The organism is Enterobacter sp. V87_3 (assembly GCF_029967835.1).
Classification (GTDB): Bacteria; Pseudomonadota; Gammaproteobacteria; order Enterobacterales; family Enterobacteriaceae; genus Enterobacter; species Enterobacter cancerogenus.
On the sequence record NZ_JASCAM010000023.1, the window covers coordinates 1 to 337516 of the forward strand.

General features: G+C 54.4%; 315 protein-coding genes, 15 pseudogenes and 1 other annotated feature. Of the genes and pseudogenes, 157 read left to right on the forward strand and 173 right to left on the reverse strand.

Annotated elements, in window-relative coordinates; genetic code table 11:
* Positions 1 to 66: 66 nt before the first annotated feature.
* Positions 67 to 1260 (reverse strand): efflux MFS transporter YdeE, encoded by a 1194-nt coding sequence (gene ydeE, locus QLG21_RS11000; protein ID WP_282484389.1) that lies wholly within the window; start codon positions 1258 to 1260, stop codon positions 67 to 69.
* Between the two features lie 190 nt (positions 1261 to 1450).
* Here ydeE and eamA point away from each other — a divergent pair, with 190 nt between their 5' ends.
* On the forward strand, positions 1451 to 2350 hold the full coding sequence (eamA, locus tag QLG21_RS11005) for an O-acetylserine/cysteine exporter (RefSeq protein WP_282484390.1): 900 nt from the start codon (positions 1451 to 1453) through the stop codon (positions 2348 to 2350).
* Positions 2351 to 2387: 37 nt separating this feature from the next.
* On the opposite strand, the gene marB is transcribed toward eamA, so the two are convergent.
* The 3 genes from marB to marR are packed head-to-tail and all read right to left on the reverse strand — an operon-like array spanning position 2388 to position 3471.
* On the reverse strand, positions 2388 to 2603 hold the full coding sequence (marB, locus tag QLG21_RS11010; protein WP_058608790.1) for a multiple antibiotic resistance protein MarB: 216 nt from the start codon (positions 2601 to 2603) through the stop codon (positions 2388 to 2390).
* Between the two features lie 32 nt (positions 2604 to 2635).
* Positions 2636 to 3016, reverse strand: a complete 381-nt coding sequence (gene marA / locus QLG21_RS11015) for an MDR efflux pump AcrAB transcriptional activator MarA (RefSeq protein WP_001303241.1) — start codon at positions 3014 to 3016, stop codon at positions 2636 to 2638.
* 20 nt (positions 3017 to 3036) lie between these two features.
* A complete protein-coding gene (gene marR, locus QLG21_RS11020; RefSeq protein WP_042319808.1) occupies positions 3037 to 3471 on the reverse strand; it encodes a multiple antibiotic resistance transcriptional regulator MarR in 435 nt (144 codons plus the stop codon).
* A 255-nt stretch (positions 3472 to 3726) separates the two neighbouring features.
* Here marR and QLG21_RS11025 point away from each other — a divergent pair, with 255 nt between their 5' ends.
* Positions 3727 to 4392: a MarC family NAAT transporter gene (locus QLG21_RS11025; RefSeq protein ID WP_006175246.1), complete on the forward strand. Its 666-nt coding sequence runs from the start codon at positions 3727 to 3729 to the stop codon at positions 4390 to 4392.
* Between the two features lie 70 nt (positions 4393 to 4462).
* On the opposite strand, the gene QLG21_RS11030 is transcribed toward QLG21_RS11025, so the two are convergent.
* The gene (locus QLG21_RS11030) at positions 4463 to 5659 is read right to left on the reverse strand and encodes a sugar transporter (protein WP_282484391.1); all 1197 of its coding nucleotides are present in this window, start codon (positions 5657 to 5659) and stop codon (positions 4463 to 4465) included.
* A gap of 175 nt (positions 5660 to 5834) precedes the next feature.
* On the opposite strand from QLG21_RS11030, the gene QLG21_RS11035 reads away from it, so the two are divergent.
* Positions 5835 to 6632, forward strand: coding sequence for a PhzF family phenazine biosynthesis protein (locus tag QLG21_RS11035; protein WP_282484392.1), 798 nt, complete (start codon positions 5835 to 5837; stop codon positions 6630 to 6632).
* 2 nt (positions 6633 to 6634) lie between these two features.
* Here QLG21_RS11035 and QLG21_RS11040 read toward each other — a convergent pair whose 3' ends face one another.
* Positions 6635 to 7513, reverse strand: a complete 879-nt coding sequence (locus QLG21_RS11040) for a LysR family transcriptional regulator (RefSeq protein ID WP_006175252.1) — start codon at positions 7511 to 7513, stop codon at positions 6635 to 6637.
* 101 nt (positions 7514 to 7614) lie between these two features.
* Between QLG21_RS11040 and sad the strand changes: the two genes are divergently transcribed.
* The 10 genes from sad to QLG21_RS11090 all read left to right on the forward strand — a co-directional run bounded on the left by sad (position 7615) and on the right by QLG21_RS11090 (position 19098).
* Positions 7615 to 9003: a succinate-semialdehyde dehydrogenase gene (gene sad / locus QLG21_RS11045; RefSeq protein ID WP_282484393.1), complete on the forward strand. Its 1389-nt coding sequence runs from the start codon at positions 7615 to 7617 to the stop codon at positions 9001 to 9003.
* 110 nt (positions 9004 to 9113) lie between these two features.
* A complete protein-coding gene (locus tag QLG21_RS11050) occupies positions 9114 to 10703 on the forward strand; it encodes a methyl-accepting chemotaxis protein (RefSeq protein ID WP_282484394.1) in 1590 nt (529 codons plus the stop codon).
* 62 nt (positions 10704 to 10765) lie between these two features.
* Positions 10766 to 11692, forward strand: coding sequence for a glutaminase B (gene glsB / locus QLG21_RS11055; RefSeq protein WP_282484395.1), 927 nt, complete (start codon positions 10766 to 10768; stop codon positions 11690 to 11692).
* Entirely contained in the window at positions 11692 to 12048 is a 357-nt protein-coding gene (locus tag QLG21_RS11060; protein WP_282484396.1) for a DUF4186 domain-containing protein, read from the forward strand. Before glsB ends, QLG21_RS11060 begins: the two co-directional genes overlap by 1 nt.
* Before the next feature lie 114 nt (positions 12049 to 12162).
* Positions 12163 to 13611, forward strand: a complete 1449-nt coding sequence (locus QLG21_RS11065) for a sensor domain-containing diguanylate cyclase (protein ID WP_282484397.1) — start codon at positions 12163 to 12165, stop codon at positions 13609 to 13611.
* A gap of 180 nt (positions 13612 to 13791) precedes the next feature.
* Entirely contained in the window at positions 13792 to 14784 is a 993-nt protein-coding gene (locus QLG21_RS11070; protein ID WP_282484539.1) for a sensor domain-containing diguanylate cyclase, read from the forward strand.
* 53 nt (positions 14785 to 14837) lie between these two features.
* Positions 14838 to 15803, forward strand: a complete 966-nt coding sequence (locus QLG21_RS11075) for a sensor domain-containing diguanylate cyclase (protein WP_282484398.1) — start codon at positions 14838 to 14840, stop codon at positions 15801 to 15803.
* A gap of 84 nt (positions 15804 to 15887) precedes the next feature.
* Complete coding sequence (locus QLG21_RS11080; protein ID WP_006175264.1) at positions 15888 to 16415, forward strand: GNAT family N-acetyltransferase; 528 nt, start codon at positions 15888 to 15890, stop codon at positions 16413 to 16415.
* Between the two features lie 118 nt (positions 16416 to 16533).
* Positions 16534 to 17985, forward strand: coding sequence for a tagaturonate reductase (locus QLG21_RS11085; RefSeq protein WP_282484399.1), 1452 nt, complete (start codon positions 16534 to 16536; stop codon positions 17983 to 17985).
* A gap of 198 nt (positions 17986 to 18183) precedes the next feature.
* Entirely contained in the window at positions 18184 to 19098 is a 915-nt protein-coding gene (locus tag QLG21_RS11090; RefSeq protein ID WP_006175268.1) for a bestrophin family protein, read from the forward strand.
* Here QLG21_RS11090 and QLG21_RS11095 read toward each other — a convergent pair.
* The gene (locus QLG21_RS11095; RefSeq protein WP_088209095.1) at positions 19086 to 19634 is read right to left on the reverse strand and encodes a GNAT family N-acetyltransferase; all 549 of its coding nucleotides are present in this window, start codon (positions 19632 to 19634) and stop codon (positions 19086 to 19088) included. The genes QLG21_RS11090 and QLG21_RS11095 overlap by 13 nt on opposite strands.
* Before the next feature lie 114 nt (positions 19635 to 19748).
* On the opposite strand from QLG21_RS11095, the gene QLG21_RS11100 reads away from it, so the two are divergent.
* From QLG21_RS11100 to QLG21_RS11120, 5 genes are all read left to right on the forward strand, one after another.
* On the forward strand, positions 19749 to 20189 hold the full coding sequence (locus QLG21_RS11100; RefSeq protein WP_102890865.1) for a GNAT family N-acetyltransferase: 441 nt from the start codon (positions 19749 to 19751) through the stop codon (positions 20187 to 20189).
* A 144-nt stretch (positions 20190 to 20333) separates the two neighbouring features.
* Entirely contained in the window at positions 20334 to 21329 is a 996-nt protein-coding gene (locus QLG21_RS11105) for an alpha/beta hydrolase (protein WP_282484400.1), read from the forward strand.
* 44 nt (positions 21330 to 21373) lie between these two features.
* Positions 21374 to 22114 (forward strand): response regulator, encoded by a 741-nt coding sequence (locus QLG21_RS11110; RefSeq protein WP_006175274.1) that lies wholly within the window; start codon positions 21374 to 21376, stop codon positions 22112 to 22114.
* Positions 22111 to 23409, forward strand: a complete 1299-nt coding sequence (locus QLG21_RS11115) for an ATP-binding protein (protein ID WP_006175279.1) — start codon at positions 22111 to 22113, stop codon at positions 23407 to 23409. The genes QLG21_RS11110 and QLG21_RS11115 overlap by 4 nt, the downstream gene beginning before the upstream one ends.
* A 137-nt stretch (positions 23410 to 23546) precedes the next feature.
* Positions 23547 to 24737 (forward strand): cytochrome c biogenesis protein/redoxin, encoded by a 1191-nt coding sequence (locus QLG21_RS11120; protein WP_282484401.1) that lies wholly within the window; start codon positions 23547 to 23549, stop codon positions 24735 to 24737.
* Positions 24738 to 24745: 8 nt separating this feature from the next.
* Here QLG21_RS11120 and tam read toward each other — a convergent pair whose 3' ends face one another.
* Positions 24746 to 25504: a trans-aconitate 2-methyltransferase gene (gene tam / locus QLG21_RS11125; RefSeq protein ID WP_282484402.1), complete on the reverse strand. Its 759-nt coding sequence runs from the start codon at positions 25502 to 25504 to the stop codon at positions 24746 to 24748.
* 85 nt (positions 25505 to 25589) lie between these two features.
* Positions 25590 to 26174: a hydrolase YffH gene (locus tag QLG21_RS11130; RefSeq protein WP_006175284.1), complete on the reverse strand. Its 585-nt coding sequence runs from the start codon at positions 26172 to 26174 to the stop codon at positions 25590 to 25592.
* 86 nt (positions 26175 to 26260) lie between these two features.
* On the opposite strand from QLG21_RS11130, the gene QLG21_RS11135 reads away from it, so the two are divergent.
* From QLG21_RS11135 to QLG21_RS11145, 3 genes are all read left to right on the forward strand, one after another.
* Entirely contained in the window at positions 26261 to 27019 is a 759-nt protein-coding gene (locus QLG21_RS11135; RefSeq protein ID WP_137848893.1) for a DeoR/GlpR family DNA-binding transcription regulator, read from the forward strand.
* A 117-nt stretch (positions 27020 to 27136) separates the two neighbouring features.
* Positions 27137 to 27394: a type II toxin-antitoxin system antitoxin HipB gene (gene hipB / locus QLG21_RS11140; RefSeq protein WP_101737717.1), complete on the forward strand. Its 258-nt coding sequence runs from the start codon at positions 27137 to 27139 to the stop codon at positions 27392 to 27394.
* Positions 27394 to 28713, forward strand: a complete 1320-nt coding sequence (locus tag QLG21_RS11145) for a type II toxin-antitoxin system HipA family toxin (protein WP_137848620.1) — start codon at positions 27394 to 27396, stop codon at positions 28711 to 28713. The genes hipB and QLG21_RS11145 overlap by 1 nt, the downstream gene beginning before the upstream one ends.
* A gap of 272 nt (positions 28714 to 28985) precedes the next feature.
* On the opposite strand, the pseudogene QLG21_RS11150 reads toward QLG21_RS11145, so the two are convergent.
* From QLG21_RS11150 to QLG21_RS11180, 7 genes and pseudogenes are all read right to left on the reverse strand, one after another.
* Positions 28986 to 30238 (reverse strand): annotated as a pseudogene (locus QLG21_RS11150) (VWA domain-containing protein).
* A gap of 210 nt (positions 30239 to 30448) precedes the next feature.
* Positions 30449 to 31024: a TerD family protein gene (locus tag QLG21_RS11155; protein ID WP_282484403.1), complete on the reverse strand. Its 576-nt coding sequence runs from the start codon at positions 31022 to 31024 to the stop codon at positions 30449 to 30451.
* A 68-nt stretch (positions 31025 to 31092) separates the two neighbouring features.
* Positions 31093 to 31671 carry a tellurium resistance membrane protein TerD gene (gene terD / locus QLG21_RS11160; protein WP_282484404.1) on the reverse strand — a complete coding sequence of 193 codons (579 nt, stop codon included), beginning with the start codon at positions 31669 to 31671 and terminating at the stop codon, positions 31093 to 31095.
* A 48-nt stretch (positions 31672 to 31719) separates the two neighbouring features.
* Positions 31720 to 32760 (reverse strand): tellurium resistance membrane protein TerC, encoded by a 1041-nt coding sequence (gene terC / locus QLG21_RS11165; protein WP_282484405.1) that lies wholly within the window; start codon positions 32758 to 32760, stop codon positions 31720 to 31722.
* 22 nt (positions 32761 to 32782) lie between these two features.
* Complete coding sequence (locus tag QLG21_RS11170; RefSeq protein WP_282484406.1) at positions 32783 to 33238, reverse strand: tellurite resistance TerB family protein; 456 nt, start codon at positions 33236 to 33238, stop codon at positions 32783 to 32785.
* Positions 33239 to 33260: 22 nt separating this feature from the next.
* The gene (locus QLG21_RS11175) at positions 33261 to 34418 is read right to left on the reverse strand and encodes a TerD family protein (protein ID WP_282484407.1); all 1158 of its coding nucleotides are present in this window, start codon (positions 34416 to 34418) and stop codon (positions 33261 to 33263) included.
* Positions 34418 to 34999 carry a TerD family protein gene (locus QLG21_RS11180; RefSeq protein ID WP_282484408.1) on the reverse strand — a complete coding sequence of 194 codons (582 nt, stop codon included), beginning with the start codon at positions 34997 to 34999 and terminating at the stop codon, positions 34418 to 34420. Before QLG21_RS11180 ends, QLG21_RS11175 begins: the two co-directional genes overlap by 1 nt.
* A 316-nt stretch (positions 35000 to 35315) precedes the next feature.
* Between QLG21_RS11180 and QLG21_RS11185 the strand changes: the two genes are divergently transcribed.
* From QLG21_RS11185 to QLG21_RS11210, 6 genes are read left to right on the forward strand one after another with little or no spacing between them, the layout of a single operon-like run.
* Complete coding sequence (locus tag QLG21_RS11185; protein WP_282484409.1) at positions 35316 to 36374, forward strand: ATP-grasp domain-containing protein; 1059 nt, start codon at positions 35316 to 35318, stop codon at positions 36372 to 36374.
* A 9-nt stretch (positions 36375 to 36383) separates the two neighbouring features.
* A complete protein-coding gene (locus QLG21_RS11190) occupies positions 36384 to 37526 on the forward strand; it encodes a phosphoribosyltransferase domain-containing protein (RefSeq protein ID WP_282484410.1) in 1143 nt (380 codons plus the stop codon).
* A complete protein-coding gene (locus QLG21_RS11195; protein WP_282484411.1) occupies positions 37519 to 38292 on the forward strand; it encodes a hypothetical protein in 774 nt (257 codons plus the stop codon). Before QLG21_RS11190 ends, QLG21_RS11195 begins: the two co-directional genes overlap by 8 nt.
* 1 nt (position 38293) lies before the next feature.
* Positions 38294 to 39373 carry a cysteine protease StiP family protein gene (locus tag QLG21_RS11200; protein WP_282484412.1) on the forward strand — a complete coding sequence of 360 codons (1080 nt, stop codon included), beginning with the start codon at positions 38294 to 38296 and terminating at the stop codon, positions 39371 to 39373.
* Positions 39373 to 40329: an HpcH/HpaI aldolase/citrate lyase family protein gene (locus QLG21_RS11205; protein ID WP_282484413.1), complete on the forward strand. Its 957-nt coding sequence runs from the start codon at positions 39373 to 39375 to the stop codon at positions 40327 to 40329. Before QLG21_RS11200 ends, QLG21_RS11205 begins: the two co-directional genes overlap by 1 nt.
* Before the next feature lie 16 nt (positions 40330 to 40345).
* Positions 40346 to 40813 carry a tellurium resistance protein TerW gene (locus tag QLG21_RS11210; protein ID WP_282484414.1) on the forward strand — a complete coding sequence of 156 codons (468 nt, stop codon included), beginning with the start codon at positions 40346 to 40348 and terminating at the stop codon, positions 40811 to 40813.
* A 40-nt stretch (positions 40814 to 40853) separates the two neighbouring features.
* Here QLG21_RS11210 and QLG21_RS11215 read toward each other — a convergent pair whose 3' ends face one another.
* Positions 40854 to 41759: a LysR family transcriptional regulator gene (locus tag QLG21_RS11215; RefSeq protein ID WP_282484415.1), complete on the reverse strand. Its 906-nt coding sequence runs from the start codon at positions 41757 to 41759 to the stop codon at positions 40854 to 40856.
* Between the two features lie 125 nt (positions 41760 to 41884).
* Between QLG21_RS11215 and QLG21_RS11220 the strand changes: the two genes are divergently transcribed.
* Positions 41885 to 43315: an MFS transporter gene (locus QLG21_RS11220; RefSeq protein WP_282484416.1), complete on the forward strand. Its 1431-nt coding sequence runs from the start codon at positions 41885 to 41887 to the stop codon at positions 43313 to 43315.
* Between the two features lie 18 nt (positions 43316 to 43333).
* Here the strand turns inward: QLG21_RS11220 and QLG21_RS11225 are convergent, their stop codons facing one another.
* From QLG21_RS11225 to QLG21_RS11235, 3 genes are read right to left on the reverse strand one after another with little or no spacing between them, the layout of a single operon-like run.
* Entirely contained in the window at positions 43334 to 44329 is a 996-nt protein-coding gene (locus QLG21_RS11225) for a DUF2891 domain-containing protein (protein WP_282484417.1), read from the reverse strand.
* Between the two features lie 9 nt (positions 44330 to 44338).
* Positions 44339 to 45325, reverse strand: coding sequence for a DUF979 domain-containing protein (locus QLG21_RS11230; protein WP_006175307.1), 987 nt, complete (start codon positions 45323 to 45325; stop codon positions 44339 to 44341).
* Positions 45322 to 46044 carry a DUF969 domain-containing protein gene (locus tag QLG21_RS11235; RefSeq protein WP_006175309.1) on the reverse strand — a complete coding sequence of 241 codons (723 nt, stop codon included), beginning with the start codon at positions 46042 to 46044 and terminating at the stop codon, positions 45322 to 45324. The genes QLG21_RS11230 and QLG21_RS11235 overlap by 4 nt, the downstream gene beginning before the upstream one ends.
* 244 nt (positions 46045 to 46288) lie before the next feature.
* On the opposite strand from QLG21_RS11235, the gene QLG21_RS11240 reads away from it, so the two are divergent.
* Positions 46289 to 46837, forward strand: coding sequence for a winged helix DNA-binding protein (locus QLG21_RS11240; protein WP_006175310.1), 549 nt, complete (start codon positions 46289 to 46291; stop codon positions 46835 to 46837).
* A 1-nt stretch (position 46838) separates the two neighbouring features.
* On the opposite strand, the gene glgX is transcribed toward QLG21_RS11240, so the two are convergent.
* From glgX to treZ, 3 genes are read right to left on the reverse strand one after another with little or no spacing between them, the layout of a single operon-like run.
* Entirely contained in the window at positions 46839 to 48914 is a 2076-nt protein-coding gene (gene glgX / locus QLG21_RS11245) for a glycogen debranching protein GlgX (RefSeq protein WP_282484418.1), read from the reverse strand.
* A 16-nt stretch (positions 48915 to 48930) separates the two neighbouring features.
* Positions 48931 to 51399 (reverse strand): malto-oligosyltrehalose synthase, encoded by a 2469-nt coding sequence (treY, locus tag QLG21_RS11250; RefSeq protein ID WP_282484419.1) that lies wholly within the window; start codon positions 51397 to 51399, stop codon positions 48931 to 48933.
* Positions 51396 to 53183: a malto-oligosyltrehalose trehalohydrolase gene (treZ, locus tag QLG21_RS11255; RefSeq protein WP_282484420.1), complete on the reverse strand. Its 1788-nt coding sequence runs from the start codon at positions 53181 to 53183 to the stop codon at positions 51396 to 51398. Before treZ ends, treY begins: the two co-directional genes overlap by 4 nt.
* Before the next feature lie 211 nt (positions 53184 to 53394).
* Here treZ and QLG21_RS11260 point away from each other — a divergent pair, with 211 nt between their 5' ends.
* Positions 53395 to 54279 carry an SDR family oxidoreductase gene (locus tag QLG21_RS11260; RefSeq protein ID WP_042319827.1) on the forward strand — a complete coding sequence of 295 codons (885 nt, stop codon included), beginning with the start codon at positions 53395 to 53397 and terminating at the stop codon, positions 54277 to 54279.
* Here the strand turns inward: QLG21_RS11260 and QLG21_RS11265 are convergent, their stop codons facing one another.
* Positions 54280 to 55164 carry a LysR substrate-binding domain-containing protein gene (locus QLG21_RS11265; protein WP_282484421.1) on the reverse strand — a complete coding sequence of 295 codons (885 nt, stop codon included), beginning with the start codon at positions 55162 to 55164 and terminating at the stop codon, positions 54280 to 54282.
* Positions 55165 to 55281: 117 nt separating this feature from the next.
* Here QLG21_RS11265 and QLG21_RS11270 point away from each other — a divergent pair, with 117 nt between their 5' ends.
* The 3 genes from QLG21_RS11270 (at position 55282) to QLG21_RS11280 (ending at position 58475) form a co-directional block, all read left to right on the forward strand.
* The gene (locus tag QLG21_RS11270) at positions 55282 to 56763 is read left to right on the forward strand and encodes a UbiD family decarboxylase (RefSeq protein ID WP_282484422.1); all 1482 of its coding nucleotides are present in this window, start codon (positions 55282 to 55284) and stop codon (positions 56761 to 56763) included.
* A gap of 124 nt (positions 56764 to 56887) precedes the next feature.
* Positions 56888 to 57175, forward strand: a complete 288-nt coding sequence (locus QLG21_RS11275; protein ID WP_006175326.1) for a VF530 family protein — start codon at positions 56888 to 56890, stop codon at positions 57173 to 57175.
* Positions 57176 to 57182: 7 nt separating this feature from the next.
* Positions 57183 to 58475 (forward strand): glycoside hydrolase family 10 protein, encoded by a 1293-nt coding sequence (locus QLG21_RS11280; protein ID WP_282484423.1) that lies wholly within the window; start codon positions 57183 to 57185, stop codon positions 58473 to 58475.
* A gap of 56 nt (positions 58476 to 58531) precedes the next feature.
* Here QLG21_RS11280 and dsbG read toward each other — a convergent pair whose 3' ends face one another.
* The 8 genes from dsbG to QLG21_RS11320 all read right to left on the reverse strand — a co-directional run bounded on the left by dsbG (position 58532) and on the right by QLG21_RS11320 (position 66759).
* The gene (dsbG, locus tag QLG21_RS11285; RefSeq protein WP_058608769.1) at positions 58532 to 59290 is read right to left on the reverse strand and encodes a thiol:disulfide interchange protein DsbG; all 759 of its coding nucleotides are present in this window, start codon (positions 59288 to 59290) and stop codon (positions 58532 to 58534) included.
* A complete protein-coding gene (locus QLG21_RS11290; protein ID WP_282484540.1) occupies positions 59287 to 59907 on the reverse strand; it encodes a DsbA family protein in 621 nt (206 codons plus the stop codon). The genes dsbG and QLG21_RS11290 overlap by 4 nt, the downstream gene beginning before the upstream one ends.
* Positions 59908 to 59911: 4 nt before the next feature.
* Entirely contained in the window at positions 59912 to 61936 is a 2025-nt protein-coding gene (locus QLG21_RS11295; protein ID WP_282484424.1) for a protein-disulfide reductase DsbD domain-containing protein, read from the reverse strand.
* A gap of 46 nt (positions 61937 to 61982) precedes the next feature.
* Positions 61983 to 62360 carry a hypothetical protein gene (locus tag QLG21_RS11300; RefSeq protein WP_282484425.1) on the reverse strand — a complete coding sequence of 126 codons (378 nt, stop codon included), beginning with the start codon at positions 62358 to 62360 and terminating at the stop codon, positions 61983 to 61985.
* A gap of 100 nt (positions 62361 to 62460) precedes the next feature.
* Positions 62461 to 63672 (reverse strand): diguanylate phosphodiesterase, encoded by a 1212-nt coding sequence (locus tag QLG21_RS11305; RefSeq protein WP_282484426.1) that lies wholly within the window; start codon positions 63670 to 63672, stop codon positions 62461 to 62463.
* Between the two features lie 93 nt (positions 63673 to 63765).
* Positions 63766 to 65247, reverse strand: coding sequence for an alpha/beta hydrolase (locus QLG21_RS11310; protein WP_282484427.1), 1482 nt, complete (start codon positions 65245 to 65247; stop codon positions 63766 to 63768).
* 126 nt (positions 65248 to 65373) lie between these two features.
* Positions 65374 to 65802 (reverse strand): OsmC family protein, encoded by a 429-nt coding sequence (locus QLG21_RS11315; protein ID WP_006175342.1) that lies wholly within the window; start codon positions 65800 to 65802, stop codon positions 65374 to 65376.
* A gap of 42 nt (positions 65803 to 65844) precedes the next feature.
* The gene (locus QLG21_RS11320; RefSeq protein WP_282484428.1) at positions 65845 to 66759 is read right to left on the reverse strand and encodes a LysR family transcriptional regulator; all 915 of its coding nucleotides are present in this window, start codon (positions 66757 to 66759) and stop codon (positions 65845 to 65847) included.
* A gap of 111 nt (positions 66760 to 66870) precedes the next feature.
* Here QLG21_RS11320 and QLG21_RS11325 point away from each other — a divergent pair, with 111 nt between their 5' ends.
* The 6 genes from QLG21_RS11325 (at position 66871) to QLG21_RS11350 (ending at position 72875) form a co-directional block, all read left to right on the forward strand.
* Positions 66871 to 67722, forward strand: coding sequence for a Vmh family MBL fold metallo-hydrolase (locus QLG21_RS11325; RefSeq protein WP_282484541.1), 852 nt, complete (start codon positions 66871 to 66873; stop codon positions 67720 to 67722).
* A 50-nt stretch (positions 67723 to 67772) separates the two neighbouring features.
* Positions 67773 to 68294 carry a VOC family protein gene (locus tag QLG21_RS11330; RefSeq protein ID WP_101737698.1) on the forward strand — a complete coding sequence of 174 codons (522 nt, stop codon included), beginning with the start codon at positions 67773 to 67775 and terminating at the stop codon, positions 68292 to 68294.
* A 141-nt stretch (positions 68295 to 68435) separates the two neighbouring features.
* Positions 68436 to 68651 carry a biofilm-dependent modulation protein gene (gene bdm, locus QLG21_RS11335; RefSeq protein WP_042319838.1) on the forward strand — a complete coding sequence of 72 codons (216 nt, stop codon included), beginning with the start codon at positions 68436 to 68438 and terminating at the stop codon, positions 68649 to 68651.
* 95 nt (positions 68652 to 68746) lie between these two features.
* Positions 68747 to 68884, forward strand: a complete 138-nt coding sequence (gene sra / locus QLG21_RS11340; RefSeq protein WP_006175351.1) for a stationary-phase-induced ribosome-associated protein — start codon at positions 68747 to 68749, stop codon at positions 68882 to 68884.
* A 173-nt stretch (positions 68885 to 69057) separates the two neighbouring features.
* Complete coding sequence (locus QLG21_RS11345; RefSeq protein WP_088209124.1) at positions 69058 to 70755, forward strand: NAD-dependent malic enzyme; 1698 nt, start codon at positions 69058 to 69060, stop codon at positions 70753 to 70755.
* Positions 70756 to 71165: 410 nt separating this feature from the next.
* Complete coding sequence (locus QLG21_RS11350; RefSeq protein WP_282484429.1) at positions 71166 to 72875, forward strand: ABC-F family ATP-binding cassette domain-containing protein; 1710 nt, start codon at positions 71166 to 71168, stop codon at positions 72873 to 72875.
* Between the two features lie 37 nt (positions 72876 to 72912).
* Here QLG21_RS11350 and QLG21_RS11355 read toward each other — a convergent pair whose 3' ends face one another.
* On the reverse strand, positions 72913 to 73512 hold the full coding sequence (locus QLG21_RS11355) for an inorganic diphosphatase (RefSeq protein WP_282484430.1): 600 nt from the start codon (positions 73510 to 73512) through the stop codon (positions 72913 to 72915).
* Positions 73513 to 73756: 244 nt separating this feature from the next.
* Here QLG21_RS11355 and adhP point away from each other — a divergent pair, with 244 nt between their 5' ends.
* Complete coding sequence (gene adhP / locus QLG21_RS11360) at positions 73757 to 74767, forward strand: alcohol dehydrogenase AdhP (RefSeq protein ID WP_282484431.1); 1011 nt, start codon at positions 73757 to 73759, stop codon at positions 74765 to 74767.
* 39 nt (positions 74768 to 74806) lie between these two features.
* On the opposite strand, the gene QLG21_RS11365 is transcribed toward adhP, so the two are convergent.
* Positions 74807 to 75313: an Rrf2 family transcriptional regulator gene (locus tag QLG21_RS11365; protein WP_058608824.1), complete on the reverse strand. Its 507-nt coding sequence runs from the start codon at positions 75311 to 75313 to the stop codon at positions 74807 to 74809.
* Positions 75314 to 75513: 200 nt separating this feature from the next.
* Between QLG21_RS11365 and QLG21_RS11370 the strand changes: the two genes are divergently transcribed.
* Entirely contained in the window at positions 75514 to 76716 is a 1203-nt protein-coding gene (locus tag QLG21_RS11370; protein WP_282484432.1) for an NAD(P)/FAD-dependent oxidoreductase, read from the forward strand.
* An 11-nt stretch (positions 76717 to 76727) separates the two neighbouring features.
* Here QLG21_RS11370 and araJ read toward each other — a convergent pair whose 3' ends face one another.
* Positions 76728 to 77903, reverse strand: coding sequence for an MFS transporter AraJ (araJ, locus tag QLG21_RS11375; RefSeq protein WP_058608758.1), 1176 nt, complete (start codon positions 77901 to 77903; stop codon positions 76728 to 76730).
* A 143-nt stretch (positions 77904 to 78046) separates the two neighbouring features.
* Between araJ and ppk2 the strand changes: the two genes are divergently transcribed.
* From ppk2 to QLG21_RS11390, 3 genes and pseudogenes are all read left to right on the forward strand, one after another.
* Positions 78047 to 78865, forward strand: coding sequence for a polyphosphate kinase 2 (gene ppk2, locus QLG21_RS11380; protein ID WP_282484433.1), 819 nt, complete (start codon positions 78047 to 78049; stop codon positions 78863 to 78865).
* Between the two features lie 162 nt (positions 78866 to 79027).
* Positions 79028 to 79114: pseudogene (locus QLG21_RS11385) on the forward strand (recombinase family protein); the annotation flags it as partial.
* Positions 79115 to 79158: 44 nt separating this feature from the next.
* The gene (locus tag QLG21_RS11390) at positions 79159 to 79503 is read left to right on the forward strand and encodes a hypothetical protein (protein WP_127463522.1); all 345 of its coding nucleotides are present in this window, start codon (positions 79159 to 79161) and stop codon (positions 79501 to 79503) included.
* A 38-nt stretch (positions 79504 to 79541) separates the two neighbouring features.
* Here the strand turns inward: QLG21_RS11390 and fdnI are convergent, their stop codons facing one another.
* The 3 genes from fdnI to fdnG are packed head-to-tail and all read right to left on the reverse strand — an operon-like array spanning position 79542 to position 84134.
* The gene (gene fdnI, locus QLG21_RS11395) at positions 79542 to 80198 is read right to left on the reverse strand and encodes a formate dehydrogenase-N subunit gamma (protein WP_282484434.1); all 657 of its coding nucleotides are present in this window, start codon (positions 80196 to 80198) and stop codon (positions 79542 to 79544) included.
* Entirely contained in the window at positions 80191 to 81075 is an 885-nt protein-coding gene (fdxH, locus tag QLG21_RS11400; protein WP_006175370.1) for a formate dehydrogenase subunit beta, read from the reverse strand. Before fdxH ends, fdnI begins: the two co-directional genes overlap by 8 nt.
* An 11-nt stretch (positions 81076 to 81086) precedes the next feature.
* Positions 81087 to 84134, reverse strand: coding sequence for a formate dehydrogenase-N subunit alpha (gene fdnG / locus QLG21_RS11405; protein WP_282484435.1), 3048 nt, complete (start codon positions 84132 to 84134; stop codon positions 81087 to 81089).
* A 220-nt stretch (positions 84135 to 84354) separates the two neighbouring features.
* Here fdnG and yddG point away from each other — a divergent pair, with 220 nt between their 5' ends.
* Complete coding sequence (gene yddG / locus QLG21_RS11410; RefSeq protein WP_282484436.1) at positions 84355 to 85242, forward strand: aromatic amino acid DMT transporter YddG; 888 nt, start codon at positions 84355 to 84357, stop codon at positions 85240 to 85242.
* A gap of 58 nt (positions 85243 to 85300) precedes the next feature.
* Here yddG and QLG21_RS11415 read toward each other — a convergent pair whose 3' ends face one another.
* Positions 85301 to 86245 carry a LysR substrate-binding domain-containing protein gene (locus QLG21_RS11415; protein WP_282484437.1) on the reverse strand — a complete coding sequence of 315 codons (945 nt, stop codon included), beginning with the start codon at positions 86243 to 86245 and terminating at the stop codon, positions 85301 to 85303.
* Between the two features lie 171 nt (positions 86246 to 86416).
* Here QLG21_RS11415 and QLG21_RS11420 point away from each other — a divergent pair, with 171 nt between their 5' ends.
* The 7 genes from QLG21_RS11420 to QLG21_RS11450 are packed head-to-tail and all read left to right on the forward strand — an operon-like array spanning position 86417 to position 92867.
* Complete coding sequence (locus QLG21_RS11420) at positions 86417 to 87367, forward strand: branched-chain amino acid ABC transporter permease (protein ID WP_042319846.1); 951 nt, start codon at positions 86417 to 86419, stop codon at positions 87365 to 87367.
* 8 nt (positions 87368 to 87375) lie between these two features.
* Positions 87376 to 88482, forward strand: a complete 1107-nt coding sequence (locus tag QLG21_RS11425) for an ABC transporter ATP-binding protein (protein WP_137848642.1) — start codon at positions 87376 to 87378, stop codon at positions 88480 to 88482.
* Positions 88479 to 89246, forward strand: coding sequence for an ABC transporter ATP-binding protein (locus QLG21_RS11430; protein WP_102890898.1), 768 nt, complete (start codon positions 88479 to 88481; stop codon positions 89244 to 89246). The genes QLG21_RS11425 and QLG21_RS11430 overlap by 4 nt, the downstream gene beginning before the upstream one ends.
* Complete coding sequence (locus tag QLG21_RS11435) at positions 89239 to 89958, forward strand: ABC transporter ATP-binding protein (protein ID WP_137273152.1); 720 nt, start codon at positions 89239 to 89241, stop codon at positions 89956 to 89958. Before QLG21_RS11430 ends, QLG21_RS11435 begins: the two co-directional genes overlap by 8 nt.
* A 27-nt stretch (positions 89959 to 89985) precedes the next feature.
* The gene (locus QLG21_RS11440; RefSeq protein ID WP_137848643.1) at positions 89986 to 91143 is read left to right on the forward strand and encodes a branched-chain amino acid ABC transporter substrate-binding protein; all 1158 of its coding nucleotides are present in this window, start codon (positions 89986 to 89988) and stop codon (positions 91141 to 91143) included.
* An 18-nt stretch (positions 91144 to 91161) separates the two neighbouring features.
* Positions 91162 to 91644, forward strand: coding sequence for an L-2-amino-thiazoline-4-carboxylic acid hydrolase (locus tag QLG21_RS11445; protein ID WP_282484438.1), 483 nt, complete (start codon positions 91162 to 91164; stop codon positions 91642 to 91644).
* Entirely contained in the window at positions 91641 to 92867 is a 1227-nt protein-coding gene (locus QLG21_RS11450) for a Zn-dependent hydrolase (RefSeq protein ID WP_282484439.1), read from the forward strand. The genes QLG21_RS11445 and QLG21_RS11450 overlap by 4 nt, the downstream gene beginning before the upstream one ends.
* 76 nt (positions 92868 to 92943) lie before the next feature.
* Here the strand turns inward: QLG21_RS11450 and QLG21_RS11455 are convergent, their stop codons facing one another.
* Entirely contained in the window at positions 92944 to 94431 is a 1488-nt protein-coding gene (locus QLG21_RS11455) for an MFS transporter (RefSeq protein ID WP_282484440.1), read from the reverse strand.
* 117 nt (positions 94432 to 94548) lie between these two features.
* On the opposite strand from QLG21_RS11455, the gene QLG21_RS11460 reads away from it, so the two are divergent.
* From QLG21_RS11460 to narI, 6 genes are all read left to right on the forward strand, one after another.
* On the forward strand, positions 94549 to 95124 hold the full coding sequence (locus tag QLG21_RS11460) for a TetR family transcriptional regulator (protein WP_137848645.1): 576 nt from the start codon (positions 94549 to 94551) through the stop codon (positions 95122 to 95124).
* 209 nt (positions 95125 to 95333) lie between these two features.
* The gene (locus QLG21_RS11465; protein WP_137848646.1) at positions 95334 to 96719 is read left to right on the forward strand and encodes a NarK family nitrate/nitrite MFS transporter; all 1386 of its coding nucleotides are present in this window, start codon (positions 95334 to 95336) and stop codon (positions 96717 to 96719) included.
* A gap of 68 nt (positions 96720 to 96787) precedes the next feature.
* Positions 96788 to 100528, forward strand: a complete 3741-nt coding sequence (locus QLG21_RS11470; RefSeq protein ID WP_282484441.1) for a nitrate reductase subunit alpha — start codon at positions 96788 to 96790, stop codon at positions 100526 to 100528.
* Positions 100525 to 102069, forward strand: coding sequence for a nitrate reductase subunit beta (gene narH / locus QLG21_RS11475; RefSeq protein WP_006175398.1), 1545 nt, complete (start codon positions 100525 to 100527; stop codon positions 102067 to 102069). Before QLG21_RS11470 ends, narH begins: the two co-directional genes overlap by 4 nt.
* Positions 102069 to 102764 carry a nitrate reductase molybdenum cofactor assembly chaperone gene (gene narW, locus QLG21_RS11480; RefSeq protein ID WP_006175399.1) on the forward strand — a complete coding sequence of 232 codons (696 nt, stop codon included), beginning with the start codon at positions 102069 to 102071 and terminating at the stop codon, positions 102762 to 102764. The genes narH and narW overlap by 1 nt, the downstream gene beginning before the upstream one ends.
* Positions 102761 to 103441: a respiratory nitrate reductase subunit gamma gene (gene narI / locus QLG21_RS11485; RefSeq protein WP_006175400.1), complete on the forward strand. Its 681-nt coding sequence runs from the start codon at positions 102761 to 102763 to the stop codon at positions 103439 to 103441. Before narW ends, narI begins: the two co-directional genes overlap by 4 nt.
* A gap of 87 nt (positions 103442 to 103528) precedes the next feature.
* Here narI and QLG21_RS11490 read toward each other — a convergent pair whose 3' ends face one another.
* From QLG21_RS11490 to QLG21_RS11510, 5 genes are all read right to left on the reverse strand, one after another.
* Positions 103529 to 103978: a hypothetical protein gene (locus tag QLG21_RS11490; protein ID WP_137848649.1), complete on the reverse strand. Its 450-nt coding sequence runs from the start codon at positions 103976 to 103978 to the stop codon at positions 103529 to 103531.
* A 95-nt stretch (positions 103979 to 104073) separates the two neighbouring features.
* Positions 104074 to 104919 carry an N-hydroxyarylamine O-acetyltransferase gene (gene nhoA, locus QLG21_RS11495; RefSeq protein ID WP_282484442.1) on the reverse strand — a complete coding sequence of 282 codons (846 nt, stop codon included), beginning with the start codon at positions 104917 to 104919 and terminating at the stop codon, positions 104074 to 104076.
* 72 nt (positions 104920 to 104991) lie between these two features.
* The gene (locus QLG21_RS11500; RefSeq protein ID WP_282484443.1) at positions 104992 to 106647 is read right to left on the reverse strand and encodes an iron ABC transporter permease; all 1656 of its coding nucleotides are present in this window, start codon (positions 106645 to 106647) and stop codon (positions 104992 to 104994) included.
* Between the two features lie 39 nt (positions 106648 to 106686).
* Entirely contained in the window at positions 106687 to 107655 is a 969-nt protein-coding gene (locus QLG21_RS11505; RefSeq protein WP_282484444.1) for an ABC transporter substrate-binding protein, read from the reverse strand.
* On the reverse strand, positions 107652 to 108344 hold the full coding sequence (locus QLG21_RS11510; RefSeq protein WP_282484445.1) for an ABC transporter ATP-binding protein: 693 nt from the start codon (positions 108342 to 108344) through the stop codon (positions 107652 to 107654). Before QLG21_RS11510 ends, QLG21_RS11505 begins: the two co-directional genes overlap by 4 nt.
* Positions 108345 to 108480: 136 nt before the next feature.
* On the opposite strand from QLG21_RS11510, the gene QLG21_RS11515 reads away from it, so the two are divergent.
* Together QLG21_RS11515 and QLG21_RS11520 are read left to right on the forward strand one after the other, a co-directional pair.
* Positions 108481 to 109053, forward strand: coding sequence for a flavin reductase family protein (locus QLG21_RS11515; RefSeq protein ID WP_088209147.1), 573 nt, complete (start codon positions 108481 to 108483; stop codon positions 109051 to 109053).
* A gap of 257 nt (positions 109054 to 109310) precedes the next feature.
* Positions 109311 to 109610 (forward strand): annotated as a pseudogene (locus QLG21_RS11520) (DUF3828 domain-containing protein); the annotation flags it as partial.
* A 67-nt stretch (positions 109611 to 109677) separates the two neighbouring features.
* Here QLG21_RS11520 and fusA read toward each other — a convergent pair.
* A complete protein-coding gene (gene fusA / locus QLG21_RS11525; protein WP_282484446.1) occupies positions 109678 to 111780 on the reverse strand; it encodes an elongation factor G in 2103 nt (700 codons plus the stop codon).
* Positions 111781 to 111940: 160 nt separating this feature from the next.
* Between fusA and QLG21_RS11530 the strand changes: the two genes are divergently transcribed.
* Complete coding sequence (locus tag QLG21_RS11530) at positions 111941 to 112240, forward strand: helix-turn-helix domain-containing protein (RefSeq protein WP_006175413.1); 300 nt, start codon at positions 111941 to 111943, stop codon at positions 112238 to 112240.
* A gap of 128 nt (positions 112241 to 112368) precedes the next feature.
* Here the strand turns inward: QLG21_RS11530 and QLG21_RS11535 are convergent, their stop codons facing one another.
* The 11 genes and pseudogenes from QLG21_RS11535 to QLG21_RS11585 form a co-directional block, all read right to left on the reverse strand.
* The gene (locus tag QLG21_RS11535) at positions 112369 to 112539 is read right to left on the reverse strand and encodes a YnfU family zinc-binding protein (RefSeq protein ID WP_306417979.1); all 171 of its coding nucleotides are present in this window, start codon (positions 112537 to 112539) and stop codon (positions 112369 to 112371) included.
* Between the two features lie 146 nt (positions 112540 to 112685).
* Positions 112686 to 112916, reverse strand: coding sequence for a tautomerase PptA (gene pptA / locus QLG21_RS11540; RefSeq protein WP_282484447.1), 231 nt, complete (start codon positions 112914 to 112916; stop codon positions 112686 to 112688).
* A 36-nt stretch (positions 112917 to 112952) separates the two neighbouring features.
* On the reverse strand, positions 112953 to 113570 hold the full coding sequence (locus QLG21_RS11545) for a glutathione S-transferase family protein (protein WP_282484448.1): 618 nt from the start codon (positions 113568 to 113570) through the stop codon (positions 112953 to 112955).
* A 41-nt stretch (positions 113571 to 113611) separates the two neighbouring features.
* Positions 113612 to 114499: a transporter substrate-binding domain-containing protein gene (locus tag QLG21_RS11550; RefSeq protein ID WP_101737680.1), complete on the reverse strand. Its 888-nt coding sequence runs from the start codon at positions 114497 to 114499 to the stop codon at positions 113612 to 113614.
* A 9-nt stretch (positions 114500 to 114508) separates the two neighbouring features.
* Positions 114509 to 115282, reverse strand: a complete 774-nt coding sequence (locus QLG21_RS11555; protein ID WP_282484449.1) for an amino acid ABC transporter ATP-binding protein — start codon at positions 115280 to 115282, stop codon at positions 114509 to 114511.
* Entirely contained in the window at positions 115266 to 116189 is a 924-nt protein-coding gene (locus QLG21_RS11560) for an amino acid ABC transporter permease (protein WP_137848658.1), read from the reverse strand. Before QLG21_RS11560 ends, QLG21_RS11555 begins: the two co-directional genes overlap by 17 nt.
* Before the next feature lie 9 nt (positions 116190 to 116198).
* Positions 116199 to 116708 (reverse strand): GNAT family N-acetyltransferase, encoded by a 510-nt coding sequence (locus QLG21_RS11565; RefSeq protein ID WP_282484450.1) that lies wholly within the window; start codon positions 116706 to 116708, stop codon positions 116199 to 116201.
* A 9-nt stretch (positions 116709 to 116717) separates the two neighbouring features.
* Positions 116718 to 118979: pseudogene (locus QLG21_RS11570) on the reverse strand (NtaA/DmoA family FMN-dependent monooxygenase).
* Positions 118980 to 118994: 15 nt separating this feature from the next.
* Positions 118995 to 120116 (reverse strand): M20 peptidase aminoacylase family protein, encoded by a 1122-nt coding sequence (locus QLG21_RS11575; protein ID WP_282484451.1) that lies wholly within the window; start codon positions 120114 to 120116, stop codon positions 118995 to 118997.
* A complete protein-coding gene (locus QLG21_RS11580; RefSeq protein ID WP_282484452.1) occupies positions 120113 to 121114 on the reverse strand; it encodes an LLM class flavin-dependent oxidoreductase in 1002 nt (333 codons plus the stop codon). The genes QLG21_RS11575 and QLG21_RS11580 overlap by 4 nt, the downstream gene beginning before the upstream one ends.
* A 147-nt stretch (positions 121115 to 121261) precedes the next feature.
* The gene (locus QLG21_RS11585) at positions 121262 to 121660 is read right to left on the reverse strand and encodes a cupin domain-containing protein (protein ID WP_058608733.1); all 399 of its coding nucleotides are present in this window, start codon (positions 121658 to 121660) and stop codon (positions 121262 to 121264) included.
* A gap of 112 nt (positions 121661 to 121772) precedes the next feature.
* Here QLG21_RS11585 and QLG21_RS11590 point away from each other — a divergent pair, with 112 nt between their 5' ends.
* A complete protein-coding gene (locus QLG21_RS11590) occupies positions 121773 to 122663 on the forward strand; it encodes a LysR family transcriptional regulator (RefSeq protein WP_282484453.1) in 891 nt (296 codons plus the stop codon).
* Between the two features lies 1 nt (position 122664).
* Here the strand turns inward: QLG21_RS11590 and QLG21_RS11595 are convergent, their stop codons facing one another.
* A complete protein-coding gene (locus QLG21_RS11595) occupies positions 122665 to 123648 on the reverse strand; it encodes an aldo/keto reductase (protein ID WP_282484454.1) in 984 nt (327 codons plus the stop codon).
* A 425-nt stretch (positions 123649 to 124073) separates the two neighbouring features.
* Between QLG21_RS11595 and ansP the strand changes: the two genes are divergently transcribed.
* Positions 124074 to 125570, forward strand: a complete 1497-nt coding sequence (gene ansP / locus QLG21_RS11600) for an L-asparagine permease (RefSeq protein WP_137848666.1) — start codon at positions 124074 to 124076, stop codon at positions 125568 to 125570.
* A 92-nt stretch (positions 125571 to 125662) separates the two neighbouring features.
* Here ansP and QLG21_RS11605 read toward each other — a convergent pair whose 3' ends face one another.
* The gene (locus QLG21_RS11605; RefSeq protein WP_202562208.1) at positions 125663 to 126724 is read right to left on the reverse strand and encodes a YncE family protein; all 1062 of its coding nucleotides are present in this window, start codon (positions 126722 to 126724) and stop codon (positions 125663 to 125665) included.
* 241 nt (positions 126725 to 126965) lie between these two features.
* Between QLG21_RS11605 and pqqU the strand changes: the two genes are divergently transcribed.
* On the forward strand, positions 126966 to 129080 hold the full coding sequence (pqqU, locus tag QLG21_RS11610) for a TonB-dependent receptor PqqU (protein ID WP_282484455.1): 2115 nt from the start codon (positions 126966 to 126968) through the stop codon (positions 129078 to 129080).
* Between the two features lie 154 nt (positions 129081 to 129234).
* On the opposite strand, the gene QLG21_RS11615 is transcribed toward pqqU, so the two are convergent.
* The 3 genes from QLG21_RS11615 to QLG21_RS11625 form a co-directional block, all read right to left on the reverse strand.
* Positions 129235 to 129903 (reverse strand): GntR family transcriptional regulator, encoded by a 669-nt coding sequence (locus QLG21_RS11615; protein WP_058608728.1) that lies wholly within the window; start codon positions 129901 to 129903, stop codon positions 129235 to 129237.
* Between the two features lie 247 nt (positions 129904 to 130150).
* Positions 130151 to 131191: an NADP-dependent oxidoreductase gene (locus QLG21_RS11620; protein WP_282484456.1), complete on the reverse strand. Its 1041-nt coding sequence runs from the start codon at positions 131189 to 131191 to the stop codon at positions 130151 to 130153.
* A gap of 60 nt (positions 131192 to 131251) precedes the next feature.
* Entirely contained in the window at positions 131252 to 131827 is a 576-nt protein-coding gene (locus QLG21_RS11625) for an XRE family transcriptional regulator (protein WP_006175453.1), read from the reverse strand.
* Between the two features lie 150 nt (positions 131828 to 131977).
* Between QLG21_RS11625 and QLG21_RS11630 the strand changes: the two genes are divergently transcribed.
* Positions 131978 to 132496 carry a GNAT family N-acetyltransferase gene (locus tag QLG21_RS11630; protein WP_282484457.1) on the forward strand — a complete coding sequence of 173 codons (519 nt, stop codon included), beginning with the start codon at positions 131978 to 131980 and terminating at the stop codon, positions 132494 to 132496.
* Positions 132493 to 132942: a DMT family transporter gene (locus QLG21_RS11635; RefSeq protein ID WP_282484458.1), complete on the forward strand. Its 450-nt coding sequence runs from the start codon at positions 132493 to 132495 to the stop codon at positions 132940 to 132942. Before QLG21_RS11630 ends, QLG21_RS11635 begins: the two co-directional genes overlap by 4 nt.
* Position 132943: 1 nt before the next feature.
* Here QLG21_RS11635 and QLG21_RS11640 read toward each other — a convergent pair whose 3' ends face one another.
* Together QLG21_RS11640 and QLG21_RS11645 are read right to left on the reverse strand one after the other, a co-directional pair.
* Complete coding sequence (locus tag QLG21_RS11640) at positions 132944 to 133177, reverse strand: YdcY family protein (protein WP_042319865.1); 234 nt, start codon at positions 133175 to 133177, stop codon at positions 132944 to 132946.
* Positions 133178 to 133273: 96 nt separating this feature from the next.
* A complete protein-coding gene (locus QLG21_RS11645) occupies positions 133274 to 134872 on the reverse strand; it encodes an ABC transporter substrate-binding protein (RefSeq protein ID WP_282484459.1) in 1599 nt (532 codons plus the stop codon).
* 282 nt (positions 134873 to 135154) lie between these two features.
* Between QLG21_RS11645 and QLG21_RS11650 the strand changes: the two genes are divergently transcribed.
* From QLG21_RS11650 to QLG21_RS11660, 3 genes are read left to right on the forward strand one after another with little or no spacing between them, the layout of a single operon-like run.
* Positions 135155 to 136495 (forward strand): SrfA family protein, encoded by a 1341-nt coding sequence (locus QLG21_RS11650; RefSeq protein WP_282484460.1) that lies wholly within the window; start codon positions 135155 to 135157, stop codon positions 136493 to 136495.
* 4 nt (positions 136496 to 136499) lie between these two features.
* On the forward strand, positions 136500 to 139481 hold the full coding sequence (locus QLG21_RS11655; protein ID WP_137848675.1) for a virulence factor SrfB: 2982 nt from the start codon (positions 136500 to 136502) through the stop codon (positions 139479 to 139481).
* Complete coding sequence (locus QLG21_RS11660; RefSeq protein WP_282484461.1) at positions 139478 to 141652, forward strand: virulence factor SrfC family protein; 2175 nt, start codon at positions 139478 to 139480, stop codon at positions 141650 to 141652. Before QLG21_RS11655 ends, QLG21_RS11660 begins: the two co-directional genes overlap by 4 nt.
* A gap of 32 nt (positions 141653 to 141684) precedes the next feature.
* Here the strand turns inward: QLG21_RS11660 and QLG21_RS11665 are convergent, their stop codons facing one another.
* Positions 141685 to 141858 (reverse strand): GhoT/OrtT family toxin, encoded by a 174-nt coding sequence (locus tag QLG21_RS11665; RefSeq protein ID WP_003856960.1) that lies wholly within the window; start codon positions 141856 to 141858, stop codon positions 141685 to 141687.
* A 244-nt stretch (positions 141859 to 142102) separates the two neighbouring features.
* Between QLG21_RS11665 and QLG21_RS11670 the strand changes: the two genes are divergently transcribed.
* The 4 genes from QLG21_RS11670 (at position 142103) to QLG21_RS11685 (ending at position 144192) form a co-directional block, all read left to right on the forward strand.
* A complete protein-coding gene (locus QLG21_RS11670) occupies positions 142103 to 142429 on the forward strand; it encodes a DUF1971 domain-containing protein (protein ID WP_282484462.1) in 327 nt (108 codons plus the stop codon).
* Positions 142430 to 142456: 27 nt separating this feature from the next.
* On the forward strand, positions 142457 to 142810 hold the full coding sequence (locus QLG21_RS11675) for a DUF1971 domain-containing protein (protein ID WP_006175470.1): 354 nt from the start codon (positions 142457 to 142459) through the stop codon (positions 142808 to 142810).
* Between the two features lie 3 nt (positions 142811 to 142813).
* On the forward strand, positions 142814 to 142996 hold the full coding sequence (locus tag QLG21_RS11680; RefSeq protein ID WP_003856955.1) for a DUF1869 domain-containing protein: 183 nt from the start codon (positions 142814 to 142816) through the stop codon (positions 142994 to 142996).
* 872 nt (positions 142997 to 143868) lie between these two features.
* Positions 143869 to 144192 (forward strand): colicin V family bacteriocin, encoded by a 324-nt coding sequence (locus QLG21_RS11685; RefSeq protein WP_006175475.1) that lies wholly within the window; start codon positions 143869 to 143871, stop codon positions 144190 to 144192.
* 52 nt (positions 144193 to 144244) lie between these two features.
* Here QLG21_RS11685 and QLG21_RS11690 read toward each other — a convergent pair whose 3' ends face one another.
* The 8 genes and pseudogenes from QLG21_RS11690 to fhuE form a co-directional block, all read right to left on the reverse strand.
* Positions 144245 to 146362: a peptidase domain-containing ABC transporter gene (locus QLG21_RS11690; protein ID WP_137848679.1), complete on the reverse strand. Its 2118-nt coding sequence runs from the start codon at positions 146360 to 146362 to the stop codon at positions 144245 to 144247.
* A complete protein-coding gene (locus QLG21_RS11695) occupies positions 146352 to 147629 on the reverse strand; it encodes an HlyD family secretion protein (RefSeq protein ID WP_137848896.1) in 1278 nt (425 codons plus the stop codon). Before QLG21_RS11695 ends, QLG21_RS11690 begins: the two co-directional genes overlap by 11 nt.
* A 95-nt stretch (positions 147630 to 147724) precedes the next feature.
* Positions 147725 to 148414 (reverse strand): type II CAAX endopeptidase family protein, encoded by a 690-nt coding sequence (locus QLG21_RS11700; RefSeq protein ID WP_137848680.1) that lies wholly within the window; start codon positions 148412 to 148414, stop codon positions 147725 to 147727.
* A 184-nt stretch (positions 148415 to 148598) separates the two neighbouring features.
* Positions 148599 to 148916: a colicin V family bacteriocin gene (locus QLG21_RS11705; protein ID WP_006175480.1), complete on the reverse strand. Its 318-nt coding sequence runs from the start codon at positions 148914 to 148916 to the stop codon at positions 148599 to 148601.
* A gap of 863 nt (positions 148917 to 149779) precedes the next feature.
* On the reverse strand, positions 149780 to 151930 hold the full coding sequence (fdhF, locus tag QLG21_RS11710) for a formate dehydrogenase subunit alpha (protein ID WP_282484464.1): 2151 nt from the start codon (positions 151928 to 151930) through the stop codon (positions 149780 to 149782).
* 171 nt (positions 151931 to 152101) lie between these two features.
* Positions 152102 to 152275 carry a hypothetical protein gene (locus QLG21_RS11715; RefSeq protein WP_282484465.1) on the reverse strand — a complete coding sequence of 58 codons (174 nt, stop codon included), beginning with the start codon at positions 152273 to 152275 and terminating at the stop codon, positions 152102 to 152104.
* Positions 152244 to 152421: pseudogene (locus tag QLG21_RS11720) on the reverse strand (VapC toxin family PIN domain ribonuclease); the annotation flags it as partial. The pseudogene QLG21_RS11720 and the gene QLG21_RS11715, both read right to left, overlap by 32 nt.
* Before the next feature lie 6 nt (positions 152422 to 152427).
* Positions 152428 to 154596, reverse strand: a complete 2169-nt coding sequence (gene fhuE, locus QLG21_RS11725; RefSeq protein WP_282484542.1) for a ferric-rhodotorulic acid/ferric-coprogen receptor FhuE — start codon at positions 154594 to 154596, stop codon at positions 152428 to 152430.
* Positions 154597 to 154760: 164 nt separating this feature from the next.
* Between fhuE and QLG21_RS11730 the strand changes: the two genes are divergently transcribed.
* Positions 154761 to 155819 (forward strand): hypothetical protein, encoded by a 1059-nt coding sequence (locus QLG21_RS11730; RefSeq protein WP_137848682.1) that lies wholly within the window; start codon positions 154761 to 154763, stop codon positions 155817 to 155819.
* A gap of 132 nt (positions 155820 to 155951) precedes the next feature.
* On the opposite strand, the gene patD is transcribed toward QLG21_RS11730, so the two are convergent.
* From patD to QLG21_RS11765, 7 genes are all read right to left on the reverse strand, one after another.
* A complete protein-coding gene (gene patD / locus QLG21_RS11735; RefSeq protein ID WP_282484466.1) occupies positions 155952 to 157379 on the reverse strand; it encodes an aminobutyraldehyde dehydrogenase in 1428 nt (475 codons plus the stop codon).
* A 24-nt stretch (positions 157380 to 157403) separates the two neighbouring features.
* The gene (locus QLG21_RS11740) at positions 157404 to 158210 is read right to left on the reverse strand and encodes an ABC transporter permease (protein ID WP_282484467.1); all 807 of its coding nucleotides are present in this window, start codon (positions 158208 to 158210) and stop codon (positions 157404 to 157406) included.
* Positions 158200 to 159138 (reverse strand): ABC transporter permease, encoded by a 939-nt coding sequence (locus QLG21_RS11745; protein ID WP_282484543.1) that lies wholly within the window; start codon positions 159136 to 159138, stop codon positions 158200 to 158202. Before QLG21_RS11745 ends, QLG21_RS11740 begins: the two co-directional genes overlap by 11 nt.
* Positions 159139 to 159145: 7 nt before the next feature.
* Positions 159146 to 160159: an ABC transporter ATP-binding protein gene (locus tag QLG21_RS11750; protein ID WP_282484468.1), complete on the reverse strand. Its 1014-nt coding sequence runs from the start codon at positions 160157 to 160159 to the stop codon at positions 159146 to 159148.
* A 16-nt stretch (positions 160160 to 160175) separates the two neighbouring features.
* Entirely contained in the window at positions 160176 to 161321 is a 1146-nt protein-coding gene (gene ydcS / locus QLG21_RS11755) for a putative ABC transporter substrate-binding protein YdcS (RefSeq protein ID WP_006175490.1), read from the reverse strand.
* 248 nt (positions 161322 to 161569) lie between these two features.
* Positions 161570 to 162982 carry a PLP-dependent aminotransferase family protein gene (locus tag QLG21_RS11760; protein ID WP_282484469.1) on the reverse strand — a complete coding sequence of 471 codons (1413 nt, stop codon included), beginning with the start codon at positions 162980 to 162982 and terminating at the stop codon, positions 161570 to 161572.
* 82 nt (positions 162983 to 163064) lie between these two features.
* A complete protein-coding gene (locus QLG21_RS11765) occupies positions 163065 to 163253 on the reverse strand; it encodes a hypothetical protein (RefSeq protein ID WP_006175493.1) in 189 nt (62 codons plus the stop codon).
* A gap of 398 nt (positions 163254 to 163651) precedes the next feature.
* On the opposite strand from QLG21_RS11765, the gene QLG21_RS11770 reads away from it, so the two are divergent.
* From QLG21_RS11770 to hslJ, 4 genes are all read left to right on the forward strand, one after another.
* Positions 163652 to 165052: a cytochrome ubiquinol oxidase subunit I gene (locus tag QLG21_RS11770; RefSeq protein ID WP_137848686.1), complete on the forward strand. Its 1401-nt coding sequence runs from the start codon at positions 163652 to 163654 to the stop codon at positions 165050 to 165052.
* Positions 165052 to 166062, forward strand: a complete 1011-nt coding sequence (gene cydB / locus QLG21_RS11775) for a cytochrome d ubiquinol oxidase subunit II (RefSeq protein WP_282484470.1) — start codon at positions 165052 to 165054, stop codon at positions 166060 to 166062. Before QLG21_RS11770 ends, cydB begins: the two co-directional genes overlap by 1 nt.
* Complete coding sequence (locus tag QLG21_RS11780) at positions 166062 to 166190, forward strand: DUF2474 domain-containing protein (RefSeq protein WP_006175504.1); 129 nt, start codon at positions 166062 to 166064, stop codon at positions 166188 to 166190. The genes cydB and QLG21_RS11780 overlap by 1 nt, the downstream gene beginning before the upstream one ends.
* Before the next feature lie 125 nt (positions 166191 to 166315).
* On the forward strand, positions 166316 to 166753 hold the full coding sequence (gene hslJ / locus QLG21_RS11785; RefSeq protein WP_137273189.1) for a heat shock protein HslJ: 438 nt from the start codon (positions 166316 to 166318) through the stop codon (positions 166751 to 166753).
* Here hslJ and QLG21_RS11790 read toward each other — a convergent pair whose 3' ends face one another.
* A complete protein-coding gene (locus QLG21_RS11790; protein ID WP_282484471.1) occupies positions 166754 to 167020 on the reverse strand; it encodes a DUF333 domain-containing protein in 267 nt (88 codons plus the stop codon). It abuts the gene before it with no gap.
* 272 nt (positions 167021 to 167292) lie between these two features.
* Here QLG21_RS11790 and nifJ point away from each other — a divergent pair, with 272 nt between their 5' ends.
* The 4 genes from nifJ (at position 167293) to QLG21_RS11810 (ending at position 172818) form a co-directional block, all read left to right on the forward strand.
* Complete coding sequence (nifJ, locus tag QLG21_RS11795; protein WP_282484472.1) at positions 167293 to 170817, forward strand: pyruvate:ferredoxin (flavodoxin) oxidoreductase; 3525 nt, start codon at positions 167293 to 167295, stop codon at positions 170815 to 170817.
* A 388-nt stretch (positions 170818 to 171205) separates the two neighbouring features.
* Positions 171206 to 172315 carry a porin OmpC gene (gene ompC, locus QLG21_RS11800; protein WP_006175508.1) on the forward strand — a complete coding sequence of 370 codons (1110 nt, stop codon included), beginning with the start codon at positions 171206 to 171208 and terminating at the stop codon, positions 172313 to 172315.
* 133 nt (positions 172316 to 172448) lie between these two features.
* A complete protein-coding gene (locus QLG21_RS11805) occupies positions 172449 to 172661 on the forward strand; it encodes a KTSC domain-containing protein (RefSeq protein ID WP_006175511.1) in 213 nt (70 codons plus the stop codon).
* Positions 172662 to 172692: 31 nt separating this feature from the next.
* A complete protein-coding gene (locus QLG21_RS11810) occupies positions 172693 to 172818 on the forward strand; it encodes a hypothetical protein (RefSeq protein WP_254915577.1) in 126 nt (41 codons plus the stop codon).
* On the opposite strand, the gene QLG21_RS11815 is transcribed toward QLG21_RS11810, so the two are convergent.
* From QLG21_RS11815 to QLG21_RS11845, 7 genes and pseudogenes are all read right to left on the reverse strand, one after another.
* Positions 172815 to 173231: a GFA family protein gene (locus QLG21_RS11815; RefSeq protein ID WP_042319885.1), complete on the reverse strand. Its 417-nt coding sequence runs from the start codon at positions 173229 to 173231 to the stop codon at positions 172815 to 172817. The two genes, QLG21_RS11810 and QLG21_RS11815, sit on opposite strands and share 4 nt — an antisense overlap.
* A gap of 3 nt (positions 173232 to 173234) precedes the next feature.
* Positions 173235 to 173432 (reverse strand): hypothetical protein, encoded by a 198-nt coding sequence (locus QLG21_RS11820; protein ID WP_042319888.1) that lies wholly within the window; start codon positions 173430 to 173432, stop codon positions 173235 to 173237.
* Positions 173433 to 173540: 108 nt separating this feature from the next.
* Entirely contained in the window at positions 173541 to 174806 is a 1266-nt protein-coding gene (locus QLG21_RS11825) for a Y-family DNA polymerase (RefSeq protein WP_282484473.1), read from the reverse strand.
* Positions 174807 to 174808: 2 nt separating this feature from the next.
* Positions 174809 to 175228 (reverse strand): translesion error-prone DNA polymerase V autoproteolytic subunit, encoded by a 420-nt coding sequence (locus QLG21_RS11830; RefSeq protein WP_006175525.1) that lies wholly within the window; start codon positions 175226 to 175228, stop codon positions 174809 to 174811.
* Between the two features lie 317 nt (positions 175229 to 175545).
* Positions 175546 to 175677, reverse strand: a complete 132-nt coding sequence (locus QLG21_RS11835; protein ID WP_088209180.1) for a hypothetical protein — start codon at positions 175675 to 175677, stop codon at positions 175546 to 175548.
* Between the two features lie 301 nt (positions 175678 to 175978).
* A complete protein-coding gene (locus tag QLG21_RS11840) occupies positions 175979 to 176893 on the reverse strand; it encodes a mechanosensitive ion channel domain-containing protein (RefSeq protein ID WP_280115127.1) in 915 nt (304 codons plus the stop codon).
* Positions 176833 to 177235: pseudogene (locus QLG21_RS11845) on the reverse strand (hypothetical protein). Before QLG21_RS11845 ends, QLG21_RS11840 begins: the two are co-directional and overlap by 61 nt.
* Before the next feature lie 1038 nt (positions 177236 to 178273).
* Here QLG21_RS11845 and QLG21_RS11850 point away from each other — a divergent pair.
* The 7 genes and pseudogenes from QLG21_RS11850 to QLG21_RS11880 all read left to right on the forward strand — a co-directional run.
* Positions 178274 to 178475, forward strand: a pseudogene (locus QLG21_RS11850) (tyrosine-type recombinase/integrase); the annotation flags it as partial.
* A gap of 357 nt (positions 178476 to 178832) precedes the next feature.
* Positions 178833 to 179597 (forward strand): SOS response-associated peptidase, encoded by a 765-nt coding sequence (locus QLG21_RS11855; RefSeq protein ID WP_282484474.1) that lies wholly within the window; start codon positions 178833 to 178835, stop codon positions 179595 to 179597.
* A 56-nt stretch (positions 179598 to 179653) separates the two neighbouring features.
* On the forward strand, positions 179654 to 180091 hold the full coding sequence (locus QLG21_RS11860; protein ID WP_102890937.1) for a VOC family protein: 438 nt from the start codon (positions 179654 to 179656) through the stop codon (positions 180089 to 180091).
* Between the two features lie 283 nt (positions 180092 to 180374).
* Entirely contained in the window at positions 180375 to 180821 is a 447-nt protein-coding gene (locus QLG21_RS11865; protein WP_220710185.1) for a DUF3290 domain-containing protein, read from the forward strand.
* 9 nt (positions 180822 to 180830) lie between these two features.
* Positions 180831 to 181466, forward strand: a complete 636-nt coding sequence (locus QLG21_RS11870; RefSeq protein ID WP_282484475.1) for a DUF421 domain-containing protein — start codon at positions 180831 to 180833, stop codon at positions 181464 to 181466.
* A 151-nt stretch (positions 181467 to 181617) separates the two neighbouring features.
* Positions 181618 to 182088, forward strand: coding sequence for a hypothetical protein (locus QLG21_RS11875; protein WP_282484476.1), 471 nt, complete (start codon positions 181618 to 181620; stop codon positions 182086 to 182088).
* Positions 182089 to 182213: 125 nt separating this feature from the next.
* A complete protein-coding gene (locus QLG21_RS11880) occupies positions 182214 to 182666 on the forward strand; it encodes a PACE efflux transporter (RefSeq protein WP_142476071.1) in 453 nt (150 codons plus the stop codon).
* Between the two features lie 154 nt (positions 182667 to 182820).
* Here QLG21_RS11880 and QLG21_RS11885 read toward each other — a convergent pair whose 3' ends face one another.
* The 7 genes and pseudogenes from QLG21_RS11885 to QLG21_RS11915 form a co-directional block, all read right to left on the reverse strand.
* A complete protein-coding gene (locus tag QLG21_RS11885) occupies positions 182821 to 184089 on the reverse strand; it encodes a Y-family DNA polymerase (protein ID WP_282484477.1) in 1269 nt (422 codons plus the stop codon).
* A gap of 2 nt (positions 184090 to 184091) precedes the next feature.
* Positions 184092 to 184511 (reverse strand): translesion error-prone DNA polymerase V autoproteolytic subunit, encoded by a 420-nt coding sequence (locus QLG21_RS11890; protein WP_282484478.1) that lies wholly within the window; start codon positions 184509 to 184511, stop codon positions 184092 to 184094.
* Positions 184512 to 184683: 172 nt separating this feature from the next.
* The gene (locus QLG21_RS11895) at positions 184684 to 185241 is read right to left on the reverse strand and encodes a recombinase family protein (protein ID WP_282484544.1); all 558 of its coding nucleotides are present in this window, start codon (positions 185239 to 185241) and stop codon (positions 184684 to 184686) included.
* 154 nt (positions 185242 to 185395) lie between these two features.
* Positions 185396 to 186154 (reverse strand): hypothetical protein, encoded by a 759-nt coding sequence (locus tag QLG21_RS11900; protein ID WP_282484479.1) that lies wholly within the window; start codon positions 186152 to 186154, stop codon positions 185396 to 185398.
* A 711-nt stretch (positions 186155 to 186865) separates the two neighbouring features.
* A pseudogene (locus tag QLG21_RS22135) lies at positions 186866 to 187108 on the reverse strand (hypothetical protein); the annotation flags it as partial.
* Between the two features lies 1 nt (position 187109).
* A pseudogene (locus tag QLG21_RS11910) lies at positions 187110 to 187664 on the reverse strand (terminase); the annotation flags it as partial.
* Positions 187661 to 187924: pseudogene (locus QLG21_RS11915) on the reverse strand (glutamine amidotransferase); the annotation flags it as partial. The pseudogenes QLG21_RS11910 and QLG21_RS11915, both read right to left, overlap by 4 nt.
* Before the next feature lie 119 nt (positions 187925 to 188043).
* Between QLG21_RS11915 and QLG21_RS11920 the strand changes: the two are divergent.
* Positions 188044 to 188817 (forward strand): helix-turn-helix transcriptional regulator, encoded by a 774-nt coding sequence (locus QLG21_RS11920; RefSeq protein WP_282484481.1) that lies wholly within the window; start codon positions 188044 to 188046, stop codon positions 188815 to 188817.
* 44 nt (positions 188818 to 188861) lie between these two features.
* On the opposite strand, the gene QLG21_RS11925 is transcribed toward QLG21_RS11920, so the two are convergent.
* The 4 genes from QLG21_RS11925 to QLG21_RS11940 form a co-directional block, all read right to left on the reverse strand.
* The gene (locus QLG21_RS11925; protein WP_282484482.1) at positions 188862 to 189548 is read right to left on the reverse strand and encodes a replication protein P; all 687 of its coding nucleotides are present in this window, start codon (positions 189546 to 189548) and stop codon (positions 188862 to 188864) included.
* Entirely contained in the window at positions 189545 to 190462 is a 918-nt protein-coding gene (locus QLG21_RS11930; RefSeq protein WP_282484483.1) for a replication protein, read from the reverse strand. The genes QLG21_RS11925 and QLG21_RS11930 overlap by 4 nt, the downstream gene beginning before the upstream one ends.
* 84 nt (positions 190463 to 190546) lie before the next feature.
* Entirely contained in the window at positions 190547 to 191098 is a 552-nt protein-coding gene (locus QLG21_RS11935) for a toxin YdaT family protein (RefSeq protein WP_282484484.1), read from the reverse strand.
* Between the two features lie 2 nt (positions 191099 to 191100).
* Positions 191101 to 191319, reverse strand: coding sequence for a YdaS family helix-turn-helix protein (locus QLG21_RS11940; protein WP_282484485.1), 219 nt, complete (start codon positions 191317 to 191319; stop codon positions 191101 to 191103).
* A 13-nt stretch (positions 191320 to 191332) separates the two neighbouring features.
* Between QLG21_RS11940 and QLG21_RS11945 the strand changes: the two genes are divergently transcribed.
* The 9 genes and pseudogenes from QLG21_RS11945 to ttcA all read left to right on the forward strand — a co-directional run bounded on the left by QLG21_RS11945 (position 191333) and on the right by ttcA (position 200033).
* Entirely contained in the window at positions 191333 to 191803 is a 471-nt protein-coding gene (locus tag QLG21_RS11945; protein WP_282484486.1) for a helix-turn-helix domain-containing protein, read from the forward strand.
* A gap of 761 nt (positions 191804 to 192564) precedes the next feature.
* A pseudogene (locus QLG21_RS11950) lies at positions 192565 to 192720 on the forward strand (hypothetical protein); the annotation flags it as partial.
* A complete protein-coding gene (locus QLG21_RS11955; protein WP_248052790.1) occupies positions 192713 to 192877 on the forward strand; it encodes a YdaE family protein in 165 nt (54 codons plus the stop codon). The pseudogene QLG21_RS11950 and the gene QLG21_RS11955, both read left to right, overlap by 8 nt.
* Positions 192878 to 193017: 140 nt before the next feature.
* Positions 193018 to 196155, forward strand: a complete 3138-nt coding sequence (locus QLG21_RS11960; RefSeq protein WP_282484487.1) for a RecE family exodeoxyribonuclease — start codon at positions 193018 to 193020, stop codon at positions 196153 to 196155.
* Positions 196156 to 196164: 9 nt separating this feature from the next.
* Positions 196165 to 197250, forward strand: a complete 1086-nt coding sequence (locus QLG21_RS11965; protein ID WP_282484488.1) for a RecT family recombinase — start codon at positions 196165 to 196167, stop codon at positions 197248 to 197250.
* 38 nt (positions 197251 to 197288) lie between these two features.
* Positions 197289 to 197531, forward strand: a complete 243-nt coding sequence (locus QLG21_RS11970; RefSeq protein WP_282484489.1) for a DUF4060 family protein — start codon at positions 197289 to 197291, stop codon at positions 197529 to 197531.
* A gap of 64 nt (positions 197532 to 197595) precedes the next feature.
* Positions 197596 to 197808: an excisionase family protein gene (gene xisR, locus QLG21_RS11975; RefSeq protein ID WP_072060267.1), complete on the forward strand. Its 213-nt coding sequence runs from the start codon at positions 197596 to 197598 to the stop codon at positions 197806 to 197808.
* 1 nt (position 197809) lies between these two features.
* The gene (locus tag QLG21_RS11980; protein WP_282484490.1) at positions 197810 to 199048 is read left to right on the forward strand and encodes a site-specific integrase; all 1239 of its coding nucleotides are present in this window, start codon (positions 197810 to 197812) and stop codon (positions 199046 to 199048) included.
* Between the two features lie 49 nt (positions 199049 to 199097).
* Positions 199098 to 200033 (forward strand): tRNA 2-thiocytidine(32) synthetase TtcA, encoded by a 936-nt coding sequence (gene ttcA / locus QLG21_RS11985; protein WP_220710228.1) that lies wholly within the window; start codon positions 199098 to 199100, stop codon positions 200031 to 200033.
* Between the two features lie 43 nt (positions 200034 to 200076).
* On the opposite strand, the gene dbpA is transcribed toward ttcA, so the two are convergent.
* The 4 genes from dbpA to QLG21_RS12005 form a co-directional block, all read right to left on the reverse strand.
* Positions 200077 to 201450 (reverse strand): ATP-dependent RNA helicase DbpA, encoded by a 1374-nt coding sequence (gene dbpA / locus QLG21_RS11990; RefSeq protein WP_282484491.1) that lies wholly within the window; start codon positions 201448 to 201450, stop codon positions 200077 to 200079.
* A 57-nt stretch (positions 201451 to 201507) separates the two neighbouring features.
* A complete protein-coding gene (locus tag QLG21_RS11995) occupies positions 201508 to 201654 on the reverse strand; it encodes a hypothetical protein (protein ID WP_171007371.1) in 147 nt (48 codons plus the stop codon).
* A 278-nt stretch (positions 201655 to 201932) separates the two neighbouring features.
* On the reverse strand, positions 201933 to 202916 hold the full coding sequence (gene zntB / locus QLG21_RS12000; RefSeq protein ID WP_006175542.1) for a zinc transporter ZntB: 984 nt from the start codon (positions 202914 to 202916) through the stop codon (positions 201933 to 201935).
* A 216-nt stretch (positions 202917 to 203132) separates the two neighbouring features.
* Positions 203133 to 204287: a methyl-accepting chemotaxis protein gene (locus QLG21_RS12005; protein ID WP_282484492.1), complete on the reverse strand. Its 1155-nt coding sequence runs from the start codon at positions 204285 to 204287 to the stop codon at positions 203133 to 203135.
* A 454-nt stretch (positions 204288 to 204741) separates the two neighbouring features.
* Here QLG21_RS12005 and QLG21_RS12010 point away from each other — a divergent pair, with 454 nt between their 5' ends.
* The 3 genes from QLG21_RS12010 to QLG21_RS12020 all read left to right on the forward strand — a co-directional run bounded on the left by QLG21_RS12010 (position 204742) and on the right by QLG21_RS12020 (position 208409).
* On the forward strand, positions 204742 to 206871 hold the full coding sequence (locus QLG21_RS12010; RefSeq protein WP_282484493.1) for a bifunctional diguanylate cyclase/phosphodiesterase: 2130 nt from the start codon (positions 204742 to 204744) through the stop codon (positions 206869 to 206871).
* 92 nt (positions 206872 to 206963) lie between these two features.
* A complete protein-coding gene (locus tag QLG21_RS12015; protein WP_282484494.1) occupies positions 206964 to 208196 on the forward strand; it encodes a sensor domain-containing diguanylate cyclase in 1233 nt (410 codons plus the stop codon).
* Positions 208197 to 208268: 72 nt separating this feature from the next.
* Positions 208269 to 208409, forward strand: coding sequence for an Ecr family regulatory small membrane protein (locus QLG21_RS12020; protein WP_042319897.1), 141 nt, complete (start codon positions 208269 to 208271; stop codon positions 208407 to 208409).
* 104 nt (positions 208410 to 208513) lie between these two features.
* On the opposite strand, the gene QLG21_RS12025 is transcribed toward QLG21_RS12020, so the two are convergent.
* Positions 208514 to 210130, reverse strand: coding sequence for a peptide ABC transporter substrate-binding protein (locus QLG21_RS12025; RefSeq protein WP_282484495.1), 1617 nt, complete (start codon positions 210128 to 210130; stop codon positions 208514 to 208516).
* Positions 210131 to 210313: 183 nt separating this feature from the next.
* Here QLG21_RS12025 and mpaA point away from each other — a divergent pair, with 183 nt between their 5' ends.
* Entirely contained in the window at positions 210314 to 211027 is a 714-nt protein-coding gene (gene mpaA / locus QLG21_RS12030) for a murein tripeptide amidase MpaA (RefSeq protein ID WP_282484496.1), read from the forward strand.
* On the opposite strand, the gene ycjG is transcribed toward mpaA, so the two are convergent.
* Complete coding sequence (gene ycjG / locus QLG21_RS12035; RefSeq protein WP_042319902.1) at positions 211018 to 211983, reverse strand: L-Ala-D/L-Glu epimerase; 966 nt, start codon at positions 211981 to 211983, stop codon at positions 211018 to 211020. The two genes, mpaA and ycjG, sit on opposite strands and share 10 nt — an antisense overlap.
* 106 nt (positions 211984 to 212089) lie before the next feature.
* Between ycjG and tpx the strand changes: the two genes are divergently transcribed.
* Positions 212090 to 212596: a thiol peroxidase gene (tpx, locus tag QLG21_RS12040; protein WP_006175578.1), complete on the forward strand. Its 507-nt coding sequence runs from the start codon at positions 212090 to 212092 to the stop codon at positions 212594 to 212596.
* Between the two features lie 34 nt (positions 212597 to 212630).
* Here the strand turns inward: tpx and tyrR are convergent, their stop codons facing one another.
* From tyrR to QLG21_RS12055, 3 genes are all read right to left on the reverse strand, one after another.
* Complete coding sequence (gene tyrR, locus QLG21_RS12045; protein WP_006175580.1) at positions 212631 to 214172, reverse strand: transcriptional regulator TyrR; 1542 nt, start codon at positions 214170 to 214172, stop codon at positions 212631 to 212633.
* Positions 214173 to 214284: 112 nt separating this feature from the next.
* A complete protein-coding gene (locus QLG21_RS12050; RefSeq protein WP_282484497.1) occupies positions 214285 to 215337 on the reverse strand; it encodes a YcjF family protein in 1053 nt (350 codons plus the stop codon).
* Positions 215334 to 216731 carry a YcjX family protein gene (locus QLG21_RS12055; RefSeq protein WP_282484498.1) on the reverse strand — a complete coding sequence of 466 codons (1398 nt, stop codon included), beginning with the start codon at positions 216729 to 216731 and terminating at the stop codon, positions 215334 to 215336. Before QLG21_RS12055 ends, QLG21_RS12050 begins: the two co-directional genes overlap by 4 nt.
* Positions 216732 to 216885: 154 nt before the next feature.
* Between QLG21_RS12055 and QLG21_RS12060 the strand changes: the two genes are divergently transcribed.
* A complete protein-coding gene (locus QLG21_RS12060) occupies positions 216886 to 217896 on the forward strand; it encodes a LacI family DNA-binding transcriptional regulator (RefSeq protein WP_137848696.1) in 1011 nt (336 codons plus the stop codon).
* A 33-nt stretch (positions 217897 to 217929) separates the two neighbouring features.
* On the opposite strand, the gene QLG21_RS12065 is transcribed toward QLG21_RS12060, so the two are convergent.
* The 15 genes from QLG21_RS12065 to pspA all read right to left on the reverse strand — a co-directional run bounded on the left by QLG21_RS12065 (position 217930) and on the right by pspA (position 232366).
* Positions 217930 to 218844: an OmpG family monomeric porin gene (locus QLG21_RS12065; protein ID WP_006175591.1), complete on the reverse strand. Its 915-nt coding sequence runs from the start codon at positions 218842 to 218844 to the stop codon at positions 217930 to 217932.
* A gap of 65 nt (positions 218845 to 218909) precedes the next feature.
* On the reverse strand, positions 218910 to 219992 hold the full coding sequence (locus tag QLG21_RS12070; RefSeq protein ID WP_101737623.1) for an ABC transporter ATP-binding protein: 1083 nt from the start codon (positions 219990 to 219992) through the stop codon (positions 218910 to 218912).
* A gap of 2 nt (positions 219993 to 219994) precedes the next feature.
* A complete protein-coding gene (pgmB, locus tag QLG21_RS12075) occupies positions 219995 to 220669 on the reverse strand; it encodes a beta-phosphoglucomutase (protein WP_006175594.1) in 675 nt (224 codons plus the stop codon).
* Positions 220662 to 222941, reverse strand: coding sequence for a glycoside hydrolase family 65 protein (locus tag QLG21_RS12080; protein ID WP_282484499.1), 2280 nt, complete (start codon positions 222939 to 222941; stop codon positions 220662 to 220664). The genes pgmB and QLG21_RS12080 overlap by 8 nt, the downstream gene beginning before the upstream one ends.
* Positions 222935 to 223993, reverse strand: coding sequence for a Gfo/Idh/MocA family oxidoreductase (locus QLG21_RS12085; protein ID WP_137848700.1), 1059 nt, complete (start codon positions 223991 to 223993; stop codon positions 222935 to 222937). Before QLG21_RS12085 ends, QLG21_RS12080 begins: the two co-directional genes overlap by 7 nt.
* An 11-nt stretch (positions 223994 to 224004) precedes the next feature.
* On the reverse strand, positions 224005 to 224793 hold the full coding sequence (locus QLG21_RS12090) for a sugar phosphate isomerase/epimerase family protein (protein WP_006175597.1): 789 nt from the start codon (positions 224791 to 224793) through the stop codon (positions 224005 to 224007).
* A 17-nt stretch (positions 224794 to 224810) separates the two neighbouring features.
* Complete coding sequence (locus QLG21_RS12095; RefSeq protein WP_282484500.1) at positions 224811 to 225863, reverse strand: zinc-binding alcohol dehydrogenase; 1053 nt, start codon at positions 225861 to 225863, stop codon at positions 224811 to 224813.
* A 28-nt stretch (positions 225864 to 225891) separates the two neighbouring features.
* Positions 225892 to 226734 carry a carbohydrate ABC transporter permease gene (locus QLG21_RS12100; protein ID WP_006175599.1) on the reverse strand — a complete coding sequence of 281 codons (843 nt, stop codon included), beginning with the start codon at positions 226732 to 226734 and terminating at the stop codon, positions 225892 to 225894.
* Entirely contained in the window at positions 226721 to 227602 is an 882-nt protein-coding gene (locus QLG21_RS12105; RefSeq protein WP_042319913.1) for a sugar ABC transporter permease, read from the reverse strand. The genes QLG21_RS12100 and QLG21_RS12105 overlap by 14 nt, the downstream gene beginning before the upstream one ends.
* Positions 227603 to 227624: 22 nt before the next feature.
* Positions 227625 to 228917 (reverse strand): ABC transporter substrate-binding protein, encoded by a 1293-nt coding sequence (locus QLG21_RS12110; RefSeq protein ID WP_006175601.1) that lies wholly within the window; start codon positions 228915 to 228917, stop codon positions 227625 to 227627.
* Between the two features lie 14 nt (positions 228918 to 228931).
* Positions 228932 to 230629: a sugar phosphorylase gene (locus QLG21_RS12115; RefSeq protein WP_282484501.1), complete on the reverse strand. Its 1698-nt coding sequence runs from the start codon at positions 230627 to 230629 to the stop codon at positions 228932 to 228934.
* A gap of 197 nt (positions 230630 to 230826) precedes the next feature.
* Positions 230827 to 231048: a phage shock protein PspD gene (gene pspD, locus QLG21_RS12120; protein WP_058608687.1), complete on the reverse strand. Its 222-nt coding sequence runs from the start codon at positions 231046 to 231048 to the stop codon at positions 230827 to 230829.
* A 12-nt stretch (positions 231049 to 231060) separates the two neighbouring features.
* Positions 231061 to 231420, reverse strand: a complete 360-nt coding sequence (gene pspC / locus QLG21_RS12125; protein ID WP_006175609.1) for an envelope stress response membrane protein PspC — start codon at positions 231418 to 231420, stop codon at positions 231061 to 231063.
* A complete protein-coding gene (pspB, locus tag QLG21_RS12130) occupies positions 231420 to 231644 on the reverse strand; it encodes an envelope stress response membrane protein PspB (protein ID WP_006175623.1) in 225 nt (74 codons plus the stop codon). The genes pspC and pspB overlap by 1 nt, the downstream gene beginning before the upstream one ends.
* A 53-nt stretch (positions 231645 to 231697) precedes the next feature.
* On the reverse strand, positions 231698 to 232366 hold the full coding sequence (gene pspA, locus QLG21_RS12135) for a phage shock protein PspA (protein WP_088208381.1): 669 nt from the start codon (positions 232364 to 232366) through the stop codon (positions 231698 to 231700).
* Positions 232367 to 232532: 166 nt separating this feature from the next.
* Between pspA and pspF the strand changes: the two genes are divergently transcribed.
* The 7 genes from pspF to QLG21_RS12170 all read left to right on the forward strand — a co-directional run bounded on the left by pspF (position 232533) and on the right by QLG21_RS12170 (position 239972).
* Positions 232533 to 233510: a phage shock protein operon transcriptional activator gene (pspF, locus tag QLG21_RS12140; protein ID WP_088208380.1), complete on the forward strand. Its 978-nt coding sequence runs from the start codon at positions 232533 to 232535 to the stop codon at positions 233508 to 233510.
* Positions 233511 to 233598: 88 nt separating this feature from the next.
* The gene (gene sapA / locus QLG21_RS12145; protein ID WP_282484502.1) at positions 233599 to 235239 is read left to right on the forward strand and encodes an ABC transporter substrate-binding protein SapA; all 1641 of its coding nucleotides are present in this window, start codon (positions 233599 to 233601) and stop codon (positions 235237 to 235239) included.
* The gene (sapB, locus tag QLG21_RS12150; protein WP_058608683.1) at positions 235236 to 236201 is read left to right on the forward strand and encodes a putrescine export ABC transporter permease SapB; all 966 of its coding nucleotides are present in this window, start codon (positions 235236 to 235238) and stop codon (positions 236199 to 236201) included. Before sapA ends, sapB begins: the two co-directional genes overlap by 4 nt.
* A complete protein-coding gene (gene sapC, locus QLG21_RS12155; RefSeq protein ID WP_058608682.1) occupies positions 236188 to 237078 on the forward strand; it encodes a putrescine export ABC transporter permease SapC in 891 nt (296 codons plus the stop codon). Before sapB ends, sapC begins: the two co-directional genes overlap by 14 nt.
* A complete protein-coding gene (sapD, locus tag QLG21_RS12160; RefSeq protein WP_137848706.1) occupies positions 237078 to 238070 on the forward strand; it encodes a peptide ABC transporter ATP-binding protein SapD in 993 nt (330 codons plus the stop codon). The genes sapC and sapD overlap by 1 nt, the downstream gene beginning before the upstream one ends.
* Position 238071: 1 nt before the next feature.
* Entirely contained in the window at positions 238072 to 238878 is an 807-nt protein-coding gene (gene sapF / locus QLG21_RS12165) for a peptide ABC transporter ATP-binding protein SapF (protein WP_006175637.1), read from the forward strand.
* Between the two features lie 179 nt (positions 238879 to 239057).
* The gene (locus tag QLG21_RS12170) at positions 239058 to 239972 is read left to right on the forward strand and encodes an ATP-grasp fold amidoligase family protein (protein ID WP_153688266.1); all 915 of its coding nucleotides are present in this window, start codon (positions 239058 to 239060) and stop codon (positions 239970 to 239972) included.
* 14 nt (positions 239973 to 239986) lie between these two features.
* Here the strand turns inward: QLG21_RS12170 and QLG21_RS12175 are convergent, their stop codons facing one another.
* Positions 239987 to 241051, reverse strand: coding sequence for an ATP-binding protein (locus tag QLG21_RS12175; protein ID WP_153688265.1), 1065 nt, complete (start codon positions 241049 to 241051; stop codon positions 239987 to 239989).
* Positions 241048 to 241752 (reverse strand): response regulator, encoded by a 705-nt coding sequence (locus QLG21_RS12180; RefSeq protein WP_006175643.1) that lies wholly within the window; start codon positions 241750 to 241752, stop codon positions 241048 to 241050. Before QLG21_RS12180 ends, QLG21_RS12175 begins: the two co-directional genes overlap by 4 nt.
* A gap of 265 nt (positions 241753 to 242017) precedes the next feature.
* Between QLG21_RS12180 and QLG21_RS12185 the strand changes: the two genes are divergently transcribed.
* From QLG21_RS12185 to pdeR, 6 genes and pseudogenes are all read left to right on the forward strand, one after another.
* On the forward strand, positions 242018 to 242410 hold the full coding sequence (locus QLG21_RS12185; RefSeq protein ID WP_006175645.1) for a hypothetical protein: 393 nt from the start codon (positions 242018 to 242020) through the stop codon (positions 242408 to 242410).
* Positions 242411 to 242764: 354 nt separating this feature from the next.
* Positions 242765 to 245860, forward strand: a pseudogene (locus QLG21_RS12190) (multidrug efflux RND transporter permease subunit).
* A gap of 268 nt (positions 245861 to 246128) precedes the next feature.
* Entirely contained in the window at positions 246129 to 246917 is a 789-nt protein-coding gene (fabI, locus tag QLG21_RS12195) for an enoyl-ACP reductase FabI (protein WP_042319917.1), read from the forward strand.
* 153 nt (positions 246918 to 247070) lie between these two features.
* The gene (locus tag QLG21_RS12200) at positions 247071 to 248057 is read left to right on the forward strand and encodes a CMD domain-containing protein (protein ID WP_282484503.1); all 987 of its coding nucleotides are present in this window, start codon (positions 247071 to 247073) and stop codon (positions 248055 to 248057) included.
* 88 nt (positions 248058 to 248145) lie between these two features.
* Positions 248146 to 250080: an exoribonuclease II gene (locus QLG21_RS12205; protein WP_282484504.1), complete on the forward strand. Its 1935-nt coding sequence runs from the start codon at positions 248146 to 248148 to the stop codon at positions 250078 to 250080.
* Positions 250081 to 250404: 324 nt separating this feature from the next.
* Positions 250405 to 252396 carry a cyclic di-GMP phosphodiesterase gene (gene pdeR / locus QLG21_RS12210; protein ID WP_137848716.1) on the forward strand — a complete coding sequence of 664 codons (1992 nt, stop codon included), beginning with the start codon at positions 250405 to 250407 and terminating at the stop codon, positions 252394 to 252396.
* Here pdeR and QLG21_RS12215 read toward each other — a convergent pair.
* Positions 252393 to 253262, reverse strand: coding sequence for a crotonase/enoyl-CoA hydratase family protein (locus QLG21_RS12215; RefSeq protein ID WP_282484505.1), 870 nt, complete (start codon positions 253260 to 253262; stop codon positions 252393 to 252395). The genes pdeR and QLG21_RS12215 overlap by 4 nt on opposite strands.
* Before the next feature lie 193 nt (positions 253263 to 253455).
* On the opposite strand from QLG21_RS12215, the gene QLG21_RS12220 reads away from it, so the two are divergent.
* The 3 genes from QLG21_RS12220 to osmB all read left to right on the forward strand — a co-directional run bounded on the left by QLG21_RS12220 (position 253456) and on the right by osmB (position 254914).
* Complete coding sequence (locus tag QLG21_RS12220; protein WP_042319923.1) at positions 253456 to 253638, forward strand: hypothetical protein; 183 nt, start codon at positions 253456 to 253458, stop codon at positions 253636 to 253638.
* Positions 253639 to 253680: 42 nt separating this feature from the next.
* Positions 253681 to 254433, forward strand: a complete 753-nt coding sequence (locus QLG21_RS12225; protein ID WP_006175658.1) for a DNA-binding transcriptional regulator YciT — start codon at positions 253681 to 253683, stop codon at positions 254431 to 254433.
* A 262-nt stretch (positions 254434 to 254695) separates the two neighbouring features.
* A complete protein-coding gene (gene osmB / locus QLG21_RS12230) occupies positions 254696 to 254914 on the forward strand; it encodes an osmotically-inducible lipoprotein OsmB (RefSeq protein ID WP_006175660.1) in 219 nt (72 codons plus the stop codon).
* Between the two features lie 104 nt (positions 254915 to 255018).
* Here the strand turns inward: osmB and yciH are convergent, their stop codons facing one another.
* The 5 genes from yciH to pgpB all read right to left on the reverse strand — a co-directional run bounded on the left by yciH (position 255019) and on the right by pgpB (position 258667).
* Positions 255019 to 255345, reverse strand: coding sequence for a stress response translation initiation inhibitor YciH (gene yciH, locus QLG21_RS12235; RefSeq protein ID WP_006175661.1), 327 nt, complete (start codon positions 255343 to 255345; stop codon positions 255019 to 255021).
* Positions 255345 to 256082, reverse strand: a complete 738-nt coding sequence (gene pyrF / locus QLG21_RS12240) for an orotidine-5'-phosphate decarboxylase (protein WP_088208367.1) — start codon at positions 256080 to 256082, stop codon at positions 255345 to 255347. The genes yciH and pyrF overlap by 1 nt, the downstream gene beginning before the upstream one ends.
* A 184-nt stretch (positions 256083 to 256266) precedes the next feature.
* Complete coding sequence (gene lapB / locus QLG21_RS12245; RefSeq protein WP_282484506.1) at positions 256267 to 257436, reverse strand: lipopolysaccharide assembly protein LapB; 1170 nt, start codon at positions 257434 to 257436, stop codon at positions 256267 to 256269.
* A gap of 6 nt (positions 257437 to 257442) precedes the next feature.
* Entirely contained in the window at positions 257443 to 257751 is a 309-nt protein-coding gene (locus QLG21_RS12250) for a LapA family protein (protein WP_006175670.1), read from the reverse strand.
* 148 nt (positions 257752 to 257899) lie between these two features.
* The gene (gene pgpB / locus QLG21_RS12255; RefSeq protein WP_282484507.1) at positions 257900 to 258667 is read right to left on the reverse strand and encodes a phosphatidylglycerophosphatase B; all 768 of its coding nucleotides are present in this window, start codon (positions 258665 to 258667) and stop codon (positions 257900 to 257902) included.
* Positions 258668 to 258865: 198 nt separating this feature from the next.
* Between pgpB and ribA the strand changes: the two genes are divergently transcribed.
* Positions 258866 to 259456, forward strand: a complete 591-nt coding sequence (ribA, locus tag QLG21_RS12260; RefSeq protein WP_003856813.1) for a GTP cyclohydrolase II — start codon at positions 258866 to 258868, stop codon at positions 259454 to 259456.
* Positions 259457 to 259492: 36 nt separating this feature from the next.
* On the opposite strand, the gene acnA is transcribed toward ribA, so the two are convergent.
* From acnA to topA, 5 genes are all read right to left on the reverse strand, one after another.
* Complete coding sequence (acnA, locus tag QLG21_RS12265; protein WP_282484508.1) at positions 259493 to 262168, reverse strand: aconitate hydratase AcnA; 2676 nt, start codon at positions 262166 to 262168, stop codon at positions 259493 to 259495.
* 162 nt (positions 262169 to 262330) lie between these two features.
* The gene (gene ymiC, locus QLG21_RS12270) at positions 262331 to 262429 is read right to left on the reverse strand and encodes a small membrane protein YmiC (RefSeq protein WP_042320567.1); all 99 of its coding nucleotides are present in this window, start codon (positions 262427 to 262429) and stop codon (positions 262331 to 262333) included.
* A gap of 309 nt (positions 262430 to 262738) precedes the next feature.
* A complete protein-coding gene (locus tag QLG21_RS12275) occupies positions 262739 to 262879 on the reverse strand; it encodes a YmiA family putative membrane protein (protein ID WP_216647795.1) in 141 nt (46 codons plus the stop codon).
* 338 nt (positions 262880 to 263217) lie between these two features.
* Positions 263218 to 264192: an HTH-type transcriptional regulator CysB gene (cysB, locus tag QLG21_RS12280; protein ID WP_006175683.1), complete on the reverse strand. Its 975-nt coding sequence runs from the start codon at positions 264190 to 264192 to the stop codon at positions 263218 to 263220.
* 185 nt (positions 264193 to 264377) lie between these two features.
* A complete protein-coding gene (gene topA, locus QLG21_RS12285; RefSeq protein WP_058608669.1) occupies positions 264378 to 266975 on the reverse strand; it encodes a type I DNA topoisomerase in 2598 nt (865 codons plus the stop codon).
* A 400-nt stretch (positions 266976 to 267375) separates the two neighbouring features.
* Here topA and QLG21_RS12290 point away from each other — a divergent pair, with 400 nt between their 5' ends.
* Positions 267376 to 267627 carry a YciN family protein gene (locus tag QLG21_RS12290; protein WP_006175686.1) on the forward strand — a complete coding sequence of 84 codons (252 nt, stop codon included), beginning with the start codon at positions 267376 to 267378 and terminating at the stop codon, positions 267625 to 267627.
* A gap of 34 nt (positions 267628 to 267661) precedes the next feature.
* On the opposite strand, the gene sohB is transcribed toward QLG21_RS12290, so the two are convergent.
* Positions 267662 to 268708, reverse strand: a complete 1047-nt coding sequence (gene sohB / locus QLG21_RS12295) for a protease SohB (protein WP_153688259.1) — start codon at positions 268706 to 268708, stop codon at positions 267662 to 267664.
* A gap of 253 nt (positions 268709 to 268961) precedes the next feature.
* Between sohB and QLG21_RS12300 the strand changes: the two genes are divergently transcribed.
* Complete coding sequence (locus QLG21_RS12300) at positions 268962 to 269723, forward strand: YciK family oxidoreductase (RefSeq protein WP_058608667.1); 762 nt, start codon at positions 268962 to 268964, stop codon at positions 269721 to 269723.
* Entirely contained in the window at positions 269720 to 270310 is a 591-nt protein-coding gene (gene cobO, locus QLG21_RS12305; protein WP_282484509.1) for a cob(I)yrinic acid a,c-diamide adenosyltransferase, read from the forward strand. Before QLG21_RS12300 ends, cobO begins: the two co-directional genes overlap by 4 nt.
* A gap of 36 nt (positions 270311 to 270346) precedes the next feature.
* Here cobO and rluB read toward each other — a convergent pair whose 3' ends face one another.
* From rluB to rnm, 3 genes are all read right to left on the reverse strand, one after another.
* Entirely contained in the window at positions 270347 to 271222 is an 876-nt protein-coding gene (gene rluB, locus QLG21_RS12310) for a 23S rRNA pseudouridine(2605) synthase RluB (RefSeq protein ID WP_006175690.1), read from the reverse strand.
* Between the two features lie 96 nt (positions 271223 to 271318).
* On the reverse strand, positions 271319 to 271939 hold the full coding sequence (locus QLG21_RS12315) for an L-threonylcarbamoyladenylate synthase (RefSeq protein ID WP_006175691.1): 621 nt from the start codon (positions 271937 to 271939) through the stop codon (positions 271319 to 271321).
* On the reverse strand, positions 271936 to 272817 hold the full coding sequence (gene rnm / locus QLG21_RS12320; RefSeq protein WP_137848722.1) for an RNase AM: 882 nt from the start codon (positions 272815 to 272817) through the stop codon (positions 271936 to 271938). Before rnm ends, QLG21_RS12315 begins: the two co-directional genes overlap by 4 nt.
* Positions 272818 to 272956: 139 nt before the next feature.
* Here rnm and trpL point away from each other — a divergent pair, with 139 nt between their 5' ends.
* From trpL to trpA, 6 genes are all read left to right on the forward strand, one after another.
* Positions 272957 to 273001 (forward strand): trp operon leader peptide, encoded by a 45-nt coding sequence (trpL, locus tag QLG21_RS12325; RefSeq protein WP_071524153.1) that lies wholly within the window; start codon positions 272957 to 272959, stop codon positions 272999 to 273001.
* Positions 272978 to 273072 (forward strand) — a sequence feature (Trp leader region). Its footprint overlaps the gene before it by 24 nt.
* A gap of 26 nt (positions 273073 to 273098) precedes the next feature.
* Positions 273099 to 274661, forward strand: coding sequence for an anthranilate synthase component 1 (locus tag QLG21_RS12330; RefSeq protein ID WP_282484510.1), 1563 nt, complete (start codon positions 273099 to 273101; stop codon positions 274659 to 274661).
* Positions 274661 to 276256 carry a bifunctional anthranilate synthase glutamate amidotransferase component TrpG/anthranilate phosphoribosyltransferase TrpD gene (trpD, locus tag QLG21_RS12335; RefSeq protein ID WP_282484511.1) on the forward strand — a complete coding sequence of 532 codons (1596 nt, stop codon included), beginning with the start codon at positions 274661 to 274663 and terminating at the stop codon, positions 276254 to 276256. Before QLG21_RS12330 ends, trpD begins: the two co-directional genes overlap by 1 nt.
* Before the next feature lie 3 nt (positions 276257 to 276259).
* Positions 276260 to 277618 carry a bifunctional indole-3-glycerol-phosphate synthase TrpC/phosphoribosylanthranilate isomerase TrpF gene (gene trpCF / locus QLG21_RS12340; protein ID WP_153681648.1) on the forward strand — a complete coding sequence of 453 codons (1359 nt, stop codon included), beginning with the start codon at positions 276260 to 276262 and terminating at the stop codon, positions 277616 to 277618.
* Between the two features lie 10 nt (positions 277619 to 277628).
* Positions 277629 to 278822: a tryptophan synthase subunit beta gene (trpB, locus tag QLG21_RS12345; protein ID WP_006175698.1), complete on the forward strand. Its 1194-nt coding sequence runs from the start codon at positions 277629 to 277631 to the stop codon at positions 278820 to 278822.
* Complete coding sequence (gene trpA / locus QLG21_RS12350) at positions 278822 to 279631, forward strand: tryptophan synthase subunit alpha (protein ID WP_101737601.1); 810 nt, start codon at positions 278822 to 278824, stop codon at positions 279629 to 279631. Before trpB ends, trpA begins: the two co-directional genes overlap by 1 nt.
* 74 nt (positions 279632 to 279705) lie before the next feature.
* Here the strand turns inward: trpA and QLG21_RS12355 are convergent, their stop codons facing one another.
* A complete protein-coding gene (locus QLG21_RS12355) occupies positions 279706 to 280308 on the reverse strand; it encodes a TetR/AcrR family transcriptional regulator (protein ID WP_282484512.1) in 603 nt (200 codons plus the stop codon).
* A 140-nt stretch (positions 280309 to 280448) separates the two neighbouring features.
* Between QLG21_RS12355 and QLG21_RS12360 the strand changes: the two genes are divergently transcribed.
* Both QLG21_RS12360 and QLG21_RS12365 read left to right on the forward strand, forming a co-directional pair.
* Positions 280449 to 280847 carry a RidA family protein gene (locus tag QLG21_RS12360; protein WP_282484513.1) on the forward strand — a complete coding sequence of 133 codons (399 nt, stop codon included), beginning with the start codon at positions 280449 to 280451 and terminating at the stop codon, positions 280845 to 280847.
* A gap of 109 nt (positions 280848 to 280956) precedes the next feature.
* Positions 280957 to 281235: pseudogene (locus QLG21_RS12365) on the forward strand (putative quinol monooxygenase); the annotation flags it as partial.
* 92 nt (positions 281236 to 281327) lie between these two features.
* Here QLG21_RS12365 and QLG21_RS12370 read toward each other — a convergent pair.
* The 4 genes and pseudogenes from QLG21_RS12370 to QLG21_RS12385 all read right to left on the reverse strand — a co-directional run bounded on the left by QLG21_RS12370 (position 281328) and on the right by QLG21_RS12385 (position 284087).
* Positions 281328 to 282170 (reverse strand): nitroreductase family protein, encoded by an 843-nt coding sequence (locus tag QLG21_RS12370; protein WP_282484514.1) that lies wholly within the window; start codon positions 282168 to 282170, stop codon positions 281328 to 281330.
* Positions 282171 to 282243: 73 nt separating this feature from the next.
* A complete protein-coding gene (locus QLG21_RS12375) occupies positions 282244 to 282825 on the reverse strand; it encodes a TetR/AcrR family transcriptional regulator (protein WP_115239769.1) in 582 nt (193 codons plus the stop codon).
* 75 nt (positions 282826 to 282900) lie between these two features.
* A pseudogene (locus tag QLG21_RS12380) lies at positions 282901 to 283005 on the reverse strand (integrase); the annotation flags it as partial.
* Between the two features lie 287 nt (positions 283006 to 283292).
* Positions 283293 to 284087 carry a helix-turn-helix transcriptional regulator gene (locus tag QLG21_RS12385; protein WP_348994642.1) on the reverse strand — a complete coding sequence of 265 codons (795 nt, stop codon included), beginning with the start codon at positions 284085 to 284087 and terminating at the stop codon, positions 283293 to 283295.
* A 102-nt stretch (positions 284088 to 284189) separates the two neighbouring features.
* Here QLG21_RS12385 and QLG21_RS12390 point away from each other — a divergent pair, with 102 nt between their 5' ends.
* Both QLG21_RS12390 and QLG21_RS12395 read left to right on the forward strand, forming a co-directional pair.
* The gene (locus tag QLG21_RS12390) at positions 284190 to 285317 is read left to right on the forward strand and encodes a Bcr/CflA family efflux MFS transporter (RefSeq protein WP_282484516.1); all 1128 of its coding nucleotides are present in this window, start codon (positions 284190 to 284192) and stop codon (positions 285315 to 285317) included.
* A gap of 824 nt (positions 285318 to 286141) precedes the next feature.
* A complete protein-coding gene (locus tag QLG21_RS12395; protein ID WP_282484517.1) occupies positions 286142 to 289450 on the forward strand; it encodes an autotransporter outer membrane beta-barrel domain-containing protein in 3309 nt (1102 codons plus the stop codon).
* Between the two features lie 102 nt (positions 289451 to 289552).
* Here the strand turns inward: QLG21_RS12395 and QLG21_RS12400 are convergent, their stop codons facing one another.
* Entirely contained in the window at positions 289553 to 290314 is a 762-nt protein-coding gene (locus QLG21_RS12400) for an OBAP family protein (RefSeq protein ID WP_282484518.1), read from the reverse strand.
* A gap of 937 nt (positions 290315 to 291251) precedes the next feature.
* Here QLG21_RS12400 and QLG21_RS12405 point away from each other — a divergent pair.
* The 7 genes from QLG21_RS12405 to QLG21_RS12435 all read left to right on the forward strand — a co-directional run bounded on the left by QLG21_RS12405 (position 291252) and on the right by QLG21_RS12435 (position 298840).
* Complete coding sequence (locus QLG21_RS12405) at positions 291252 to 291791, forward strand: helix-turn-helix transcriptional regulator (RefSeq protein WP_137848902.1); 540 nt, start codon at positions 291252 to 291254, stop codon at positions 291789 to 291791.
* 73 nt (positions 291792 to 291864) lie between these two features.
* Positions 291865 to 292452, forward strand: coding sequence for a common pilus major fimbrillin subunit EcpA (ecpA, locus tag QLG21_RS12410; RefSeq protein WP_282484519.1), 588 nt, complete (start codon positions 291865 to 291867; stop codon positions 292450 to 292452).
* Between the two features lie 57 nt (positions 292453 to 292509).
* Positions 292510 to 293178, forward strand: a complete 669-nt coding sequence (locus tag QLG21_RS12415; RefSeq protein WP_137273305.1) for a hypothetical protein — start codon at positions 292510 to 292512, stop codon at positions 293176 to 293178.
* 25 nt (positions 293179 to 293203) lie between these two features.
* Positions 293204 to 295729, forward strand: coding sequence for a fimbrial biogenesis outer membrane usher protein (locus tag QLG21_RS12420; RefSeq protein ID WP_282484520.1), 2526 nt, complete (start codon positions 293204 to 293206; stop codon positions 295727 to 295729).
* Positions 295719 to 297362: a hypothetical protein gene (locus QLG21_RS12425; RefSeq protein ID WP_282484521.1), complete on the forward strand. Its 1644-nt coding sequence runs from the start codon at positions 295719 to 295721 to the stop codon at positions 297360 to 297362. The genes QLG21_RS12420 and QLG21_RS12425 overlap by 11 nt, the downstream gene beginning before the upstream one ends.
* Entirely contained in the window at positions 297331 to 298041 is a 711-nt protein-coding gene (locus tag QLG21_RS12430) for a fimbria/pilus periplasmic chaperone (protein ID WP_282484522.1), read from the forward strand. The genes QLG21_RS12425 and QLG21_RS12430 overlap by 32 nt, the downstream gene beginning before the upstream one ends.
* Positions 298042 to 298369: 328 nt before the next feature.
* Positions 298370 to 298840, forward strand: a complete 471-nt coding sequence (locus tag QLG21_RS12435; RefSeq protein ID WP_282484523.1) for an NUDIX domain-containing protein — start codon at positions 298370 to 298372, stop codon at positions 298838 to 298840.
* Positions 298841 to 299093: 253 nt separating this feature from the next.
* Here the strand turns inward: QLG21_RS12435 and QLG21_RS12440 are convergent, their stop codons facing one another.
* The 4 genes from QLG21_RS12440 to QLG21_RS12455 all read right to left on the reverse strand — a co-directional run bounded on the left by QLG21_RS12440 (position 299094) and on the right by QLG21_RS12455 (position 302209).
* On the reverse strand, positions 299094 to 299735 hold the full coding sequence (locus QLG21_RS12440) for an NAD(P)-binding domain-containing protein (protein ID WP_282484524.1): 642 nt from the start codon (positions 299733 to 299735) through the stop codon (positions 299094 to 299096).
* Between the two features lie 18 nt (positions 299736 to 299753).
* Entirely contained in the window at positions 299754 to 300122 is a 369-nt protein-coding gene (locus QLG21_RS12445) for a hypothetical protein (protein ID WP_282484525.1), read from the reverse strand.
* Positions 300122 to 301468 (reverse strand): branched-chain amino acid transport system II carrier protein, encoded by a 1347-nt coding sequence (brnQ, locus tag QLG21_RS12450; protein WP_282484526.1) that lies wholly within the window; start codon positions 301466 to 301468, stop codon positions 300122 to 300124. Before brnQ ends, QLG21_RS12445 begins: the two co-directional genes overlap by 1 nt.
* Positions 301469 to 301582: 114 nt before the next feature.
* A complete protein-coding gene (locus QLG21_RS12455) occupies positions 301583 to 302209 on the reverse strand; it encodes a LysE family translocator (RefSeq protein ID WP_282484527.1) in 627 nt (208 codons plus the stop codon).
* A 182-nt stretch (positions 302210 to 302391) separates the two neighbouring features.
* Here QLG21_RS12455 and QLG21_RS12460 point away from each other — a divergent pair, with 182 nt between their 5' ends.
* Positions 302392 to 302844, forward strand: coding sequence for an Lrp/AsnC family transcriptional regulator (locus QLG21_RS12460; RefSeq protein ID WP_088208350.1), 453 nt, complete (start codon positions 302392 to 302394; stop codon positions 302842 to 302844).
* 101 nt (positions 302845 to 302945) lie between these two features.
* On the opposite strand, the gene QLG21_RS12465 is transcribed toward QLG21_RS12460, so the two are convergent.
* The 6 genes from QLG21_RS12465 to QLG21_RS12490 form a co-directional block, all read right to left on the reverse strand.
* Positions 302946 to 303548: a site-specific integrase gene (locus QLG21_RS12465; RefSeq protein WP_282484528.1), complete on the reverse strand. Its 603-nt coding sequence runs from the start codon at positions 303546 to 303548 to the stop codon at positions 302946 to 302948.
* A gap of 169 nt (positions 303549 to 303717) precedes the next feature.
* Positions 303718 to 304704: an aldo/keto reductase gene (locus QLG21_RS12470; RefSeq protein WP_045325189.1), complete on the reverse strand. Its 987-nt coding sequence runs from the start codon at positions 304702 to 304704 to the stop codon at positions 303718 to 303720.
* A 25-nt stretch (positions 304705 to 304729) separates the two neighbouring features.
* The gene (locus tag QLG21_RS12475) at positions 304730 to 305758 is read right to left on the reverse strand and encodes an alpha/beta hydrolase (RefSeq protein ID WP_282484529.1); all 1029 of its coding nucleotides are present in this window, start codon (positions 305756 to 305758) and stop codon (positions 304730 to 304732) included.
* A 16-nt stretch (positions 305759 to 305774) separates the two neighbouring features.
* Positions 305775 to 306821 (reverse strand): NAD(P)-dependent alcohol dehydrogenase, encoded by a 1047-nt coding sequence (locus QLG21_RS12480; protein ID WP_282484530.1) that lies wholly within the window; start codon positions 306819 to 306821, stop codon positions 305775 to 305777.
* 16 nt (positions 306822 to 306837) lie between these two features.
* Positions 306838 to 308052 carry an MFS transporter gene (locus QLG21_RS12485; RefSeq protein ID WP_282484531.1) on the reverse strand — a complete coding sequence of 405 codons (1215 nt, stop codon included), beginning with the start codon at positions 308050 to 308052 and terminating at the stop codon, positions 306838 to 306840.
* 132 nt (positions 308053 to 308184) lie between these two features.
* Positions 308185 to 308535: a cyclophilin-like fold protein gene (locus QLG21_RS12490; protein WP_080172362.1), complete on the reverse strand. Its 351-nt coding sequence runs from the start codon at positions 308533 to 308535 to the stop codon at positions 308185 to 308187.
* A gap of 227 nt (positions 308536 to 308762) precedes the next feature.
* On the opposite strand from QLG21_RS12490, the gene QLG21_RS12495 reads away from it, so the two are divergent.
* The 3 genes from QLG21_RS12495 (at position 308763) to yedF (ending at position 311320) form a co-directional block, all read left to right on the forward strand.
* Positions 308763 to 309662 (forward strand): LysR family transcriptional regulator, encoded by a 900-nt coding sequence (locus QLG21_RS12495; protein WP_035897671.1) that lies wholly within the window; start codon positions 308763 to 308765, stop codon positions 309660 to 309662.
* Between the two features lie 216 nt (positions 309663 to 309878).
* Positions 309879 to 311090, forward strand: coding sequence for a selenium metabolism membrane protein YedE/FdhT (yedE, locus tag QLG21_RS12500; protein WP_282484532.1), 1212 nt, complete (start codon positions 309879 to 309881; stop codon positions 311088 to 311090).
* A complete protein-coding gene (gene yedF, locus QLG21_RS12505) occupies positions 311087 to 311320 on the forward strand; it encodes a sulfurtransferase-like selenium metabolism protein YedF (protein WP_006175744.1) in 234 nt (77 codons plus the stop codon). Before yedE ends, yedF begins: the two co-directional genes overlap by 4 nt.
* Positions 311321 to 311821: 501 nt before the next feature.
* Here yedF and QLG21_RS12510 read toward each other — a convergent pair.
* Together QLG21_RS12510 and ompW are read right to left on the reverse strand one after the other, a co-directional pair.
* Positions 311822 to 311977 (reverse strand): hypothetical protein, encoded by a 156-nt coding sequence (locus QLG21_RS12510; RefSeq protein WP_171007372.1) that lies wholly within the window; start codon positions 311975 to 311977, stop codon positions 311822 to 311824.
* A 136-nt stretch (positions 311978 to 312113) separates the two neighbouring features.
* Positions 312114 to 312746, reverse strand: coding sequence for an outer membrane protein OmpW (ompW, locus tag QLG21_RS12515; protein WP_137848742.1), 633 nt, complete (start codon positions 312744 to 312746; stop codon positions 312114 to 312116).
* A gap of 252 nt (positions 312747 to 312998) precedes the next feature.
* Here ompW and QLG21_RS12520 point away from each other — a divergent pair.
* The 4 genes and pseudogenes from QLG21_RS12520 to yciA form a co-directional block, all read left to right on the forward strand.
* Positions 312999 to 313088 (forward strand): annotated as a pseudogene (locus QLG21_RS12520) (YkgJ family cysteine cluster protein); the annotation flags it as partial.
* Between the two features lie 25 nt (positions 313089 to 313113).
* Positions 313114 to 313857, forward strand: coding sequence for a YciC family protein (locus tag QLG21_RS12525; protein WP_137848743.1), 744 nt, complete (start codon positions 313114 to 313116; stop codon positions 313855 to 313857).
* Between the two features lie 57 nt (positions 313858 to 313914).
* Positions 313915 to 314454: a septation protein A gene (locus QLG21_RS12530; protein WP_006175757.1), complete on the forward strand. Its 540-nt coding sequence runs from the start codon at positions 313915 to 313917 to the stop codon at positions 314452 to 314454.
* 102 nt (positions 314455 to 314556) lie between these two features.
* Entirely contained in the window at positions 314557 to 314952 is a 396-nt protein-coding gene (yciA, locus tag QLG21_RS12535) for an acyl-CoA thioester hydrolase YciA (RefSeq protein ID WP_006175758.1), read from the forward strand.
* Positions 314953 to 314994: 42 nt separating this feature from the next.
* Here the strand turns inward: yciA and tonB are convergent, their stop codons facing one another.
* Positions 314995 to 315726, reverse strand: a complete 732-nt coding sequence (gene tonB, locus QLG21_RS12540; protein WP_042319954.1) for a TonB system transport protein TonB — start codon at positions 315724 to 315726, stop codon at positions 314995 to 314997.
* A gap of 222 nt (positions 315727 to 315948) precedes the next feature.
* Between tonB and QLG21_RS12545 the strand changes: the two genes are divergently transcribed.
* The gene (locus tag QLG21_RS12545; protein ID WP_282484533.1) at positions 315949 to 316245 is read left to right on the forward strand and encodes a YciI family protein; all 297 of its coding nucleotides are present in this window, start codon (positions 315949 to 315951) and stop codon (positions 316243 to 316245) included.
* 44 nt (positions 316246 to 316289) lie between these two features.
* Here the strand turns inward: QLG21_RS12545 and leuE are convergent, their stop codons facing one another.
* The 3 genes from leuE to QLG21_RS12560 all read right to left on the reverse strand — a co-directional run bounded on the left by leuE (position 316290) and on the right by QLG21_RS12560 (position 317835).
* Positions 316290 to 316925, reverse strand: a complete 636-nt coding sequence (leuE, locus tag QLG21_RS12550; protein ID WP_282484534.1) for a leucine efflux protein LeuE — start codon at positions 316923 to 316925, stop codon at positions 316290 to 316292.
* A gap of 66 nt (positions 316926 to 316991) precedes the next feature.
* The gene (locus QLG21_RS12555) at positions 316992 to 317402 is read right to left on the reverse strand and encodes an Exc2 family lipoprotein (RefSeq protein WP_282484535.1); all 411 of its coding nucleotides are present in this window, start codon (positions 317400 to 317402) and stop codon (positions 316992 to 316994) included.
* A 259-nt stretch (positions 317403 to 317661) separates the two neighbouring features.
* Positions 317662 to 317835, reverse strand: coding sequence for a YciY family protein (locus QLG21_RS12560; protein ID WP_137848746.1), 174 nt, complete (start codon positions 317833 to 317835; stop codon positions 317662 to 317664).
* 143 nt (positions 317836 to 317978) lie between these two features.
* On the opposite strand from QLG21_RS12560, the gene cls reads away from it, so the two are divergent.
* Together cls and QLG21_RS12570 are read left to right on the forward strand one after the other, a co-directional pair.
* Positions 317979 to 319439 carry a cardiolipin synthase gene (gene cls, locus QLG21_RS12565; RefSeq protein WP_137848747.1) on the forward strand — a complete coding sequence of 487 codons (1461 nt, stop codon included), beginning with the start codon at positions 317979 to 317981 and terminating at the stop codon, positions 319437 to 319439.
* Between the two features lie 33 nt (positions 319440 to 319472).
* Complete coding sequence (locus QLG21_RS12570) at positions 319473 to 319802, forward strand: HI1450 family dsDNA-mimic protein (RefSeq protein ID WP_003856748.1); 330 nt, start codon at positions 319473 to 319475, stop codon at positions 319800 to 319802.
* A 31-nt stretch (positions 319803 to 319833) separates the two neighbouring features.
* On the opposite strand, the gene QLG21_RS12575 is transcribed toward QLG21_RS12570, so the two are convergent.
* The 7 genes from QLG21_RS12575 to QLG21_RS12605 all read right to left on the reverse strand — a co-directional run bounded on the left by QLG21_RS12575 (position 319834) and on the right by QLG21_RS12605 (position 327717).
* Complete coding sequence (locus QLG21_RS12575) at positions 319834 to 320703, reverse strand: ion transporter (RefSeq protein WP_282484536.1); 870 nt, start codon at positions 320701 to 320703, stop codon at positions 319834 to 319836.
* A gap of 14 nt (positions 320704 to 320717) precedes the next feature.
* Entirely contained in the window at positions 320718 to 321722 is a 1005-nt protein-coding gene (gene oppF / locus QLG21_RS12580; RefSeq protein ID WP_006175824.1) for a murein tripeptide/oligopeptide ABC transporter ATP-binding protein OppF, read from the reverse strand.
* Positions 321719 to 322732 (reverse strand): ABC transporter ATP-binding protein, encoded by a 1014-nt coding sequence (locus QLG21_RS12585; RefSeq protein WP_137848750.1) that lies wholly within the window; start codon positions 322730 to 322732, stop codon positions 321719 to 321721. The genes oppF and QLG21_RS12585 overlap by 4 nt, the downstream gene beginning before the upstream one ends.
* 11 nt (positions 322733 to 322743) lie before the next feature.
* Positions 322744 to 323652: an oligopeptide ABC transporter permease OppC gene (gene oppC, locus QLG21_RS12590; RefSeq protein WP_006175828.1), complete on the reverse strand. Its 909-nt coding sequence runs from the start codon at positions 323650 to 323652 to the stop codon at positions 322744 to 322746.
* A 12-nt stretch (positions 323653 to 323664) separates the two neighbouring features.
* Positions 323665 to 324585 (reverse strand): oligopeptide ABC transporter permease OppB, encoded by a 921-nt coding sequence (gene oppB / locus QLG21_RS12595; protein ID WP_006175829.1) that lies wholly within the window; start codon positions 324583 to 324585, stop codon positions 323665 to 323667.
* Between the two features lie 81 nt (positions 324586 to 324666).
* The gene (gene oppA, locus QLG21_RS12600) at positions 324667 to 326298 is read right to left on the reverse strand and encodes an oligopeptide ABC transporter substrate-binding protein OppA (RefSeq protein ID WP_282484537.1); all 1632 of its coding nucleotides are present in this window, start codon (positions 326296 to 326298) and stop codon (positions 324667 to 324669) included.
* A gap of 771 nt (positions 326299 to 327069) precedes the next feature.
* Positions 327070 to 327717 carry a YchE family NAAT transporter gene (locus QLG21_RS12605; RefSeq protein WP_137848752.1) on the reverse strand — a complete coding sequence of 216 codons (648 nt, stop codon included), beginning with the start codon at positions 327715 to 327717 and terminating at the stop codon, positions 327070 to 327072.
* Positions 327718 to 328196: 479 nt separating this feature from the next.
* On the opposite strand from QLG21_RS12605, the gene adhE reads away from it, so the two are divergent.
* Positions 328197 to 330875 (forward strand): bifunctional acetaldehyde-CoA/alcohol dehydrogenase, encoded by a 2679-nt coding sequence (adhE, locus tag QLG21_RS12610; RefSeq protein ID WP_137848753.1) that lies wholly within the window; start codon positions 328197 to 328199, stop codon positions 330873 to 330875.
* A gap of 71 nt (positions 330876 to 330946) precedes the next feature.
* Here the strand turns inward: adhE and tdk are convergent, their stop codons facing one another.
* Complete coding sequence (gene tdk / locus QLG21_RS12615; protein WP_006175839.1) at positions 330947 to 331561, reverse strand: thymidine kinase; 615 nt, start codon at positions 331559 to 331561, stop codon at positions 330947 to 330949.
* Positions 331562 to 332110: 549 nt separating this feature from the next.
* Between tdk and hns the strand changes: the two genes are divergently transcribed.
* Complete coding sequence (hns, locus tag QLG21_RS12620; RefSeq protein ID WP_282484538.1) at positions 332111 to 332524, forward strand: histone-like nucleoid-structuring protein H-NS; 414 nt, start codon at positions 332111 to 332113, stop codon at positions 332522 to 332524.
* A gap of 207 nt (positions 332525 to 332731) precedes the next feature.
* Here the strand turns inward: hns and galU are convergent, their stop codons facing one another.
* The 3 genes from galU to rssA form a co-directional block, all read right to left on the reverse strand.
* Positions 332732 to 333637 (reverse strand): UTP--glucose-1-phosphate uridylyltransferase GalU, encoded by a 906-nt coding sequence (galU, locus tag QLG21_RS12625; protein ID WP_137848754.1) that lies wholly within the window; start codon positions 333635 to 333637, stop codon positions 332732 to 332734.
* 199 nt (positions 333638 to 333836) lie between these two features.
* Positions 333837 to 334850: a two-component system response regulator RssB gene (gene rssB, locus QLG21_RS12630; RefSeq protein WP_137848755.1), complete on the reverse strand. Its 1014-nt coding sequence runs from the start codon at positions 334848 to 334850 to the stop codon at positions 333837 to 333839.
* A 91-nt stretch (positions 334851 to 334941) separates the two neighbouring features.
* Positions 334942 to 335844 (reverse strand): patatin-like phospholipase RssA, encoded by a 903-nt coding sequence (gene rssA / locus QLG21_RS12635; protein WP_137848756.1) that lies wholly within the window; start codon positions 335842 to 335844, stop codon positions 334942 to 334944.
* 113 nt (positions 335845 to 335957) lie between these two features.
* Here rssA and QLG21_RS12640 point away from each other — a divergent pair, with 113 nt between their 5' ends.
* A complete protein-coding gene (locus QLG21_RS12640) occupies positions 335958 to 336416 on the forward strand; it encodes a YchJ family protein (RefSeq protein ID WP_137848757.1) in 459 nt (152 codons plus the stop codon).
* Between the two features lie 47 nt (positions 336417 to 336463).
* Entirely contained in the window at positions 336464 to 337306 is an 843-nt protein-coding gene (gene purU, locus QLG21_RS12645; RefSeq protein ID WP_006175852.1) for a formyltetrahydrofolate deformylase, read from the forward strand.
* Positions 337307 to 337516 lie beyond the last annotated feature (210 nt).

The window sequence follows — 337516 nt, forward strand, 5'->3', positions numbered from 1 at the left end:
AACCCGGCCTACAACGACGTGAATGTAGGCCGGGTTCGCGAAGCCGCCACCCGGCAGTTAAACTTCTCATGCCACGTTTGGCATTTCACACCACGCCTTCACGCGCATCCCGCGCAATATCATCAGCCACGCCACGACAATGGCCGCCATCATAATCGCAAACAGCGACCAGTGCGGTAAATGGGTGAGGATGATCCCGGTGATCATCGGGTTTGCCGCCGCGCCCAGCCAGCCGAGCGCCTGCGCGGAGAAATAGCTCGCTTTCATCCCTGGCGGGGCGATGTTGTCGATCAACATGTATTCACCAGGCGCATAAATAATCTCCCCCAGGGTAAAGATCGCCGCGGCGATGCCCCAGTAAATCAGATTCTCGCCGGAGAACATAAACCCACCCAGCCCCAGAATGAAGAACAGCGTCGCAACGGTCATCAATGGCCGAATGTTGCGGGCAGTGATTTTGCGCCCCAGCGCATACTGCAGCGTCACCACCACGGCGGCGTTAACCGGCAGCACCACGGCGACCACCTTTTGGGCGAAATCGCTGTCGTCATTCGCCGCCAGAACATATTGTGAAATGCAGCTGGCAAAGGAGCCACCCACGTATGAGGCGAGCAGGCCGGAGAGCGTAAACCAGAAAAGGGCGCGGTCTTTGAGCAGTACGGAAGGCTGCCAGGGCGTGGTCTCCTGCGCCGTATCCAGGGCGACGCTTTTCTGCACCCAGAAATGGATAAAGCCCAGCGGCAGTGCGGCGCAAAAAGCCGCCAGCCAGAACGGCAGTTGCAGGCTGTACATGACCAGCAGCGTGCCTATCGGTGGCCCGATCGTCCAGCCGATATTCAGAAAGCTGTAGTTCAGTGAGAAAACGCGCGCTTTTTCGCTGGAGGTCAGCACATCGGCGAACCAGGCCTTTAACACCGTGGAGAAAACCGAGTAGGCGCAGTTGATGAGGGCGAAGAACAGCACCACCAGCGTGACATTATCCACCAGCGGGATCGCCACAAAACCTGCGATAAACGCCGCGATGGAGATAAGCATGTAGCGTTTCTTGTCAAACTTATCGGCCAGAATGCCAAACCCGAGGCTGAACACCACGCCAATGGTCAGCGCCACCGTCAATGCATAGCCAATATTCTCCACGCTCATGCTGTAGACGCGCGTGAGATAGATGGTCATAAACGGCAAGGTTGCCCCACGACCGATGGTTAATAACAGTGACGATGCCAGTAACGCTGCGGTGGAGCGCCTGAGTGAGGATTTCATATGCCTGCCCGACAATTGCTTAATCTTATTGTTGTGTGCATTCAGGAGTATCACGACATGCGGGGGATTGTATAGCGCCTGATTTATCCGTAAGTGCCGCGTCTTACTGCCAGAATTAATGATCTTTTCCTCCCGCTGTTTTTTCGCTACCTTGAAGTGTTTACAAAAATTTAATAATCAGGGGCAGGGTATGACGCGTAAAGACGGACTGCTGGCGTTGCTGGTGGTTGTGGTGTGGGGCCTCAATTTTGTGGTCATCAAAATGGGCCTGCATAACATGCCCCCGCTAATGTTGGCAGGGTTGCGTTTTCTGCTGGTGGCGTTTCCGGCGCTCTTTTTTGTCGCCCGCCCGAAAATCCCCTTCAGACTGCTGCTCGGCTATGGCCTGACGATTAGCTTTGGTCAGTTTGCCTTTCTGTTTTGCGCCATCAAATTCGGTATGCCCGCCGGGCTGGCCTCGCTGGTGCTGCAGGCGCAGGCGTTCTTTACCATCATTCTCGGGGCGTTTGTCTTTGGCGAACGTTTGCAGGGGAAACAGCTGGCGGGGATTACCCTCGCGGTGTTTGGCGTGCTGGTGCTGATTGAAGCCAGCCTCAACGGCCAGCACGTTGCGCTGCTGGGCTTTATGCTGACGCTGGCGGCGGGGCTAAGCTGGGCGTGCGGAAACATCTTTAACAAGCTGATCATGCAGCATGATGCGCGTCCGCTGGTGATGTCGCTGGTGGTCTGGAGCGCCTTAATTCCCATTATACCTTTCATGGCCGCGTCGTTTGTTCTGGACGGGCCGCAGCTGATGCTTAACAGCCTGGTTGAGATTGATCTCACCACTGTTATGTCGCTTATCTATCTGGGGTTTATCGCGACCATTGTCGGGTATGGCATATGGGGATCGCTGCTGGGCCGCTACGAAACGTGGCGCGTGGCGCCGTTATCCTTGCTCGTGCCGGTGGTAGGGCTTGCCAGCGCGGCCATCCTGCTGGATGAAGAACTGAGCGCATTGCAGCTGTTTGGCGCGGTGCTGATTATGGCGGGTCTGTATATCAACGTCTTTGGTTTGCGCGTCATGCGAATGAGGCGGGCAAGGGGATAGGCAAAAAAAAACCCCGCATCTGCGGGGCAAAAACGAATCAGAGGTCGTGGTTGTAGTACGGCACGCCTAATTCGTCGGATTTGTCGCTGCCAGCGCCCATATGGTTAAAATCATAGGGAGACTGGTCATGTGCTGACGGCAAAACTATCGTGTTACAACTGTTTTGCTGCGTTGCACAGTGTGTTTGCTCCGCGAAGGCCTGGCTGGAAACAAGCGCCAGCAGGGCGAGGGCGGCGGAGGCGGTGAATTTCATGATTTCCTCGGTTACGTCTTTGCAGGCGATGATTAACTGCAATGTTTAAGTGGATAAAGATAACGGGATTCACCCGGCATACTGGTAATACGATACTTATGAGGCGGCACGTCGAAATAGTTCTTAAACGTCCGCGTCAGGGTTTGCTGTGATTCAAAGCCGTAACGCTCCGCCAGATAAAGGATCGGTTCATTGCTTTCTTTTAGCTTTTGGGCAATTTCCGTCAGCTTGCGGCTACGAATGTATTGACCTAATGAATGACCGGTCTCTTTTTTGAACATCCGTTGCAGGTGCCATTTTGAGTAACCTGAACGCTCTGACACCTTTTCAAGGGAGAGCGGCGATTCCAGGTTATCTTCGATCCAGTCCAAAATGCTATGAATGGTGATAGCGTCAGTATTGCGTCTGGACATCGTCATACCTCTTTTCTGTATTACGGCAGTATTTTCTTAAGCAAAAGCTCAAGTGTTGCCACTTCATCTGCCGTTAAGTTTTTTGTTAGTTCCTGGTGCAGTGTTAGTCCTACTAATTGATGACATTGCTCACACATCTCCGCGCCGTCGCTGGTGAGTTTCACCAGTACGCCACGTTTGTCATTCGGGTTAGGGCTACGTTCTATCCACCCCTTGCAGACCAGGCGATCCAGCATGCGGGTTAACGCACCGAGATCGACAGAGAGCACCTTCTTCAGCTCAACCGGCGTGATACACACTTCGCAGCGAATGGAACACAGCACTTTGAACTGTGTTGCGGTGATATCCAGCGGAGAGAGATAGTCATTGAGCAGGCGATCTTTCTTCTGATTCACCATGTGAATAAGACGACCCAGTGGAATTATGTCGTTAAAGAGATCACTGGTGCTTTTCACAATGGTTGCCCTGGCAAGTAGTTTAGTCACGGCAGATATTATTGCTCAGGCAAGTATAAGTCAACTGAATGAATCGGCCGATGCCACGAATTGCTAAAACGTTTCATGAACTTTTTTCGAACGCTTTTATATCAGTTACATAACGCAGGGTTATTTTTCTGTACGCAAATAATCCTTACGTTGTAACCATGGCTCCATGAGTGGGTTTCACCCTATACTTGCGGTGTTGAAAATGGATAAGGACAGCGACGCATTATGGTGGATTTGATTAAAGCAATTGGTCTTGGGCTGGTGGTTTTGCTGCCGCTGGCTAACCCACTGACCACGGTTGCGCTCTTTTTGGGGCTGGCAGGGAACATGAACAGCGCCGAGCGCAATCGTCAGTCGATGATGGCCTCGGTGTACGTGTTTGCCATCATGATGGTGGCCTATTATGCCGGGCAACTGGTGATGAACACCTTCGGGATCTCTATCCCCGGTCTGCGGATTGCGGGTGGGCTGATTGTGGCGTTTATCGGCTTCAGGATGCTGTTCCCGGCGCAGAAAGCGCACGAGTCACCGGAAGCTAAAAGTAAATCCGAAGAGATGGAAAACGAATCGTCGACCAACATCGCCTTCGTTCCCCTGGCCATGCCGAGCACGGCGGGCCCGGGGACCATTGCGATGATCATCAGCTCCGCCTCAACGGTGCGCGACGGGTCCACTTTTCCGGACTGGGTGATTACCGTTGCACCACCGCTGATCTTCGCGCTGATCGGCATTATCGTATGGGCCTCTTTGCGCAGTTCAGGGGCGATTATGCGCTGGGTTGGCAAGGGCGGGATAGAAGCCATCTCGCGGCTGATGGGCTTCCTGCTGGTGTGTATGGGCGTGCAGTTTATTATTAACGGTGTGCTGGAAATTATTAAAACCTACCATTAGCGTCATGCCCGACGGCGCTGCGCAAACGGGGTTGTAGGCCGGGTAAGCGCAGCGCCACCCGGCAAACGCTTCAGCCGTTATTCACCCGTTCCTCCAGCGCCACCGGCCATTTGCGGAAGATAAGTACCGACCACACCAGCGCTATCGCCGCCGGGATCGCGCCCAGGTAGCCGATGGCCGACATCGAAACGTGCAGGCTGATCTGATTTCCCACCAGCGCACCCGCGCCGATCCCCAGGTTGAAGATGCCTGAGAACAGCGACATCGCCACGTCGGTGGCATCCGGTGCCAGCGCGAGCACCTTAACCTGCATACCCAGCCCGATAATCATGATGGCAACGCCCCAGAACAGGCTGAGGATCGCGAGGTGGGTTTCACTTGCTGCCGCAGGCATGAGCAGCAGCAGACAGGCCAGCAACAGCCCGATCGCACTGCTCACCAGAGTCGACGCATGCTGGTTACCGAGCTTCCCGAACAGAATACTGCCGATGATGCCCGCGCCGCCCAGGATCAGCAGCAGGATGGTGGCAAAGTTCGCGCTAAAGCCCGCCACGACCTGCACAAACGGCTCAATGTAGCTGTAGGCCGTGTAATGGGCCGTCACCACAATCACGGTTAACAGATAAATACTCATCAGCGCCGGGCGGCGGATCAGCAGCGGCAGGCTTTTCAGCGAGCCGGAATGCTCGCTGGGCAGTTTTGGCAGCAGCTTGACGAGGCAGATAAGGGTGATCAGCGCGCCCATGCCGATAGCGAAAAACGTCGTGCGCCAGCCGAAATATTGCCCCACGATGCGCCCGATAGGCAGCCCGAGCACCATCGCCAGCGCGGTGCCGGTAGCAATCAGGCTCAACGCCTGAGCGCTTTTACCCGCAGGGGCGAGGCGAATGGCCAGCGAGGCGGTAATTGACCAGAACACCGCATGCGCAAACGCGATCCCGACACGGCTTATCACCAGCACCGTGAAGTTCCATGCCATAAATGACAGCGCATGGCTGGCGATGAACACCACAAACAGGCCGATTAACAGCTTGCGCCGCTCCATCTGGCTGGTCAGCAGCATAAAGGGCAATGACATCAGGGCCACCACCCACGCGTAGATAGTGAGCATAATCCCCACCTGCGCCGTTTCCATCCGGAAACTTTGGGCAATGTCAGAGAGCAGCCCCACGGGGACAAATTCAGTGGTGTTAAAGATGAATGCGGCAATAGCGAGCGTGACCACACGTAGCCACGCGACCTTGCGGGAAACAGTGTTCGTTGTCATAGAAGCGTCTGGGATTGGTTGCGAAGAAGAGAGGAGACGATCTTAAAGCGTTCAGCGGCGAAAACTCAACCATTATGTGACGTAGATCGCAATATTTACCGGCAGAGAGCGGTAGCGGAGCGCACTGTTTTCCCTGAAGATAAAGGTCAGCACAGCGATGACAGGCGGTAAGACAATGCAGGAAATTGATTTTTATCTGGTAGATGCCTTTAGCGACACGGCGTTTGGTGGCAACGCGGCAGCGGTGTGTCCACTGGAAGAGTGGCTCGCGGACGAGACGCTGCTCAAAATGGCGCAACAGCATAACCAGTCCGAAACGGCGTTTTTCGTGCGCACCGACGAGGGCTTCGAGCTGCGCTGGTTCACCACGCAGTATGAAATCAACCTTTGCGGCCATGCCACGTTGGCGGCGTCCCACGTCATTTTTGAATACCTGGACTACCCACAGACGGAAATCACCTTCTCAACCCGCTTTGTCGGCAACCTGACGGTCAAACGCAACGGCGACTGGCTGACGCTCAATTTCCCGGCGTGGTCCACTGAGGCCGTCGACCAGCCACCGGTAGCACTGTTCAGCGCGCTGGGCATCAGCGGGGCGAAAGAGGTGCGTCTGGGGCGGGATTATCTGGTGGTACTCGACAGCCAGCAGCAGGTGGAAGAGCTTACACCCGACATACCGGCGATGCTCCCGCTGGATAAGATGGTTTGCGTCACCGCGCCCGGTGAGCAGTATGATTTCGTCAGCCGCTTTTTCTGCCCGGGGGAAGGGGTGCCGGAAGATCCGGTGACGGGTTCCACCCACAGTATGTTGATTCCCTACTGGAGCGAAAAACTGGCGAAAACCCGGCTTAATGCTCGCCAGGTTTCAGCCCGTGGCGGGGATCTGCGCTGTGAACTGATCGGCGATCGCGTACTGATTAGCGGCCAGGCCACGCTGTATCTTAAAGGGAAAATATTCCTCCGCCAGTCTTGATATCAGCCTGCGGGCGCGGGCAACTCGCGCTCATTTAGCAGGGCGATAAAGGCTTCAAGCTGGCGCGTCATTGCGCCGCGCCGCCACACCAGCCACGTTGTCAGCCAGCGCCAGTTTTCCGCCAGCGGCCACGCCTCCACCTGATGATGCCCCGGCATGCTCTGTAGCATCGAGCGGGGCATCAGCGCAATGCCTGCACCCGCAATCACGCAGGCCAGCATTCCGTGATAAGACTCCATCTCATGGATGCGCCCTGGCATCGCCCGGTCTGCATGAAACCAGCTTTCCAGATGTCGGCGATACGAGCAGTTGGCGCGAAAGGCGTAGACGTCGCTGCCGTTTACCTGCGCGGCGCGGGAGACGACATCGTGTCCGGCGGGCGTCACCAGCATCATCTCTTCCCGGTACACCGGCATCCCTTCCAGTTCAGGATGGGAGAGCGGGCCGTCGACAAACGCGGCGCTCAGCGTCCCTTCCAGCACGCCGTCGATCATGGTCCCGGACGGGCCGGTCGAGAGGGCAAACTGTATGCGCGGATAGCGCTGGTTAAACTGCGCCAGGCTTTCCGGAATGCGAACGGCGGCGGTGCTTTCCAGCGCGCCGAGGGCAAACAATCCCTGCGGTTCATCCCCGGCGACAACCATGCGCGCCTCGTCAACCAGCGCGAGGATCTGCTTGCTGTAGCGCAGAAAGTTGTGCCCGGCGGGGGATAAACGCAGACGCTGGTTTTCACGGATAAACAGCTCAACGCCAAGATCGGCCTCAAGCTGACGAATGCGGGTCGTCAGGTTTGAGGGAACGCGATGCACTTTTTGCGCCGCTTGGGTGATGCTGCCGGTCTGCGCGACGGCGTTAAACATTTCAAGCTGGGTCAGATCCATAGCATTCTCGATTCGTGAATAAGGTGGTCAATATTATTCATTTTTAAGAAATAGCAGATCGGGCCACACTGAATCAACTCTTATAATACGTGGAAAACATCATGACGCATTCCCCTGCAACACACGCACTCTCTGTAAACCCGGCGACAGGCGAAACCCTGGCCGCTTATCCGTGGGCAACGTCCGACGAGGTCCAGCACGCCATTGCGCTGGCCGATAGCGGTTTTCGTCAGTGGCGCAATGAAAGCGTGGCGCACCGCGCGCAAAAACTGCGCGACCTCGGTGCGACGCTGCGTAACCGTGCGGAAGAGATGGCGCAGATGATGTCCCGTGAGATGGGCAAACCCATCCTGCAGGCACGTGCTGAGGTGGCCAAGTCTGCCGGCCTCTGTGACTGGTATGCCGAACACGGCCCGGCGATGCTGCGTACGGAAGCCACTCAGGTCGAAAATAACAACGCGGTGATTGAGTACCGTCCGCTGGGGCCGATTCTGGCGGTCATGCCCTGGAACTTCCCGCTCTGGCAGGTGCTGCGCGGCGCGGTGCCTGTCCTGCTGGCGGGCAACAGTTATCTGCTCAAGCACGCACCCAACGTGCTCGGCTCGGCGCAGCTGATTGCGCAGATCTTCGCCGAGGCCGATTTCCCTGAAGGGGTGTTTGGTTGGGTTAATGCCACCAACGAAGGCGTAAGCCAGGCGATTAACGATCGCCGCATTGCGGCCATCACCGTGACCGGCAGCGTGCGTGCCGGGGCAGCTATTGGTGCTCAGGCGGGGGCCGCGCTGAAAAAATGCGTGCTTGAACTCGGCGGTTCCGATCCTTTCATTGTATTAAACGACGCGGATCTGGATCTGGCGGTGAAGGCGGCGGTGGCCGGACGTTACCAGAACACCGGGCAGGTATGTGCGGCGGCGAAGCGTTTTATCGTCGAAGAGGGCATTGCCGATCGCTTTACCGAACGTTTCGTGCAGGCCACCGCGGCGCTGAAAATGGGCGAGCCGGATCAGGAAGAAAACTACCTTGGCCCGATGGCCCGTTACGACCTGCGTAATGAACTGCATCAGCAGGTGCAGGCGACGTTAGCCGAAGGGGCAACCCTGCTGCTGGGCGGTGAGAAGATTGCCGGGAAGGGGAACTACTATGCGCCAACCGTACTGGGTAACGTGACGCCTGAAATGACGGCTTTCCGCCAGGAGCTGTTTGGCCCGGTGGCCGCCATTACGGTGGCAAAAGATGCGGAACATGCCCTCGCACTTGCCAACGACAGCGACTTTGGTCTATCCGCCACGGTGTTTACCGCAAACGCAGAGCAGGCCGAGACATTCTCTCAAGGGCTGGAGTGCGGCGGGGTGTTCATCAATGGCTATAGCGCCAGCGATGCCCGCGTGGCGTTCGGCGGCGTGAAGAAGAGTGGATTTGGCCGCGAGCTGTCCCACTTCGGTTTGCACGAGTTCTGCAATGTACAGACGGTCTGGAAGGATCGCGTTTAACCTCCCTCAAGGCCTTCCGCGTGAAGGCCTTTGTCATGTTTCTGCAATGGTTCTGTCATTTTCCTCTCGTAGACTTCCACGCGTCTAACGCTTTGTTACAGAAGAAAATTATGAACCTAACGCAAATTTTTCGCCGTATTGCGCCGCGTCTTTTTCCGCATCAGTTTGGTCTGCTGGCCGGTATTTTTTGTATTATTGGACTCTTCTCGGCATTACAACTTTCCTCCTCGATTCTTCTTGGCGCATCGCTAAAAGACGCTCAGCGCAACGAACGGCATAACCAACTGGCCTATCAGCAGCAGGGCAAGCTGGATTTAGCCCGCGTCTCCCTGCTGGCGGCAAGCGATCTGCTTAACCGTTCCGGCGTCTATTTTATGCAGGACAAAGAGACAGGCTCTGAGGGTAGCTGGCACAGCCTGATGGACGAAGCGCAAAAGGCGCTGGCGGTGTCGCAGCAGGCCTGGCAGGCGTGGCTGGCACTGAACCCGCCGAAAGATGAGGCGCTGGTGAACAGCTATCAACTGTTTTACGGCGCTATCAAAGAGCAGGCCGACGGGCTGGTCGACACTCATTCCATCGACGCTTTTTTTGCCGTGCCTGCTCAGGCATTTCAAACTGATTTCAACGATAACTACGCCCGTTATCAGCAGGCAAGCGAGAAGCAGGCCATGCAGGGGCGGCAAACCTTAATGGCGCAGCTCTCCGACCTACAAACGGCGTTTCTGTTTGCGCCGCTGGTACTGCTGGCGATTGCCGCTGCCGTGTGGTTTGGGATGGTAAAATGGGTCATCACGCCGCTTCGCCGGCTAATTGCGCATATCGATCGTCTCGCGGCGGGCGATTTGTCCGGTATGCCGCCGGATGTGGTGCGCTTTAACCGGGAGATAGGGCAACTGAGCGACAGCATCCGCACCATGCAGCGTGGCTTGCAGGCACTGGTGACGCAGGTCAGCGATGCCACGTCGTCAATGGTCGAAAACATTGGCGCCCTGGCACAGGGCAACGAGGCGCTGTATCACCAGTCAGCGCGTCAGGCAAAAGAGCTGGAAGAGGTAACTGCTCATATCGCCACGCTTGAAACCCACGTCGAAGGCAATACAGGCTATGCGAAACTTGCCAGCTCGCGCGCGGACGAAGCACGTCAGGCGGCTGCGGGGGGCGATCGTATGATGTCGACCGTGAATGCCTCCATGCAGGCGATCGTCGACCGATCCGCCGAGATGCGGGGGATCGTCGCCATGATCGATAACGTGGCGTTTCAGACCAACATCCTCGCGCTGAATGCCGCCATCGAAGCCGCGCACGCGGGCAACCAGGGACGCGGGTTTGCGGTGGTGGCGAGAGAGGTCGGGTTACTCGCCAGAAAGAGCAGCCATTCCACGCAAACCATCCAGGAGCTGATCAATCACTCGCTGCAGGGCATCGAGGATGGTTCAAAAGCCGTTAGCCGTCTGGAAGATAACCTTCAGCAGGTCACCGGGCTGGTGGCGAAGCTGAGCAGCCTGCTGAGCGATATCTCCTCGGCCACGCTGAGCCAGGGAGAAAGTATTCACCTGATGACGCGGCAGCTGCAGGCACTGAATCGCGTTTCGCGTCAAACAGACCTGCTGGTCAGCGATGCGTCGCAGGCTTCCGCGCGGCTGCATCAGGAGTCGGGCCAGCTGCTCACGGCGGTTTCGCGTTTTCGTCTCCCGGCCTGACGCAACATCGCAGCCTCTGGTATACTCGCAGCCCGTTTTAGCCTGAGGGCAAGGAGCAAAGAGTGGCTGCGGTCATCCATAATGAGATGCTGGACGAGATTCTGGCGCAGGTTCGCCCGTTAATTGGGCAGGGTAACGTTGCCGACTATATCCCGGCGCTGGCGTCCGTGAACGGTAATAAGCTGGGGATTGCCATCTGCACCGTAGACGGGCAACGTTTTCAGGCCGGGGACGCGGAAGAGCGTTTCTCCATTCAGTCGATCTCAAAAGTGCTGAGCCTGGTGGCGGCCATGCGCCAGTATGACGAAGAGGAGATCTGGCAGCGCGTTGGCAAAGATCCTTCCGGCCAGCCGTTCAACTCGCTTTTGCAGCTTGAGATAGAGCAGGGTAAACCACGCAACCCGTTCATCAACGCCGGGGCGCTGGTTGTGTGCGATATGCTGCAAAGCCGTCTCAGCGCACCGCGTCAGCGGATGCTCGAAATTGTCCGCCAGCTTTCCGGCGTGCAGGACATAACCTACGATCCGGTGGTGGCCCGCTCTGAGTTTGAGCACTCGGCCCGTAACGCCGCCATTGCCTGGCTGATGAAATCCTTCGGCAATTTTCATAACGACGTTGCCACCGTTCTGCAAAACTATTTCCACTACTGCGCCCTGAAAATGAGCTGTGTTGAGCTGGCGCAGACCTTTTTATTCCTCGCCCATCAGGGCCACGCGCAGCACCTTGCTCAGGAGGTCGTGTCACCCATGCAGGCCCGGCAGATTAACGCCCTGATGGCGACCAGCGGTATGTATCAAAACGCCGGCGAATTTGCCTGGCGCGTGGGGTTACCCGCCAAGTCCGGCGTGGGCGGCGGGGTGGTGGCGATTGTGCCACATGAGATGGCGATTGCCGTCTGGAGCCCGGAACTGGATGAGACGGGGAATTCACTTGCAGGTGTGGCGGTACTGGAAAAGCTGACGCACCGGCTGGGACGTTCTGTTTACTGATGTCGACGTTAGATCCTCTTTTTGCCCGCCTCGCGCGGTCAACCTTCCGCTCGCGTTTTCATTTAGGCGCGAAAGAGCGGCAATACTGCTGGGATAAAGGCCCGGACACCATCGATCGGCATGCGGCTGATTTTATCGCGCAGCGCCTGGCACCTGCCCAGCCGACGAATGACGGAAAACAAACGCCGATGCGCGGGCACCCGGTGTTTATTGCTCAGCATGCGACGGCCACCTGCTGTCGTGGCTGTCTGGCAAAGTGGCACGCGATACCGCAGGGGCAGGAACTGACTGCGCAACAGCAGCAGTACGTCGTGAGCGTGATTCATCACTGGCTGGTAAAAGAGATGAACGCCTAAATTTGACGAGTTATGATCCTGTTGGTTCTGTGCTATAGATATTTATTCACTTATTTCCCTTCATGAAGATGACCGCAAATAATTGCCATACGTCATTATATGGATCCCTGTTTAATGCGTTCTGAACTCTCGTCCTTCAAGCTATTTTCACCAGACAGCCCTCTGCGTAACGCGGCAGGGATATTTGCTCTTACCACCTTGTTCTATTTTATTGGTGCTGAGCTGCGTCTGGTGGAAGCCTTATCCCTTTTCTGGCCGCTCAACGGCGTGATGGCGGGGATCTTTGCGCGTTATGCTTACCTTAACCGGCTGCATTATTACGCGGTGTCGTATGTCGCGATGTTGTTATATGACGCGGTGACGACCAACTGGGGCGTGGCGTCTCTGGTTATCAATTTGTCGAATATGGTGTTTATTATCACCGTCGCGGTGCTGGTGCTGCGGGATAAACGGCTGATGAAGAAAACGCCCGATCCGCTCAACGCGCTGCGGCTGTTCAACTATTGTCTGATCGCCGCCTTGCTGTGCGCGCTGCTGGGAGCGTTAGGCTCGGTCGGGATCGATAGTCATACCTTCTGGCCGCTGTTTGCCGACTGGTTTAGTGAGCAGTTCTCAACGGGCGTGTTAATTGTGCCCTGTATGCTGACGGTGACAATGCCGGCGCGCCTCCCACGCCTGACGCCGGAGGCACTGTTACCGGTGCTGGCGCTGATGATCTCCGTGGCGGCGTCCGTGGTGATTGGCGGAGCAGGGAGTCTGGCTTTTCCGCTGCCTGCGCTTATCTGGTGTGCGGTGCGGTACTCGCTTCCGGCCACCTGTCTGCTGACCTTTATCACCGGCGCGGTAGAAGTTGTGCTGGTGGCGAACTCCGTCATCAACATTGCCGTTGCCGCGCCGCTCTCCACGCCAATGATGTTTTCCGCCCGTCTGGGCATTGCGACGATGGCGATTTGTCCGGTGATGGTCTCCGTGAGCGTGGCGGCTATTAACTCGCTGATCCGCCAGGTGTCATTGCGGGCGGATTATGATTTCCTGACCCACGTCTATTCCCGTTCCGGATTGTATGAAGCGCTGAAACAGGAAGAGACGCACAAGCACTCCCGCTTTCTCACGGTGATGCTTCTGGATATCGATTATTTCAAAAGCATCAATGATAACTACGGTCACGAGTGCGGCGATAAAATCCTGACCGCGTTTGCGCAGAAGGTGCAGCAGGTTGTCGGTGAGGACGGGCTGGTAGCCCGGATGGGCGGAGAGGAGTTTGCGGTGGTGGCCAATACCGGTGATGCGCAACGTGGCTTTGAGCTGGCCGAGCGAATCAGGCTGACGATCGCCAATAATCCCTTTACCTGGCGTCAGCAGACGTTGTTTTTGACGGTCAGTATTGGGCTGGGAAGCGGGAAAGCCGACCCGCGGGCGTTGACCGAGGTTTTCAACACGCTGCTGACCGAAGCGGATGACTATCTCTATCGTTCGAAAAAAGCAGGGCGAAATCGTACCAGTGCGCGTATGCAGGACGATACGATTGTGGCCGACGCTGAACGGGATGCGGAAGAGGCGTAACCGTCACCACCTTAGGTAGCGCGCGGTATTAAAGCGAATGAATATCCGATAAATTGCTTGCTACGTATTTTTAAGCTCAATAAGATACCGCAAGAAACATATCGGAAAAATCTTAGCATGAATGCAACCGACCCTCTCAGCATGAAGCCTCGCTTACCGGGACGTCGGTTTGTCAAACGTATGTATCTGATGCGTATGCTCGGTACGCTTCTCTGCTTTTTCCCCATTCTATCGGTATTGCTTGAGCAGCAGCGCCCCCCGTGGCTTATTGGCCTGCTGGGGGCTAACGCCTTTATCTGGCCGACGGTGGCCAGGTATCGTGCACGACATTCAACGACCCCCCTGGCGACTGAACATCAAAACCTGGTCCTTGACGCTGGAGCAGGCGGATTCTGGATTGCCATGATGGCGGTAAATCCGCTGCCCTCTGTGGTGATTGCTACTATTCTGCTAGCCGATCGGCTCTCTGCGGGCAGCTACACACTGCTGAAAAAAGCGGCCGCACTGATGCTGGCGGTTTTTCTGGTGAGCTGGCTGAGTCAGGGAATGGCCATCAATCCGGTGGTCTCTTCGCGGACCCTTTACGCTACCTTGCCGCTGATCGCCATCTATATCATCGCCCTGAGCGTTCTGACGGACGGGATCGCCTTGCGCCTGCGGATCAAAAGTCGCGAGCTGGAACGGATCGCAATGATGGATCCGCTACTGGATATTGCTAACCGGCGACTGCTTGAAAAGCGTATTGAGCATGAGCTGAGTAAACTTCGCCAGGCATGCCGTGATTCTGCGCTGATGTTTATTGATATCGATAATTTCAAGGACGTTAACGATCGCTACGGCCACAAAGTCGGGGACGCGATGCTGGCTACTGTGTCGGAAATTCTGCATCTGGCCACGCGCCCGACGGATACCCCCGCCCGGCTGGGCGGCGATGAGTTTGTCATTCTGCTGCCGAATACCACCGTCGACGAGGCGCAGGTTGTCGCCACGCGCATTATGGACGCCACGGCCGTGATGAAAGATGTGGCTCAGGAAGCGGTCCCTTGCACGCTCAGTATCGGCATTGCCTGTGCCACCCGCGACATGAAAAGCGTGACCGACTGGCTGCAGGCGGCCGATAGCGCCCTCTATCATGCGAAACGCGAAGGTAAGAACCGGATCTTCGCGCACTGACAAAGTGCCGGTTTAAGCTACGCTGTTAATAACGCAAGGCACAAGGAGATGTCATGAAAGCCCCTGCTACCCCTACAGATGAAAATGAACGCCTGGCCGCACTGCGCGAATCGGGCCTGCTTGATATTGACCGTTCTCCGGCTTTTGACCGCCTGACGCGGCTGGCGAAACGCTTTTTCCAGGTACCGCTGGCTATGGTTAATCTGATTGATGAGCATTCGCTTATCGTCAAGTCGGCCGACGGCAAAGCGCCTGACGTGGTACCGCGCCACATCTCTTTCTGCGGTCATACTATCCTCGGTGAAAAACCGCTGGTGGTGGGGGATATGCTTCAGGATCCCCGCTTCGCGGATAATCCGCTGGTGGCAGGCGAACCCAATGTGCGCTTCTATGCCGGATTTCCGCTGCGCCTGCGTAACGGGGCAAGCGTCGGCTCGCTGTGTCTTATCGACTATGCGCCCCGGGAGTTTAACGCGGCGGATCTTGCCGTGCTGAGCGATTTAAGCGCGCTGGCGGAAGATGAGTTTGCGGCGGTCAGCGCGGCAACCACGGATGAACTGACGGGGCTGTTTAACCGCCGCGGCTTTAACCAGATTGTCGAATTTGCGCTCTCCGTCGCCAGACGGCGGGCAGAGCCACTGACCCTGGGCTGGATGGATTTAGACCACTTTAAGGATATCAACGATCGCTTTGGGCATGATGAAGGCGATAAGGCTCTTAAAGCGATGGCTCGTCTGATGCAAAGTTCCTTCCGTGAGGCTGACCTGCTGGTCCGCTTTGGCGGAGACGAATTTGCGGTGCTGTTTGCCGATACCGACGAACAGGGGGCCTGGATCGCCATGCACTATCTTGTCGAACAGGTTGAACACTACAACGCGCGTCAGCAGCACCCATGGTCGCTCCATTTTTCCTGGGGCGTGAGCGAATTCGATCATCACGGCAACGATATGCAGCAGTGGCTGAAAAATGCCGATGAGAAAATGTACGCCATGAAGCGCCAGCGTCACCAGAAGGGATAACATAACAAATACCTATGGCTGGAGGGGTTGCGTTGCCCAAAGGTGACCCGCAAAGTGAAGCGGTACTCAACACAGGGAAAATCCATGAACGCACCGCTTCAGCTCCAGATCTTGTCACGAGACATCCTTCTTACCCACCTTGATGCGCTGGCCGACATCCTTGAAAACTGCGTGAACGGCGGCGCATCGGTAAGTTTTATGCTGCCCTTTAGCCATGAGAAAGCCCGCGCGTTTTGGCTGAATATCGCTGCGAGCGTGGCACGAGGCGAGCGTACCGTGCTGGCCTGTTTTGACGAGCAGCGCCAGCTCATCGGGACGGTTCAGCTCATCACCGACCAGCCTGAAAACCAACCCCACCGTGCCGACGTAGCAAAACTGTTGGTTCACGAAAAGGCGCGACGCAAAGGCGCTGCGCTGGCGCTCATGAACGCGCTTGAACAGGTGGCGCGGGACAAAGGGATTTCGGTTCTGGTGCTGGATACGGCAACCGGGAGCGGTGCCGAACACTTTTACCTGCGGGCTGGATGGCAAAAAGTCGGTGAGATCCCACGCTATGCGCTTATGCCGGACGGTGAACTGACCGGCACCACGCTGTTCTATAAATTCCTGTAATTATTTTTTACAACCACTCGCTCCCTTGATCAAAACAGGGTTTATGGTCGTTAAGTTTTGGTAAGTTATTAGACCAATCTTATCAGGCTGTATGACTAATCATAAAAGGAACCCTGTCGTGAACACACTCAACCGTCGTGATTTCCCTGGCGAGCTTTACCCGGAGCGTATCATTCAGTTTGGCGAAGGTAATTTCCTGCGCGCGTTTATCGACTGGCAAATCGATCTGCTCAATGAACATACCGACCTTAACTCCGGAATCGTGATTGTTCGCCCGATTCAGAGCGATTTCCCGCCGTCGCTGAGCACGCAGGATGGTCTCTACACCACGATCATTCGCGGGCTGAACGAGCAGGGCGAAGCCGTGAGCGATGCACGCCTTATCCGCTCGGTTAACCGTGAAATTAGCGTCTATAGCCAGTACGACCAGTTCCTGAAGCTTGCCCATAATCCGTACATGCGCTTTGTTTTCTCGAACACCACCGAAGCGGGGATCAGCTATCACGCCGGGGATGCGTTCGACGATGCGCCTGCGGTTAGCTATCCGGCTAAACTGACGCGTCTGCTCTACGAGCGTTTCAGCCACTTTAACGGGGCGGCGGATAAAGGCTGGGTCATCATTCCGTGCGAGCTGATTGATTACAACGGCGATGCGTTACGAGAGTTAGTGCTGCGTTATGCCCAGGAGTGGGCGCTGCCTGCGGCCTTTATCCAGTGGCTAAACGAAGCCAACACCTTCTGCTCCACGCTGGTCGACCGTATCGTAACCGGCTATCCGCGTGATGAAGCTGCAGAACTGGAGGCCGGGCTGGGGTATCACGATGCGTTTCTCGATACCGCCGAACATTTCTATCTGTTTGTTATTCAAGGGCCTGAATCCCTCGCCCGGGAGCTGCGTCTGGACCAGCTCCCGCTTAACGTACGGATTGTAGACGACATTAAGCCGTATAAAGAGCGTAAAGTGGCGATCCTCAACGGGGCGCACACCGCACTGGTGCCAGTGGCATTCCTGGCAGGGCTGGATACGGTAGGCGAGGCGATGAACGACACGGACGTCTGCGCGTTTGTGGAAAAGGCCATTTACGAGGAAATTATCCCGGTGCTGGACCTGCCGCGTGATGAGCTGGAATCCTTTGCCCGCGCCGTCACCGGGCGTTTTCGCAATCCGTACATCAAGCATCAGCTGCTGTCGATTGCCCTGAACGGGATGACCAAATACCGCACGCGTATTCTGCCGCAGCTGCTGGCGGGGCAGAAGGCCACCGGCAAACTGCCGGCTCGTCTGACCTTTGCGCTGGCGGCACTGATGGCGTTTTATCGGGCGGAGCGTAACGGTGACGTTTATCCGGTGCAGGATGATGCTCACTGGCTGACGCGTTATCAGCAGCTCTGGGCACAGCACACTGATAAGCAAATCGATACCCGCGCGCTGGTGACTGCGGTTCTGAGCGTCAGCGAACACTGGGAAAGCGATCTCACCCAGGTTCCGGGACTGGTAGAGCAGGTTGCCACGGATCTGGATGCCATTCTTGAGCAGGGTATGCGCGCTGCCGTTAAGCCGCTCTGCTAATCTTCTCGTCCCGGCTTCGGCCGGGATAATTTATAATATTAGTTACAACATACTATTTAACCCTGTTTTAAAAAAGAACATCAGCACCGTGCGCTTTACGCTTATCAGGAGAGAAAATGCAATGTTCTATTAACAGACTTGCAACCGTGACGGGGATCACGTTTAATAGCGGCGCATTTTCCTTTCCTGAAGCTCACTATGATTGTTCGCCCTCAACAGCACTGGTTACAACTCATTTTCGTCTGGCACGGTTCCGTTTTACCCAAAATCTATACCCGCCTGCTGCTTAACTTCCTGCTTTCGATTACTGTGATCGCGATGCTGCCCTGGTATACCTCGCTCGGCGTCAGGTTTACCGTGGCACCGTTCAGCATTCTTGGCGTGGCTATCGCGATCTTTCTGGGTTTCAGAAATAACGCCTGTTATTCGCGCTACGTCGAAGCTCGCCAGCTTTGGGGGCAGTTGATGATAGCGGCCCGGTCGCTGTTTCGCGAGGTAAAAAATACCTTGCCTGACGATGCCCATCTCGGGGAATTCGTGCGCCTGCAAATAGCGTTTGCCCACTGCCTGAGAATGACGCTTCGCCGCCAGCCTCAAGCCGATCGGCTTTCAGCCTATTTATCCGCTGAACATCTGCATAAGGTGATGGCCTCAAACTCTCCGGCAAACCGCATTTTGCTGATCATGGGGGAATGGCTTGCTGTCAGGCGTCGGGAAGGGCAGCTCTCAGACATTTTGTTCCACAGTCTCAACAATCGACTTAACGATATGTCCGTGGTGCTTGCCGGCTGCGAGCGCATTGCCACCACGCCCGTGCCGTTTGCCTATACGCTGATTTTGCACCGCACGGTTTATCTCTTCTGCATCATGCTGCCGTTCGCCCTGGTGGTGGATTTGCACTACATGACCCCCTTCGTCTCGGCGCTGATTTCCTACACGTTTATCTCGCTGGACACCCTGGCAGAGGAGCTGGAAGATCCATTCGGTACCGAGGATAACGATCTGCCGCTGGACGCCATCTGCAACATGATGGAACGCGACCTGTTGCAGATGAACGATGAAGAGAACATTCCAGCGCGACTGATGCCGGATAAACACTATCAGCTGACGTAACGGGCATTCCATTCGTCGCGGGTGATTTCCCACAGTTCAGAGTCCAGCAGGCCGCTGACGTAGGCTTTCTTTTCAGTTCGGATAAGCCGCATGCCGCTACTGGCTGAAATACGCTGCGAGCGGCTATTGGCGGCCGCTTTCGGCGCACGGAGCACCGGTTTGTTCAGCGTATTGAACCAGTAATCCGTCGCCGCAATGCTGGCTTCCCGCATGTACCCCTGGCCCTGAAATTCCGGCGCCAGCCAAAAACCACGGTTATTGTCTTCCACATCGTATAAGCAGATGATCCCCATCAGCTCGTCCGGGGCTTCGCGTCGGCGGATGCTCCAGAACCACGCAATCCCTTTGTCCATGTCAGGCAGAGCGACGTTATTGACATAATATTCTGCACCATCATCGGGATAGGGCCACGGAACAGATGAAACCATATAACGAACGATCTCCCAGCGCGGGTATCGCTGTTGGATCTGTGGCGCATCTTCAGCAACCAGGGGCTTAAGTAGTAAACGAGGCGTCGTCAGGATAGGTATCGTCATCCGCTGTTCTCCTTTTTTTAGCGTTATGCATTTGCGCACCTTCTGGTATTTTCATCATTACCACAATCCAGACTGAGAATCTCTCGTTCCTGAACATTAATGAGTGAGGAAGACATAGCCGTAACGGTACGTGCTTTACGTGAAGATGATTACCCCCGGTGGCGCACGCTGTGGGATGGATATACCCATTTTTATGACTGTGAACTGGATGAATCCGTTACGGCCTCCACCTGGCAACGCGCGCTAAACCCGGATTCTGCTCTGTTTTGCCGCGTTGCTGAAATCGAGGGCAAGGTGGTGGGTTTCGCCCTGTGCGTGTTGCATGACGGCACATGGTCAACGGCGCCGATTTGCTATCTTGAGGATCTGTTTGTCGACGCTGAGGTCAGGGGGGCGGGGGCCGGGAAGGCGTTAATCGATGCGCTGATGGAAGAGGGCAAGCGCGAAGGGTGGTCAAAACTTTACTGGGTCACCCGACACAATAATCCGGCGCGCAAGCTGTACGACAAATTTGGCGAAGCGGACGATTACGTTCGTTATCGTATCTCGCTCTAAGCCTTTATGCCTGGGTTTGTATCACAGTGTATCTGTGCCGGAGATACATACACAGGCATGCAATAAAGAGCCTTTCACACATATCCGCTATACAAAACAGTGGTGTTATATCCCCGTCAACTGTACTCACTCGGAGATAACATCATGTTTAGCAAACTCGCTTATTCCACACTCGCGTTAACCGTTTCTCTCGGCACCGTCATGTCCTGCCAGGCTGAAGTTACCGGAGCCGATTACAAAAACGCCTTTAATCAGGTCCACCAAATCAACGCCGGCGATCTTAACGTTGGCTATGTCGATATCGGCCCGAAAGATGGGCAGCCCGTCATATTGCTGCACGGCTGGCCGTATGACATTCACAGCTACGCGGACGTTGCGCCGCTGCTGGCGGCGAAGGGGTATCGCGTAATCGTGCCTTCGCTTCGCGGCTACGGCACAACGCGGTTTATCTCGGACAAAACGCCGCGTAACGGCCAGCCGTCGGCGATGGCGAAAGACATCGTTAACCTGATGGATGCCCTGAATATCAAGCAAGCGGTCTTCGCGGGCTATGACTGGGGTGCCCGTACGGCGGATATCGTCGCCGCGCTCTGGCCGGAGCGGGTGAAATCCCTTGTATCGGTCAGCGGATATCTCATCAGTAGCCAGGCGATCGGCGAAAAACCGCTGCCACCCAAAGCGGAAGTGCAGTGGTGGTATCAATTCTATTTCGCCACCGCGCGCGGGGCAGAAGGCTACGCCAAAAATACGCATGACTTTGCCCGCCTGATCTGGTCCCAGGCATCGCCGGACTGGAAATTTACCGACGCGACCTTTAACGCCAGCGCCGCCTCGCTCGATAACCCGGACCACGTCGCCGTCACCCTCAGCAACTACCGCTGGCGTTTAGGGCTGGAAAAAGGCGAGCGCAAATATGATGCCTACGAGCAAAAACTTGCTGCGCTGCCGAACATCACCGTACCGACGATCACTATCGAGGGCGGTAACAATGGCGCGCCACACCCTGCACCTGAGGCCTATGCGGGCATATTTACAGGGAAATATGAACACCGCACCTTTGGGGCAACCGTTGGTCACAATCCACCGCAGGAAGATCCGCAGGATTTTGCTAAGGCGGTTATCGACGCTGACAAGCTCTGATATGTGCTATTTTCAATTGGTTACCCTTCTGTCAGGAGCCTGCGGTGGAGCATATTGATCATATCCTTGTCGTCGATGACGACAGGGATATTCGTGACTTAATCGTCGATTACCTTAATAAATCAGGCTATCTCGCCTCCGGCGCGGCCAACGGCAAAGAGATGCGCGTGGTGCTTGATAAACAGCATATCGACCTGGTGGTGCTGGACGTCATGATGCCTGGCGATGACGGACTAACCCTCTGTCGACAGCTACGCAGCAGCAAATTTAAAGATTTGCCGATCCTGATGCTTACCGCACGAAACGAAGAGACCGACCGGATCCTCGGCCTGGAAATGGGGGCCGACGATTACGTTGTCAAACCCTTTGTCGCTCGTGAACTGTTGGCGCGGATCAAAGCCATCCTGCGCCGTTTCCGCACCATGCCGCCCAATCTGCAGGTTACCGAGGCCGGTCGTTTAGTGGTGTTTGGCGAATGGCAGCTGGATACCGTTGCCCGCCATCTCATCGACAATGAAGGTATGGTGGTAGCGTTGAGCGGGGCGGAGTACCGGCTTCTGCGCGTGTTCCTCGACCATCCACAGCGCGTGCTGACGCGCGACCAGCTGCTGAACCTGACGCAGGGGCGAGATGCCGAGCTGTTCGAACGTTCGATCGACCTTCTGGTGAGCCGCGTTCGCCAGCGTCTCAATGAGGATGCCCGCACACCTGCCTATATCAAAACCGTGCGCAGCGAAGGCTATGTTTTCACCATGCCCGTGACCATTATCGAGGCAAATGAATGACCCTTTGGCCCCGTTCGCTACTGGCCCGGCTGCTGATTATTGTGCTTCTGGGACTGTTGCTGGCTAACTCTCTCAGCCTGACTCTGGTACTTTACGAGCGAATGCGCAGCGCACGCACGGTGATGCTCGGTAACCTGGAATATGATGTGGCGACCAGCGTGGCCATCCTTGACAGGCTGCCGGCGAACGAACGTCCGCAGTGGCTGGATCGCCTTGACCGGGGTAACTATCGTTATCTGCTCGGGCCGGGAGAGCCGGGTTCTCCTCCCCGGGATAAACGCTCGCGCGACGCCATTCGCACCTTAAAAGAGACGCTGGCAGACAGCTACCCGTTGTACTTTACCGCCGTTCCCGGGCCGATCTCGCACATTCAGGCGCATCTGACGCTGAGCGACGGCGCGCCGTTAACCATCGATCTGATCCCCCGCATGCCGCCGGTCGCCAGCTGGCTTCCCGTGGTGCTGGTTTTGCAGCTGCTGCTGGTTGCGCTTTGCTCATGGATTGCCGTGCGTCAGGTGGTGCGGCCATTTTCACAGTTCACGCGCGCGGTGGACACCCTTGATCCCGCCGCTAACATGCCCATGACGGAAAAAGGGCCGATGGAAGTCCGTCGGGCGGCACACGCGTTTAATGCGATGCAGTCGCGCATTCAGTCCTACCTGCGGGAGCGGGCGCAAATCCTGGCCTCGATTTCGCACGATCTTCAGACCCCCATAACCCGCATGAAGCTGCGCGTGGAGATGGCCGAACAGCCAGAACTTCGCGACAAGCTGCTGAATGACCTGGACAATATGTCGCGCCTCGTACGTGAAGGCATTGCGTATGCCCGGTCATCAGAAACCCTCGAAGAGACCACGCTAAAGATGGAACTTAACGCGTGGATCAACAGTATTGCCAGCGACTATCAGGACATTGGTAAAAACGTGCAGTTTCATGCAAACGAGGCGCGATTGCCCATCGTCACGCGTCCGCAGGCGCTGCGCAGGGTAATGACCAACCTGCTCGATAATGCCCTGAAGTTTGGCGGAGAGGCCATCATCAGAATTGATAATATCAGTGAAGAAGAGGTTGTTATTCATATTCTGGATAACGGCCCGGGGATCCCGGAGGCGGAGATCGAGGCGGTACTGCAGCCATTTTACCGGGTCGAGACGTCGCGTAACCGCGAGACCGGCGGAACCGGGCTAGGGCTGGCAATCGCCACCCAACTTACCGCCCAGCTCAACGGCAAACTGCATCTGGCCAACCGGGCAGAAGGCGGGCTGGACGTGAGCGTCACGCTGCCACGTCGGTAATTGTACGGCTTTGTATCGCATTGCCACCGCGATACGCTGAAAGACAAAATTCGCCGTTTTGCACATAACCTGAATACATCAGTACGTTCAAATGACCCCACTGCAGTTTCGCAGCCACTCTGATATGTGAGGTCATTATGTTTCTGATTATCGCTTTTTTGGGCGGGATGATAAGTCTGCTCAGCCCCTGTACGCTCCCGGTTATTCCGCTGCTGTTTGCGGGTTTCCAGGGACAGCGCCGTCAGTTCCTGGCGCTCCTCTCCGGTATGATCGTGATGTTTACCCTGGTGGCGATGGTCGTCACGGTTGCCAGCGACAGCATTGCGCAGGCGACGGTGATAGGGCGCGGGGTTGCTCTCGTTATTCTTGCGGTGGCGGCCCTGGCGCTTATCTTTCCGCAGTTTGCTCAACGCATTGCCGGGCCTGCCGTTGCCGCAGGAAATGTGTTAAACGCCCGCAGTGGACAGACGCGCGGGGTGCTTTCCGCTTTCCTCGGCGGGCTGGCGGTAGGGCTGCTTTGGTCACCCTGTGCCGGACCGATCCTTGGCGCGATTTTTAGCATCAACATTGCTGGCCATTCGGCTATCGCAACCGGCGCGCTGCTCGCCGCATACGGCAGCGGTTGTGCCGCGATGCTGGGCCTGCTTGCCGTGGGCGGACGCCGGCTGATGGCGCCTTTACGGGCAAAATCGGCCCTTATGGAGCGGCTGCGTCAGGGGGCGGGCGTCATGATGCTGGTCGCCGTGGTATTCAACGCCACCGGAATGACCTCGGCGTTGCAAGGGGCCAACGGGCTTGCCGATCGGCTCGAGAATACGCTCTTAACACTGGTTAAACCCGCCAGTACCGGGGTGAAACTGCAGCCTGTGGTGCAAACGACGACGACCAGCCAGTTACCGTCTCTGGACGGCGGAACCGGTTGGGTAAATGGTGACCCTGTCACTTCTGAATCACTACGAGGCAAGGTGGTCCTGATCGATTTCTGGACCTGGGACTGCATTAACTGCCAGCATACGCTGCCGCATGTGCGTGACTGGGCGAATAAATACCAGTCGCAGGGCCTGGTCGTCATCGGTGTCCATACGCCAGAATACCCGTGGGAAAAACCGCTTTCGTCCGTTAAAAACGCGGTGAATAAATGGCAATTGCCGTACCGGGTAGTGGCGGACAATAACTATAAAATCTGGACCGCGTTCGGCAATCAGTACTGGCCCGCACACTATTACTTCGATGCGAAAGGCCAGCTGCGTTATACCGCTTTTGGCGAGGGGGATTATGAAAAACAGGAGCAGGTTATTCAGCAGCTGCTGAAAGAAGCCCGCTCCTGATCGTCGCCTCAGGGTACGCGTTTGGCGACAATAAACAGTCGTGGAAAGGCCAGCAGTATCTGCCCGTTTTCCTGGAGCGGATACTGCGCTTCCAGCAGCTGATGGTAGCGTTTGAGGTAGTTTTTCTGCTCACTCTCGTTGAGATCCTGCAACCACGGGCGTAAACCCGTCGCACTGACCCAGTCAATAATCGCCTGATGTGAACCCATTTTGTGGAAATAGGTGGTCCGCCAGATATCCACCTCGCAGCCTGCCTCCGTCAGAATATCGTAATAGGCGTGAACGCCCGGCAGCGGTTCCCGACCACGGTTCGGGTAGCCCTGTTCGCTGGCCACGTCACGCATGGCGACGTGGGTTGGTTCGAGCCAGTTATCCGGCATCTGGATCGCCAGCACACCGTTTAAGCGCAGCAGGGAAACCAGATGCGGCAGCAGATCGTAATGATTGGGTATCCACTGCAGCGAGGCGTTGGCGTAAATCAGGCTAAGCGGCTCCTGCGGCCTGTACTGGCGGATATCCGCCTCTACGAAGCGGCAGCCGGGCAGTGCAGCTCGTGCTTCCTCCAGCATCGCCGGAGAATTATCCACCCCGGTAATGTCGGCATCAGGCCAGCGCTGGCGAAGCAACGCGGTACTGTTTCCGGGGCCGCAACCCAAATCGACAATCGAGGCGACATCATCAAGCTGAACGCGGGCGAGCAGTTCTGCTGCGGGTCGTGTGCGTTCTTCACCGTATTGCAGGTAAAGAGAGGGATTCCAGTCGGCCATTTTTTACATCTCCGTCATGCATGGTTCAGCAAGAATAGCACAGGCAGCCACCTGCACGGCGGCAGGCAGCTGTTAAGACACAAGCCTATAAAATGCCTTTCAGCGCAACGTGATACAGCAGCATGATGGTTTTACCGTCGACGATCAGACCCTTTTCAATGCCCTTTAACGCCTCGTCGAGCGTAAGCTCCAGCACCTCGATATCTTCGCCTTCAGCCTTGATCCCGCCACCGGCGCTGGCCCGATCCTGGGGGTGATATTCCGCGAGGAAGAAATAGAGTTTTTCCGTGACCGAGCCAGGGCTCATGTAGGCCTCGAACACTTTTTCCACGCGCGATACCCGAAAACCGGTCTCTTCCTCGGCTTCCGCCTTAATACGACTTTCAGGATCCAGGTTATCGAGAAGCCCGGCAGCGGCCTCAATGAGATCGCCCGCGTGACCATTGATAAATACCGGAAATCGGAACTGGCGCGTCAAGATGACCGTCTTTTTGTCGCGGTTGTAGAGCAAAATCGTCGCCCCGTTTCCCCGGTCGTAAACCTCACGTGTCTGACGCTGCCACTCCCCATCGTGGCGCTGGCGGTCGAACGTGTATTTTTTCAGGCTGTACCAGTTATTGGACAATATTTCGTCCGCAATAATGCGTATATCTGCACGTTGCAAGGGCATGTTTGCTTCTCCTTAGGATGAGAAGCTATAATAAGCAGCAATAACGTGCGTCATCAAGATAAAACATGCAACTTCAGGATCTGATTATGCTGACCAGCCAGCGAAAGCAATTCATTATCGACATACTCCACGCCGACGGACAGGTGCAATCGAAGGCGTTAAGCCTTCATTTTGGCGTTTCGGAGGATACCATCCGCCGCGATTTACGTGAGCTTGCGGCAGAAGGGCGTTTGCAGCGCGTTCACGGCGGGGCGCTGCCGGCATCATCCGCGACGGCACCTTTTGCCGAACGCCAGACTTTAAAGGTGGATGCCAAGAAAAACGTAGCCCGCTGCGGCGCGCAGCTGATTTCGCCAGGTCAGGTTGTGATTATCGACGGAGGAACCACGACGTCCGAGCTGATCACCTTTCTGCCGCAGGATTTGAACATTACCGTTGTGACGCACAGCCCGGGCATTGCGCTGGGCCTTATCAATCATCCATACATCGAGGTGATTTTGATTGGAGGTCGGCTCTACAAACACTCCATTGTGACGGTCGGCGCGGCGGCAGTGGAGGGCATTGAAAAGATCCAGGCCGACCTGTTCTTTATGGGCGTCACGGGCATCCATCCGGAAGCCGGGCTGACAACCGGTGATTATGAAGAAGCCTCTATCAAACGCGCTTTCTCAGGCAGAGCAGCAGAGACGGTCGTGCTCGCTTCGCCGGAAAAAATCAACGCGGCATCATCTTTTGTTATCGGCGGCCTGTCGCTCGCCAATACGGTTGTGGTTGAAGCGAATACCGATCGCGCGTGGATAAATGCCATCGAAGAAAAGGGCGTTTCAGCCGTTAAGGCCGCGTGACCGCTAAACCAGGTTTCGTTATCCCTTTGAAGGGATATCATTTGATTTATCCCCTATAGGGGATAATACTGTGCTTATCCCCCATAGGGGATAAACTCACGGTGAGAGCGAGACACGATGAAAGCACCCATGATATACAGCCCGACGCAGCTGGCGAACGCCATGAGGCTGGTTCGCCAAAAAAACAACTGGACCCAGAGTGAGCTGGCAAAAAAGATAGGCATTAAGCAGGCGACGATTTCCAATTTTGAAAATGCCCCGGACAATACCACGCTAGCGACGTTTTTTAAGATACTCCAGTCGCTTGAGATGAGCGTGTCTTTGCACGAAGCAGACCATGCGGTTGCCGATAATCCACAGGAGCTGGACTGGTAATGCCGACATTAGTGACATGGATGAATAACGAACGCGTCGGTGAACTGACGAAATTGCCAACCGGTGCACATACGTACAGGTATGACAAAAGGTGGCTATCTAGCCCGTACGCCCGGCCTTTGTCGTTATCTCTGCCGCTGCAAACCGGTAATATCACCTCTGATGCCGTTTTTAACTTCTTTGATAACCTCCTGCCGGACAGTCCTGTCGTCAGGGATCGCATCGTGAAACGCTATCAGGCGAAATCTAAACAACCTTTTGATTTACTGGCAGAAATAGGTCGCGACAGCGTGGGCGCCGTGACGTTACTGCCGCCAGAAGAAGCGAGCCTGAATCCGGTCATGGCCTGGGAAACGCTCAGCGAGCAGAAGCTGGAAGCAATACTCTCGGCCTATAAATCCGATATTCCACTGGGGATGATTGATGACGAAAATGATTTTCGCATTTCCGTCGCCGGCGCCCAGGAAAAGACGGCGTTATTAAAAAAGGGAGATGACTGGTGCATCCCGAAAGGCACGATGCCAACGACCCATATCATTAAGTTGCCGATCGGCGAAATCAGGCAGCCTAACGCTACGCTGGATTTACGCGACAGCGTCGATAACGAATATTTCTGCCTCAAGTTCGCAAACGCACTGGGTTTTAAGGTGCCGAAAGCGGAAATCATCAACGCGGGCAGGGTGCGCGCGCTTGCCGTGGAACGCTTCGACAGGCGCTGGAATGCAGACCGCACCGTGTTACTGCGGCTGCCTCAGGAAGATATGTGTCAGACATTCGGACTGCCTTCCTCGTTAAAGTACGAATCCGACGGTGGCCCCGGCATTGCGCAAATCATGTCATTTTTACTCGGCTCTAGCGCTGCACTGAAAGATCGCCACAACTTTATGAAGTTCCAGGTGTTTCAGTGGCTGTTGGGCGCAACCGACGGCCATGCTAAAAATTTCTCGGTATTTATACAGGCGGGCGGAAGTTATCGGCTGACGCCATTCTATGACATCATCTCGGCATTCCCGGTACTCGGTGGCGCCGGTATTCACATCAGCGATTTGAAACTGGCAATGGGCCTGACGGCATCCAGGGGCCGAAAAAATGCCATCGATAAAATTCATCCGCGCCATTTTATGGCAACTGCAAAAGCGGTGAAGTTCCCGGAGGATCGGATGAGAGAGATTATGCAGTCGTTCGCAGATCACGTCCCGCTGGCGCTTAACGAGGTTATGGATTCGCTGCCGGAGGGTTTTTCCGACAAGGTGGCGACGTCGATAACATCCAACGTGCGCCGGTTGCATGCGCGTTTATGTAAAGAGGTTGGAAAGTGAGCGGTCTGGGTGATGCGATGAAGGTGGGCAATGACGTTGTAGAATTACTGGTTTTGATGTGATGGTATGTTAGTGCGCATAATGTATATTATGTTAAATGATATTGGTACGTATAGACCCAGTTATCGCGGGCAACTCAAAGCACTTTCGTTGTTTCCCGTTCCTTAGACCTATACCCTACCCCGGCCAACTTTGGTCCCACAAAAAGTACCAGAGACTTCTTGTGGGCAACATGCTGCTACATTAAAGCGTCGCGTTATAAGGTTGAACACCTAAAAATTAAACTCTAAAAGCCCTGTGCGCTTCGCTTCATCGATCCAAGTTCGGAATTCTTCCAGTAAGTTGTCATACAGTTTTTCGTCGCTGATTGAACCAAAATCATCCATAGCAAAGAAATGTGTGTTATCAACACGGCGATCTTTAAAGCCATCCAACTTTTTGAGGATGCCGTAATTTGAACCACCCAGCCCGACAAACTTCCAGAAAATGGGATAGTTAGCAGAACGTCGAATAGCATCTTTGATCTCACGAGTCTTGCTGATTCCACCATCGGTAATAAATACAACATATACAGGGAGTTTTGAGCTCTTGAAATAGTCGACAATTTCTTCCATGACCGGAGGCTCATTGTTTTTTGCACCAAGTCCCGGCAAGTTCTCCCAGGTAGAACGTCTGGCAACCCCTCGAATGGTTTGAATGTAGTTGTCCAGATTGTCCAGCGTAACGTTTGGATACTTCTTGTATTTCTCTCCAAACCCCCAGACGTCCATTTCACCGTTTTCATCGAACTGGGCGGCAATCACGGCAATGCGATCCAGTACGGACTGAACGTTGCCCTTACTGAACTGCCCACTCATGGAACCAGACGCGTCAAGCACAAACGCAACAGTTGCCTGCAGTGTGTCCAGTTTATTTTAGTGAGGCTGACCGAGGCCTTTTTAGCAAGGCTTACAAGGCGCGGTGATTTGGTTTCCAGTTTCTTTTCCAGACTTATACGAGCAGGTTGTGCTGGCTGCGGAGCCGGTTGTGCGACATCAACACCATAGCTAATGGCCAAAGGCTCAAGCCCACCGTTGAATCCCTGGCCAAGCGCACGAAATTTCCAGGCACCCTTATGGCAATATACTTCACCCAGGATGATTGCTTTCTCACTACGTCCCTGAGTTTCTGCCTTATACTCAGCGATACCCGGGATCTGGATACTTAACAAATTCAGCCCGCTAATGGTGTCCTCACCATCAATAACAACAGTGATCGCGATTTTACTAATAGTAGACGGAACACGATCCAGCATGATATCAATACTGGACTGGTGGGTACCGGTAACCAGCTTTACAGCTCCCTCAGGAGAAGACAGATTATTATAAAAAATAAAGTCGGCATCACCCGTAATCTTACCCTGAGCATTAAGCAGAAACAGGCAAGTATCAGGGTCACCTTTAAAGCCGGGTTTGGAAGGATACTGGAGATTTAACCTGATATAAGTTTGCTGAAGTAAAATGTTTTGTCCGGGTTGTAAATTCACAATAACTCTCCTGATTTATGATTATAAGGGTCTGAATACCGGCACAATCAGAGACTGGTTCGAGTCATTCTTTTGTCATGCCCACAGCAGTAGTTAAATTGCACTGCAAACAGATATGCCCGTCCCTTCTTTCTCTCATTAACCCTCTGATAGCGGATCGTAACCCAAAAAAAACCCCGACAGGGTGCCGGGGTCAGAACCAACGTTATTTTAGATGTTGACGCCGTGCTGAGACGCAAGAGCGCTCAGGCCACCCGCAAAGCCCTGGCCGACGGCTTTGAACTTCCACTCTGTACCATGGCGATACAGTTCACCGAAGATCATAGCGGTTTCGGTCGAGGCATCTTCAGACAGATCGAAACGGGCAATTTCTGCGCCATTATCATTATTAAATACGCGCATGTAGCTGTTGCTCACCATGCCGAAGTTTTGTTTACGCGCTTCTGCATCATAGATGGTAACGGCAAACACCAGTTTTTTGATCTCAGCTGAGACTTTGATCAGATCGATTTTGACCTGCTCATCGTCGCCGTCTCCTTCACCGGTACGGTTGTCACCCTGGTGTTCTACCGCACCATCAGGGGAGTTTTTATTATTGAAGAAAATGAAGTGGCCGTCTGAAAGCACTTTACCGTCTTCACCCACAGCGAAAACGGAAGCGTCCAGGTCAAAAGCCTGACCATCAGTTACACGCGCATCCCAGCCCAGGCCAACCATCGCTACATTCATGGTTGGTGCTTCTTTGGTCAGAGATACATTGCCGCCTTTTACGAGAGAAACTGCCATTTTAAGCTCCTGCAAACAGTTGAATTAGGGCTGAATCGACAGCCCCAGGTATAAAAATTATTTTTCCATCAGGACGCATTAATGCCGTACTGGGCACAAACAGATGCCAGACCACCCGCATACCCCTGACCCACTGCGCGGAATTTCCATTCACCATTGTGACGATACAGCTCGCCAAACAGCATGGCGGTTTCAGTGGACGCATCTTCGGTCAGATCGTAGCGAGCGACTTCAGTTTGGTTATCGTCATTAACCAGGCGAATAAACGCGCCAGACACCTGACCAAAGCTCTGACGACGTGCCTGCGCATCATGGATCGTCACAACGAAGATGATCTTGTCAACATCACCCGGAACGGCGTTCAGTTTAATTTTCAGGGATTCATCATCGCCCTCGCCTTCACCGGTACGGTTATCGCCGGTATGCGTTACGGAACCGTCAGCTGACATCAGGTTGTTATAGAAGATGAAATCAGCGTCACCGCGCACTTTACCGTTAGCGGCCAGCAAGAATGCTGAAGCATCAAGGTCAAAGTCCTGACCGTCCGTTGAACGTGCATCCCAGCCAAGCCCCACCAGGACATTTTTCATCGACGGCGCAGCTTTACTCAGGGAGACGTTCCCGCCTTTTGAAAGAGAAACACTCATAAAACAACCTCTTAGATTACTCATTATTAAGGTTAACCCCCAAGGGGATCAGCTCACCTTTTCCTCAGATTCAGGCTTGCTCGGGAACATAACGCTTGCAATGATACCCAGCGCGAGAACACCCAGTACGACATACAGGCTGGTTGTTGCCGGGATGCTATAGCCATGCTGCCAGATGTGATCGGTCGCATTCAGACCCAGTTTCGCCGCAATGAAAAACAGCAGCACGATGACGGCCTTCTCCAGGTGAACCAGATACTGTTTCAGTGCCTCAAGGACAAAGTACAGGGTACGCAGGCCCAGGATGGCAAACATCATGGCACTGTAGACAATGAGTGGCTCACGACTGACGGCAATGATTGCCGGTACTGAATCAAACGCAAACATGACATCAGAAAGTTCAACCACGGCCACACACAGGAACAAAGGTGTAGCATACAGCGCCGCCTTTTGAAGGCGGCCGATGGTCACATCGCTGTTTTCTGGCTTCGCCAGTTCGGCATCCACTTCCTTTTGATTTAGCAGGAATGCATGACCTGTGAGCTTCGGCCAGACAGGAAAAAAGCGTTTCACCATGCGGTAAGCCAGGTGCTGGGAGTAATCCTCAATTTCATCATCGTCATCACCGCTTTTAAGCATCATGACCGCTGTCCAGGCAACGATGACAGCGAAGACGACTTCGACATACGGCCCCAAACTCAGCAGGCCTGTACCGATGGCAACAAAGATGCCCCGGAAGATAATGGCACCAATAATCCCCCAGTACAGAACACGATGGCGATAGCGATCCGGTACAGCAAACCAGGAGAAGATGGCCATCATGACAAACAGGTTGTCGACCGAAAGCACTTTCTCCAGCGCATAACCCGTGACGAACAGGCTGGCGACTTCAGCGCCGTGATGAATGTAGAGGAAACCGGCAAATGTCATCGCCACCACAACCCAGAATACAGACCAGAGCGCCGCACTCTTCAGAGAAATGGGCTTATCATCCCGGTGCATAAACAGGTCAATAAAGATGGCACCGACTGAAAGCGCAATGAAAACAGTGACTGTTTCAGTCGGGAAGCCGATGTGTGTTGAAACCATTTTTTACCCTTAGGGATGTGGATCAAAGGCCAAATTCAGCTGGGTCAAAGCCCAACGCGAGTGCCATTTCGCGGGAGGCAAGTTTCTCATCCTGATCGAAATTACCGTCACTCTTCGCAACAGCAATACCCACGCGTAACGCAAGCTGAGCGGCCTCAGGCTGATCTTTCAGCGCCAGGATGTATTTCATGGTTTCGCCCTTGCCGATTTCCATATCGAAATCAAAGCTTGATACCAGCTGATTGAAAAACGCGATCACCTCATTGGTATCGAATACGTTCAATTCTTCCGAAGCACGCATGAACCCCATCATTTTCTGCTTTTCCTCTGCGCTCACGCCGTCACTGGACACGGCAATACGGGCGCAGACAGCTACGGTGCCCTGCATAAATTTTTTGTTTTTGAAACGGCCAACCTGGCGGGTCAGTTCGTCCCGGCTTGTGTTAATGGCACCTTTTACTTTGCCGAAAAAGCTCATATCTGTTTCCTTTGTTGCTGTGTTATTTAGAACCGGCGCTCCAGCGAAATCCCCAGCCAAATGCCTGGTCCAGTTCAGACTGACTTTTGAAATACTGGTTGATACGCTCAACTTTAATCGCGCCGTTTTCGTTTACGAGTCTGGCAATGGCGCACAACGTGCGACGGTTTTCACCTTCTGTCAGGCGGGTTTCGATCGGGGGCTGATCCGGAACGTGAAGGGTGACCACACCATCTGTTTTATCCCAACTGGGCACGCCTCCATAAATAAAGGCGTAAATCAGCACTTCACGAATATGCATCCATTCACGGCCATTGATATGCAGCCATTCACCCTCTGATACATCCCCCGTGCGATCATCGCCCTTAAGCTGAACGTAAGGTTCATTGTGGTAATCACCGAAAGCTTTACCCAACGCCTGAATGACAGACTTATAACCGTCCTGTAGCTCAACAAACGCGCCCAAATCCAGATCGACACCTTTGGAACCGAACAGACCCGCCAAACCGGATTTGCTGCTATCCCGGTGCCAGTTCAGGTTAATCCGTATTTCACCGAAGTTATCCCGCTTGGCCAGGCTAATGGCAGGCTTCTCTTTAGTGAGCGATACCTTACTCAGGCTGATTTTTGTCTCAACGGGCGCAGACGTTACGACAGGAGGTGTCGGAGCTGCCGAAGCAGGCTCGTCGGCAATATTGACACCGAAATGTTCTGCCAGGGGTTTAAGCCCACCATTGAATCCTTGCGCAACGAAGCGGAATTTCCAGTCATTATGACGGCGATAAAATTCACCCAGAATCAAGGCTGCTTCCTGACGGCCGTTCAGTTCGACAAGGCCACTAATAAGGCTTGTCGCCCCCTGCTCCACGTCGACGGAAAGTGTGCAGAGACCAGCCACCGTCTGCCCACCGTCACAGGTCACGGTAAAGGCTATTTTCTGGACATCAGGTTTCAGCCGGTTGAGCGCGACAGTAAACGTTGAGTACTGGCCTTCACTGACCAGACTGACGGTACCATCGTCGTTACGCGGCTGGCCGTAAAACACCATGTCCGCATCACCCTGCACCTTACCATCTGCGTACAGGCGAAAAGCAGAAGCATCCACCTGTCCGCCCGAGGTGACCCGAACCCGTAGTTCCTGACCTGGAACGGGGGCATTCCCCCCCGGCGTCAGGTTCATTAGCGGATAACCACTGAAACGATATCGGCGTGCATATCATCAATTGTGCGGCCACGGCAGGCATGTCCAAGGGCAGTAAAGTCCCAGCTGCCATTATTACGACACAGCGAGGAAATAACGATCCCGGTATGTGCGCCCTGCTCAGACAGTTTGTAGTGAGCCAATTCCTTACCTGCTTGATCGACCACTCGGCAGAACGCATTTTCGACATCATTGAACGACTGACCACGGAAGCTATTCACGGTAAAAGCCAGATATTCAATGTTTGCAGGCAGACTGGTCAGGTTAACCTTGATAACTTCATCATCGCCACTCCCTTCCCCAGTCAGATTATCACCACTGTGAATGACAGAACCGCAGGTGGATTTCAGTTTGCGGAACCAGATGGTGTCAATTGTTTTACCTGTGCTGTCCATTAATACGCAACCAGCATCAAGATCGATTGATTCATTGCCACCTAATAAATTACCAAAAAAACCTTTCTTCTTAATTTGATCCCAACCGAGACCGAATTGAAGTTGGCTTAATGCTGACGATTCTTTGCTGAGTGATACCGTCTGGTTCTTACTTAATGAAACCATACTTTATTCCTTAAAATGGTATTGACCGAGACAATGAGAGGTATGTTCATTTACTGATTAAAAAAATCATATCATGATGAAGTACCCTGGCAAGGTATATTTTTTCTGTTTTCATTAAATTATGGTAGCGTAAATTACCTACTGATTACGCATAGCCACACCTCTACATATACAATAGGTCAATAATTAGAACTAAAACATAAAACCCCTAAATATCGGGTAATGCTTTTAATCATATTATGATTGACATGCTATTTTGCCATCCATAGACTCACCTCTCAATAATAATCTTGCGGCGTTCTGGATAATTAAAAAAGTGAACAGAAAAATATGGTTTATGGAAGGTTTATCATCACAGCGTGATATTATTCACGGGGTAAATTCATTTGCACAAAAATATAACTTCAACATTAGCGTTTTTGCCTCCCATCGTAACGCAAGAAATGAGATTCTTTCTGTTGCCGATTATTCTTTAACAGAACCTGAAGATCCTCAGGCACGGCTTCAATTTATTCTGGAAACCATCCAGAACCATGGCATTCACCATGTTCATACGGGCCGTAACAGCCAGTGGCTGGAGGAACACCGCACGGTTATAGAGTCAAAAGGGGTTACCCTGACTACCGGTGCAATGGGAGTCGAGTGGTTTACTCTCGCAGACGATAAAGTGAATTTTGCTCGGTTTATGGAGCAAAACAGGCTCCCGGTCGTGCCTTCCTGGCGCGTGAATACGCTTGCTGAATTAAAGGCGCACCTCGCCGCCCCGCCGTTCTCTGACAGTCCGGTGTGCGTCAAGCCGATTACCGGCATCTATGGCATGGGATTCTGGCGCTTTGATGATACGGCTTCGCCCATGGCCGTCATTAATCATCCAGAGCATCGCCTTGTCAGTCCGCAACAGTATATTGCAGCAGTAGCGGCCTCTGAGTCGTTTAAACCTCTTGTTTTGATGCCCTACCTGCCGGGCCCGGAGTTTTCCGTCGATATTCTTGCGGATAACGGCGAGATACTTGCCGCCGTGGGACGCCGTAAGGAAGGGGCTATGCAGTATCTGGTCAACGAAGGATGCGCCTGGGAGCTGGCGTGTGCCTGCGCCCGGGTGATGAAAGCGGACGGACTGGTTAATGTTCAGACGCGAAACGATATGCATGGCAACCCGGTGCTGCTGGAAACGAACATGCGTCCGTCAGGCGGGGTGGGTTATACCCTTCACAGCGGAGTAAACCTTCCCGGGCTGTTTGCCGCCTGTAAGCTTGGTTTGATGACGCAAGAAGCGGTGGTCCAGAGCGCTAAAAATAGCTTCTCACCTGTTGCGGTCAGATCCATCACGGATGTCATCGTATACCCGGAAACACTTTCTAACCGACTGAATTAAGGCGCATGTATGTCTGATATCCTTGAAGATATGATTTATCGCCGTAGGCTTTCATGCGGTACGATTCAGGTCGACCGGGACCGCGGTGAAATATTGCTCGAAGACCTGTTTGATATCGCTGAAAGACGCAACCCAAAACGGGCCTTCCTGTTTGTCAGCAAAGTTCTCGGCAGGCATATTCCCGTCCCTCCCTCTGTCATGCGGCAGGTCTACAGGCAGCTTGCAGACAAATTTCCTTCACAACTGACAGAACCGGTGCTGTTTATCGGTATGGCTGAAACGGCCGTTGGTCTCGGGGCGGGAGTGTTTGACGAAGTACGCCACCAGTACCGTGAATCTTTATATCTGACCTCTACCCGTCACCCGGTTGATGGCACGTTGCTTTGCGAATTCAAGGAAGAACACAGCCATGCCACCGATCATCTGATTTATCTGCCTGATGATGAAGAGAAAAGACGCCGTCTAAGCGAAGCAAGAACGCTGGTTTTAGTCGATGACGAGGCAACAACCGGTAATACCTTTATTAACCTGCTGGCTGCCCTGCGGAATACCGGCAAGCTCCAGCATATCGAACAGGTTATCGCCGTAACGCTTACCGACTGGAGTGGCAATGCGCTGTCTGAGCGTAGCCCCTTACCTGTTAGTTCAGTATCGCTCGTCAGCGGCCAGTGGGGATGGACTCCCTTACCTGATGCGCCTGTCCCGGACATGCCAAAGGTCAACGTCACGTCTCGCGGAGAATGGGACATTCAGGGTAAACAGTCCTGGGGTCGCCTGGGGATGCTTGCACCTGCAGCCGATCTTGGCCAGGCAGTAACCGTCCGCCAGGGAGAGCGTGTTCTGGTTCTCGGGACAGGTGAATTCGTCTGGGAGCCTTTCCTGCTCGCGGAACGGCTCGAAGCTGCCGGAGCACAGGCATTTTACGGTTCGACCACCCGCTCTCCTATCGCCGTTGGTTATGCCATTGAGTCCGCGATCTCCTTCACGGACAACTATGGGCTGGGCATTCCCAATTTTGTCTACAACGTGGCCCATCAGCAGTTTGACCGCATCCTTGTTTGTACTGAGACCCCCGCAGAAAGTATTGATAACCAGCTTCTAAAAGCGCTGGCTGAGGTTGCGCCCGTCGTGGAGATTATTACCTATGAATAAACCCGTTGTTCTGAGCGACCTTGACGACACGCTGTTTCAGACCCGGCGAAAAATGGTGGACGAACTGGCACTGGAACCCTTTCGTACCGGTGCGGTTGATCCCACCCAGAAGCCACGAAGTTTTATGACAGAAGAGCAGTCCATGTTGGTGGACTGGCTTCTTGAGCAGGCTGAGCTCATTCCTGTTACCGCACGGGGAACTGAAGAAATCAACCGCGTCCGGATCCCTTTCCGCTCCTGGGCAATCACCACGCACGGGGCCGTTATTCTCACGCCGGAGGGTAAACCCGACGAGGAGTGGAAAGCCCACATGCTCGGCCAACTGGCGCCCTATCAGGAAAAGCTGACATCGATGCAGCGCCAGATTACTGAAATGATGGACGCAAACGGGATCAATGTCTGGGCCAGACTGAATACTGAATACGGTGAGACGGCGGTTTATATGGTGATGAAACACCGCGACAGCACCCGCCTTGACGAGCTCAATGCCATTGCAGATGAGATAGAAACCGTGTTTCCGATGGATGGCTTCTACATCCACCGCAACAGTAATAACGTGGCCTGGCTTCCCACCCCGGTAGAAAAAGGGCTGGCCGTCAGCTGGCTGCTTGAAAAACTTCGGGCTGAACGCGGGGTTTTCCCCGTGATTGGTCTGGGTGACAGCCTGAGCGATCACCGTTTTATGAAACTGTGCAGCTGGTTTGGCATTCCGCGTCAAAGTCAGTTTGCAGATGCCATCTCACAGCGAATTTTCGGAGAAAAATAACATGCACTCACATAAGACATTCTCCGGCTCTTACCAGCCCGGCGACGTGGAATTCCTGCTAAAACCGGTTGTCATTGAGATGACGTCGGTTGAGCAAAAAGAAGCGCTGATTCAGTCGGGGAAAAAACATTATTCGGACATGCTCAGCCAGGAGCCCGCGCCCACGCAATGGCATCTTGATGTGTTTCACCGGGCGCTGGATAGGGGCGCAGAAAGACTTGCAAAAGAAGTCATGCAGCTCGCTATAGCTCTGGCCGAACGCTTCGGTGATGAGCCCATTGTTCTGGCCAGTCTTGTCAGGGCTGGCGTACCGCTCGGCGTTATGCTGCACCAGGCCCTGCGTGATATGGGGAAAACTTCCTGGCATTACGGCATCAGCATCATCCGGGATCGCGGAATTGACACTGCTGCGCTCGACGTCATTGAAGAACGACATGGTACCGGCGGTATTGTGTTTGTTGACGGATGGACAGGTAAAGGCGCCATTTCCGGCGAGCTGGTACGCGCCCTGAAAGATCGCCCGGGCTACCCTGAGCAGCCGCGACTGGTTGTCCTGGCCGATCCCTGCGGCTGTTCCTGGCTTGCTGCCAGTGATGACGACTGGCTCATTCCTTTTGGCATCATGGGTGCACCGGTGTCAGGCCTGATCTCCCGGTCAGTATGGTCTTCTGAAGGGCTGCATGGTTGCATGGTTTGCGCGCATCTCAGCGAATACGAATGCAGCCGGATGCTTGTCGATACCGTCGCTCGTTTCCGTAAGACGCTAGCGCCGTCATCCCTCGCGCCTCTCAACTGGAATACAGAAACCGCCCGGGCCTTATGGCAGACAAGTCGCGACGTTATCGCGTTCCTGGCCGCTGAATTTAACGTGGACAGCGTCAATCGAATCAAGCCAGGCATTGCGGAGGCAACCCGGGCGATATTGCGTCGGGTTCCGGATCATGTCTTCGTCCGTTCCATGGACGATCCGGACGTTGCCCTGCTCACAGGTCTTGCTCGTGAAAAGAAAATAGTTGTGACAGAAATGGGGGAAACCCTCGGCCAGTACCGGGCTGCAACCATTATCAAGAAGGTGATCTGATGAAAAATCGTCTTTCTCCCTGGAATCTGGGAGCCACACTTTACATGCCTGCAACCCGGGAAGATATTGCTGATGCCGTTATGCACGAGAAAATACCGGGCTTACGTTCCCTGGTCATTTGCCTTGAGGATGCCGTCAGTGAAGCAGACATCCCCCTTGCCCTCAGCAATCTTGAGCAACTGCTGCTCGAGCTCAGTCACAGCATGCGTAGCCGGGGTAAAAAGGACTGGCCTCTGGTGTTTATTCGCCCCCGGCATACCGAAATGGGCAAAAGATTAAAAGAGCATTTTGACCTTTCCGCTGTCGACGGATTTGTATTGCCGAAATTTACCCTCAGTTCGTTAACGGAGTGGTGGGATATCATGGGCGGGACACACCTGTGCATGATGCCGACGCTGGAAACAGATGACGTCTTTGACGTGGTGCAGATGCGTGAGCTCGCCACCCGACTGGTGGAACACCCCTGTCACGAACGCATTATTGCGCTTCGAATCGGTGGTAATGATCTTATGAACGTTGTGTCGCTTCGTCGCCCCCGGGATCTGACGCTGTATGAAAGCCCAATGGGTTACGTCATTAAAATGCTCGTTTCTGTCTTTGGGCCGCGGGATTTCGCCCTGACCGCGCCCGTGTGTGAGCATATTGACGATCAGGTCGTCATGGCCAGAGAGCTGGCTCAGGATATGGCGCATGGGCTCGTGGGTAAAACAGCCATCCACCCGCGCCAGATAGAGGTGATTCAAAACGCGCTGATGGTTACTCAGGGTGAACACTCTGACGCTCTGCGGATCCTGAACTCTACCCAGGCGGTGTTTAAGTCTCAGGGAGCCATGTGTGAACCCGCTACACACCGCCGCTGGGCGGCCGGAATTCTCGACCGAGCGCGCTTTTATGGTTTACAGAATGAGCAAAGCGCTGATGGCATCAGATTACTTTCCGTCACCCAGAATCATTAAGTAAAAGACGCTAACAATGCAATTAAATACCAGACAGGCCCGGATTTTTAAGCTTGCCAACATCCTGGGCTCCGGCAAGCCTGTCCCCGCCTGCAATATTATTTCCAGGCTGGAATGTTCAGAGCCAACGTTAACCCGGGCGCTAAAAGAGATACGCGAATCCTATTCAGCAGAAATCAAATACAGCAAGGCGGGTCACTCCTATCATCTCATTAACCCGGGGCTGCTGGATAAAAAGACCCTGCGGCGGATGAATGAAGCGCTCGCACAGCATGACGGGCTAAAAACCAGTGAGTCTGCAGGAAAAGTTTTTCTGGACAAGGATAAAAAAACGGCGGTGTCGTTATCGCTACGCCTGCGAATTTTAAGAAAAATTGACCGTTTGGCCGCGCTGAGTGAGAGCACCCGCAGTGAAGCGGTCGAGAAACTGGCCTTGCGCGTCGTCGACGAACTGATCAAAGAATGTAGCGTTAAAAAGTCCTGACCTTGAACCTCAGGCCGGGCGAAACCCCGGCCGCGCACCGTCACGACACCGCCCGACAGACTTCCCGCACCTTCTCCCTTAACCACCGGTGACCCTGATCGTTTTCCATTTTAGGGTGCCACATTTGCGAAACCGTTATGACCCGCGCAGTTAACGGTAATTCGAAAATATGCAGTTTGTCGGTCATCTGCTGGTTCAACAGATACAGTGCGGGCACCATCGCGATAAGATTGGATTCCAGCGCCACCGATAATGCGGTCGGAAAGCCGGGGACAACGCTGGCGACTTTACGTTTAAGGCCCAGCTCCGCCAGCGCTTCGTCGACAAAACCGTTGAGCGAGCCGTCGGGCGCTGCAACCACATGTCCCCATGAAATAAAGGCATTCACGTCTATCTTTGGCAATGAAACCAGCGGATGCGCTTTGCGAACCGCGCCGACAAAACGATCCTGGAACAGTCGCTGAATGCGGATCTCTGGACCCATGTTGCTTTGCACACCGATTTCCAGATCAACCAGACCTTCACGCAAATAGCGCGAGGTTTTCTCCGGTTTCGGCGCAAATCGCAAACAGACGTCAGGTGCCGCTTTTGCGACGGATGCAATCAGCGCGGGTCCAAACGCGACCACAAAGCCATCGTTCGCTCTGATGGTGAAAAGCCGCGCAAGTTCTTCCACCTTCAGCGTGTCGGCGGACGGCTGAAGCACCGCCCTCGCCTCGTGCACCGCGTTTCTGGCACGCTCTCTGGCGGCTTCAGCCCAGGGCGTCAGGGCCATATTGCGGCCTGCGCGAACCAGAATCGGATCGCCCGTCACATCACGCAGCCTGCTCAACGTGCGGCTCATGGCCGATGAACTGAGGTTTAAACGCCGTGCTGCGCCGGCCACGCTGGCTTCGGTGAGCAGTACATCAAGCGCAACAAGCAAATTAAGATCCGGGTCCGCCATACAAGCCTCGTGAGAAAGTGATAAGGCGTTTCATGCAACGATTAAGTGCAAACGCTGCGCCTTCCGCCCGTTATATCCCATGTTTATAGTTTCGTCATCAAAACCTGACTGCAGGAGTAAACACCATGATGCTCTTTTTACATCAGCCCGGCGATGAGGGGCTTCCAGGTCACGCGCGCGCGCGAGTGATGGCCGCCGTTATGACGACGACGCTAATGGGCGTATTTGATGGCACCATGATCAACATTGCGCTGCCCTCAATGGCGAACGCGCTGCACGTCTCCGCCAGCGTCGCCGTCTGGTTCGCCAACGCTTATCTGCTGGCGGCCGCGATGATGCTTGCCATCTTTGCGGCGCTCGCGACTCGCGTGGGATTTCGGCCCGTGTTTCTGTCCGGCCTTGCAGCATTTACGCTGGCTTCGCTAGGCTGTGCGCTGGCAAGTTCTGCGGACCTGCTGATTGGCATGCGGGTGATACAGGGGATTGCCGGTGCCGCCACGTTAAGCATCGCCCCGGCGATCCTGCGCTCCGTCTTTCCGGGACGACTGCTGGGGCGCGTGCTCGGCCTGCACGCCCTGCTCATCGCCTCAAGTACCGCCATCGCGCCCGTGCTCGGCGGTGTGATACTGCACGCCCTGAGCTGGCAATGGCTGTTCGCGATCAACGTTATTCCGGGCACCGTCGCGCTGTGGCTGGCCTGCAACGCGTTGCCACGCCCGAAAGCTGTCGATAAAACGCCGTTTGACGTGCCCGGTGCCCTGCTCTCGGCAATGTTTTTAGGTGCCACGGTGATGACGGCCAACAGTTTTTCCGGCTTACAGGGCATCAACACGGATGTTTTGAGTTGGGCAAGCGTCGCCCTCGTAAGCGCCGTAGCGTTTACCCGGCACAGCCGTCGCACACGGGATCCGCTGTTGCCGCCGGTAATCTTCCAGAACGCACGCTTTACGTTGGCCGCCCTGACCTCTTTGGCCTCTTTTGTCAGTCAGGGGGCAACCTTTATTGCGCTGCCGTTCCTCTTTCAAAACATCTATGGCTTTAGTCCCGTTGTCGCGGCGCTGCTGTTCACTCCATGGCCGATAGGGATCGTCTTGATCGCACCCCATGCGGGCCGCTGGGCAGATACTTTCTCTGCGCCGGTGATATCGACCCTGGGTCTGATGATTTTTGTGGTGGGATTAGTCCTGCTGGCCATGCTGCCCGCCTCTCCCTCGACGTGGGATATCTGCCTGCGTAACCTGGTGTGCGGTATAGGCTTTGGCTGTTTCCAGAGCCCTAACAACCGGGAGATGCTCTCGAATGTAGCCCGGGAATATGCCAGCTATGCATCCGGGGTATTAGCCATCGTCAGGACCTTTGGGCAGTGTCTTGGGGCCGCCGCGGCTGGCGTGGTGTTGGCGATGATAACAACCGCCTCCCGGCCAGGGCTGGATGTCCAGGCGGTTCATCTGTCGCTGTGGATTGCCGTTGCGGCATCAGCAGCCTCGGTCGCGTTTAGCCTGAGCAGGCTGCGCAAACCCGTGCGGGCGGGTGCATCGGAACAGGAGCAGCGGTGAGGCTGCTCCCTTCTCACCTTACTCCAGTGCCAGGAGAGCAAAGCTGGCAAGCCAGTGCCCGCCGCTATAATGGCTCCCCACTACATGCTCAACGCTGGCGGACAGATGCTGTTCAACCGCCTTGCTTAGCGCCGGTTGCGCTACATGGTTTTCCGGCAGCGCGTTGGCGATATGCTTCATGCACCAGGCGCGGCTGAGGTTTAGCCCGTCGAGGTGAGCAATTTTCGGATCGGTACGGTCGCTGACCTGTGCCGGTTCCATGAGCGCCGTAATCGATCCGACGTTCGGCAGGAATGTGTCGAACCAGGCCGGGAAGTGTTCAGTCACTTTGCTCATCAGCAGCGCTTCGGTGAGCGCACCGGAAATATACTCATCACCGCCCGGCTCGTAATCTGCCGGATAGTGCGTGTCGCGGGCGTAGAAACGGTTTGCCGCCGCCAGGATAGATTCTTCCAGCGCGCTATCCTGCACCGCGCGGGCATAATCCAGCGCCAGCGCCAGGGCGAATGCCGTGTTGTAGTGCGTCCCGACGCGAATCGGGTACGTTAACTTGCTGAGGTAATCCACCAGCCTGTCGCGAATATCCTGAGTTAACGGCTCAAGGGTTTGATACCAGCGTTGCGCCTGTGGCAATGCGGAGTGTTTCAGTTCCTGAGCCAGCGCCAGTAGCCAGCCGTAGCCGTAAGGGCGCTCAAAGGAGGCGCGGAACGGTGCGTTGAAATAAGCCAGCTCCTGCGCCACGTTCTCAGCTGTAATGTGTTCTTCAAACAGCGCGACGATCGCCTCCCGGCACGGCAGATCCGGATAAAGACGAACGCAGCGCAGCAGCAGCCAGTAACCGTGTACTGCCGAATGCCAGTCGAAACAGCCGTAAAAGACAGGGTGCAGCACGCGAGGCGGTAATACATCCCCGTCATCATTAAGCAGGTGCATAATGTGGTTCGGGTATTCCTGGCGCAAATAGGTTAAAGGCATACGGGCAAAAGCGTCCGCCTGATGTTGCGTTAATTCCATAACAGCTCCTTAGCGAAACACGAGGAAATACATTAAGAACACGTTCACCACCAGCAGGGTTAACGCGGTCGGGATCTGGATCTTAATGACCTGATATTTGTCCTTCAGCTCCAGCAGCGCGGCAGGAACGATATTGAAGTTCGCGGCCATCGGCGTCATCAGGGTGCCGCAGTAACCGGCGTACATCCCGATAGCCAGCAGCGGTGCCGGGTTGCCATGATGAACGTTAATCAGGAAAGGCAAGGCGATCCCGGCGCTCAGCACCGGGAAGGCCGCAAACGCGTTACCCATAATCATGGTGAATAACGCCATGCCGATGCAGTAGATAACCACCAGCATGAAGCGGTTATCCGGATCGACAAACAGGCTGACAACCTTCTGTACCGACTCCCCGGTATCCGCAACCACAAACACCCCACCCAGCATGGCCAGCATTTGCGGCAGGATCACCGCCCAGCCGATGGTATCCACCAGGCGACGTGACTGACGGATAGCGTGCAGCGGCGTCCCCTTAGTCAGCCACCAGCCCGTCAGGATCGCCGCAACGCACGCGACGCACAGCGCGGCCAGCGTAAGCTGTTTCTGATCGAGAAGATAAACGCCGCCAATAGACACGCCTTTAAGGAACAGCGTCCCGATAACCGTCACCACGGGGATCATCAGCGCAGGCAGGAACAGCCAGTTTTTCAGCCGGTTCGAGGAGGCAACGCGCTCCTCATCGGTCGACATTTTATAGTGTCCTTTGCCAACCAGCCCAAAGCCGGCCAGCAGGGCGATAACGATAACGCCGCCGCCAATGATCCGGTACGCCAGGGATTTACCCAGCTCCTGCACCATCAGATCGCCAAACAGGAAAATCCCGCCGAACAGGAACCAGAACAGCGCCGTGGTAAAGCGTTTAGGGTTGGCGCGATCCCGCAGGGTCATAATGACCAGCAGCATAACGACAAAACCAATCAGGTAGTAAACGCGGTTAATGGTGATTAACGTCATCATGGTGCGATCTCCTGCGTACCCTGCTCTGCTCGCCAGGCCATGACGTCGCGACGGATGCTGGCATCCAGGCGCAGCAGACGCGTCATATGAATGATCAGCGCCGCAATGGCGGTGGGAATGGCCCACAGGCCGATGTGCAGCGGCTCGATCCCTTCAATGCCGTTCTCTTTCAGGAACGCGTCAATCAGCAGCACCGCCCCGAAAGCAATAAAGATATCTTCACCAAAGAAGACGGCAATATTGTCGCATGCAGCGGCATGGGCTTTGATTTTGTCGCGAATATGCTGCGGGAGTTCGCCGTATTCATTAAGCGCAGCCCCTTCCGCCATGGGTGCCAGCAGCGGACGCACGGTCTGTGCATGACCGCCAAGGGACATCAGCCCCAGGGCCGCCGTACCTTCACGCGCCACAAAGTAGAGCATCAGAATACGCGCCGAGGTCGCGCTGGCAATTTTTGCGACCCAGGCCTGGGCCCGCTCTTTCAGCCCGTAATACTCCAGAAGACCAATCACAGGCAGGATCAGAATGAAGGTGGCGAGCGAACGGCTGTTAACGAACTTCTCGCCAAAGGTCTCCAGCAGCATGCCGAGATCCATGCCGACCAGCAAACCCGTCGCCAGCCCTGCGACCACGACAACCAGCAGCGGGTTGAAGCGCAGTGCAAAACCAATAACCACCACCGGTATCCCGATAAGCGGCAACAGTGTAGAACCGTCCATAAACGTTTACCCTATCCAAAGTGAGCGTTGCGCGCCGGCGGCGATTTTTTTAATACTTCGCATCAGGGCGAAGTGGCTGCTTTGCGGCGAGCGATGTTGTGTTTTGCGTCAGGCTCCACAGAACCTGGACTAAAAAGCTATATCTGAAGCGCAAAAACATGTAAACAATTTATCAATAAAATGTTCTTATTTTATCGATGAGTTTACATTTCCGGGCGGATTATACGCGCCCATAAGGATCGTTATGACCGCAAAAAAAAGTGCGACCTCCGCGAACAGCGATGACATTACCGATGGCCGTATCGTGTCTTCCCGCCATCTGGTTTCTGAGCGCTGCGCGGAGCTGTCGGAGCTGGAATACGCGCTGATCATGACCAGCAACGCGTTTAACAAATGGATGGTGCGCTGTATGACCGCAGCCGGAGAGCCGGATATGGGGGCCTTTGACGTGTCGCTTCTGCATCACGTCAATCACCGTGACCGTAAAAAGAAGCTGGCCGATATCTGCTTCGTGCTGAACGTGGAAGATACCCATGTCGTGACCTATGCCCTGAAGAAGCTGGTCAAAGCGGGCTATGTCACCAGTGAGAAAGCCGGCAAAGAGCTTTATTTTTCGACGACAGAAGAAGGTAAGGCGCTGTGCATGAAGTATCGCGATGTGCGGGAAGCCTGCCTGATCAACATTCAGGCGGAAAGCGGTATTGCGGGGGCGTCTATCGGGGAGACCGCGCAGCTGCTGCGCACGATCTCCTCGTTGTATGACACCGCCGCCCGGGCGGCGGCATCACTGTGACTCAGGGACGTCTGAACAGGGTGATACTGCGTCCCGGCAATTCATAATCAACGGCCGTGGTAAAGACCTCCCCGGTGGTCACGTCTTCAGCCGTTGATAATTCCAGGACCCAACCCCCTGTACCAAACTGCGGGATCTGGAACGGCACGACGCCCTCGAAAGGATTAAAGAGCATCAGGATATCGTGCCAGATGCCCTCCTCCTGCTGAAGGTCGGGCCGGCTGATCGCCACCCCCAGCGTGGCCCCTTCGTCCCACTGCTCTGACTGCTGCGGCCCGCCGCCGGCGTTGAACCAGCGGATCTCCAGCCCGTCGCGCCAGCTCTCGCGGCGCAGCAGGGGTTGCGTCGCCCGAAGCGCGATCAACCTTTGGGTAAATTCGCGCAGCGCAACGTCGTTTTCAGACATGCCGTTCCAGTCAATCCATGAGATCTCGCTGTCCTGGCAGTAGCCGTTATTGTTGCCTTTCTGGGTGCGCCCGAACTCATCGCCCGCCAGCAGCATCGGCGTGCCGTGAGAAAACATCAGCGTGGTAAGGAAATTGCGTTTCTGCCGCTCGCGGGTTGCGATAATGTTCGGATCTTCGGTTGGTCCTTCCTCGCCATAATTACAGGAGCGGTTATCGTTATGGCCGTCGTTGTTCTCTTCCCCGTTATCGGCGTTATGTTTCTCGTTAAACGAAACCAGATCGTTTAGCGTGAAGCCATCATGGGCGGTGATGAAGTTGACGCTCGCCCACGGGCGACGCCCGCGCAGATCGTACAGGTCACCGGAGCCGAGCAGCCGCGCGGCAAAATCGGTCGAGACATTATCCCCCTTCCAGTATTCGCGAACGGTATCGCGATACTTATCGTTCCACTCGCCCCAGCCAGGCGGGAAGCCTCCCACCTGATAGCCGCCCGGGCCGATATCCCAGGGTTCGCCAATCAGTTTCAGCCGGGATAACACAGGGTCCTGCGACATCGCATCAAAAAAGCCGCCGCGCGGATCAAATCCTTCCGGTTCACGCCCCAGAATGGTGCCGAGGTCAAAGCGGAAACCGTCTATATGCATTGATTCTGCCCAGTAGCGCAGGGAATCCATCACCATCTGCAGCACGCGTGGATGTGATGTATTTACCGTATTTCCGGTGCCGGTGTCGTTAATGTAATAGCGATGCTGATCCGGTAACGTGCGGTAATAGCAGAAGTTGTCGATGCCTTTGAACGACAGCGTTGGCCCCAGCTCATTGCCCTCTGCGGTGTGGTTATAGACCACATCGAGGATCACTTCGATGCCCGCGTCGTGGTACGCGCGCACCATATCCCGGAATCCCTGAATCCCCGCCGGGCCGTAATAACGCGACGCCGGGGCAAAAAATCCCAGCGAGTTATACCCCCAGAAGTTCTTCAGACCCCGGTCAAGCAGGTGCTGATCGTCCGGGAACCAGTGAACCGGCAGCAGCTCCACCGAGGTGATGCCCAGACTTTTAATGTAATCAACCGAGGCTTTATGCCCCATACCCTCAAAGGTGCCGCGCAGCTCGGGCGGAATCGCCGGGTTTAGCTGCGTAAAGCCCTTAACGTGGCTCTCATAGACCACGGTATTGGGCCACGGAATGTCTGGCCGGTTGTTATCCTGCCAGTCAAAGGCATTAGGATCGATGACCTTACATTTTGGCGTAAACGGAGCGCTGTCACGGGTGTCAAAGCTCAGGTCTTTCTCTTCGTGACCCAACTCGTAGCCAAAATGGGCGTCGTTCCAGTCGATGTTCCCGACCAGTTCGCGGGCATAAGGATCGACAAGCAGTTTGTGCGGATTAAAGCGATGGCCATTCTCCGGATCGTAAGGCCCGTAAACGCGATAGCCATAAAGCGCACCCGGCTGCAGGTCGGGCACATAGCCATGCCAGACTTCGTGGGTATACTCCGGCATCTCCAGCCGGGCGATTTCCGTTTTACCGGAAGGATCGAACAGGCACAGTTCCACCCGCTCCGCATGGGCGGAGAAGAGCGCGAAGTTCACCCCACTGCCATCATAATTAGCGCCCAGTTGCTGGCCATGACCAGACCGAATTTCAAACTTACTGTCCTTAGGCATTTTTATTTCTCCACGATTATTCGCAGGTAAGCAGTACCACTAAACATCCTGTTTCTGATGTCAAATCCAGAGTGTCTTGCAGAAGGCGGCTTTCGCCGGTAAACAGATCCCGGTAACGCTTTCCGGCCAGCTCGGCTGGCAGGGCTACCGTCGTGTTGGTCCACAGTTTTTCATTTGTGGTGACGTTAAAGACCAGACGCGGCACGGCAACAATCAGCGCCTCGCCATCCTTAACGCGGGCATAGGCAATCAGGTTCTCTTCGCGCTCGCCGGTCACCTTGAGCGGCAGCCAGTCGCCGTAGCGGAACAGCGCTGAATAGTGCGGTCTGAGGCGCAGCAGCGTGGCGGTGACATACTGCTTCACGCGGCCATCTCGCCAGCACTGCTCATGGTCAAATACGCTTGCATCCAGGGTGCTGAGATCCTGTACCAGCGTCGCGAAGTCCGGCTCGCGTCGGTTATCCGGGTCGACAAGGCTGAAGTTAAGCGCCTCGCTGCCCTGGTAGATATCGGGTACGCCTGGTGCGGTCAGTTTGATCGCCGTCTGGCTCAGGCTGTTCATCAGGCCTGCGCGAATAAACGGCTGCAGGCTTTCACTGAAATCATGCAGGAACACAGTGTTATCCGGCGAGAGGAGATGCCGGACGTAATCCATCACCACGTTCTCATAGCTCTCGTTGCTGTCGATCCAGTCGGTGCGCTGTTTGGCCTCGCGCAGCGCTTTTTCGATAAAGCCCAGGAAGCGCGTTTCGAGCGATTTAAGGCCGTCGTGGTCATCCGGAGAGAGCGTGGCGGGCCACACCCCCGCCAGCGCCTGATAGATCATCCAGGTATCCGCGGCGTTCGGCGCGGTGCCGTCATTGAGGAAACGCACCTGGGTCTGGTTCATCTTTCGCCAGCGCGCCAGGTTTTCTCCCCACTGTTCCGGCGCTTCGGTCAGGGTGTAAAGACGCGCCCGCGTATCTTCCCCACGCTTGGTATCGTGGGTTGAGGTGCCAAGCAGCGCATCGGGCTGACGGGCCAGACGGATGCGCATTTCCTGATGAAAACGCGATATCGAGAAAGCGCGAGGCGTGGGATCGGCCCCCACCTCGTTCAGGGCAAGCTCCAGGTTGTTCCTGAAGAACAGCGTGTCTTCGACGGATTTCGCCATCAGCGGGCCGGTCAGCTGCTGGAAACGGGTTCTGAACAGCGTGGCGGCATCGCGGTCGCGCTCCGGGAGGTCGCCGGTAAGAATGTGCACAATCAGACTCAGCGCAGGTTCCGAAGTGTTAACGCTGGCAACCACGCGATTAAGCAGCACGACATCGCTCGGCGTTAAGCCCTCTGCGGTGCCGTAGGTACGGTAGACAGGAAACGCGATCAGCAGCTCGCGCAGCGCATGGCGGATCTCCTCAACCGGGATCTCCGCGCCGTTGTGCTGTGCAAGCTCCGTTGCGATGGTAAGCAGCGTGGTGAATTCGCCTTCGAAATTGCGATCGGTCATCAGACCTTTGGCATCCCGCAATTCTGCGTGTCGATCAACCGTCGTACCCAGCGTCTCATCGTGAATTTTCTCCAGCCGCTCAAGGCTGTTGTCATCCACCAGCACCTCCGCCAGCGAGGCGATAAACTCGTACCCGGTGGTGCCCGATACCGGCCAGTCAGCGGGCAGTTGTTCACCTTTCGCCAGTATTTTCTCCACCGTGATATAGCAGTCTGGCCCGGTCGCCTCACGCAGACGGTTGAGATACCCCAGCGGGTCTGCAAGACCGTCGATATGGTCAATGCGCAGGCCATCAACGATACCGGCGTGAACCAGCTCAAGGATCAGACGATGCGTGTCGTCAAACACTGCGTCATCTTCCACCCTGACACCCACCAGCCCCGTTATCTCAAAGAAGCGTCGCCATGAGAGCTGTTTGGGTGCCTCGCGCCAGGACATCAGTTGCCAGCTCTGCGCCTCGTGCAGCTCTGCAATGCTCTTATCTTCAGAGAAGGTGCCGGGGTTAAGCGGATACACCGCATCATAATACACCAGCGACGCCTTATCGGTGACACTGTCACGCTGTAAGGTAATGGCACCCTTCTCCAGTTCGGCCTCAAAGGTGTCGCCCAGGAACGGCAGCGTGAGCGGGCGCGACCAGTCGATATCAAAGTAGTGCGCATAGCGGCTCTGGCTGCCATGTTCGATCACGTCTCGCCACCAGAGGTTTTCCAGCGAGGTCGACATGTGGTTGGGGACGATATCAAGAATCAGCCCCATGCCCGCCTGTTTCAGCGCGGCCGCCATGCGGTCAAAGCCTTCTCGTCCGCCAATGGCCGGATCGATCTCGTTGGGATCGGTCACGTCATAGCCGTGCGTCGAGCCGGACGTCGCCGTAAATATCGGTGAGGCGTACAGGTGGCTAATGCCGAGGTCTTTAAAATAGGGCACCAGTTCGACAACGCGATCGAAGGTCATGCCATTGCGAAACTGAATACGGTACGTGGCGGCAGGGATCATAACGATGCTTCTCCTTCAGCAAAGCGGACAACGGCGCTGTACGGGGGCAACGCGTCGCCCGGTTCAGGCCAGGCAAACAGCGTTTCGCCGGGAAGATCGGGCAATGCAGCGGACGTCTCTGCAATATTCAGCGCCAGAGAAAGCGTCCCGGACGGGAAGCGCCAGCTTACCGCCACCATGCCGGGTGCCGTCTGCACCACGGTGCCCTCAACGGTACCGCCCTGGCGAAGTAACGGCACGATATGAGCATGGCGCAGGGTAAGCAGGTGGCGCGTAAAGCGTAGCCACGTCTTGCCCTCATCCGTCGCCACGTTATTCCAGTTGATTTTTGAGCGCATAAAGGTGTTCAGATCGTTCGGATCCGGGACGGTCTCATCATGTCCCGAGTGGCCAGAAAACTCTTTGGCGCGCCCTTCCCGCACGGCTTTCGCCAGGTCGCCATGGAAGTCGGTGAAAAACAAAAACGGATGGGTTTCGCCAAACTCTTCGCCCATAAACAGCAGCGGAATATGCGGTGAAAGCAACAGCGCGGCCAGCAGAACGCGGGTTTTTTCCGGCCCTGCCAGGGTGATAAGCCGCTCTCCCTGTGCGCGGTTGCCGGTTTGATCGTGGTTTTGAATAAAATCGACGAAGAACTGCGGCGGCTGGCTGCGGCAATCTACGCCGCGCGGTTCGCCGGTCTGGAGAGATACCTCGCCCTGGTAGACAAACCCTTCCGCCAGCGCGCGGGCGAATTTTTCCTCAGGCCGATCCGCAAAGTCCTGATAGTAGGCATGCGTTTCGCCGGTCGCAAAAACGTGGGCGGCATTGTGAAAATCATCGTTCCACTCGGCGGTAAAGCGTGGCGTTTCGCCTTGCGCATCCCGGGGATGCAGAAAAATCACGTTGCGGCTGTCTTCGGTGGTGAGATGAATATGCCGGTCAGGAATCACCTCCCGAATGCGGTCGGCAATCTCTTCCAGTACAGGGGTTTCAGACGGGTCGTGGATCTGGTCAATGGCATCAAAGCGTAAACCGTCCAGATGATATTCAGTCAGCCAGTAAAGCGGTGCGTCGACAATGTATCGCCTGACCGCCTCGGTCTGGTAGGCAATACCGTTGCCCCACGGCGTCATGCGCTCCGGGTCGAAAAAGGCAGGCGACAGCAAAGGCAGGTAGTTACCTTCGGGGCCGAAGTGGTTAAGGACGATATCCAGCACTACCGACAACCCCAGCCCGTGCGCGGCATCGATAAAGGCGTGGAAATCTTCCGGCGTGCCGTAGGCCGAGTGCGGCGCATACAGTAATACGCCGTCGTATCCCCAGCCGCGCGCACCGCCAAACTGCGAGACGGGCATCACTTCAAGCTGCGTAACACCCAGTTCCACCAGGTAAGGCAGCTTATCAATCGCTGCAAGGAACGTGCCCTGCGGGGTGAAGGTGCCGATATGAAGTTCGTAAATCACCGTCTCTTCCCACGGGCGTCCTTTCCAGTCAGGGTGAGCGTGAGGATAACGCCCCGAATCGATGACAATGGAAGGTCCGTTAACATCCCCTTTCTGGGCTCGCGAAGCGGGATCGGGAATAGCTAAGCCGTCCTGCAAAACAAACTGATACTCTGTCCCGTGCTTCACATCCGGTACGTCGACCTGGAACCAGCCATGCCCTGTCGCCACCATGGGAATATCGGTTTCCGTAAGACGCAGCGTGAGATCCTGTTGTCCTTCAGCCCAGACGCGAAAACGTACGACGTCAGAGGAGATGAACTCAGCGCCCCAGCGTGTGTGAAATGTCCTGAATTCCATTTATTGTCCTCGATTGACCCTAATTTACGCCCAACGAAGTACAAGCTTAGTTCAGGAATGGAAGAGTGTTACGGCGGGCGTACGTTAACCGCCCAAACTGCGGGGTTTAGGCTTTTTGGCGAGGGAATATAGATTTATCTGATTTTCCGCGTTTTGCCCGTCCAGGTCGCATTTCCGGCTACGCTTGAAATTCATCACTAAGGAGGCCGATATGACGACAGGAACTAACCCCACTTTGCATTACCCTCGCCCGCCATTTGTGGAACAGCCACAGCAGGCCCCCGGACTGGCATCAGAAATGAAGCCTATTCCGGATCATGGTGAAACCAGCTATATCGGTTCAGGCAAACTGGAAGGGAAAAAAGCCCTCATCACCGGCGGTGACTCTGGTATCGGGCGCGCGGTGGCCATCGCTTATGCGCGTGAAGGTGCTGACGTCGCGATTGGCTACCTTCCTGAGGAAGAGTCCGACGCAGCGTCGGTGATTGCCCTGATTCAGGCAGAGGGTCGTAAAGCCGTCGCCATTCCGGGCGATATTCGCGTTGAGTCGTTCTGCGATACGCTGGTTGAAAAGGCCGTGGCGGAGCTGGGCGGGCTGGATATTCTGGTTAATAACGCAGGCCGTCAGCAGTACTGTGAATCGATTGAAGATCTCACCACCGCCGATTTTGATGCGACGTTCAAGACTAACGTTTACGCGCCGTTCTGGATCACCAAAGCCGCGCTGCGTCATCTAAAAGAGGGGGCGGTTATCATCAATACCTCTTCCGTTCAGGCCTTCAAACCGAGTGAGATTCTGGTGGATTATGCCCAGACCAAAGCCTGCAACGTGGCGTTTACTAAGTCTCTCGCTAAGCAGCTTGGGCCGCGCGGTATTCGGGTAAACGCCGTGGCGCCGGGTCCGTACTGGACGCCCCTGCAGTCGAGCGGCGGCCAGCCTCAGTCGAAGGTTCAGTCTTTCGGCAAAGACACGCCGCTGGGGAGACCGGGCCAGCCTGTTGAAATCGCCCCGCTGTATGTCCTTTTTGCCTCGGATACCTGCTCCTATGCCTCTGGCCAGGTCTGGTGTTCGGACGGCGGCACGGGCGTAGCGTAATTACGCCTGAGCAAGCGTGGTTAAGAATTTCTTCAGCACTTCAGAGCGAATGAAACGGTGACAAATCAGCGTCAGTTCGCTCTCTTTAATGCGATCGAGGATATCGATATAGACCACGTTTTCAACGCGTAACGTCCTGGCTGACGCGGGGAGCAAGGCGATACCAAACCCCGCGGACACAAGGCTCACCACGGTAGGCACATCGCTCGCCTGTTGAACCACGCTGGGTTGGATCCCTGCTCCGGCACAGACATCATTGAAATACTGCTCCAGCCCCATGCCCTGCGGATCGCGCAGGGCAATCCATTTCTCCCCTTTAAGCGATGCCAGCGTCAGCGCAGCGGACGTTGCCAGCGGATGTTCGCTGTACAACGCCAGAATGCTTTTCTCCCCGGCAAAATAAATGCTCTGCAAATCGTCAGGAAGCGCGGGCAGCGGCGCGCGGACAATCGCCACGTCCAGATCGTTACGCTGAATTGAGGCATAAAGGTTCTGCACATTTCCGGTCGTCATGGAAAGCGTGACGTTAGGCCACCGCGCATGAAAATGACGAAGCACGGCAGGCAGTTTCGCCTCAAACATCGCGCTGGAGACGCACCCCAGGTTCAGTATGCCCTGCTCGCCTCTGGCGGTTTGCCTGGCATCCAGAATGGCCTGCTCTGTCATGGCGATGGCCAGCCTGGCTTTGGTCAGAAAGGCCTCCCCTGCGGGCGTAAGCGTCAGCCGCCGGTTCGCCCGGCTAAAGAGCGTGACGCCCAGCTGCGTCTCAAGGGACTTAATCTGCTGGCTGAGCGCCGGTTGCGCCATGTTCAGGCGTTCTGCGGCCCGGTGCATGTGCAGCTCTTCAGCCACCGTAATGAAATGACGCATCAAACGAAACTGCATAAAGCCACTCCGCAAACCAATCGATATTAAATTTCATATCAAAATAGCAGTAATGATGCAATTGATAGAGATTATTAATCCCCTGACAATGGAGGCATTCACACAAGGGAGGACAGTATGGAAAAGCCAGTCAACGATCTCAGAAGCGCCATCGCATTACTGCAACGCCACGAGGGGCAATATATTGAAACCAACCATCCGGTCGACCCCAACGCCGAGCTGGCGGGCGTCTATCGCCACGTTGGCGCAGGCGGCACGGTAAAACGCCCTACGCGCATTGGCCCGGCAATGATGTTCAATAGCATCAAGGGCTACCCGGATTCCCGCATTCTGGTGGGGATGCATGCCAGCCGGGAAAGAGCGGCGCTGCTGTTAGGGTGCGAACCCTCCGAACTGGCGAAACACGTAGGCCAGGCGGTAAAAAAACCGATTGCCCCGGTAGTCGTCCCGGCAGCCCAGGCACCGTGTCAGGAGCAGGTATTTTACGCTGACGATCCTGATTTCGATCTCCGCAAGCTGCTGCCTGCGCCCACTAACACGCCGATTGATGCCGGTCCGTTTTTCTGCCTTGGGCTGGTGCTGGCAAGCGATCCGGAAGACGCTTCGCTGACCGACGTGACCATTCACCGTCTTTGCGTGCAGGAGCGCGATGAACTTTCCATGTTCCTTGCCGCCGGGCGACACATCGAGGTCTTTCGTCAGAAAGCCGAAGCGGCCGGTAAGCCGTTGCCGGTCACCATCAATATGGGGCTGGATCCGGCTATCTATATTGGCGCGTGCTTTGAGGCACCGACCACGCCGTTTGGCTATAACGAGCTGGGCGTGGCGGGCGCGTTACGTCAACATCCGGTTGAGCTGGTCCAGGGCGTGTCCGTCAATGCAAAAGCCATTGCTCGCGCCGAGATCATCATTGAAGGCGAACTGTTGCCGGGCGTGCGCGTCAGGGAAGATCAGCATACTAATACCGGCCATGCGATGCCGGAATTCCCCGGCTACTGCGGTGAAGCGAACCCCTCCCTGCCGGTCATCAAGGTTAAAGCAGTGACCATGCGCCATCAGGCCATCCTGCAAACGCTGGTCGGCCCCGGGGAGGAACATACCACGCTTGCCGGCCTGCCTACCGAGGCCAGCATCCGTAACGCCGTGGAAGAGGCTATTCCGGGCTTTCTGCAAAACGTCTATGCACACACCGCGGGCGGCGGGAAATTCCTCGGTATTTTACAGGTGAAAAAACGTCAGCCCTCGGACGAGGGGCGTCAGGGTCAGGCGGCGCTGATCGCGTTAGCCACCTACTCTGAGCTTAAAAACATTATTCTCGTGGATGAGGACGTGGATATTTTCGACAGCGATGACATCCTGTGGGCCATGACGACCCGGATGCAGGGCGACGTCAGCATCACCCATCTGCCCGGCATTCGCGGACATCAGTTGGATCCGTCTCAGGCCCCCGACTACAGCACCTCGATCCGTGGCAACGGCATTACCTGCAAGACGATATTTGACTGCACGGTCCCCTGGGCGCTGAAATCCCGGTTCGAGCGTGCACCGTTTATGGAGGTTGACCCGCGCCCGTGGGCGCCCAATCTGTTTAAATCCTGACAGCCCTCTTTCTTCACCCCCTCGGGGGTGAAGAAACGCACGCGAAAATTGCTGCTTTCCCGCCTTTCTTGTACCCTTCTCTTCGTTGCTTTCCCCCACACTTTTTAAGACATCCGGACGCGCTATGACTGCACACGTTTCGAAAGACCCTCTCCACGGCGTAACCCTGGAAATGCAGGTAACCGCGCTGGTTGCGCGCTACGGCTGGAGCGAATTAGGCAATCGAATCAAAATTAACTGTTTCAGAAAAGATCCCAGCGTCAAATCGAGCTTAAAATTCCTGAGGCGTACCCCGTGGGCGCGCGCCGAAGTGGAAGCGCTGTATCTGGACTCACTCAATGACGATGACGTTGAACCACAGCCTGAGCCAGCCTTTAATCCCTGGGCCAACAGCCGGATCACGAAGAGCTAATACATCCATGACACAACATGTAAAACGGATTGGTGCGCTGGTGGGTTGTGCACTTTTACTTGTTAGTTGCGCCTCAAAACCACCGAAATCGCTGGTTACCCCACTGCCGTCGGCGAATAAACCGACGCCCCGGACTCATGAACCGATGCGCGGGATCTGGCTGGCGACGGTCTCCCGACTTGACTGGCCGCCGGTATCGTCGGTTAACACCCTCAATGCCGATCAGCGCGTTGCACAGCAAAAACGGGCGCTGACGGATAAGCTGGACAAGCTCCACACCCTCGGCATTAACACCGTCTTTTTCCAGGTGAAGCCCGACAGCACCGCGCTCTGGTCATCTAAAATCCTGCCATGGTCAGACACCCTGACAGGGAAAATTGGCGAATACCCCGGCTACGATCCACTGCAGTTTATGCTGGACGAAGCCCATAAGCGCGGTATGAAAGTTCACGCCTGGTTCAATCCCTACCGGGTATCCACCAATATAAAACCGTCAACCGTTGCTGAACTCAACCGCACCGCATCGCTGCACCCTTCCAGCGTCTACGTGCAGCACCCCGAGTGGGTACGCGTTTCCGGCGACCGCTTCGTGCTCGACCCCGGCATTCCTGAGGTCAGGGACTGGATAACCCAGGTGGTGTCCGAGGTGGTCGCGCACTATGCCATCGACGGCGTGCAGTTTGATGATTACTTTTATACCGAAACGCCCGGCTCAACCCTGAATGACGCGCAGACTTACCGGCAATATGGTCAGGGATTCAGTTCGAAAGCCGACTGGCGTCGTCACAACACCCATCAGCTTATCGTTCAGGTCTCCAGAGCCATTAAGCAGCTTAAGCCGGACGTTGAGTTTGGCGTAAGCCCGGCAGGCGTGTGGCGCAACCGTTCGTACGACCCGGCCGGGTCCGACACGCGCGGTGCGGCGGCTTATGATGAGTCCTACGCTGACACGCGTCAGTGGGTGCAGCAGGGGCTGCTGGACTACATTGCGCCGCAGATCTACTGGCCATTCTCGCGGGATGCGGCGCGCTATGACGTGCTGACAAAATGGTGGGCCGACGTCGTAAAACCGACCCATACTCGCCTGTATATCGGCATTGCGTTCTATAAGGTGGGCGCGCCATCCAAAAAAGAGCCAGACTGGACGGTGAATGGCGGCGTGCCGGAGCTGAAAAAACAGCTCGATTTGAACGATTCGCTGCCTAACGTCAACGGCACCATTCTGTTCCGCGAAGACTATCTCAATCAGCCCCAGACGCAGGACGCGGTGACGTACCTCAGGGGCCGCTGGGGACGTTAAGACAAAAAATTAAGCCAAATAGGCAGGCAGAAACGTCCTGTTTCTGCCTGATTTGATTAGGGTTTAGGCCCGAACATCGCCTCCAGCTGTTTCTCGTCCGGCATTCCTACCACCTGCTGTAGCTCGTTATCGGCGTTGAGATAATAAATCGCGGGCGTGGCATTCGCCCCGAGGCTGTCCATTAACTGCTGATGCTGCTGTAACAGCGCAACGGTCTCACGCGACGCCTTACCCTCGTTTTTCGGTAATTTTTTGCCACCGGAAAGCTCATACTCTTTCCAGGCGTTGACCGGATCCCTGGCATTGAGGATCAGGGACGCGTTACGCCCGCTTTGAGGGTTGAGAAACGCAACCAGCAGCGTATTCAGCTGAACCTTGTCCGCCTTCACCCACGGCTGCGCGGCAGACCAGAAGGCTTTGCAGTACGGACAGAACGGATCGGCGAACACGAATACTTTGCGCGGCGCGGTATCCGCCCCCTCTTTCAACGGCTGCGCGGCGTTCAGCTTCTTCCACATCTCCCGGCCCAGCGGAGCGTAGATCTCCTTCTGGAAATAGTCCTCGCTGAGGTTTTTGCCCTTCTCATCATACAGATAACCGGAAATCACGTGCCTGCCGTCGGGCGTTAAAAAGAGTGTCACGCCCATATCCTGATATTGTCCAAGCCAGGCCGGTGCCCCGCCGGGGGCATCGATTTTCTTGATGATCGTAATGTTTTGCTGCTCGCTGAAGTGCTTAACCACCTCCGGCACGGCCTCAGCGGCCTGCGTCAGGCCGGATGCCATCAGCAGTGAAAGTAACAGTCGTTTTTTCATTTTCCTCTCCGGAGTGCGTCGCTGACGATTTCATCGAATTGTTCATAGGGAACCCAGCCGGGCAACAGGACATCACCGATGAGCGTTGCGGGCGTGCCCTGAATACCGAGTTTTTCCGCGATCAACAGGCTGCGTTTGATCGTAATCAGGCTTTCGTCATCCGGGGCCGTGATGTTGACCCCCGCCCGTTTCTGGGCCTCCTGAATACTGGCGTCGTCGTGGTAACCCTTTTTCGCCATCAGAGTATCGTTAAATTTCATAAATTGCCCGGGATGGCTGCGCCAGAGGGTTAAGGCGTCACGAGCCGCCGTAACGGAACTCTCAGCGCGGTATGGCAGAAACTTATACACCACTGCCACCTCCGGATGTTTTTCTACAATCTTTTCCAGATAAGGATCGAATTTTTTGCAGTAGGGGCAGTTGTAGTCGGTGAACACCACCAGCGTCAGCTGGGGTTTTGTAGCCCCGATGCGCGGGGAATTCGGATCGTTAAACAAGAAGTCAAAGACAATCTTCTGCGCGCGCTGCTCCTGCGCCTGCTCCGGCGTAAGCGCATCTGCGGCCATCGCCTGAACGGCGGTAAAAAGCAGCAGCAGTGTAATCACTAATTTTTTCATCATGTTAACCTTTGGCGTTATTCAGCGTGGCGATCAGGGAGCGTTTGTCGAGCAGCGGCGAGAGGATCACGCCGTCGGGCTTGCCGGGGCCAGAAACCTCGTTGAACGGGATGGCGTAGCGGTTTCGTCTGGCGAGGAAATCGGCAATCAGCGGCGAAGGCTTGCTCCAGTCACCGCGCAGGGCCACCACGTCCGGCTCACTCAGGGCGGCAATCACCTCAGGCTGGTTTAACACCCGATGTTCGTTAACCTTGCAGGTCACGCACCAGTCAGCGGAAATATCCACGAACACGCGTTTCCCCTGCGCCAGCGCGCGCTGAATAGCCTCCTCGGTTAAGGGTTGCCACGGGATCGCTGCTCTGCTGGCCTCGCTCCGGGAAGCAGGCTCCGCGAGCACCAGCCCACGCAACTGGTAGCCGCCAAAGACTGCCAGCGACATCACCACCAACCAGAAGATCGGCGCGTTTTTTTGCCCAATTCGGGCGTAAATCACGATCGCCACCACGATCATGACAAGCATGATGACGTGGCTTATAACGTTACCCAAATGCTGCTGGAGCAACGTCGCCAGCCAGAGACTGGACGCCAGCATCATCGCCCCGAGAATGATCTTGAGCGTATTCATCCAGCGTCCCGGATGTGGCAGCAGCATGGCGGTTTTCGGGATCAGCGCGACAAACAGCCAGGGCAAGCTCATCCCCACGCCAAGCATCAGGAAGATCAGCCACAGCGTCGGCAAGGGTGACGCCAGCGCAAAGGCCACGGCGGTCCCCAGGAATGGCGCGGAGCACGGCGTGGCGAGCAGCGTGGCGAACATGCCCTCATAAAAACTGCCCGTTAAGCCTGAGCCACCTGCCGTTGCCAGCCGACCGGCTGCGGCAGAAGGCAGCAGCATTTCAAACGCGCCAAACAAATTCATCGCAAAAATGAATGTCACCGCGACCATCAGACCGATAAACCAGGGATTCTGGAACTGAATGCCCCATCCGAGCGAAGCGCCGGTCAGCTTCAGGGCCGTCACCATCGCGGCCAGCAACGCAAAGGAGGTCAGAATACCGGCGGTCGTCGCCAGGAAACGTACCCTGATCTTGCGCCTGTCGGATCCAGCGTGCAGCACGCTGCTCAGCTTCATTCCCATAACCGGCAGTACGCAGGGCATCAGGTTCAGGATCACCCCGCCGAGCAGTGCAAAAGCCAGCATGCTGAAGAGGTTCGTTGAACGCCCCTGAGCGGCGGGTTCCGCGCCCACGGTCATCACGGTTTCCTGAGCCTTGTCGCCGTTGGTCAGCACAAACGACAGTTTTTTTCCTTCAAGCGTAGCGGGCTTATCTCCCCACTCATCGGTCACCGGCACCGTGACGCGCAGCTGATTGCCGGTGTGCTTAATCACCGGCTCGCCGGGCAGGATATCGCCCTCCAGCGGGTCAAAGTAGATCCCAGGATTATGCCACTCGCCGTCCGTCGTGCCCGTCACCACCAGTTTGTCGCCGGATAGCCAGGCCTCGAGATGGGAAGAAACGCCCGAGTCCCCCGGTATGGCACGCATGGCATCGTCAAAAGCGTCCTGGAACCCCGCATCAACGGGCGCGTTGAAATCCAGGTGCAGCTTGTAGTCCGTCAGCAGACAGACATTGCTACAGGTAGAGAGCGTCAGCGTGCCATCCAGCGTATCGCTGTTCAGGCCGGTCAGGGTCATCGGGATGACGACCTTATCGTGGAAACCCTGGGTGGTCAGGCCCGAGATGTCAAAGCGCGAGGGAACGGGCCAATGCCAGGTGTCCTGGACGCCTTTCGGCCAGTTAATTTGTGGGGCAACGCCGCCCTCGCCCGGCGAACGCCAGTAGGTTTTCCAGCCGGGCTGCAGCTCGACGGTAAGTAATGCCACTGTGTCGTGCTGGCGCTTTTCCGCCTGGACGCGAACCCGGGCGTGATCGTTTTGTGGGGAGGTTAACCAGCCTGTGTCTGCCGCATGTGCGATGCCAATGCAGGACAGCAACAGGAGGATAAAGCCCCTGAAGACGTTAAACATGTTTTACTCCGTGATTAGTGAAAATTATCGTGTGGTAACGATGTTTTCACTCACGGAAGACGCAGTTTTTGAGGTGTATTCGGGGAGGCGGGGCCTGAACAGGCTGTTCCCGGTAAACCCACGCGCGCGCCTGGGTAACCAGGTGCAGCAGCGCGAAGAAGATCACGATGGCGGGCAGCGCGCCGTCGAAGAACAACGGCTGGGCGCACAGCAGGGAGTGCGCGCCAAGCTGACACGGTGATGGGCCAGACTGCTCTGAGTCGGAGGTGTGATCCGCCCCGTCAGTCATCAGTACCGTTTGCGCCTGCTTTTCCAGCCCCTGCAAAAAATGGTTGAGATAGACCGCCCGCTGAACCAGGCAAAGCGCCATCGCCAGACAGGTGATTATCAAAAGCCATTTACCGAGAAGCGGACGGTTGCGCATAAGTTTCCATAATGATTGAACGCTTGGATCATAAACGATAGCGATGAATCTACAAGCCCCGGCGTGTAAGGTTTTGTCTGGCGACGCGTTTATGTACGCGTCAGCGCATCATATGCGGCCAGTGAATGTCCCCTACGCCGTTCAGCTGAGGGCGGGCAAACAAGAACCCCTGGAAACGGCGAATGCCCGCCGATTCGAGCCAGCACCACTCTTCCAGCTTCTCGATGCCTTCCGCCACCAGGGTGATTTCCAGATCGGTGCAGCAACTGACAATCGATTTCACGATGGCCTGCTTCGGGCCGCTAAGGTGGATATCGCTGACAATCTCACGGTCGATCTTGATTTTATCCGGCTGGAATTTCGTCAGCAGTGACAGTCCGGCATACCCGGAGCCAAAATCATCAATTGCCAGACCAATGCCCTCCGCCCGGAGTTGCTTGATGGCGCTGTTGAACTGGTTGAAACCGGAAATGATCTCATTTTCCGTCACCTCAATCACCACCTGCTCCGGCTGAAGCCCGTGGATCTTAATTTGATCCACCAGAAATTCGACCGCACCGGGCACTTTGACGAGTGACATGGGCAGCAGATTCACGGCGATTTTATGCCCGCCTATTCCCAGCTTTTCCGCCAGCGCAAATGCGTAAGCTTTTGTCTGGAGGTCAACTTCGTAGATTTTTTCCGGATCGAGCGCCTGAAAGAAATGTTCCGGGCTGCCGCCGTCATTGCCGCGTATCAGGGCCTCGAGGGAGCTGATTTTACCTTCCGCAGGCTCCACGATCGGCTGGAGAGCAAACTGGCAGGACTGATCGGCCAGCAGGCCCACGCCGGTGGCAAACGGGGCGCGCTCACGGGACAGCGTCCATTGACTGGCATCAAAGGTCGTGCCGGGATTTGCTGGCCCTTTTCGATTGATAAACGACTGGATAAACTTGAAAACCCGATCGTCGGAGGCGAGATAGCTTTCCAGCTTGCTGTAATGCAGCACCGACTGGAGAATGTCCTTCGGAGATTTAACCTGCAAATCAAACAGCAACATGCCGACATGCTCAAACCGCCTGCGCGGACCATAGTCACGCATCAGTTCAACAACATCGCGGTGGCGTTTGTCCTCCCGAATCTTCAGGAAAAGCTTAACGACGCTCTCTTCCTTTCCTTCGAGGATTTGCAGAATTTCATGCCCATTGGAGAGCAAAATGCCGGTGATGTTCAGACCCGTATTGCGGATCTTAGCCCGCTCAACCAGCGCACCCAGCTGAGCGGCATCACAGGATGAATGTAACCGGCTTCGATAAATGAGTGTAGTCAGCACAGCAACGGGTTCCAAAGTTAAAAACGCTGAAAGCGAAGGTTCAGCATACTGCAAGCGGCTGAACTAATATATATACATAAGTCATACCAATGTTTAACGACTTTTCACCGGCTCGCTCAGCGTATCAATGCGCCCCTGCATATAGCTGTAGAACGGATTAGAGGTGACGCGCATCAGCGCCTCTTTACCCACGCTCAGTACCGAGGTTTCGCCCCACAGCGCAATGGTCCCGAGGCTGATGCCATAGCGGTTCTTCACCTCAGGCTGACGGCCATAGAGATCGTCATCCGGCGGGAACGGCACCGCCACGTGCGACAGCGAGTAGACGTCCTGCGGGTAAGGCAGCGACAGCGCCACGGACGTTTCAGCCGTACGGCCTGCTGGCGTGGTTTTCGCCACGGTATTGAAACTGTGCGGGCCGTCATTCGTGATAACCGTGACAGTGTAACGCCTTACTGCCGGAGGCAGCAGTTCAGAGACGGCAGTCCAGGACGAGGGTCTGAACAACGGACGGAAGCTCGCGGCCTGGTTGATGTCAAACATCACCAGCTCGCTGCCGTTAGCCGGAAGCCGATCGAACAATTTGGTGACCACGGCGCGGGTGCTAACCGTGGAATCCATTACCGACTGAAATGCCAGCACGGGCGGCAGTGCGTCAAGCCTGTTCTCTTTGCTGTCGCGGGTCAGCTGCTGCTGCAGAGCCTGGGTCAGCAGCCAGGACTGACGCGCGGCGTTAACCGGAAACGAGTTGTATTTATAAGGATTATATTCCGGCGAAATGTTAAGCCAGGCCGCCTTGGCAAAGGCGGGGAGCATTGCCGGTAGCCCGGCTAACCCGGCAAATCGGGCAAACGCGGTCACGCCAATCATCGGCGACAGCAGGACCAGTTGCTGGGGTTTACGAAGCTGCGGGTTGTCCAGCGCGTCGAGGGCGTATTTCATCGCCAGCGCCCCGCCGTTGGAATAGCCCACCAGATGCAGCGGAACATCGCCACCAAGACGGGTAGCCTCACGCACGGCAAGGCGGGTGGCGGCCAGCCACATCTCCCAGTCCACATTCGTCAGCGCGCCGGGGGCCGTGCCGTGACCGGGCAGACGCGGCACCACCGCCACAAAGCCGTGCTGCTGGTAGCGAATGGCCAGATGCCTGACGCTGTAGGGCGAGTCCGTCAGCCCGTGCAACAGCACGACGGCCCCGCGAGGCTTCCCGGCAGGCATCAGAACCATGGAACGGTTGGCATCAGGGGTGAACTGCCCGGGCCAGACAAGGCTCTGGCGGGCGTAGCGGTTAAGCGGCGTGCGCTCTGTCGCGTCGGTCTTCGACGTCACCTCAGCATCCAGGCTGGCGAAAATGGCCTTTTCGCGGGTGAGGTACTGCGCAAATGTGGCCTTATCCATCTCAGGGGCTGACAGCTCATCGGCGCGCCAGGTATGCCAGAGATGCAGCGCCGGGCCTTGCTGCGAGAGGTAAACCCGCACCGCGAGGAGCACAATCAGCACGATCCCCAGCACCATTGCCACTTTTTTTGCAAGAACGATCAGACGCACGCTGACACGCCAGGGCAAATTCGCCATGCCGATATCCCTTTGATAATCACAGTTTTACTATCTTAACAAAAAAGCGAAACGTCTGGAGTATTGATGAGGTGTATGAAAGGCGGATGAGAGACAGGAAAAAGCCGGGCATCGCCCGGCTCTGACTTAGTTCAGCGTGTAATCAAGGGTGATTTCCGCTTTCAGCACCTGCGATACCGGGCAGCCGGCTTTGGCTTTCTGAATGATGCCGTCAAACTGCTGAGGATCGATGCCAGGCACCGTGACTTTGCTTTTCAGCGCGATTTTGCTGATTGCAAAACCACTGTCGGTCTTGTCGAGCGACACGTCCGCCGTGGTGTCAATGGAATCCGCCGTGTAGCCGCTTTCGCCCAGCATCAGCGACAGCGCCATGGAGAAACAGGCCGCGTGTGCCGCGCCAATCAGCTCTTCCGGGTTAGTGCCCTTTTCCCCTTCGAAACGGGTATTAAAGCCGTAAGGTTGCTGGTTAAGGACGCCGCTCTCTGTGGAAACCGTCCCTTTGCCGCGCTTAATGTCGCCAGACCAGTGTGCTGAACCGTGCTTATGAATCGTCATTCTTGCTCTCCTTTTGGCTTACAAAGAGATAAGTATAGGACGCTACGCGTTTTCTGCAGGAAAGACAGACGAGTCTGACAAGGGTGCCAGATATGCCGCCAGCGCATCGAGGAACACCCGCTGCGCGGCGGGCTGGTAGTCACGCGACTGATAAATACCGAAAATCCCGATCGCTTTGGGCGTGTAGGCGCTCAGCACTGGCACCAGTTGCCCCGTCTGTAAGGCATCTCGCGCCTCACGCTCCGGCAGCATCGCAATGCCGCAGTGGTTAATGGCCGCCTCCATCAGCAGCGACGAAATGCTGGCACTCAGATTGCCGCTTACCGCTGTAGAAACCAGCTCCCCCAGTGGGCTGACAAAGCGCCACGACTGCCCGGCGAAAAAGCTGTAGTGCAGGCAGTTGTGCTGCATCAATTCCTCAAGCTGTTGCGGCGTACCCGCCTCTGCGAGATAACGTGGAGAGGCGCAGAGTACCGAATCGCACTCCCCCAGCCGGCGGGCGATCATGCCTGGCTCAGGATTATCGGTGATGCGGATCGCCACATCGATACGCTCGCCCACCAGGCTTACCGGATGGTTGTTGACGTCCAGCTCAATACGCAGCTGGGGATAACGCGCAAGCAGCCCGGGTAGCACCGGCGAAATGATTTGCATGGCGGTAAAATGCGCGCAGGCCACCCGCAGCGTGCCCGCGGGGGAGTCTTTCGCAGACTGATCCTCAATCTCCTGGGAAATTTGCGAGAGCGTGCGGGTTTTTTGCAGCACTTTTTCACCCGCCGCCGTCAGCGTCAGTTTGCGGGTTGAACGGTTAACCAGCCGTGTTCCCGCCCATTTTTCCATCTGCTCCAGATAACGGCTCACCATCGGACGGGAGATCCCCAGCGCCCGTGCCGCCGCGCTCAGGCTCCCCAGTTCGCAAATGCGGTTATAGACCTGAGCGGCAATAACGCGATCCATCTTATGCTCCATCTGCTCGATTTATGAAACTAAGCATGTCTTGTTTCAGGAATTCTGGCAAATGGTGAAATCCGTACAATAGAGTCTTTCCCGAATAACAGAGACAACATGATGAAGCTCACTCGCCTTGCATTGCTGTGCACCCTCTTCACCCCAGCGGTTTTTGCCGCACCGTTAACCATTGATACTTATAACCCGCAGGAGAAAGGTATTTTCGCAGTCTCCTCGACGCTGGTCTCCGGGCCGACAGAGGCTGTGCTGTTTGACGCACAGTTCAGCGTGAAAGACGGTGAAGCGCTGGTGGAAAAAATCCGCCGCACCGGCAAAACCCTCAACAAGATTGTGATCACTTCCGGCGATCCGGATTTCTACTTCGGCCTGCAGCCGCTGGTCAGCGCTTTCCCGAATGCCAAAGTGGTTGCCACGCAACAGGTCGTTGATCATATCAACGCCACGAAAGAGGCCAAGCTCGCCTTCTGGGGACCCCAGATGAAAGACGGCGCGCCCGCTAAACTTGTGGTGCCGCAGGTCATTGCCTCAAACACTTTTATGATTGACGGCGAGAAGGTCGATATCGAAGAGCCTGAAAGCTACGCGGCGTACGTGTGGATCCCGTCGACCAAAACGATTCTGGGCGGCACCGGCGTCTCCTGGGGGATTCACGTCTGGACGGCGGATACGCAAACCAAAGCCAGCCGTCAGCAATGGCAGCAGACGCTGGAGAATATGGCCGCGCATCAGCCAGAGCGCGTGATCCCGGGGCATTATCTCGGTACGCCGCCAGCCGGTACCGGGGCCATAGACTTTACCAAAGCTTATCTGGCCCAGTTTGAGAAAACCCTGGAGGAGCATAAAGACTCCGCAGGCGCGATCGCTGCAATGAAAAAAGTGTACCCCGCGCTTGCAGAAGAGAGCTCGCTTGAGCTGAGCGCCAAAGTGAATACCGGCGAGATGAAATGGTAATGAACTGAATACCTCCTGCTATATTTATTTTTTTATAGCAGGAGGAAATGATGACTTCGTCAGTTCGCGGTATTGACCACATTGGTATTACGGTTCCTGATATTGAACAGGCCACCCTCTTTTTTAAACAGGCATTCGACGCAACGGTTTTATACCACTCGGTTGACCCCGGCAGTGAAAATATTGACCATGATGCGCAGGAAAAAACATTAAGGTTATTTCCCGGCACAAAAATCCGCGCCATCCGTATGCTGGCTATGCCACACGGCCCGGGCGTTGAGCTGTTCGAAATGCACGGCCCTGAACAGGGGCACCCCGCCCGCGCCAGCGACTTTGGCCTCCAGCACTTTGCCGTGTATGTGGATGATTTTAAAAAAGCCATCTCCGCCTTCACCGCCGCAGGGGGAGAAATGTTTACCCAACCCAAGCCGCTCACGTTCCCGGCTGAACAGGGCGACGGCAATGCTTTCTGCTATGGCCAGACCCCGTGGGGAAGCGTGGTGGAATTGATCTCCTGGCCCTCTCCGATGCCTTTTGAAAAAACGACAAAATTACGCCGTTGGAAACCCTGAATTTTAATTCTGTGCTATGGAAAATGATATTTTTATTTCCAGGACGAATCTGAGCCACAACGCGAAAAATATTTGTCACTCTGTTTGTGAATTAAGATTTTGCAAGCCGTAACATTAAACAGACAACGACACGGAGGCAGCATGTTTACTTATTATCCGGCACACACCACAGCAGCTCAGCCCGAACTGGTCAACGCAATCGCGCAGGGTCTTCACGCCGAGCACGGTGCTGTTACTGAAGATGACATTTTGATGGAACTGACCCGGTGGGTGGAAGCCACAGACAATGACATCCTCAGTGACATCTACCAGCAGACCATTAACTATGTTGTCAGCGGGCGTAATGCCCCGTTGTAAAAATCTGCTATGCTGGATCTGCAACCTAAGGGGTTACATTTCGTTTGCGTAAGCAAACTTGTCCTTAAAACTATCAACAGGATTGAGGAGTAAATATGAAATCGAACCGTCAGGCACGCCACATTCTGGGGCTGGACTACAAACTCTCTAACCAGCGTAAAGTGGTGATTGAGGGCGACAGCGAGAAGCAAGTCACCCACGCTACCGGCAGAAAACGCCACGCAGGTAAGTAAGTCCCGTTAAGGATCCACAACACCATCGGTCACCCCGGTGGTGTTTTTTTTATGGTTTGCGGTAATTACCATTTACCTCCTTTATAATACCGCCCGACCCCACCCCGCAGCACAGGCCAGAAAGATGACAAACAGCAGTGTCAGGGACGGATCTTCAAAAAAGAGTGAGTGACATGGACAACAAACTGAAAAAACATCGTTCCTTATATATCCCTTATGCCGGACCGGTTTTACTGGAATTCCCCCTGCTGAACAAAGGCAGCGCTTTCAGCATGGAAGAGCGCAGCAGCTTTAACCTGCTCGGTCTGCTTCCGGAAGTGGTAGAAACCATTGAAGAACAGGCGGATCGCGCCTGGATCCAGTACCAGGGTTTCAAAACGGAAATCGACAAACATATCTACCTGCGTAATATCCAGGACACCAACGAAACCCTTTTCTACCGTCTGGTACAGAACCATCTCGAAGAGATGATGCCGGTGATCTACACCCCAACGGTGGGCGCGGCGTGTGAACGCTTCTCCGAGATCTACCGCCGCTCGCGTGGCGTCTTCATCTCCTGGCCTAACCGTCACAATATGGACGACATTCTGCAGAACGTGCCGAACCACAACATCAAAGTGATTGTGGTGACCGACGGCGAACGTATTCTGGGCCTTGGCGACCAGGGCATCGGCGGAATGGGGATCCCTATCGGGAAACTTTCGTTATATACCGCCTGCGGGGGCATCAGCCCGGCGTATACCCTGCCGGTCGTACTGGATGTCGGCACGAATAACCAGCAGCTGCTGAGCGACCCGCTGTATATGGGCTGGCGTCATCCGCGCATTACGGATGATGAGTATTATCAGTTTGTTGACGATTTCATTCAGGCCGTGAAGCAACGCTGGCCGGACGTGTTGCTGCAGTTCGAAGACTTTGCGCAGAAAAACGCCATGCCGTTGCTCAACCGCTACCGCGATGAAATCTGCTCGTTCAACGACGACATTCAGGGCACGGCGGCGGTCACCGTCGGCACGCTGATCGCCGCCAGCCGCGCGGCAGGCAGCCAGCTGAGCTATCAAAAAATCGTCTTCCTCGGCGCGGGTTCTGCGGGCTGTGGTATCGCCGAGCAGATCATCGCCCAGACGCAGCGCGAAGGCTTAAGCGAAGAGCTGGCCCGCTCGCGCGTCTTTATGGTCGACCGCTTTGGCCTGTTGACCGACGGCATGCCAAACCTGCTGCCGTTCCAGACCAAACTGGTACAGAAAAAAGACGCGCTGAAAAACTGGGATACGGACAATGAAGTGCTTTCCCTGCTGGACGTGGTGCGCAACGTTAAGCCGGATATTTTGATCGGCGTGTCCGGTCAGACGGGTCTCTTCACGGAGGAGATCATTCGCGAGATGCATAAACACTGCGAACGTCCTATCGTCATGCCGCTGTCCAACCCGACATCCCGTGTGGAGGCCACCCCGCAGGACATCATCGCATGGACCGAAGGCAATGCGCTGGTTGCCACCGGCAGCCCGTTCGAGCCGGTGCTGTGGAAAGACAAACTTTACCCTATCGCCCAGTGCAACAACTCCTATATCTTCCCGGGGATTGGCCTTGGCGTTATCGCCTCTGGCGCGTCGCGCATCACCGACGAGATGCTAATGTCGGCGAGCGAAACGCTGGCGAAGCACTCTCCGCTGGTGAACAACGGCGAAGGTCTGGTTCTGCCGGAGCTGAAGGACATTCAGACTGTGTCACGTGCCATCGCATTCGCGGTAGGCAAAATGGCGCAGCAGCAGGGTGTGGCGGTGAATACCTCTGCCGATGCGCTGCAGCAGGCCATCGACGATAATTACTGGAAGCCGGAATACCGCAGCTATCGTCGTACTTCAATTTGATCTGCGCTCCGACCTGGCCCTCTCCCTGTGGGAGAGGATCAGGGCACCCGATCGCAGTGCAGCCTAATCGCCCGGTGGCGCTTCGCTTACCGGGCCTACGGGCCAGATGTTCTCCCTTCCCCTGTGGCAGAGATCCCCACTAGCCAAACGTGCGTTCCCCCGCTACACTCCTCTCATCCATTAACTAACTGAATATATAAGGAGGCCTGTTATGCTGTACTGTGAAATTTTCAATTTTTCACATACTCTTGGTGATCGCATTTGCTCAGGCGTTATCGATATCGTGCTGCGATAACTTCGGCTTGAGCGAAGACACTACCCCCCTGAATCCCTTCTCTCGGGCTTACTGAGTTATCGTCAGCGATGTTTGACGAGGCATAAACATGCCTGTAACTCCTGGGTAAGCAACAATGAGCACACTACTCACTGCACAATCTTTACGTGTTGATACGGCGTTTGGCACGCTCTTCGACGCACTCTCCTTTACGCTGAAAAAAGGCGACCGCATTGGTCTGCTGGGCGATAACGGCTGCGGCAAAAGCACGCTTTTGAAGATCCTCGACGGCACGGATTCCCCTGCCGCTGGCAGCGTCTCTCTCGCCGGGCATTGCCTGGTGGCGCGCATCGAGCAACATCTTCCAGAGAGCCTGTTTCCGCTGACCATGCTGGACGCGGTTCTGGCGCAGCTTGCGCAGAGCGAGCGCGAAAGCCTGCGCTGGAGGGCCGAAACGCTGCTGGCCAGCATGGGCTTCTCTGCGCAGGATATGGCCTTGCAATCCGCCACGCTGAGTGGCGGGCAGCATACCCGCCTGCTGCTGGCGCGGGCGTTGATACGCGAGCCGGACCTGCTGCTCCTGGACGAGCCGAGTAACCACCTCGATCTGCCCACCATGCTGTGGCTTGAACAGTTCCTGCAAAACTGGTCCGGCAGCTTTGTGCTGGTCTCCCACGACAGACAGCTGCTGGATGCCGTCACGAACGGCAGCTGGATCCTGCGGGATAAAACGCTCCACCATTTCGCGCTTCCCTGCACCGCCGCGCGTCGGGCGCTGGTAACAAAAGACGAAAGCGATGCACAGCGTTTTAAGGCGGAACAAAAGGAGATCGACCGCGTCGCCGCCAGCGCTAAACGGCTGGCGACCTGGGGCAAGGTGTACGACAACGAGGATCTGGCCCGTAAAGCGAAACAGATGGAAAAACAGGTCGAGCGGCTGAAAGAGAGCCAGACGGAGGTCACGGCGGGCAGCCAGTGGACCTTGACCCTGCGCGGCGACGCGCTGCGGGCTGACCGTCTGCTGGAGATGGAAAACCTTGAGGTACCGCCTGCACCGGGGCTTCCGGCGCTGTTCAGCGTCGAGGCGGCCAGGCTTAAAAGCGGCGACCGGGTGGCGATTGTGGGACGTAACGGCTGCGGTAAATCATCGCTGATGAAGCTTATCTGGCGACATTTTCGCGGTGAACTGACGGACGCGAGGCTGAAACTTCATCCCCGCGTATCGCCAGGTTACTACGACCAGACGCTGCATCAGCTGCCGGACGCGGCATCTCTGCTGGATGCGCTGGAGCCGTTTGCGCCCGATCCCCACAACCGCAAAATGGCGCTTATCAGCGCCGGGTTCCCGTGGGCGCGTCACGGGCAGAAAGTCAGTACGCTGAGCGGCGGTGAGCGTTCTCGCCTGTTGTTCGTTGGCCTGACGCTTGCCCGCTATAGCCTGCTGATGCTGGATGAGCCGACCAACCACCTGGACATGGAAGGCAAAGAGGCGCTTGCCGACACCCTGCAACAGTTTGCAGGCGGCGTGCTGTTAGTCAGCCACGATCGTCAGTTAATCAGTCAAAGCTGCAACCGGTTCTGGCTGATAGAGGACGGTATGCTGACCGAATGGCACGATGCCGACGCGGTGTTTGCGCGTCTGCGTGAAGCGTCGGGTATCGCCCCTCAGGCGGCGTCATCCCGGCCTGCGGAACAGACGCTTTCATCAGCAGATGATCTGCTTGAACGGCTGGTTACGCTGGAGACGCTGCTTGAAGAGGATCTGGCGCGTAAGCCAAAGCATCAAAAGCCGCAGCTACAGGCACAGTGGCGTAAAGAAATTGAGGTGATAGAAGCACAGCTGTAAGTCTGCGCCCGGCGGTAGCCTCGCCGGGCCCATTTTTTTACTGCGGGTTTTTCGCTTTCCAGGCATCCCACGCCTGTTTGATCTCCTGCTTCGCGGTGTCGGCATCGTTGAAACCGCTCAGCTCCACCTTTTTACGCCCTTCCGGTAATTGCTTGTAGACCCTGAAAAAGGCCTCAAGGCGCTGTACCTCGATTTTTGGCAGATCGCTTAGCGCGTGAATATCGTCGTAGGTAGGGTCAATTTTGCTCGCCGGTACCGCAACGATTTTGTCATCCTTATCTCCGCCATCCACCATCTTCAGCACGCCAATCGCCCGCAGCTTGATCAGCGTGCCCGGTGCCATTGGCGCACGGGTATAAAAAATGACGTCCAGCGGATCGCCATCCCCCGCCAGAGACTGGGTCAGCGAGCCGTAGTTTGCCGGATAGGCCACAGGCATCGACTGAAAACGATCGGCCACGATAAAGCCGGTTTTAGCGTCGGTTTCATATTTAACGATCCCGCCCGCCGGAATTTCGGTCACGGCGTAGAATTCTTCGGGGGCGTTTTCCGGCTGAGGAAATTCGAGAATATTTTGTGCCTGAACGGAGGCAGACAGAAGAACGCTGATTGCGATAAGTTTTTTCACCAGATGCATTGTCTTTTAACTCTTCGGTTATCAAGAAGACAACACGTTACGTTTGGTACATGACAGAACCATGACGTTTTTTTGGCACTTTTTTGGCCCCCTGATTATGGCTGGATCGCTGTATTCTTAATCTGAAATCGGATGAAAGTATGACAATCTGTTGCGGCCGCCTTGCATTACCGCACTAAACTCTTAATCCTTAATGGGTATCACACCTGCAATGCAGATGCACATCATGAACAAGGAGAAACAGATGAAAGCTGCTGTCGTAACTCAGGATCATCAGGTAAACGTCACCGAAAAAACCTTACGCCTTCTCAAGCACGGCGAAGCGCTGCTGAAAATGGAATGCTGTGGAGTGTGCCATACCGATCTTCACGTTAAGAACGGTGATTTTGGCGATAAGACCGGCGTCATTCTCGGCCATGAAGGAATTGGTATCGTCAAAGAGATTGGCCCGGGCGTGAACTCGCTTAAGGTTGGCGACCGCGCGAGCGTGGCATGGTTCTTCGAAGGCTGCGGGCACTGCGAATACTGTAACGCCGGCAACGAGACCCTATGCCGCAGCGTGAAAAATGCCGGTTACTCGGTTGATGGCGGTATGGCAGAAGAGTGCATCGTCACGGCGGATTACGCGGTCAAAGTCCCGGACGGACTGGATTCCGCTGCGGCCAGCAGCATCACCTGCGCGGGCGTCACTACCTATAAAGCCGTAAAAATGTCGACAATCAAACCCGGCCAGTGGATTGCGATTTACGGCCTGGGCGGTCTGGGCAACCTTGCGCTGCAGTATGCTAAAAACGTCTTCAACGCGAAGGTGATCGCCATTGATGTGAATGACGAGCAGCTGAAGCTGGCTGCCAGCATGGGTGCAGACCTGACCATCAACTCGCGTAACGAAGACGCGGCAAAAGTGATTCAGGAGAAAACCGGCGGCGCACATGCTGCGGTGGTGACGGCGGTCGCGAAAGCGGCGTTTAACTCTGCGGTTGACGCCGTGCGTGCCGGTGGCCGCGTGGTGGCCGTTGGCCTGCCGCCAGAAGCGATGAGCCTTGATATTCCTCGCCTGGTGCTCGACGGCATTCAGGTCGTGGGCTCGCTGGTTGGCACCCGTCAGGACCTGGTTGAAGCCTTCCAGTTCGCGGCGGAAGGTAAAGTGGTGCCAAAAGTAACGATGCGTCCGCTGGAAGATATCAATGCCATCTTCAAAGAGATGGAGCAAGGCCAGATCCGTGGCCGTATGGTAATTGATTTACGCGCGTAAGCGTCTGATGCCGGGCGGCGGCCTCGCCTGCCCGGCCTGTTATGAAGACCGTCTGTCGGAAATCCACTCCTGCACTTCAATCTGAAACGTGTCCGGCGCTTTGCGGTACATCTTGCGCGCAAGATCCAGAATGGTGTGGCGCGATAACTCCTCCTCCATCCTCTGCTGCGCGCTGTCCATCACAGAACGCACGCCGCAAGGACCGTCGCACACCCACGCGGGCGGCGTTTCGTCAAACACGGCCAGCCGCTGGCGTACTTCGCGGCACTCAAACATGTTTTTTTCACCATCGATGGCGTGCGCCACATCCAGGACGGAGATCAGCTCTGCGGGCCGCGCCAGCTTAAATCCCCCGCCCTTGCCTTCCGTACTGATCACCAGCCCGGCGCGCGACAGGCGCGTGAAGATTTTACCGAGATAGTCATAAGGAACGCCCTGCAGGGCCGCCATCTCCCGGACGCTCATCTCTCGCTCGCACCCTTTCGCATCCACCATGCACATCAGGCTGTGAATGCCGTATTCCACACCGGAACTGTAAAACGCCATGATTAACTCCGAAGTCATTTATCCGGGTCATTATAGCGACGTTCCACATGATAAACACCGCCATCGTCACCGCATCTGACTAACCTTCTGATTTCAGGCACCATTTAAATTTAACTCAGAAAGAAGTTGTCGCAGTTAACTCAGACAAGTATAGTTGCAGTTATGTCAGACACTCAGCCTGACGACCAGAAGGATCGAAGATGAAAAAGCAGATTTTAATTGTGGGTAGTGGTTTTTCCGGTATGTGGGCTGCGGTCAGTGCCGCTCGCCTGTCCGCGCTAACGGGGAATAACGCTCTGTCGATTGCCGTTCTGGCGCCCGTCGCGGAGTTGCGCGTTCGTCCCCGCTTTTATGAAGAAAAGGTCGCCACGCTGGTTGCGCCGCTGAGCGATCTCTTTGCCGAACTGGACATTGAATTCATTGCGGGTAGCGCAGAACGTATTGATGCAAATAATAAAAGCGTTGTCTGGCGCGATGCGAATGGCCAGGAAATGACCCTGAGCTATGAGCGCCTGGTGCTGGCAACGGGTAGCCAGACCAAACGTCCACCGATTGCCGGGCTGGCTGAATATGCGTTTGATATCGACCAGCTGGAATCCGCTCAGGTCTTTGAGCAGCACCTTGATTCACTGGTTGCGCGCCCTTCGACGCCCGAGCGTAACACCGTTGTGGTCTGCGGCGGTGGTTTTACCGGTATCGAACTGGCGACCGAACTGCCTGCCCGTCTTCACGCCCGTTTCGGTAACGAGACAACGACTAAAGTTATCGTAGTTGAACGCGGCTCGGCGATCGGCGGCCGCTACAGCGAAGCCCTGCGCAACACCATCGAAGCCGCCAGCGAAGAGCTGGGCATTGAGTGGCGTTTGAACAGTGAAATTGAAGCCATCGACGCCGGTGGCGTCACGCTGAAAAACGGCGAGCGTATCGCATCTGCTACCGTTGTCTGGACGGCAGGCGTTGAGGCAAACACCCTTAGCCAGCATATTGACGGCGAGCGCGACAGCCAGGGGCGTCTTGTCGTTAACGAAAACCTTCAGGTTCCCGCCCACCCGGATATATACGCCACGGGCGATATGGCACATGCCAAAACCGACGACGTGGGCAACACGGCGCTGATGACCTGCCAGCACGCCATTCAGCTCGGCAAGTTTGCGGGTCATAACGCCGCGGCCAGCCTGCTTAATCAGCCGCCGCTGCCTTACCGTCAGGTGAACTATGTGACCTGTCTTGATTTAGGGGGCTGGGGCGCGGTCTACACCGAAGGCTGGGAGCAGGAGGTGAAATCCGTGCGTGATGAGGCGAAGAAGATCAAAATCGCTATCACTAACGAGCTGATTTATCCGCCTGCGGCAGACCGCAGCGTCGCGTTTGCGGCGGCCGATCCGCTGGCGAAATTTGTGTAGGGAATATCCCGTCAGGCTAGCGCCCGCGCGTTAGCCTGCGTACGTTTGGCCTTCTGATAGCCGTAGAGCAACAGCGACACCATCGCGGAAAACGATAGCAAGGCCGCAGGTAGCGTAACGTAGCTCCAGCTAAAGCCGAGCGTGATCATCATCCCGCCAAAATATGCGCCAATTGCGCTGCCCAGATTAAACGCCATCTGGCCTCCCGCCGCCCCGAGCAGTTCGCCCCCCTTCGCATTTTGCAGCAGCAGGATCTGCAGCGGCGCAGAGAGCGCAAACAAACCGGCACAGCAGATGAACCCCATCGTCAGCGAAGCGGTCTGATGCTCGCCAAACGCGAAGAGCAGCAGCAGCGAGGCGACAATCACCAGATCGGTTGTAGCGGCAATCCGTAACGGGCTAAAGCGGCCGGAGAGTTTCCCGCTCATCAGGTTGCCCAGCACCATGCCAAGCCCCATCAGCATCATAATCGCCGTCATTCCCCCTTCGGAGAAACCGGAAACGTTGAGCATAAAAGGCTTCACGAAGCTAAACCAGGCAAACACCCCGGCGTTGCCAAACATGGTGGCGGCAAAAATCAGCCAGGGTTCCGGGCGCTTCAAAAAATGAAACTGTTCGGTCAACCGGGCAGCGGTTTTATCGTGGATAGTGGGCACCCACAGCAGCACGGAGAGAATAACCAGCGCATCGAACAAGGCAATCAGGAAGAAGGTATAACGCCAGCTGAATGCATGTCCGAGCCAGGTTCCCAGCGGTACGCCCACCAGGTTGGCAACGGTCATCCCGGCAATCATCCCCGCGACCGCGACCGTTACCTTCCCCGGCGGCGCGATTTTCGACAGCACAATCGCCCCCACGCCAAAGATGGCACCATGAGGGAAACCGGAAATCAAACGTCCCATCGCCAGACCATACCAGGAGGATGAGAACGCAAAAATGGCGTTGCCGATTGCGCACATCGCCACCAGAAACAGCAGCGTGGATTTCAGCGAGAACTTGCTGGAAAAGAGCGCCACAATCGGTGCGCCAATCACCACGCCGAAGGCGTAGAACGAAATCATGTTTCCGGCGGACGGAATAGATATTCCGGTGTCGTGCGCCAGTTCGGTGAGCACGCCCATAATGCCAAACTCGGCCATCCCCAGGCCAAACGTACCCAGTGCCAGCGAAAATATTGTTTTTTTCATACCGCAACCGCAAATAAATGAGAGGCAGCGAGCATTATTGACCAAACTGGTATGGTGAGCCAGTTCAAAACCGATCTCTGACACGTTAATCCATTTATTCAGGTCGATTACACTTCAGGTGGGTCCGCAAGAGGATGACAAGTATGGTCAGCAAAAAGAACGCGAGCAAAGTGGTTGATGACGCGACGAAAACACCGCTTAAAACGAAAGAGTATGAAAAAGAGCTGCGCCGCCTGCACGTAGAGCTGGTGAAGCTTCAGCAGTGGGTGGTGAGCAAAGGGTTGAAAGTCTGTATCGTGTTTGAGGGGCGAGACGGCGCAGGCAAAGGGGGAACCATCAAGGCCATCACCGAGCGCGTTAGCCCCCGGGTATTCCGGGTTGTCGCCCTACCATCTCCCACAGAAAAGGAGAAGAGCCAGCTCTACTTGCAGCGTTACGTCTCCCACCTGCCCTCGGCGGGTGAAATCGTCATCTTCGATCGCAGCTGGTATAACCGCGCGGGCGTTGAGCGCGTGATGGGTTTTTGCACCCCGGAACAGGTGGAAAAGTTTCTTGATGGCACGCCGGTTATGGAAAAAGCGATGGTTGATGCGGGGATCATCTTACTGAAATACTGGCTTGAAGTGACGCCAAAAGAGCAGGAGCGCCGCCTGCGCGACCGTATTAACGACGGACGGAAAACCTGGAAACTGTCGCCGATGGACATTAAATCGTTCAATCTATGGGATGAGTATACGGTCGCGCGCGACGAGATGTTCAAAGCCACCGACACCGCCTGGGCACCGTGGTTCGTCGCCCGGTCGGAGGATAAAAAACGCGTGCGGTTAAATATTATTTCGCATCTGCTTTCCCAGATCCCCTATAAAGACCTGCATATCGAAACGCTGGATTTACCGAAGCGTAAAATAGGTAAGGTAAAGCCGACAAAATACCCGTTCAGGTATGTAGAAGAACGATTTTAACCGCGGTCTGAAAGCAAAACGCCGCCGGTCGAAACCGGCGGATCGCTTTCCCTTATGAGAAGCAGATTGGAAAGTGAATGACCCTGAAAATCACGGCTGACGTTGTCTCCCATCACTGGTACGATATCAATCTCTTTGCCAGCCCCTTATACGTACATCGCTATGAATGACATTCGCATTGGCTATGCCCGATGTTCAACTGACTGCCAGCATTTGACCTTACAGCAGGACGCCCTGCTCACCCTGGGGGAGCAATCATGAGGTTCAGATATTTAGCCCTGACGGGAATCATTATGCTGACCGGTGCCTCAGCGATCTTACTTCCTGGTATATTTTCACGACTCAACGACACACCTGAAATAAGTTATTACAAAGATCATCCCGATCTGACTTATAGCGTATTTAGCGGTTGTAAGTCTGACCCGGCCAATATAGATGAGTGTTATGCGGCTTATAATGCGGCTGTGTTTCTGGCCGACTCAGCAGACTGCAGCGCTCAGGGGAAAGAGATAAAACGTAGATTTAAGCGGCTTGTCGAACATGCTAAAGCAGAAATTATCACAAACGAAATTAACGCTGACTGTCATACGAACAAAACGAAATCCTTTTTTGCACAATTGATGGCGGGAAGCAAATAAAGCAAAACGCCGCCGGTCGAAACCGGCGGCGTTTAACACTATTTGAGCCCTTTGGTGCTCTCTTCTTTCGCTTCCTGACGTTCAACGTCGCGGTACCAGCGCGGGTGGTGTTTCTGCGCCCAGCGGCGGCTCACCTTACCTTCAATCATCCCCTTAATCGACCCTTTCACCCAGAAAGCCATATACATATGGATCAGGATGGCGTGGATCAGGATGATGGCCGAGGTCGCGTGGATCAGCAGCGCATAGCGAACCCACTGGATCGGGAAATAAGGCGCAAAGTACGGACGCCAGATGATCACGCCGGTCACCAGCAGCACGAAAATCATGCTCATGATGGTCCAGAACATCAACTTTTGTCCGGCGTTATATTTGCCGACTTTGGCGACCTTATGCTCGTTGCCTTTCAGAACTTCGATAATCCCCTTAACCCACGGAATGTCCTGCTTATCCGGGATGTTGTGGTGTACGAAGCGTACGAACATAAACATCAGCACCACGAAAATCAGCACGCCAAAGAACGGGTGCAGAATGCGCCCCATCTGCGGTGTACCAAAGGTTTCCGTCAGCCACTGCAGCGTCGGGAAGAAGAACGAAATCCCCGATACTGCCACCAAGAAGAAGCAGATCACCACCGTCCAGTGACAGGCGCGGTCGATAAATTTCGTGCGCACAATCATCTTTGACTTACTCATGATGCTCCTCCTCGTCGTCATCCACCTCTTTATTCGGACCAATGCCGATATAGTGATAAATCAGTCCGGCAAAGGTGGCGATAAAGCCCGCCGCGGAGAGCGGCTTGAGCGCCCCTTTCCACAGGTTGATCGAGGTGTCGATCGCCGGATCTTTCGGCAGATTGTGGTACAGCTCCGGCTGGTCGTTGTGGTGCAGTACATACATCACGTGCGTTCCGCCTACGCCCTGCGGGTTATACACGCCTGCGTTTTCGTAGCCGCGCGCTTTTAATTTATCGACGCGTTGCTGCGCCACTTCCAGCATCTCGGTTTTGGTCCCGAAGTGAATGGCCCCGGTCGGGCAGGTCTTCACGCAGGCAGGTTCCTGCCCGACGCTGACGCGATCCACGCACAGGGTACATTTATAGACCCGGTTATCCTCTTTATTGAGGCGCGGGACGTTAAACGGACAGCCCGCGATGCAGTAGCCGCAGCCGATACAGTTGTCCTGCTGGAAATCCACGATGCCGTTGGCGTACTGAATAATCGCACCGGCAGACGGGCAGGCCTTAAGGCAGCCCGGATCTTCACAGTGCATACAGCCGTCTTTACGGATAAGCCACTCCAGCTTGCCGTTCTGTTCGGTTTCGCTAAAGCGCATCACCGTCCAGGATTTGGCGCTCAGATCGGCCGGGTTATCGTAGACCCCAACGCAGTGACCCACTTCATCACGAATGTCGTTCCACTCTGAACATGCCACCTGGCAGGCTTTACAGCCCACGCAGGAGGAGACATCGATAAGCTTGGCAACTTCAGCCTTGTAATCCCGCCCGCGAGGCGCGGGCGTGATAGGGTTAGTCGCGGAGCGTTTGATAATGTCTTGTGTTTCCATCGCCATTTAATCGCTCCTTACGCTTTCTCGATGTTGACCAGAAACGCTTTGTACTCCGGCGTTTGCGAGTTGGAATCGCCGACGTTAGGCGTCAGGGTATTGGCGATGTAGCCCTTCTGCGCTACGCCTTCAAAGCCCCAGTGCAGCGGAATACCGACGGTTTCCACCTGCTGGCCATGCACGTTCAGGCTCTGCAGACGGCGGGTCACCACCGCAACGGCGCGAATAAAGCCGCGCTTGCTGCTGACCTTCACGCGATCGCCGTTGGCAATCCCCTTCGCTTTCGCCAGCGTCTCGCTGATCTCCACAAACTGTTCCGGCTGCGCGATGGCGTTAAGCCGCGCGTGCTTGGTCCAGGTGTGGAAATGCTCGGTCAGGCGGTAGGTAGTCCCCACGTACGGGAACTTGTCCTTCTTGCCTAAACGCAGCACGTCGTCTTCGTAGATACGCACCACCGGGCTGGACACCACGTTCGGGTGCAGCGGGTTGGTGCCCAGCGGCGTTTCCATCGGCTCGTAGTGTTCCGGGAACGGCCCTTCAGCCAGCTTGTCGAGGGCAAACAGACGCCCCAGCCCTTCCGGCTGCATGATGAACGGCCCGGTTTTGCTGCCCGGCGCGGCGGTGTTGAAGTCCGGGATATCGTTCCCCGTCCACTTCGAACCGTTCCACTCGATCAGCATACGTTTTGGATCCCACGGCTTGCCGTTGATGTCCGCAGACGCACGGTTGTAGAGCACGCGACGGTTAAGCGGCCACGCCCATGCCCAGCCCAGCGTATTGCCAAGGCCTGACGGGTCGGCGTTATCGCGGTTAGCCATCTGGTTACCCTGCTCGGTCCAGCTGCCGGCATAAATCCAGCACGAAGAGGCCGTGGTGCCGTCATCACGCAGCAGCGCGAAGCTGTTCAGCAGCTGGCCTTTCTTCGCCAGCAGGTTGCCGTTAGCGTCATAGAGATCCGCCAGCGCAACGCCGTTGTTCTCTTTGGCCACTTCCTCTGACTCAGGATGGTCCGGCTGCTTGTAGCTCCAGCTCATCTTCAGCAGCGGCTCAGCGCCTTTGCCGCCTTCCGTGCGATACATTTCGCGCAGACGATGGTAAATGCCCGCCAGAATTTCGCCGTCGTTACGAGCTTCACCCGGTGCATCCTGGCCTTTCCAGTGCCACTGCAGCCAGCGACCAGAGTTGGCAATAGAGCCATCCTCTTCCGCGAAGCAGGTAGACGGCAGGCGGAACACTTCGGTCTGAATCGAGGCCGGATCGACGTCGTTGGATTCCCCGTGGTTCTGCCAGAAGGTCGAGGTTTCGGTCACCAGCGGATCGATAACCACCATGTACTTCAGCTTGCTCAGGCTGCGGACCACTTTGTTTTTGTCCGGGAACGATGCAACAGGGTTAAAGCCCTGGCAGATGTAGCCCGTGACGTTGCCTTTATCCATCATGTTGAAATACTTGATGACGTCGTAGGCCTGGTCCCATTTCGGCAGCCACTCAAAGCCCCAGTCGTTCTCTTTCTGCGCCGCATCGCCGTAGAAGGATTTCATCAGGCTGACGGCGAACTTCGGATAGTTACTCCAGTAGTTCACCTGATCCGGCAGCGTGGCTTTTGGCGTATTCGCCGTGAGCCAGGTCTGGAAGTCAGTCTGTTTTTCTGACGGCAGCGTCAGGTAGCCGGGCAGGCTGGTCGACAGCAGGCCGAGATCGGTCAGGCCTTGAATGTTGGAGTGACCACGCAGCGCGTTCACGCCGCCACCGGCCATCCCCATGTTGCCGAGCAGCAGCTGGATCATCGCCATGGTGCGGATGTTCTGCGCGCCCACGGTGTGCTGTGTCCAGCCAAGGGCATACAGGAACGTGGTGGTTCTGTCTGCTGCACTGGTAGATGCCAGCACTTCACACACTTTCAGGAAATCTGCTTTTGGCGTACCGCAGATATTTTCAACCACATCCGGCGTGTAGCGGGACACGTGCTGTTTCAGCATATTCCACACGCAGCGCGGATCGGTCAGGGTATCGTCGCGTTTCGCGTAGCCGTTTTCGTCGAACTGGTAGTTCCAGGAGGACTTATCGTACTGACGTTTTTCCGCGTCATAGCCGCTGAACAGGCCGTCTTCGAAGGCAAAATCTTCCCGCACCAGCAGGCCGGCGTTGGTGTAATGCTTAACGTATTCAGCGTTAATTTTGTTGTTTTCGATCAGGTACAACAGCACGCCAGACAGGAACGTAATGTCCGTACCGGAGCGGATTGGCGCATAAATATCGGCCACCGATGCCGTACGCGTAAAGCGCGGATCGACGACGATAAGCGTCGCATCGTTGTTGTTTTTCGCTTCCATCGCCCAGCGGAATCCCACCGGATGGGCCTCAGCGGCGTTACCGCCCATGACCACGACGACGTTGGCGTTTTTGATATCAACCCAGTGGTTGGTCATCGCACCGCGACCAAATGTTGGAGCAAGACTTGCTACCGTTGGTCCGTGTCAGACGCGCGCCTGGTTGTCTACTGCCAGCATGCCGAGAGAGCGCACAAATTTTTGCGTCAGCATGCCGGTTTCATTGCTTGCCGCGGATGCACAAAGCATCCCGGTGGAAAGCCAGCGGTTAACCGTGACGCCCTGCTCGTTCTTTTCAATAAAGTTGGCGTCGCGGTCGGCTTTCATTAATTTTGCAATGCGGGTGAACGCGTCATCCCAGGAGATACGCTGCCATTTGTCAGAACCTGGCGCGCGGTACTCCGGATAGCGCAGACGGTTTTCGCTGTGAACGTAGTCCAGCAGCCCCGCGCCTTTCGGGCAAAGTGCCCCACGGCTCACCGGATGATCCGGATCCCCTTCAATATGATAAATCGCTTCTTTGGCGTTTTTTGCGCCATCACCCAGGCTATACATCAATAGCCCACAACCCACGGAGCAGTATGTGCAGGTGTTACGGATCTCTTTGGCGCGCAGCAGTTTAAAGTTGCGCGCCTGAGCCAGTGCCATTTTGGGAGCGAATCCCAACGCAGCGACTGTTGTCCCGGCCATACCGCCCGCGCAGATTTTGAAAAATTGTCTGCGGCTGACGTCCATTGCTGTCCTCGTTTACTTTTGAGAATTCGCGCCGCAAGCTAACAGCAAAGTCCCTGTTTTTTTTGCGTCAAATCAAGTACACCTTATTTAGCCCCCTAAATAGTCATGGTCGTTGAGTTTATGTACTCCTTAGGGGCTACTTTGCACGCACATTATTCGCAAGGTGAATGGAATCGATGTTATAACTTTTCCCTTTGAATATAAGAACACTGGCGAAGAAATGGACAGAAAGAGAGCGACGCTCACAGGACTGGCGGCAATACTGTTATGGAGCACCATGGTCGGGCTGATTCGCAGCGTAAGCGAAGCGCTGGGGCCGGTGGGCGGCGCGGCAATGATTTACACCGTGAGCGGTCTGTTATGTCTGGTCACGGTGGGTTTTCCCGATGTAAGACGCTTTTCCCCGCGCTATCTTATTGCCGGGAGCGTGCTGTTCGTCAGCTATGAAATTTGCCTGGCCCTGTCGCTGGGTTACGCCGCCACGCGTTCGCAGGCCATCGAAGTGGGGATGGTCAATTATCTGTGGCCGAGCCTGACGATTGTGTTTGCGATTTTGTTCAACGGCCAAAAATCGACTCTGTGGGTGATCCCCGGCCTGGCCCTCTCCCTGCTGGGTGTGAGCTGGGTATTAGGCGGCGAACAGGGATTACAGGTTGATGAAATCCTCCGCAATATTACCTCCAGCCCGCTGAGTTATGCCCTGGCCTTCTCCGGGGCATTTATCTGGGCGGCTTACTGCACCGTAACCAGCAAATATGCCGGCGGGAAAAACGGTATTACCCTTTTCGTGTTGCTGACGGCGCTCAGTTTGTGGATCAAATATGCCCTCAGCGATCAGCCAGAAATGATGTTCAGCGTGCCGGTAGTGATGAAGCTATTACTCTGTGGCGTCGCGCTGGGTTTTGGCTACGCTGCCTGGAATGTCGGTATTCTGCACGGTAATGTGACCCTGCTCGCCGCCGCCTCCTATTTTACGCCGGTATTGTCCTCCGCGCTGGCGGCCGCCCTGTTAAGCGCACCGCTCTCCTTCGCCTTTTGGCAGGGCGCGGTGATGGTGTGCGTCGGGTCATTGTTGTGCTGGCACGCCACGCGAAAAGCAAAAGTCTGACCCACCCGTTTCGATATTTGCCCTCCAAGCCAGCTTATCAAGCTGGCTTTTTGAACTGCTATACCCCGGGCTGTTCGCTCCCTGCGGCACGGCGCAGCCAGTTTTGCAGCAGCTTGCCGTCTTCGGTCATGTCCGTGTCAGACCGCACACACAGGTAGTAATCTCGCCCGTCGTCGATCGGCGCATTGAAAATTTTCACCAGCTCACCGCTCTCAAGATAAGGCGCAATCAGCGGCTCGCGCATCAGCGCACAGCCCAGCCCGGCCTGCACACCCGCGAGCGTCAGCAAGCCATCCTCAAACATCGGGCCGCTGCGGCGTGGGGGACGCTTTACGCCCTGCTGAACAAACCACTGCTGCCAGGTGGATCGCTCCTCATCGTGCAGCAACGGCATTTGCAGAAGCTGCTCTGGGGTGTCGATATGCCCGTGAATGCGTAAAAATGCGCGGCTGCACACCGGGACCATTTGTCCTGAAATCAACTTTTCACTTTGATAGCCCGCCCACTGCCCGTTGCCGAAGCGGATCGACATATCCGAGGCATCGCTCAGGTAGTTGCGATGGTTGGCATACACCACGTTGATTTCGGTTTGCGGATTCGCCCGCATAAACGCCGGCAGGCGTGGAATAAACCAGCCCATGCCGAACAGCGGGATCAGGCTGATGGTGACTTGGCGCGTTTGCGACTGTTCAACCAGATGTTCCGTCGCCTGACGCAGCACGTTAAATGCCGCGCGGATGGAACGGTAGTAATCGCGTCCCTGCTGGCTCAGCACCAGCTTCCTTCCCTGGCGCTCGGTCAGGGGCATCTGGAGATACCCTTCCAGCACCTTCAACTGATGGCTCACGGCGGAGGGCGAAATATCCAGCTCCTGCGCGGCCTGCGTTACGCTTCCCAGCCGGGCAATGGCTTCAAAGGCACGAACGGCACGCAGCGGCGGATCGTTTGCCAGACGGCTTTCACCATCGGCGGGCGCAGCGTTCAATTGTTCTGTTTTATTCATATATTGATTTCTTTAGGCTTTTTACCCCGTCATGGGCTTTCAATATAGTTATGCAAATCATAAAGATAAAACAATACCGGTTTATCATAAGAAATAATTTATCTGTATTTTACAATTTTATTCATTTGTTGGATGGTAGCCGCTGAAAGAGCAATTTGTCGGGTACGAACGTTGGACACACTCATACAACAACTGATCAACGGTGTGATGCTGGGAAGCATCTACGCGCTGATCGCGCTGGGCTATACCATGGTGTATGGCATTTTGCGCATTATTAACTTTGCCCACGGCGATATTCTGATGGTTGGCGCGCTTACCACGCTCTCCGCCCTCAACGCCCTGAACACAACCTTCCCGCACATGCCGCAGCTGCTGCAGCTCGGCTTTGCCCTGTCGATTGCCATGGCGGTTTGCGCCCTGCTGGCCATGGCGGTAGAACGCTTCGCCTATCGCCGCCTGCGCAACGCGCCGCGCCTGGCGCCGCTGATCTCCGGGATTGGCGTCTCCGTATTACTGCAAACGGTGGCGATGATTATCTGGACGCGTAATCCGCTGATGTTCCCGCAGATCCTGCCCATGGACCCCATTGCCATCACCGCCGGTAGCGAAGCGCATCCCCCTGCCATTATCACCGTAACGGGGATTGTCACCGTCGCACTGGCGCTGATCGTGATGATCGGGCTGTGGCTGCTGGTGGAATACACCCGGCTCGGGCGCGGCATGCGGGCGGTTGCTGAAAACCCACGCGTCGCCACGCTGATGGGGGTCAATCCAAATGCCATTATTACGCTGACCTTTGCCATCGGCGGTATGTTTGCCGCACTGGCGGGCGTGATGATGGCCAGCAACTACGGCAACGCCAGCTTCTCGATGGGCTTTTTGCCGGGCATTAAAGCCTTTACCGCGGCGGTACTCGGCGGGATTGGCAATATACGCGGCGCGATGATCGGCGGGATCTTGCTCGGCGTCATCGAAGCGCTGGGTGCAGGCTACCTCGGTGAACTCACTGACGGCGTGTTCGGCAGTAATTATCAGGACGTGTTTGCCTTCATCGTGCTGATTCTGGTGCTGGTCTTCCGCCCGGCTGGTTTACTTGGTGAGCGCGTGGCGCACAGAGCGTAAGGGAAACGATGACAACCATACCACTACCTACACCCGCCGCGACGCGCAAATTCTGGTCCGGCATGACGCTGTTCTGCCTTGCTCTGCTGGTAGCGCCCGTCGTTGCCACCCAACTCGGCGGTAACTACTGGGTGCGCGTGATCGATTTCGCGCTGCTCTACATCATGCTGGCGCTGGGGCTGAATATCGTCGTCGGCTACACCGGCCTGCTGGATATGGGCTTTATTGCCTTTTACGCGGTCGGGGCGTATCTCGCCGCGCTGTTGGCTTCTCCGCATCTGCTGGAGGTGTTCCCGATCCTCGCCGTCTGGTTCCCCGACGGACTGCACACATCCTATCTGCTGATCATCCCCATCGCCGCACTGGTTGCGGCGGTGTGCGGCATCGTTCTCGGCGCGCCGACGCTGAAGCTGCGCGGCGACTATCTGGCCATTGTGACCCTCGGCTTCGGGGAGATCATCCGTATCCTGATGCGCAACCTTGACCGCCCGGTGAACATCACCAACGGCGCTAAGGGCATTACCGGCGTTGATACCCTGAACCTGTTTGGCCTGAAGTTTAGCGGCGTATACCACTGGTTCGGCGTGAAGGTGCCTGCCCTGTGGCTGTGGTACTACCTGCTGATGCTGGTGATCGTGGGGATTATCTTCGTCTGCCTGCGTCTGCAGCATTCGCGCATTGGCCGCGCCTGGCACGCCATCCGTGAAGACGAGGACGTCGCCCGGGCGATGGGCATTAACGTGCGCAACTACAAGCTGCTGGCCTTTGCGATGGGTGCCTCGTTTGGCGGCGTAGCGGGCGCGTTGTTTGGCGCGTTTCAGGGATTCGTCTCGCCGGAATCCTTCACCCTTCAGGAGTCCATTGCCGTGCTGGCGATGGTGGTGCTCGGCGGGATGGGACACATCCCGGGCGTGATCCTCGGCGCGGTACTGTTAACCGCCCTGCCGGAGCTGCTGCGCAGCCAGGCGGCACCCGTGCAACAGGCGCTGTTCGGAACGGTACTCATCGATCCCGAAGTGTTACGCCAGCTGTTTTACGGACTGGCGCTGGTGCTGGTCATGCTCGTTCGTCCGTCCGGCATCTGGCCGGTACGTCATAAGGAGGTGAAAGCATGAGCCTGTTAACCGTGCGCAACATGTCCAAACGTTTTGGCGGTCTGACCGCGGTCGATAACGTCTCGCTCTCTATTAACCGGGGCGAGATCTACGGCCTGATTGGCCCTAACGGCGCGGGAAAAACCACCTGCTTCAACCTGATCACCGGGCTTTACCCGGCCGACAGCGGTGAATTTTTCATTGCGGACAAACCCTATTACCCGAAACAGATCGAGAAAGTGACCGCCGCAGGGATCGCCAGAACCTTCCAGAACGTGCGCCTGTTTAACGACATGTCGGTGCTTGAAAACGTGATGGTCGGGCGGCATGTGCGCACCCGCAACGGACTATGGGCGGCGCTGAGCCGTCACAAACGCGCCCGCGCGGAAGAAGCACAAACTCGTGAACAGGCCTGGCACTGGCTGGAATACACCGGTATTGCGAAGTATGCCCACTACCGCGCCTGCGATCTGGCCTATGGACACCAGCGTCGACTCGAAATCGCACGCGCTATGGCAACAGACCCGCAGTTGCTGGCGCTGGATGAACCCGCCGCCGGAATGAATGCGACGGAAAAAGTCGCTCTGGGCGAGCTGTTAATCCGCATCCGCGACGACGGCAAAACGCTGCTGATGATTGAACACGACGTCAAGCTGGTCATGGGCATCTGCGACCGCCTGACGGTCCTCGACTATGGCAAAACGCTCGCCAGCGGTACGCCGGAAAGCGTGCGACGCGATCCGGCAGTTATTGCGGCCTGGCTTGGAGGCAACGCCCATGTCTGAACTTCTTAAGGTCGAACGCCTCGACGTGCATTACGGCGGCATTCAGGCAGTACGCGATGTCTCCTTCACCTTGCACGACGGTGAGCAGGCCACGCTTATCGGCGCAAATGGCGCCGGTAAAAGTTCCACCGTTCGCGCCATTACCGGGCTGGAACGCTTTACCGGCACCATCACCTTTAATGGCAAAAATGTCCGCAAACAGAAACCCGAAGCCCTGCTGCGCGACGGCCTGGTGATGGTTCCCGAAGGGCGCGGCATCTTCGCCCGAATGACGGTACTGGAAAATTTGCAGATGGGTGCCTGGCTGAGAAGTGACAGCGTCACCGTTAAGCGCGAAATGAACGAGATTTTTGACCGTTTCCCGCGTCTCGGTGAACGCCAGCACCAGCTGGCGGGCCTGCTCTCCGGCGGGGAGCAACAGCTGCTGGCACTGAACCGCGCCCTGCTCAGCCGCCCGCGGCTGCTGATCCTCGACGAGCCGTCAATGGGGCTTGCGCCGAAGATGGTTGAACACATTTTTGCCGTCATCGCCGGGCTGCGCGAACGCGGCGTTGCACTGCTGCTTATCGAACAGAATGCCCGTCTGGCGCTTGAGGTCACGGACAGCGCATGGGTGATGGACAGCGGCAGCATTGTGCATCGCGGTGAGTCTCACGCGCTGCTCAATGATGACCAGATTGCACACATTTATTTGGGCGAAATGCCCGTTTAACAACACCAACCAACATCAGGGAAAACAATGAAAACAGTAAAAATCAGTGCGCTTAGCGCCGCTATTCTGCTCAGCGGTTTTGCCTCTACCGGCGGATGGGCAGCAAACAGCGAAACCGTGGTCATTGGCCTGGCGGGGCCGTTAACCGGGCCGTCTGCCCGTATCGGGAAAGATCTCGAAAACGGCGCGCAGCTGGCTATTGATGATATCAACAAACAGCACCCGACCATCGGCGGCAAAGCCGTGACCTTTAAGCTGCAGTCCGAAGATGACCAGTCCGACCCGCGTACCGCCGTTGCCGTGGCGCAGCGTCTGGTCGACAGCGGCGTGGCGGGCGTGGTCGGCCACTGGAATACCGGCACCAGCATTCCGGCAGCGCGGGTCTATCACGACGCGGGTATCGCGCAGGTTGCCCCGGTCGCAACCGGTCATGCCTATACCAAACAGGGCTTTGACACCAGCTTCCGCGTGATGGGTCACGACGATGACGGCGGCCAGTTTGCCGGTCAATACGCAGTCAATACCCTGAAAGCGAAACGCATTGCGGTGATCGACGACCGTACCGCCTTTGGTCAGGGTCTGGCGGACGAATTCATTAAATCGCTGGATGCACAGGGCGTGAAGATCGTTGACCGCCAGTATGTCGACGATAAAACCGTCGATTTCAGCGCCGTGCTGACCGCCATTCGCAGTAAAAATGCCGACCTGATCTTCTTCGGCGGCGTGGACAGCCAGGCCGCCCCGCTGGCGCGACGCATCAAACAGCTGGGCATGAAGGCCACCCTGATGGGCGCGGGCGGCTTCGTCAGCCAGACCTTCCTGCAGCTGGCGCAAAAAGAGGGTGAAGGCGTTGTGGCGCTGGAGCCGGGCCTGCCGGTCGAGCAGATGCCGGGCGGTAAAGCCTTCGAGCAGGCGTACCAGTCCCGCTATCACACCCATATTGAACTGCATGCGCCGTTTGCCTATGACGCCACCCGCGTGCTGGTTGCCGCCATGGAAAAAGCGGACTCGGTCGATCCTGCCGACTATCTGCCTGCCCTGCGCGCCATCAGCTATTCCGGCGTAACCGGACAAATCGCGTTTGATAAAGAAGGCAATCTGACCTCGCCGTCATTCACCGTTTACAAAGTTGTCGATGGGAAATGGCAGCCGCAAACCGTGCTCGGCGGCGCGAAATCCAGATAACCGCAGTGAGGCAATGTGATGAGTGATAATAATGAGCTGGGCATTCTTGCCCGCCGCAAAATTGAAGCAGAAATTATTAAGCCAATTTATGAAATCCTGGTGCGCGAGATTGGTAAAACCCGCGCGCAGGCCGTTATTGGCGAGGCCATTGAGCAGGCCGCCATCAACGCGGGCAAAGAATTTGCCAGCAAGGAACCGCGCGGCGCAGATGTGAAAAGCTTTATCGCCCTGCAGTATCTGTGGGAGAAGGACAACGCGCTGGACGTGAAGGTCCTCGACGCCGACGAGACGCAGTACAACTATAACGTCACCCGCTGCCGTTACGCCGAGATGTATCACGAGATGGGGCTGGGAGAGATTGGTCATCTGCTCTCCTGCGCGCGCGATGAGAAGTTTATCGTCGGCTATGCGCCGGACGTGGAACTGACCCGCACCACCACCATCATGCAGGGCGGCTCGTGCTGTGACTTCCGCTACCGCAGCAAAAAGGACAACGCATGATCCGGGTTAACGCCGAACGACTCTGGTCGACGCTGGAGATGATGGCGCAGATCGGCGGCACTCCCGCCGGAGGCGTCACCCGCCTGGCGTTAAGCGAGGAAGATCGCATTGCGCGCAACTTGCTGCGCGACTGGGCGCTGGAGGCGGGCTTCACCTGTGACGTTGACAGCATGGGCAACATGTTTATCCGTCGCGCGGGTAAAAACCCGTCGCTTGCCCCGGTCATGACCGGATCGCATGTGGATTCGCAGCCGCTCGGCGGCAATTACGACGGTATTTACGGCGTGCTGGCCGGACTGGAACTGCTGCGCACCCTGAACGATAACGCGATTGAAACCGAGCGCGACATCGTGCTGGTGAACTGGACCAACGAAGAAGGCGCGCGCTTCGCCCCGGCGATGCTGGCCTCCGGCGTCTGGGCAGGCCAGCTCTCGGAAGACTTTGCTTACGCCAGGATGGACAACCAGCGGGTCACCGTTCGCGAGGCGCTCGAAGCGATTGGCTATCGTGGCGAACGCCCTGCCCGCGCGTTTCCGGTTCACGCCTGCTATGAGTTGCATATTGAGCAGGGGCCGATTCTCGAAGAGGAAGAGATCGACATCGGCCTGGTGCGGGCGGCCATGGGTCAGCGCTGGTTTACGGTAACGCTCGACGGTTTTGCCGCCCATGCGGGAACGACGCCGATGCACAGCCGCCGCGATGCGGTCATCGCCTTCGCCGGGCTGGCGCTGAACGTGGAGGAGATCGGGTATCAATTTGCACCGGACGGACGTGCCACCATCGGCATGGTGCAGGTCACGCCGAACTCGCGTAACGTTGTCCCTTCACGAGTAGTATGCAGCGTGGAGTTTCGCCACCCTTCACAGGACGCGCTCGACGCTATGGAAGCCGCTCTGTATGAGGCGACGAAAAACCTGGCCGCTCGCGGCGTGACGGCCAACGTCGAGCGCATCTTCGACTATGCGCCCATCGCCTTTAACGAAGCCTGTCTGGCCCGTACGGAAAATGCCGTCGCCGCGCTGGGCTATTCGTCAAAGTCGATGGTCTCCGGCGCCGGACACGACACCTGCTACGTCAGCAAGGTGGCCCCCGCCAGCATGATCTTCATTCCGTGCGTGAAAGGCATCAGCCATAACGAAGCAGAAAAGATCCTGCCGACGTGGTCAGAGAAAGGGGCCAACGTGCTGTTGCACAGCGTGTTGGCCGCCGCGCTGGAAAAATAAACCGGGTGACGGCTTCGCCTTATCGGGCCTGCATCCACACGTCAGGCCCGGTAAACGCAGCGCCACCGGGCTTGTTTTACGCCTTCGGCACCTTCGCCAGGCTAAACCAAATCCCCGCCGCCAGAAGCAACAGCATGCCCCCCGCGCTGCCGAGCGCCACGCTGTGCGAGGTGATAAATGCCGTCTTCGCCGCCTCGATGACCGACTCCGCTAACGCAGGCGACAGATCCTGCGCCGCCTTCACCGCTTCGCCGATAGATGAGGACGCTTTATCCGCCACGGATGCGTTCAGCCCCTGCGGCAGGACAATCGACGCCGAGAAGCTGCGGGTCAACAGCAGGCCAAAAATAGCGATCCCGAGACCCGCGCCCAGCTCGTAGGACATAGTCTCGATAGCACCCGCCGCCGCGGCTTTCTCTTTCGGTGCCGCCGCCATAATCGCCGAGGTGGAGGCCAGCAGCGCGCTCGCCGCGCTAAAGCCTAACAGCACCATCAGGCACCACGCCTGCCACTGCTGGGTACTGAAATCGAGCATCGACAGCCCGATAAAGCTCACCGCGCTCAGCCCCATACCGCCAGCCGCCACAATGCGCAGCCCCAGACGCCCCACCAGCACACCGGCAATCGGGCCGCTGAATCCGCTGGCAACCATCACCGGCAGCATAAACATACCGGCGTCAAACGGCGTGAAACCGTGAACAAACTGCAACTCCTGCGCCATCAGCAGTTCGAAGCCGACCAGGGCGATCATGGCGGTCATCGCCATCACTACCCCGCTCAGGATGATGCGATGGCAGAACAGCCGCATATCGATCATCGGCACGCGGGCGCGCAGCTGGATACGTACGAAGATAAACAGCATCACCGCCCCGACAACCAGCGCAGAGGCCACCAGCCACGGAGAGAGATCGCCTTTCAGCGCCGTTTTCGCGCTATAGACCAGGAGTAAAATCGCCACAATCAACATGATCGCATGGCCGATATTCAGCGGCTGCTCGGGCCGCCCCTGCTGGGCAGGCACAAACCGGGCGGCGAGGGAAACCACCACCAGCACGATCGGCACGTTGATCAAAAAGACCGAGCCCCAGTAGAAGTGCTCAAGCAAAATGCCGCCAATCAGCGGGCCAAAGGCCGCGCCGCCGGACCCAACGGCCGCCCAGACGCCAAGCGCAATGTTGCGGTGACGGGCATCGGTAAACAGCGTGCGGATCCCGGCAAGCGTTGCCGGAATGATCATCGCCGCACCGATGGCCAGCGAGGCACGAGCAGCAATCAACCACCCTGCCGTCGGCGCAAAGGCCGCCGCCAGGGATGACAGGCCAAACAAGGTACTGCCGATCATCAGCAGTCGCTTAAAGCCGATGCGATCCCCCAGCGCGCCCATGGGCAGCACCATCCCCGCCATCACCAGCGAGTAAATATCAATAATCCACAGCAATTCATTGCCGCTGGCACCCAGCGTCATGCTCAATGTCGGCGCCGCCACGTGCAGCACCGTCGCGTCAATCGCTACCGGGATATACACCAGCACGATAATCACTAACGCTAACCACTGACGAAACATAAATATCCTTTTTATTTTGAAAACTGGACACATGTCCAGGCTGCGATCCTACGTAAAGTTGAACACTTGTCCAGTGCTTTGTTACACTTGTTTCATCCCCATTGAGAGTGAGAAAAAATGCGTTATCTGAGCAAGGATGAGCGACGGGAAGAGATTTTACTGGCAGCCATGCGCGTCGCGCTGAGCGAAGGACTGGCGGCCATGACGGTACGGAGGATTGCAGCGGAGGCCGGGGTCGCCACGGGACAGGTGCATCACCATTTCACCTCCGGTGGCGAACTCAAATCGCTGGCGTTCGTTCGGCTTATCCGCGAACTGCTGGACGCGGAAGTGGTCGGTGAAGACGCAAGCTGGCGCGAACGGCTGCGCGCCATGCTCGGCAGCGATGAAGGTGGTTTTGAACCCTATATCCGCCTGTGGCGCGAAGCGCAGATTCTGGCGAGCCGCGACAGCGATATCAAAGGCGCGTACGTGCTGACGATGGAGATGTGGCACCAGGAGACGGTCGCCATTATTAATGCAGGTGCAAACGCCGGAGACTTTACCCTGACCGACCGCGCCGAAGACGTCGCCTGGCGCTTGATCGGCCTGGTCTGTGGTCTTGACGGCATTTATGTTTTAAATATGCCTGAAATAGACGACGCCGCCTTTAATAAACATCTGGATAAAATGATTTCGCTGGAATTGTTTTAATACTCCCTCGGTGGTAGTAATTCCCACAAAAAGTTACAATTGGTAACACATAAAGCGACCCTGCTTTCCCATCTCCTTCTCCCGGGGTCGCTTTTTTATCTATCCTTTCAGAAGTATCCCAAAACATCCAAAAAATATATTTAACACCCTTCAGGCATTTGACTGTTTTCACTTAATTTTTTCTTCATTTAATTAAGCAAGAGGGCGCTATGTCACAACAAAGTGAGAAAAATAATCATTATCTTTTAAGTAACTGGAAACCGGAAAATGCGCAGTTTTGGGAGAATAAGGGAAAACATATTGCGCGACGAAATTTGATTATCTCCGTGGCCTGTCTGCTACTCGCCTTTTGCGTATGGATGTTATTTAGCGCCATTGCGGTAAATCTTAATAAAGTCGGATTTAATTTCACTACCGATCAGCTGTTTATGTTAACCGCGTTACCCTCTCTTTCCGGGGCAATATTGCGCGTCCCCTATTCCTTTATGGTGCCGATATTTGGCGGGCGTTACTGGACCGTCTTCAGCACCGTTATTCTGATAATTCCCTGCGTGTGGCTAGGCATTGCGATTCAGAACACCGCCACGCCCTACTGGGTGTTTATCGTGATCGCCCTGTTGTGCGGTTTTGCGGGCGCAAACTTTGCCTCCAGCATGGGCAACATCAGCTTCTTCTTCCCGAAATCCCGCCAGGGTAGCGCGCTCGGCATCAACGGTGGGCTGGGCAATCTCGGCGTGAGCGTCATGCAGTTACTCGCCCCGCTGGTTATCTTCCTGCCAATGTTCACTTTCCTTGGGGTTCACGGCGTGCCCCAGGAAGACGGCTCAACCCTGTGGCTGGCGAATGCCGCCTGGATTTGGGCGCCGCTACTGCTGCTGGCCACTATTGCCGCGTTCTTCGGCATGAACGATATCGCCAGCTCTAAGGCCTCGATTGCCAGTCAGCTTCCGGTTCTGAAGCGTTTTCACCTCTGGCTGCTGAGCCTGCTGTATCTCGCGACCTTCGGCTCGTTTATCGGTTTTTCGGCGGGTTTTGCCATGTTGTCGAAAACTCAGTTCCCGGACGTCAATATCCTGCACCTCGCCTTCTTTGGCCCGCTGATTGGCGCTCTGGCGCGCTCGGCGGGCGGCATGATCTCCGACAGGCTGGGCGGCGTACGCGTGACGCTGATTAATTTTATCTTTATGGCCGTGTTTAGCGCGCTGATCTTCCTGACGCTGCCCGGTAGCGGGTCCGGCAGCTTCATCGCGTTCTACCTGGTCTTTATGGGGCTGTTCCTCACCGCAGGCCTCGGCAGCGGCTCGACGTTCCAGATGATTGCGGTTATTTTCCGCCAAATCACCCTAAACCGCGTTAAGCAGGAAGGCGGAACGGACGAACAGGCGCAGCACGAAGCGGTAACCGAAACGGCCGCGGCGCTGGGCTTTATCTCCGCGATTGGCGCGGTGGGCGGGTTCTTCATTCCCAAGGCCTTCGGTACCTCGCTGGCGATGACCGGTTCGCCGGTGGGCGCCATGAAAGTGTTCCTCGTGTTTTACATCGTTTGTGTCTTTGTCACCTGGCTGGTTTATGGCCGTAAATCCTCACAAAAATAACAAAATAGTCTTTTGCCGGAGGGCGGTGCAGTGCTGTCCGGCAATGTTATCGGAGCAGGAGAAATGTCATGAGTAAACTGTTGGATCGCTTCCGTTACTTCAAAACCAAAGGCGACAGTTTCGCCGATGGTCACGGTCAGGTGTATCACACCAACCGCGACTGGGAGGACAGCTATCGCCAGCGCTGGCAGTTCGATAAAATCGTGCGATCCACCCACGGCGTGAACTGTACCGGCTCCTGTAGCTGGAAGATTTACGTGAAAAACGGCCTGGTGACCTGGGAGACGCAGCAAACCGACTACCCCCGCACCCGCCCCGACCTGCCTAATCATGAGCCGCGCGGCTGCCCGCGTGGCGCAAGCTACTCCTGGTATCTCTACAGCGCTAACCGCCTGAAGTATCCGCTGGTGCGCCGCAAACTGATTGAGCTGTGGCGCGAGGGGCTCGCCCAGCATATCGACCCGGTGCTCGCCTGGGATGCCATCCAGAGCGATCCGCAGAAAGCGCAGAGCTACCGCCAGGCGCGCGGACGCGGCGGGTTTATCCGCTCGAACTGGAAAGAGCTGAACCAGTTGATTGCCGCCGCCAACGTCTGGACCATCAAAAACTACGGCCCCGATCGCGTGGCGGGCTTCTCGCCGATCCCGGCGATGTCGATGGTCTCTTACGCGGCGGGGACGCGCTACCTCTCCCTGCTGGGCGGCACCTGCCTGAGTTTTTATGACTGGTACTGCGATTTACCGCCCGCCTCGCCGATGACCTGGGGCGAGCAGACCGACGTGCCGGAATCCGCCGACTGGTATAACTCCAGCTACATCATCGCCTGGGGCTCCAACGTGCCGCAGACGCGCACCCCGGATGCCCACTTCTTTACCGAAGTGCGCTACAAGGGCACTAAAACCGTCGCCATCACGCCGGACTTCTCCGAGGTGGCGAAGCTCAGCGATCAGTGGCTGGCCCCGAAACAGGGTACCGACAGCGCGCTCGCCATGGCGATGGGCCATGTGATCCTCAAAGAGTTTCACCTCGATAACCCGAGCGACTACTTCCTCAACTACTGCCGTCGCTACACCGATATGCCGATGCTGGTGCTGCTGGACGAGCAGGCAGATGGCCGCGTGGTGCCGGGCAGAATGCTTCGCGCCTCCGACCTGGCCGACGGCCTGGGTGAAGCCAATAACCCCGAGTGGAAAACCATCGCCTTTGACGCCGCCGGGGATCTGGTTGTACCGAACGGATCGATCGGTTTCCGCTGGGGTGAAAAAGGCAAATGGAACCTTGAGTCGCTATCTGCCGGTCAGGAGACCGAGCTGACGCTCTCTCTGCTCGACAGCCATGACAGCATTGCGGATGTAGCCTTCCCCTATTTCGGCGGCAATGAAAACCCGCACTTTCGCAGCGTGAAACAGGAGCCGGTGCTCTTGCGCCGCGTGCCGAGCAAAACCCTGACGCTTGCTGACGGCAGCCAGAAACGCGTCGTCAGCGTGTACGATCTGGTGCTGGCGAACTACGGCCTCGATCGCGGTCTGGAGGACAGCAACGCGGCGGTAAATTACGCCGACATCAAAGCCTATACCCCGGCATGGGGCGAGCAAATTACCGGCGTACCCGCCTGGCTGATTGAAAAAATCGCCCGCGAGTTTGCCGACACGGCGCACAAAACTCACGGACGCTCGATGATCATCCTTGGGGCCGGTGTGAACCACTGGTACCACATGGACATGAACTACCGCGGGATGATCAACATGCTGGTCTTCTGCGGTTGCGTCGGGCAGAGCGGCGGCGGCTGGTCGCACTATGTCGGCCAGGAAAAACTGCGGCCGCAAACCGGCTGGCTTCCCCTCGCCTTTGCGCTGGACTGGAACCGCCCGCCGCGCCAGATGAACAGCACCTCGTTCTTCTACAACCATGCCAGCCAGTGGCGTTACGAAAAGCTGACCGCGCAGGAGTTGCTCTCGCCGCTGGCGGACGCCACCAAATTCACCGGCCACCTGATTGACTTCAACGTCCGCGCCGAGCGCATGGGCTGGCTCCCGTCGTCGCCGCAGCTGAACCTCAACCCGCTACACATCAAAGCCCGCGCCGACGCGGCCGGAATGACGCCGCAGGAGTATACCGTTCAGGGGCTGAAATCGAGGGACGTCCGCCTCGCCTGCGAACAACCCGACAACGGCAAAAACCATCCGCGTAACCTGTTCGTCTGGCGCTCGAACCTCCTCGGCTCGTCCGGTAAGGGCCACGAGTACATGCTCAAGTACCTGCTGGGTACCGAAAGCGGCATTCAGGGGGAAGATTTAGGCTCGACCGACGACGTGAAGCCGGAAGAGGTGGAGTGGCAAACCGCTGCCATCGAAGGGAAGCTGGATCTGCTGGTCACGCTCGATTTCCGTATGTCCAGCACCTGCCTCTTCTCCGATATCGTCCTGCCGACCGCCACCTGGTATGAAAAAGACGATATGAATACCTCGGATATGCATCCGTTTATTCACCCGCTCTCCGCCGCCGTTGACCCTGCCTGGGAATCGCGCAGCGACTGGGAGATCTACAAAGGCCTCGCCAAAGTGTTCTCGGAGGTCTGTGTCGGCCATCTGGGTACCGAAACTGACGTGGTGTTGCAGCCTTTGCAGCACGACTCCCCCGCCGAGCTGTCGCAGCCGTTTGATATTCAGGACTGGCGCAAGGGTGAATGCGATCTGATCCCGGGTAAAACCGCGCCGGGCATCGCCGTTGTCGAACGTAACTATCCGGAAACCTACGAGCGCTTTACCGCCCTCGGTCCGCTACTGGATAAACTCGGCAACGGCGGGAAAGGCATCTCGTGGAATACACAGAAGGAGGTCGAATTCCTTGGCAAGCTCAACTACGTCAAGCTCGACGGCCCGGCCAAAGGCCGCCCACGTATTGAAACGGCAATTGACGCCTCAGAAGTGATCCTCGCTCTCGCCCCGGAAACTAACGGTCAGGTGGCGGTGAAAGCCTGGGAAGCGCTCGGGGAGATGACCGGACGCGACCACACCCATCTGGCATTGAACAAAGAAGACGAGAAGATTCGCTTCCGCGATATTCAGGCCCAGCCGCGCAAAATCATCTCCAGCCCAACCTGGTCCGGGCTTGAGAGCGAGCTCGTCTCCTATAACGCCGGGTACACCAACGTTCACGAGCTGATCCCGTGGCGCACTCTGTCTGGCCGTCAACAGCTGTATCAGGACCATGTCTGGATGCGCGCCTTTGGTGAAAGCCTGGTGGCCTATCGCCCGCCGATAGACACCCGCAGCGTCACCCACATGCGCGAAATCCCGCCGAACGGCTTCCCGGAGAAAGCGCTGAACTTCCTGACGCCGCACCAGAAATGGGGCATTCACTCCACCTACAGTGAAAACCTGCTGATGCAGACGCTGTCTCGCGGTGGCCCGATTGTCTGGATCAGCGAAACCGACGCCCGTGAACTGGGCATTGAGGATAACGACTGGATCGAAGCCTTCAACGCCAACGGCGCGTTAACCGCTCGTGCGGTGGTCAGCCAGCGCGTGCCGCCGGGCATGACCATGATGTACCACGCCCAGGAGCGCATCCTGAACATTCCAGGCTCTGAAGTGACCGGGCGGCGCGGCGGGATCCACAACTCGGTGACGCGCATCTGTCCAAAACCGACGCACATGATTGGCGGATACGCGCAGCTGGCCTACGGCTTTAACTATTACGGAACCGTTGGCTCCAACCGCGACGAGTTCATCATGATCCGCAAAATGAAAAACATTAACTGGCTGGACGGCGAAGGTCGGGATCAGGTTCAGGAGGCGAAAAAATGAAAATACGCTCACAGGTTGGAATGGTACTGAATCTCGATAAGTGCATCGGCTGTCACACCTGCTCGGTCACCTGCAAAAACGTCTGGACCGGGCGCGAAGGGATGGAATATGCGTGGTTTAACAACGTTGAAACCAAACCGGGTATTGGCTATCCGAAAAACTGGGAAGACCAGGACGAGTGGCAAGGCGGCTGGATCCGCGGCATTCACGGCAAGTTGACCCCGCGCCTCGGCAGCAAGCTCGGCGTCCTGTCGAAAATCTTTTCGAACCCGGTCATGCCGCAGATTGATGATTATTATGAACCGTTCACTTTTGATTATCAGGATCTGCACCGCGCGCCGGAGGGCGATCACCTCCCTACTGCGCGCCCGCGCTCGCTTATCGACGGCAAGCGAATGGATAAAATCGTCTGGGGGCCAAACTGGGAAGAACTGCTCGGCGGCGAGTTCGAGAAGCGCGCCCGCGACCGCAACTTCCAGAAGATCCAGAAAGAGATGTACGGCCAGTTTGAAAACACCTTCATGATGTACCTCCCGCGCCTGTGCGAGCACTGCCTGAACCCAAGCTGTGCGGCCACCTGCCCAAGCGGCGCGATCTACAAACGTGAGGAGGACGGGATCGTCCTGATCGACCAGGACAAATGCCGCGGCTGGCGTCTGTGCATCAGCGGCTGCCCGTACAAGAAAATCTACTTCAACTGGAAAAGTGGTAAGTCCGAAAAATGCATCTTCTGCTATCCGCGCATTGAGTCCGGCCAGCCAACGGTCTGTTCGGAAACCTGCGTGGGACGAATCCGCTATCTCGGCGTGCTGCTGTACGACGCGGATCGGATTGAAGAAGCGGCCAGCACCGAGCACGAAACCGATCTGTACGAGCGTCAGTGCGACGTCTTCCTTGACCCGCACGACCCGGCAATCATTGAAGAAGCGCTGAAACAGGGTATTCCTCAAAACACAATCGACGCCGCGCAGCGTTCGCCGGTCTACAAACTGGCGATGGACTGGAAGCTGGCCCTGCCGCTGCACCCGGAATACCGTACCCTGCCGATGGTCTGGTACGTTCCGCCGCTGTCGCCTATTCAGTCTTATGCCGATGCGGGCGGTCTGCCGCAAAGCGACGGCGTTCTGCCAGCGGTGGAAAGCCTGCGCATTCCTGTGCAGTACCTGGCAAACATGCTGAGCGCCGGTGACCCGGCTCCCGTGCTGCGCGCCCTGAAGCGCATGATGGCGATGCGTCACTACAAACGCTCCCAGACCGTGGAAGGCGTGACCGATACCCGCGCCATTGAAGAGGTGGGTCTGACCGAAGCGCAGGTTGAGGAGATGTACCGCTATCTGGCTATTGCCAACTACGAAGACCGCTTCGTGATCCCGACCAGCCACCGCGAAATGGCGCGCGACGCCTTCCCGGAGAAAAACGGCTGCGGCTTTACCTTTGGCGACGGCTGCCACGGCTCCGACACCAAATTCAACCTCTTCAACAGCAGCCGCATTGATGCCATCAACATCACCGAGGTGCGCGAACACGGGGAGGGAGAATAATGCAGATCCTGAAAATCATCGCGCTACTGATTGAGTATCCCGATGAGGTGCTGTGGGAAAGCCGCGAGGAGGCGCTTTCCCTTATCGAACAGGATGCCCCCGCGCTGCTGCCGTTTGCCCGGCAGCACCTTGGGGCAGCGCTGCTGGATAAGCAGGCCGAGTGGTGCGAGGTGTTTGAGCGGGGTCGCGCCACCTCGCTGCTGCTGTTCGAACATGTGCACGCCGAGTCCCGCGATCGCGGGCAGGCGATGGTCGATCTGATGGGCCAGTATGAGAAAGCCGGGCTTGAGCTGGACTGCCGCGAGCTGCCGGACTATCTGCCGCTCTATCTGGAGTATCTCAGCATTGTCAGCGACGCGGAGGCGCGCGAAGGGTTGCAAAACGTCGCGCCGATCCTGGCGCTGATTGGCGGACGCCTGAAGCAGCGCGGCGTGGCGCATTATCAGCTGTTTGATGCGCTACTGCGTTTTGCCGACAGTCGTCTCTCCAGCGACAGCGTGGCGCAGCAGGTTTCCGGTGAAAAAAGGGATGATACCCGCCAGGCGCTGGACGCCGTCTGGGAAGAGGAACAGGTGAAGTTTATCGAGGACAACGCCACATCGTGCGACAGTTCGCCGATGCAGCAATATCAACGACGCTTTAGCCAGGACGTTGCACCGCAGTATGTGGACGTCGGCGCCGGAGGCCCAAAATGACGCACTACCTCAACGTGTTTTTCTATGACATTTACCCCTACATCTGCGCCACCGTCTTTTTCATTGGCAGCTGGTTGCGCTACGACTACGGACAGTACACCTGGCGCGCCTCGTCGAGCCAGCTGCTCAGTAAGCGCGGCATGAACTGGGCGTCGAACCTGTTTCACATCGGGATCCTCGGGATTTTCTTCGGGCATCTGTTCGGGATGTTAACCCCGCACTGGATGTACGCCTGGTTTTTGCCGGTGGCCGTTAAGCAGCAGCTGGCGATGATCGCCGGGGGGATTTGCGGCGTACTGACGCTGATCGGCGGCTCTATGCTGCTGGTCCGCCGTCTGTTTAACCAGCGCGTGCGCGCCACCTCGACCACGCCGGATATCATTATCATGAGTATCCTGTTGATTCAGTGCATTCTCGGGCTGACGACGATTCCGTTCTCGGCGCAGTATCCAGACGGCAGCGAGATGATGAAACTGGTGGGATGGGCGCAGGGAATTGTAACCTTCAAAGGCGGATCGTCGGAAATGCTGAGCGGCGTAGCGCCCATTTTCCGCATCCACCTCGTGCTGGGCATGACCATTTTCCTGATCTTCCCATTCACCCGTCTGGTACACGTCTGGAGCGCGCCGTTCGAGTATTTCACCCGTCGCTACCAGGTGGTGCGCTCGCGCCGCTAAGTGTGTCGGGTGGCGGCTACGCCTTACCCGACCTACGTTCGAACCCTTGTAGGCCCGGTAAGGCGTAGCCGCCCCCGGGCTATCAGGTCAGAACGGCGTGCTTCCGCTTATGATTGAAACAACTAACATCAGAACTAAAACCGCCACGATGAGACCAAAAGCCAGTAACGCCGCATGAAAAGCGATCGTGGCCCCGGAAAAAAAGAGTGCCCCACTCACGGTCCATTTGTTCTCTTTACGAAGGCCACTAATGAAAGCAAGTCCAAGAGCCATGACAGATAACAGTATTCCGCTAGCGATCAGTAACCGGTCAATATCTACCGGTTTCTTTTTCGTCTCAACGGTCGGCTGCTCTCCTTTTAGACCAGCCATTATTCCTTTTTTTACCGCCGTAACCTTTTCAGCCACAACAACTTCAAGCGCTGTCGACTTCGTGGAAAACGGACCGAGGGTGAACTGAACTACTGAGAGAAGCAGTGCAATAACGCCGAGCAACATCCCCACTGAACTGAATTTATTCCGAATCAAGATTTCCATATCAGTACGCCTTTGACATTGTCGGGTGGCGGCTACGCCTTACCCGACCTACGTTCGAGCCTTTGTAGGCCCGGTAAGGCGTAGCCGCCACCGGGCTATTTTCCTGCCTGCGGATGCGTATCAAACCCCGCCATCACCGCAGACAATTCTGCTAGTGTAAAGCCGTGCTTCGGATCGTCAACCCCGAGACCAAACCGCGATTGCATCAGTTGATAAAGCGCCTGCGCGTCCGGCAAATGGATCTGCACCTCCACATGGCCGTTGTGCCAGTGCGTGAAGTTAAAATTAGTCAGCGTCAGCTTGCCGCCGTCCGGGAGATGGCGACACATCAACAGATGATGACGGAAGTGCGACTGCGGCCAGTGCGCGGACCAGAAGTTACCCATCACGTAATCGTTAAAGTACTGCGTCGCCAGGTCAAAGTGGTACATCGATTGCCAGTGATCATGATGGCGGAACTGCAGCACCCAGTCGTTACCTTCGCTTAGCAGGCGGTACAGGCCGTGCGGCGTACTCTGCTCCTCGTTAGCGAGTAAGCGCATGGGTGCCGTCAGCGTCTGTCCACCAAACCCGACATCCGCTATCCAGCGTTCGCCGTTCAGTTCGACCAGCAGTAAACGGTGGGTACGCGGCGGCATCTGCGGCGGATTCGCCAGCACCACCCGCCCCAGCACGCTGCGCACCGTAAACCCCACTTCGCGCAATACTCGCTCGAACAGGCCATTTTGCTCAAAGCAGTAACCGCCGCGGCGCGCGGTGACCAGCTTGTCGACCTGGCTTTGATCGTCAAGTTGGATCTCACGCGGCAATACCACATCGATATTCTCAAACGGGATCGCGCAGTTATGGTGTAAATGCAGCGCACGAAGGGTGTCGATATCAACCTGCGCGGGCTGTTGCCAGCCCGTGCGGGCAAAATAAGCACTCAGAAATGGGGACATGGTTGGCTTCCTTGATGTGATATTCCTTGTTTATAAACTATTTTACCCGCCCCATATGTGCAAATGTGCTTTTTAGCGCTGCTTAGCGCGCTGCATAATACCCAGCGCGCTAAGCATCAGGAGAAGCCCCGTCACCAGCGTCAGCGTCGCCATTGCCATGCCTTGCCCTACGGAGCCTTGCTCGAACTGCCGCCAGATAAACACTGAGACCGTCTGTGTGCCCGCCGGGGCCAGCAGCAATGATGTCACCAGCTCACGCGAGGCAATCGCAAACACCATCAGCATCGCCGCCAGCAGTGCGGGAGAGACGAGCGGCATCACGATATAGCGCAGTGCCTGAAACGCCGAGGCCCCGTGTACACGCGCCGCAGGCTCCAGACTCCCGCCCAATTGACGCAGCGCGCTGCCAACGTAGCGCACGGGCCACGGCAGCAACAGGCAGCAATACGACAGCAGCAAAATCACCCAGCTGTTATACGGCGAGACCGGCCAAAAGGACCGGTTCCAGAGCAGAATCAAACCGACGCCCACGACAATGCCGGGCAGCGCGGCGGGCATCAGCGAGAGCGCATCAAGCATTGCGCGCCCTTTTATCTTTTGCATTACCACCAGCCACGATGCCAACAGCCCCAGCAGCCCGGTAATGCATGCCGTCCCGAGCGCCAGCGACAGGCTGGTTCCCAGCGCCGGCAAAGCCTCTCCCTGCTGGCTGAACAGTGCCGCATAATGTGACGTTGTCACGTTATCAAGCGTTACCCCTCCTGATAATGTACCGAGCACGCCGGAGAGCGCCATCGATGCGCCGGGCAACAGCACCGCGACCGCACTCACCACAATCATCAGCACAACCATCGGAAGCGTATAGAGACCGGCGTTTGCCCCGCTGTTTTCGGTCGGCTTGCCGGTTATGCTGGTGACGTCATGTTGTCCGGTCAGTTTTTTCTGCATCGCCCAGGCACCAAGGGCAATGACCACAAGCACTACCGAGAGCATCGCCGCCCCGGACAGATCCACCGGCCAGTCGGCCAGCTTCTTCTCGATATCGGTGGTTAACATCAGCACGCCCGCTCGCGCCCCCAGCGCCGCCGGAACGCCAAACTCCTCAATTGCGAGGGTAAACGCCAGCAGCATTCCCGCCGCCAGCGACGGGGAGAGCATTGGCAGCGTGATGTGCCAGAACGCCCTGCCCGCGCGTGCGCCGTGCACCCGGGCAACCTGCGCCAGTCGCTGACCGCTCGCCAGCAGGCTACGCGAAACGGCAAAATAGACCACCGGGAAAATATTCAGCGCCATCACCAGCACGATCCCGGTTTTGCTGAACAGCAGACCGTTGAGGTTTATCCCGGTCAGCTGTTGCAGATACCCGTTGGTTTGCAGCACCAGCATCCATGAGAGCGCCGCGATATAGGGCGGCGTCAAAAACGGGATCAGGAAAAGCAGATCCCACAGACGCGGCCACGGCAGGTTGAACACCCCCCGCGCCACGCCCAGCGGAAAGCCGATCAGCGCGCTGACCAGCGCAACGCCTAACCCGACCTGCAGCGTTCCGCCCAACATGCGGGGCAACTGCGGCTCTGCCAGCAGCGTCTGTACACCGCTAAACGCGCCGCTGAAATTGCCAGCGCTGAACTGAGGAAATATCGCCTGCATAGCGATGAACAACAGCGGAGACGCCACGAGGACGACCAGCAGCGTCAGCGTCATGGCCGATAACATTCGTTGATTCACAGGAGCTTCCTGAAGACGGGGTTATCCCCGTCACTTGCATTACAGAGAGAACAGCGTCGTAAAGCGCTTGAGGATGTCGCTGCGCGAGCCCGAGGACTCGCTTTTCGTGGGCAGCACCGTCAGCTCGTTCAATAGCGGGCGTTTCGCCTTGACGTCTTCGCGCGCGGGCATCAGCCACGCATCGGCGACCATCGCCTGGCCTTCCGGGGAGAGGACGTAATCGACAAAAGCCTTAGCCTCGTCGGCGTGCCGGGTCGATTTAAGGATCATCATCGGACGCGGCGCAATCACCGTGCCGCTGGCCGGGAAGATCACCTTAAGCGACTCCCCCTGGCTGATGTTGCCGTAGGAGACATAATCCACCGCACCAAACACCGCCGCTTTTGCCCCCTGCATCACGGGCGTAACCGCCTGCGCGTTCGGGCCGCTGACTACCATGCCGTTCTTTTTCAGCGCATCGAACAGCGCCCAGGCATTGTCGCCCATGCCGTTTTGTAGCCCGATCAGCAAATCCAGCGACGCGCCGGAGAGCGCCGGGTCCGGGGTGGTGACCTTGTCCCTGAAGGCGTCGGTGGTGAGATCCCGCCACTCCTTCGGCTCCGGCGTACCGCTTTTGGTATTCCAGACAATCCCTAACGCCGAGACGCCCTGCGCCACGTAATCCGCGGATTTCAGACCCGCCGGAACGTGTTGCGCATTGACGCTTTGATACGGCAGCAGCCAGCCGCGTTTGTGGAGGTCTTCCGCCGTGTCCCAGGAGGCGGAGATGAGGATATCCGCCTGCGGATTGGCCTGCTCTGCCTCCAGGCGCGCCATGACTTTTCCGGTGGTCGCCTGGAAGATATCGACTTTCACCCCGGTTTTCTGTTCAAACCCGTTAGCCAGATTTTTCGCGAGGGAACCCGGCCCCGCGGTGTAGACCGTCAGCGCATGGGCGCTGGAAACTGTAACAGTAGATAGCGCCATTGCGAGCAGGACTCCTTTTTTCACAGACATGGTGGCTTTCATGCAAACTCCCCTGAGGTTGAAATCAAACGATCGGCAGCCACGCTGCCAGCAGATAGATGCACGATGCGATCGGCGAGAATTTCAGCCTCCCGGCGGTCGTGAGTGACATACACGGCGGTGGTCCCGAGATGGCGTAGCAGCGTGGCCATCTCCTGACACAACGATCCACGCAGTTCGCTGTCGAGGTTAGAAAGCGGCTCGTCAAAGAGCAGGACGCGAGGTTCAGCGACTATCGCCCGGGCCAGCGCCACGCGCTGCTGCTGCCCGCCCGATAGCCCGGCAGGTTTGCGGTCAGCAAAGGCCGCTAACCCGACGCGGGAGAGCGCCTGCGCGACGCGATCCTCACGTTCCTGACGCGGGACATGGCGCATTTTTAACGGGAACGCGACGTTCTGCGCCACCGACATGTGCGGCCACAGGGCATAGTCCTGGAAGACCATGCCGATATCCCGCGCCTCGGGCGGCAGCGACCAGCCCGCTTTCGCAACCTGACGATCGCCAAAATGGATGTCGCCGCCGGCAGGCTGGGTTAATCCCGCCAGCAGCCGGAGTAACGTGCTTTTTCCGCAGCCTGATGGCCCCAGTAGCGCAACGACGCTGCCAGCCTCGATATGCAGGTCAATTTGATTCAAAACGGTGTGCGCGCCAAACGCGTACGAGACGCGGTTGAGCGTGATGGAGGTGAGCATATTGTGATCCTCTTTGGGATTTACTGCCCGCCACTGTAGGGTGCGAGTATGACGAACGCATGACGGTAGCGTTGCGGCTTGATTTCGACCGCCTTTCAGTCGTTTAATGCCGGAAAGCCTGCGCAGAGGAAATCCCATGAGCCCGTTTCGCCCCGTCGAGTTAACACACGCCAGCCGCCTGCTGAACCACGGTCCTACCGTACTGATCACCAGCCGCGATGAAACCATTGACCGCCGCAACGTTATGGCCGCTGCCTGGTCGATGCCTGTCGAATTTGATCCGCCCCGCATCGCGATTGTTGTCGACAAAAGCGCCTGGTCACGGGAACTGATTGAGCGCAGCGGGACATTCGGCATCGTCATTCCGGGTGTGGCGGCCGCCAACTGGACCTGGGCCGTGGGCAGCGTCAGCGGACGCGACGAAGACAAGTTCAACTGCTACGGCATTCCGGTCATCAACGGCCCGGTGCTGGGCCTGCCGGTAATCGAAGAAAAATGCCTGGCGTGGATGGAGTGCCGGTTATTGCCCGCCACCGCCGCAGCCGAGAAATATGACACGCTGTTCGGCGAGGTGGTATCTGCCGCAGCGGATGCACGCGCCTTTGTCGCCGGGCGTTGGCAATTTGACGGGGATAAGCTGAATACCCTGCACCATCTGGGGGCCGGAACCTTCGTGGCGAGCGGTAAAATGGTGAAGGCACCGGAGTGAGCGCGTGGAATATATCAGCCTGAAATATAACTATTTTCTATGGCATTTTATGTTTACCGACAGAGTTTAAAACAGAGGATATTTCCGGGGCTGTTGTTATAACAGCCTCTCAATAAGGAAATATCGATGTCATGGAATAAAGATGGCGCAATCTCATATGCGAAATCACACGCCCAATCTAAGAGCACGCTCATTACGGGACAAAGTTACCGAACCATCCAGCCCCATTACGAACTCTTCAGGCATGACTAAATAATCCCCCCGTCCTCGATCCAGATAGTCTGCATGATTACGTTGCGTCCGGGACTATTGCAGCCATTAAAGAATTGTATTCAGGAGACAGTAACGAAAAAGACATGCCCGATGCGGATATGTTCCTTAAATCGCAGGACTGGGATGAGGACTGGGATCAGATAAAGGTCCTGTATTCTGATTTTGATGCTGTGTGCACAAACGTGTATGTCGCATTTGGCAAGAAACAGAATCACGTTGTCGCAGATTGTCTCGTTCAGGAAAATGGGAAATGGAAAGTCCGATCGGCAACCCTGATTAAGTAATACGATGCGTCGAACCCATCCTGGCAAGAAAAAACGCATGGTAGCCTCAAGGCTACCATGCAATGACCTAACTCTTCGCACGCCGTGCAATGATTTCATCCGCTACATTTCGCGGCGCTTCGGCGAAATGGTCGAATTCCATCGTATAGGTCGCGCGTCCCTGGGACATCGAACGCAGCGTGGTGGCGTAGCCAAACATCTCTGCCAGCGGCACATCAGCACGAATGATTTGGCTGCCGTACTGCTCGGCCATTCCCTGCACCATACCGCGACGAGACGAGAGATCGCCCATGATATTTCCGGCGTACTCTTCCGGCGTTTCCACCTCGACATGCATCACCGGCTCAAGAATAGCCGGGTCCGCCCTGCGTGCGCCCTCTTTGAACCCGAGGATCGCCGCCATGCGGAACGCCATCTCCGAGGAGTCCACGTCGTGATACGAACCAAACGTCAGGGTCGCCTTCACGTCGACAACCGGATAACCGGCCAGCACGCCGCTGTTCATGGCTTCACGCAGCCCTTTCTCAACCGAAGGGATGTACTCACGCGGCACCACGCCGCCCTTGGTGGCATCTTCAAAGGTGAAACCACTTCCGGGTTCAGACGGCTCAAGGCTCAGCACAACATGGCCATACTGCCCTTTCCCGCCGGACTGCCGGACAAACTTACCTTCAATATCCTTCACCGCTTTACGCAGAGTCTCACGGTAGGTGACCTGCGGACGCCCGATGTTGGCTTCTACGCCAAACTCGCGCTTCATGCGATCGACAATGATCTCCAGATGCAGCTCGCCCATGCCGGAAATAATCGTCTGCCCGGACTCTTCGTCCGTGTGCAGGCGGAACGAGGGGTCTTCCGCAGCCAGACGCTGCAGCGCCAGCCCCATTTTTTCCTGATCGGCCTTGGTCTTCGGCTCGATCGCCAGCGAAATCACCGGGTCCGGGAACTCCATCCGCTCAAGGGTGATCACCGCATCGGGATCGGTCAGAGTGTCACCCGTGGTGACATCTTTTAGCCCCACGCAGGCGGCAATATCCCCGGTACGCAGTTCGTCCACTTCATGACGGTCGTTGGCATGCATCAGCACAATACGCCCGATGCGCTCTTTTTTACCTTTAACCGGGTTATACACCGCGTCGCCTTTTCTCAGCACACCGGAGTAAACGCGTATAAAGGTCAGCTGGCCCACGTACGGGTCACTCATCAGCTTGAACGCCAGCGCTGAGAACGGTTCTTCATCGCTCGGATGACGCTCGGCGTGCTGCCCTTTTTCATCAATACCATCGATGGCGGGCACGTCCAGCGGAGACGGCATCAGTTCGATCACCGCGTCCAGCATGCGCTGCACCCCTTTATTTTTAAAGGCGCTGCCGCACAGCATCGGCTGGATTTCACCGGCAATCGTCCGGATACGCAGCCCCTGGATAATGTCAGCTTCGTCCAGATCGCCCGTTTCAAGGTACTTATCCATCAGCGCGTCGCTCGCTTCCGCCGCCGCAGAGACCATGTTATCCCGCCACGTCTGCGCGGTGCTGAGCAGATCGTCAGGAACGGGCGCGTAGCTAAATGCCATCCCCTGGGTGGCATCATCCCACACGATGGTACGCATCTTGATGAGATCGACCACGCCGCTGAAATGCTCCTCGGCACCCACCGGAATAACGATCGGCACCGGGTTGGCCTTCAGGCGCTCCTGCATCATTCGCACCACGCGGAAGAAATCGGCCCCCGGGCGATCCATCTTATTGACGAACGCCAGGCGCGGAACGTGATATTTATTGGCCTGACGCCAGACGGTTTCCGACTGCGGCTGCACGCCGCCCACCGAGTCATACACCATCACCGCGCCGTCGAGCACGCGCATGGAACGCTCAACCTCAATGGTGAAGTCAACGTGCCCGGGGGTGTCGATGATGTTGATCCGGTGCGGTTCAAACCCACGGTCCATACCCGGCCAGAAGCAGCTCACGGCTGCGGAGGTAATAGTTATCCCGCGCTCCTGCTCCTGCGCCATCCAGTCGGTTGTTGCCGCGCCATCGTGTACTTCGCCCAGCTTGTGGCTCATCCCGGTGTAAAACAGGATGCGCTCGGTGGTGGTCGTTTTGCCGGCATCGATATGCGCGGAGATACCGATGTTGCGATAACGTTCGAGAGGGATGGGTCGGGGCATGATAAATCCTTAGTCATTAAGACATTTATGAGACGACCAGGATGGTCGTAGGTAACGTCGTTTGTTATAATAGTCCCATTGTACGAGTATTATCGAACTATTTTTTAACGGTTCACCTATTGTTCATATAGCTCAATCTGACATCAGATGCAGGAAAACGATGATCCCAAACCACCCGGAACCTGAACAAATACAGCTGGAAAATGTGCTCTTCGCCCTTGGCAATCCGCTACGCCTGGCGATCGTTCGCCGCCTCGCCGACGGCAGCGAACTGAGCTGTAACGCGCTGCGCCCGGCGGATGTGGTGAAATCCACCATGACCCACCACTGGCGCGTATTACGCGATAGCGGCGTTATATGGCAGCGGGCACAGGGACGAGAAAATATGATTTCACTGCGACGAGAGGATCTTGACGCCCGTTTTCCAGGGCTGATGGCGATATTGCTGAAGAAAAACTGACGTTATTATTTTATCAGCAATGTCGAAAGCCAAAACAGACGTTTTGCAGAACTACCGTGTGGGGAAATTACGTTGCCAAATGAGTCAGGCTTTACTGTCGTTGCTGATCATCTGGCAGGTGCGGGCGTTTAGAGTCGCTGCGTTGATTTAAATAACGTGCTGCAGTGCGGGCAAACAAGTTGGGCACCTTTTTGTACTCGGCTAAAGCTGTGTTCAGAATCTTTTGAACAATTTGGGCATGGGCATTTAACTAAATAATTACGACGAGCTAGCGTGTTTTTACGTCCAGACATAGGCATCTCCTGATTTAAGGGACTGCCACCATACACGTTTACGCCACCCGTTGCTTGCTTTTATTTTCCAGTGACTTGCCGTTTCGGACAAACCGGACGAGAGGGTTAATGAATATTGCCGGGCGGGATCCCGCCACTGCCCGGCAGAATAATTACATCGAGTAGCCCGGTTTTTTAATCAGTTCATCCATCTTCGGGCCAATCTCGGTATCCCAGACCTGCGCCTTCCAGTCATCCTGCTGCACCTGATTAAGCGCAACCGATATGGAGCCGTCTTTGCTGTTCAGATGGTGAATAATCACGTCGGCAATATCCGCTGCCAGCGCGGTTTTTTGCTCGTCATTTAGCTCGCGGGGAAAACATTTAATATCAACGTGTGGCATGGGCTGACTTCCTGTTGTGAGTGAGATTCCACGTTATCAGATAATTTCGTTAGCCTTTAACACCTTGTGCAGTTCAGGACGCTGGCACATCGCGTCGGCAATGGCCGTAATCTTTGGCGTATTGGCTGCAAACCAGTCATGACGCGGCCCCCAGGTGCGCATTACCACAATGTAGGCGTCAATCAGGGTCAGCTGCTCGCCAAAGGCATACGGCGTGGCTTTCAGGTGATTATCCAGCCACGCGTACAGCGTTTTGCGGTACGCGATACAATTGTCCTTCAGCTGTTCAGGGGCGTCCGGCGCCCAGCGTTCAGGATAATCGGCAAAGGTAAAAGTGGGATAGACATTGGCGACCAGCCAGATCAGCAGACGCTGAAACTGCGGGCGATCGGCGTGCCCGACGGGCGGCGCAAGATCGGGGCATTTGTCGAGCACCATCAGCGCTATCGCCGCCGTTTCGGTCAGGATCGTGCCATTTTCCAGCTCCAGCGTCGGGACCTGGCACAGCGGGTTACACTTTTGCAGCAGGTCGCGCTGCGGGCCGGGCCGATCGAATCCGTCCACGTTGATCGACCGGTAGGGAATGTCGGCCAGCGTCAGCATGATTTCACCGATCGCCGACCCCCAGCCGGGTACACCATAAAGCGTGATCATGTTGCCCCCTCAGGGTTCAAAACCCTAAGTGTAGAGCATGCTCAGTAGGTTATCCCTGGCGGATTGACCTGTGAATGGTCCACCGCTTCGCCCTCCTCACCCCAGCGTGCCAGCACCTTCTGATACTCCCCTCGCGTAATTGCCCCATCCAGCGCGGCCTGCAGGGCATATACCAGCCCGTTGCCTTTTTTGGTGGTGGTGGCGACGTAGGCTTTTTTGGGACCCAGGCCTACAACGCGGGTTTTACCCGTGAGCGCCGCTTTATAGGCCGAGACAGACTGCGGCCCGAAGAAAACGTCCGCCCTGCCGGACTGAATATAGAGATTGGCCGAGGCGTCATCCGTCAGATAAAGCGGCAGCGCTGGTGCGCGTCCGGCTCGCCTGTTCTCGTCGTTCCAGCCGAGCAGAATGCGTTCCTGATTGGTGCCGGAGCCAACGATCACTTTCTTGCCCGACAAATCCCCTGCGCCTTTGATAGACTGAATGCTGCTGGTGGATTTCACCGAAAAGGCCAGGGAATCGACGCGGTAGGTCGCAAAATCAAACTTCTCTTTGCGCTGCTCGGTCACAGCAATGTTCACCAGCGCCACGTCATAGCGCCCGGAGACAATCCCGAGCGGCCAGTCCTCCCATGCCGTCGGCACCAGTTTGAGTTTCAACCCCAGACTTCCCGCCAGCAGCCGGGCGATGTCCGGGTCGCTGCCGATGCGCGTGCGGTTATCGCTGGCAAGCAGCGCCAGCGGTGGCGAGTTAAGTGCCGAAATGGCGACGGTAAGCGTGCCGGGTTCAACAAAAGTATACGTTGCGGGGATCTTCGCCACCGCCTGCGGGTCAACCGCCACCGGCAGCGGTTGCTGGTTGGCATTCAAGTCAATGCTGGCATCGGCCGCCGTGGTAAAAATCAGCCCCAGCAGAAGTCCATATTTCATTCGCTCTCCTTACAACACTTTTGACAGGAACTGGCGGGTTCGCGGGTGCGACGGATGGTTTAACACCTCGTCGCTGCTGCCCTGCTCCACAATTTTACCATCGACCATAAACACCACCTGATCCGCCACTTCACGGGCAAACCCGATCTCGTGCGTCACCACCACCAGCGTCGTGCCGGAGCGGGCGAGCTTTTTGATCACGTCCAGCACCTCACCTACCAGCTCCGGATCGAGCGCTGACGTTGGTTCATCAAACAGCATCACCCGAGGGCGCAACGTCAGCGCGCGCGCGATGGCAATCCGCTGCTGTTGCCCGCCGGAGAGATGGCGTGACCAGGCATCGGCCTTGTCGCGCAGCCCCACCACGTCCAGCAGGCTGTATGCGCTGTCGATAGCCTCTTTGCGGCTGAGTTTTTTGTGCGCGATGGGCGCTTCAATCAGGTTTTCCAGCACCGTGAGGTGCGGGAAAAGATTAAAGTTCTGGAACACATACCCCACGTTGACGCGCTGTTTCAGGATCGCGTTCTCCTTCAGCTCGTAGAGTTTGTCGCCCTGACGACGATAGCCAACGTACTCCCCGTCTATCTGAATAAAGCCTTCATCGACGCGCTCCAGGTGGTTAATGGTGCGCAGCAGCGTCGATTTGCCCGAACCGGACGGCCCGAGGATCACCGTGACGGAACCGGGCGGGATCTCAAGCGAGACGTTATCCAGTGCCTTATGGCGGCCAAAGAATTTGCTGACGCCGGTGATGGAAATATGTCCTTCAGGAGAGGCTTGCATGGACGGGCTCCTGTACTGGGGTGTTGACGGAACGGGTACGGCGGGATGCGCGGTGATGATTTACGGCGGAGCGGCGTTCGCTGCGGGCAAGCCCGCGTTCCACGACATGCTGGATCGCTGACAGGACGGTGGTTATCACCAGATACCAGACGGCCCCGACCATCAGCAGCGGAATGACCTCCTGCGTGCGGTTGTAGATCATCTGAATGGTGTAGAACAACTCCGGCATTGCCAGGACGTATACCATTGCCGTGCCTTTGGCGAGGCTGATGATCTCGTTAAAGCCGGACGGCAGTATGGTGCGCAGCGCCTGCGGCAGGATAATGCGCACGGTGCGCCGCCAGGCCGGGAGGCCGAGCGCGGCGGCGGCTTCATACTGACCGTGATCGACCCCGAGGAAGCCTCCGCGAACGATCTCGGCGGTATAGGCGCTCTGCACCAGCGTCAGCCCCACCACGGCGGTAGAAAACTGCCCCAGCACGTTGATGGTCTCAAAGCGCCCCCAGAGAATATCGGTAAACGGCACGCCCAGCGAAAGGGTGTCGTACAGATAGGAGAAGTTATAGAGAATAATCAGCACCACGATCAGCGGCAGCGAACGAAACAGCCAGATGTAGGCCCACGCCATGCTGCTCAACAGCCAGCTGGAAGAGAGTCTCGCCAGCGCCAGCATCCCGCCGAGGAATACGCTCAGCACGGTGCCAATGAGCGTCAACAGCAGCGTCTGGCCGACGCCCTCCAGAATAACCGGATCGAAGAACCAGCGGGCGAAGACCGCCCACTCCCAGCGCGGGTTAAAGGCCACGGACTGGATCACCACGGCCAGGATAAACAGCGCGGCCACCGCGCCAACGGTGCGCAGCGGATAGCGCGCCGGGACCACTTTAATGGTTTCAACGTTGCTCATCGTCGTTCCTTATGCGGATTTGCTGAGCGCTTCGCGGATCAGCGTTTTGGTGAAACGCAGCCGGCCATCGAACGGCGGCTGGCTGTACTCTTCCGGATCGCGGTCAAGATCGAACTGCGGCTGATATCCCTGGCTAAGATACAGCCGTACCGCTTCCGGCTGGCGAAAACCGGTGGTGAGGTAAATCTGACTGTAGCCCGCCAGTGCCGCCCGCCGCTCCAGCTCCTGCACCACCCGGCCCGCCAGCCCCTGCTGGCGCAGCGTTTTGTCGGTCCAGATGCGCTTGATCTCCGCGGTGCGTTCATCAAAGGGTTTGTAGGCCCCGGTAGCGATAATTTTCCCGTCGCGTTCCAGCACGATAAACAGCCCCTGCGGTGCGAGATACCATTCGGTCAATTCTACCTCGGCGTCTTTCGAAAAGTAGTCCCCGTATCGGGCAGCGTATTCGCCGAATAACCCCTTGATGATGGGCTGAAGTTCGGCGTCTTCCGGCGATACATCACGAAATTGCTCGCGCATAATCCCCCCTTAATCGCCCAGACCTGTCGGGTTAACTTCAGAATTCGGGATACGTTCAACGCCTTCCCCCCAACGGTTGAGGACTTTGTCGTAATCACCGTTTTTAATCACGCCGTTTAGCGCAGTCTGCACCGGCTCAACCAGGCCGCTGCCTTTTTTCAGCGTTACCGCGATGTGCGCCGCCTTCGGCCAGCCGCCGTCGACGCTGCCGACCAGCTGGGTTTTGCCGCTCAGCGCCGCTTTCCACGCGCCAATAACGTTTGGACCAAACCAGGCGTCCGCGCGCCCGGATTGCAGCGCCAGGGTTTGCGCAGCATCGTCTTTGGTGTAGACCGGGGTGAACGGCTTAAGCCCTTTTTTCAGGTTTTCAGCATTCCACGCCAGCAGGATGGCTTCCTGATTGGTACCAGAGCCAACGATGATGCGCAGACCGGCGATATCTTCCGCCTTCTCAAGCGTTTTTATCGGGCTGGTCGATTTCACGTAGAAGCCCAGGGAATCCTTGCGGTAGGTGGCAAAATCAAACTTCTCTTTACGCGCTTTGGTGACGGTAATATTGCTAATAGCCGCGTCATATTTCCCGGACGCCACGCCGAGCGGCCAGTCCTCCCAGGAGGTCGGCACCACGTTCAGCTCAAGCCCCAGGCTATCCGCCACCAGACGAGCAATATCCACCTCGCTGCCAAGCAGCGTTTTGTTATCGTCGGCAAACACCGTCAGCGGCGGCTGGTTCAGCCCTGCCACGGCGACGGTAAATTTTCCAGGGACGGCAAAGTGATAGTCTTTCGGCAGCTGCGCTACCGCCGCGCTGTTTTTGGCAGTGTTAATTGGTGTTTTGTTGGCTTCCAGGCTTACGCCGGTGCCATTGATAGTGACATTCTCAGCCCAGACTGCAGGAGTAATGGCCAGCGCAAGCGCCAGAATAAGCGATGTTTTCTGCATAGCGGCGTTCTCTTATTGTTGTGTGAACTGATTTGTGGGTTCGTCTAAACCCAGACTGTCGCGCAGCGTGGTGCCGGGGTAGTCAGTACGAAACAGGCCGCGCGCCTGTAATACCGGCACGACATGGTCAACAAAGCGCGGGAAGGTGTCCGGCGTGCCGCCCTGAATGATAAAACCGTCGGCTGCATAGCCCTCGAACCACGCCTGAAGGCCATCCGCCACCTGCTCCGGCGTGCCGGAAAAGCGCGGGCGCGGGGATGCTGCTTCCAGCGCTACCTGACGCAACGTTAACTGGCGCTCAGCGGCATTACGCTTGATCTCATCGGTGGTGCTGCGAAAGCTGTTTTTACCTAAATCGCCCACGTCCGGGAACGGCGCGTCCAGGGGATACTGGCTAAAATCGTGGTGTTCAAAGTAGCGTCCAAGGTAATTCAGCGCGTCGGTAATGGACACCAGCGCCGCCGTGGTTTGATACTGGTTTTCCACGTCTTCAGCATCTTTGCCGACAATCACGCTCACGCCCTGGAAAATATGTAAATCCGACGCACGACGACCGTTATTTTCCAGTTGTTGCTTCACGTCGCGATAAAATGCTTGCGCTTCGTCTAGCGTTTCGTGGTGGGTAAATATGGCATCAGCGTGTTTCGCTGCCAGCTTTTTACCGTCATCCGACGCGCCCGCCTGAAATATAATCGGGCGTCCTTGCGGCGTGCGGCCAATATTCAGCGGTCCGGCAACCTGAAAGAAATCACCGTGATGATCGAGAGTATGCAGTTTATCCGGGTCAAAAAAGCGTCCGCTCGCTTTATCACGGATAAAGGCATCGCCTTCCCAGGAGTCCCATAACCCTTTCACCACGTCGAGATATTCATCAGCGATGCGATAGCGCAGCGCGTGTTCCGGGTGTTTCTCACGGGAGAAGTTTTTGGCTGAACCTTCCAGCGGAGAGGTCACTACGTTCCAGCCCGCGCGGCCATGGCTCAGATGATCGAGGCTGGCAAACTGGCGTGCCACGGTAAACGGCTCGCTGTAGGAGGTTGACAAGGTGCCCACTAATCCCAGTCGGGAAGTAAGACTTGCCAGCGCCGATAATACCGTCAGCGGTTCAAAGCGATTTAAAAAGTGCGGAATGGATTTCTCGTTAATATAAAGTCCGTCGGCGACAAAAAGAAAATCCAGTTTGCCCTCTTCCGCTTTTAGCGCCGTCTCTTTAACAAAATCAAAATTAATGCTGGCATCGGCGACGGCCGCCGGATGTCGCCATGCAGACATATTCCCTGATGCGCCGTGCAAAATAGTGCCCAGCCGCAGCTGACGAGTTGCAGACATATTCACCTCTTATAATTAAACGTGTTGCAGCGCTTTTTCCGCCAGCTGCGCAAAATAGGCGGCAGCGGGTTCAATTAACGCTTCGTCCGGGTTAAACGCCGGGTGATGTAAACCAAAGGGGCTGGCGCTGCCGATGCTGACAAACGCGCCGGGTATATTTTGCAGATACACCGCAAAATCTTCCCCGCCCATATGCAGCTCCGCATGATGGGTTTCGTAGCCCGCTTCTCTGGCGACCGAGGTGGCAAACGCCGCCCAGTGCTCGTCGTTAACCAGCGCGGCGGGTCCGGCATACCAGGTGATATCGATTTGGGCGTTAAAGGCGCTGGCAAACCCGGCGGCGATGTCGCCGACACGCGCTTTTACCTTTTGCTGCACGTCGCTGCGGTGAGTGCGCAGCGTCCCCTCCAGCTCAACCGTCTCCGGCAGAACGTTCCAGGTATTGCCCCCGGTGATGCGCGTGACGCTGAGCACCACCGAATCCAGCGTATTGACGTTCCGGCTGGCCACGCTTTGCAGCGCCGTCACCAGCTGACTTGCCAGCACGATGGCATCGTTGCCCTCGTGAGGACGCGCCGCGTGTGCGCCCTTGCCGGTAATGCGGATGGCGAAGCGATCAACGTTGGCGTAAAACGGCCCGCCGCGGGTGGCAAATTCACCAACCGGCAGCGACGGCTCGTTATGCATACCGAAGATGGCGCTCACGTCGCGTAACGCACCGGCACGGATCATGCTTTTCGCACCGCCAAAGTTCTCTTCGGCTGGCTGGAAGAGGATCCGCACTCGCCCGGCAAGCGAAGCTTCTCGGGCTTTCAGCTTTAGCGCTGCGCCAAGAATAACGCTGGTATGCACGTCATGACCGCAGGCGTGCATCACCCCCGGCCGCTGCGAGCTAAACGGCACGCCGCTGCGCTCCTCAATGGGCAGAGCATCAATGTCCGCCCGTAGGGCAATTAGCTTTTTACCCGACCCAATTTCCGTCACCAGTCCGGTTTGAAGGTCATAGGGCAGCGGCGCGATCCCAGCCTGAGTCAGCCACTGGCGCAGCCGCGCGGTTGTTTCAACCTCCTGACCGGACAGCTCGGGGTGCTGGTGCAGCTCACGACGCCAGGAAATTAGCTGTTCGCTAAGATTCATACCGTCACCGCCTTATTCAGTCTGGCCTCTGCCAGCAGACGAAGGGATCGCGTGCGGCGGGCACCTTCTGCAATCGGGGTATCGATGATGAACTCATCAATGCCCCACTGTTGATGCAAAGCTTCAAGCTGCGCCACCACCGCATCAGCCGTTCCGACCAGCAGAGACTGCGCCCGGCGGGCAATACGCAGCGGTTCGCTCCCGGCCTGACGCGCAAAGGCGTAGGCCTGCTCCTCGCTGGCTACCGTCACGCGCTGGCCGTTTGCCAGCTCAACGCCCCACACTTCCACCTTCTGCGCCAGGGCTTGTGCCTCGGACTGCGTCGTTGCCACGATGGCCTGCACGGCCACGATAACGTCAAGGGTGCTGTGCTCGCGCCAGGTCGCCACCACCTCGCGCAGTAGATCCGGATCGCCATTAAGATGAGCAGCAAAGACAAAGTGCCAGTCGAGCGATGCCGCAAGAAGCGCGCTTTCGACGCTGGCTCCAAGCAAAAAGCCCTGTGCGGGCAGCGGCGGCAGCGGCGTGGCGCGCACGGCCTCGTCCGCAGACTGATACTCAGGGCGAAGCCAGCGATCTAGCTGCGTGAGCTGATCGGCAAAGCTGCCTTTTTCCTGTGGGTTCAGGCCATGCTGTAGCGCTCGGGTAGAGAGCGGCAGGCCACCAGGCGCTTTTCCGACGCCAAGATCGACCCGTCCAGGGGCTAAAGCGGCCAGCAGGTTAAAATTCTCTGCCACCTTGTAAGGGCTGTAATGCTGAAGCATGACGCCGCCCGATCCGACGCGGATACGCCGTGTTTGCCCGAGGATCCAGGCAATCAGCAGCTCCGGTGAGGGGCTGGCAAGCTGAGGGGTATTGTGGTGCTCGGCAATCCAGAAGCGGTGGTAACCCAACGTTTCCGCCAGCTGCGCAAGGCTTAGGGTTCGCGCCAGCGCATCGGCGGCCGTTTCATTTTCCGCAACGGGGCTTTTATCCAGAATGCTGATTCGCCAGGACATGTTCGCTTCTCGTTTGACTTAACATGCCGTCATTATTAAAGGCGTATTTCATCGCTGAGAAACAATTAATTTACATTTGGTTTGCCGGAAATCAGATATACAAAACCATGCTAAGAATAAGGCCTTAGCGGTTTTTCCCGTCGGTGGTCAGGCCCCGGGGTACTGCTCGTCGGTGACTTTTTCCAGCCATTCCACCGGGCTGCCGTTAACCGATTCGGCAATCGCAATATGGGTCATTGCCGTTTCGGCGCAGGCACCGTGCCAGTGTTTTACCCCTGGCTCGATCCAGGCGATATCGCCCTGATTTAGCGGTTCGGCCTCTTCTCCCCACGCCTGCAGCCAGCCGCGCCCCTGGGTGACGATCAGCGTCTGCCCGAGCGGATGCGTGTGCCAGGCGGTGCGCGCACCCGGCTCGAACGTCACCGTTGCGCCGCCCACTTTTGCCGGTTCGGTTGCCTGGAACGGGGCGTCAATGCGTACGGTACCGGTAAACCAGGCTTCCGGCCCCTTCGCGGAAGGTAATGAACCACTGCGGATAATCTTCATCGTTGTCTCCTTTTTTTGCTGTTGAGGTAACAGTAGCGCAAAGCGCAGGCGAGCATTAGAGTGCATAATCAGAAAGGAACTATGAGACGAATTCATAAATCAGGGCGTCAGAATGCTTAAAGACAATTTTAACGATCTGCTCTCGTTCATGGTGGTTGCGCGGGAACGCAGCTTTACCCGTGCGGCCGCGCAGCTCGGGGTTTCCCAGTCGGCGCTCAGCCACGCGATGCGTAACCTGGAGGCGAGGCTCGAGGTTCGGCTTCTGACGCGCACCACGCGCAGCGTGGCCCCGACAGAAGCTGGTGAAAGGCTGTTGATGCGACTCAGCCCGCACCTGCTGGAGATTGAACAAGAACTCACTGCACTGCGTGATACCCGCGATCGACCCGCCGGGAATATTCGCCTGACCGCCGGGGAGCATGCGATGTCTGCCGTGCTGTGGCCGGTGCTTAAACCCTTTATGACGCAATACCCTGACATTCACGTCGAGGTTACGGTAGACAACGGGCTGACGGACATCGTTGACGGGCGCTTCGACGCGGGCGTGCGCCTCGGCGAACAGGTGGCAAAAGACATGATCGCCGTACGCATCGCGACGGATATGCGCATGGCGGTGGTCGGTTCAGCAGACTATTTTGAGCGTTACGGCACGCCTGATACGCCGGAACAGCTCCAGCATCACCGTTGCATCAATATGCGCCTGCCGACGCGCGGCGGTTTATACGCATGGGAATTTGAGCGCGACGGCCGCGCGCTGCGCGTGCGGGTTGACGGCCAGCTGACGCTGAACAATCTTCCGCAGCGTATTGATGCCGCCGAGAGCGGTCTGGGCCTCGCTTACGTTCCGGAAGATACCGTCCGCGAGGCGCTCGACCAGGGGCGATTACTCCGCGTGCTGGAGGCGTGGTGCCCGCCCTTTGACGGATACCACCTTTACTACCCGAGCCGCCGCCAGCACACCACCGCGTTCTCGCTGCTGGTTGACGCGCTGCGCTATCGGTAGCTTATTTCCCAACACGCGACTGGAGGTGAGCCGGATAACGCTCGCCGACTACGTCAATGTCTGCCAGCGCGTGATGAATGTTGGCAAGGTCTTTTTGTGACAGGGTCACGTTTACCGCAGCCAGATTTTCCTCCAGCCGGTGCAGCTTGGTTGTGCCAGGAATCGGGACAATCCATGGGGCTTTTGCCAGCAGCCACGCCAGGGCGATTTGGGCTGGCGTTACGCCCTGCTCCGCTGCCAGACTCTTGACCACCTCAACCAGTTTCTGATTCGCCTGGCGCGACGCCTCGCTAAAGCGCGGAACGACGTTGCGAAAATCGCTGCTGTCGAAGGTCGTACTGGCGTCGATTGCCCCGGTCAGAAAGCCTTTGCCCAGCGGACTGAAGGGTACAAACCCGATGTTCAGCTCCTCCAGTAGCGGCAGGATCTGCTGCTCAGGTTGTCGCCACCACAGGGAATATTCGCTCTGCAATGCCGTTACCGGACATACCGCGTGGGCGCGACGAATGGAATCTACGCCCGCTTCAGAAAGGCCAAAATGCTTCACCTTGCCTTCGGCAATCAGATCGGCAACGGTTCCGGCGACATCTTCCATTGGTACGTCAGGATCGACGCGATGCTGATAATAGAGGTCGATGTAATCGGTTTTCAGCCGCGCCAGAGATCCTTCCACCGCCGCGCGGATATGTTCTGGACGGCTGTTTAGCGTCTGCCCCGGCCGTTCGCAATCAAAGCCGAACTTAGTGGCAATCACTACGCGGTTGCGAAACGGTGCCAGCGCCTCGCCAATCACCTCTTCATTGATATAGGGCCCGTAAATCTCCGCCGTGTCGAAAAAGGTCACCCCGCGCTCGACCGCCTCGCGGATAAGCGCGATGGCCTGCTGTTTGTCCGTTGCCGGGCCATAACCGTAGCTTAATCCCATGCATCCCAGCCCAAGCGCTGAAACCGTCAGTCCGTCTTTACCTAGCTGTCGCTGTTGCATTCTTCACCTCGTGTTTTTATTTCTGTCGGGATAACTTTAGGTGGGTTTGTTCATGAACACTACAGCGCAAAACCGCTAGTGCTTATGAATTGGACTCATTAATGACTTCAGGCGAACGGTAAGCAGTGCTGATGAATAAATCATCACTGCGCCTGCTGGTTTGTCTAAAAACTCGCCGACTTTTAGTGCGTTATGATCCGCTCTGCTCGGACCACACGATTTCCTTCGATGAGCATCACTTTCGGCACGGTTATATTTTGCGTCACCTAAAAATTGCAGGTAGGATGCCACGCCATGTTTTGCCTTATCCATACGCAGAATGACTGGAAAGGCGGCATGTGCCTGCGCAGAAGCAATCGTTTGTGTCGCTCTCTGCCAGACAGGACTATCACGTTAATGGTTCAGACAGGTAAACAGGTAACTCAATGAAAACAAGCAATAAAAGCGCGGCCGAACATCACGCTGCGAAACGTCGCTGGTTGAACTCTCACGAAGAGGGCTACCACAAGGCGATGGGCAACCGTCAGGTTCAAATGATTGCCATCGGCGGCGCTATCGGTACGGGTCTGTTTTTGGGTGCTGGCGCACGTCTTCAGATGGCTGGCCCTGCTCTCGCACTGGTTTATCTGGTGTGCGGGATCTTCTCTTTCTTCATACTCCGCGCGCTGGGCGAACTGGTACTTCATCGCCCTTCCAGCGGCAGTTTCGTCTCTTACGCCCGCGAATTCCTCGGTGAAAAAGCCGCCTACGTGGCGGGCTGGATGTATTTCGTTAACTGGGCGATGACCGGGATCGTGGATATCACCGCGGTTGCGCTGTACATGCACTACTGGGGCGCGTTTGGCGACGTACCGCAGTGGGTCTTTGCCCTCGGCGCGCTGGCGATTGTCGGTACCATGAACATGATCGGCGTGAAGTGGTTCGCCGAGATGGAGTTCTGGTTTGCGCTGGTGAAAGTGCTGGCGATCGTTATCTTCCTGGTGGTTGGTACGGTGTTCCTCGGCACGGGTAAACCCCTGGATGGCAACGCCACGGGCTTCCACCTCATCACCGATAACGGCGGCTTCTTCCCGCACGGCCTGCTGCCCGCACTGGTGCTGGTTCAGGGCGTGGTGTTCGCCTTTGCTTCTATTGAGCTGGTCGGCACCGCCGCTGGCGAGTGTAAAGATCCGCAGACCATGGTGCCAAAAGCGATCAACAGCGTGATCTGGCGTATTGGTCTGTTCTACGTTGGCTCCGTGGTGCTGCTGGTACTGCTGCTGCCGTGGAATGCCTATCAGGCGGGACAAAGCCCGTTTGTGACCTTCTTCTCTAAGCTTGGCGTGCCGTACGTGGGCAGCATCATGAACATCGTGGTACTGACCGCCGCCCTCTCCAGCCTGAACTCCGGCCTCTACTCGACTGGCCGTATTCTGCGCTCGATGTCCATGGGTGGCTCCGCGCCGAAATTCATGTCGAAGATGAGCAAGCAGCAGGTGCCGTACGCCGGTATTCTCGCCACGCTGGTGGTATATGTCTTTGGCGTGTTCCTGAACTATCTGGTGCCGTCTCAGGTGTTTGAGATTGTCCTGAACGTGGCCGCGCTGGGCATCATCGCCTCCTGGGCCTTTATCGTGGTTTGCCAGATGCGTCTGCGCAAAGCGATTAAAGAAGGGAAAGCCGCCGAGGTGAGCTTTAAGCTGCCGGGGGCGCCGGTGACATCCTGGCTGACCCTGCTGTTCCTGTTCAGCGTGCTGGTGCTGATGGCGTTTGACTACCCGAACGGTACATACACCATCGCGACCATTCCTGTGTTAGCCGTTGTACTGATTGTCGGCTGGTTTGGCGTGCGTAAGCGCGTTAACGAAATTCACAGCACCGCGCCGGTTCATCATGATGATGATCAGCATGACCGCCCGCTGGTTGAAGAGACGTCACGATAATAAAAAAGCCGGGTGGCGGCTTCGCCTTACCCGGCCTACAGATCACGGTTTTGTCGGCCCGGTAAGCGCAGCGCCACCGGGCAATACCCACATTACAGCGCGATACGAATGACATCGTCAGGCTGGGTTGCTTCCTGCTGACGAGTCGATTTCTGTTTCACCGTCACATACAGCGTTTTACCGTCGGCAGACAGCGCCAGGCTGTTCGGGTAGACCGGCGTATCATAGGTTTTTGTCACTTTGTAGGTTTTCGCGTCAATCACACTGACCTTGCCCGCTTCGCGATGGGTCACGTACGCCTCATTGCGTGCCGGGTTGAACAGCACCGCCAGCGATTCCGGCGCGGCGATTTTCTCGACAACGCTTCCGTCTTTCAGGCTCACCACCAGCACTTCAGGCTGCTTGGAATCAGTCACGAACGCGCGTTGGCCCGCGGTATCAAGACTCAGATTCAGATAGAAGTGTTCTTTGCCGTCGTCCTGCAACTTCTTACGGCTCAGGATTTTGTTGGTCGCAGTATCAATCGTCAGCAACTCGCCGTCGCCGTTAGTGGTGTACAGACGTTTCGCCTGCGCATCCAGCGCCAGTCCAGTACCGTAAGTACCCGTATTGGCGATGGTCTCTTTCAATTTCAGCGTGGCGCCGTCGACTACCCAGATCACGCTCTCTTTGCCGACACCGGTGATGTAAACGGTATGGGTGGTGTCATCGGCAACCAGCTGGCGCGGCTGAAGCGGTTTAACCGTTTCGCTACGCTTGCGGTCATCCAGCACCAGACGCCCTTTCACGTCGCCCGTTTTCGCGTCAATGGCCGTCACGGCGCTACTGGTGGTGTTGCCGAACCACAGGGTCTGGGTGGATTTGTCGAAGGTGGCGCCAAACGGTTTGAGATCGTTATGAATGGCCTGCGTCACTTCCAGCGTAACCGGATCCAGTCGATAGACCACGCCGCCCTTGTCGAGCTTGCGGCTTTGCGACGTCGCAACCCACAGCGCATTCTCCTGCTGGCTCACCGCCATTTCATAAGCACCCTTACCCACTGCCTTACGCAGCATGTCGTCGGCGGCGTGCGCCTGGAACGTTCCGGCAAGGAGTAACGAGCTTAACAGCAGAGAATTTTTCAGGCGCGGTGAGCACAGATGGCGTAAAGACATAACAATTCCTTTTTAAAAGAGGGTGTGTACTGCTGACATCGCTTCCGGGAGACAAAGTCGTGGCTTTGCCCATTTTTAATGAGAATAGTAATCATTAATTTGTTAAATGTGGAGTTTTTCTTTCCTCTCTGCCCTTCCATTAACGCAACGTGCGGTTATAGTTTTCAAAAGATTTACAAAAGATTTAACATGTATGCACATGTTCCATTTGGTTCGTTTTCTTTCATAATCGGTTTATTTCATGAAAATCATTTCTGCCCGTAGGGCAACGCTCCCGCTGTTGTTGGTTCCCGTCACGTTTGGCCCGCTGAGCGCCGTGGCCGCAGAGGAACAGACCATGATCGTCAGCGCGACCCCGCAGACCGTCTCCGAGCTTGATACGCCTGCGGCCGTAAGCGTGGTGAACGGCGATGATATGCGTCACGCCGCGCCGCGCATTAACCTGTCTGAATCGCTCGGCAGCGTGCCGGGGCTACAGGTTCAGAACCGTCAGAACTATGCGCAGGATCTTCAGCTTTCGATGCGCGGCTTTGGCGCACGCTCAACGTTCGGCGTGCGTGGTATCCGCATGTATGTGGACGGTATTCCGGCGACCATGCCCGACGGTCAGGGCCAGACCTCAAACATCGATCTCTCCAGCGTGGAGAGCGTTGAAGTGCTTCGCGGCCCCTTCTCGGCCCTGTACGGAAACGCCTCTGGCGGCGTCATCAATATCAACACCCAAACCGGACAGCAGCCGCCAACCATTGAAGCCAGCAGCTACTATGGCAGCTACGGTACCTGGCGCTACGGCATGAAGGCGACCGGCGCAATGGGCGACGGGACGCATGCGGGCGATGTGGATTACACCGTCTCAACCACCCGCTTCACCACCAAAGGCTATCGCGACCACAGCGGCGCGCGCAAAAACCTTGCCAACGCTAAGCTTGGCGTGCGCATTGATGACGTCAGCAAGCTGACGCTGATCTTTAACAGCGTGGACATGAAAGCCAACGATCCGGGCGGGCTGAGCTATCAGGAGTGGCAAAACGATCCGCGCCAGTCTCCGCGCGGCGATGCGTTTAACACCCGCAAGACCATCAAGCAGACCCAGGCCGGGCTACGCTATGACCGCCGGATGAGCGAGCAGGACGATCTCAGCGTGATGATGTACGCCGGTGAGCGCGAGATGACGCAGTATCAGTCGATTCCTTACCAGCCGCAGCTGAGGCCCACCCACTCCGGCGGCGTGATTGATATGCAGCGCCACTATCAGGGCATCGATACCCGCTGGACCCACCGCGGTGAACTGCTGGTGCCGGTCACCTTTACTACCGGCCTGAACTATGAAAACCTTAGCGAAGATCGTCGCGGCTACGAGAACTTCGTGATGCATAACGGCGTGCCGGATTACGGCGTCAAAGGCGACAAGCGCCGCAACGAACGCAATTTAATGTGGAACGTTGACCCTTACCTGCAAACCCGCTGGCAGCTAACGCAGAAACTCTCGGTGGATGCGGGCGTGCGCTACAGCTCGGTCTGGTTCGACTCGAATGACCACTACGTTACTCCGCAAAACGGTGATGACAGCGGTGACGCGAGCTACCACAAATGGCTCCCGGCTGGTGCGGTGAAATATGCCGTGACCGACGCGTGGAACCTGTATGCCGCAGCCGGTCGTGGCTTTGAAACGCCGACCATCAATGAGCTTTCCTATCGTCCGGATAACCAGGGTGGGCTGAACATTGGTCTGCAACCCTCAACCAACAACACCTATGAAGTGGGCAGTAAAACCCGCATTGGCAATGGCTTGCTGACGGCGGCGCTGTTCCGCACCGACACCGACGATGAGATCGTGGTGGATTCCAGCGCGGGCGGGCGCACCAGCTATAAAAATGCCGGTAAAACCCGACGTCAGGGTGTGGAGGTTTCGCTCGACCAGCAGTTCGCCGAAAACTGGAAGCTGAAAATGGCGTGGACGTATCTCGATGCCACCTACCGCACTAACGTGTGCAGCGAGGGAGACTGTAACGGCAACCGGATGCCGGGGATCGCCCGTAATATGGGTTACGCCGCGTTCGGCTGGCAGCCGGAGGATGGCTGGTACGCCGGTACCGACGTGCGGTATATGAGCGATATTATGGCGGACGACGAAAACACGGCGAAAGCGCCATCGTATACGGTCGTCGGGTTGAACACCGGGTATAAGTTTAACTACGGTAACTGGGGTATGGACGTCTTTGGTCGCATCGACAACCTGTTCGACAAAGAGTATGCCGGATCGGTGATCGTCAATGAATCTAACGGTCGTTATTACGAACCTGCTCCGGGCCGTAACTATGGCGTCGGACTGTCGGTGTCTTACCGGTTTGAATAAGTAACAAGTCGGCCTCGCCAGTTAACCTGCGTTATTGGCGAGCCTGTTTTTCGAATGGATTTAGAAATGCGTATTCCCGGTGGCGAAATGCCCCGGGAATTATTCATCAAATAAATGCTATGAATAAAAAATAGACTCCTGACCCGATAATTCCCTAGCTAAAATATTGCCGTTGTAAAAGTGTATCCGCTTCATCAATCAATTTATCGATCGCTTTTTGGCTGGCGACGACATCTTTTTGCTCAAGGGCGTCAAGCAGCTCCGCATAGTGGTAGGTCTCAACCGGAACGTCCTTCAGCTCGTCATGCAAATAGTTAATGCACGGCCCAATGCGCACCCACAGTTGCTCGATGAGCGCGCTCAGCGTTGGCATTTCAGCATACTGATAAAGACTGAAACGAAATACGCGGTTGGCGTGCAGGGCCCGCTGCACATTGCCCTGCCGCATGGCCTCATGAAAAGCTTCAGACAATTCACGTAACGCATTCACTTTGGCTTCAGACATGTGGCCGCAGGCAGCAGCGACAGCCATCGGCTCCAGCTGCTTTCTGATGGTATTGATCTCTTTGTAGCGTTCGAGCGTCACTTCCGGCACCAGAAAAGCCTGTGCTGGCGTGGCATGCAGTGCCCCTGCGGAGACCAGCCGCAAAAGCGCCTCACGCACCGGCGTAATGCTGGTGCCTAATTTATCTGCAATTTCTTTGGTAATCAGCCGTGCACCAGGTTTCAGGGAGCCGGTAATTAATGCTCCTTTCAAACTGATCTCAACTTGCATAGTCAGACTGATTCGTTGTGCCTTTTCTAAATGATCCAAATCAAGCATATTCACTTCCCGTAGCCAAAACAAAATGCTCTTTGCAGCGGCCGTTAAAAAACGCCGCCGGGTTGATATATCCTGTATCGTTATGCCTGGTATTGGGAGATGCGCATAAACGCAAATACTGCAAACGGTATTTTTTATCACGGTCGGGCCGTCTATGCTGATGGCGCCGATCGCTATGCTGTTTAATTAAAGACAATATATCGTATCTTCACAAATGATTATGGCGGGAAACCCCGCCATGAACGATTTATTTGTTATCAGCCGCCACGCGTATCACGACTTTGCCGAAGTTTTTCCCTTCAAGCAGGCCGATTAATGCCTGAGGTGCGTTTTCCAGCCCATCCGTGACCTGCTCACGATAATGGATTTTGCCCTCCTGCACCCAGCGGCCCATCTGCACCTGAAACTCGTCGATGCGATCACCATAGTCCTGGGCGATGATGAACCCCTGCATGCGAATGCGTTTCTTGAGGAGTGTGCCCATCAGCAGCGGCAAACGATCGGGGCCGTCCGGCAGGTCGGTGGCGTTATAGCCGCTGACCAGACCGCAAATCGGTACGCGGGCGGAGGTGTTCAACAGCGGCAATACGGCATCAAAGACTTTACCGCCGACGTTCTCATAGTAGACGTCGATGCCGTCAGGGCAGACATCGGCCAGCTGCTGCGCAAAGTCATCCGCATGGTGATCGATACACTTGTCGAATCCCAGAACCTCGACCGCATGACGGCATTTTTCCTCGCCACCGGCTACGCCCACGACGCGGCAGCCTTTGACTTTACCGATTTGCCCGACCGTCGCGCCGACAGGCCCGGTTGCTGCGGCCACCACCAGGGTTTCGCCGGATTTGGGCTGCCCGATATCCAGCAGTCCCATATAGGCCGTAAAGCCCGGCATACCCAGGATCCCCAACGACCACGAAGGATGCGCAGGGTTGTCACCCAGTTTCACCAGATCCTTTCCGTCGGACAATGCATGGGTTTGCCAGCCGCTGTAGCCGAGCACCCACTCGCCGGGTTTGAAATCGGGATGGTTTGACCGCTCAACGCGGCTGACCGTTCCCCCCACCATCACCGCCCCAATCTCAACGGGTGGCGAATAGGATGGCGCATCGCTCATGCGTCCACGCATATACGGATCGAGTGACAGCCACTCGGTGCGCAACAGCACCTGGCCCTCTCCCGGCTCGGGAATGGGCTGTTCCTCTAAACGAAAATTCTCTGGCGTCGGTGCGCCATGCGGGCGAGACGCCAGTACCCAGCGACGATTTTGCATTGCAGATTGACTCATAGATCGCTCCTCATTTGTGCAAATGTCCTGCGCGGCCCGTCTCGACGGGCCACATGATTGTTACGTTCCGGACTGATTAAGCCTGACCACCAGATACACGCACGGTGCATCGGTCTCGTTGATAAACCGACAGTCGTTTGGCGGCCCCAGCTCCAGGCAATCTCCCGCGTTCATTTCATGGCGGGTGTCCCCCTCCAGAAAGACCAGCTTCCCGGACTGCAGCCAGATCAGCTGGCGCGCCAGTGCGTAGGATGATGCGGGCATGGGCACGTCGCTGCCTGCAGGGAGTTCAACCTGGACGAGATCGATAGGCAGGTCGGTTCGCGGTGAGACGTGGCGGCGAAGATAGTGCGTTTGCGGGTCGCGCCATACCGGCTGGTTCGCCAGACGCAGCAGTTTACCCTCCTGCATTTCGGCGCGGGCAATAAGGGTCGACATGCTGATGCCAAACGCCCCGGACAAACGCGCAAGCAGCGTCGCCGTGGGGCTGCTTTCTCCGCGTTCAATTTTGTGGATCATGGCACGCGACACGCTGGCCCGGTCGGCCAGCTCGCTCAATGACCATCCCCGGGATTCCCGTTCAAGGCGAATTCTGGCGCTAATCCGTTGATTCATATTGTCTGAAATAGTGTTCATGACGTCATACTATAGTGTATGAACAGCATTTCAACGCAGTTTTCATAACAAAAAAATATGGATTATGCCGTAGCGTAGTCATATCCCCCTTGTGTAATATCGTGACAAGTCTGTACTACTATAGTGAACAACACGCTCAGAGGATTCGCCATGATCGTTCGTCATGCCTGCAAAGAAGATTGCGCCGCCATCGGTGACATCTACAACCATGCGGTACTGCACACCGCTGCTATCTGGAACGACAAAACCGTGGATGTCGATAACCGCATCGCATGGTTTGAAGCGCGGACGCTGGCCGGTTTTCCGGTACTGGTCAGCGAAGAGAACGGCACGGTGACGGGCTATGCCTCGTTCGGCGACTGGCGGGCTTTCGAAGGTTTTCGCCATACGGTTGAGCACTCGGTGTACGTTCACCCGGACCATCAGGGAAAAGGGATTGGCCGCGTGCTGATGAAAGCGCTGATTGATGAAGCCCGCAAAAGGGGCAAACACGTGATGGTGGCGGGAATAGAGACGCAAAACCACGCCTCGATCCATCTGCACGATACGCTGGGTTTTATCACTACCGGGCAAATGCCACAGGTGGGTACCAAGTTTGGCCGCTGGCTGGATTTAACCTTTATGCAGCTGCAACTGGATGAGCGCAGCGATCCGGACGCCCTGCCATGAATCAGTCGATTACGCTGGCCTGTCTGGTTGCGGCGGGCATCGGTCTGGTGGTGCAAAATATGCTGATGGTGCGCATCACCCAGTCTTCGTCCACCATCCTTATCGCCATGCTGCTCAATTCGCTGGTCGGTATCGTGTTGTTTGTCAGCATTTTACTGATTAAGCAGGGTTTTAGCGGATTAGGCGAACTGGCCGCGACGATACGCTGGTGGACGCTGATCCCCGGTTTGCTGGGATCGTTTTTTGTCTTTGCCAGTATCAGCGGATATCAGAACGTTGGCGCAGCAACGACCATCGCCGTGCTGGTAGCCAGCCAACTGATTGGCGGGCTGGTAATGGATATACTGAAAAGCCACGGGGTCCCGCTGCGCGCCCTGATCGGGCCGGGATGTGGCGCAGTAATGCTGGTGGTCGGCGCGTGGCTGGTGGCCCGCCGTCAGTTCTGAGTTAAAGGATTGTGCCGCCCTTCGTCAGCTGTTCGAGGCGAGCGTCCATCTCTTCTTTGTGCTGCTTGCCGTGATGGGCAATTGCGGTACGTAACCGCTGCTGCTGGGTGTAACGATCTTCCCGGCTAAGCTCAGTGTCGTCGCTCAGTTCGATCAAGAGTTCATTCATGTGGGCGATTACGCTCTCCTGTAGAGCGGCATCAACGCGGGCAATCACTTCATTTAAATGTGACACTGTCACTCCTTATAATTTGCCGGGTGGCGGCTACGCCTCACCCAGCCTACCCAAGACTTGTAGGCCCGGTAAGCGCAGCGCCACCGGGCAAAATGGTTAATTCAGTCTCGCCTTCGAGAAATCGCTGCCCATCAGGCTTACGCTATACCCGGTGACGTTGCTGCGGGTGGCATAGAACGTCTTGCCGTTTGCAAGGGCAATCCACGGAGCCTGCTGGTAGAAAATCTCCTGCGCCTGACCATAGAGTTTCGCACGCTCGGTTGGGTCACTGATTAATTTTGCTTTTTGCACCAGCTCATCATACCCCTTATCACACCAGCGCGCGGCGTTGGATCCGGTTTTGATGCTATTGCAGCCCAGCAGAACGTCCGCGAAGTTATCCGGATCGCCGTTGTCCGACATCCAGCCAAACAGCGCCGAGTCGTGCTCGCCTTTGCGCATACCGGAGAGATACTCGCCCCACTCGTAGGAGACGATTTTGGCCTTCACGCCAACTTTAGCCCAGTCGCTCTGGATCATCTCTGCGATGCGACGCGAATTCGGGTTATAAGGCCGTTGAACCGGCATGGACCACAGCGTCACTTCCGCGCCCTTCTCAAGCCCGGCCTGCTTCAGCAGCGCTTTGGCTTTTTCAGGATCGTAGGCGTAATCTTTCAAATCGTGGTTAAAGCCCATCATGTTCGGCGGGATCGGCGATTTTGCCACCGTACCGGACCCCATAAAGACCGCATTCACGATGGCTTTTTTATCCGTCGCGTAGTTCAGGGCCTGGCGTACCAGCACGTTATCAAAAGGTTTTTTCTCGGTGTTAAACGCCAGATAGCCCACGTTCAGCGCATCCACCGAGTGCAGCGTCAGATCTTTGTTTTTCTTGATGACATCAAACTGCACCGGCGATGGCGCAGGGATCACCTGGCATTCATTGGTTTGCAGTTTCGCCAGACGGGTTTCCACGTTAGGCGTGATGGAGAAGATCAGGTGCTTCGTGGGAACCGCGCCATCCCAGTAGTTGGGGTTCGCCACGTAGCGGATCAGCGAATCCACTTTGTACTGCTGGAGAACATACGGGCCGGTACCAATTGGCCAGGTATCGACGTTCTCTGGCGTTCCTTTTTTGAGCATCACGTCCGCATACTCTGCTGACAGAATGGAAGCAAAGTCCATTCCCCAGTCCGCGAGGAACGCCGCGTTTGGCTCACTCAGCGTAAACTGTACGTGATAATCATCGATCTTTTTCACGTCCTGAATCAGCTTATCAAGGCCCACGTCATTAAAGTATTCGTAATTCCCCTGAGAGACATTGTGATACGGATGCTTAGGGTCTTTCTGACGCATGACGGAGAAAATAACGTCATCGGCGTTAAAATCGCGGGTAGGTTTGAAGTATTTGTTGCTGTTGAACTTAACCCCTTTACGCAGCGTAAAGGTATAAGTTTTGCCGTCAGGAGAAATGGTCCATGACTCCGCCAGGGATGGCACCGGCGTATTTTTCACCGGATCAAAGTTAATCAGCCGGTTGTAAAGTACCTGAGAGCTGGCGACGAACGTCGGGCCGGAGCTGGCGATCTGCGGGTTAAACGACTCTGGCGAGGCTTCAGAGCAGTAAATAAGCGTATCGTTATTTGCCGCCCATGCGGCGCTTGCCGGTAAAAGAGTGCTCAGCGCGAGGGCGAGCAGCGTTTTCCCTGTAGACATGGTTATAACCCTTTCGGTTTTATTATTGTGGACAGTAATAACAGCACAGCCGATATCACCTGGCAAATAACGAAACACTATCAGGTTATTCTAAAGCAGCGTTTTTCGCTGATTTTCCAGCCAGCGCAGAGAACGTGATTTGCCTTAAGTTCCCTTCTTCGTCAAGCACAACCGTTACGAACAATGCCGCAAGAAATCGGCGCTTTTGGCGTCTCCTCTGCCGTTTGCTTGTTTTACCTTTTCGTTAAAGTAACGGTGTGAAGAAGTCTATGGGAACACATCGTGGCAAAAACACTTTTACGCAGCGGTAATCTGGATGATTTTCAGGCCGTTGGCGGCGGCGGACAGGCCGTATTTGAATCAGCCCTGCAAATCCGGGAAGCACTCCGCTTGCGCAAGCAACAGTCGATAGTTGATTGTCTGGCTATCCCGCAGGTCAACGACGGCGGCGATCGCGTTGACTGGTACGCCCCCATTGAGGGCGCGGTGACAAGCTGGAAAGGCGCCGGAGAAGACGACCGGTTTCGCGCCCTGCGCTACCTCGACAGTACGCTGGCGAGCGTGGAGTCGCTGAGCAAAAAGTGTATCCAGTCGCCGAAAACCGCCCAGCAGCTGTTTGGCTCCCTGCTTTCCAAAGCGTTCCAGTTCCCTGGCGAAAACTTTCTGTATCTGGTGGATGGCAAACCGGTGATCTGCTTCTGGGGCTTCGTGAACCTTAACGAAAACGCCCGCGATGATGTGCTGAGCTGCCTGCGCGACGCGCTGATCCCGGAACCGGCCCCGGTGGTCATCGAAGAACCCGAGCCAGAACCGGAACCCGAAGCCGCACCTGTCACGTTCGCCCAAGCCGACGAGCCGCTGATGACTCCCGCCCCGCCCGCTCCCGGCGTACGCATTACGGAAGAGGCGCTCTATGAGCCAGCGCCCGCCCATAAGGTGACGGAACCCGCTGGCGAACCTCCGGCCAAAATCGTGGTAAAAAAACGCCGCGTCCCGCTGTGGTCGCTGCCCGTTGCCGCCGTGATTGTTGCCGCCATCGCCACTCCGCTGCTGTGGCCTGAACAGGCACCTTCAGCCGAACCTGCTCCTGTAGCAGCGCCTGCTGCGGTCGTTATCGCGCCTGCACCGGTAAAAACGGTCGAACCGCTGGCGATGAATTTGCCGCTGCACCAGGCCGTCGTCGTGGCACCACCGGTGAAAGCGCCTGAGCCGGAGCCTGTAGTGATTGCTGCGATCCCGAAAGATGCCATGGTCATGGAGGCCGATCAGGTGAAAGCCGGTTCGACCCGCTTCCTGAACGGTACCTGGCGCGTGATTCTGGACGTGAAAGATCCGATCACCGGCAAGCCGCCCTCGCTGCGCTATCAGATCCAGAACAACAAAGGCACTGCCCGCGTCGTTCACGGGGACAATATTGTCTGTCGCGCGGAGATCTTCTCCGGCTTGCACAGCAACGGTGAACTGATGATCAAAAGCCGCGGCAACGCCCGCTGCACGGATGGTTCGCGTTATCCGATGCCGGAAGTCTCCTGTAAATCCGGCACCAGCGACGTGGCGGAATGCAGCGCCCGATATGATGCCAAAACCGTTGTTCCTTTGACGTTCAAAAAAGCAGGTGCCTGATCCTATGCTGGTAAATCTTTGCGACTACAAACAGAGCGTCACGCTTATTGCTAACAGCGGCGTGCAATTTCTGGATTTTGGTCTGACGCCCCAGGACACCGCCAGCACCGGGCGGTTTGTCCGCAAAACCGCCAACGGCCCTCTGCTGCGTCTTGATTACGATCTGGTCAATGGCCGCTACACGCTTCCGGCGACGGGCGGCGGCCAGCCAGAAGTCCTGAAGCCCGAGAGCACCATTACGCTGCACCAGTCCCTTGCTGTGCTGGACGGCGTCTGGCTTCCACTGCCGTTTCTGCGCTTTAACCCGCCGCGCACCTTTGTAGAGGGGCCTGATAACTGGGCACGCGTGCAGATCCGCAAACTAACTGCACCAGATTCGGCAGGCAATACGCACCGCGTCACCCTGGCGCTCGACAGCCAGATTGCGGAGCATGCCACCGCCGCACTCTCCCCCGTTGAAAACGATATTCTGAACGGCACGCGATTTGCGCTGGCCTGGCGCGATAGCGAAGTCGAAAGCTTCCTCGACCAGACCTGGATCGACGGCTGGCTGCGCGAAGCCTTTAGCCAGTACGCGATGGAAGTTGAAAACCGCGCCGAGCGCGATCTGCATCAGGCCATGCGCAGCTTTGAATACCAGGCGCACTGGCTGAACCTGCTGACGCTGCTCGGCGAGCAGCTTACCGTGCCCGAGGTGAAATTTGTCACCCATACGCTCAGCACCCCGGCGATCCCCGTCGACCTGATCCTCGACGTGGGAAACACCCATACCTGTGGCGTTATTATCGAAGATCATGGCGATGCCAATGACGGCCTGCGTCAGACCGCCGAGCTGCAGGTGCGTTCCCTGAGCGAACCGCAGTTCCTTAACGATCCGCTGTTCACCAGCCGCCTGGAGTTTTCAGAGGCCCGCTTTGGCAAACAGCACTTCTCGGTGGAAAGTGGCCGCGAGGATGCCTTTGTCTGGCCCTCTATCGTTCGCGTGGGCGACGAGGCCCGCAAGCTGGCGATGCAGCGTCTGGGCACCGAGGGCAACAGCGGTATTTCCAGCCCGCGCCGCTACCTGTGGGATGAAACCCCGGTTGTGCAGGACTGGCGCTTTAGCCAGATGAACAGCAAAACGCAGCGGGAACCCCTGGCGACGGCGTTCCCGCTGATGAACCTGATGAACGACGACGGCGAACCGCTCTTTACGCTGCCGCAGGATGAACGGCTGCCGGTTTTCTCGCCGCAGTACAGCCGCAGCACCCTGATGACGCATATGCTGTGTGAACTGCTGGCGCAGGCGCTGGGACAGATTAACAGCGTCGCCACCCGCCTGCGCCTTGGCTTCCCGGCTTCGCCGCGCCAGCTGCGCACCCTGATCCTCACCCTGCCGTCGGCCATGCCGAAACAGGAGCGTGAGATCTTCCGCCGTCGCATGTTTGAAGCGATCGCCATCGTCTGGAAAGCGATGGGATGGCACCCGCAGGACGACGATTTTGCCAGCCGTAAACAGCAGGAAAAAAGCGTTGTGCCGGTTCCTGAAATCCAGATGGAGTGGGATGAGGCGAGCTGTGGTCAGCTGGTGTGGCTGTACAACGAAGCGATTTCTCATTTTGGCGGACAGACCGAAGCCTTTTTCGCTTCGCTTGCTCGTCCCGATCGTGAACCGCAGCCTGGCGTTGAGCCTGGTCGGGCGCTGCGCGTCGCCTCTATCGACATTGGCGGCGGCACGACCGATATGGCCATTACCCACTATCAGCTCGACGACGGCTCGGGTAACAACGTTAAAATTACCCCGCAGCTGCTGTTCCGTGAAGGGTTCAAGGTCGCCGGGGATGACACCCTGCTGGACGTTATCCAGCGCTATGTCCTTCCCGCGCTGCAAACCCAGCTGCAAAAATCCGGAATGGCGGACGCGTCCCTGCTGATGGCTTCGCTGTTCGGGGATTCAGGCCGTATTGATACCCAGGCCGTGCTGCGCCAGCAAACCGCCCTTCAGCTCTTTATGCCTTTGGGGCACGCGATTCTGGCGGCGTGGGAATCGAGCGATATCGACGATCCGCTGGCCGGGCTGCACGCCACTTTTGGCGATTTGCTCCCGCAGAAGCCTACGCGCAACGTGATGAACTATCTGCAACAGGCCATCGACCACGCCCTGCCAGCAGGGTCCGACGCGTTCGATCTGTTCGCAGTTCCGCTGCACGTCAATTTCCGGGAAATGCAGGACGCGATGCTGGCGGGCCAGTTCACGCTGGCGGCACCGCTTCATGCGGTATGTGAAGCGATCTCGCATTACAGCTGTGACATTTTGCTGATCACTGGCCGTCCGGGTTGCCTGCCCGGCGTTCAGGCGTTAATCCGCCACCTGCAGCCGGTACCGGTAAACCGCATCGTCTGGCTGGATAAGTACCAGGTTCACGAGTGGTATCCCTTCAGCCAGCAGGGGCGCATTGGCAATCCGAAATCAACCGCTGCGGTGGGGGCGATGCTGTGCAGCCTGGCGCTTGATCTGCGCCTGCCGCGCTTTAACTTCAAAGCGGCTGACATCGGTGCGTACTCCACCGTGCGTTATCTGGGCGTACTGGACAACACGGTGAATACCCTGCGCGACGAGAACGTCTGGTATCAGGAGGTCGATCTTGATAAGCCGGGTGCCAGACTCGACGCACGGCTTCACTTCCCGCTGCGCGGAAACGTCACCCTGGGCTTCCGCCAGCTGGCAAACGCCCGCTGGCCGGCCACGCCGCTGTACACCCTGAGCATCAACTCTGCCGAACTGGCAAAAGCCATTGCCGGCGACGGCGTGCTGAACGTGCGCCTCAAACTGCGCGGCGGTGGCAAGCATGAAGGCCCGGAATCGTTCGAGCTGAGCGACGCGTGGCTGCAGGACGGCACGCCCGTTCCGCCGGATGCCTTAACGTTTAAACTGAATACCCTGGCCGATCGCCGTCATAGCGGTAGCCATTACTGGATCGACAGCGGGAGCGTATACCTGAAATGACTGCGACGACGACCACCACTCAGGCCCTGATCGGGTGGATTAACGAGACGCGCCAGCATGCCCCGATGCTGGATAACGATGCGGATGCGCTGCTGGCGCGACTGAATGCAGCCCAGGCGCGTGAACAGGCGATTGACCGCGCGCTGGCAAGCCAGAGCAGCATTGGCCTGTACGGTCATTCGCAGGCGGCGAAAGCGCACCTGCTCACCTCGCTGTGCGGCAGCGGTAGCGGCCGAATGAACGTGTCCCTTGGGCAGCGCACGTTCGACTATTTTTCGCATATTAACCCGGGCCACGGCCTGACCAACATGGCCGTTCGCTTTACGAAAAAGCACCCTGACATTGCGGATGACGCCTTCCCGCTGCGTCTGAGCCTGGTCACGGAAGCGGAACTGGTTCAGCTGTTTATCGCACGCACTCTCCTTCATCCGCCGATCCGCCCGGTGGAGAAATCGGTTATCGAAGCCCGGCTTGAAAAATGGCGCGCGCTTCGCCAGCCGCAGGGCGTGCCGGGAATGAGCGCGCAGGAAGTGGGGGCTATCGCCCGATTCTGGCAGAACGCGGTACCGGGTGCGAAACAACAGATTGATGACGCGCTCTGGCATCAGTTTGCCACGCTTGTGCCTTCCCTCGATCTCAGCACTCGCGCCAGCGTCTGGTCGCTGCTGTGGGGCGAGCAGCAGGAGTTAACCCAGCAGTGGCTGAGGTTTGCGCATGTGCTGCATCAGACCAGCCATGCGCGCGAGCTTGCTGCCCCGCTGAGCCTGCTGGTGGATAACTTCGGTCTGCCGTGCGAAGGGTTTCTCACCCACACCACCCTGACCTCACCCGACGCGCAGGAAGCGTTGCTACACCCGCTCAGCCACGGCGACATGCTTAACGCCATCAGCATTCCCGTCGACGTGTTGGCGTTTTTGACCCGCGAGCTGGTGCTGCCCGTTGAGCACGGCGTGCTGGACGATGTCGATCTGATTGATATTCCGGCGTTTACTACGGATGAGACGCCGCTACTGACGCAGGCCAAGCGCCAGTGGTTGCTTGATCACTATCGCCAGCAGCTGCAGCCTGATGTCCTGGTTGTCTGCAACGCAACGGCCCGACACGATCAGACGGCCCATACGGCCAACGTGCTGCTGAATTGGGTGCAAGAAACCCAGTCAGCCGACGCGTCGGCCCTGCCGGGGCTGGTGTGGGCCATTACGCCGCACGACGCGCGGTTTACCACCAAACACAATCTCGACGAGGCGGTGCAACAGCTGCTGGGTCAACCGGGTTTGCGCTGGGGAACCCTACAGGCGCTGGATAGCCACAGCATGCAGCGCGTGGTGGAGTGGCTGTCGCAAGCCACCCTGCCTGCTCAACGTCAGAAACGCCTGCGCGCATTACACTCATCGCTACAGCACGCGCTGGCGGCGCTGATGCAGCCCTGGCTTGCGCCGTTGACGCAAACCCCCGAGGCCAGACGCGCGCTGGCCGAAAACATGGTTCGCACCCTGCAGGGCAGTGCCGCCCGCCATGGTGAACTGCTGGAGGGTTTACTTCCTCCGTTAAGCGCGTTTGAGACGCTGCTGGCCGTTCAGCAGCCACGTGAAGAACAGGTCAACGGCTTGTTTACCGATACGATCGATCTCTTCGCGGATAATACCCAGGAAAGCACCGGGACGTTCCAGACCAAAGACAAGGCGCGTCTGGCGCATAAAGTCTGGATCAACCACCTGCGCCAGTGGAGCCGCAATGAGGCCGCCGCTGCCCGTCTGGGCCTGGAGCCTGCGGTTTTGCAACAGGTGGCGGACGTTCTGGTCGTCGCCAGCTATCGCCTGGATCTGCCTGCGCAAGTGCAGAATATTGTCGACGGGGATAAAAGCAGCGCAGCGCAGCTTCATGCCGTAATGGGGAATTTCGTGGGCTGGCTGGGGTATGAAAAGACGCCTGTCGCCGAACGTCCGGCCAGCCGCCTGCGTAAAGGCCAGGCGATCTTCGTGACACCGGTGGTCAACAGCGACACGCCAAGGCTCACGCGTCTGGGCGAGCAGCCCGTGCATGCTGCAACGGTCTATGTGTACGACTGGCTGGTTGCCCTCTACAGCCGGGCGATTGAGAACATCGAGTATCATCATCCGCACGACGTTCAACCCAGTGCAAGAAAGGCGTTGCAGAGGCTGTTAGGCTAACCTTTCACGGCCCGCAGCAGTGCGGGCTGCTTTCAGAAAAGCGAGATCAGCAGTGCGACCGGGAAGCTCATCGGCCAGGTCGAACCGACAAGAAATGCGCTCAGCAGACGAATGCGCTTGCGATCTTTGGAGAGGAACCAGGTGATTAACGCGCAGATTGACGCCATGATTGCGTAGAAAACCAACATCTTTTGATACAACGTCATTCTGTTTACCTGAGCCGAAAAAATAACCGCACGCAATATGCGTCATACGTTGACACAGATCAAGTTTTTTCGTTACATCATAACCCTTTTAAGAATAAGGGTAATAACAACTGAGTACACTTCGTAACAACCCCGGAGCACAAGGGATCCTCTTTATTAGTAACATGCATTATAAATGCACATTATGATAAATTTGCCTTCGCGAAAAGCAGTCTAATGGAGACAGGCTTTTATGGGAGGAAACATGCTACGCATTCCGCAAAGTTGTATTCATACCCGCTCCACCCCTTTCTGGAACAAAGAGACGGCTCCCGCCGGGATTTTCATCCGTCATCTGGATAAGGGCACACGACCGGGCGTTTACCCTCGCCTGTCCGTTTCACAGGGTGCAGTACGTTACTTAGGCTATGCTGATGAAGTCACGCCTGAGCCTGACAGTGAACTGATCATTGAAGCAGGCCAGTTCGGCGTTTTTCCGCCGGAGAGATGGCACCACATTGAAGTGATGACCGACGACACGCTGTTTAACATCGACTTTTTTGTCGAGCCTGACGTACTGAAGTCGCTTTAAGCGCCTGACATCAAGAAGGAAAACTCTATGCTACGTATTCCTGAGAATTTTGTTCATACCCGCTCCACGCCGTTCTGGACGAAAGAGACGGCACCGAAAGCCCTCTTTACTCATCACAACACCAAAGCTGGCGTTTATGGCCGTTTATCCGTGATGCAGGGTGCAGTGCGTTACTTCGGTTTTGCCGACGGCGACGCCACCGAGCCGGATCTGGAGCTGGTCATAGAAGCGGGATCGTTTGGTATCTCCCCACCGCAGAAATGGCACCGCATTGAGCTGTTGACCGACGATACTTATTTTAATATCGACTTTTTCGCCGATCCTGACGTCACGCTCAGCGGTGCAGGTATTGGAAAAGTGGTTAACACGCATAAGGAGTAAATCATGGGCAAGGCAACCTATACCGTTACGGTCACGAATAACAGCAACGGTGTATCGGTCGATTATGAAACAGAAGCTCCTATGGAGCTGCTGATACCGGATGTCGCCGCCGACGTGGTAAAAGATCTGGTGAATACCGTGCGTGCTTACGATACCGAGAATGAGCACGAGGTGTGCGGCTGGTAAATAACGTGATCATTAGTGGCGGTGTCGTATCTGACGATGAGCGACATACTGCCATCCGACAGTCGTTTAGCGACTGTCGGGGATCACTCTCCTTCAACTCAATGCCCATTAGTCAATCTGCCTGCCTGTTGGATTGATGTCCCCCTTTAGTTCCCCCCTTTCAGCAAAACTCTCTTTTTATAACCCTGTTCTTTGTTGTCTTCCTCCCATGTATAGCGCACCCGGAACAGTAAAAGCAGCCTGATGTTGCCCTTCCATCTGCGATACAGAGCGCTACGCTTTGTGGTTTTTAGATTATTTATTTTTGGCGAACAGGCGTGTTGTGAGAGGTCTGAATCGGCTACCGGGTTACCAGAGGGCTTCGCTCGAAAAAAGCCATTTCAGCAAAATGGCCAGTCGGGTGCCCGGCAGCAGTATTCAGGCACCCGACTGGCTGAACACAGGCAACCTGTTTACCTTCACCACCTTACCCGGGAATGACGGGTCTTTTCCCCGACACACGGCCTGTTGGTGATCCCGATCACATTTAAACGTGTTCCCTGTAGGCATTTGCTGGAACAAATAGTTAAATAATACTCATTATCATTTCGATGTATCGTGAGGAAGTGGCTGGCATGCATTGTCACCCTGTATCTGGTGCATGCCTGAAGATTATCCCCCGCCTCCTTCAAATGTCGCTGCCTGCATTATTGTCAGTGTCCATCTTCACCCGGATCGCGATGAAGGACGACATCCTGATGTATTCAGATAATCGTTAAGCACTGCGTAGGATCACGGGTCCTATAAACCCCACAGGTCATTTTGCGGTTGTATGCATTTTTTTGTTTGTAATGGCTTTTCTATGGTGATGTATAAAATAAGGAGATACAGAAATGAAAGAACTGACCACTAATCAAATCAATACGGTAGCCGGTGCAGGCGGTGACGTCGGTCGGGAAATTGCCCAGGGCCTTGGTGCAGGCGCAGGCACATATGTCGGCGGCACACCAGGTGCGATTGTCGGGGGGATCGCCGCAGGGCAGACGTATGACTGGGCGTCAACGCATACTCCCGATCCGTCTCTGTCGCCGTCAGGACTGGGGGGAACGCTGGGAGGTACCCCATTTAATCCGCACGATCCTGATACTGTCACGAATGCCGCTGGCGCAGCGGACTTTGCAAAATGTTTCCTTTCTGGCGGTAAAGATTGTTCCTGAAAGTTAATAACCTGCCCGTACAGGAAACTGTGACGGGCAATTTCAGGCTGGGCTACGGCACAGCCGCTGTCCCAATAATGATTCTTCTATCAGCTGACTTCAGCGTCGTTTCCCTGTGCGCAACAATAATCCGTGTAATATTCAGTCGTTTAATTGCCTGATTAACTGCGATTTCACTGTCGGTATCCAGTGCGCTGGTGGCCTCATCCATGAATAATATTCCGGGACGGCGATAAAGCGCCCGGGCGATAAACAGCCGCTGTTTTTGCCCACCTGACAGCCCTTCCCCCAGTTCACCGATAAGCGTTTCGTACCCCATGGGCATGGCCATGATCACGTCATGAATATAACTGACTCTGGCGCATTCCATCATCCAGTCATCATCGGTGGTTTCAGCGAAGCCACAGATGTTTTCACGCACCGAGCCTGAGAAAAGACGGTCATCCTGCATCACGCAGGCAATCATTTTATGATAATTATTGATGCCCAATTGTCGGATATCGGTTCCGTCCATTAATACCTGACCGGAGTTGGGCTCAAACAGTCCGCAAAGCACCTTCAGCAGTGTCGTTTTTCCCGATCCGGAGGGGCCCGTGATGGCCACGCTTTCTCCGGGCCTGATGCAGAGACTGAGGTCGACGAAAACAGGAGGAGACTGGCTGTCATATCGGTAGCTAAGGCCCCGGGTCTCCAGCCCCGCTGGCTCCATCGCGGCTTTCAGTCCTGAGTCCGGCTTAATCTCTTCCCGCTCATTGAGGGCAATATCCGAAATCCTTTCGTTATGCAGACTCATCATGCGCAGCTGAAGCAAATAGTTTGTCAGCGAACCCACCCGCGCTGAAAACTGGCTGCGGAAAACCCCGAACGCGACAAACATGCCGATGGTCATCTGGTTATCAATCACGAGACTGGTGCCCAGCCACAGGATCACAACCTGGTCACAGGCAGTTACAAAGGTGTTTATCCCACCAAATAACATGTCCATCCTGGTGAGCCTGATGCCGGTATTGATGGCATCAATCTTAAGATTGAGCCAGTGACGGCTTCGACGCTGTCCCATTCCTTGCATTTTAATGGTCGCGATGCCGTACAGGGTCTCCATAAAATAGGAACTGGCCCTGGCCCCCCTGACCAATGCATCTTCGGATAACTGGCGGTAATGGCTGTAGGTAAGTAAACGGATCATCACATATAATGCGGTAAAGCTCAGTACCACGGCAGTCAGCCATCCTCCATAAAGTACGAGCATGACCAGCACACAGACAACCATAATACTGTCCATGATGGCCCCCACCACGCTGGTCGTAAATGTCGTACGCAGCGTATCCAGCGAACCGAAGCGGGACTGAATATCACCCAGTTTTCGTCGTTCAAAATATGCCAGTGGCAGTTGGAGCAGATGGCGGAAAAGCCCTGACTGCCATTGCACGTTTATCAGCGTTTCCATAACGATTGTTGACCAGGCTCGTATCATACTGACCGTGGCCCGTAACAGGATGAAAAACATCAGGCCTGCGCAGATGAGCGTAAGCAACCCCTGATCGCCTGCGGGAATGGCGTGATCCATCACCAGTTGGGTGCCCACAGGCATCATCAGGGTGATTGTTTCAATGAAAAGTGAAAAGCAGAAGATTTTGGTCAGCGCGCCGCGTATGCCATGAACACCGCGTAGTAACGCCCGCATGCTGATCCGGTTCTGGACGGTCTCCTGAACAAAAGTACTGCCGGGCCATACCTCCAGCGCAACACCGGTGAAGCACTGAGACATTTCATTGGGATCTGCTATTCTCCGGCCCCGGGCCGGATCATGGAGCACGAACCCCTTCTTACTGATGCTTACCAGCACCACGAAGTGATTAAAATTCCAGTGAAGAATACAGGGTAGCCTGAGGTCGCTGAGTTCATAGAGATCAAGTGATAAAGCCCGCGTCTCCATTCCAAGTTGAGTTCCCGTCTCCATGACGCCCGCAAGCGTGGCTCCCCGGGCAGACAGGTTAAACTGCCGACGCAGGGCAATGAGGTCAACGTTTCGGCCATAATGGCCACAAACCATCGCCAGACAGGCCAGTCCACATTCTGACGATTCCGTCTGATGCACGACTGGCACGCGTTTGCGAAGTTTGAGATCAAGTTTATTCCCCAGGTCAGCCAGGACGCGTTTAGTTGTCATTCACTGGCCCTGTAACGCTGTGCTTCATGTCGTAGAAAGGTGACAGCATCCACTGATAAATCCGTCGTTTCTCGAGAAATAATGTGCTCTGTGCCTTCATACCGTTTTCCAGCGGCAGATCTCTACCCATGTAAGCGATTGACTGACGTTCCGGCCTGACGACCACTTTATAGTAAGGAATTGATCCTCCCGCAGTGTTCCGAGGCGCTCCCGCATAGGTCTGCATTTCCTGGGAAGACGCTGGTGTTCGGGAAACCAGCATCACTTTCGCCGCAAACTGTCCGAATTTTTCCGCCGGGAAAGCTTCGTAGCGCACATTCACGCTGTCACCCACAGAAATATAGGGCAGAGCATCATTCGGTACCCACAAAACCAGGTCATGGCTTTTTACGTTCTGCGGAACGATTTGCAGAAGGCTGTCTCCTGCACTGACCATCTGTCCCGGCGTAACACTAAGCGAATCAATTTTTCCGTCCGACAATGCACGAACTATGACATCGCCTCCGGCATCCGTAGTGACACGTTCTTTCTGTAACTCGTAACGCTGCAGTTCCATCTGGTAAATGCGGTTATCAAATTCAGCTGCCTGCGTTTGGATCTGACTGTCCAGACTGGTTATCTGCAGGATGTTCTGCGCATTCTGTGTGCTCAGATTCAACAGGCTATTCTGTTGTTGATAATACAGTGCCACCTGGCTGGTTAACTGATCTTTAGTTATAAGTCCCTGTTTCTGATACTGGCGGTAGTTCTCCATATTTTGCTTCATCATGTTTATCCCTTCTTCCGCCCGACGGACAATAGCGGCAGAACGCCTGAAAGCCTCGCTGTACTGCAACTTCTGTTTTTCAAGCGTCCGTAGCGTTGTTTCCTTACTTTTCCTGATGCCAGCGATCATATTCCCGATACGGGCCAACTGGTTATCAATATCCTGACGTTGCGTATCACTGACCACCCCGCTGCGGGTACTTTTACTGACATCAATCTGATAGACAGCTTCCCCTTTCCTTATGCTGTCCCCCTCTTTGATGAATTGTTTGACGACAAAGCCCTGCATACCAGAATAGACATTTACCGGCCTCGGCCAGGTGCTTATTTCCCCCAGAACGTTAATACGTCGGGTGTAAGAACCTGAAATGATGAAGGTCATGAGACAGGTCAGGAAAAACGCCGACATTGCCATGACCAGCCAGACGGGAACACCCGGTAGTAAAACCGCATTTCCGTACCACGTCTTTTTCCTGCTTTCCAGAGCTTCCTTTCGAAACATATCTCCTTCCCGGATCAAAATTGAGATAAAAAGTGGTGCATACGCCGGCAAACATAAAGCGTCATAGCCGAAAACGCCCATAACTGCTCACGCTATCAGACGTTCCCCAGATAAGCGCTGACAAAGGGCACACCGATCACGGTCATGTTCATCAACATATGAAGAAGAACGGGCATCAGTATTCCACCGGATTTGACTCGTCCTACGACAAATACACCAGAGACCAGAAACAGCATCACAAACGATTGCCAGTCCAGGTACTGCAGATGACACGCAGAAAATATAAGAGAGACCAAAATTCCGGCAGCGTAAATATTATTTCCGAACCAGTATCTGAACACGCTTAAAAGACAACCACGGAAAATCATTTCTTCATAAACCGGCACAATCAGGATCATCATTACAGCATTCATCCAGAATACGTGACCTTTCAGTGCCAATTGGGACACAGACCAGCTTTCAGCCTGTTCTGTAAAAATAAGCGAAGGTATAACATACTGAATAAACAGGACACACAAAAAGAGCGGGAAGAATATACCGGTCCGGAAATTCCCCCAGCCGTAACCTTCTCTTTTACAAAAGTAGAAGTAATAAAGAGGAAAGATAATCATGAATTCCAGACTAAAGAGCAAGGGATAAAGATATCCCTTGTCTAACAGCACCTTACTACCGTCATAAAACAGGGGTAAGAACGTGATACCCATAAAAAGAAGGAACATCGCAAAGCAACCGGTAACAGATTTGCTCCTTTCAATAGTTTCACTGTTGTATCCGTCAACATTCATATTTTGGACCAGTAAAAGTGTAAATTATGCTCATAAACCGCACTGACTGTACACATCAGGATGACCCTGATGATTCTGCTCACATGCTTCTTAAGGAAGCAGAGAGGATTGGGGTCCTGTGAACTGTTCAGGCGGCTTAACCGGCTTTTTGGCACAGTTACAGATCATACGGACATCATAGGGATCAGTAACAAACATCATTGAGGTTATTAGGACTCCATATGCACTCTCGTCCTGCCGCGGCGTTCCATGCTTCGGAGGGCAAATTCGCAGGTTTCTGTCTGATTGTTCCACCCAGCCCAGAAGGTGACATCGCCGGATCGGGTGTATGGGCGGCAGCCCAGTCATACACCTGTCCCGCAGCTATTCCACCAGCAATGGCCCCCGGTGTGCCGCCGACATACGTACCTGCACCAGCACCGAGTCCCTGCGCAATTTCGCGGCCGATATCGCCTCCCGCTCCAGACACGGTATTGATTTGACTATTTGTAAGTATTTTCATCTTTGTAGTTCCTTATTTTATTTAACACCGAATAATATCCATTACTCAAAAAAAAGATGCATACAACGGCAAATACCGAAACCAGTGCTCTCGAAACTGATATTATAGGTTCGTCATTGACAAATATGTTATATAGAGAAATAAAAGAATAGAAAATGACGATATTAATAATGCCAGAAATAATCGCATCTGCAATATCACAGTTCCTTTGCTTATTTCTAAAAACCATGACCACTCCTTGTCTCTAACGGACAGCACTAGCAAAGAAATATTCAGCTTGAATAAGTAAAAGAACAACAAACCATGCTTGTTGTACTCATTAAACAGCACAGGATCACCTTATGAAAAATAGTTCATCGTCATTTTTATTTACCTGTATTGTCGCAACCTTTGCAAATGCTAATGAGTCTTATTTAACAACTAATGCTGCCATAATCATACTAACAACACCCCTAAATGTGATCATGATCACATTAATTAGCGTATTCCGATAACAATTGTCGCGTAATCTCCGGACTACTATTCTGCCCCCTCAGACAGTCAATAGTAGATTTCACGCCAATACGGATTAGAGAGTGAAAATATTGATTACCTCATTCTATAACGGATGTGACTGTGATTGATCCGGGCAATTATAACAACGATCTGCGCGCCCTACGGGCAGTCGTGCGCCTGCCCGCTTTAGGTCATCCTCACATCACCGTCAGCCCGGTAACTCCATCTGGATCAATTATCACATTTAGACAGGTAACAATTTGATTTCCGTTCAGCAGAGTATTGCCAGTATGCATTGACTCAAGGCATATACGCGTACCAACTAATACTCTGCATAATAATACGGACAGTGATGTGCTACAGATCCGTCAGGCATCCACCGCCTGCAGTAAACGCGCCTTCATCGTGCTATAAGTCGTCCGTGCATAGTTTTCTGCCCACGACTGATCGGTAATCTGACTAACGTTGACCGCGCAATATTTGGTTTCCGGCGTTTTGGATATCGGGTCAAGGTTGTCCTGCGTCAGCTCATTGCACGCACCTATCCACCACTGGTAAGTCATATATACCGCCCCTGCATTAATGCGCTCACTCACATCTGCACGGCTTATCACTTTTCCCCTGCGCGAGCTGACCCACACCAGCTGCTTGTCTTTGATACCCCGCTCGTTTGCATCTTCCGGATGGATTTGTACAAAACCAGGTTCATCAGCAAGGCTTTGCAATGCCGCACAGTTACCCGTCATGGAACGACATGAGTAGTGGCCAACTTCACGGACCGTACAAAGCACCAGCGAGTATTCTTCGTCCGGGAGTTCCGCTGGCGCACGCCAAGGAGCGGCAAATAGCTGGCCCTTCCCCGTTGGGGTATCGAATCTGTTGTCTTTATAAAGATAGGGTGTACCCGGATGTTCGGGTGTTGGACATGGCCACTGCACATGACCCATTTCACCCATTTTTTCGTATGTAACACCAAAGAAGAGAGGACAAAGTTCGCGCATTTCGTCCCAGATTTGCTGGTTATTGTCGTAATGCATCGGGTATCCCATCGCTGTGGCAATTAAGCTGATAATTTCCCAGTCGCGTTTGACATTGTAAGGGGTATCAATTGCTTTCTCGAAACGCTGGAAACCACGGTCGGCACAGGTAAATACGCCGCCATGTTCACCCCATGAAGTGGCGGGTAAAATAACATCTGCCACTTCAGCTGTCTTGGTCATGAAAATGTCCTGAACGACAACAAAATCAAGTGCTTCAAAACCTTTACGTACCAGACCAAGATCAGCTTCGGTCTGTAACGGGTCTTCACCCATGATGTAGTAGGCTTTAATCTTACCTTCAAGAGCCTGATGCGGAACTTCGGTGATACGTACGCCGGCTTTGTCGTCCATGTCATCGACGTTTATGCCCCAGGCTTTGGCAAACTTAGTCCGGACCTGCTTATTTTCCACATCCTGATAACCCGGAAACTGGTTGGGCAGCACGCCCATATCGCACGCACCCTGTACGTTATTTTGTCCCCGAACCGGGCCAACCCCCACACCTTCACGCCCCAGATTCCCCGTCAGCAACGCAAGGCTTGCGAGCCCTTTAACCACATCAACCGCCTGACCAAACTGCGTCACGCCCATCCCCCACATGATGGTAGCCGACGGTGCGGCAGCGTAAGTACGCATTGCCTGACGAACTGACTCGGCCGGAACACCGGTGAGGTGTTCAACGTCCTCCGGTTTATAGCCTTGAACCCCTTCACGGTAAATATCCAGGCCTTCGGTGTATTTCTCAACGTATGCTTGATCGTAAAGATGTTCCTCAAGCAGCACATAACCAAAAGCATTTACCAATGCCATATTACAGCCGTTTTTCATTTGCAGATGCTGATCGGCTATACGGGCGGTTTCGATGCGACGCGGATCGCAAACGATGATTCGGGCACCGTTTTGTTTCGCTTTAATTACACGGCGCGCTACTATTGGATGTGAATCGGCACAGTTATAGCCAAACACCAGCAGACATTTTGAATTTTCAATATCGCCGATTGAATTACTCATTGCACCGTTACCCAGTGTCATCTGCAGACCTGCAACTGATGGTCCGTGGCAAACACGTGCGCAGCAGTCAATATTATTGGTATTCAGCACCGCTCGTGCGAACTTCTGCATTACATAATTAGTTTCATTACCTGTTCCACGTGATGATCCCGTGGTCATAATTGCGCGTGGGCCATACTGTTCTTTGATGGATTTAAGTCGATTAGCTGTATAGTTGATGGCTTCATCCCAGCTTACGGGCTTAAGTTTACCGTTCTTCTCATAACGAATCATCGGCTGCGTCAGTCGTGGTGTGAGTAGTCTGGTATCGTTGAGAAAATCCCAGCCGTAATAACCTTTCAGGCAAAGTTCATTCTGGTTTGTCACGCCATCGGCCGCTTCGGCACGGATAATTTTGTTATTCTCAACAATCAGCTTAAGTTTGCAGCCTGCGCCGCAATAAGGGCAGACGGTAGTAACTTTTTTCATCAGTAACAGACCTGTTAAAAGTGAATTTTTGACATGATAAAATTATGCGGTTTCGTTACTTGAAAAGCAGCGTAACCTCGGGTTTCATCATCAACTCAGGGGACCATATTCCCCCCTTTTCACAGTCATGCATGAAATATGCCAATTATATAAACTCTATAATTCAGTAATTTAAACGTTGCGCTGACACGTAATGACGATGATTTCGGCATATTTGTCGATAATCCATTCATGGGTGTCAGAAACAATGTTCATGCTGTGGCGAACGGTGTTTTCCAGTCCGCAGTGGCCGCATCCGATGAATAGGACCAGCCCGCGTAATGATCGCCAGATAAGTGCGCGCATCCACCGCGACGCCATCCCAGGGGCAGGATGACATCTAGGTGGGCGCAAAACGCATCAACCCGTTGAGGCTGGCGCGGCGAGGCTTTCGGCGCGGTGGAGTCGAAGCGTATTTCGGAACAGGTGATGGCCGGGATAACAATATGCTGATTGCATCAGAATGTGTAATTCATGCTTACCGAGACGCTACGCGGTTCGCCATAGACGGCAGAGTCATCGAGGTAGGAGTAGTATTCACGGTCGAACAGGTTGCGGACGTTTGCCTGCACCGCCAGCTGTTTCGTCAGCTGATACTGTGCGAACAAATCGACGAGCGGATAGCTGCCCTGGTAGAGGCGCTGCGTTTCGCCGTCCGGACCGGTGACATCTTTGTACACCTGATTCTGCCAGTTAACCCCGCCGCCTACGGTCAGTTCCGGAAGCACCGGGACGCGGTAGCGGCTGAACAGCTTCAGCTGCGTCTGCGGCGCGAAGCTGTTAAAGCGACCATCTGAATCACGGGCAACGTAACGGGTCGCACTGAAGGTAAGCTGCAGGTTGTCGGTAACGGCACCGTTCACTTCAAATTCCGCCCCTTTGCTCACTGCGCCTTTGGTTGCACGATAAGCCTGTTCGCTGGATCCATTAACAAATTCTCCACTTATGGCCTCTCCTGCGTTCTCTTGTTCGATGCGGAATACGGCAACGTTGGTGGTCAGTCGACCGTCCATCCAGTCGGCCTTCAGGCCCGTTTCATAGTTTTTGCCGGTGACGGGGGAAAGCCATGCGCCATCTTTCGTGCGTTTGGTTTGCGGGGCAAAAATTGAGGTATAGCTGGCGTAAGCGGAAAGACTGTCGTTGATGTCATATACCAGCCCGCCGTAAGGCGTGGTGTTGTATTTACGCATATCGCCGCTGCTGCCGTCTGAGCTGTATTGGGTATAACGTGCGCCAACAATCAGCGACAATGGATCCGCCAGCGACAGGCGTGTCGCCGTATACACCGATTTTTGCCGCACGATATCATCCGCATTTTGATACCAGTCGCCCCACTCCGGCTCGGCCACGCTGCCGTCCCAGCTGTTGTTGAAGATGCCAATCCGATCGCTGTCCATCGGCCCGTCTTTGCTGAAGGTGGCATTGTGCTGCCGGCTATAGCTGGCTCCGGCCATCAGCTGATGTTGACGCCCGAGTAGTTCAAAAGGTCCGCTGGCGTAGGTATCAAAGGAGTCCAGGGTACGCTTGCCGCGATCCTTACTTCCCCAACCTGATGCGCCCTCACCGGTGGTGGCGTCCGGATTGCCCATCACGTAGAGCAGAGTGTCGTTGAACGTTTGCTCGCCGTGGGTTCCATTGAAACGAATCGACCAGCCGTTATCCCAGCTGTGAGTGAGGTTAGCAAAAACTTTACGTGATTCAACGTTGTATCCCGTCCAGTCCGCCGAGGTATTCACGTTGCGATCGTAATGGGTGCGGCTGCCGTTACTGTACAGGCTGGGTAATCCGCCCCAGGTCGGGTTGGCGGTATTTGTTTGCTGATAATCCCAGCCCAGCGAGGCCGTTGTGTGTTCCGTTACATCGCCTTCAATTACGCCATAGAGAAATTTCTTGCGCTTACCATATCTGTCGAGCCAGCTGTCCTGATCCTGATAACCTGCCACGACGCGCCCGCGCAGGCTGCCGTCGGAATTGAGCGGCGCGGAGATGTCGCCCACATAACGCTGTTTGTTCCAGCTTCCGTAGCTTGCGCTGACGTTGCCCCTGAAGGTTTTACTGTCGGCACGTTTACGCACCATGTTCACCGTTGCTCCCGGATCGCCAGCGCCGGTCATCAGGCCGTTCGCGCCGCGCACAATCTCGATACGATCATAAATGGCGGTATCTTCCTGCGCATCGCCAAAGTTCCACGCGTCGCCCATCGATGTGGGGATCTCATCGTAGGCGAAATTGGTGATTTCAAAGCCGCGAGAAAAGTAGCTGGAACGCTCGCTATCAACCTGCTGCGACGAAACGCCGGTGGCATTGGTTAATACCTGGTCAATGGTTTGCAGATCCTGATCCTGCATACGCTGGCGCGTCACGACGCTTACTGACTGGGGAACGTCGCGCGGCGTCAGCAGCATTTTGGTGCCTGAGCGCGTGGTTTTTACCGCATAATCCTGCTGCGAATCGGCGCTCCCGCTCCCGTCGCCGTAGACAACCATTTCTTGTTCTTGTGTATTCTCATCCGCCTGTGCCGGGTGCATGACGGCGGACATCGCCAGCGCAAGCAGTGAAAGTGAGAATGGCGTATGAATTAATCCTGCGGGCGCTTTCGCGCGATTAGCCCTGCCGTTAAGCATCATCATGTTACCTGTCAGTTGTTGTCGTTTTTGCAAGTTATCTATCTAAATAAGAATGGAAATGATAATTATTTGCTTTATTATGCACAGGTTATTTTGTAAGTGAAATGTAAATAAATGTATATTTATAAAAAATCAGCGCCTTTCTCGTCTGACAGGAACAAAAAATGAACAAATTGCAATGGCTAAACGGAAAGACATGGGGCGTCAGCGTCCTTACCGCGGCGTTAACCCTGAGCGCAACCGCGTCAGCAACTTCCCCTGATTCGCCTGCATTCAAGCAGCGCGAACTCGCTGATGGATTGTATGAGATGGTTTATTCTCCAACGGCAAACGCGTTATACGTCGCGAGCGCGCAGGGCTTTAAAAACGTCAACGGTGGAGTGCTCTATAAACTGGATCCCACAACGCTTGCCACGCAAAGTGAAACCCACACCGACCTGAAAAACTTCGGCATGGCGGCGGACGATAATGGCAAGGTCTACTACACCACCAACACCCTTGATGGCGGTGTATCGAAAGTGGACGTGCAAAGCGGCAAGGTGCTGCAGCGCCTGATGTTTGAAGGCAAAGATAAGGATGGCGACCCGGTTGGCGCACGTGAGATCCTCTTCCACAAGGGACAACTGTTTATCGGCGGCGTTGCCGACCCTGGTTTTATCTCCGTGGTTGATGCCAGCACCATGACGCTAAAAGCCCGAATTGAGAATGCCGGAAAATGGGTGACGGGGATTATCTATTCGCCGTTGAAAGATCGCCTTTATGCCGCCAATGGCGGCGGTGAAATTCTGGTGATTAACCCGGGCACGTATAAAATCGAACAGCGCTGGACGCCGGGAGATAAAAAAGGGTATTTGTTTCTCAACATGGCAGAAGATCCGACCACCGGCCGCCTGTTCGTGACCGATGATTCAAAAGCCAAAACCACGTTGGTATTTGATGAGCGCAGCGGGAAAGTTATCAAGCGTCTTGAAGGCGATGCGCTGGGGATTAAGTTCAACGCTACGCGCAACGAAATTTACATCAGCCAGCGCGAGTCAAAGAAGGTGCTGCAGCTTGACGCTGGCAGCTATGCCGTGAAAAACAGCTGGACGTTCACCAGCCATCCTAACAGCCTCCTGGTGACACCAGACGGTAAAACGTTATACGTAACAGTGAAGCAGGACTTCAATGACGACAACACTACGAAAGGCCCAGATAGTGTGGTTCGTATTTCATTAAATTAAATAAATACAGCCATCCTGTGAGGGATGGCTAATTTATCAAAGTGGTCGTTGTAGCTGTATCTAAACAGCAATCCGCAAGACCGAAAAAGATGCGCCGCTCAAATGCTATTTCACATCAGCGCGGCGCTTAATTTAGTCGTGTTTAATCATGACATGCCGGACAACCGTATAATCCTCCAGCCCGTATACCGACATATCTTTCCCGTAGCCTGAGAGCTTCATCCCGCCGTGCGGCATTTCGCTTACCAGCATAAAGTGGGTATTGACCCAGGTGCAGCCGTACTGCAGCCTCGCGCTAAGCCGATGGGCGCGGCCCACATCTTTTGTCCAGACGGACGATGCCAGACCGTATGGCGAAGCGTTGGCCCAGGCCAGGACCTGCGCCTCGTCGTCAAACTCGGTGACGCTCACCACCGGGCCAAAGACTTCGCGCTGCACAATGGCGTCCTCCTGCTTTGCCCCGGCCAGCAGGGTCGGTTCAAAGTAATAGCCTGCCCCGTCACGTTTACTGCCCCCGGTGACGACGCTGATATGGCTGAGCGCTTTCGCTTCATCAACGGCCTTGCAGACGCGGGCCAGGTGCGCGTCAGAGCTGAGCGGGCCAAGCTCTGTGGATTCATCCTCAGGCGCGCCCATCTTCAGGCTGGCAACGGCTTTACCCAGTTTCTCCACCAGCGCGGGATAAACTCCCTTCTGGGCGTAGATCCGGCACGCCGCCGTACAGTCCTGCCCGGCATTGTAGAAGCCAAAGGTGCGCACGCCTTCCACCACCGCATCCAGATCCGCATCGTCAAACACAATAACCGGCGCTTTCCCACCCAGTTCCATGTGCGTGCGCTTAATGGAGGAGGCCGTACGGCTGATGATGTGCTCCCCGGTTGCAATTGATCCGGTAAGCGAGACCATACGCACTTTTTCGTGTCCGGTGAGCGGGTCGCCAACGGTTTTCCCCCGGCCAAACAGCACGTTGAGCACCCCGGCCGGGAAGATATCTTTCGCCAGTTCGCCCAGCTTCAATGCCGTCAACGGCGTGATTTCCGAGGGCTTGATCACCACGCAGTTCCCTGCGGCCAGCGCCGGGGCCAGCTTCCAGGCCGCCATCATCAGCGGGTAGTTCCAGGGGGCAATCGAGGCCACGACGCCCACCGGATCGCGGCGGATCATGGAGGTGTGCCCTTCAAGGTACTCTCCGGCTGCCAGACCGTTCAGGCAGCGCGCCGCACCGGCAAAGAAGCGGAACACATCCACCACTGCCGGGATCTCATCCCCGCGCGCGCAGTGCAGCGGCTTCCCGCAGTTAAGCGATTCGAGACGCGCAAACTCATCCGCATTCGCCTCGATGGCATCCGCCAGCTTAAGCAAACACTCGGCACGGGTCTTTGGCGTGGTTTGTGCCCAGGTGTCGAAAGCCTCATCGGCTGCCTGAACGGCCGCATCGACCTGAGCAGCAGACGCCTCGGCGATCTCAAGCAGCACCGCCCCCGTGGCGGGGTTATACACCGGCTGCTTTTCCCCTTCGCCGTTGACCAGTTCACCCTTAATCAGCAGTTGATTTTGCATAGCATTGTCCTGTTGAAATCGACGTTATTTTCCGCCACCGGCGACAGTCTCGCCGTCGCGGGTGAGCCACCAGGCTCCCAGAATGGGGAGAGTCGTCACCAGCATCACCAGCAGCGCAACCACGTTGGTGACCGGCACATCGCGCGGACGTCCAAGCTGGTTGAGCAACCACAGCGGCAGCGTGCGCTCATGCCCCGCGGTGAATGTTGTGACGATAATTTCATCAAACGACAGGGCAAAGGCCAGCATCCCCCCTGCCAGCAGCGCAGACCCTAAATTGGGGAGCACCACGTAGCGGAAGGTTTGCCAGCCGTCGGCCCCTAAATCCATCGACGCTTCGACCAGGCTCCAGGAGGTACGACGGAACCGGGCGATCACGTTGTTAAATACCACCACCACGCAGAAGGTGGCGTGTCCGACAACGATCGTGAAAAATCCGGGTTCAAGATTGATGGTTTTGAACGCCGTCAGCAGCGCCAGGCCGGTGATGATCCCCGGCAGGGCAATGGGTAGCAGTAGCAAAAGCGAGATGGCGTTTTTGCCAAAAAATGTGCTGCGCCACAGCGCCGCGGCCGCCAGCGTGCCCAGCACCAGCGCGATAGCCGTCGACATGGCGGCGATCTTAAGTGACAACGTCACGGAATCAATGATATCTCCGCGCGAGGCAGCTACGCTAAACCACTTCAGCGTCAAGCCGCGCGGCGGGAAACTGAAGGCTGCATCTTCGGTATTAAACGCATAGATGGCGATGATCAGCAGCGGGAAGTGGAGAAAGATCACCCCACCCCACGCGGCAATTTTCAGGAACAGCGGTGCGCGCTCAGAGTGCATCGAACGCTCCCAGGTGTTTCACAAACGCCAGATAGAGAGAAATCAGCACAATCGGTACCAGCGTAAATGCCGCCGCCATCGGCATATTGCCGATCGCCCCCTGCTGGGAATAGACCATATTGCCAATGAAGTATCCCGGCGGCCCAACCAGTTGCGGCACGATAAAATCACCGAGCGTCAGCGAAAAGGTAAATATCGACCCGGCCGCAATACCGGGTACAGCTAGCGGGAATACGACGTAGCGGAACGTCTGACGAGGACGCGCGCCCAAATCGGCAGAGGCCTGCAGCAATGACGCAGGTAAACGCTCCAGCGCAGCCTGCACCGGCAAAATCATAAACGGCAGCCAGATGTAGACGAACACCAGAAAACGCCCCAACCCGGAAGTCGACAGCGTATTGCCGCCAATCGCCGGGAGAGTGAGGATCGACATCAACACCGGCTCCAGCCCCATATGCCCAAGAAACCACTGCGCGACGCCATCTTTCGCCAGCAGCAACGTCCACGCGTAGGCTTTGACGATATAGCTGGCCCACATCGGCAGCATCACCGCAATATAAAAAAACGCTTTCCATTTGCCGCGGGTATAGCGCGCCATGTACCAGGCCATCGGGAAGGCCAGGATCGCGCTGGCAAGGGTAACGGCGGTGGCCATCGCCAGCGTTCGCAGGATGATGTCGTAGTTTGCCGGGTTGAACAGCGCCTGAATGTTCGCAAGCGTCAGGTCCGGCGTGACCGACATCGTGAAGTCATCGAAGGTATAGAACCCCTGCCACAGCAGCGTAAGCAGCGAGCCTAAATAGATAATGCCGAACCACATCAGCGGGGCAAGGAGCAGCAGGAACAGCCCTAATGCGGGTTTGCGCCAGAACAGCGCGGTGATACGGCGCAGGGTGCCGTGCGGCCCGGGCGCAGGTGAAATGCGCATCTCCATTTCACCGCTCCTCATTCAGCCGCACCATGGCCTCGCGCGACCAGGATGCCAGCACCTGCTGGCCGGGTTCAACGCCCGACGGTAAGATCCCACCGCTGAGGTTCGCCTGGCTGACCAGCAGCTTTGCGCCATCTGCCAGCGCAAGCTCCACGCGGGTTGCCGCCCCCTGATACTGTACCGCCTGTACCACGCCCTGAACCTGAACTTCTCCGCCCTGATTGAGGCGAATATGCTCCGGGCGCAGCGAGTACATACCCTCCATACCACAGACGCTACGGGCGATGCCCGCATCGAACACATTTGAGGTGCCGACGAAACCGGCGACAAACAGCGTGCGCGGGCGCATATAGAGCGCATGCGGGGTATCTACCTGCTCGATACGCCCATTGTTAAACACCGCCACGCGGTCGGACATCGACAGGGCTTCACCCTGATCGTGCGTGACAAAAATGAAGGTGATACCGAGTTCCTGCTGCAGTTTTTTCAGCTCAAACTGCATCTGCTCACGCAGTTTCAGATCCAGCGCCCCGAGCGGCTCATCCAGCAGTAATACCCGAGGCTCGTTGACCAGCGCGCGCGCAATCGCCACGCGCTGACGCTGGCCGCCCGATAGTTGCGACGGTCTGCGGGCAAGGGCAAAACCTAAACCGACCTTTTCCAGCGCCTCGTTTGCCCGCGCGTGTCGCGTTTTTTTGTCGATGCCCTTCACCATCAGGCCGTAGGCCACGTTATCGAGGATCGACATATGCGGGAACAGCGCGTAGTCCTGGAACACCGTGTTCACATCACGCTCCCACGGCGGAAGTTCGCTGGCCTCTTTGCCGAAGAGAGTGATTTTGCCGCCGCTGAGCTGCTCAAACCCGGCAATCAGGCGCAGGCAGGTGGTTTTGCCGGAGCCAGACGGCCCCAGCATTGAGAAAAACTCTCCGTCATGAATGCCAATGGTGACCCCATCCACCGCCCGTACGTCACCGTACAGGCGGGAAACGTCAGTGAACTCTACCGCGTACGTCATGTTCTGCTCCCGGCAATTAACGCCCGCCCATGATGGCGATGTAATCCTGCGTCCAGCGGCTGTACGGCACAAACTTGCCCCCCTGCGCCACCGGGGTTTTCCAGAACATGATTTTGTCGAAGTTGTTATAACCGTTGGTTTCGCAGCCTTTCTCGCCCAACAGCGTACTGGCCTTACAGCCTTCCGCCACGACCGGCAGCGAACCGAACCATGCCGCCAGATCGCCCTGCACTTTTGGCGTTAACGACCAGTTCATCCATTTGTATGCGCACATTGGGTGTTTCGCCTGGGCGTGGAGCATGGTGGTATCCGCCCAGCCGGTGACGCCCTCTTTCGGGAAGACGGTAGCGATCGGCTGGTTTTCCGCTTTCAGGGCATTTGCCTGATACGGCCACGCGCTGGACGCCACCACGCCTTCGTTTTTGAAATCGCTCATCTGTACGGTGGTGTCATGCCAGTAGCGGTGGATCAGCGCATGCTGGTCCCGCAATACGTTAAGCACGGCGGCATACTGGGTTTCCGTGAGCTGATACGGATCGGTGATGCCGAGCGCAGGCTGGGTGGCTTTAACGAACAGCGCCGCGTCGGCAATATAGATTGGGCCATCATAGGCCTGGACCCGGCCCTGATTGGTTTTACCGTCCGGCAGATCCTGTTTTACGAAGACCACGTTCCAGCTGTCCGGCGGCGTGGGAAAGGTTTTGGTGTTGTACATCAGCAGGTTCGGCCCCCACTGATACGGCGTGCCGTAGGCCTTACCGCCAACGTTAAACCATTCGCCTTTCACCATTCGCGGGTCGATTGTTTTCCAGTTCGGGATCAGATCGGGGTTAATCGCCTGAACGCGTTTGCCCATAATCAGGCGCAGCGAGGCATCACCCGAGGCCGTAACCAGATCGTAGCCCCCTTTCGCCATCAGGCTGACCATCTCATCTGACGTGGCCGCCGTTTTTACATTAACCGCACACCCGGTCTCTTTTTCGAACTGCGTAACCCAGTCATAGTTTTTATCCGTCTGACCGCGTTCGATATACCCCGGCCAGGCAATGATATCCAGTCGGCCTTCCCCGTCGCCAATGGCTTTAGGTGGCTCGGCGGCTTGCGCTGTCATGATCGTCATGCCAAGCGCGCACAGGCTGCTGCGGGCAAAATTTTTGCTCATTCGATTTACTCCTGTCGCAATGAAATTTAGCGGCAGCCGTGCCGTAAAAATATCTCCTTAACTAAACGTAGACCGCGCAAATGCGCCGCACCGCGCGGCTTAAGGAATTTTCATCAAGGTGTGACCGAGGGCGCATTCCCCGTTAACTGGATTATAGACAAGGGGTTAGCGTTGGGAGGTGGTATGCAGATTTCCTATGATACAGCCCGGCGTGTGCATCACCGGGCCGACCGCAGGAGAGGCGAAAATCAGGCGTCCAGCATGTCGCTAATCAGCGTTCCCAGCTGGATAACGGCCTGCTCTTCCCGCTCGCCCCACGTCCAGGAGGTGTTAAAACGGAAGAACGGCGTCCAGACGTCAGAGGTAGAAAACATCTTCCCCGGAGCGATGCTGATATGGTGGGTTAACGCCTTCTCGCTCAGTAAGCCTGCATCAAGTTGCGCGGGCAGTTCGAGCCACAAAAAATAGCCGCTGTCGCTGTGATGGATTTTGACGCCCACGGGCATGTGGCGCAACAGCGCCTGCCAGGCCTGCTGTTTGCGCTCGGCAAGCGTGCGTCGAAGGCGGCGCAGGTGAGCGTCGTAGCGCTTGGTTGCCAAGTAGTCCACCAGCGCCAGCTGCATCGGTGAGCTGGTGGATAAGGTACTCATCAGCTGCAGGTGTTGAATGCGGCGCGCATGTTTCCCCGCGGCCACCCAGCCGATGCGAAATCCCGCCACCAGACATTTCGAAAACGAGGAGCAGTGTAGCGTCATATCCTGACGATCCCACGCTTTTGCGGGGAGCGGTTTTTCGCGGCCAAAATAGAGTTCGCTGTAGACATCGTCTTCTATCAGCGTGACGTTGTGCTTCGTCAGCAGGGCCACGAGCTGCGCCTTTTTATCGGCAGTGAGGGTAAATCCCAGCGGGTTCTGGCTGTTGGTCATCAGCCAGCAGGCTTTGACCGGATACTCATTCAGCGCCTGCTCCAGCGCATTGAGATCGATGCCTTCCCGGACGTCTGTTGCGATAGACAACGCCTTGAGCTTGAGGCGTTCCAGCGCCTGCAGCGCGCCGTAGAAACAGGGGTTTTCGACGATCACCCAGTCGCCCGGCTCCGTCACCGCCTGCAAGCTGAGATTGAGCGCTTCGAGTGCGCCAGCGGTAATCACAATCTCGTCCGGCGAGATGTTCATCCCCTGCTGCGCATAGCGGCGGGCAATAGCGTGACGTAAATCCACATTACCGGGCGGCAGGTTTTCAATCACGCTCATCGCCGTAGCGGTTTTGCCGACGTTAGCCAGTGAGCGGTTGAGCTGCTGAAGCGGGAACAGACGGGGATCGGGAAACGCAGAGGCAAAGGGGACGACGGACGGGTCGCGGCTGGCCTGAAGCACGTCGAAGATGTAGGTGTTAATGTCGACCACTTCGTCGCGCATCACCTGAGCCGGAGGGGCTGGCTGCTGTGCGGTCGGGCGCGAGGCAACGTAGTAGCCCGACTGCGGCCTGGCGACAATGCGCCCCTGGCTTTCCAGCATCTGATACGCGTGACCCACGGTCATAAAACTCATGCCGCTGCTGGCGACCTGCTCTCGCAGAGAAGGCAGCTTATCGCCCGGCAACCATACGCCAAGCTCAATCTGCGAGATGATTTGTTGCGCCAGACGCTGGTATTTTTTCATCAGATTCTCCTTATTGCCGACAGTGTATATCAGCAGGAGAAAAAGAGAAGATTTTGCTAACTGTTATGATCAGCGAGGTTGATTATTTACGGTACTCAGTCACATGGCTCTGTGCGGCGTGCGCAGCGGCCAGGTGGTCCAGCGTAATCATCGACGATTTGCAAAAAATGCATTTTGCGCCGTACGGGTTTTTGTCAGACACATCAAAAGCTGAGGTGCGGTACTGCGAGCCATGACAGCATGGGCAGCGGAAATGGATATAAGAAATCATAAGATTCTCCTGTAAACGTAAAATACGTAAAGTGCTAATGGGCCTTTCAGGCGATAGAGTGGTCTGAAACAAAAAGCTAATCGGAGTGTAGAAAAAGACCCAAGAGAGGCTGCGGAGAGGCACAACGTGATGAGAACTGCTTTTATAAAACTACGTCAGATATTTATTCGGTTTCCAAACCAGAAGACCATTAACGCACGTGGTTGACGACAAAGCAAGCGGTTTAATGCATTAAATTTATAAAAACGAATCTTTTATTCGTTAAAGCACAGTATATCAGATTCGAAAAACACCTGATTTACACAAACTGTTATATATAAATTTCACTTTTCTGCGTCTGACAGTGTTCTTTCCCGCCCTATACCATAACAGTACACCGATTGACATTGAGGCTGTGCATGTTTGGTTTAGATGCTTTTCACCTGGCGCGGATACAGTTTGCCTTTACCGTATCCTTTCACATTATATTCCCGGCGATCACCATAGGCCTGGCGAGCTATCTCGCCGTGCTGGAAGGCCTGTGGCTGAAAACAAAAAAACCGGTCTGGCGCGCGTTGTACCATTTCTGGTCGAAGATCTTTGCCGTTAACTTCGGTATGGGCGTGGTCTCCGGGCTGGTAATGGCATACCAGTTTGGCACCAACTGGAGCGGGTTCTCGCAGTTTGCCGGCAGTATTACCGGGCCGCTGCTTACCTATGAAGTGCTGACCGCCTTCTTCCTCGAGGCCGGTTTCCTCGGCGTGATGCTGTTTGGCTGGAATAAAGTCGGGCCCGGGCTGCACTTTTTTGCCACCTGCATGGTGGCTTTAGGGACCATTATTTCTACCTTCTGGATCCTCTCCTCGAACAGCTGGATGCAGACGCCGCAGGGCTATGAGATCGTCAACGGCCAGGTGGTGCCGGTCGACTGGTTTGCCGTGGTCTTTAACCCCTCCTTCCCCTATCGTCTGCTGCATATGTCTATCGCCGCGTTCCTCAGTAGCGCGCTGTTTGTTGGCGCGTCTGCCGCCTGGCATTTGCTGCGCGGCAACGCTACCCCCGCCATTCGCACAATGTTCTCGATGGCGCTGTGGATGACCCTGATTGTCGCGCCCATTCAGGCGCTGGTGGGCGATATGCACGGGCTTAACACCCTTAAGCACCAGCCTGCCAAAATCGCCGCCATCGAAGGACACTGGGAAAATCCGCCGGGTGAGCCAACGCCGCTGCTGCTGTTTGGCTGGCCGGATATGGAGCAGGAGCGCACGCGTTTTGGCCTGGCGATCCCGGCGCTCGGCAGCCTGATCCTGACGCACAGTCTGGATAAACAGGTTCCGGCCCTCAAATCGTTCCCAAAAGAAGACCGACCTAATTCCACCATCGTTTTTTGGTCTTTCCGCATTATGGCCGGTCTAGGGATGTTGATGCTCTTGCTGGGCGTGGCGGCGCTGTGGCTGCGTTACAAAAAGCGGCTGTATACCTCGCGTCCGTTCCTGTGGTTTGCCCTGCTGATGGGGCCATCCGGGCTGGTTGCGATCCTGGCCGGATGGGTCACCACCGAGGTGGGCCGCCAGCCGTGGGTGGTTTACGGGCTTCAGCGCACCAGGGATGCGGTTTCTGCCCATGGCGATCTGCATATGAGCGTGAGTCTGCTGGCCTTCTTCATCGTCTATACCTCGGTGTTTGGCGTGGGTTACAGCTATATGGTGCGGCTGATAAAGAAAGGACCTCAGCCCCATGAATCGTTCGCTACGGAGTCTGACGGACGCCCTTCCCGCCCGCTGTCGGCGGTTACGACTGAATATAAGGAGCAGCCATAATGGGTATCGATCTCTCCCTTATCTGGTTTGTCATCATTGTCTTCGCCACCCTGATGTATATCGTTATGGACGGCTTTGATCTGGGGATAGGCATTCTGTTTCCGGCGATACCGGACGCGGACGATCGCGACGTGATGGTCAATACCGTTGCGCCGGTCTGGGACGGAAATGAAACCTGGCTGGTGCTGGGCGGCGCGGCGCTGTTCGGCGCGTTCCCGCTGGCCTATGCGGTGATTATTGACGCCCTCACCATTCCTCTGACGTTAATGCTGATCGGGCTTATTTTTCGCGGCGTGGCCTTTGAGTTTCGCTTTAAAGCGACGCCGGCCCATCGTCCGTTCTGGGATAAAGCCTTTATCGGCGGGTCGATTCTGGCGACCTTTACGCAGGGCATCACGGTGGGCGCGGTCATTAACGGCTTTGCCGTGACCGGACGCGCCTACAGCGGCGGGCCGTTTGACTGGTTAACCGGTTTTACCCTCTTTTGCGGCGTAGGGCTTGTGGTGGCCTACGCGCTGCTAGGCTCGACCTGGCTGGTGATGAAAAGTGAACATGCCCTGCAGCGCCGCATGCGTCAGCTGTCGAAACGCTTGCTGATAGCGCTCCTGGCGATTATCGCTGCGGTCAGCCTCTGGACGCCGCTGTCCTATCCCGCCATTGCCGCGCGATGGTTCTCTTTGCCGAACCTCTGGTTCCTGCTGCCCGTTCCGGCGCTGGTGCTTCTGTTGAGCGTGCTTCAGTGGCGCTGCCTGAACAATGATGACAGCCATAGCCGTCCGTTCATCCTGACGCTTGGGCTGATTTTTCTGGGGTTCAGCGGGCTTGGGATCAGCATCTGGCCGCACATTATCCCACCATCCATCACCCTCTGGCAGGCTGCCGCCCCCGCGCAAAGTCAGGGCTTTATGCTGGTAGGTGCGCTATTGATCATACCTGTTATCCTTGTTTATACCTTCTGGAGTTATTACGTTTTTCGCGGGAAAGTTCAGCATGGGGAGGGTTATCACTGATGCAACAACCTGTCTGGAAGCGACTGCTGTGGCTGGTCATTATCTGGGGTGGAAGCGTACTGGCGCTGGCGTGCGTCAGCATGTTCTTCCGCATGCTGATGACCGCGGCGGGCTTTAAATCACATTAGTTTTCAGGCCGGGTGCAGCGCATAGCCCGGCCTCTTCTCGCACTTTCAGATAAACCCCATTAACACGTCAGGGCGTATGGTTACACTGTGAAAAGATTCATCGTATTGATAGTTCGAGAAGAAAAATGAAAAAGATCGTTGCAGTAAGTTTACTGAGCCTGGCGCTGGCAGGCTGTGTTAACCCGGGCAAAGCCTCTGTTCAGCCCGACCAGCTTAAGACTCATCGCTTTGTTCTGGAAAATATTGACGGCAAAGCGGTCACCAGCAAGGCAACGCCGCCTGAAATTCGTTTCAGCGCTCAGCCTGACATCAGTCTGATCAACAATATCGCCGTCTCCGGCGTGATGTGTAACAGCTTCAACGGCCAGGGGAAATTATCCGAAGGCGAGCTTAAGGTCAAAAACCTGGCCATGACCCGCAAGCTGTGCACCGAGCCGCAGCTGAACGCGCTGGATCAGACGCTCAGCGATATGCTGCGCAAAGGCGCGCAGGTCGACCTGACGGAAGACCAGCTAACGCTGGCGACAGCGGATAAAACGCTGATGTTTAAGCGGGTTGAATAATCAGTAGTTGCCGCATGAACCCACGGCAAGCGACTGCTCACTGCACCGTTTGCCATTGGGTAGCGCGCACATCCCCATCGCCGTCCCGTCCAGCTGGCGGGCAACGGACAGTGAACCGCCGATCATCGCGCAGTTGGCCTGTCCTAAACTGGACATCGCCGCTTTCATTCCTGGCGTAACGTGCGCCGCCGTCGCCTGCTGAACAGGTTCATTACTGCACGCCGATAACACTAACGCGGCACACCCTACCCAAAATGCTGAACGCATACTCTCTCCCCCCTTAGATTAAGCGAAACCTATGCATAATAGGCATCGTGCGCCGTATCGTCGAGAGCGGATGTGCTTATTTATGCGCCCTGGAAACAATTTCTCGCAATTTTTTCACCCAAATATTGATCTACTCATTGATGAAGGGAATATCGAGGACACAAAAGCGAAAATCGTAAAATCCGACCTTTGCTAAAATAGGGAGATAATTATCTGGGCTCGTCGCCGTTTCACGGGTCCCTCTTTTTTGCGCAATGTAAGGGTGTTGTCCTATGCAAACTATTGACGGTAATGGTGCAGTCGCGTCCGTCGCGTTCCGCACCAGCGAAGTTATCGCCATCTACCCGATTACGCCAAGTTCAACGATGGCTGAGCAGGCGGATGCCTGGGCTGGAAATGGGTTAAAAAACGTCTGGGGCGATGTCCCTCGCGTCGTGGAAATGCAGTCAGAAGCCGGGGCGATTGCCGCGGTGCACGGCGCGCTGCAGACCGGAGCCTTGTCGACGTCCTTTACGTCATCTCAGGGCTTGCTGCTGATGATCCCCACGCTTTACAAGCTGGCGGGCCAGTTGACCCCGTTTGTCCTGCACGTCGCCGCGCGGACGGTTGCCACCCACGCCCTCTCCATTTTTGGCGATCATTCAGACGTGATGGCCGTGCGCCAGACCGGCTGCGCCATGCTGTGTGCCAGCAGCGTGCAGGAAGCGCAGGATTTTGCGCTGATTTCGCATATCGCGACCCTCAAAAGCCGCGTGCCGTTTATTCATTTCTTTGATGGTTTCCGCACCTCGCACGAAATCAATAAAATCGTCCCGCTGGCGGACGACACTATTCGCAACCTGCTGCCGCAGGCGGAGATCGACGCGCATCGCGCCCGCGCCTTAAACCCGGAGCACCCGGTGATCCGCGGCACGTCCGCTAACCCGGACACCTATTTCCAGTCCCGCGAGGCAACCAACCCGTGGTACAACGCGGTATACGATCACGTCGAACAGGCGATGAACGACTTTAGCGCCGCCACCGGACGTGACTATAAACCGTTCGAATATTACGGCCATCCGCAGGCGGAGCGCGTTATTGTGCTGATGGGCTCCGCCATTGGCACCTGCGAAGAGGTGGTGGATGAACTGCTGACGCGCGGCGAAAAAGTCGGCGTGCTGAAAGTACGCCTTTACCGACCGTTCTCGGCGAAACATCTGCTTGCGGCCCTGCCGGAAAGCGCGCGCAGCGTGGCGGTACTTGACCGCACCAAAGAGCCGGGTGCTCTCGCAGAACCGCTCTACCTGGACGTTATGACTGCCCTGGCAGAAGCCTTTAACAACGGCGAACGTGAAACGCTGCCGCGCGTCATCGGCGGCCGCTACGGTCTTTCCTCGAAAGAGTTCGGTCCGGACTGCGTGCTGGCGGTGTTCAACGAGCTGGCTACCGCGAAGCCAAAACCCCGCTTCACGGTCGGTATCTATGATGACGTGACCAACCTTTCGCTGGCGCTGCCGGAGAACACATTGCCTTCGGGTGCGAAGCTCGAAGCGCTGTTCTATGGTTTAGGCAGCGACGGCAGCGTCTCTGCGACCAAGAACAATATCAAGATCATCGGCAATTCGACGCCCTGGTATGCGCAGGGGTATTTTGTCTATGACTCCAAGAAAGCCGGCGGCCTGACCGTATCGCATCTGCGCGTCAGCGAGCGCCCTATCCGCTCGGCGTACCTTATCTCCCAGGCCGATTTTGTGGGCTGCCACCAGCTGCAGTTTATCGATAAATACCAGATGGCCGAGCGCCTGAAGCCCGGCGGTATTTTCCTGATCAATACCCCGTACAGCGTGGATGAAGTTTGGGCGCGTCTGCCTCAGGAAGTGCAGGCGGTGCTCAACCAGAAAAAAGCCCGACTGTTTGTGATTAACGCGGCGAAGATTGCCCGTGAATGCGGCCTGGCGGCGCGTATTAACACCGTGATGCAGATGGCCTTCTTCCACCTGACCCATATTCTTCCGGGCGATAGCGCCCTGATGGAGCTGCAGGGAGCGATCGCCAAAAGCTACAGCAGTAAGGGGCAGGAGCTGGTTGAACGCAACTGGCAGGCGCTGGCGCTGGCACGCGAATCGCTGTTTGAGGTTCCGCTGCAGCCGGTGAACGCCGACAGCCCGAACCGTCCACCGGTGGTTTCTGACGCCGCACCGGATTTCGTCAAAACCGTCACGGCGGCGATGCTGGCCGGACTTGGCGATGCCCTCCCCGTCTCGGCGCTGCCGCCGGACGGCACCTGGCCGCTGGGCACTACGCGCTGGGAAAAACGCAACATCGCCGAAGAGATCCCAATCTGGAAAGAGGAGCTGTGTACCCAGTGTAACCACTGCGTGGCGGCATGCCCGCACTCGGCAATCCGCGCCAAGGTGGTCTCTCCGCAGGACATGGACGCGGCACCGGCCAGCCTGCACTCGCTGGATGTGAAGTCCCGCGATATGCGCGGCCAGAAATATGTCCTTCAGGTCGCCCCGGAAGATTGCACCGGCTGTAATCTGTGCGTCGAGGTGTGCCCGGCGAAAGATCGTCAGAACCCGGAAATCAAAGCCATCAATATGATGTCGCGTCTGGAACACGTTGAAGAAGAGAAAGTGAATTACGACTTCTTCCTCAATCTGCCAGAGATCGATCGCAGCAAGCTGGAGCGTATTGATATCCGCACCTCGCAGCTGATTACCCCGCTGTTTGAATACTCCGGCGCCTGCTCCGGCTGCGGCGAAACGCCGTACATCAAGCTGCTGACGCAACTCTATGGCGACCGCATGCTGATTGCGAACGCGACCGGCTGTTCTTCTATCTACGGCGGTAACCTGCCGTCCACCCCTTACACCACCGACGCTAACGGTCGCGGTCCGGCATGGGCAAACTCGCTGTTTGAAGATAACGCCGAATTTGGCCTTGGCTTCCGCTTAACCGTCGATCAGCATCGCGCGCGCGTGATGCGCCTCCTGTCGCAGTTTGCCGATAAAATCCCGGCAGAGCTGAACGAGGCCCTGCACGCAGAAGCCACGCCTGAAGTACGTCGCGAGCAGGTTGCGGCGCTGCGTAACGCCCTTCAGGGCACTGAAGGCGCCGAACAGCTGCTGACCGATGCTGACGCGCTGGTCGAGAAATCTATCTGGCTGATTGGCGGTGACGGCTGGGCTTACGATATTGGGTTTGGCGGGCTTGACCACGTTCTGAGCCTGACCGAGAACGTCAACATTCTGGTGCTTGATACCCAGTGTTACTCCAACACGGGTGGGCAAGCCTCGAAAGCGACCCCGCTCGGCGCGGTGACGAAGTTTGGCGAACACGGTAAACGCAAGGCGCGTAAAGATCTCGGCGTCAGCATGATGATGTACGGCCACGTCTACGTCGCGCAGATTTCGCTGGGCGCGCAGCTGAACCAGACGGTGAAAGCGATTCAGGAAGCGGAGGCCTATCCGGGGCCATCGCTGATTATCGCCTACAGCCCGTGCGAAGAGCATGGCTATGATCTGGCCCTGAGCCACGATCAGATGCGCCAGCTCACCGCGACCGGTTTCTGGCCACTGTACCGGTTCGATCCACGCCGTGCAGACGAAGGCAAACTGCCGCTGGCGCTGGATTCACGTCCGCCGTCAGATGCGCTCGCCGAGACGCTGATGCAGGAGCAACGCTTCCGTCGTCTTAACGCCCAGCAGCCTGACGTTGCAGAGCAACTGTGGAAAGATGCCGCGGCCGACCTGCAAAAACGCTATGACTTCCTGGCGCAGATGGCCGGGAAAGCGGAAAAATCGACCAGCGAGTAACTCCTCTGCCCGGCACGTCCGGGCATTTTTTTGCCATAAAAAAAGCCCGATGCATTCGCATCGGGCTAATCCAGATTATCGATGAATATCGGTTTAATTCAGCCAAAGATATTCATGGAAATTATGGATGAAGAATCTTAAAGGCATATAACAGCGCAAAGAGTACCTGTTTTTTCTGATAATTAATAATTTTAATTTTGTATGATTTCAATTAAACCATTCACAAAACAAATCACCATTTCCTTTGCATTATTTACTTTAGATAATTCTCACCTGGTAACAATTATATTTTATTACTCGTCTGTAAGACTGATTTAGCATGAGACCTCTTTCCATGCAGGAAAGTTCACGTAGTAATTAAATAAAAATTTGCAAAGGAAAAACCAAAATGCAAAGAAAAGTACTGGCACTGATGATTCCAGCGCTGTTAATGGCTGGCGCAGCACATGCAGCAGAAATTTATAATAAAGATGGTAACAAGCTCGATCTGTACGGAAAAGTCGATGGCCTGCACTACTTCTCTGATGACCAGGGTGCCGACGGTGACCAGACGTATATGCGTCTGGGCTTCAAAGGTGAAACCCAGATTAACGACCTGCTGACCGGCTATGCCCAGTGGGAATACAACATTCAGGCGAACAACACCGAAGGCTCTGACAACCAGTCCTGGACGCGTCTGGCGTTCGCCGGTGTCAAAGCCGGTGACTACGGCTCATTCGATTATGGTCGTAACTACGGCGTGCTGTACGACGTGGAAGGCTGGACCGATATGCTGCCAGAGTTCGGTGGCGACTCCTACAGCAAGGCCGATAACTTTATGACTAACCGCGCTAACGGCGTGGCGACCTACCGTAACACCGACTTCTATGGTCTGGTGCAGGGTCTGAACTTTGCGCTGCAGTACCAGGGCAATAACGAAGACGCCAGCAACAATCAGGAAGGTACCAACAATGGCCGCGATACCCGCCATGAAAACGGTGACGGCTTCGGTATCTCCACAACCTATGATTTCGGTATGGGCTTCAGCGCGGGTGCGGCTTACGCCTCATCTGACCGTACCAACGATCAGGTGACTAAAACCACTGCGGGTGGCGATAAAGCCGATGCGTGGACTGCTGGCCTGAAATATGACGCGAATAATATTTATCTCGCGGCCATGTATTCTGAAACGCGTAATATGACGCCTTACGGTGATAATGACGCCGCTGTGGCAAATAAAACGCAGAACTTTGAAGTGACTGCGCAGTATCAGTTTGATTTCGGTCTGCGCCCGGCAATTTCTTACCTGCAATCTAAAGGTAAAGACCTGGGCAACGGCCAGGACGATCAGGATCTGGTTAAATATGCTGACGTCGGCGCGACATATTACTTCAACAAAAATATGTCCACCTACGTTGATTATAAAATCAACCTGCTGGATGAAGACGATCAATTCTATAAAAACAACGGCATCGGTACCGACGATGTTGTAGCGTTAGGTCTGGTTTACCAGTTCTAATGACTCAGGCCCGCCTGTCTGGCGGGCCTATTTTTAGCTTTTTAACGGAAAACGTCATAATACTTTCAACTTGCGCAGTTGCGCCCTCCTGTAAGATGATGACCCTACTGTCACTGCGGTAAGGGGCATCTCCATGGTTCATCATCCTGTAAAATCATCACGTATTGCCTCTGTTGCCTACGACGAAAAAAGCGCCACGCTTGAAATCCGCTTTCGCGATCGCAAAACGCTGCAGTATCAGCGCGTTCCCGCCCGCATTTTTTCTGATTTTTTGAGCGTTGTCTCAAAAGGCCGCTTTTATGACGGCGTCGTTAAGGGCAAGTTTAAAGAGACCAGAGTACAGTAACGGCGTGTCTGCGACGTATAAGGATAGGTGCGTGTTCACCCGACTCTCTCTGGCTCTGCTTGCCCTGTTAGGCTGTATCTGGATAGCGCTAATTTTTGATTTTGGCGGTGTGATGGGCCATCTGAGCGAATGGCTAAACGCTCTGGATCAAAATTAGTCAGCCTCTTTTTGACGAAACGACAGATAGCCGTACACCCCACTGTCCCCATCCAGCGGGTGATTAACGCCGTCCATGACCACGACCTCCGCGAAATCAAAAGGCGAGACGTTTTCAAAGCACGCCACGTTAACGCCGTACTGGTTCGGATTGGAACGTCGCTGATGGAAAGTGTAAATCCCACAGACCGAGCAAAAGAAATGTCGTGCCGTACCGGTATTGAAACGGTATTCGGTGAGCGTGTCTTCCCCTTTGGTCACGGTGATCCCCGATAACGGTGCGGACACCGCTATTGCGCCGCGCATTCGACAATACGAGCAGCTGCAACGGCGGGCGGTATTAAACCCGTCCGTCAGTTCAACGGTAAATGCCACCGCGCCGCAGTGACACTGTGCATGACGAATTTCAGCCATCTTCTATACCCCTTTTCTGACCAGTTCAGCGGCCTTCACGAACACGTCGTCTTCGACGCCATCGCCCTTCTGCCTGCCGAGCCTGAGCAACTCGTTGATGATACTGTCACGATTGATGTGTTGCTGCGCTGAGACCAACCCGATGACCGCTGCGCCAATCGCCAGACCGACTAATCCTGTTTGTTCGTCTTTATTCTTCATGCTCATGATCCCTGATCCCTCTCAAAAGCGTAGCAGGCACGTTGTAAAATGCGCTGATAATCGCTGCCACAGACCGCGTGGTAGCAATATAAAAACGTATGCAATGAATCACTTAACTTTCAAGACATCTGAAATGCGCGTGGTGTATCGCGGTGAAAGCATCTCACGCTTCATTTGCCACGGCTGCTGGATGCCCTGACCGGCAAAGTAAAGTGTGCCTTTGCCCTCTTTCGCATTCAGCGTGTCCAGAAGCGCCATTAACCTCTCGCTGTCGGCGCGGGGGGCGCTCTCATCAAAGAGGTTAAGCTGAGCAATACCCCGGCTGGAAAAATCGCCGAGCATAATGCCCGCCTTCTGGTACCGGCGTCCCTCCCGCCAGATAACGTCCAGACACTTCGACGCCGCGTTTATAATATCCCGGCTGTCCTGCGTGGGTGTGAGTAGCTTCACAGAAGCGCTGTTACCGTAATACGTTTCGTTGATGGCAAACGGTGATGTCTTCAAAAAGGCGGAGATATAGCGGCAATACTGGTGCTCGCCGCGTAGCTTTTCCGCGCCGCGGGCGGCGTAGGCGCAGATAGCCTGGCGCACCTGCTCATAGTCGGAGATACGTTCGCCGAATGAACGGCTGCACACAATTTCCTGCTTAACCGGCGCAAACTCTTCGAGTTCGAGGCAGGGTTCACCGCGCAGCTCGCGCACCGTACGCTCGAGCACAACATTGAAGTGTTTTCTGATAATCCAGGTGCTTTGCCCGGCAAGATCCAGTGCCGTGTTGATGCCCATCGCGTTGAGCTTCTTGCTGATACGCCGCCCCACTCCCCAGACGTCTTCCACGGGCAACAAAGCCAGTAGCCGACGCTGGCGGGCGACGTTTGAGAGATCGACAACCCCGCCGGTTTGCCGCTGCCATTTCTTTGCCGCGTGGTTGGCCAGTTTTGCCAGCGTCTTGGTTTGCGCAATGCCGACCCCCACTGTCAGATGGGTTCGCTTAAGCACCGTTTCCCGGATGCGTTTTCCGAACTCAGTAAGGTCGCAGCAGTGCTGGACGCCGGTCAGATCGCAAAAGGCCTCATCAATACTGTAAATTTCCACGCGCGGAGCGAGTTCTTCCAGGGTGGTCATCACCCGCTGCGACATGTCAGCGTAAAGCTCGTAATTACTGCTGAACGCGACAATGCCATGCCGCCTGAATGCCTCTTTCTGCTTGAAATAGGGCTCGCCCATAACCACCAGGGGTTTAGCTTCGGCGCTGCGCGCAATGACGCAGCCATCGTTATTTGAAAGAACGACCACCGGGCGCCCTTTCAGATCTGGCCTGAATACGGTTTCGCATGATGCGTAGAAAGAATTCACATCACAGAGTGCAAACATATTCAGCTCGCTGATTTAACGATAAAGGTCACCACACCAAAAATATCCAGCGTGTCTTCACTGCCCACGATGATTGGGCTGTAGGCGCTGTTCATGGGGTTAAGCTGAACCGTCGGGCGCAGCTGAAGGCGTTTAACGGTAAATTCACCCTCAACGGCGGCAATGACGATATCGCCATGCTCCGCGTTCAGGGAACTGTCTACCACCAGCAGGTCACCGTGACCGATTCCTGCCTCTATCATTGAATCGCCTGCGGCTTTCACGAAATAGGTCGAGCTGGGATGGGAAACCAGTAGCTCATTGAGATCGATGCGTTGCTCAACATAATCAGCGGCCGGGCTTGGAAACCCGCACTGAACAAGATCGCTGAAAAGGGGGATGCCGATAATTTCCCGTAACTCTGCCGGTCTTAAGAATTCCATATTGCTCACCTCCGATACTGTTTTTATATACAGTAGTTTTAAGCGAGGTTGTCTGCAAGGGGTGAGGCACGACGCAACTGTACAAAGCTTCATCATTTCGTTTGTAAGTTTCTATTAGCCCTGCAAAGTTAGGCATTGTAAATTTTTTCATTGGCGGTTCAGGCGAACAAAATTAAATCATTTTCCTGGCCGAAAATGATCTATATCGCATAAAAGCTAAGGCTCTGGTTGTGTTATTTCACCGTCTTCATGAACGTTTATCTCTGAATTTCAGCCACAAAAAACCGCCCCGTGAGGCGGTTGAGATGCGAACAGTATTACAGCGGTCTCTTAACATCCGGGTCTTCCGGTGCCAGAGGATCATTCACATCAGGGACATCCGGTACATCGTCACCAGGAATCGGCTCATCCTCAGGGATGGGATCAATCAAATCAGGACGTTCAGCCATACAGCCTCCGTCGAACAGGGAAAAGTGGGCTTATTTGCCTTTGCTCGGTTGTTGTTTGCCTTGATCGTCTTTCGGCGACTTGGCCGGTTGCTTAGGTTGCTCTTTGTTGACGTTTGATATCGTGGCTTTCATTTGACACTCCGAAATGTACGCAGCAGAAGGCTGCCCTGTAACTATAAGCCGTGTTAACCTATCCTTCGAGCGAGGCGGGAATGCGTTATTCTTCATGCCGTTGAATTTAAAGGCGACTTATTTCGTACAATTCGTGCTATTGCGTTATCACAGGTTAATCCTGAAATAATTACCCCTCACCTGGCGGGAGCGCACTTTTTTGCGCATGGCTTTCCTGAGATAAGCGCCAGAAATCGTGACCGGCCGGGTACTGATATAAACGAAGCGAGAATTTCCCGACAACCGCAGTGATATATTCAAAAATAGCGGATTGCGTATTTTCATAATCCATCCACAGCGTTGAGGTGGTAAAGCAATATATTTCCAGCGGGATGCCAGATGGCGAGGGCTTGAGTGTCCTCACAACGATGTACATGTCTTTAACAATATCCGGTCTTTCAGCAAGATAAGCCATCAAATAATGGCGAAATAGCGTTAAATTCGTCAGTCCATTTTCAACAAACCAACTGTCGGCAATCCCCATGGGATCGCGGCCATCGATCAGTTTCCCCAGCGGTTCGCTCACGCCGCGGATCGTCAACATCGGGGCCAGAATGTCCTGAGAAAGAAAGGTCACCGAGTGCTGATCGATGGTTGTGCTGCGCATAATTCGGCGCGCGCCGGACGAAAACATCGCCTGCCAGTTGGTGTAGGTTTCCGTCAGAAAGTTTTTCGTCGGGATACGTGAGATGGTGTTATCCCAGTTGCGGATCGTAATGGTGTGGAGCGCAATGTCAGTCACTTCCCCGCTCAGGTTTTTATCCGGCATCTCAATCCAGTCTCCCAGCTGGAGAACGTCATTTGAGGAGAGCTGGACGTTTGCCACAAGCGAAAGCAGCGTATGCTGAAACACTAACATGAGTACCGCGGCGACCGCACCGAGGCTGGAAATAATGATGGCAGGCGATTTGTTCGACATCACCGCGAGTATCATAATCGCGGCGATGATGTGAACCAAAATCTTCCCTATCTGAATGTAGCCTTTTATAGAGTGATTTTTGCGTTTGGTTTTTCGTAAATAAGAGCTGTTAACGATATCCAGCATCTCATTGAAAAACACCGACGAAAAGACAAAGAACAATATTCCGCAGATGGTGTTTATGGCCGTGACCAACGACGCGGGCATATTCGGCATAAACTGCAGAACATAATAAACGATGAGCACCGGAACGAAATTGGAAAGCTTTTCGGCAATGCGACGATCTTTCTCGAGCGGTACGTCCTGTTTATGGCTTGCAAAAAATACACGTCTGACGATCTTAATCAAAAGGAATTTGCACATCAGGTGTGCGAAAAACCCGGATATAATCAGCAGAACCAGGTTGAAACCAATAGCCAGCGCCGGATTGCTTTCAATAAACGTTAATAGATAATCCAGATACGCCACTATTCATCCCCTGAACATACAAGCCATTAGTCTCTACGTTAACCTGCATCTAATTATACAAAAATTTAACTAATGTGCATCATGACATAACCCGGACAGCCAAGTCCATGGCCTGGCCGTGGTCATGTCAACGCAAAGCCGACTACGCTTTCTCTGTGTGGGCGTTTTGCACACGCGCAAACCCGTGACAGTATCTGGCGAATCTGGCCGACGAAGGCGATCGCGACATTGCTTAAGCACACAACTCCCCGAAACGGCTTAGATGTCCGCTCCTGGCTGTGAGTTTAACGGGTCGATGCAACGCTATCCTTAATCAAGGGGGGACGCATGCCCTCAAGCGTCGTCATTACCTGACATCTTGATTGTTTATCGACAATACCCCATAAACACAGTGAATCCAGGACATTGGTATTGACCCTGACTGTGGTTAGAATGGTTTGACAAAAGCTAACGTCAGGATGACCCGCTCATGATCTCTATTTTTTCTGCAATCGCGCTCTCCTCGCTGGCGACCTTCGTCTTACTCTGCTTCTTTGCAATTTACCAATTTTCGGTAAAAGGAGATGTCAGCTTCTACGTCATGCTCTTTGCTTTAATATTCCTTTTCGTCTCTTTTTATGGAGCGGTAGGCTTTACCTACACAAAATTGAAAGAGGCCGGGAATATCATAAAAATCATCTGAGGCAGACAGGACACAGCCTGGAAAAATGGGAATATCCGTTATCGAGCACATCAACAGGTGAGTTATGTAAAGACTGTCACTTCCCGGACCTGCCGAAGATGTGAGGTTCCAGCCACGTTTCACCATAAAGAAAATCCCAATATCTGCCGCTTATGCTTGATGTTTACTGACTGACTGCCAGGCTATTCAGGACTCTGATGTTGGAGAATGCCATCTCCAGGGAAACATCGATAAAAAAAAGAGCAAGTGAACTGAGACTCCTCTGGCCCTCCTTGCGGGGGCGTTTTTTATCCATTAATACGATGACCAAATAGCGTCGCCCTTCCAGACCCTCAGTAGAAGAGCATAATGCCAGCTACGCTTTGTCGAGTATCGACCCCAGATTTAACCCCGCTGTAAAACGTGCTGGTATTCGCCGCCGGAATCCGTACCATACGCGGCATACTTTGCCTGCTGGATGTTATCTGCCAGCGCCAACCCGTCTTTTTAGCCAGCCAGATGGGGCATGAAAACGCGCAAAGGGTTTATGACGTCTACGGTGCGTGGATCGAAGAATGAAATGGTGAGCAGGCGACACGCCGGCACGCTGAAAAAATGTTGCCCTGCTATGCCCCTATTGGCTCCAAAGGTAGTAATAAATGCAAGATAATCAAGCGAATACAAAGAAAGATCAGTACAACCTGAATAAGCTACGCTGATTTTGCCAACCCATTGATATCATTTGTTTTATCATTTAATTCAATTAGTTATAGCATAATAACTTCTCCCTAAAGCTACCCAGAACTACATTTTTTGTGCCCTTTTTTTGCCCCTATTTCGCATTTTTGCCCCTAAATTTGCCCCTAACTTTAGCCAGTGCGCCCCCTTCTTCTCCCTGCCCTATACTTTAAGTCTGACATCTGGCTGGAGGTTTCTATGTGTGGGCGTTTTGCACAAGCACAAACCCGTGAAGAATATCTGGCTTACCTGGCCGACGAAGCCGATCGTGACATTGCCTATGACCCGGAACCTATTGGCCGGTACAACGTGGCGCCAGGAACCAAAGTCCTGCTGCTGAGCGAACGCGACGAGAAACTGCACCTTGATCCAGTTTTCTGGGGTTACGCGCCCGGGTGGTGGGGTAAGCCGCCACTGATTAACGCGCGCGTCGAGACGGCGGCCACTAGCAGAATGTTCAAACCTCTCTGGCAGCATGGCCGGGCGATCTGCTTTGCGGATGGATGGTTCGAATGGAAGAAAGAAGGCGACAAGAAACAGCCCTACTTCATTCATCGCGCCGACGGCCAGCCAATATTTATGGCAGCGATCGGCAGCACACCATTTGAGCGCGGCGATGAAGCGGAAGGATTTCTGATAGTGACGTCTGCAGCTGACAAAGGCCTGGTCGATATTCACGACCGCCGGCCGCTGGTTCTGTCACCTGAAGCTGCGCGCGAATGGATGCGTCAGGATGTAGGCGGGAAAGAAGCTGAGGAGATAATTGCCGACGGTACAGTGCCCGCCGACAAGTTTATCTGGCACGCGGTAACGCGAGCCGTCGGTAATGTCAAAAATCAGGGGCCAGAGTTAATTAAGGGGGGGCTTGCTGAAACACTCATTGAGAGCAATCCCGTCAGTTATGAGCGAGAAGCGTACATTAAAAAATTGTTAGATGAGAGACAGTTTAATATCTTGACCTGAAGTGTACTTAAGGTTTTAGAGTAAAGCTATTGGCTCTGGATAGGTAAATTATAAATATGAAAGAGATAGATGTTGGTTTTACGCACGTCGCTTTTGTCGTAAGAGAATTAGATAAAAGTATTGCGTTTTATGAGCGCTATGCCGGTATGTCTGTTGTCCACAGGCGCGAACCTGATGTTCCTGATGCACGTAAAGTGGCATGGCTGAGTGATCACTCTCGCCCATTTGCGCTGGTTTTAGTTCAGGCGGACAAAGTGACTGACACCCCGTTGGGTCACTTCGGTCATCTGGGTGTTGCCTGTGCCGACCGAGAAGAAATTGACAGGAAAACAGGTATGGCTCGAGCTGAGGGCGTGTTACGAAAAGAGCCTGAAGATGCCGGACAACCTGTCGGTTATTACGTTTTCTTCGCTGACCCTGATGGTAATACTTTGGAGCTTTCTTATGGACAACAAGTTGGGCTCGAAGTAAGCCGAGTTCTTACTTCCGACTAATCAGCCTTTTATAAGATTATCAATACTCTGAAAGCTTTTTCCGGTACTGAGTAACCTGTATGTAAGAATGATTAATGCCCGACACTAGCGAAGAACAGAAGTTCTGAATGTTACTAACATTGATATGACTTGAGTAATAACAAGCAAGTCATTATAGTTGGCTTAGGATAATGAAAAATTTCAGCTGATAGCTAATAATTAGCTGCTAAGTAACACAATAACGAACAATGGCATTGTTATATTATAATAGAAATGTGATTTTGAGAGTTAGGGATTAACATTTATGAAATTTTATAGTATAGATTATCTACAAATGCAGTCTAATATCAATGACTATTTAAAATATATAGTTATATTTAGCACTTTATTTATCTTGATCGTTGCTTTTAGCCTGTATATGCGTCATCGCCTGCAAACTAAATATCGTGACTTAACAATCATAGCTTTCTTGTTTTTGCTCTTTATTTCTGGAGTTCAGTATGCTGATTATACTGATAGTCAAAATATACATTCCCAATCCTCACAACTGGTTAATTTTATTAGACTCCTATCACAAAAAAAAGATGTAAGTGTAAATGATATATTTTCCAGTTCTTTACAACTCTCTGATGGCATTATCGTTAAAATTAGTGATGTTTTTTATCGTGTTAATTTGAGCTCAGATCAAAAAACATACAATTTAGTAGCGGTTTCGTTGGTAAACCCAGAGATAGAAATAATAAAAAACTGAGGTGAGGAAATGATAATTTATTTACCTATCATTATTAAGTTGGGCTTGGGGATACTGTGCTTAATTGTTCAAATAAATCTTATGGGGAAAGGAAATCTGGCCCCCTCCTCTGCAATGGACCAAGTTCAAAACTACGTGCTTGGAGGAATTATAGGAGGCGTAATCTACAACGATTCTATAACAGTACTTCAATTTATTCTGGTCCTAATCATATGGACTCTTTTAGTCTTCGCTCTTAAATTCTTGAAAGAAAACAATCGATTAATTAAAAGAATAATTGATGGAAAACCGATTACCTTAGTACATAATGGCAGTGTTAATGTTAAGGAGTGTTTACGGAACGGTGTTTCTGCAAATGACCTAATGTTCAAATTAAGGGCAAATGGGATTTATGAGATAGAACAACTAAAACGCGTCGTTCTCGAACAGAATGGGCAATTAACCATCATACAAAGTGGCGATGAAAATATACGTTACCCCATTATAGTGGACGGTTTGGCTAACCATGATCTGTTAGAAATCCTCAACAAAGACAATGATTGGTTAGAAAATGAAGTTACAAAGAAAGGCTTCAGTAAAATCAGTGAAGTATACTTAGGCGAGTACTTGTCGGGTAGGATTAATTTATACGGATATGAAAAATAACGTCCAAAATAACGCCAATTTATCAGGAGGCAGCCATTTCTGGTGTGCCTCTACCTGACAACATTGACATTAATGTTCGCTCTTGGCACGCAGCGGACAAGCTAACTCCGTTAAACGTCTGCTTTGTGCGAGAAGCGGATGTTAGCTCTTTTTGAAACGGTTGCGCATCGATCATCTTACCGTTTCGCACTATTCACATCCCTCTCTAAAGCTATTTGCTTTCAGTACGCCTAAAATCTGTATATCCAGCGACACCCGGCTGGATGCTGAAAAATCAATTTTACCAGACGGGCTGATTTACGGTCGTTTATGTGAGGTTGCCGCAGTGCTGTTATTATTAATGCCGCTGAACATCACAAAACGGGACGATAAAATGTTTAAAGAATGGAAATGGACGATCGCCATCGGGCTGGGGTTACTGACCGGATGTGCCGATATGGGCAGAGTGGGCTTCTCCCCGAAGCTCAAAGAAACTTTAGTATCGGCGAGCGTTGAAAGAACCTGGCAGTGTCTGGATACGCAGGCGACAGCTAAGCAGCTGCGGCTGGAAGAGGACGATCCGCTGCCCGGTGGTAGCAGGCGGTTTAATCTGCTGAATCAGGATGGCGAGGTTGTGGCCTGACTCGATATCAGCGCTTTTAACAAGCAGAGCGACATCGATATGTTCTACGGCAAAGACGATAAGCAGACCGAATCGCTGCTAATGGCAATGGTTAAGCAGTGCCAGCAGGAGCTGAATTAAGCTTTATGAAAGTTGAGTTAAACAAAAGTACCTGTGAGCGAATCTTTCATGCCGTTCTTTTCGAACTGCTCGCCAATATCATTATTGCCCTGTTTCTCGCTTACGTTTTACAGGTATCCCTGCTCCAGTCCGGCATGCTGTCGCTGATTTCAGCCCTGACGGCAACGGTCTGGAACTTCATCTTCAATAAAATTTTCGACGGGCTGCAACGACGCTACGCGTTTGAACGCAGTTTATTATTTCGGGTGTTGCATGCCGTTGCCTTTGAGATTGGGCTGATTGTCACTCTGACGCCGGTGGCTATGCTTCTGCTCAACCTGCCGCTTATCGATGCCTTCTTTGTTGAAATCGGGCTGGTGCTATTTTTCCTGCCCTACACACTGGCCTATAACTGGCTCTATGATTGGCTTCGCTGGACATTTTATGGCCAGAGGAGGATGGAAGAGACTGTGGAGTAAGGCATAAGGTTTGTGGTTTTGTCGCATTAACGGCAGTGGGCCAGCAGAAATTACACTGCCTGTTTTTCAAGCAGCTAACTTGAAATTAAGATGGTACGCGTGTCACAAGGGCTATGCCCGCTTCTGCACAAAGCGGACTGAGACATCAGGAGAATCATCGTACCTTTAGCAGGTCAGAAAATCGTGTCGTGTACCGCGGCGAGAGCATGTCACGCTTCATCTGCCACTGCTGCTGAATGCCCTGCCCGGCAAAGTAGAGCGTTCCTTTTCCGTCTTTTGCGTTCAGGTGATCGAGCACCTCCATCAGCCTTTCACTTCCGACCCGCGGCGCATTCTCGTCGAAAAGATTAAGCTGAACCACACCCTGGCTGAAGAAGTCACTCAGCATAATTCCGGCTTTCTGGTACCGGTGACCATCCTTCCAGATTTTGCCCAGGCAGTTTACTGCGGCGTTGATGATGTCGCGGGAATCCTGTGTAGGGGTAAGAAGCTTCATTGACGCACTATTTCCGTAATAGGGCTCGCTAAGCGCAAAGGGAGAGGTCTTAACGAATGCCGAGATAAAACGGCAATACTGATGCTCGCCGCGTAGCTTTTCAGCACCACGGGCCGCATAGCTGCAGATAGCCTGGCGCATCTGTTCATACTCAGTAACTCGTTCGCCGAATGACCGACTGCAGACGATTTCCTGCTTAGTCGGCGCGAACTCTTCGAGCTCTAAACAGGGTTCTCCACGTAACTCACGGACCGTTCGCTCGAGTACTACGTTGAAGTGCTTACGGATAATCCAGGTGCTTTGTTCTGAGAGGTCCAGAGCCGTTTTAATGCCCATGGCATTCAGCCTCTTACTGATGCGCCTGCCTACGCCCCATACATCCTCCACTGGCACAATAGCCAACAACCGCCGCTGACGGTCGATGTTGGACAAATCAACCACCCCGCCAGTCTGTCGCTGCCATTTTTTGGCGGCATGATTTGCCAGCTTAGCCAGTGTCTTTGTCTGGGCTATACCAACCCCGACTGTCAGGTGTGTACGCTTCAGAACGGTAGAGCGAATTTCTTTACCGAACTCTGTCAGGTCCCGGCAGTTACGAACACCTGTCAGGTCGCAAAAAGCTTCGTCGATGCTGTAAATTTCGACGCGAGGGCTCATTTCCTCAAGCGTCGACATTACCCGGTTCGACATATCAGCATACAGCTCATAGTTGCTGCTGAAGCAAACAACGCCAGCGCGCCGGAAAAGCTCCTTTTGCTTGAAGAATGGCTCCCCCATGGTGATTCCGACCGCTTTTGCTTCTGCGCTGCGTGCGATTACACAGCCATCATTATTTGAGAGAACGACCACTGGCCGCCCCCTTAGGTCAGGTCTAAACACCGTCTCGCATGATGCGTAGAAAGAATTCACATCACAGAGTGCAAACATCCTCAGCTCGCGGATTTCACAATGAAATTAACAACGCCAAAAACGTCCAGCGTATCTTCGCTGCCTACAATGATAGGGTTATAGGCGCTATTCATTGGGATGAGTTGAACAGTGGGACGCAATTGCAAACGCTTAACAGTGAATTCCCCTTCAACCGCGGCGATGACAATGTCACCGTGCTCAGCCGTGCGCGAGCTATCCACCACCAGCAGATCACCGTCGCTGATCCCGGCTTCGATCATCGAATCACCCGCCGCTTTGACGAAGTATGTTGAGCTCGGGTGAGCTACAAGTAACTCATTGAGATCGATGCGCTGTTCAACGTAATCCGCTGCGGGGCTTGGGAAACCACACTGTACTATGTCACTGAATAGCGGGAGAGTAATAATTTCTCGCAGTTCTGCAGGCCTGATAAATTCCATAATGCACACCTCAAATACTGTTTTTATATACAGTAGTTTCATTTGGGTATGCACGCAAGACAGAGGGTCTGTCATAGCTGATTAAAGCTTCGCCGTTTCGTTTCTAAGTTTCTACGTCGCTTCGAATTATCAGTTTTGTAAATTTTAGGGCCGCAATTCTATGTGAGCAAAATTAAGCCGACTTTGAAGCGGGAAATTTTTTATAAAGCGTGCATACGGCAACGTCATAAATTATCGCTACCTGCTTCCTGTCCAGACCGTTCGCAATCAATCGGCCCGCCTGGTCCCACTGCTCCGGGGTAAGCTTCGGACGCCTTCCGCCTATTCGCCCTTTTTCGCGCGCGGCAGCTAATCCTGCCCGTGTGCGCTCAACGATTAACTCTCTTTCCATTTCCGCCAGTGCTGACATGATGTGAAATATAAAACGCCCCATTGGGCTGGATGTATCAATACTGTCCGTGAGGCTCTTGAAGTGGATGCCACGCTGACGGAGTTCATCCACCAGCAGCACCAAATTACGCATGCTACGACCAAGACGATCCAGCTTCCAGACCACAAGCGTATCGCCCTCGTTCAACGTTCTCAGAAGCTTTTTAAGCGCCGGTCGATTCGCCACAGTTCCGCTCGTTTTTTCTTCGAAAATCTGTTCACATCCTGAGCGTTCGAGTGTCTGCCGCTGAAGGTCTGTATTTTGGTCATTTGTTGACACCCTGACGTAGCCAATTTGCATCTTTTTCACCCAATAATTTCTGCAAAAATCATGTGAAGTTATCGGCATGGCCACCGCCAGGCAATCTATAAAACGTTCATTGAGGATAACCATGATGAGTTTTTTTACCGGTGCACGCTACTGCTGCAGAAGGAGATACGTGTCCAACGTTGTGTCAGCAATTATATAATTTCGAATCTGGAGTCCATGTGCAGTAGATTTCTTTTTTGCTGAAAATGAAAATATGAGAAAAGTTTGTAACCGATGGCGCAAAATCACGAAGCACCGCTTCGAAATCTGCTTTTCTATCGATCTGAAGTGGTGAAACTCCAAAATAAAACTCACGAAATCTCATCTCGTCCGTGTAAACAAGTAGAGCGGTTTTTTCCGGGTACCTGATTTTCCTTTTTTTCTCAAGGACTGCTCTCAGTTGCTCAATCTTTCTATCATGTTTTTCTTGGTCCGAGTCCCTGAACTGTACAATGCCGTTTGGGGATTTCGACAGTTCGCTTAGCTCGTCAGCATCTTCTTTACCCTGAAGGGTAGTAACCTCGAGGTAATGTATATCCGACTGATTTGACCCATCGCCTATGTACTTAACTATGGCATCGTGGTGCTGATTACCTTCGACCCACTGGATGACAACATTGCTCGGGGATTTGAAGTAAAGCTTCGCGAAATGAGCGATAGGATAAAGCTCATCATGGACATCTCTCAGCAGCCCTATCCTCTGCGGGTATTCTGGTTGCGATCGCGTGCCATAGGTGAGCATCTCAAATAACGCCTGAATAGAGGCGGCATGATTGTAGTATTCATCTGCCGGCGTAGCCTGACCTGCAACTCGTGCGATAATAAGTTTGTCTTTATCCCAATCACCTGACAAAGGTTCACGGAGCGAAACAAACAATGTCTTTGGTTCATTAGTGTTTTCCATTTGTCTCTTTGCCCTTAGTTAATTGTAATACAGTGTTTTTTTTCGCACTTTGGTGCAATTAATTATTAGCTAAAATTAACAAAACTTAATGCCATTTTCTACTGCGCAAATAAAAACGCCGCACGTAACACTGCATCTGCATTACGGCTCACATCCTGCACTTTCCAGCGCATTACGCTGCATCGCCGTGTTCTGGTCATTTTTTTGACACATGGATACAGCCAGGAATCATCATTCTGATTCCTGTAAAAAGGCGAAATGATGCCATTCAAAGGCGTGAAGGGCATGGCACCGGCACAACACCTGCAGGAGAAGAAATTAACGTTCTCAAAACCTTGGACTATAGCGCAATGAGCGCGCTGTATGTGGAGGCGATAAAGGAGCTGGCTGAACGGTTAAAGGTCATCGAAAAGAACTGGCCAACCTACGCGGCCCGGTAGTTACCTAACCTTCGTTATCATCTTGCTGTCTCTGTTGTTCACGATTTAAAACTGAATCAGTGGGCATAATCTCGTCGATTTGCAGTTTCAACCCTTTCACAGCAGCAATCAGGTAGCCGATCAGTCCCATATAATCGGCAACCAGATAATCTGTAGCTTCATCATGAATAACCAGGTCGGGAATTACTAAATCGAGATCTTGCGCAAGCGCGCCAGCGGTTAATCTCTTTGAATCTGCATCCTTATAGCGAAACGTGTAACCATCAAGCGCGGCCATCCCAAGCATGCCGATCTTCGTATTGCCGGCAATGGCATAGAACACCGCACGGCTCAGATAGTCCTCATTGCGCTTGCGATTGCGTGTGGATTTATCGGTTGGGTCGAGATAAGGCAGATACTTATTACCCGCCGCTTTTACGGCCTCAGCTCCTTTGCAGAAGTCCCTGCATTTCCTCCAGGCAGCAGAAGCCGCCCGGTGTTCTGGTCGAACCCAGGTGATGTCGTCGTTTGCCATATCAGAAAGTGGTGTCCATGGTGATTGAGTATGCTGGTTTCACGATCGGGTAATCCTTCACGATGAAGTACCCACCAGCATCATTTGGGTGATCGTTATCAGCTGATTTGTCCGGTTCGCCATTGGCCGCCCAGATTTGCTGCTCGAGGCTCTCGGTATAAACCGGGCAGTTTTGCACGTTAACCAAATAGCGGCGCTCGCCGTTGGCGTTGCAGAACATGGCGTTCATCGAGTTGATGCGGTCCTTAACAGGAGGGTTGGCATCATCAACGATGACGCTGAATCCGGCATCGTTGAGCTGAGCAATATCGGTCTTGCTGGCGTTCTGCGATTTGCGGGAGTCGCCAGAGGCATCCGGATAGATGTAAATCTCCCGGCTCTTCACATAACGTCCATCCTCATAGCGCCAGAACTCTTCCTGAATGCGCTTAATCATCGCCGGCGTGTCGTAGACTTTCACTAACTCACGAACCGCACGAGGTAACCCGTTCTTCTTTACGTGAACTATTGCGGCCATTTTCCCCACGTTGAAGTCCATACCGATGAACAGCGGATCACGGCTTTACCTGTTTGAACCGCAGAAGCAATCAACGCCTGTTCACCTTTGGAATTAAAGTGCGGGCACTCTTCCAGAGTAGTGACGGGATCTTGCGGACCGCCCATAACGATCAGGAAATCGATGTCTTCGGTGTCTGTTGGCAGTTCATCGCCTGCATACACGCGTGAGTAAGTCACATCATGACCTCGATTTGTTGCCCAGGTCTCATAAGCCCCTGGTGCTTCAAAACTTTCATGTACGATAAAGTGTACTCGCATTAGGATATGCTCCTGTAATAACTATGAAAATCAGAATTAGGAATAGCTCACCCATCCAGTAGGGCTATACTCCGGGTGGTTCCAACTTCGATATGATAATTGCAGGAGCTAAATCTGAAATGCCAGGTAGTATAGATAAAGCGCCAAGACATGATGAAGAAACAGGCTGGTCAAGCACAGCGATAAGCTATCAACGTGGAGAGGCAGACCCTCCCCATCATCATCTTGAGGGGCAGTTACTATTTGCATCCAGAGGGGTGATGCTGGTTGAAACAGAGGGTGACCGCTGGGTTATCCCTCCTCAGCGTGCATTATGGCTACCGCCTCTTCACATCCATAGTTACAACCTGCTTTCACAAACAGACCTACGGGCTGTTTATTTCAGTAGCAGCCTTATCGCTGAATGTACAAACTTTACGAAGAGTAACCAGGTGCATGTCATTACTGCTACGGCATTGGTGAAAGAGCTGATAGCAGGGCTTTTCAATGAGGATTACCACAGACCGAGTCAACGGAAAATGGCTCTGTTGCTTCTGGAAATCCTCAGCGAGGCTCCACCTTTAACTACGGAGCTTCCAATGCCGCATGATGAGCGGTTATTCAGTGCGGCCAGAGAGTTGCTGGTTAATCAGCGCTGGGAAGCATCGTTGAGCGAGCTTGCTTTTATAGCAGCCATGTCTGAACGTACATTTTCTCGATTGTTCATTAAGGATACTGGCTTCAGTTATAGAACGTGGAAGCAGAGAGCCAGAATTTGTGCTTCGTTAGATCTTCTCGCGAATGGTATCCCAATCAAACAGGTTGCTTACCAGCTGGGTTTCTCATGCCCCGCAACATTTACAGCCGCTTTTCGGTTCATTCTGGGCTCAACACCGCGCGATTTTTTGCCTTAATCTTTTCAATGTCCGCACCTCGCTCAAAGCGGACGATTTAATCCCTACGTACCCCCATCGGCTTTCATCCGCTCATACTTCGCTTTGAGCAGTTCCGCAGGCGTTGGGCCCTTCGGAGCCACTGGAGCTGCCAACGCACGACGAACAGGCGGAATCGGCTTCCCGGCCAGCACCCGTTTTTCCCACATATCGAGAATATCGCCAGCTTCATGCTCGAGTTCTTTCTGACTAAGTTGCCCATCAGTTCCTCGGCGACGCAGCTCCAGACAGATGTGGTAATAAACCGACTTCGGCCACGGATACTGCTCGCTGCTCGGGTACCGGAACACCAGCTTGCGCCACTTCCAGTACTCAGCCATGACGTCAGCAGTGGTGATCCCCAGCACGCAGCGCCCTTCCCTGCACCACTTGATGAACTGGCCTGGCGAAGGCAGGAACGGGCGATCCTGGCGCCGTACCATGCGCATACCGGATTCAACCTGCTCCAGTGTGGTAATCCCGTTTTCTTTGAAGGCCAGCACCCACTGCCGGCGGATCTCGTTCACGTCTTCCTGACTGCGATTAACCAGGCTTGCAGGAAACGCGGCCGCCAGCTGTACAAACAGGCCGTTGATAATCTGCGCCACCTGATGCGTTTGTTCGCGCTCGGTGTACTGCTCTGGCATGTTGTGCGCCACGCGGCGAGCCTGTTCCCGGTCAAAATTGCGAATGCTCTCGGCTAGGTTTTTCATTCCAGCACCCCATCAATCCAGTCGGTGTTATGCAGGTCGATGCTGCCCCGGGAAGGTTTTGCCGTTCCGGTTGCACGCAGCCGCTTTGTAGTGAGCTGATCCCACTGTTTGCGCAGACTCGAGGGGCTCAGGATGTTGTCTTTCCAGAACTCGTCCCGGTTGGCCCACTGGAACAAATCACAAATTTCGTAGTGAGTGCGCTTGTCCTGGACACGCATCAGCCTGATGGTGTTTGCCCATACAGCCCAGTTTGGTTCGGATAGCGATGCATTGACGGTGAGGAGCCTGTCGTAAATCCAGCGAGCCGCCTTGAGGTCGTCAGCGGATCCCCATGATTTACCTGCGGGTGTGTATATCCCGTCTGCAGCTTCAGGATGGCGTGAGAGAAACTTTTGAGTTTTCTGGTTTCGGGATTCGTCAGAATTCCGAGACGAGGATATTTTAATATTGTTCTTGTTATAGTCTTGGGTGTCTACCGTTTCCGGGAAGGTTTTTCCCGTTTTCGGTAACACTTTTCCCGATTTCGGGAAGGTTTTTCCCGTTTTCGGCTTGTCTAAAATCCAGGCGGAAAGGTCAGTATTTATACCGACCGTTTTCATCACGCCCTGCTTCTGACTGAAGATAATTTTGCGTTCTGCGAGTGATTTGAGCGCATCAGAAACGTGGGAATCACTCAGCCCAGTAAGCTCGGCGATCACCGTGTTCGTAACGCGGTCCTGTTTCTTGTTCCAGCCGTAGGTAAGCCAGATCACCGCCTCAAAACACTGCCACTCCCGGCCTGACATTCTCAGGCGCGGTTTGAGCTGTTGGATCTCGTTTGCGACCTTGGTATACCCGTTCGACAGGTCGGCCATACGACCTCCCGGTTGTTCGGTTCTGTGGGGGAAATTGATAATTTCAGCTGTGTTTGACATACTTAGCTCCGCAATTACACTCCGTTTTTGCACCTGAAAGTCGGTTCTGTTAGCGCAGACCGGCTTTCGCCATTTCTGAAGTCTTCACATTGCCCCCAGCATGGTTGTGACCATCGCCAGTAAAGGCGCCGTTAGGTCAGGGTCGACTCTGAACATTTCGAAAATCCCCTCTCCTAACTCCTTCAGTTTTTCCTTCTTCGGTGCATCGAGCATCAGGGCTTGCTTCGCCTCACTGACTTCTTTTTCTAATCTGGCCATGTGATACGCAAATGAGTCGTTCTTTACGACGCGGTCGCGATATCGAATCGGTAATACAGACATGATTGCGGGGACCAGCTGTTCGACGTTCTTTCGGTACGATGCGGAGTCTTCTTTGTTGTCGAGCCAGCGGAACAGCTTCACGTTCCACACATCGGCCTGGCCTGAAAAATCTACGCCATCAAGTTGAAGTTCTTCCGCCGCTTCCTGGATTTGAATTGCTACAGCTACGCGCCCTTCTGCTGCCGCCCACGCCCGGACTGCAGAACAAATATTTCGATGATCAATACCCTGCGCTGCCGATTCGCTTTGATGACACGGGAATATCAGTCGATTAGAAGAAGCTCTGCTACTCTGTTGAAATGAAACAGTTTGCATTGTTAAGGCTCCTGTTTGGGTAAACCATCAGTTGGGTTTGGGTAGAGATCTGGGCGCAGTTCATGGGGTGTTACACCTGTAGCCTCAAATACTGGAAACACTCGCTTGGCGGGAATGCCTTTGCGGCGCCAAAGTGAAACAGCCATTTTTGAAACACCGATCAAAGTACCAAGCGCGCTGGCGGAACCTGTTCGGAGAATTGCATTTTCAATACCAGTCATAGGACCTCCTTGAGTGAGCAAAGTAAAGCACCAATTTACCATAGAGTCAATGAATGACTGTCTATCTACCGGTAAAGCAATTGTTTACAATCCATGCATGAATAAAAAAGATCCTAACCAGAGCCTTATTTCTAGGCTGACTGAACTGAACGGTAAAGGTTTCTCAAAAACAGAGATGGCCAAGGTTGCTAATGTCAGTAAGCAGGCGGTAACCGGGTGGTTCAGAACGGGTAAAATCAGCAAAGAGTCAGCATTGGCTGTTGCTGACGCTGCTGGCGTATCAGTGCCATGGTTATTAGGTGAGGATGTCGGAGAGAAAGACGGACTCAAGCCTGACGAACAGCGCCTGCTGGAGCTTTATCGCCAACTGCCGGAAGAAGAGCAGCAAAACATGATTCGCATCTTCGCGCTACGCCTGAAGGAGCTTGATGAATTATATGAAAAATACATGAGTAGACGAATTAAGGGCGACACTGAGGAGTAAGAATCTGGTGCAAACAACGAGGGACACGATTGAAAACTAGCCTGTTTTTAATTACTATCGCCGTTCTTTGCTTCATCTTCCTTTTCATCTGGATCGTACTGATTGGTCCCGTAAATGGCCAAGAAAAGACTTACTTTAAGGACTCAACAACTTTTGCGATCATCGTTATGGCAGTGCTATTTATAGCATTCGTAATGGTTACAGTAACGGTTCTGTTGTGAAGCGAAATAGTTAGTTTTTTGAGTTCTTCGCAACTTCCCCTGTTACGAGATTCGCCTAAAAAAGCTGTATGAGAGGTACATGGAGAGTGAATCCGTTCTGTACGCGCGGAGCTATTTAAGTAGCTGACAAAAAATTGATGTGGACACCAATAAGATAAACCATATTCCTGCATCAAATCATTAAGATACTATTGAGTTTGCCAACAAATTAATATTAGAGTCCTGACCCTTATCTCATGGCTCGGCCCCCGCGCCGGGTTTGTTATACCCTCCCCCCAACTCCTACCACGAACCCTCCAATCCCGTCCTTTACGTCGGGATTTTTTTGTCTTCCATCACGCAATTTCATACTCCAAATAACCAAGGTAAAGCAATGATGTACTTTATAGTCTTCTTATACTTGACCTAACTGTAAAGTAGTGATTTACTAATATCACCAAGACGCACCACGAACCATCTAGGCATGGAGCCCACGAAGTAGCCGCCGACGGCATACGAACAGTCGGATGAGGTGGAGAGATTAACGCGCATCAGGTGTAAACGTTCCGCTGGCCGGCGATAAGGCAAACGAGGGTGAGGATGATTGATTTCGCACGCAAACCAGGACGGCAGCAGGCCGTAAAGCTGAACTTCTTCGAGGTGATTATTCGCCGCCTGTGCTACCTGCTGGCGCAAAAGGGGAATCCAGATGTGTAACTCAACGAAATGCGGGTACTGCAGTAAACCGGTTAAACCGGGGGAAGTAGTCAAAAGTACCCTTCTCTATCGCAACGGCTCACAGCTGGCGCGCAAAGAAAAAGAATACTGCTCTGAACGTTGTGCTTCGTACGACCAGATGGCACACGAGGCATAACGTAAAAGCCGCGCAAGGCGGCCCGTACGTCCGGTGCTCCCGACCAAAGTTACACCGGAAAACTACTTAAAAAACCAAAGTTCACCCAATGGGCGCTATCTCTGGCCCGGGGATCTTACATCCAAAAAAGAGGATCTCACATGGAATTTTTCTATGTAGTTAAGGCTACGCAGAAATCAGGCAAAGATGATGCAGTGATTTGGTTCACTGCGAAATCAGAAGCCCGTGCAAACCTGCAGCTCGATGTTGAGCTGGAGGATGCCGGTATTGAAACCGGACGCGGTAAGGATTACGCCAAACCTGTTCGCACCGATTTCCCTGTTTACAATGATCTGCCTGAAGAAAGCACAGTTGATTACACCTGGTGCAAACGCTACGAACTGCAGGACGATGGACGTACCTGGCTGCCAAAGGCTGGTGCTGAGTCTACTGGAGCCATGGACAATACAACGGCACCGGAAACGTCCGTTAATGTCGAAACTACCGTCGAAAGTATCCCGCTTGAAAATCGCACTCCAGCGGTACGTTTTGCCGTCCATCTGACCAGCGACAAATACCAGTCACACATCACTAAAGAGCAGCAACTGGCTGCCAGCGAAATGTCACTGGATGAAGGCAACACCTATCTCCAGAACCTGCTGCTGGCGAAGAACGACATCCCTGAAGTTGCCGAACTCAGCCTGAACGCTGAGTGGAAACTGGCCCAGGCGATTAAGCAGGTGTTCGCGCCAGATGAAGCGCACGAAACTGAAGTTATCGCTGCATTCATGGCTGACTGGACGAGAGCAGATGCCGACGACCGCAATCAGTTAGTTGAAGAGTGGAGAAGCGGAAAGCTAACTCTTCTCAAATCAGAAATCACCAGCGAGACCGGCGATACAACCGGGCAGGCTATTACAGCTGATGACGGCATCCAGATTGACGAGAATGATGACGAAACCACTCGTTATCCAGTCGTTTGTATGCCTTTCCGCAAGCAGCTACTCGCCCAGTTCACCGCCGACGAACTGCGCCACCACTTAACCCGCGAAGAATACGAAGATATCTGCGCGCTGGAGATGGACACTGATAACAGCTATGTCCAGTACCTGCTGCTGGCGGCAGAAAACTGCGGAGAGGTTAAGGGTTACGACACCAAAGACCTTTGGCGCTATACCGACGCCATTCGCAAGGTATTCAACCAGGAGAAGCGCCACGAACTCGCTTTGGTTCTCCGTTTCACCAGAATCTGGGCGGCGACTGATTATATCGATCGCGGCATTCTCGTTCGAGAATGGGCTACCGGTAATCGCATCAGTAATGTTCAGCGCACTGATTCTGCGACCAATGCAGACGGTGGCTATGTAACGGATCGCGGCGAAGGCGCGCATCACACTCTGGACACCCTCGATCTTGAGATCGCATGCGCCCTACTGCCTATGGACTTCCACCACTTCGAAATTCCTTCGAGCGTGTTACGACGTGCCAAAGAAATCGTGGCGAAGAAAGAAGAGCCATGGAAATCATGGAGCGCCATCCTGCGTAATCAGCCCTGCGTACTGGCGGTGAACCGTGCGGCAATCTTCAATCTGATCCGCATAGCGCCGGAAAACATCCACCACACGCCAGCGGCTCATCTTGAGTTTATTAATAAAACCATGACGGCTGAGTTTATCTCTGCTGTGGAGTTACTGCCGTTGCCTACTCCTGCAGTTGAGACTGAAGCCCCAGGTGAACAACCGCAGGTTGAAAATCTCGGCAGCGGCGTGTTCTCCATCGATGGCCTGATGGGTGGAAATACCGAACCGGTCGTCGATACCTCCTCAAATGAAGTCGAAAAAACGGAAAACGCAGCGGAGATCACCAACGATGTGCAGATGGAAACGGCTAAGCCAGAGAAAGACGAAGATGTTGGTTCGGTACCACCGAGCGAAAGCATTGATGCAGCTAATACGCAAGCAGTTACCATAGCGCCGGAAGAGCAGCAGTCAGAGCCAGTAATCGAATACCCAGCTTACTTCGAGCCTGGCCGCTACGAAGGTCTGCCGAATGATGTTTATCACGCAGCAAACGGTATTAGCTCAACCCAGGTAAAAGATGCCCGCGTCAGCCTGATGTACTTTAACGCGCGCCATGTGGCTAAAACCATCCCGCGAACAGCATCCAAAGTACTGGATATGGGAAATCTAGTGCACGCTCTTGCACTGCAACCGGAAAACCTCGAAGCAGAGTTCAGCGTAGAACCTGAGATCCCGGAGTATGCTTTTACCACCACCGCAACCCTGCGCGAGTTCATCGACGCTTACAACGCCAGCCTGCCGACGCAGCTAAGCGCTGACGAGATAAAAGCGTTGCTTGAACAACATAACGCATCCCTTCCCGCTCAAGTGCCGCTTGGAGCCAGTCTGGAAGAAACGGCTCAAAGCTATATGGCTCTCCCAGTTGAGTACCAGCGTATTGAAGAAGGCCAGAAGCAGACAGCATCGGCAATGAAGGCATGCATTAAAGAATACAACGCCACCCTGCCCGTGCCGGTTAAAACCAGCGGCAGCCGTGATGTGCTACTCGAGCAATTAGCGATCATCAATCCAGACCTGGTGGCGCAAGAAGCGCAGAAACCGACACCGCTGAAAGTGTCCGGTACCAAAGCAGACATGATCCAGGCAGTTAAATCGGTTAAGCCCGATGCCGTGTTCGCCGACAAACTGCTGGATGCCTGGCGCGACAACCTTGGCGAAAAGATTCTGGTTACCCGCCAGCAGCTGGCCACAGCGCGTGCAATTCAGTCTGCACTCCTTGTGCACCCGACCGCCGGCATGCTGCTGACACATCCAAGCCGCGCCGTTGAAGTGAGCTATTTCGGTTTCGACGACGAAACAGGTTTAGAAGTGCGTGTACGCCCTGACCTCGAGATTGAACTGGACGGCGTGCGCATAGGTGCTGACCTGAAAACCATCAGCATGTGGAATGTGAAGCAAGAAAGCCTACGCGCCAGACTGCACCGGGAAATCATTGATCGGGACTACCACCTCAGTGCGGCTATGTATTGCGAGACCGCGGCGCTGGACCAGTTCTTCTGGATTTTCGTCAACAAAGACGAGAACTACCACTGGATCGCCATCATTGAGGCCTCAACCGAACTGCTGGAACTGGGCATGCTCGAGTACCGCAAAACGATGCGCGCCATCGCAACCGGATTCGACACGGGCGAATGGCCAGCGCCGATCACTACCGATTACACCGATGAACTGAACGACTTTGACCTGCGCCGCCTCGAAGCGCTGCGCGCTCAGGCTTAAGGGGGATTTATGCATAACACTAACGTTACCGTTGCTGACCAGAACACCGTTATTAACTCCAACGTGGCTTTGTTTGATTCCCAGTATCTGAACGCCATCAGCACGTTCGCGCAAATTATGGCGCAGGGCACCGCTACAGTTCCTAAGCACTTGCAGGGCAATCAGGCCGACTGCATGGCTGTAGCGATGCAAGCGGCACAGTGGCAGATGAATCCCTTTGCCGTGGCGCAGAAGACGCACCTGATTAACGGTGTGCTCGGGTATGAAGCGCAGCTGGTTAATGCCGTCATTTCACGCAGCGGCGTGCTGGCCAGCCGCTTTGAATATGAATGGTACGGGCCATGGGAAAAGGTCGTTGGAAAATTCCACATCCGTAAAGGCGACAAAGGCGAGTACCGCGTCCCGGGCTGGACCCTGGCTGACGAAGCCGGGATCGGCATCATTATCCGCGCAACGCTTAAAGGCGAAGATCAGCCGAGAGAACTCGATTTGCTGCTGGCTCAGGCCCGTACCCGAAACTCTACCCTCTGGGCTGACGACCCTCGCCAGCAACTGGCGTACCTGGCCGTCAAACGCTGGGCGAGACTGTTCTGCCCGGATGTGATTCTGGGCGTTTACACCCCGGATGAATTGGATGATCGCCGTGAAGAACGAGAGGTAAATCCGGTACAGGCGCAGCACGTTAGCCTTGCAGACATTTCAGGTGACAACGTCACTACGACTCAAATGGCTCAGGAATCAACTCAAAACATCGATGCACTTGCTGATGATTTCCGTGATCGCATCGAGGCGGCTCAGGATGTGGATAGCGCTAAAGCTCTGCGCGCAGATATTGAAACCGTCAAAGCAACGTTGGGTTCTGCCCTGTTCACTGAGCTGAAAAACAAGGCCGTGAAGCGTTATTACCTGGTTGATGCACGGAACAAAGTCGAAGCAGCCATCAATTCCTTGCCACCAGCAGAAGAGCCCGATGCAGCTGCTCGGTTCACGGAAGTAGAGCGCGTTCTTGCATCGTCGAAACGCCATCTGGGCGACGAATTGTATGGTCAGTTCAGCATCACCCTGGCGGATATGAAACCGGAATACGTGGACTAACGAGATCGGGAGGGGAACCCCTCCCTCAAGGAGAAGAAATGCGACTGATTAATCGAGGCAGTAAGCAATCCCCTTTGGCTCGCAAGGCATGTGAAATCGCACTGGCAACCCACCAGCAAAGATATGGCGAGTATGGGCGCAGCAAGATGAAAGAGACCTATACGGTGAGAGTGGAAGGCGTGAAGATCTGGGTTGAAGTGGTCAACTGCAAGGCAAGCTACGTGGCCACAGCAATGACCGGCATGCGCCGACTGCGTTCCCTGCCTGGCCAGGCAAACTGAAACTGAAATATCAACGACTACAGACCGGCATATCTATACTCATGCCGGTTACCTGAGGTGAACCATGTCGCAGGTAATTTTTAACGAAGAATGGGTTGTTGGCGCAAGGCTCACAGAAAAAACAGGCCTGACCGAACGACAGATTGAGAAGTATCGCCAGGGCTGTTGGGTGGAAGGTATCCATTTTAAACGGGTTTCTCCTTCTGGAGAAAAAACCTTGCGTGGCACAACCTGGTACAACTATCCGAGAATTAATCAGTTAATAAGGGATGCGTAAGATGGCAGCTTTGCCTACAGGTGTCGAAATCAGAAACAATAAGATTTGTATCTGGTTTATGTACCGGGGAAAGCGTTGCCGCGAAATTCTCAAAGGTTGGATTAACACCCCGGCAAACATCAAAAAAGCCGGGAATCTTCGGGCTGTGATCGTTAGTGAGATCAACCTTGGAGAGTTTGATTACAACCAGCGCTTTCCTTCATCATCCAGAGCAAAAAAAACCGTAACCACTGTTTCAGTTCAAACCTTTTCAGAGCTGTGTGAACTGTGGACGAGCATTAAAGAAACCGAAATTAGCGCGAATACCATGCGTAAGACTCGCTCACAACTCGGTACGTTAATGCACATCATTAACGGAGATACGCCTGTTTCAACTATACGCCACAGCGACATTCTGAAATACAGGAAGGAGCTGTTGAACGGTGAGACACTTTACCTGGCAAATCCCAGAAGCAACAAACAGGGACGCACTGTGCGTACCGTGAACAACTATATATCGCTACTGTGCTCACTGCTTCGGTTTGCATACAAATCTGGCTTTATCAGTGGCAAACCCTTTGAAGGGATCAAGAAACTACACAAAGGGAAAGTAAAACCGGACCCTTTAACGAAGCAGGAGTTTAGTTTGCTTGCGGAATCCGAGCGTGGCCAAAGTCTCAATATGTGGACGTTCGCAGTTTATACTGGTGTCCGTCATGGAGAGCTCGCAGCTCTTGCCTGGGAAGATATCGACTGGGAAAAAGGTACGGCTCATATACAGCGCAATCTTAATGCGTTGGGCATGTTCGGCCCACCAAAAACCGAAGCAGGTAACCGGGTTATCACCCTTTTAGAGCCGGCACTTCAAGCCCTGAAAGCGCAACGCAAGCTGACGGCGCTGCAGTCTAAAACCGAAATTGTCTTTAATCATCGCGAGTATGGCGCAGTGGAACATCAAAGTCTGCGATTCGTTTTCATACCCCGGATGCGCAAGGGAGAACAGAAAGCCTACTACTCTTTATCGAGCATAGGTGCGAGATTCAACGCAGCTGTAAAACGTGCTGGTATTCGCCGCCGGAATCCGTACCATACGCGGCATACTTTTGCCTGCTGGCTCTTATCTGCCGGCGCTAACCCGTCTTTCATAGCCAGCCAGATGGGGCATGAAAACGCGCAAATGGTTTATGAAGTCTACGGTGCGTGGATTGAAGAAATGAATGGCGAACAGGTGCTGATGCTTAACGATAAGCTCGCACGCTGAAAAATTTTTGCCCCTATTATGCCCCTACTGGCTCCGAAGGTAGTAATAAATGCAAGAAAATCAATCAAATACAAAGAAAGAACAATACAACCTGAATAAACTGCAAAAGCGACTGCGCCGTAACGTGGGCGAAGCCATTGCAGACTTCAACATGATTGAAGAAGGCGACCGCATCATGGTCTGCCTGTCGGGCGGTAAAGACAGCTATACCATGCTGGAGATCCTGCGCAATCTTCAGCAAAGCGCGCCGGTGAACTTTTCCCTGGTGGCGGTCAACCTTGACCAAAAACAGCCGGGCTTCCCGGAGCACATTCTGCCAGCATATCTGGAGAACCTCGGTGTCGAGTATAAAATCGTAGAAGAAAACACCTACGGTATCGTCAAAGAGAAGATCCCTGAGGGGAAAACCACCTGCTCGCTCTGCTCTCGTCTGCGTCGCGGTATTTTGTACCGCACGGCAACGGAGCTGGGTGCGACCAAAATCGCGCTGGGGCATCACCGCGACGATATTCTGCAGACGTTGTTCCTGAACATGTTCTACGGCGGCAAAATGAAGGGCATGCCTCCTAAGCTGATGAGCGATGACGGCAAGCATATCGTGATCCGTCCGCTGGCCTACTGCCGTGAAAAAGATATCGAGCGTTTTTCACAGGCCAAAGCATTCCCGATCATTCCATGTAACCTCTGCGGCTCTCAGCCAAACCTGCAGCGTCAGGTGATTGGCGACATGCTGCGCGACTGGGACAAGCGTTACCCTGGCCGTATCGAAACCATGTTCAGCGCTATGCAGAACGTGGTCCCTTCCCATCTGGCCGATACTGAACTGTTCGATTTCAAAGGCATCAACCATGATTCTGACGTGGTGGATGGCGGCGATCTGGCATTTGACCGTGAAGAGATCCCCATGCAGCCAGCAGGCTGGCAGCCGGAAGAAGACGATACGCAATTCGATGAGCTACGCCTGAATGTGGTGGAAGTGAAATAATGCATGAGCGTCTCAGAAAGGGTTTCTGAGACGCTGTTAAGTGTTACTTCAGCAAGCGAACGCGACAGGTTTTTCCTTTAATTTTACCGCCCTGCAACTGCTTCCATGCTTTATGCGCCACCGACTGACGCACGGCCACATAGACGTGTGCCGGATGAACCACGATCTTCCCGATATCCGCCCCGTCAAGACCCAACTCACCCGTCAACGCGCCCAGTACATCGCCCGGACGCATTTTGGCTTTTTTACCGCCATCAATGCAAAGCGTCGCCATTTCAGCGTCAAGAGGAACAATGCTGACGCTGGCAGGCGCGTTCACCCAGTTGAGCTTAAGCTGTAGCATTTCAGACAGAATATTGGCGCGCTGAGCCTCTTCCGGCGCACAGAAGCTGATGGCCAGGCCGCTATTGCCTGCACGGGCAGTACGTCCGATACGGTGAACATGCACCTCCGGATCCCATGCCAGCTCGAAGTTGACGACCAGCTCTAGCGATTTAATGTCCAGACCGCGTGCCGCCACGTCGGTCGCTACCAGCACGCGGGCGCTGCCGTTAGCAAAACGGACCAGCGTCTGGTCACGATCGCGCTGTTCGAGATCGCCGTGCAGGGACAACGCGCTCTGTCCGGCGGCGTTAAGGGCATCACACACCGACTGGCAATCTTTTTTGGTGTTGCAGAACACCACGCAGGACGCAGGCTTATGCTGGCTCAGCACTTTCTGCAGCAAGGCAATTTTGCCCTTCTGGGAAACTTCAAAGAACTGTTGTTCAATGGCGGGCAGCGCGTCCACAGTATCAATTTCGATGGTGAGCGGCGCGTTCTGCACACGACCACTGATGGCCGCGATGGCCTCTGGCCAGGTTGCCGAGAATAACAGGGTCTGACGATCCGCCGGGGCGAAGCGGATCACCTCATCGATGGCATCGCTAAAGCCCATATCCAGCATACGGTCCGCTTCGTCCATGACCAGCGTTTGGAGCGCATCAAGTGAAACGGTGCCTTTTTGCAAATGATCGAGAAGACGTCCCGGCGTTGCCACGATGATGTGCGGCGCATGCTGCAAGGAGTCACGCTGCGCACCAAAAGGTTGTCCGCCGCACAGGGTCAGGATTTTGGTGTTCGGCAGGAAGCGCGCCAGACGACGCAGTTCACCAGCGACCTGATCCGCCAGCTCACGCGTGGGACACAGTACCAGAGACTGCGTCTGGAATAGCCCGGCATCGATACGCTGTAACAGCCCCAGACCGAATGCAGCCGTTTTCCCACTGCCGGTTTTGGCCTGCACACGCACGTCACGGCCTTCAAGAATAGCAGGCAATGCCGCAGCCTGGACTGGGGTCATGGTGAGATAGCCCAACTCATTAAGGTTCTCGAGTTGGGCGGCAGGCAGAACATTCAGGGTAGAAAAAGCGGTCACAATATACTCTCGTGGTCATCATCGCAGTCAGATGGCGCGTATCCTCGCAGATCTCTGCTAACGATGCGACAATTTAATCGGTTCTTCATCGGGCGGCGGATCGGGCATCGGCTGTGGGCGCGGAACAGGATCGGGTATTGGGGTGGGATCGGTTGGTACCGGATCGGACTGATGTGGGTTCAGGTGTTGCAGGTTAGATCGCATATATCTTCTCCTCCAGGTTGGGAACAGACTCTTTTAGGGTAGACGTTAAGAAGCTGGAGGCAAAAAAAAAGCCGACTCATTAAGTCGGCGTCGTACGAATCAATTGTGCTATGCAGTAATTCAAAAAAGGAAGTAAGACAATATGGAGCGCAACGCCCATCGCTTGACGTTGCATTCACCTGCGGGAGTAATAGTGCACCTTACGGGGTAGATGTTTATTGACTTCGCTCAATTAAAATGTCGTTTTAAGGCCATCTTCGCATCGAAAAAACGTAAATTTACAGCCATTTACTACGATGCAACCACCATGCAACACCGCCAATTAAAACCACTAACATGATGCAAAAAACGGAGAAGCCGAACCGGTACTCGCCCCCGGGGATCCCACCCAGGTTAACGCCGAACAGCCCGGTTAAAAATGTGCTGGGTAAAAACACCATGGCCATGAGCGACATGGTATAGGTTCGTCTCGCCAATGACTCTTGCATAACCTGGGCGATTTCATCTGCCATCACCGCCGTTCTGGCAATGCAGGAGTCGATCTCATCCAGCCCGCGCCCCAGCCTGTCCGCAATATCCTGCATCCGTCGACGCTGATCGTCATTCATCCAGCTTAAACGCTCGCTGGAGAGCCGCGCATAGACATCGCGCTGAGGCGTCATATAGCGACGCATCACGATAAGCTGTTTGCGCAGCAGCGCCAGGAAACCACGCGGCGGTATCTGCTGGTCCAGCAGATTGTCTTCAAGATCGATAATTTTATCGTGCAGCTCTTCGATAAACTCGCTGGCATGATCGGTCAGGGCATCACACACATCAACCAGCCAGCTACCGCAATCCGTCGGGCCGGTGCCCTCTTTCAGATCGTTAACGACATCGTCAAGCGCCAGCACCTTACGCTGGCGGGTGGAGATGATAATGCGCTCGTCCATATACAGGCGCATCGCCACCAGCTGGTCAGGGCGTTCGTCAGTGCTGCCGTTTATGCAGCGCAGCGTAATCAACGTCCCCTCGCCCATCCGGCTGACCCGTGGGCGCAGGCTTTCTCCTGCCAGAGCATCACGGACGCTGTTGGGCAGAAGCGGCGTCATTGCCAGCCACTCGGCGCTCTCGGGATGGGTATAGTTGAGGTGTAACCAGCAGGGATGCTCACTGCTGATTTCATCGCTATTTTCGAGGGGCCTCGCACCACCGCGGCCGTCGAACATCCACGCGAACACCGCATCAGGAACGTTAAGTTCAGACCCTTTAATGCTCTCCACTGCGCCTCCACCTTTTCATCTCGTTCGCAGTCAGTCTAGCTTTCGTATAACGTTACGCAATAATTATGTTCCCCATCGCGCTGAAATAGCTCAGGAAATGTACATTTTATACCTGGGTGGTGTAGACAGGCGTTTTATACGACGGAGCAGCAAGGATGAAATGGCTGGACGCGGGTGCGGTCGTAAAAAGCCTGGCACGCCAGGCTTTTATATTAGTTAATGAGAATGCCCCGGGCGCGGAGAGAACACTAACGGGCGAAGGGATTGCGGCGCTTGCACCCCCGGTTGGTCGCTGTTATCAAGACGGAAGTTGCGGGTGCGGGTCTGCAACTCAATAACCTGATTACGCAGCACATCAGATGAGCCGTTCAGCTCCTCCACCATGGCAACGTTGCTCTGGGTTACGCGCTCCAGTTCGGACAGCGCCAGGGTAATTTGCGAAATCCCTTTCTCCTGCTCAGCGGTTGAGGAGGAAATATCGTCCATTAATCGGCTGACGTTGCCCGAGCCCGCGACAATCTCATGCATATTTCTTTCTGCCTGCGCGACGACGGTCGCTCCCTGGGTCACGTTGTTGCTGGTAACGTCAATCAGTGACTTGATGTTTTTTGCCGCCTCGGCGCTGCGGTGCGCCAGGCTCCTGACTTCTCCCGCCACCACGGAAAACCCTTTTCCATGATCACCGGCACGAGCCGCTTCAACCGCAGCGTTAAGCGCCAGAATATTCGTCTGGAAGGCAATGCCATCAATAAGGCTGATAATTTCCGTCATCTGCTGGGCGCATTCGGTAATAGATTGCATGTTATTGGCAACCTGCCCCATCAGCTCTCCCCCTTTGCGCGCCTGCATCGTCGCAACATTCGCCTGCTCGCTGGCCTGGCGGGTATTGTCGGCGTTGTTTTTGGTGCTCGCGGCCATCTGTTCCATGCTGGCTGCGGTTTGCACCAGAGAGGCGGACTGCTGCTCCGTCTTCACCGACAGCTGCGCGCTGCGTGATGAGAGTTGCTCTGATAGCGTCATGGCGGTTTGCGAGGAGGCGCGGATCTCCCGAACCAGAGTGGCAATATTGCTGGATAAGCTGTTGATGCCAGGAATTAAACGTCCGGCACAGTTATTGCCAAACTCCGGGATAGAGACGGCCAGATTGCCCGACGTCACTTCTTCAATACTTTTTTTCACAGTGTTGATCGGCGTCACAAGATATTTTGTCATGTACGCCCAAAGTAAAAATAACGCGATGAAATTTAAAATAATGGAGGATAACAGAAGCATTGAGCTGCCTGAAAATAAAGCAACCACACCTGCATTTATCAAAAAAACACATAAAAGGAAATAGATAATAAAAGTTCTGACACTAATATTTCTTAGCATGATGATTCCCACAACTTTATATTTTGGTCGGCATTAAGGTTTATAGCACTGGCTGCAAAGTTTGTCCTCACGATCTGCGCTGCTTTGCGGTTTTGCCGCATGATTGCAGAAATTTAATTTAAGGAGGAATAAAGCATCGTATTACTTAAAATGTTGGCTTCGACATCCTGTCCTGCTGGTTTATGGCATATTCAAGCGATAACATTATCTCTGAGGACGCCAGATATTTGCAGGCATACTTAAGGAGCAATGGTGTTAACTTCCTGTATTGTGTAGCGATGCTTAACAGGCTATTAAAGATAATATATATCATATTTTTTATAGGTTATTTTTAATACCACGGGTTATGTTACCCAATAAATGACTCATCATCTTTAAACCCGCATGTCACTGGCACAGAAAAGGTATGCCTGGCAGGCGAACTTTGTAACTCCTTTTGGCGTGGGATGGCTGCATGCTCAATGTATCGTGGGACCCGGTATTAATCGCCATCTCGTATCTGGTGGCATTTATCGCCTCGTTTGTGGCGCTGGACAGCGCGGGAAAAATCCCTCTCTCTGGGCGTAAGGCCGCGATGTTCTGGCGCATGGCGGGCGGGATCACGCTGGGCATTGGGATCTGGTCAATGCATTTCATTGGTATGCTGTCGATGAACATGCCGATGATCATGAGTTATCATCTCTGGCTCACGCTCACCTCACTCGGCGTGGCGGTCCTGGCGTCTACACTGGCCATCAACATTGCCGTTCGCGGAAAATCGCTCTCACCCTTACGCCTGATCTTTGCCACGCTCATTCTCAGTGCGGGCGTCGTGTCGATGCACTACGTCGGTATGGCAGCGTTGATGCTCAAAGGCGGTATCATCTGGGACAGGCGCATCGTTCTGCTCTCAGTCATCATTGCCGTCGCTGCGTCCGGCGTTGCGCTCTGGCTCGCCTTCCACCTGCGAGACAAACGGAAAGGCGTCTTTATCAACCGCATTGTCGCCGCGCTGGTGATGGGCGCGGCGATCTGCGCCATGCACTATACCGGCATGAGCGCCGCCCATTTTCACGAGATGGAACACACCGTGCCGGGCGGCATCAGCGAACTGGGTTTATCGATATGGGTCTCCGTAACGACGTTATGCCTGCTGGGGATTATGTTGATTATCTCGCTGGTGGACTCTCACTGGCGCACGGCAAGGCTGACCGACAATTTGCAGCAGCTCAACCGTCAGCTCGAACTGCAGGCGCGTTTTGACGCCCTCACCGGCCTTGCCAACCGGCATCAGATGGATATCCGGCTACAGGATTGTCTGCACAGTGCGCTTCTCAATAAAAAATCGTTTGCCGTGGTATTTCTCGATATCGACCATTTTAAACGGGTGAACGATACCTGGGGTCACCACGTCGGTGACGAGCTGCTCATTGCCGTTGCACAGCGAATTACGGCAAGGCTAAGCCGGGAGATCACGCTGGCCAGGCTGGGAGGCGATGCATTCATTCTGCTGCTCCCGGACTACGACGATGAGAAGCTGAACCTGCTGCTTACTCCCCTGCTTGAGGATATCCGTCGACCGCTATCCGTGTGTGGACATACGCTAAGCGTCACCCTCAGTGCGGGAGTGAGCCTCTATCCCGAGCATGGCGAAACGCTGCATGAGCTAAAACTCAAAGCAGATGCGGCCATGCAACACATCAAACGGGAGGGACGTAACGGGTGGGCGGTGTACCGGGCACAGATGTCCACCGTCATCCCGGCAGAGCCGGGTTTCCTGCAGGAGCTGTCCCAGGCGCTTGAACGCGATCAGTTTGAACTTTGGTATCAGCCAACCTATATCGCCGATCAAAATGCGATCCATGGTTTCGAGGCGCTGCTGCGCTGGCGGCATCCGGAGCAAGGCGTTTTACTTCCAAACCTGTTTTTACCGTCGCTGGAGCAAACGGGGCTGATCGTGCCGGTGGGAAACTGGGCCATTGAAGCCGCCTGTCGGCAGCTGCATTTCTGGACGGAACAGGGTTTCAGCCAGTGGACATTGTCGTTCAACCTGTCGCCAGTACAATTTGAACAGCAGGATTTATTCCAGGTTATTTCATCCATGCTGCAAAAATATACCCTCGCGCCATCCCGGCTCATACTGGAAGTGACAGAGAGTACCGCGCTCAAAGATCTCGATCGCAGCATTGAGTTGCTTAATGCCTTCAATCAGGCCGGGATCACCGTTTCAATTGATGATTTTGGTACGGGGTATTCCAACCTGCTGATGCTGAGCGTCCTTCCGGCTAAAGAACTAAAAATCGACCGAAGCTTTGTCAACTCAATGCTGGTAAATGAAAAAAGCAGAAAACTGGTTGAAACCATTATTAATATTGCCCGCACCATGGAAATGAGCGTGGTCGCAGAAGGAATTGAAACCGAAGAACAACAGGCCGCGCTGGCGGAGATGGGCTGTGATTACCTTCAGGGTTTTCTGTTCTCCCGACCGTTACCGGCAGAACAGGTACCCTGGCTGCTTTTGCAAAAAAACTCAGATAAACAAATTATCCCCATAGGGAAAATACATTCTGATTCATCTTATGTTTCACAAAAAAATCATGCTTGATGTGATTGAATAAGGTATGTTTCAAAAGAACCCACGCGAAATAATTCCGGCGTGATCGTCAGGCACCGCGTGCCGATGAACAGGATTTTTCTATGTCGCAACACAGCTTCGATGCGCTGCATTTGATTACCACGCCCGTGTGGCTGATTTCTCCTGTTTCAGAACAGATACTTTTTGCCAACGCCGCGGCAGCTAAGGTTATGCGTAATAAGACCCTCAACGAAATGCGAAGAGGAATATATTCCGCCAGTGCCCAAACCGTTCTTTCTATGTATGTCGCCGACCTGAAAACCGATCGGGAAATTATTGAGATTTGGACAGTCTGGCGTGATGCTCAGGAAACCACGTTGAGCTGCCGGCTCACGCTGAATCATATAGAGCCTTATGGCGACATTATTCTGTTTGAAGGCCTTCCACAGCAGGCAGCCACCGGACTCAAGGCCAGCCGATCGGCGACCTATCAACGCAAGAAACAGGGATTTTACGCACGGTTTTTCCTCACCAACAGCGCGCCGATGTTGCTCATCGACCCTGCCAGAGACGGTCAAATTGTGGATGCGAATCTCGCCGCGCTGAATTTTTACGGCTATCTCCACGATGAGATATGCAGCAAACACACCTGGGAGATCAACACGCTGGGCCGTAATATTCTGCCCGTTATGACCGAGATTGCCCGTTTGCCCGGCGGCCATAAACCGCTCAATTTTGTACATCGTCTTGCCGACGGCACGACCCGCCACGTGCAAACGTATGCCGGGCCTATTGAGATCTACGGCGACAAGCTGATGCTATGCATCATTCATGATATTACCGAGCAAAAAAGGCTCGAACAGGAGCTGGAACATGCCGCACTCCGTGATTCGATGACCGGTCTGCTTAACCGTCGCCAGTTTTATGCCATTACGGAGCAAACCAACCCTTCCCATCTTCCCGCGCAGCAGCAATTCAGCCTGCTGCTGGTGGATACCGATCGTTTCAAGGACATAAATGATGTGTTCGGACACCTCAAAGGCGATGAAGTGCTGATTTCGCTTTCGAGAACGCTGGAGACCTGCTGCCGGAAAGATGATTATGTCTTCCGCTGGGGAGGTGAAGAGTTTGTGCTTCTGCTGCCGCGTACCCCGCTCGAAACCGCGATGCAAATAGCCGAAACCATCCGCGCCACGGTGGCGCATATTACGATCCCGGGGCTGCCACGTTTTACCGTCAGCATTGGCGTGGCGCGGCACAATCAGGGTGAGAATATTGATGCGCTGTTCAAGCGTGTAGACGACGCACTGTACCGCGCCAAAAACGATGGCCGCAATAAAGTCCTTGCCGCATGAAACTGGAGTAAAACAGAAACCCCCGCTACAATGCCCACCTCGGAAAATGGAATACAGGTGGGTTAGTCTGCGATGGGAAAAACAGAAATAATACTCATCTTAACTATTTTAAGCCTTATTATATTTGGGCTATGGTTTATTTTTAGCGGCGAGATCTGGTACGTCGTCGAATATTTTGAAAACAGTCTTTATCCGTCTATTGAGGCGTTGTAGGAAACGATTAAAATGAGTGTCTTTGCCCTTCAACATCTCTTTTCTGAATAGCGGCCAGGCGCTGCAGAAGGGGTTGCCTGCCGTCAGCAGGCAACCCGCACGCATCAGTGCTTTTCAATATACATCGTGCGGCTATACGCTACGTCTTCCGGGTTGTTAATCGGATAACCTTTAACCCACGGCTTAATCAGACGCCCATTGGTGTACTGATAGATAGGCGCGATAGGCGCTTTTTCTGCGAGAATTTTCTCAGCCATGTTGTAATCGACGTTACGGGCTTTGACGGTCGTTTCCAGCGTCGCCTGTTTGATAATCTTATCGTACGCCGGATCGTTAAAGCGGGAGATATTCCCGCTATGAGTCGAGGTCAGCAGCGACAGGAAGGTCGATGGCTCGTTGTAATCTCCTACCCATGACGCACGGATCACATCAAAATTGCCGGTATTGCGGCTATCAATGTAGGTTTTCCACTCCTGATTCTGCAGTTTGACGTCAACGCCCAGGTTTTTCTTCCACATAGACGCCACCGCAATAGCAATCTTCTGATGGTTTTCCGAGGTATTGTACAGCAGTGTTAACTTCAGTGGGCGCTGAGGACCGTAACCTGCGGCCTGCAGGAGGGTTTTTGCCTGGGCGTTCAGCTCCTGCTGCGTCATCTGCTCAAAAGGTGATTTCTCCGGGGTAAACCCTGCCGTCACGTCCGGCGTGAAATGCCAGGCGGGCTTCTCACCCGTGCCTAATACCTTCTCGGCCATAATGCGGCGATCGACCGTCATGCTCAGAGCAAGACGCACGCGGGCATCCGCAGTGGGGCCTTTTTGCGTGTTAAAGGCATAGTAATAGGTGCCCAGCTGCGGCGGGGTGTAAACCTGTCCCGGAATATCTTTGAGCAGCTTCTGGTACATGTTTTTTGGGAAAGATTCGGTGATATCAATATCACCTGCCAGATAGCGTTTAGTTGCCGATGACTCCTGGTTAATGGGAATAAACGTCACTTTTTTCAGTACCGTTTTCGCATTGTCCCAGTAGTGGACATTCGGTTCGACCACCAGTTTTTCATTCACGACGCGGTCTTTCAGCACATACGCGCCGTTACCGACCAGTTGACCAGGGCGCGTCCACGCCTTGCCGCTTTCGACATTGGCTTTCTGGACAGGGAAAAACGCAAAGTTTGCCGTCAGGTTACTGAACCACGGCAGCGGTTTATCGAGCTGAACGCGTAGGGTTTTGGCATCGACAGCCGTCACGCCAAGCGTATCAGGTGCCGCTTTACCGTCGATGATCGCCTGAGCGTTAGTAATGCCCGCTAGTGCAGCAAACCACGCAAATGGCGAAGTGGTTTTCGGGTCGACCAGGCGCTGCCAGCTATAGACAAAGTCCTGCGCCGTTACCGGCATACCATCGGACCACTTAGCGTTGTCACGAAGCGTGAAGGTCCAGGCACGGTTATCATTGCTTTGCCAGTGCGTTGCCACGCCGGGCGTTAATTCCCCTTTCTCATTCTGATTAACCAGCCCTTCATACAGATCGCGGATCACCTGAATCTCCGGTAATCCCACCGCTTTCGCCGGATCCAGCGAAGCCGGTTCATCTTTAATATGTCGGACAAGTTCCTGTTTTTGCGCCAGCACAGTTCCCTGTGGCACATCAGCAGCATAAGAGAGTGAAGAGATTCCGCACAGCCACAGCGCAGAACAAAGCAGCGAAACAGGATGCTTCATAAGATCCCCTTTAAGAAGTCAGCTAACAGCAGTTGCGTAATTATTTGTTTCGAAACAGAGAAATGCAAATACCTTAACCCGGAAAGTTGATATCTGACAATTTTAAGCCGCACAGGAAACGCATTGATTTACCCCCGATTTTGCACAACACTGCCTGTAAAGACTTCTTCATCAGGATTTCCTATGGCACTGACAAGACCCCGAACAGAACGCGGCGCTTTCCCGCCAGGAACCGAGCATTATGGCCGCTCCTTTTTAGGCGCACCGCTGATCTGGTTCCCTGCTCCTGAGGCCGATCGCGATAGCGGTTTAATAATTGCCGGTACACACGGGGATGAGAACTCCTCCATCGTGACCTTATCCTGCGCGCTGCGCACTCTTGCTCCGGAACTGCGTCGCCATCACGTCATTTTGACCGTCAACCCGGACGGCTGTCAGCTTGGACTACGGGCAAATGCGAGAGGGATCGATTTAAATCGTAATTTCCCGGCGGCTAACTGGCGTGCCGGTGAGACGGTGTATCGCTGGAACAGTTCGGCCCGGGAGCGTGACGTTGTTTTACTGACGGGAGAAAAGCCCGGCTCTGAACCGGAAACCCAGGCGCTGTGCCAGCTTATCCATAAGATTCACCCCGCGTGGGTGGTCTCTTTTCACGATCCGCTGGCCTGCATTGAAGATCCCCGCCACACGGCGCTGGGTCAGTGGCTTGCTGACGCGTTTTCCCTGCCGCTGGTGACAAGCGTAGGCTACGAAACGCCGGGGTCCTTTGGCAGCTGGTGCGTCGATCTGGGGTTACACTGCATTACCGCAGAATTCCCGCCGATATCGTCCGATGAGGCAAGCGAGAAGTACCTCAAGGCGATGGTAAATCTTCTGCAGTGGCAATCTCAAAGGTGAAGCACCCCGGTGGAAAAGCTCAGCGCGGGTGAGACATCCACAGCAAGCCACGTTGGGCCATCGAGATCGGCAAAGCGCACCTGATTTGCTAACGGTAACGCTGCGCCGATCGCCCTGGAGGTGCACAGCATGCAGCCAAGCATTAAGCCAAATCCTTCCTCTCTGGCCGCTTGCGCAAGGGCAAGCGCTTCGGTTAACCCGCCCGTTTTATCGAGCTTGATGTTCACCATCTCATACCGGCCTTTTAGCTGCGACAGGCTGTCACGGGTATGACAGCTTTCATCTGCACAGATCGGCAACGGATGAATGAAATTCTCCAGAGCCGCATCCTCATTCGCCGGTAAAGGTTGCTCCAGCATGGCGACGCCCAGATCGGCCAGGAGCTGGCAGCGTGCGGCCAGTCCTTCACTATGCCACGACTCGTTTGCATCAACGATCAGGGTTGCCTGCGGCACGGCCGCGCGAATGGCGACCATACGCTCACTCAATGACCGATCGTCGAGTTTCACCTTGAGCAGCCGCGCGCCGGTCTCATACAACGCTTTTGCGCTTGCGGCCATCTGTTCGGGTTCGCCAATCACGACGGTTTGCGCGGTAACGATCGACTCTGGCAACGTCACGCCCAGCATGGCGGACAAAGAGGACTGCTGCTGTGCTGCGTCAAGGCTCCAGAGCGCAGAGTCGATGGCGTTACGGGCTGCGCCGGCAGGTAAACGTTGCTGGAGCGCGTCGCGCGTCAACCCGGTTTGCAACTCGGGCACCAGGGTCATAATTTGCGCCATCACCGAGGCGAGGCTCTCCCCGTAACGCGGATAAGGCGTACATTCTCCCACGCCCTTCACGCCTTCTTCTTCTATCTCCACCACGACAACGCTGGCTTCGCTACGGCTGCCGCGGGAGATCACAAACGGGGTATGCAGTGGCCAGGCTTCTTCATAGACCTTAACACTTCTCATCATTGACTCCTTGCAGCCCGGTAAGGCGAAAAATTGGTTTGCCGTGTTATCTGCTGTTGGCATACACTAGCCACGACGTTAACTATTTGTAAACAGGAAGATATCTATGTCACAACTCGTCCATTTCCAGGGCAACCCGGTAGCTGTTGCAGGTTCCATTCCTCAGTCTGGTAGCAAAGCGCAGCCTTTTACTCTGGTAGCGAAAGACCTGTCCGACGTCACGCTGGCCCAGTTTGCCGGCAAACGTAAAGTCCTGAACATTTTCCCAAGCATTGATACCGGCGTATGCGCCGCGTCCGTGCGTAAATTCAACCAGCTGGCGACCGAAATGGACAACACCGTGGTGCTGTGCATTTCTGCTGACCTGCCGTTTGCCCAGTCTCGCTTCTGCGGAGCCGAAGGCCTGAGCAACGTTATCACCCTTTCCACCCTGCGCAGCCCGGAATTCCTTGAGCAATACGGCGTGGCTATCTCCGAAGGTGCGCTGAAAGGTCTGGCGGCGCGTGCTGTTCTGGTCATCGACGAAAACGACACCGTTGTATTCAGCGAGCTGGTAAACGAAATCACCACCGAGCCGGATTACACCGCCGCTCTCGACGTGCTGAAAGCGTAATAATAAAAAAGCCTCTTTGCAGAGGCTTTTTTATTTATTCTTCACCCTTCTTCTGGCTCAGACCATACTCACGCAGTTTGTTGGCAATCGCCGTGTGCGACACGCCCAGACGCTTAGCCAGCTTACGGGTACTCGGGTAGCTACGGTACAACTGCGTTAGCACCGAACGTTCGAAGCGGCTGGTAATATCATCCAGCGAACCTTCCATCGCCTCTTCGCCCACGGACACGGTTCCGGCATCGTAATCCGGTAACAGGATATCCTGCGCGCGCAATTCGTACCCTTCGAGCTGAGTCAACGCGCGATAAACGGCGTTTTTCAACTGACGGATATTGCCCGGCCAGCCGTAGCGCGTCAGCACTGTGCCTAAATCAGCGGACAGTTTCGGGCGCGGTACGCCCTGCTCGTCCGCAAAACGGGCCACGAACAGCTCGGTCAGCGGCATGATGTCCTGCGGGCAATCGCGCAGGGGTGGAATGTTCAGCGTCAGCACGTTCAGGCGATAATAGAGATCCTCGCGGAATACCCCTTTCTGCACCAGTTCGACCAGGTTTTTCTGGGTAGCGCAGATCACGCGTACATCCACATGTACCTCATGATCTTCCCCGACGCGGCGGAAGGTGCCATCGTTCAGGAAGCGCAGCAGCTTGGCCTGCATGCGTGGCGACATTTCGCCGATCTCATCCAGCAGCACCGAGCCACCGTTCGCCTGCTCGAAGAAGCCTTTTTTACCCTCCGGCGCGTGGCCGAACAGTTCGCTCTCTACCGCATCCTCCGGAATCGAAGCACAGTTCAGCGCCAGATACGGTTTAGCCGCACGCGGGCTGGACTGATGCACCGCGTGTGCCAGCAAATCTTTGCCGGTACCGGTATCCCCGGTGATCAGGAGCGGCGCAGTGAGGTTAGCGAGCTTGCGCGCCTGATCGACTACATGACGCATCTTCGGGCTGACCGCAACGATCTGGCTAAACGCACCCACATCCTGGCTGGAAAGATTTTGCAGCTGGCGGCCCATGCGAACGGTTGAACGGAGCATGATCACCGCACCGGTTAAGACGCGCGCGTCGTTTTCCCCTTTCAGGTACACCGGGGTGATCTCCATCAGGAAATTCTGCCCGTTAATCACGACATGTTCGCTGTGGGTGTTTTGCGGGTTGCTGTCCAGCCAGCGCTGGAAATTAAAGCCGGGGATCAGCTGGGTCGCGTGATGATTGCTAAGCTTCTCCTGACTCTGCGCGAAAAGCTGACAGCTGGCCTGGTTGACGCGTTCAACTTTGCTTTTCAAATCAAGCGACAGGAAAGGTTCAGGCATGGCCTCCAGCAATGCACTGAGCGCGAGGTGCTCACGCTCTGAAGGCATCCAGGGGATGGTACGCACATCCGTAACGCCAGCGATACGGCGGATTTCCGCCATCAGGCTGCTGAAGGTATTAAATTCAATTTCGGCAAAGTTGAGGTAAATTCGCCCGACAGGGTCAATCTCAATGCCACGTAAATCAATGCTACGTAAAACAAGGAGATCGAGTAACTCGCGGGTCAGACCGAGACGGTCCTCACAAAAGACTTCCAGACGCATGGGAAATTCACCGTTTAAGCCATTAACACTAAAATGATATGTCAGATCACGGTGTTCGGGAAGGTGGCTGTCAACAAATATTGACAGCCAGCACGATTAGTGAACAAAAGCATTACGCCACGGGTTTTTTATTGAGCGTCTCTTTAAGCTGACCAATCAGTTCGCGGCGAAAATCCCCCAGCCGCGGCTTATCACCGTCGATCCACGGCAGCGGACGGCACACCTCCATCGCCTTAATGCCCAGACGTGCGGTGAGCAGACCTGCGCCAATGCCCTGCGCAGCGCGGGCCGACAGGCGCGCAGCCAGATCCTGCGACATCCAGTCCATGCCAACTTCACGCACCAGCTCGCTGGCACCGGCAAAGGCGATATTCAGGAGCACCAGTTTGAACAAACGCAGACGGCTGTAATAGCCAAGTTCAATCCCGTACAGGCTGGCAATACGGTTGATCAGGCGCAGGTTACGCCAGGCGATAAACGCCATATCCACCAGCGCCAGCGGGCTCACGGCAATCATCAGGGTCGACTCTGCCGCCGAGCGGCTGATCTCACGGCGCGCCTGTGCGTCCAGCACCGGCTGCACCATATGGGAGTAGAGCGTCACCACTTCCCGGTCATTCTGGGTTTCATGAATAGCGGCATACCAGCGTTGCAGCGCTGGATGGGACTGATCGATCCCTGCCTGGCTTGCCAGTTTTTCGCAGAACGCCCGCCCTTTTCCCGTGCCGTGGCTGTGCAGCAAGTCTCGTGCCTCGTCGCGCTCGTGAGCACGCTGCCGCAGACGCCAGAGCCTGCGCCATTCGGTGACAACCGACCCCACGCCCGCGCCGACAATCAGCGCACCCGCCGCACAGCCACCGAGCGCCACCCAGTCCTGAGTTTGCCAGGCATGAGCCGCCCATTGCACACCCTGCCCGACCACGCTCACTCCAAACAGCGTCAGTCCGGCCATCACCATCCTGCGCCACAGGCTGCGTTTGGGCCGCAGCGCGGCGTCAATCACCGCTTCCGCCTGCCCGTCTTCGACCAGCGGCTCATCGACCCGGGCGGGAGCAAAATTCTCGGCCTGCGTGCCGCTGAAGGTGTGCGCAGACTTAAAGACCTCTGCCTGCTCCTGTTCCAGCTTGCCGGAAAAATCAATGCGCGGTTTCAATGGTTCCGTCATCGCAATTTGTCTCCTATCAAAAACTCAAGCGCGGCATCCAGGCGGATGTGCGGTAACGGCTGGTCAACGTTCATCATCTGCGGACGGAAAGCCTCGAACTGGAAACCCTGGCTCTGCCAGAAAGCCTGTCCCGGCAGGCGTGCAGGAACTTCACCAGGGTAGACGGTAAGCGGTTCACCGTCACTCAGGCGATGCCCCCGCAGGGCCGGGATTTTCTCGCCGTTGACATCAATTAATCCGCTCTGCGTCGCCTGAACCGAGGCCAGGCCCAGGCAATCCATACTGATGCCCTCAAACGCGGCATTTTGCCACGCATCCTGCACCAGCTGCTGGAGCAGTGACACCATATTGGCGTGCTGATCGACCGTCACATGGTCTGCTTTGGTTGCCGCAAACAGCAGCTTGTCGATAACCGGAGAAAACAGGCGGCGGAACAGCGTGCGCTGGCCGTAGTGAAAACTTTGCATCAGCTGCGTTAACGCGAGACGCATATCGTTGAACGCCTGCGGCCCACTATTAAGCGGCTGAAGGCAGTCCACCAGCACAATCTGGCGGTCGAAGCGTAAAAAGTGATTCTTATAGAACCCTTTGACCACTTTTTCACAGTAGTAGTTGTATCGTTCGCGGAGCATTCCAGCATAGGTATGTTTATCCGCTTGCGCCAATTTTGACTCACCGATATCGTCAACGTCAGGCCACGGGAAAAACTGGAGCGCAGGTGCACCCGCCAGATCGCCCGGCAAAACAAAACGCCCGGGCTGGATAAAATGCAGCCCTTCCCGTTTACATTGATGCAGGTAGTCCGTCCACGCTTCGGCGATTAACGCCAGCCGGTTCTCGTCGGCGGGGGCGAGCGGATCCAGACCTTCGCACAGCTGTCGCCATTTCGCCGACCATTCCGCACGTTGGCCTTGCAGCAGGCCGGTCATCTGGCGAGACCAGCTGAGATAATCCTGCGCCAGCATGGGTAAATCCAGCAGCCATTCACCGGGATAATCCACGATTTCCAGATACAACGTGGAAGTGTCCTTAAAATGCCGGATCAGGGATTCACTGGAGCGAAAGCGCAGCGCAAGGCGGATCTCACTAACCCCTCGCGTGGGCGTAGGCCAGGCCGGAGGCGTGCCGTACAGCTGGGCCAGACCTTCATCGTAGGTAAAACGCGGGATACCAAAGTCACGCTGCGGGACACGCTTCACGCCCAGCAGACGCTCTTCTCTTACCGCGCTCAACAGCGGCAATCGCGCACCTGCGTGCAAGTTGAGCAGCTGATTAACCATGGCGGTGATAAACGCCGTCTTACCGCTGCGGCTCAGCCCTGTGACGGCGATACGCAGATGGCGATCCACGCCACGGTTGACCAGAGAGTTAAGTTCGTTTTTAAGTCGCTTCATCGCCGTCCTTCATTGCCTGGAAGCCTGTAATGACTTGCTTCAGAATACAATAAATTGGGGCAGATCGTTGATTATCAATTCATAATTATTGCTATTGCCGTTTTTTCTCCAGTAAGATGAACGTCATTGCTGTCAGTAGAAGTGAGTAAGGTGTATGTCACCCACCATCTATGATATTGCGCGGGTTGCTGGCGTTTCGAAATCAACCGTGTCACGAGTATTGAATAAACAAACCAATATCTCTCCTGAAGCGCTCGAAAAAGTGCAAAAGGCGATTGAAGCCTTAAATTATCAACCGAATAAACTTGCTCGCGCCCTGACCTCTTCTGGCTTTGATGCCATTATGGTCATTTCAACACGATCCACAAAAACCACGGCGGGCAATCCTTTTTTCTCCGACGTACTTCATGCAATAACGGCGAAAGCGGAGCAGGAAGGCTTTGACGTTATATTGCAGACATCGAAAAACAGTGAAGATGATTTACTGAAATGCGAAAGCAAAATTAAGCAAAAAATGATTAAAGGGATCATCATGCTGAGTTCGCCAGCCAATGAATCCTATTTTTCAAGGCTGGATGCATACGGCGTGCCCGTTGTCGTTATTGGTAAAGTGGAAGGCGAATATAACAATATCTGCTCGGTCGACACTGATAACTTCCGTGATAGTTTCACACTCACCGAGACGTTTATTAAACAGGGGCATCGCAAAATAGCCTGTCTACACGCCCCGCTTGATTATCATGTTTCAATAGACCGTCTGGCGGGTTATAAGGCCAGCCTTGAACATAACCACATAGACATTCATCCCGACTGGATGATCGATGGCGGTTATACCCACGAGAGCGCACTGGCGGCAGCGTGTCGCCTGCTCTCATCCGCGAATCCCCCGGATGCGGTGTTCGCCACTGACAGTATGAAGCTGCTAAGCCTGTACCGCGCCGCAGACGAGCTGAACCTGATGATCCCCGAGCAACTGGCCGTGGCGGGATACAGCGATCCGATGCTGTCCCTCATACTGACCCCGGCCCCAGGCGGTTTTGATATCCCCACGCAGAAGTTGGGCGAAGAGAGTTGCGACCTGCTGTTTAAACGTATTGCCGGTACACCTGCCCCGCAAAAAATCCTGGTGGATACCCACTTTTCGTTTACCGCGTCGCTACGCTAACACCAGGGGCACACGCCCCTGGTGACAGACCGGTCAGAACGCGTAATTCACGCCCACGCCCGCATAGTGGAAACGATCGCTGTCGCCTTCATCATGGTTTTCCCATTCGTAGGCATATTCCAGCGTCATGGAGAGACCATTATTGAAATCGTAGGCATACAACAGGCCCAGGCGGTTGAAATCGTGACCTTCGCGCTCTGGATCGTCACGCCAGTCCCAGTTGGACCAGCGATCAAGACCAAGCCGGGTATACGGCGTCAGCGTGGTCTGGCCTAATGAAACCGGCAGATAAGCGCGGATTTCCTGCGTGGAAAATTCACCGTTATTACGTGAACTGTCCATATTGAAACCACGCTCTAAATAGTAATTCACTTTCGCGGAGAATGTTTCGTTAAGGGTCCAGGTAAAGCCCGTTTCCGTTTCAACGCGGCTGTCAGCATAGCCGGTTTTTTCCAGATCGTTAGCAAACTGGTACAGGGATAACCAACCGCCAAAGCGCCAGTCATCGGTTAATTTAATATCCCAGTCCGGCTGAATTTTATAGCGCTGCATATTCGCGCTGCCGTCCTTCGCACCGTGCTCATCCTTAAAGTGATAGCCGTAGTTTCGGAAACCGCCGGTGAGGCCAAAGGTAAAATCATCCGTACCAATAAAGCGATAACGCAACTCTATTTCAGGGCGGTCAAAATAGGTTCCCCGGGTCATACTGCTGTAATCGACAGGCCCCTCCTGATACATGGCGAGAGATATTGTCCATGCATCCCATGTGGCATTAAACCATACGGAAGGTTCATATAATCCATCTTTATCGTCGCCCTGACCCTCGACGTTTTCGATTTCATACATGGCCCCAATATTAAAATCCCACTGCTTTGCTGTTTCTGTTGCCTGTGCGCAACTAACCCCTGCGCATAAAACAAACGCAGCACTTTTTAGTAGAGTACTCATTAAAATATTCCTTTATAATTAACAACCAAAAAAACCGGAAATTTGCATTCCCGGCTGATACTTCTTTATCTAATAGCCTCTTCGGTTTCTGCATCGAAGAAATGGCACTTATTCATATCGAACTGAATGCCGATATTATCTCCGGCTGCATAATCATTGGCGGCACCCGCACGGACAACCAGTTCATGTCCGCCGACGGCGGCATAAAGCATAAACTCCGCCCCGGTGAGTTCAGCGACGCTGATCCTGGCGGTAATAGCCTCACCACTATGCTGTGGCGTAAGAATATCTTCCGGGCGGATACCAAAGACCATCGCTTTGCGCTGGTAACCTTTTGCGTTGAGGGCGGCAAGCTTGTCTGCGGGGATCTCAAGACGCAGCGTTTCCGTGACAAAATACTGGCCGTCAATGGCCCCACGGATAAAGTTCATTGCAGGCGAGCCAATAAACCCGGCCACAAACATGTTTGCCGGTTCGTTATAAACCAGTTTCGGCGCCCCCACCTGCTGGATAATCCCGTCTTTCAGGATCACGATGCGGGTGGCCATGGTCATGGCTTCCGTCTGATCGTGGGTGACGTAAATCATGGTGGTGTTGAGCTTCTGGTGCAGCTTGCTGATTTCAGCACGCATCTGCACGCGAAGTTTGGCATCCAGGTTAGACAACGGTTCATCCATCAGGAACACGCCCGCCTCGCGTACAATCGCCCGGCCTAAGGCCACGCGCTGGCGCTGACCGCCGGACAGTGCGCCAGGCTTACGCTTAAGGTAGTCGCGAAGGCCGAGGATTTGCGCGGCCCAGTTGACGCGTTCTTCAATGACCGAAGGCGCAATTTTCTGCATCTTCAGGCCAAACGCCATGTTGTCATAGACCGTCATGTGCGGATAAAGCGCGTAGTTCTGGAAAACCATCGCGATATCGCGCGACTTGGCGGGCACGTCGTTCATGCACACGCCGTCAATCACCAGCTCGCCTGCGCTGATCTCCTCCAGACCGGCAATCATGCGAAGCGTTGTCGATTTACCACAGCCAGACGGACCGACGAAAACGATGAATTCCTTATCCTCGATCTCAAGGTTGAAATCTTTAACCACATGAACCTGGTTATCGTAGATTTTCTGGATGTGTTTTAAAGAGAGTTGAGCCATTGTTAGTTCCTTTTCGATACGGTCCGGGAAGTCCAGAAATCCTGCAGGCATTTCCAGGTCAATTCCTGCGTGCACTGAAGTTGTAGCCCGGCATGCGTCAGGCCTGAGCCAATGCCCACCGACAACATTCCCGCCGCGTTGATTGCCTCAACGCCAGCGGCAGCATCTTCAATACCGATAGCCTCTTCCGGGCGGACGTTCAGCCCCGCACAGGCCGCAAGAAAAATCTCCGGGTCAGGTTTTGAGCGGGCAATGCGCGAGGCATCGGCACAAAAATCAAACGCCTCGTGAATGCCAAGCGCCTGCAAAATACGCGGCGCATTGAGAGAAACAGAGGCCAGGCCAGTCTTGACCTTCGCTGCACGTATGTCCGCCAGCACCTCCCCCATCCCCGGTAGCAGTGAGTCCTGCGTCAGCGACCCAAGCGATTGCACATAGAGATCGTTTTTTTTACCCGCGAGCATCAGACGCTGCCCATCGTCAAACGCCTCTGCTTTCCCGCCGTGTTGCAGGATCCGTTGAAGGGAATCCATGCGGCTGATGCCCTTCAGCTGTTCGTTAAAATGCTCGTCGATGGTGATACCGACCTCCGCCGCCACGGCACGCCAGGCCAGGAAGTGCAGGTGTGCGGTGTCGGTGATGACGCCATCTAAATCAAATACAACGGCCTTAAGCATGACTGCGCCCCTCCGTGGTAGCGGTCCCAATGTCAGACACAATAAAATCCTGATAAGACCAGGACTGCACGCCTGATGCGGTCAGGGTTTTGCCCCACAGCGTAAAGGTAACGGGTGCGGAGGTTTCAAGGGTCAGGACGTCATTTGCAAAGGTGAAGAACATCCGTGCATTGCGCCAGCGCAGCGGGAAGGCAAGTTTGCGCCAGTGTGACGGAAGCTGTGGGGCAAGATGCAGTTCCCCTTCCACAACGTTCAGTCCCGCAAAGCCCTGAATAGCGCCCAGCCAGATCGCGCCCGTCGCGGCGGCGTGAATGCCATCGTCGCTGCTGTGCGGATCATCGCCCAAATCAATGGCGATACCGTCGCGCCAGAAGGCATAGGCCCGCTCGATATCACCACAGCGTGCGGCAACAATGCCATGAATGGCTTTGCTTAACGACGAGTCGTGGATCGTGCGCGGCTCATAGAAGCTCAGGTTGGCGGCACACTGCGCAGGCGTAAACCGCTCCGGCAACAGATAGTTGAGCATCACCACGTCCGCCTGCTTGAGGATTTGCATCTCGTTGACTTCCGCGCGCGAGTAGTCAAGCAGGATGGTTTGCTTGCCCGCTTTCGCTTTATAGCGGCTCAGGTCAATAGCAGGTTTTTTCAGGAACGTATCATCCTGCGGAATGACCCCGTCCGCGCCGGCCTCAGGCAGCCATAAACGCGCAAGGAAACGGTTCGCCTTATCGATGAACTGAGGATCTTGCCGTCCAAACTTCGTGGCAAACTTAAGCGCACTGTCGACATTATGCCAGGCCAGATAGTTGGTATAAGCGTTATTATTAACGTGTTCCGTATACTCGTCAGGGCCGATCACGTCCTGAATTTCAAGACGCCCGTTCACCTCCGTGGCCCGTCCGATCCAGAACAGTGCGGTTTCCATCAGCAGCGTCAGCCCCTCATTGCGCATGAAGGTTTCATCCTGCGTGGCCTGCCAGTAAGCAACAACGGCCCAGGCGATATCCGCCACAATATGGTGCTCCGCCAGCGCGGAAGCGACTTTCTGGCGTACGCCGGTTCGGATATTAATCGCGGCAAATTCGGGCGTTTCTTCCTGCCCGCTTGCGGCGCTTTCCCACGGGAACAGCGCGCCGGGCCAGCCGTTTTGGCGAGCTTTCGCCCGTGCGCCGGAGAGATTTAACCAGCGATAACGCAGCAGGCTGCGAGCCGTCGCAGGACGGGTAAACAGATGGAAAGGCAACAGGAAGATTTCGGTATCCCAGAAAACGTGCCCTTTATAGCCCTCGCCGGTCAGCCCTTTTGCTGCAATGCTGCTGCGTTCATCATGGGCAGGGGTCATCGTCGTCAGATGCCAGACTGCATAATCCAGCGCCATTTGATCCTGCCAGGAGTCTGACTCCACCTCTACGCGACTGTCGCGCCAGACGTTTTCCCAGGCACATGTTGAGCTTTCGAGTAAAGCCTCGTAGCCTCGTGCCGCACAGACTTTTAGCTCTGCCAGGGCATGTCGGGCGAACGCGTCCTGCGAGAGCGCTTTTTCGCTTCGCCAGGTAACCCAGCAAATTTTCTCCAGGGTGACAGTGTCACCCGCCGCAACCTCAAGCGCATGCTGGCACGTCACGCGACGATTTTTGGCCGCGAAACAGCTTTCGCTCTCGGACGAGAGCTGGCAAAAGGTCGACACCACTACATCGCTGGCGCGATCCTGCGTTTCATACACGCCCTGTATGAAATTCGGGTCAAAGACCCTGACGGAAACTTCGTCCAGATGCTGCCTGCCGCTGTTGGTTTGCGTGGCATCAATGCCGGTTTTCAATACGATTTTCGACGCTGCATCAACGGGGGTGATGGAGAGTTGCATCGCCACCAGCGACAGCTGATCTAAGGAGACAAAACGGCGACTTTCCAGACGGTAGGTTTTGCCCGCAGGCGAACGCCAGAGCACGCTGCGTCGCAGCTCACCGTTTGCAAACGCAAGCTCACGCTGCCAGCTGTGGATCTCCCCTGACAGCAGCGTAAAATGCTCGCCATCAAGCTCAATCTCAATGCCGGTAATATCCGGAATATTAATGAGTTCGTTGGTTTCGTTACGCCCGGCTTTATGGTACAGCCCGGCCAGGAACATGCCGCGCGTTTGCTGGGTGTAATCTTCTTCGTGGGTGGCGCGGATCCCCATATAGCCATTACCACATGCCATTATGGAGGCATATTTATTCAGGCCGTGTGGGTCAAAGCCCGGATCGGTTAATACAGAGAGGTTCAGCATAACGTCACGCTTTCCCCTTTCTCAGCCGATTCGTACAGCGCCGCAACCAGTTGCTGGATCACCAGTCCCTGCTCGGCATCGGCAATCGCAACAGGCTCGCCCAAAACATGGCGAACAAAGGCATCCATGCTGCGTAAATGGCGCTGATCATCCGCATCTTCCCGCTGCATCAGCGTCTTTAACTCGCCCGCTTCATCGTTGTAAATATGTGCCGGGAACAGCGTTGCGCCGGCTTTTTCTCCGCAGAATGAGACATTCATGATCGACTGTTCGCGGATGTTCAGCGCAAAGGACGTATCCAGGCGCAGTATGCCGCCATTGCAAAACTCAACCGTCCCGAAAAGAGCATCTTCAACGGTGTACTGCGCAGGGTCCCACTCGCCAAACTGCCCGCTGTGTTTACAGGTGCCAAGCTTTTGAAAACTGTGCGCCGTCACGCGTTTGACTGCCGGGAAACCGAGTACATACATCGCGGCATCCAGCATATGAATACCGATATCAATCAGCGGTCCGCCGCCCTGGAGAGCTTTATTAGTAAAGACGCCCCAGCCCGGCACGCCGCAGCGGCGCAACGCCTGCGCGGAGGTGAAATAGATTTCCCCTAAGGTGCCGTTTTGCACAGCCTCGCGCAGCAGCTGCGTATCGCGGGCAAAACGGTGGTGAAAATCATACGCCAGCACTTTTCCCGCTTTGCGCGCGGCGATGCGCATCAGATTGGCCTGCTCCGGGGTCATCGCAGGCGGTTTCTCGCACATCACATGACAACCTGCCTCCAGCGCCGCCATGACGTGTTCAAAATGAAAGCGATTAGGCGAGCAAACGCTCACCACGTCGGGATTAACCGCCCGCAGCATCTCTTGCACATCCTGCCATGCCGAAGGGATGGCATGACGTTCCGCAAACGCCTGTGCCTGCTCAAGGCGGCTGTCCATGACAGCCACCAGTTGAACATCACTGCGCGTTGCGTAATACGAGGCATGCACTTTGTCTGCAACCTGCCCGGCGCCAATAATGGCGACGCGCAGAGACGAAGGTGTAGAAGCACTCATCACGCTTATCATCCTTAGCAATCACGCAAATAAGTGAGCGAGTCCCGGTAAGCCTGTGCAGGATCATCGGCACGTACGCGGCATTCGTAAACGACGTAGCCCTGATAATTGTCGGCGCGCAGCTGGTCAAACAGCGTAGCGAAGTCCAGGCTGCCGCTCCCCGGCTGATAGCGATGGTTGTCGGCAATGTGTACGTGACCCAGCAGGTCGCGGTTGGCGTGCAGAGCCTCCGTCAGCGAATCCTCTTCGATATTCATGTGATAGAAATCGCCGATGATCTGGACGTGTTTCAGGTCGTTCTCTTCGATATAGCGACGCGCGTCCGCCAGCGTGTTGATCATGTGATCCTGATAGCGGTTCAGCGGCTCCAGGTACACGGTCGTGCCGGTACGGGCGGCAACCTCATCCAGCCAGCGTAAAGAGTCACTGACCGCTTTGCGATCGCCCGCCAGGCTACGTGGCGAGGTCATCGGCGGCAGACGGAAGGTAAACATTCCCCACGCGGCAGGCACGATAATGCCCTTACCCCCGACGTCAGCCAGGGCTTCAAGAATGCGTTCGATCTGCTTAAGGCCGTTCAGACGGCGCTCCTCGATGAAGTCGCCAATCCAGCCGTCGTATCCGCCGCAGGCGGTCGTGACCGGTAAGCCCGTGGCGCTGATGGCAGCTTTAACTTCGTCAAGGTTGTCGACCAGCAGTTTGCCGTCGATTTCAAAGCCATCAAAACCCATCTCTTTGATGTATTTGAATTTCTCCATAATCGACGCCGGGAAAAAGGCCTGATTCTGCGTTGCGATTTTCATTATTTGCTCTCCATAGCTTAGAAAGTGACGCCCATTTTGATGCTCAGTTCCGGATGCTGATCGACATACTTCATATAGCTTTCAGCGCTGGTGGTGAACGTTACAACCGGGTCGATCAGGTCGTCACAGTCGAGATAGCCGTTCATCAGCAGTTCCCAGCATGTCTCTTCGATACGCTTGCGGTTCCAGCGCGGGTAGTCCGGGTTGGGTTCGCTGCAGGCGCGGGAGAAGACAATCTTCGCGTTGTTGAAATGGGCTTCGCGTCCCAGGTTGAAGCCCTCGGCAAACGGTTTTGCGAAAGCCACGTAGGAGATGGTGCCGCCGTATGCGAGTCCGCGCAGCGCAGACTGCAGCGCATCAGCAAAACCACTGGTTTCGATGATCACGTCCGCGCCCTGTTTTCCGGTCAGTTTTTTGATCTCCAGACCGACGTCCGTGCCGATAGGGTTCAGGCAGTGATCTGCCCCATGGCGGCGGGCAATTTCGCAACGATGCGCGATAGGATCGACACCGATAACCATCGATGCCCCGGCTTTTTTCGCCAGCTGAATCGCAATCTGACCAATCGCACCCAAGCCGACAACGACGACAAAATCGCCCACCCGCACGTTGGCATCGCGCACGCCGCTCATGGCGAACTGCGCCGGGTCATAGCAGACGGCATTTTTCCAGGATGCGCCCTGCGGCATTTTGCGCAGCTTGTAGTTATTCACGGCATTCACGATCACCGTTTCCTGCAGCGGGCCGTAGCAGCAGACGCTGTCACCCATCTGGTATTCCGTGACGTCGGCACCGCATTCGATGATGTCACCTACGATCATGTTACCGAGCTGGAACTTGCCGAACTCGATCCCGCGTGCTGCGCCCTCTTCACGCGGGGTAAACATCTGCCACTCCGCATTAAATTCTTCGTCAATAAACGGGCTCGCCGCTCTGAAATCCACTACCTCGGTACCGTGTTTCGGCGCACCAAAACGGGCGCGAATTTTGACTTCATGTGCCGCGACGGGACGATCTTCATATTCAACCAGCGCAGCCACACGAGGTGCTGTCGCAACTAACTTCTTCATGACTCACTCCTTGTTAAAATTGGCCGCCTCAGCCCTTTACGCCACCAGCGGTCAAACCACTTTTAATAAAACGTTCAGACAGCGCGTACATGATGACAACCGGCAATGCGGTCACCAGCGATGCGGCCATCATGCGACCCCAGATGTAATCTGGCGTGCTAAACAGCGTGTTCAGCCCCACCGGCAAGGTGAAGTTGCTGGCGCTGGACAGGAAAATGGATGCAAACAGATAGTCGTTCCAGGCCACCATGAAGCAGTAGACGAAGACCGACACCAGCCCGGATATCGCCAGCGGGACGGTAATGCGGAAGATGATTTGCAGGCGGTTAAGGCCGTCCATCATTGCCGCTTCTTCTATTTCGTCCGGTATGGTGTCGAAATAGCTGCGCAGCATGAACACCGCGGTAGGGAGCGTCTGGGTCACCATGGTGATAATGAGCGCCATTTCGGTGTCATAGATCCCAAGCGCGGTGATGATTTTAAACAGCGGCACCACCAGCAATATGCCGGAGAACATGTAGACGGTGTAAAAGCTCGCGTTGATCGTGGCACGTCCCTTAAAGCGCAGCTTGGAGAGTGCATACGCGCCCAGCGTGCCAAGAAACACAGCAATGACAGACGAGGTTAACGACACCACCATGCTGTTGCGGAAGTAGTCCACAAACGGGAAGATCAGCGGGTTAAAGATGTCGACGTAGTGCTGCAGCGTCCACGCCTGAGGGAAAATCGTCGGGTGCAACGAGATCGCCTCTTTTGCGCTTTTGAACGAGGTCATCAGCATCACAAAGAACGGGAACAGCGTGATAATCAGGAACACCGCCAGCCCCAGATAAAAACCGATACGGCCCAGTACACGTTTATTTGTTGCCATTGAGGTTTACCCTTTTTCTGGTCAGCAGAATGACGGCAAAGATGATCACGAAAAGCACGACAGAGATAGCGGCTGCTTTGCCCAAATCGTTGAAGGCAAACGCCGTTTTGTAGAGATAGACGCCCAAAATATCGACCTTCGTCGTCAGCAGATAAACGTCAGCAAACATGTAGAACATCCAGATCGTGCGCAGCGTAATGACCGTTGCCAGCACCGGCATAATGGCGGGCAGCGTCACGATGCGAAAACGCTGCCAGGCATTTGCCCCGTCCATTTCCGCCGCTTCGTACAGCGACTTATCAATCGTCTGTAAAATGGCGAGGAACGAGATAAAGGCGTACGGGAAGTAGCGCCAGATAGCAAACAGCACCACCAGCACGAAGCTGCTGCCCGGATTGTCGAACCACAGCGGGGCCTGGTCATACAGATGCAGCAGATCCACGCCCAGATAGTTCACAATGCCGTAGCCGTTGTTGAACATGTATTTCCAGGCAAACACCAGCGAGATGGATGGCGTGACGTAGGATAAAATCACCAGCGAGCGCGCCGTTTTTCTCAGGCGGAACTCTCGGTTAAAGAAGATGGCAACGGCCAGCCCCAGTCCCGTACTGCCGATAACAACCAGCGCGGTATACCAGAACGTCATCCACAGCGAGTGCCAGAACGCCGCATCACTCAGAATGCGGATGTAGTTATCCAGGCCGACAAACACGGCGCTAATGCGCGGGTTCAGCGGCAAGCGTAAAAAGCTGATTTCAATGTTGGAAATCATAGGCCAGGCCACCAGGCCCCCCAGCAGTATCAGGCTGGGGGCCAACAGCAGCATGGCGAAAGGCATATCTGATCGACCAGAAAACAACGTCTTCATAATTCCCTTCCGCAGAGCGCTCCTATCGTTGTGAGATCAGATCGGCCAGTCGTTTCTGGCTGTTGCTTAACGTGGCAGGGATATCCTGCTTGCCGACCGTGACGTTATGCACCATCGAGCTGATAACGCCGGAACCCGTCACATCGCCCATACGGGTGAAGTTCTTGTCCCCTACCGCCCCAAACACCTGAACGTTCGGGAACTGGGCAATCAGTTCGTAAGGAAGCTGACCGAAGGCTTTGATCACGTCGTTGGATTTCCATGACTCGGTATCGACCACCAGCTTGTTTACCGGCAGCGCAGCGCCCGGCGACATCATCACCCAGTCGGAGGCGTTTTGAGCCTGCTCCATCCAGGTGACAAACTTCTCTGCCGCCCGGGTTTCGTTTTCGGTCTGGCCCGTGGTAATAGTGAGCGAGGTGATCATGCCGTACACCGCTGAAGATTTTTCAGTCGGCACGACAAAGCCCAGATTGGCCGGGTTGCCGTCTTTATAAACGGCCGGGAGGATATAGGTGGAATAAACGGCCATCGGCGCAGAGCCGTTCATGAAGGCGTCTTTGATCTCCATGACGTCGTTAGAGCCTGGCATGGTGGTCGCCGCCAGCGCTTTATAAAACGTCAGCGCTTTTAGCATTTCTGGCGTGTCGATTTCGACATCACCCTTCGCATCAAAGACATTCGCACCGCCAGAAAGCGCGAACTGCGAAAACGCCTGCTCGGTCATCACGCTTTCAGCCGTGGGCAGCGCAATGCCGTAATGCTTTTTAGCCGGATCGTTGAGCGCCTGGCTGGCTTTCAGCAGCTGGTCCCAGTTGTGTGGCTCTTCAATGCCCGCCGCGGCAAGGGCATCTTTGTGATACCAGACGCCGGACAGCCAGGCGCTGACTGGCACGCCCGTCCATGCGGTGCCATCTTCGGTACGCACCACGCGCAGGATACCGTCGTAGAAGGTGTCTTCACCCACGGCTTTGATGGCCTCTGCGATAGCGTCACGGTCCAGCAACTGCTCTTTGTCCATGACTTTTGCGTAATCATGGCTAATCTCAATCACTTCCGGCAGTGCGCCGGTACGGGCCAGGGTAATGACCTTGGTGTTATACGCATCCTCTTCGACCGGGACCTGTTTCACCGTGATCGTTGGGTTTTCTTTCTCAAATTTTTCGATCAGTTTCGTGATCACCGCCTGACGCTCCTGCTCCACCGAGGAGTGCATAAACTCGATAGTGACGGCAGAGGTTTTATCGTCTTCACAGCCTGTTAACAGGGCGCACGAAACCAGTGCTGATAACAGCACAATTCTGGGCATTTTCATTTTAGGAGTCCTTTTTAGTGTTCTTTAATCCACATGACCTGCCATGGATTAAGCGTCAGAGCCGTCCCGCTTATCATTACACCGGCAATCAGTTCCTGACCGGATTCAATATTGGTGGTCAGGTGTTGAATACAATCACTGAAATTAAATAAACCCGTTATGCGCTCGCCATTTTCCGCAACACGCACTATTTTTAAAACCTGCTCAACTGGCTGAGTGAAATAAGCCTGGCTGTCAGGGTGGAACGCTTTTTCGGCGCGTCGTATAGCAATTAATGCGCTGAGCCGTTGATATATTTTATTGCGCAGGCTGTTATCGTCATTGAGTTCACTATCAACCTGCCCTTCACTATATTTCTTACGATTTATTGCGCGGTTGTAACCCAGTTTCTCGACGCCTTCATAATCATTTCGGGAACCAAGAATACTTTGAATATATACGGCAGGCACACCCGGAAAACTCAACAGTACGGCATGGGCGAGAATAAAGCGTGAAATACGTTCGCTATCGCTGCTCGCTTTTGCACTTAATGCGTCAAGATAAGTGACGTTGATTTCATAAGGGCTTCGCGTGCCGTCAGGGTTATTTTTCCAGTTTACCAGCGCCCCCTCCTGCTGAAGTTTCTCGACCAGAGAGAGGATTTCAGGTTCAGGAAGAATGCCGCGTAACGGATTCAGACCAATTCCATCGTGGGAGGCCAGGAAGTTAAACCACGTGGTACGCGTGGACGGCAGATTCAGGGATGCTGCCCACTGGCAAAGCGCCCGTACATCCTGACGGTGAACGGCATGGAGCACCAGCGGCGGCAAGGAGAACTGGTAGACCATCTGCGCTTCATTTTCGCCGTTACCGAAGTAAGAAATATTATCTTTATGCGGAACGTTCGTCTCGGTGATAATCACCGTCCCCGGTGCGACATCATCGGCGATGGCGCGGAACAGCTGGATCAGGCGGTGCGTTTTTTCGAGATGAATGCAGCTGGTGCCGGGAGTCTTCCACATAAACCCGACGGCATCGAGGCGAATATAGCTGGCTCCTTCGGCAAGGTAGTGAAGCAGAACCTCCACCATGGCGATTAACACTTCCGGCGAGGCGAAATTCAGGTCAATCTGATCATCGCTGAACGTCGTCCACAGGTGTCTGACGCTGCCATCGTGAAGGGTAAAGGGCGTCAGCAGCGGTAATGCGCGTGGGCGAGTTACGGCAGAGAGATCGGTTTTCGGATCAACAGAAATAAAGAAATCTTCAAACCCTGGCTTTTGTTGCAGATAATTTGCGAACCACTGACTTTTGGCCGACATATGGTTGCACACGAAATCAAACATCAGGCTGGCCGAGCGTTTTAATTCGGCAACATTCTGCCACGTCCCGGTTTCAGAGGCGACCTGATGATAATCAATAACGGAAAAACCGTCGTCAGATGACCACGGATAAAAAGGTAAAAGATGGACGTGAGAAAAAGAGTCAGAGAGCCATTTATTATAAAAACGGGTAAAAGCCGATAATGCCCCCTCACCTGGTGCCATAAACTGATCGGCATAGGTAATCAGCACAACATCCTTTTCATCCCAGCTGGCTTTACGCTTTTCTGTAATGACATTTTTGACGCTGGAGATTTTTTCCAGCAGCGTCGCATAATGCGCATCAGAGAATGATTCGGCATAAACAAAACCGATTAATTGCTTAATTTTATCGTTCACATTGATTTCCATGGTAGCGGTCCCACGAAGCGCAATCTACTCCCATGAAAAATATCTGTCAACGGACCTGGCGCCAGAAAAACACGATCGCCAGGCAGCTCAAATCATTATTGTGAGCTGCCGCAAAGATCGAGTAAAAGGAAGGACGATATCAGGGGTATCGCTAACCCTTTTCCATCAGGAGAACGGGTTAGCGAAGGAAGGAGGTATCAGGAAAAGAAGCGACGTGAAACGCGCTTTGCCAGTTTTTGCAGCAATGGCTCCAGCGCCACCGCCAGCAGCATTCTGACCGGTTTACGGGCAACAGATTTGATTGCCCAGCCAGCGACGCCTGCCGGGCCAACGCGTAACGCCGTCAGCAGGACCAGTTTACCTGCGATTTTCAGGCCGGGTTTTACCTTCTGACCGGCCTGTTGCCAGTGTTGATTCATATTATCTCTCTCTTAAAGCTGACGAAAACGGCTTCTCAGCGTAAAGGTATCGGACGTGACATAACGTTCCATTTCGCGCAGTCGTTTTTCACCTGCCGCAAGCTCGGTATCCACCGCGTTGAGAAGATCGCTGCTGGTGGGCGCGCCTTCGGCATCCAGCTCGCCGTCAGGCATCGGGTCGAGCACAAATGACAATACGATGTAAGCCACCAGGGTAATGAATGCCAGACCGAAGAAAATCGACAGCACCGTAACCACGCGTACCAGTTTCACCGGGACATCAAGATAATGTGCCAGCCCGGCACATACGCCGCGTACCATGCCCTGCTGAGGGATACGCCATAATTTTTTATTCAGGTTCAGTCCAGCCATTAACGGTCCCTCCAGTTCGGATGTTCCGCATCCAGGATGGCTTCCAGCGCCTGAATGCGTTCGCGCATCTTATTCGCCTGATCGGACAACTGCGCCAGCCGCTGCTGTTCACTTTGCGATAGCTCGCCGCGCGAAGAACGGTTGCTGTAATGCAGCCATAACCAGATCGGCAAAACGAACAGCACGAAAATGGTCAGTGGAATAGCCAGAAAAAGCGCGCTCATGTGTACTCCTTGTCTTACGATGCGTGGCGGCACACTCGGGTGCCGCACAATTATTATTGGTTATCTTGCTTCATTTTGGCTTTCAGCGCGGCCAGCTGCTCGCTGATTTCATCATCCGCTTTCAGGTCAGCGAACTGCTGATCCAGCGTTTTCTGCTTGCCGATGCTGTGGCTTTCCGCTTCCGCTTCCATGTGGTCGATACGACGTTCAAAAGATTCGAAACGCGCCATGGCCTCATCCAGCTTACCGCTGTCCAGCTGACGGCGAACGTCGCGGGAAGAACTTGCCGCCTGATGGCGCAGTGCCAGCGCCTGCTGACGGGCACGGGTTTCGCTGAGTTTGTTCTCAAGCTCACCGATCTCTTTTTTCATGCGAGTGAGCGTGTCATCCACCAGCGTCACTTCATGCTCCAGCGTCGCCACCATATCGGTCAGCTTCTGCTTTTCAATCAGCGCGGCGCGGGCCAGATCGTCTTTCTCTTTGCGAAGCGCCAGCTCGGCTTTTTCCTGCCATTCATTCATCTGAGCGGTGGCCTGCTCGATACGACGCGTAAGCTGTTTTTTCTCAGCCAGCGCGCGAGCAGAGGTGGAACGCACTTCAACCAGCGTGTCTTCCATCTCCTGAATCATCAGACGCACCAGCTTTTGCGGGTCTTCCGCTTTCTCCAGCAGAGAGTTGATGTTAGCGTTCACGATGTCGGCAAAACGAGAAAAAATACCCATAATTCAATCCTCATAGTTCTGTTATCGGGCGATGCCCTGCTGTTTAGCTAATACAATCCTCGTGCCAACTTTTTATCTTATTGATTTTTATACAAGAGGTTGATTTTTGCGCCGGTGCGTCCTACTCTCACTTGGTGAATATCGCTAATGAGTGGTTAATTTCATCATGACGGAATACAAAGATAATCTTCTTGGCGAAGCGAACAGCTTTCTTGAAGTGCTGGAGCAGGTGTCCCGGCTCGCGCCGCTCAATAAACCCGTGCTTATTATCGGCGAGCGCGGAACAGGTAAAGAGCTGATTGCCAACCGCCTGCATTTTTTGTCCGGTCGCTGGGATGGCCCATTCATTTCGCTTAACTGCGCCGCGCTGAACGAAAACCTGCTGGATACCGAACTCTTCGGTCATGAGGCGGGCGCTTTTACCGGCGCGCAAAAACGTCACCCCGGCCGCTTTGAGCGCGCCGACGGCGGCACGCTTTTCCTGGACGAGCTGGCAACCGCGCCGATGCTGGTACAGGAAAAGCTGCTACGCGTGATTGAATACGGCGAGCTTGAGCGCGTCGGGGGAAGCCAGCCTCTGCAGGTGAACGTCCGCCTGGTCTGCGCCACGAACGCCAACCTGCCAAAGATGGTAGAGGAAGATAAATTCCGCGCCGACCTGCTCGACAGGCTGGCCTTTGATGTCGTTCAGCTTCCCCCGCTGCGGGAGCGCCAGAGCGATATCATGCTGCTGGCGGATCAGTTTGCCATTCAGATGTGTCGGGAACTGGGTTTACCGCTCTTCCCCGGCTTTAGCGAACAGGCTACCGAAACGCTGCTCGGCTATCACTGGCCAGGGAACATCCGTGAACTCAAAAACGTCGTTGAACGTTCGGTTTATCGCCACGCCAGCGCCGACAGCGAACTGGATAACATCATTCTCGATCCGTTCCAGCGCGAGACGAAGCCGGTTGCGTCACCTGCTCCGCGATCAGATGCGCCGACTCTGCCGCTCGATTTACGTCAGTTTCAGCACCAACAGGAACAACAGCTTCTGGAACAGAGCCTGAAGCAGGCGAAATATAATCAAAAACGGGCGGCTGAACTGCTGGGTCTGACCTACCATCAATTAAGGGCATTGCTCAAAAAGCATCAAATGCGCTGACATTATCAGCACTTACCCGGAGACATTTTTACGAAGCAGGTGTAAGTGCGGTACACTTTGCAGATCGAACCTAAAAACCTCAAAAATTATGCGTCTGGTTTTAACGTCCCTGTTTGCACTCGGTCTGTTCAGCAATCTGGCTTTTGCTGCACCCGAGCGCGCGCCACTCCCTGATATTCGCGACAGCGGCTTTGTCTACTGCGTAAGCGGGCAAGTTGATACGTTTAACCCGCAAAAAGCGGGCAGCGGGCTGATTGTCGATACGCTTGCCGCGCAGCTTTACGATCGTCTGCTCGACGTTGACCACTATACCTACCGGCTGGTGCCTGAGCTGGCCGAAAGCTGGGAAGTGCTGGACAACGGTGCAACCTACCGCTTCCGCCTGCGCGACGATGTCGCTTTCCAGCATACGCCGTGGTTTACGCCCACACGTAAGCTGAATGCCGATGATGTCGTCTTCACTTTCCAGCGCATCTTTAACCGTCATCATCCGTGGCATAACGTCAACGGGGGCAATTTCCCCTATTTTGACAGCCTGCAGTTTGCCGATACCGTTAAAAGCGTACGTAAGCTGGATAACCGGACGGTTGAGTTTAAGCTGACGCGCCCGGACGCCTCGTTCCTGTGGCACCTCGCCACCCATTATGCCTCGGTGATGTCAGCAGAATATGCAGACCAGCTGACCAAACGTGACCGTCAGGAACTGCTTGACCGTCAGCCCGTGGGTACCGGACCGTTTCAGATGGCGGAGTACCGTTCAGGCCAGTACATCCGCCTGCAGCGCCACGAACACTTCTGGCGTGGTAAGCCGATGATGCCGCAGGTGGTGGTCGATCTGGGGTCTGGCGGCACGGGTCGACTGTCTAAACTGCTGACCGGGGAGTGCGACGTGCTCGCGTGGCCAGCGGCAAGCCAGCTGACGATTTTGCGCGACGATCCGCGTCTGCGTCTGACCCTGCGCCCCGGCATGAATATCGCCTATCTGGCATTTAATACCGATAAGCCGCCGCTGAATAACCCGGCCATCCGTCACGCCCTGGCGCTGGCCATTAATAATCAGCGCCTGATGCAGTCGATCTATTACGGCACGGCAGAAACCGCCGCGTCCATTTTGCCGCGTGCCTCGTGGGCCTACGATGGCGACGCTAAAGTGACCGAATACAACCCGGCAAAAGCACGTGAACAGCTTAAAGCGCTCGGGGCGGAAAACCTGACGCTGCAGTTGTGGGTGCCCACCAGCTCTCAGGCATGGAACCCAAGCCCGCTGAAAACTGCGGAGCTGCTACAGGCCGATATGGCGCAGGTGGGTGTCAAAGTGATCATCGTTCCGGTTGAGGGTCGTTTCCAGGAGGCGCGCCTGATGGACATGAACCATGATTTAACCCTGACAGGCTGGGCGACCGACAGTAACGATCCTGACAGCTTCTTCCGGCCGCTGCTCAGCTGTGCGGCGATCAATTCACAAACCAACTACGCCCACTGGTGTAACCGTGAATTTGATGCGGTGCTGCAAAAAGCGCTCTCCTCACAGCAGCTGGCGTCGCGCATCGATGCGTATGACGAGGCACAAAATATTCTGGCTCGTGAACTGCCCGTGCTGCCGCTCGCCTCTTCCCTGCGTTTGCAGGCCTACCGGTATGATATTAAAGGGCTGGTGCTGAGTCCGTTTGGTAACGCCTCGTTCGCCGGCGTGTCGCGCGAAAAAGAGCAGGAGGTAAAAAAACCATGATTATCTTTACCTTACGTCGGCTCCTTCTGCTGCTGGTCACGCTCTTTCTTCTGACCTTTGTTGGCTTCAGCCTGAGCTATTTTACGCCGCACGCGCCGCTTCAGGGATCATCGCTGTGGGATGCCTGGCTGTTCTGGTTTAACGGCCTGCTGCACTGGGATTTTGGTGTTTCCAGCATCAACGGACAGCTGATTTCCGAACAGTTGAAAGAGGTCTTCCCGGCGACGATGGAGCTGTGCATCCTCGCCTTCGGTTTCGCCCTGATGGTTGGGATCCCGGTGGGGATGCTGGCCGGGATCTACCGCAACAAATGGCAGGACAAATTTATCAGCGCCCTCGCCCTGCTCGGCTTCTCTATCCCGGTCTTTTGGCTCGCGCTGCTGCTCACCCTGTTCTTCTCCCTGACGCTCGGCTGGCTGCCTGTTTCCGGGCGTTTTGACCTGCTCTATACGGTCAAAACGGTGAGCGGTTTTGCGATCGTCGATGCCTGGCTTTCTGATTCGATCTGGCGTCATGAGATGATTATGAGTGCCCTGCGTCATATGGTGCTGCCGGTCCTGACGCTGGCCGTTGCGCCAACCACCGAGGTGATCCGCCTGATGCGCATCAGCACCATTGAAGTGTTCGATCAAAACTATGTCAAAGCCGCCGCCACGCGCGGGCTTTCTCGCCTGACGATCCTGCGCCGTCACGTTCTTCACAACGCCCTGCCGCCGGTTATCCCGCGTCTCGGGCTGCAATTCTCAACCATGCTGACGCTGGCGATGATCACCGAGATGGTCTTTAGCTGGCCGGGCCTGGGGCGCTGGATGATTAACGCCATCCGTCAGCAGGACTATGCGGCGATCTCCGCAGGCGTGATGGTGATTGGCTCGCTGGTGATTATTGTTAACGTTCTTTCCGATATTTTGGGTGCCATGGCCAACCCGCTGAAGCATAAGGAATGGTATGCCTTACGATAGCGTATACAGTGAAAAGCGCACGCCCGGTGCGCTACGTACCGTGTGGCGTAAATTCTATGGTGACACCACGGCAATGATCGGCCTGTACGGTTGTGCAGGTCTGGTATTGGTGTGTGTATTAGGCTCGTGGTTTGCGCCTTATGGTATCGATCAGCAGTTCCTTGGCTATCAGCTGCTGCCGCCATCGTGGTCACGGTACGGTGAAGTCTCGTTCTTCCTTGGCACTGACGATCTCGGGCGCGACGTATTAAGCCGCCTGTTAAGCGGCGCGGCCCCAACGGTAGGCGGCGCATTTGTGGTGACCTTTGCGGCGACGATCTGCGGTCTGGCGCTGGGCATTTTTGCCGGTTCCACTCGCGGACTGCGATCCGCGGTGCTGAACCACATTCTTGACACCCTGCTCTCCATTCCGTCGTTACTGCTGGCGATTATCGTCGTGGCTTTTGCCGGCCCGCATCTCACGCATGCCATGTTTGCCGTCTGGCTGGCTATTCTGCCGCGCATGGTGCGTTCGGTTTACAGCCTGGTGCATGACGAGCTGGAGAAAGAGTATGTCGTTGCCGCGCGTCTCGACGGCGCGACGACGCTCAACATTTTGTGGTTCGCCGTGCTGCCTAACATCGCGTCGGGCCTGGTCACAGAGATCACGCGCGCGCTGTCGATGGCGATTCTGGACATCGCAGCGCTGGGCTTTCTCGACCTCGGCGCGCAGTTACCCTCTCCGGAATGGGGAGCGATGCTCGGCGATGCGCTGGAGCTGATTTACGTTGCGCCCTGGACGGTCATGCTGCCGGGGGCGGCCATTATGATAAGCGTTCTGCTCGTCAACCTGCTAGGCGACGGGATCCGCCGGGCGATCATTGCGGGGGTGGAATAATGCCTTTACTTGATATCCGCAACCTCACCATCGAATTCAAGACCAGCGAAGGCTGGGTTAAAGCCGTCGACCGGGTCAGCATCACCCTGAGTGAAGGCGAGATCCGCGGGCTGGTGGGCGAATCGGGGTCCGGCAAGAGCCTGATCGCAAAAGCCATTTGCGGCGTGGCGAAGGACAACTGGCGCGTCACCGCTGACCGTATGCGCTTCGACGATATCGATCTGCAACGCCTCTCCCCTCGCGAGCGACGCAAGCTGGTGGGCCATAACGTTTCGATGATTTTTCAGGAGCCGCAATCCTGTCTCGATCCTTCCGAGCGCGTGGGCAAACAACTGATGCAGAATATCCCTGGCTGGACCTACAAAGGCCGGTGGTGGCAACGGGTTGGCTGGCGCAAGCGCCGCGCCATTGAGCTGCTGCACCGCGTCGGGATAAAAGATCATAAAGATGCAATGCGCAGTTTCCCTTACGAACTGACCGACGGCGAGTGTCAGAAGGTGATGATTGCTATCGCCCTGGCAAATCAGCCGCGTCTGTTGATTGCTGATGAACCGACCAACGCGATGGAGCCAACCACGCAGGCGCAAATTTTCCGTCTGCTGACCCGGCTTAACCAGAACAACAACACCACAATTTTGCTGATCAGCCACGACCTGCAGATGCTCAGCAAGTGGGCGGATAAAATCGACGTGATGTACTGCGGGCAGACGGTAGAAACCGCGTTCAGCGAAGACTTGATCACGACCCCGCACCATCCGTATACCCAGGCGCTGATCCGCGCGATACCGGATTTTGGCAGCGCCATGCCGCACAAAAGCCGCCTTAACACGCTGCCCGGCGCCATCCCTTTACTGGAATCACTGCCGATCGGCTGTCGTCTGGGGCCGCGTTGTCCCTATGCTCAGCGCAAATGCATTGAAACGCCAAGGCTCACCGGCACCAAAAACCACCTTTACGCCTGTCATTTCCCGCTGAACATGGAGAGAGAGTGAAATGGTCGAAACTTTGCTGGAAGTTCGCAACCTGAGTAAGACCTTTCGCTACCGGACAGGACTGTTCCACCGCCAGACGGTGGAGGCGGTTAAGCCGTTGAGTTTTACGCTGCGTGAAAAACAGACGCTGGCGATCATCGGTGAGAACGGTTCGGGGAAATCGACGCTGGCGAAAATGCTCGCCGGGATGATTGAGCCGACCGGCGGTGAAGTGCTGATTGACGATCATCCCCTGGCGTTTGGCGACTACTCTTTTCGCAGTCAGCGGATCCGCATGATATTCCAGGACCCGTCAACCTCGCTCAACCCGCGCCAGCGGATCTCGCAGATCCTGGATTTCCCGCTGCGCCTGAATACCGATCTGGAACCCGAAGCGCGGCGCAAACGCATTGTTGAAACCTTGCGGCTGGTGGGGCTGCTGCCTGACCACGTAAGCTATTACCCACACATGCTGGCGCCCGGCCAGAAACAGCGTCTCGGGCTTGCGCGCGCCCTAATTCTGCGCCCGAAAGTGATCATCGCCGACGAGGCGCTGGCCTCGCTGGATATGTCGATGCGTTCGCAGTTAATTAACCTGATGCTGGAATTGCAGGAAAAACAGGGTATCTCTTATATCTACGTCACCCAGCATCTCGGGATGATGAAGCATATCAGCGATCAGGTGCTGGTGATGCACCAGGGCGAGGTTGTCGAGCGCGGCAGTACGGCAGATGTTCTGGCCTCCCCGCTGCATGACCTAACAAAACGGCTGATCGCCGGGCATTTTGGTGAAGCACTGACGGCAGATGCGTGGAGAAAAGACCGTTAAGGACGCGGATCCGTATTCCAGGTATCAGGTTAAATAGTATTGTTCTGCAAGATAAGGATTAAATAGTCGGTTTTGGCTATTTAATCCTTTTAGCCGCGTCTCCATCCCTGCTCCATATATAAACCAATTTAAATCAACAATTCTTCTCCAGAATAACAGGTCTTTGCTAAGGAGAAGAAATGAACCGCACTACTTATTTTTTAAAATACATCGAGTATTTAATCAGAAAAAGCCGTTCTTTTTTTATGACAGATCTGCATTTTCATACCGTGAAGCTCAGAAAAAGATCAGGAAAAAAACCTGATATTAAATCACCTACTACGCTGAGTGAAAAAATATGCCATCGACTGGTTTATGACCATAATAATTTCTACACACTGCTTGCCGATAAACTCGCCGTTCGGGAATACGTAGCCGCGAGAACACAACGGGTAAAGACGGTGCCATTAATCGGGGTATACAGCAAATTTTCTCATATTGATTTCTCTAAACTGCCCAATAAATTTGTTCTTAAATGCAATCATGACAGTGGTAGCACAATAATATGTGACAACAGAGAGCGATTTAACTACAGGCAAGCGGGAAAGAAACTGAACCTCGCGTTAAAGAAAAATTTGTATTACACCACGCGAGAATGGCAGTACAAAAACATCAATCCCCTTATTCTGTGCGAACCCTATATCGATCTTTTCCATGAAGCGGACAGGAACACCACACCGGAAATGTTACGTATTCACTGTTTTCACGGCGTTGCACACTATGTTGAAGCTGATTTTACGGATGATAACGGCAGAGATTTTATCAATGTCTACGACCGACACTGGAATTTACAACCTTTCCAGATGGAATATCCTAATACGCCGGTTGAGCCAGGCGAACCGGGAATGTTCCGACAGGCATTGCTTGCCGCTCAGGAGCTGGCTGATGGCATTGACTACTGCCGCATTGACCTCATGCTAAAAAGAGATGAAATTTACTTTAGTGAAATAACATTAAGTCCGAAGCGTGGCAAACTGAAAATTACCCCACTGGAATGGGATAAGAAACTAGGTGCTATATGGCATTTGCCACTATTGGCGGGCAGGCGAAACTAACCTCCCGCCTGCACTCAGGAATCGGGCCAGGTCAGTTTAAATATGGAGTGGTTTTGCTTTGATAAGGTATAAGTTACATCCCCACCATGGGCCAGCATGATGGCTTTTACCACCGATAAGCCTAAGCCACATCCTTCAGGATTCAGCGCTCTTGCGCCATTATCTCGCTGAAAAGGTTGAAATAAAAAATCTTGGAACTCCTCCGGGATACCCGGTCCGCCATCCTGAATAAGAATATAATTGCCTTTATCAGACACGCCGTTTTTCACGATGAGTGTCCGCGAGGATGAATAGTGTATTGCGTTGTCAAACAGAACGGCCAGACACTGGTTGATCCGTATCGGATCGAACAGACAACGCTGCTCCCTCAACGCTATCTGTAAGGTAAAATGATTACGTTTAAACTCGGGCATAAACGTATCAAGCGCGTCCTGTATTGTACTTTTGAGATCCGTTCTGGATTTGGACAACGTGTAACCCGCCCCGCCATCGGAACTGACTACCCGAAGATCTTCAATCAGGCGGGTTAACCCTTCGGTCTGCCTGAGAAGATTATTAAAAAGTACCGGTTCCGGTTTAAAAACGCCGTCTACCAGCCCCTGAAGTCGCCCGCGTAAAATCGTGACCGGCGTTCTGAGTTCATGGGCAATGGCGGCATTCCAGGATTTCCGCTGTATATCCAGCGTCTGCAGTTTCTCCGCCATTTCATTGAAATCCGAGACCAGATGATTAACCTCGCCCAGACTTGAACTGGCACAATAAGCCCGGGCGTCCAGTTGGCCCTGCGAAATTTTTTTCAGGCTGGACGCGACCGCGTTTAGCGGGGTGAGTATTCGCGCGGAGAGTTTGATCGTTAAAAAAATCGCAAATGCCAGACTGATTATTGTAGCGGTCCCAATCCACACCCAGTCCCATAGGGTCATCTGCTCGTCTTCCCCCGCAGCAGCGCCGCCGGGGAGGTGATCCAGAATAAAGGAGTAAAAAAACCAGGAGCCCAGTATGGAAATGGCAATTATCGTAAACGTCAGCAATAACATATACGTTAAGATCTGACGACTCAGGACAGACTCTCTGTTCATTTTTTCTCCCCAAGCCGGTAACCCATGCCCCTGATGCTCTCAGGAACGCCATAAAGACCTGCGAGCTCAAGTTTTTTACGCAGCTTGCTCATATGGCTATCTACTGTTCTGTCGAGGGTATCGCCTTCCGGCAGACAGGCGTTGAGCAGCTCTTCGCGGGAGCAGACCTTTCGCGGATATCTGACCAGATAAGTAAGAAGCTTAAATTCCGTCGTCGTTAACACAGGGGAGACCACCTCAGGACCCACGGTAACCTCAACGTAGAAATCATCCGGATAAACCGTCAAAAAAGACGTCCTGAGAGGCGCGGCTCCCGCCTGCTGAATAGTGGGTTTGGTTCTGCGCAGCACCGCTTCAACCCGCGCGACGACTTCAGAAGGGTTAAATGGCTTGATAACGTAATCATCCGCGCCAAGCCTCAGCCCCATGAGTTTATCTACATCCTGATCGAGGGCAGAAACCATAATAACGGGCACGGAGCTTTCCTGACGAAGCGTCGTGAGGACGCTCCAGCCGTCGCATACGGGTAGATGAATGTCCAGCAAGATAAGATCCGGTTTATGAAGGCGATTGAGCGCTATCGCCTGCTCGCCCTGTCGGGCCCTCAACGTTTTCATCCCTGAACGCTCTAAGTAACTCATCAGTATTTCAGCAATTTCGTCTTCATCTTCAACAACAAGGATTAGAGTATTTTTGTTCATTTTATCTCCGCGGGTGAAATCCCTTTGAGCACGCTATCAGATATCTTTAGCACAATAAGACACAGCCTCCGGGAAAAAGTGCCGTGGTCATGAAAATTTCCAGTACTAATTTAAATGTCCGGCTACGCCTCCACACAGCGTACATATTCCGTCAATAAAGACTCGACAATACCTGGCCAGAATAGCTATTCGGGCACCCCCATTTGTCCCCGAATGATGCATATTAACCCTGCCGTAATAAGGCTTTCTGAATCTGGCTGAGACAATGAACATAGAATTTTCGAAATGTTTCTCTACTAAGAAAATTGGGATATATACTCTGTTCCTGCTGCTGTCATGGGGATTACTTTATACCTGGCTGGTGTTGATGCATAAAATGGATGAAAAAGTCGCCGCGACGCTACCCTCTTCTCCCATTATCTATGGATGCATGGCTTTGTCAGTTGTCTCTTTGATAATACAAAATAGAGCAGGCGCATTCACTGAATTACTTGTCATCGCCTTCTGGCTAATGGTGATTTTTATTTATCTCATTTTTACGTTCAATGTGCTATTGAACGCCGCACCTGATTTCAACGATCTGGTGTTTTACTACGAATGCTACTTAATTATCTTCTTTTGCGGTTCACCGTTGTACCTCATTATGAGGATGATTTGAACAACCACGTTGTTGCGCTCCACACTCTCTCCATAAAACTGCCATTTCCGCTAAACAGGCGAGTTGTAGACTCTCTGTCAATCCATATTGCTCAAAATACACTCACTTAAATAGCCTGATACCAGTTACCTACAATGATTAACCTTAATAACAAATGTCGTTTACCAGATACTGCCATTCTCGCGTGTAAGACGCTTAACGCCGCACTGTATGGACTGATGGTTTTCTGTATGTGGATGTTCGCGACAAATCTTGATGACGCACCGCAGCTTCTTGAGAAATTTTCGCAGCTCAGGGATATCGGTAAACGTGTATCAACCGATGACGAAATTCACGTAGCTGGACGTTAATTTAATGCCTCATTTTTTTATTGAACGCCCCGTATTCGCCTGGGTAGTGGCGCTTTTTATCGTCCTGACGGGTGTCCTGTCTATCCCTCGGTTGCCGGTTGCGCAGTATCCAGCGGTGGCACCGCCTGGGATCATTATTTCTGTCACTTACCCGGGGGCCAGCCCCGATATCATGAATACGTCTGTGGTGTCGCTCATTGAGCGTGAAATATCGGGCGTAGATAATTTGCTCTATTTCGAATCATCCAGCGACACAACCGGTTCTGCATCTATTACCGTGACTTTCAAGCCCGGCACAGACATTAAGCTGGCGCAGATGGATCTTCAGAACCAGATCAAGATTGTTGAGCCACGTTTACCGCAGGCGGTCAGGCAAAATGGTATCAATGTCGAGGCAGCCAATTCCGGATTTTTAATGATGGTGGGGTTGAAATCCACAACCGGGAAATTTGAGGAAGCGGATTTAAGTGATTATTTCTCCCGCAATGTCAGTGACGAGCTGCGCCGTGTTCCGGGTGTAGGAAAAGTTCAGCTGTTTGGTGGCGAAAAAGCGCTGCGCATCTGGCTGGACCCAATGCAACTGCACAGCTACGGGCTTTCGGTGAGCGATGTCCTTACCGCTGTAGGCCAGCAAAATGCCCTTGTTTCGCCGGGTAAAACGGGAGATGAACCGGCATCTGCAGGGCAAGGCGTAACCTATCCCATTACTGTGCAAGGGCAACTCACTTCTGTAGAGGCTTTCAGAAACATTACCCTAAAATCAGATGCGTCTGGCGCAAGGCTGAAACTATCCGACGTTGCGCGGATTGAGTCTGGCCTGCAAAGTTACGCTTTCGGTATCCGCGAAAATGGTGTGCCTGCAACGGCTGCGGCAATCCAGTTGTCGCCAGGCGCCAATGCGATGAGCACGGCGTCAGGCGTTCGTGCACGTATCGACGAACTTTCACAGGTGTTGCCGGAAGGAATGGCGTTTACGGTTCCCTTCGATACCGCACCTTTTGTAAAGCTGTCCATCATAAAGGTAGTGCAAACATTTGTGGAAGCGATGGTCCTTGTCTTCCTCGTTATGTTGCTGTTTTTGCACAAAATACGTTGTACGCTTATCCCCGCGATTGTTGCCCCCGTCGCGCTGCTGGGCACCTTTACGGTGATGCTATTCAGTGGATACTCGATCAATATTCTGACTATGTTTGGCATGGTGCTGGCGATAGGGATTATCGTGGATGACGCCATTGTGGTCGTGGAGAACGTTGAACGGCTGATGGAAGAAAAAAATCTTTCCCCGCGCGACGCTACCCGGGAGGCCATGCATGAAATTACTCCGGCAATTATAGGGATCACGCTGGTACTTACCGCCGTCTTTATACCTATGGGTTTTGCTGAAGGATCCGTCGGAATTATTTATCGGCAATTTTGTATTTCCATGGCGGTGTCCATTTTGTTGTCGGCATTTCTTGCCCTCACGCTTACCCCCGCGCTATGTGCGACGTTACTTAAGCCCCATAGCGCGCAAAAGCACGGCGGAGGCAAGTTCGCGGTAAGGTTTAACACCCGTTTTCATACCCTTACAACGTGGTACGAATCTGGGCTGGGTGCGGTTCTGAGACGAACTGGCCGAATGCTGCTCCTGTATATTGCACTTTGTGCTGCGTTGTTTTTTGGATTGTCTTCATTGCCCTCATCCTTTCTGCCTGACGAAGATCAGGGCTATTTTATGTCTTCTATCCAACTTCCCTCTGATGCCACGATGCAGCGCACCCTGAAAGTGGTAAAAACGTTTGAACAGGAAATTGCGACCCGACCGGATATTGAAAGCAACATTATGATCCTGGGGTTTGGGTTCGCTGGATCAGGGCCGAATTCGGCCATGGCGTTCACCACGCTGAAGGACTGGAAAGAAAGGCAGGGTTCTACAGCACAGGATGAAGCCGACCATATGCAGGCCAGCATGGAAGACGTCTCAGATGCCGTTACGATGAGCCTGCTCCCGCCTGCCATATCGGATATGGGCACCTCTTCGGGCTTCACCTGGTATCTGCAGGACAGAGCGGGTCTGGGCTACAAGGCTTTGAAGAAAGCGGCCGATGCACTGGTGCTGAAAGCGAATCAGCGCCCTTAACTGAGTGACGTGTATATCGACGGCCTCCCGGAAGGAACTAACCTTGCGCTTAACATTGACCGGGAAAAAGCGGAAGCACTGGGCGTCTCATTTGATGAAATCAACCAGACGCTCTCCGTCACCATGGGTTCAAACTACGTTAATGACTATGCGAACAACGGACGTGTTCAGCAGGTGATTATTCAGGCCGATGCGCCTTATCGAATGCAACCTGAGCAGATCCTGACATTATCGGTTAAAAACCGCCAGGGTCAGATGGTGCCAGTGTCAACATTTGCGACGATTTCCTGGAACGTTGCACCACAACAATTAACGCGTTATCAAGGATATTCTGCTATCCGCATTACCGGCAGTGCAGCTACAGGTGAATCCAGCGGTACCGCAATGAAAGTCATGGAGAATTTGTCCCGGGATTTACCTCAGGGCATGGCTGGAGAATGGGCCGGGAGTTCATTGCAGGAGATAAAATCTCAGTCGCAGCTCCCGGGTCTGATCGTCCTGTCGATACTGGTCGTGTTTATGGTGCTCGCCGCCTTGTATGAGAGCTGGTCAATACCCTTCGCAGTCATGCTGGTGGTTCCATTGGGACTTATCGGAGCAGTCGTGGCTGTGTCCGTTGCCGGCATGACAAATGATGTTTTCTTTAAAGTCGGTCTTATTACCCTGATAGGCCTGTCCGCCAAGAACGCCATATTGATTGTGGAGTTTGCACGGCAGTTGCACCGTCAAGGGCTCCCCCTCCTGGCGGCAACGATACAGGCCGCAAGCCAGCGCCTGCGCCCTATTCTGATGACATCGTTAGCCTTTACGTTGGGGGTGGTTCCCTTAATGCTGGCCAGTGGCGCTAGTAACAGTACACAACACGCCATCGGCACCGGCGTATTTGGCGGCATGATTAGCGGTACGCTTCTCGCGATCTTCTTCGTCCCGGTGTTCTTTATTGTCATCGCGCGTTTCTTAGAAAGCGCGAGGAAAGGTTAAAAAGGGTAACTATCGTGAGGGATCGCGCATCCGCGCTGGTTGGATGAGGTGAAGCTGCTGCCGGGTGATATACTGGACGAATGCTGAAATTTTGAACCCGCGCCTCACCTTCTGGGGCATTCGTCTCTGGAGATCGGCGAGAAATATCGTGACACATGGGGCTGTGAGTGGGCTATAATTTCGAGCTAATTTCGAATGATTTTGAAATACTGCCTGTAACGCTATGAATTACAAGGCAAAATAAGCAATGAATATAAGGATTAAAGCTATGGGTTTTCTTTCCGGTAAGCGCATTCTGGTTACTGGCGTAGCCAGCAAACTGTCCATCGCATACGGCATCGCACAGGCTATGCATCGCGAAGGCGCTGAGCTGGCGTTCACCTACCAGAACGACAAGCTGAAAGGCCGCGTTGAAGAGTTTGCCGCGCAGCTGGGTTCCAGCATTGTTCTGGAATGCGACGTTGCACAAGACGAAAGCATTGATGGCATGTTTGCTGAACTTGCAAAAACGTGGGAGAAGTTTGACGGTTTCGTTCACTCCATCGGCTTCGCGCCTGGCGATCAGCTGGACGGCGACTACGTTAACGCGGTAACCCGTGAAGGTTTCAAAATCGCGCACGACATCAGCTCCTACAGCTTCGTGGCGATGGCGAAAGCCTGTCGTACCATGCTGAACCCAGGCTCTGCCCTGCTGACTCTGTCCTACCTGGGCGCAGAGCGCGCTATCCCTAACTACAACGTGATGGGTCTGGCTAAAGCCTCTCTGGAAGCCAACGTGCGCTATATGGCGAACGCGATGGGTCCTGAAGGCGTGCGCGTCAACGGTATCTCCGCTGGCCCAATCCGCACCCTGGCCGCTTCCGGCATCAAAGATTTCCGTAAAATGCTGGCACATTGCGAAGCGGTTACGCCAATTCGTCGTACCGTTACCATTGAAGATGTGGGTAACTCTGCAGCATTCCTGTGCTCTGACCTCTCCGCGGGTATCTCCGGCGAAGTGGTTCACGTTGACGGCGGTTTCAACATCGCGGCAATGAACGAGCTGGAAATTAAATAAGCTGTCACTCTCTTCCCGTCAGGGAAGAGAGTTCTCTCTCCCGCCCTGCCCGTCGTTATTCCGTTCTGCTATTTGTTATCACCTAACAATATTTTTCCCCTCACCCACCTTACGCCAGGATATTGATCGCCCTTTTGAGATCAAGGAACGCCCATGGAACAGCGCCGTTTTTCCGGCAAAGGCCACTGGTATCACGAGACCCAGTCTAATCATTCGCAGTCGGATGTGCTGCCTCTGGTGCCCGAAGCCGCTAACGTCGACGACCGTTTTTTGCTTGACTTAGCGCTCCCTGACGCGATTGCGCTCGCCGCTCAGGGCTGGTTAGCCCCGGCCAGAGCCTTATGTCACCAGCTGTTCCCGCTGGATACGCCGGTCAACCGGCTGCGAACCCTTAGCGCCTATGACCGGTTGAGCACGGCGCTGACGGTCGCGCAAGCCTGTGGCGTGCAGCGCCTCTGTAACCACTACGCCGCCCTGCTCGCACCGCTTCCCGGCCCGGACTCTTCCCGCGAAAGTAACCGACGCCTCGCCCAAATCACCCAGTACGCCCGCCAGCTTGCCAGTTCTCCCGACGTGATCGGCGATAAGGCCCTGCTGCAGCTCGATGAAGTGGGCCTGACGGTGCATGACATCGTGTTAATCAACCAGATAATCGGCTTTATCGGTTTTCAGGCGCGCACCGTGGCGGTGTTTCAGGCGGCGCTTGGCCATCCCGTGCGGTGGCTGCCCGGGCATCATATATCGCCCCATACGGTGCCCGCGCACATCCAGGTATGGGTCTCCCTGTTACCCGCTGTCGAGTTGCGTTATGCCAGCCCCGAACAACGCCGCTCACTTGCGCGCTGGCAGGCGGAAACGGCGCTCGGACCGCTGGTTACGGTGCTTTGCCACGAGCCTGCACTGCTCGACAGGTTGGGCGACATCCTGACCACGCTTCCGGACCAGGCCGAGCCGGATTTCCCGGCGCTCACCAAGGCGGTGGCGCTGCTGAACAGCTCGCCGGATCGCTTTAGCGCCGCGCATTTAACCGCGCTGGGAGAGAGCGGGTTGCCTCATAGCGTAACGCTGAACCTGCTGATACGCAGCGCGTTTTATGGCTGGCTGGACCGCCTTCGCATCGCGCTCGGTCAGGAGGAATAACCTTACTCATTACCCAAAGAGCGCTTGCTGTAGCAGTGAGATTCGCGTAAAACTGTCAGCCGCTCAATGGCTACGAAAATAGAACATTATGTTTCAGGACAACCCGCTGCTAGCGCAGCTTAAACAGCAACTGCATTCCCAGACGCCGCGTGCAGAAGGGGTCGTAAAAGCCACGGAAAAGGGCTTTGGCTTCCTTGAAGTTGACGGTCAGAAAAGCTACTTCATTCCGCCTCCGCAGATGAAGAAAGTGATGCATGGCGACCGCATTTCAGCCGTCATTCATACTGAAAAGGAACGGGAATCCGCCGAGCCGGAAGCACTCATCGAACCGTTCCTGACGCGTTTCGTTGGCAAGGTTCACAAGAAAGACGATCGTCTTTCCATCGTGCCGGATCACCCTCTGCTCAAAGATGCCATCCCGTGCCGTGCCGAGCGTGGCGTTGAGCATGATTTTAAAGAAGGTGACTGGGCCGTGGCTGAAATGCGCCGTCATCCTCTGAAAGGCGATCGCGGTTTTTACGCGGAGCTGACCCAGTTCATCACCTACGGCGACGATCATTTCGTGCCGTGGTGGGTAACGCTGGCGCGCCATAATCTTGAAAAAGAAGCACCAGACGGCGTGGCGACCGACATGCAGGATGAAGGTCTGGCGCGTCGCGATCTGACGGCCCTGGATTTTGTCACCATCGACAGCGCCAGCACCGAAGATATGGACGATGCCCTGTTTGCGGAAGAAGCGGCAGACGGCAAACTGCATCTGACCGTCGCCATTGCCGACCCGACCGCGTGGATTGTCGAAGGCAGCAAGCTGGACGAAATGGCGAAAGTGCGCTCATTCACCAACTACCTGCCGGGCTTTAATATCCCTATGCTGCCGCGCGAACTCTCAGACGACCTCTGTTCGCTGCGTCCGCATGAAGTCCGCCCGGTGCTTGCCTGCCGCATGACGATTGCTGCGGACGGTACCATAGAAGACGATATTGAATTCTTCTCCGCGACCATCGAATCGAAAGCCAAACTCGCCTACGACAATGTCTCCGACTGGCTGGACATCACCGGCAACTGGACGCCAGACAGCGAGGCCATCGCCACGCAAATCCGCCTGCTGCACCGCGTCTGCCTGAACCGCAGCGAATGGCGTAAAACCCATGCGCTGGTGTTCAAAGACCGTCCGGATTATCGCTTTGTACTCGGCGAGAAAGGCGAAGTGCTGGATATCGTGGCAGAGCCGCGCCGCATTGCGAACCGCATCGTTGAAGAGGCGATGATTTCGGCCAACATCTGTGCCGCCCGCATCCTGCGCGATAAGTTAGGCTTTGGTATCTATAACGTGCATACTGGTTTTGATCCGGCGAATACCGACGCGCTGGCGGCGCTGCTGAAAACGCATGACGTGCATGTCGATCCTGAAGAAGTCCTGACCCTGCCGGGCTTCTGCAAACTGCGCCGCGAACTCGATGCCCAGCCGTCTGGCTTCCTTGACAGCCGCATTCGCCGCTTCCAGTCGTTTGCTGAAATCAGCACCGAACCGGGTCCGCACTTCGGGCTGGGCCTTGAGGCCTACGCGACCTGGACCTCCCCAATCCGTAAGTACGGCGATATGGTGAACCACCGTCTGCTGAAGGCCATCATCAAAGGGGAATCCATCGCGCGTCCTCAGGATGAAACCACGCTGCAGATGGCCGAGCGCCGCCGCCTGAACCGTATGGCAGAACGCGACGTTGGTGACTGGCTGTATGCCCGTTTCCTGAACGACAAAGCTGGCACCGATACCCGCTTCCCGGCGGAGATCATTGATATCAGCCGCGGTGGTATGCGCGTGCGTCTGGTGGATAACGGAGCCGTCGCCTTCATTCCTGCGCCGTTCCTGCATGCAGTGCGTGATGAACTGGTTTGCAGCCAGGAAAATGGCACCGTGCAGATTAAAGGGGAAACGGTTTACAAAGTCACGGATGTGATCGATGTAAACATCGCGGAAGTCCGTATGGAAACCCGCAGCGTTATCGCGCGCCCTGTCGCTTGATAAGCCGTTAAAATGTCGGCCGTTTCCTTTTCGGGAAGGCCGGCATTTTTTTCGCCCGTCGCACGTCGCAAAATCATCTTTTTTTCTGACTATTTTCCCTGCCCATCCGCCAAAACCCGCAAGAATTATCTACAGTAAAAGAGCACCGACATATTCGGTTACGTGAATTTTTATACGTTATGCACTCTTTTTGCTCAAACCCGTTTTAATATCAGAAAAGTGGAAAAAACAACCACTTCACCTCGGTTTTAACGCTGTTCAACGACGGAATAGTCGACTGCATATGAATAGTTTTTGCGCTAACGTGCAGCTGCGGGAGAAAACATGATGGACGATCTGGAGCAAAACTTGCTGTTTCGTTACATGGGCACGCACAGCCCCTGGTGGAGGCTAACGGCTGACAGCAATGCGCTGCATCTGGCGGCCAGCGAAAGCGCCGATATAACGCAGGTGGTTGCGCTGGATGATGAGCAGGCAGAACTGATCCGCCAGTTGACCGTTATTACCTCCAGTATATCAATGACGCTCTCGCTGTACGGCGTGGACGTTCCGGTTCACCTTGTGGGCCGTAAAATCAATAAACATGAGTGGGCCGGCACGGCGTCTGCCTGGAACGACACCCCTTCGGTCGCGCGCGATCTCGCGCAGGGTCTCTCTTTTGCTGAGCAGGTTGTCTCGGAGGCCAACTCCGTCATTGTTATTCTCGATCAGCACGGCAATATTCAGCGCTTCAACCGGTTGAGCGAAGAGTACACCGGCCTGAAAGAACAAGAAGTGATTGGCCAGAACGTCTTCAAGCTGTTTATGAGCCGTAGCGAAGCGGCGGCGTCAAAGCGCAATATTTCAGGGTTCTTTCGTAACGGCAGCTCCTATGAAGTGGAGCGCTGGATTAAAACCCGCAAGGGGCAACGGCTGTTTCTCTTCAGGAACAAATTCGTTCACAGCGGCAGCGGGAAAAATGAAATTTTCCTTATCTGTTCCGGCACGGATATTACCGAGGAGCGCCGCGCCCAGGAGCGTCTGCGCGTGCTGGCGAATACCGACACCATCACCGGTTTACCGAACCGCAATGCCATTCATGAACTCATCTCCGATGCCATCAACGCGCGCGGCGATACGCAGGTTGGCATCGTGTACCTCGATCTTGATAACTTCAAAAAGGTAAACGATGCCTATGGCCACATGTTTGGCGATCAGCTGTTACAGGCCGTCGCCCTGGCGATTTTAAGTTGTCTGGATGAAGGCCAAACCCTGGCCCGACTCGGCGGTGATGAATTTATCGTTATGGCCTCTGACACCTCGCAAAGTTCGCTGGAGGCGATGGCATCGCGCATTTTAACGCGCTTACGCCAACCGTTCCGCATCGGCTTAATCGAAGTCTATACCGGCTGTTCTTTAGGGATCGCCCTCGCCCCGCAGCACGGCACCGACCGGGAAAGCGTCATTCGCAACGCCGATACCGCAATGTACACCGCTAAAGAGAGCGGCCGCGGCAAGTTCTGCGTCTTCTCGCCGGAGATGAACCAACGCGTGTTTGAATATCTGTGGCTGGATACCAACCTGCGTAAAGCGCTGGATAATGACCAGTTGCTGATCCATTACCAGCCGAAAATGACCTGGCGCGGCGAAGTCAGAAGCCTGGAAGCGCTGGTACGCTGGCAGTCTCCCGAGCGCGGGCTGATCCCCCCGATGGAGTTTATCTCTTACGCCGAAGAGTCTGGTTTGATCGTGCCGCTTGGCCGCTGGGTGATGCTGGACGTAGTCCGTCAGGTCGCGAAATGGCGCGATAAAGGCATCAACCTGCGCGTGGCGGTCAACGTCTCTGCTCGCCAGCTGGCCGACCAGACGATCTTTAGCGATTTAAAGCAGGCGCTGAGCGACCTTAACTTTGAATACTGTCCCATCGACGTTGAGTTGACCGAAAGCTGTTTGATTGAAAATGAAGAGCTGGCGCTCTCCGTCATTCAGCAGTTTAGCCAGCTCGGCGCGCAGATCCATCTGGATGACTTTGGCACCGGGTACTCCTCCCTCTCGCAGCTGGCGCGCTTCCCAATCGATGCCATCAAGCTGGACCAGTCTTTTGTACGGGATATTCATAAGCAGTCGATCTCTCAGTCGCTGGTCAGAGCGATTGTAGCCGTCGCGCAGGCGTTAAATTTGCAGGTCATCGCGGAAGGGGTGGAAAGTGCGAAAGAAGACGCCTTTCTCACGAAGAATGGCGTCAACGAGCGGCAGGGTTTTCTCTTTGCGAAGCCTATGCCCGCAGCCGCATTCGAGCGATGGCTAAAACGTTATCAGGCGCGACACATGCGTTAGCTGGCTTTACGCAGCCCTGCCGCCTGGTGGCGGTTTTGCAGCATCACCAGACGCTCCATGTAGGCGATATCTTTCGGCTCAAGGCAAAATGCCGCGTCGACCCAGTCCTCTGTGATATCCATCAGCTCGCTTCGTGGAAGCTGTAAAACGCGGGTGCGGGCACGAAGCATAGCCCGTACGCCGTTCAGCTTCGGCTGGAGCGTGTCGATGAAGGTGCGAACGGAGACGTAGCTCTGGCCAGGTTCGAACAGCAGATCGACTAACCCCTGCTGCTCATACCATTCCGCCGTGTGAGACTCGCCCTTATAAATCAGCTCCTCCGCCAGCTTCATGCCTGCACGACGCGCCACGAGGGAGTACCCCCCCATGCCAGGGAACAGGTTAAACGCAATCTCGGGGAAGCCTAAGCGCGCATCGCGTTGGGCCAGGACGAAATGGTGCGCGAGCGCGGCTTCAAATCCACCGCCCAGTGCGCTCCCTTCTACCATCGCCAGCGATATTGCGCCCGTATCAAACCCCCGTGAGGCGGCGTGAACGCAATCCACGCAGGCGCGGGCGTAGGAACGCAATGCTTCCCGACGCCCGTTTTGCAGGCATTCCACGAAGAACTGCAGATCGCCCCCTGCGTTGTACATATCAGGCACGAGGGAACCGGTCACCCAAAAGTCGACCACAAACCCCGACTGGCGAACCAGCCAGGAGAGATTCATGATCTCTTCTATCAGCGCATGGTTAAAACAGGGGCGTGGCTGCGCCCGCAACATCATCCATACGGTGCGACGCTCCTCCTCGTAATAGCCTGCCAGTTGCGTGAAACGTTCAGTATCGGTAAACAGTGTACAGGTAGCCTGGTTGATAACTGTCATAGTCTGAATCCTCATAGAATAAAGCGCCTTGCGCGCAGTTTTAGACTAATCCACGCATTCAACCCCCTGTATGTGGGCACAGAAATTTATCACTTTCATTTATGTAATTTGGTTAGTGCATTTTTTCCCTTCTCTTTTGAGCCTATTTTCTGCATCATTGAAAATATTAACTTTTCGCTTCCGGGGTGGGATTATGGCTAACATTGATGTGCTGACCGTGGCACAACGTATTGATACTGTGCTGGATATTCTGGTTGCTGGCGATTACCACTCCGCGATCCGTAATCTTGAGATCTTAAAAGCGGAGTTATTAGCACAGAAAGGCACGGAGACCGCATCACAAAACCCTCAACCTAAAGCCCCGTGGGAAGTGTAGCCACGGCGTTTCTGATCCCGTTTCATTTTTGTATTGGATGCTATGAATTCTCGACAACAAATCATTTTGCAGATGGTCATCGATCAGGGACGCGTGAGCGTGGTCGATCTCGCGAAAACCACCGGTGTTTCCGAAGTCACAATCCGTCAGGATCTTAACCTTCTCGAAAAGCAGAGCTACCTGCGTCGTGCCCACGGCTATGCCGTCCCGCTGGACAGTGAGGACGTCGAAACCCGCATGATGAACAATTATGCCCTTAAGCGCGAGCTGGCGGAGTTTGCGGCATCCCTGGTGAACAACGGCGAAACGGTGTTCATTGAAAACGGCAGCAGTAATGCCCTGCTGGCGCGCACGCTGGCTGAGCAGAAAGACGTAACGATTATTACCGTCAGCAGCTACATCGCGCATCTGCTGAAGGAAACGCGCTGTGAAGTGATTCTGTTAGGCGGTATCTACCAGAAAAAAAGCGAAAGCATGGTAGGCCCATTGACCCGCCAGTACGTTCAGCAGGTGCATTTCACCAAGGCCTTTATTGGTATCGATGGTTGGCAGCCCGAGACTGGCTTCACCGGCAGAGACATGATGCGTTCTGACGTCGTGAACGCGGTGCTGGAAAAAGAGTGCGAAGCCATCGTGTTGTCTGACAGCTCTAAATTCGGCGCTGTCCATCCCTACACCATGGGCCCGCTGTCGCGCTTTAGCCGGGTGATCACCGACAAACGCCTGAGTGACGAACATCGCCTTCAGCTTGAGCACGCTGGCTTAACGGTCGATATCGTCGACAACGCGCTGTAGTGCCCCCCTTGCGTCCGGTTCCCGGGCGCACGCCCTCGCCTCTGAGATTAATCCTGGTATTTCTTTAAGAGTTTTTACCTGTATAAGCTAAAATAAAGACGTAAAATTAATGTTAGCGATATAACAGGAAGTGACTATCACCTGCGTGATCATGTTAACCCCTGCGCGACCAGCTTTTACGGAAAATGGAATTTAAGTATTCAAATTGACTATACTTAAAAAGCACTTCTTTCCGTGAATCGATAATTCAGGAGAAAGTATTATGACCTTAACCAGCAAGAAATTAGCTGCCGCTGTTCTGGCAATCACTGTAGCAATGTCCCTGAGCGCATGCTCTAACTGGTCTAAACGTGACCGTAACACCGCCATTGGTGCCGGTGCAGGTGCTCTGGGTGGTGCGGTATTAACGGATGGTAGCACGCTGGGTACTTTAGGTGGCGCTGCTGTCGGCGGTGTTATTGGTCACCAGGTAGGCAAATAATCACCATAACGGCTTCTACCCGTATAATTATATATTCTGTACTTTTCAGGTCTGACTTACGCACCTAAAAAAAGAGCCACGGTTTTCGCCGTGGCTCAATTATTTTAGCCTCCCGCCAGTTTGACCTTCATGCCTTTGGCTTCGAGCAAGGATTTAATTAAATCGCGTTTATCGCCCTGGATTTCGATAACTCCGTCTTTCACCGCGCCACCACAGCCGCATTTCTTTTTTAATTCTGCAGCGAGTTTTGCCAGTTCGGCATCGTCGAGATCAATACCTGTGACCAGACATACGCCCTTTCCCTTTCGTCCGCTGGTCTGGCGCTGGATACGCACAATGCCATCCCCCTTCGGGCGCTCGGCTTTCTCGCGTGGCTCATCAATGCGGCCAGTGTCGGTTGAATAGACCAGGCGGCTGTTGGAATCGCTCATTACGCCCCCTTTTTCAACGATGCGTTGATGGCTTTCAGCGTCTGCGCCGGATCCGCTGACTGGGTAACCGGGCGACCAATAACCATATAGTCTACACCTGCGGCCTGCGCCTGTTCGGGCGTCATGATGCGGCGCTGATCGCCTGCCTCACTTCCCGCAGGACGGATACCCGGCGTAACCAGCTTAAATTCACGTCCCAGCTCCGATTTAAAGCGCACGGCTTCCTGCGCCGAACACACGACGCCATCCAACCCACAGCGTTGCGTCAGGCGTGCAAGACGTTCCGCGTGCTCAGCAGGTGACAACGTCACACCCAGGTCGCGCAGGTCTGATGCGTCCATACTGGTCAGTACGGTTACGGCAATCAGCAGCGGCGCGTCTTTGCCAAACGGGAGCAGCGCTTCGCGTGCAGCCGTCATCATCCGCGCCCCGCCTGATGCATGGACATTCACCATCCATACGCCCAGTTCAGCGGCAGCGGCTACGGCGTGGGCAGTTGTGTTCGGGATATCGTGGAATTTCAGGTCGAGGAAGATATCGAAGCCGCGCTGTTGCAGGTCTCGCACGATTTGCGGGCCAAACAGCGTAAACATCTCTTTGCCGACTTTCAGGCGACAGTCGCGGGGATCGATACCGTCGACAAAGGCCAGCGCGGCATCACGGTTGTTGTAATCCAGGGCAACTACAACAGGAGAATCAGTAACTACGCGGGAAGTAGAGGAACTAACAGACGTCATGACCAGCCCTTTTCGTCTATGGGCGCCCAGCGGCGCGGGACAGATAAACGGCGAGCATTCTACCTGCCAGCGGCCAAAAATGACAGGAGCGATTTTTACCCTGCCCGAACACAGACCGCACTGCTGCCTGAATGGGTGTAAAAGCCATTAGTATGTTGTAACTAAAATATGGCCTTTTTAAAAATTACTGCCCGTCAAGACCGCGAATCGGTTTGATGGTTGACCAGGCCCGGCAGGAAGGACAATGCCAGTAGAGTGTGTAGGCGGTAAACCCGCATTTCTGACAGCGATAGCGCGGTTTACTGCGCACCTGCTCGCCAACCATGTCACGCAGCACCATCAGGCTCTCTTTCGCGCGCCCTTCTTCTGCGTCATTGAGGTGGTAGTCCATCAACTTGTGGAAGACGCGCATGGTTGGATGGCGCTGTAACTGACGCGTGATGTACACCTGCGCGGTATCGCTGCCCTCATGCTGCTCGACGATATCGGAAAGCATCAGCTCCGCCGTCGCCCCGGTATTTTCCTCCACGCAGCGACGCAAGAAGGTCACCCATTCATCCTGCTCGCCCAACTGCTGGTAGCATGTCTGGAGCATTTCAAGCGTTTCGCTGACGAGTTCTTTATCCTGATCGATAACCCGCAGCAGGCTCTCCACGGCTTTGGCGTAATCGCCGCTCGCCATAAACACGCGGCCCATCATGATGGAGATGCGCGCGCTGTTGCGATCCGCTGCCGCACCTTTCTTCAGCAACGCCATGGCTTTATCCATGTCGTCGTTACCCATCTGCTGGAGCGCAAGCTCGCAATAGAAATGGGCGATTTCCACGCGCTGCTTGTCTTTACCCAGCTTAACCAGACGCTCGGCGGTGTCGATGGCTTTCTGCCAGTCGCTGGTGGCCTGATAAATCTGCAGCAGCTGTTGAAGCGCGCTGATGCGAAAATCGGTTTCGTCCACCAGCTGCATAAACATGTCTTCGGCACGATCGTACAACCCTGCCGCCATGTAGTCCCGGCCTAACTGCTGAACCGCCAACAAACGCTGGTCATAGGTCAGCGAGGCGCTTTCCATTAAGGTCTGGTGAATTCGAATAGCACGGTCTACTTCCCCGCGAGAGCGGAAAAGGTTACCCAGGGTGAGGTGCGCTTCTACGGTGCCGGTATCCTCTTTGAGCATGTCGAGGAACAGATCTACCGCTTTGTCCTGTTGATTGCTCAGCAGGAAGTTCACCCCCGCAACGTAGTCGCGGGAGAGTCGGTTTGCTTCATCCTGTTTTGTTTGTTGCGCACTTCTGCGGCCCATATACCAGCCATAGGCTGCGGCTACAGGCAAAAGCAGAAACAACAACTCCAGCATATTCGATTATTCCTTGACGACCGGCACACCCGCGCTTTCCGGAATGTCGGTCATGGGCGCAATTTGATGTTCAAGTCGTTTAATTTTACGTTCAGCGCGCGCCAGAGAAACACGAACTTTGAGCCAGAACAGGCCACACACCAGCCAGCCGATGAAGAAACCTGCGGCGAATAGCACGGCCAGCAGGCTTGATACGCGGTACTCGCCCTGCGCCAGCAGATAGTTGAAGGTAACCTGCTGATCGTTTTGTGCACCCAATGTGACTGAAATGACAAAAATCGCCAACACCAGTAAGAAAATGAGTAAATATTTCACATGACTTCCCGTTATGTGGTTCAAGCGAATAAAGTATGTTCAACTCACCGCAATCAGCCTTATAAACTACCATTTTAGTGACGGGCGCGAAACGGAAAAAGTGACGCGCCCTTCATGGATTTATGGGCAAAAAGGGTAATATCAAGCTTCAGACCCCGCTTTGCTCCCTTTCGGCGATTTCTTGCTTCTCTTGCGGCGGTGGCGTAAGCGGCCCGCAGAAGCGTTGGGCAAGCCAGGTGGCCAACGTCACCAGCAACCACGAGATAAGCGTCGCCACCACCAGATCCCGCGGCCAGTGCATGCCAAGCAGTAATCGACTGCCCATCACACCGGTGGCCCAGACCAGTAAAATCGCAATGGTTACCGTCCGCCGGCGCGGCCACAGCAGCCCGACACCAAGCAGTGCCCAACTGGCGGCAAACATGGTATGCCCGGAAGGAAACGCAAATCCCGTCTCTTTCTGCCAGTGTTTACGCAAAAATGCGGGGATATCCTGTTGTTCCACCAGCTGCTCTTTCACCAGCGCAGCGCGATCTTTACGCTTTAAAGTGTAGAACTCATCCACCGGAACATGGTGCGTTTTTTCCAGCCACACCACGAAAGGCCGCGGCTCCTGTACACGATCTTTTACCCAGGACTTTACGCCCTGCCCAAGCAGAATGGCCGCGCCAAGGATCGCAAATAGCATGATTGCCGGGCGCAAACGAAAGCGCAGGCACCAGAGAAACCAGCCAAAAATCAGGATGTGGGTGATGATCCCCCACGGCTGCGTAACCGTCTCCGTGACCCAGTACAGGCTTTTCAGCCAGGCGGTATTATGTCCTGGCTCCCACATCCAGCCGGAGATCCACACGGCCACGGGCATGATCAACAGAATGGCCGCACCTGCTGCCGTACGTCTGGCGATTGAAAGCATTTCGTCTCCTTTTTTCGCTAAGCGTCACAATCATAACTGAATTCCATCCGAAAGGTGGATATGTCGGATCGTGCGTTTAACGTTCGTATAGCATGGTGGCCATTAGGCGAACGCGCTGAGCTTGTGGCAAAATAACCTCATACAGAAAGCCAAACAGGCGTAAGGCACGAAACGTGTCAGCCTACTCTGGAGAATCACATGCAGCTTAAACGTGTGGCAGAAGCCAAACTGCCAACCCCATGGGGCGATTTCCTGATGGTGGGATTTGAAGAACTGGCAACCGGGCAGGATCACGTCGCCCTGGTGTTTGGAGACATTTCAGGACAGACGCCGGTGCTCTCTCGCGTGCATTCCGAGTGTCTGACCGGTGATGCTCTGTTCAGCCTGCGCTGCGACTGCGGCTTCCAGCTGGAAGCGGCCCTGAGCCACATTGCCGAAGAAGGCCGCGGCGTGCTGCTTTATCACCGTCAGGAGGGTCGTAACATCGGCCTGCTGAATAAAATCCGCGCCTACGCGCTGCAGGATCAGGGGTACGATACCGTTGAGGCCAACCATCAGCTCGGCTTTGCCGCCGACGAGCGCGACTTCACCCTCTGCGCGGATATGTTCAAGCTGCTGGGCGTGGACGAAGTGCGTCTGCTGACCAACAACCCGAAAAAAGTCGAAATTCTGACCGAAGCCGGGATCAATATCGTCGAGCGCGTGCCGCTGATCGTCGGCCGCAACCCGAAAAATGCGCACTACCTCGATACCAAAGCGGCCAAAATGGGCCATCTGCTAAGCGAGTAATCCGCGTATGCCCGGCATTTAGCCGGGCATAACCCGTCAATTCAACATCTTACGGATCACATAGTGCAGGATGCCGTCGTTCTGGTAATAGGTCAGCTCCGTGGCGGTATCAATGCGACACCGGCAGTCAAGGATTTCCGTTTTACCGTCGCTGCGCGTTAATTTTACCGGCACGGTTTTCCCGGGCTCCAGGTTTTGCAGGCCGCTGATGTCGATTTTCTCCTCTCCGGTCAGGCCCAGCGTTTTGCGGGTCACACCCTGCGGGAACTCAAGCGGCAGGATCCCCATCCCAATCAGATTCGAACGGTGAATACGTTCAAAGGATTCGGCAATCACCACGCGAACGCCCAGCAGTCGCGGTCCCTTCGCAGCCCAGTCACGACTTGAGCCAGAACCGTACTCTTTCCCGGCAAAGACCGCCAGCGGCGTACCTTCCTGCTGATATTTAACGGCAGCATCGTAAATCGACACCACTTCGGTACCCGGAAGATGGCGCGTCATGCCCCCTTCCACGCCGGGCACCATTTCGTTACGAATGCGGATGTTGGCAAATGTACCACGCATCATCACTTCATGGTTACCACGGCGTGAACCGTAGGAGTTAAAGTCGCGACGCTCGACGCCACGCCCCTGCAGATAACGTCCGGCCGGGCTGTCGGCCTTAATGCTGCCCGCCGGGGAGATATGGTCCGTGGTGACCGAATCGCCCAGCATCGCCAGAATGCGGGCGCCGTGGATATCCTTAAGCGGATCGGGCTGAGCCTGCATCTCATCAAAGAACGGTGAAAGACGAATATAGGTAGAGTCATTCTGCCACGCGTAGGTATCCGAGCCGACGACGTTGATCTCCTTCCATTCCGGCGTCCCTTCGAAGACCTCGGCGTACTCTTTCCGGAACATCTCGGTGGAGACCTTTTCCACCGCCCGGGCGATTTCACGCGACGAGGGCCAGATGTCTTTGAGATAAACAGGTTCATTCTTGCGATCGTGACCAATCGGGTCGGTCACGAGGTTGATATTCATGTTTCCGGCCAGCGCATAGGCCACGACCAGCGGCGGTGACGCCAGCCAGTTCGTTTTCACCAGCGGATGAATACGCCCCTCAAAGTTTCGGTTACCGGAAAGCACGGCACCAACGGTCAGATCGCCCTGCTTAATCGCCACTTCTATCGGCTCAGGAAGCGGACCGGAGTTGCCGATACAGGTCGTACAGCCGTAGCCGACCAGGTTAAATCCAAGTTCATCGAGGTACGGCGTCAGCCTTGCCTGAGCGAGATAATCGGAGACCACCTTCGAGCCGGGCGCCAGAGAGGCTTTTACCCACGGCTGAGGCTTGAGGCCCAGCTCCACCGCTTTTTTCGCCAACAGGCCGGCTGCCATCAGCACGCTGGGGTTCGAGGTATTGGTACAGGAGGTGATCGCGGCGATGACAACGGCACCGTCCGGCAGTGAGTACGGGTGGCCGTTCATGACGTAATCCACCGCGTGGCGATCTTTTTGCGAAGCATTCACTTCCAGTTCGTTGCTGGCGGCAAAGGCTTTTGGCACGTTGTTCAGCGCGACGCGATCCTGAGGACGTTTTGGTCCGGCGAGGCTGGCCTCAACGGTGCCCATATCCAGCTCTAGCGTGCTGGTAAACACGGGTTCATCACCGGGATTGCGCCACATGCCCTGCGCTTTGGTGTAGGCCTCTACCAGCGCGACTTGTTCTTCGCTGCGTCCGCTGAGACGCATATACTCCAGCGTCACGCCATCAATCGGGAAAAAGCCGCAGGTTGCGCCATATTCGGGTGCCATATTGGCAATGGTTGCACGATCTGCCAGCGGCAATGAATCCAGCCCGTCACCGTAGAACTCGACGAATTTACCCACCACGCCATGCTTACGCAGCATTTGGGTCACGGTCAGCACCAGGTCAGTAGCCGTAATGCCTTCAGAGAGTTTTCCGGTAAGCTTAAAGCCGACAACATCAGGGATCAGCATAGAGACCGGCTGGCCGAGCATTGCGGCTTCCGCTTCTATGCCGCCCACGCCCCAGCCCAGCACGCCCAGACCGTTAATCATGGTGGTATGGGAATCGGTTCCCACCAGCGTGTCCGGGTAGGCCAGCCACTCTTTATCCTGAAGCTCGCTCCAGACGGCTTTACCGAGATATTCCAGGTTTACCTGGTGGCAAATACCGGTGCCTGGCGGCACAACGCTAAACCGGCTGAACGCCTGTTGGCCCCATTTCAGGAACACGTAGCGTTCGTGGTTGCGCTCCATCTCAAGGCGCACGTTTTCGCCGAAGGCATCATCGTCACCGAAGTGGTCAACGGTCACGGAGTGGTCAATAACAAGATCTACAGGTGACAGCGGGTTAACTTTCGCCGTATCGCCGCCGAGCCGCTTGACGGCTTCGCGCATGGCGGCCAGATCGACCACGGCAGGCACGCCGGTGAAATCCTGCATCAGCACCCTCGCCGGCCGGTAGGCGATTTCTCTGTCAGCATGAGCATGCTTAAGCCACCCCGCCAGCGCCTGTATATCCTCCTCGGTAACAGAATCACCATCCTGCCAGCGTAAGAGATTTTCCATCAACACTTTCAACGACTTGGGTAACCGCGAAATGTCCCCAAGGGTCCTGGTTGCCAGCGGTAAGCTATAGTAATTCCAGGTTTTATTTTCTGCCTGTAACGTGTCCTTACTGGCTTCGCGTAGGGTTAACGACATAAGCTCCTCCTTAATTCCAGAGATGTCCTGACAATCATCAGGGCTGTAATTAAAGATAACACAAAGATGTCGTAACGTTTTGATAACAACCCAAATTGATAAATTTAGGAATGGTCCATCAGGTGCGGAAAATGAAAAACCCCGCCGAAGCGAGGTTTTGGATCAGTTGACGGCCAGCCAGAGAAGCTGGCACCAGAACAGAATCGACACGGAGAAAACGCCGATCCATGACCAGTATTTGAGCGTTGTCATGTTATTCATCATAGGGACACCAGGCTTTATTAATTAAGGTTCCGAGGTTTGCCCTCAGTTCTATATTGCCGATGTGTATTTATTAAAGAGTACAAAAGCGCAGAGACTTTATTCAGTCTATTTGCATTGCTACGCAAAAAGTAAATTATTGTTTTCTGGGTTCGTCTTCTGCGAACACATCAATAAAAGCCTGCTGCTGCGGCGTCAGCCGCCAGGATGCTGGCACACTGGTAGCCGGCGCTTTACGGCCCTTGTGGCTACTGTCACGATGTTGACACATCTGTTTAACCGTTTCTGTACGTACCGTCACTGCCATATTCAACCCCAATATTTCCAGGCAAGGAGAGCAACGACCAGCCAGAACAGGGCTGAGACCAGAAAGACCGCCAGCCAGGCTTTACGCTTAAGCGCGGGATCCCTTTGCGGTTCTTCACTTCCTGCAGGCATTGCTAACCTCATACAATCGATATCGCTTATCATTTTGAGACCAAACAATTGGTACAATTAATCATCGGTTGAGATAAATCCTAAAGAAACTTTAGCTGAAAAGCCAGTGAATTTACGTATCCAGGCATGGGAAATATTCATTCTTTTGACCAGAAATAAATATTTGAAAGGAATTATTTGCGTAGCGGTAAATTACTTTCTACTTTTGTCGCAATTTCGCGACAGTAAAACCCCACAAATAAAATGGATTAGGGCTTTATATGGTCGCTAAGTGCAGATGATGATAATTCTGATTTAGTTTTAAGAAGATTAATCGGTATCTTTCCGCCGGGGAAAGATACCGGAAGTGATTATTTGGCAGGCAGCTTAATGTCTTTAAACATCTCTTCAATATCTTCATTGGAGCGTAATGCCACGGCGGTATCTACTACGTCACGCGTGAGATGCGGGGCAAAGCGCTGAATGAAATCATACATATAGCTGCGCAGGAAGGTGCTACGACGGAAGCCAATTTTAGTCGTGCTGTGGCTGAAGATGTCATGGGCATCAAGACGAACCAGATCCGGGTCAGAAACTGGGTCAACCGCCATGCTGGCAATCACCCCAACGCCCAGCCCTAAACGCACGTAGGTCTTAATGACGTCCGCGTCCGTTGCGGTGAAGACAATGCGTGGTGTGAGTCCCGCACGGTTAAACGCCGTATCCAGCTCTGAACGGCCCGTAAAGCCGAAGGTATAAGTCACCAGGGGATACTGGGCCAATTCTTCTATGGTCACCGAGCCTTTCCCCGCAAGCGGGTGGTCTGGCGTAACGACAATTGAGCGGTTCCAGTGGTAGCAAGGCAGCATCACCAGATCGTCATACAGGTGAAGCGCTTCTGTCGCAATGGCAAAGTCCGCGTTGCCCTTGGAAACGGCTTCAGCAATCTGCGTCGGGGACCCCTGGTGCATATGCAGGGAAACGCGCGGATAACGCTCGATAAACCCTTTAATGACGCCTGGCAGGGCGTAACGCGCCTGGGTGTGCGTCGTGGCTATATAGAGCGAGCCTTTATCCGGCCAGGTATGTTCTCCGGCGACCGATTTAATGGCGTCGACTTTCGAAAGCACTTCCCGGGCAATGCGAATGATCTCCTGCCCCGCAGGCGTGACCTGTGTCAGGTGTTTACCGCTGCGGGCAAAAATCTGAATACCTAATTCGTCCTCCAGCATACGGACCTGCTTACTGATGCCGGGTTGCGAGGTGTAGAGTCCTTCTGCGGTCGAGGAGACGTTGAGGTTATGATTGACGACCTCAACAATATAGCGAAGCTGCTGTAATTTCATGCCAGACCATCCGATTTAGCGCACGGGTCAATCGCTTAAGACGATTTAATAATAAGAAACGGGTTAACTATAACCACTATATCATTTATAGCATGACTGTATAGTACGGAACAAAAAATAATAACGACGTAATAAAAAGGGCCGGAGAACCGGCCCTTAAACAGGAAAGCTACGCGTTGCGAGGGTTATTTCTTGCCTTCAACCCATTTCCCGTCAACAAAGAAGGCGGACCAGCCGGTCGCTTTGCCCTCTTTCTCCGCAGCAACGTACTGCTGCTTCGTTTTACGACTGAAACGCACAACGGTTTTGTTGCCTTCGGGATCCTGCTGAGGCGCATCGGCCAGATAACGCAGTTTCTCCGGGAGGCGATCGCGGAAGCGATACAGCTCTTCCACCAGCGGCGCACGGGTTTCGCGAGATTTCGGGAAGGTGTTGGCCGCGAGGAACACGCCAGCCGCACCATCACGCAGCACGAAGTAAGCATCAGACTTCTCACACGGCAGTTCTGGCAGCGGGACCGGATCTTCCTTCGGCGGCGCCACTTCGCCATTGCGCAGAATTTTACGCGTGTTCTTACACTCGTCGTTGGTGCAGGCCATGTACTTGCCGAAGCGCCCCATCTTAAGGTGCATTTCAGAACCACATTTCTCGCATTCAACGATCGGGCCGTCATAGCCTTTAATACGGAACTCACCCTCTTCGATCTCGTAGCCATCGCAGGTCGGGTTATTACCACAGACATGCAGCTTACGTTTCGGATCGATCAGGTAGCTGTCCATCGCCGTGCCGCATTTCTGGCAGCGGCGTTTCGCACGCAGGGCATTGGTCTCTGCATCATCACCTTCCAGCACATTGAGAACTTCGTTCTCCGGTACCAGGTTGATGGTGGTTTTGCAGCGCTCTTTTGGCGACAGCGCATAGCCGGAACAGCCGAGGAAGACGCCCGTTGTGGCGGTACGGATCCCCATTTTGCGCCCACAGGTTGGGCAGTCGATGCTGGTCAACACCATCTGGTTTGGCAGCATGCCGCCCTCTTCAGGATCTTTCTCCGCTTTTTCAAGCTGGTTGGTAAAGTCACTGAAGAAGCTATCAAGCACTTTTTTCCATTCTGCCTGATGGCTGGCAACCTGATCGAGGCTGTCTTCCATCTGCGCGGTGAAATCGTAGTTCATCAACTCGCGGAAGTTAGCTTCCAGACGGTCGGTAACAATTTCACCCATTTTCTCAGCATAGAAACGACGGTTTTCAGCACGAACGTAACCACGATCCTGAATTGTCGAGATGATCGACGCATAGGTCGACGGGCGACCGATACCGCGTTTTTCAAGCTCTTTCACCAGCGAAGCTTCGCTGAAACGTGCCGGTGGCTTGGTGAAGTGCTGAGCCGGAACCAGATCCACCAGCGACAGTTCATCACCCTTATTCACCGCAGGCAGTGTTTTGTCTTCGTCGCCTTTACGCAACGCAGGCATCACTTTAGTCCAGCCGTCGAAGCGCAGAATACGCCCACGTGCTTTGAGACGGAAATCACCTGCGCCGACCGTCAGGGTCGTGGAATCATACTTCGCAGGCGTCATCTGGCAGGCCACAAACTGGCGCCAGATCAGCTGATACAGTTTTTGTGCATCCGCTTCCATGTCTTTCAGCGACTCGGCCAGTACAGAGACATCGGAAGGACGAATCGCTTCGTGCGCTTCCTGCGAGTTCTCTTTGCTGGTGTACTGATTGGCATTTTCCGGCAGATATTTCTTGCCGAAATTGTCGCTGATATAGCCGCGAACCATGTTTACCGCGTCCTGGCTCAGGTTGGTTGAGTCAGTACGCATATAAGTGATATAGCCCGCTTCATACAAGCGCTGCGCCATCATCATGGTTTTTTTCACGCCGTAACCCAGACGCGTGCTTGCCGCCTGTTGCAGCGTGGAAGTAATAAACGGTGCGCCAGGCTTGCTGCTGGTCGGTTTGTCTTCGCGATCCAGAACCTGATAACGCGCCTTCTCCAGCAGCGCCACTGCCGCCATGGTCTGGTCACGGTTAACGGGACGGAACGGCTTGTCGTTCTGGTGGCTCACCTGCAATGGCAACGCATCGCCGCCTGGCGTGGTGACATTAGCATCCACTTCCCAGAATTCTTCCGGTACGAACGCTTTGATTTCACGCTCACGCTCAACCACGAGACGGACCGCAACCGACTGCACTCGACCGGCAGACAGGCCGCGGGCAATTTTTTTCCACAGCAGTGGCGAGACCATATAGCCCACTACGCGGTCCATAAAGCGGCGCGCCTGCTGAGCGTTTACACGGTCGATATTCAGTTCACCCGGCTTTTCAAATGCCTGGCGAATCGCATTCTTGGTAATTTCGTTAAACACTACACGGCTGTAGCGTTTGTCGTCCCCCCCGATCACTTCCCGCAGGTGCCATGCAATGGCCTCCCCTTCGCGGTCAAGGTCGGTTGCGAGATAGATGTGGTCTGCTTTTTCAGCAAGCTGCTTCAGCTCGTTAACGACTTTTTCTTTGCCGGGCAGCACTTCATATTGTGCATCCCAGTTATGCCACGGGTTAACACCCATGCGGTTGACAAGCGCGCTACGTTCATCCTTTTTAGGCTTTTTAGCCCCTTTGGTGGAGGTAGAGTCTGCGCTCTTTTTGCTGGCTGAGCCACTGGTCGGCAAATCGCGGATATGACCAACGCTGGACTTAACCACGTAGTCATTACCCAGATACTTATTGATCGTTTTGGCTTTTGCCGGGGACTCAACGATGACGAGAGCTTTACCCATATTCACCTTTACCTAATTTAATTCTTCCAGGAATACGCCGCACGTTGATATCCCTTCCGCTGACGACGAGCCAATGATATTGCGACTGCGCCAGGGGATATCAACCCCTTAGTCTTACCGAACGTCAGAAAGGCGACATCCAGGCCATTGAGTTTTCGGGTATTTTTCTCATATCAAGGACAATTCGTGACGAATTCCCGGTTGAATGTCAAGCAATTCTGTTGCCAGAATGACGAAAGCGCACACTGTACCTGATAAAATTCGTTACGCAACTTTATTAGCATGCAATAACAGATTGCGCCAGCCGGGGCCGGTGTGCTTACCCCCTCAGATAACAGGGAAAATTTGCCCCTGACGCCCCCTCGGCGTAAACTACTGCCACTGTTTTAAGGAGTAGAATATGCAGAATACGACCCAACCTATCGACCGAGCCTCTCTGCTTATCGAAGCAAACCGGCTTATTCGCGAACATGAAGATACTCTGGCGGGCATTGAAGCGACGGGCGTGGAGCAACGGAACGGCGTGTTAGTCTTTAGCGGCGAATACTTCCTTGATGAACAGGGGTTACCTACGCCGAAGAGCACGGCAGTATTTAACATGTTTAAATACCTGGCGCACACACTCTCAGAGCGCTATCACCTGGTCGATTAAAGTAAAACGCGAGGCAAAGGCCTCGCGTTTTTGTTTACAGCAGCGGTTTCTGTCCGCGCTGCAGCCAGCGTAACAGCAGGCGATCGGCGCTTTCCGCTGCGCTGTTGGTGAAGCGGTCAAGCAGACGCTTACGCTGGGTAAAGCGCACGCCCACCAGCTCGTGCCCTTCCATCAGGTTCAGCAGCAGGTCGTCGCTGGTCCCCACGTCATCCACCAGCCCCTTCTCCTGTGCCTGAATGCCGTACCAGTGCTCGCCCGTCGCGACGCTATCAATATCAAGCGTTGGACGCATGCGGTGCACAAAGTCTTTAAACAGGTGGTGCGTTTCGTTGAGATCTTCGCGGAATTTCTGACGCCCTTCTTCCGTGTTTTCACCCAGCAGCGTCAGGGTACGCTTGTACTGGCCTGCGGTATGCAGCTCAATGTCGATCTCTTTGTTTTTCAGGAAGCGGTTAAAGTTAGGAATTTGCGCCACGACGCCGATGGACCCGATGATGGAGAACGGTGCAGCAACAATTTTATCCGCCACGCAGGCCATCATATAGCCCCCGCTCGCCGCAACCTTGTCGACGGCCACAGTCAGCGGGATCTGTTTTTCGCGCAGACGCTGTAGCTGGGAGGCCGCCAGACCATAGCCATGTACCACACCACCGGGGCTTTCCAGACGTACGACTACCTGATCCTGCGGTTTCGCGACGGCCAGAACGGCTGTTACCTCTTCGCGCAGGGAAGAGACTTCATGGGCATCCATACTGCCTTTAAAATCCAGCACGTAAACCCGCGGTTTGCCTGCATCCTGAGGAACATTCGATTTTGCTTTGGCTTTTGCCGCTTTTGCCTCCTGCTTGTGCTTTTTCTTCTGCGCCTTGTGCCACAACTTCTGTTGATGGCTATCGAGCAGGGAGAGCGACATGTCTTCCTGCATCTCTTTATATTGCTCACTCAGGCGGGTAATGCGTAACTCACCACGCTGACGCTTGCGCTGCGTCAGGTTGACAATCAAAACGGCTATCACCGCAATAGCAATCACCACCGTTGCGATTTTTGCCAAAAACAGCCCATATTGAGAAAGTAATTCCACGCGTTCCACCTTGATTTGACCACGATTCTTCCACGCCAGTGTACATCAGCGCGGCGCGGGCGTCTCGCCTGTGACAAGGCCTCTGCGAGTCGCCTTCAGGAATTCCCGCGTTTCTCTTTAAATAGTTGCAAATTGTTAATTTCTCAGCATTCTGTCCTGTAGACTGATTGAATTCTCATGCTATTTCGGGCATAAAGCCGAAAAGTCATATAAAGAAGGCGCGTTTAACGCTCTGTGCGCCCGAGGAGTCACCGTGCACTATCAACCGCAAAAAAATCTGCTGCAGAACCGAATTATTCTTGTCACCGGTGCCAGCGACGGGATCGGCCGCGAGGCCGCACTCACCTATTCAGAATACGGCGCAAGCGTCATCCTCGTGGGCCGTAACGAGGAGAAACTTAAAGCCGTGGCGCAGGAAATTGAACGTGCTGGCGGCACGTCCACGCCCTGGTATACGCTCGATCTGCTGACCTGTACGCCGGCAACGTGTAAGGAACTTGCCCAGCGTATTTCCGCCCATTACCCGCGCCTGGACGGCGTATTGCACAACGCGGGGCTGCTGGGTGAAGTCCGTCCGATGGACGAGCAGGACCCCGACATCTGGCAGCAGGTGATGCAGGTAAACGTCAACGGCACCTTCTTCCTGACTCAGGCACTGCTTCCTTTATTACTGAATTCGGATTCCGGCTCGCTGGTCTTTACCTCCTCCAGCGTGGGCCGTGAAGGGCGGGCAAACTGGGGTGCCTATGCGGCGTCGAAATTCGCCACCGAAGGGATGATGCAGGTGCTGGCGGAGGAGTATCAAAACCGCCATCTGCGCGTAAACTGTATTAACCCTGGCGGTACGCGTACCAAAATGCGCGCCAGCGCCTTCCCGACGGAAGATCCGCACAAGCTCAAAACCCCGGCGGATATCATGCCGCTGTACCTTTGGCTTATGGGCGACGACAGCCGTCGCAAAACGGGCATGACCTTTGATGCCCAGCCGGGCCGTAAACCGGGAATTTCACAATGAGTGACGAACGTCATCAGCAGCGCCAGCAGCGTCTTAAAGACCAGGTCGACGCCCGGGTGGCAGCGGCCCAGGAAGAGCGCGGTATCATTATTGTGTTTACCGGCAACGGCAAAGGTAAAACCACCGCCGCTTTTGGCACCGTCACCCGTGCCGTCGGGCACGGGCATAAAGTGGGTGTCATTCAGTTTATCAAAGGCGAGTGGCCCAACGGCGAGCGTAATTTACTGGAGCCTCACGGCGTGGAGTTTCAGGTTATGGCAACCGGCTTCACCTGGGATACCCAAAACCGGGAAACGGACACCGCTGCCTGCCTCGCCGTCTGGGAGCATGCAAAAAGGATGCTGGCTGACCCGACGCTGAACATGGTGGTGCTGGATGAGATCACCTATATGGTGGCTTATGCCTATCTGTCGCTGGAAAGCGTGCTGGACGCATTGAAGAATCGCCCTGCGCACCAGACGGTGATCGTCACGGGGCGTGGCTGTCATCGGGATATTCTGGACCTGGCGGATACGGTCAGCGAGTTGCGGCCGGTTAAGCACGCCTTTGATGCCGGTATCAAAGCGCAGATTGGCATTGATTACTAAGAAAAAAGCCCGGTTGCGTTAACCGGGCTTTTCGTTTTAACCGTTGTTGTTACGGCTGCCAGAGCGGCGATTGCTGCTCACCTGGCTGTGACGCTTCACCGCACGACGGATCTGGTTCGCCTTCATGCGACGGCGATCTTTCTCCACGGCCACTTTAGAGGAGGTTTCCGGGGTGAGTTCAACCAGTTCACGCAGGTAGTTGGTTTGCGCCAGATCCAGCTCGGTATACCCGCCGCGCGGCAGGCCTTTCGGCAGCAGGATATCGCCGTAGCGTACGCGGATCAGACGGCTAACCTGCACGCCCACCGCTTCCCACAAACGACGAACCTCGCGGTTACGACCTTCGGTCAGGGTAACGTTGTACCACTGGTTGATCCCTTCGCCACCGGTAAACTTGATGGTTTTGAACGCCGCAGGACCGTCTTCAAGCTGTACGCCACGCGACAGATCGCGCAGTTTGTTCTCATCAACCTGGCCAAAAACGCGCACGGCGTATTCACGTTCCACTTCACGGCTTGGGTGCATCAGACGGTTTGCCAGCTCACCATCGGTGGTGAACAGCAGCAGACCGCAGGTGTTCACGTCCAGACGGCCTACGGCAATCCAGCGAGCGCCACGCAGTTTAGGCAAACGGTCGAAGACCGTTGGTCGCCCTTCCGGGTCATTACGGGTACACAGCTCGCCCTCTGGCTTGTAGTAAGCCAGCACGCGACAAATTTGTTCAGCGGACTCTTTAACCGAGATAAGATGACCGTCAATACGGATCTTCAACCCCGGCACGATTTCAACGCGGTCACCCAGCGTGGCGATTTTACCGTCCACACTCACGCGGCCCGCTTCAATAATGGCTTCAATTTCACGGCGTGAGCCGTGGCCGGCGCGCGCCAGCACTTTCTGTAACTTCTCGCTCATTGAGCTTCCTCAGGTGTCGCCTTCACAGGCGTCGAATCAGGTCAAAACGGAGCTGCGTCCAATTTTGATGGCCGCGTAGTATAGCTGCTTACACCTTTACAAGAAAGGTTTTACATCGCCCACGCCCTCACGAATCACTTCCGGCGCATCTTCGGTAAGGTCTATCACCGTTGTCGGCTGCTGGCCGAGGTAGCCGCCATGAATGATCAGCTCCACCACCTTCTCCAGGCGATCTTTGATCTCTTCCGGATCGGACTCGGTAAATTCGCTGCCAGGCAGCATCAGCGACGTTGAGAGCATTGGCTCGCCCAGGGTTTCCAGCAGCGCCTGCGCAATCGGGTTAGAGGGTACGCGCATCCCGATGGTTTTGCGTTTTTCCTGCAACAGACGGCGCGGCACCTCTTTTGTCCCTTTCAGGATGAAGGTGTAATTGCCGGGCGTGTTGTTCTTGATCAGGCGAAACGCCACGTTGTCGACGTAGGCATAGGTCGACAGTTCAGACAGATCCCGACACATCAGGGTAAAGTTATGCCCGTCCGGGAGCTGGCGAATGCGGCAGATGCGCTCCATTGCGCCTTTGTCTTCAATTTTGCAGCCCAGCGCGTAGCCCGAATCGGTCGGGTAGACGATCACGCCGCCCTTACGAACAATCTCAACGGCCTGATTAATCAGACGCGCCTGCGGGTTATCCGGATGAATATAGAAAAACTGACTCATACTTCCCTCTCTTCAATATGCTGTGGCTGTTCCCAGAGCGTCCAGACAGGCTCCACGCCTGCAGGAAGCCAGAGCTTACGCCCCAGTTCAATCCACGCGCAGGGTTGATGAAAATCAGAGCCCTGTGAGCCAAGAAGGCCAAACTGTTGTGCATAGGTCGCGAGCTGGGATCGCTCATTGGGCGCCTGCTGGCACTGGGCAACTTCCATCGCCTCACCGCCGCTTTCGGCAAAGTGTGCCAGCAGTCTTTTCAGCCATTTAGCAGAAAGATTATACCGCCCGGGATGGGCCAGCACCGCCTTACCGCCAGAATGATGAATGACATCAATAGCTTGTTTTATTGTACACCACTGTGGCGGAACGTATCCTGTTTTCCCACGCGCCAGATATTTTTTAAAGACGTCGGCCATCGTCGTGGCCTTGCCCGCCTCAACCAGAAAACGGGCAAAATGACCGCGTGTCACCGCCCCGCCCTTCGCCAGTTTTTGCGCGCCTTCCAGCGCCCCGGGAATATGTGCCTTTTCCAGCCGCTCGCCAATCATCTCGGCACGCTGGTTGCGGCGGACTTTTTGTTCTTGCAAAAACGCGCGCATTGCCTGATGGTCTATGTCGATGTTCAGGCCAACGATATGAATTTCATGGTTTTCCCAGAGGGTCGAAATTTCGACGCCGGCAATCAGGTTGAGCGCTAATCCGCTGCGGGCAATTTCGGCGCGCGCCGCCGGGATCGCATCGGTGGTATCGTGATCGGTTATCGCCAGGGTGCCGACGCGCATTTCTGCGGCGCGATGGACCAACGCCTCGGGCGTCAGCAGGCCATCAGAGGCCTGAGTATGACTGTGTAAATCGTAAATTATGGCGTATGTGGTATCGCTCAAAGCACTTCCCGTTACAGGTTGGAAACCTTCTAAAACCCTATGATAACGGCCTTGCGTGAAATTATGAAATCAAGGGTTGACAATACGCCACCGAACTAGTTAACTAGTACGCAAGTTCACACGAGAAAGGTATCTGAAAATGACAGCACATTTCGCTTTGCACGGTTGGTGGCGCACTTCCTGATTATCGGGCGGTGTCACGCGTCTGCGACAAGCAAACAGATACCCGGCCCGCTCCCAAGCGGGCTTTTTTTTGAACAAAATATGATGAGAACACAACCATGCAAACAGCCAAACCCAACCTCGAACTGCTGACCTGCGAGGCGGCCTATCGCCATAATCCGACCGCGCTGTTTCACCAGGTGTGCGGCGCGCGCCCGGCCACCCTGCTGCTGGAATCGGCGGATATCGACAGCAAAGACGATCTGAAAAGCCTGCTGCTGGTCGACAGCGCGCTGCGCATTACTGCATTAGGTGACGTCGTCACTATTAAGGCCTTATCAGAAAATGGCGCCTCGCTGCTGCCCCTGCTGGACGCGGCTCTGCCGTCAGGCATCGACAACGAACGCCATCCGGATATGCGCATTCTGCGCTTCCCGCCGGTCAGCCAGCTGCTGGACGAAGATGCACGCCTTTGCTCCCTGTCCGTATTTGATGCTTTCCGCCTGCTGCAGAATCTGGTCTCGGTGCCGGAAGACGAGCGTGAAGCCATGTTCTTCGGCGGACTCTTTGCCTACGATCTGGTCGCCGGTTTCGAAACGCTGCCGCAAACCGAGCAAGGCAACCGTTGCCCGGACTACTGCTTCTATCTGGCCGAAACCTTGCTGGTGATCGACCATCAGAAAAAATACACCCGTATACAGGCCAGCCTGTTTACGCCTTCTGCCGCGGAGAAAAACCGCCTTGAGCACCGCATCGCTCAGTTGCAACAGCAGATGACACAAGAGCCACCTGCACTGCCGGTGCAGCGCGTGGAAAAAATGGCCTGTGACGTAAACCAGACCGACGATCAATACGGTGCGGTGGTTCGTCAGATGCAGAAAGCGATCCGCGCCGGGGAAATTTTCCAGGTGGTGCCGTCTCGCCGCTTCTCACTGCCCTGCCCGTCGCCGCTGGCGGCCTATGACGTGCTGAAAAAGAGCAACCCAAGTCCGTACATGTTCCTTATGCAGGACAACGATTTCACGCTGTTCGGCGCGTCGCCGGAAAGCTCCCTGAAGTACGATGCCACCAGCCGCCAGATTGAGATCTACCCGATTGCCGGCACGCGCCCGCGTGGACGCCGTGCTGATGGCTCGCTCGATCGCGATCTCGACAGCCGTATCGAGCTGGAAATGCGCACCGATCACAAAGAGCTTTCCGAGCACCTGATGCTCGTAGACCTGGCGCGCAACGATCTGGCACGTATCTGCACCCCCGGCAGCCGCTACGTGGCAGACCTGACCAAAGTTGACCGCTACTCGTTTGTGATGCACCTCGTCTCCCGCGTGGTTGGCGAACTGCGTAGCGACCTCGACGTGCTGCACGCCTACCGCGCCTGCATGAACATGGGCACCCTGAGCGGCGCGCCGAAAGTCCGTGCGATGCAGTTGATCGCCGAAGCCGAAGGCCGTCGACGCGGCAGCTACGGCGGCGCGGTGGGGTATTTCACCGCGCACGGTGACCTGGACACCTGCATCGTGATCCGCTCCGCGTATGTCGAGGACGGGATCGCCACCGTTCAGGCGGGCGCAGGGATTGTTCTTGATTCTGTTCCGCAGTCTGAGGCTGACGAAACGCGCAGTAAGGCCCGCGCGGTACTGCGCGCCATTGCGACCGCCCATCATGCACAGGAGATTTTCTGATGGCTGACATTCTGCTGCTCGATAATATCGACTCCTTTACCTACAACCTGGCAGATCAGCTGCGTGCAAACGGTCATAACGTCGTTATCTATCGTAACCATGTTCCGGCGCAAACGCTGATTGACCGTCTGGGTACCATGCAAAACCCGGTGCTGATGCTCTCTCCGGGGCCCGGCGCACCGAGCGAAGCGGGCTGCATGCCTGAACTGCTGACCCGGATGCGCGGCAAGCTGCCGATCGTCGGCATCTGCCTGGGTCACCAGGCGATTGTGGAAGCGTACGGCGGTTACGTCGGCCAGGCGGGCGAAATTCTGCACGGTAAAGCATCCAGCATTGAACACGACGGCCAGGCCATGTTTGCCGGGCTGCCAAATCCGCTGCCGGTGGCGCGCTATCACTCGCTGGTAGGCAGCAATATCCCGGCCGGTTTGACCATCAACGCCTCGTTTGAAGGTATGGTGATGGCCGTGCGTCACGATGCGGACCGCGTATGCGGACTGCAGTTCCATCCGGAATCGATTCTGACCTCTAACGGCGCGCGCCTGCTTGAGCAAACGCTGAACTGGGCGCTACAGAAGCTGGAGCAGACCAACACGCTGCAGCCGATCCTTGAGAAACTGTACCAGGCGCAAATCCTGAGCCAGCAGGAGAGCCACCAGCTCTTCTCCGCGGTGGTGCGTGGCGAGCTGAAACCTGAGCAACTGGCGGCCGCGCTGGTCAGCATGAAGGTGCGCGGCGAAAGCCCGCAGGAGATTGCCGGTGCGGCAACGGCCCTGCTGGAAAACGCCGCCCCGTTCCCGCGTCCCGACTATCAGTTTGCCGATATCGTCGGTACCGGCGGTGACGGCAGCAACAGCATTAATATATCCACCGCCAGCGCCTTCGTGGCGGCTGCCTGTGGTTTGAAAGTGGCAAAACATGGCAACCGCAGCGTGTCCAGCCGATCCGGTTCATCCGACCTGCTGGCGGCATTTGGGATTAACCTCGACATGCAGGCCGAACGCTCGCGAGAAGCGCTGGACGACCTCGGCGTTTGCTTCCTGTTCGCGCCGAAATACCACACCGGTTTCCGCCACGCGATGCCGGTTCGTCAGCAGCTCAAAACGCGCACGCTGTTTAACGTTTTAGGCCCGTTAATCAACCCAGCCCATCCGCCGCTGGCGCTGATTGGCGTCTACAGCCCTGAGCTGGTATTGCCGATTGCTGAGACGCTGCGCGTGCTGGGTTATCAGCGTGCCGCTGTCGTTCATAGCGGTGGTATGGATGAGGTTTCGTTACACGCCCCTACGCTGGTCGCTGAACTGCGCAACGGTGAAATTCTGAGCTATCAGCTCGACGCGGCTGACTTCGGTTTAACGCCGTATCATCAGGAGGCGCTGGCAGGCGGCACGCCGGAAGAAAACCGTGACATTCTCACGCGCTTATTACAAGGTAAAGGTGAAGTCGCTCATGAGGCCGCCGTTGCTGCCAACGTCGCCATGCTGATGCGTTTGCACGGTGAGGAAGATCTGAAGGCCAACGCGCAAAAAGTTCTGGACGTACTGCGCTCCGGTGCAGCTTACGATCGCGTTACCGCACTTGCGGCAAGAGGGTAAAGAATGCAGACCGTTTTAGCGAAAATCGTCGCCGATAAGGCCATCTGGGTTGAAGCACGCAAGGCGCAGCAACCGCTCGCCAGCTTCCAGAATGACGTCGTGCCCAGCACGCGCCGCTTTTATGATGCCCTGCAGGGCGCACGCACCGCGTTTATTCTGGAGTGCAAAAAGGCGTCTCCGTCTAAAGGCGTGATCCGTGACGATTTCGACCCGGCGCGCATTGCCGGAATTTACAAACACCATGCGTCAGCCATCTCGGTGCTGACGGATGAGAAATATTTTCAGGGCAGCTTTGATTTCCTGCCCATCGTCAGCGGCATTGCGCCGCAGCCGATCCTCTGCAAAGACTTTATTATCGACCCGTATCAGATCTGGCTCGCGCGTTTCTACCAGGCCGACGCCTGCCTGCTGATGCTCTCGGTGCTCGATGACGAGCAGTACCGCCAGCTCTCTGCGGTGGCCCACAGCCTGAACATGGGCGTGCTGACCGAAGTGAGCAACGAAGAGGAGCTGGAGCGCGCCATCGCCCTTGAGGCAAAAGTGGTTGGCATTAACAACCGCGACCTGCGCGACCTGTCAATCGACCTTAACCGTACGCGCCAGCTTGCACCACGCCTGGGGGCGGGCGTGACGGTCATCAGCGAATCCGGCATCAACAGCTACGCCCAGGTGCGTGAACTGAGCCACTTTGCCAACGGTTTCCTGATCGGCTCCGCGATGATGGAACATGACGATCTCAACGCGGCGGTCCGCCGCGTGTTGCTGGGTGAAAACAAAGTGTGTGGATTAACGCGCGAGCAGGATGCCAAGGCCGCGTATGAAGCGGGCGCTATTTATGGCGGGCTGATTTTCGTGGACTCATCGCCCCGGGCGGTGAGTGAAGACCAGGCCCGTAACGTTATTGCGGCGGCCCCGCTCAGCTACGTGGGCGTGTTCCGCAATGCCGATATTGCCGACGTAGCAGCAAAAGCCGAGGCGTTATCCCTGAGTGCGGTACAGCTGCACGGCAATGAAGATCAGGCGTATATCGATGCGCTGCGCGCTGCGCTGGCGCCTCGGGTGCAAATCTGGAAAGCGCAAAGCGTGGGCGACACGTTACCGGCGCGTAATCTGAATCATGTCGATAAATACGTGCTCGACAACGGCCAGGGCGGCTCTGGCCAGCGCTTTGACTGGTCCTTGCTGAAAGACGAAGCGCTGGACAATGTCCTGCTCGCGGGTGGTCTCAGCCCGGATAACTGTGTAGAAGCGGCCAAAGCCGGCTGCGCCGGTCTCGATTTCAATTCAGGCGTAGAGTCCCAGCCGGGCATAAAAGATGCCAGCAAGCTGGCCTCGGTATTTAAAACTCTGCGTGCATATTAAGGAATAAATAATGACGACATTACTAAACCCGTATTTTGGTGAGTTCGGTGGTATGTACGTGCCACAGATCCTGATGCCCGCTCTGCGCCAGCTGGAAGAAGCCTTTGTCAGTGCGCAAAAAGACCCGGCGTTCCAGGCCGAGTTTACCGATCTGCTGAAAAACTACGCGGGGCGTCCTACGGCCCTGACAAAATGCCGCAACCTGACCGAAGGCAGCAAAACCACGCTGTATCTCAAGCGTGAAGATTTGCTCCACGGCGGTGCGCATAAAACCAACCAGGTCCTTGGCCAGGCGCTGCTCGCAAAACGCATGGGCAAAACCGAAATCATCGCCGAGACCGGCGCAGGCCAACACGGTGTGGCATCTGCCCTCGCCAGCGCCCTGCTCGGCCTGAAATGCCGTATTTACATGGGCGCGAAAGATGTCGAGCGTCAGTCGCCAAACGTCTTCCGTATGCGCCTGATGGGGGCTGAGGTGATCCCGGTTCACAGCGGATCCGCCACGCTGAAAGATGCCTGTAACGAAGCGCTGCGCGACTGGTCCGGCAGCTACGACACCGCGCACTATATGCTTGGCACCGCCGCAGGTCCACACCCGTTCCCGACCATCGTGCGCGAATTCCAGCGCATGATCGGGGAAGAAACGAAAGCGCAGATCCTCGAAAAAGAGGGGCGTCTGCCGGATGCGGTTATCGCCTGCGTGGGCGGCGGCTCAAACGCCATCGGGATGTTCGCTGATTTCATCGATGAACCTCGCGTTGGTCTGATTGGAGTAGAGCCTGCCGGTCACGGAATCGAATCGGGTGAACACGGCGCGCCGCTGAAGCATGGTCGGGTTGGGATCTACTTCGGTATGAAGTCTCCTATGATGCAGACCGATGAAGGCCAGATTGAAGAGTCTTACTCCATCTCCGCCGGACTGGATTTCCCGTCAGTAGGGCCTCAGCACGCTCACCTGAACAGCATTGGGCGCGCTGAATACGTCTCGATTACCGATGACGAAGCGCTGGAGGCGTTCAAGACCCTGTGTCGTAACGAAGGGATCATCCCGGCGCTGGAATCTTCCCACGCCCTGGCGCACGCCCTGAAAATGATCAAAGAGAACCCGGAGAAAGAGCAGCTGCTGGTGGTCAACCTTTCCGGTCGCGGTGACAAAGATATCTTCACCGTTCACGATATTCTGAAAGCACGAGGGGAAATCTGATGGAACGCTATGATAACGCATTTGCACAGCTGAAGGCCCGCCAGGAAGGCGCGTTCGTCCCCTTCGTCACTCTGGGCGACCCGGGTCCTGAGCAGTCGCTTAAAATTATCGATGCCCTGATTGAAGGCGGTGCGGATGCGCTGGAGTTGGGCATCCCTTTCTCTGACCCACTGGCGGATGGCCCAACCATTCAGGACGCCACCCTGCGCGCTTTTGCCTCCGGCGTCACTCCGACTCAGTGTTTCGAGATGCTGGCGGCAATCCGTCAGAAACACCCGACCATCCCGATTGGCCTGCTGATGTACGCCAACCTGGTCTTTAACCGCGGCATTGATGAGTTTTATGCCGAGTGCGCTCGCGTCGGCGTTGACTCTGTGCTGGTGGCCGATGTACCGGTTGAAGAGTCTGCACCGTTCCGCCAGGCGGCGATGCGTCACAACGTTGCACCGATTTTCATTTGTCCGCCAAACGCAGATGACGAACTGCTGCGTCAGATTGCTTCTTACGGACGCGGGTATACCTACCTGCTCTCCCGTGCGGGTGTGACCGGCGCTGAAAACAAAGCGGCGCTGCCTCTGCATCATCTGGTGGAGAAACTGGCCGAGTATCACGCGGCTCCGCCGCTGCAGGGCTTTGGTATCTCTTCACCGGATCAGGTTGCAGCGGCAATAGATGCAAAAGCCGCGGGCGCGATTTCCGGCTCTGCGATTGTTAAAATCATCGAGAAAAATCTAGATAAGCCCGACCAGATGCTGGCTGAGCTGAAAACATTCGTTAGCGAAATGAAAGCGGCAACCCGTCAAGCCTGATCCTGCCACCGTCTGGTCACTGGGCCAGACGGTTCCTCTTCTTACCTGTGAAACAGGCAATGATATTTTTGGCGTTATAGCAGCGTGTCACCCTCCAGTAGGCCATTTACCAACAGGGTAAAAACCTGAATCGCTTTTGGTAATGCATTCTGCGGAATTTCGCTTGCAGCCACCCACTGCGCGGCATTCAGTGCGGCCCCGTTTAGCAGCCAGGCGGTGGCATCGACATCTACCGGCTTGATTAAGCCGCGTTCAATCAGATCTGAAATGCGCTCGCGCGTGGCATCGAGGCAGTTATTCTGACTCGGCCATTTTGTAGGGTCCCCGAGAAAAGCCGGCCCATCAAGCAGAACGATACGCCGGACCTCTTCATCAAGCGCCATCCTGATATAGGCGATCCCTTCAGCCAGAAGCTTTTGCTGGTCATCACCGTAATGTGCCGCGGCATCTTTGGCACTTTGCGCCATTTCAGAATCCATCTGAGTAACCACAGCAGCAAGTAACCCTTTTTTGTCCCCAAAATGGTGGTACAGGGCCCCACGCGTCAGGCCGACGCTGGCGGTCAAATCATCCATTGATGCTGCGGCAAACCCTTTTTCGGCGAAGGCATTTCGTGCAGCAGCAATCAACTTTATGCGGGTTTCTTCCATCGTTTCGGCGCGGCGTTTGGCAGCCATACGGACTCCTTGCAATAAACGCCGCGCAGGAAATTTGACATACGCGGCGTATGTGTGATTAATTTTACATACGCCGCGTATATTAAGTCATTTATCTATGCCGCGCATCCGCTGTCATCCACCTAAATAAAGGATACGTTATGAACCAACCGAAACCCGTTTTCCCTGCAAATCGCCATGCGCTCTATGAAAAGCATGGTTATTCCGCAGCGATCCGCTCTGGTGATTTATTGTTTGTTTCCGGGCAGGTGGGAAGCCGGGAAGATGGCACACCCGAGCCCGACTTTGCCGCGCAGGTAGAACGTGCCTTCGATAATCTCAAGGCCACGCTTAATGCTGCAGGCTGTACGTTCGACGATCTTATTGATGTGACAACCTTTCATACCGATCCCGAGAATCAGTTCCCAACCATTATGCAGGTGAAACAAACCCTTTTCCCTAAGCCCCCGTATCCGAACTGGACAGCTGTAGGCGTGAACTGGCTAGCAGGCTTTGATTTTGAGATAAAGGTTATCGCCCGAATTCCTGAACATCAGTAATAACGACGTCGTACACAGATATCAGGGAGCGATATCTGTGTGTGAAATCGCACGGTATGTTTGATTTGGCGTGAAATAGACATCAGGTCTGTACAAACCGTAATCTTTTTACCGGGAACTCGTCACGGCAATACAGAATGAGCTGCTGTGTATTGCTTATGATTTGTACCGGGATGAAAAGGATCCGGGACATTTTATTGTCATTGAAGAGTGGCCAGACCGGGCAGCACTTGATGCCCACTGCGCCAGCGAGCAATTCACCCGGCTTATTCCTTTGGTTGACCAATACACGCGTAATGCGGCGCAGTACATCCTGATGGATGCGCAGAGATGGTGTCCGCTCATGATTCGGAGCAGCCAGACTAACTCACTTGCAGGCCTGCTTTGAGCGAGGAGCGGACGTTTTAAAGCATGGGGCTGGAAGACGAGAAAGTTGATGATTTTGCGGCTGCGCATGAATACCCAACCGCCTGAACTGCCCTACTTAAAACCGAAACCGCGCTCTTCAAGAGTGGTCCGTAGATTTTGGCGACCATCCATATAAGCGAGACTGGTTGCTGCGCTCTGAACCGCCTGTTTCCATGTTTTATCTTTCATTCCCAGACCTTCCCGGAATGCATGGAATGCCTCTTCATAACTTCTGACGTGAGCGTCAAGGTCACAAGCGCTGTAGAGATTGTGATGAGCCACAACGCTTTGCGGCAGGCGCGGGCGGATAGCTGCATCGCTGTCAGTTGCAGGCCATCCGACCACCAGGCCGCATACAACATAGCTGTGGGCCGGTAGCTGAATAAGTTCAGCCAGCTCTTTAGCCTTGTTGCGTGTCGCACCAATATAAACCGTACCCAGCCCGATTGACTCTGCTGCTACCGTTGCATTTTGCGAAGCCAGTGCGGCATCAACTGTCGCCATGACAAATGAATCAAGGTAATCATGCACACCCGGAATAAGGCCGTCTGAGACGGTCATATCGTGATTTCGTGACAGGTCTGCAATCCAGAGAAGTATCGCAGGAGCCTCCTCGATGTATCCATTCGCCACACCTTTATCTCCCGCAGCGAGCTTTCTGACCTGCGCCTTGAGTGCAGGATCGGTAACGGCCACCATGCTCCATTGCTGAAGATTTGAGGATGTTGAGGCAGACTGAGCGGCCGCTACAAGCGTTTCAAACCAGTATTCCGGCAAGGCTTGCTGTGAAAAATTTCTGACGGAACGATGGCTGAGCAGATTTTCAATCTGCGAATTCCAGATGATATTTTTTGGTCGGTCTTTCTCACCGTACCGGGCAGTAATCAACTGAACTTTGTTTAAATCTTCAGACATTAACTTTCTCCAGACAATACTGTAATGTTCATTCAAGAATTAAGTAAATAAAAAGGCCTGATGGCCTTCCTAACTAAATGTTCATTATTAACGCTTCGATTGCATCACGTTGAAATTCTGGCTCATGCACAATCCTGCCGAACACCCGGAAACCGAAATAGGCACACATGAATGCCTTAGCCATAACTTCAGGCTGCCGTTCCGCCTGAAACTCCCCGGAAGCAATCCCGGCAGCGAAAAGCCTGGTGAACATTGCCTCAAGCTTTTTGATATAACGGCGGCTAAGATCTTCAACGGTTTTATCTTTTGCAGCTCTTTCTAAGGGAGAGAAGATTGCCATGCAGCCGTTTCGCTCGATATTGCTGAAATCCAGTTCAATACCTTTTTTCAGCAGGCTGCGTAGCCTGTCCTTAACGCTACCGGCCTGGCTGAATACAGCCTCATGAAACTCAATGCTTGAGCTATGGTAACGGCGCAGGGCTTCATGGTAGAGATTTTCTTTATTACCAAAAGCCGCATACAGACTTCCACGGCCAAGCCCTGTACTCTCAACGAGTTCCTGAGCGGAGGTCGCTTCAAAGCCGTTTCGCCAGAACGCATCCATAGCCGCCTGAATAACGAGTTGATCATCAAATTCTCTCGGTCTGCCTGCCATTAGGCTCTCCCGTAGTAAAGACGGTAATCACCTTAGCAATTATGGAATGCTCAGTCAAGAATTGCGTTAACCTCATTTTCCTTCCAGTTCAAGTCTGATACGGATTCCCCAGATATGAGAGATCTGAAGAGGCCGTTTCTGGCCAATAATACGGCCCTTGTTCCAGGGGGATATTGTCATGCTCAATCTCCTTTGGGTTAGGAGATGTGATTATGGTTGTCCCATATGAGCGAGAAGCGGACGATCGCAGAATTGACGCCCGAGTTTGATAAAATCAACTCAGCCTGAATCTTTAAAAACCTCCTTCCTGAAGAATCTCCGAGACATTGCTTTCAGAACGCTATAACTGCTCTAAATATCTAAGGCATATTTCACGGTCAACTTTCGGTTAACCATATGCACTCGCACATCAACCCAATATGGCTGAACACAATGGTGACCTGATTAAAAAAGGGTTTTACCAACTTTTAAACCAAAGATATGTCCTGATGTTCTGCGATTGAATGGCGGAGATAGCGGGTCGGTGTTGTGCCCGTATATTGACGAAAGAAAACAATGAAGGCACTGTCACTGACAAAATCAAGGTCCTGCGCCACCTGACTGAGCTGGTATCCGTCACACAGCTTCTCCATCGCTTTCAGTAGCCTCCACTGTTGCCTCCAACTCTGATAATTCATCCCCGTATCCCGGATAAATATACGGCTTATTGTGCGTTCACATGCACCGACTTTTTGGGCTAACTGCCCCAGACGTGGGGGTAATTCGCCCCCACGGACTCTGTCCAGCCAGGTACTCAGGCGAATATCTGAGGGAAACCGCAACGTCCAGTTTTCGCTTTGGGCATTTTTGATTTCTTCACAAAACACGGTAATGAGACTGCTTTGTTGCTCTTCATGCATTCCCCATTGCCAGAATGCCATTCGTTCGATCAGCTCAAAGAATAAGGGATTAACCTCAACGATCTGCAGGGGCAACGCCGATAAGGGTAAATCGCTTGAAAAGTAAAGAGAACGATAGGCCAATGAGCCATTCATAATGGCGCGATGAACCGTGCCGGCCGGTATCCACGCTGCCCGCCGGGGCGGAAGCAGGCAAAGGGTATTTTCCAGCTCAATCGTGATACTTCCCGCTGCCGAAAACAGCAACTGATGACGAAGGTGACTATGCATCCCTGAATCGTGTACCCCCATATCGGATGCAATTCCGACAACCCACTCTTCGAACGTGTCCGGATCGAAAGAATCTTCTGGGTTAATTTTCATCATATGTCCGATTTTAAATATAAATAGTCTTTATCATGGTAAACCGACATGACAACTTCCGCAATAATAGTCGCATACTCTGTTTATCTAAGGATTGTTGTTATGAATATCAGTAAACAACCACCGTTGTGGCTACTGACATTACTGATTATGTTTCCACAACTGGTGGAAACAATATACAGCCCAGCTTTGCCAGACATTGCCCGTGCTTTTCAGGTAGGCAGTGAACGTGCCGCCCAGACGCTTTCAGTCTATTTCGTCGCGTTTGCCATCGGCGTTGCGCTCTGGGGCTGGTTAAGCGACCGCGTGGGTCGGCGACCTGCAATGATGGCCGGGCTTCTGTGCTACGGGACCGGTTCCGCACTGGCACTTGTGGCTACAGACTTTAGCGTTTTGCTCCTGGCTCGCATGGTAGCAGCCGTAGGTGCAGCTGCAGGGTCCGTTGTTGTTCAGACGATGCTGCGTGATTGCTACGAATCAACGGCATTAGCCCGCGTCTTCTCCGTGATGGGGGCAGCGTTGGCAATCAGTCCCGTTTTTGGTCTTGTAAGCGGAGGGTGGCTGGTCAGCCTGTACGGACATACCGGCGTGTTTATTGCTCTGGTCACGATGGCACTGGTGCTGCTCACAATGACCGCATTCTTACTGCCTGAAACACGTTCGGAAAATACCTCCGGCCCCCGATTTGGCGGGCTAGTTTGTCGGATGGCAGGGGATGGAAGGCTTTGGAAAAATGCAATGCTTGTTGCACTGCTGAATACAATGCTTTTCAGCTACTACAGCCTTGCACCGTTTCTTTTCGGTCAATTAGGCTGGAGTCCCAGGGCTTTCGGATGGACGGGGATTTTACTGGCTTTTGCTTCTCTATCGGGCAGCTTATGGAACCGGAAACTGCTGTCTTTGGGTTTGTCGCCAGAACAACTGGTGAAAAATGCCTGCCTGCTGGCCCTATTATCGGGTGTCACAGCATGGTTCTTGCAGCAATCTGTATGGATACTTATGCCAGTAGCCGGGGTGGTGATTGCCTATGGCATTGCGATTCCAAACGTGCTGAGCCAGGCCCTTAGCCAATATCGTGAACAGGCCGGAGCTGCCGGAGCGCTGTTTGGATTAGTCTACTATTTATTGCTGGGAATGATGCTGGGACTTGCCGGTATCGTGCAACAGCTGGGATTGGTACTTACCGCTTGTGCGGTAATAGCCTACTTTTGCAGCCTGTCACGGCGCTAAGCTTGTTGTTTTTAATATTTACCCGGGAGCCTATTATAGTATGGGTTCCCGGTACAATTTAAAATGGTTTACGCCTGCTGCAGCCCGATGAGTTGTGAGCTGCTCTCTGCATTTATTGCTTTGTAGAGCTAGTAATGTCCGCTCCTGGCACAAAGCAGACATGCATGAGTGGGAAGGTCTCTATGGGCGGAAAATCACGATGACAGCCTGGTGCTACCATATCAGACATAACAGTGATGTTATAAACCGAACTCTGCGTCACGTCTCATGAGGAACTCCTCATTACACATCCCGTCAACGCCTGGCACAGCATTGTCTGTTGTGAACCTTTACGTCAGGCTATACAAAAAGAACTGAAGGCAATGGGAGATGTAATAACAGACGCATACATGGAGGGCTATGAAGGAATTAAATAGCAAAGAAGAATGTCCGTAATACCGCACTGATAACGTGGATAAGCTCAAACGTTTTCACTAAGCACATGGCTCAGCCCAGAGGGTCAAAATTCAGCTTTACGCACCATAATTTTCGATATCCAAATCGCGCCCCGTATCGGTACGCCCCGGTAGCAGGGAAAACGCCTCGGTAAGCTAAAACCACCGGTCCCTTTTTCAGGGTTTCCACAATAAACGGCGACCATCATTAGACGCTCCCCCCTTTATAAAATTCTGAAAGATGAGCCTGTCACAGGGCAAGGCTGCCCTTTGTTATAAATTATCAAGTCATATCGATAATTATTATATTTGTTGATGATTTATTGAGCTCAGGTGTGAACTTATAGTCTCGGACGCAGGCAATAACTTTTTTACACAAGGATGGTTAATATGAAAAGGTTTTTTATCACGGCTGCACTAACGGGTTTATTTGTCAGTAATAATTCGTATGCAGGAGAAAGCTATCTGGTCTATAACCCACAAAATATTGCGGTATTTGAAGTGCGTTTCTTTAATGTTGGCGACGGTCCCTTTATGCCGGGCTGGCCGAGCGCGTCTGAATCAACCTGGGATCTTGGTCAGCAACAAAAAGAAAAAATACTTGATGCCATGCGTTACTGGGCTGAAGTCATCACCCCCATACCAGGGGAACTGCCCGCCATTATCAATGTGGGGACGTTTAATGACGAGAATGCTGCGGGTTCCAGCGATTCAGTTACTGATGGCATTATCAGTCTGACGCAGTTGCAGGGAGCGTTGAACGGCATTGATACCGGAGAGCTGACCTTCGGCTCTCATGCCCAGTTCATCATGGGCAAACTGGATTTTGACAACGTTCCCTATGTGCCTGCGCAATTGCCGCGCACCGGAAAGGCAGATCTGGTCAGCGTCGCTATTCATGAGCTGGCCCATGGCCTGGGAATATCTAATATGGTTACCGACCTGCACGGAAGTGGCACATTCACGCCCGCTTTCGATAACGGGCCTTTTGGATCCTGGACCAGCCATCTGCGCGATGACCGTGGCAATCCTGCCCGGCCAGGGCAAGTCATATTGTGTAATGGATGCAATAACAGATGGGATCCGCAAGGCTTTGATGTACGGCTCGATAAAGGCTATTTCACCGGCGAGCACGTAAATGAAGTGCTTGCAGGTGCCATGCCTGGCGTGCCGGTGAAAATGTTAGCAGACGACGGTTCGGTCGATGATAACTACATGAGCCATATCGAGCTGAAGAACAGCATGATGAGCCATCAGAACTACCGTAATTACACAACGTTTATGGAGGCGGAACTGGCGTTGTTGCAGGACATGGGATACCAGATTGACCGACGTAACTTTTTCGGTTTTTCGCTGTATGGCAACGGGCAAACTCTTGTTAACCGCAATGGATATTTTCAGCGTAATCAGCAGGCAGATGGCTATCTGGCCGGGCAATATAATACCGCTAATCTGGGGGTTGGCCTGCATGTATATGGCAGTAATAACCATATCTTTCAGCAAGCGGACCTGTTGACATCAGGGGCTGGCGGCGCGGGTATCCGTATAGATGGGCAAAATAACACCCTGAGCATCGAACCCGGAATACGGGTATACGCCGATGGCGCAAATGGCCGAGGGGTGATGTTTGCCTACGGTAAAGAGCACAACCTTATTCAACGCGGCGATGTTCAGGCACTGGGCGCCAGTGGCGTCGCTATCAGTTTTGATTTTGGCAATAACCTGCTGGGTAACGAAGTTGACTATCGTGGATCCTGGCTACATATCGTGGATGGATATTACGATGCATTATTACCCGAGTTGCAGGGAGCCCTGGTGGATAATGCCGACATCAGCGGACGAATTGCCGGTAAAGGCGCGGCGATTTATATTTCACCGAATGCGCTGGTCGGTAATATAAATATATTATCGGGTGCCCGGCTGGAAGGCGATATTTATTCGGACTACGCCGAGCGGGACGCCTATGGCCAACCGCGGTTAACACAACTTACCTTCGGTCGGAAGGCCAATGCGTATGGGCAGGCGACGGAAGCTGCCGATTCTGATTTTAGCTTTACTTACCGCGGAAACATTGAAGGTATTAATAATCTGGCACTGGACGCGCACGGAGGGAAAACCTCGCTAAATGGCGATTTTCAGATTTACAGCATGAATATCGCGCCAGGTGCCACCCTATCCGGCAACGGCAGCTACACCCTTAATGAGGAAGGCCGCTTTGTAAATAACGGGATCCTTGCGCCGGGTAATTCACTTGGGCAAATCACTATCTCAGGTGCTTATCAACAGGGGGACAGCGGGCAGTTGGTGTTGGAAGTCGACGGGCGCGGCAGGCATGATACTTTGCGAGTGGACGGTCACGCACAATTTAACGGTCAGCTGACGTTTGCGCCGCAACCGGACTGGTACGCGACAAACTGGCGTGTGAATTCGCAAGATTTGCTAAAAACAGACTCTTACAGCGGTAAGTTCAGTGCGGTGAACAGCGTGCTCCGCTCTCCCACGCTAACGCTGCAGACAACGCCTCAGGGAAAGAATAGCTGGCAGCTCTCCATGCTGCGCGCTTCAAACGCATACAGCCGGTATGCGCAAGACGCCAATGCGCGGCAGGTAGGGCAAGCGCTGGATAAAATTGTGGCAGATGCTAAGTCGGATATACAGCCGCTGTACCATACTCTGGATTTCTCAGCCGCTGATGGCGGAAGTATCAGCCATGCCCTGCCGCAGCTTTCTGCGGGCGCCTACAGCGCCATGTTCGCAAGTTCCCTTCAACGTGAACAACAGATAGCGCGGATCATTGGAGGGCCTCATCCTGCTGTAATGTCGAAACAACTGGCGGAAGGCGAATGGCGCAGCTTTGCCATCCCCTTTGGCGGCGGCTTCTGGCAACAGCGCCAGGGGGACAGTGTAGGGTACGACGCCAGCAGTTATGGCATGGTGTTCGGTGCTGAAAAACAAAACGATCGGAATCACAACTGGGTTTATGGCTTTCATGGTGCGGTCAGCGGCCAGTCGGTGACGGTGAAATCACCAGAAACCGCGACCGGGAAAACCACTGCTTTCGATCTGGGTATTCATGCCCGTTACGGCGCTGAAAGGTCCGAAGGGATGTATTTATTCGGCACAGGCCGATTGGGTATTGAAGACAGCTGGATGGATAGAAACATTCATGTAGAAACTTACGGAGCAAACCACCATGCCACCTGGACCGGACTGACAGGCTCTGTTACGGCCGGCGGGGGCTATCGATGGGCGCTGAATGATAATGTGAGCGCCGGACCGGTAACGTCATTAAATTACACCACATTACATCGACCTGGCGTGAAGGAAAGCGGCAATGACGGCAGCCGTCTGATGCTGGATTCGGAGACCTTCGATTCTCTGAGATCAAGTATCGGGGTGAATGGTAACTGGAATGTACCGCTCGCTTCAGGGGCGTCTATCGCAGCTGAGTTGCAGCTTACCTGGGATCATGAACTTCTGGATGGCAATGTAGAGCAACAAGCCTCTTTCGCCAACTATCGCAGCACATCGTTTAGTTCCAGGAATCAGGTGGCTGGCCGTGACACTCTGGGTGTTAAGGCGGGAATGCGCTATAAAATCAACACTGATGTCGAATTGGGCATCGGGGTTGAAAGCGAAATGTTTCGTTCTGGCTATAACGCGATCGCAGGTAATCTTTCAGCTACCTGGCGTTTCTGATGTCTGAGGGCGAGAAAATAATTCGGCTAACCGTAAATTAATTCACCGTTCCCCCGGCGTTGCCGGGGGATTCCGACAGGTTACATTCACTTTTTTATGGTATCAGAAATGGCTTGTGTCTCCGTGACCATGCTCACCTGAACCCTCAACCCGCTTAAGCTGGATCACTTCACCACGCTGCCAGGCATCAGCGCCTTTAGCAACCGGGTGCGCCACAATATCCTTACGTTCTTGTTTTATAGCTTGCGTGCTGACGTTAAAGCGTTGATCTCTGTCCGCCAGCAGTTTGGGGTCTAACTGCCCTTCCCCGGTAAAGCCCATCATCAGTGTCGGAATGCCGAGCGGCAGCGTCTTATCGCGGTCGGTGTGCCAGGTATGCCAGGTCTTCCCGTAGGTATTCACAATTTTGCTCATCAACGCTTTGTCTGCCACTGCAGGTAAACCCGGGGCAATCAGACTGCCGGATTTCACTTCATATTGATGGCTATGCCACAATTTTTTTTCTTCCGGCGGCAGTGTGTTAAACAAACGCTCACTAATGATGTACTCAACGCCCATTAAACGGGCATCTTTGGTGTTACCGTCGTAGATCACCGCCTGCATCACCTCATCATTCAACACTGTTACATAATGATGGGCTTCCATCTGGCCATTTTTATCACCGCTATAAAAATGGAAACCGTCAAGATAGGCGCTAATTGCATCAACGGGCGGACGGGACTGGATAATCTGAGCACCGGCTTCCAGCGTGCTCATGCCGGCGGAGGTTTTAACACCCGGAACAGGAGTATTTGAAGGGGTATTGTTCGCGCCGCACCCCACTAAAGTCAGGCTCGACAATAATAAAAGCGATAGTGGTTTCATTGGCCCTCCCTGTAATCGTCACTTTACTGAAAGTAGTACATTCGCGCAGACCCGCCAGGAGAATTTTTACTAAATCATCGGACAAAGTGGCATACCTTCCGTTTACACACCACGTCCATGCCCCTTTCTCTCCACTTCAGGAACGGCAGCGTCAGGCTTGTTACCGCACTCCATACAAATAATGTTCTTAAGAAAGTACTTAAAGAAACGAAGGCAAGACCTGGCTGGCCGCTGGTCAAGTGCAAAAAAACAGCTAAGCTTCCCGGAAAGAAATAGAAATGGGTGCCTGTAAATGCAGGATAACTTCGGCAGTAGCTGGTTAATGTAGCTATTGGAACCTGTATTCCCGAGTGGATATGTATATACCATTGCTCTGTTTCCATTACCCAGCATTATTAACATACGCATAACTATTTTGTGCGGCATATAAAACCGAAAATTTACCTTACAGGCAGGCAAATCACCCTTATTTTCTTTTTAATTTGGTTTAATTATCTATTTTTATTATTATTTTTAGGTTATTTGACAAATTCCCCACACCTATCGCTGAGACTATTCCTAACACAGTTGGGTGAAGATCCTGGTTAATATAAAGCACCGTTAAGAATTTAATGCCACATTATAAATAACCCTATGAAAATAAATGCCTTTTTCCTCACCTCAAAAAATCAATATTTTAATTTTGTGTAAATATTGCTCCAGACGCAGAATCTCTTTTCTTCGCTCGCGTTGACACTCATTAGGAAAAAACTTAAATTCACTCCCAAGCAAAATAATTATTAAAAATTAAACTTGCCCGTCCAATTTTGGTGGGCAAAAAGAGTCTTATTTGATGGAGAATAATTCAAGCAACCTAATACCCCTGTAGTTTTACAGCCCTGACAAACAATGACGTTACAAAAATGATAACTTCAAGGACTATGAGGTGCGAAACCATATGGAATGTAAATGCTGCTCCGATAAATACATTTGGTCTGCCCATGACTCCTTCTTCTATAAAGGGCTATACGAACTGATTGCGGATATCGATGAATTAATTTATCTGTCGCTGGAGAAAATAAAAAAAGATTTTGTGTTCATCAATCTTAATACGGCTTCTTTAACCGAATTTATCAGGCGCGATAGCGAGTGGCTGACTGCAGTTAAGGGGAAGCAGGTCATATTGATTGCGGCCAGAAAGTCAGAAGCCCTGGCGAATTACTGGTATTACAATAGCAATGTCAGGGGCATTGTATACGTTGCTTTGTGTCGTGACATTCGTAAAGAGCTGGCCTATGCGATCAATGGCAGATTTCTCCGCAAAGATATTAAAAAAGATAAAATCACTGACCGGGAAATGAAAATAATTCGTTTAACAGCCCAGGGTATGCAACCCAAATCGATCGCAAGAATAGAAAATTGCAGCGTGAAGACAGTATATACCCATCGGCGTAATGCTGAGGCAAAACTGTATTCCAAAATATATAAGCTGGTTTAATAACCGTCGAATAACGTTTTTAAGATGATTCACCGGGACATCATGTCCTTAATTTAACTCAGGATGAAAAGCGATGAAAAAAAAGGTCTTGGCAATAGCTCTGGTAACGGCGTTTACCGGTATGGGTGTGGCTCAGGCTGCTGACGTAACAGCTCAGGCTGTAGCGACCTGGTCTGCGACTGCCAAAAAGGACATGACCAGCAAGCTTGTGGTGACCCCCCTGGGTAGCCTGGCGTTCCAGTATGCCGAAGGCGTCAAAGGTTTTAACTCGCAAAAAGGGCTCTTTGACGTGGCGATTGAGGGTGACTCAACGGCTACCGCCTTTAAGCTGACCTCGCGTCTTATCACCAATACCTTAACGCAGTTGGATACCTCCGGCTCCACACTGAGCGTGGGCGTGGATTACAACGGTGCGGCAGTCGAAAAAGCTGCCGATACCGTAATGATCGATACCGCAAACGGTGTACTGGGCGGCAACCTCAGTGCGCTCGCTAACGGCTACAACGCCAGCGGCCGTACCACCGCGCAGGATGGGTTCACCTTCTCCATCATCAGTGGCACCACCAACGGTACTACCGCAGTGACCGATTTCAGCACCCTACCGGAAGGGGTCTGGAGCGGCGACGTCAGCGTACAGTTTGATGCCACCTGGACCAGCTAAACCACTTGATGCACAAGCAGGGGCCCTCCCCTGCTTTTATTCACGGACGGAATTGTTATGAAAAAACGCCTTCTGGCACTCGGGCTGCTGCTCATCGGGGGGGCGCCGGCGCAGGCGCTGGATGTCGGCGATATTTCCTCATTTATGAACAGCGGCAGCAGCACGCTGAGCAAGACGATCAAAAATAGCACCGACAGCGGCCGCCTGATCAATATTCATCTCGAACGACTCTCCTCACCGCTGGATGACGGGAAGGTTATCCCAATGGACAAACCCGATGAGGTGCTGCTCACCCCTGCCAGCCTGCTGCTGCCCGCCCAGGCCAGCGATGTAATTCGTTTCTTCTACAAAGGGCCATCAGATGACAAAGAGCGCTATTACCGCATTGTCTGGTTCGATCAGGCTCTCAGTGACCTCCAGCGGGATAAAGCCAACCGCAGCGCGGTGGCTACCGCCTCTGCACGCATCGGCACCATCCTGGTAGTGGCACCCCGTCAGGTGAACTACCGCTTTCAGTACGCCAACGGCGAGCTTACTAATTCCGGGAATGCAACGCTGCGGATCCTTGCCTATGGCCCCTGCATTAAGGCTGCCAACGGTAAGGAGTGTAAGGAGAATTACTACCTGATGCCGGGTAAATCACGTCGTTTTACGCGTGTGGATACGGCGGATAAAAAAGGACGTGTTGCGCTTTGGCAGGGTGAGCAGTTTGTTCCTGTGAAATAGACAGCTGTGCAGATGGATAACGACGATGCCTCTACGACGGATTTCCCAAGAACTGAAGACGCGGTTTGCCTTCAGCATGATCTTTTTGTTCGTTCAGCCTGATGCAAGCGCTGCTGGCGTCGGTGCGCAGCAGATTGGCGGCGTGATGATTCCGCAGGCCTTCGGTCAGGCGTTGCAGGACGGCATGAGCGTCCCGCTCTATATTCATCTCGCCGGCAACCAGGATACGCGGGACGACCAGCGGATCGGCAGTGCCTTTATCTGGCTGGATGGTAGCCAGCTGCGTATAAGGCAGATCCAGCTGGAGGAGAGAGAGGATAACGCCAGCGTGAGCGAGAAGACCCGGCAGCAGCTGAACAGCCTCGCCGACGTCCCGTTCAGCGAGGCGCTCACCATTACCCTGACAGACAATGCACAGCTGGATCTTAGCCTGCGCCAGTTGTTGCTGCAGCTGGTGGTCAAACGCGAGGCGCTGGGTACTGTGCTGCGCGCGCGCAGCGATGATATTGGACAGTCCAGCGTGAACGCCGTTAGCAGCAACCTGACCTATAACCTCGGCGTCTATAACAACCAGATGCGTGATGGAGGAAGCAATACCTCCAGTTACCTGTCGCTGAACAACGTCACCGCCCTTCGGGAGCACCATGTGGCGCTGGATGGCTCGCTGTACGGTATCGGCAGCGGTCAACAAGACAGCGAATTATATAAGGCAATGTATGAACGCGATTTCGCCGGCCACCGTTTTGCGGGCGGGATGCTTGATACCTGGAACCTGCAGTCGCTGGGACCAATGACCGCCATTTCGGCCGGGAAGATTTACGGTCTTTCCTGGGGAAATCAGGCCAGCTCCACCGTTTTCGACAGCAGTCAGTCGACCACGCCAGTGATCGCTTTTTTACCCGCAGCGGGAGAAGTGCATCTTATCCGTGACGGGCGACTGCTGAGCGTTCAGAACTTCGCTATGGGTAGCTATGAAGTGGATACCCGCGGACTACCGTACGGTATTTATGATGTGGAAGTGGAAGCGATCGTCAACGGTCGCGTGGTCAGCAAACGCACTCAGCGAGTCAATAAGCTGTTCAGCCGGGGACGCGGCGTGGGTGCGCCACTGGCGTGGCAGATATGGAGCGGCAGCTTTCATATGGATCGCTGGTCAGAAAACGGGAAAAAGACGCGGCCGGCAAAAGAGAGCTGGCTGGCTGGCCTCTCGGCGTCCGGCTCGCTCGACACGTTGAGTTGGGCTGCAACCGGATACGGCTATGACAATCAGGCGGTGGGCGAAACCCGTCTGACACTGCCACTGGGTGAGTCGGTCAACGTTAATCTGCAAAGTATGCTGGCCAGCGATAGCTCATGGAGTGGCGTCGGTAGTATCAGCGCCACGTTGCCTGGGGGCTTCAGTTCGCTGTGGGTCAACCAGGAGAAAACTCGCATTGGCGATCAATTACGGCGCAGCGATGCTGACAACCGGGCCATCGGCGGAACCTTAAACCTCAACGCATTATGGTCGAAGCTGGGCACCTTTAGCATCAGCTACAACGATGACCGGCGTTACAACAGCCATTACTACACGGCGGATTATTATCAGACGGTCTACAGTGGCACCTTTGGCTCCCTGGGCCTGCGGGCGGGGATCCAGCGCTTTAACAATGGCAACAGCAGCGCCAATACCGGGAAATATATTGCCCTCGACCTTTCGCTGCCTTTAGGGAACTGGTTCAGTGCCGGGATGACCCATCAGAACGGCTACACCATGGCCAACCTGTCGGCGCGTAAACAGTTTGATGAAGGAACAATTCGCACCATCGGCACCAATCTGTCGCGGGCCATCTCCGGGGATACCCGGGATGACAAGACACTCAGCGGCGGAGCCTATGCCCAATTTGATGCCCGCTACGCCAGTGGAACCCTTAACGTCAACAGCGCAGCGGACGGCTACGTTAATACCAACCTGACTGCCAGCGGCAGTGTCGGCTGGCAGGGCAAAAACCTCGCCGCCAGCGGACGCACCGACGGCAACGCCGGTGTGATATTCAACACCGGACTGGATGATGACGGGCAGATAAGCGCCAAAGTAAACGGGCGAATTTTCCCACTCAGCGGCAAACGTAACTATCTGCCCCTCTCTCCCTATGGCAGGTATGAGGTGGAACTGCAGAACAGTAAAAATTCGCTCGACAGCTACGACATCGTCAGCGGACGCAAGAGTCATCTGACGCTCTATCCCGGCAACGTCGCAGTGATTGAGCCAGAGGTGAAACAAATGGTCACCGTCTCCGGTCGTATCCGCGCGGAAGACGGCACGGTGATGGCTAATGCACGAATTAACAACCATATCGGCCGGACCCGAACCGATGAAAGCGGCGAGTTTGTCATGGACGTGGACAAGAGTTATCCCACTATCGATTTTAGCTATGGCGGCAATAAGACCTGCGAAGTGGCGCTGGATCTCAGCAACGCGCGTGGTGCCGTCTGGGTTGGGGATGTGGTCTGTAGCGGCCTCTCATCATGGGCGGCAGTACAGCAGACAGGAGATAAGAATGAAAGTTAACCCACTGATAATGCTGGCGATCCTCGCGCTACTCTGGCCAGTGACTGCGCTCAGGGCCGCCGTGACCAAAACCACGTGGCCGGATGCACCGGCGCGTGAGTTTGTGTTCGTTGAAAACAACTCCGACGATAACTTTTTCGTCACACCGGGCGGGGTACTGGACCCACGCCTGACCGGTGCCAACCGCTGGACCGGTTTGAAATACACAGGCTCGGGCACCATTTATCAGCAGAGCCTCGGCTATATCGATAACGGCTACAACACCGTGCTTAATGCCAACTGGAAGTTTGATATGTGGCTTGAAAATTCGCCGGTGTCGCACCCCTTGACCGGCCTTCGATGCATCAACTGGTACGCCGGTTGCGATATGGCTACCAGCCTAATCCTGCCGCAAACCACCGATGCCAGCGGATTTTATGGCGCAACAGTGGCCAGCGGGGGCGCAAAGTGGATGCATGGCATGATGTCCGACGCGTTCTATCAGTATCTGCAGCAGATGCCCGTCGGCGGCAGCTTTACGATGACCATCAATGCCTGCCAGACCTCTGCGACCTATGACGCCAGCAGCGGTGCCCGCTGTAAGGATCAGTCCTCCGGCAACTGGTATGTCCGCAACGTCACCCATACCAAAGCCGCAAATCTGCGGTTGATCAATACCAATTCCCTGGCGGAGGTATTTATCAACAGTGACGGTGTACCGACTCTGGGTGAGGGAAATGCCGACTGCCGGACGCAAACCATCGGCAGCTTATCAGGATTAAGCTGTAAAATGGTCAGCTATACCTTGCAGACAAACGGGTTAAGTAACACCTCGATCCGTATTTTCCCGGCAATTGCCAATTCGTCGCTTGCCTCTGCCGTCGGTATATACGATATGCAATTCAGCCTGAATGGCAGTTCGTGGAAGCCAGTAAGCAATACTGCCTATTTCTATAACTTCAACGAGATGAAGAGCGCAGATTCGATCTATGTTTTCTTTTCAAGCAACTTTTTTAAGCAGATGGTTAATCTCGGGATCAGCGATATTAACACCAAGGATCTGTTTAACTTTCGCTTCCAGAACATCACCTCGCCGGAGTCGGGATGGTACGAGTTTTCCACCTCCAATACGCTGATTATCAAGCCCCGTGATTTTAGCATCAGCATTATCTCCGACGAATATACGTCGTCGCCATCACGGGAGGGATTTGTCGGCAGCGACGAACCGGCACTTGATTTCGGCTACATCGTCACCACCAGCGGTAAAACGGCCGCCGACGAAGTACTCATCAAGGTGACCGGACCGTCACAGGTGATTGGCGGGCGTTCCTACTGTCTCTTCAGCTCCGACGACGGTACTGCAAAAGTGCCATTTCCGGCCACGCTCTCATTTATTACCCGCAGCGGGACGGAGCAGTCCTACGATGCCGGGTGCGATGACAGCTGGCGGGATATGTCCGAGGCGCTTTGGCTGACTACGCCCTGGACCGATATCTCCGGCGAAGTCGGGCAGTTGGATAAAACGACGGTGAAATTTTCGATTCCGATGGATAACACCATTTCACTGCGTACGGTAGACGATAATGGCTGGTTTGGCGAAGTCAGCGCTTCAGGAGAAATTCATGTTCAGGCGACGTGGCGTAACATTAATTAAAGCCCTGCTGGCCCTGGGCTTGCTTCTCGCAGCTTCTCAGACACAGGCTATCTCGGTCGGTAACCTCACCTTCTCCCTGCCGGCTGAGATGGATTTCGCCAGCAAACGGGTAGTGAACAACAACAAAAGCGCGCGGCTGTACCGCATTGCTGTTAGCGCCATCGATCGCCCTGGTGGCGGTGAAGTGCGCTCCCGACCGGTGGATGGCGAACTGTTGTTCGCCCCCCGACAGCTCACGTTACAGGCCGGAGAAAGCGAGTATTTCAAATTTTATTATCATGGCCCCCGAGATAACCGCGAACGCTACTACCGGATTTCATTTCGCGAGATCCCCACCCGCAACCTGACGAGGCAGAGCCCGACAGGTGGCGAGGTCAGCATGGAGCCGGTGGTGGTGATGGATACCATTCTGGTCGTTCGCCCGCGTCAGGTTCAGTTTCAATGGACCTTCGACAAGGTGGCCGGGACGGTGAGCAATATCGGTAACACCTGGTTTAAATTGCTGATCAAACCGGGATGTGATTCGACCGAAGATGAGGGCGACGCTTGGTATCTGCGTCCCGGTGATGTGGTTCGTCAGCCGGCGCTGCGTCTGTCGGGACATCATTATCTGATTTATAACGACAAATTTATAAAGATCAGCGATACCTGCCCGGCGGAGCCCCGACCAGCGGACTGAACCTTTTATCAATTGATAATCAGCATGACACTGGCGTGCTGATTAATGAGCATGCACAGGCCGAGTATGGAAAGAGATGACATAAATATAGAATTGGCATCAAGCTATGAGTGTAATGGTGACTATTTCTATGCTTGCAGACTCTGGCTAAGAGCCGCACGCTATACGCAGAATATTGAGAAATTTATCTGGATTCGTAAACGACTGAGGCGATGCAAGGCGTTGATGTGCATCTCTGGGCTAATCAGGACACACAGATGTGAGTAATGTCTCCAGGCTTATATGAAAATCCGAAATGTGGGTGTGAATTTTATTGAAGAGGGAATATATGCGTACTCGTCCAGCCTCCCGATTGTTAGTCCTTTCACCTGAACATCATGTACTGCTCTTTAGATTCTGCCATAAAGATGATGCTCTAAAGGGAAAAACATACTGGGCTACGCCAGGCGGAGGACTTGAGCACAATGAGTCTTTTGAGCAGGCAGCGTTACGTGAATTATTTGAAGAAACGGGCCTGGCAAGAAGCACTGCGGGGCCACAAATAGCCTCCAGGACCTTCCCGATGATGCTGCCCAGTGGTGAGACCGTTCTTGCTGAAGAACGTTTCTTTATTATAAATGCAGATAAATCAGATATTGACCGTTCAGGTTGGAGTAACAATGAAAGAGAAGTTATGCGCGATCACTACTGGTGGAGCTTAGAAGAGCTCAGACAAACCAATGAAATCATCTTCCCATACGATTTGATAATCAACCTACTTGACGGCTTCCTCAGCACCTCATTCACCGAACAGGCTTAGAAGTCCGCTCCTGGTACGCAGCGGACAAGCTAACTGGGCTAAACGTCTGCTAAGAGCGGACATTGTGAATTCTGAGCAGGCAGACTCCACTTGCTTTGCCACAAACATGGTGAGTTTAGTTTTCGGAATCCTTATTGTCGGTAACTAAAGAGTGAAGTACCTCATCGGCCGCCTTTACCCAGGGCTGCATGATCTGCTGCTCACGCAAAATATTAAGGCCCTGCGCCGTAAAAGTTCCTTCTGTCGCGACTGCCTACAGCAGGTTATCAAGAGGCACCCCGTCGTTATGACCAGCATAAGCGGCACAGTCGTGCATCGCGCCAAGCACAAGACTGCGGGCATGATGCTGCGGCATGCCTTTTTTCGCTAACCAGCTCTGTAGGCCGTCAGCGAGGTGATAAAACCAGCCGTTCATGCACATGCTGACCGTCGCCAGTTCGAACAACTCTTCATTTTCCAGAACAATCACTTCACCGAGTGCGGAAAAGAATGTCCGGGTTTTCTCATCGCAGGCCGTCAGCACAACCGTCGTCTGGTTTATCCCGGCGGCATACGTAAGCATCATTCTCACCACATGTTTGTGACCGAACAGCGCCTGCAGATGGTCCATACCGACGCCCGCAACCAGCGAAACCAGCAGCTGATGGGGTTTAAGCGATACCTCTGACGCCAGTCCGGCAAGCGAATCAGGCCGGACGCCGGCAATAACCATATCGGCATCTTCAGCGGCTGCCTGACTGCTGCCGGCTACCTGGCAGCCGCAGGTTTCACGAAGCCTGTCTGCACGCCCGGCATTTCTGGGTGAAAGCACGATTTCAGCAGCAGTTTCGGCGGCGGCCAGGCCGGCCACGATTTTTTCCGTGAGTTCCCCCACGCCTAAAATACCCATTTTCATTTGCCGTTCCTTTTATTTTCAGCTGGCACCACTGCGTGCTGCCGGGCCGCTTATCCGTCCGCCGCTCACGACGGTATACCACCGGGCTATGCGGTAAACGCCCTCAAGCAGCGGCGTGCCGCACCGCAAATATAGCCCATTGCTCTTTTTAACCAATTCAGGCTGAGCCAGCGGCATACTACAGATGTCGCGCACCGCCTGCGGCGTCAGCAAATGAATATCATCAACGTATCTCGTCTGTACCAGCGCGGCCGGATAGCTTTTCCCCAGACGCCAGAGGGCGTTCTCCAGTCCGGTAAACCCTGCCAGTAATGCTGCAATCAGGCAGGGTAGAAGAACGGCATAAGGCACCTTCTGCCGCGCAACCTTAATGCCCTTCATCGTCATTATCCCTCTTCCGTCAGGGAGGGTGGCGAACGCCAGCGGTCGGCGACGGCGGCGGCGAGCATGACCGCGAGCGAAGGCAGTAGCCAGGCGAGACCCTGATTGTGAAGTGGGAGATACTGCACCAGCCTAAAGGGCCACACACTGATGCCGGCCGAAGAAAGCGCGTCAGCAATGCCGAACACAAACGATACCAGCGCGGCGGGCGCGATAACACGGGTATGAGAGTAAAAACGTGCCCGGATGAAGTAAGTCAGGACGAGTACGATAAAGACCGGATACACGGCAGTCAGCGCCGGCACCGAGAAAGCGATAAGCTGCGTCAGGCCCATATTAGAAACCAGCATGGAGAAAGCCGCGAAGAACCAGGCATAAGCGCGATAGCTGATCCGGGTCACGGAACTGAACCAGGCGGCGCAGGCGCAGGTCAGACCAATGGCGGTGACCAGGCAGGCCAGCGTAATGAGCGCGCCCAGGAACACGTCTCCGCCTGCGCCAAAGACATGGTGTACGTAGGCGCTGAGCACCTGCGCCCCGTTTGTGGCGCTTACTGTCAGCCCCATACTGCCGGTGCCGAGCCGGAAGAGGCTCAGATAAACCAGCGCCAGACCGGCGCCCGCAATCAGGCCGGAGCATACGGCATAACGCGTGATGAGCCGCCCGGAGGTCACGCCCCGTGAGCGGATAGCGTTAACGATAACGAGGCCAAAAGCCAGAGAGGCCATCGTATCCATAGTCAGGTAACCGCTGGTCAGGCCCTGTGAAAAGGCGGCCGTTGCGTATACCCCTTCCGGAGCACGGGGCTGGCCTGCAGGATAAGCCAGCGCCGCTACGGCAAGGACAATCAGAGCCAGAATCTTGACCGGGGACAGGAATCTGCCCACCGTATCTAGCAGCCTACCGGGATAGAGCGAAACCAGAATAACAATGCCAAAATACACTGCGCTCCAGACCGGCAGCCAGCGTTCGCTGCCCGTAAACGGCTGAACGGCGAGCTCATAGGAAACCGTCGCAGTACGCGGCGTGGCAAAGAACGGTCCGATGCAAAGGTAACAGATAACGGCCAGCAGTAAGCCGCACACCCTGCCAGCCGGGCGGGTGACGGCGGATAATGCCCTGCCAGCCGGGCGGGTGACGGCGGATAATGCCCCGCCAGCCTTTGCCATCACAATGGCGGTAATAACGGGAAGCCCGACGCCCGTCAGCAGAAATCCCGCCGCTGCCGTCCAGACAGATGTACCGGCCTGCAGGCCGATGAACGGTGGAAAGATGATATTACCGGCGCCGACGAACAGGGCAAAGTTCATGAAGCCAAGGATAATGATGTCTCTGATGCGAAATGTGTTCATTGATGTGCCATAGATGTGTTTGCAGGGGCTGTTACGCAGCGCGGTCAGCCTGATTATTCATTTCACAGAAGCCGAGAGCACCAGAGATGATGCCCCAGGCGGGCCGTAATGCCGTTATTTCAGGGCGGAATAAACTTGCTCACCGAAGAGCAGGAAGGCTATGACAATCATGGCAATGCCCGAGAACTGGCTGACCCGCCGCGCCGCCTCCGGACGCGTACGAAGGATCGCTTTTGAACCCAGCCCGACAGCGCTGTACACCACAGCACAGTTAATAATCTGAATCATCCCCATGAAGAAAATCTGCACGCCAACTGACCAGCCGGCGTCACGGCTGGTGAACTGTGGCAGAAGCGCCAGAAAAAGCAGCAGCGCTTTCGGGTTGATCCCGCTGATGCCAAACCCCTTCATCAGCGTCCGGAACCTGTTTACCTCCCCGCCAAAGTTACCTGCAGACGGAACCGGGGGATTGCGCAGGACGCCGGCCCCGAGCCACAGCAGATAGGCCGCTCCGGCATAGGTAAGCACCGTCAGAATGACCGGCATGCTGGCGACCAGTGCTCCAACGCCGGCCGCGACGACAACCGTTATGACAACATACCCCAGCAGCATGCCGGACACAGCCGGAAGCAGCATTCTGTTGCGCATGCCGGAAGAAATGGCATAGGCCCAGTCCGCTCCGGGCGTCATAACAAGAGAAAACGATACAATCCAGAACGCTGCTAGCAAACTGAAATCCACTTCATCACCTTTCTGTTCAGTTAAAAACTAAAAACGATCTTATCAACTGATGTGCGGGATAACTTTCCAGATTAGCCTTTGATGGCGGTTCTTTTAGAAGATGTTTGCTTTAAATCGGGTATAATGAGAAATATATTCCAGATCTGAATCGTGTGGATTTGACTACCTGATAAGGCGGGAACGTGGACAGAACCGATAAAAAGATCATTGCTGAACTCCAGGCTGACGGACGCCTGTCCCTGACAGAGCTGGCGGACAAGGTCGGGCTGAGCCTTTCCCCCTGCCACCGTCGCGTTAAAAGCCTTGAAGAGACGGGCATCATCAGTGGATATCGTGCTCAGGTCGATACCGCCAAGCTCGGACTGAGCTTTTCAGTGATCGTTTTTGTATCACTTGAAAAGGCCGATCGTCAGGCGGTAAGCAGCTTTGAGGAGGCGGTGGTTGACGTCCCAGAGGTGATAAACGCGCAGCGCCTGTTTGGTAACCCGGATTATATGCTGCACGTCCTGACACGGGACATGGAGAGCTTTCAGCGGCTCTATGATCTCGACCTTTCAGCGCTGCCAGGCGTTCAGCGCCTGACCTCAACACTGATCATGAAAACGGTTGTTAATAACAGACCGGTAGTTCCCTGATTCAGGAAGATAAAGTCACCGATAATTATGACGGTCACGCAGAGCCGCCCAGCAAACAACGTCCGCTTTTGACACAGGGCTGCTTTTGCAGCCCTCATAAATTAAACTTCAATAGACTCAGATATCTCTAGGGCATCATCCACTTCAATACCGAGATAATGGACGGTACTTTCGAGTTTCTTGTGACCTAAAAGTAGCTGGATCACTCGAAGATTCTTCGTTTTTTTATAGATCAGATATGGCTTGGTTCTTCGCATAGAATGCGTGCTGTACAGAGCCTCGTCGAGACCCAGCTTATCAATCCATCCATGAAAAATACGGTTATATTGCCTTGTTGAGATATGTTGTGAAGAACCGACGCGGGACTGGAACAGATAGTCGCTACTACGTAGATGAGCCATTTTGATCCACGCTGCTACAGACTCTCTTGTTCCTTTAGTCAGTTCAAACTGAACGGGGCTTCCCGTTTTTTGCTGCAGCACTGTCGCTCTGCCCGAAACAGAGTGCCCATAGGCCACATCAGAAACTTTTAGCTTAACCAGATCACAGCCCCGAAGTTTACTGTCCAGAGCCATGTTAAATAGAGCTAAATCGCGTACTTTTCCTTCCAGCTCAAGTCTGATACGGATTCCCCAGATATGAGAGATCTGAAGAGGCCGTTTCTGGCCAATGATACGGCCCTTGTTCCAGGGGGGTGTTGTCATGCTCAATCTCCTTTGGGTTAGGAGATGTGATTATGGTTGTCCCATATGAGCGAAAAGCGGACATCTAAGAATTGATGAAAAGTACAACATCTTCAGGTAATAAATAAATTTCGCCGAAATAATGTAATTACCGACCCGAAGGCCGGTAATTGTTAACACTGATAACCTTTTACCACGCGTAAGCTTCAGGTGCCTCTCCGCCTGGCCCCGGCCAGATGGTATCCAGCCTTTTGAGCGTATCGTCTGAAAGAGACAGCGTCAGGGCATTGAGATTCTGACGGAGCTGTTCAACTGTACGCGGACCACTGAGCACGGCGCTAACCACCGAGTTCTGCAGTAGCCAAGCCAGCGCGACGTCTGATGGTGTTTCCCCCAGCTCATCACACAGTGTTTCCCAGGCCTCCAGTTGTGGCCGCAGGCGGTTGATTTGTGCCTGCAACTGCGGTGATGCCCGGCGGCCACCGGCAATTTTCTTCAGAACACCGCCCAGCATCCCCATCCCGACCGGGCTCCAGGGGATCAGGCCAATGCCGTAATGACGCAGCGCCGGAATGATTTCTAGCTCAATCGTGCGCTGAGTCAGATTGTACAGGCTCTGTTCCGATGCCAGCCCCAGCAGGTTGCGCGCGTCGGCCTTGCACTGTGCAGTGGCAATATCCCAGCCAGCAAAGTTACTGCTGCCAACGTAGCTGATTTTACCCTCACGGATCAGCTGTTCCATGGCCTGCCAGATCTCCTCCCAGGGCGTGTTCCGGTCGATATGGTGCATCTGATAGAGATCGATATGGTCCGTTTTCAGCCTTTTCAGGCTGGCCTCACAGGCCCGGCGGATATGGTAGGCAGACAGGTATTTGTCGTTCGGCCCCGTGTCCATCGGCTGGTAAACTTTCGTGGCCAGCACTATCCGGTCACGCTGACCACTACGCGCCAGCCAGTTACCGATGATTTCTTCGGATGTTCCGTAACCCTTTGCCATATCCGGCGACTGCGGCCCGCCATAGACGTCAGCGGTATCGAAAAAGTTGATACCTGCATCCACGGCTTCATCCATGATCCTGAAGCTGGCCGACTCATCCGTCAGCTCACCGAAATTCATGGTACCGAGACCGATGCGGCTCACCCGCAGACCGGTACGCCCCAGATGTTTGTAGTTCATGTCAAATGCTCCTTAACTGAACGTGTTATTGCAGATTTTTACGGAAAAAGTCTTTCAGCTTGTCAAAAGGGATGACGTCGGTACGGTCATAAAGATCGACATGCCCTGCGCCCGGTACGATGTACAGTTCTTTAGGCTGACCGGCGCGTTTGAAAGCGTCCTCGCTGAACTCTTTTGAGTGTGCCTGATCGCCGGTAATAAACAGCATCGGGCGCGGAGAGATGGTTTCAATATCGTTGAACGGATAGAAGTTCATAAACTTGCCAATACTGCTCAGCATCGGTTTCGTCGTCAGTTCTTCTTTCTGACCCTGTGGGGTGTAGCCGCCGCGTTCGGTGCGGTAGAAATCAAAGAACTCGCGCTGAATATCAGGCGTTGAAGCGTCCAGTGTATTCACGGTACCGGGAATGTAGGCCGTCTCGCCTCCCTGAAACTCTGCTAAACGCTGCTCTGTGGCTGACCGGATAAAGGCCTTTCGTTGTTCCGGCGTCTGGGAATGGTTGAGGCCGTTGCGAAATGCAGCCCCCATGTCATACATGCTGACGGTGGCAATGGCTTTCATACGCGGGTCAATCTTGGCAGCACTGATAACAAAACTTCCGCTGCCGCAGATACCTAATACACCGATGCTATCCGGATCGACAAACGGCTGTGTGCTTAGATAATCAACCGCCGCGCTGAAATCATCTGTGTAGATTTCCGGTGAAATCAGGTGCCCCGGTTTGCCCTCGCTTTCTCCCCAGAAAGAGAGATCGATAGCCAGCGTGACAAAACCCTGCTCTGCCAGCTTCTGCGCATAAAGATTCGAACTCTGTTCCTTAACGGCTCCCATCGGGTGACCAACGACGATCGCCGGGTGTCGGGTATTCTGGTTCATCTTTTTCGGGATAAACAGGTTGCCGACCACGGCCATCTGATACTGGTTTTTAAAGGTGACTTTTTGCTGCGTCACCTTATCGCTTTTATAAAAATTATCGGCCCCACGGGACATATCCGCCGCAGAGGAAGCAAATGCACTGATCAACAGCCCCAGCGCTAACGTAAATTTTTTCATGATGGTCTCCTTATCATTAAGCCAGGGTGGCGTTATCAATGACAAACCGGTAATGCACATCGCCCCTGAGCATGCGCTCATAGGCATCGTTAATCTGGTCGGCGCGGATAAGCTCAATGTCGGCGACAATGCCGTGTTGGGCGCAGAAATCGAGCATCTCCTGCGTTTCAGGAATGCCGCCAATCATCGACCCGGCAATCGATCTGCGCTTCATGATGAGGCTGAACACCTCTGGCGCGTCATGCGGCGTGGCTGGCGCACCCACCAGGGTCATCGTGCCATCACGTTTCAGCAGCGCAGTGAACACGTCGAGGTTATGCGGCGCAGCAACGGTGTTGAGGATAAAATCGAAGCTCTTTGCATGGGCTTCCATTTCGCTGGCATGACGGGAGACCACCACCTCATCTGCACCAAGCGCTATGGCGGCGTCACGTTTGGACTCAGACGTGGTAAAGGCCACGACATGCGCGCCCATGGCGTGCGCAAGCTTGATCCCCATATGTCCCAGTCCACCGATACCGACCACTCCGACCTTTTTGCCGGGCCCCGCCTGCCAGTGACGCAGTGGTGAGTACGTTGTGATCCCTGCGCACAGCAGCGGAGCCACGGCGGCCAGTTGCGCTTCCGGGTGAGTGACGCGCAGGACATAGCGCTCATGCACCACAATCTGCTGCGAATATCCGCCCAGCGTGTGGCCTGGCGCATCCGGCGTCGGGAAATTGTATGTCCCTGTCATATGGTCGCAGTAGTTCTCCAGTCCGTCGTCACAGTCACTGCAGTGCCGGCAGCTGTCGACAATGCAGCCGACCCCCACCAGGTCCCCTGCACAAAAACCGGAGACGTGATCGCCAACGGCCACTACACGACCGACAATTTCATGTCCCGGTACGCAGGGATAGAGCGTTCCAGCCCATTCAGCGCGTACCTGGTGGATATCCGAATGGCAGACTCCGCAGTACGCGATATTAATCTGCACATCATGGGCACCGGGGGCGCGACGGGTGATATCCATCGGCTCCAGCGGCAGTGTGCCCGCATGGGCACCGTAAGCTTTAACTGTCATGGCATTACTCCTGGGTTTATGAATGGTCTGCGGCAGAAGTGTCTGACCGCGAGGTCAGGAAGATCAGTACGGTTGCGATAATCAGCATCGCGGCGCTGGCCAGGAAGGTGCTCTGGTAGCCGTGATGGTCGAAAAGCAGGCCGCCCACCGTCGAACCGAGAGCAATGGACAGCTGCACCATCGCCACCATCAGTCCGCCGCCCGCTTCGGCATTCTGCGGGAAGGTACGCGGAACCCATGCCCACCATCCCACTGGTGCGGCAGTGGAAATCAGCCCCCACAGCCCGAGCAGCGCCGTCACGATGGCTACCTGACTGCCGAAGGCAATCAGTGCCAGCGCGGTGATGGCCATCAGTACCGGGATGGCCATCAGGGTCGGGTAGAAGCCGCGTTTTAACACCCGGCCAATCAGGGTAGTGCCGATGAAACCCGCGACACCAATAACCAGCAGGACCAGGGTCACCGTTGCGGCATCCACCCGCGTCACCGTCTCAAGGAAAGGCCTGATGTAGGTAAATAGCGTGAATTGCCCCATAAAGAAGATCCCCACACCCAGCATGCCCAGCGTGACCACCCGACGACGAAACAGCGTGAAAACGTTGCGGGAAGCCGCCTGACGGGTGACCGACATGGAAGGCAGACTGAGTAATTGCCAGACAAACGCTATGATGGCGACCGGCACCAGGCAGAAGAAGGCGCCCCGCCAGCCAACAACCGATCCGAGCCAGCTGCCCAGAGGGGCAGCCACGACGGTAGCCAGAGCATTGCCGCTGTTGAAAATAGCCAGCGCCAGCGGAACACGATGCACCGGGACCAGACGCATTGCCGTCGCGGCCGACATCGACCAGAACCCGCCGACCACAATGCCAATCAGGGCCCTACCCGCCATATAAGTCAGGTAATTGGGTGCCAGCGCAATAACAGCACCGGAAATTGCCATAATGCAGGTCAGGCCGAGCAGCAGCGTTTTCCGGTTAAGCGTGCCTGCCAGCACGGAAATAAACAGGCTGGTTACCACTGCAAATGCCCCGGAAATGGCGATGCCCTGTCCGGCCATGCCTTCGGTGACACGAAGGGTCTGCGCCATCGGTGTCAGCAGGCTGACCGGCATGAATTCGGAGGCGATCAGGGCGAAGACGCACAGCGTCATGGCAAAGACACCACTCCAGTGCGCAGGCTGTTTCCCGCTTCCGGTGTTTTCTTTTCTGTTTTCGTCTGTCTTATTACTCATTCAGGGGTTTCTTTTCAGTAGATAACATGAAGTCTGCGCCCCAGGGCCTTCAGCGCTGCAGGAAGAGCTGAAACGGCATACGGGGACGTGACGGGATAAGAGGGATAATCGCGGTGCGGAAGATGCTATGGGTCAGTTGGCTACCCTGATCTGCACCGCAAGAGGTCCGTGGCGCTGCAGGACCGGCAGTCCGGAATCCACTTTCCCTAACGGGATCAGTGAACGGGCGTAAGCCCTGCCCCGGGCAAAAATCGCCAGGTTGCCCCAGGGCGCGTAGTAAGTGATATCTCCGGCTTCCGGCGTTATGCCGTCCGGTGCCTGCACCGTGGAAAGCCTGCGCGGCAGGTCGCTTATACGCTCAATATCGTCATAGTCTTCCAGCGTCAGGCTGAGGGGAAGCAAAGACGCAAAGTCCCGGCCTGTCGGCGTATCAAAGAGGGTGGCGGTGGCGGTTTCTCCCTCCACAATGATCTCAATTTTCATAAGCGTCTCCTGCGCCACTCTCCGGTCGTTGTCACCCGCCATAGCGGACTGCGTGATGAAAAGCAGGCCGGCAATGAGCAGCAGTGATGTTCTGCAGTAAGCGTTTTGCATAAGGGTTAGAGTTGACTTTTTCATCGCATTATTGTTACCAATATGCAGCGGGTTAACTAGCTAATGAATACTTAATACCCTTATAAGTAAAATTTATAAATGGACCGGAAACGAGCATGGCCAGACGCAATCTCAACGACTTACTCTCTTTCGTCACCGTGGCGCGTGAGGGCAGCTTTACGCGCGCTGCCGCCCAGCTCGGCGTGACCCAGCCCGCACTGAGCCAGGCGATTTCCGGGCTGGAAGAACGGATGCAAATCCGCCTGCTGACAAGGACCACGCGCAGTGTGTCAGTGACGGCAGCCGGGGAGCGCCTGCTGCAGTCTGTGGGCCATCGTATTGATGAGATTGAAGCCGAGCTGGACATGCTGACGGCACTGCGTGATAAACCTGCGGGGACCGTCCGTATTACCTGTGGACCTAATGTTCTGAAGACCACGCTGCTGCCAAAGCTGACACCACTGTTACGCGAATATCCTGATATTCATATTGAGTTTGATGCCAACCACGGCTTCCGGGATATCGTTGCGGATCGTTTTGATGCCGGCGTGCGGCTCGGAGACACTATCGACAAAGATATGATAGCCGTACCCATTGGCCCGAAACTGCGCATGGCGGCTGTAGCTTCCCCTGAGTATTTCGCCCGGTGCGCCGCCCCTCAGACGCCACGCGATCTGATGCAACACTGCTGTATTAATGAGCGCATGGTTCAATCGGGGAAAATTTACGCCTGGGAGTTTGAGCAGGAAAACGGTAAATTTCACGTTCGGGTTGAAGGGCAACTGACGTTTAACACATCGGAACACGTCGTTGACGCAGCTCTTGCCGGACTGGGCATTGCCTTTTTACCTGAAGAGGAGTTCGGCACACATCTGCAGGAAGGAAAACTGATCCGCGTGCTTGAAGAATGGTGCCGTCCTTTTCCCGGCTACTATCTTTATTATCCCAGCCGTAAACAGCCTTCCCCAGCGTTTTCACTCGTTGTGGATGCGTTACGTATTAACCGGAAAATTTAACGCTGAATTATCGGGCCAATATTTCTAGAACGGACGTGAACGTCCGCTTTTGGCACAGAGCAGACCAGGACATCACCAGCGCGGATTAATGATGAAGGTCATAAAAAAGCGAGGAATAGTTGAGGAACGTTTTGCGGAGGTTTTGAAGAAAGGAAAAAAGGTATATATTCCGGGCCGTTGTTTTCACATACACCTTCTGAGTTCAGAGGCATCTTCATGACATGGCAGCAATTCAAGCAGACTTACCTGGTTAAGTTCTGGTCACCCGTTCCGGCAGTTATCGCAGCCGGTATCCTTTCGACTTACTATTTTGGCATTACCGGCACCTTCTGGGCAGTCACCGGCGAGTTTACTCGCTGGGGTGGACAGCTGTTACAGCTGGCCGGGGTGCATGCCGAAGAGTGGGGCTACTTCAAACTGATTCATCTGGACGGCACGCCGCTGACCCGCATCGACGGGATGATGATTATCGGTATGTTCGGCGGCTGCTTTGCGGCAGCGCTGTGGGCAAACAACGTTAAGATCCGCATGCCAAAAAGCCGCATTCGTATTATGCAGGCCGTTGTTGGCGGGATCATTGCCGGGTTTGGCGCACGGCTGGCAATGGGCTGTAATCTTGCCGCTTTCTTTACCGGTATTCCTCAGTTTTCTCTGCACGCCTGGTTCTTTGCTGTGGCGACGGCCATTGGCTCGTACTTTGGCGCTAAATTCACCCTGCTCCCGCTGTTTCGCATTCCCGTGAAGATGGTCAAAGTGGGCGCGGCATCGCCGCTGACGCAAAAGCCCGCTCAGGCCCGTCGTCGCTTCCGCCTTGGGATGTTGATCTTTTTCGCGATGGTTGCGTGGGCACTTTGTACCGCGTTAAACCAGCCGAAACTTGGGCTGGCTATGCTTTTCGGCGTCGGCTTTGGGCTGCTGATTGAACGCGCTCAGATCTGCTTTACCAGCGCGTTTCGCGATATGTGGATCACCGGGCGCACGATGATGGCAAAAGCGATTATTGCCGGGATGGCGGTGAGCGCCATTGGTATCTTCAGCTATGTGCAGCTTGGCGTTGAGCCAAAAATCATGTGGGCAGGTCCAAACGCCGTGATTGGCGGCCTGCTGTTTGGCTTTGGTATTGTGCTGGCCGGCGGCTGCGAAACGGGCTGGATGTACCGGGCCGTGGAAGGTCAGGTGCATTACTGGTGGGTCGGTCTGGGTAACGTGATTGGCTCAACGATTCTGGCGTATTTCTGGGATGATCTCTCCCCGGTGCTGGCGACCAACTGGGATAAGGTTAATCTGCTCGCGACGTTTGGCCCGCTCGGCGGCCTGTTAGTGACCTACGCCCTGCTGTTAATCGCATTTTTACTCGTCGTGGCGCAGGAAAAACGCTTCTTCCGCCGCAGCCCTGTCAGCACTAAAACACAGGAGAATATCGCATGAAGGATATCGTGCCTGACTATCGCCTCGATATGGTCGGCGAGCCTTGCCCGTACCCGGCCGTCGCCACACTCGAAGCGCTGCCACAGCTTAAAAAAGGTGAGATTCTGGAAGTGGTAAGCGATTGTCCTCAGTCGATCAATAACATCCCTCTGGATGCCAAAAACCACGGGTATACCGTACTGGATATTCAGCAGGATGGTCCGACTATTCGTTATTTAATTCAGAAATAAACCACAATCTAAAAAGGCCTCGGCGAGGCCTTTATTCAGCTAACGGGCTTAGGCCAGCGCCGTCGTTTGAGCTTAGGTAGGCATGAATGCGTGGTGAGTCGCGTCGAGCAAACGGAACAGACTGCACCGTGAGGTTGGTTTTCTGACGGGTTAAACCTGGTAAAATAAAAGCGTTTACCCGCACAAACCGGACATTCAAATTTTATGTCGGGGATATCCCCTCCAGCCAGCTATGTGGAGTAACCAGACTACATGAATTATCGGGGCAACAGGGATATATCGTCTTTTTTCAAACGCCATCCGCCAGTGACAATCGCTATCACGTTGAAAATTAAGTCTTGTTGATCGAGGGCAAAGTTAAGTGGCTTGACTTAAGTAAAATCTTAAGTCTGGTTTGAGTAAGGCTTTAATGGGTTAATGTTTTTTAGAACGCTTTTGTTTATTTCTTTATTTGTGTCATGTCACGCTTCGTCTCTCAATTTCTCTTCCACGCTTTTACGTCTAAATTGCCCGGACAGGGGGCTGGTCGAGGTTATCCTCCATGTCTATGATCATACGCAGGAAAAATGGCAGGGAAATTTTGAAACCGGGGCTGGTCACAAGCGCTCCGGCGATACCGAAATTATTCCGTTTGCGAACGGTGATATTCTGTTCCATTCCATCTCCAGCGATGCATTCAGCTATTTATATGACGGCGAAACGCGCCTTAAACGCTGCGCTAAGCTGGATGAACGACCCGTCTATCCCTCATTCTGAAGAGGCTGGCCGCGCCGCGGCCAGCTGAACGCGTGCATCAGAAGCGATAACCCGCCGAGAACATAAACACCCATGGATCGAGGCGAGTGCTGATGCTCTGCTGTTCACCCCCGGCCTTGAAACGAACATCGGTATCGATATCCATATACCAGACCGAGGCGTTAATCAGCCAGTCGCGGTTAATCAGATAATCAAGCCCCACCTGCCCCGCCACGCCCCAGGAATCCTTCAGGCTGAGATCGGAAAGCCCTGCCGCTTTCCCGGTATCGTTAAATTTCTCATCAAAGAAGGTGGTGTAGTTCACGCCTGCCCCGATATACGGGCGCACCTTGCTGTTTGAGTCACCAAAATACCACTGCGCCATCAGCGTAGGCGGCAAATGGTGCACCGTAGCGATATCCCCGGTTGGCCCCGTCCCCACGCGATGGCGGAAAGGCGTGGCCGCCAGTAATTCAACGCCAATGTTATCCGTTGCCATATAGGTGAACGTTAAGCCCAGCTGGGTGTTGTTGCTGACGTTAAAGCCCCCCAGACCCAGAACGTTATCCGATCCTTCGGTTGGACGGGCCGTTGCTGAACCGGCTCGTATAAAGAATTCGCCTGCTTCGTGCGCGTACGCGCCGCCAGAGAGACTGCTTAAGATAAGGGCTGCCACCGCTAATTTTTTCATATCCGCTCCATCGTTGTGGTTTTCATAGCGGTGGTGAATATACTCACAAATAAGTAATAAGTGATCTAACACAGATCACATTAAAACCAATACTTTAACATTCATTGATCTGGGTTAATTTTTAAGGGCAATTCTGGAGGGTAAATGCGTATCTACATCAAATTTCAAGGATTTGCAGGTCAGGTAAATGTCATTAAGCATCGCTAAACGAGAGGGAGCAGATTCTGGCGTTGAAGACGGGAAAGTTGACTCTTACCGCTGCTTTACAAAGATATGCTTTTCCATACACCCCTTGATGCTGCCACAGCGGCGTTATCCGGTGTACAATTGCCGGCTAATTAACACCTGCAATACTCAAGGAGAGTGCATGTCTATCACGGCGAAGTCTGTCTACCGTGACACGGGAAATTTTTTCCGCTATCAGTTCATTACCTTTTTACTGATTGCGTTGTTGTGCGCTTTTATCACGGTGGTGCTGGGTCATGCGTTCTCACCCAGTGATGAACAAATTGCCAGCCTCAGCCAGGGGGATAACCTTGCAGGGAGCGTAGGGCTGTTTGACCTGGTGCAGAACATGACGCCTGAACAGCAGCAAATCCTGCTGCGGGCATCGGCTGCGTCCACCTTCTCGGGCCTGATTGGCAATGCTATCCTCGCAGGTGGTGTGCTGCTGATGATCCAGCTGGTGTCAGCCGGACAACGCATCAGCGCCCTGCGCGCCATCGGTGCCAGCGCCCCTGTTCTTCCGAAACTGTTTATCCTTATTTTTCTGACCACCCTGCTGGTACAGATGGGGATTATGCTGATCGTGGTACCGGGCGTGCTGCTGGCTATCGTGCTCTCCTTCGCGCCGGTGATGGTGGTCCAGGACAAAATGGGGATCTTCACCGCGATGCGCAGCAGCATCCGACTGGCCTGGTCGAATATGCGCCTGGTCGCACCGGCCGTTATCGGCTGGCTGCTTGCTAAAACGCTGTTACTGCTGTTTGCGCCGAACTTTGCCGTATTAACGCCCAATGTGGGTGCGGTAGTCGCTAATACGCTGAGCAACCTGATTTCAGCCGTGCTGCTGGTCTACCTGTTCCGCCTGTATATGTTAATTCGTCAGTAGTCCTGATGGCCGGGCACATCGCTGTGTCTGGCCCCACTCAGAGGATGGGATTGTAGAATGAAGCAGTTTCTGGATTTTTTACCGCTGGTTGTCTTTTTTGCCTTTTATAAGCTGTACGACATCTATGCTGCCACCACGGCACTGATTATCGCCACAGCCATCGTGCTGATTTACAGCTGGGTTCGCTATCGCAAAGTTGAAAAAATGGCGCTGGTGACGTTTGTCCTGGTCGCGGTCTTTGGCGGATTAACCCTGTTCTTCCATAATGATGAGTTTATCAAATGGAAGGTGACCGTCATTTATGGCCTGTTCGCTGGTGCATTGCTGATTAGCCAGTGGATTATGAAAAAGCCGCTGATCCAGCGTATGCTGGGTAAAGAGCTGACGCTGCCGCAGCACGTCTGGTCCCGCCTGAATATCGCCTGGGCGGTGTTCTTTATTTTATGTGGCCTCGCCAATATCTATATCGCCTTCTGGCTGCCACAGAATATTTGGGTCAATTTCAAGGTCTTTGGCCTGACGGCGTTAACGCTGATCTTCACCCTGTTAAGCGGGGTGTATATCTATCGTCATATGCCTCAGGACGAGAAGCACTGATAAACATTACCGGAGCGCAAATTACATGCGCTCCGGTCTATTCTCTCCAGCCCGAAATCATAGTAGCATCCCGCCTGAAGTCTTCAGTTACGAGTAAAAACAATGACAAAAAATGACGCCCCTCAGGGCGAACTGGTATTGCGCACGCTGGCAATGCCCGCAGACACCAATGCTAACGGCGATATTTTTGGCGGCTGGCTTATGTCGCAAATGGATATGGGCGGCGCGATCCTGGCAAAAGAGATTGCACACGGGCGGGTTGTAACCGTCCGGGTAGACGGCATGACCTTCCTTCGACCAGTGGCTGTGGGTGACGTTGTCTGCTGTTACGCGCGCTGTGTTAAGCGCGGCAATACGTCTATTTCTATCAATATTGAAGTGTGGGTGAAAAAAGTCTCTTCTGAGCCAATTGGGCAGCGTTATAAGGCAACGGAAGCGCTGTTTATCTACGTGGCGGTAGATAACGCGGGCAAACCCCGGCCACTGCCGCAGGCCTGATATTCAGACAAAAAAAAGCCTCCGGTCCGGAGGCTTTTTCTTTTATTCCATCTGTGCCCCACCGTTCAGGCGGAACACAATATTCACAATCAACCCACGACCCGGCTTGCCGGCTTCATAACGCCATTTTCTCATGGCTGACTTCACCTCACGCTCGAACATATTAGAAGGCTGTGCAGACAGGACCTCTACGTTCTCGACGCGGCCATCAGAGGTTACGTCAAATTTGACCCGCACACGCCCTTCAATACGCAGGGCCTGCGCGCGCGCCGGATATTGCGGTTGGTTACGGCTGAGGGCGCGAGGCCCCGCAGGCGCGGATACCGTTGGTTTTGCCGCTGCAGGCGCGCTATTCATTAGCGGGCGCGACGGCGCAGCATTTTCGACCGTCTGCGTTGCGCGTGGCTCAACCGGACGCGTTTCACGTTTCGGGCGCTCTTCCACCTTCTTCACCGGCTTTGGCTTCGGTTTAGGTTTAGGTTTGGGTTTTGGCTCCGGCTTGTGGATCACCACGGGCGCTTCTTTCGGCGGCTCCGGAACGGGTTCAGGCTCTGGCTCCGGTTCTGGCTCAGCAACGGGCTGTGGCGGTGGCGCAACCTGCGGCGGCTCAAGATCCGCAGGCGATACCATGGTCACAGAAATAGGCTGCGCGGGCGCTGGCATTTCAATAACCTGATGAACCGAGGTATAGAGCAGACCCGCCACGACAGCGCCGTGGATAACCACGGAAAGCAGCGTCGGCCATGGAAAGCGGCGAGGTAAATCTAGGGTCATCGAAGTCATAATCATCAACGTTTAAAAACCGGACCTCGATTTTAAATGCAAATAGCAATCATATTCAACAAGTCACTTTGATGCGGGGCAATTTAAGCGCAAGAAACCCCAAAAAAAGCGCACTCAGATCAGGGTATTAACATTGTTTTTATCTTTACATTGCAGTCAGTTGCCCTTTCACATAACGTAATTGACACTTTTACTGGTTAAGGAGCTACCCCCGTGCTTTATGTGATTTACGCCGAAGATAACGCCGACTCCCTGGAAAAACGCCTTTCTGTACGCCCTGCGCACCTGGCTCGCCTGCAGCTGCTTCAGGATGAAGGCAAATTATTGACCGCAGGCCCAATGCCTGCCGTAGACAGCAACGATCCGGGTGCGGCGGGTTTTTCAGGCTCGACGGTCATTGCTGAATTCGAATCACTGGAAACCGCGCAGGCCTGGGCTGACGCGGATCCGTATGTCGCGGCGGGCGTGTATGCAAAGGTAACCGTGCGGCCTTACAAGAAAGTATTTTGATATAAGAAAGGCTCCATCAGGAGCCTTTTTTCGACTGATTTTACTCAGTGTAGTGATGCCAGCCTCGCCGCAAAGCCCACAAACAGCAGCCCTATCAAACCATTTCCCAGCGTCGCCAGTTTCTTTTTGGTTTTCAGGTAGCGCGTGACAAACGCGCCGGAGAAGATCAGGAAGCTCATATACATAAAGCTGATAAGCTCGAGCGTTGTAGCAAGGATCAGGAAAGAGGTGCCTGTGTTTTCTGCCCGCACATCAATGAACTGCACAAAAAACGAGACGTAGAACAGAATCGCTTTTGGGTTCGTCAGGCTTAACACCAGCGAGCGCTTCATGATCATGCTGGCGGGTTCTGTACCGCTCTGTTCGTCGTTATTTTGCCGTGTAGCCACTGACCAGAGTATTTTTCCCCCGAGCCACAACAGATAAAATGCGCCCAGATAACGAACAATATTGAATAACACCGGCGTCGTCTGGATAAGCGCAGCGACACCTGCCCAGGCCAGGAACATCAGTACCGCGTCGCCGATAAATACCCCGGTGGCGGCCAGATAACCTTTTTTTACACCGTGGCCAATCCCTGTTTTCAGCACAAACAAGGTATTCGGACCTGGAACCAGAACAATAAAAAATGCGCCGACAACGTACGTCCAAAAATTCAGTACACCAAACTCCGCAAACACCTCTCCCTCCTTTTGCTTAAAATGACGAGAATATCGCTGCAACGACGATATTCCCAAAACGCCCGGCTATTGTACGCCGTTATAGCCGTCAAGATAAGACGCGGCCAGTTCATTGCCAAACAGGATGGCGTCTTTTTCCTCCATCCCGGAGGTCCATTTGTCACTGGCGTTGCCGTTGAACGAGTGATCGGTGCTCGCATCTTGTTTTAGCTGGTCGCGGATACTCTGCGCATAGGCAGCCGCTTCCTCCTGTGTCCGGCCTGCGGCACGGTCCGCTTTGCCGCGGGCATACAGCTCACGGAACTGTGGTACGTTCAGTCGGTAATTTTGTGAGACGCTCGAGGTGTAGTTGCCCCCGACAAAACTGGATTTATGCGAGACGAAATAATACGCATGGCGTTCGGGTGACGTTTTTGTATTCGCACACCCGCTGAGCAGCGCGATCCCGAGAAATAACGCGATATGTTTTCCGTTCATTCCATTTCCTTTTTAAACAATCCACTGCGTGGCCCAGGCGTATATATATACTGCCAGCGAAGAGAATGTCGGCAGCTGTAATTCTTCCCTGAGCGCGTCCAGCGCTAAAAGCACAATAAAGACCCACAAATAGGGATTCATTCTCGTAATTTCATAAGATTAGGCGCGCAAAGTATACCGCTGAAGCGCTCTGTCGGGGACTGCAAATAATGATAGATTTTGGCGGCATTGTGGGCACCGTGACGGTGCCCTGTAGGGATCAGATATCCTGGACCGCGAACACTAATGCATTACGGTGTCGGCTAAGCCCACATTTCCTGATGGCGTGAATACGCATATTGCGGCGGGATTGTGCTTCCAGCCAACGAGCCTTACGACGACTCACCTGTCGCAACATGCGCCAGCGCCCTACTTCATTTCTACTGCGCTTCATGTCTACAACTCTTTCTTTATAAGAAAGGCCATTATAAACCCAACCTGGCGGCAAACCAGCGCTTTTATCTGCCGTTTTTATTTGCCAGATGAATCCTGATGCGTACACTCATAACAATACGCTTTCAAAAGGATTTTTTAACTATGACAACCTTCTACACCGTGGTGAGTTGGCTGGTCATTCTGGGATACTGGCTGTTAATCGCGGGGGTGACATTACGTATCCTGATGAAGCGCAGAGCCGTACCCTCTGCCATGGCCTGGCTTCTGATTATCTATATTCTGCCGCTGGTGGGCATCATCGCCTATCTCTCTTTTGGCGAACTCCATTTGGGTAAACGGCGTGCAGAGCGCGCCCGCGCGATGTGGCCATCGACAGCAAAGTGGCTTAACGATCTCAAAGCCTGCAAACATATCTTTGCGGAAGAAAATAGCAGCGTCGCGGCATCGCTGTTTCAGCTGTGCGAGCGGCGCCAGGGAATTGGCGGCGTCAAGGGGAACCAGTTGCAGCTGATGACCACCTCCGATGATGTGATGCAGGCGCTGATCCGTGACATTCAGCTTGCGCGCCACAACATCGAGATGGTGTTTTACATCTGGCAGCCGGGCGGGATGGCGGACCAGGTTGCCGAGTCACTGATGGCGGCCGCGCGTCGTGGGATCCACTGCCGCCTTATGCTCGACTCCGCAGGGAGCGTCGCGTTTTTCCGCAGCCCCTGGGCCGGTATGATGCGCAATGCGGGTATCGAAGTGGTGGAGGCACTCAAGGTTAACCTGCTGCGTGTTTTCCTGCGACGCATGGATCTGCGCCAGCACCGTAAGATGATCCTGATTGATAACTATATTGCCTACACCGGCAGCATGAACATGGTTGACCCCCGCTTCTTCAAACAAGATTCCGGTGTCGGACAGTGGATCGACCTGATGGCGCGTATGGAAGGCCCGGTGGCGACGTCGATGGGCATCGTTTACTCCTGTGACTGGGAAATTGAGACCGGCAAACGCATCCTGCCGCCACCGCCAGACGGCAATATCATGCCATTTGAAGAGGCCAGCGGCCACACCATCCACACTATCGCGTCCGGCCCGGGGTTCCCGGAGGATCTGATCCATCAGGCGCTGCTCACCGCGGCCTATTCCGCGCGTGAGTATTTGATCATGACGACCCCCTACTTCGTTCCGAGTGATGATCTGCTGCATGCGATCTGTACCGCCGCGCAGCGTGGCGTTGACGTCAGCATTATTATGCCGCGTAAGAATGACTCGCTGCTGGTGGGCTGGGCAAGCCGCGCATTCTTCAGCGAACTGCTTGCCGCAGGCGTGAAAATCTATCAGTTTGAAGGCGGATTGCTACATACCAAGAGCGTGCTGGTTGATGGCGAACTGAGTCTCGTGGGAACCGTGAACCTCGATATGCGCAGCCTGTGGCTCAACTTTGAGATCACTCTGGTGATTGATGACGCCGGTTTTGGCGGCGATCTGGCGGCGGTTCAGGATGATTACATCTCGCGCTCGCGCCTGCTGGACGCCAGGCTGTGGGTGAAACGTCCGCTGTGGCAGCGAATTGCCGAACGACTGTTTTACTTCTTTAGTCCGTTGCTGTAAAACGTGCCCAACGATGTTAAACAGGTAGTCATCATGGAAATGGATCTGAATAATCGCCTGACCGAAGACGAAACGCTCGAGCAGGCCTATGACATTTTTCTCGAACTGGCGGTGGACAATCTAGACCCGGCCGACGTGATCCTCTTTAATCTGCAGTTCGAAGAGCGCGGCGGCGCCGAACTGTTCGACCCGGCCGAAGACTGGGCCGAACATGTCGATTTCGATCTCAATCCGGATTTCTTCGCCGAGGTGGTGATTGGTCTTGCCGATGAAGATGGCGGTGAAATTAACGATATCTTCGCCCGCGTACTGCTCTGTCGCGAGAAAGACCACAAGCTGTGCCATATTTTGTGGCGCGAGTGATAAAAAAGGCTGCGATAGCAGCCTTTTTTATTTACTCCGGTAAGTGACTTCCACAGCGGTGACAAAACCGTGCGCTGTGTTCATGATTCCCCTGCTGACAATTCGGGCATTTCCTCTGCTGCTGACGGCTTTGAAATGCGCTGCTCATGTGCGTGGTGATCAGCCCCGTCGGGATCGCAATCACCGAATAGCCAATCAGAATAAGCACCGATGCCACAATGCGCCCCAGCGGCGTGTGCGGGGTAATATCGCCGTAGCCCACGGTGGTGACCGTTACGATGGCCCAATACACCGACGCATTCAACGTGGTGAAGCCGTATTTTGGCCCCTCAATTAAATACATCAGCGATCCGAAGACAATCATCACGATCGCAATAAACGAATAAAAGAGAATGAGCTGATGTCGCGCGCTGACGATCGCCACCCAAAATACCCTCAGCGACGGCATAAACCGCAGCAGTTTTAAAATACGCAGCACGCGAATGGCGCGCATGGCTCGCCAGGCAAACACATAGTTCAGGCTGATTTCCGGCCAGAGCCACATAACGTACAGTGGCAGGATGGTGGCTAAATCAATAAAGCCCCAGAAGCTGAAAACGTATTTTGCCGGATTAGGCCAGCAGGCGACGCGTAAAATAAACTCAAGGGTAAAGACCAGGGTGACGATCAGTTCCAGCCAGACAAAGACGTGCCATTCATCAAAGGTCAGGTGATATTGCGTCCCGGCGCCGGATTCGACAAAGATAATGATCACGCTTATCAGCGCAAATAATCCGCACAGCCCCTCAAAGCGCCGCCCGGACACCGTATGGGGATCGAATAACAGGTGATACAGCCGCTGACGGGCCGACGTGAATAATCGCGACACATTAACCTCGCAAATAATAAGGGCTGACATCATGTCAGCCCTTGCGATTATAACGGGTCTACTTTCAGGCAGGAAACCGCATGTCGGAAACTGCCTTCCAGAACCGGTCTCGTTTTTGCACATTCCGGCCCGGCAATAGGACAGCGCGTACGGAAAACGCAGCCCGATGGCGGGTTAATGGGCGACGGCAGTTCACCCTCCAGAAGCTGGATGGTTTTATTCTTTTCCAGATCGGGATCCGGAACAGGCACCGCGGACATCAGCGCTTTGGTGTACGGGTGCAACGGGTTATGGTACACCTCATCGTACGTGCCTAGCTCAACGGCGTGACCCAGGTACATCACCAGTACGCGGTCGGAGATGTGCTTCACGACCGCCAGGTCATGCGCGATGAAAATCAGCGACAGGCCCATTTCACGCTGCAGCTTTTGCAGCAGGTTCACCACCTGTGCCTGGATGGACACGTCCAGCGCGGAGACAGGCTCATCGCAGATAATCAGCTTCGGCTCGAGGATCAGCGCACGCGCAATGCCGATACGCTGGCACTGGCCGCCGGAGAACTCGTGCGGATAGCGGTTGATGAGGTTAGGCAGCAAACCCACCTTCATCATCATTGCCTTGACGCGGTCGCGCGCTTCCTGACGCGACATCTTAGGATGGTAAGTGCGCAGCGGCTCGGCGATGATCTCCCCGATGGTCATACGCGGGTTTAGCGACGCCAGCGGATCCTGGAAAATCATCTGGATGTCGCTGCGTACCGCGCGCCATTCATCCGGCTTCATGCCCAGCAGATCTTTGCCCAGCCACGCTACTTTGCCGTCGGTCGCTTTCACCAGACCGATAATCGCGCGCGCAAAGGTGGATTTGCCGCAGCCGGACTCACCCACCACGCCCAGCGTTTCCCCTTCGTACAGACGAAGCGTTACGCCATCAACCGCCTTAAGGGTTTTAGAGGGCTGCCAGAACCACTGTTTGCCATCTTTGATATCGAAATGAACCTTGAGATCGGCGATTTCGAGCAGCACGTTTCTTTTTTCATCTATGGCGTTCATACCAGTTCCTCCAGCGGCTTATAGCAGGCGCGCAGACGGCCTGGGGCAAACGCTTCCAGCGGCGGCGCGCTGTTACAGATTTCCATCGCGTGCGGGCAGCGCGGCTGGAACGGACAACCTTTCGGTAAACGCAGCAGGTTCGGCGGGTTGCCTGGAATGGTCAGCAGAGACTCCCCTTCCGCATCAAGACGCGGAACGGCGTTCAGCAGGCCAATCGAATACGGATGGGCAGGCTGGTAGAACACGTCTCGGGCCTTGCCATACTCCATAGTACGCCCGGCGTACATCACCAGCACTTTATCGCAGATGCCCGCGACGACGCCCAAATCGTGGGTGATCATGATAATGGCGGTGTTAAATTCACGCTTAAGCTCATTCAACAGAGTCATGATCTGCGCCTGAACGGTCACGTCCAGCGCGGTAGTGGGCTCATCGGCAATCAGCAGCTTTGGCCTGCACAGCAGCGCCATGGCGATCATTACGCGCTGGCGCATGCCGCCGGAAAACTCGTGCGGGAACATGCGCATGCGCTTGCGCGCTTCCGGCATTTTTACCGCATCGAGCATTTTTACGGACTCCTCAAACGCTTCCGCTTTACCCAGCCCTTTATGCAGCATAAGCACTTCCATCAGCTGCTCGCCCACGCGCATATACGGGTTCAGGGAGGTCATTGGGTCCTGGAAAATCATTGAGATTTGCTCGGCGCGCAGCCTGTTCAGCTGATGCTCCGGCAGGTTGAGGATCTCTTTTCCGTTGAAGGTGGCAGATCCCCCGATACGCCCGTTTTGCGCCAGCAGGCCCATCAGCGCAAACGCCGTTTGCGATTTACCTGAACCGGACTCGCCCACAATACCGAGGGTTTCACCGGCCCGCAGGCTGAAGTTCAGATCGTTAACGGCGGTAACATCGCCATCTGGCGTGTTAAACGTCACGCGGAGATCTTTGACGTCCAGCAGAATGCTTTCCTGCTGTTGCGCCTGCGGCACAGATGCCGTTTCAATAATTGTCATGACGGCGCTCCTTAACGGTCTTTCGGGTCGAGGGCATCACGCAGGCCATCGCCGATAAAGTTGAAACAGAACAGGGTGACAACCAGGAAGCCCGCCGGATACAGCAGCAGCCATGGAGAGACTTCCATTGAGTTTGCCCCATCGCTCAGCAGCGCGCCCCAGCTGCTCAGTGGCTCTTGCGTACCCAGCCCCAGGAAGCTCAGGAAAGATTCAAACAGGATCATGCTTGGCACCAGCAGCGAGGCATAGACCACAACGACGCCCAGCACGTTTGGGACGATGTGGCGAACCACGATATTCCCTGTGGAAACCCCACCCACCTGGGCGGCTTCGATAAACTCTTTTCGCTTCAGGCTGAGCGTTTGCCCACGCACAATACGCGCCATGTCCAGCCAGGAGACCATCCCAATGGCCACGAAGATCAGCAGGATATTTTGACCAAAGAAGGTCACCAGCAGAATAACGAAGAACATGAACGGGAAGGAGTTAAGGATCTCAAGCAGACGCATCATCACGGAATCCACTTTGCCGCCCAGGTAGCCGGAAAGCGAACCGTAAAGCGTGCCCAGGATCACGGCCACCAGCGCGGCGGCGATCCCGACCATCAGCGAAATGCGCCCACCAATAGCCACGCGGACCAGCAGGTCACGCCCTGAGGAGTCGGTACCGAAATAGTGGCCGGATTCCATATCCGGCGCGCTCGACATCATGCCCCAGTCAGTATCGAAATAGCTGAACTGCGACAGCATGGGTGCCAGGGTGACAAACAGCGCAATAATCACCAGAACAATCAGGCTGGCAACCGCTGCACGGTTATGCATAAAACGCCGCCGGGCGTCCTGCCAGAGGCTACGACCTTCGACTTCCAGTTTTTCACTGAAGTTTTCCAGCGCCTCGCTGTTTTTCTTACTCAACATCATGGCGAGCTCCAGTTAGTAACGGATTTTCGGGTCGATAACGGCATACAGCACATCGACAACGGCGTTAAAGAGAATGGTCAGTGCCCCCACAAGGATGGTGAGGCTAAGAACGAGTGAATAGTCACGGTTAAGTGCACCGTTAACAAACAGCTGACCAATACCCGGCAGGCCATAAATGGTTTCTATAACCATTGAACCGGTGATGATCCCCACGAAGGCCGGGCCCATGTACGACAGCACCGGTAAAAGCGCAGGCTTAAGCGCATGGCGGAAGATGATGCGGCGCATCGGCAGCCCTTTTGCGCGCGCGGTACGGATGAAGTTTGAGTGCAACACTTCAATCATCGAACCACGGGTGATACGCGCGATACTGGCGATGTAGGCCAGCGAGAGCGCCACCATCGGCAAAATCATAAATTGTATTGCCCCACCGTTCCAGCCGCCCCCGGGCAGCCATTTCAGCGTGATGGCGAATATCATGACCAGTAATGGCGCGACTACGAAGCTGGGTATGACCACCCCGGTCATTGCCACCCCCATCACGGCGTAATCCCATCGGGTATTTTGTTTCAACGCGGCGATAACGCCCGCCGTGACGCCGAGAACCACGGCCAGAATAAATGCCGCCGCGCCTAATTTCGCCGATACCGGGAAGCTGGAGGCCACCAGGTCGTTAACGGAATAGTCTTTATATTTGAATGACGGCCCAAAATCCCCGTGCGCCAGCTGCTTCAGATAATTGAAGTATTGGGTGGTGATAGGATCGTTTAAATGATATTTCGCTTCGATGTTGGCCATGACTTCTGGCGGCAGCGTGCGCTCACCGGTAAAAGGACTGCCCGGGGCCAAACGCATCATAAAGAAGGAAATTGTAATAAGAATAAACAGCGTTGGAATCGCTTCTAAACAGCGACGCAGGATAAATTTCAACATTGCCCGTACCTTCTGGCGTGTGCCTTTATGTGATGATGATTAGACACCGTGGGGCGAGTATACCCGCCCCACTCATTGCCATTAATGCTTGATAATATATAAGTTTTTGACAGAGATATTATCCATCGGGTCTTTACCTGTGTAACCCCCAACCCATGGCTTAACTAGACGGGCGTTCACGTAGTAGTAAACCGGCACGATCGCGGAATCTTTATCCAGCTGCTGCTCCGCTTTTGAATAGAGTTCAGCGCGCTGCGCGTCGTCAGTGGTTTTCAGCGTATCGCCAATCAGCTTGTCAAACGCCGGGCTCTTATAGTGCGCGGTGTTGTTGGAGCTGTCGCTCAGCATGGTATTCAGGAAGGACGTCGGTTCGTTATAGTCCGCACACCAGCCTGCGCGCGCAACGTCAAAGGTGCCCTGATGACGCGTGTCGAGGAAGGTCTTCCACTCCTGGTTTTCCAGCTTCACGTTCGCACCCAGGTTTTTCTTCCAGATGGATGCGACAGCGATAGCCAGTTTTTTATGCAGATCCGAGGTATTGTACAGCAGGCTGAAGGTTAGCGGCTTGTCAGCGGTATACCCGGCTTCGGCCAGCAATTTTTTCGCTTCGGCGTTACGCTGTTCCTGCGTCATTTTGAACCACTCTGGCTCGGTCAGTTTCGCGCCATCGGTGTACGGAGGCGTGTAGCTGTATGCTGGCAGGTCACCCTGGTTCTTCACTTTGTTAACGATGATATCGCGGTCCAGCGCCAGCTTAAGCGCGGTACGAACGCGCACGTCGGTAAACGGTGCTTTCTGGTTGTTGATTTCATAGTAGTAAGTGCACAGGTAAGGATCGACATGCACTTCTTTCGGAATTTCTTTTTTCAGCTTCTGGAACAGTTCAATCGGCATGTTGTTATAGGTCATGTCGATTTCACCGCTGCGGTAGCGGTTAACGTCCGTCACTTCAGAAGCGATTGGCAGATAGGTCACCTGGTTAATGACGGTCTTCGCGTTATCCCAGTAGTTGGTGTTACGCTCCAGCACCATACGCTCGTTGACCACCCAGTCTTTCAGCTTATAAGCGCCATTGGTGACGATATTCGCAGGCTGGGTCCATTTTTCACCAAACTTCTCGATGGCCGCTTTTGGAACCGGGGAGACGGACGGGTGTACCAGCAGTTTGTAGAAGTACGGAACAGGCTCGCTCAACGTCACTTCAAATGTGTTTGCATCAATGGCTTTTACGCCAAGGTCAGTCACCGGTTTTTTACCCGTGATGATGTCATCGATATTGGCGATGTGACCATACTGCAGATAGCTCGCATACGGAGAGGCGGTATTAGGATTTGCCAGACGCTGCCAGCTATAAACGAAATCTTCAGCGGTAACCGGTGTACCGTCGGACCATTTTGCATCTTTACGCAAATGGAAGGTCCAGACTTTGAAATCTTTATTTTCCCATTTCTCAGCAACACCCGGCGCCGGGTGGCCGTCAACGTCGGTCACCAGCAGACCTTCAAACAGGTCGCGGTTAACGTTTGACTCAGGAACACCTTCGATTTTGTGCGGATCGAGAGACTGAACTTCAGCGCCGTTATTACGAACCAGCGTTTGCTTCTCAGCCAGTTGAACCCCTGCCGGCACGTCTGCTGCCATTGCAGCGTTGCCCGCGATTAGCGCAGTTAAAATTCCCGCCGCGACCAGACTTTTTTTTGTGATGATGGACATTGTGTTGGTACTCCACTCATTATAATGACCGGCCTTCGCCAGTTGTGTAATCCCCTTCGGGGGCCTGTACAGCGCAGGAGTTTTTTTTGCTGCTGTCAGGTTCTTTTTTACTTCTTGCTATCACCGACTTCTTTATTACTGACCGCTCGTGTGGCGGTCTTGCGTCGATTCCGGGTACGCCGCCCTGTCCGCGACGCGCCTGAGATATTTGAGAAGAAAACTATTTGAAAATAATTCTCATCTACTTGTTTACGGCTGCAAAATATAAGGCCGGAAAGTACCAAATGGCGTCAGCTCTCGCCAATACATTTTGCAAATTTGTTAAGCAATTCTCTTTTACGGTAGAGACCGTCTTTTAGGGGGCTGCCTTGCCTGAGATCAAACATCAGGGAAATGCCCTGCTATTCAATACGATACAGAAAGATACTTCTGCGAGCGCGTCGCTGCGCTTCGTTCGACTGGTTTTGTACAAAAAATTAACAATTGATTATTATTTAGCACATTCCTCTGGGGGAACGTTGAAATTACTAATATCATTTCGGTTATCTCTCAGCAAGCCCCAGAGTATCATGTGAGAAAAATAACAGATCGATTGCAGGATTTATGTGCAGAGGATGTGAGAGCGAATATCTAACCCATTGAAATGTATAAAGCGCGGATTATTAGTAGAATTTATTATGACGTGTGCGCATTTCAACTTTATTAATATTTTTTACTGATAATGACGTAAAAAAAACGGCGCCACTGGCACCGTTCTTTCATATGAAACTGTTAATGCAACAATCCGGGGAAAATGCTTTTAATGCCAGTGACGATAAACTCAATGCCCAGCGCCATCAGCAAAAGACCCATAATACGCGTAATGACGTTAATGCCCGTCTGGCCAAGCAGACGAACCAGCCACGGTGCCATACGGAATAAGCCCCAGCAGCAAAGCGCAAACAGGGCTATCGCCACCGAAAACCCAATAAGGTGCATCACGTTGTGGTAGCGCGTACCCCATACGATCGTTGAGCTGATTGCACCCGGTCCGGCCATCAAAGGCAGCGCCAGCGGCACCACGCCGATGCTTTCGCGAATGGCAGTCTCTGATTTCTCCTGTTTATTCTGCTTATCTTCACCGAGCTTACCGCTGATCATCGACATGGCGATGGTAACGACCAGGATCCCGCCTGCAATTCTGAAGGAATCAATCGAGATACCAAACAACTGCAGAATGGCGTCACCCAGATAAAGGGAGGTCAGCAAAATAATGGCAACAGACAGGTTTGCAGTAAGGTTAGTCTTATTTCTGGCGGCCGCCGTCTGGTAGCTGGTCATGCTAATGAAGACAGGAATGATACCTACCGGGTTCACGAGGGCAAACAAACCAATAAAAAACTTAAAATATGTAGGGAAATCAAAGAGCGTATGAATCACGAGGTGCTCCGCTAATGCGCATGGCCTGGGCTGAAAAAGGATCCTGATAAAACCGCGCTGAAGATACGCTTTTTAAACGCATTCTTCATCAGAAATCTGCGGCAAAATAGTAGCATTTCATGATGTTAATTATTTGTATTACCTATGACAGCTTCGCTTTCAATAGTTACTTAATTATTTAACAGTAGAATAATGTCTACAAAATAACCCTGCTGAAAGGTATCAGCTTATGGAAAAATTGACGCAGATCATGATTTTCGTACTCAGAAGTGAGTAATCTTGATTACGCCCCCAGGGATATCACCTATCAAAAAGGGATGATGCTAAGGTAAGGCTCTTTTAGTAAATTAGTGCGTTCAGGCGGTCAGTAACCCTTTGTTTTATTGTGTGTTACGCAAGCATGTACGGCTCTGACTATACTGTGTGACGTATCGAGCGCTGGTTTACTAAAAGAGTTTAAACATTATCAGGAGAGCATTATGGCTGTTACCAATATCGCTGAACTGAACGCCCTCGTCGAGCGCGTGAAAAAAGCCCAGCGTGAATATGCCAATTTCACCCAAGAACAGGTTGATAAAATCTTCCGCGCGGCCGCTCTGGCTGCTGCAGATGCTCGAATCCCTCTCGCTAAAATGGCCGTTGCCGAATCCGGCATGGGTATCGTTGAAGATAAAGTGATCAAAAACCACTTTGCTTCTGAGTATATCTACAACGCCTATAAAGATGAGAAAACCTGCGGCGTGCTGTCTGAAGACGACACCTTCGGTACCATCACCATCGCAGAACCTATCGGCATCATTTGCGGTATCGTTCCAACCACCAACCCAACGTCCACCGCAATCTTCAAATCCCTTATCAGCCTGAAGACCCGTAACGCAATCATCTTCTCCCCGCACCCACGTGCGAAAGATGCCACCAACAAAGCAGCTGACATCGTCCTGCAGGCTGCAATCGCTGCGGGTGCGCCAAAAGATCTTATTGGCTGGATTGACCAACCTTCCGTTGAACTGTCCAACGCGCTGATGCATCACCCGGACATTAACCTGATTCTGGCGACCGGTGGTCCTGGCATGGTTAAAGCGGCATACAGCTCCGGTAAACCGGCTATCGGCGTTGGCGCAGGCAACACCCCTGTTGTTATCGATGAAACCGCAGATATCAAACGTGCTGTGGCTTCCGTACTGATGTCCAAAACCTTCGACAACGGCGTTATTTGTGCTTCTGAGCAGTCTGTTGTGGTGGTGGATTCCGTATATGATGCCGTTCGTGAACGTTTCGCCAGCCATGGCGGCTACATGCTGCAGGGCCAGGAACTGAAAGCGGTTCAGAACATCATCCTGAAAAATGGCGCGCTGAACGCCGCTATCGTAGGTCAGCCAGCTTACAAAATCGCTGAACTCGCAGGCTTTACCGTGCCGGCAAGCACCAAGATCCTGATCGGTGAAGTCACAGTTGTTGACGAAAGCGAACCGTTTGCACACGAAAAACTGTCTCCTACGCTTGCAATGTACCGCGCGAAAGATTTCGAAGACGCGGTAGAAAAAGCGGAGAAACTGGTCGCGATGGGCGGTATCGGTCACACCTCTTGCCTGTACACCGACCAGGATAACCAGCCAGAACGTGTTGCCCACTTCGGTCAGATGATGAAAACCGCCCGTATTCTGATCAACACCCCTGCTTCTCAGGGTGGTATCGGCGACCTGTATAACTTCAAACTCGCACCTTCCCTGACTCTGGGTTGTGGTTCCTGGGGTGGTAACTCCATCTCTGAAAACGTTGGTCCAAAACACCTGATCAACAAGAAAACCGTTGCTAAGCGAGCTGAAAACATGTTGTGGCATAAACTTCCGAAATCTATCTACTTCCGCCGCGGCTCTCTGCCAATCGCGCTGGATGAAGTGATTACTGATGGCCACAAACGTGCGCTCATCGTGACTGACCGTTTCCTGTTCAACAACGGCTATGCAGACCAGATCACCTCTGTTCTGAAAGCGTCTGGTGTAGAAACTGAAGTCTTCTTTGAAGTGGAAGCTGACCCAACGCTGAGCGTGGTTCGCAAAGGTGCCGAGCTGGCAAACTCCTTCAAACCAGATGTGATTATCGCACTGGGCGGTGGTTCCCCAATGGATGCCGCGAAAATCATGTGGGTGATGTACGAACATCCTGAAACTCACTTTGAAGAACTGGCGCTGCGCTTTATGGACATCCGTAAACGTATCTACAAGTTCCCGAAAATGGGCGTAAAAGCGAAAATGATCGCGGTTACCACCACTTCCGGTACCGGTTCAGAAGTGACGCCGTTTGCTGTTGTAACTGACGATGCAACCGGTCAGAAATACCCGCTGGCTGACTACGCGCTGACGCCGGACATGGCTATCGTTGATGCCAACCTGGTCATGGATATGCCGAAGTCACTGTGCGCGTTCGGTGGTCTTGATGCGGTCACTCACGCCCTGGAAGCTTACGTTTCCGTACTGGCATCTGAGTTCTCCGACGGTCAGGCTCTGCAGGCGCTGAAGCTGCTTAAAGAAAACCTGCCAGCATCTTACAACGAAGGGTCTAAAAACCCGGTAGCGCGTGAGCGTGTACACAGTGCTGCGACCATCGCGGGCATCGCGTTTGCGAACGCCTTCCTGGGCGTGTGTCACTCAATGGCGCACAAACTGGGCTCCCAGTTCCACATTCCTCACGGTCTGGCGAACGCCCTGTTGATCAGCAACGTTATCCGCTATAACGCCAACGACAACCCAACCAAGCAGACTGCTTTCAGCCAGTACGACCGTCCGCAAGCGCGTCGTCGTTATGCTGAAATCGCTGACCACCTGGGTCTGTCCGCACCGGGCGATCGCACTGCGGCGAAGATTGAGAAACTGCTGGCATGGCTGGACAGCATCAAAGCTGAGCTGGGTATTCCTAAATCTATCCGCGAAGCAGGCGTTCAGGAAGCTGACTTCCTCGCTCACGTAGATAAGCTGTCTGAAGATGCCTTCGATGACCAGTGTACCGGTGCTAACCCACGCTACCCACTGATTGCCGAGCTGAAACAGATCCTGCTGGATACCTTCTACGGACGTGAGTACAAAGAAGGTGAAGCTGATACTGCACAAGTTGCAGCGCCGGTGGTAAAAGCTGACAAAAAAGCGAAGAAACACGCCTGATTGACAGCCTAAGAAAAAACCCGCCATTGGCGGGTTTTTTTATGTCTGATGGTTTTGAACACTAAGCAAGGCTATTTGCGGTTTTCATCCTGGAGCACGGCCAGAGACCCCAGGGCAAGCGCTTCTTTATAATGTTTACGGCACACGGAGACATAGCGCTCATTGCCCCCTATCACCACCTGTTCGCCGTCTGCGAAAGGTTTTCCGGACTGATCGAGACGAAGCACCATGCTGGCTTTACGGCCACAGAAACAAATTGTTTTCAGTTCGACAAGCTTATCTGACCAGGCGAGTAAATATTGGCTGCCGGCAAAGAGCTCGCCCCGAAAATCAGTACGCAGTCCGTAGCAAAGGACCGGGATATCCAGATTGTCTACAACCTCAGATAACGCATGAACCTGTTCGCGGGTGAGAAACTGACTTTCGTCCACCAGCACGCAGTGTATGGGCTTTTTAGCGTGTTCTGAGCGAATATCTTCCAGCAGGTCCGTCTCGGGGTTGTAGAGCCTGGCAGGCGACGAGAGGCCGATTCTCGAGCTGACCTTACCGGCACCAAATCTGTCGTCGATCTCGGCAGTATAAACAACGGTTCGCATGCCCCGTTCCTGATAATTGTAAGAGGACTGCAGTAACGCTGTGGATTTCCCTGCATTCATTGCCGAATAGTAGAAATAAAGCTGTGCCATTGGCCGTTAAACCCTAATCAATGTGTAATATTCCCGATGAGTCATTGTACCATATTTTGCCTTATCATCAGCGATACACCTCGCTGACCCGGGAGCCAGAAGGAAGGCCAGGCACGGTCTCGTTGCAAAAATAATACGTTAAAACAGAGAGTAAACACGTTTAACCCCCTCATTATGAGAGGCCCCTGAGCAGGCATAACACTTCTTTTTATACTGGAATGAACGGACATTAACATTCACTAATTATTAACTATTTTTGCCTTATCCTCTCTATTGCAAAGTAATACAAAAGGCTGATATTTATCCGCCGCAACTATAATTCCTGAGGGAAATGTCACAAAAAAAAGACGCAACGGGCCGTTTTTGCCGCCTGGGTGTGATAACGCGTCAGCCAGATACGCTGTGGAATTTAAGTTAGCGCTATTAATAATAGCGGCAAGTATTTAGTATTTTTTGAATTCCTTACATTCCCACCTATTGCACAACTCAATTTATCGCTCTATTATTAGGACAACAAACCACCCCCATTATAAGTTTGAGATTACTACAATGAGCGAAGCACTTAAAATTCTGAACAACATCCGTACTCTTCGTGCGCAGGCAAGAGAATGCACCCTTGAAACGCTTGAAGAAATGCTGGAAAAATTAGAAGTTGTAGTTAACGAACGTCGTGAAGAAGAAAGCGTAGCTGCTGCTGAAATCGAAGAACGCACGCGTAAACTGCAGCAATACCGTGAAATGCTGATTGCTGATGGTATCGATCCAAATGAATTGCTGAACAGCATGGCTGCAACAAAAACTGGTACCAAAGCTAAACGCGCTGCGCGTCCTGCTAAATACAGCTACATTGATGAAAACGGCGAATCTAAAACCTGGACCGGCCAGGGCCGTACTCCAGCTGTAATCAAGAAAGCGATGGACGAGCAGGGTAAACAACTGGATGACTTCCTGATCAAGGATTAATCTTGTTCCCTGTTTCAAAAATCCCGCTATATGCGGGATTTTTTATGCCTGTAATTCCCCACAAACATCCCCTTACAGACTGTCATATCGCGACAGAAGCTTATTTAAGCTATCTGACAAACCCTTTTCCCGGCAGGGTTGTTTTTGCGGTATAAAAAAACCGGTGGGCATTGCCTCACCGGTTTTGTTCGCATGAAATTCAGAATATTACTTAATACCCATGCTTTCTTTGAGCCAGCCTTTAAATTCTTCACCCAACGTATTATGACGAATGCCATATTCGACAAATGCCTGCATATAACCGAGCTTATTGCCGCAGTCATGGCTCTTGCCTTTCATGTGGTAGGCTTCAACCGTTTCTTTCTCGATCAGCATGTCGATGGCGTCAGTCAACTGGATCTCATCCCCCGCACCTGGAGGCGTTTTTGCCAGCAGCGGCCAAATCTCTGCGCTCAGGACATAACGGCCTACGACAGCGAGGTTTGAAGGCGCGCTATCCGCTTTAGGCTTCTCAACGACGCCTACCATAGGCACGCTTTCGCCCGGCTCAAGGTTAACGCCCTTGCAGTCAACAACGCCGTAGGCGGTAACGTCTTCAACAGGCTCAACCATAATCTGGCTGCTGCCGGTGTCGTCGAAGCGCTTAATCATCTCAGCCAGGTTGTCCTGGGAAAGATCGGATTCGTATTCATCCAGAATAACGTCAGGCAGGATAACGGCAACAGGTTCATTCCCCACAACAGGATGCGCGCACAGAACGGCATGACCCAGACCTTTAGCCAGACCCTGACGCACCTGCATAATAGTCACGTGCGGTGGACAAATAGACTGAACCTCGGCCAGCAGCTGACGCTTAACACGTTTTTCCAGCATCGCTTCGAGTTCAAAACTTGTATCGAAATGGTTTTCGATAGAGTTTTTTGAGGAATGCGTGACCAGCACAATTTCCGTAATTCCTGCAGCAATGCATTCATTGACGACATACTGGATTAATGGCTTATCAACCAAAGGCAGCATCTCTTTAGGGATTGCCTTTGTCGCTGGCAACATCCTGGTCCCCAATCCCGCTACCGGGATAACGGCCTTTCTCACTTTCGAATTTAGGGCAGCCATTGAAATTCTCCTGAACTGTTCAAGTTTTGAACTTTTATGCATTAATTAACGCGTTAAGTATATCAGCCACATCCTGAAGGGCGGGTCCGAAAAGCGCGCGTTGCCGATCAATTAGGATTAATACGTATGATTCTGGCAGTGATAGTAGCACCGCCTGCAAAACACAGGTAAAGCAATGTGTCGTTTAAAATCCAACTGCTTATTCCGTGGACAACATTAAACGCAGCCGTCCCCCGCTTCCCCAAATTTGGCACTGCCAGGAGGAGCAACGGTGGCTAATTTGATTAAGGTAAGCTGTTCCTAATGTGCCCAGCGGGACACCGTTGCTCACCTGTATATGATGCTCACCGGTATTCAACGTGGCATTTAACCCTGCGGATACCAGGATAAGATTGTTCAAGCCGCTGTGATAATATCCAACCAAAAGCGGGAACTGACCCGGTAAATTGGCCTGACGGAAAAGTTGATTCACTTGTTTAAGTAAACTGCCTAACTCCGGCAAACGTTGCCCCTGATGTGATAACTGTTCCTGAAGCAGCCCATTAAAAAGCGCACGAAGTAATAACGCGGCTAAAACACCATTATCCCCTGCGCGTGTAACATCCAGACAATAAAATGCGAGATCGGCATCAGAGAGAGGCGCAATATCCAGCACTAAACCCGGCTGATCGGCCGCAACGAGCTGACGATAATTGACGCGACAATGTGAAATGGATTGTTGCACCGGCGGCTGAAGCTCCTGAAGCAATTTTGCCGCGGCAAGCGGGTTGCTGACTAACGCATCCCAGTCCTGGAATAAACGCTCTTCCTCTTCCACGCGGGAATTGAACATATTGGGATAGAGGCAGGCCAGCACCGTTTCACGCAGCCGGTTCAGATCTTTTACGGGTTTCAGCAAGATATCCTGGACGCCGAGACGCAGCGCTTTAGCGATATCCGCCATGTTTTCGGTCGCTGAAATCACCAGAATGGGGGTTTGGTTGCCCTCATTGCGCAAATGCTCGACCAGCTTCAGGCCATTCATTCGGGGCATTTCGAGATCGCAGATCATCAGATCCGGTGTGGCAGATGCCATTTTCTCAATAGCATCAACGCCGTCTTGAGCGAGTGAAGTGGCTGCTCCTAGTGAAGATAACCAGGAATCCAGCAGCGAGCGGAAAACGGGCTCGTCTTCAACGATTAAAATGTGTTTTCCGGCCAATGGCTGCGTCATGGTTCCTCCCCTGGCTGACAATGACTAAATAGTGGCATGGTATCGACACTATCGCCTGTCAGATTTTGCTGAAGTGTGCTTAAAAAGGTTCTCAATGTGCTGTTCGCACAAAAGGTAACAGTTCATCTATTTTCTTTTCGACGGCTAACGAGCCTGCTGCAATAGCGGCGTCTGCCCGATGGAAATCGAGGGTCGAAATTTGTGGGCAATACGGTTGGATCAAAATATCCGGTGGATCACCGGCCATGCGGTTGCGTTTCAGGCGGTTCTCAAGCACCTGTATTGAGGTGGTCATGATCTCCATGGCAGTAGGTGCCGCAACCGAGCGACGCGCGGCGATACGCCCTATTTTGCCGCGTAAACGCGCATGCCAGGCGAGCTTCTCACCTTTCGCATCATCGCTGTGAAGATTAACAGGCATAAGGTCGTGCTGCATCAGGTGGGCGTCGTGTTGTAAATCCACGGCGATCACAATGTCGGCTCCCATTGCACGGGTCAGCGAGATGGGGACCGGGTTCACCACGCCGCCATCGACCAGCCAGTAGCCGTTATGCGGTACGGGTGCCATTAATCCCGGCATACTGCACGAGGCGCGCACGGCGAGGTGGAGGTCGCCTTCGGTCAGCCATAGCTCTCGCCCCGTGCTGAGGTTCGTCGCGACGGCACCAAAAGGCATCTTGCAGTGGCTAAAGTCGTTGAGTGGCATTATCTGGCGGAACTGATTAAATACGCGTTCGCCGCGCAGCAATCCGCCTCGTTGCCAGGAGAGGTCCATCAGGCGCAGTACATCCCAGTAGCTGAAGGAACGAACCCACCCTTCCAGCTCCGGCAACTTATCGCAGGCACAGGCCGCCCCAACCAGCGAACCAATTGAACATCCTGCAACAATATCGATGTCTATCCCCATCTTTTTTAACGCATTGATGACACCGATATGCGACCAGCCCCGGGCGGCACCTGAGCCCAACGCCAGTCCAATTTTTACCTTTCTCATTAGCCCTGTTTTACTTCCCCTGGATTCCCGACATAGCGTCAACGCAACTGCTCAGTTAACATGGTGCTACCCTAAGCGTTTTACGCCCTTAATTTTTTTCCAGGAAGAGAATCGTGTCTCAACTCTGCCCCTGCGGTAGCGCTCTGGAGTATAGCCTATGTTGCCAGCGATATCTTTCTGGCGAGCAGGTTGCACCAGACCCGTCACACCTAATGCGTTCGCGGTATACTGCTTTTGTGATCAAAGACGCAGACTATCTTATCAGGACCTGGCATCCGTCCTGTCATGCAGCTGAATTTCGCCAGGATATAGAAACGGGCTTTGCTCACACTCAGTGGCTCGGCCTGACCGTTAATGACGCCGCACCAGGCCGTGATGATAACGAAGGTTACGTCAGCTTTGTGGCGCGTTTTACAGAGCAAGGCAAACCCGGCGCGATTATCGAGCTTTCCCGGTTCTTAAAAGAAAGCGGGCAATGGTATTATATTGACGGAACACGCCCTCAATTCGGTCGTAACGATCCCTGCCCCTGCGGTTCAGGTAAAAAATTTAAAAAGTGTTGCGGGCAGTAACGCCTGACAACCGAGACTTCGCAAATACACAAACAGGATTTCCGGCGATGCAATCACTCCAACGTAAAGTTCTGCGCACCATTTGTCCCGACCAGAAAGGGCTAATCGCACGAATTACCAACATTTGCTACAAGCATGAACTGAATATCGTGCAGAACAACGAGTTCGTCGATCACCGTACGGGCCGCTTCTTTATGCGCACTGAGCTTGAAGGTATTTTCAACGATACGACCCTGCTGGCCGATCTTGATAGCGCCCTGCCCGACGGTTCTGTGCGTGAGTTAACGCCTGCGGGTCGCCGCCGCATCGTTATTCTGGTCACTAAAGAGGCCCACTGCCTGGGCGATTTACTGATGAAAGCCAACTATGGCGGACTGGACGTTGAGATCGCCGCCGTCATTGGCAACCACGACACGCTGCGTACGCTGGTTGAGCGTTTTGATATTCCGTTTGAGCTGGTCAGCCATGAAGGTCACACCCGCGAGGAGCACGATAATCTGATGGCACAGGCCATTGAAGCGCATAACCCGGATTACGTGGTGCTGGCTAAATACATGCGCGTACTGACACCATCCTTCGTGTCGCGCTTCCCGAACAAGATCATCAATATTCACCACTCGTTCCTGCCAGCCTTCATCGGCGCACGTCCGTATCATCAGGCGTATGAACGTGGCGTGAAGATCATCGGTGCGACCGCGCACTATGTGAACGATAACCTGGATGAAGGCCCAATCATCATGCAGGACGTCATCCATGTGGATCACACCTACACGGCAGAAGATATGATGCGTGCCGGACGCGACGTAGAGAAAAACGTTTTAAGCCGTGCGCTGTATCAGGTGCTGGCGCAGCGCGTGTTTGTCTACGGTAACAGAACGATTATTCTTTAATCCTTCGGAAAATGAATTGATTAGCTTTGCACCTTTACGGATAAAAAGCAGCCAAACAGCGTCATTTACCTAAAGGAATGCTTTACAGGGGCGTCTCATTTGATATGATGCGCCCCGCTTCCAACAGGAAGCAGGCCAGTAATAGCATTACCCCGTGGTGGGGTTCCCGAGCGGCCAAAGGGAGCAGACTGTAAATCTGCCGTCATCGAC

Excerpts from the sequence above, each read along its gene's own strand:
- ydeE (WP_282484389.1), bottom strand. The coding sequence starts at position 1,260 with ATGAAATCCTCACTCAGGCGCTCCACCGCAGCGTTACTGGCATCGTCA.
- eamA (WP_282484390.1), top strand. The coding sequence starts at position 1,451 with ATGACGCGTAAAGACGGACTGCTGGCGTTGCTGGTGGTTGTGGTGTGG.
- marB (WP_058608790.1), bottom strand. The coding sequence starts at position 2,603 with ATGAAATTCACCGCCTCCGCCGCCCTCGCCCTGCTGGCGCTTGTTTCC.
- marA (WP_001303241.1), bottom strand. The coding sequence starts at position 3,016 with ATGTCCAGACGCAATACTGACGCTATCACCATTCATAGCATTTTGGAC.
- QLG21_RS11025 (WP_006175246.1), top strand. The coding sequence starts at position 3,727 with ATGGTGGATTTGATTAAAGCAATTGGTCTTGGGCTGGTGGTTTTGCTG.
- QLG21_RS11030 (WP_282484391.1), bottom strand. The coding sequence starts at position 5,659 with ATGACAACGAACACTGTTTCCCGCAAGGTCGCGTGGCTACGTGTGGTC.
- QLG21_RS11035 (WP_282484392.1), top strand. The coding sequence starts at position 5,835 with ATGCAGGAAATTGATTTTTATCTGGTAGATGCCTTTAGCGACACGGCG.
- QLG21_RS11040 (WP_006175252.1), bottom strand. The coding sequence starts at position 7,513 with ATGGATCTGACCCAGCTTGAAATGTTTAACGCCGTCGCGCAGACCGGC.
- sad (WP_282484393.1), top strand. The coding sequence starts at position 7,615 with ATGACGCATTCCCCTGCAACACACGCACTCTCTGTAAACCCGGCGACA.
- QLG21_RS11050 (WP_282484394.1), top strand. The coding sequence starts at position 9,114 with ATGAACCTAACGCAAATTTTTCGCCGTATTGCGCCGCGTCTTTTTCCG.
- QLG21_RS11060 (WP_282484396.1), top strand. The coding sequence starts at position 11,692 with ATGTCGACGTTAGATCCTCTTTTTGCCCGCCTCGCGCGGTCAACCTTC.
- QLG21_RS11065 (WP_282484397.1), top strand. The coding sequence starts at position 12,163 with ATGCGTTCTGAACTCTCGTCCTTCAAGCTATTTTCACCAGACAGCCCT.
- QLG21_RS11070 (WP_282484539.1), top strand. The coding sequence starts at position 13,792 with ATGTATCTGATGCGTATGCTCGGTACGCTTCTCTGCTTTTTCCCCATT.
- QLG21_RS11075 (WP_282484398.1), top strand. The coding sequence starts at position 14,838 with ATGAAAGCCCCTGCTACCCCTACAGATGAAAATGAACGCCTGGCCGCA.
- QLG21_RS11080 (WP_006175264.1), top strand. The coding sequence starts at position 15,888 with ATGAACGCACCGCTTCAGCTCCAGATCTTGTCACGAGACATCCTTCTT.
- QLG21_RS11090 (WP_006175268.1), top strand. The coding sequence starts at position 18,184 with ATGATTGTTCGCCCTCAACAGCACTGGTTACAACTCATTTTCGTCTGG.
- QLG21_RS11095 (WP_088209095.1), bottom strand. The coding sequence starts at position 19,634 with ATGACGATACCTATCCTGACGACGCCTCGTTTACTACTTAAGCCCCTG.
- QLG21_RS11105 (WP_282484400.1), top strand. The coding sequence starts at position 20,334 with ATGTTTAGCAAACTCGCTTATTCCACACTCGCGTTAACCGTTTCTCTC.
- QLG21_RS11115 (WP_006175279.1), top strand. The coding sequence starts at position 22,111 with ATGACCCTTTGGCCCCGTTCGCTACTGGCCCGGCTGCTGATTATTGTG.
- QLG21_RS11120 (WP_282484401.1), top strand. The coding sequence starts at position 23,547 with ATGTTTCTGATTATCGCTTTTTTGGGCGGGATGATAAGTCTGCTCAGC.
- tam (WP_282484402.1), bottom strand. The coding sequence starts at position 25,504 with ATGGCCGACTGGAATCCCTCTCTTTACCTGCAATACGGTGAAGAACGC.
- QLG21_RS11130 (WP_006175284.1), bottom strand. The coding sequence starts at position 26,174 with ATGCCCTTGCAACGTGCAGATATACGCATTATTGCGGACGAAATATTG.
- QLG21_RS11135 (WP_137848893.1), top strand. The coding sequence starts at position 26,261 with ATGCTGACCAGCCAGCGAAAGCAATTCATTATCGACATACTCCACGCC.
- hipB (WP_101737717.1), top strand. The coding sequence starts at position 27,137 with ATGAAAGCACCCATGATATACAGCCCGACGCAGCTGGCGAACGCCATG.
- QLG21_RS11145 (WP_137848620.1), top strand. The coding sequence starts at position 27,394 with ATGCCGACATTAGTGACATGGATGAATAACGAACGCGTCGGTGAACTG.
- QLG21_RS11155 (WP_282484403.1), bottom strand. The coding sequence starts at position 31,024 with ATGGCAGTTTCTCTCGTAAAAGGCGGCAATGTATCTCTGACCAAAGAA.
- terD (WP_282484404.1), bottom strand. The coding sequence starts at position 31,671 with ATGAGTGTTTCTCTTTCAAAAGGCGGGAACGTCTCCCTGAGTAAAGCT.
- terC (WP_282484405.1), bottom strand. The coding sequence starts at position 32,760 with ATGGTTTCAACACACATCGGCTTCCCGACTGAAACAGTCACTGTTTTC.
- QLG21_RS11170 (WP_282484406.1), bottom strand. The coding sequence starts at position 33,238 with ATGAGCTTTTTCGGCAAAGTAAAAGGTGCCATTAACACAAGCCGGGAC.
- QLG21_RS11175 (WP_282484407.1), bottom strand. The coding sequence starts at position 34,418 with ATGAACCTGACGCCGGGGGGGAATGCCCCCGTTCCAGGTCAGGAACTA.
- QLG21_RS11180 (WP_282484408.1), bottom strand. The coding sequence starts at position 34,999 with ATGGTTTCATTAAGTAAGAACCAGACGGTATCACTCAGCAAAGAATCG.
- QLG21_RS11190 (WP_282484410.1), top strand. The coding sequence starts at position 36,384 with ATGTCTGATATCCTTGAAGATATGATTTATCGCCGTAGGCTTTCATGC.
- QLG21_RS11195 (WP_282484411.1), top strand. The coding sequence starts at position 37,519 with ATGAATAAACCCGTTGTTCTGAGCGACCTTGACGACACGCTGTTTCAG.
- QLG21_RS11200 (WP_282484412.1), top strand. The coding sequence starts at position 38,294 with ATGCACTCACATAAGACATTCTCCGGCTCTTACCAGCCCGGCGACGTG.
- QLG21_RS11205 (WP_282484413.1), top strand. The coding sequence starts at position 39,373 with ATGAAAAATCGTCTTTCTCCCTGGAATCTGGGAGCCACACTTTACATG.
- QLG21_RS11210 (WP_282484414.1), top strand. The coding sequence starts at position 40,346 with ATGCAATTAAATACCAGACAGGCCCGGATTTTTAAGCTTGCCAACATC.
- QLG21_RS11215 (WP_282484415.1), bottom strand. The coding sequence starts at position 41,759 with ATGGCGGACCCGGATCTTAATTTGCTTGTTGCGCTTGATGTACTGCTC.
- QLG21_RS11220 (WP_282484416.1), top strand. The coding sequence starts at position 41,885 with ATGATGCTCTTTTTACATCAGCCCGGCGATGAGGGGCTTCCAGGTCAC.
- QLG21_RS11225 (WP_282484417.1), bottom strand. The coding sequence starts at position 44,329 with ATGGAATTAACGCAACATCAGGCGGACGCTTTTGCCCGTATGCCTTTA.
- QLG21_RS11230 (WP_006175307.1), bottom strand. The coding sequence starts at position 45,325 with ATGATGACGTTAATCACCATTAACCGCGTTTACTACCTGATTGGTTTT.
- QLG21_RS11235 (WP_006175309.1), bottom strand. The coding sequence starts at position 46,044 with ATGGACGGTTCTACACTGTTGCCGCTTATCGGGATACCGGTGGTGGTT.
- QLG21_RS11240 (WP_006175310.1), top strand. The coding sequence starts at position 46,289 with ATGACCGCAAAAAAAAGTGCGACCTCCGCGAACAGCGATGACATTACC.
- glgX (WP_282484418.1), bottom strand. The coding sequence starts at position 48,914 with ATGCCTAAGGACAGTAAGTTTGAAATTCGGTCTGGTCATGGCCAGCAA.
- treY (WP_282484419.1), bottom strand. The coding sequence starts at position 51,399 with ATGATCCCTGCCGCCACGTACCGTATTCAGTTTCGCAATGGCATGACC.
- treZ (WP_282484420.1), bottom strand. The coding sequence starts at position 53,183 with ATGGAATTCAGGACATTTCACACACGCTGGGGCGCTGAGTTCATCTCC.
- QLG21_RS11260 (WP_042319827.1), top strand. The coding sequence starts at position 53,395 with ATGACGACAGGAACTAACCCCACTTTGCATTACCCTCGCCCGCCATTT.
- QLG21_RS11265 (WP_282484421.1), bottom strand. The coding sequence starts at position 55,164 with ATGCAGTTTCGTTTGATGCGTCATTTCATTACGGTGGCTGAAGAGCTG.
- QLG21_RS11270 (WP_282484422.1), top strand. The coding sequence starts at position 55,282 with ATGGAAAAGCCAGTCAACGATCTCAGAAGCGCCATCGCATTACTGCAA.
- QLG21_RS11275 (WP_006175326.1), top strand. The coding sequence starts at position 56,888 with ATGACTGCACACGTTTCGAAAGACCCTCTCCACGGCGTAACCCTGGAA.
- QLG21_RS11280 (WP_282484423.1), top strand. The coding sequence starts at position 57,183 with ATGACACAACATGTAAAACGGATTGGTGCGCTGGTGGGTTGTGCACTT.
- dsbG (WP_058608769.1), bottom strand. The coding sequence starts at position 59,290 with ATGAAAAAACGACTGTTACTTTCACTGCTGATGGCATCCGGCCTGACG.
- QLG21_RS11290 (WP_282484540.1), bottom strand. The coding sequence starts at position 59,907 with ATGAAAAAATTAGTGATTACACTGCTGCTGCTTTTTACCGCCGTTCAG.
- QLG21_RS11295 (WP_282484424.1), bottom strand. The coding sequence starts at position 61,936 with ATGTTTAACGTCTTCAGGGGCTTTATCCTCCTGTTGCTGTCCTGCATT.
- QLG21_RS11300 (WP_282484425.1), bottom strand. The coding sequence starts at position 62,360 with ATGCGCAACCGTCCGCTTCTCGGTAAATGGCTTTTGATAATCACCTGT.
- QLG21_RS11310 (WP_282484427.1), bottom strand. The coding sequence starts at position 65,247 with ATGGCGAATTTGCCCTGGCGTGTCAGCGTGCGTCTGATCGTTCTTGCA.
- QLG21_RS11315 (WP_006175342.1), bottom strand. The coding sequence starts at position 65,802 with ATGACGATTCATAAGCACGGTTCAGCACACTGGTCTGGCGACATTAAG.
- QLG21_RS11320 (WP_282484428.1), bottom strand. The coding sequence starts at position 66,759 with ATGGATCGCGTTATTGCCGCTCAGGTCTATAACCGCATTTGCGAACTG.
- QLG21_RS11325 (WP_282484541.1), top strand. The coding sequence starts at position 66,871 with ATGAAGCTCACTCGCCTTGCATTGCTGTGCACCCTCTTCACCCCAGCG.
- QLG21_RS11330 (WP_101737698.1), top strand. The coding sequence starts at position 67,773 with ATGACTTCGTCAGTTCGCGGTATTGACCACATTGGTATTACGGTTCCT.
- bdm (WP_042319838.1), top strand. The coding sequence starts at position 68,436 with ATGTTTACTTATTATCCGGCACACACCACAGCAGCTCAGCCCGAACTG.
- sra (WP_006175351.1), top strand. The coding sequence starts at position 68,747 with ATGAAATCGAACCGTCAGGCACGCCACATTCTGGGGCTGGACTACAAA.
- QLG21_RS11345 (WP_088209124.1), top strand. The coding sequence starts at position 69,058 with ATGGACAACAAACTGAAAAAACATCGTTCCTTATATATCCCTTATGCC.
- QLG21_RS11350 (WP_282484429.1), top strand. The coding sequence starts at position 71,166 with ATGAGCACACTACTCACTGCACAATCTTTACGTGTTGATACGGCGTTT.
- QLG21_RS11355 (WP_282484430.1), bottom strand. The coding sequence starts at position 73,512 with ATGCATCTGGTGAAAAAACTTATCGCAATCAGCGTTCTTCTGTCTGCC.
- adhP (WP_282484431.1), top strand. The coding sequence starts at position 73,757 with ATGAAAGCTGCTGTCGTAACTCAGGATCATCAGGTAAACGTCACCGAA.
- QLG21_RS11365 (WP_058608824.1), bottom strand. The coding sequence starts at position 75,313 with ATGGCGTTTTACAGTTCCGGTGTGGAATACGGCATTCACAGCCTGATG.
- QLG21_RS11370 (WP_282484432.1), top strand. The coding sequence starts at position 75,514 with ATGAAAAAGCAGATTTTAATTGTGGGTAGTGGTTTTTCCGGTATGTGG.
- araJ (WP_058608758.1), bottom strand. The coding sequence starts at position 77,903 with ATGAAAAAAACAATATTTTCGCTGGCACTGGGTACGTTTGGCCTGGGG.
- ppk2 (WP_282484433.1), top strand. The coding sequence starts at position 78,047 with ATGGTCAGCAAAAAGAACGCGAGCAAAGTGGTTGATGACGCGACGAAA.
- QLG21_RS11390 (WP_127463522.1), top strand. The coding sequence starts at position 79,159 with ATGCTGACCGGTGCCTCAGCGATCTTACTTCCTGGTATATTTTCACGA.
- fdnI (WP_282484434.1), bottom strand. The coding sequence starts at position 80,198 with ATGAGTAAGTCAAAGATGATTGTGCGCACGAAATTTATCGACCGCGCC.
- fdxH (WP_006175370.1), bottom strand. The coding sequence starts at position 81,075 with ATGGCGATGGAAACACAAGACATTATCAAACGCTCCGCGACTAACCCT.
- yddG (WP_282484436.1), top strand. The coding sequence starts at position 84,355 with ATGGACAGAAAGAGAGCGACGCTCACAGGACTGGCGGCAATACTGTTA.
- QLG21_RS11415 (WP_282484437.1), bottom strand. The coding sequence starts at position 86,245 with ATGAATAAAACAGAACAATTGAACGCTGCGCCCGCCGATGGTGAAAGC.
- QLG21_RS11425 (WP_137848642.1), top strand. The coding sequence starts at position 87,376 with ATGACAACCATACCACTACCTACACCCGCCGCGACGCGCAAATTCTGG.
- QLG21_RS11430 (WP_102890898.1), top strand. The coding sequence starts at position 88,479 with ATGAGCCTGTTAACCGTGCGCAACATGTCCAAACGTTTTGGCGGTCTG.
- QLG21_RS11435 (WP_137273152.1), top strand. The coding sequence starts at position 89,239 with ATGTCTGAACTTCTTAAGGTCGAACGCCTCGACGTGCATTACGGCGGC.
- QLG21_RS11440 (WP_137848643.1), top strand. The coding sequence starts at position 89,986 with ATGAAAACAGTAAAAATCAGTGCGCTTAGCGCCGCTATTCTGCTCAGC.
- QLG21_RS11445 (WP_282484438.1), top strand. The coding sequence starts at position 91,162 with ATGAGTGATAATAATGAGCTGGGCATTCTTGCCCGCCGCAAAATTGAA.
- QLG21_RS11450 (WP_282484439.1), top strand. The coding sequence starts at position 91,641 with ATGATCCGGGTTAACGCCGAACGACTCTGGTCGACGCTGGAGATGATG.
- QLG21_RS11455 (WP_282484440.1), bottom strand. The coding sequence starts at position 94,431 with ATGTTTCGTCAGTGGTTAGCGTTAGTGATTATCGTGCTGGTGTATATC.
- QLG21_RS11460 (WP_137848645.1), top strand. The coding sequence starts at position 94,549 with ATGCGTTATCTGAGCAAGGATGAGCGACGGGAAGAGATTTTACTGGCA.
- QLG21_RS11465 (WP_137848646.1), top strand. The coding sequence starts at position 95,334 with ATGTCACAACAAAGTGAGAAAAATAATCATTATCTTTTAAGTAACTGG.
- QLG21_RS11470 (WP_282484441.1), top strand. The coding sequence starts at position 96,788 with ATGAGTAAACTGTTGGATCGCTTCCGTTACTTCAAAACCAAAGGCGAC.
- narH (WP_006175398.1), top strand. The coding sequence starts at position 100,525 with ATGAAAATACGCTCACAGGTTGGAATGGTACTGAATCTCGATAAGTGC.
- narW (WP_006175399.1), top strand. The coding sequence starts at position 102,069 with ATGCAGATCCTGAAAATCATCGCGCTACTGATTGAGTATCCCGATGAG.
- narI (WP_006175400.1), top strand. The coding sequence starts at position 102,761 with ATGACGCACTACCTCAACGTGTTTTTCTATGACATTTACCCCTACATC.
- QLG21_RS11490 (WP_137848649.1), bottom strand. The coding sequence starts at position 103,978 with ATGGAAATCTTGATTCGGAATAAATTCAGTTCAGTGGGGATGTTGCTC.
- nhoA (WP_282484442.1), bottom strand. The coding sequence starts at position 104,919 with ATGTCCCCATTTCTGAGTGCTTATTTTGCCCGCACGGGCTGGCAACAG.
- QLG21_RS11505 (WP_282484444.1), bottom strand. The coding sequence starts at position 107,655 with ATGAAAGCCACCATGTCTGTGAAAAAAGGAGTCCTGCTCGCAATGGCG.
- QLG21_RS11510 (WP_282484445.1), bottom strand. The coding sequence starts at position 108,344 with ATGCTCACCTCCATCACGCTCAACCGCGTCTCGTACGCGTTTGGCGCG.
- QLG21_RS11515 (WP_088209147.1), top strand. The coding sequence starts at position 108,481 with ATGAGCCCGTTTCGCCCCGTCGAGTTAACACACGCCAGCCGCCTGCTG.
- fusA (WP_282484446.1), bottom strand. The coding sequence starts at position 111,780 with ATGCCCCGACCCATCCCTCTCGAACGTTATCGCAACATCGGTATCTCC.
- QLG21_RS11530 (WP_006175413.1), top strand. The coding sequence starts at position 111,941 with ATGATCCCAAACCACCCGGAACCTGAACAAATACAGCTGGAAAATGTG.
- QLG21_RS11535 (WP_306417979.1), bottom strand. The coding sequence starts at position 112,539 with ATGCCTATGTCTGGACGTAAAAACACGCTAGCTCGTCGTAATTATTTA.
- pptA (WP_282484447.1), bottom strand. The coding sequence starts at position 112,916 with ATGCCACACGTTGATATTAAATGTTTTCCCCGCGAGCTAAATGACGAG.
- QLG21_RS11545 (WP_282484448.1), bottom strand. The coding sequence starts at position 113,570 with ATGATCACGCTTTATGGTGTACCCGGCTGGGGGTCGGCGATCGGTGAA.
- QLG21_RS11550 (WP_101737680.1), bottom strand. The coding sequence starts at position 114,499 with ATGAAATATGGACTTCTGCTGGGGCTGATTTTTACCACGGCGGCCGAT.
- QLG21_RS11555 (WP_282484449.1), bottom strand. The coding sequence starts at position 115,282 with ATGCAAGCCTCTCCTGAAGGACATATTTCCATCACCGGCGTCAGCAAA.
- QLG21_RS11560 (WP_137848658.1), bottom strand. The coding sequence starts at position 116,189 with ATGAGCAACGTTGAAACCATTAAAGTGGTCCCGGCGCGCTATCCGCTG.
- QLG21_RS11565 (WP_282484450.1), bottom strand. The coding sequence starts at position 116,708 with ATGCGCGAGCAATTTCGTGATGTATCGCCGGAAGACGCCGAACTTCAG.
- QLG21_RS11575 (WP_282484451.1), bottom strand. The coding sequence starts at position 120,116 with ATGAATCTTAGCGAACAGCTAATTTCCTGGCGTCGTGAGCTGCACCAG.
- QLG21_RS11580 (WP_282484452.1), bottom strand. The coding sequence starts at position 121,114 with ATGTCCTGGCGAATCAGCATTCTGGATAAAAGCCCCGTTGCGGAAAAT.
- QLG21_RS11585 (WP_058608733.1), bottom strand. The coding sequence starts at position 121,660 with ATGAAGATTATCCGCAGTGGTTCATTACCTTCCGCGAAGGGGCCGGAA.
- QLG21_RS11590 (WP_282484453.1), top strand. The coding sequence starts at position 121,773 with ATGCTTAAAGACAATTTTAACGATCTGCTCTCGTTCATGGTGGTTGCG.
- QLG21_RS11595 (WP_282484454.1), bottom strand. The coding sequence starts at position 123,648 with ATGCAACAGCGACAGCTAGGTAAAGACGGACTGACGGTTTCAGCGCTT.
- ansP (WP_137848666.1), top strand. The coding sequence starts at position 124,074 with ATGAAAACAAGCAATAAAAGCGCGGCCGAACATCACGCTGCGAAACGT.
- QLG21_RS11605 (WP_202562208.1), bottom strand. The coding sequence starts at position 126,724 with ATGTCTTTACGCCATCTGTGCTCACCGCGCCTGAAAAATTCTCTGCTG.
- pqqU (WP_282484455.1), top strand. The coding sequence starts at position 126,966 with ATGAAAATCATTTCTGCCCGTAGGGCAACGCTCCCGCTGTTGTTGGTT.
- QLG21_RS11615 (WP_058608728.1), bottom strand. The coding sequence starts at position 129,903 with ATGCTTGATTTGGATCATTTAGAAAAGGCACAACGAATCAGTCTGACT.
- QLG21_RS11620 (WP_282484456.1), bottom strand. The coding sequence starts at position 131,191 with ATGAGTCAATCTGCAATGCAAAATCGTCGCTGGGTACTGGCGTCTCGC.
- QLG21_RS11625 (WP_006175453.1), bottom strand. The coding sequence starts at position 131,827 with ATGAACACTATTTCAGACAATATGAATCAACGGATTAGCGCCAGAATT.
- QLG21_RS11630 (WP_282484457.1), top strand. The coding sequence starts at position 131,978 with ATGATCGTTCGTCATGCCTGCAAAGAAGATTGCGCCGCCATCGGTGAC.
- QLG21_RS11635 (WP_282484458.1), top strand. The coding sequence starts at position 132,493 with ATGAATCAGTCGATTACGCTGGCCTGTCTGGTTGCGGCGGGCATCGGT.
- QLG21_RS11645 (WP_282484459.1), bottom strand. The coding sequence starts at position 134,872 with ATGTCTACAGGGAAAACGCTGCTCGCCCTCGCGCTGAGCACTCTTTTA.
- QLG21_RS11655 (WP_137848675.1), top strand. The coding sequence starts at position 136,500 with ATGCTGGTAAATCTTTGCGACTACAAACAGAGCGTCACGCTTATTGCT.
- QLG21_RS11660 (WP_282484461.1), top strand. The coding sequence starts at position 139,478 with ATGACTGCGACGACGACCACCACTCAGGCCCTGATCGGGTGGATTAAC.
- QLG21_RS11665 (WP_003856960.1), bottom strand. The coding sequence starts at position 141,858 with ATGACGTTGTATCAAAAGATGTTGGTTTTCTACGCAATCATGGCGTCA.
- QLG21_RS11670 (WP_282484462.1), top strand. The coding sequence starts at position 142,103 with ATGCTACGCATTCCGCAAAGTTGTATTCATACCCGCTCCACCCCTTTC.
- QLG21_RS11675 (WP_006175470.1), top strand. The coding sequence starts at position 142,457 with ATGCTACGTATTCCTGAGAATTTTGTTCATACCCGCTCCACGCCGTTC.
- QLG21_RS11680 (WP_003856955.1), top strand. The coding sequence starts at position 142,814 with ATGGGCAAGGCAACCTATACCGTTACGGTCACGAATAACAGCAACGGT.
- QLG21_RS11685 (WP_006175475.1), top strand. The coding sequence starts at position 143,869 with ATGAAAGAACTGACCACTAATCAAATCAATACGGTAGCCGGTGCAGGC.
- QLG21_RS11690 (WP_137848679.1), bottom strand. The coding sequence starts at position 146,362 with ATGACAACTAAACGCGTCCTGGCTGACCTGGGGAATAAACTTGATCTC.
- QLG21_RS11695 (WP_137848896.1), bottom strand. The coding sequence starts at position 147,629 with ATGTTTCGAAAGGAAGCTCTGGAAAGCAGGAAAAAGACGTGGTACGGA.
- QLG21_RS11700 (WP_137848680.1), bottom strand. The coding sequence starts at position 148,414 with ATGAATGTTGACGGATACAACAGTGAAACTATTGAAAGGAGCAAATCT.
- QLG21_RS11705 (WP_006175480.1), bottom strand. The coding sequence starts at position 148,916 with ATGAAAATACTTACAAATAGTCAAATCAATACCGTGTCTGGAGCGGGA.
- fdhF (WP_282484464.1), bottom strand. The coding sequence starts at position 151,930 with ATGAAAAAAGTTACTACCGTCTGCCCTTATTGCGGCGCAGGCTGCAAA.
- QLG21_RS11715 (WP_282484465.1), bottom strand. The coding sequence starts at position 152,275 with ATGCGCGCACTTATCTGGCGATCATTACGCGGGCTGGTCCTATTCATC.
- fhuE (WP_282484542.1), bottom strand. The coding sequence starts at position 154,596 with ATGATGCTTAACGGCAGGGCTAATCGCGCGAAAGCGCCCGCAGGATTA.
- QLG21_RS11730 (WP_137848682.1), top strand. The coding sequence starts at position 154,761 with ATGAACAAATTGCAATGGCTAAACGGAAAGACATGGGGCGTCAGCGTC.
- patD (WP_282484466.1), bottom strand. The coding sequence starts at position 157,379 with ATGCAAAATCAACTGCTGATTAAGGGTGAACTGGTCAACGGCGAAGGG.
- QLG21_RS11740 (WP_282484467.1), bottom strand. The coding sequence starts at position 158,210 with ATGCACTCTGAGCGCGCACCGCTGTTCCTGAAAATTGCCGCGTGGGGT.
- QLG21_RS11745 (WP_282484543.1), bottom strand. The coding sequence starts at position 159,138 with ATGCGCATTTCACCTGCGCCCGGGCCGCACGGCACCCTGCGCCGTATC.
- QLG21_RS11750 (WP_282484468.1), bottom strand. The coding sequence starts at position 160,159 with ATGACGTACGCGGTAGAGTTCACTGACGTTTCCCGCCTGTACGGTGAC.
- ydcS (WP_006175490.1), bottom strand. The coding sequence starts at position 161,321 with ATGAGCAAAAATTTTGCCCGCAGCAGCCTGTGCGCGCTTGGCATGACG.
- QLG21_RS11760 (WP_282484469.1), bottom strand. The coding sequence starts at position 162,982 with ATGAAAAAATACCAGCGTCTGGCGCAACAAATCATCTCGCAGATTGAG.
- QLG21_RS11765 (WP_006175493.1), bottom strand. The coding sequence starts at position 163,253 with ATGATTTCTTATATCCATTTCCGCTGCCCATGCTGTCATGGCTCGCAG.
- QLG21_RS11770 (WP_137848686.1), top strand. The coding sequence starts at position 163,652 with ATGTTTGGTTTAGATGCTTTTCACCTGGCGCGGATACAGTTTGCCTTT.
- cydB (WP_282484470.1), top strand. The coding sequence starts at position 165,052 with ATGGGTATCGATCTCTCCCTTATCTGGTTTGTCATCATTGTCTTCGCC.
- QLG21_RS11780 (WP_006175504.1), top strand. The coding sequence starts at position 166,062 with ATGCAACAACCTGTCTGGAAGCGACTGCTGTGGCTGGTCATTATCTGG.
- hslJ (WP_137273189.1), top strand. The coding sequence starts at position 166,316 with ATGAAAAAGATCGTTGCAGTAAGTTTACTGAGCCTGGCGCTGGCAGGC.
- QLG21_RS11790 (WP_282484471.1), bottom strand. The coding sequence starts at position 167,020 with ATGCGTTCAGCATTTTGGGTAGGGTGTGCCGCGTTAGTGTTATCGGCG.
- nifJ (WP_282484472.1), top strand. The coding sequence starts at position 167,293 with ATGCAAACTATTGACGGTAATGGTGCAGTCGCGTCCGTCGCGTTCCGC.
- ompC (WP_006175508.1), top strand. The coding sequence starts at position 171,206 with ATGCAAAGAAAAGTACTGGCACTGATGATTCCAGCGCTGTTAATGGCT.
- QLG21_RS11805 (WP_006175511.1), top strand. The coding sequence starts at position 172,449 with ATGGTTCATCATCCTGTAAAATCATCACGTATTGCCTCTGTTGCCTAC.
- QLG21_RS11815 (WP_042319885.1), bottom strand. The coding sequence starts at position 173,231 with ATGGCTGAAATTCGTCATGCACAGTGTCACTGCGGCGCGGTGGCATTT.
- QLG21_RS11820 (WP_042319888.1), bottom strand. The coding sequence starts at position 173,432 with ATGAAGAATAAAGACGAACAAACAGGATTAGTCGGTCTGGCGATTGGC.
- QLG21_RS11825 (WP_282484473.1), bottom strand. The coding sequence starts at position 174,806 with ATGTTTGCACTCTGTGATGTGAATTCTTTCTACGCATCATGCGAAACC.
- QLG21_RS11830 (WP_006175525.1), bottom strand. The coding sequence starts at position 175,228 with ATGGAATTCTTAAGACCGGCAGAGTTACGGGAAATTATCGGCATCCCC.
- QLG21_RS11835 (WP_088209180.1), bottom strand. The coding sequence starts at position 175,677 with ATGGCTGAACGTCCTGATTTGATTGATCCCATCCCTGAGGATGAGCCG.
- QLG21_RS11840 (WP_280115127.1), bottom strand. The coding sequence starts at position 176,893 with ATGCTGGATATCGTTAACAGCTCTTATTTACGAAAAACCAAACGCAAA.
- QLG21_RS11855 (WP_282484474.1), top strand. The coding sequence starts at position 178,833 with ATGTGTGGGCGTTTTGCACAAGCACAAACCCGTGAAGAATATCTGGCT.
- QLG21_RS11860 (WP_102890937.1), top strand. The coding sequence starts at position 179,654 with ATGAAAGAGATAGATGTTGGTTTTACGCACGTCGCTTTTGTCGTAAGA.
- QLG21_RS11865 (WP_220710185.1), top strand. The coding sequence starts at position 180,375 with ATGAAATTTTATAGTATAGATTATCTACAAATGCAGTCTAATATCAAT.
- QLG21_RS11870 (WP_282484475.1), top strand. The coding sequence starts at position 180,831 with ATGATAATTTATTTACCTATCATTATTAAGTTGGGCTTGGGGATACTG.
- QLG21_RS11880 (WP_142476071.1), top strand. The coding sequence starts at position 182,214 with ATGAAAGTTGAGTTAAACAAAAGTACCTGTGAGCGAATCTTTCATGCC.
- QLG21_RS11885 (WP_282484477.1), bottom strand. The coding sequence starts at position 184,089 with ATGTTTGCACTCTGTGATGTGAATTCTTTCTACGCATCATGCGAGACG.
- QLG21_RS11890 (WP_282484478.1), bottom strand. The coding sequence starts at position 184,511 with ATGGAATTTATCAGGCCTGCAGAACTGCGAGAAATTATTACTCTCCCG.
- QLG21_RS11895 (WP_282484544.1), bottom strand. The coding sequence starts at position 185,241 with ATGCAAATTGGCTACGTCAGGGTGTCAACAAATGACCAAAATACAGAC.
- QLG21_RS11900 (WP_282484479.1), bottom strand. The coding sequence starts at position 186,154 with ATGGAAAACACTAATGAACCAAAGACATTGTTTGTTTCGCTCCGTGAA.
- QLG21_RS11920 (WP_282484481.1), top strand. The coding sequence starts at position 188,044 with ATGCCAGGTAGTATAGATAAAGCGCCAAGACATGATGAAGAAACAGGC.
- QLG21_RS11925 (WP_282484482.1), bottom strand. The coding sequence starts at position 189,548 with ATGAAAAACCTAGCCGAGAGCATTCGCAATTTTGACCGGGAACAGGCT.
- QLG21_RS11930 (WP_282484483.1), bottom strand. The coding sequence starts at position 190,462 with ATGTCAAACACAGCTGAAATTATCAATTTCCCCCACAGAACCGAACAA.
- QLG21_RS11935 (WP_282484484.1), bottom strand. The coding sequence starts at position 191,098 with ATGCAAACTGTTTCATTTCAACAGAGTAGCAGAGCTTCTTCTAATCGA.
- QLG21_RS11940 (WP_282484485.1), bottom strand. The coding sequence starts at position 191,319 with ATGACTGGTATTGAAAATGCAATTCTCCGAACAGGTTCCGCCAGCGCG.
- QLG21_RS11955 (WP_248052790.1), top strand. The coding sequence starts at position 192,713 with ATGTGTAACTCAACGAAATGCGGGTACTGCAGTAAACCGGTTAAACCG.
- QLG21_RS11960 (WP_282484487.1), top strand. The coding sequence starts at position 193,018 with ATGGAATTTTTCTATGTAGTTAAGGCTACGCAGAAATCAGGCAAAGAT.
- QLG21_RS11965 (WP_282484488.1), top strand. The coding sequence starts at position 196,165 with ATGCATAACACTAACGTTACCGTTGCTGACCAGAACACCGTTATTAAC.
- QLG21_RS11970 (WP_282484489.1), top strand. The coding sequence starts at position 197,289 with ATGCGACTGATTAATCGAGGCAGTAAGCAATCCCCTTTGGCTCGCAAG.
- xisR (WP_072060267.1), top strand. The coding sequence starts at position 197,596 with ATGTCGCAGGTAATTTTTAACGAAGAATGGGTTGTTGGCGCAAGGCTC.
- QLG21_RS11980 (WP_282484490.1), top strand. The coding sequence starts at position 197,810 with ATGGCAGCTTTGCCTACAGGTGTCGAAATCAGAAACAATAAGATTTGT.
- ttcA (WP_220710228.1), top strand. The coding sequence starts at position 199,098 with ATGCAAGAAAATCAATCAAATACAAAGAAAGAACAATACAACCTGAAT.
- QLG21_RS11995 (WP_171007371.1), bottom strand. The coding sequence starts at position 201,654 with ATGCGATCTAACCTGCAACACCTGAACCCACATCAGTCCGATCCGGTA.
- QLG21_RS12005 (WP_282484492.1), bottom strand. The coding sequence starts at position 204,287 with ATGCTAAGAAATATTAGTGTCAGAACTTTTATTATCTATTTCCTTTTA.
- QLG21_RS12010 (WP_282484493.1), top strand. The coding sequence starts at position 204,742 with ATGCTCAATGTATCGTGGGACCCGGTATTAATCGCCATCTCGTATCTG.
- QLG21_RS12015 (WP_282484494.1), top strand. The coding sequence starts at position 206,964 with ATGTCGCAACACAGCTTCGATGCGCTGCATTTGATTACCACGCCCGTG.
- QLG21_RS12020 (WP_042319897.1), top strand. The coding sequence starts at position 208,269 with ATGGGAAAAACAGAAATAATACTCATCTTAACTATTTTAAGCCTTATT.
- QLG21_RS12025 (WP_282484495.1), bottom strand. The coding sequence starts at position 210,130 with ATGAAGCATCCTGTTTCGCTGCTTTGTTCTGCGCTGTGGCTGTGCGGA.
- mpaA (WP_282484496.1), top strand. The coding sequence starts at position 210,314 with ATGGCACTGACAAGACCCCGAACAGAACGCGGCGCTTTCCCGCCAGGA.
- ycjG (WP_042319902.1), bottom strand. The coding sequence starts at position 211,983 with ATGAGAAGTGTTAAGGTCTATGAAGAAGCCTGGCCACTGCATACCCCG.
- tpx (WP_006175578.1), top strand. The coding sequence starts at position 212,090 with ATGTCACAACTCGTCCATTTCCAGGGCAACCCGGTAGCTGTTGCAGGT.
- tyrR (WP_006175580.1), bottom strand. The coding sequence starts at position 214,172 with ATGCGTCTGGAAGTCTTTTGTGAGGACCGTCTCGGTCTGACCCGCGAG.
- QLG21_RS12050 (WP_282484497.1), bottom strand. The coding sequence starts at position 215,337 with ATGACGGAACCATTGAAACCGCGCATTGATTTTTCCGGCAAGCTGGAA.
- QLG21_RS12055 (WP_282484498.1), bottom strand. The coding sequence starts at position 216,731 with ATGAAGCGACTTAAAAACGAACTTAACTCTCTGGTCAACCGTGGCGTG.
- QLG21_RS12060 (WP_137848696.1), top strand. The coding sequence starts at position 216,886 with ATGTCACCCACCATCTATGATATTGCGCGGGTTGCTGGCGTTTCGAAA.
- QLG21_RS12065 (WP_006175591.1), bottom strand. The coding sequence starts at position 218,844 with ATGAGTACTCTACTAAAAAGTGCTGCGTTTGTTTTATGCGCAGGGGTT.
- QLG21_RS12070 (WP_101737623.1), bottom strand. The coding sequence starts at position 219,992 with ATGGCTCAACTCTCTTTAAAACACATCCAGAAAATCTACGATAACCAG.
- pgmB (WP_006175594.1), bottom strand. The coding sequence starts at position 220,669 with ATGCTTAAGGCCGTTGTATTTGATTTAGATGGCGTCATCACCGACACC.
- QLG21_RS12080 (WP_282484499.1), bottom strand. The coding sequence starts at position 222,941 with ATGCTGAACCTCTCTGTATTAACCGATCCGGGCTTTGACCCACACGGC.
- QLG21_RS12090 (WP_006175597.1), bottom strand. The coding sequence starts at position 224,793 with ATGAAAATCGCAACGCAGAATCAGGCCTTTTTCCCGGCGTCGATTATG.
- QLG21_RS12095 (WP_282484500.1), bottom strand. The coding sequence starts at position 225,863 with ATGAAGAAGTTAGTTGCGACAGCACCTCGTGTGGCTGCGCTGGTTGAA.
- QLG21_RS12100 (WP_006175599.1), bottom strand. The coding sequence starts at position 226,734 with ATGGCAACAAATAAACGTGTACTGGGCCGTATCGGTTTTTATCTGGGG.
- QLG21_RS12105 (WP_042319913.1), bottom strand. The coding sequence starts at position 227,602 with ATGAAGACGTTGTTTTCTGGTCGATCAGATATGCCTTTCGCCATGCTG.
- QLG21_RS12110 (WP_006175601.1), bottom strand. The coding sequence starts at position 228,917 with ATGAAAATGCCCAGAATTGTGCTGTTATCAGCACTGGTTTCGTGCGCC.
- QLG21_RS12115 (WP_282484501.1), bottom strand. The coding sequence starts at position 230,629 with ATGGAAATCAATGTGAACGATAAAATTAAGCAATTAATCGGTTTTGTT.
- pspD (WP_058608687.1), bottom strand. The coding sequence starts at position 231,048 with ATGAATCAACACTGGCAACAGGCCGGTCAGAAGGTAAAACCCGGCCTG.
- pspC (WP_006175609.1), bottom strand. The coding sequence starts at position 231,420 with ATGGCTGGACTGAACCTGAATAAAAAATTATGGCGTATCCCTCAGCAG.
- pspB (WP_006175623.1), bottom strand. The coding sequence starts at position 231,644 with ATGAGCGCGCTTTTTCTGGCTATTCCACTGACCATTTTCGTGCTGTTC.
- pspA (WP_088208381.1), bottom strand. The coding sequence starts at position 232,366 with ATGGGTATTTTTTCTCGTTTTGCCGACATCGTGAACGCTAACATCAAC.
- pspF (WP_088208380.1), top strand. The coding sequence starts at position 232,533 with ATGACGGAATACAAAGATAATCTTCTTGGCGAAGCGAACAGCTTTCTT.
- sapA (WP_282484502.1), top strand. The coding sequence starts at position 233,599 with ATGCGTCTGGTTTTAACGTCCCTGTTTGCACTCGGTCTGTTCAGCAAT.
- sapB (WP_058608683.1), top strand. The coding sequence starts at position 235,236 with ATGATTATCTTTACCTTACGTCGGCTCCTTCTGCTGCTGGTCACGCTC.
- sapC (WP_058608682.1), top strand. The coding sequence starts at position 236,188 with ATGCCTTACGATAGCGTATACAGTGAAAAGCGCACGCCCGGTGCGCTA.
- sapD (WP_137848706.1), top strand. The coding sequence starts at position 237,078 with ATGCCTTTACTTGATATCCGCAACCTCACCATCGAATTCAAGACCAGC.
- sapF (WP_006175637.1), top strand. The coding sequence starts at position 238,072 with ATGGTCGAAACTTTGCTGGAAGTTCGCAACCTGAGTAAGACCTTTCGC.
- QLG21_RS12170 (WP_153688266.1), top strand. The coding sequence starts at position 239,058 with ATGAACCGCACTACTTATTTTTTAAAATACATCGAGTATTTAATCAGA.
- QLG21_RS12175 (WP_153688265.1), bottom strand. The coding sequence starts at position 241,051 with ATGAACAGAGAGTCTGTCCTGAGTCGTCAGATCTTAACGTATATGTTA.
- QLG21_RS12180 (WP_006175643.1), bottom strand. The coding sequence starts at position 241,752 with ATGAACAAAAATACTCTAATCCTTGTTGTTGAAGATGAAGACGAAATT.
- QLG21_RS12185 (WP_006175645.1), top strand. The coding sequence starts at position 242,018 with ATGAACATAGAATTTTCGAAATGTTTCTCTACTAAGAAAATTGGGATA.
- fabI (WP_042319917.1), top strand. The coding sequence starts at position 246,129 with ATGGGTTTTCTTTCCGGTAAGCGCATTCTGGTTACTGGCGTAGCCAGC.
- QLG21_RS12200 (WP_282484503.1), top strand. The coding sequence starts at position 247,071 with ATGGAACAGCGCCGTTTTTCCGGCAAAGGCCACTGGTATCACGAGACC.
- QLG21_RS12205 (WP_282484504.1), top strand. The coding sequence starts at position 248,146 with ATGTTTCAGGACAACCCGCTGCTAGCGCAGCTTAAACAGCAACTGCAT.
- pdeR (WP_137848716.1), top strand. The coding sequence starts at position 250,405 with ATGATGGACGATCTGGAGCAAAACTTGCTGTTTCGTTACATGGGCACG.
- QLG21_RS12215 (WP_282484505.1), bottom strand. The coding sequence starts at position 253,262 with ATGACAGTTATCAACCAGGCTACCTGTACACTGTTTACCGATACTGAA.
- QLG21_RS12220 (WP_042319923.1), top strand. The coding sequence starts at position 253,456 with ATGGCTAACATTGATGTGCTGACCGTGGCACAACGTATTGATACTGTG.
- QLG21_RS12225 (WP_006175658.1), top strand. The coding sequence starts at position 253,681 with ATGAATTCTCGACAACAAATCATTTTGCAGATGGTCATCGATCAGGGA.
- osmB (WP_006175660.1), top strand. The coding sequence starts at position 254,696 with ATGACCTTAACCAGCAAGAAATTAGCTGCCGCTGTTCTGGCAATCACT.
- yciH (WP_006175661.1), bottom strand. The coding sequence starts at position 255,345 with ATGAGCGATTCCAACAGCCGCCTGGTCTATTCAACCGACACTGGCCGC.
- pyrF (WP_088208367.1), bottom strand. The coding sequence starts at position 256,082 with ATGACGTCTGTTAGTTCCTCTACTTCCCGCGTAGTTACTGATTCTCCT.
- lapB (WP_282484506.1), bottom strand. The coding sequence starts at position 257,436 with ATGCTGGAGTTGTTGTTTCTGCTTTTGCCTGTAGCCGCAGCCTATGGC.
- pgpB (WP_282484507.1), bottom strand. The coding sequence starts at position 258,667 with ATGCTTTCAATCGCCAGACGTACGGCAGCAGGTGCGGCCATTCTGTTG.
- ribA (WP_003856813.1), top strand. The coding sequence starts at position 258,866 with ATGCAGCTTAAACGTGTGGCAGAAGCCAAACTGCCAACCCCATGGGGC.
- acnA (WP_282484508.1), bottom strand. The coding sequence starts at position 262,168 with ATGTCGTTAACCCTACGCGAAGCCAGTAAGGACACGTTACAGGCAGAA.
- ymiC (WP_042320567.1), bottom strand. The coding sequence starts at position 262,429 with ATGAATAACATGACAACGCTCAAATACTGGTCATGGATCGGCGTTTTC.
- QLG21_RS12275 (WP_216647795.1), bottom strand. The coding sequence starts at position 262,879 with ATGAGGTTAGCAATGCCTGCAGGAAGTGAAGAACCGCAAAGGGATCCC.
- cysB (WP_006175683.1), bottom strand. The coding sequence starts at position 264,192 with ATGAAATTACAGCAGCTTCGCTATATTGTTGAGGTCGTCAATCATAAC.
- topA (WP_058608669.1), bottom strand. The coding sequence starts at position 266,975 with ATGGGTAAAGCTCTCGTCATCGTTGAGTCCCCGGCAAAAGCCAAAACG.
- QLG21_RS12290 (WP_006175686.1), top strand. The coding sequence starts at position 267,376 with ATGCAGAATACGACCCAACCTATCGACCGAGCCTCTCTGCTTATCGAA.
- cobO (WP_282484509.1), top strand. The coding sequence starts at position 269,720 with ATGAGTGACGAACGTCATCAGCAGCGCCAGCAGCGTCTTAAAGACCAG.
- rluB (WP_006175690.1), bottom strand. The coding sequence starts at position 271,222 with ATGAGCGAGAAGTTACAGAAAGTGCTGGCGCGCGCCGGCCACGGCTCA.
- QLG21_RS12315 (WP_006175691.1), bottom strand. The coding sequence starts at position 271,939 with ATGAGTCAGTTTTTCTATATTCATCCGGATAACCCGCAGGCGCGTCTG.
- QLG21_RS12330 (WP_282484510.1), top strand. The coding sequence starts at position 273,099 with ATGCAAACAGCCAAACCCAACCTCGAACTGCTGACCTGCGAGGCGGCC.
- trpD (WP_282484511.1), top strand. The coding sequence starts at position 274,661 with ATGGCTGACATTCTGCTGCTCGATAATATCGACTCCTTTACCTACAAC.
- trpCF (WP_153681648.1), top strand. The coding sequence starts at position 276,260 with ATGCAGACCGTTTTAGCGAAAATCGTCGCCGATAAGGCCATCTGGGTT.
- trpB (WP_006175698.1), top strand. The coding sequence starts at position 277,629 with ATGACGACATTACTAAACCCGTATTTTGGTGAGTTCGGTGGTATGTAC.
- trpA (WP_101737601.1), top strand. The coding sequence starts at position 278,822 with ATGGAACGCTATGATAACGCATTTGCACAGCTGAAGGCCCGCCAGGAA.
- QLG21_RS12355 (WP_282484512.1), bottom strand. The coding sequence starts at position 280,308 with ATGGCTGCCAAACGCCGCGCCGAAACGATGGAAGAAACCCGCATAAAG.
- QLG21_RS12360 (WP_282484513.1), top strand. The coding sequence starts at position 280,449 with ATGAACCAACCGAAACCCGTTTTCCCTGCAAATCGCCATGCGCTCTAT.
- QLG21_RS12370 (WP_282484514.1), bottom strand. The coding sequence starts at position 282,170 with ATGTCTGAAGATTTAAACAAAGTTCAGTTGATTACTGCCCGGTACGGT.
- QLG21_RS12375 (WP_115239769.1), bottom strand. The coding sequence starts at position 282,825 with ATGGCAGGCAGACCGAGAGAATTTGATGATCAACTCGTTATTCAGGCG.
- QLG21_RS12385 (WP_348994642.1), bottom strand. The coding sequence starts at position 284,087 with ATGAAAATTAACCCAGAAGATTCTTTCGATCCGGACACGTTCGAAGAG.
- QLG21_RS12390 (WP_282484516.1), top strand. The coding sequence starts at position 284,190 with ATGAATATCAGTAAACAACCACCGTTGTGGCTACTGACATTACTGATT.
- QLG21_RS12395 (WP_282484517.1), top strand. The coding sequence starts at position 286,142 with ATGAAAAGGTTTTTTATCACGGCTGCACTAACGGGTTTATTTGTCAGT.
- QLG21_RS12400 (WP_282484518.1), bottom strand. The coding sequence starts at position 290,314 with ATGAAACCACTATCGCTTTTATTATTGTCGAGCCTGACTTTAGTGGGG.
- QLG21_RS12405 (WP_137848902.1), top strand. The coding sequence starts at position 291,252 with ATGGAATGTAAATGCTGCTCCGATAAATACATTTGGTCTGCCCATGAC.
- ecpA (WP_282484519.1), top strand. The coding sequence starts at position 291,865 with ATGAAAAAAAAGGTCTTGGCAATAGCTCTGGTAACGGCGTTTACCGGT.
- QLG21_RS12415 (WP_137273305.1), top strand. The coding sequence starts at position 292,510 with ATGAAAAAACGCCTTCTGGCACTCGGGCTGCTGCTCATCGGGGGGGCG.
- QLG21_RS12420 (WP_282484520.1), top strand. The coding sequence starts at position 293,204 with ATGCCTCTACGACGGATTTCCCAAGAACTGAAGACGCGGTTTGCCTTC.
- QLG21_RS12425 (WP_282484521.1), top strand. The coding sequence starts at position 295,719 with ATGAAAGTTAACCCACTGATAATGCTGGCGATCCTCGCGCTACTCTGG.
- QLG21_RS12430 (WP_282484522.1), top strand. The coding sequence starts at position 297,331 with ATGTTCAGGCGACGTGGCGTAACATTAATTAAAGCCCTGCTGGCCCTG.
- QLG21_RS12435 (WP_282484523.1), top strand. The coding sequence starts at position 298,370 with ATGCGTACTCGTCCAGCCTCCCGATTGTTAGTCCTTTCACCTGAACAT.
- QLG21_RS12440 (WP_282484524.1), bottom strand. The coding sequence starts at position 299,735 with ATGAAAATGGGTATTTTAGGCGTGGGGGAACTCACGGAAAAAATCGTG.
- QLG21_RS12445 (WP_282484525.1), bottom strand. The coding sequence starts at position 300,122 with ATGACGATGAAGGGCATTAAGGTTGCGCGGCAGAAGGTGCCTTATGCC.
- brnQ (WP_282484526.1), bottom strand. The coding sequence starts at position 301,468 with ATGAACACATTTCGCATCAGAGACATCATTATCCTTGGCTTCATGAAC.
- QLG21_RS12465 (WP_282484528.1), bottom strand. The coding sequence starts at position 303,548 with ATGACAACACCCCCCTGGAACAAGGGCCGTATCATTGGCCAGAAACGG.
- QLG21_RS12470 (WP_045325189.1), bottom strand. The coding sequence starts at position 304,704 with ATGAACTACAAACATCTGGGGCGTACCGGTCTGCGGGTGAGCCGCATC.
- QLG21_RS12475 (WP_282484529.1), bottom strand. The coding sequence starts at position 305,758 with ATGAAAAAATTTACGTTAGCGCTGGGGCTGTTGATCAGTGCATTTGCT.
- QLG21_RS12480 (WP_282484530.1), bottom strand. The coding sequence starts at position 306,821 with ATGACAGTTAAAGCTTACGGTGCCCATGCGGGCACACTGCCGCTGGAG.
- QLG21_RS12485 (WP_282484531.1), bottom strand. The coding sequence starts at position 308,052 with ATGAGTAATAAGACAGACGAAAACAGAAAAGAAAACACCGGAAGCGGG.
- QLG21_RS12490 (WP_080172362.1), bottom strand. The coding sequence starts at position 308,535 with ATGAAAATTGAGATCATTGTGGAGGGAGAAACCGCCACCGCCACCCTC.
- QLG21_RS12495 (WP_035897671.1), top strand. The coding sequence starts at position 308,763 with ATGGCCAGACGCAATCTCAACGACTTACTCTCTTTCGTCACCGTGGCG.
- yedE (WP_282484532.1), top strand. The coding sequence starts at position 309,879 with ATGACATGGCAGCAATTCAAGCAGACTTACCTGGTTAAGTTCTGGTCA.
- yedF (WP_006175744.1), top strand. The coding sequence starts at position 311,087 with ATGAAGGATATCGTGCCTGACTATCGCCTCGATATGGTCGGCGAGCCT.
- QLG21_RS12510 (WP_171007372.1), bottom strand. The coding sequence starts at position 311,977 with ATGGAACAGAATATCACCGTTCGCAAACGGAATAATTTCGGTATCGCC.
- ompW (WP_137848742.1), bottom strand. The coding sequence starts at position 312,746 with ATGAAAAAATTAGCGGTGGCAGCCCTTATCTTAAGCAGTCTCTCTGGC.
- QLG21_RS12525 (WP_137848743.1), top strand. The coding sequence starts at position 313,114 with ATGTCTATCACGGCGAAGTCTGTCTACCGTGACACGGGAAATTTTTTC.
- QLG21_RS12530 (WP_006175757.1), top strand. The coding sequence starts at position 313,915 with ATGAAGCAGTTTCTGGATTTTTTACCGCTGGTTGTCTTTTTTGCCTTT.
- yciA (WP_006175758.1), top strand. The coding sequence starts at position 314,557 with ATGACAAAAAATGACGCCCCTCAGGGCGAACTGGTATTGCGCACGCTG.
- tonB (WP_042319954.1), bottom strand. The coding sequence starts at position 315,726 with ATGACCCTAGATTTACCTCGCCGCTTTCCATGGCCGACGCTGCTTTCC.
- QLG21_RS12555 (WP_282484535.1), bottom strand. The coding sequence starts at position 317,402 with ATGAACGGAAAACATATCGCGTTATTTCTCGGGATCGCGCTGCTCAGC.
- QLG21_RS12560 (WP_137848746.1), bottom strand. The coding sequence starts at position 317,835 with ATGAAGCGCAGTAGAAATGAAGTAGGGCGCTGGCGCATGTTGCGACAG.
- cls (WP_137848747.1), top strand. The coding sequence starts at position 317,979 with ATGACAACCTTCTACACCGTGGTGAGTTGGCTGGTCATTCTGGGATAC.
- QLG21_RS12570 (WP_003856748.1), top strand. The coding sequence starts at position 319,473 with ATGGAAATGGATCTGAATAATCGCCTGACCGAAGACGAAACGCTCGAG.
- QLG21_RS12575 (WP_282484536.1), bottom strand. The coding sequence starts at position 320,703 with ATGATGTCAGCCCTTATTATTTGCGAGGTTAATGTGTCGCGATTATTC.
- oppF (WP_006175824.1), bottom strand. The coding sequence starts at position 321,722 with ATGAACGCCATAGATGAAAAAAGAAACGTGCTGCTCGAAATCGCCGAT.
- QLG21_RS12585 (WP_137848750.1), bottom strand. The coding sequence starts at position 322,732 with ATGACAATTATTGAAACGGCATCTGTGCCGCAGGCGCAACAGCAGGAA.
- oppC (WP_006175828.1), bottom strand. The coding sequence starts at position 323,652 with ATGATGTTGAGTAAGAAAAACAGCGAGGCGCTGGAAAACTTCAGTGAA.
- oppB (WP_006175829.1), bottom strand. The coding sequence starts at position 324,585 with ATGTTGAAATTTATCCTGCGTCGCTGTTTAGAAGCGATTCCAACGCTG.
- oppA (WP_282484537.1), bottom strand. The coding sequence starts at position 326,298 with ATGTCCATCATCACAAAAAAAAGTCTGGTCGCGGCGGGAATTTTAACT.
- adhE (WP_137848753.1), top strand. The coding sequence starts at position 328,197 with ATGGCTGTTACCAATATCGCTGAACTGAACGCCCTCGTCGAGCGCGTG.
- tdk (WP_006175839.1), bottom strand. The coding sequence starts at position 331,561 with ATGGCACAGCTTTATTTCTACTATTCGGCAATGAATGCAGGGAAATCC.
- hns (WP_282484538.1), top strand. The coding sequence starts at position 332,111 with ATGAGCGAAGCACTTAAAATTCTGAACAACATCCGTACTCTTCGTGCG.
- galU (WP_137848754.1), bottom strand. The coding sequence starts at position 333,637 with ATGGCTGCCCTAAATTCGAAAGTGAGAAAGGCCGTTATCCCGGTAGCG.
- rssB (WP_137848755.1), bottom strand. The coding sequence starts at position 334,850 with ATGACGCAGCCATTGGCCGGAAAACACATTTTAATCGTTGAAGACGAG.
- rssA (WP_137848756.1), bottom strand. The coding sequence starts at position 335,844 with ATGAGAAAGGTAAAAATTGGACTGGCGTTGGGCTCAGGTGCCGCCCGG.
- purU (WP_006175852.1), top strand. The coding sequence starts at position 336,464 with ATGCAATCACTCCAACGTAAAGTTCTGCGCACCATTTGTCCCGACCAG.